The following is a 448936-nucleotide window of genomic DNA, read 5'->3' as shown; positions in this document are numbered from 1 at the left end:
GACGTCGCCCGCGAGCGGGCCGAGCACGGCCGCCCCGGACAACGCGACGGCCCGGCGCAGGATGTCCGGCCACGATTCGGCGCGGCTGAGCCCCAGCGCCAGCGCGGCGACGACGGCGTCACCCGCGCCGGTGGTGTTGCCGCGGAGCACAGTGGACGGTGCCGCGTGCCAGGTGCCGGATCCGGTCACCGCCAGGAGCCCCTCGGGCCCCAGCGAGACGACGACGGCGCCCGCCCCGGCCCTGCGGAGTTCGGCCGCGGCGGCCACCGGGTCCCGCAGGCCGGTGACCTCACGCAGCTCGTCCGCGTTCGGTTTGACCACGGACGGCTTCCCGGCCAGTCCGGCGAGCAGCGCCTCGCCGGAAGTGTCCAAGATGGACGGTGCGTCGCCGAAGAGCCCGGCGTATCCCCCGGCTCCGGGCGGCAGGCTGCCCGAACAGACGAGCACTTCCGGTTTCCGGGTTCTGACGGCCGACGCAAGCGCTTGCCATTCGTCCTCGGTGAGCCGTGGCCCCGGCTCGTTGAGCAACGTGACCGATCCGTCGCCCGCGAGGACCGTGGTGGTGCGCCGCGTTTCGCCGCCGATCGGGACGACACCCGCCGCGATACCCGCCGCCGCGAGATCACCCACGACGGCGGCTCCCGTCGAGCCACCCGCCGTGAAGACCGCCCGGACGTCGGCGCCGAGCGTGTGCAGCACGCGGGCGACGTTGACGCCCTTGCCGCCCGCCCGGTGTCGCACGTCCCGTACCCGGTGCACGTCACCGGGCCGCAGACCGTCCACTGTGTACGTGACGTCCAGCGCGGTGTTCGGCGTGACGGTGACGATCACGACGCGGCCCCATTCGCCTGTCGGTGAACCCGCGACCGCTGGTCCCTTTCCGAATACCTCACAGCTCCGCCAACGGGCTTTCAGGTCAGGACGACGGAACGGGTGAGGCTGCGGGGGTTGTCCGGGTCGAGTCCCTTGCGGGCGGCGATGACCCCGGCGACACGCTGCGCGCGGACCAGGTCCGCCAGCGGGTCCAGGCCGCTTTCGACGAACAGGCCGCCCGCGCGGGCGACGTCGCCGGCCAGCCCTTCCGGCGCCTGACCGAACATCCAGGTCACCCGGCCGGGCTCGCTGATGCTGATCGGCCCGTGCCGGTAGTCCCACGCCGGGTACGACTCGGTCCACAGCAGGCAGGCCTCGCGGAACTTGAGCGCGGCTTCGTTCGCGATGCCCACGGACCAGCCGGTGCCGAGGAAGCTGAACTGCTCCGCGGTGACCAGTTCGTCGGGCAACGGTTCGGCGAGTACGCGTTCGGCCTGGTCGGCCACCGCGGTCAGGTCCTCGCCGAGGTGGGCGCGCAGCATCGCCAGCGCCGTCGTGGCGAACCGGGTCTGCACGACCGAGCGTTCGTCCACCACGGAAAGGTCGACGATCGTGTCCGCGGCGGCCTCGATCTCGCGCGGCACGCCGGTGATCGCGATGGTCGGGACCTTGCCCCGCAGCTTCGCCAGCAAGGCGTGGACCTCGGTCGTCGTACCCGACCTGGTCAACGCCACGACGTGGTCGTAACCCCGGGCGGACGGGAACTCCGACGCGGCGAAGGCGTCGGTCTCACCGAGCCCGGCGGACTCGCGGAGGACGGCGTACGCCTGGCCGATGAACCACGAGGTGCCGCAGCCGACGATCGCGACCCGCGCGCCCGGCGGCGGCAACAGGTCACTGTTCGCCGAGGCCAGCGCGGCCGCTTCCCGCCAGCAGCCGGGCTGGCTCGCGATCTCCGCCGCCATGAAGGTCCCGCTCATGAACTCCCCATCCGTGCCAGTTGTGCGCAATAGCTGTCACGTTAGGTGCAGTTTTGTGCAACGTCAATGCTCTGTTAGCGCACTTTCACGCATTTGCTCCGCGCAGATGTGCAGAATGGGCTGGTCACCTACCGTGGACGGATGCGGATCGTCTCGCTGCTCCCCGCCGCGACCGACTTCGTCGCGGCTCTCGGCCTCCTGCCGTCACTGGCCGGCCGGACCCACGAATGCGACTGGCCACCCGGCGCGCTGGACGACGTCCCTGTGGTCACGAGCAGCACGATCGATCACGACGCGCTGTCGAGCCGGGAGATTTCGGCGGCCGTCGGCGGGGAGCATCGCGGGTCGGCTCTGTACTCACTGGACGCCACGCTGCTCGCGGCGGCCGAGCCCGACGTCGTCCTCACGCAGGATCTCTGCGACGTCTGCGCGGTCTCCTACCGGCAGGTGTCGGAGACCGTGCGCGCGATGGACGGCGACATCCGGGTGGTGAGCCTCGAACCGAGGACGCTCGGCGGCATCTTCACCTGCTTGGCCACGCTCGGCGACGTGCTGGGTGTCCCCGAACGCGCGGCCGCTGAGGCCCGTCTCCTCCAGGAGCGACTGGACGCGGTCCGCGCGCGGGGCGCGGGACGACCGCGGCCGAGGGTGGCGGCCATCGAATGGCTCGACCCGCTCTGGCCCGCCGGGCACTGGGTCCCGGAGCAGATCGAAGCCGCGGGCGGCGTCCCCCTGCTCGCCGCCGCGGGCGAACACACTCGGCCGATCACGTGGGACGCTGTCGTCGCGGCGCGTCCCGACGTGCTGCTGCTCATGCCCTGCGGGTTTCCGCCGGAGCGGACCGAGGCGGAACTGCATCTGCTGACCGGCCTGCCGGGCTGGGGCGACATCCCGGCCGTGCACGTCCTCGACGGACCCGCCTACTTCAACCGGCCCGGCCCGCGCGTGGTCGACGGCGCCGAAATCCTCGCGGATCTCATTCACGCCCCTTCGCCGCCCACAGATTGAAGCCGACGGCCACGGCCAGCACGGCGCACCAGATCGCCAGATAGCCCGGCGACCAATGCCGGAGCAGGGCGATCAGCCCCACGATCAGGCAGAGCCCGGTCCCGACGGCGGTGAACAGCGAGACGGCACTGGCCGGACGGTTGCCCATACCCGGCGGATACCCGTCGCCGGTCGGCGAATCCGCGTGACCGGCGTCACGCCGAAAGCTGTCACACCCTCTCGGTCCCGCTCGTCATGTGTGCAGAACCGACGGAGAGGAAAGATCATGGAACCGCGTATCAACCTGTTCGAGAACGACGTCATCGTCAAGTACGTCAAGCGTCTCGGCGCCGCGAACCGGCCGATCGAGGACTCCTCGCTGCCGCACGCGACCCAGGAACTGGTGAAGCTCCGCGCCAGCCAGATCAACGGCTGCGGCTTCTGCACCGACATGCACAGCAAGGACGCCGCGCATGCCGGCGAGACCTCGGTGCGGCTCAACCTGGTCGCCGCCTGGCGGGAAGCGAACGTGTTCACCGAGGCGGAGCGGGCGGCGTTGGCGCTCACCGAGGAGGGCACCCGCATCGCCGACGCCCACCACGGTGTCGGCGACGAGACCTGGGCGCAGGTCCGCAAGCACTACGACGACGAGCAGATCGGTGCCCTGATCGCGCTGATCGCCGCGATCAACGCGTACAACCGGCTCAACGTCATCGCCAGGACACCGGCGGGCGACTACCAGCCCGGCATGTTCGACTGATCCTCGCGTTCACCGACAACAGGGTCGCTTCGCCGGACAACGATCGAGGTGCGACGGGCTGCTAAACCTGCGGATACCAGCTACCCGGAGGTTTCAGCCCGTGCGACTCGACGTCCGTTTCTTCCCCGTGACCGGGACCCATCCGCTCAGCACCGACCTCGTCGGGCTGCGCGCGAACTTCCATTACGGCTCCGGGAACGTGCTGGAGCAGCACTACGCGGACCGGACGACGATGATCTGGACCGGCGTGTCCGGCGACTTCGCCGGCGTCCGGCAGAGAGAGGCGACACTGCGCGTCTTCGAAACCGGCCCGGCGCAGTATTTCGTCACCTGGTACGAAACCGGGACCGTCGCGACGGCCGCGCACGGCGAGATCTTCGACGGCGGCTATCCCATCGCGGTGATGGCCGACTTCGGCCGCTCGATCGCGACGGCGGCCTACACGAACCCTCGCGAGGACGGCGGGCAGTACTTTTTGGTCGACCAGGCGACCATCGAGATTCTGGAGAAGCCGCACGGGTGGCCTTCCTTTCCCGCGCCGCGCGAGTCTTGAGCGTTCTGTGGAAATACGGCGAACGTGGCGTAGGGGTGTCGCGAAAGCCACTTTCGGGACATCAGGCGTCGCGAAAGTGGCTTTCGCGACATGGGCGCCGGCGGTGAGATGGACGGCGCGGGAGGTCGTGAGTGGCCAGGGCCGAAGGCTCCCTTCACCCACCACCACACGTTCGCCTTAAGCCTCAATAACCGAACGCCGCTCTCCACCTGATCCCGCCGCCGAAGTTAACCGCAGGCGCGCGCCGGGTATCTGACGGTCATGAGCCGATCGACAGTCGAGCACTCGTCCCGGTCGAACACCCGGCATCTGACCGTGCCGCAGGGCGTCGCGCTGTACGTCGGCGCCGTCCTCGGCACCGGTCTGCTGGTACTGCCGGCGCTGGCGGCCAAGGCGGCGGGTCCGGCGTCCCTGATCGCCTTCCTGGTCCTGGTGCTGGTCTCCGCCCCGGTCGCGGCGACCTTCGGCGCGCTGGCGGGACGCCATCCGGACGCCGGGGGGCCGGCGACGTTCGCCCTGCGGGCGTTCGGCCCCAAGACCTCGGCCGTGACCGGATGGTGGTTCTATTTCGGCACCCTGGCGGGAATGCCCGCCGCCAGCGCGTTCGGCGCGGCCTACATCACCGAACTGGTCGGTGGCGGCCGGACGATGACGATGTTCCTGGCCGCCGTGCTGGTGCTCATCGCCATCGGGGTGAACCTTTTCGGCGTGCACCTGTCCGGCCGTGTGCAGTTGGTGCTCACCGGTTTCCTGGCCCTTCTCCTGGTCGGCGCCGTGGTGCTCGCGGCGCCGAAAGCGGACACGGCCAACCTTCAGCCGTTCGCGCCACACGGCTTCGCCGGTATCGCGACCGCGATCAGCCTGCTGGTGTGGGCCTTCATCGGGTGGGAGACCGTGACCCATCTGGCCCCCGATTTCCGGAATCCGCGGCGAGATCTGCCCTTGGCCACGGGAATCTCCATCGTCGTCATCGGCGTGCTCTATCTCGCCGTCGGCGGAATGACGATTCTCGTGCTCGGCCCGCGAGCCGGGGAAACCGAAGCGCCACTGGCCGCGTTGCTCGGCGAAGGGCTCGGTACCTCCGTCCGAGTGGTCGCCGCGGTGATCGCCGTCGTGGTCACCCTCGGGGTGCTCAACGTGTTCGTGGCGAGTATGGCGAAACTCGGCGCGGCGCTGGGCCGTGATGGCGCTCTGCCGCATTGGCTGGCCAAGGGCAGCCGATCGGGTGACGTTCCGAGGCGCAGTCTGCTCGTGGTGACCACCGGGACCGCGATCAGCTTCCTCGTCGCCATCCTCACCGGATTCGAACTGGAACAGGCGTTGCTCGCGGAGAACGCCTGCCTGATCGCGATCTACCTGGTGGCGATGGCCGCCGGGGTCCGGCTTCTGCCGTCCGGTGGCAAACAACGGTGGTTCGCGGTGATCGCGACGGTCCTGGTGTTCGGCGTGCTCCTGCTGGCGGGCTGGTACCTGTTGTTCGCGGCGACGCTCGCCGTGGGGGCACTGCTCTATCTGAAGTTCTCCAGTAGGCCCGCTGACGCCTGAGCGGACCGGGCCGCGGTCATCCCGGCGAGCCAGATGGCGCACCATCGCGCGATCCAATGCTCGCCTATTCCGGCCCACGCGGCCGATGCGCTGGCCGCGTCGGGGCCGGGGCATTCGGTGAGCAGGCCGGTCAGCCACGCCGGGACGTCACCGGCCGGCACGCGAGGTGCCGCGGCCAGCACGGCCGCGGCACCTCTTCTTCGGGACGGTATTTCACGCTCATGGGGCATGGCACTGACCCTTCCGTCGGATGTACCGGAAGCGTCACGCCGCATACCTGGTGCAGCAGGGAAGAACGATGTACCGGTGGGTGACGCTCAATCCACCGTATGAGGGCATGGGGCCGTGGCGATCACTTCCGCGCACGGTCCTGTCCATCATCCGTACCCCGAGCGAAAAGGCCCGACGAGGCGGCGCAAGGTATGCGAAGGGGCTTCACCGAACCGGTCACGATAGGTGGCCGCGAACCGCCCGAAGTGGAAGAACCCGTGCCGTTGGGCGACCTGTGCCACGGTGACCGCGTCGGGTTCGCCAGCGGAAAGGTCGGCGTGGGCGCGCTCCAACCGGACATCGCGAAGATAGGCGTTGGGAGTGGTCGCCAAATGCCGCTTGAACCCCTTCTCCAGCGCGCGCACGCTCACCCCGAGCTCGCGGGCGAGGCTCTTCACCGAATGATGCCGGTGCGGTTGCCCGTCGATCAGCCGGGTGGCCTCGCGAATGGTGCGTGAAGACACGAGTTTCGCTTCGCCGGTCACGACGTCCCAGTAATTGTGCTTCTGTGAGGCCAAAAACGTGGTCATCAAGCCCTGTTCGACGGACTCCGCGACGGCTTCGATTTCCAGCGCGCTGTCCGTGTCGTCCAGCGACCCCACGTAGGCCGTCAGAGCGTCATACCATCCTTTGGCGGGCTGGCGACCGGTGTTCAGCGTCTCCTCGAATCGCAACGGCTGCGGCAGTGCGCACCCGAGCATCGCGCTCAGCCGCATTTCCAGCACTCCGCGGTCGATGATCACCATCAACTGTGCGAACTCCCGCGACCAGCGGGCCTCCAGCACGGAACCGGGATTGCACACTTCCCCGGTAATGGCCGCTCTGCCGGTGACCGGGACCGCGATCAGGAAGTGCTGGCGGGTGCAGCCGATCCGCAGTTCGGCCGCGGCCGGGCAAGCGACGTAGGCGACCGTGAAGTTCTTCGTCCGCCGGGCGTGCACGCGGACCTTCGACGCCGAACGCGCGCGGAACCGGCATTCCCCGAAGAGGCCGGCGAGACAGGTCCGTATCTCCTCCGGGTCTTCCGAAACCAGCAGCATGAACTTTCCCAGCGGTGTGTCCATTCGAGTCCCCCTTGAGGACACCGGAGGCGGATCGTTCCTGACGGCGCTTCTTCCCGTGTACCCGGTCGGGTGGGATGACGTGGACCGGACGGGCAAATCCGACCGAACAGCCTAAGCGGTGAGATCGGTCGTATCGGACTAACCAGTCCCATGGGCTCTAAACGCGTCGATTCCGGTCAACCGGCCCCGGGCGCGGACACCCACTCGGAGCACTCAGCGCTGACGAACAAGCCCCCAGCACACAAAGGCAAAGCCCGCGCCCACCTCCGCTCTCATACTGGCCGTCCAGCCGAGACGAGGAGCGCCGCATGAGCCGAGAAGACACGTCGCTCGCCAAGAACGTCCTGGGCGTGCCGGACATCGTCTTCCTTGTGCTCGCCGCGGTCGCGCCCCTGACCGGGATGATCGTGATCGCGGCCATCGGCATCGCGGTCGGGAACGGCGGCGGCATGGTCGCGGCGTTCGTGCTGGCGACGGTCGTCCTGCTGCTGTTCGCCGTCGGCTACGCGCAGATGTCGCGGGTGCTCACCAGCGCGGGCGGCTTTTACGCCTTCGTGGTCAAGGGATTGGGCAGGACGCCGGGTCTCGTCGCCGGGTTCGTCGCGATGCTCGGCTACAACTGTTTCGTCGCGGGCGCGATCGGCACGAGCGGGTTCTTCACCGCCACGGCGATCGACGACGTCTTCGGCGTGAAACTCGATTGGCTGTTCTGGAGCGCGCTTTCGGTCGTGCTGGTCCTCCTGCTCAGCCGCCGGGGAATCGCGGTCAGCGCGAAGGTACTGGGTGTCTCGCTGATCCTCGAAGTGTCGATTCTGCTGATCATGGACTTCAGCGTGTTGTTCCGGCACGGCTTCTCGTTCGCCGCGTTCAGCCCGTCCGTCATGTTCCAGGGGGCGGGCGGACTCGCGTTGTTGTTCGCCGCCAACGCTTTCATCGGCTTCGAGGCGACGGCGCTGTTCGGTGAGGAGGCCAAGGATCCCCAGCGGACGATCCCCAGGGCGACCTACATCGCGATCGGGTTCATCGGGTTGTTCGCCGCGTTCACGACGTGGGCCGTGGTCAGCGCGATCGGTGCCGAGCAGGCACAGGACGTGGCCGCCGCGCATCTGTCGAGCGGCGATCTCGTGCTGTCGGTGGCTCAGGAGTACCTCGGCGGCCCGTTGACGAAGGTGATGCTGCTGCTTCTGGTGGTCAGCCTGTTCGCGGCGCTGCTGGCGCTGCACAATTCGGCCACCCGCTATCTCTACGCGCTGGGCCGGGTCGGCGTGCTGCCGCGGCTGCTGGGCAAGACCGACCCGCGCAACGGCGCACCTCGCTACGCCTCGATCGTCCAGCTGGCCTTCGGTTCGCTGGTGGCGCTGGCGTTCCGGCTCGCCGGCCTCGATCCGGTCGCCGACCTCACCGCGAGCATGACCGGCTTCGGCACGCTCGGGATCCTCACCCTGCAATTGTTCGCGGCCGTGGCGATTCTGATCTATTTCCGCCGCACGCGGGATCGGCGGGTCGTGAAGACGCTGATCGCCCCCGGGCTGGGCGCGGTGGGACTCGGGCTGATCGTGACGCTGGCGATCCTCAACTTCCCGACGCTCGCCGGGTCGAGCAACGGAGTCGTCCCGCACCTGCCGTGGCTGCTCCTGGTGGTCGCGCTGGCCGGGCTGGCGCTCGCCGGCTTGCTGCGGCGGTTCCGTCCGTCGGTATACGACGCGCTGGAGACCGACCTGGAACGCGAACCGTCAGACGTTGTTGGTCAGTGAGAGATTGAACGAATAGCGCGACGCGCGGTAGACGTGCCATCCGTATTCCACGACCTTGCCGGAGTCGTCGTAGGTGGTGCGGTGCATGGTGAGCAGCGCCGCGCCCGGCTCCTCGTCGAGCAGTTCGGCGTCCTCCTCGGTCGCCTGCCGGGCGCCGACGTTCTGCTGGGCGGCGTGCAGACGGACACCCGCGGAGCGCAATAGCTGGTAGAGGCCCTTGTCCCGCAGTTCGTCGTCGGCCGGGGCGATGAGGCCGTCAGGCAAGTAGTTGTTCATGATCGCCAGCGGCTCGCCACCGGTCGAACGCACCCGCTTCAGCCGCCGGACGTGGGTCAGGCCCGGCGTCTCGAGGTGCTCGATCGCGTCGTCGCCCGCGGGTTCGACCCGGTTGACTAGGACGACGGACTCCGGCTTGTCACCGAGTTCGCTGAGGTCGTCGAAGAGGCTGCTCAACCGCAGTGGCCGCGCGACCTTGGTGCGCACGACCTGCGTGCCGACCCCGCGTTTGCGGACGAGGAGCCCCTGGTTGACCAGCGACTGGATCGCCTGGCGGATGGTCGGCCGCGACAGGTGCAGCCGCGCGGCCAGATCGAGCTCGTTGTCCAGCCGGGCGCCGTTCGGCAGCCTACCGTCTTCGATGGCGGCGCCGATCTGCCGGGCGACCTGGGAATACAGCGGCTCCGGGCCGTTCGGATCCACCACGATCTCGCCGGGCGCCCAGGGTTTCATGCGCGGAGCCTACCGCGACCGGCCACTATGACCTTATGTCCATATGTCTTGACAAAGTCTCTCGCAGGTTGCGATGGTCGCAGAACCACGCGAGCCGGGAGGTACGAAGTTGTCGGACACAGTGCGCCGGATAGTCACCGCGCGGGTGCGCGATCCCGGGGCCGTCGCGGTGGCCGCCGCCACCCGCGTCCGGGCGAAGTCCCCCTTCAACGACAAGGGCCGCACGATGATCATCGCCGCGGACCATCCGGCGCGCGGCGCGAACGGCGTCGGCTCCGACCCGCTCGCGATGGCCGACCGCGGCGAACTGCTCGACCGCCTCGGCCTGGCACTGGAACGCCCCGGCGTCACCGGTGTGCTGGCGACGCCGGACATCGTCGACGACCTGCTGCTCCTCGGCGCCCTCGACGGCAAGACCGTCATCGGCTCGATGAACCGCACCGGGCTCGCGGGATCGACTTTCGAGATCGACGACCGGTTCGCCTGCTACGACGCCGAAACCATCGAGCGGATGCGGTTCGACGGCGGCAAGACGCTCACCAGGATCTGCCTGACCGACCCGGCGACGCCGAGCGTCCTCGAGAACACCGCGAAGGCGGTCGACGACCTCGCCGACCGGAAACTGATCGCGATGGTCGAGCCGTTCCTCGCGGACTGGGTCGATGGGCGCCTCCGCACCGACCTCTCCCCCGACGCCGTGATCCGCTCGATCACGATCGCCTCCGCACTCGGCCGTTCGTCGGCCTACACCTGGCTAAAACTCCCGGTGGTGCAGGACATGGAGCGCGTGCTGGCCGCCTCGACGTTGCCCGCCGTCCTGCTGGGCGGCGAGGTCAAGGATCCCGACGCCGCGTTCGCCGCCTGGCAACGCGCGCTCGCGCTGCCGACCGTACAAGGCCTCGTGGTCGGCCGGTCGCTGCTCTACCCGCACGACGGCGACGTCGCCAAGGCCGTCGACACGGCCGTCGGACTTCTGTGAACACCTGTGGAGGACAACGCGTGAAGACCATCGACCACTGGATCAACGGCGCCGCCACCACGGCGGGCTCCACCCGCACCGCCCCGGTTTACGACCCGGCGGCGGGACGTCCGCGGGCGGCGGTGCTTCTCGCGGAACCGTCCGATGTGGACACCGCGGTGGCGGCAGCGGCCAAGGCGTTCGAGTCGTGGGGTGATTCGTCGCTGTCACAGCGGACGAAGGTGATGTTCGCCTTCCGCGAGCTGCTGGTGAAGCACGAGGACGAACTCGCGCGGATCATCTCCGCTGAGCACGGCAAGGTGATCGACGACGCGCGCGGTGAGATCGTCCGCGGCCGCGAGATCGTCGAATACGCCTGCGGGATCGCCGACGCGCTGAAGGGCGGCTTCTCCGACCAGGTCTCGCGGGACGTGGACGTGCACGACTTCCGGCAGCCGCTCGGGGTCGTCGCCGGGATCACGCCGTTCAACTTCCCGATCATGGTGCCGCTGTGGATGCACCCGATCGCCATCGCGGCGGGCAACACGTTCGTGCTCAAGCCCAGCGAACGGGTCCCGTCCGCGTCCCGGCTGGTCGCCGAGCTGTACGCCGAGGCGGGGCTTCCGGACGGCGTGTTCACCGTGGTCAACGGGGACAAGGTCGCGGTCGACGCGATCCTGGACCATCCCGATATCGCGGCCGTGTCGTTCGTCGGCTCGACCCCGATCGCCAAGTACGTCCACGAACGCGCGACGGCGGCCGGTAAACGTGTGCAGGCGCTGGGCGGGGCCAAGAACCACGCCGTCGTCCTGCCCGACGCCGATCTGGAGTACGCCGCGAACCATCTCACGGCCGCCGCGTTCGGTTCCGCCGGGCAGCGCTGCATGGCGATCTCCATCGGCGTCGCCGTGGGCTCGGCGGGCGACGAACTGGTCGAGATCCTGGAGCGCAAGGCCGCCGAGATCAAAGTCGGCCCCGGGCACGAGGCGGGCAACGACATGGGCCCGGTGGTCACGGAGGCCGCGCGGCAGCGGGTGATCGACTCCGTCGCCCTCGGCGCGGAGCAGGGCGCGACCGTGGTGGTCGACGGCCGGGACCTCCGGGTCGCCGGGCACGAAGAGGGTTTCTTCGTCGGACCGTCCCTTTTGGACCACGTCACCACCGGGATGGCCGCCTACCGTGACGAGATCTTCGGCCCCGTGCTCGGGATCGTGCGGGTGTCCACTCTGGACGAAGCGATCGCGCTGATCAACGCGAACCCGTACGGCAACGGGACCGCGGTCTTCACCGGCAGCGGGGAGGCCGCGCGGCGGTTCCAGCGCGAGGTGAAGGTCGGGATGATCGGGGTGAACGTGCCCATCCCGGTGCCGATGTCGTACTACTCGTTCGGCGGCTGGAAGGACTCCCTCATCGGGGACAGCCCGATCCACGGCCCGGCGGGCGTCCGGTTCTACACGCGGGCGAAGGTCGTCACGACGCGGTGGCCGCACTCCACCGCCGGTTTCCACTTCCCGACGTCCAGCTGACGACCGCGTTTCGTCCTCTGAACGCGGCAACGCGTTCAGAGGACGAAACGCGAGGGTCAGCGCACCTCTTGGCGTTGGCGTTTCCCGACGATCCGCCAGCCGACCGCCAGCACCACGACCAGCACCGGGATCGAGTAGAACGCGATCTTCTCGGCGCCGTCGGAGAAGCCCATCAGGACGACGACCAGCGCGAGGAAGCCCAACGTCGCCCAGCCGCTGTAGGGCGCCCAAGGCATCCGGTAGGACGGCCGTTCCAGCTCCCCGCGCAGCGCGGCCTGACGCAGCCGCAGCTGGCAGAAGATCAGCGTCGCCCAGGTGGTGATCACGCCGAGCGAGGCGATCGCGATCGCGATGTCGAAGGCGTCCTTCGGTACCAGGTAGTTGAGCACCACGCCGAGCACGTAGGCGCCGGAAGTGAACAGGATGCCGCCGTAGGGCACGTGACGGCTGCTCATCCGGCCGACGAACTTGGGCGCCTCGCCCTTGTCCGCGAGTGCCCGCAGGATGCGGCCGGTCGAATAGAGCCCGGAGTTGCAGCTCGACAGCGCGGCGGTGAGCACGACGGCGTTCATCACGTCGCCGATGCCCGGGATCCCGAGACGGCTGAACACGGTGACGAAGGGGCTCTCGCCGCCGTTGTAGAACGGCCACGGCAGGAGCATCGCCAGCAGCAGCACGGAGCCCACGTAGAACACGCCGATCCGCCAGACGACCCCGTTGATGGCCTTCGGCAGCACCTTGCGGGCGTCCTTGGTCTCGCCGGCGGCGATACCGACGACCTCGATCGCCGAATACGCGAAGATGACCGCCTGCAGCGTCATCAGGGCGATGCCGATCCCGGCCGGGAAGAAGCCGTTGTGGGCGGTCAGGTTGTGCACACCCGCCGTGGTGCCGCCGATGTCGGCGCTGGTGAGCACCAGTCCGGCCGCGGTGACCAGGAAGACGACGATGGCCAGCACCTTGACCACCGAGAACCAGAATTCCAGCTCGCCGAACAGTTTCACCGAAAGCAGGTTCACCACGATCAGCACACCGAGCGCGACCAGCGCGGTGATCCACTGCGGCACGTCGGGCAGCCACTTGTGCACGTAGATGGCGACCGCGGTGATCTCCGCGATCCCGGTCATCGCCCAGTTCACCCAGTACATCCAGCCGGAGACGAACCCCGCCCACGGCCCGACGAACTTGCGGGCGTAGGTGACGAAACTGCCGGAAGTCGGCTCGTGCAGCACGAGCTCACCGAGAGCGCGCATCACGAAGTACGCGGCGATACCGCAGAGCGCGTACGACAGGACCAGCGACGGCCCTACCTGGTGGAGCTTGCCACCGGCACCGAGGAACAGCCCGACGCCGATCGCGCCGCCGATGGCGATCATCTGCACTTGGCGGTTGCCCAGTGCTTTTGCGTAGCTTTCACCTTTTTCGGTGAGCAGCGAGGAATCCATGGTTGCCAGACGCTAGAGCGTGTGCGGCAGGTCACCAACAGTGCTAAGGAAGACTTAAGGTGTGCGGGACGTCACTCTGGTGGTTTCACCGGAATTTCCCGTTTCGATTTGACAAGTTCACCGGCGAACCCCGATCTTCGCGCGCGAAGGAGCGCTTCTACGCTACGGCCGTGCACCTCGCAGCGTTGCTGGACCGGATCGCCGACGACGTCGCGCCGGAGATCGGCCGCGGCTCCGTCGCGGACTACATCCCCGCCCTGGCCAGGGTCGAGCCCGGGCGGTTCGGCATGGCGGTGGCCGAAGTGGACGGTGGGGTGCACGGCGTCGGCGACTGGGAGACGCCGTTCTCCATCCAGAGCATGTCGAAGGTCTTCACCCTGGCGCTCGCGCTCTCCCACGGCGACGGCGTATGGGAGCGGGTGGGCCGCGAGCCGTCCGGCAACCCGTTCAACTCGCTGGTGCAGCTGGAGAACGAGGACGGGATCCCCCGCAACCCCTTCATCAACGCGGGTGCGCTCGTGGTGACCGACGAATTGGCGCACCACGGCGACGCGGCGGAGACACTGCTTCGGTTCCTCCGCGAGGAAAGCGGCCGCGCGGACATCGGGATCGACGCCGAGGTCGCCGCGTCGGAGGCCGACCACGCCGACCGCAACCGCGCGCTCGCGTATTTCATGGCGTCGTACCGGAACATGCGTCATCCGGTGCCCGCGGTGCTCGATCAGTACGTGCGCCAGTGCTCGATCGCGATGAACTGCGGCGACGTCGCGCGCGCGGCGGTCTTCCTCGCCCGCCACGGCGTGCGCAACGACGGCACCCGGCTGCTCGGGCAGAGCGCGGCCAAGCGGGTCAACGCGGTGATGCTGACCTGCGGTACCTACGACGCCGCGGGTGAATTCGCCTATCGGGTCGGGCTTCCGGGCAAAAGCGGCGTCGGCGGCGGAATCGTCGCGATCGTCCCCGGCCGGTGCGCGATCTGCGTGTGGAGCCCCGGGCTGGACCCGCGCGGCAACTCCGTCGCGGGCGTCGCGGCGCTGGACCGGTTCACCACCCTGACCGGCTGGTCGATCTTCTGATCGGTTTGAATCCGTGACGACGGGGAAGCCGACGGTGTGCAGACGTTTCTCCCGTGCGCCGACTTCCGGGCCTCCGCTTCCGTGCTCGACCAGCGGAGGCTCGGAAAGCAGCGGGTCGAGACGATCCAGGTGCTGCGCGCGCTGACGGTGCCGGGGTACGGCTGGCGGCACCACCCGGCCGCGGCGATGTGGGCGGGCTACGAGGAAGCGCTCGTCCGGTACGGCCTCGACATCTGCGAGGTCTGGTGCGAGACCGGACGGCAGGACACCTGCCGCGAAACCCTGCGGCTCGATCTTCTCCGCGCCACCGGGCTGGACGAGATCCGCACCCAAGCCCGGCTCGCGGAGGCGAAAGAGCTTCCGCCCTGGCTCGGCGACACGGACTTCCATCGCAGCCACCAGTCCGCGCTCGTCCGCAAGGACCCGGGGCACTACCGCGCGAGTTTCCCGGACGTTCCCGACGACCTGCCGTACGTCTGGCCGTCGTCGGACCGTCCACGACGAGAAGGAGTGCGATGACCAAGCGATTCCGCAAAGGTGACAAAGTCCGCTGGAACAGTCACGGTGGGCAGGCCGAAGGTGAGGTCCTGAAGGAGATCACCTCCGACACCGAGGCGGGCGGACGCACCGTGCGCGCGTCCAAGGAGGAGCCGCAGTACCTGGTCCGCAGCGACAAGAGCGGCGGCGAAGCGGTGCACAAGCCCGAGGCCCTGGAGAAGTTGTGAGCGAGGACAAGGACGTCCGGACCGAATTCGGCGAAGCGGTCAACATGACCGCGGGCGAACTCGAAAAGTGGCTGAAGACCGACGAGTCCCGCCAGGCGGGGCAGCACAAGAACGGCGGCGAGTCCGTCGGCCACGAGTCCGGCCGCCGGATCGTCACGATCCTGCGGACGAAGAAGGCGGATCTCTCCTCGGAGGACGAACAGCACATGCGCAAGGTGGTCGGCTACGTTCACCGGCACCTCGCGCAGCGCCCGTCCGGCGACGTCGAGAACACGACCTGGCGGCACTCGCTGATGAACTGGGGCCACGACCCCTGCAAGTAGCTCAGCCGCTCGACGGCCGTCCCATCTCGTGGCCCGGCCGTCCCTCGGTACGCCGTCGCCGTTTGATCCGTTCTTCGTGCAGGTGACGGCGCCCGCCGGTCAGGTCGTCGACGACGTCCCGCGTCAGGTCGCGGCAGGCCTGGTAGTAGCCGTCGTCGTACTCCTCGATCACCTGGAAGGTCCACCTGTCCGGCAGGACGTTGAGCCCGACCAGCTCGGTCTCGATCCGCTCCGCCCACTCGGCGTGCCCGGCTTTCCGAAGGCCTTCGACGGCATCGCCGAGCGCGAAGTCGGCTGTCCCCGTGAGGTGATGGAAGGCGTACAGGTGACCGCGGGCCTGCTCGACCGTTTCGAGGGCGAAGACCAGCTTTCCGACGGCGTCGACGGTCGCTTCGTCGGGTTCTGGAGATGAGTCCGGCATGCCGGTGAATGCCCCGGAGCCGGTGTTCTTACACCCCGCCGTCGTACCGCGCCCTGGCGTCGTTGATCTCGTTGATATGGGCTTCGGCCCAGTCCCGGATCACCGCCAACGGGGCGGAGAGGGTGCCGCCGAGCGTGGTCAACGTGTACTCGACCTTCGGCGGCACCGTCGGATGCACGGTGCGCGAGACCAGACCGTCGCGTTCGAGGCCGCGCAGGGTCTGGGTGAGCATCTTCTCGCTCACCCCGTCGATCGCGGCGCGCAGTTCGCTGTAGCGCTTGGTCCCCGTGGACAGGCAGCCGACGATCAACGCGGTCCATTTGTCCGCGATGCGATCCAGGACCTGTCGCGAGGGGCATGGCGCGCTGTACACGTCGGCGGGCCGCCCGTCCGGCAACCAGGCCAGCACCTGGCCTGGAGTGCCTGGACGGGGACGGCGGCGGGATGGCTCCGGCATGCCTCGACGTTATCCGGCGGCCTGGCCGGCGGCCCAGACCCGGCGCATCGTGGGCGGCAGGACCCGGCCGAACACCTGTCCGGCAAAATGCCCGCCCGCGAGGATCGTCCGGTCGTCCTCGATCTCCTTCAGCAGGCGCTCACGGGTGGCGACGCCCTCCGCCGGGTCGACGTCGAACGCGAACGTCCAGTGGCTTTCGGTGATCTGCACCTGGCAGTGCATGACGTCGCCGAGCACGACGACGCGGCGGGGGTCCTCCTCGGCCGGATCGGTGACCACGACGCTGCTGTGGCCGGGCGTGTGCCCCGGTGTGGCGAGTATCCGCACCCCCGGCGCGACGAGGTCGCCGTCTCCGAAGAAGCCGATCACCTCGGCCAGCGGCCGCTGGACGGCGAGCGGATCCGGACCGACCGGGTCGTTCGTGCCGGACCAGTGCGCCCATTCGCTCTCGCTGACGAGATGCCGCGCCGCCGGGAAGGTCAGCCCGGTCACCGGCTCGGCCGTGCCGTCCGGGGTGGGCGGGACGTTCGTCGTCCAGCCGACGTGGTCGTGGTGCAGATGCGTGTAGATCACGGTGTCGACGTCTTCGGGCGTCACGCCCTCCGCGGCCAGGGCGTCGAGCAGGCCGCCGCCGCGGAACTCGGCGGCACCGGGCAAGGCGAAGTCGGCGGCGCCCAGCCCCAGGTCCACCAGGACGGTCCGGTCCCCGGTGCGGATCAGGAAGGAACCGATGCTGACCGGGAACCAGCCGCGTTCGTCGAGGAACGCGTCGTGGGCCGCCCAGCCGGACGGGACGCTCGATGGCAGGAAAACGGCGGGGTTGAGCCAGGCGTGGCCGTCGGGTAGGTAGGTGACGGTGGTGCGGCCGACCCGGATCCGGGACCTGGCAGCGGGTCTCGACATGATGTGTTCTCCCTTGTGGACGGTGAGCGATGCCGTAACTCACTTTCGGGGAGTCGCTCTCCGAAGGGAAGTACGCACTTGTAAGTGCGCTCTAGCACTGGCTTTCGATGGCGATCCGCGCGAAGGAGCGGATCAGCGGACTCTCGCGCGCGGTCACCCAGGCGACGACGAGCGGACTCGGGGGCATGTCGGTCAGCGGCACCCAGGTGAGGCCGTCCGGCAGCGTGTGCCCGAGCGGCGCTATCCCGGTCGATCCGTTCCACAGCACAGCCTGGAGGCATTCGCCGACCGTGCGCACCACCGGCCCGGCCGGACGCTCCCCGACGGGCGCGGCGCCGTTCCAGTACTCGCGCCACAGCCGGTCCGTGCCGTCCGGCAACTGGAACCAGGGCCGATCGGCGACGTCGGCCAGCCGGAGCGACGCACGACCGGCGAGCGGATCACCGGTGCGCAGCACCAGCCCGACCGGGTCGGATCGCAGGACGCGGACGCTGAGGCCGGTTTCGTCGAACGGCGACCGCGTCAGCGCGACGTCGGCCAGCCCGGGACGTAACCCGGTGGTGGGATCGGTGAAATCCGCCTCGCGGAAGCGGATCGAGACCTCGGGATGCCGTCGCCGGAACGCCGCGGCCAGCCGGGTGCCCGACTCCCCCGCTCCGTCTGCCAGGGTTCCGACGGTGAGCGTCGCGGGCCCCGCCGCCTCCAGCACCCGGGCGCGGGCGCGTTCTGCCTGGTCCAGCAGGGTGCGGGCCTCGGCGTACAGCGCGGCCCCGGCGGCGGTGGGCTCGGCGCCGGCGGCCGAGCGAAGCAGCAGGACGACACCCAGGTCGTTCTCGAGCTGCCGGATGGCCCGGCTCAGCGGCGGCTGGGTCATGTGCAGCCGCGCGGCGGCCCGGCCGAAGTGCCGCTCCTCGGCGACGGCCACGAAATAACGCAGCAGGCGAAGCTCCATCACCAGGGATGATACCCATCAGGTATCAAGCGGTGGAGATCGGACTTGGACGGCGCACCGAGACCGGCCCGAAGGTGGAATCATGCCCTTCGAACCCCTCACCCACGAGCCCGCCGTCGAACCCGGCCAGGCCCGGGAAATCGCCCGCGACCTCGTGGTGATCCCGAATCTCGGCGTCGACCTCGTCCCCAACATCGGGATCATCGGCGGCTCGCACTCGGTGCTCGTCGTCGACACCGGACTCGGTCCCCGCAACGCCGACAAGGTGCTCGCCTTCGCGGCCGAGCACGCCCGCGGCCGCAGGCTGTACCTGACCACCACGCATTTCCACCCCGAGCACGCTTTCGGCGCGCAGGTGTTCGCGGACGAGGCGACCTACCTCGTCAACAGCGCCCAGGCGGCGGACCTGGTCCACAAAGGACCGGGCTATCTGGAGATGTTCCGCGGTCTCGGCGCCCCGGTCGCACGGGCGCTGGACGGCGTCACCCTGGCCACCCCGGACGTGGTCTACGACGACACGTACGAACTCGACCTCGGCGGGCGGGTGGTGCGGCTGGAGGCCACCGGACGCGCCCACAGCAAGGGCGACCAGGTGGTGACCGTGCCCGACGCGGGCGTGCTGTTCACCGGGGATCTGGCCGAGACCGGCCAGTTCGCGATCTTCCCGTGGTTTCCGCCGCACGACACCGACGTCTCGGGATCGCGGTGGATCGAGGTGCTGGGGCGGCTGGCCGCCGCCGGGCCGGACATCGTCGTCCCCGGCCACGGCGACGTCTCCGGACGCCGGATCCTGACCGACGTCCGCGAGTACCTCGAACTGCTGCGCGACGAGACCCGGTCACGGCGCGACTCGTCTCTTCCCGAAGAGACCATCGCCGCGGAGGTCGAAGCGCTGATGATCGAACGCCACCCCGAGTGGGAAGGCCGGGACTGGATCGCGAAAGGCGTCGGGTGTTTCTGCGCCGAGACCGGGTATTGAGCCGAACGTGGCGCGTCCGGCCTTGGGCACACCAAGGTCATTTGAAGATCGCGATGGGGTGAACGACGAGTTCACCGGTTTCGGGGTCCCAGTCCTCGACCTTGCCGAGACACCGCGCCCGGAACGCACCGGCGGGCGCGGTGTCCCGCAGATCGCTGGTGACGCAGGTGAACCGGACCCGCCTGCTCTGTCCCGGATCGTCCGGATTCCCGTACGGCGCGACGAAAACCGTCTCGGTACCGGTCTGGGAGCGTTTACGGAACAGGCCCTTCACCGAGACGAACGCCTCGACACCCCGCAGCCGGGTCTGGAGCTGCCGGGTGCTCTCGGGACCGTCGGCCCAGCCGAGTTCCCTCACCAGCGCCCGGTTGTGGACCAGTTCCTGGTTCGCCAGGTCCACGTAGATGATGTCGTGGTGTTTCTCGAGTACCTTCGTCACGATGCCGATCACCGTGATCGGCTCGGCCTTGCGGATGTACCGCCGGAACTCCTCATCGGTGTCGGTGCGCTCTGTTTCCCCTTGCAGCGGGCCGAATCCACCCGATCCCCAGAACCGCCAGCCCCGGCTCTTCCGTTTCTCGACCTCCTGTTCCAGCGCCTCGTTGTAGCGATGCAACTGGTAGAGCCCCATCACGGATTTCGTGTGCAGGTAGAAGGCGATGCCCCGGATCATCCCCTGGTCCCCGTCGGTCCGGGCGCGGCGCCAGTGTTTCACGAAGACGACGGCCGCGACGAGGAAGGCGGCCACGGTCAGCACCCAGACCCCGAGCCACAGTCCCCACACGTCCCACCACAGATCATCGGCAGCCACGGATCTCCTTGAAGGCCTTGAGCAGGGATGTCGCGTTCGCGTCGACCATCCGGCCACCGGTGGCCACGGCCGCGCGGTCCAGTTCGGCGGGATCGGCCTCGCCGTACCGGATGGTGTACGTGTGCACGCCCGGATCTCTCGGCGCGCGCAGGAATTCTTCGATGCCCGGCCCGGTGTTGCTCTCCCCGTCGGTCATCAGCACGATCGAGACGCTCCGGCCCGGTTCGGCACGGCGATGGGCGCCGGCCTTCGCGTAAGCCTCGCCGAGCGCCGACCAGACCGCCGTGCTGCCGTCGAATTCGTCGGCGGCGATGAAGGCTCGCAGCGCGTCGAGATCCTGGGGTCCGTCGACGGTGAACTCCTTGTCCCCCAATATCTTCCCGCCGAAACGGAGGACCGTGAGCCGCTCGCCGCGAGAGAAGCGGTCGAAGCCGCCGTCCGGCCCACCGCTCAACCCGGCGAAGGTCGCCCTGAGCGCGGCGATCCTTTGCCCCTTCATCGACCCGGAGAAGTCCAGCACGAAGATCACGCGTCCAGGCGTGCGACCCGCGGTGGCCGCGTAATCGTCGAGGAGTTTGTCCACGACGGCCTGTTCGTCGGGGAAGTACAGCGAGTTCCCGATCGAGGCCGGCAGCCTCGGATCCAGCTCCACGTTGCCGGCGATCGGGCGCCGGAGCGTCCTTTCCATCAGTTTCTTCTGTGTCGCCGGGCTCCTGAGCCAGGAGACGACCAGGTCGTACGCCTCCCGCTTGGCCGGGTCGAGCAGCAGGACCGGGTAGTCGGACTGGACGATGCCGTCGCGCGGGTACACCAGCTCCAGCGGTGTCTTGAGCCTGCCGCTCGCGTTGAGCGAGAGCAGCGTGGACTCGTACCCGATGATCGCGTCGACGTCCTGGCGCTCGGCGAACCGCTCGGCCACCGCGGCCGACGTGTCCGCCGTGAGCGTGTGCCCGGTGCGGAAGCCCTGGAGCTTGTCGCATTCGACGTCCTGGAGGCGCAGCGCGGCACCGGTGCCCGCGGCGGCCGTCGCCACCCCGACGAGCGAGGTGAGCCCGCTGGTCGACTTGGCCGGATCCGCCATCGCGAACCGGAAGCCGCCGCCCGCCGCCGCGTCCGCCAGGTCCGCCCACGAGAGCTTCCCGTCGGGTTTGCCTCGGCGCAGTTCCGCCGCCTTCGCCGGGGTGATCCCGACGATCACCGGCGACACCATGGTCTTGGTCGCGAGCGGTCGTTCCCCCTTGTCGCCCGATTGCCGGTACTTGAGCTGGAAATACCGGTCGGTGGAAAGCCAGGCGAGATCGTGCGTCGCTTTCCCCGGCGTGAGGGAGGTGCTCGCGTCGACGGTTCCCCGGAAATCCATTTCCAGTTCGATTCCCGTTTCCCCGTGGAGGTCGTCGAGAATCGGGCCGAGGTCGGCCAGTTCGGAACTGGCCAGCACGCGCAGTTTCACCTTCTGGCCGCCGCTCGAGCAGGCGGCGACCACCAGGAGCAGGCAGCACAGGACCGCGAGCAGCCGCTTCACGGGCAGTCCCCGACCGTCTTGATCATCTCTTCCAGTACCAGGTTGTCCGGCAACGGCGTGGTGCTGTCGTTGTCCGCGATCTCCGGGGTCGGCAGCCCCTGCCCGCGCAGGAAGTCGTACAGCCGAGCGCTTTTCGTGCTGCCCGCGGGGGTCGCGACGCCGAAGCCGAGCTCCATCGCACGGCGCTGCAGATCGGGGTCGAAGGTGATCAGTTCGCCCAGCCGCTCCGCTTCGGGCTTCAGGGCGAGGAACTGCGGTTTCGTCAGGATGTTGTCCTTCGGGTACAGCAGCACCCGGTCGTGATCCGGTTGCCCGCTCTGCGCCTTGGCCCGCAACTGCATCGCGAGGTACTGGTGCTCGTAGATGACGACGATCGGCTTGTCACCTTCGGCGACGTTCGCGTAGGACTCCGAAAGATCGGACGACGGGAAGCCCTGGGCCGCCACGAGGGGTTTCAACCGGCTGGCCAGCTTCTTCGCGTCCGAGAGGCCCGGCGGTCCGGCCGGCCCCGGGTCGACGACCGGGACCTGACGGCCGTTCTCCAGGAACGCCAGCAAGATCAGGTACGTCGCGCCCGAATTCGAGTCGCAGATGTTCGAGGTCTGCGCCAGCACCCGGTTGCCGTTCGCGGCGCCGTGGTCTCGGACGCCCAGCGAATCCCAGGTCTCCCCCCGCTTCATCACCTGCATGAACTCGTCGGTGTCCAGCGTGTAGTAGAGGCCCTGCCCCGGCGGTTTCGCCGCGATCCCCTTACTCGCCAGCGTTTCCGCGTAACGCCGGTACGTGGCGAGGACGATCGGGCTGGTGAACGGCTGTCGCGCGGAGCCCGTCCACTCGTTGGCCCTCGACCGCCGGACGAGACCGGCGGCGGGCTCGCCCGACAGGAACACGAAGTCGTACTCGCTGAGGTCGTGCGTGGCGATGTCCCGTGACCCCGTCCTGGTCACATGGACCCGGATGTGATGACGCATCAGGATTTCCTGGACCTTCGCGTCCTCGAAGAGATCGGATTTGGAGCCCATCTTGCCGCGCAGGACCAGCGTCTGCTGGAACGGCACCACGACGGTGCCGCTCACGAGCAGGACGATCAGGCCGCTCACGGCCAGCACCAGCGCGGGCCCGAAAGCGCGGAGAAAACGTCGGCGCAGAAAGAACGCCGAGGGCTTTGGTCGGATGGTGAGCTGGGGTTCTTCACGAAGCGAGCTATCGGTGGTCACCGATTTCCTCCCCGAATGTCCGGCAAGGCCTATTTTACCGGGGTGCACCGACGGAAAAGCACGTCTCGATCCGGCTTCGGGACCCACCCTCACCAGGCCGGGAGGCCGGACGGTTAGGCTCTTCGGTGGCGAAAACCGCCATGCACCACGACGCCGGGAGATCTGAACCGCCATGCTGGACCGAGCAGTCATCGACGCCCTCTTCCCCGCCGACCTGCCCGAGCCCGAGCACTGGGAACAGCGTTACCCCGCCCGCGAGCTCCCCGAGGGCGCCCTGGTCACCCGGTTCGGTCCCTCGCCGACCGGGTTCGTCCACATCGGCGGCGTCTACGTCGCCACCATCGACCAGGACGTCGCCCGCCGCAGCGGCGGCCGCTACCTCGTCCGGGTCGAGGACACCGACCGGTCCCGCGAGGTCGAAGGCGCCATCGAGCAGTTCGAGCGAGGCTTCGCCTACTTCGATCTCGCCGCCGACGAGGACATCCACCGCGGCGGCGACTACGGCCCGTACCAGCAGTCCGAGCGCGAGCAGATCTACCTGACCTACGTCCGGCACCTGCTCCGCTCCGGCCGCGCGTACCTCGACTTCGCCACCAAGGACGAACTGGCGGCGATCACCGCCCGGCAGCAGGCGACGAAGCTGCCGACCGGCTACTACGGCTCGTGGGCCATCTGGCGCGACGCCGACCCCGCCGACGTCCAGGCCAAGCTCGACGCCGGAGACCCGTACGTCGTGCGCTTCCGCGCGCCCGAGGACACCGGCGCCCGCGCCCGGTTCACCGACGCCATCCGCGGCCCGCTGGAGGCCGAGGCCAACCGCAACGACGTCGTCATCCTCAAGAGCTCCGACCAGAGCCCCCGGCTGCCGACCTACCACTTCGCGCACGCGGTCGACGATCACCTCATGCGGGTCAATCTGGTCATCCGCGGCGACGAGTGGATCTCGTCGGTGCCGGTGCACCAGCAGTTGTTCGACGCGCTCGGCTTCGAGCCGATCACGTACGCGCACATCGCGCCGCTGATGAAGCAGGAGGGCGGCAGCAAGCGCAAGCTGTCGAAGCGCAAGGACCCCGAAGCGAGCGTCGACTTCTACATCGAGTCCGGTTACCCCACCAAGGCCGTCCTCTACTACCTGCGCGGTCTCGCCAACGGCCGTCTCGCCGAGATGCCGCTCGACCAGGCGCTGGCCGAGCCGATCAAGCTCGAGGAATGCGGCGTCGCCGGCCCGCTGGTCGACCTGGTCAAACTCGACGACATCTCGGCCGACCACATCGCCACGCTGACCGGTGCCGAGATCCTCGAAGAGGTCCGCGGCTGGGCGGAGCGGTTCGACCCCGAGCTGCGGACCGTCCTCGACGCCGAGCCGGAGCTCGCCCTCCGCGCGCTCGCCGTCGAGCGTGACGGCGCCGAGAACCCGCGCAAGGACCTGAAGAAGTGGAGCGAGTTCCGCGCCGTCTACGGGTTCTTCTTCCCGCAGCTGCACGCCGCCGTCGAGAGCGCCGACGACGAGAGGATCGCCGCCCTCGGTGTCGACTCCGAGGTCGTCCGGGCCGTGGCGCGGGACTTCGTCGAGAACTACCAGCAGCTCGACGACGGCCAGGAATGGTTCCAGCAGATCCGCGAGGTCGCGGCGAAGCACGGCTTCGCGAAGAACGCCAAGGAGTTCAAGAAGAACCCCGAAGGCTTCCCTGGCTCCATCCGCGAGGCTTCGCAGATCATCCGGATCGCCATCACGGGCTCGACCCGGAGCCCGGACCTGCACGCGATCACCCAGGCGCTGGGACGCGAGGAGACCCTGGGCCGGTTCTCCGGTCTCGTGTGACCTGCTGAGCCATCACTGTCGTGAGTGATAAAGAGGCGTTAGAACGACACTTATCACTCACGAGGCGGGCAGGAACTGGTCGTAGAACGCCGTCTTGGTCGCGACGACCGCCTGCTCCGTCTCCCGGAACCGCTCCCGCGCCTCGCTCGAGTCGATCAGCTGCACGAGCCGCAGCCCGAGCTGATCGGAATGGGTGAGCGAAAGCGGGGACGCGGCGGCGAGCGGGCGGGACTTCGCGTCGTGCACATGATGCGGGTAGTAGAAGACGGACTTGTCGCCGAGCACCGGGCCGATCCGGCGCCACAGTTCGCCGTACTCGACGGAGACCAGCACCTCGCCCCAGAAGCGCAGGATGGTCAGCAGTTCGACGTCGGCGTGCTTCGAGTCGCCCGCCGAGGCGATCAGCTCCATCGTGGTGTCGATGCACGCCGTCGTGGCCAGCGACCTCCGCGACCGCACCAGCGCTTCACGCGGGATCTCCAGCGCGAGGATGTCCGCCATCATGTCCTCGCGATGGGAAGGCGTGCTGCCGGGCGAAGCGTTGTCCGGGTACTCCTCACGGATGATGACGCGGGCGATCCGCTTGGACTGCTCGTCGGTGAGCAGATCGATCGCCAGGTCGTAGGCCATGGTGAAGGCCAGCGACAGGAAACGCCGTTGCAGCAGGACGGTCTGCAGGTCCTCCCGCGAGAGCTCGGTGACGCCTCGCAGTGCCGGGTGGTTCCGGAACCGCTCGATCAAACCGTCTTCGAATTCGTCGAGTTCGCGCATCACTACACCTCTTGCTCAGAAACGGATCATGTCGATGCTTCGGTTCCAGTCGCCGAGGTCCACGTCGCGGCCGATATCCCACAACGTGTCGAGCTCGCGCTGGATCTGTTCGCCGAGCACGGTGTCGTGCGTGCCCTCGATCTCGAACTGCGGTGAATCGATCGCCAGCTGGCCGTGCAGGAACATGCTGACCAGGTAGCGCCCATCGGCTCGGTACACCGAAACCGAGGCCTGCGAGTTGAACACTCGCACTTTCAGGTTGGCCTGCCGTTTCGCCAGCCGCCGGTGCAGGCGGGCCAGGGTCTCCAGGCAGTCCACGATCCCCGTGCTCACGAAGGTCTTGCCCGCGCCGTCGCTCCGGTCCAGTGCCGCTTCGCGCAGCCCTACCAGCATCGAGTTCGGGTGCAGCAGCATGATGCGCACCTGGGCGCGCCGGTCGACGATCGCGGCTTCCAGTTCCTTTTCCAGGCGCTGCAGGTTGGGGATCCAGGTGTTCAGGATCGTCACCTGCTTGGCCTTCGCGATATGCGCCGCGAACTCGTCGTCCGGAAAGCGTTTGTGCACTTCGACGACGCCGCCGTAGTGCGACCGGCGGCGGCTCGCGGCGATGGTGTCGATGTCGAGGCCCGCGAGGCGATCGCGGATGTCCTCCAGCGCGCGCAACGGGGTCAGCTCGATGAGCAGCACCACGACCACGCCGCTGACCATGATCAGCGTCAGCGTGGAGATGCCTTTCGGCGCCACTTTGTCCAGCAGGCCGAGCTGTTCCGTGATCCCGACCGCGAAACCGACCACCGCCAACCCGCCGAGACTGAGCAATTCGAGCCAGCGACGCATTCTGCGGAGCATTCACCCTCCGGGATCCGGTGACCTTGGCGCTCATGTTCCCATGATGAGAGAGGTCCTTGTGATCGGGGTCACCACCTTTCGTGTGACGCCTTTCCCTCCGCGGAATTCCCGCGAAGAATCGAATCCGGCACGGGAATCCGCAGCGCGAAGGGCGCACGTCACAGGGCCGTGTGAAACGCGCGGCCACCGAGAGACGACTTACCCGGTACGCAAGTACGGAAAGTTGTGGTCCATGAGCGCTGATCGCGTTGTCCAGCTGCGCTGGGAGTCCCGCCACGTGGCCGACGGCGGCGCGGCGTTGTCCTACCCGGGGATCTCCGTCGTCCGGACCAAGCACGGCGAAATCGTCGACCGCACTTGGATACCGGTCGGGGAAGAACCCACCTTTGCCGACGACGAGGCCTTGATCGCCGCCCTGCGCGCCGCCTGGTGCTGGACGAGGCCTGCCGCGTGACTCCCTATTCGTCTCCGGCCCGGTATTTGCGCTGGAGTTCCTCCTCCTGCTCACGCGGCGGCTTTTCCGTCCAGCGCCCGTGGACGAGGTCGTTCTCCGTGTAATCGGCCCGCCGCGAGGCCCAGCCGGGCAACATGATCTTGCGTGTTCCGCCCCGCCCTCGATCGCGCAGGTCGGTGACCACGGCGATGCCGATCACCAGCAGGAGTACTCCGAGCGCTATCCAGATTCCGACCATGGTCCGCTCCCCCGCAGATCAGTCAGTTTCGCCAAGACTAGCGTCGGACGACGCTCGGGCGGGCCTCATTTTTCCCGGCAGCCGATCGCAGGAACGGAGCGGCGAGGGTCGGCAGGACGTGACGGCGATTGCGGATCAAGGCGACAAGCGCGATGAGCGCGTAGACACCGCACAGGAAGTAGCGCGCGGTCTGGCCGGGCAGCGCGAACTGCGCCGCGAACAGGCCGAGCAGGGTCCACGCCGCCCAGCGCGGGAACCGCAACGCGAGCAGCGCGGCGACCCCCAGCAGCGTTTGGGTCGCGGTGAGAAGGAATTCCTCGATCTGACGGGCGTCCAGACGCAGTGCGCCGCCTCCACCACCGAGGAGGTGAGCGATCGGCAGGCTGCCGACGAGCAGGGTCCATTGGTTGACCTTGCTGGCAAGCAACGTGCCGATCGCCGCGCCGCCCTTTCCGCGCAGCGCGAACAGGATCGCCACGATGAACTCCGGTGCTTCCGAAGCGAGCGGCGCGAGCCATTGCACGAGCAGGAAACGATCGATGCCCAGTTCGGTCCCGACGGAGATCAGGTTGTGCGCGAACGGTTCCGCACTGGCGAGGATCACCACGGCCGCGAACACGAACAGCGCGGTCACGAGGATCCGGCGAGGCCGCCGCGGCAACGAGCCCAGAGTGGCGGCGGGACCCGTCAGCTCGGGTTCGCCCGGTTCGGCGCGGGAGACCTTCCAGAGGTAGAACACGAAGAAACCCAGCAGCGCGAAGCCGAGGACCAAGGAGATCTGACCGGTCGCCGGGATCACGAACGCGACGATCGAGGCGATCGCGAGGAAACCGAGTTCGACGCGGTACGGCGAAGCGAGGATCAGTTCCCGGACGGCGACCCCGCCGCGTTTCTTCGCCACGGCGAGCCCGATCAGCACGACGGCCGACCAGCCGAGGCCGAGCAGCAACCGGTTGGAGCCGGTCATGTTCGCCGCGGCATAGGCGACGTACTCCGGATTCGAGCCTGCCGCGTAGGCGAAGTACAGGTCCACCGCATACTCGGGGAGCACGGCGATGACGGACAGCACCGCGATCGCGAGCCCGCCGGCGATGTCCACCTGCGCGGCTTCCGCGGCCCAGGCGAGCAGGAACGAAGCCGCCACGACGGCCAGGCCGAACAGCAGCAGCCCGGCCACCGCACCCGGCTCGGTGCCGGAGAACCGCAGGACGAGCGCGGGCAGGGTGAGCCCGGCGCACAGGCCGATGGGTTTCAGTCGGTTGACGATCACGGACCGAGATTCCCGTCCGCGGACGGGTTACCACAACCGTTTCCCTCTTCGCCTACTTGGCGAGATTTCTCTTGCGGGGCAAGGGAAACAAAAGATCGTCAGCCCGAAGACCGGTCGTCGCCCCGCCGGAGTTCGCGCTCTGGCCTGCTCCGGTGTCGCTCGCGTACGACCGCGGCGAGGGGGATGGTGCCGCGTCCGGTGCGCTCGCGAGCCGGAGCGGCGAGTGCGCCCGATCACAGCACGCGGACATGACGGTTTCCCCGGTATCCGCGGGATACCGGGGAAACCGGGGGCGGTTCAGCCCCGGGCGTTCGGGTCGATCACGTCACCCGCCAGGCCGGTGGCGGCGTCGCCGAGGGCACCGGTGGAGTCGACGACACCCTGGCCGGCCGCGGTGGCCGAGTCGACGGCGTCCTGACCGGCGGCGGTGGCGTTCTCGGCGAGACCCTGGCCGGTCTCGGCCAGCCCGCCGGCGGACTGGGTGACCTGGTCGGCGGCACCGGAAAGGTCGACGCCGGTCAGTTCGCTGACCTTGTCGCCCGCGCCGCCCAGCAACTCGGCGGCTTTTTCCTTCAGCGAGTCGAACAGGCTCATCAGGGGTACTCCTCGGATCGGTCGTGCGCAGGCGGCTGAAAGTTCACCGTACAGGACAAAACGGGCACTGTGCGCGACAACGACGGTCCGGACAGGTGAATACCGGGGAGTGTTCAGAGACAGGGCGGCCGGTAGCCGTCGATCGAAAGACCGCGGAAGTCGAGCCGATTCGGGGTTTTGCCGACGAAGACCAGGCCTCGCGCCTCCGTCAGCGCCGAGGCGAAGGAGTAGCCGGGCGTCCCCAGTTCGGGCAGTGTCGTCCAGGCCTTCGGCTTGAAGCTGAAGAACTTCTTCGCGATCTTCCCGCCGGTCGACGGCACCTTCGTGAGCCACTTGTCGCCACCGCTCCACTTCGACGCGGGGCGCAACTGGACGTAGAGGTCGTCGGTCGCGCTGTAGGTCATCCAGAAACCGGCGGATTTCGAGAGATCGGCCTGTGCTTCGAACCGGTTCCCGAGCCAGACGACGACCACATGCCATTCGGCGCCGAGGAAGGCCACCTTGGCCGCGTAACCGCCGCGTTCGCGGACGAGCAGGCTGCCGGTCGGCGGCACGGTGGTGCCTTCACCGGAGGCGAGCCACTGCTGCAAGCGGTCGATCGACGGGGTGGCGCATTCACAACCGTGCCCGCCGGACGCGTTCGCGACGGCAGCGGGACCGATCAGCGAGACCAGAAGCATCGACGCGATCACCGCGAGCGTACGACCGAAAGGAACCCTGGATCCTTTGCGCATCCCCGGAAGTTAGCACAGCGGGCGAGGATGCCCCGCTCAGCGGGAACTGTCCTCTGTGGACAGACTGTCGAGCTCGGCGGCGAACAACACGGCGGGATCGAACCCCATCCCGGCGAAATGCCCGGCCAGTTCCAGGGACAGGACGCCGTGGAGCCGGGTCCAGAACGTCACGGCCCGGCGGAGGACCGCGGAGGACACCGGCAGCCCGCCCGCCCCTTCGCGATGGTCGCCGACATGGCCGTCGAACGCCGTCACCCGCCCGTCGCCCGGAGCCGCGGCGTGCACCCTGAGCAGCTCGGCCATGATCTCGTTCGAGATCTCCGTGGTGTCACCGGGTGCGCGATAACCGGGGATCGGCGTCCCGTAGACGAACAGATATCGCTGCGGATCCGCCAGCGCCCATTCCCGGATCGCGTAGGCGACTTCGGCCACGCCGCCAGACCCGGCCGCCGCCCGTACGACGTCGGCGAGGCTTCGGTAGGCGTCGCGGACGAGGTCCGTGATCAGGTCGTCGCGGCTGGGGAAGTACCGGTACAGCGCGGGTCCGCTCATGCCCACGTGTTTGGCGATCGCGTTGAGGGACAGCGCGGAGACGCCCGTCGTGCCCAGTTGCTCCCACGCGTACCGCTTGATCTCGGCGCACAGCTGGGCCCGGTAACGCTCACGCGAGGTCTTCACGGCCATCGGCAGCTCCTTCCGCGTTCAGTTAGAGGCTATCACTTTCCTTATTGGCACTCACGGCGCTCCACGCCGACGTCGAACGCTGGCCGTCCTGGCAGGAGCCGGTGCTGATCGACCGTCCACCAGATCCAGCGCGGCAAGTGCCTTCGCTGGAGCGGGCCGGCGGTCGGCGAGGGCCTCGGCATCGGCAACGGGATCCACGTCTGGACCTTCACCGAGGTCAAGGGCGGCGTGCTCGTCCGCACCGAGGAGAACTGGTCGGGTGCCCAGGAGGAGGCCGACGTGCCGACCGCGACCGAATTCCTCGGCTGGGGCCTCGAAGCCTGGCTGAAGGATCTCGAAACCCGGAAGTCCCGCAAGTAGGTGACTAATTGCGGTCGGTGAAGGAAGGGATCACCCCGAAGGAAGCCTTCCGCGAAGCCCGGCGCAACGTCGCGAGCACGGCGGGCCCCAGCACCAGGATCGCCGCCGCGTTCGTGATCGCGCGGCCCGTGTCCCAGCCGGCCGTCGAGGTCAGCACGGTGAACACGGCGAACCGGTGCAGGTTCTCCAGCAGCGGGGCGCCGGGCACGTAGGAGATGTGCCCGTCGTGGTACGGAACTTCGGCATCGGTGATGAACGGCCAGAACCACAGGTTCATCAGTAATCCGAAGACGTACGCGACGAGGATCCCGTACCCCACCAGCATCGCGATCTCGGCCTTGCCGGTGACTCGGCGCGGCAGCAGTCCCGCGCCCATCCCGATCCACGCCGAGCACATCATCTGGAACGGCAGCCACGGCCCCACCCCCGCGGTCAGCAACGCCGAAGCGAACATCGACGTGCAGCCCAGCACGAACCCGAAGCCGGGACCGAACACCCGCCCCGCCAGCACCAGCAGGAAGAACACGGTCTCGATCCCCGCGGTCCCCGCGCCGAGGGGCCGCAGTGCGGCGTTCACCGCGGAAAGCACGCCGAGCATCGCGAGGGCCTTGGAATCCATGCCCCCTTCGGACATCTCGGCCAGCACGATGACGATCAGGATCGGCAGGATCCCGATGAACACGAACGGCGCGTCCGGGCCGTGCTGCATCGACTGCGGCTCGACGCGGACCAGCAGCGGCCAGACGAACATCATCAGCCCCGCGAGCGACGCGAGGCCGAGCACCGTCGCCGAGCGCGGGCCGAGCCGGACCGCCGGTGCCGTCGTGGTCACGGGACCTCCTGCGGAAGCGCCGCTCGGACCTCTTCGACGGTGAGCCAAGGCTCGCCGAGGATCTTCGCGATCTGCGTGGCGAACGCCGGGGAACCGCCGAGCACCTCACCGGTCGGGCCGTCCGAGACGACCTCCCCCTCCGCCATCACGATCACCCGGTGCGCGATCGTCGCGACGAATTCGACGTCGTGGGTGGCCACCACGATCGCCTTGCCCTCGGCCGTCAGCGAAGCGATCATCTGCGCCAGCGCCGCTTTCGCGGTGTAGTCGAGGCCGCGCGTCGGTTCGTCCAGCAACATGATCCGCGGGGCGGCCGACAGCTGCACGGCGAGCACCAGCGCGAGACGCTGGCCCTCCGACAGGTCACGTGGATGCGACTCGGGATCGATACCCGGAGCGAGCCTGTCGAGCAGGCCCCGGCAATGCCCCGGCTCCGCACCGGATTCCGCGTCGGCGGCTTCGCATTCGGCGGCGACCGTCTGCAGGTACAGCAGGTCGCTCGCGGTCTGCGGCACCATGCCGACGAGCGCGCGGGCCTCGGCGCTGCTCAGCGTCTTCGGGTCCTTGCCTTCGACGGTGACCTTGCCGCCTTGCCGGGGTCCGGAGCCCTGCACCGCCCACAGCAGCGACGACTTGCCGGAGCCGTTGCGCCCCATCATCGCCAGCACCTCGCCGGCGCGCAGCGACAGGTCGACCTCCCGCACCGCGACCTTCGGCCCGTACCGCACGACCACGCCGGACGCGGTCAGCAGCTCCTCGCCGACGGTGGCGCTCCGCGTGGTGGGAGCCCCGAGCGTCAACGACGAAGCGCGCCGCCGGGCGTCGCGCACCGACATCGGCAGCGGATCCCAGCCCGCCAATCGTCCCAAGTGGACGATCGGCGGCGCGATGGGCATGTCCTTCAACACTTCCGGCGGTGTCCCGTCGACCACTCCCCCGGTGCCCGGGACGTGGATCATCCGGTCCGCGAACGGGATCACGCGTTCCATCCGGTGCTCGGCCATCAGCACCGTCGTGCCGAGGTCCTCCACCAGCCTGGCCAGGGTCGCGAGCACCTCCTCGGCCGCGGTCGGGTCCAGCGCCGACGTCGGTTCGTCCAGCACCAGCACCTTGGGATGCGTGGTCAGCACCGAGCCGATCGCCACCCGCTGCTGCTGCCCGCCGGACAGCGTCCGCAGCGCGCGCCTGCGCAGTTCCGCGATACCGAGGAGGTCGAGCGTCTCTTCCACCCGGCGCCGCATCACCTGCGGGCTCAGGCCGAGCTGCTCCATGCCGTACGCGAGCTCGTCCTCGACCGTGTCGGTGACGAAGCCCGCGAGCGGGTCCTGCCCGACGACGCCGACCAGGTGCGCGAACTCGCGCGGCGGCCGGGACCGCGTCGTCACGCCGTCGACGGAGACCGTGCCTTCGAGGTGGCCGCCGGTGAAATGCGGGACCAGACCGTTGATCGTGCCGAGCAGGGTCGACTTGCCCGCCCCCGTCTGGCCCGCGAACAGCACGAGTTCGCCTTCACCGATCGACAGCGTCACGTCGGACAGCACCGGTTCGGCGCGGCCGTGGTAGGTGAAGGAAACGTGGTCGAGTTCGATCATGTGTGCGCTTCTTCTAGTGCGGCGTAAGGAGGTTCGGGGGCCGGGGTCAGGAACGCGGGTAGCACGCCGAGCAGCACGCCGAGCAACGGCCCCCAGGACAGCGCCGGCCAGGACAGGTCGAGCAGGGACGGGTTCATGTTCATCGGGTTCACGCTGGAGGTCACGAACAACGTCACCGCGACCCCGATCCCGCTGACGGCGACGACGATTTCCGGCAGGTGCCAGCGATCGGGCCGGTACCGCGTGCGCCGGACCCGTTTGCCCGCCGACCAGAAGCCGATCAGCCCGATCACGACTCCCGCGGAAAGCACCGGCGCGGCGAGATATCGGGGCGTGGAACCGTCCAAAGTGGCGTAAACGCCGACGCAGACACCGAGCAGGCCGGCGATCATCAGCGTTCCCGTGATCAGCCTGGTCCGTGCCTCGACCAGCCCCGCACGGCCGTAACCGCGCGAGTCCATCGACGCGGCCAGCTGCAGCGAGCGCGAAAGCGCGTCCTCCAGCACGGGGATGAGGACGGTGTGCAGGGCCTTCATCTTCTTCTTTCCCGAACCGCCGCGCAGTTTGCGGGCCCGCCGGATCCGCAGGACGCTCTCGGCCAGCTGAGGGAACACCGACAGCGCGACGATCACCGCCGTGCCCACCTCGTACAACGCCGGCGGCATCGCCTTGAGCAGCCGTTTCGGGTTCGCGAGCGCGTTGGCGGCGCCGAGGCAGATCACCATCGCCGCCAGCCGCATCCCGTCGTACAGCCCGCCCAGCAACGATTCCGCGGACACATCGCCGAAGAGGCGGATACCGGCCGCCCATTCCGGCAGCGGGATCTCGGGCAGCCGCAGGATGATCGTGGATCCCTCGGCGCCGCCGAACACGACGCGGAAGAACACGCGGATCGCGACGATGAACGCGCCGAGGTACAGGTAGAGCCGGAACGCCAGCGCCCACGGCGCCTCACCGCGCCGGGCCACGACGACGTACCCCGCGACCGCCACGATGGTCAGCAGCAGCCACGGGTTCGTCGTGCGGGTCGCCGCGACGGCGAGCCCCAGCGCCCACACCCACCACGCGGCCGGATGCAGGTCGCGCGGCAGGAAGTAGGACGTCATCGCACTCCTTGTGCGCGCTTGCGTCCGCGTGCCACCAGGAATCCCGCCACGCACAGCGCCAGTATCGCGGCGCCCGCCGCCCAGGGCGCCCAGTCGCTGGCTCCGGACTCGCGTTCGATCACCGCGTTGACGTCCTCGGCGTTCTCCCCGCCGGTGAACGCGACGTTCGACGACGGGTCCTGCGCCTTCGGCCGTGCCGAGGCACTCGGACGCGGTTTGGGCGGCGGCAGCGCGCCCGGACCCGGCCCCGCGGTGGGGGCGCCCCCCTCCCCCGGTTCCGCGCCGTCCGTCGGCCGCGGTCCGTCGGCCTGACCGCTCCCCGGCTGCGGCCGCTGTTGCTCACCGGGATCGCCGGTGACCGGCTTGGCCTCTTCGCGCGCCACGCACGGCTGCCCCTCGGTCCCCGGCCGCACGGCGGAGACCCGTGGGACCGGGTTGTTCCGGGCGGTGGCGTTCAAGGAGAACGACCAGCCCTCGAACCCGCCGGGGGTGAAGTCCCGGTTCTTGAGCCCCCACTGGCTGTAGTCCCACGCGCAGTTGTTCGAGGCGTGCCAGTAGGACCAGTAGGCCTGTGCGGGCGGCGTGTCGACGCACTGCTCCCGATACTTGTCGCGGCCGCTGACCGGGATGTCCTCGGCCGCGGAAGGACGATTCTCGACCCGGCAGACGAACGACTCGCCCCAGCGCTGCACCCCGGCGATCTGGAAACCGGCGCCCTTGAGCGCGTCCAGTCCGGTGCCTCGCGTGGTCTGGGGATTGCAGCGGACGATGGCCGTGCCGCCGAGCTGCTGGAAGTCCACCACCACGGTGACCCCGGTGGCGTCCTTGCAGAACCCGGGATATCCCTTGCTCTGGTCGACGGCGTACGCGGAGGGTGCCGTGGCGGCGATCAGGAGGACCGCCGCCACCGCGGGAAGAACCCTCCTCACGGGATGGCCGGGTTCCTCGGCGTGACACCGGGCGGCGGATTGGTCGATGCCGACTTGTTCAGCGAGAACGACCAGCCCTCGAACCCGCCGGGGGTCACGTTCCGGTTGACGGCGCCGGAGGTGCTGTAGGTCCAGGTCGAGCCGGATCCGTCCGCGTGCCAGTAACCCCAGTACGCGCCGGTGGGCGGAGTGGTGACGCACGCTTCCTTGTAGTTCGGGTTGGTCGAGAGCGGGAGGGTCTCCGTCGCGGACGGGCGGCCTTCCACGCGGCAGACGAAGGCGAGCCCCCAGCGCGCGGTGCCGGCGACCGCGATCCCCGCGTCCTGCAAGGCCTTGATGCCCGTGCGGGCGGTACCCGGAGAGGCGTTGGGCGAGCAGCGGGTGATCGTCGGCGCGGCGGTTCCGCCGTTGCCGTCCAGTTCCTGGAAGTCGACGACGACGGTGACCCCGGTGAGCGCGTCGGCGCCGGTGCAGATCCCGTTGTAGCCCTTGGCGGTGTCGACCGCGTTCGCGGGTGCGGCGGACAGCCCGATCAGTCCGATGAGGACGGACGTAACGGCCAGCGTTCTCTTCATGGTGTTGCCCCCTTTTTCTTGGTGAAACGGCGAAGTACGAAAACCAGGGTGAGCACGGTGAGCAGCAGCAGGACGGCCAGCCCGGCGAGTCCCCAGATCAGCCATGACGGCGGGGAGCCGGACTGCTCCGCGGCCAGTGCCGGTGCGGCGGACGGATTCGCCTCGGTCAGCGGCAGCCGGATCGCGGGCGAGAGCGGCGAATCCGCCGCGGTCAGCCAGGAGCGGCCCGCGACTCCTTGCGCGGCGGCCAGACTGGTCGGGAAATCGGCCTCCCCGGCGGATCCCTTGGCCACACCGCCATCGGCCCGGACCAGCTTGCCCAGTGACCGCGCGGTTCCGCTCGCGTCGAGGCCGGCGGTCTGCCGCGCGGCGGCGACGGCGGCGCTGAGCGCGACGTCCGGCTCTCCGCCCTCTCCGGTGACCATGCCCTCGCCGGTCGGGCGGACGCCGAGCGCGCCCACCGCGGAGACGAACGCCGACACGCGCCGCTCGCTCCAGCCGTCCGGGCGCCTGGACGGGGGCGCGACGTCGGTGTGCGGACGGGCGGCCAGCGCGGTGACCGCGGCGGCGGTCGCGGAGAGGTCGCCGGAACCGCAATCCACGGTGTCGAGATGCTTCGGGAAGGTTCCGTCGGCGCACTGGCGCGAAAGGAGCAGTTCGACCGCGGGACCGGGATCGGCCGCGGTGGCGAGCACCGCCCAGACGTGCCGCTCCACGGTCTCGTCGGCGTCGGCGAACGATCCGGTGTCGGTGAACTCGCCGCCGGGGCCGCGCAGTTTCACCAGATCGGCGCGCAACTCCCCGGCGATGTCCGCCTTGGCGAATTCGGCGACGAGCACGAGTTTCGCGAGCGGCCCGGCATACGACGCCTCGGCCTGCTCGTACGGCGCGCCGTGGGCGTAGGCCCGTACGGCTTCCGGCTTCAACAGGAACTGCGACGCGCGGGCGACCGAGTCCGGCTGCTGGTCCAGTGCTCGCAGGGCCAGCACCACGTCGGCGGTGGCGTCGTAGTCGACGTAGGTCTTGCCGTCCTCGGTCACCTCGACGTGGTCGCCGCCGGTGAGCCGGTTCGCCAGGTAGGCGCCGAGACGGGCGGCCGGTGTCGCCGTGTCCGGCGTGGCGATCGTGGCCGGTGGCCGGACGACGGTGGACGCCCTGACCATGCCCGCCTTCTTGGGTCTGGGCGGCGGCGTCAGCGACTTCGTGATGGTGGTCGTCGTGGGAGCGGGGGCGCCGGTGGCCGGCGGCTGGGTTCTGCCCTTCGCGAGCGCGTAGAAGCCGACCTGCGCCAACCCGAGCGACGCCTGGGCACCCGCGCGGATCCAGGTGTCGACCCCGCTGATGCCGGACGCGCGCGCGGACTCGTAGGAGGCGGGGTCGTAGGCGATCGCGCCGAGGTCGCCCGCGAGCTTGGTGCCGGAGTCGGCGGCCGCGTTCACCTGCGCGGATTTTAGGTACCGCACGCCCTTGTCCACCGCGGCCTCGGCGCCGCCCGCGTCGGCGAGTGCCTGGACGATCACGCCGGTGCTGTTGGTGTTCGGTGCCTCGGTGCTGACGCCGCCGCCCCAGCCGCCGCCGGGTGTCTGGTTCGCCTTGAGCCAGGAGACGGTTTTGGCGATCGGGGTGTCGAGGCCGGTCGCGCCCGCCTTCCGTGCGGCCAGCAGCGCCGAGAGCGCGAGACCGGTGGCGTCGCCGTCGGTCGGGGAAAGGCCGAGCGGCTTGCCTTCGTCGCAGGTCGAGACCTTGTGGCCGCCGGGGGTGACGTGGTCGCCGGTCTCCTTCGTCGGCATGTATCCGAACACGAGGCGGAAGTAGCCCTCGGAACACTGCTGGGTCAGCAACCTGTCGATGGCGATCCGGTCGTTCTCGCCCGCCGCGGCGAGCCCGATGACGCCGAGCGCCTGGCCGAACAGGTTCGCGTCGTTGTTCACCTGGCCGGTCTGCTCCGGGTCTTTGGAGTAGTCCCTGATCCGGCCCTTGTCGGGGCCGTTGCGCGCGATCGCGGCATGGGTCTCGGCGACCAGGTCGTATCCGTCGACGTTTCGCGGGTCCCTGCCGGAAACCTGGGCGGCGACCAGCGTCTTCGCCAGCGAGCCGCCGACGACGACCTTGTCGAATCCCGGCGCGGGAATGAGCTTTTCCCAGGTGAAGTAGTCGCTCGCGTGGCCTTCGTCGTCGAGGAACTTCATGATCGGCTCGGCCTTGGCGCCGTCGCCCGACGCGTACAGCGCGAAAAGCACGTCGAGCATCAGGCCGTGATCGGGCAGTTCGCCACCGAAGGGGTTCTCGAGCGTGCCGTCCGGCTTCAGCTTCGTCGCGAGCCAGCGGGTGTTCGCCTTCGCGGCGCCGGGGTCGTTCGCGGCGGTGGCCGTCCCGGTGAGCAGTGCGGCGACCACGCCGATGCTTACGGCGAACGCCACTACGGCGAGGGACCGGCGGCGCATTACTCCTCCTAGCGGCATGGCGGAGGACAGGCGCGGACGCCGCGGTCACCCCTGTTTATCGCGACAGTGGTTCGTTCATCCGCCCGTTCGGTATCCCGGCTCGCCCTGGTGAAGGGCCCACGGTTGCGCGACAGCGCCGGATTTCGACCGGCTTCCCCGTCACGGGCGGCGGTGTTCGATTGTCGAGCCGATCGAGGTTAACACCCGATCACCTCCGGCAGGCACCGCTGACCAGGTCGGTTGCCAGGATCACATCGGCTTTTCGCGCCCGGCGGTACCCGGACGCTTGACCGGGGTGAGACTCTTCGGTTCGTCCGATTCAGCGCGGTCGTGGGGGAAGTCCGGTGAGAATCCGGCGCTGTCCCGCAACGGTGTGCCCTCCAGGCGAGCCCGGTCACCCACGTCGCGCGGTGTCACCGACTCCTGTCGTGGAAGTGCGGGAAGGGTTCTCATGAGACGTTTGATCTTCGCTGTCGCCATGCTGTGCGGCATCGGCCTGGTCGCCGCTCCGGCGGCGGCCGCGGCCACCCACAACAAGGCGGACGCCGCCGCGGGCTGGCTCGCGAGGCAGCTGACCGACGGGGAAAGGTTCGAGGCCGACTTCGGCGGGCAGAAGTTCCCCGACCAGGGTTTGACGATCGACGCGATCTTCGCGTTCGCCGCGGCCGGGGTGTCGGACACGAACGCGGGCAAGGCGATCGCCTGGCTGGCGAAACCGGAGATCACCACGGGCTATGTCGGCAGCGGCACCGAGGCGTACGCGGGCGCGCACGCCAAACTGCTGCTCGCCGCCCAGGTGCGCGGCAAGGACCCGGCGTCGTTCGGCGGCGTCGACCTGAAGGCGGGCTTGCTCTCGCTGCTGACGCCGTCCGGCCGGTTCTCCGACCGTTCCGAATACGGCGACTACTCCAACGCTCTCACTCAGTCGCTCGCCCTGCTGGCGCTGGACCGCACCGGCGGCGCTCCCGCTCCGGCCGTGGCGTTCCTCGCGGGCACCCAGTGCCCCGACGGCGGTTTCCCGCTGAACTTCGGGGAAGCGACGTGCACGAGCGACGTCGACGCGACCGCGACGGTCGTGCAGGTCTTGCGCGCCACCGGTGACCCGGTGAACGCCGGCGAGGGCACGGCCTGGCTGGTCACCAAGCAGCACCCGAACGGCGGCTTCGGTTTCGGCACCGCCGCGCCGAACGCCAACAGCACCGGACTCGCCGCGCAGGCGCTGGCCGGACACCGTCCCGCCGCCGCCGTCAAGGCGCGGGAATTCCTGCGGTCACTGCAGATCGGCTGCGCCGGCGCCGAGACGGACCGCGGCGCGATCGCCTACGACGCCACGGGCCTGAACCCGTCGACCGCTCCGCGCGCGACCGCGCAGGCGATCCTCGGCCTGGCCAGGGTTCCGCTGAGCGACCTGCACGGCGGCGGGCGCCCGCAGGCCCCGGTCCTCGCCTGCCCGTAACTCGCGTGATCAGAGACGTGACTCGCGTGTTTGGAGGCGTAACACACGAGTCACGCCTTCAATCACGCGAGTTACGGCTTCGATCACGCGAGTTCCTCACTCCCCGGCGGCGACGCGGCGCGCGAGTTCCACGCGTGACCGCACACCCAGTGCCGTGAAGATGTTCCGCAGGTGGTGATCCACCGTGCGGTGGCTGATCACCAGCCGCCGCGCGATCTCCTTGTTCGTCTCCCCGGCCGCCACCAGCCGGGTGATGGCGTCCTGTTGCGGCGTGAGACCGGCGAGCGATCGGTGCGGCACGTCGACGGTCTCGCCGGTGGCGCGGAGGCCGGCGCGGGCCCGTTCGGCGAACCGCTTCGCACCGACGTTTTCGAAGCCGCGCAAGGCGTCGCGGAACTGGTCGCGGGCGTCGCGGGTCCGCCGATGCCGTCGCAGCAGGGTGGCGTAGGCGAACCGGGTCCTGGCGAGTTCCATCGCGCCGCCCGCCCGCCGATGAGCCTCGATGGCCAGCACGAAACGCCGTTCCGCCACACCGGGATCCGACGCGGTCAGCGCGTGACAGCGGTGGCTCAACGCGAGCCAGCAGGGTTCGGCGCCCGCGAGGGTCCAGCGGTCGAACACCTCCAGCGCGGCCAGTGCGCGTTCGGGCCGCCCCGAACAGACAGCCGCCTCGACGAGTTGCGGAGTGGCCAGCACCCGGATCACCGGCTGGTCGCCGGAGACACCCGAAGCGAGGTCTTCGAGCCTGCTCAACGCGTCGTCGGGCCGGTCTTCGGCCAGGTCCAGACAGGCGTTCGCCCACGCGGCGACCGCGGCGGGCCTGCCGAGCCCGCGTTCGGCGATGCCTTCGGCCGCCTCGTCCAGCTCCGGTACGCGGTCACCGAGCAGTGCGGCGGCCAGTCCCAGCAACGTCAGATGTTCCATCCGCAGGTTGTGCGGGGCACGCAGGCCGTCGCGGGACGCCGCCCGCGCGCACGGGATCCGGTCGAGCGCGATGGCCGAGAGCGACAGATAGATCAGCGCCCACGGCAGTTCCGCGTGGCGTTTGCCGAGCCGCGCGCGGCTCACGGCCGCGGCCGCGTACTCGTGCGCCCGTTCGGCATGCCCGCGGGCGAAGGCCGCTTCGGCGGCCCAGACGGCTCCGGCGACGTCCGAGCCGGCCATCCCCTTGGCGACCGCGTCCTTCAGCGGAGCCACGGCGTCCTCGTGACGTCCGGCGTAAACCGAGGTCAGGCCGTGGAAATGCGCGGAGACCAGCTCGTCACCCGCCGGGACCGTCCGGGCGAGGGCCCGGTAGCCGCTCAGGTCACCGCCGAGCCTGCGCGCCTCGCCCGCCAGCAGGAGCGCGCCCGCCGGATCGGGCAGCAGCTCCGCCGCCGCGCCCAGTTCATGGGTGGCGACGGCGGGATCGCCGTCGCGTAGCTCGATCTCCCCGTGCAACAACGCCACGGCACCCGGTTGAGTGTCCACTCTGGACAGCAGCAGCCGGGCCCATCCCGGTCTGCCCGCCTGCCAGGCCGCGTCCGCCGCGGCCAGCAGCCGGGTCGCCCGCGTGGCCGGATCGGCGGTCAGGGCGGCGGAACGTTCCAGCTGCCTGGCCGCGGCCGCATGGTCCGCCACCGGTGCCGCGGCGAGCGCGTCCGCGAGTGGCCCCGACGGCGTCGCCGTCGCCATCGCGCGATGCCAGAGCGTGTCGGGCCCTTCTTCGGCGGAAGCCAGCCGCGCGTGCGCCGCCCTGCGGTCGGCCGGGGACGCGGCCGCGTACCAGGTCGCCTTCCTCGCGGAAAAGTCCATGCAAGTGGCGAGGAACCGGAGGCGCTCGTCAATCCCCATCGCGTCGAGCTCGGCCGTGTAGCGAGGCAGACGCTCCCGCAGGATCGGCGAAACCGGCTCCCGCCCGGCCGCCTGTGCGGGCGTCAAGGAAGCCGCCAGCGCGACGAGGTCGGCGGGGTTCCCGTCGCCGAGTTCGACCAGCTGAGGGCGTACCCCGGCGGGCACCCCGCGGTCACGAAGCACCTGATCGGCGGCGGCATCGGTCAGCGGTGGCAGCTCGACGGAGTCGAACTCGTCGGATCCGGATCGCGAGGCGAGCACCATCCCGACCGGCGCGCCCGCCAGCCGTCTGGCGGCGAAACCCAGCGCCGCCAGGGATTCCGGGTCGACCCAGTGCGCGTCGTCGACCCAGCAGATCGTCGGCGACGAAACAGCGCCGAGCCGGTCTCGCGTCTCCGCGCCACTGGAGACCGGCGTGCCGAACATCCGGTGCAGGGCGCCGTAGGGCAACCCGGCTTCCGCTCGCAGGCCCCGCACACCGACGAGGCGGACGCCGAGGGTGGCACGTAGCGCGGTGAGCAGGGCCGACTTCCCCAGGCCTTCCGCGCCGCGGACCAGCACGGCGCGCCCGGCGACCGACCTCAGCCCGCCGAAGAGGTCGTCCCTCCCCCGCAGCGGGTACACAGGCATCGGCGCCTCCTCGAGATCCCTCTCGATGAAACACCAGGCGCAAGTGTTTCACAAGGTCCGGCTCGGCACCCGTCCTTCCACGAGTGCTCCGAGCAGCGTCGACGCCGCTTCGAGATCGGGGGTCCGGGAGGCGAGGACGTCCGAGTACAGGAACGCCTCCCCCAGCCGCACGATGGCGTAACACAGGCTGTCCAGGCTGACCGCGGGCACGAAGCCGCCGTCCTCGACGTCACGGCGGAGGAGCTCGACGTGCGCCGCGATCACCCTCGGCTGGACGCGTCCGTCCGGGTCGGTCAGCAGCCGGATCGCCAGCACCGGCTCGTCGTCGAGGAAGCGCCGGAACCCGGCACTCGCCGCCAGCACGGACCGGTATTCGCGCATGATCGAAAGACAGCGAAGTTCACCGGCCGCGTTGCGCACCACGTCGCCCTCTTCGCGCTCCCAGGTGCGCACGGCGGCCGTCAGGGTGCGCTCGGACAGGTAGTAGAGGGCATCACCGAGCAGGTCTTCCCGGTTGCCGACGCGGCGGAACAGGGTGCTGCGCGAGATGCCCAGATCCTGGGCGAAGGCGGAGGTGTCGACGCGGACGCCGCGATCGATCCACCGCGCCGCGGTGCGGACTATGTCCTCGGCTGAGGGGTTCACGATCGCCGATCGTACGGGCGACCGGCCCGGCGGGAACGGTCGCGGATCAAGACTGGCGATTTCACCGATGCAGCGCGCTCCGGCCGTTTGCCACAGTCCATCACCACGGACCGTGTTCAACGGCGAACGGAGACGGCACCATGCGCAGTACGACTCGGATCCTTTGTGGACTGGCCACCGTCGCGGCACTCACTGTCGCTCCCGCGGCCTACGCCGCCGAGAACCCTTACGAACGAGGACCCGACCCGACGGAAAGCAGCATCGAAGCGTCCCGCGGCTCGTTCGCGGTTTCGCAGACCTCCGTGTCGAGCCTGGCCGTCACCGGCTTCGGCGGCGGAACCATCTACTACCCCACGAGCACCGCGCAGGGCACGTTCGGCGCGGTCGCCATCTCACCGGGGTACACCGCGACCCAGTCGAGCATCGCGTGGATGGGCCCGCGGCTGGCGTCGCAGGGCTTCGTGGTGTTCACGATCGACACCAACACGATCTACGACCAGCCCGAAAGCCGCGGTGACCAGCTGCTGGCCGCGCTCGACTACCTGACCCAGCGCAGCACGGTCCGCTCCCGCGTCGACACCACCCGGCTCGCGGTGGCGGGCCACTCGATGGGCGGCGGCGGTTCGCTCGAAGCCGCGCAGGACCGGCCGTCGCTGCAGGCCGCGGTGCCGCTCGCGCCGTGGAACACGCAGAAGTCGTGGTCCTCGCTGAGGGTGCCGACGTTCATCATCGGCGGCGAGTCCGACTCCGTCGCGCCGGTGGCGTCGCACTCGATCCCGTTCTACACCAGCATTCCCGCTTCGGCGGAGAAGGCGTACATGGAACTGGACAACGCGAGCCACTTCTTCCCGAACACGGCGAACACGACCATGGCCAAGTACACGCTCTCGTGGCTGAAGCGGTTCGTGGACAACGACACCCGCTACGAGCAGTTCCTCTGCCCCGCCCCGGACGACCGCACGATCAGCGACTACCGGGACACGTGTCCGCACGCCTGAGCGTCACCGGCCCCGGCGCACCCGCGCCGGGGCCTCCTCTCTCCGTTGGGAGTTCTTGCGTGACCCTGTCGACTTTCGAGATGTCCGGTGTGTCGGTGACCTTCGGTGGTCTCGTCGCCCTGTCGGACGTCTCCCTGACCGTCGCGCCGGGCCGGGTGCTCGGGGTGATCGGCCCGAACGGGGCGGGCAAGACCACGCTCTTCAACGTCGCGTGCGGTTTCGTCCGCCCCGACACCGGCACCCTGACCTGGCGCGGAGCGGAACTGCGGCGGCTGCGCCCGCATCACCTCGCCGGCCTCGGGATCGCCCGTAGCCTGCAGGAGCTCGGCCTGTTCGACCGGATGACCGTGCTGGAAAACGTCCTCGCGGGGGCGGGCAGGCACGCGAAATCCGGCTTCTGGTCCTCGTTGCTGGGCCTGACAAAGGACGAGAAGGCGCTGACCGGGCGAGCGATGGCTCAGCTGGAGGCATTCGGCATCGCCGACGTCGCCCATCGCTATCCCGCGAGCCTTCCTTACCCGGTGCGGAAGCGTGTCGCGCTGGCGCGAGCGCTGGTGAGCGAACCCGACCTGCTGCTGCTCGACGAACCGGCGGGCGGCCTGTCGTCGGCCGAGATCGACGAGGTCGGCGCGCTGGTCCGTGGGCTGACCGAACACATGTCGGTGATGCTCGTCGAGCATCACATGGATCTGGTGATGGGCGTCTGCGACGAAATCGTGGTGCTGGACTTCGGCAGGGTCATCGCCCGCGGCACCCCGGACGAGATCCGCGCCGATCCGGCGGTCCAGGCGGCCTACCTCGGCGAGGAGGTGGCCGGTGCTGACCATTGAGCACCTTTCGGCGAGCTACGGCCCGGTGCGCGCTCTCGATTCCGTGAGCCTTTCGGCCGTGGAAGGCGAGATCACCGCGGTGCTCGGCGCGAACGGCGCGGGCAAGACCACCCTGCTGCGCACCATTTCCGGACTCGTCCCGCCGTCGGGCGGCCGTATCTCGCTCGCGGGCCGGAACCTGCGCCGAGTGTCCACAGAGGACCTTCCAGCGCTCGGGCTCGCGCACGTCCCCGAAGGTCGCGGCGTGCTGGCCGAACTGACCGTCGAGGAGAACCTGCGGCTCGGCGCCCTCGGGGCACGCGGCCGCGCGACGGCGGCCGACCTCCGCCGGATCTACGCCCTCTTCCCGGCGCTGGCCGACCGCAAGAACGGTCTCGCGCACGTCCTTTCCGGCGGGGAACGGCAGATGCTGGTCATCGGCCGCGCGCTGCTCTCCCGGCCGAAGGTGCTGCTGCTGGACGAACCGTCCTTGGGACTCGCGCCCCGGATCGTGGCGCGGATCTTCGGCCTGCTGCGCGGTCTCGTGCACGACGAAGGACTCGCCGTCGTGCTGGTCGAGCAGAACGCGCGCAGCGCGCTGTCCATCGCCGACCACGGCGTCGTGCTCAACCTCGGGCAGGTCGTCGTCCGGCGGGACGCGGCCGCGCTCGTCGCGGACGACGACCTCCGGCACGCCTACCTCGGATTCTGAAAGGGAGCCCTGTGCAGCAACTGCTGACCACCGCGCTCACCGGCCTGACGCTGGGCGTGGTCTACGCCGCGTTCGCGCTGGCGCTCGTGCTCATCTGGCGGGCGACGCGGATCGTGAACTTCGCGCAGGCGCCGATGGCGATGATCACCACCTACCTGGCGCTGGTCCTGATCGACGCGGGCTGGTCGTACTGGGCGGGTTTCGCCGTGGCCCTGGTTTCCGGGCTCGTGCTCGGCGCGCTGGTGGAACGGTTCGTCGTCCGGTTCGTCGACGGCAAGGCCGAGATCAACGCCGTCATCCTCACACTGGGGCTGTTCATCGTGCTGCACGCGCTGGCGGCGCTGGTGTTCGGCTCGCGGTACCGGTCGTTCCCGGCGCCGTTCGGCCTCACCGGGTTCCGGGTCGGCGACACGACGATCGCGCTGACCGGGTTCGGCGTGTTCACCATCGCCGCCGTCGGTGTGGTGCTGATCGGGCTCGTGCTGTTGTTCCGCGGTACCGATCTGGGCCTGCGGATGCGGGCCGCGGCCTTCGACCGGGAGGTGGCCCGCCTGCTCGGCGTGCGGGTCGGGCGGATGCTCACCCTCGGCTGGGCGCTGGCCGCGCTCGCCGGTTCGCTGTCCGGCCTGCTGATCGCCGGCGGCGGCCTCGTCCATCCGTCCTATATGGACGGTGTGGTGGTCTACGGTTTCGTCGCCGCGGTGCTCGGCGGGCTGGACAGCCCGGTCGGCGCGGTCGTCGGCGGCGTCGTCCTCGGCTTGTCGCTGAGTTTGGTGAGCGGCTACGTCGGGTCGGAGCTCGTCCCGCTCGCCGCGCTGGCGCTGCTCATGGTGGTGCTGCTCCTGAAGCCCGGTGGCCTGTTCGCGAGCGTCCGCGAACGGAGGGTCTGACGTGCGACACCGTTCTCTGCTGAGCGCGCTCGCCGCGCTGCTCGTCGTCGTGCTGGTCCTGGAGAACTCCGGGCCGTTCCTCACGTCGCAGCTCACCACGATGGCGTACTTCGCGATCGCGGCGGGCGGCCTGACCGTCCTGACCGGACTCAACGGGCAGCTGTCGCTCGGGCACGGCGCCTTGATGGCCGTCGGCGCGTACTCGACCGCGCTTCTGCTGAAGTCGGAATTCCTTCCGCTGCCGGTGATCCTGGTGCTGGCGATGGCGATCACGCTGGCCGTCGGAGCGCTCGTGGGCGTCGCCGCGGCCAGGCTGCACGGGCCGTATCTCGCCGGCGCGACACTCGCGCTCGCCGTCGCCGTCCCCGGGATCCCGTTGTTCTTCGGCGAAATGCTCGGCGGCGAACAGGGCTTGCCCGTGCGCATGCCGGAGATCCCGGTCTGGCTGGCGGACGCCGCGTACTTCGTCACCGGCCACGAACTCACCTCGATCCGTTATCTCGCCTACCTTTCCTGGTCCGCGGTGATCATCGTGTTCGTGCTGCTGGCGAACCTCTCCCGTGGCCGGGTCGGACGTGATTGGCGAGCGGTGCGCGACGAGGACGTGGCCGCCGAACTCGCCGGGATCGACCTCGGCCGTACCCGGGTGCGCGCGTTCGTCGTCAGCTCGGGATGCGCGGGACTGGCCGGAGCGCTGATGGCGTTGTCGGCGCGGCTGGCGGCGCCGAGCGGGTTCGCGCTGACGTTGTCGCTGCTGCTGGTGTCCGCGGTGGTGCTCGGCGGGCTGGGGAGCCTGACCGGAGCGCTCGCCGGCGCCGCGCTGCTGACCTTCCTGCCGCCGCTGGTGACCGGCGCGGGAACGGACCTCGGCCTGTCCGACGTGCAGGCCGCGCATCTGGCGCCGTTGATCTACGGCCTGGTCACCGTCCTGATCGTGCTGCTCGCACCCGCTGGTCTCGCCGGCGGGCTGCGGAAACTCGTCCACCTGAGGAGAACTTCATGAAACGCTGGACCAAGGCCGTGGCCGTCTTCCTGGCCGTCACGGTCACCGCCGCCTGCGGCGCGGGCGGCAGACCCGAGGGCGAGCAGAAGGGCTCGACCGTCGGCGTCACCGACACGACCATCAAGATCGGCGCGCATTTTCCGCTGACCGGCGTCGCAGCGCCGGGCTACAGCGAGATCCCGAGCGGTCATCAGGCCTACTACGACTACGTGAACGCGAACGGCGGCGTCAACGGCCGCAAGATCGAGTTCGTGGTGAAGGACGACGGCTACAACCCGACCACCACGAGCGCGGTCACCGACGAACTGGTGCTGAAGGAGGAGATCTTCGCGATGGTCGGCGGCCTCGGCACGCCGACGCACAGCGCCGTCGTCGACTTCCTGAACAACTCCAAGGTGCCGGACCTGTTCGTGTCGTCGGGTTCGCTGCGCTGGGGCGACGATCCGAAGAAGGCGCCGTTCACCTTCGGCTGGCAGCCGGACTACGAGATCGAGGGCAAGATCATCGGCGACTGGGTGCGGCAGAACCTGCCGAACGCCAAGGTCGGCCTGTTCCTCCAGGACGACGACTTCGGCCGCGACGGCGAGAAGGGTGCCCGGCGGTACCTCGGTCAGCAGATCGTGGAGGTCGCGAAGTACTCGCCGGGCAACACGGACATCGCGCCGCAGATCGCGAAACTCAAGGCCGCGGGCGTGGATCTGGTACTGGGCTTCACCGTTCCGTCGTACACCGCGCTTTCCCAGCTGGCGTCGCTGAAGATCGGTTTCAAGCCGAAGTGGGTCTACAGCAACGTCGGCTCCGATCCCGCGCTCGTCGGCTCACTGCTCGCGCGGTTCTCCGAAGGCAAGGTCACCAACGGTGCGTCGCTCATCGACGGCGTGGTCACCACCGAGTACCTGCCGGGCGTCGACGCGCCGGACAACGCGTGGACGAAGCTGTGGCAGAACGTCTGGAAGGCGCACGGCAAGGGCGGCGACCTGACGAACTACCGCATTTACGGGATGGCGCAGGCGTACACGTTCGTCCAGGCGTTGCAGGCGGCCGGAAAGGACCTGACGCGCGAGCGCCTCGTCGAGGTGATCCAGCAGTCCGGGAAGACGTTCGAGGGACCGGGACTGGCGCCGTTCCGCTTCTCGGGCGACAGCCACTTGGGCATCTCCGGGATGTCGGTGGTCGAGCTCAAGGGAGGCGTCGGCAAGGATCTGACGCCGGTCCTGGTGACCGACCTCGGCGAAGCACCCATCAAGCCGGACGACTCCGCCGCGAACGACGGGCCGCCGCCCAACGGGATTCCGGGTAACTGACCGGTGGGGCGTCGATACCCGGCGGTGCTCACCGGTCCGTGAAGGCCCCCTTCACTACCCCGCCGGCGACCGGCCACCTGTCGCGAAAGCCACTTTCGGGACGTCGTGTGTCCCGAAAGTGGCTTTCGCGACACACCCCGCTTGCCCCTAGCCCTCGGCAAACCCGAGACGCCACTCACGAGACTCTCCACCGACGCCACACCGGTCACAGCCGCCGCGTCGGCTCAGTTCGACGGCAGGACGCGTCCCCGCACCTCGCCGAACCCGATCCGCGAGCCGTTCGCGCCGGGCGCGGAGCCGGTGATCACGACCTCGTCGCCGTCCTGCAGGAAGGTGCGCTCCTCACCCTTGACCGTGAGCGGTTCCTTGCCGCCCCAGGACAGTTCCAGGAACGCGCCGCGCTGGTGTTTCTCCGGTCCGGAGATCGTGCCGGAACCGTACAGGTCGCCCGTCCGCGCGGAGGCGCCGTTGACCGTCAGGTGCGCGAGCATCTGAGCGGGCGACCAGTACATCTCGCGAAACGGCGGGCGGCTGACCTCCTCGCCGTTCCATTCGATGACGAGGTCGATGTCGAGGCCCCAAGGGTCGCTTTCCCGCAGGTACGGCAGCGGCTCCGGATCGGTCTGGCCGGGCAGCGGGATCCGCGCGGCTTCCAGCGCCAGGATCGGTACCACCCAAGGAGAGATGGACGTCGCGAAGCTCTTGCCGAGGTGCGGGCCCAGCGGGACGTATTCCCACGCCTGAATGTCGCGGGCCGACCAGTCGTTGAGCAGGACGGCGCCGAATACGTGACGGGGAAAGGAATCCGGGGTGATCGGGGTGTTCAGCGGCGTTCCGGTGCCGACGATGAATCCCATCTCGGCCTCGATGTCCAGCCGCGTGCTCGGCCCGAACACCGGCGCCGCTTCGGCAGGGGCTTTGCGCTGACCGCTCGGGCGCACGATGTCCGTACCGGAGACCAGCACCGTGCCGGACCGTCCGTGGTAACCCACGGGGAGGTGTTTCCAGTTGGGCAGCAACGGTTCCGCGTCGGGGCGGAACAGCCTGCCGACGTTCGAGGCGTGATGTTCGGAAGCGTAGAAGTCGACGTAGTCCGCGACCTCGATCGGCAGGTGCAGGGTCACCCGTTCGACCGCGTGGACCGCGCCGTCGGGGACCTCACCGGCGACCAGATCGCGGATCCGCTCCCGGACCGCCACCCAGCGGTCGTATCCCTGCGCCATGAACGGGTTCAGCGTCGGCGCGGCGAACACGTCGTCGCCGAGCGCCGCGGCCAGGTCGACGACGGAGCCGCCGACACGAACACCGACGCGCGGGGAATCGCCGTCGACGGAGAACACGCCGTACGGCAGGTTGTCGATCCCGAACAGCGATTCTGCGGGGATGTCGATCGTGGTCATGCCTCTCCTCGGGGCGCCTCGAGCAGGCCGAGTCCGGCCAGTTCGGTCAGGGGGTCGGTGATGCTGCAGGTACCGAACGACGTGAAAGCCGCGCGGAGGGCGGCGACGCGATCCGAGTCCAGCTCCCGGAGCCTCTCGGCGATGACCGTGCCGTTTCGTTCGGCGAGAACGGCTTCGGCGTCGCCGTCGGTGAGGACGGCGTCGGTGGCGAGCATCAGGTTGAGGAAGCCGTGCTGTTCGAAACCGGTTTCCGGATCGGTGTTGCGGAGGGCGTGGTGCAGTCCGGCGGTGGCCTTGAACGGAACGCCCGCCCCGACGGCCGCCCGCACCGAGGCGGCGAGTTCCGCTTCACCGGGGTACAGGCCCGCACGGACGCCCCCGGTGCGGAACTTCGCGTGATGACCGGTCCCGGAAAGCGCGGTCAGCAACGGGACACGGCGCTCGTCGCGCGGGATTTCGACGAAAACCGTTGCGGTGGCAAGGGAAATCGCGGTGAGTACCTCGTCCGGGCCCATCCCTTCCGGGACGGCGATCTCGAGCGCGTCGAGTTTCACCGGCAGTGAGGTGACGGCCTCGAGCACGCCGTCGAGTTGCGCCGGCCCGCCGGGCAGGGTCACCGAGACCCGCAGCGGGGCCGCCCGGTCCCCCAGCACTTCGGCGAGGTCACCGAGCCCGGTGGCGGCGACCACCAGCGGCCCGACGAGGTCGGCGTACCAGGCGGAGACGTGCTCGTCGTGCGCCGCGACCGCGTCCGGCAGCGGGGCCAGCCCGGGCGGGAACACCGCGGCGTCGTCGCACAGCCCGGCGAAGAGCGCGGGAATCCGTCCGCCGTCCACCATGGTCTCCTCCTCGCCGATTTAGTTCACGCTTTTACTATCCACCGGGCAGCGTAGTCCGGTTCTCCGCGTGCCGGGAAGGCCTACTTGCGGCTCCGGGTGCCGAACTCGGCGCGGCTGGTGATCAGCTTGCCCAGCAGCATGACGAGAATGCGCTGTTCGGTCTCGGTCAGCGCGTTCGTCCAGCCGAATTCGCGCTCGTTGTGCTCGCGGAAGACCGAGACCATCTCCTCGTGCCCCGCGTCGGTCAGCGACAATCGCACCGAGCGGCCGTCGCGCTCGTCCGGGACCCGGTCGAGCATCCCCTCCGCGACCAGCGTCTTGACCAGATTCGACACCGCCGCCCGGCTCATCCCGGTCAGCCGGGCGGCACCGGTCGGTTCGAGCGGCCCGGCGAGCCAGACAACGAACAGCAGCCGGAACGCCGACCACGACCGGCCGCGTGGCCGGTGCACCGCGGCTTCGAGATCATAAGTCACCAGGTCGGAGGCGCGATTGAGGGTCAGCAGCACCTCGGTCGCCAACTGGTGCCGGAAGCCGTACTCGTGCGCGAGCCGCCGGTTCGCCAGCGCCACGAACGACCAGAAGTCCAGACCGGCCGCGTCCACGTCTTCCATTGCCGAACACTAACCCCGTATCGCGAAAATGGTCAAAGTCGAAAGTATCTCACAGCGTAAGACACTGGTCTCAAAACTCGGCGTGTCGCTAGGTGAACCAATGGCCCGCCCCTGGCTCCGCACCGCCCGCCTGTGGGCCCGGCCCGACGGACCGGAGGTCTGTCAGGGAGACTGGGGGCCAAGTGCCCGCCCTCTCGACCTGGAGTTTTTGATGCCGCAAGGGACTGTCCGTTGGTTCGACGCCGAACGGGGTTTCGGCTTCCTCGCGCCCGAGGACGGCTCGCCGGACGTGTTCGTGCACGCCTCCGAGATCGTCGGGGACGGCGGCGCGAAAGTGCTCCGCGAGGGTCAGGCCGTCGTGTTCGAGGTCGGCGAGAACGACCGCGGGCCCCAGGCGCTGAGTGTTCGCGTCACCGCCGATGCGGCCACCGGCAGCGCCGTGGGCCTGCTCGGCACCGTCAACTGGTACGAGCCGGGCAAGGGGTACGGCTTCGCGTCGCCGGACGGCGGCGGCGCCGACATCTTCGTGCACAGCTCCGCCATCGTGACCGGCGGCGTGGTCACCGAGGGGCAGCGGGTGGCCTTCCTGATCGTCGAAGGAGAGCGCGGTCCGCAGGCCGGGCACGTGATACCGCTGGGAGCAGGGGCCGGCTCACCCGCCGCGGCTGGTAGCGCGGACGGTGCCGACGGCACGGTGGCCTGGTACGACGAGGACAAGGGCTTCGGCTTCATCAACCCCGACTCCGGCGCCGGGGACGTCTTCGTTCACGCCCGGGCCCTGGCCGAGGGGCTGACGTGGCTCGCGGAGGGCGACCGCGTCGCCTACGAGGTGACCAGTGGCGACAAGGGCCCGCAGGCCCGCGACGTGCACCTGGTCCGGGGCACGGAGCCCCAGACGGCGCCGCAGCGGCCGGCACCTGCCGCGGCCGCGGGACCGGCGGCGCGGGACGTGCCCGTACGAGGCGGAGAGGGCGTCGTCGCGCGCTACGACGACGACCGCGGCTTCGGCTTCATCACCCCGGACGCGGGCGGCGACGATCTCTTCGCCCACGCGTCCGTGATCATGGGATCGGAGCCGCTGCGGAAGGGTGACCGGGTCCGGTACGCGGTGCGTCAGAGCGACCGGGGCCCGCAGGCCGACCGCATCGAACGCCTCTGAAGAGGCTGCCCCACCGACGGCTGATCACTTCCCGACGAGTGTGCTCTTTCATCCCCGTCGTTGGTGCCGTCGGCAACGCGGCCGCAGTCTCCTCCAGGAGGAGGACCTGCTCCGCGCGCAGAAGCTCATGCGTTCAACCTGGTCGCAGAGCTCGCTCTTCATGAGTCTGCGGACGTTGATCAGGTGCAGGCCAGCGTGGCGCGTTCGACGACCCAGCGGACCCGGCCGAGGCGGGTCAGGTAGCGGCGGTAGTCGTAGCGCGGGTTACGCCCTCCCGAATGGAGGTTTCTCTATGTAGCGAGCTGGAGAGTGGAGATTTCTCCATGGCGAGCCGCCGGCCCGCACCTGTTTGCTGAAGGCATGAGCAGAACGGAAGTGCCACCACGGACCGCCAAAGCCGTCCGGGTGGCCGCAGGGGATCTGGTGCGGGTGATCGACGTCGACGGGGGCCAGGTCGGCGACGTCTTCGCGTTCGCCGGCACCGGGACCGAACTGACCGAGCACCACAGCGCGGCGCACACCCGCGCCGGGATCGACAGGCTGTTCCCCGCGGTCGGCGAGTCCTTCGTGACCGACCGGCGCCGCCCGATCCTGACGCTGGTCGAAGACACCTCACCCGGCAGGCACGACATGCTCATCCCGGCGTGCGACCCGGCCCGGTACGCCGCGCTGGGCGCTCCGGGGCACCGGTCCTGCGCCGCGAACCTGCGTGAGGCGCTGGCAGCCGAAGGCCTCGGCTTCACCGGGCCGACGCCGCAGCCGATCAACGTCTTCATGCGCGTCCTGGTCGGCGAGGACGGACGCCTGCACTGGCTGACCGCGAACTCGCGGCCCGGCGACGCGGTGACGCTGCGCGCCGAGATGGACTGCGTCGTCGTGGTCTCCGCCTGCCCGCAGGACCTCGTCCGGATCAGCGACGCCGGACTCTCCCCGCTCGCCATCGAAACCGTCCACACTGGAGGGACCCGCTCATGACCACCACTGTCGAACACCCCGCACTGGCCCCGGTCACGCTCGGCGGCCTCGCCCTGCGCAACCGCTACGCCGTGGCCCCGATGTCCCGCGTCTCGGCGGGCTCCGACGGCACCCCGACCGGCGAGATGGCCGACTACTACGCCGAATTCGCCCGCGGCGGCTTCGGGCTCGTGTTCAGCGAGGGCACCTATCCCGACACCGCGGCCAGCCAGGGTTACCTCAACCAGCCGGGCCTCGCGCGGGACGAGCACGTCGCGGGCTGGCGCGTCGTCACCGCCGGAGTCCGTGCGGCGGGTGGCCGGATGATCGCCCAGCTCATGCATGCCGGGGCGATCTCCCAGGGCAATCCGCACCTGGAGCACACCGTCGCTCCTTCGGCCGTCCGGCCACGCGGGGAGATGATGCGCGCGTACGGCGGCTCCGGGCCGTGGCCGGTCCCCCGCGAACTGACCACCGCCGAGATCGACGACGTCGTCGAGGGCTTTGCCGCCGCGGCCGTGCGGGCCCGGCTGGCCGGATTCGACGGCGTCGAGGTGCACGCGGCGAACGGGTACCTCCTCGACCAGTTCCTCACCGACTACACCAACCACCGCACCGACTCCTACGGCGGACCGGTCGCGAACCGGATCCGGCTGACCGCCCGGGTCGTGACCGCCGTCGCCGAGGCCGTTCCGGAGCTGGTGACCGGCGTGCGGCTGTCGCAGACGAAGGTCAACGACTTCACCTATCGCTGGCCAGGCGGCCGCGACGACGCCGAAGTGATCTTCGCCGCGGTCGCCGAGGCGGGCGCGCAGTACCTCCACATCGCCAGCGAGGGCCGGAACTGGATCGAGACGGCGAAACTGGCCGACGGTGGCACCATCACCGCCCTCGCCCGGCAGGTCACCGGGCTGCCGGTGATCGCCAACGGCGGGATGCACGACCTCACGCAGGCGCACGAGGTGCTCACCGGCGGGCACGCGGACGTGCTCTCACTCGGGCACGGCGCGCTGGCCAATCCCGATCTGCCCGCCCGCGTCGCGGCGGCGGAACCCCTGGCCGAATTCGACCGGGCGATGGTCTCCCCGACGGTCACGGTGGCGAACGCGCGCCGCTGGCGGGAGAGTCGGCGAGCGTGACCGAATCAAGCTGGCACGGCGGCGCGGCCGCGGTGGCGACCCTGACCTTCGACGTCGACGCGGAATCCCCGATCCTCGCGCGAGGACGGGGTTACGCCGACCACCTCTCGACCATGTCCCATCAGGCGTACGGGCCCCGGGTCGGGGTGCCGCGCATCCTCGACCTGCTCGACGAGCTGGCCGTGCCCGCGACGTTCTTCGTGCCGGGCTGGGTCGCCGAACAGCGGCCCGGTCTCGCCGCCACGATCGTGGAGCGCGGGCACGAGGTGGCCCACCACTCCTACGGTCACCGGCCGCCGACCGCGATGACCGCCGCCGAGCAGCGTGCCGATTTCGAACGGGGCATGGCGGTCTTCGCCGCACAGGGCATCGAGATCAGCGGGCATCGCGCGGCGGGCTGGGAGTCCACTTGGGACACTCCGGCGCTGGTGGCCGGACACGGGTTGAGCTACGACTCGTCGCTGATGGCCGACGACCGGCCGTACCTGATCGAAACCGCGGCGGGCCGGATCGCCGAGCTGCCGGTGCACTGGTCGCTCGACGACTGGGAGCAGTACGCGTTCCTACCCGCGCCACAGGTCGGCTCGGTGATCACATCCCCGGTGCGGGTGCTGGAGATGTGGCGCGCGGAGCTGGACGCGATGCGCCGCTACCGCTGCCTGTTCAATCTGTGCCTGCACCCGTTCCTTTCGGGCAGGCCGGGACGGCTGGAGGCCGTCCGCGCGCTCATCGAGTTCGGGCTCGGCCTCGGCGACGTCCGGTTCGCCCGGTGCCGCGACGTGGCGGCCGCGGCGCTGGCCGACCCCGGTTTGCCCGCGGAACCCTTGCGGCGCCTCGAAATCGACCCGTCGGTCTACCCGGACTGAGCCGCCTCCAGCGCCAGGAACAGATCGACCCGGTCCGCGGTCCGCCCGACGTCGCGGCCGGTCAGCTCGGTGACCTTGGCCAGCCGGTTGCGCAAGGTGTTGACGTGCACGTACAGCGCCACGGCGGTGGCCGCCCACTGACCGTCGTGATCGAGGAACGCCCGCAGGGTCGTCTCCAGGTCGCCGTCGCGGACGCGGTCGTGCTCGCGCAGCGGGCCGAGCAGGGCGTCGGCGAAGGTGTGCCGCCATTGCTCGTCGTGCGACTCCAGCAGCAGCCGGTAGCTGCCCAGTTCGGCGAAACTCGCCGCGACCGGGCCGCCGCGCCTGCCCCGGAGCACTCGGCAGGCTTCGCGGCTGCGCGACAACGGCACGCGCAGTTCCGCCGCGCCGGAAACAGGATCGGCGAGCCCGACGACCACGCGCCCGCCGGCGAGGCGGTGCGATACCGCCGCCGCCAGCCGCGGGGCGAAAGCGGCGGGCGACTGCCGTCCCGAACGGAACGGCAGCACCGCGACGACGTCCTGGCTGCCCGCCGCCACGACCGCGGGCAGCCCGTCCGCCAGCAGGAAGTCCGTCACGGCCTCCGCCATCCCCGGCGGGGTCGCGGCGTCGTCGCCCGCGAACGCCAGCGCGATCACCGCCAGCGGCCCGTCCGGGTCGACGCCGAAAGCTCGCAACCTGCCGGGCACCTCCGCGGCGCGCTGCGCGCCGGACAGCACCATGTCCAGCAGCTCCACGGCGAACCGCATCTCGATCGCCTGTACCGCCTGGTGCCGGGCCACCTCCAGGCTGAGGTAGCGGGCCGTCTGCTCCAGCGCGTCGCGCTCCTCGCGCGTCAGTCCGGCCACGGGTCGCAGGCACAGCAGTGCGGCGTCCGCGTCGCCGATCGCGCCCACCGGGAACAACGCGGCCCGTGTCCCCGCGCCGAGATCCGCCTCCAGTGGCGGTGGATGCCCGGCCAGTGCCTCCGCCGCGGCCCGCGACTGACCGGCGTCCAGTCCGGCACCGGCGGACGCGAGTTCCCGGCCCATCCGGTCCACGACCGCCAGCGGAAGCTCGTGCTCACGACGGAGGACCGCGAGCACGCCGGACGCGCCCGCACCTCGCGACAGCGCCGAGGTCAGCTCGTCCCCTCGGCGCACCAGCGACAGCAACGCGTTCTGCCGGTCCGTGGCCTGGATCGCCGCCGCGGCACGGGTGACCGCCGTGAACGGCACCGCCACCGAGATCTCCAGCAGGGGCAGCCCCGCTTCCCGGCAGGCGTCGGCCAGTTCCGGAGGAGTGTCCCGTTGCTCCACGCGCAGGCCGAAGATGATCCCCGCCGCTCCGGCACCGGCCACCCGCCCGACGAACTCCGCCGGCTCGACGCGGTCCAGCCACAGGCCGTTGGTCAGCACGACCTCGTGTTCGCGCACGTACGGCCCGGGGTCGGGAAGCTCCGTGTTGTGCACCCACAGCACCTGCTCGGCCAGCGCCCCGTCGCGGCCGGGGACGACCACCCGCAGTTCGAGCGCCGGGTCGTCGACCAGGGCCGCCAAGGTCAGCATGACTGTGAATATATCCAGCCGGGCACGTCCTTCATGGATGAACGGCCATTTCATCGTTTTGTCATGAGCGCTGGTTAGCGTCCCTCGAAGACCCCTTCAGGATTCGAGGAGAACCACTGTGACGGCAGTTTCCCGCACGATCGCCGAGCGCTACACCCTGCTCGAGGAGCTGGGTCGCGACGGGACGGCCGTGCTGTGGCGTGCCGAGGACGGGCCGGACGGTGCCCGGGTCGCGATCAAGGAACTGCCGCTTCCCACCCGTGAGCCCGCCCTCGTGGAGCGGCTCCAGCGGGAAGCCTGTGTCTCCGTGGATCACCCGTCGGTGGTGCCCGTCCGCGATGTCGTGGTGGCGGACGGGGCGGCGTTCATCGTGATGGACCCGGTGGAAGCACGGACGGTGGAGGAGCTGGCGTCCTCGGGTCCGCTGCCGCCGCGGTTCGTGGCCGAAATCGGCGGGAAGGTGCTCGGCGCGCTCACCGCCGCGCATACGGCGGGCATCGTGCACGGGGACGTGCGGCCCGCCAACGTCCTGGTGGGTACCGACGGCGCGGTGTACCTGACCGGCTTCGGGATCGCCAAGGCCCTCGACCCGGCAGGCACCCCCGCGTTCCTCTCCCCCGAAACGATCGCGGGGCACGAAGGCACTCCCCACTCCGATCTCTGGTCGCTCGGCGTGACGCTGCTCAGCGCGAGCGAAGGCGGGAATTTCTTCCAGCGGGCGAACGTCGCGGCCACGCTGTACGCCGTCGTCAACGAGCAGCCGCCCTTCACCCGGACGCCCGCGCCGCTGGCGGACGTCCTCCGCGGGCTGCTCGCGAAAGCACCGCAGGCGCGCATGCTGCCGGATCAGGCGCTTCCGCTGCTGGCCCAGGCCGCGAGCGGGATCGAGACCCCCGTGCCGCGGCCGGCTTCTCCCGGGCTCGGCATGCCTTCGGTGCCCGCGATCCTGGCAGGCGTGGCGAGCATGCTGTTCGGTTTCTACGTCCTCACCGTCGCGATGATGGCCCACCGGGCGTATCTCCTGTTCGATCTGCTCTGGCCGCCGGTACTGCTCGCCCGGGTCGGCATCGTCCTGGCGGGTGTGCTCGGGGTGGCCGGTGGCGGTCTCCTGCTTGCCAGGGTTCGCCACGGACAGGTCATGATCAGCGCCGCCGGAGGGCTGACGCTGTTCAGCGTGCTCCTGCTGACCACCTCCGACCACGAACGGGAGCACTTCGCCCTCGCTATGGAACCGGGTCTCACCCTCGATGTCGTTGCTCTCGTCCTCGCCATCCCCCTGACCATCGCCGTGTGGTTCGTCCCGGCCAAGCGCCCTGCTGTGGGCTGATCCGCTCACAGCAGAGAAACCGGCGGACGGCCGGGCCCCGGCGGCATGGTCGGGGCATGACCGACTACGAGAAGCAGCCACTCTTCGACCAACGGCTCCGGGAACGGTTCTTCAGCCAGCGCGTCCTGGTCCTCGACGGCGCGCTCGACGACGACAACGGGACGGTCCTCACCACCCAGCTGCTGTCACTGGCGAGCGAAGATCCGCGCAAGGACATCGCGTTGTGGATCCACTCGCCGGGCGGTTCGGTTCCCTCGATGCTGGCCATCCGCGACGTGATGCGGCTCGTGCCGTGCGACGTCGCCACCCTCGCGCTGGGGCTGGCGTGCAGCGCCGGGCAGTTCCTGCTTTCCGCGGGCACCCCGGGCAAACGCTTCGCCCTGCCGCACGCGCGGATCCTGATGCACCAGGGTTCGGCGGGCATCGGCGGTTCGGCCGTCGAGGTGGAGGTGCAGGCGGACGACCTGCGCTACACGCGGGACACGGTGCTGGGCCTCATCGCCGACGACACCGGACAGCCCATCGACCGGATCTTCGCCGATTCGCTCCACGATCGCTGGTTCACCACCGAGCAGGCGCGCGAATACGGCTTCATCGACCACATCGTCGAAAGCCTCGGCCAGGTCGTCCCCGTCCGCACGCACAAACTCGGCCTCGGCACGGAAAGGGGTGCGGGCGCATGAGCACCTACACCATCCCCAACGTCATCTCCCGCAGTCCCGCGGGCGAGCGGATCATGGACGTCTACTCGCATCTGCTGTCGGAGCGGATCATCTACCTCGGGACCGCGATCGATTCCGGCGTGGCGAACGCGCTGATCACGCAGCTGCTGTATCTGGAAGCGGACAACCCCGAGCAGGAGATCAACCTCTACATCAACACCGAGGGCGGCGATCCGTCGGCGATGCTCGCGCTGTACGACACGATGCGCTTCATCAAGGCGCCGGTGGCCACGACCTGTGTCGGCCAGGCCGTCGCGGCGGGCGCGATCCTGCTGGCCGCAGGAGAGGCGGGGCACCGGTTCGTGCTCCCCCACACCCGGGTGGTGCTGCACCAGCCCGCCGCGCAGGGCCGCGGCACCATCCCGGACCTCATCCTCCAGGCCGACGAAGTGGTGCGGGTGCGGACGCAGCTGGAGGAGATCCTTTCCGCGCACACCGGCCGCGCCGTGTCCGATCTCCGGCACGACACCGACCGCGACCGGGTGTTCGACGCGGCGGGCGCGGTCGCGTACGGGCTCGCGGACCGGGTTCTCGACGAGCGTGCTTAGGCGGCCATGAGCACGGGGCCTCGCGGACGTCGGCCGACCGCGAGCCCCGTGCTGCCGCCCCGGCTGATCGTGCCCGCGATACCGAAGAGCAGGTCCGCCAGGTCGATCCCGAGCGCGCCGGTGACCGCGGCGATCATCTCGCTGGACGGTTCCTTGCGGCCGCGTTCGATCTCGGAGAGGTACTGCGGCGAGATCCCGGCGCGTTCCGCGACGTCGACGAGACGGCCGCCCTGGTCCTCCCTCGCGGCGCGCAGGCTCTTGCCCAGCACGTCACGCCACAGCGGCTCCGGTTCGGGACGCTTCTGGTGGAAAGGGAGGATGTCCGCCATACGATCATCGTGACATTCCGCCGGGGCGCGCGTGCACCGTTCCGCTCAAGGCGAAACCGAGCCCCGGAAGGCACGCCGGTACGCGCCCGGCGTCGTGCCGACCTGATCGCGGAAGCGACGGCGGAGGTTCACGGCCGACGTCAGCCCGACGCGGGCGGCGATCACCTCCACCGGCAGACCGGTCTCCTCCAGCAGGGTGCGCGCCTCGGTCACGCGCCTCGTCAGCAGCCACGCTCCCGGCGTGGTGCCCAGCCGATCGGCGAAGCGCCGGGCGAGCGTGCGGGGCGAGACGTTGAGGTGCGCGGCCAGATCGCCCACCGACAACGGCGTCCCGAGGCGTTCGCCCGCCCAGTCGAGGAGACCGTCCAGCTCGTCGCCGGGCGGCGGGGCCGGGACGAACTGCGCCTGCCCGCCGTCGCGGTGCGGCGGCATCACCATGTGCCGGGCGACGAGGGCGGCGTGCGCGGCCCCATGGTCACGCCGGACCAGGTGCAGGCAGAGATCGATCCCCGCGCCCGCCCCGGCACTCGTGGCGACGTCGCCGTGATCGACGTAGAGCACGTCCGGTTCCACGCGTATCCGCGGGAACTCCTTCCGCAGCTGGGAAGCACGCGCCCAGTGCGTGGTCGCCGCCCTGCCGTCCAGCAGCCCGGTCCTGGCCAGCGCGAAAACGCCGGAACAGATCGTGACGAGCCGCGCTCCCCTGGCGTGCGCGCGCAGGAGCGCCCTGCGCACCGGAGCCGTCAAGGGTGCCTCCACCGGGGACCAGCCGGGGATGAGCACGGTGTCGGCGCCCGCCAGCGCGGACAGTCCCCGCGTCACGGACATCGCGTACCCGGCCGTGGTCGGCACCGGCCCGGGCTTCTCCGTGCAGACGCCGAATTCGTAGTACCGCGGCACCCCGGCGCGCTCCGTGCCGAAGACCTCGGCGGCGATCCCGAGTTCGAAGGTCGACTGCACCGGCCGCACCAGTGCCATCACGCGATGCATGGCAGAAAAGTACCCCATGGTGTCTTCCCTGACACTGTCCGGCGGCAAGATGATCACGGCAGGATGAACCCATGCACTCCGAGATCCTCGCCCAAGAGGGCTACATTTCCGTCCCCGTCAAGGAATCCCCCGTCCGGGAACTCTTTCCCGGGATCCGGCTACGTCCACTGTGGACAGGAGCGGACGGCGCGCACGCCAACGTGCTGGAAATGGATCCCGGCACCTCGTGGCCGCACCGCGACGTCCACGAACCGGGACCCGAAGAGGTGTTCGTCGTCTCCGGCACCTTCAACGACGGAGCGCGCGACTACCCGGCGGGGACCTTCCTGCACGCTCCGGCCGGTTCCTGGCACGTGCCCGCGTCGGCGACCGGGTGCACGCTCTTCGTCTTCTATCCGGAGGGCTGAACCGACAAACCGCTTTCGGTGGCGAGGATCCCCGCGACCGAGACGGCCTGCTCCCCGGTGATCTTCGCGCCGCGCAAGGTCACCAGACCGCGAACGCCGGACAGGCGCGAACCACGGAGATCGCAGTCCACCGCGGCGGTCGCCGCGAATTCCGTTCCGGTGAACTCACAGTCCACGAAGGTCAGCCGGGACAGGTCGCCGGAGAACACCGTCTCCCGGAACGAACATCCGGAGAACACGGCCGAGCCCTTCACCCGCTCGACCGTCACCGACGCGTAGTCGAAGCGTCCGTCCTCGACGTACAGATCGGTCGCGGAGGTGATCGCCACTCCCAGCCCGATCGCGCGGCAGCGAAGGATTTCGACCCGGCGGGCCGACAGTTCGCGGATCGCCGCGTTGGACAGATCGACGCCTTCGAGGATCACGTCGGAAAGGGTCAACCTGTCGAGCCGGGAATTCGCCAGGCTCACGTCCGAGACGAGGGAACGGACGATCTCGCCCCCGCCACGGACTCCGTCCTGGTCGCCACCGTCGAGGTGGACCGAGTCGAAGTCGAAGTCACCCCGGAACACGGCGGGCTCGTTCTCGAGGTCGTCGCGCCCCACCGAAGGGCGCCGCACCCTGATGCCGTCGAAATCCCGGAAGTCCATGAGCCGGACCGTACCGCAGGGGCTCGCGCGTGAAGGCGACCTTCACGCGCGAGCCCGCCACAAGTCAGTCGCCGACGCCCTTCACGGCGTCCTTGATCTTCTCGCCTGCCTGCTTGACGTTGGCCTTGCCCTGCTCGGCCTTGCCTTCGGCCTGCCACTGCTCGTTGTCCGTGGCGTTCCCGGCCGTTTCCTTCGCCTTGCCCTTGAGTTCGTCGATCTTGTTCTCGGCCTTGTCGTTCATCGTGGCCTCCCTTTCGTTGTCCGCTGCCTCCGGATACCCGGTGACGGGCCGGGGAAACGGCGACCTCGCTGTGGCCCTCATCTCCCACCACCCGGGTGGCCGCACGGGTACACCGTCTTCGCGACGACGGCCACGCAGGCCGGGCAGTTGTTCACCGGCCGCTCGCGACGGCCCCAGTACGGATGGGTGGCCCCGCACAGCGCCGTGACCCGCTCACCGAGGCCGGGGTCCGGATTGCAGGCAGGACAGTAGGCGTGGGCCGCCCGTTCGATTTCGTCCGTCATCCGCCACCTCCGGGTGCAGGTCGTCGCTGCCCACGGTACGGCGCTCCTCGTGCCGTCCCCCGATCGTGGATCGCCGTGGCCCTGAATGGCCGATGTGCCGTTACGCCACCGGTCCTATCGTTCGGACGCATGGCAAGCGACTTGCAGCGGCGCAAGATCTCGGGTGTCTTCGCCGCGATGGACGTCGACGGCGACGGTTTCCTTCAGGAGCGGGACTTCCAGGCGCTGGCCGACCGGTGGTCGCGCCGCCGCGGCCCGGGTGACGAGCGGCGCCTGACCGGCATCATGCTGAGCTGGTGGACGACGTTGCTGGCGGCGTCGGATCTCGATCGCGACGACAAGGTCACCCTCGACGAGGTCCTCCTGGTGGTCGACAGGCTTCCGGACACGCCCGAGGCCGTGACCGCGACGGCCGACGCGATGTTCGAAGCGATCGACGAGAACGGGGACGGCCTGATCTCCGCGGCGGAGTACCGCCAGTTGATCGAGGTCTGGAACGGCCGCCCCACCGACACCGACGCCACCTTCCCGCTGCTGGACTCCGACGGCGACGGAATGCTGTCCAGGGACGAGTTCGCCGCGCTGTGGCTGGAGTTCTGGGCGGGTGACGACGCGAAGGCCCCGGGCACGCTGGTCTTCGGTCCTCTCGCCGCCTGACGGCTTTCGGGCGGACCCGGCGGCCATACGGGCCAGGCCCGGCCGCCCACCACGTCGCGGACGTCCGCGCCGCTCAGGATGGCAGGCGTGGACGAGGTGGCCGAGCGGATCTTGGAGTGCGTCACCGGCAAGGGCGCGCCCTGTGTGTGGGTGACCGGGCCGGCGGGCGTCGGCCGGACCACCCTGCTCGCCCGGCTGTCCGAACGGCTTTCCGCGTCTGGACAAGAGGTTTCGACCGTGCGCTTCACGCCGGACGGCGACCTCGCGCCCGGCGGCGATCCTTGGCCTCCCGTCGTAGGCGACGGGCATGTGCTGTTCCTCGACGACACCCAGTGGATGGGGGAAGACTCCCTCGCGGAGCTGGCGGCGTCGATCCGCCGCTCGCCGGGCAAGCTGGTCTGCGCCACGCGGACCCCGGTCCGGGACGCGGCCGAGAGGCTCGCCATCGTGCGGCGGTTGCGCGCCGAAGGCCTGGTGGAACCGGTGCGGTTGCCGCCGTTGACGACGGCGGAGATCACGCGGCCCGCCGTCGAGGCGCTGGGCGCCGTTCCGAGCGCCCTCCTGCGGGACCGGTTGCACGCACTCAGCCGCGGGGTGCCCGCCGCGTTGCGCCAGGCACTGGACCTGCTGCGCGCGCAGGGCGCGATCCGGATCGTCGACCGGCGCGCGTATCTCGTCCCCGGTTCCCCGGTGCCGCTGCGCTCCATGCAGCTGGCCCCCGGACGGCTCGCGGTCGCGAAGGCGGCCGCCGTACTGCACCCGCTCGGTGCGGCGATGCCGTCGCTGATCAGCGAGGTCCTCGCGCAGGATCCCGCGGAAACGCTCGCGACACTGGAAACCCTGCGAGCGGACGGGATCCTGCATCGCGGCCGGGGCTGGCGGTTCACCGTGCCGGTGGTGGCGTACGCGCTGATCGCCGAACTCGGGCCCTTCGAACGCCGCCGGCTCTCCGCGGCCGCCGTCACCGCGTTGTGGAACGGGACCGCGCACACGTCCGCCCCGTACTACCTCCCCGACCGGATCGCCGAGGCGGGCAAGTTGATCGACCCGCGCCGTGCCCTCGCCGAACTGCTCGACAACGCGGCCTTCCTGCCCGACGACCAGACCACCCGCGGCGCGCGATGGCTGCGCGCCGCGGTCGAACTGACCGAAGACCGGCCGCAGCGGGCGAGGGTCACCCTTCTCCACACCATGTGGTGTCACCTGAACGGCGACCACGAACAAAGTCTGGCGGGGACGCGGCGGCTGCTGGAGGAATTCCCCGACCGGCTGTCCGCCGACGCCGCGCAGGAAGCCCAGTCCATCGCCGTCTGCGCGCTGCACAACTCCGGCAACACAGCCGAACTGGCGAGGATCGCCACGAACCCGCCGGGCTGGTCGGTGGCCTCGAGCGCGATCGCGCTGAGCCTGCTGGACCGCTGGGCGGAAGCGGCCGAACTGCTGGCGGAGAACGATTCCTGGCGGACCGGATCGACGGTCTCCGCGATGCTGGGCGAACTCTTCGGCAGTCTGGCCGAGCTCTGGGCAGGCCGCTCGGCCCGGTTCGGCGCGAACCTGACCGAACGCGAGCGGTGGCCGCTGAGGACGGCGCGGCGGCACCGGAACGACCAGATCACCTCGTACGTCACCGCGTTGCTGGTGCTGGGCGAACGGGCACGCGCGGAGAAACTGCTCGCCGACGAAGACTTCCCCGAAACGGGGCTGCGTGACAGTGAACGTTCGATGCTCGCGGTCATGCGTGGTCAGCCCGCCCGCGCGATCGACTTCGCCCACCGCAGCGTGGCCGACCGTTCGCGGCGCGGTTACGACACCGGCTCGGCCGCGATGCATCTGTCGACCGTGTCGGTCCTGCTGTCGCAGGGACGGTTCACCGCGGCACGGGAGCTGCTGACCGCCGCCCGCGCCACGGCACCGATGCTGGCGCATCTGCTCGACATCGCGGAGGCCCGGGTCGACATGGCGCTCGGCGAGACCGACCGTGCCGCCAAACGCCTGCACGCGGCCACCTGCGGGCTCGCCGTCGGCACGGACATCGCCTGGGCCGATCTCGCCGAACTCGCGTTGCGGAAGAACGACCGGGCCGCCGCCAGGAAGGCACTCGACGCGCTGGAGGAACTCGCTTCCGCGATGCCGACCGGGCGGGTGCTGCTGCATCGCCATCTGGTCCGCGCCTGCCTCGGACAGGAGCCGGACGCCGAATGCCTGTGGCTGGCAAGGGAACGCGAACAGCCGCTCGAACTCGCCATCGCGGCCGAACGCCTGGTGCGGCATCACGCGACCGATCCCAAGATACTCACCGACGTCTACGAGACCCTCGGTTCGCTCGACGCGCTGCTGTACCGCGCGCGGCTGCGGAATCTGATGCGGGACAACGGGATCACTCCCCCCGGTGACCACGAGGAGACGGCCACCGAGAACGAGCACCTGCTGGCGCTGCTGGCCGGCGAAGGGCTGACGAACGAGCAACTGGCGAAGACCCTGCAGACCAGTCGCGAGAGTGTGGACGGACGGCTGAGCCTGCTCTTCAGCCGGACCGGGTACCGCTCCCGGATCGAACTGGCCACGGCGCTGTTGAACGGCCGATACGCCTCGTGAACGCGCCGGACCTCCGGGTCGCCGTCTACGCGGCGGACCCCGTGACCAGCGCGGGCCTCGTCGGCATCCTTTCGCAGGCCACGGCGCTCGCGGTGGCACCCGGGCCGGGCGCGGACGTACTGGTGGCCGCCGAAGACCCCGCCGGGCAGGACGTCCCGGTGCTCCGGCGGGCGGTGGCCGAACAAGGCATCCTGCCCGGAATCCTGATCGCCGGACCGCTCCCACCGTCCGGTCACCGCACGGCCGCGGACGCCGGTGTGCGCCGCATCCTGCCGTATCGAGCGGCCCGGCCGGAACTGCTGATCGCCGAGGTCATGGCCGCGCGATCGGCGCCGTCGGCCGCCGCGGGACGGCTCGCCGCCGGATACGCCGCCCTGACGGAAGGCCCGGCGCCGTTCCACGAACGCGAGGTCAGCGTGCTGCGGCTGATCGCGGAGGGCAAGGACACCGCGGAGATCGGCGCGGCGATGGGCTACTCCCAGCGCACCGTCAAGAACATCCTGCAGCACGCGCAGCGGCGGCTGGCCCTGCGGAACCGGGCCGAAGCGGTGGCCGAGGCCATCCGGGCCGGGCTGATCTGAGCCGGAACCGCTAGATCACCCCGGCACGGACGGCGTACGCGACGGCGTGCGGCCGGTTGCGCAGCTTCAGCCGTCCGGTGATGCCCTGGATGATGTGCTTCACGCTGCGTTCCGAGTAGCTGAGCTCGCCGGCGATCTCGACGGTGTCCTTGCCCTCGGCCATCAGCCGCAGCACGTCGATCTCCCGCGTGGTGAGCCCGGCGGTGTTGACGCCCATCGGATCGAGCACCTCGCGTTGCAGCCGCTCGACGTGCTTGAGCAGTTCGCCGAGCAGGCTCGGCGGGAGCACCCCGCCGCCGGTGGCCGCCGCGCGGACGGCGTGCGCCAGCCGTTCGCCGGTCGTGGCCGAGCGCGGCAGGACCGCCACCACCCGGCATTCGATGGCGGGCACGAGTTCCGCCTCGCTGATCTGGCTCACCACGAGCACCACCGGTTTGCCGTCCTCGGCGGCGAGCCGCCGCAGCCAGAGCACGATCTCCGGTGTCAGGCATTCGGCGGCGAACACCAGCACGTCGGTCTCGGCGCGCTGGTCCCAGTCCCGGATGTCGATCCCCTGCTGCGTGCCCAGCTGGCTGGCCAAGCCCGCAGTGGTGATCGGGTCGGGTGCGTGCACCGCCACGGTGATCTGTCGGGTTTCCGTGTCCACTTCGTCCCCTCCGCTTGTCCGCGGCCCCAGTCGGATGGGACACAGTCTGCGAAGGAGCTCTTCACGAAGTCTCCACGAGTTCTCAACGAGGCGTGAAGGACTTCGTGGCCTGCTGAAACGCCTCGACGTACTTGGGCAGCTCGTCCAGGATCTCGCGGAGCCTGCCCTCGGGTCCGGCGTAGTCCGGGTCGGCGAGGAGGGCGTAGCCGAAGGCCAGCGTCCGCCGAAGCTCGGTGATGCGGGCTTCGGCCTCATCGGCGTCGAGTACCAGCCTGCCGTTCCGGGCGAGGCTGAGCAGGACGTCACCGGCGAAGTGTTCCTGATCCTGGCTCACTGTCACAGCATGCACAGCCGCGCATGCCTTCGACCAGGGCCGGACGGCATTCTGCCCCCGCGAACGCCCGGCTTTGCCCGGTCGCCCCTCGCCTGAACGCGGCCTGAAACCCACATGAACGGACATCCGGCAGGCCACGAAACGGCATGATCGAGGATCGACCGCCGAAACCCACACGGTGAGTGCCCGATTGATTGCGAAACCCACATCGCCGCCACTAGGCTTTCCGCTGAGCAGGACACTCTTTTCGGCAGTCGGACGCACAGGCGGCAGGTCATGGACGAGGTTTCCTCGCTGACGGTGCGGCTGCTGGGCGGTTCTCCCGCCCGCCACGGCGAAGGTGAGATCGCGCTGGGTCCCGCCCAGCGTCAGGCGGTGTTCGCCACGCTCGCCCTGCACGCCGGCCAGTTCGTCTCCCGCAGGGAGATCATCGACGCCGTCTGGGGCGAGCGGCCCCCGGCCAGCGCCACCGGCATCGTGTACACCTACGTCTCCGCGCTGCGCCGCGCGCTGGAGCCCGCGGGCGAACCCCTCGTCGCCAGCCGCGCCGGCTACCGCCTCGACCTGCCGAAGCAGCAGGTCGACGTCCACGTCTTCGAAGCCGAGCTGGAGCGGGCCCGCACGCACCGGATCGCCGGTTCGCCCGAGCGGGAGCTGGAGTCGCTTCGCTCCGCGCTCGGCCAATGGCGCGGTTCCGCGCTCGACGGGATCCCCGGGCCTTTCGCCGAGACCCAGCGCGCCCGGCTGAACGAGCTGCGGATGAACGCGCTCGAACGCCAGGCCGAGGTCGCGCTGCACCTCGGCGCCTACCGCGAACTCGTGGGCGAGCTCGCCGTGCTGGTCGAGCGCCATCCGTTGCGCGAGGGCCTGCACCGGATGCTGATCACCGCGTTGTTCCGGTCCGGCAGGCAGGCCGAGGCGCTGGCCGCGTTCGACCGCGCCCGCGAGACGATCATCGAGCAGTCCGGTCTCGAACCCGGGCCGGAACTGCTCGCCCTGCGACAGCGGGTCCTGGACGGCGATCCGGCACTGCTCCACCAGGACCGGCCGGAACGGCATCGGCAGGCACATACCCCGCCCGGACGACCGTCCACTTTCGTCGGCCGGGAGTTCGAACTCCGCCGGGTGCACCGGCACCTGGCCGCGCTGCTGGACGAAGGCCGCGGCGGCACGATCTGGCTGGAGGGCGAGGCGGGCAGCGGCAAGAGCACGTTCCTGGCCGAAGCCCTCGCCGCGGCGAGGAGCCGCACGCGCTGGGTCGAAGCCGACGAGCTGACGAGCGCGGTCCCGCTGAGCCTCATCGCCGACTGCCTCGGCGGCGAAGCACTCGCCGATCTCGGTGGAACGGTCACCGAACTGTGTGAGGACGGGCCGTGGGTGCTCGTCTTCGAAGACCTGCACTGGGCCGACGAGGAGAGCCTCCTCGCCTGGCAGCGGCTGCACGGGTTCACCGCGCACCTGCCGCTGCTGCTGATCGGTTCGGCTCGGCCCCTCCCCCGGCGGCGCACCCTCGAAGTCCTCCGCTCGCGGCTCGACGGCGACGTCGTCTCGCTGCCGCCGTTCGACGGCCCGGCCGCCGCCGCGCTCGCCGAGGAGACCCTGGCCAGGGATCCGGGCGAGGACTTCCTCGGGTTCGCCGCCGGGTACACCGCCGGAAACGTCGGCTACCTGTGCGAGCTGTTCGCCGAGTTCGCCGACGGGCGCGAGCCCGCCATCACTCCGCACAGCCGGATCGCCGCGGTGGTCGAAGATCATCTCGCCGCGCTTTCCTTGCCGTGCAAGCGAACGCTGAACTCGGCCGCGCTGCTCGGCTCGTCGTTCACGGTCGCCGACCTGACGGGGGTCACCGGCCGTGAACTGCGGGCGCTCATCGGAGCGGTCGAAGAGGCGCTCGCCGCGCGCGTGCTGGAAACCGAGGGAGAACGGCTGCGGTTCCGGGTCCCGCTGGTGCGGGACGTGTTCGCCGCCAACACCCCGCCCGCCATCCGCGCCGTGCTGCACCAGGAGATCGCCGCCACCATGGCGGGTTCCGGCGCGCCCGCGGACCGCGTCGCCGAGCAGTTGCTCCAGGTCGGCGACGAGCTGACGGCCCGCTGGATCCCGCAGTGGCTGCTCGACAACGTCCGCGCGTTGTCCACCGGACCGGCGGTCGAACTGCTCCACTTGCTTTCCCACCAACGAAATCTGACCGAGGAGCAGCACCGGAGCCTGGCGGGCGAGCTCGCCGCGCTCCTTTTGCCCGAAACGGGGGCCACGCACTCCTGGTCCGCGCGGCCCTGGTGCGCGCCGCTGCACACACTCGCCCGGGTACGCGACCGAGCCACACCGAGGACGTCCTAAACTGCGGGGACACAGTAGTGATCCGGCCACTTTCGGTGCATGACGAGAAATGGAGCCGGCTTGACGAACGGGCTGCGCGTCGAGTTGCTCGGGCCGCCTCGTGCCTGGCTCGACGACGTCGAGCTGAAGCTCGGGCCCGCCCGGCAGCGCGCGGTCTTCGCCACCCTGGCGGCTCGCGGCGGCCAGGCGATCTCCCTCGGTGAACTGATCTCGGACGTCTGGGGCGAGTCTGCGCCCGCCAGCGCCACCGGCAGCGTCCACACCTACGTCTCCGGTCTGCGCGGCGCGATCCGCAAGGCGGGCGGTGACGCGCACGAGGTCCTGGGTTCGTCCGGGTCGAGCTACGTACTGCGACTGGACCGGGAAGCGCTCGACGTCAGCCGGTTCGAGCAGGACGCCGCGGCCGCTAGAGCAGCACTGCTCGGCCACTCCGATCAGCAGGGCGCGGCCGCCCGGCTGACCACCGCGCTCGGTCTCTGGCGCGGCGAGGCCTACTCCGGCGTGCCGGGCCCGTTCGCCGAGGCGGAACGCGTCCGGCTCACCGAACTCCAGCTCACCGCCACCGAACTGCGCGCCACGGCCCTGCTCGGCATCGGTGACCACCGCGAAGTGGTCGCCGAGCTGACCGCGTTGGTGCAACGGCATCCGTTGCGCGAGTCGTTGCACGAGACACTCATGCGCGCCCTGCACGCCAGCGGGCGGCAGATCGAAGCGCTCAGCGCGTATCGCGAGGCCAGGCGGATACTGCGGGACGAACTCGGTGTCGAACCCGGTGCCCCGCTGCGTGATCTGCACCAGCGCATCCTGGACGGCCGCGAAAAACCTGTCACCCGACCGAAACCGGTTCCGGTCCGCGTCGTGCCGCCACCGGTCGCCAAGGCGATCGAACGCGGCGGCCAGGGCCGGCTGCCCGGCCGTGCCCGGCAGGTCGAGCGGCTGGACGGCTTCGTCACCGACGTGCTCGCCGGCCGCGGCCGCCCGGTCTGGCTCGAAGGCGAACCGGGCATCGGCAAATCGGAACTGCTGATCGCCGGGCTGTCGGGTGCCGCGGCGCGGGGCTGCCAGCTGGCCTGGACCGCGGCCGACGAACTGCGGCAACGGTTCCCGCTGCAGGTGATCATGGAATGCCTCGGGGTGCACCACGGCGCGGCCGATCCGGCCAAGGCCAAGCTGGCGGGCGAGCTGCACGCCGAACCCGCGCACGGGAACTGGGGCCCCGCCGACCCGATCTTGTCCACTGTGGACAAATTGCTGGCGCTCGTCGACGAGACCTGCGCGGCGGGCCCGCTGGTGCTGGTGATCGACGACCTCCACTGGGCCGACGAGGCGAGTGTGCTGCTGTGGCAGCGGCTGGCCGCCGCCACCCGCCAGCTGCCGCTCCTGCTGGTCGCCGCCACCCGTACCGGGCACGGCCGCCGCGACCTCGCCCAGCTCCGCCGCGGGGTCGAGGCGAGGGACGGCGAGATCATGCCGGTCGAGGTGCTGACCGACGACGACATCGCCGCCGTGTTCGAAGTGGTCCTCGAAGCCGAGCTCGGCCCGAGCCTGCGCCCGCTGGTCCGGCGCGCGGCCGGGAACCCGCTCTACGCCAGGGAAATCGCGTACGACCTGGTCCGCACCGGCGCTCTGCGGATCAACGACGGCGTGGCCGAGGTGACGCTGGACGGCACCGAGAACGCGCCGCGGTCGCTGCTGGCGGCGGTGGCCAGGACGCTGGAATGCCTCGACCCCGGCACCACCGAGATCCTGCGGACCGCCTCGCTCCTCGGCGCGGAATTCGCCGTCGAGGACCTCGCCGCGCTGGCGGACAAGGGCCCGCTGGAGGTCCTGCGGGAGCTGGAGCCCGCCACCACCGCGGGCGTCATCGAGTACGCCGGCGACAAACTCGCGTTCCACCATCCGTTCCAGCGGCAGGCGCTCTACGGCGCCATCGCCGAACCGGTCCGTGCCGCGTTGCACCGGCGCGCCGCCGAATCGCTCGCCAGGGCGGGCGCGCCGATCAAGCGGGTCGCCGAGCAGCTGGCGGCCGGGCCGGTGCCGTTCGACCCGTGGCTGGCCGGCTGGCTCACCGCCAACCACGTCGCGGTGTCCAACCGCGCCCCGCATATCGCGGCCGACCTGCTCCGCGGCGCGCTCGACAGCACGGTACCCACCCGCGAACAGCGGGAGACGCTGATCGCGGCGCTGGTACGCGTGCTGTTCCGGCTCGAACTGGCTCCCGAGACGGAAGCCGAGCAGGCCGTGAAGATCGTCACCGACAAGGCGGATCTGGCGCAGATGCGGCATTTCCTCGCCGCGCTCCGGTACCGCCGTGGCGACACGCCCGGTGCGATCGAGGCGCTCGCCGACACCGCGGACGACCCGACGATGCCGGAGCTGTGGCGCACCAGCACCCGGACGCTGCTCGCCAATTTCCGGCGCGGCACGCTCGCCGATCTCGACGAGACCGAACGGATCGCGCGAGGCCTGCACGCCGAGGCGGCGGAGGCGGGCGAACGGTATCCCGCCGCGCACGCGCAGCAGACGTTGTGGCTCGTGCACTCGATCCGCCGCGAGCACGACCGGGCGCTGACCGCGATCGACGCGGCGCTCGACACCACCGGCGACGAGGCCGACCTGGCGACCCTGCGGTTCGACCTGCTCGACAACCGCCTGTTCACCCTGCAGAACCTCGACCGGCTCACCGAGGCCGACGCCACGCTGCACGCCGGGTACGAGACGGCCGCGCGGCACGGCCTGCCGACCGGTCCGCAGGTCTCCGCCGCCGTGCACTACTACTGGACCGGCCGATGGGACGAGGCGCTGGCCGAACTGGACTCGGTCACCGAGGACGGCCCGGCGATCACCTTCTACGGTGTGCGCGAGCCGGGCGCCGCCGCCCTGCTGCTGCACGGGGTGGCCGCCCTCATCGCGGGCCATCGCGACGAACGCGTCGCCGTCCGCGCCCATCTCGAAGCGGCGGAGGCGCACTCGCCGTCGAACTCGTCCGAGCGTGAGAGCTGCGACTTCTACCTGGCGGCACAGGCGATGGCCGCCGAGCAACGCGGCGAACCCGACGACGCGCTGCGGCTGTTCGCGCCGGTGCTGCGCCCCGACTACGCCCGGATGATGCTGCGCCACCAATGGCTTCCCGACGTCGTCCGCGTCGCGCTCGTCGCCGGGAACGACGCCGTCGCGCAGGAAGCGCTCGCCGTCTGCGCCGAGGAGGCGAGCCAGGAGACCGTTCCCGCCAGGGCCGCCGCGGCCGCTCTCCGGTGCCGGTCGCTGATCGACGGCGACCCCGAAGGCATGCTGGCCGCGGCCGATCACTACCGCGAGGTCCACCGCCCGATCGAACTCGCGGCCGCGCTGGAGGACGCCGCCGAACTGCTCGGCCGCGCCGGCTACCTCGAAGCGGCGACCCGTTCGCTCACCGAAGCGTGCGAGGTGCTCGGCGACGTCGGGGCCACCTGGAGCATCCGCCGCGCGGAAAGCAGGCTGCGCCGCTACGGCGTGCTGAGCCGTGCCGAGCGAAGTCCCCGGCACAGCGGGGCGCTTTCGCCGCTCGAACTGCGGGTCGCGCGGCTGGTGGCGGCGAAGCTGTCGAACCCGGAGATCGCCGCCGAGCTGAGCCTGCCGAGGCGGACGGTGCAGTCGCTGGTGTCCAGGGTCCTGACCAAACTGCACGCCGATTCCCGGCTGACCGTCGGCGACCAGCTGCCGAGACGACTCGCGTGACCGCACGACCGAGGAGAACCATGACCCGCGTACTGGCCGGTTTGACGGCACTCGTGCTGCTGCTCAGCGGCTGTTCGAGCGCGCCGGAAGCCGGCGGCCCGATCAAGCTCACCGTCGCCACCTTCGGCGAGTTCGGGTACGAAAAACTCTTCGACGACTACGAGAAGGCCCACCCGGGGATCACCGTCGAGGGCCGGGTCGCCGACTTCGAGACGCATCACCGCCAGCTCGCCACCGGCCTCGGCGCGGGACGCGGCAGCGCGGACGTGGTGGCGATCGAGGAGCAGTACCTGCCGAAGTTCCGTCAGTCCACGGACAAGTTCACCGACCTCTCCGAGTTCGGCGCGCAGGGTCTCCGCGAGCAGTGGCCTGCCTGGAAATGGGACCAGGGCACGGCCGAGAACGGGAAGTTCGTGATGGGCCTCGGCACCGACATGGGCAGTCTCGCGCTCTGCTACCGGCGCGACCTGTTCGCGAACGCCGGTCTGCCGAGCGACCGCGACCAGGTGGCCGCGTTGTGGCCGACCTGGGAGAAGTTCGCCGAAACCGGCGAGCGGTTCAGCGCCAAGGCGCCGGACGACGTCAAATTCGCCGACTCGGCGGGCACCGTCTACACGGCGATGCTCAACCAGGCGCAGGAGAACTACTTCGCCAAGGACGAACGGTTCATCGCCGACACGAATCCCAACGTGCGCAAGGCCTTCGAGCTGGCGGGCGGGATGGCGCTGAAGAAGGAGACGGCCGCGGTCACCACCTTCACCCAGCCGTGGACGGTCGCGATCAAGCAGAGCCGGTTCGCCGCCATCACCTGTCCCGCGTGGATGCTCACCCAGATCGAAGAGGCGGGCGGGCCGGAGCTCGCGGGTAAATGGGACGTCACCTCGGTTCCGGGCAAGGCGGGCAACTGGGGCGGCTCGTTCCTGACCGTCCCGAAACAGGGCGCGCACCGCAAGGAAGCCTACGATCTCGCCGTCTGGCTCACCGCGCCCGAACAGCAGAAGCGGATCTTCCTGGAAAGCGGGCTGCTGCCGAGCGCGCTGGGCGCCTACCAGGACACCGCCGTGCTTTCCCACACCAGTCAGTACTTCAGTGGCGCGCCGATCGGCAAGATCTTCGCGGCCTCCGCCGAGGCCCTGCGGCCGAACTACCGCGGGCTGCGCGACGGCGAGGTGCGGCCGGTGTACGGGCACGCGCTCGGCCGCGTCGAAGAGGGGAAGCAATCGCTCGACCAGGCGTGGAGCCAGGCGGCGACCGAAGGCCGCGCCGCGGCCGCCAACTGAACGGGGACGGCGTGACACGCAGGTTTCCGGCCGGGTTCCGCTGGGGCACGGCCACGGCGGCATACCAGATCGAGGGATCGACGACGGCGGACGGCCGCGGACCGTCCATTTGGGACACTTTCACCGCACGACCCGGCCTGGTGGTCGACGGCTCCACCGGAGACCCGGCCTGCGACCACTACCGGCGCTACCGCGAGGACATCGGCCTGCTGAGCGGGCTCGGCGTGCCGTATTACCGGTTCTCCGTGGCGTGGTCGCGGGTCATGCCGGACGGCCGCACGGTCGAACCACGCGGCCTCGCCTTCTACGATCGCCTTGTCGACACGGTGCTGGAGCACGGGATCACCCCGATGGTGACGCTCTACCACTGGGATCTGCCGGAAGCGCTGCAAGCGGAAGGCGGCTGGCCCGCCCGTGACCTCGCGAGCCTTTTCGCCGACTACGCGCTGACCGTCCACAAGGCACTCGGAGACCGGGTTCGGCAGTGGACCACGATCAACGAACCGTTCTGCGCCGCCTTCATCGGCTACGGCAACGGCGATCACGCGCCGGGGATCAAGGACGAGGGCGCGGCACTGGTCGCCGGGCACCACCTCCTGCTCGCGCACGGCAAGGCCGCGCAGGCGTTACGGGCGAACGGCGGCGAGCAGGAAGTGTCCATCGTGCTCAACTTCGCCCCGGTGCTGACCGATGTGGACGATGCCGCGCACCGCGAAGCCGCGCGCAAGTTCGACTTCCTGCACAACAGGTTCTTCCTCGACCCGTTGCTGGGCCGCGGCTACCCGCCCGAACTCCTGGCGGATCTCGCGCATCTCGGCACGCTGGAACCGGCGATCGCCGACGGTGACCTGGAGATCATCGCGCAGCCGCTGGACGTCCTCGGCGTCAACTACTACGCGCCCGCCCGCGCGGTCCCGCTCCAAGATCCCGAGGCCGACAGCAACTGCCCGCTGCCCGGTCTGCGCGGAATGGACGTCCAGCCACCCCGCGGCGACCTGACCTCGCTCGGCTGGGAGCAGCGGCCCTCGTCGTTCACCGATCTGCTGCTGTGGCTGCACGAACACTGCCCCGGCCTGCCGCTCGTGATCGCCGAAAACGGTGCCGCGTTCGAAGACGAGGTCGTCGACGGACAGGTTCACGACGAGAAACGCGTGCGCTACTTCGCCGAACACCTCGCCGCCGTACACGACGCGATCGAACGCGGCGCCGACGTCCGCGGCTACATGGCCTGGTCGCTGCTGGACAACTTCGAGTGGGCGATGGGGTACACACAGCGGTTCGGCCTTGTGCACGTCGACTTCGAAACGCAGGAACGAGTGCTCAAGGACAGCGCGCGGTTCTACGCGGACGTGGTGGCGCGCAACGGGCTTCAGGCGTTCTGACAGCTTGGGCTTGTCGTTGCCGGAATTCGGCGACGCGCTGGTGCGGAACCCGTCGATGGCCGGTCGCGTGCGCGACTTCGACACGCTCGTACACGGACGTGTAGGCAGGCAAGGACTTCTAGGGGTCACAGCAGCTTGACCTGAGCCGTTGGCGCGCGTCGCCGAAAAACGGCGACGCGCTGGCCCGGAACCTCGAAACACAGGAACAAACACCCCACAGACACGTAGGCCTACAACAACCAGACCCGCGACCGCACCACAAGCAGATTCACACGTCACCGAAAAACGGCGACGTGCTGGCCCGGAAACTGTCGGTGGTCAGTTGTAGCTTCTGTGTGTGGACACACGCAACGCCACTGTGGCGCTACTCAAGGAAATCACTGCTTCTGATGTGTTGCGGGAGGTCAATGCTTCGCTGGATTCGTTGGAGGACAACGATGCTGTCGATGCTGCCGTCGCGGCATCGGAAGGAATCGCACGCCTGGAAGCGGTCCGGTTCCGCGCGCTCGCACAGCTGAACCGGCACCGGGGCGGGGCGTCGAGCATGGTGCAGGAGGTCGCGTTCGCTCTGTCTGTTGTGGACGGTCACGCGGCCGGTCTGGTGTCCACGGCGGCGGCATTGACCACGCGGCTGCCTCGCACACTGGGGTTGCTGGACCGTGGCCAGGTCGGCGGCTATGGGGCGATGAAGGTCGCCACCGCCACCGCCTGGCTGTCGGACGAGGACGCCCGCGCGGTCGACGACGTCCTGGAAGATCGCCTACCGGGACGGAACTCCGAGCAGATCCGGAAAGCAGCCAACCACGCCGCGATGATGGCCGACCGCGACGGCGCCGCCCGCCGCGCGGAACGGCACCGTGCCGGGCGCCGGTTGTCGATCCGCCACGGCGAGACCGGCGTCGCCTCGATCGAAGTCGAAGACGGCCCCGTCGAGAAAGTCGCCGCCGCTTACACGCGTATTGATCGTGAGGCACGCGCCCTTAAAACCGGCGGGGAGACCCGCACGTTGGATCAGTTGCGCGCCGATGTCGCCCTCGATCTGATGTTGGGCGGCCAAGGCGGGAAGAGTGAGCGGTCCGAAGTGTTCCTCTACATGGACCTCAACACCTACCTCGGCCTGAACGACCACCCCGCCGAACTGGCCGGACACGGCCACATCCCCGCCACACTGGCCCGGCACATCGCCTCCGGCCCGCACACCATCCTGCGCCGCATCATCACCGACCCCTTGTCCGGACAAGTCCTCGACCTCGGCCGCGACCGCTACCGACCCACCGCCGGACTGGACGAATTCGTCCGAGTCCGCGACCGAGAATGCCGAAGACCCGGCTGCCACCGCCCCGCCCAAACCTGCGACCTCGACCACTCCCTGCCATGGCAGCACGGTGGTCACACCGCCGATACCGAACTGGTCGACCTGTGCCGCCGCGACCACCGGCTCAAGGACGAATCCGGCTGGATCTACCGGCTGGCCGAGGATGGCACTCTCACCATCACCACTCCTACAGGGCACTGCTACGACAGCACGCCACCACCACTGCACGAACCCCGCACCCAAGAGCCACCATTCTGAAACCGTCGCCGAAAAACGGCCACGGGTCCACAACGAGCGGCGCCAACTTGGTTGCCGAAATACGGCTACGGCACCATCGGGCTGGAGTCCACTCGTGATCACGCCGCGGACCGGCCTGACAGCAATCAGCAACTCCTCAACGACAACGCCGAAAAACGGCGACAGCCGCGTCCACGACGATCGGCACCGGCCTGGTCGCCGAAATACGGTCACGCCTCGATCGGGCTGAACTCCACTCGCGATCACGCCGTCCGCTGCCAGGCAGCCCTTAAGAATCGCTTGCCCCGCCAACACCGAAAACGGCAAAAACCTACGAACCCAGCCCCAGCAACCGAACGACACAGCGGTAGTCAGGCCCGCGGCGCGCCCCGCATCACGCCGTCGACCACCTTCCTGGCCAGCAGGATGAACAGCACGATCACCGGAAGCACACCGATGGTGGCCGCGGTGAGCATCAGCGAGTAGTCGGTGAAGTAGCCGCTCGCCAGCCGCGACAACGCCACCTGGACGGTCGGATGCGCGTTGGGGTCGAGCACGATCAGCGGCCAGAAGAAGTCGTTCCACGCGGTCATGAACGTCAGCATCCCGAGCACGGCGGCCTGAGGGCGGATGGCGGGCATGGCCACGTTCCAGAACAGCCGCGCCGTCGAGCAGCCGTCGACGCGGCCGGCGTCGAGCAGTTCACCGGGAATCGCCTCCTCGCACGCCTGCCGCATCCAGAACACGCTGAAGGCGCCGACCAGCCCGGGCACGATCACCGCCTCAAGCCGTCCGTACCAGCCGAGTTCCCCGACCACGAGGTACAGCGGGATCACACCGAGCTGGGCCGGCACCATGGCGGTGCCGATGACCACCAGGAAGAGCGAGTCCCGGCCCGGGAAGCGCAGCCGCGCGAAGGCGAATCCGGCCATGCTGGAGAGCAGCACGTTCGACACGGTCACCGTGCCCGCGACGATCAGCGAGTTCTGCATCGCCAGCCAGAAGTCGACGGTCTCGAAGACCCTGCCCACGTTCTCGATCAGGTTGCCGCCGGGCAGCAGCGGCGGAGTGGTCTCGCCGAGTGCGGAGTTGTCCTTCGAGGACACCACGAACGACCAGTACAGCGGGAAGATCGACGCGACGGCGACCGCGAGCAGCAGTCCGTAGACGACGAATCCGGTCCGTTCCCTGGCCGCCACGGTCACTCACCGCCCCGCATCCGGCGCACGAGCGAGAAGTTGACCAGCGCGAACACGGCCGAGAACAGGAACAGCAACCAGGCGATGGCCGCCGCGTAACCGGCATCGAACTCGCCGAACCCTTTTTCGTACAGGTACATGGCGAGGGTCTGGAACTGCCGGTCGGCACCGCCCGTCCCGTTGACGCCGGTGTCGTCGAACAGCTGCGGCTCGGCGAACAGCTGCAACCCGCCGATGGTCGAGACGACGACGGTGAAGGCGATGGTCGGCCGGATCGCGGGCACGGTGATGGACCAGAAGGTCCGCCAGCGCGAGGCACCGTCGAGCATCGCGGCGTCGTAGCGCTCTTGCGGCACGGACTGCATGGCCGCGAGGTAGAGCAGCGCGTTGTAGCCGGTCCAGCGCCACATCACCATCGTGCTCACCGCGACGTGCGAGGCGAACCGGTCCGAACGCCAGTCCACCGGATCGAACCCGGCCAGACCCAGCGCCCAGTTGACGACGCCGTAGTCCTCGGCGAACAGCTGGCTGAACACGAGCGCCACCGCGACCACCGAGACGACGTTGGGCACCAGCACACTGGCCCGCCACAGGGTCCGCGCCCGCAAGGGACGGTCGAGGAGCGCGGCGAGCCCGAGCGCGGCCAGCAGTTGCGGGACGGTCGAAAGGACGAAGATGCTGACCGTGTTGAAGAGCGCGTTGTAGAAGTACGGATCCTGGAGCAGGACGGCGAAGTTGCCGAGCCCGGCGAACCCGGTGTCACCGTTGACCAGATGCCAATGGTGCAGCGCCACCCAGGCGGTGTAGAGCAGCGGGAAAAGACCGAACACGCCGAAGAGGACGTAGAACGGCGCTGTCATCAGGTATCCGGCGAGCCGCTCGCCCGTACGCTTCAAACGATGATCACCTTGACGCCTGCCCGGCTGATGCCGTCGATCTCCTCCGGTTCGACGCCGCTGTCGGTGATCAGGGTGTCGACGTCGCAAAGGCCCCCGAACCGGGCGAAATGGTCGTCGCCGATCTTCGTGTGGTCGGCCAGCAGCACCGTCCGCCGGGCGGACGCGATGGCCGCGCGTTTCACCATCGCCTCGGCGGTGTCCGGGGTGGTGAGCCCCCGCTCGACGGAAAGACCGTTGGTGCCGAGAAAAGCGACGTCGACGTACGTGTCCTTGAGAGCGTCGAGCGCCCAGCCGTCGACCGACGCCATGGTGTGGCCGCGCAGCCGTCCCCCGACCAGCATCAGCGTGACACCGGGCCGGTTGGCGAGGGTGAACGCGTTCGGCAGCGAAGGGGTGACCACGGTCAGCCCGCGGTCGGCCGGAACGAGGTTCGCGAGCCGCGCCACCGTGGTGCCCGCGTCCAGCAGGATCGCGCCCCCGTCGGGGATCTGCTCCAGCGCCGCCACGGCGATACGGTCCTTTTCCGCGCTCATCACGGCGCCGCGGGCGTCGAGACCCGGCTCGATGCCCAGCCGCTCGACGGGGATCGCGCCGCCGTGCACCCGTCGCACCGCTCCGCTGCGTTCCAGCGCCGTCAGGTCACGGCGCACGGTCTCGCTGGTGATCTCGAAGGCCGCCGCGAGCGTCGCCACATCGACTCGGCCGTTCTGCCTGGCCTGCTTGAGGATGGCGCGCTGCCGCTCTTCGGCGTACAACGGTCACCTCCTGCCCTGGCGGATGAGCGGTCATGCCGACAATAGTTGGTTTCTCGACGGTCCGACAACGGAACCCCTCATCCGGAACACGCCGCTCTGTCCATTGAGGACACAGTGTGTGCGGCGCTTTCGCCGACGGTTGCCCGAAACTACGACAGGACTGCCCGTTTGGCCCGCAGAAAAGCCCGTTCCGTGTCGTTGGTGGCCAAGGTGATGGCTTCGTCGTAGGCGGCGACGGCCTCCGGCTTCCGGCCGAGGCGGGACAGCAGGCTCGCCCGCGTGGCGGGCAGATGGTGATATCCGGGCAGGTCCAACTGCTCGATGCCGGCCAGTGCCGCCGCCGGGCCGTGCACCTCGGCGACGGCGACCGCGCGGTTGAGCGCGACGACCGGCGTCGGGGTGAGCCGCCACAGCTGGTCGTAGAGCGCCAGCACCTGGGTCCAGTCGGTCGATTCGCCGTCCGTGTGCACGGCGTTGATCGCGGCCTGCACCTGGTACGGGCCGGGACGGCCGAGACGCAGGCATCGCCGCACCAGTTCGTGGCCCTCGGCGATCAGTTCCCGGTTCCAGAGCGACCGGTCCTGCTCCGCGAGCACCACCAGCTCACCTGAAGTCCCCACCCGCGCGGGGCGCCGGGCTTCGGTGAGCAGGAGCAGCGCCAGCAGCCCGATCACCTCCGGTTCGCCGGGCATCAGGTCGGCGAGTGCCCTCGCCAGGCGCACCGCCTCCGCGCAGAGGTCCGTCCGCAGGAGGTCGCCCGAGGTGGACGTGTACCCCTCGTTGAAGATCAGGTAGAGCACGGAGAGCACGGAATCCAGCCGGTCCGGCAGTTCATCGCTCCCCGGCACCCGGTACGGGATCCCCGCGTCGCGGATCTTCTTCTTCGCGCGGACGATCCGCTGGGCGACGGTCGGTTCCGGGACGAGGTACGCCCGCGCGATCTCCCCCGTCTCCAGCCCGCCGACCAGGCGCAGGGTGAGCGCGGTCCGCGCGAGCGGCGAAAGCGCCGGATGGCAGCAGGTGAAGATCATGCGGAGCTGGTCGTCGCGCACCGGCCCCACCTCCCGCGGCTCGTCCTCAGCGTGCAGGAGCAGCGCCTGGGCGTGCCGGGCCTCGCGGGTGGATTCCCGGCGAAGGCGGTCGATCGCGCGGTTGCGGGCGGTGGTCACGATCCACGCGCCCGGATTGGGCGGCGTTTCCGCCCACTTCTCCACCGCCGTCGCGAAGGCGTCCTGAACCGCCTCCTCGGCGAGCGTGATGTCGCCGAGGAGGCGGGTCAGGGTGGCCACGCACCGGCCGTACTCCGCCCGGTAGATCCCGTCGAGATCCATCGACGTCACCGCGGCGGGTCGCCGAACGGCCGCACTTCGATCGGCTGCCCGCAGGCGAGCGCGCATTTCCCGGCCCAGGCCAGCGCCTGGTCGAGGTCGTCGACCTGGATCACCCAGAACCCGCCGAGCTGTTCCTTCGTCTCGGCGAACGGCCCGTCGGTGATCGTGACCTTGCCGCCTTCGGGACGGACGACCGTGGAGGCGTCCGAGTGCTCCAGTCCGCCCACGAAGACCCAGGACCCCGCCGCCTTCATCTCGTCGGTGACCTGGCCCGTCCTGGCCAGCATCGCCCGGACCTCTTCCTCGGGCGCGTCCCGTTCGCTCTCGTCGAACTGGACGGCGAGCAGGTACTGCCTCATGACGGACCCCTTCGACGGCTCAGGAGATCATTCCACGGTGACGGACTTCGCGAGATTACGCGGTTTGTCGATGTCGTGGCCGAGGATCAGCGCCGCGTGGTAGGCCAGCAGCTGCAACGGAATGGTGAGCAGGATCGGGTCGAGTTCCGGCTCCGACCGCGGGACCACGAACCGCGGCACGTCGAGATCGCCGAAGTCCACGTCGTCGTGGGTGATCGCCAGCACCTGCCCCTTGCGCGCCTTGATCTGCTGCATCGCGGCCAGGTTACGGTCGGCGAGGTCGTCGGACGGCACGATCGCGACCGTCGGCAGCTCCTCGTCGATCAGCGCGAGCGGGCCGTGCTTGAGCTCCGAGGTCTGGTAGGCCTCCGCGTGCCGGTACGAGATCTCCTTGAACTTCTGCGCGCCCTCCCGTGCCACCGGGAAGCCGCGGACCCGGCCGATGAAGAACAGGCTCCGCGCGTCCGCGCAGATCTTGGCGTGCTCGGCGATCCGGTCCTCCGCCTCGACGATGGCCGCGACCTGCTTCGGCAGCGCGCGGAGTGCCGCGACGATCCGCTGTCCGTCCGCATTGGACAGATCGCGGACGCGGCCCAGTGCCAGCGCGATCATCGCGAACCCGACGGCCATGTTGGTGAGCGCCTTGGTCGAGGCGACGGCGATCTCCGGGCCGGCGTGCAGGTACAGGCCACCGTCGCAGGCGCGCGCGATCGTCGAACCGACGACGTTCACGAGGCCGACCACCCGGCCGCCCTTGCGTTTGACCTCTTCCACGGCGAACGCGGTGTCCGCCGTCTCGCCGGACTGGCTGACCGCGATGTAGAGGGTGTCCGCTTCGATGATGGGGTTGCGGTAGCGGAACTCGGACGCCGCCTCCGCGTCGGCCGGGACCCGCGCCAGGTCCTCGATCATGGTGGCGCCGATCTGGCCCGCGTAGTACGCCGAACCGCAGCCGAGGATCTTCACCCTCGCGAAGCCGCGCAGATCACGGGGAGTCAGGTTCAGACCGTCCAAACGGGACACTCCGAACCGGTCGTCCAGCCGTCCCCGGATCATCCGCTCCAGGCATTCCGGCTGCTCCTGGATCTCCTTGTACATGTAGTGCCGGTGACCGCCGAGGTCGAGGTCGTCGGCCTGGATGTCGATCGCCGTCGCGGCCTTTCCGGTGTCGCTCTCGTCGACGGTGAAGGTGCGGTAGCCGGTGGCCGAGACGCTGGCGAACTCGCCGTCGTCGAGATGCACCACCTGCGAGGTGTGCCGGACCAGCGCGGACAGGTCGCTGGCGACGAACATCTCCCGGTCGCCGACGCCGATGATCAACGGCGAACCGTTCCGCGCGACCACGACACGGTCGGGGTGCTCGGTGTCGGTCACGGCGATGGCGTAGGTGCCGGTGACGCGGGAGACGGCCTCGACGACCGCGTCTTCCAGCGTCTTCGCGCCCGAACGCGCGATCAGGTGGGCGAGCACCTCGGTGTCGGTTTCGGAGGACAGCGTCACCCCGGCCTGGGTGAGCTGTTCGCGCAGCGCGTCGGCGTTGTCGATGATCCCGTTGTGCACCACGGAGATCCGACCGTCTTCGGAGACGTGCGGATGGGCGTTCGCCTCGGTCGCCGGGCCGTGCGTCGCCCACCTCGTGTGCCCGATGCCGACCTTGCCCGCGAGCCGCTTGGGCAGGGCGGCCGTCAGGTTCCGCACCCGCCCCACGATCCGGTGTACCTGGGCGCCTTTACCGCCGAGGACGGAGATCCCGGCCGAGTCGTAGCCGCGGTACTCGAGCCGCGTCAGCCCCTCGATCAGGATCGGGGCGGCGTTCTGGCCGCCGATGTAGCCGACGATTCCGCACATGACGAGTCAACCTCACAAAAGAAAACGGACGGGCGTGGTCCGTCAGCCGTAGACGATGCGGCGCAGTTGCCGCTCGGACAGGTCGGGAGGCGCGACGAGACGACGGCTCAGCTCGCCGGCGATACGGGGGAAGATCTCGGGGTTCTTCCCGCCCTCGGCCTGCAGCCGGGCATGCCGCTCCCGGACGTACTGCTCGACCGGCTGCCGGTAGTACGCCAGGACGTCCTCGACGACACGGGCGGCGATGGCCGTCGACAGACCCGTCGACAAGGCCACCTGCTCGACGATGTCCGCGTCCTCCACGGAGCCCATCATGCACATCGGGATACCGAAGCGCCAGTTCTTGCCCGAAATCGGGCAAGAACTGGCGATCAGCGGCCTCGAATGGCCTCTACCAGCCCGGCCGCCAGCTCCGCCCGTTCCGCCATCGACTCGACCAGCAGGTACTCGTGATCGGCGTGCGCGCCGCCGCCGACGGCGCCGAGCCCGTCGAGGGTCGGGACGCCGATCGCGGCCGTGAGGTTGCCGTCACTCCCGCCGCCGACGGCCACCCCGGCGACTCCGGGCAGTAGCCGTCGCGCGACGGCGAACAGGTCCGCGGCGGCCGACTCGGGCATCGGTGGCCGGTGGATCCCGCCCCGCACCTCGACTTCGGCCCCTTCGAGGCGCGGGGTGAGTGCGGCGAACCCGGCTTCGACCCGTTCCTTCTCCTCGGCCGTCTCGACTCGCACGTCGACCACGACGGTCGCGGACGCGGGCACGACGTTGCTCGCCGTTCCCGCCGAGGCGACCGTCGGGGTGACGCTGGTCCCGGCCTCGGGCCGGTCGAACGCGGCGATCGCCAGCACCTGATACGCGGCTTCGGTCAGCGCGTTGATCCCGGCCGCGGGTTCGAGGCCCGCGTGCGATGCCCGGCCGGTGACGACGACCTCGAACGTGCCGCAGCCCTTGCGGCCGGTCTTGAGGCCGCCACCGTCGGCCGCTCCTTCGAACACGAGCACCGCACCGCACGCGCGGGCGCGCTCCTCGATGAGCGCACGGGATTCGTGCGAGCCCGTTTCCTCGTCGGCCGTCACCAGGATCTCGACGCCGGTCGTGTCGCCGAGGGCCGCGAGGCCGTGGATCGCCTGGACCAGCCCGCCGAGCATGTCGAACACCCCGGGCCCGGTCACCCGGCCGCCGGTCACGGTGAACGGCCGGCGCGCCAGGGTGCCGATCGGGAACACGGTGTCGTGGTGCCCCAGGACCAGCACGCGGGGTTCACCACCGCCGGACCACCGGACGTGCGGTCCCGCCGCACTCTCGACCAGGGTCGCCGTCCCGCCGAGCCGGGCCTCGACGAGGGCTTTGACCGCCTCGGCCGACGCGGTCAAAGCCTCGATGTCCCCCGAAGGCGACTCGATCTCGACGAGGGTCCTGAGGTCTTCGATCATCGCGTCGACATTCATGCGAGTACTTTCTCAGGCGACTCCGGCGGGCGCGGTCTCGTCCTCGCTCAACCGTTCCGTCTTGGTCCAGCTGGTGCGGCGGGCCGCCACGCGGAACAGCGCCCGCCAGGTCGCGACGACACCGAGCACCAGAAAACCGGGATAGAGCAGGCCCGCGAGCAGACAGCGGTGCAGTGGTTCCTCGCCGAGCCGGAGCCGGTGCACGATCGCCCACACGAGACCGGGAACCAGCAGCACGGCCACGCCGATCAGGGCCGCTCCGGGCAAGGCCGACGGCGGCGCGATCAGCCCGCCGAGAGTGACCCCCGACCAGGAAGCCACCAGTGTCCCCACGAACAACAGGGAAACGACCAACGACAACGGCACGGTCAGCCACGGGGTCACGAGATAGGCGAGGAAATCCAGGAGCCCGACACTGCCGACATGCCGGGAAGCCAGCAATTCCCGCAAATGCCTCGCACACTGCAGATTGCCCTGTGCCCATCGCGTGCGCTGCCGGAGCAATCGGCGCAGATCGACCAGCCCTTGTTGCGTCACCCACGCCGATTTCACATAGCGCATCCGGATTCCGGCGACATGCAGGCGCAGTCCGAGTTCCAGATCCTCGACGAGACAGTCCGACCACGGGGCCGGGTCGAAACGCCGCAGCACGCCGAGTCTCGTGAATTGCCCGTTTCCGCCCATTCCGACACTGCCCGCGAGATCGCGCAGACTTTGCGACGCGTCGGCGACCGCACCGAACTCGAGATCCTGGAGCAGCGCGAGCACACTACGCCGATTGTGAATCCGCACCCGGCATTGCACGGCACCGACTCCCCGGTCGCCGAACACGTCGGCCATCTCGCGCAGCATGCCGGGGCTCCCCCGGCCGTCGCCGTCGATGATGCCGACGATCGTCCTCGCCACACTCCCCTCGGCTTCGCACAGCCGGAGGATGTAGCGGTAGCCGGCGTTCAACGCCTCGCCCTTGCCCTGGCGCGCATGCGGGAGATCGCGGCGCAGGACGTGCAGGCGCGGGTCGGTCACCTCGCGGAGGACGCCGGGCGTGCCGTCGTCCGAGCCGTCGTCGATCACCAGTACACGGACCGGATTCCGTTCCGTGCCAAGCGAAAGCGCGTTCCGGACGGTGTTGCCGACGACCCGTTCCTCGTTGAGCGCCGGAATGACGATCCAGAATGCGAGCCCCTCCCCGCGCGCCGCCACGGACCGGCGCGGGCGCCCGGTGCGCCATGCGAAGGCCGCGAGCAGGAGGTTGTGCGCCGGCCACCACAAAAGCAACAACATCATGGTCGCGGCGAAGGCGGGGTTCGCCATCAGTCCTTCAAGCGAAGGTGCAGCGAGCGCGCCATGAGCAGCAGCGCGATCGCCCCGATCACCACCGCGAGCACCGTGCTCACCGTCGCCCCCGCCATCGTCGCGCCGATTCCGAGCGCGGAAACCTTGACCGGGCCCACCGGCACCATCGACATGTCTTTCCTCCCGGCGGAGGTCGCCACAAAACATCTACTCACAGTTTTCACACGGCGAGTCGCGGGTCCCCCTGGTAAGCGATATTCAGCCTTTCGAGTGGGTACGCTACCCCGTTCGTGTTAGCGTTCGAAGGCGTCGATCCCCCGTAAAGGTGACCATCGGTCAGTGATCCTCGCCTCACCCACGCCACTCACTCGTGAGTTCGCAGCCGAATTCACACGGACCGATGCACGAACCCGGAAGAAGGACCAGGTGCGTAACGCACAGAACGAGACCGACGTCATGCCCGAAATCTGGCTCGTCATGGGAACCCGGCCCGAGGCCGTGAAACTGGCTCCGGTGGCCAGGGCGCTGGCTGCCGGCGGGCGGATGCGGCCGGTGCTCATCGCGACCGGGCAGCATCCGGAAATGGTGGACCAGGCGTTGGCGACGTTCGGATTGACGGCGGACGAAAATCTGACCTTGAACCGGCGAACGGGTTCCCAGCCGGAACTGCTTTCCGGCGTCCTCGCCGGGCTGGAGGAAGTGGCGGACCGGCGGTCGCCGTCCGCCGTGGTCGTCCAGGGAGACACGACGACCACTCTGGCCGGCGCGCTCGCCGCGTTCTGGCGCCGCGTCCCCGTCGTGCATCTCGAGGCGGGCCTTCGCTCGTTCGATCTCGGCGCGCCGTTCCCCGAGGAGCTCAACCGGAAACTGGTGACCCAGGCGGCCGCGCTCCACCTCGCCCCCACCCCCGACGCCGCCGCGAACCTGCGGGCCGAAGGAGTACCCGAAGAGAACGTGCTCGTCGCCGGGAACACCGTCGTCGACGCGATCCTCACGGTGACGGACGGCTCCACCACGGTGCACGATCGGGAATTGGCGGCACTGCTGGAAAACGCCACCCGCGGCACGGTGAAGCTGCTGCTGGTCACCCTCCACCGCCGGGAGTCCTGGGGCGAGCCGATGCGGCGGGTCCTGCGCGCGGTGGCCGAACTCATGGCCGCGGATCCGGCATTGCGCGTGGTGCTTCCCGCGCACCCGAACCCGGAAGTGCGAAGCCTGGTCCGCGAGGAACTGGCGGACACGCCGGGTGCGCTGATCACCGGCCCGCTGCCCTATCCCGAACTGGCGGCGACCTTGGCCGCCAGCACGCTCGTGCTCTCCGATTCCGGCGGTATCCAGGAAGAGGCCCCGACCTTCGGCGTCCCGGTGCTGGTGCTCCGCGACGTCACCGAGCGGATGGAGGCGGTGAACGCCGGGTGCGCCCTGCTCCTCGGGACGGACCACGACAAGATCGTCTCGACCGCGCGGCGCCTGCTGGACGACCCGGCGGCCCGCACGCGGATGATGAGCAACGGCAACCCCTTCGGCGACGGCGCCGCCGCCGAACGGACCGAGCGGGCCATCGCACATCTCCTCGGCCTCGCCGCGGATCCGCCCGCTCCCTTCCGGCCTGCCCGCTCGAACGAACCGGCCGAGGTCTGACCCGATGACGATGGACGACGGCGGGCAGCGCTTTCGCCTGCCCGCTTGGTTCCGGCTGACCGCCGTCGCGATCGTCGCCGTCACCGTCGCCGTGGTCGTCCTGGTCCAGGTCACCAAGACGGAACCGGTCACGGCGTCACCGGCCGCCACGCCGGTGTCGCTCGCCGATCGCCTTCCCGGCGCGGGAAAGGCCGGGATGCCGGGTCCCGGCGGGGATCCGGGCAGGAAGACCCTCGTGCTCTACGACGACGGGCGCAAGAAGGACGGAACCGGTGCCCCGCCCGAAGAGGTCCGGACGGCCGAGGCGTACGCGATGTTCACGGCGAATCTCGTTTCCCGTGGCACCGCTTGGGAAATGCGGCCCGCCGCCGACTACCGGCCGCGGCAGCTGGAGGCGTTCCAGTCGGTCGTGTACCTCGGCTCGGTCTCCGACGCGGCGCTGCCGAAGGCGTTCCTCGACGACGTCGCGGCCACCCGCGTCCCCGTGGTCTGGATCGGTGCCAACATCTGGCAGCTGCGAACCGGCCCGGGGTGGCGCGCGGAGGGGTATCGCGACGACAACCCCACCACCGTCACCTACAAAGGCACTCCCCTGCGCCGCGATCCCCGGTCGGGTACCGGGGTCGTCGCGATCGACGTCCGCGACCGGACGCGGGTCCAGATCCTGGCCGAGGCGAGCGCTCCCGGTGGCACACCCTCGCCTTGGGCCGTCCGATCAGGGCCTTTGACCTACGTGGCCGAGGTCCCGTACGCCTACGCCGACGCACGGGACCGCTACCTCGCCGCGGCCGACATCCTGCTGGGTGTCCTGTCGCCGCAGGCACCGGACCGGCACCGCGCTTTGATCCGGCTCGAAGACGTCGGCCCGCGGACGAAACCGGAAGAGCTCCGCCGGGTCACGGACTTCCTGATCCAGGAGAGGATCCCGTTCTCCCTCGCGGTCTATCCGTACTACTCGGATCCCCAGGGCCGGGCCAACGACGGCAATCCGACCTCCGCGCGGTTGGTGGACTCGCCGGAACTGGTCGCCGTGCTCAAGGACTCCGTCCAAGCGGGCGCGACGCTGGTCATGCACGGCTACAGCCATCAGAGCGACAGCGGCCCGAATCCCTACGACGGCGTGAGTGCGAGCGACTTCGAGTTCTACAAGTCCAGTGTGGACGGTGACGGCGTCGTGCGCTTGGACGGCCCGATGCCCGAGGATTCGGCGCGGTGGTTCGACGAACGCGTCGCGACCGGCCTGGGTGAGTTCCGGCGAGTGGGTCTCCCGGAGCCGACGATGTTCGAGTTCCCGCACTACGGCGGCTCCGCCGTGGACTATCAGCAGGTCAGCGGGATCTTCCAGGCCCGCTACGACCGCGGCAGCTACTACGCGGGCTTCTGTCCCGGTGGCCGTTGCGGTTCGACGGCCACCGCGACGACGGAGCAGGTGTACGGCCAGTTCTTCCCGTATCCGGTGCGCGACGTCTACGGCGCGAACGTCGTCCCCGAGAACATCGGCAACGTGGCGCCCGTCGCGTTCAACCAGCACGCCTCCCGCACCGCCGTCGACATGCTCGCCGACGCCCAGAGCGCGCTCGTCGTCCGCGACAACGTCGCCAGCCTCTTCTACCACCCGTTCCTCGGCGAGAGCGGACTGCGAGATCTGGTGAACTCGCTACGGGCGCTGGGATACCGGTTCGCGAAACCGACCGAGATCCTCGACGGCTGAGCAGAGGATTTCCTCGGTGTAGCGGCTCGCCCGCCGAGCACTCACGGGTCAGGACTTGGGGGTCGCGAGGGTGGTGGGCCGGGCGCGGCCCCGCAAGACGACGTCCTCCGTCGCCGTCCACTGTACGGCCTCGTCCTCGGCGGCGGACTCGATCGCCGTCCACGAGGCGAGCAACCGGGCTTCGACGTTCTTCGCCAGTTCGGTCAGCCGGGCGGCTTCGTTGACCGGGTCGCCGATCACCGTGTACTCGAACCGCCGAGGGTCGCCGACGTTGCCGGCGACCACCTCACCTGTCGCCACCCCGATCCCGGCCGGGCATTCGGGTACCTCCGCCGCCAGCCTGCGCGAGATCGCCCGGCCCGCGGCCAGCGCGAGGGTCGCGTGGTCCTCCAGCCGAACCGGTGCCCCGAAGATCGCCAGCGCGGCGTCCCCGACGAACTTGTTGACCAGTCCGTGGTTGCGGTCGACCTCGTCGACCACCACCGCGAAGAACCGGTTGAGCAGGCCGACGACCTCTTCGGGCGGACGGCTCGCGGCCAGCGCGGTCGACCCGATGAGGTCGACGAACAACACCGACACCGTCCGCACCGTGCCGCCGAGTTCGGCCGACGTGCGCATCGCCTCGCTCGCGACGTCCTCGCCGACGTGCCTGCCGAACAGGTCCCGCAAACGTTCGCGTTCGGCGAGGCCGACGGCCATCCCGTTGAAACCCGCCTGCAGCAGACCGAGTTCGGTGCCGTCGTAGACCGGGATCTCCACGGCGAAGTCACCGGCCCGGACCCGGCCCAGCGCGTGCTGCACCGACCGGATCGGGTTCACCACGGCGCGGGCGGTGAACACGGTCACCAGCAGGCCGAAGACCAGGACGACGAGGCCGAGCGCGATGACCGAGATGGCGAGCTTCGTGGTCGACACGTCGCCGCGCACCCACGCCAGCACCGCCGTGACCACCAGGCCGGCCACCGGCACCCCGGTGCCGAGACACCAGAACAGCAGCATCCGCAGATTGACCCCGCCGCTGAGCGGCCGGTCCGGCGAGGTGCCCGCGAGGGCGAGGGCCGCGTACGGCCGCAGGATGAATTCCCCGGCCAGGTAGGCGATCGCGCAGACGACCACCCCCGCGAACGCGACCACGAGCAGCTCGGTGAGCACGACCCGCGGCTGTACCAAGGCGGCCAGCACCCCGAACACCGCCGTCGCGATACCCCACAACACCGCCTGGACCAGCGTCAGGCGCAGCGGGACGCGGAGGCTGGCCGCGCGCTCCTCGTCGCTCGGTGTCCGGCCGTCGGCGGCCCAGCGCAGTGTCCGCAGCGCGCCGCGGGTACCCCACAGCGCGCCGACGACGACGGCGGAGACCACGTAGACAGGGACCGCGATCGCGGTCACGCGGACGAGGTCGCCGGACATGCCCGGGGCGGGCATGAGCAACGCCGCCAGCCCGACCACGACCAGCGCGCCGATGACGTTGGTCGCGATCAGCGTCCCGGTGAGCAGTCCCTGGACGCGGCGGCGCAACACGGCCGGATCCTGGTCGAGCGGGCCGAGCAGCCAGGAGCCGAACGGCCCCTGCCCGCGGCCCCGAACAGAGGAGTCGTTGTCTGGTCGCACCCGTGTCCCGCCGTTCGCCCCGGTTTGAGTGAACGACTGTACACCGAAGCGGGCGCGGTCGTCAGCGGACGGTGCCGGAGCCGATCAGCGTGGTGGCGTCGAGCTCGGTCACGCCTTCCTCCCGCAGGGAGTCGAGGTAGCGCTCACGCACCTGCTCGACGACGGCGGGTTCGAGGTCGTCGAGCAGTCCCCGGAACCCGGAGCCGATGACGACCAGCCAGGCGACCTCCGGTGTCATGGCCAGCCGCAGGTCGTTCACCACGACGTCCACATCGGACAAACCCCGCCCGGAAAGCCATTCCGCGTAAGGGCCCGCTTGGTCGATGCGGTCGATCAGCCCCGGCTCGCGTTGCGGCGGCGGCGCGGAATCGGTCACCGCCGCCACCGCGCGGCCGAGGTGGCGGCCCGCCGTCACCATGGACCCGCCGCGCCAGATCGTGAACACGGCCCGGCCGCCGGACCGGGCCCGGCCGACCAACCGCTCGGTTCCGCCCGTCATGTCGGGAAAGAAGAAGATGCCGAGCGCGGACTGCACGACGTCGTAATCGCTCGTACCCCATGCCGTCGCGTCGGCCTCGTGCGCGCGTAACTGCGGCAGGCCGGCCGAAAGGCGGCGCAGCTCGCCGATCATCGGCCCCGAGAGGTCGATCGCGTCCACCACGCCCGTGGCCCCGACAGCGCGCGCCGCGGGAATCGCCGACGCCCCGGTGCCGCAGCAGGCGTCCAGGACCCGGTCTCCTTCGGCGAGCCCGGCCACCGCCACCGTGGCGGCGCCGATCGGTTCCCAGAGATGCCGCCCGAGCGCGGCGAAATCGGCGGCGGCCGCGTCGAAGGCCCGCTGGGTTCCCACTTTGCGAGAAGACATGCCGCGACGATAGCCGTTTCGCGGCCCGTGCGAACCCGGCTGCGACGGACGGTGGCCGCGGGAACGTCCATCCAGTGGGCGAATCGCGCACCGGTGCGGCCCTAGCGTGGTCGGCATGAGGAAGACACTGCTCGCGCTGCTCGGCGCGGCCGCCATGACGGGCACGATCGCCACCCCGGCTTCGGCGAGCCTCCAGGAGACCAGGGAATTCGTCGGGCACGGGTCGAGCGACTTCGGCCTCGCGCTCTTCCACGCCCGCCACGACGCCAGGTCCCAGGCGGAACGGGCCGGGTTCACCGACTGCGAGGAGTACCACGAACTGATCCTCTCGCCCTATACGGCGACCGTCTTCTGGCGCTGTACCCGCTGAGACCGATCCGGCGCGCCTTCGGCTCCGAACACCGGGCATGGACCAAGGAGACCTCGCCCCGGACTTCACCCTGCCCGACGACACCGGCCGGGACCGCACACTGTCGGACTTCCTGGCCACCGGCCCGGTCGTGCTGTTCTTCTATCCCGCCGCGATGACCGGGGGCTGCACCGCCGAAAGCTGCCGTTTTCGCGACCTGGCCGCGGAATTCGGGGAGGTCGGGGCCCATCGCGTCGGGATCAGCCCGGACGGGATCACCAAGCAACGGCAATTCTCGGCGCTGCACGGCTTCGACTACCCGCTGCTGTCGGACGCGGACGGAAGTGTCGCCAAGCAGTTCGGTGTGTGGCGCCGGTTCAGCCCGCTGCACGCCAAACGCCACACCTTCGTGATCGACACCGATCGCCGGATCCGCGCGGTGATCAAAAGCGAGCTGAAGTTCGACGTCCACGCGGACAAGGCGCTGGCGGCGCTGCGGGGATGAGCCTCCGCCGGGTCCGCGGTAGGGGTCGTGAGTGGTAAGTGTCGTTCTGACGACACTTACCACTCACGAGTCCTCTGTGGACGCTCGGCCGCTCACCACCCGGGAAAGCTCGGCGGTGCCGTCGAAAAGTGCCCGTGAGCGCGCCGCGATCCCGGCGTCCCTGGCGGCGAGCGCTGACGCGACGTCCTCCAGCCGCCGGGAGCGCCGCAGTTCCGGCATCAAGGCCCGAAGCGGGGCGACGCGGTAACCGGCCAGCCGCAGCTGCTGCACGATCCGCGCGTCCCGCACCTGGGACGGCGTGTACCGCCGCGTCCCCCGCTGGTCGCGGCCGGGGACGACGAGCCGTTCCGTGTCCCAGTGCCGCAGCGTCGACGGGCGCACGCCCAGCGCCGCCGCGAGTTCGGAGACGCTCATCGAGTCCGACCCGCGTACGTCTTCGATCGGTTCGCGGGAGATCACCCGGACGGCTTCCCTGGCCTCCCGGAGATCCGCGCGTTCGGCGTCGAGCCCGGCGTGGGCGGCGTCGAGGAGCGTGAGCGCGGCGGGGAGCGGATCCCGGTGCACGGCGCGGAGGATCTTCTTGGCCTCGACCGGCCCGACCCCGGCGGCGAGCGCGCGGTAGGCCAGCGCGGACCGGAGGTGGATCTCGCCGTACGTCCGGTAGCCCGAGTCCGTCCGCGACGCCGCCGGGAGCACGCCGTCGCGTTCGAGGTTGCGCACCTGCTGGACGGAGTACCCCGCCAGCCGCGCGACCTCCGCCGTACGCATCGATTTGAGACTTGACACCTTCACCCCGTCGAAAACCGGCTCGAACCCTCCATAAGCACTTTAATGCCACGCTTGAGCACATGACCCTCGAAGAGATCATCGGCCTCGTCTCGGGCCTCGACGGCGTGCTGACCCTCACCCCCGGCCCCGGTGACGAATGGCCGGAACTCAGCTGGGGCGACGCGTTCTTCTACTACTCCCCCGACGGTGTCGTCCCGACGAACGTCCAGCCGTTCGCGACGATCGTGACCAAGAACTACCCCGGCGACGAGAGCTCGCGTCTGGACCGGCCGGAGACGTTCCGCGTGAACATCCACGCCGGTAAGAAGGAGTTCACCCGGCCTCTCGGCCAGGACCCCTCCGCCATGGACACCCTGATCGCCCACCCCGTGTACGGCACCGCGGGCTGGCTGGCGGTGGTGAACCCGGCGGCGAACACCGAAACGGCCGTCCGCGAACTGCTGGAAACGGCGTATCGGCTGGCTCGGGCCCGTTACGAACGACGGGCGGACACCTCGCGCGGTTAGCGGAGCGAATATCGTGGGGCGGTGGGCCGGAACCTTGGATCCCGTGAACGGCTCAGGCCGGTCGACCTCGCGCGCGAACACGGCCTGTCCACGCAGGCGGTCCGCAACTACGAGGGTGACGGCATCCTCCCCGCCGCCGAACGCGGACCGCAGGGATATCGGAGCTACACGCCCGTGCACGCGCAAGCCCTGCGCGCGTTCCTCGCCCTCGTGCCCGGGCACGGCCACGCGACGGCGGCGTCGATCATGCGGGCGGTCAACCAGGACGCGGTCGAGGAGGCTCTCCGGCTCATCGACGAAAGCCACGCCCAACTGCTCGATGATCGCCGCACCCTTCAGGCCGTCGCGGCCGCGCTCCGCGATCTCGAACCCGTGGCGCAGGAGCGGGGCGATATGTTCGTCGGCCCGCTGGCCAGGAAGCTCGGCGTCCGGCCCGCCACCTTGCGCGAATGGGAGCGAGCGGGGCTGCTGCGGCCCGAGCGCGACCCGAAGACCGGCTATCGCGTCTACAGCGCGGCCGACGTGCGCGACGCGAAACTGACGCATCAGCTCAGGCGGGGTGGCTACCTCTTGGAGCGGATCGCGCCGCTGCTCGAGCAGATCCGCTCGGCCGGTGGCGTCGTGCCGCTCGAGTCGACACTGAGTGACTGGCACTCGCGTCTCTCGGCCAGGGGCCGCGCCCTGCTCTCCGGTGCCGCCGCGCTGGAGAGCTACCTCGACGTGGCACTTTTGCGCCGATGACACTTCCGCGCAATTGATTACGCGGGCAATTCACGTTTTCCGCATACGAAAGTAGGTCCGTGATCACGGATCCTACTTTCGGCGCTACGGCATGCCGTACGGGCGCTCGTACTGTGCGTGACGTCGAGATGAACCGCCCGGTCCCCTGCGCTTTCCGAACATATTCCGGCGGTTCGTCGTTCCCTCCTTATCGAAGGAAATTCGCATGCGAATTCGCGGACCCGTCATGCTCACCCTGCTGAGTGTCTGTGCCGGAATCGGCGCGCTCGCCGTCCCGGCGACCGCCGCGCCGGTCACCGCCTACGACCAGACGATGCTCGAAACCCTCGCCGCCCAGCTCAAGGTCAGCCCGCTTCAGGCCGCCCAGAAGCTGGACCACGAGAAGAACCTGATCGCGTCGCTGGACAGCATCAGAACACGCGGCCTCCACACCGACGGCGCGTACTTCGACGACGCCGGCGCCCTCGTGGTGAACGCCGACGCCGTCGCCGCCAAGGAGCTCCGCTCGGCCGGGCTGACCCCGCGTACCGGTGCCCGCGGCGAGAACGCGCTGAACGCCCTGTCCGCCAAGGTCGGCACGGTGATCGGCAAGGACATCGGCCAGGTGCAGTCCTGGGGTCCGGAACTCGCGGCCGACCAGGTCGTCGTCACCGTGCAGCCGGGTGCCGACAGCGCTCTCGTCCGCCGTCTCACGGCGCTGCCGGGCGTGTCGGTCCAGACCGGTGTCGCCAACGGGAACACCACGCAGGCCGACGTCATCCCCGGCCAGATCATGGACCTCGTCCCCGGCACCAACTGCTCGCTCGGTTTCCCCGGCACCACCAGCAGCGGCAACAACGTGATGCTCACCGCCGGACACTGCGTCGAAGGCAACCCGGACATCCTGAACCGCAGCGGCGTCCACATCGGCCGCGGGGTGGCCACCCAGTTCCCGTCGGCCGACATGGGCCTGATGGACATCGACACCGAGGACACCGGCCGCGGCTACGTGGACACCCGCATGGGCACCACGGTGCGGATCACCGGCAGCTCGAAGGCGCCGGTCGGCACCACGCTGTGCAAGGCGGGCAACACCACCGGCTGGACCTGCGGCAAGATCACCGCGTACAACCAGACCGTCCGCTACAGCGGCGAAAGCGTCGCCACCACCGGGCTGGCCAAGTCGACCGTCTGCACCGAGGGCGGTGACAGCGGCGGCGCCTACATCGCGGGCAACACCGCGCAGGGCATGACCTCCGGCGGCCCCGCCGACGGGCACGACTGCGGCTGGAACCAGGGTGCCAACGCCACCGGTTCGTACTCCTACTACCAGCCCGTCGTGGACGCGGCGAACAAGTACGGGGTCACGCTGACCCGTTCCTGACGCACTGATCGCGATGACCGGGGAGCGCCCGCTCCCCGGTCATCGTCGTCTACCGGGAACTGAGGATCTGCTCGCGCAGGATGTCCGCGTGGCCGCCGTGCTGAGCGAGTTCACGCAGCACGTGCAGGTACACCCAGCGCAACGGGAGCGGGCCGCGCCGGTTCCCGTGCAGCAGGTCGTCCAGGTCGAGGGCGGCCGCCGCCTCGCGCGACGCCTCGCAGGCTTCGCGGTACGCCTGCCGTACGGAGTCGATCGTGTCCTCCTCGGCGAGGATGAACGATTCGTCGGGCGTCGCGGGAAGGCCGATCTCGGTCCGCGGGCGGCAGGTGACGGCTTCCACGAACCACACCTTTTCCACGAAGGTCGCGTGTTTCACCAGGCCGAGCAGGGTCGTCCGGGACGGGACGAGCGACCGGCGGGCCTCTTCCTCGGTCAGGCCTTCCAGTGACTCGTCGAGGACACGGCGGTGTTCGTCGAGGAAGGCCTCGAACTGTTCGCGAAACGGGTGGTTGAGGACTTCCAGCGTGGACATGGTGGAAGCATCGCAAAGGTTCTCGATCTTGGGCAACTACTTCAAGAACGCGACCAGTTCGGCGCTCACGAACTCCGGATTCTCCTCGGCGAGCCAATGGCCCGCCCTCGGCACCTCCACGGCGCGGGCCAGGTTCGCGACGCGGGGTGCCAGGGTCGCCTTCTGCGGTTCGAGCAATCCTTCCGCGGTCATCAGGAGCGTGGGGGTCGTGATCGGTTTCGCGCCGGCGTTCGCGGCCGCGTCCTGCCCGAGCGCGCGGTAGAGCTCGAAACCGCCGTGCAGGACCTCCGGCCTCGTGTAGGTGCGGGCGTACTCGTCGATCTCGGCGTCGTCGAACGGCGGCGGCGCCCCCGGTCCGCCGAAAGCCGTCCCCTTGTAGGCGACCTGCGGATAGAACAGGGACAGATACTCGCGGACGTCGTCGCCGATGACGGTTTCGGGAACCGTTTTCTGCGAGTGGAAGGCGATGTGCCAGCTCAGGTTCCGATAGGCCGTCGCGTCGAGCGCGGGGCCCGGCAGCGGCAGATCGAGGTACGCGAGTTTGGTGAGATCGCCGGGGAATTGCGCCGCGTACTGGAAGGCGACCGCGGCACCGAGATCGTGCCCGGCGATCCGGACGTCGCGCAGGCCGAGCCGTCCGGCGACGAGGCCGTGCACGTAGCGCGCGAGGGTCGCCTTGTCATAGCCGGGCGGAGAGCCCGCGCTGTCGCCGAGGCCCGGCAGATCGAGGGCGTACACCGTGAAGTGCTCGGCCAGCGCGGGCATCACCCGGTGCCAGCCGTACCAGGTCTGCGGCCAGCCGTGCAGCAGGACGAGTGGTGCGCCCTTGCCGCCGGTGACGTAGTGCATCTTCACTCCGTCGACGTCGGCGAACTCGTGCCGGAACTGACTCGCGAACGCCGTGTCGCCGCGGGTGACGTTCTCGTAGGGCGGGGCGGTGGCCGTGGATGAACCGCAGGCCGTCAGCAGGACGAGGGCCACGACGAACGCGGCGGCTCGGTGGAACATGGGGATCTCCGTTTCAGCGCCCGGTGGCGCCATCGATCAGTTCGCGCAGGATGTCGGCGTGTCCCGCGTGCCTTGCGGTTTCTTCGATCAGGTGGGTCAGCGTCCAGCGTCGTGATACCCGGCGGGGCCCGGTCGCGGCGAGGTCGTCCCAGGACGCGATTTCGGCGTTCGCCTCGGCGACGGTTTCCCGATAGGCGGCGAGAATCGACGCCGTCGTGTCGTCCGGTCCCGGCCGGAACGTCGCCTTCCAGTCGGTGACGCGGTGGCCGAGCAGCCAGTGGCGTTCGACGTGGGTCAAGTGCTTGACCAGGCCCAGCAGATTCGTGCCGGACGGCACGCCGGGAGTGCGCGCCCGGTCTTCCGGCACCCCTTCGGCCTTGGCCATGACGGCGGCGCGGAGGTAGCCGAGGAACCCGGCGAGGACGTCCTTCTCCCCTGCGCCCGTCGCAGGTGGCCCGGCGTCACGTTTGCGGCTCATCGCCCGGCCCGCCGGAGAACCAGGACGTGGTCGATCACCGTCGCGGTCCGGCCGTCCGGGCCGGTGGCCAGGCGTTCCGCCGCCTCCGCGCGGTCGATCGACCAGTCCGCCGGGTCGAGTTCCAGTCCGGCCGCGACCTCACCGGGAGTCGGATGGTCCGCGTCCTGGCTCCACGACCAGGGCGCGGCGGAGCCGTGGTCGATGACGACCAGCCGCCCGCCGGGATTCACCGAGCCCGCGGCGTTGCGCAGCACCCGGGCCCTGTCCAGTGCGAACGGTGTGTGGAAGTACTGCGCCGACACCAGATCGAAGGTGCCGTCGGGGAAGTCCTCGGCGAGATCGACGCGGAGCGCCGTGATCGGTCCGCCGCGCGCCCGGAGCGTGCGCACGGCCGCTCCCGAGAGATCGACCGCGGTCACCCGCCAGCCTCGGGCGGCCAGCCACACCGCGTCTCCCCCGCCACCACAGCCGAGGTCGAGCGCGGTGCCCGGCGCCAGCGGGCCCGCGATCTCGGCCAGTCTCGCGTTCACCTTCGGCGTTCCGGCGACGCGCCATTCGTAGAGTTCGTCCCAGAATTCCGTCGCGTTCATGACCACACCTTCGTCCCGGAGCAGCCGAATTGGCACGAAAACTTGCCGACCTGGCAAGATCGGCGACATGGACGAGACGGACGAGGTACTGGACGCGGTCGGTCCCCGGCTGCGGGCGCTGCGCAAACACCGGGGACTGACCCTGGCCGAGCTGTCGACGACGACCGGGATCTCGGAAAGCACCTTGTCCCGGCTGGAAAGCGGCGGGCGGCGGCCCACGCTGGAGCTACTGCTGCCGCTGGCCCGCGTGCACGGCGTGCCGCTCGACGACCTCGTCGGCGCTCCCCGGACCGGCGATCCGCGGATCCACCTCCAGCCGATCCACCGGCACGGCATGACGTTCCTGCCGCTCACCCGGCGGGCCGGCGGGGTGCAGGCGTTCAAGATGCTCATCCCCAGCCGTGCCGAACCGGCGGAACCCACGCCGCAGACCCACGGCGGCTACGAATGGGTGTACGTCCTCAATGGACGGTTGCGGCTGGTGGTCGGCGACCGTGACATGGTCCTGCCGCCCGGCGAGGCCGCCGAGTTCGATACCGCGTTGCCGCATTGGCTCGGCTCCGCCGACGGACAGGCGGTCGAAACCCTCGTCCTTTTCGGACCGCAGGGCGAGCGCGCGCACGTCCGGGCGCGTTAAAGCCAATCGTGCTCGCGGGCGTACCTGGCGGCTTCGTGCCGGGTCTGCGTCTGGGTCTTCTGCATCGCGTTCGAGAGATAGTTCCGCACCGTGCCCTGCGCGAGGTGGAGCTGCGCGGCGATCTCGGCGACGGAGTAGCCCTCACCGGTCACCCGCAGCACTTCCAGCTCCCGCTCGGTGAGGGGGCAGTCGTCGACGACGGCGAGCGCGGAGACGTCCGGGTCGATCCAGCGTTTGCCCTGGTGCAGGGCGCCGATGACGAACGTGATGTGTGACGGCTCGGCGGCCTTGCTCACGAAGCCCTGGACGCCGAGTTTGAGGGCCTTGCGGAGCACCCCGGGCTTCGCGTGCCGGGTCAGCATGAGGATGACCTGGTTCGGCCGGGTGCGGCGGATCTCCGCGACCGCGCCCAGCCCGTCCACCCCGGGCATTTCGAGGTCGATGACCAGAACGTCGGGCTCGTGCCGCAAGGTGGCCTCGACGGCCTCTTCGCCGTTCTCCGCCTCGGCGAGGACGGTGATCTCGCCTTCGAGCGGGAGCAACGCCGCCATCGCCTTGCGCAACAGGGCTTCGTCGTCGGCGAGCACGACCGTGGTCATCGTCCCTCCCGGACGGGGAAGGACGCGGCCGTCACGAACTGCCCATCTTCTTGTTGCACCGTCAGTTCACCACCGTCCGCGACGACACGTTGTTCGAGCGCGGCCAGCCCGCGGAGTTCGGGCAGCGGCGCTCGCTGGGCACCGTCGTTGACGATACTGATGCTCCATTCCGACAGCGTGATCCGCACGCGGGTCGCCTGCGCGTGACGCAGGATATTGGTCGTGGTCTCGCGCAGCACCTGGCCGAGCAGCCGTCCCGCCTCCGGATCGACGTCCGCCTCCCGGTTGACGCGCACACGGATCCCCGCTGCCTCGAAAAGGTTCCTCGCGTTCTCCAGTTCGGCGGAAAGGTTGAGGCGACGCTGGGCGTAGGCGAGTTCCTTCGTCTGGGTGATCGTGTCGGCCACGAGCGCGTGGATCTCCCCCAGTTCCTGTTTCGCCCGCTCCGCGTCGATGTCCACCAGCTTCCTGGCGAGCGCGGTCTTGAGCTTCACCACGTGCAGCGTGTGGCCCTGGATGTCGTGCAGATCGCTCGCGAACCGGACGCGTTCCCGGATCACGGCCAATTCCGCCTCCCGCTCACGCGACTCTTCGAGCTCCTTGACGACGTCGTAGAACCGCTTGTTGGGAAACATGAGGCCGAGCACGACGGCCGTGATCGCCGCCGGGACGAACACGAAGTCGACCAGCTCACCGGAGACGTCCTCGTGCGAGACCAGCGGCCTCAGCGCCCCCACCGCCGCGATGTACGCGACCAGCGCGACGGCCGCCGCGATCCGGTGCCGGGGCAACTGGGGGACGACCAGGGAACCCACGAGGAAGACGCCGAAGAACGACGAACTCCCGCCTGCCACCAGCACCGAGAACGGCCACACTGCCGCCGTGACGACCAGGCACGGGATCGCCACCCGCAGGACCTCGCCCGCGGCCCACCGTACGAAGGCGACCATGGCCGCCAGCACGCCCGCGCTCAGGACGACCGCGTGCCACCAGGTCCGCGCGTCGGACGCGACCACGATCACCCCGCCGACGACGAGCAGCGGGAAGAACATGGTGAGGTTGAGCCGGCGCAGCTTTCCCTTCGCCGGCTCGGTGTCCACAGCAGACATGAGCCCAGTATCGGCCCTGCGCGAAGACGGGCACCAGTGACACTGCGTCATACCCGTTCGTGACGTGATCTCACTGGCCGGGTCGCGGCGGAGCGGCTGGAATAAGGCCATGACTTCGACAGCAATCGACGTTGACCGCCTGAACCTGAAGTACGGCGACTTCCACGCCGTGAAGGATCTGTCCTTCCAGGTCCGGCAGGGCGAGTTCTACGCCCTGCTCGGCACGAACGGCGCCGGGAAGACCTCGACCCTGGAAACCCTGGAAGGACACCGGAAACCGACGTCGGGCACGGTGCGAGTGCTGGGGAAGAGCCCGCGGGACCGCGCCGCCGTCCGCCCCGAGATGGGCATCATGCTGCAGGAGAGCGGTTTCTCACCGGATCTGACGGTGAAGGAATCGATCCGCCTCATCGGGAGCCTGACGCGGCGCACGGACCGGCTCGAACGGGTGCTCGGCATCGTGGACCTGACCCGCAAGGCCGACACGAAGGTGTCGCAGCTTTCCGGTGGTGAGAAGCGGCGGCTCGACTTCGCGACGGCGGTGTACGGCTCGCCGCGGCTGGTGTTCCTCGACGAGCCGACGACCGGTCTGGACATCCAGTCCAGGGACGCGCTGTGGGACGCGGTCGACAAACTCCGCGAGGACGGTTCGACCATCGTGCTCACCACGCATTACCTGGAGGAGGCCCAGCAGCGCGCCGACCGCATCGGCCTGATGCACCGCGGCACCTTCCACCGGGAGGGCACGGTCTCCGAACTCACGCGGACGCTGCCCGCCGTGATCCGGTTCGCCCTGCCGCCTTCGGCCCCGGCGCTGCCGCTGCAGGGCAGGACCGAACACGACGGGAAGTTCGTCATCGAGACCTTCGGCCTGCAGAAGGACCTGCATGTCCTCCTGGGGTGGGCACAGGACAACGCCATCGAACTACGGGATCTCGAAGCGGGCCCGACCCGGCTCGACGACGTGTTCCGCGCCATCGACAACGACTGACCACAAAGGACTCTCTCATGCTTTCGATAGCCCGCAGCGAACTGATCCAGATCTTCCGGAACCGCTCGGTCCTGATCACCAGCTTCGTGATGCCGCTGGCCATTTCCGCGTTCTTCGTCTACCAGCACGAGGTCTTCGCCAAGATCGGCAGCCTCGGCTACATCGCGGCGATCGTGATGTTCACCGTCTGCGCGTTCGGCCTCTACACCAGCGCGGTGACCACACTGGCCTCGCGACGGCAGAACCTCTTCCTCAAACGGCTGCGCTCCACGGCGGCGGGTGACGCGTCGATCCTGGTCGGCCTGGTGCTGCCGGTCACCGTCATCTCGCTCGTCCAGGTGGCGGTGATCATGATCGTGCTGGGCTCGATCACCGGGACGCCCGCCGACGTCGCCCTGCTGGTGGTGGCGGTGCTCGCCAGCGTCGCCATGATGATCGGCCTCGGCCTGGCCACCGCGGGCCTGACCAACTCCCCCGAACACGCCCAGGTCACCACCCTGCCGGTCAGTCTCGGCGTGATCGCCGTCGCCAGCTGGGTCGGCATCTCCGGAACCGACGAGCTGACCTTGGTCAAACGGCTTCTGCCCGGAGGCTCGGCGACCGAACTCGCCGTCAACGCCTGGAACGGCGGCGTGGCCATCGCCGATTCACTGCTCCTGCTCGCCCCGACGCTGGCGTGGGTCGTCGTCGCCGTCGTCCTGGCGACGCGGCTCTTCCGCTGGGAGCCGCGCCGATGACCGTCCTAAGTATGCGCAAGGCCCTTCTTCCCGTTCTCGCCATAGTGCTGGTGACGGCGGCGACCCCGGCGACAGCGTCGGCGGCGCCGCCACCGGAATGGGGACCGTGCCCGGAAGAGGCCGCGAACCTCGGACTGGAGTGCGGCACCATCCGGGTACCACTGGACTACCGCGACCCCGATGGGAAGACCATCGAGATCGCGATCTCCCGGCTGGCGAGCAGTGAACCGGAGAAGCGCCGCGGAGTGCTGCTGACGAACACCGGCGGTCCCGGCGGCGAAGGGCTGGCCTTTCCGGCCATCCTCAAGAGGCTGAACATCCCGCAGGAAGTGCTGGACAGCTACGACGTCATCGGGATGGACCCGCGCGGCGTCCACAACAGCACGCCGGTGACGTGCGGGCTGTCCCCCGCGGAGCATCCGACCAATATCCCGAGGTACGCCCGGAATTCGGCCGACGTCACGAGCGAGGCGCAGCGGGTCGCCGCCGTCGCCGCGAAATGCGGCTCTTCGGCCACCGCCCCGCTCCTGCCGTACATGACGACCGCCAACACCGCCCGCGACATGGACCGGGTGCGCGAGGCGCTCGGCGAGCGGAAGGTGAACTACTTCGGCATCTCGTACGGCACGTACCTCGGCTCGGTGTACACGTCGTTGTTCCCCGAGCGCAGCGACCGGTTCCTGATCGACAGCGCGACCGGCCCAGGCGGCTGGGACGCCTCTTTCTCGCGCCTGTTCGGCCAGGGCGTCGAAGACCGCTTTCCGGACTTCGCGAAGTTCGCCGCTTCCAAGCCCGAATACGGCCTGGGCCGGACGCCGGCGCAGGTGACGGCGAAGTACTTCGAACTCGCCGCGCGCCTGGACCGGACCCCGAGTCCGGACGGCTACAACGGCCAAGTGTTCCGCCACGTCACGTTCGCCGATCTCTACTACGACAGCAAGCTGCCGCACCTGGCCGAGACCTGGCGCGCGCTCGACACCGGGAAGCCCGTCCCTACGCCTTTGTCCGGTGCGGGCTACCCGTCGGACAATTACATCGCGAGTCAGCTGCACGTAATCTGCAACGACTCCGACTGGCCGGAGGACGTCGGCACGTATCGACGCAACGTCGCCATCGACCGGTTCCGGCACCCACTGTTCGGCGCGGCGGCCGCGGACATCACCCCGTGCGCGTTCTGGCCGTCCGAACCGATCGAACCGCCCGTGAAGATCACCGGCCGCGGCCCGTCGAACGTCCTGATCGTGCAGAACCTCCGCGACCCCGCCACACCACTGGCGGGAGCACGGAAGCTGCGTCAAGCCTTCGGCGACCGCGCCAGGATGGTCACCGCCGACCAGGGTGGGCATCTGGCGTATCTGTTCAAGGACAACAGATGCGCGAACGACCTCGCGACGGAGTTCCTGGTCACCGGGGCACGGCCGCGGCACGATCTCGCCTGCTGATCCGTCACGAGCGGCACACCCGGTCCGCGGGGAGTTCGCCGCCGAGCAGGTAGTCCCGCACCGCCGCGTCGACGCACGCGTCACCCTTCAGGAACACCGAGTGGCGGTACGCGCCTTCCAGCGTCACCATGCGCGATCCGGCGAGCGCCCTGCGCATCGACAGTTGCCCGGGGTAGGGCGTCGCCGGGTCGCCGGTCGAGCCGAGGAGCAAGGCCGGTGAGCCGTTGTGGATCCGGGTGGCGGGTTCGGCGGGCGTCACGGGCCAGAACGCGCACGGCGTGATGTTGCGGGCCAGCGGGCCGAACAGCGGCTCGGCCTGCCGATGCGACTGGATGTCCCGGTAGTACTCCGCCGGCGCGCGGGAAGCCGCGCGATCCGCGCAGACGACCGGCGTCCCGGCCCGATCGGTCGCGGCGCCGGATCCGGTCGTCAAACCGTCGAGGAGTTCGTTCAACGACGGCGAAGGCTTCACGGGACGACCCGCCGCGGCGTCGCGGAGTGTCCGCACGGTCGCGGCGAACTCGGCCTGCGACGCGGGCCTGTCGTCGTAGAGGTGCGCGAAGAACAGATAAGGCGCCAGGTGACCGTCCACTGTGTACTTTCCGACCCGGAACGGCCGCCGCTCAGCCGCTCGCGCGATGTCCCGCACGGTCTGCTCGCCCAGCTCCCGGCCCGCGTCGGACTTCGCCCAGTTCTTCAGCGCGGCGTCGAGCGCCGGGGCGGTCGACCGGAGCAGGCCCGGCCCGAACACGCCGGGATCGACCGCGGAGTCGAGCACGAACCGGTCGGCCCGCGAACCGAACATCTGGAGATAGACCGCGCCCAGATAGGTCCCATAGGAAGCGCCGATGTACGAGATCTTCCGCTCGCCGAGCGCGGCACGCACGACGTCCATGTCCCGCGCGGTGTTACGGGTGGACGCGGCCAGCAGAAGCTCGTGGTCGTTGCCCGAGCAGCCGCGCGCCAGTTCTTTCGCGAAGGCCACGCTCTCACGGAACGACCTGGCGTCCGGCCCGGCCGACCGCGCGAACGTGTCGGTGTGCCAAGCGCACCGCAGCGGTGAACTACGCCCGACGAACCGGGGATCCATGCCGACGAGGTCGTACCTCGCGGCGATCTCCGGCATCGATGGCCCGGCCAGGACCAGCTCCATCGCGGGCCCACCGGGTCCGCCCGGATTGAGCAGCACCACGCCGCGGCGGCGCGCCGGGTCGGTGGCCTTGATCCGCGACAGCGCGATGGTGATCTCGCGGCCCTCCGGGCGCCGGTAGTCGACCGGCACGACGACCTCGCCGCATTGCGCGCCGGCCTTGTCCAGTTCCGCGCCGAGCCGGTCACCGGGGCCGGTCGTGCAACCGTGCCAGGTGATCGGCGCGGCGGACGTCGCCGGCGCCTGCGCCGCGGCGGGCGCCGCCGGGGTCAGCGCGGCGGCGATGACGAGGGCCGCCACGATGGCTGTTTTGGGGGGCAACCCGAACTCCTTGATGTCGAACGGAATGTGTGCGTTCAGGCTAGGAGCCGGCCCCGTGCGCGGACGTCCGTCCGAAGTCGGACGCGGCTAGCCCGCTGGTGGGCTTTTCGGCGCCGGAGACGAGGGCGCGGAACGCGTCGAGGTCGCCGATGACCTCTTCGGCGCGGTCTCGCCGCCGGTACAGGTCGTGGTAGCGGGCGCCGATCACGTCGGGGTCGGCCACCGGGTCGCCGGGGACGACACCGGACGCGATCGTCACCGTCGCCACGTGGATCCCCTCCGGGCGAAGTTCGGTGTGCAGGGCGTGTGCCCAGTTGCGCAGGCCGGCCATGGCGAGGCCCACGTTGGCCAGGAAGGGCGCGGGGATCGCCGAGGAGACGCCGGTGGTCAGCAGCAGCGTTCCGTCGCCCCGCGCACGCATGTCCGGCAATACCTGCCCGACGGCCGTCACCGCGCCCAGCACGTGCAGTTCGAATTGCTCGGTGGCGGACGCGACCGTGGTCTGTGCGGCGTGGGTGATCACGCCGGTCGGGCTCGGGCTGTACTCCAGCACATCGACCGGTCCCAGCGCCTGCCTGGCCGCGGCGAGGGCGTCGACCAGCGCTGCACGATCACGGATGTCGGCGGGAAACGCCTCGGCGGTCACCCCGAGTCCGGCCAGCTCGCCGGCCAGACCGTCGAGCGTGTCCTTGTTCCGGGCGATCAGCCCGACCTGGAACCCCTGGCGGCCGAAGCTCCGGGCCACGCCCATCCCCAGCCCCGGACCGGCCCCGACGACGATGAGGGTTTTCGCCATTCCTGATCCCTTCCCACCACCGCGGCCACGAAGAACCATTTCGACGGGCCGACGGTTACTCTTTGTTCGTAGCATCATGGTTTGGCACCGAGCCTTCGCCGGCAAGACGGCACATTCATGTCGGTGACGCACACGGAGGTAACCCATGGCCACTCGCAAGCCCACCGCACCGAGGGCGGGCTCCGGCAGTCCGGAACCGGACGACGACGCGTGCCGGCAGGTACTGCGCATCCTCGCCCTGATCGGCGACAAATGGACCATCCTGGTCATCGGCAGGCTCCGCGACCGGTCCTTGCGCTTCAGCGAACTGCACCGCGCGATCACCGGCATCTCCCAGCGCATGCTCACCTTGACACTGCGGCAGCTCGAACGCGACGGCCTGCTGACCCGCACCGTGCATCCCAGCGTTCCCCCGCGCGTCGACTACGCCCTCACGCCGCTCGGCACCACCTTGCTGGACTCCGCCGTGGCACTCGGCGAGTGGGCCGACGAACACCGGCACGAGATCGACGGCAACCGCCGCCGCTACGACACCGCCCACTCCTCTTGATCACGAGCCTGGCCTTGAAAGACCGGCGCCCCGGACCGGAACAGAACGTTCCCGCCCGGGGCGACCCCCAGTCCGACGTCTCAGCGGTCGCGTTCCTTGGCGAACAAGGACTTCGACCACACGTACCCGACCACCGAGAGCAGGACGCACCAGCCGATCGCGAGCCAGCCGCTGCTGCCGATCGGCGTGCCGAGCAGCAGTCCGCGAAGGGTTTCGATGACCGGTGTGAACGGCTGATAGTCGGCGAACCAGCGCAGCCACGCGGGCATCGAATCGGTGGGCACGAACCCGCTGCCGAGGAACGGCAGCAGCATGAAGATCATCGGCGTGTTGCTGGCCGTCTCCACGCTCTTGGCCGCCAGGCCCAGCGCCACCGAAAGCCAGGTGAGCGCGAGGGTCAGCAGCAACAGCAGGCCGGCGACCGCGAACCATTCGCCGACTCCCGCCGTCGGCGAGAAGCCGACGAGCAGGGTGACCCCGAAGACCACGGCGAGGGCGATCGTCGTCTGGATGAGCGCGCCGACGACGTGCCCGGTCAGTACCGACGCCTTGCTGATCGCCATCGTGCGGAACCGCGCGATGATGCCTTCGGTCATGTCCGTCGCCACGGAGATCGCGGTGCCGAGAGCGGCGCTGCACACGGTCACGAGCAGGATGGCCGGCGTGACATAGCCGACGTATTCGGCTCTGCCGCCTCCGCCACCGAGCCCGTTCCCGAGCGTGCCGCCGAAAACGTAGACGAACAGCAGCAGGAACACGATCGGCTGGCCGATCAGCATGATGGTGAGCGACGGATACCGTTGCATATGCCGGATGTTGCGGCGCAGCATGGTCGCCGAGTCGCGCATCGAAAGGGACAGGGTACTCATCGGGCCAGCTCCTTGGTGGCATCGGTCCGGTGACCGGTGAGGCTGAGGAACACGTCGTCGAGGTCCGGTGTGTGCACTGTGAGGCTGTCGACGGCGACGGCTTCGGCGTCGAGGCGGTCCAGCACGGCGCGCAGGGCGGTGACCGTGCCGTCGGTCGGCACGCGGAGCGCCAGGGCTTCTTCGTCCGAAGTGGACACTCGGAGCACGCGGGTGGCGTCACGAAGGGAGACCGCGTCGGGGAACTTCAGCTGCATATGCCCGCCGGGGACACGCCGCTTCAGCTCGTCGGGTGTGCCCAGCGCGACGATCCGGCCGCCGTCGAGGACGGCCACCCGGTCCGCGAGCTGATCGGCCTCCTCCAGATACTGCGTGGTGAGGAAGATCGTCACGCCACTGTCGACGAGGTCCCGGATGATCTGCCACATCGTGCGGCGGCTCCGCGGGTCGAGGCCGGTGGTCGGTTCGTCGAGGAAGATGACCTTCGGATCGCCGATCAACGTCATCGCCAGGTCGAGTTTCCGCCGCATGCCACCCGAGAAGGTGGACGGCGTCTTCTTCGCCGCGTCGGAGAGTTCGAACCGTTCCAGCAACTCGGCGGCGCGCTCGCGCCCCGCACGACGCGGCAGATGGTGCAGATCCGCCATGAGGAACAGGTTCTCCTCACCGGTGAGGAGGTTGTCGACGGCGGAGAACTGGCCGGTGAGGCCGATGGCGGCGCGGACACCGTCCGGATCGGTGCCCAGGTCGGCTCCGGCGATGGTCGCGGTACCGGCGTCCGGAGTGACCAAGGTGGACAGGATGTTGACCGTGGTGGTCTTGCCCGCGCCGTTGGGGCCGAGCAGCGAGAAAACGGTACCGGTCGGGACGTGCAGATCGATTCCGTCCAGGACGACCTTGTCGCCGTAGGACTTGCGCAGTCCGGTCGCGGAAATGGCCGGGTGTCTCATGGGTTTTCCCTTCAGGAGCGGTGGACGACGATGTCGCCGACGGAAGTGGCGGCGTGGACTTCGACCTTGTCGGCCGCGGCGCCGGGCGCGATGGCGGCGGTCATGTCGTTGAGGACGCGGCCGAATCGGGTGTTCACGTCGAGCCAGGCCGCGCTGCCCTCGCGGATGCCGACCTCGATGTCCCCCAACGAAGTCTCGAGGGTGAGCGTGCCCCTGGCGGCGTCGAGTACCCGGACCGAACCGTTGGCCGTCTTGGCTTCGACGCCGCTTTCGGCCTTGTCGACGGTGATGTCGCCGTTGGCCGAACGGACGCGGATCGCATCGGCGGCGGCCCCGATCGTGGTCACCCCGTTGGAGTTCTTGACCACCGCGGTGCCGTCGATCCGGCCGACGTGCACGCGGCCGGAGCTCGTGCTGATGTCCGCGTTGCCCTCGGCGTGCTCGACGACGATGTTCCCGGACGCGGAATGCAGTTTCAGCTCCCCGGTTCGGTCGAGATGGATGTGCCCGGTCCCGGATCGGTAGCGGCAGCCGCCGATCCGCCCGGTCACGGTCAGGTCGCCGAGCCCGGTGCTCCCCTGTACCCGGGAACCGGCGGGCAGTTCGATGGTCACGTCGATCGCCCTCGTCCGGTTGGAGAAGTCGAGCAGGCGCATCTTCGGCGCGCGGACGGTCAAGGTGCCGCCGGAGAACTCGACGACGGTCCGCTTCGCCGCGTCGACGTCGGAGTCGTTGTTCTCGTCGAGCGGGACCACTTCGACGATCGTGTCGGTGCGGTCGCCGGCGACGATCCGGACGTTGCCGACGACCGGCTCGAGGTCCGCGAGAATGGGTTCCGGAGTGGCGAAAGAAGGCATGGTTGTCCCCTCGAAGGTGGTGTGATCGATGTTCGTGCTGGTCTAAAGGATCTAGCTGACCCAGCCGGTGTAGCGCTGCACGCCGCGACGAGCGCCGCTCGGCGGGGCGGGCGGCGCGGCCCGCTCCGCCGGGTTCAACGCCGCGGACGCGGCACGCACGAGCCACGCGTTGACCGAACGGCCTTGCGCGGCCGCGGCTTCCTCGACGCGTGTCTTGAGCTGTTCCGGAAGCCGGAAGTTGATCCGGGCGGTCGCTCCTTCGTCTTCCGGCAGCGGTGCCGCCGGAGGCTCGGGCGCGACGGCCGCGACCGGCTCTGCCTGGTCGACTTCCGGCAGTGTGACGGCGAAGCTGGCTTCCCCGGCACGCAACCGGACCTCGACCGAACCCGGCGCGAGGTCGCGGGTGATCTCGTCCGACGCAGCGGACAGCGCGTCCAGCAGCGCGAGACGAATGGCCGACGCGAGCGGCGCGGTCAGGCGTTCGGCGAGCGCGCTCGCCTCGGCTCCCCCCGCTTCGGCGGCGACGGCGAGTTCCCGGCGAACGGTGTCCACAAAGGGCGTCAAATCCATGATGCCATCATGGCACCACCGTGGCGCCAGTGCAAGGCCAAGTTGGCACCACCTTGTGCCAAAGTGGCGTCAACGCAGGTCAGGGCCGGTTTTGCCTCTTCGGACAGTCTCGACTGGCGGGGAAAGCAGGACGCGGGCGCACGCGTTGCCGGGATCGTCGCCGGCGGGCCAGAATCGCCACGAGCCGCGGACAAGGAAGCGACCCGCCATCGGTGTGGGGGTCACCGAGGCGGGCCGCTACCCGGTTCCCACCGTACAAGAGCCCCACTCGCTCATGCGGGCAACGCTTTTTGTCCCTGCGGCTCTTGACAAATCGAATATCCACAGTGGACAGAAGAGGGCATATGCGACCGGTTCGGGTGAGCGTCTGCGCACTGGACCCCATCACGAAGGCCGGGATGGCCGACCTCCTGGCGGCACGCCCGTCCGTGCAGGTGGTCGAGGACCGGGCGCGGAACGAAACCGAGGTCGTCGTCGCCGCGTTCGACCGGCTCTCCGCCGACGCGAGCACCGCGCTGCGTGCGGTCACCGCCGAATTCGGCAGGCCGATCGTGCTGGTGACCGACCGGATCGAGGAGGGCGGCCTCGCGGTCGCGGTGGCGTGCCGGGTGGTCGCCATCCTGCCGAGGTCGGCGATGACCGACTCCCGCGTCGCCGACAGCGTCCGTGCCGCCGCGTCGGGCGCCGTGGGCCCGCCGCGGGATCTGCTCGGCAGGCTGGCCGAACACGCCGAGCGGCTGCGCCGGGAGATGCTCGCGCCGAACGGGCCCGCCGGGGCCGCGCTCTCCTCGCGGGAGATCGATGTCCTCCGCTTGATGGCCGACGGATTCGACACGCAGGAGATCGCCACCGAACTCGCCTATTCGGAGCGAACGGTGAAGAACGTCATCTACGCCGTCACCGACCGGCTGCGGCTGCGGAACCGATCGCACGCGGTGGCCTACGCGATCCGGGAGGGGGTCATCTGAAACTTCTCAGATGAGCCCTTCGCGGAGCGCGTACGCCACGACATGGGTGCGGTTGCGCAGATTGAACCGGCTGAGCAGGCCGTGCAGGATGTTCTTCACGGTCCGGTCGGAATAGGCCACCCGCCGGGCGATCTCACAGGTGTCGAATCCCTCCGCGAGCAGCCGGAGCACTTCGGTTTCACGCGGCGACAGCCCGCTGAGCGTAAGCTCGCGGGGCTCGAGAACTTCCTTGTGCAGCCGCGAAATCCCGCGGAGCAGGCTGCCGAGCTGCTCGGCGGGCAGATCACCCCGGCCGGCGTGGGCGTCGGCGACCGCGCGCAGCAGCCGTCCCGGCGTCGCCTCGGGGCGCGCGACGACGACGGCGAGCCCGCGTTCCACCGCGGCCCAGATCTCGGCCTGGTTGGGCTGATCGGCCACCAGGACCAGCCGGGCGGACCCGGCCGGGATGCGCCGCGGGTCGTCCTCAGCGACGGCGACGAGGACGTCGGCCTGCGCCGGGTCGTCGCGCAAGCTGATGCCGGGCCCGTCGCCGAGCGCGCTGTGCAGCCCGGCCCGCACGAGCGGATCGGAGGCGTGCACGGCCACCCGGATCTCTTCGGCCCGGACGATCGGGCGGACGGGCGTCGTCATGATCGTCGACATGCCTTCCAGGTAACCGGCCCCCGAGAACACGGGACAAGCGGAAGCGGGGGGCAGCTTTTCGGCAGCGGAAGCCTGCCGGTTGAATGGGCCGCGGTGGACACGAACGAGAAGCGGTCGGTGTTCGGCGAGCTCCTGCTCGAACACCGGCGGGCCGCGGGGTGGACACAGGGGCGCCTCGCCGAGGCTTCCGGGATCAGTGTCCGTGCCCTGCGCGAGCTGGAGCGTGGCCGCGCGCGAGCCGCCCAGCAACGCTCCGCCGAGGTGCTGGCCGACGCGCTCGGCCTGACCGGCGGCGACCGTGAGTTCTTCCTGACCGTCGCCAAACAGGGACGCCGCCGGAATCCGGCGCTGGCCGCCCAGGTCGCGGCGACCTGCGCGCTGCCCGCGCCCACCGCGGATCTGTCCGGCCGCGAAAGCGAGCTGGAGCAGCTGTCCGCGAAAGTCGCCGAAGGTGATGGCGTGGTCGCGATCGTCGGGCAGGCCGGGGTCGGGAAGACCGCGCTCGCGGCGACCGCCGCGAATCTGTGGCGCGCGGAGTTCCCGGACGGGGGTTACGCGGTGGACCTGCGCGGGATGGACGAACGACCGCTCAGCGCCGGGACCGCGCTCGACCGGCTGTTGCGCGCGCTGGACGTCGCGCCGGGGCAGGTGCCCGCCTCCGAAGCCGAACGATCGTCGTTGCTGCGGATGCTGCTCGAAGGCCGGAAGGTGTTGCTGCTGCTCGACAACGCGGCCGACGAAGCACAGATCCGGCCGTTGCTGGTCACCGGACCCGGTTCCCTCACGCTGGTCACCTGCCGCCGGACGCTCGCCGGGCTCGAAGGCGCCCGGTGGCTCGCCCTCGAAGCGCTTTCGGACGACGGCGCGATGGGCCTGCTCGCCAGGATCATCGGCGCCGACCGGGTCGACGCGGAGCCCGCCGCGGCCCGCGAACTGGCCGAGTTGTGCGGGTATCTGCCGCTCGCGCTCCGCATCGCGGGCAACCGGCTCGCCACGCGGCCGCAGTGGTCCCTGGCCCGGCTCGCCGACCGGTTGCGCGACGAAAGCACCCGGCTGCGCGCGCTCGCGGCGGGCGATCTGCGGCTGCGGTCGGCGTTCGACCTGTCCTACCACGCGGTCTCACCCGAGGCTCGGCGGCTGTTCCGGCTGCTGGCGACCGTGCCCGGCCCCGACTTCGGTCTCGAACTCGCGGCCGTCGTCTCCGGCGCCTCGCCCGCCGACGTCCGCGACCAGCTCGACGAACTCGTCGACGCCAGCCTCCTGCAGGCCACGGCGGAACCGGAACGGCACCAGTTCCACGACCTGATCCGCCTGTTCGCCGAGGAACGGTTCGAGGCGGAGGAAGACCCGGGCGCGCGGGACGCCGTGCTCATCCATCTGCTCGGCAAGGCGGCGGAGGCGGCCAGGCTGTTCTATCCCAAGGCCACGGAGACCGGCCGGTTCGGTTCCCGGGAAGAGAGCGCCCGCTGGCTGGACGTCGAAGGCGGGAACTGGGTCGCCGCGCACCGGGTGGCCGCGAGGAACGGCATGCACCGGGAGGCCAGGGACCTCGCCGTCGCGTTGCACTGGTACTCCGACGGGCGGAGCGCCCAGCGGCCGTGGTGGGAGATCTTCTCGCTGGGCGCGGCCGCGGCGAACGCGCTCGGCGATGCCGGGGCCGAGGCGAAGCTGCTCAACTTCGTCGGCTGGGCGGCCAGTGTCTGCCTCGGCGACGACGAGGGCGCTGTGGCGTCTCACCGCCGCGCGCTGGACATCGCCGCCGGGATCGGCGACCGCGTCGAGCAGACCTGGGCGTCCATCTACCTCGGCCAGGTGCTGCGGTTGACCGGAAAGGACGACGAAGCGTTCGAGTTCGCGAAGCGCGGGTACGAGCTGGCGGGCGAACTTCCCTTCTGGGACGGGCAAACCACGGCGCGGAACGTCTACGGGCGCGCGCTGCTCAACGCCGGACGGCATTCCGAAGCGCTCGCCGTGCACCGGGCCGTGCTCTCCGACGCCGAGCGGCTGGCCGGCGACACGTATCCGGGTTTCCATCGGCTGCTGAAGGCGCTGACCCTGCGCGCCATCGGCGACGTGCTCGGCGATCTCGCCGAATGGCGGGAGGCCGCGGGCCATTACCGCACCAGCCGGTGGCTCGCGTGGGAAGGCGGTTTCGACGCCCTGGAGGCGATCTGCGCTTTCCGGGAAGGGCGGGCCTGGCGGGAGGCCGGCGCCTTCGAGGAAGCCGGCGAGTGCCTCACCCTGGCCGTGGAACTCTGCGCCGGGCCGTCGTTCGGCGCGCTGCGCGAACAGGCTTCGGCCGAACTGGCACTCCTGCCCGCGGAGCGCCGACTAAGCTTCGGGCCGACAGAGCGGGAGGGCCGATGACGGACGCGGACGGGCAGAGCCCGCGGGAGCGCTATCGCGACCAGGTGCGCGCGGAGATCAAACAGCACGCGTGGGAGCAGATCGCCGCCGCCGGGGTGCCCGCCTTGTCGCTCAACGCGATCGCCAAACAGGTCGGGATGAGCGGTCCCGCCCTGTACCGGTACTTCGCCAGCCGCGACGATCTCATCACCGCGCTCATCCGCGACGCGTACCGGAGCCTCGCCGACACCGTCCGCGCGGCGTTCGACGACGGCGCCGATCTGGCCGGGCTCGCCGTCACCATCCGGGACTGGGCCCGGAGCGACCCGCAGCGCTACTTCCTCATCTACGGCACGCCAGTCCCCGGCTACCACGCGCCAGAGGACACCACCGCCATCTCGAGCGAGGTCATGGCCGTGCTGCTCGAAGCGTGCCGCCCGATCACCGTGGACAAGCCGGAAACCCCGTTCGACAAGCATCTGGACGGCCATCGCGACTGGGCGGGCGACGATCCGGCCCCGTCTTCGACGCTGCACCGCGCGCTCTCGTTCTGGACCCGCCTGCACGGCGTGCTCTCGCTCGAACTCGCCGGCCACTTCACCGGTATGAAGTTCGACCCCGACCTGTTGATCGCGGACGAACTGGACGACCTCACCGGCCGGTGACCCGATCACCTGCGCAGTGAACCTTTCCCGCCTGCCGGGCGTCTTGCCCTGTGACGTTGCCATCGACCGAGGTTGACATACAACGTTGCAAGGTTATAGCTTCTAAGTATCGCAATAGCTATTAACGCTGGCGCTTTCGGATGGGGACTTCGCCATGGTTCACGGGGAGAAGATCAGCAGGAGGACCGATCGCGTCAGAGTCGCCGTGTACGCCCCGGACCTGCTGGCCGGGCTCGGCACGACGAGCATCCTCGGCGCCGACGACCGGCTGGACGTGCTGCCCGACACCGGCCTCGGACCCGCCGAAGTCGTCGTGACGGTCGGGGATTCGATCGGCGACGGGGTTTTCACGTTCCTGCGCCAGGTCCGCGCCGCGTCGACCCTGGCCACGCCACCAAGATGCGTGATCGTCGCCGACCATTTCCCGGCCCAGGTGCTGATGACGGCGATCGAATGCGGGATGGCCGCGTTGCTGCCCCGGCGCGACCTCGACGGCGAGCACCTGGTGCGGACGATCCTCGCGGTCAGCCAGGGTGCGGGCGCGCTGCCGCCACGTTTGCAGGGCAGCCTGCTCTCCCAGCTCGAACGGATCCAGGAAGACCTGCTGGTACCCAACGGCCTCGCGTTGTCCGGCCTGTCCGACCGGGAACGGGAAGTCCTCCGCCTGCTGGCGGACGGCCATGGCACGGAAGAGATCGCGGTCAAACTCGCCTATTCGGAGAGCACGGTGAAGAACGTCCTCCACCGGGTGATGTCGCGGTACGGCCTGCACAACCGCACGCACGCCGTCGCCTTCGCGTTGCGCACCGGCTCGATCTGACGGGAGGGCTCCCTTTCCCGCTCACCGGAGCTGAACGCGGCCGAGCAACCGGTCGACCAACTCTGGAAGCGGCTGCTCTTCCGGACCTTCCAGCCACAGGATGTTCCCCGTCCGCAACGTGGCCAGGAAGGTCGCCGCGGTAAGCCTGGCCAGCTCCTGATCGAGCCCGTGCCCCCTGGCGAGCAGCACCGCGATCAGGTCGCGTTCGAGGGCGAACTGATCGCCCGCCTGCCGCGCGAGCAGCGACGGATGCCGCCGCAGCAGCCGTAACTGCGCCACCCACTCGCGGTCGGGGACGGGGTGCGCGCGGTACAGCTCCCGGCTCGCCGCCCGCAGCGCCTGCCAGGGCTTCTCGCCCGGCGGCCTGCTTTCGACCAGCGTCACCAGCAGCCCGGTGCGCTCACGGTCGGCGTGCAGGATCGCGTCCTCTTTGTTCGCGAAGTAGTTCGAGAACGTCCGGCGGGACACGCCCACCGCGTCGGCGATGTCCTCGACGGTCACGCCGTCCAGGCCGTGCTCCATCGCCAGCCGGAGCGCGGCCTCGTGCAGCGATTGCCGCGTCGCCGCCTTCTTGCGGGAGCGCAGCGTGTCGAGGGTGTCCACCAGGACAGCGTAGCGAGGGGAATAAAGTTCTCACTGTGCAAGTTTGCACAATGAGCAACATTGCCGCTCGAAAGGACGCCATGAAGACCGAGGGAACGACGGCGGAGGCACCGTCAGGGGCGATGGGGCACCGACAGGTGCTCGAATCGCTGTCCGGTCTGCTGCTCGCGCTGCTCGTGGCGATGATCAGCTCGACGGTCGTGTCGACCGCCCTGCCGTTGATCATCGGCTCGCTGAACGGCTCGCAGACGCAGTACACGTGGGTGGTCACGGCCACCCTGCTGGCGGCGACGGCCACCACGCCGATCTGGGGCAAGCTCGCCGATCTGTTCAACAAGAAGACGCTGGTCCAGATCGCCATCGTGATCTTCGTGATCGGGTCGGTGATCAGCGGATTCAGCCAGAGCACCGGGCAGCTGATCGCCGCCCGCGCGTTCCAGGGCATCGGTGTCGGCGGTCTCCAGGCGCTGGTCCAGGTCGTGATCGCGGCGATCATCCCGCCACGGGAACGCGGCCGCTACAACGGTTACCTCGGCGCGGTCATGGCGGTCGCCACCGTCGGCGGCCCGCTGCTCGGCGGACTGATCGTGGACGTGCCGTGGCTCGGCTGGCGCTGGTGCTTCTTCGTCGGCGTGCCGATCGCGGTGGCGGCGTTCATCGTGCTTCAGCGGACACTGAAGCTGGAGACCGTGCGCAGGGAAGGCGTCCAGGTGGACTACCTCGGCGCGGGCCTGATCGCGGCGGGCGTGAGTGTCCTGCTGATCTGGGTGTCGTTCGTCGGCAACAGCTTCGACTGGCTGTCCTGGCAGACGGCCGTGATGGTGGCGGGCGGCGTCGTGCTCCTCGCCTTCGCCGTGCTGGTGGAGCGGAAGGTCCGTGAACCGGTCGTCCCGTTGCACATCATCACCCGGCGCACCCCGGCGCTGGCGATCATCGCGAGCCTCGCGGTCGGGATGGCGATGTTCGGCGGCGCGGTGTTCCTCGGCCAGTACTTCCAGGTCGGCCGCGGCTACTCCCCCACCGAAGCCGGTCTGCTGACCATTCCGCTGATGGGCGGCGTGCTCGTCTCCTCGACCGTGTCCGGACGCCTGATCAGCCGCACCGGACGGATGAAGCCGTACATCGTGGCGGGCACGATCACCCTGGTGATCGGGTTCCTCGGGCTGGGCACCGTCGACCACGCCTCGCCGCTGTGGCTGGTCGGCGTCGCGATGGCGATCGTCGGCATCGGTGTCGGCATGACGATGCAGAACCTCGTCCTCGCCGTGCAGAACACCGTGCCGTTGCGGGATCTGGGCGCGGCCAGCGCCTCGGTCACGTTCTTCCGGTCACTCGGCGGCACCATCGGGGTCTCGGTGCTGGGCGCCGTGCTCGCGAACCGGGTCACCGCCGACCTGTCCACCGCGCTGCACGTGCCGGCGGGCCAGGCGTCGACGGGCAGCGTCAGCGCGCTCAACCTCAAGGCGCTGCCGCCGGAGGTCCAGACGATCGTGCACACCGTGTACGGCGACGCGACCGCGCACATCTTCCTGATCTCCGCGGCGGTGGGTGTCGTGGGCGTGATCGCGGCGCTGCTGCTCAAGCCGCTCACCCTGCGCACCACGCTCGACGTGGAAACGCCGTCGGAAGCCCCGGTCGCGCGATGAACGAGAACGCCACCGGAGCCTTCGAGTCCACTGTGGAGCGTTTCGGCCCGCCCCGGCACCACCCGGGGCGGGCCATCCTGGCCGGGGTCGACGGCTCCGACACGGCGATGCGGGCGGCCGCCTTCGCCTTCGGCATGGCACGACGCGAGGGCGGCAGGCTGATCGTCGCCTTCGTCTGCCGTCCGGCGCTCGGTCCCGCGGTCGCGGCGACGATGGAACACGACACGGCAGTGCAGCTCTACGCGGAGATCCGCGAGCAGATCCGCGAAGCCGCCGAAGAACTGGAAGTGCCGGTCAGCTTCCTGAAGACCTACGGCGATCCGTACACCGTGCTCCGCGAGACCGCCGACCGCGGCAAGGTCGACACCGTCGTGGTCGGCGCCTCACAGCAGGCCGGTCACCGGTTCGCGGGGTCGGTCGCGACCAAGCTCATCAGGACCGGGCACTGGCCGGTGCTGGTGGTTCCCTGACGACCGGCCGAGGAACGAGACCGCGCCCACCGCGGCGACGACGAGCGCGCACCCCGCCAGTTGCAGCGGGGTCGGCCACTGGCCGAGCAGGGCGGCACCGAACAGGATCGCGGCGGCGGGTTGCAGCATCAGCACGGCGGACCCGCCGCTCGCGGGCAGGGCGGACAGGGCCTTGCCGATCAGGAGCCAGCCGAGCACCTGCCCGGTCACGGCCAGCACGAACAGCCACAGCAACGCCGAAGCCGGCGGTGTGGCGTCGAGGTTTCCGGCGAACAGGCCCGAAAGGCCACCCACACTCGCCGACGCCGCGGTCGCCGTGGCGAGCATCGTCGTACGTCCACCGCCGTCGGTTCCGGCGCGGCGCAACAGGATCAGGTAACCGGCGTACGCGACTCCCGCCAGCACCGCCATCACGGTGCCGTACCAGGGATCGCTGCCCGCGGCACCGCCGTCCGCCAGCCCGCCGGCCAGCGCGGTCCCCGCCAGCATCACCGGGATGGACAGCCAGAACGATCGCGGCGGCCGCTCGCCGAACCACAGCAGGCCTGCCAGGGGCACGAGGACGACCTGGACGTTGACCAGCGCCGTGGCGACGCCCGCGCCGACCGAGAGGATCGCCTCGCTCCACAGCACCATGTCGACGCCGAGGAGGACGCCCGCCAGGACGTGCCGTCGCCGCGCGGCCGGGGTGGGACGGTGCCCCCGCTCCCGGGTACGCGCCAAGATCACGAGGATCGGCAAAGCGAACAGGCAGCGGAAGAACGTCGCCGTCGTCGAGCTGACCCCGGACAAGGCGACCAGCGGGGCGGACAGGGCGATCGCGAGGGCGCCGAGGACTCCTTGCGCCCTCGGATCGATGAAGAACCTGATGTGCCGCATGCCTTCGATTCGATCGCACGGCGGCGGACAGGACCAGCGAGATCCTCTTACCGCGAGGGTTAAGCTCGGCTAATGAGTGGCGATCTGTCCAATGTGGAACGGCTGCGGATGCTGCACGCCGTGTGGCGGCGGGGATCGCTCGCCGCGGCCGCCGAACTGCTGCACGTGACGCCGTCGGCGATCTCCCAGCAGCTGACCAAACTGGAGCGGGAAGCGGGCACCGGGCTCCTCGTCCGCCATGGGCGCGGCGTGCGGCTCACCCCGGCGGGGCTGCTGCTGGCGCAGCGCTCGGACCGGGTGCTCGCCGAACTCCGTGCCGCCCGCGCGGACCTGGACTCCCTCACCGGGGAGACGACCGGTGTGGTCGAGATCGGCGCCATCCCTTCCGGGGTGCACACGTTCATCGCGCCGGCGCTGACCGGCCTCGCCGTCCGCCACCCCGGCATCGAGGCCCGGCTGCACGAGGTCGAACCCGAAGTCGCCCTTCCCGCGCTGGCCGACGGGGTCTTCGACGTCGTGGTCGTCGAGAGCTGGGAGAACCTGCCGCTCACCCGGCCACCCGCGACCCGCTGGACCGAACTGCGCGACGACTCGGCGATGATCGTGCTCCCGGCCGGGCATCCGCTGGCCGGCGCGGATTCGGTGCGCGCCGGGGACCTCGCGGACGAGATCTGGGTCGCCTGGGCCCGGCCGACGCTGGCGAACGCCTGGATCCGCCAGACCCTGCGCGAACGCGGGATCGAACCGATCGTGCGGCATACGGTCAGCGGATTCGGCACCCAGTTCGCCGTCGTCGCCGGGCTCGGCGCCGTCACGCTGGTGCCCGGCATGGCCACCACGATCGCACCGCCGACCGTGGTGTGCGCCCCGCTCGAACCGGTACTGCATCGGCAGCTCTACGCCGTGCAGCCGCAGGGGGAAACGCGGCCCGCTGTCGCGGAATGCGTCACGGCACTGGTGGAGGCCGCGCGTACTTGGGGCTCGTGAGTGGTAAGGACGGTTAGAACCGTCCTTACCACTCACGAGGCGGGTCAGCGGCCGCAGAGGGCGTGGTCGATCACCGGGTCCAGCGGGTTGCCCGCGGGCGGTTCGGCACCGGGGTGGAACGGCGTGAGCGTGTTCAGCGAAACCATCACGCTGCGTTTGCCGTCTTCGGTCACGCCGTTGCCCGTCAGGTAGCCGGGCAGCGCGCCGCCGTGGCCCCAGTAGTCACCACAGGAAACGGTCGACTTCACCAGGCCGAGGCCGTACGCGCCGAGCCCCGGAGCGGGCACGGTCTTCTTCATCTCGGCCAGCATCGACGGCGGGAGCACCTTGCCGCCCAGCAGCGCCCGAAGGAACTTGTTGCCGTCCTCGGTGGTGCTGTTGATCGATCCGTCCGCTCCCCCGCCCATCGACGGGTTCATCAGTGTCACGTCCACCCGTCGCCCGAGCCGCGGCGGATTCGAGCCCTCGACGACGAACCGGTCGTACCCTCGCGCGTGCGGGGCCGGGATGAACGGCGACGTATGCGGCAGGGTGGTCTCGCGCAGGTTCAGCGGACGGACGATCCGGTCGATGATCTCCTGCCGCCAGTCCCGGCCGGTCACCTTCTCGGTGATCATCCCGGCGAGCACGTAGTTGGTGTTGGAGTAGCCCCAGCTCTTCCCTGGCTCGAACGCCGGCGGTTTGCCGACCGCCAGCTTCACCGCCTCGGACGCGCTGAGCCGGTCGAACCGGTGACGCAGAAAGCCCTTCTCGGTGAAGAGATCGAGTTCCGCCATGTAGTCGTGCAGCCCGCTGGTGTGCTGCAGCAGCTGCCGGACGGTGATGGCCCCGCCGTCGTTGCCGTTCCCGCTCACCACCCCCGGCAGCCACCGGTCCACCGTGTCCTCCAAGGAAAGGCGTCCCTCCCCGACGAGCTGGAGCATCGTCGCGGACAGGAACGTCTTGCTGAAACTCGCGATCCGGAAATGCCCGTCCCACGGCACCGGAGTCCGGGTCCGCAGATCGCCGTGGCCGCTGCGCACCTTGACGCTGCCCCTGGCCGTGGTGACCTCGACGAGCACGCCGGGCGAACCGTTCGCCACGAGCGTGTCGGCGTCGCGCTGCAGTGTCCGTTGCAGTTGTGGCGTCGCGGAGGCGACGGCCGGGGAGGCGAGCGTTGCCGCGCACACCGCGGCGATGACCACTGAAGTTCGTTTCATACCGCCAAAACTACGAAGCAACGGCGCATCGGGCATCGGCTTGAAGGACGATGCCGCCTCCCTCTCCGGTACTACTGGGAAAGAGGTCGAAGGTGTCGCGTCCGCGCGGACCTGCCACCGTTGCAGGGTCGGCTCAGGGTTTCACGTCCATCCGGAGGAATTCGGTGATACGGAGGAGTTTCGGCGGACGGGTCACGCCATCGGGGAATTCGTCCGCCCCCACGAGCCGCGGGCCTGAGAGGTCCACTTCCCGTCCGTAGATCCGAAGCCGCGCTTTCCCCGCGGTCATGATGTTGCGCACCCCGTCCGCCTCCGGGCCGTAAACCGGGACGAACAGGTAGCCGCCGTCGACGGGATGCGCGTCGAGCGGCGTGTGGCGGGTCTTTCCCGAGGTGCGGCCGACGTGGATCAGCACCGGGTACTTCCCGCCGGCGATCGCACGGGGGTTGAACACCCGCTTGTTGACGTGGCCCCACCATCTCGGCATCGGCATCGGACTCTCCTCTCGATGGCCTTACATGCGTAAGGCTGACTTACGCATGTAAGGTTGTCAATGTGCCGCCTCGCCGATCACTCACCAGGGACCGCGTACTGAAGGCCGCGATCGAAGTCGCCGATCGCGGTGGCGTGGAAGCGATGACGATGCGCCGGGTCGCGCAGCACCTGGGCGTGGAGGCCATGTCGCTGTACCACCACGTGCCGAACAAGGACGCGATCCTCGACGGCGTCGTCGACGCGGTGTTCGCGGCGATCGAGCTGCCCGGCACCGAAACCGGCGATTGGCGTGACGCCGTCCGCGCGCGTGCTTCGTCCGCACGCGAGGTCCTGTCGCGGCACAACTGGGCGCTGGGCCTCATGGACTCCCGCCGGAATCCAGGGCCGGCGACGCTACGCCACCATGATGCCGTCCTCGGCGTCCTTCGACGGGCGGGATTCACGCTCCCGATGGCGGTGCACGCCGTCTCGCTCATCGACAGCTACATCGGCGGATTCGTGTTGCAGGAGTCGAACCTCCCGCCGAGTGAAGACGTCCCGGGGGTCGCGGACGACATCCTCGACGGCCTGCCGCGGGACGAATTCCCTTATCTGGCCGAGGTGATCACCGAACACGCCCAGCGGCCGGGCTACGACCACACGAAGGAATTCGACTACGGCCTCGACCTCATCCTGGAAGGGCTCGAAGCCCGCAGGAAGTGACTCAGAGGGTCACCCCCGGCATCACGAGGGCCAGGCGTGCCACCGGCGGCAGTGGCGCCCGCGCCGGCCCGGCCCGGAAGACCTGGATCACGAGCGCGGCGAACCGCCGGGACGCCGCCACCTGCGCGGCCGCCGAAGCGGCCTGGATCCCGTTGTTGGCCATAAGCATGAGGATCAGGTCGTCGAGGACGAAATCGGGGCACAGTTTCCCGGTGTCCTTGGCCCGGCCCGCCAGCTCGGCGATCGCCTTGAGCGCGTAGTCACGATCCGCGGTGAAGTCCACCGCCCTGGGAAAGGCCGAGACGAAGGCCGCCGTGAATCCGCGATCGCGCGAATGCAGCTCACAGATCTTTTCGATCACGGAACAGAAGCCGCGCCACGGATCCGGATCGGCGAGCCCCTCGTCGACGACGGCGTGACAGGTATGCATCTGCTCGGCGAACGCCTCCGTCGCCAGGATCTCCTTGGTCGGGAAGTGGCGGTACAGCGTGGCTGGGCCGACTTCGGCACGGCGCGCGACTTCCCGCAGCGGCACGTTCAGCCCCTCGGTGGCGAACAGCACGCGTGCCGCTTCGAGGATGCGTTCGCGATTGTCCACGGCGTCGGAGCGCGGGATCCGAGACAAATGATCGGTCACCGCTCTCACTTTAGCCAAAACGGACGGGGGCGTCCGTTAACGTCCGCCGGACCAGTGATCGACGACCAGGAGACGAAAATGCGCGCAGTCGAGATCCGGACGTTCGGCGCCCCCGAGGGCCTCGCCGTGATCGACGTCCCCTCCCCCGTTCCCGCCGGGGGAGAAATGCTGATCGACGTGGAAGCGATCGGTGTCGGCGGCGTCGACACCGTGATCCGCAGCGGCGCACTCGCCGGATTCGGCTTCCGCGAAGGATTCATCCCCGGCAACGAGGTGGCCGGTACCGTCACTGCGGTCGGCGGCGGCGTCGATCCGGCTTGGGCGGGGCGGCGCGTCTGGGCGGTCACCGGCGAGGGCGGCGGCTACGTGGAACAGGCGGCCGTCGCGGCGGAGAAAATCGTTCCCCTTCCCGAAAACCTGCCCGCCACCGACGCGGTGGCCGTCGGGACTTCCGGCATGGTGGCGCACTTCGCTCTCGCCCACGCCCCTTTCCGGGCGGGCGAATCCGTCCTGGTGCGCGGCGCGGCGGGCAGCATCGGGATCATGGCGGTGCAGCTCGCGGCGCGCGGTGGCGCGGGCGCCGTGGCGGTCACGACGTCCTCGGCCGAACGCGGCGACCGCCTGCGCGAGCTGGGGGCGACCCACGTCCTCGACCGCTCCGGGGAGGGGGACGGGCCGGCGGGCCACGACGTCATCATCGACATCGTGTCCGGTGTGGACATGCCGTCCTTCTTCGACCGGTTGAAGCCGAACGGCCGCATGGTCGCCGTCGGCGTGGTCGCGGGCATGCCCCCGGCGGACTTCGGCGCGAAGCTGATGGCGGCCTTCCGGAAGTCCCTGTCGTTCGCGGCCTTCAGCGCGGACTCGATCCCCGAGCCGGATCGGCGCGCGGTGAGCGCGGACCACTTCGGCGCGGCGGCGCGCGGTGAACTGCGCCCGGTGGTACACGAACTGCTGCCGCTGGAGAAAGCCGTTCTGGCGCACCGGAAGATGGACGACGGCGAAGTGTTCGGCAGGATCGTGCTCACCCCGTAGACCGGTCCATTGTGGAGTGCGGCGTCACCCGGTCAGTGTAAGTTTCCCCATCGCGTGCGCCGTCGCACTAGGCTGCCCACTCGTGCCCGATCCGATACCCGAGGGACCCGGCTTCACGGCGGTCGGCCTGCGGCCGCTCTCCGGAGACGAGGGCACCGGTGCCTACTGCGTGAACGACGCCGGGGTGATCGTGGGGGAGTCGGGGTCGCGGCCGGTGCGCTGGGACCGCGATGGGCATCCCACGCCGTTGCCGATCCTCGACGGCTTTTCCGGCGGACGCGCGGTCAGCGTCAACGCCGAGGGGGTCATCGCGGGTTCGCTCCTCGCCGGAGAGCATCTCCGGCCCGTGTGCTGGCGGTCCGACGGCCGGGTACGCGCGCTCGAACTCCCCGACGGGGCGATCTCCGGCACGGCGTGCCGGGTGAACGCCCGCGGGTCGGTGCTGGGGAACGCGATGTGGCCGGGCTACCGCTGGCGGGCGCTGCGCTGGGAACCCGGCGGCGAGACCGTCGAACTCGCCACCCTGCCGGGGGACGGCGAGACCCAGGGGCAGGACCTGAACGGGCTGGACGAGGTCGTCGGATCGGCCAGGACGGGCACGGGGGTCCGCACTGCCGTGCGCTGGACGTCCTCGGGGAGGATCAGCACACTGCCCCCGCCCCGTCGCGCGACGGCGTGCGGGATCACCGACTCCGGCGCCATTCTCGGGGACGGGGTCGTGTGGAACCGCGACGGAGGCACCGCCCTGCTGACCGGGGAACCGGAGTTCTCCGCGGGGCAGGTCGTCCGGATCACCGGAGGAGGTTTCGCGATCGGCTGGGGCATGACCGCGGACCGGCACGGTATCGGCGCGCGCTGGGATCGCGACGGACGGCCCACCGTGCTCCGGCCCCTGCCTTCGGATGTCGCCAGCACGTGTTACGACATCGACGAAGCCGGGACCGTCGTCGGCGAGTCCGTGAGTCCGGGCACGGTGCGGCCGGTGCGCTGGGACGCGGACGCGACACCCGTCCCGCTCCCGTCGCCTCCCGGTATCACGGCGACCGTGGCCCAGCACATCAACGCGATCGGCACCGTCATCATCGGCTCCGGCTTCGCGGCGGACAGCTCCGCTTACCACGGGATCGCCTGGCACCGTTCGTGAAGCCGCCCGGTCAAGCCGTCGCGAGGTCGATCGCCCGTCGCATCGCCTCGTCGAGCGGAGTCCCGAGACGGAGGGCCGTTCGCCCGGCGGCGAAAACCGCCCCGGTGACGGCTCCGACCAGCACCGCGGCGTCGACCTCGTCGATCTCGCAGGCTCGGCACAGCGCGGCCGAAAGCCGCTCCTGAGCGTCGAAGGCACGCTGCAGCATCGTCGCGCGCACCGACGGCACCGACGTGATCAGGTGCAGCCGGATCCGCTCGGGCTCGGCACCCGGATCGCGGAGCCCCGCTCCGGCTTCGGCGAGCATCCCGAGCAGCGCGCGCCGGAGAAGCCCGGCCGGTGTCTCGCCCTCCTCGCGCGCGGCGAGCACGTCCAGCCCCGCGCGCAGGATCTGCTCACCGTCGCCAGTGAGGAGAAGGTCTTCCTTCGTGGCGAAGTGGTTGAAAAAGGTCGCGGTGGACACCTCGGCGGCCGCGGCGATCTCCGCGGTGGTCGTCCGGTCGTAGCCCTGCCGTTCGAAGAGCCGGTAGGCCGTCTCGATCAACACCTTCCGGGTGCGCCATTTCTTCCGTTCCCGCAAACCCGCCGGTTCGGTCATGCCCTCAGCATACTGGATCGACGTCAAAATTAGAGTTACTCTAATTTTAGAGTCCATCCACCCAAGGAGATCCGCATGACCCTCGACGCGTTCCTCGACCGGCTGGAGTACCGCGAGCCCATCCGGCCGGATCTGGCCACGCTCCGGAACCTGCACCGGACGTGGCGGCTACGAGTCCCCTACGAGAATCTCGACCTCCAGCTCGGCAGGACGCTCCTGCTCGACCCGGAAGCGTTGACCGACAAGTTCACGCGCCGTCGCCGGGGCGGGCTCTGCTACGAGATGAACGGCGCGCTCGCCCTGCTGCTGAGGGCGGCCGGATTCGACGTGACAGTCGTGGAAGCCGCCGTCCTGCGCTCGACCCGCGGCGAGGGCCAATGGGGCAACCACATCGCCCTCCTGGTCCATGTCGACGGAGAGACCTGGCTCGCCGACACCGGCATCGGTGACGCGTTCCTCGAGCCGCTTCCGGTGCGGGACGGCACGTATCGGCAAGGAGAACTGCCGTTCCGGATCGAACGCCTCGACGGTGAGACCTGGCGGATGCATCACCATCCCGGCGGCACGGTCGAATCCTGCGACTTCCGCACCGCGCCCCGCGAGGCCACCGAATTCGCCGAACGGGACGAGATCAGGTCGCCGGACTCCCCGTTCGCCAGGGTGCTCGTGGCGCAACATCACCGTGACGGCCGTGAGCTGGCTCTTCGCGCACGCACGCTCAAACGCGGCGACGGCGAGCGCCACACCTTGTCCTCTCTCGACGAGTTCGCGGAGACGCTGCGAGAGTTCCGTATCCCGGTGGAGGACTTCGGCGCCGACGAACTGGCGGCCCTCTGGGCCAAGACCGAAGATCAGCACGAAGCCTGGCTGTCCGTCCAGGCGAGGTCGATCGACAGGGGTTGAACCCGCCTCTCCGGGGTATGCCCTGACCATGGAAGTCGACGCCGTGGTGATCGGATCGGGACCGAACGGCCTGGTCGCGGCCAATCTCCTGGCCGACGCCGGCTGGGAGACACTGGTCGTCGAGGCCACTGCCCATCCCGGCGGTGCGGTACGGACCGAGGAACTCACCGCTCCGGGCTTCCGCAACGACGTCTACAGCGCTTTCTACCCGCTCGGTGCGGCGTCGCCGGTGCTGGCCGGGCTGGGTCTCGAGGACCACGGCCTGCGGTGGCGGCACGCCCCGGCGGTGCTGGCGCATGTGCTGCCCGACGACCGGTACGTCCTGCAGTCCCGCGACCTCGACCGCACGGCCCGTTCCGTGGCGGAGTTCGATGAACGGGACGCGGACAAGCTGCGGGAGGAATACGCGAACTGGCGACGTCTGCGCGAACCGCTGCTCGACGCGATCGTGCGTCCGTTCCCGCCGGTGCGCCCGGGGGCGCGGCTGGTCAAGACACTCGGCACGGCGGAGTCGCTCCGGCTGGCGAGGATGCTGACCTTGACCGCCCGCGGCCTCGGCAAGGAGAAGTTCGGCGGCGAGGGCGCCCGGCTGCTGCTCGCGGGCAACGCCATGCACACCGACCTCGGCCCGGACCAGGCCGGGAGCGGCGTCTTCGGCTGGCTGCTGACCATGCTCGGCCAGGACGTCGGATTCCCGGTGCCGGAAGGCGGGGCGGGCCGTCTGACCGACGCGCTGGTGAACCGCCTGTCCGCCAAGGGCGGGGAGGTCGTCTGCGGCACGCCGGTCACCGAAGTGACGCTCTCGGGCGGCCGGGCGATAGGCGTCCGGGACGCGGATGGACGACGGGTGCGTGCCCGCCGGGCAGTGCTCGCCGACGTCCCCGCCCCGGTGCTCTACCGGGATCTGGTCGGCGCCGGGCACCTTCCCGCGCGGCTGGTGTCCGATCTGGACCGGTTCGTCTGGGACGACGCCACGATCAAGGTGGACTGGGCGCTGTCCGCGCCCATCCCGTGGACCGCCGCCGAAGTCGGCGAGGCTGGGACCGTCCACATCGGAGCGGACCTCGACGGCCTCGCCGGGATCGCCAACGACCTCGCCTGCGGACGGGTGCCCGACGAGCCGTTCCTGCTGCTCGGGCAGATGACCACCGCCGACCCGAGCCGCTCCCCCGCCGGGACCGAGTCGGCCTGGGCCTACACGCATGTGCCGAGGGGCGAGCCGTGGAGCGCCTCCCGGTTGCGCCGCCACGCGGACCGGATGGAAGAGGTCATCGAGAAGCACGCACCCGGTTTCCGCGGCCTGATCGCGGGTCGTGCGGTCGCCGGGCCCGCCGAACTGGAGGAAGGGAACCACAGTCTCGTGGAAGGTTCGATCAACGCCGGGACCGCGGCCATCCAGCAACAACTCTTCTTCCGGCCCGTTCCCGGTCTCGGCCGGGCCGACACCCCGATCGACCGGCTCTTCCTGGCATCGGCGTCGGCGCATCCCGGTGGCGCGGTGCACGGCGCGCCCGGGTCGAACGCCGCCAGGGCGGCCCTCGCCCGCGACGGCTGGGCCGGTTCCTTCTACCGCGCGACGATGCGTGCCGCGCACCGCGCCGTCTACCGATGAAGATCGTCGTCACCGGCGCGAGCGGCAACGTCGGCACCGCCTTGCTCCGGGCACTGGCCGGAGCCGGGCACGACGTGGTCGGAGTGGCGCGCCGCCGCCCCGACACGACGGCCGCGCCCTACTCGACGGCTCGCTGGGTCCAGCAGGACATCGGCGCGAACGACGCCTGGCCGCGGCTGACCGAGATCTTCGACGGCGCGGGCGCCGTGGTGCATCTGGCCTGGGCGATCCATCCGCGCGCGGACGATCCGGCGATGCTCCGGACCAACATGGCGGGCAGCGCGAACGTCCTGCGCGCGGCCGTCGACGCCGGGGTGCACCACATCGTGTGCGCGTCGTCGGTCGCCGCGTACACCCCGGCCGGCCGCTGGGACGAGGTGGATGAGGAGTGGCCGTGCGGCGGGCTCGCCGAAAGCGCCTACAGCGCGGGAAAAGCGGCCTTCGAGTCCCGATTGGACGAATTCTGCCGTGACCACCCGGAGATCGGAGTGGCGCGGATCCGTCCGTGCGGGGTCGTGCAACCGGACGCCGCGGCCGAGTTCTCCGGGTGGCTCCTCAGCCCCCTGGCGCCGCCTTTACCGCTCGGCGACAAATGGCTCCCGGTGCCGTTGTGGCCGGGGCTGCGGATGCAGGTGGTGCACTCCGATGATGTGGCGCAGGCGATCCGAGCGATCCTCGACCGCCGTGCGACCGGCGCGTTCAACCTCGCGGGCGAGCCCGTGCTCGGCAGCCGCGACCTCGCCGCGCTGGCGGGCGGGTTCCGGATTCCCGTGCCGCTGAGGCTGCTGACCGGGCTGGCCTGGCCGAGCTGGCGGCTCGGCCTCCAGCCACTGCATCCGTCCTGGCTGCGGCTCGCCGACCGGGCGTCCCTTGTGGACACCCGGCGCGCACGGGAGGAACTCGGCTGGGTGCCCCGGCACGACGCGGCGACCACGATCAGGGAGCTCCTCGCCGCCATCCGTGCCGGGCGACGGGGTGACAGCGGCCCCCTCGACCCGCCTCGCGACCGGATCCGGCTCGGACGGCCGAGCCACCAGGATCAGTCCGCCGGTTGAGCGGCTTCGCGGCCCTTGGCGAGATCCGCGAGACGTCGCAGGGATTCCCGGTTCCGCGGCACCAGGAAGAGCGCCTGGGCGGCTTCCGGGAGCAGACGGCCCGGCCCGCGGGTCGCGTGCTCGGACATCAGGATCTCCGTGGTCGCCGTCGCGGTTTCCCGCAGTTCCAAGCGGATCCGCGCGGTGCCGAACGGCCAGGCCCGCGCCTCGAGTTCGAGGAGCCTCGGCGGGTCGGCGACGTGCACCTTGGTGACGTCGTCGAGCAGAAGAGGCCAGGAGCCGACGCAGTGGTGGATCCGCGTCCCCCGTGCGGGCCAGCCCTGGTCGACGTCACGGATGTGGGAGGCTCCCACGACCCAGGCCGCGTAGGTCCAGCCATCGGCGAGCACCTCGAACACGCGCTCGGGAGAAGTGTCTACCGTCATCTTCACGTCGACCATGAACCCACGCCCTCCGGCTCGCCTGACCCGAGCCGGATACCCCGCGGCGGCAAGGGCAAACCCTGCCGCCCGGCTGACGGCGGGTTCAGTCGCGCCAGCGGTTGTTGAGGAACGCGTCGTCCTCGTCGTCCGCCGGTGCCGGGCGTGCGCGGGGAGCGCGCCGGGGAGTGTCCCGCCCCATCCGGGCAGGCGGCTCCGAAGCGAACGGAGCCGCCATGTCCACGGGGACGTCTTCGAACGGCGACGCCGCCCCAGGCTGCGCGTGCGACCGGTCGGTGCTCCAACCGGACTTCGTCTTGCGCTGCCCCAGTTCCCGCCGGTGCTCGACGTAACGCTGAGCGGTCTGGACCTGCTTGGTCATGAACTCCTGCGAGCTCGCCTTGATCTCGTCGGCGCGCTCGTCCCGCAGCGCCCGGCGCTCCGACTGCTCGCGGACCAGACCGTCCAGGGTCGCCTTCATGGCGGCGGTGTCATCGGCGCTCATCTGTTCTCCCCTGCCCCGGCTCACCGCTTGCGGGTGACCGACTGATCCTCATCGTCCAGCAGCGAACCGGTGATCCGGCCGGTGGGTTCGTTGATCTGGTCGAACACCTCGCCCTCGATCCGGTACGCGCGGTTGGTCCGTTCCTGGTCGCCACCCTGGCCGCCGCCTCCGCCGGCACCCATGCCCATCGGCGGCATCGCACCACCGCCGAACGACTGCCCCGACGGGCTGCCCATCGGGACGGACGGGGCGCCCGAAGCCACGGGCTGCGGCGGAGGTGTCCCGCCGCCGCCGGTGTGCACGCCTTCGCTGAGCGACTGGCCTGTCGCGGGGCTCGCGGTTTCGAAGGGCATCGACGGCGCCGAGGCACCACCACCGCCACCGAATCCGCCACCGCCGCCGCCGATCCCGTCCGGGACGGTTCCGCCGCCACCGTGGTGCGGGGTGAACACCGGCTCGGCATCGGGCTGCGCCGTCCCGGTGACGGGCGTCGCGGGGTGCGACGCCTTGTCCGAGGAGGGCTTGTCCTCGCCGAGGGTGTACGTGGTCGGCTTGCCGGTGCCGTCGTCGACGGTGACGACCGTGGGCCCGGACGGACCGTCGGGACGTTCGGCGGTGATCTTGACATCACCGTCCTGGATGTGGATCTTGCCGTCCGGCCCGGGACGATGGACACCGTCCTTGTCCGGCTTGCCGTCGTCCGAACCGGGCGTGGAGCCCAGCTTGGAGTCGTCGCCCTCACCGGTCCAGTCGAGCTTGAAGTCCTTGGCGGGCCCGGAACCGTCCCCGACCTTGATCTCCATCTCACCGTCTTTGTCCGGCTCGGTCATCTCGAAGGTCGTGTCGCCCTGCTTGACCTTGAGGGTCTCGCGTTCGCCGTCCTCGGCCTTGTCGCCGTCCTCACCGGGTTTGTCACCGGCCGGTTTGTCACCGGCCAGCTTGTCGTCGCCGGACAGCTCGTCGCCGAGCTTGTCCAAAGCGTCCGACGCCTTCTTCTTCGCCTCGTCCGCGGCCTTCTCGCCGTCCTTCGAGTCGCCGTCCTCGGCATTGGCGTCGCCCATACCGCCGGGGGCGTCGCCGAGCTTGTTCAGCGCGTCGGAAGCCTGCTTCTTCGCTTCTTCGCCCGCCTTCTCCGCCGCCGCCTTGGCTTCGGCCGCGGCGTCCGTGTTGCCGCCGCCACCGGGACCGCCTCCGGGGCCCGAACCGCCCGGCCCGGAGCCACCGGAACCGCCGAGGTCGGTCCCGGTCGGACCGTCGCCCAGCTTGCCCAGCGCCTCGGAAGCCTGCTTCTTCGCGTTCTCCGCCGCCGCGGCGGCCTGTTTCTTCGCCTCTTCGGCCGCGGCCTTCTGCTCGTCGCCGTTCGACGGCGGTGGGGTCGAACTCGAGGGCGACGTCTGATCCTTGTTCGCGTCCGGCCCACCGCCGAGACCGCCACCGGGGCCACCCGGCGTTCCGGAGCCGCTCTCGGGAATCTTCACGTCCGGGACCGGCGGGGGTTTGACGTCGCCCGTGGGACCGGTACCGCTTCCGCCCGGACCGGAACCACCCGCGCCGGGACCGCCACCGGAGCCGCCCTCGGGACCGCCGCCGCCCGGTCCACCACCGGTGCCGCCGGTGAAGTCGGGGCCCTTGCCCGAACCACCCGGTCCGCCGCCGGTGCCGCCCTCGGGACCACCGCCACCCGGTCCACCGCCGGTTCCCGAACCACCCGGTCCACCGCCGGGGCCACCACCCTGGCCGCCCGTGAAGTCCGGGCCCTTGCCGCCGGGTCCGCCGCCGGTGCCGCCGGCTCCTCCCGCCCCGCCCTTGTCACCAGCGCCTTCGAACTCGTTCTTGACCTTGCCCATGACCTTGTCGAGCTCGTCGTAGGCCTGGTTGACGAAATCCTTGGTTTCCTTGCAGGACTTGGCGAATCCCTCGTAGATGATGGTCCACATCTCGGGGATGAACTGGTTCTGGATCCACTGCTTGGCGAGGTTCTGCCCCGCCTTCTTGAACTCGTCGTCGTCGCAGCAGCCGTCGTTGTTCAGCTGCTGGACCAGGTTGGAGCCGAAGTTGACGTCCATCCAGCCCGCGATCGCGCCGAGGTCCTCCTTTCCGCTCTTCTCCCCCGCGGCGATGGCGATGACTTTCTGCGCCATCGCGAAGTCCGCCTTGCCGACGATCTCCTTGTAGAGGTCGATGACCGTGTCGGCCTTGCCCTTGCACAGTTTGAACACCGTCGCGGTGGTGTGCAGTGTCGCTTCGCTCGCGTTGTTCAGCGTCTCGGAGAGCTTCTTGGCCTTGGGGAGGATCTTCTCGTTGTAGTTCTCCGACGAGGCGTCCGCGGCCTTCCCGGTCCAGGTCCCGTAAAGCGTGTTCAGCTGGGAACCGGTGTCGTCGATGGCCTTCTGCACGGTCTTCGAACCGGTCTTGAAGTGGGCGGCGTCGTCGACGAAGTTCTTGAAACTGATCCCGCGCTGCTCGTCGAACGGCTTCTTGATGTCCTTCTCGAAATCGAGCGCGCGAGAGGTTCCACGGCAGTCCTCCGGGACCTTCGCCAGCAGCGAGCCGAAGGTTTCGAAGACCTTGAGAGCGGGCGCGGCGGCGTCGAAGATCTCGTCCGACGTCTTGGTCCCGGCACCCTCGGCGGTGGGTTCCTTGGTACCGTCGAGTTTCTTGTTGCCCTCGTCGACGGCCTTCTTCTCCGCCTTCCGGTTGAAGCTGGCCTGATCGCCGGCGCCCTTCGCGTCCTTGAAGACCTTGTCGACGTCCTCGTCGTAGGGCAGGAACGGATAGGCGTTGTAGGAAGCCACGTACTTTTCGGCTTCCTTGCGCTTCTGCTTGATGTCCTCCGGTTCCTGGTCCGCCGTCCACGGCGGGGGCGCCGGATGTGCCCGCATCCACGAGCCGATGAGCTGGGTCTTCTTCTCGGCGGGAACGGCCGGGTCGTCGAGGACGGCTTTGACGTCGGTCCAGGTGGTTTCGGTGGCCACTAGCGCATCCCCGTCTCGGTGATCTTGTTCTTCTGCTCGTCCTCGTTGGTGCCGTAGGACGTGGCGGCGGTACCGAGGTTCGTGCCGAACGAGCCGAGCGTGGTGCTGTACCCCTGGACCGACGCCCACAACGCCGCTACGCCGTCGGTGTACTTCTTCGCGTGGTCGCCGTGGGCCTGGCCGAAGCCCGCCGCGTTCACCGGTGTGCTCGACAGATCCGGGTTGTCTTCGAGCAACTGTTCCGTCAGCTTTCCGATGTTCTTCGATGCCGAAGAAAGCGCATCGGTCGCCGCGGTGAAGCCCCCGCTCATTCTTTTCAGCGCCTTTCGTCGGATCCGTCGGCTTTACCGCCGAGTGCCTCGGTGAGCACTTCGGCCACCGACCCGATGTCGGTGAACCGGTCCAGCTGGTCCAGATCAATCCTCACGTCGTGGTAGATCTCCAGCGCCGACAGAAGTTTTATCCGTCCCTTGGAGTCGATACCCAGCTCTTCGAGCGGCGCGTCGGACTCGATTTCGGCGGGATCAAGCCGAAAAGTCTCACTGACGACCTTCACGACCTCCGCGCGGTGATTACCCACGGCGCCGACTATAACGCGCCCTCGCCGCGGCCCGCGCGACCTTGCCGCTGGAAGTGCGCGGAAGGTCACCGGAAGGAACCAGACGTACCGATCGCAACGTCAGATCATGTTCGCGGGAAACCGCGCGCAATACCACTCTCGTCACTTCTTTGACATCCGTTTCGGCGTTCTTTGCCCATTCGGCTACCACCATCGCCCCTTCTCCCCTTTCGTCCGTGACACCGAACGCGGCGACCCGGTCGCGGCGGATCGCCGGATGCGCCTCGCCGGCCACGGCTTCGATGTCCTGCGGATGGAAGTTGCGGCCGTCGATCACGATGAGATCCTTGAGCCTGCCGGTGATGTAGAGGTCTCCGCGATGGACCACGCCGAGGTCACCGGTGCGCAGCCAGCCGCCCTCGCCATCGAGTTCCCCGCCGAACGCGGTGGCGTCGCCACGGCCCCAGTACCCCGCCGCGACGTTCGGCCCGTGGATCCAGATCTCCCCGGCCAGACCGTCCGGAAGTGCCACCCCGTCCCGGACGATCCGGACCCGTTGGCCCAGCGGACGACCGACCGAGACGAGCTCCTGACCGTCCGGCACTTCGATCGCCCTGCCCTGCGCGAGGGCTTCCCGATCGAACACCGCACCCCGCGGCCCTTCCACGCCCGCGCTCGCGACGTACACGGTGGCCTCGGCCAGTCCATACGACGGACGGTGGGCTTCCGCGCGAAACCCATGCGGCCCGAAGGCTTCCAGGAAGCGCGCGACCGTGCGGGGCCGCACCGGCTCGGCGCCGTTCAGGGCGACCCGGACATCGGAGAGGTCGAGGTCGTCTCCTGCTTCTCCGGCGGCTTCGACGGCCAGGTCGAACGCGAAGTTCGGCGCGGCGGTGAACACGGCCGGGTGATCGGCGAGCTGACGCAGCCATCGCACCGGTCGATGCACGAACTCGGCGGGCGACATGAACACCGATCGCGCCCCCGCGTGGACCGGCAGGCACAGCAACTGGATCAGGCCCATGTCGTGGAAGAACGGGATCCAGCCGACGCAGGTCGTACCCTCGTCGACGGCGTAGGCCCGGCTCGCCTGCCAGCAGGCGGCGGCGACCGCCCGGTGCGGGATCACGGCACCGGCGGGCTCCCGGGTCGACCCGGACGTGTACTGCAGGTACGCGGGGCTCTCCGGTGCGACCGGCAGTGGATCGGCCTGCGGCCCGGAAAGTTCGTCGACCACGATCAGATGGTCCGTTGCGCCCGCTTCGGGTACCTTCGCGGCAGCGGCCGAAGAGGTCAGCCACACCCGTGCGCCGCTGTCTTCCAACACCCCGGTGAGCCTGGCTCGTTGGGCAGGACTGCCCGGTGCCATCAACGGCACGGCGATCAGGCCGGCGGCGAGCGCCCCGAAGAACGCCAAGGGGTAATTCAGGTCCTGGCCGGTGAGCACGGCGACACGATCACCCGGCCGGGCGACCAGGCGCAGTGCGCCCGCGACCACTCGCACGCGCGAAACGAACTCCGTCCAGGTGACGGTGCTGTCCACACCGGCACTGTGGTCCTGGTGGGTGAACAGCGGGCGCGGGTCGGCTTCACGAGCGAACAACCGCTCCACGATCGAGGTGCGCAGCACCTGCTCCGGCACATCCTCCGGCGACGCGGTCATACCCGGCAACGTACTGGAACCACCGCTAGGGCGCGCGGAGGGCTCACGCAGCGAACGTCCTATGTAGACGATCACGGGCGCGATCCGCCGGGATTCGCTCTTGGGAATTACGGACAGAAGACTGGACATTTCTCGCCCTTTCCCGGACCACGGCCGCACACTCGGCGGGCAGTGTGTTTCTTTCCCCCGGCCTTGGAGGACTAGACCATGCGTCGAAGAATCGCCCTGGCAGTCGGTGGCGCCGCCGTCCTGACCGCGAGTCTCATCTCCGCCGCCCTCGCCCCGGTCGCGCAGGCATCCCCCGGATTGATCGCCGCCATGCAGCGGGACCTCGGGCTCACCGCCGCGCAGGCCTCGGCCCGGCTCACCCAGGAGATGACCGCATCGCGGGTGATGCCCGCCGCCCAGCGGGCCGCCGGTGCGGCGTTCGGCGGAGCCTGGTTCGATCCGGCTCTCGGCGAACTCGTCGTCGGGGTGACCGACCCCGCGGTCGCCGCCGCCGTCCGGCAGGCGGGCGCCGAACCCACCCCGGTCGCGATCAGCGCGGCCCGGCTCGACGCGGCCAAGGCCGAAATCGACATGTCGGCCAAGACCAAGCCCGCTCCCGCCGCCGTCAGCGGCTGGCGCGCCGACCCGCGCAGCGGCAGCGTCGTGGTCGCGGTGCGGCCGGGCGCACACGGCCCCGAGGTCGAAGAATTCCTGGTCAGGGCAAGGAAAGCCGGCCAGGTCACGGTGGTCACCGCACCCAAGGCCGAACCGTTCGCGGCGGGCACCGTCGGCGGCGACCCGTACTACATCAACGGGAACACCCGCTGCTCCATCGGATTCTCCGTCCACGGCGGATTCGTCAGTGCCGGCCACTGCGGCGGCACGGGCAGCCCCGTAGTCGGCTGGGACGGCTCGGCGATGGGCAATTTCGCCGGTTCTTCCTTCCCCGGCAACGACTATGCGTTCATCCGGATCGGCAACGGCTGGTGGACCGCGCCGGTCGTCCTCGGCTGGGGCACCGTCAGCGACGCGCTCGTCCGCGGCTCGTGGGTCGCGCCGGTCGGCACCTCGGTGTGCCGGTCCGGTTCGACGACGCACTGGCACTGCGGCACCGTGCTGGGACACAACGAGACGGTCAACTACTCGCAAGGCGCCGTGCACCAGATGACCCGCACCAACGTCTGCGCGGAACCCGGCGACTCCGGCGGTTCCTTCATCACCGGTGACCAGGCGCAGGGAGTCACCTCCGGCGGCTGGGGCAACTGCGGTTCCGGCGGCGAAACCTGGTTCCAGCCGGTGAACGAGATCCTGCAGAACTACAGTTTGTCCCTCGTCACGGCCTGACCCGGTCGTGCGCGGCGATCCGGGTCGCACCCGGATCGCCGCTCACCACCATCCGGAGCCGGCCGGGAGCCCCAGCTCGAGTCCCATGATCCTCGTGGTCGGCTTGCGACGAAGCCACCGGCCCGTGGTCGTCACGTCGATCAAGTCGGCGGTGAAAGCCTTGCGCTGCGCGGGTGTCACCGCGTGCCAGCGCATCTTGAACGCGGGGCGGACGGGCGCGATGAACGGCCTGACCGGCTCATGGGCTCGCGCGAACACGGCCTCGAAATCCCGGTCCGGCACGTAGTCCAGCTCCAGGTCGATCAATGGTTCCGGTCCGCCTGCCCGATGGCGGCACCGGGCGAGGATCCGCGCGATCTCGTCCATCGCGAGCCGCACGGCACCGGGGACCTGGTGTTGCCAGCACCCGAGAAACGGTGCGTTGAGCGACCCTGCGGTGAGCTCGTCCGGCAGGACGATCACCGCCCGCACGGCGAGTCCGGTGAGCTCCACGTGCAACCGCGTCCACCTGCTGCCGGTGTCGAGAAAGAACCTCGGTGGCGGTATGCCGGTGCCCGCACCGAGCCGGAGCCGTTCCTTCACCGCGACGAACGGATGGTCCGACGGTTCGGCATCCGTGGCGTGGCGGCCGGTGCCGTCATCCGGCAGGGCGAACACCATTTCGAGCCGATCGCCGATGAGCTTCAACCCCGCCGGGAACACCGGGCCGAGACCGCCCATGAGCGCCGAGCCGGCGACGAGCGCGTGGTGGCTGGACGCGACTCCGGTCATCGCCGGCTTCCTCCGTTCGTCTTCAGACCTGCAACTCCGCCTCGATACGCTTGAGGTAGTGCCGGGCCAGCGCGAGATTCGCCTGATCCCGGTCCAGCACCAGGTACAGGAACAGGGAGCTCCTGACGTTCATGGAATCCAGCAGCCGGATCAGATGGTATTGGCGATGCAACGTGATGAGGATGTCCTCGATGCTGTCGTTGAGCGACAGCGCGGACATGACCCGCATCTTCGACCTGACGACATCGGTGTTGCCCGCGGCCGCGACCTCCAGGTTGAGCCAATCACCGCCCCCGCTCGTGCCGAGCGACATCCCGCTCTCGTAATCGACCAGCGCGACACCGACCGCTCCGGCGATCGACATGGATTCCTTCAGCGCGTTTTCGATGTTCATCGAACTCACTTTCTTCGTCTGGCTGCTATGCGGCCAATATCGAGCTGATCCGGTCGATGACAGGGCGGCATTCGAAAAGAAGGCGGCCGACATTCAGCTGCCGGTCTCCCATGATCACCATGAGCGCCATCCGGTCGATGGCGTAGACGGCCATGTAACCGTCGCTGCTGAACACCACGGTCTGCCGGAGTGTCCCCTTCCCGGTCACCTCGGCCGCCTGGCGCGCGATCCCGAGATTCGCGGCGGCCAGCGCGGAGACCTCCGCGGGGTCGATGTTCTTCGCCGCGTCGGCGACTATCGGTATTCCGTCGACCGCGGCTATCACCGTGTCGGTCACCCCGGTGACGTTGTCCCGCAGGTTTCTCAATTCGGCGATCAGTGCGTCGAAATCCACTACTCATACTCTCTTTTTCCGAAGGCCCATCACTGAATGGCACGAGGCAATGATCACTCGATGAGGTTCTCGACCGCGATGGACCGTACCACCGAAATCCGCCGTCACCTACGCGTCCGAGGAACCGGACACCGGCATCACGCGATCGGCTCAAGCACTTTCCGTGTACGCAGCAGGTTGCCGGAATATTCGTACCGGAGACACCTTAAATCGGCGCGGTCGGCGATTTCCCGACGTCTTCGGAATGGGCGATCGGATAACGCGCGTACGTCAGTCGACGGAACTGCGACGGTCGAAGAAAACGGTGTCGCACCAGCCGTCGTCACGCTCGCCGATACGTTCGCGGATGCCGACCGTGCGATGGCCCGCGCCGCGGTGCAGGGCGATCGCGGCACGGTCTGTTCGCGGATCAGGGCCTTACCGACTTCGCGACCGCGGTGACGTTCGACGACGTGGACAGCGGTCTCGGCGACACCCCGACGACGTCATCGGGCACACGGCGCGTTGGAGGTCGAGTTCACCGGCTCGCAACTGGCCTCGACGAGCCGGCGCGATCGATCTCGGCTTCCCGCATGAGATGCTCGCCCGCGACACGACCCTCGCGCCGACCGCGGCGACATGCCGATCGAACCGCGCCGCTGACTCTCGCCGTGGAGCGACGTCCTGACGACACTTTCGACTGACGAACCCCGAACCGCTTCCCGAGCTGACGGGACGAGTCCCTCTGCCCGCCGTTCGAACGCGGAGCGACGCCTCAGTTGCGGATGATCCTCCGTTCCGTGGCGACGGCCACCGCACCGGCACGGCTGTCGACGCCGAGTTTGTCGTAGATGTGGACCAGGTGTGTCTTCACCGTGGCTTCGGAGATGAACAAACGCGCGGCGATCTGCCGGTTGGTCAACCCCTCCGCCACCAACTGCACGATCTCGGTCTCACGGGGGCTCAATGCGGGAGCGGGGGCCCGCATGTGCCCGAACAGCCGGGCCGCGACCTGCGGTGCCAGGACGGTCTCACCGCGCGCGGCCGCGTGGATGCCCTTGAAGAGGTCCTCGGGCGGCCCGGCCTTGAGCAGGTAGCCGGTGGCGCCGGCGGCCACTGCCCTGGTGATGTCCAGCTCGGCGTCGTAGGTGGTGAGCACCAGCACCTTCGGCGGCTCCGGCAGCGCGGTCAGGCGTTCGGTGGCGTTCACCCCGTCCGGGCCGTCGCCGAGCTGCAGGTCCATCAGCACGACGTCCGGTTTCTCCGCGATGGCGAAGAGCACGGCCTCATCGGCACCCGCGCATTCGCCGATCACCTCGAAGCCGGGCTCGCCGGCCAGCAGCGCGGCGATTCCCGCCCGCACCACCGGATGATCGTCGACGATCAGCACCCGGACGGTCATCGAACCTCCCTGGTGGGCACGGCGACGGCGAGCGCGGTGCCCTCTCCCGGCGCGCTCTCGACGACCATCTCACCACCGAGTTCGGCGAGCCGCTCGCTGATCATCCGCAACCCGTTGCCCCGGTCGCCGCTCGCGCGAGTCGACGCCGGATCGAAGCCGACACCGTCGTCGCGGATGTCGAGGACGACCTTGTCCGCCAGGTAGGTCAGCGTGACGGCGGCCTTCGTCGCTCTGGCGTGCTCGCTGACGTTCGCCAGTGCTCCCTGCGCGACCCGCAGCAGACCTGCCTCCACCTCGGGCGACAGCGGATAGGGGTCGCCGCTGGTCTCGAAACGCACGGCGTGCATGGCGGCGAACATGACCTGTTCGGCGAGATCCTTCAGCGTCTCGACGAGATCCCCGGCGTCGAGCCGCGGGGACCCGAGGCCTGTGACGAACCGGCGCGCCTCGGCGAGGTTGTCCCCCGCCGCCTCGATCGCGCGGGACACATGGCTTTTGGCCAGCTCCGGGTCCGTGTCCCACGATCGCTGCGCCGCCTGCAGCAGCATTCGCGTACTCGAGAGCCCCTGGGCGAGGGCGTCATGGATCTCTCGCGCCAGCCGCTCCCGTTCCTGCATCATCCCGGCGAGTCGCTGACTCTGCGCCAGATCGACCCTGGCGCCCAGGAGTTCCTTGACGGCTTCCCCCAGTTGCCTCCGGTCCCGGACGAGTTGCAGGAAGGTCATCGTGGCCATCAGCGCGACCGCGACGGGCGCGAGCACGAGGCTCGGATCGAACCCGCTCGCGATCCTCAGCTGGGCCAGAATGGTCGCGGCGGTCAGCAGGACCACCACCGCGATCATGACCCGCGGGCGCAACATCTGCAAGCAGACGAAGAACAGCGGCACCGCGCACCAGGCGAAACTCGGCGCGGCCACCACCAGCGCGAGCCAGACCGCGATCACCGCCGTCAACCACACCGGACGCCACCGGTCGAGCATCTCCCAGCTCAGCACCCCCGCCGCGTAGACCAGCGCGAGCGCGCCGGTGAGCACGAGGATCAACGGTGTGGCGCCGCTCAACCCGTGCCCCGCGACGAACCGGGCCACCGACGCGGCGAGCAGCAGGAAGAACCCGGTGTGCATCGCGGCATTCAGCCGGGTGCCCGGTCCGAGGTGCCATCTCATCAGGTCCTCCCTTCGTCGCCGATGATCGTAAGCGGGGAGGCGGGGTGTCCCGCATCAATCGTTCGGTTGATGCGCCTACCGATCACTCGACGTCCGATCGATGTCCACTCTCCCGATTCGCCGGGCCCCACCAGCCGGGAAAGTCGTAGGGGAAAGCAACACCCCCTCACCGCAAAGGAAATCCGATGAACGCCAAGCTCCCTCGCACTCGTCTCGTCCTCGGTATGACGGCCGGTCTCGCGACCGTCGCGCTGGCCACCGGGGTGGGCGCGGCGCAGGCACAGGATCGCCGGCCGCAGCCGCCCGCCCAGCAGTCCGTCGTGCAGACGAGCGTGCTCGGCGTCGACGCCGCCACCCGCGCCGCGCAGGCCACACTGGACGCCGCCGAGAAGGAGGGCCAGCGGGTCACCGTGGCCGTGGTGGACCGCTCGGGTGACGTGCGCGTGCTGCTCAAGGGAGATGGCGCCGGGCCGCAGACGGAAGAGTCCGCCAAACGCAAGGCCTTCACCGCGGTCTCGTTCGGACAGCCCACGTCCGCGCTGGCCAAGAACGCACAGGGCGACGGCCCGACCATCCGCGACATCCCCGGCACGCTCTTCCTCGGCGGCGGTGTGCCGGTAGCCGCGAACGGCGGCCCGATCGCGGGGATCGGCGTCGGCGGCGCGCCCAGTGGCGACCTCGACGAACGCTTCGCGACGGCCGGGCTGCGCGCCATCGGGGAACTTCGCTGATGATCGGTGAGCGGGCGATCGTGGCGTTGCTCGCCGCCCTCGTGCTCGGTGCCTGCTCCCCGCAGGCACCGAGCGCACCACCCCGAACGGCACCGAGCCCTGCCGCGCCACCCGCCTCGTCCCAGCCGCCCCGCCAAGGAGTCCCCGTGAGCCAACTCTTCGAAGCCGACGTGCACCGCGTCCGGCAGGCCGTCGACGCGGGAGCCGACCTGGAGACCCGTGACGCTCACGGCCGGACCCCGTTGCTCGTCGCCGTCACCGAGAACCGCGTCGACGTCGCCGAAATCCTGGTCAGGGCAGGCGCCGACCCGAACGCGCTCGACGGACGGCACGACACACCCTGGCTCGTCACCGGAGTCACCGGCAGCGTCCCGATGGCGAAGCTGCTGCTGGAGGCCAAGCCGGACCTGACCATCACCAACCGGTACGGCGGTGTCTCGCTGATCCCCGCCTCCGAACGCGGGCACGCCGAGTACGTGCGGCTGGTGGCCGGCAGCGGGATCGACGTCGACCACGTGAACGGCCTCGGCTGGACCGCGTTGCTGGAAGCGGTCATCCTCGGCGACGGCGGGCCACGTCACCAGGAAGTGGTCCGAGCGCTCGCCGCCGCCGGGGCCGACGTGAATCTCGCCGACAAGCAGGGGGTCACTCCCCTCGCGCACGCCCGGGCGAAAGGCCAGACGGCCGTCGCCCGGATCCTCACCGAAGCGGGCGGACACTGACCGGTCCAGGCAGGTGCGTGATGGTGGAGTTACGGCGTGGCGACAGCAGGTCCGTGGAGGCCTCATTGAGGCACACTGGGTTTTTCAGGGAGGCCTTCACGGACTTACCCGGGCAGACAAGGGCGATCGGCCGAAGTGGTCGTGCCGGTACCGGGTGGACCTCACATTCGGCGGCCGTGTTTCGTCGTACCCGGGACAGCGCACGAGACCAGGGGGCGAATTCCCATGAACGAACGCACGCACGACCCGCTCGACCCGGCGTTGAAGGCGATCGTGAACGAGCGGCGTCAGCTGATCGGGCTCGCGTACCGCCTGGTCGGCTCGCTCTCCGAGGCCGAGGACGTGGTGCAGGAGACCTACACGCGCTGGTACGCCTTGTCCCCGGCACAGCGGGAAGCGATCGACTCTCCTGGCGCCTGGCTGACGACCGTCGCCGGCCGCATCTGCCTGGACCTCCTCGGTTCGGCCCGCGCGCGGCGGGAGCGCTACGTCGGCGAGTGGCTCCCTGAGCCTTTGCCGGGACATGTCGAGTGGACGACCTTGCGTCCGCCCACCGGTGACCCGGCCGACCGGATCACTCTCGACGAGTCGATCAACATGGCCTTTCTCGTCGTGCTCGAGTCGCTGACACCGGCCGAGCGGGTCGCGTTCGTCCTGCACGACGTCTTCCGCTACCCCTTCGCCGAGGTCGCGGAGATCGTCGGTCGCAGCCCGGCCGCCTGCCGTCAGCTGGCCACCTCCGCCCGCCGCCGCATCCGCGCGACGCGGCTCGTGCCCGCCCCGATCGCCCGGCAGGCGGACCTCGTCAAGGAATTCAAGAAGGCGTGGGAAGCCAAGGACATCGAAGCCCTCATCGGTCTCCTCGATCCGGACGTCAAGGCGGCAAGCGACGGAGGCGGAGTCGTCAGGGCCGCGCTGCACCCGTTCGAAGGGCGCGAGGAGGTCGCGTCCTATCTCATTTCGGTGGCGCATCTGACGTCCGGACTCGACCTGGTGGAGCGGGAGGTCAACGGCCGGCCCGGCCTCGTGCTCCAGCAGGCCGGGCAGACCGTCGCCGTCTTCGCGTTCCACGTCGCCGAAGACCGCATCCAGCGCATCTGGGGAATGCGGAACCCGGAGAAACTCCGGCCGTGGGCCGACGCCTGACCGCTACGCCGCGAGGGCGCCGAGTTGCCGCAGCTGGGTGAGGACGTCGACGACACCCCAGATCTCGGCGACCCGCCCTCCGGCGAAGCGGAGGATGAAGATCTCGCTGTAGGAAACCCGCTTCCCGGTGGCGGGCATCCCCCTGAATTCGCCCCGATGGGTGCCGGTGACGGTGTTCCGGCAGACGATCTTGTCGCCGTCGGCGAGCACGTCCTCGGCCGTGACCCGCAGATCGGGGAACGCCCGCAGCAGCACCGTCCACACCTGTTTCAGCGCCTGCGCCCCGGTGGTCTCCATCGGCACCGGCGCGTGGAACACCACGTCCGGTGCGACGACCTCGTCGATCGTCTTCGCGATGCGGTCGTAGTCGCCGCTGTCGGTCGCGTCGTGAAAGCGGCCGAACGCCGCCCGATTGCGCGCTGCCTCGGTGGCGGTCATGCGAACTGCCCGACCCGGTAGTCGCCACCGGGGTTTTGGACGATGGCGTTCACCCGGTTGAAGGCGTTGATCAGCGAGATCACTCCGACCAGCGCGGCGAGCTGGTCCTCGTCGAAGTGCTTGACGGCGTTCGCCCACGCCTCATCGGTGACGCCACCACCGTCGGCCATCCGGCAGGCCTGTTCGGTCACCTCCAGCGCGGCACGCTCGGCCTCGGTGAAGACGTTCGCCTCCCGCCACACGGCGACCAGGTTGATCCGCACGTCAGTCTCGCCCGCGGCGGCGGCTTCCTTGGTGTGGATGTCCAGGCACACCGCGCATCCGTTGATCTGGCTCGCGCGCATCCGTACCAGTTCCTGGATCGTGAGCGACAGTGGTGAATCGGCGAGTCCCCTGCCCGCCGAGACGATGGTCCTCATGAACTTTCCGCCGACCTTGTTGCCGAAGTAGTCGAGCCGGGCGTTCATCGCGATCTCCTTTGCCTTGGTGGGTGTTCTGCCCAACCGACGACGTGGCACCGCGAAATGTGAGGCCGGACCCGAAAACGCCGTGTGGAGGGCGGACCTGGAACGGTCTCGCCCTCCACACGGGGATACAGCCGGTCATCGCAGCACCGCCGGTTCACCTCCGCCGACCTCACTGGGCTCGGGCTTCGGGGTGCGCAGGGTGGCCATGGCCAGGAAGCCACCGGCGACCGCGATTCCCGCGGCCCCGAGGAACGCCGCCGAGTAGCCGCCGGTCAGCGCGACCGGGTCACCGATCCGCCCCGCGCCGAACGACACGCCGACCGCGGTCATCGCGGCGAGACCGAGCGCCGAGCCGATCTGGTACGAGGTGTTCACGATCCCCGACGCCAGCCCGCCTTCCTCCGGTTTCGCGCTGGAGATCGCGGTGCCCAGCGACGGGATGAAAGCCAGCGCCTGACCGAGAGCCGCGACCAGTGAGGCGGGCAGGACGTCGACGACGAAGTTGCCCGTCGGGCTGACGAACGACAGCCACACCAGCCCCGCGGCGAGCGCCCACAAGCCGCCGATGATCATCTTCTTCGGTCCGAAGCGGCCGATCAGTTTCGGTGCGACGGCGACCATCAGCACGACGATCAGCACGGTCATCGGCAGCAGCGCGGCCCCGCTGGCGAAGGCCCCGTACCCCAGTACCTGCTGCAGGTACAGATTGAGGAAGTACCACATCGGGATCCACGCCGCGCCGAGCAGGAACTGGGCGAGGTTGGCGCCGCCGAGGTTCGGGGTGCGGAAGATACCCAGGCGCACCAACGGAACCTCACGCCTGCGCTGGATCAGCACGAACACCGCCAGCAGCGCGACTCCACCCACCAGCGCGCCCCAGGTGCCCGCCGAGTCCCAGCCCGCTTCCGGCGCCCGGACGACGCCGAACACGGTCAGCCCGAGGCCCGCGGTCGCCGCGACGGCGCCGGCGATGTCGACCGAGCCGCGCCGGGCGGGCGCGGACGGCATCAACTTGCCCGTCGCCACGATCGCGACCAGTGAAATCGGGACGTAGAGCCAGAAGATCCACGGCCACGACAGCCATTCGGTGATCACGCCACCGAGGAACACCCCGGCGGTACCACCGGCGGGCGCGGCCGCGCCATAGAGCGCGAGCGCCTTGGTCAGCTCACGCGGACGCGCGCCGAACAGCATCATCAACAGGGTCAACGCCGACGGCGCGATCAGCGCCGCTCCTGCGCCCTGCAGCACCCGGCCGAGCAGTTCGACCCACGCGGTGCCCGCGACCGCGGCGACCACGGAACCGCCGAGCGTGACGACCCAGCCGACGGTGAACATCTTCCGCGCGCCGAACAGGTCCGAGAGACGCCCGCCGAGCAGCAGCAGCCCGGCCAGCGCGATGACGTAGGCGTTGAACACCCATGACAGGTCCCCTGGGGAGAACCCGAGGTCCTGCTGCATAGCGGGTAGTGCGACGCCGATGATCGAGGTGTCCATGATGACCATGAACTGGGCCAACGCGATGAGTCCCAGCGCCCACCACCGTCGTGGGTCCGGGGTTGTCTCCGCCATGACGACCGTCCTTTCGAGAACTTGATACCCCTAGGGGGTATCTGACGGAGATGAAGTTAGGCGCGTTCGACCGCTCGCGCAAGTACCCCTAGGGGGTATCTATGTAACCCTGGTCACCACGTAGGCGGCCCACGGCGGACAGGAAGCGTCGAAGAACCGGAACTCCACCTGCGGCCCAGCCGGTACACGCCGATCGGCCAAAGACCCAGGTCCACCTTCTGCAGCGCATCACGCAGGTCGATCCGGGCTCCGCACGACGAAGATTCCGTTGCCGACGACGAAGGTCTGGTCTCGGCGTCGGAACGCCACCGCACCCGAGGACACGATGCCCGCCGCGAGGCAGGTCGCCCGGCTTCTCGACCTCCCATGAATCACGTCAGCGGGCTAGGCGCAACCCCGGATCTCGCAGTCCACACCGAACCCGAGGCCCCTTCCACCTAGACCCGCTCGCTGACGCGTTCGACCTTGCCGACCAGGAACACGTAGGACAGGATCCCCGCGATCGTTATCACGGTCATGTAGGCGAAACCGGGCGCGAAGCTGTCGTCGGTGACGATCAGGCCGATGACGATCGGGGTGGCGATCGACGACAGGTTCCCGATGAAGTTGAACATCCCGCCGGTCAGCCCGAGCAGCCGCCGCGGGGCCAGCGCGGAGACCAGCGACCAGGTGATCGATGCGAGCCCGTTGCCGAAGAAGGCGATCGACAGGATGACGATGACCAGCGTGGTCGAGTCGGTGAAGCCCGCCGTGACCATCACGGTGCTCAGCAGCAGCCCGGCGATGATCGGGCCTTTCCTCGCCACGCCGAGCGAAGCACCACGGCGCACCAGGAAGTCCGACAGGACACCGGAAGCCAGCACGCCGACCAGCGCCGCGATGAACGGCAGCGACGCCAGGAAGCCGGACTTGATGTAGTCCATTTTCCGGTATTCGACCAGATACGTGGGGAACCAGGTGAGGAAGAACCAGAGCGTCGAGGTCAGGCAGAACTGTCCGAAGTAGATTCCCCACAGCTTCCTGCTGCCGAGTACGGTCGCCAGATCCGCTCGGGTGACACGTGCCCGCTCCGGTCGTTCCTGCGGCAGATCCACCAGGCCGCCACCGGAGCGGATCAGCTCGACCTCGGCCTCGTTGGCCCGTGAGTCGCGTGGCTCCCGGTACTTCGCGTACCAGAGCACCGCCCAGAGGATGCCGACCAGACCCGTGGCGATGAACACCCAGTGCCACGAAAGCACGGTTTGCAGCCAGGACAGCACGGGCGTCAGCAGCGCGAGACCGATGAACTGGCCCGAGGTGTAGAAACCGATCGCCGTGGCGCGCTCGCGTTCCGGGAACCAGACGGTCGCGATCTTGCTGTTGATCGGATACGCGGGCGCCTCGAAGACCCCGACCATCAGCCGCAGCGCGATCAGCGCCACGAAGCCGCCGATCACCCCCATGAAGAACGTCGCGAGCGACCACAGGATCAAACAGGCCGGATAGAGCAGCCGCGGCGGGATCTTGTCGACCAGCCAGCCGCCGGGCAGCTGCAACGCGGCGTAGGTCCAGCCGAAGGCCGACAGGAGCAGGCCTTGTTCCGCTTTGGACAGCTCGAGTTCGCCGGCGATCGCGGGCATCGCGATCGACAGGTTCGAGCGGTCCAGGTAGTTGATGACGACGGTGACGAACAACATCACCGCGATGAGCACCCGGAACCGGGTCGGGCGCGCGGTGGCTTGGACGGAAGTCGACATCGCGCTCACCATTCCGCGAACGAGCCGTCGGTGTGCCGCCACACCGGATTCCGCCAGCGATGTCCCTCGGCCGCGCGTTCGGCGACGTACTCCTCGTTGATCTCGATGCCCAGCCCCGGCCCGCGGGGGATGGCGACCCGTCCGTCGTCGTAGGCGAACACCGACGGATCCGCCAGATAGTCGAGAAGATCGTTGCTGGTGTTGTAGTGGATGCCGAGGCTCTGTTCCTGGATCGTGGCGTTGTAGCAGCCCGCGTCGATCTGCAGGCAGGCCGCCAGCGCGATCGGGCCGAGCGGGCAGTGCAGTGCCAGGCCGACGTCGTAGGCCTCCGCCATGTGCGCGATCTTGCGCGCTTCGGTGATACCGCCGCAGTGAGACGGGTCCGGCTGGATGATGTCGACGGCGCCGGAGGCCAGGACCGCCTTGAAATCCCACCTCGAATACAGCCGTTCGCCGAGCGCGATGGGGATCGGCGAGTTGCGGAGGACGTCGGCGAAACCGTCGACATGCTCGGACAGCACCGGCTCCTCGACGAACATCAGCCGGTACGGTTCCAGTTCACGCAGCAGGACCTTGGCCATCGGCTTGTGCACGCGGCCGTGGAAGTCCACCCCGATGCCGATGTTCGGGCCGACCGCCTGCCGCACGGCGGCCACGTTGGCCACACAGCGGTCGACCTTGTCCCAGCTGTCCAGATAGGACAGTTCCTCGGTGCCGTTCATCTTCACCGCGCTGAATCCTCGATCCACCACGTCGCGCGCGGCGCGGGCGGTCTCGGCGGGCCGGTCGCCGCCGATCCACGAGTACACCTTGATCTCCTCGCGCACCCGGCCGCCGAGCAGTTCGTGGACCGGCACGCCGAGCGTCTTGCCCTTGATGTCCCACAAGGCCTGGTCGATCCCGGCCAGTGCGCTCATGTGGATTCCGCCGCCGCGGTAGAACCCGCCGCGATAGAGGACCGTCCACAGATCCTCGATCCGCGAGGGGTCCTTGCCGATCAGGTAGTCGGAAAGCTCCTCCACGGTGGCGGCCACCGACGCGGCCCGGCCCTCCAGAACCGGTTCACCCCAGCCGGTGACACCTTCGTCGGTTTCGATCTTCAGGAACGACCAGCGCGGCGGCACCTGATATGTCGTCATTGACACGATCTTCATGGGTTTCTTCCTTAGTCCTGGTGCCAGATCCTGGAAAACTCGCGAGCACGGACGCCGACCGCGTCCGCGTCGTCACCCGGCCGGTAGAGGCAGGAGCCCAGCCCCGCCCCGGCCGCCCCGGCGGCGGCCCAGTCCGCCAGGTTCGTTTCGTCGACGCCGCCGACCGGCAGCAGCCCGACTTCGCGCGGCAGCACGGCGCGCCACGCCTTCATGCCCCCGATCCCGACCGCGCCGGCGGGGAACAGCTTGAGATTCCGGGCGCCCGCGGCCACCGCGGCGAAGGCCTCGGTGGGCGTGGCCACGCCGGGATAGGGCGTCATCCCCTCGGCCACGGCGGCGGAGATCACCGCGGGATCGGTGTTGGGCGCCACGATCATCCGTGCCCCGGCCGCCCGTGCCCGGCCGACGTCTTCGGTGGTGAGCACGGTGCCCGCGCCGATCTCGCACCATTCGCCGAACGCGTCGGCGAGCAGGCGGATGCTCTCGAACGGCTCCGGGGAGTTCAGGGGTACCTCGATGGCGGGGAATCCCGCGTCGACGAGCGCCCGGCCGATGCCGACGACCTCGGCCGGGGTCACTCCGCGCAGGATCGCGATCAAACCGGTCACGGCTTCAGTGTCCTTTCGAGACGGTCTTCGAGCAGTCCGGCGGCCGTCGCGATACGCCACAGCCCCCGGGCGGTGATCTCCTCGGAAAGCAGCGTGGCCTCCACTCCCCGTTCCGCGAGGGCGGCGGCATAACGGCGGCAGAGTTCGCTCGTTCCACAAAGGACGACGTGAGTGTCCGACGCACGCAGCAGGTGCGAGACCTCGTCGGCGATCAGGACGCCGGAAAGGTAGTCGGGCAGCGATTCCGGTTCCAGCACGCCGTCGAGCACGAGCGGGCGGGCGCCGAACGCCTCGGTGGCGAGCCCTCGCGAGCGCCGTCCGGCGGCCAGGCCCCGCGAGAACGCCCCTTCGTCGCCGACGGCGTCGGCGGCCGTGCGGGCGAGGATGCCGTGCGCGATCAGCAATCCGTACAGTTCGCCGGTCATCGCGGTGGTGAAGCCGGTGACGATCCCGTCCTCGACGCGGACCCATTTGCTGTGTGTCCCCGGGAGCACCACGGTGAGCGGCCCGCCGGGGTGCCCGAGCGTCTCGAACGCGCCGACGAGTTGCGTTTCCTCGCCGCGGATCACGTCGCCCGGGTCGTCGCCGGACGGGATCCGCAGTCCCGGTACGAGATGGAGCACACCGTCGCGATGGGATACCGGGACGAGCGAAGGGAAGTCGAGTGCCGCCGGGACGGTGCGATAGCCGGAGTCGGTCCAGCCCTGCGCGCTGCCCACCATCCCGGACGCGAGCGCAGGAAGCCCGGGGTACGCCGTCAGCCAGTCGCCGCACGCCTGCCGGAAGGCCGACTCGTAAGCGGCCGCCCTGGCTCGCGGGTCGCGGAGGTCCACGTCCTCGGTCGTGGTGAGCAGTCCGCGCCCGGCCTCGCGGGCGGCCAGGATCTCGCCGTCCCTGCCGAGCAGCCAGGCGCGCTGACCGGAGGTCCCCCAGTCGAGCGCGATCAAGGCGGGTTCAGTGTCCGTCACGAGCGACATCGTGCGGTCGCGTTCCCGATAATGCGATCGTCGTCCCTATATGTAGGATTCGGCCATGTCCGACACGGCGCCACCCGGCACCCAGACCCTCGCCCGCGGCCTCGCGGTGATCCGCGCGGTCGCGAACGGCGCGAGCGACCTCCGCACACTCGTCGACCACACCGGTCTGGGCCGCAGCACCGCGCATCGGCTGGTCCAGCTGCTGGTCAGCGAGGGTTATCTGCGCAGCGGGCGGGATGGCTACACACTCGGTCCCACCCTGATCGAACTGGGTTTCCAGGCCCTGCACGGAAGTCCGCTGCCGGTGGTCGCCCGGCCGGTGCTGGAGGAGCTGGCTGATCAATTGCGGGACACCGTGCACCTGGCCGTCCGTGACGGGGATTCCGTGCTGTACCTGGACAAGCTGCCGGGTTCACGGGGTGCGGAGATGCGTTCCCGCATCGGGCACCGGATGCCGTTGACCCGCACCGGCGTCGGCATGGCGCTGCTGCTGGACTCCGCGCCCGAGTGGCGGGAGCTGTACTTTGCCGAGACCCCGGCGGAACCCGGCCGGGTGCGCCCGGAGGACGTCGACGCGTTCCTGGCGCGGATGCGCGAGTACGCGGAGTCCGGGGTGGCGATGGACCTGGAGGACAACGAGCCGGGAATCCGTTGCGTCGCGGCGCCGATCCGGGACGCCACCGGCGCGATCGCCGGCGCCATCAGTGTTTCGGCGACCCGGCCGTACATGCCCGCCGCCCGGATGCGCGGCCTGAACCGCGTCGTCGGCCGTGCGGCGCGCCAGGTCTCCGCCGGGCTCGGCCACCGCGAATCCTGAGGAACGGTCCTTCACACGCCCAAGGCGCCCACGAGCAACGCGCTCGCCGCGTCACGGTTGGCGGGGACGTCCTCCCACCGCAACTTCCGGCCCGCTTCGACCACCACCCCGAAACCCGCGTGTACGAGCACCCTCGCCTGACGCTGGTCGAGTTCCGGCCGTGCCGCCCGTAGTTCCCGTTCCCAGACGGCGATGTGCTCGCGCTGCGCGCTGACCAAGGGCCGCTGCAGAGCGGCCGGGAGACCCACCAGTTCCGCGTTGGCGACGCTCGTGAGCGCGGTGTGCTCGAAGCTGTACGCCACATACGTTCGCGCCAGTGCGAGCAGGGCTTGGCCCGGGTCGTCGACACCACGAAGGTTCTGTTCCACCGCCTGGGCGAGAATCCCCGCGGCCTGCAGGCACGCGGCGGCGAGGATGTCGGCCTTTCCGGGGAAATACCGGTAGAGCGCGGACGGCACCAGCCCCACGGCTTCGGCGATCCGGCCGTTCGTGACGTTGGCGAACCCGTCCTGTTCGAACAACGGGATCGCGGCCGCGATGATCTCCGAACGCCTGGTGCGCGACGCCGGGCCGGACGGCAGCTCGACGGCGTGCGTGCCCGCGCCACCCGTCGCCGGGTCGGTCGCGGCCACCCGCAACGCCGACTCCACCAGTACCTCTTCGACCCGGCGCTGGGCGATCGACGTGCGGTGCATCGTGATGGACCCGATCACGCCGAGCGCGGCGACGGCCCGCAGGCCCGCGTCGGGGAGCGGATACTCCCGTCGCACCGCTTCGGTCATCCGGTCCACGACCTGTCCGAACTTCAGGGCGAGCGAATGCCGGTCTTCGCGATCGAGGTACCGGGATTCCCAGCGGTACAGGCCGCTCGACGCGCGATGGGTGACCGTGCCCCGCGTGACGGCGGCGAGCACATCCGCCAGCGGCGCGCCGGGCGCGACCTCGTCGAGGGAGGCGACGAGCCGGTCGGCCATGACGTTCGCGCACGCGGCGAACAGCGCGTACTTGTTCGGGAAGTGCCGGTACAGGGCCGCCGCGGTGATGCCCACGTCGGCGGCGATCTCCTCCATCGACGCCGCGTGGTAGCCGTGTTCGCTGAAGATCCGCCCGGCCGCGTCGACGATCGTCTGCTTGCGGTTGCGGGGCCGGACGGCCGCGGTCGAGTCGGCGCTCATCGCGGGTTCCGAGCGGCTGCGGACGGGAACGGGACCATGCCGGGAAGTCAACCACGAACCGGATCACCACCACGGGATCCGTCGGGGCGAGAGCGGCGGCCCGATGTGATTTTCGATTAACTTATGGCTTCTCAACCGGCGGTTTGGCATGCATACTGGCCTCGCGACCAGTCCCGTTCCGACACCTGAGGATGGCCATGTCGACCGCTTCGGCTCCCGCCTCGTCCTTCCGGCACCACTGGATGGCGCATGCGGCGACGCACGCGATGATGCGACCGGACAAACCCGCCCTGCGGTACCTCGGGGAGACGACCACCTGGGCGGAGCTCTCCCGGCGGTCCTTGAGGTTGGCCGCCGGTCTCGCCGCACGAGGGGTCGCCGAAGGCCATCGGGTGGCCACGCTGACCCTGAATCACCCGTGGTTCGTCGAAACCGTGTTCGCGGCGAACAGCCTGGGCGCCATGGCCGTCCCGCTCAGCTTCCGGCTCGCGCCCGCGGAGCTCGACTACATCCTCGCCGACTGCGCGCCGTCCGCCATCGTCGTCGACGAGCGGCTTCTTCCCCTGCTCGAAGCCGCGCCGAACGCCGCGTCGATCGGAACGGTGCTCGTCCTCGGCGAGTCGTACGAGGAATTCCTGACCGCGCACGAACCGCTGGAGCTGCCCGATGTCAGCGAGGAGTCGACGGCGCTGATCATGTACACGTCGGGCACCACCGGCAGACCGAAAGGCGTGATGCTCTCCCATCGCAACCTGCAGATGCAGGCGATCACCTGCATCCAGGCGATGAAGATCTTCGACGACACCGACGTCGCCTTCCTGACCGCGCCCTTCTTCCACATCGCGGGGCTGGGGTCGATCGTGGCGAACTTCCTGGTCGGCGGCGTGGTCGTGATCCACCCACTGGGCGCCTTCGACCCGCGCGCGGTGCTCGACGCCTACGAGCGCGAAGGCGCCACCGTGGTGTTCAACGTTCCCCAGCAATGGGACCTGATCTGCGCCCAGCCGGATATCGCCGAACGTGACCTGAAACTGCGGATCATCAGCTGGGGCGCGGCTCCCGCGACCAGGTCGACGCTCCTCGCCATGGCCGAAAGATTCCCCGGGGCCCTCAACGTGGCCGTGTTCGGCCAGACCGAGACCTCCCCGATCACGTGCGTCCTCAGCGGCGAGGACTCGATGCGCAAGCTCGGCTCCGTCGGCAAACCGATCCCGACCCTCCAGTATCGCGTGGTGGACGACGACATGAACGACGTCGCACCGGGCGAGGTGGGAGAGATCGTCTATCGCGGTCCCACGGTGACCAAGGGGTACTGGAAGAAACCTCAGGAGACCGCGGAAGCCTTCGCCGGTGACTGGTTCCACTCCGGCGATCTGGTCTCCCAGGACGAAGACGGCTTCATCTGGGTGGTCGACCGCAAGAAGGACATGATCATCAGCGGCGGCGAGAACATCTACTGCGCCGAAGTGGAGAACGCGATCTCCGCGCATCCGTCGGTACTGGAGGTCGCCGTGATCGGCCGGGCCGACGAGCGCTGGGGCCAGGTGCCGGTCGCGTTCGTCACCACCCCTCCGGACGCCGCACCCTCCTTGGCGGAACTGGGCGAATTCCTCGACGGCAGGCTCGCGTCCTTCAAGATGCCGAAGGATCTCGTCGTGGTCCCCGAACTCCCGCGCAACGCGGGCGGGAAAGTGGTCAAGGGTTCGCTTCGCGACCTGGACGGGAAACGCGCACATCACTAGCGAATCACTCATCGGATGCCTACCAAGGAAGTTAGGTCAGTAAATGAGCGATCTCAGCAGGAGGAATGTTCTGTCCCTCGGTGTCGCCTTGGGACTGGTGGGCGCGGCGAGCGTCGCACCGGCCTGGGGTGCGGCACAGGCCGGCGCGGCCGCCGACCCATGGTGGGTCTGGGACGACGAAATCGACCGCATCATGGCGGGGCTTCTCGAGGCGGGCCAGGTTCCGGCGGTCAACACCGCGATGAAATCCTGGGTGGACAACAACGATCCGCTGCCCGGCGGCCTGCCCGCGGATCTGGCGGGCTACCTCCAGCGCGTCCACAAGCTGCCGTCCTGGGCCGACCCCGCGAAGCTGCGCCGCGCGGCCGATTTCAACCGGCGCAAGGACACCTACCTGTTCATGCTGTACGGGCTCGGCAGCGGCATCATGAGCACCGTCATCCCGCGTGAGGCCAAATCGGTCTACTGGTCCGCGGGCGGGGCCGACATGCAGGACCGCGCGGCCAAGACGTTCACCTTCGGCTACGACCTGAGCGACCTCAACGCTTTCGAGTCCGACGGCCAGTTCGTGGTCACCGCCAACAAGACCCGGCTCGTGCACGCCGCGGTGCGGCATCTGCTGCCGCAGTCGGCGCACTGGAAGGCCGTCGCGGACGAGCGGATCCCGATCAGCAACGGCGACATCCTGGTCACCTTCCACAGTCTCGGCACCTACGTGCACCGGAAGCTGCGCGAGTGGAAGGTGCCGATGTCGGCCGCCGACGAGGACGCCTTCCTCCACATGTGGCAGGTCGCCATCCACCTGCTCGGCGTCCGGGAGGAGTTCATCCCCAAGACGTGGGCCGCCGCGCACGCGCAGTCGGCGCAGGTGCTCACCCCCATCCTTTCCCCGTCACACGAAGGGAAAGAGCTCGCCGAAGACCTGCTCGGGCTGACCGCGCAGGTCGATTTGGGCGTCACTCGCGGATTCCTCAACGAATTCGTGCGCTACGTGCTGAGCGATGCCATCGGGGACTGGCTCGGGCTGCGCCGCGACTACGCGTCCGCTGCCCTCATCCGCACCGCGTGGCCCGCCTACATCGCCTTCCGCGAGGGGCTGATCCCCGTCATGCCCGCCGGCTTCTACATGTTCGACCAGCTGGTGCGCGCGCTGGCGATGTTGTTCCTCAACAAGGGCACCTCGCCGACGACCACCCCCATCACGATCCCCACCGGGAACCGGCCAGGCGCCTGACCGGTGGCCGGAGAGGCTTTGCAAAGGTGACGTGATGCGAAAAGCCACTTTCGCAACGTTGAAGGTTGCGAAAGTGGCTTTCGCAACGCCAACGCGCCAGACCGCTCGGCTGATGCACGCGGCCCCACGAACGCGTGTCGCGAAAGCCACTTTCGGGACATCGGACGTCGCGAAAGTGGCTTTCGCGACACGCTCCCCATCGCCGCCCGCAACCAGAACAGATCTCACCACTCACGAGACCGAAACCCTTCTCGACATGACAATTTTCCGCGGCTCAGTGTTTTCCACGACGCGCGTCCCGCCGAAGTCCCGCTATACCTGGGAATCCGTTCCGGCCTCGGAACGGTTTTCCCGAGAGGACATTCGCGATGAAGCGTGGATCACAGTGGGGCGCCGCGGTTCTCAGTGCGGTGACCGCACTTGTCGTGGCGGCGGTACCGGCCGCCGCCGAAGAGAGTCCTTATGCCCGTGGCCCGGCACCGACGAAAGCCAGTATCGAAGCGGATCGTGGCTCGTTCCAGACCGCCACCGAGAAGGTCCCCGCCGGGCAGGGGTTCGGGGGCGGGACGATCCACTACCCGACCGCCACCGGCCAGGGCACGTTCGGCGCGATCGCGATCGCGCCCGGTTTCCTGGAGTCGGAGGCAGCGGTCTCCTGGTACGGCCCGCGGCTGGCCTCCCAGGGTTTCGTCGTCATCACGTTCTCGACCACGAGCACCTGGGACACCCCGGACAGGCGCTCCGACCAGCTGCTCGCGGCGCTGCGTTACGTCACCGACTCGAGCCAGGCCAAGAGCCGTGTCGACCGGAACAGGCTGGCCGTCATGGGGCATTCGATGGGCGGCGGCGGGGCGTTGATCGCGTCCCAAAAGGCGCCCACGCTCAAGGCGGCCATCCCGCTGACGGGCTGGAATCCGAACACGACGTTCTCCGACCTGAAGGTCCCCACCTTCGTCGTCAGTGCCCAGAACGACTTCATCGCCCCGGACGGCACCCATTCCCGGCCGTTCTACCAAAGCCTTCCCGCGTCGCTGGACAAGGCGTACATGCTGCTGGCCGGGGCCGGCCACATGGCGCCGACGAGTCCGAACGTGACGATCGCGAAGTACAGCCTTTCGTGGCTCAAACGCTTCGTGGACGAGGACACCAGGTACGACCAGTTCCTGTGCCCGCTTCCGGCTGACGACCCGAAGATCGCCGTGTACCAAGGAACCTGCCCGATCGGCTGACGCCGGGCGTCCGCGGTCGCTGTGCTCCCCGAAGGTCACAGCGGCCGCTGCTCGACCCAGACGGCCAGCTGGGTCCGGTTGACGAAGTCGAGCTTGTGCGAGATGTGCTGCAGATGCGTCTCCACCGTGCGCCGCGCGATGACCAGCCTCGCCGCGATCTCCCGGTTGGTCAGCCCCGCCGCGACGAGCCGCGCGATCTCCGATTCACGGGGCGTCAGCGGCGCGAGCACGGCCGGTTCGCCGACGGGCTCGGACGGCGGACCGCTCAGCGCGTCGTGCGGGTTCCGCCGCCGTCCTTCGGCGAACGCGGCGTCGAACCGCGCCGCCCCCAAGGCGTCCCGGGTGGCCTGGTGGAACATCCGGTGGGTCATGGTGACGGCCACGTCGGGCTCGGCGCTGCAGCGGTCCCAGAGCGTGGCGGCGGTCCCGAAGAGTTCCGCCGCACGGACCCAATCCTCGCGCCGCGCGGCCACCCACGCCAGGCCGTCCACCCGGTAGGCCGCGGACAGCACGTCCGAGACGCGGAGGTCGATCTCCAGCGCGGCACGGACGCACCGTTCCCCGTCGTCGAGATCTCCTCCGTAACAGACTTCGGCGACCCCCAGCCCGAACAGGGCCATGGAGCGATATCGGTACTCCCCCGCTTCCTCGCACAGACGGAGCATCGAGCCCAGCAGCGCCCGCGCTCCCGGAAGATCGCCTCGGTAGGCCAGCGCGACCCCTTGGATGAACATCGGATGCATCTGACGTCGTACGTCGCCTCGCTCACCGAAGATCCGCACGGCCTCCGCCGCACGGACCATGGTGCCCGGCTCGGTCGCCAGCATTCTCACGAAGGCACTGGCGTGCGCGATGTAGGGCGCCGCGTCTTCGTCCTCGATCGTCTCGGCGGCGGCCAGCCGCCGCCGGGCACGCGGCAGATCCGCGTGCAGCGCGGCGCACAGGGCCGCGATCGCCAGCCCCCTGGCCCGGCCCGGGGTCTCCAGCGGTGCCGTCTCGAGCGCACGATCGATCCAGTCCCGCAGTTCCCATGCCGCACCGCGGGCCACCCAGTATTCGATCGTGCCGGTGGCCATCTCCAGCGCCACCGGGCTTTCGCCTGGGGTGCGGAGCGACCACGACAACGCTTCCCGGATGTCGGCGTGGGCGGCCGACAGGTGCTCGTAGGCCTCGTCCTGCTCCGGTCCGAACCAGGTGTCGGCGGCCTGGGCGATGAGCCGGGCATAGTGGTCACGGTGCTTCCTCGCCACGGCGAGCTCGTCGCCGGAACCGGCGAGCTGCCGGGCACCGTATTCGCGGAGGAGCCGGAGCATCCGGTAGTGGACCCTGTCCGTGCCCTCGATCCTGGCCAGCACCGACTTGTCGACCAAACCGTCCACCGCGTCCAGTACGGCCAAGGAGCCCAGCCCGCCGTCCTCGGCACAGACGGCCTCGACGCCGGACAGGTCGAACTGCCCGGCGAACACCGAACAGCGTGCCCAGACGATCCGCTCGTCCCCGGTGCAGAGGGAGTGGCTCCACTCGATGGTGGCGCGCAGCGTCCGATGCCGCTCGACGGGCATCCGGAGGCCACTGGCCAGCACCCCCGAGTTCTTCTCGACCCGCTCGGCGATCTGCGAAGGCGACAAGACGCGGATCCGGGCCGCCGCCAGTTCGATCGCCAGCGGCAGGCCGTCGAGGCCACGACAGAGGCGTACGACATCCGCGACATTGCCTTCGGTGACCTCGAACGCGGGCAGGACGTTGGCGGCACGCTCCGCGAACAGCCGTACCGCGCCGAACGCGAGCGCCGCTTCGGCTGACCTGATCTCGCCGTCGGGCACGGGCAAGGGCGGGATCATCAGGACCTGCTCACCGGCGAGCCCCAGTGAGCAGCGGCTGGTGGCCAGGACCACGAGATCCGGGCATGCGCGCAGCAACGCCGTCACCAGCTCGGCGCTGCCGTCGCGGAGATGCTCGCAGTTGTCCAGCAGCAGCAACGACCGACGGGGACGCAGATACGCGACGACGACGTCGAGGTCGGTGTGCCCCGCGGTGTCGTGCAGGCCGAGGCTGTCGGCGACCGCACGCGGGACGAGCCGGTCGTCCCGCAGTTCCCCCAGCCCGGCGACCGCCACGCCGCCGGGGAAGTCCCGGGTGAGCGAACTGGCCACCTGGGCGGCCAACCGGGTCTTGCCCACCCCGCCGGCGCCCGTCAAGGTCACCAGGCGCCCCATCCCGAGCAGCCGCCGGACCTCGTCCTCGTCTTCCGCACGGCTGACGTAAGTCGTCAGGGGCCGCCGCCGGACGTCACTGTCGCTCGTCATGTCTCATCACCCGCCGAAGAGTCGATCGCCTATCGAAGCATGCCCGGCCGGGAGGTGTGGGCTGTTCACACCACAGCTCGGACCCCGCCGCATAATCCCCCGGACCGGTGACCACGCGCGGAGCGATGACCGAGAGACAGGTGGGGGCAGTCCATGACCGACCGGCCGGCCATCGCCAGGGAGCAGGTCGAACGCACACTCGGCCCGAAGATCGCGAAACGGCTCAGCGCGTTCGACGACGGCACCCTCTACGTCTCGGCGGGCGGTTGGGCCGAGTTCCTGGCCTGGCTCGTGGACTTCGCCGTCTACCTCCTGGGCACGGCGACCGGCTTCGTCGTGTTCGCGGTCGTCACCCGGAACAGCGTGCTGCCCGACAGCGCGGCGCTGCTGGCCCTGCTCGGCCTGCTGATCGGTGTCCCGGTGCTCTATGGCCTGTTCTTCGGCAACGGCCGCGTGCTCGGCGCCGCGTTCACCGGGACCAGGCTCGTCCGGATCAAGGACGGCGGGCGGATCGGCGCGGCGGCCTGCTGGGCCATGGTCGTGCGCACCCTGCTGTTCCCTCTCCTGTTCGTCGCGATGGTGCTGGCCGGATCGGGCGGCGTCGGTTCGGTCAGGAGGGTCAGCATCGACGACGAGGCAACCCGGCGGCTCCGTAGCGGCTAGGCGGCGTCCCACTCCGGCACGTCGACGAAGTGGACGTCGTACCGCTCGTGCAGGCGCTCGACCTCCTCCGGCGCGACGTTCCCGCGCAGGATCTCGGGCAGGACGCGGAAATAGCCGAACCGGTCGACGCCCGGCGCCAGCGTGATGAGGACGTCCGCGGCCCGGTCCGGCGGCGCGGCGAAGGCGTGCCGGACCCCCGGCGGGATCACCACGTAGCCACCGCGCTCGACCGTGACCGTTTCCTCACCCACCAGCATGCGCAGCGCTCCGTCCAGCACGTAGAAGGCTTCCGCGGATTTCTCGTGGTAGTGCGGTTTCGTGCCGGGCTCCCCGGCCTGAAGTGACAACCGGTTGGCGCCGAGAAACCCGCCCGTGTGCTCGCCGTCGGCCAGCAACCACAGCGCGGGCTTCTCGACGATCTCCGCGTCCTTCTCCTGCATCACCCAGGCTTCGTTCGTCATCAGGTTCCCATCTAGTTGAAGTCTTCAACCAAAGCTAGACCGAAGTGGTTGAAGACGTCAACTGTTACGGTGTGTGCCGTGACCGACTGGCTCGACCCGGAACAGCAGCGCGACTGGCGGGCGTTCATCGAAGGCTCCGTGCGCTTCATCGACCTGCTCGACCGGCGGCTGCGCGAGGAGCACGGCCTTTCCCTGGCCGAGTTCGAACTCCTGGTGCGGCTGTCCGAAGCCCCCGGCCGGTCGATGCGCATGGCGGACCTCGCGAAATCGGCGTACTACTCGCGCAGCCGGCTGTCGCACCGCGTCGGCGGGCTGGAGAGCCGCGGGCTGGTCCGGCGGGAATCGACCGCCGACGACGGCCGTGGCGTGCGGGCGCGGCTCACCGACGAGGGGTACGAGACCCTGTTGCGCGCGGCTCCGGACAACCTCCGCACCGTCCGCGAACACTTCGTGGACGTGATCGCGCCCGAAGACCTCCAGGCCGTCGGCCGCGCCATGCGCGCCGTCGCCACGCGACTCGATCAATGACGCGTCGCCGACGGAAGCTCACCGAACCGGCCGAGGGGCATCGGCTCCGGCAGGTTCGCTTCGATGTACGCCACGGCAGCGAATCCGGAAGGCGGTGAAGGCCTTTGTGGACCAACGCCGGGAACGTCGCGCGTTCAGCGGTACGTCAACGGATGGCGAGACCGGCATCCGGTAATGTCCGGATCATGAGCGACGCGCCGCCGACCCCTTCCGAGGCCTTCGACCTTCTGCTCTCCGGTAACCGACGCTTCGTCGCCGGCACCCCGGAACACCCGAACCAGGACGCGGTACGCCGCGCCGAAACCGCCCCTGAACAGAGCCCTTTCGCCGTCCTGTTCGGCTGTTCCGACTCGCGACTGGCCGCCGAGATCATCTTCGACCGCGGGCTTGGCGACCTGTTCGTCGTCCGCACCGCCGGGCACGTCGCCGGTTCGGAGGTGCTGGGCAGCATCGAGTACGCCGTCAGCATCCTCAAAGCTCCCCTGGTCGTCGTCCTCGGCCACGACTCCTGCGGCGCCGTCGCCGCGACCCGCGCGGCGCTGACCGACGGACTCGACACCAACAGCTTCGTCCGCGACGTCGTCGAGCGGGTCACCCCGAGTGTCCTCGCCGCCCAAGCCGCCGGGCTCACCGACAACGACGACATCATCGACGAGCACATCCGCAACACCGTCGACCTCCTCGTCGACCGCTCCAGGCTGCTCGCCGACAAGATCGAGGCCGGGAAGACCGCCGTCGCCGGTCTCTCGTACCACCTGGCCGACGGCAACGCGCGGGTCGTCACCACCCGTGGGTTGAGCTAGACGCAGTCCGCGAAAGGTCGTAGAAGGCACAGCCACTACGCCGGCAGGAGCGCTCCCGCCAGCGCGAGGACCGTTCCGGCACCGGCCGCGATCAGGATCGTGGTCACCACCCCACGCCGTAACACGAACAGCAGGACCCCGGCACCGGCGAGTACGGCGTACTGCCATGCCTGGGTCAGGCTGAGCGCGAGCGGGATCGCCGAGCCGAGGATGGCGCCGACGGCGGCCGGGCCGGCGCCGTCGAGGAACGCCCGCACGTTCGGGTTGCCGCGCAGGCGGTCGAAATGCTTGGCACCGAAGAGAATGAAGAGGAACGACGGGGCGAAGGCGACCAGCGAGGCAAGGAGGCCACCGGCGAGCCCTGCCGCCGCGTAGCCGACGACGGCGACGGTCTGCACCACCGGCCCCGGGGTGACCTGGCCGAGCGCGACCGCGTTGAGGAACTCCCCCGCGGTCATCCAGCCGTAGGTGTTCACCGCGTCGTCCTGCATGAGCGGGATGATGACGAAACCGCCGCCGTAGGACAGCATCCCGACCTTGAGCGCCACCCACGCCACCGACGCGAACACGCCGGCGCCCGCGGCCGCGGCGGCCAGCGATTTGACCGGGACGGCGAACAGGGCGGCGGTGGATTCGCCGCGCCGTGCGCGGTTCACGGTCAGCTCGATCAGGCCACAGCCCAGCAGGACGAGCACCAGCCACGGGCCGACCAAGGCGGCCGACGCCACACCCGCGACGACGTACAGGGCCCAGCGCACGCGCCCCGTGGTAGCCGCGCGCCGCCACCCCGCCGGGATCAGGCCGACGCCCGCGTGCACCGCGACGGCGGCCACGGCCGCACCGGCTCCCGCACCGGCGCCCCGGACCCAAGCGGGCGGTGACCCGGTGAGGAACAGCGCGGCCAGCGCCAAGATCACGATGAGGCCGGGCACGATGAACGCCGCGCCGCCGACCAGTGCCCCCGCGCGGCCGCGTACCCGCCACGCGGTGAAGATCGCCAGCTGGGTCGACGCCGGGCCGGGCAGCAGGTTGCAGGCGGCGATCGCGTCCTCGAACTCCTGATCCGACAGCCAGCCCCGGCGCCGCACGCACAACTTGCGGAGCAGGGCGATATGGGTGGGCGGGCCCCCGAAACCGATGCAGCCGATCCGGCCCCATTCCCGCAGGACGGTTCCGAGGCCGGGCGTGGCGACGCCGTCCTGAGTGGACTCGTCCGGCATCGCGGGCTCCTGGTCGCCGTGCGGTGTCACCGGGCCGCCGGCTGGAACAGTTCGACGGGATTGCCCGCCGGGTCGTCGAACACGATCTGACGGCCGCCCGGCCCGGTCACGACGTCACTGCGGAACCGGACACCCGCCGCACGCAACCTGGCGACTTCGGCGTCGAGGTCGTCGACGACGAAGTGGATGCGGTTCCAGCCGCCCGGCGCCGGTTCGGTCCCGTCCGGCATCGGACGGCCCGCCGAGCTCTTCGGTCCGCTGAGCAGCAGCCGGAGATTCCCGCGCACCACGTCCGCGAACGCGGGCACCGCACTCGAGCGCACGGTGAAACCCAGGTGCCGGGTGTAGAACTCGACGGCGGCCGCGACGTCGTCGACCAGGTAACGCACGCTCACCAGGTCCGAAGTCATGTCCTTTTCACCTCATCGTTCAGCTTCTTCACACCGAGCCGGGCGGTCAGGAAACCGATCCGGCGGTCCAGTTCGGCGGCGAGGCGGCGGAACGCCGGATAGGTCTCGCCCGCGTCGTCGATTTCCCTCGCCGGGTCCGGCAGGCTCCAATGGACGACGCGCGGATGCCCGGGGAACTCCGGGCAGATCTCGCGCACCCGGTCGCAAAGGCTGATCACCCAATGGAATCGCCGGTTCCGGAGACCGTCCACATGGGACGGTTCGTGGGTCAGGACGATGCCGCGCTCGGCCATGACGCGCACGGCGTCCGGATGCAGCGGTTTCGGCAGGCTGCCCGCGCTGGCCACCTCGACCATCGATCCGGCCCGGTGCCGCAGCAGCGCTTCGGCCATCGGCGACCGTCCGCTGTTTCCGGTGCACACGAACAGGACCTTGTGCCGGGAACCGGATCTCTTCGCGTCCGCCGGATGCGGCGCGAGAGCGGGGTGCAGCGCACTCCCCGCCTCGGCGAGCGCGTCCGCGCATCGCCCGAGGTCCAGGTGATAGTAGGTGTCACGGCCGTCGAAACTGCTTCTCCTCGCCGTGACCAGCTCCGCCGTCCGGAGCTTGCGCAGGTGGTACGACACCAGGTTCTGCGGCTGCCCGACCAGTTCCACCAGCTCGCGCACCCGGCGGTCGCCGTGGGACAGCTCGCGCAGCAGCCGCCAGCGCAGCGGATCACTCGCCAGCCGCACGAACGGCGGCGGCTCGGACATCTCGACGGTCGCCATGGACCGAAGGTACATCAATACAGGTTGATATATCTAGACCTCGGCGCGCGGGGACCGTTATCGTCTTGCGGTGCCGTCTCCCGAGATCGTGGAGTTGTCATGACCGCAGACCCGCCGCACCTGCCACCCAGCGACGAAAACCTCGAGAAACTGATCGACGCGCTGACCGAGCGCTTCCCCGCCCGGCGCAAGGAGGTCGAAGCGATCGTCCACCGGCACTTCACCGAACTCAGCTCCCACGCCCCGGTGGACGCCTATCTCCTCCAACTCACCGAAGGCAAGACCGCGGACGAACTCCGGGCCCGCTACCCGGCGCATCACTGAGCGGGATCTCGTGAGTGGTAAGGACGGTTCTAACCGTCCTTACCACTCACGAGACTTGACCGGCCCCGTCAGGCGGCGCGGCGGGCACGCGACAGGGCGAGCCATCCGAGGGTCGCGGCGAGCAAGCCGATCACCAGTGCGACGAAACCGCCGACGATTCCGTAGCCGGTGCCGGGGCCGCCCTCGGCGGCGGCCACGACGTAACCACCGCCCGCCATGCCGATCAGCCCTGCCGTGAGCGCCACGAAGGCTCCGCGCCGGGTGGTGCCGGAGCGGATGCGGGCGAGGGCCAGCCCTCCGGCGATCACCCCGATCACCCCCGCCAGCGCGGCCGCCAGGGACCAGAGCCGCCCTGAGGTCAGGGAGGCGGCGGCGATCGGCTCGGACAGCAGATGGACCGGCATGGGGTGCTCCTTCGTTCAACGGCTGGATGTCCCTGAATGGTGTCCGCCGGGACCGCCGGGGGCGTCCCGTGAACGCAGGCAATCCGGGCTACCGCCGATGCCGCAGGAACGCCCGGACTACCGCGGGTGCGGTAGTCCGGGGATCGTCCGCGGGGAGGAGTCGCTCAGGCGGGCGGCTGGCTAGGGTTCACGCATGAGCAAGGTCTGGGACTGGGCGATCGCCGTCGGGGTGACGGCGATCCTGCTGGTCACGGAACTGTCCGGAGTGGACTCCCCCACGAGCTTCGGCTGGCTGGGCCATCTGTCGCTGGTCGCCGGAGGTCTGGCACTCGCCGCGCACCGCCGGGCGCCGATCGCGGTGCTGGCCGTGACCGGGGTGTGCGCCTTGGGCTACCAGGCCGTCGGCTTCGACGTTCCGGTCGTCGCCTATCTGGTCGCGGTCTACGCCGCGGTCCGGGCCGGTCACCGGATCGTCGCCGTCGCCGGATCGCTGCTCATGATCGCCGCCCTCCCGCTCGTGCTCCTGGCCTCCGCCAACGCCGCCACCGTGGGCGAGGCACTCGCACAGAGCCGGGACGCGCTTCAGCTGGCCTGGCTGATCGCCGCCGGCGCGGCGGGCGAAGCGCTGCGACAGGCCGAACGCCGGGCCGACGAGGCCGAGCGCACCCGCGAGGAGACCGCGCGGCGCCGGGCCGACGAGGAGCGGTTGCACATCGCGCGGGAACTGCACGATTCGCTCACCCACCAGATCTCCGTCATCAAGGTGCAGGCCGAAGTCGCCGTCCACCTGGCGACCAAGCGGGGTGAACCGGTGCCGGAATCCTTGTTCGCGATCCGGGAAGCCGGTCGTGAGGCGACCCGTGAGCTGCGGGCGACCCTGGAGGTCTTGCGTGACGACGGGACGAGCCCGCCGCCCGGGCTCGACCGGGTCCCTGACCTGGTGGAACGGGCGAAGTCGACCGGTCTGGAAGCGACGCTCGTCGTCGAAGGGCAGCGGCCCGACCTGCCCACCGCGGTGGACCGCACCGCGTACCGGATCGTCCAGGAATCGCTGACCAACGTCGCCCGGCACGCCGCGGCCACGACCGCGTCGGTCCGGATCGACCACCGCCCCGGCGCTCTCGCCATCCAGGTCGACGACGACGGCGAGGCCACCCCGGACACCGCATCGGTGCCCGGTGTCGGGCTGCTGGGGATGCGGGAACGGGTCACCGCCCTCGGCGGCCGTCTCCACGCCGGGCCGCGAAGCACCGGCGGGTTCTCCGTCCACGCCGAACTGCCCGTGGAGCGAACGTCGTGATCCGTGTCCTGCTGGTCGACGATCAGCCGCTTCTCCGCAGCGGCTTCCGCGCGCTGCTCGACGTCGAGGACGACATCGAGGTCGTGGCCGAAGCCTCCGACGGGAGCGACGGCGTGACGCTCGCCAGGAAGCACCTGCCCGACATCGCGCTCATCGACATCCAGATGCCCGTCGTCGACGGCATCGAGGCGACCCGGCGTATCGCCGCCGATCCGGCCCTGTCCGGCGTGCACGTCGTCATCCTGACCAACTACGGCTTGGACGAGTACGTCTTCGACGCGCTGCGCGCGGGCGCGGCGGGATTCCTCGTCAAGGACATCGAACCCGAAGACTTCCTGCACGCCGTTCGCGTCGCCGCTCGGGGCGACGCCCTGCTCGCTCCGTCGATCACCCGCAAGCTGATCGACCGGTACGTCACCCTGCCGCCCGGCGCCGGCACGGGCAGCGGGCTGAAGGAGCTGACCAACCGCGAACGCGAAGCCGTCACCCTGGTCGCACGAGGGCTGTCCAACGACGAGATCGCCGATCGCATGGTGATCAGCCCGCTGACCGCGAAAACCCACGTCAATCGGGCCATGACCAAACTCCACGCCCGCGACCGGGCGCAACTCGTCGTGCTCGCCTATGAATCGGGCCTGGTCGTACCGGGCGACCCGGCTCCGGGATAGCCGATCAGGGCCAGCTGCCCGAGCCTCCCCGGGCGGACCGGACCGCTTTGCCGGTACCGCGCGGGAAACCGTGTTCGCCGCGCGGCCACGCGCCTCGAAACGGATCCGGGCGGCGGAGCGCAGCAGCCACATGCGCGCCGGCGGACCAAGTCGCTCCATGCGGATCACCTCTCGTCGAATACCCCTTTTCGCGTCGATTCATGCGGCCGTGGTTGTCGGACAACCGAGCCGGGTAGCCCACCGATATGGCTGACCCGCGCGCCCTGGCCCGCAAGCTTCCCCGTCAGCCACCGGCTCCCCGGCCGGCTCGAAGCGGTCCTCGCCGGTGGCCGGATCCCTTTGCCGGCCGGGAACTGAACACCGAACCGAAGGAGGATGTCCGATGACCGCCTGCGAAGTCTGCGGAAACGACTACGAGAAGACGTTCGAGATCCACACCGTCGAAGGAGCGAGGCATACCTTCGACTCCTTCGAATGCGCGATCCACCAGCTGGCGCCGATCTGCGAACACTGCGGATGCCGGGTGGTCGGACACGGAATCCAGGTGGAGGACCGGTTCTTCTGCTGCGCCCACTGCGCGCGGGAAAGCGCCGTCGCCGGCGGCGAGAAGGCACGGGACGCCGTCACGACGTCCTGAGCGTTACGTCATTCGGGTGACAAGGGCTCCTCGGGGGCGTGGCGAAACCGCGTGAGGGTATTCGGCGGCAGGCCACCGTCCTCCGAGGAGTCCCCATGATCACCCGCATGGTCATCAACCGCGACAGCACCGCCCTCGAATGTGAGAAGTGCGGCCGGCCCGCGGTGCACGCCGCCCGGCTCGTCGCCGACAACGGTGGTGAGGTCGGGCAGACCCTCGTGTGCACCTTCTGCCGTCCTCACCGCGCGGAGCAGGCCACCGGCGAGGAACGTGACAGCACCGTCGCGCACTGAGCTCAGATCGCGAACCTCAGTACCGCGCCGACACCCTCGGCCAAGCCCTCACCGCTGACGGGGACGAGTTCCGCGCCTTCGGCCAATACGGCCGCCGGAATCGCCTCGTCCGCACGACACTGCGTGAGAGCTTCCGCGGCGGCCCCCGAAACGTCGAGATCCTCCTTCGTGGTCGCGACCTGTGTCGGGTCGCCCGCGACCCAGACGAGCCGGTCGGCCAGCGACTCACCGTCGATCAGCAGCGTCTCGACGGCGCCCGATCGCAGGGCCGCCGTCGTTCGCGCGAGCCCGTCCACCGCCGTCCCGCCGTCGCGACCTTGTCCGGCGCGGAAGCGGTCGATCACGTCCCGGCGACGGCGTTCCGCGTGCTCCGCCAGCACTCGCCGCACTTCGGCTTCGAGCGCCTCCGGCCTGCTCCCTTCCGCCCGGCCGCCTTCTTCGAGCTCGACGACCTTGTCCGTCCCCCGCGGAGGGAGTTCGTCACGCACCAGCGCCCGCGCCTGCACCTCGCCCGCGAGCACCAGCACCTCGGCTCCGACGGAGTCGGCGAGCTTGACCGCCTCCCGCGCGACCTCCGCGGCGTTGCGCTCGGCGACGGCCTCCACGCGATGCTGGATGTTCCAGTAGGCCGAGCCACCGCCGCGCACCTTGTGCACCGGGTGGTCCGCGCCTTCGACGGTCCGCTTTTCGGCACCGTCCTCGCCGACCGCAAACAGATCGGCCCCCGTCTTGTCCACGACCACCACCACATGTGGCACGACCGCCGGGGTGAGCCGCAGAAGCGGGAGCAAGTACGGCTGCGGCGCGACCCTGGCCACCTCACGGAGTGGCGGCTCCACGAGTTCCTCGTCGAGCACGACGTCTCCGCCCTCCGCGACCAGGGCACGACCGGCCCTGCCCTCCGAAGGCGGCGCGGCGGCCACCGCCGCGTCGAGCGCGCCGAGTGTCCGCTCCTCGGCGCCTTCGTCGGCCAGCCGCTTGCGGAGCGACCGCCAGCGCAGGTCCAGTCGCGCGGCGGCGTCCTCGGTGTCGTGCGAGCTGTCGAAGTACACCGACGCGAACGGCCCTTCGCGCACGGTGACCTGCCGGAGCGTTGAAGTGTGCACGGTATCTCCTGTCTCGTCGGTTCCGCTTTCGATCTTCGTGTACCCGGGAGAGGGCCGGTGAATCATGGCTCCGGCGTCTGCTCCTCAAGTACCTGAAGGGGCTGAATTCTTCTTTCCGCCGTAAGGGGATGTGCCCGTAGAATGGGGCGATGCCGGGGGACGAGTCGAAGAAGACCGATGACGAGCCGGACTACAAGAAGTGGGGCGTCATCGTCGGCACGATCAGCGGGGTTTTCGCCATTCTGGCGGCCGTCAACACACTGACCGGCTTCAATCCGTTGAAGGGCCTCGCGCCCTCCCCCACCAGCCAGACGTCGGCTTCACGGCCGCTCGCCGTGGCCACGAGTGCGCCGCGGACGACCCGGACCACCCCGGCACGGACGACCCGCGAACCGGCGCGAACCACGGATGAGGCGGAGGCGCCCACCACCCGGGCCGCCCGGACGACGCCACCGGCACGGCCCGATTTCCAGGTGCGCTCCTCGCAGTGGAACGGGCCGTGCGACGACAAGGCCTGCTCGATGAGCGCCGTCTTCCGCAACAACGGCGGCACGGGTTCCGGAACCGCGACGTTCTTCGTGCTGTGGCCGGACAAGTTCAGCTATCTCGCGCAGTGTTCCGTCGTACTGCCCAGAACCGGCGAGAACGACTTCACCAGCGCCGGATGCGTCGCGAGCAGCGCGCAGCTCCAGAACTATTTCCGCACGCACCGTGGCGGAACCGTGCGCCTGTACGTCAAGGCCGAAAGCTGACCGGTCCGTGAAGGCCTCCTTGAGGGACTCTGGGTCCCTCAAGGAGGCCTTCACGGACATCACGACCGGTTAGGACGTCTTGGGCGTCGCCCGCACGCCGTAGTGCATGTACTGCTCACCGGTCGGCAGCGTGTAGAAGGTGACCGGCATCCACGTCCGCGTGCCGGGCTCACGGCACAGGAAGAGCGAGTCGGTCACCGGGACCAGTTCGAACTCCTGTGTCTTCTCCGCCAGGAGTTCGGCGAGCGGTCCGGTGGCGGTCTGCCGCAGCCGCAACCCTTCCCCGTCGGCCAGCACGTCCATCCGCGCGCCCGCCCGTTCGTAGCCGCCCACGTGCCTCGATCCGTCGACGGTGACCGGAGTCGCGGGCGGTTCGAGCGGCCGGGGCATCGCGACGTCGGCGAGTTCGGCGACGATCTCCCGGTACAACTCGATGTACAGGTCCCGGGTGTTGCCCCCGTTGGTGAGCAGGGTGATCGCCAGCCCCTGATCGGGCAGGAGCCGGAGGAACGCCGACTGGCCGATCGTGTTGCCGTCGTGGCCGATCACGCGCTGCCCGCCCCAGGTGTCCCGGATCCAGCCGAGACCCCAGGAATCGCCGAGCGAGTGCTTGTCGGGGATGTCGGTCTGCTTCTCGGCCATCGCGGTGACCGAGGCCGTCGTCAGGATCCGTTCCCCCGCCGGGGTCAGCCCGCCGGTGAGGTGCAGCCGCGCGAAGCCGAGCACGTCCTTCGCGGTGGCGGTGATCAGCCCGGCGGGGCCCATGCTCCGGGGCAGGCCCCAGACCGGTGCGGGCGCCGGATCCTCGTCTCCGTTGGCCACGTGACCGACGGCCGCCCGGAAGAGCAACGCCTCCTCGGGCAGGGTCACGGTGTGGGTGAGACCGAGCGGGGCGAACAGTTTCTCCCGCATCGCCGCGTCCCAGGTCAGCCCGGTGAGCTTCTCGATCACCCGGCCCATGACCACGAATCCCGAGTTGCAGTAGGAGAAAGTCTCACCGAGCGGATGGTTTTGCGCGGCCTGGTCGAGGATTTCGACGTAGCGTTCGAGACAGTCGTCGCCGCGGCCGGTGTCGGTGAAGACGTCGCCGTCGATTCCGCTGGTATGCGTCAGCAGATGCCGCATGGTGACTTTCCCGGCCACCCCGGGATCGGCCAGCCGCAGTTCCGGCAGCACGTCCGCGATCGGCGCGTCCAGTTCGAGGAGACCTTCGTCGACCAGGCGCATCACCACGGTCGCGGTCCACACCTTGGAGATCGAGCCGATCTGGAACACCGAGTCGTCGGTGACCTCGACCCCGGTCTTCGTGTTCAGCACGCCGTACGAAGCCAGCACTTCGGTGTCGTCACCGACCCGGGTGATGCCGAGCGCCGCACCCGGAACGCGGTGCTTGCGGGCCAGCTCGGCCAGCCGTCGCCGCCAGTGCGCCGCCTCGATCGGCACCCGTGACGGTCCGTCGGCGGGCGCCGTGTACTGCTCGACCCACTCGAGAACGCGGCGGTTGAAGTCGAACCGGTGTGACGGCGGCCCGTCGAGGATGAACAGGTGCGAGGCGTCCGGGTACAGCACCAGCCGGGACGGGACGCCCCGAGCGCGCAGGGCGCCGAACCACTGTTCGGCCTGGCCGACCGGGCACCGGTCGTCGTTCGCGCCCTGGATGACGAGTGTGGGCGTCTGCACCCGTTCGACCTGGGCGAACGGCGAGAACCGCTCGATGGCCTTGTCCCACGCCGGGCCGCCGAGTTCACCGACGGCCAGGTAGTGCCCGGCGTCGGACGTGCCGCCCATACTGGTCAGGTCGCTGACCACACCACCGGCGACGGCGGCCGCGAACCGGCTGTCGCGGCTGGTCAGGTAGCAGGTCATGAAGCCGCCGTAGCTGTAACCCGCGACGGCCAGCCGATCCGCGTCGGCGATCCCTTCGGCGACCAGCTGGTCCAGGGGTTCCAGGAAATCGGCCGCGTCGGCGACGCCCCATCCGCCGACGGCGGCGGTGTAGAAGTCCTCGCCGTAGCCGTCGCTGCCCCGCGGGTTGATCAGCAGCACCGCCCAGCCGCGCGCGACGAGTGCCTGGTGATAGAGATGGATCGAGTCGGCCGCGCCGTTCCAGGCGTTGTGCGGGCCGCCGTGGATGTCGAGCAGCAACGGCGCGGCGCCGGATCGCGCCCGGTCCCGCAGCAGCCAGCCGTGGACGACGGTGCCGTCGCCGATGGTGAATTCCCGTTCCTCGTGGCGGAAAAGCTCGACCTCGGCCACGGAGGCGCCGTGCTTCGTGCGCACGTCGACGGCCCCGGTGGCCCGGTCGACGACGGCGACCTCGCCGAACGAATCACCCGTGGCCAGGACGACCGCGACCCGCCCGCCCGCGATGTCCATTCCGGACACCACGTGATCCATGCCGGCCAGTACCGCACGCGGGCGCTCACCGTCCACTTCGTACAGATGGGTGCAGCCGCGGTCCCGGACGCCGAACAGCACGGCGCCGTCCTCCGTCACCTGCGGCAGGGCTCCCGGATAACCGGGGCCGCCGGGCATCACGTTGCGGTCCAGGGAGGCGGTCAGCTCGACCGGGTCCCCGCCGTCGAGCGGGACACGCCACAACCCGAGATGACCGACCTCGGTGTCGGCCCGGCCGACCACGAGCAGCGCGTCGCCGTCGGCGGTCCAGCCGACCGTGCCCGCCATGCCCGCACCGGAGCCGACCAGCCGCGGCTCGGCGGTCTTCGCGGTCACGTCGAGCACGTAGGCACCGGAACGGAAGGTCAGATCGGCGTCGCCGTCCTGTCCGGACGAGAAGGCGAGGTGCGTGCCGTCGGGCGACCAGGCCGGATCGCCGGCGTGCCAATCGCCGAAGGTGACCTGCCGGACTTCCCGCGTCGCGACGTCGAGGACGTGCAGATGCTTGCGGATGGTCTTGATCAGCCCGGCGCCGTCGGCCTTGAAGTCCAGCCGGTCGGCCACCACCGGGGCGTTCGGCGCGGACTCGCCGCCCGCCAGGTCGACCGCGGCCGAGAAGGCGATCTTGCCGCCGTCCGGGCTCCAGACCGGCGCGCCCGCCCCGAGCGGGAGTTCGGTGATCTGTTCGGCCTCCCCGCCCGACGACGGCAGGAGCCACACCTGCGGCGGCCCGTCCTGTGCCCGGAGGAATGCGATCCGCGTGCCGTCCGGCGCCCATTCCGGTGCCATGTCGGCGGTTCCACGGGTGAGCGGCCGGGCCTCGCCGGTGATCGCGCCGACCTCCCAGAGCGTGTGCACGTTCCGGTCCTCGGCACGGTCCGCGGTACGCAGGACGTAGACGATCCGGTCACCGTCCGGGGACAGCGAAGGCCGGCTGGGAACGGCGATGTCGTACAGGTCGTCGAGACCGAGACGTCGGGTCATGATGCGTTCGCTCCTCTGGGGATCATGAGCTCGTTTTCGCTGAAGTGGCAGGCCGCCGAGTGACGCCGGTGTGCCGCGTCTTCCGCGGGATCCACCTGAAGGCAGAGTTCGCGGTCGGTGCGCACGAGCGGGCCGACCGGGCAGCGCGGGTGGTAGCGGCATCCGCCGGGCGGATGGTGCGGGTCGGCCGGTTCGGCGTCGGCGGTCGCCTCGTCCGAGCCGGTGCCGAGCAGCGAGCTCGTCGCCGACGGCGCCGCGGCGAGCAGGTCACGCGTGTACGGATGCCGCGGGTCGGTGAGCACCTGTTCGGCCGGGCCGACCTCGACGATGCGGCCCAGGTACATCACGGCGACGATGTCGCTGAGATAGCGGATCACCGCGAGGTTGTGCGAGATGAACAGCATCGACAGGCCGAGCCGCCGTTGCACGGACCGGACGAGGTTGAGCACCGCGCCCTGCACCGAGACGTCGAGCGCGGAGGTGATCTCGTCCGCGATCAGCACCTCGGGCCGCCCGGCCAGCGCGCGAGCGAGCGCCACCCGTTGCCGCTGGCCGCCGGACAGCCGCCCCGGCAGATGGCCCGCGCGTTCGGGATCGAGGTTGACCAGCTCCAGCAGCCGGGCGACCTCGTCCCGGCGTGCCGCGCGCCCGGGGAGGACGCCGCGCGGGATCGCTTCGGTGATCGATTCCCCGATGCTCATCCGGGGGTCCAAAGAGGAATACGGATCCTGGAACACCATCTGCAACGGCGGGCGGCGGGGCAGCTCGCGGACGTCGACGCCGCCCAGCAGGACCCGTCCGGCACTGATCGGCGAGAGCCCGACGGCGGCGCGGGCCAGCGTCGACTTGCCCGATCCCGATTCACCGACCAGCCCCACGACCTGTCCGGAAGGGACGGTGAGCCCGACCCGGTCGACGGCGGTCAGTCCGCGCCGTCCGCCGTAACGCACGCTCACCGCGTCGAAGACGAGATCGCTCACTCCGCACCTCCGGCGGTCACGGTTTCCTTGACAGGTGGGGAAAGCGGCACCGGATGCCAGCAAGCGACGCGATGCCCGGGTTCCACGCGTTCCAGCGCCGGGTCTTCGAGACGGCATCGATCGGTCACCGCCGGGCAGCGGTCCGCGAAAGCGCAGCCGGTGGGCACCCGATCCGGTTCCGGCGGGCGGCCGGGGATCACCGCGAGCGGCGCTTCGCGATCGGTCTCGAGGTCGAGTGTCGCGGCCAGCAAGGCCCGCGTGTACGGATGCCGCGGTGTCCCGGCGGTCGGCAGGTCCTCCACCACCCGGCCCGCGTACATGACCAGCATCCGTTCGCACGTCTGCGAAACGACCGCGATGTCGTGGCTGATCAGGATGATCGCGGTGTCCCGTTCGGCCCTGGTCCGCGCCAGCAGGCGCAGCAGCTGCCGTTGCACGGTGACGTCCAGCGCCGTGGTCGGCTCGTCGGCGATGATGAGCTTCGGGTCGCCCATCAGGCCCATGCCGATCATCGCGCGCTGCCGCATCCCGCCGGAGAACTCGTGCGGATACTGCCGTGCGCGTCGTTCGGCGGCGGGAATCCGCACCGCGCGCAACCGGTCCACGGCCCGTTCGAGCGCCTTGGGCCGGGAGAGGCCCTGATGCTGCTCGGCGACTTCGGCCAATTGGCGCCCGATCCGCCTGGTGGGGTTGAACGACGTCATCGGGTCCTGGAACACCATCGCCAGTGAAGTGCCGAGCAGACCGCGCAACTCCCGCTCCGGGGTCGTCAGCACCGGTTTCCCGGCGAATTCGAGTTTGTCCGCGGTGACCACGGCCGGCGCTTCGACCAGCCGCGACACCGCCAGCCCGGTCAGGCTCTTGCCCGAGCCGGACTCGCCGACGACACCGATCGCCTCACCGGCGCGGACGGTGAAACCCACCCCGCGCACCGGGACGGTCCAGCCCGCCGGGTTCGGGAACGCGACCTGGAGGTTCTCCACGACCAGCACGGCGTCTTCGGGGGTCTCCACGGCGTCTTCCCTGGCCGGAGCGGCCGGCCGCGGTTCGAGTCCGCGTGACCCGGTGCGCACGCCGATCACCCCGGCGACGGTCTCCCCCACCAGGTTGAAGGCGAGCCCGGCGAGGACGACCGCGACACCGGGCGCCAGCGCCGCCGCCGGGTTGACGTAAATGCCGTTGAGTCCTTCGCCGAGGATCCGCCCCCAGTCGTATTCGGGGGCCTGCACGCCGATGCCGAGGAAGGACAAACCGGCGAAGGCGAGCAGTGCGCCACCCGCGCCGATGGTCGCGTTGACCACCAGCGGTTCGCCGATATTGGGCAGGATGTGCCGGAACAGCAACCGGATCCGGCCGACGCCGGAGATCCTGGCCGCCGCGACGAAATCCCGTCCCGCCACCGAAGCGGCCATCGTCTGCGCCAGCCGCGCGAACGACGGCGCCAGCGCGAAACCGACCGCCAGCACCGCGCCGTGCGTCCCGACGCCGAAGATGACCGAGAAGAACAACACCAGCAACAGGCCGGGGAAGGCGACCGCGATGTTGACCGCCGCGATCACCAGCCTGGCGAGCGGACGCGGCAGCACCGAGGGCAGCGTGCCGAGCACGAGCCCGGTCGCCACCCCGAGCGCGGTGGCGAGCAGCGCCAGCACGATCGACAGCCTGGTCGCCACCAGCACGCGGTACAGGATGTCGCGGCCGAGGTCGTCGGTGCCCAGCCAGTGCGCGGCCGACGGGCCCTGGGCGATCGCGTCGGTGTCGATCTCGAAAGCCTTGTCCTGCCACAGGATCGGCGCCAGCACCGCGAGCACGATCACCAGTGCCAGCAGGGCGGCCGAGCACGCGCCCAGCGGGGTGCGCAGTGCCCCGAGCCATTTCGCCCCGCGCGGATTCGCCATCTCAGTTCTCCCGGATCGTCGAACGCGGATCGAGGACGGCCAGCAGCACGTCCACCGTCAGGTTCACCAGCAGGACCCCGATGCCGTAGACGAGCACGATTCCCTGGACCTGCGGATAGTCCTTCTGCAGGATCGACTGCGTGATGGTGGAACCGAGACCGGGCCAGGCGAACACGTTCTCCACCAGCACCGTCCCGGCGACCATCCCGGTCAGCATCAGCCCGCCCATGGTCAGGGTCGCGGTCAGCGCGTTCGGCAGCGCGTGCCGCAGGTAGACCAGCCGCGCGGGCAGGCGTTTCGCCCGTGCCGTGCGGATGAAGTCGTTGCCCAGCACGGAAAGCGTCTCCACGCGGACGATGCGGGAGAGGACCGACGCCGGACCGAGCGCCAGCGCGATCACCGGGAGCACGAGAGCGCCCGGTGCTTCGCTGCCCGCCACCGGGAACCAACCCAGCCGGACCGCGAAGAACGCCACCAGGGCCACCGCGACCAGGAACTCCGGGATCGCGGCCAGGAGGACCGTCGTCGAGGTGAACGCCAGTTCCCCGCCTCGACGGCGGCCGCCGCGGGTCAGCACGGCGAACAGCAGGCCCAGCGGGATCGCGACCGCGATCACCGCCACGAAGGCGGGCAACGCCAGCTGCAGGGTCGCGGGGAGCCGGTCGCCGATGACGTCCGCGACCGGCACCCCGGTGGTCATCGACGTTCCCCAGTCGCCCGAGAAGAGCCCGGCGAGATAGTCGACGTACTGTTTCCACAGCGGGTCGTCCAGGCCGAGCGCGGCCCGCCGGGCGTTCACCAGCTCGGCGGGCGCGGTCAGCCCGAGCGCCGCGCGGACCGGGTCGCCGGGGATCAGCTGGATCATCAGGAACGCCGTGGTGACCAGCACCCACAGCGAGACCGCGAACCGGCCGAGGCGGCGGATCCCGAACGAGAGCCACGGGCTGCTCCCCGGGCCCGCCGTCGCGACGGCGCTCGTCATCAGGAGTACATCCGGATCGACGACGGCAGGATCTGCCCCTGGTTCATCTCGAACCGCGCACCGTTCGCGAAGGTCGGGATGGTCGAGTTCACGAACGGCACCACGTCGAGCCGTTCGAACAGCGCGGATTCGGCGGCCAGCCAGTCACCGCAACCGGATTCGCCCGCCTGCGCCGACGCCTTGCCCGCGAGCTCGGTGTACCGGGCATTCCCGATATGCGCGAAATTCGTGCCCTCCGGCGGTTTCGCGCCGGAGACGAACGGAACGGCCTGGCTGGGCAGGACGAAGCCCAGCGGTGCCAGCGACACTTCCCACTCACCGGTGCCGAACAGCACCTGGCTCGTGCCGGGGCCGTCGACGGCCTTGATCGTGGCGTCGACCCCGACGTTCTTCCACGCCTGCAGGATCAGCTCCGCGGCCGAGACCATCGTCGGCCCGACCTGGGTGCCGTAGACGACGGTGAGCGCCAGCCGTTTGCCGTTCTTGGCCCGCACTCCGTCCGGGCCGGGCGCCCATCCCGCGGCGTCGAGCCCGGACTTCGCGGCGGCGACGTCGAAGGGTGGCAGCTTGCCGTTGATCGAATCACCGGGGCACGCCAAGGGTTCTCCGGTGACGAGGCCCTTGGCGGGCTGCCCGTTGCCGGTGGTGAGCACCTTGCCGATCTGGCCGAAATCGAGCGCCTGGGTCAGTGCCCGGCGCACCGCCTCGTCCTGACCGGGCCTGCCGGGTGCCTGGTTGAAGAAGATCTCGCCCATCGGCACGACGATGTCGGCGTGGAACAACTTCTGCGACCGCAGCCGCTGCTGGTCCTGCCCGGTCACCTGCGCCGCGCTGAGTTCCCCGGACAGCAGCAGATTCGCCGTCGTCGTCATGTTCGGCACGACCCGGAAGACCACTTTTTCGGGCAGTCCCTGCTGTTCGCTCTTCCAGTCGCCGGGGCCCCAGGTGTAGTCCTTGCGCCGGGTGAGGGTGTAGTGGTCGTTCGGCACGATCTCGGTCATGGTGAACATGCCGGTGCCGTGCTGCCCCTTCGCGACGGACGCCCGGTCCGCCATTCCCTTGGCGCAGACGATCGGCACGGCCGCCACGTTGCGCAGCAGGAACGAATCCGGTGACCCGCTGGTCACCGTGACGGTCCGTGCGGCGTCGTCGGCGACCGCCTTCGTCCCCGCTTTGACACTGACCCCGGTCAGCGGGGACTTGGTCGCCGGATCACCGACGTGGTCGATGTTCGCGGCCACGTCGCGTGCGGTCAGCGGTGAACCGTCCGCGCACTTCACCCCGTCGCGCAGGGTGAAGCTCGCCGTGGTCGTCGTGGCCTCCCACTTCTCCGCCAGCCCCGCCACCGGCTTGCCCGCGGCGTCGAGGTGGATCAGGCCGTCGTAGAGGAAGCGGCCGATCTGCCTGGCGATCGACAGTACGGTGACGGCCGGGTCGAGCGTCCCCGGATCGGTCGAAAGACCCATTGTGAAGGTCTTGCCATCGGTCAGTTTCTGGTTCGCGGTCCGGTCCTCCCCGGATTGCGACGTCCCCCCGCACGCGCTCACGGTCAAGGCCACCACGCCCGCCATGGCGGCGGTGAGCCGAGCTGTCTTCATGCGGTTCTCCTACGGTTTGACGGGAAGTGCGCGAAGGTGGTCGACGGCAAGGCGCGCCGCCGTGCCGATCGAGGCGTCGACCGCGGGCAGGCGGTCGGCGAGGGATTCGGCGCGGGTGAACACCGCGACGGCGTACCGGCGACCATCCACATCGGACACGACGCCCGCTTCGTTGCGGACGGCGGGCAGCGTCCCGGTCTTGGCCGCGATCGCCACCCCGGCGGGGAAACCGGACGACATCCGGTGCGGCCAGATCTGCTGCGCCATGATCTTCCGCACGCGGTCACAGGCGGCCGGGTCGCCCGCGCGGTCGGTCCAGATCGCGTCCAGCAGCGCGGTGATCTCCCGCGGGGTCGACGACGTCGTGCGGTCCGGGTCGAGTACCGACAGCTTCCACAGCTGTTCGGGTGTGGCGGCGGCGAAGACGGCTTCCAGATCGTCGTCCGGTTTCGCGCCGAGATCGGCGATCACCGAGGCGAAGAGGTCCTCGCAGCAGCCGATCAACCGCGTCCTGGCGAGCCCGAGGTCCGCGAGCACCCGGTCGACCGCCTCCTGCCCGACCCGGTGGTAGACGAGGTCGGTCGCGGCGTTGTCGCTCATCGTCAGCATGAAATGGGCGAGGTCGCGCCAGCTCATCTCGACGTCGTCCGCACAGCCCGCGGTGCCGATCCCGCCGATCCGGTACCGGGCGGTGACCAGGGTCCGCTCGGTCTCGTCCAGCCGCCCGGCCACCACTTCCCTGGCGTAGGCGACGGCGACCGGGATCTTGAACACCGACGCGAGCACGACCGGATCGTCCGCGCCCACGGCGACCTCGGCACCGTCGGAGACGCCGACCTCCCGCGCGTGGACGAATCCGCGTGCCCCGGCGGCCGCGAAGACCGCCTCGATCTCGTCGGCGATCCGGCTCACCGGCTCACCCGCCGGTCGGCGCGGCCGGTGTGGAGGTACAGCGCCCGGCCGTTGCCGTCGTCGCCGACGAACGCGTGCGGCATGTGCAGGCCGGGCATCGTCTTGTAGGCCGCGACGAGCGTGTCGTTCTTGTAGGCCAGCAACTCCGACTTTTCGGCTTCCCCGCCCGTAGCGGCCATGACGCCCTTCGGAACACGTTCGATCCACAGCTTGCCGTCGTCGTCCAGGCTGACCACGGTGTCGGCCACCCGCGACGAGTACTCGCCGACGTACCTGGACGGGTCGGCAGGCGCCCCCGCCGCGTTCGGTTCCGGCAGGGCGGGGACCTCGACGCCGGCGAGGTCGCCCAGCACCTTCCGGAAGATGTCCGCGTACAGCTGGAGGGTCCGGCCTCCGTTGGTCAGCAGGGCGACCGCGACGTTGCGGCCCGGGACCACCCGCAGGAAGGCCGACTGGCCGATGGTGCCGCCGTCGTGGCCGATCACCGGGCCGCCCGGCCAGTCGAAGAGCATCCAGCCCAAACCCCAAGCCCCGCCCAGGAGGCCGAGGTCGGGCAGTTCGACCTGGCGCTCCCACATCGATCGCACCGTTTCCGGCCGGAGCACCTGGGTGCCGTCGTCCGCCCGGCCCTCGGACAGATGCATCCGCGCGAAGGTGAGCAGGTCGCGCGGGCGCATCGAGAGCATCGATCCGGCCGGGGCGTTCGACCGGGCCAGCGCCCAGACCCCGGCGGGCCGCGGTTCGTCGTCCGGTGACGGCGCGAGGTGCCCGGTCGCGGCGCGGTACCGGATCGCGTCGTACGGCCCGGCGGCCGCGTGCGTCAGCCCCAACGGGGCGAAGAGATGGTCACGCAGGCAGTCGTCGTAGGGCTTGCCCCGCAGCACCTCGACGACGCGGCCGAGCACGCAGTAGGCGGCGTTGTTGTAGGAGAACATCTCCCCCGGCTGGAACAGCTGGGGCACGTCCGACAGCGTCGCGACGAGCTTCTCCACGCAGTCGTCGCCCACCCCGGTGTCGGTGAAGATGTCGCCTTCGAAGCCGGACGTGTGGCAGGTCAGCTGCCGGACCGTGATCCGCGACGCCGCGTCGTCGTCCGCGAGGACGAACTCCGGCAGGTAGCTCCGCACCGGCTTGTCGAGGTCGAGGAGACCTTCGTCGACGAGCTGCATCGCCAGCGTCGTCGTCCACACCTTGGTGATCGAGCCGATCTGGAACACCGAATCCACTGTGGACTCGACACCGGTGTCCCTGTTCAGCACGCCGGCCGCGTGATCGATCACCTCGCCGCCGGCGAGGACCGCGACGGCCGCGCCGGGAACCCCGTGTTCGGCCAGCAGGGCGGAAAGGTTCTCTTCCAACCAGGCGTCGATTTCGGAAAGTTTCGCCATGTTCCACCTCGTGTCCGGGAAAGCGTCGGCCGCAGTTCCCGGGATGCTATGCCGGTGACCGGCGTCACCGATTCGTGCGGAACGACGAGAGCGACGGAAAAGTTCATCCGCGCCTACGAATCAATCGGTTCCGCCCTCCTGGATTCTGAGCCGTCCCGCGTACCCGGCGGGCGCACGGTCCACTGGTCCGATCCGACCGGGTCCGGCCCCGCGGTTCGTGTCACGCGACGAACCGGACGCCCCGCCCCCACCGGGTTATCCACCAACCGGATACCGGCTCTTTCCGTTCCTTTCCCTTGCGGTAAAAGGATTTCTGCGCGACCTGCCACCGGAAAACGTCGTGCTTGTGTTGTGGCGACCGAAATACCGGCCCTACCATTCTTCCGGGCAGGGATGGCGAGGGGATGACGTGGATTTCCGGGTCCTGGGACCGGTTCGGTTGCACGCGCGCGGGCAGGCCATCGCCGTCGGCGAGCCGCGACGGCAGGCCGTGCTCGCCGTATTGCTGCTGGAAGCGGGCCACACCGTCGGCGTCGACCTGCTGATCGACCGGGTCTGGGGCGAGTCGGCGCCCACCCAGGTGCGCCGTTCCCTGCAGGCCCACATCACCCGGATCCGCCGCGCCCTCGAACAGGCCGATCCCGGCGGCACGCGGGTGGTCCGCGATCCCGGCGGATACCGGCTCGTCGTCCGGCCGGAGCAGGTCGACGTCTTCCGGTTCCGGCGCGCCCTCCGCGAGCACCCCACCGACGCCACCAGGTTGAACGCGGCGCTCGAGCTCTGGGAAGGCGAGCCGCTGGCCGGGTTGCGCGGCGAGTGGGCGGAACGCACCCGCCGGACCCTGCACCAGGAACACGCGGCGGCGGTCCTCGCGTGGGCCGAGGCCAAGATCCGCGACGGCGACGCGGCTTCGACGCTCACCCGGCTGACCGAGCTCACCGACGAGCATCCGCTGCAGGAGACCGCCGCGGCGGCGCTGATGCGGGCGTTGTACGCCGTGGGCCGCGGCACCGACGCGCTCCTCCACTACGAACGGGTTCTCCGCGCGCTGCGTGAAGAACTCGGCGTGGACCCCGGCCCGGAACTCACCGCCGTGCACGAGGCCGTCCTGCGCCACGACCTGCCGACGGCCGGTGCGGCGTCCGCGCCGGTACCCGCCCAGCTGCCCGCGGACGTCGCGGCGTTCACCGGCCGGGCGGACGTGCTGGCCGAACTGGACCGGCTCGCCGCCGGCACGGGTGAGGAACCGCTTCTGGTCTGCCTCACCGGTACCGCCGGGGCGGGGAAGACCGCGACCGCCGTGCACTGGGGGCACCGGATGCGGGACCGGTTCCCGGACGGGCAGCTGTACCTGGACCTGTGCGGCTACGCCCCGGGCGAGCCGATGCGATCGTCCGACGCGCTGGCCGCGCTCTTGTCCGCGCTGCTGCCCGAAGGCGCCGGTATCCCGCTCGGCGAGGCGGAACGCGCCGCGCGGTTCCGCACCGAGGTGGCGGGCCGCCGGATGCTGGTCATGCTCGACAACGCGGCGACACTCGAGCAGCTCCGGCCGCTCCTTCCCGGCACGAACACCTGTGTCGTGGTGGTCACCAGCCGTGACTCGCTGGCCGGTCTGGTCGCGCTCCACGGCGCGCACCGGATCGCCGTCGACCGGTTGTCGGCGGCCGACGCCGTCGCACTGCTCCGGCGGCTGATCGGCGACCGGGTCGGCGCCGAGCCCGAGACCACCGCGGAACTGGCCGAACGGTGCGCACGGCTGCCACTGACCCTGCGCCTGGCCGCCGAACTCGCCGTATCCCGGCCCGCCACCCCCTTGTCACGGCTGGTCTGCGAACTACGGGCGGCACAGCAGACCCTGGAACTGCTCAGTTCCGGTGACGACCAGCGGGCGGCGGTGCGCGCGGTGTTCTCGTGGTCGCTGCGGCAGCTCCGCGAAGGCACCGTTGACGCCTTCGCCCTCCTCGGCAGGCATCCGGCACCCGTGTTCGACTCGTACGCCTTGGCGGCGCTGACCGGCTGTTCCCTCGACCAGGCCCAGGCCCGGCTGGACGCTCTCGTCCGCGCGCATCTGGTCCATCCCGCGGGCGCCGACCGCTACGGCATGCACGACCTGCTGAAGGCGTACGCCGCGGAGCTCGAAAGCGTTTGCGACGAGCCCGCGGCACTGGACCGGCTCTACGGCTACTACCTCGCCGGCGTCGCGGCGGCGATGGATCGCCTCTACCCCGCCGAGGCGGTTCGCCGTCCCGTGGTCGCCCCATCGGAGAGCGCGATACCCCCGCTCCCCGACGCCGACAGCGCGCGGGACTGGCTGGACGCCGAACTGCCTGCCCTCCAGGCGCTGGCCGCGCACGGGCTGCCCCGGCACACCGTGACGCTGTCCGCGCTGCTGTTCCGCTACCTCGACGGCCGGCACGAGACGACGGCGCTGGCCGTCCACGGGCAGGCCAGGAAGGGCGCCCGCGCCATCGGTGACCGCGACGCCGAAGCGGCCGCGCTGGTCGCCCTCGGCGGCCTTCACATGCAGGCGGGCCGGGCCGGGCCCGCCGCCTCGGACATGTGGGCGGCGTACGCCCTGTTCGACGCCGCCGGGAACCGGCTCGGCCAGGCGCGAGCCCTGGGGAACATCGGGATGATCGAAGAGAGCGCCGGACGCTACCTGCCCGCGGCCGGCTACTACACCCGTGCGCTGGCGATGTTCCGCCGGCTCGGCGACGTGACCGGGCAGGCCCACCAGCTCACCAGGCTCGGCACCGTCGAAGCCCGGATCGATCGCGACGAAGCGAGCCAGGAGCACCTCCGGAAGGCGATGGCACTGCATCGGGAGGCGGGCCACCGATTCGGCGAGGCCTGGGTGAAGATCGGGCTCGGAGAACTCGCCGCGAACAAGGGCGAACCGGCCGCCTCCTGCCGGCTGCACGCCGAGGCCGCGGCCTTGTTCGCCAGGCTCGGCCACCGGGGCAGCGAGGCCTGGGCTCTCGACGGGCTCGGCCGGGCCGAGGCGCTGGACGGACGGCCGATCGACGCGGCCGCCCACCATCGGCAGGCGCTCGACCTGTTCCGGCGGCACGGTGGCCGCGACGGCGAATCGTGGGCGCTCAACGGACTCGGTGAAGCCTGTCTCGCCTGTGGCTACCCGGACACCGCGAGCGCGAACCACGCCGAAGCGCTCGCCGTCGCGACGCGGTACGGCTGCCACGAGCAGGTCGCGCGCGCACACCGAGGGCTCGCCCGGGTCGCCTCCGATCCGGAAACCGTGCGCGCCCACTACGAACGCGCGATCGCGCTCTACGCCGAACTGGGCCTCCCCGCCGCCGAGGACACCGAAGCGGAACTCGCGAAGTCTTCTCTGTCCTAAAAGGACGGTGCAGGCCCACCTGGGCTGACCTAGGCTGCCTATTGATAGATGCTCTTTATCAATCGACCCGAATCAAGTCTTTGTCTTCGATGATTCCGCTTCGTACCGTGAACGGATCGACGGCAGAGCAACGGAGGGAGGCGTCTCATGGAACTTCGTCACCTGCGCTACTTCGTCACCGTCGCCGAGACCTGTCACTTCGGCCGGGCGGCCGAGCGGCTGCACGTCGCGCAGCCCGCCCTCTCGCACACCATCCGCCAGCTGGAGGAGGAACTCGGCGTCGTCCTGCTGGCTCGTACGACCCGGCAGGTCCGCGTGACACCGGCGGGTGAGTTCTTCCTGGCCGAAGCCCGGCGCGTCCTCGCGGGGCTGGACGGCGGAGTACGCGGCGTCCGCCGGATCGGCGAGGGCAAGCGGGGCCTGCTCCGGGTCGGCTTCACCGGCACCGCGGCGTTCTCCCATCTGCCGCGGCTGGCCAGGGCACTCGCCCAGCGGGTGCCGGACGTGGAACTGGAGATCCGCGCCGACCTCCTGACCGCCGAGCAGTGCGAGCGCCTGCGCACCGGAACGCTGGGGATCGGGGTGCTCCGCCCACCGGTCACCGGGGACGACATCGGCTTCCGGGTGATCGAAAGCGAACCGCTGGTCCTCGCCGTCCCCGCCGACCACCGGCTGGCCGCCGAAGCCGTCGTCGCGATGACGGAGCTGCGGTCCGAACCGCTCGTGACCTACGACCGGCGCGACTCCGTCGTGTACGACGCCGTCGCCCGCAGCTGCCGGGAGGCCGGGCTCACGCCCCATCAGCCGCACGAGGCCTCCGGGACCACGGTCCTGCTGGCGCTGGTCGCCGGCGGCCTCGGGGTCGGCGTGGTGCCCGCGTCGGCGCGGGCCTTGCCGCTGGCCGGTGTCGTGTTCCGCGACCTCTCCGGAGCGGCGACCGTGGAGCTGGCGCTGGCGTGGCATCACGAGAACCGGTCCCCGCTCGTCACGACCGTCCTCGACGCGCTCGAAGACGTCTTCCCTACCACCGAAAGCACCTGATGAAGATCACGCGAGTCGAGGCGATCCCGTTCGCCATCCCGTACCGGAAGCCACTGAAATTCGCTTCGGGCGAGGTGCGCGTCGCCGAGCACGTCCTCGTGCGGGTGCACGCCGACAACGGTGTCGTCGGCGTGGCCGAGGCGCCCCCGAGGCCGTTCACCTACGGCGAGACCCAGGCGGGGATCGTCGCGGTGATCGACTCCCTGTTCGCTCCGCAGGTGGCCGGCCTCAGCCTGCTCGACCGTGAAACGGTGCACACCCGGCTCGCCCGCACGGTCGGCAACCCGACCGCGAAATCCGCCATCGACATGGCCGTCTGGGACGCACTCGGCCGCAGCCTCGACGTGTCGGTGACCGAACTGCTCGGCGGCTACACCGACCGCATGCGCGTGGCCCACATGCTCGGCTTCGACGAGCCGTCCGCGATGGTCGCCGAGGCCGAACGGATGCGGGAGACCCACGGCATCACCACCTTCAAGGTCAAGGTCGGCCGTCGTCCGGCGTCGCTCGACACCGCCGTCGTGCGCGCGCTGCGGGAGCACTTCGGCGACACCGTCGACCTCTACGTCGACGGGAACCGTGGCTGGACCGCCGCCGAATCCGCCCGCGCGATGCGGGAGATGGCCGACCTCGGCCTGCTGTTCGCCGAGGAACTCTGCCCCGCCGACGACGTCCTCGGCAGGCGCTGGCTCGTGCGGCAGCTCGACGTGCCGTTCATCGCCGACGAATCCGCGGTGACGCCCGCCGACGTGACCCGCGAGATCCTCGGCGGCTCCGCGACCGCGATTAGCATCAAGACCGCACGCACCGGCTTCACCCGCTCGCAGCGTACCCATCACCTCGCCGAGGGGCTCGGCCTGGAAGTCGTGATGGGCAACCAGATCGACGGCCAGCTCGGCTCGCTGTGCACGGTCGCCTTCGGCTCGGCCTACGAACTGACGTCACGCCGCCCCGGCGAACTCTCGAACTTCCTCGACATGAGCGACGACCTGCTCACCGAACCCCTGCGCGTCATCGACGGCGAGCTCACCGTCCGGCCCGGCGCCGGCCTCGGTGCCGAAATCGATCCGGAGAAGCTCCGGCGCTACCGCCAGGACCACTGACGCCCACCACGAATCAAGGAGGATTCATGACCGCCATCCACGAGTCGGCCGGCGCGGCCGCCGCCGGCGCCAACGCGACCGAACGGTTCAAGAACGACAAGTTCGCCGGCGTCGCGGGAACGCCGAAGGAGCGGGTCAGCCTGCTGGCCCGTGAGGTGCTGGAGGCCGTGCACGGCACGATCCGGAAGCACAAGGTCACCTACGACGAGTACAACGCGCTCAAGTCGTGGCTGATCGGCGTCGGCGAGGACGGCGAATGGCCGCTGTTCCTCGACGTCTGGGTGGAGCACGTCGTCGAGGAGGTCGCCACGGAGCACCGCGAGGGCAACAAGGGCACCATCGAAGGGCCGTACTACGTGCCCGGCGCGCCCGAGCGGGGCGCCCGGGGTTCGGTCCCGATGCGGGAGGACGAGCCCGGTACACCGCTCGTCTGGACCGGTCGGGTCACTTCCACCGACGGCACCGCGCTGGACGGAGCGAAGGTCGAGCTGTGGCACGCCGACGCGGACGGCTTCTACTCCCAGTTCGCACCGGGTATCCCGGAATGGAATCTGCGCGCGAGCTTCACCGCCGACTCCGGCGGCAGGTTCGAGATCCACACCGTGCGCCCCGCGCCGTACCAGATCCCGACCGACGGCTCCTGCGGCAAGCTCATCGCCGCGGCGGGCTGGCACGCGTGGCGCCCGGCGCATCTGCACGTCAAGGTCTCCGCGCCGGGGCACGAGTTGCTCACGGCTCAGCTGTACTTCCCCGGCGACGAGCACAACGACGACGACATCGCTTCCGCGGTCAAACCGGAACTGGTGCTGGACCCGCGTCCGTCGGGCGATGGCGAGGCCGTCGAGTACGGCTTCGTCCTCGACCCCGAACGTCCCTGACCACTGTCCTTTGTGGAGTGACCGATGCTTTATCACGTGCGCATGGACGTCCGCCTGCCGCCGGACCTCGGCCCGGCGGAGCGTGCCGACCTCATCACGCGCGAAAAGGCGTACAGCCAAAAGCTTCAGCGTGCGGGGAAGTGGCCGCAGCTGTGGCGGATCGCGGGCGAGTACGCGAACTTTTCGATCCTCGACGTCGCCGACCACGACGAGCTGCACACGCTTCTGTCCGGCCTGCCGTTGTTCCCGTACATGGACATCGCGGTCACGCCGCTGGCCGCGCACCCGTCCAAGGTCGGGGCAGGTAGCTGAGGATCAGTCTTTTCTCTTCGCGAAGAGGGGCCCCTTCGAAACGATCATCCCGATCCCGAAGCCCAGCACGGTGAACCCGAACATGAGGAGCAGGAAGCCGCCGAACTGCGCCTCGGCATCGTTGTCCGGGCTGCGCGCCGACTTCGAGGAACGGGAGACCACGCCGCTCGGATCGGCGAGCGCGTCGACCGCCGTGTAGAACAGGGCGATCGAGGCGAGGATCAGGAAGATGCCGCCGGCGATGCGTTTGCCGGTCCGGCCCGGTGGAGCGGCGCCTTGGCTGTCCTCAGTGGAGTTGGACTCTGGCATGGGCCGCAAGATATCAGCCGTCCAGACGAAGGTGAGGTGAGCGCGACGCGACCGCGCACGGAACCTCGGGCCGGGTACCGATGCTCATTTCCGCCTGGTCGCACCGGAAGGATACCGGGCCTGCGTGTCTGAAGGCGTAACTCCCGTGCTTGAAGGCGTAACTCACGTGCTTGGAGCCGTATCTCGCGAGTTACGGCTTCAAGCACGTGAGTTACGGCTTCAAGCACGCGAGTTACGGTCGGCGGAGCGCGGGTTCCGTTCGGCGAGGAGCACTCGGCGAAACCGCCACGGGTAGGAAAGGGACATCGTGGGTACCCAAGGCCATAACGCCGGCGGCCATGGGGGGCGCGGGCGACGAGGAAGGAGTCGATCATGTATCGACATACTCCAGACCCGAGCATGGAGAGGAGCGACGCCGACGCGGCCGATCCGGAGTCCGTAGCCGGCTTGGGCGCACCGATGGACACCGCCGTGAGGTCGGCATTGGAGGAGCTCGTTCCGGCACTGGCGGGCGAGGTCGCCCTGCTCCGCCGGAAACTGAGGGGCTGGCTCGACGCTTTGCCCCTCGACGCGAACAGCAAGGACGACATCACCATCGCCGCGTACGAAGCGATGGCCAACACGGCGGTCCACGCCTACCCCGGCAGGCAAGGCTGGGTCCGTCTTTACGCCGACTGGGCGGGTGACGCGATCTCCGTCACGGTGACCGATACGGGGGACGGCATCCCCGCGGCGCGGTCGCGTGCGGACAAACCCCCTTCCGGTGGCCGCGGCCTGAGCCTGATCGACGAGGTCACCGACCAGATGACCGTCGACACCGGTGCGCACGGCACACGCGTGGCCATGGTGTGGCGGCCCGCCGCGCTCCGGCAGAACACGGCGTCCTGACCGGGACAGCGTCTAGCGCGACGACACCGAGACGGTGGTACTGGGCCCCGTACCCGAAAGCGGAGTCGGCCCGAACCAGTCGAGGCACACCACCATCGCGTCGTCTTCGGCCTGCTCGCCGTGACGGCGGGTGGTCAGTTCCCTCAGCACGGCGCCCGGCACGTGGGCGGCGGGCAGGTCGGCGGTCGCGACGACCGCCTCGGCGAGTTCGCGGTCCCCGTAGCGTTCGCCGTGCGGCCCGGCCGCGTCGTAGACGCCGTCGCTGACGAAGACGAACCGGTCGCCGTCGAGGGCCTGGAATCGCTGGGTGGTGTAGAGCGTGTCCTCGAACGTGCCGAGCGGGAGCTGGTCGTCGAAATGGACCTGCTCGGCCTTTCCGTCCCGCAGCCGCCACAGGCGCGGCGACCCCGCGTCGACGACGTCGGCCGTACCGGTGGCGAGGTCGAACTCCAGCAGCAACGCCGAGACGTGCTGGGCGCCGCGATAGTGCGCGTAAAGCGCCTGGTCGGCCAGTTCGGCCTGGGCTTCGAGGGCGACTCCGGCGCGCCGGGCGTTGCGCAGCGCGTTGACGGCGAGATTGGTCAGCAGCGCGGCTTCGCTGCCCTCCCCCATGCCGTTGATGAGCGTGACGGCGAGTTTGTGCGCGGAGGCGGACCAGTCGAAGCAGTCGCCGTAGATGGCGTACGCGGGTTCGAGCTGGCCGCCCAGCGCGAATTCGGCGCGGGTGCAGGCCCGGCCGGGCAGGAGCTGCCATTGCATCTCCGCGGCCAGCGTCAGCCGGGAGGACCGCCGGGCCTGGATGTAGAGATCGGTGTCCCGGTCGGCGACGAACAGTTCGTGCGCCAGCGCTTCGGCGAACCGCTCGAGTTCGGCCCACACCGGTGGTTCCGGCTCCTCGGGCAGGGTCACCGCGAGGATTCCGAGCCGGTCGCCGCGGACGCTGACCGGCAGGTAGCCGGTCACGCTCGCGCCGTCGTGGTCGAACGTGGCGGCCTGCGCGACGAAGGCCGCTCCCGGCGCCGTTCCCTCGACCGGGATCGGATCCGACGTGTAGGGCAGCGTGCTCACCTGGCACAACTCGGTGAGGGCGTAATCGGCCATCAGGAGTTCGACGGCGCGCGCTCCGAAGTGCTCGGACAGCGCCGAACGCAGGGCGGCGGGCAGGTCGTGAGGAGGGACGTCCCGCAGAAGCCGCTCCACCGCCAGGGATCTGTCCAACGCCCCGCCTCCCGCTCACCCGGATCGCGCACCGGGCGGCACACGTCGTGTCTGTCGAGTCTGCGCCGCTCCGGCGTGCCGGTCTACGGCGATTCGCGTGAGCTGTGCTGCAGGAACGAGCATAAGGATGCCAGAGTGGACACCGTGGATCGGTCCCGCGAGCAGCCAACCCCGGACGGGACGGCTGCGGTGTTCGACCTGCCCGGCCTCGTCGAGCTCGTGGTCGAGCGGATGCAGGACGTCTCCCCGCGGCCGCTGTCCACCGCCCAGCTGCGCGCCGTGATCGCCCTGGACCACCACGACGGGCTGAACCTGCGCACCCTGGCCGAGTTGCTCGGCTCGACCCCGCCGCTGGTGAGCAGGCTCTGCGACCGGCTCGAGGCCGTGGGCTTCCTCGAACGCCTCCCGAGCACCCGCAGCCGCCGCGAACTCGTGCTGCGGTTGAGCGAGCGCGGGCGCGGGTACCTGCGGGAGGTCCGTGCCCGGCGACGGGAGAACATCGAGGCCGTACTCGAAAAGATGACTCCCGCCGGAAGGGCCGCGTTGGCCGCCGGGCTGCGGGAATACCACGCCGCGGGCACTGGGGACGAGGTCGGCCACGGGGCGCCGTGAGGCCCCGCTGTTGCGGGAGTACGCTCGAACTGTTGTTATATGACAATAGTTCACCGGCGTACAGCAGAGCGCGCCCCGAACCGCAGGAGGACACGGTGCTGGGGACTGACGACGCCCCCGTTCGGGAGTTGCTGACGCAGGCCCTCGACGACGACCACGCCACGCTGGTGAGCGACTGGGCCCATCGGCAGCTCGAGCCGCCCGCCGCGGCGCACACCGAGCAGGAGCTCCGCCGCGAGGCCGCCGACCTGCTGGAAGCCCTGCGTGCCGCGTTGGGCACGGCGATGCCCGCGGACCGGATCGTGGCGCGGGACGGCGCGGTCCGTGACGCGCTGACTTCGCTGTCGGAGCGCCGGGCCCGCGCGGGCGCCGAGCCGACGGCCACCGCCATGGCGATCCTGTCGCTCAAACGCATGATGCTGGCCGCCGTCGAGCGGCACACCGACGACGCCGAGCTGCGCTACCGGGCGGCACTGCTGGTCAGCGAACTGCTCGACAGCGCCGGCGTGCTGACCTTCGCGGTCTACGTCACCGGGCGGGAACAGATCATCCGCCAGCAGCACAACCAGATGCTCGAACTGTCCACCCCGGTCGTGCGGCTGTGGCGGCACGTGCTGGCGGTACCGCTGATCGGCACCCTCGACAGCGCGCGCACGCAGGTCGTGATGAACAACCTCCTCGAGGCGATCCAGACCCACCAAGCCCGGGTCGCGATCATCGACATCACCGGCGTGCCGACCGTCGACACCGCGGTGGCCCAGCACCTGTTGCAGACCGTCAGCGCGGTCCGGCTCATGGGCGCGGAATGCGTCGTCAGCGGTATCCGCCCGTCGATCGCGCAGACCATCACCCAGCTGGGCATCGACCTGTCGCATATCGTCACCCGCGGTTCCCTCGCCGACGCGCTGGCCACCGCGATGCGGCTCATCGGCGACGGCACCCACACGGGCACGGTGACCGAGTGACCGCCGAGGCGGGACTGCCGATCCTGCGGCTCGGCGACATCCTGCTCACCGGCCTGCTCAGCGATCTGGACGACAAGACCGCCCTGCGGTTCACCGAAGAGCTCACCGCCCGGATCTCCGACGAAGGCATCCGCGGCGTCATCATCGACATCTCCCGGCTGGAGATCATCGACTCCTTCGTCGCGCGGGTCCTGATGCAGCTCGCCGACACCGGACGCCTGCTCGGCGCCACGATGATCGTCGCCGGGATGCGCCCCGCGGTCGCGATCACGCTGTCCGAACTCGGGCTCCAGCTCACCGGTGTCCGGACCGCGCTCAACGCGGAACAGGCGATGGAACTGCTGGGCTGGCGCCGTCCCGCCGAGGCGCCTCATGCTCCCTGACGAACTCACCGACCCCGGACGCGACTTCCCGCCTCTCGAACACGCCGTGCGCGCCGAAGCGGATCTGCTCACCGCCCGGCACGCGGTGCGGTCCAGCGCCGTCGCCGCGGGGTTCTCCATCGTCGACCAGACCAAGATCGTCACCGCGGCCAGCGAACTGGTGCGCAACGCCTACATCCACGGTGGCGGCGGAACCATGACGATCACCGTGCTCCGCGACGACCGAGGCCGGATCGGGCTGCGGCTGCGCGTCCGGGACGACGGGCCCGGCATCGCCGACGTCGACCAGGCGATGACCGACGGCTTCAGCACGGGCGCCGGGCTCGGCCACGGCCTCGGTGGCACGCGCCGCCTCGTCGACGAATTCGCCATCGACACCGCCCCCGGCCGGGGTACGACCATCACGATCACGCGCTGGAAGCCATGACCGGCATCGTGGTCCCCCCCGCCGTCGCGCCATCTGCGCGTCGACCACGCCAGCGCCGTCTACGCCGCCGCACGGACCGCCCGCGAAACCGGACGGGCCGGTGGGCTGCCCTCGGTGCTCACCGAACGCGCGGCCGTCGTGACCTCCGAACTGGCGGGGAACCTCGACCGGCACGCGATCAACGGTTCGATCGTCGTGCAGCGGCCCGTGATCGGGCTCGGCGTCGACGTACTGGCCGCCGACGACGGCCCGGGGATGGCCGACGTCGGACATTGGCTCCTCGACGGCAACACCACCACCGGCACGCTCGGCACCGGCCTCGGCGCGGTCGGCCGGATGGCCACCGTCTTCCGGATCCGCTCGGCGCCCCGGTCCGGCACCCTCGCCGCGGCCCGGGTCCTCCTCCCCGGGACACCGGCCGGACCCGCCGCCGCGGCCGGGCATTTCTGCCTCCCCCGCGACGGGGAAGACCACTGCGGTGACGCCATCGCCCTCGCCGAACTGACCGACGGCTGGGCCGCGGTCGTCGTCGACGGCCTCGGCCACGGGCCCGAAGCCGCCGGCGCCGCCGACGCCGCGATCCGCGTGTTCCGCCAGAACCCCGACCGGCCGTTCCCCCATCAGCTGGCGACCATGCACCGCGCCCTGCGCGCCACCCGCGGCGCCGCCGTCGCGCTCGCCCGGATCACCTCCGGCAGGCTCGAATTCTGCGGAGTCGGCAACGTCACCGGCACGACGATCAGCGGGGACGGCCGGTCGCGAGTACTGCTCAGCATCCCCGGTGTCGTGGGGTTCGCCCTGCCCGCCGCTCAGGTCCGCCACGCCACGCTCGCCGCCGGTGACCTCGTGGTGCTGCACACCGACGGCGTCGACCACACCTGGCGCACCCCGGCGGGCGCCACCCAGCCGTCGAACGCGCTGCTCCTCGCCGCCCATCTCGCCCACCGTCACCGCAACCCCCGCGACGACGCCGCCATGCTCGCCCTCCACCCGGACCAGCTCTGCTGATGCACCCCCACCTCGCCCGGCTCCGCCGCCGCCTTCGCACCGCCTGCGCCGAAGCCGGCGTCCCCGTCGAAGACCGCGCCCGTCTCGTCATGGCCGCGACCCTGCTCGCCGAACCGGCCTTCGCCACCGGCGCGGAAGTCACGCTCGAAACCAGCACCACCGACGGCCTCCTCGCGGTGACCGTCCGGCTCCCCCGCCCGGTCGAACGCCCGCGGCGCAACACCCTCCCGCTCCTGCCCGACGCCGAAGACGGCACGAGCCTCACCTGGCATCTCCCCACGGGAACCGCCGGACCGCCCGCCCCGGCCGGCGACGACCAAGCCACGGATGAGGAAACCCTCGCGCTGATCGCCCGCGCCGACGCGCTCGCTCAGGAGCAGCGGGAGCTCAAACACGAACTCGCCGAAACCAACAGCGGCGTGCTGGCCATGTACATCGAACTCGAACAACGCGACGAACAACTCCGCCGCGCGCACTCCGTCATCTTCCGCGAACTCGAAGACGCGCTACGGCCGGGCCCGCCGCCCGTGCCGGGACTCGAACTGGCCGTGCACTACTCGCCGACGGACCAGGACTCCCCCACCGGCGGCGATCTCTACGACTGGTTCGTCCTCCCCGGCGGCCAGCTGCACATCACCCTCGTCGACGCCGTCGGCCACGGGGTCACTTCCACCCGCCACGCGCTCACCGTCACCCACGCGATCCGCACCCTCGCGCTGGAAGGCCATCCCTTCCGCGACCTCATCGCCCGGACCGCGCACACCCTCGCCACGATCGAGCCCGACCTCATGGCGACCGTGATCCTCGCCAGGATCGACCCCGCGACCGGCGAACTGACCCTCGCCAACGGCAGCCACCCGGCCCCCGTACTGGCCACTGTGGACGGTGGAGCGCGGCTGCTGCCCTCCCCGGTCGTCGGCCGCGGGATCGGCTTCCCCGACCCCGGCAGCCCCGAACTCCGCCACCACACCCTCGCCCCCGGGGACACCCTGCTCCTCTATACGGACGGCCTCGTCGAAAGCCGTAAGGACTATCTCGAAGGCCAGGACCGCCTCTTGGACCTCGCTCCCGCGTACGCCGCGCTTCCCATCACCGAGCTTCCCCGGGAACTGGCCACCCGGATGCACGACGTCGTCCTGCACGCCGACGACACCGTCGTCCTCGCCGTCCGGCGGCCGCGCGCTACTCCTGTGACTCGGCGAGCAGTTCCAAGGCGAGCGCCTTGAGTTCCGGGCTCGCCTTCGCGGCGTCGCCCGAGTCGAACGGCGGCCGCGGGTCGTATTCGACGGCGAGCTGGATGCCGCGGGCGATCCGTTCACCCGCCAGCAAAGACGCGAGATGGAGCGCGAGGTCGATCCCGGCGGACACCCCCGCCGCGGTGACGACCTTGCCGACCTGGACGTACCGGTCGGCCACGTAGCGGACGCCGAAGGTCTTCTCCAGGTAATCCGCCGAGGCCCAGTACGTGGTGGCCCGATCGCGGAGCAGCCCTGCCGCCCCGAGGATCAAGGATCCCGTGCACACCGACGTGGTCCAGGTCGTGTGCCGGTGGATGCGCCGGATCCACTCGAGCAGGACCGGGTTCTCCATGGCCGCGACCGTGCCGCGGTTGCCCGCGCCCGGGACCAGCAGCACGTCCAGGCGGTTCACCTCGGCCACCGAACGTTCCGCCACCAGCGCGACGTCCCGGGTGTCCGTGCGCACGGGGCCGCGGTGTTCGGCGATCATCGTGACCGTGGCGCCGGGAAGCCGGGACAACACCTCGGCCGGGCCGGTCGGATCCAGCAGGCTGAAACCGTCGTAGAGCAGGATGCCGATCTTCGGTCCTCGGGTCTCCGCCTGGGCCGTGCCGGTGCCGAGGCCGAACGCCGCGGCGGCCGCGGCACCGGCCAGTACGGTCCTGCGCGTCGTCTTCGCACTGTTCATGCCGCGAATTCTGGGGCGGTCAACCGGCGATCGGGCGTGGGATGTCCGGCATCCTGCGAAGTTGGTCCCCGGACAGCCCGTAGTGCCGTCGGAACGCCGTGCGCAGGGTCTCCGCCGAGGCGAACCCGCATTGCCTGGCGACCGCCGAGAGCGGTAACGCGGTGGACCGCACCAGGTGGGCCGCCGCTTCGGTCCGCGCCGTCCGCACGGTCCTGGCGGGGGTGCTGCCCACATGGGCGGTGAACAAGCGGGTGAGATGCCGGGTGGTGACTCCCGCGCGTGCCGCCAGCGCCGGTGGGCTCAGGTCTTCGGTGAGATGCGCGGCGATGTAGCCCAGCAGATCCAGCACCACCCGGTTGCTCGGCGGCGGAGCGGCCAGGAACGTGCTGATCTGAGCCTGATCGGCCGGGCGGTGCAGATAGGTCACCAGTTCGCGGGCTACCTCGCGGGCCAGCGTCGGACCATGGTCGTCCTCGATCAGCGCGAGCGTGAGATCCAGCGCGCTGATGACCCCGGCCGAGGTGAAGACGTTCCCGTCACGAATGTAGAGCGGGGCGGGATCCACCGTCACGGCCGGAAAGGTCGCGGCGAGCAGCTCGCTGTATCCCCAATGCGTGGTGACCCGCCGGTCGTCGAGCAATCCGGCGGCCGCCAGCACGAAGGTGCCCGTGCACACCGAGGCGACCCGGCGGCTTCGTCCGGCCAGCCGCCGCACCTGCGTCAGCAGCCGCTCGTCCTTGGCGGCCGCCTCCGTGCCCGCGCCTCCGACCACGAGCATCGTGTCCATCCGCCCGGACACCTCGGCCAGCCTCCGGACACCGGCGAGCAGGATCCCCGACGAACTCCGCGTCGTCCGCCCGTGCACCGTGGCCAGTTCGACGGCGTAGGGCGGCGCGGCGCCGCGCGAGTTCGCGATCTCCAGCGCCCCGCTGGGACACGCGACATCGAGTATCTGTGCGTCGTCGAAGGCCACGATCACCACGCGGCGTACCGAGTCCATTCCTGTCCCCACACGGAGAATCTACCCACCCGACGGCGCATTCTCCTGAACTGCCTTCTCCGCCGGGATTTCCCCGGTCCCGGGCGGACTTTCCCTATGCTGGACGCCAGGTCGCCGCGCAATGACCACAATGGACACCTCGCGCGGTCGCCGAGGGGAAGACCGAACCCGCCGTGAATGCTTCGTTCGCCGTATCCGACGCGGTGAAGGACGCCTTCGTCAAGGCCGGGCACGAGTTGCAACGAGGGGTGAGCCGGATGCCGAGCGTCGCGAAAGCCACTCGCCACGGCCAGAACAGGAGAACTTCATGAGCGCCACCCGTGTTCCTCTCCCCGGCCGGGCAGGATCCGTGCACTGGCCGGTGGTCGTACTGTGTTTCCTGGCGATTCTCCTGGACGGCTTCGACACCGCGGCGCTCTCGCTGGCGATCCCCACGATGGCCGCCGAATGGGGGGTCACGCCCGCCGCGTTCACCCTCGCCGTCGTGCTGACCAACATCGGCGTGGTGTTCGGCTATCTGTCGGCGGGTTATCTCGGCGCACGCATACCGGGACGGCGGCTGCTGATCGGAGCCGTCCTGCTCTTCGGCGTGGCCACCGTGGCCACGGCGGCCACCCTCCACCTCGAGTCGGCCGCGCTGCTTTCGGTGACCCGCCTGGTGACCGGCGTGGGACTCGGCGTGGTGGTGCCCGCCGGTGTCGGCCTTGCCACGAAACACAGCGCCGAGAATCGCCGGGAGCAGGTCTCCATCGCGGTGGCCCTCGGCCTGGGGGCGGGCGCCGGGCTGGGCGGGCTCCTCGGCGGGCGCCTGCTGGACTTCGTGGGCACCGACGGCGTCTTCTACGTGGCGGGGATCGTCCCGCTGATCTTCGCGGCCCTGCTGGCCTGGCTCCTGCCCGCCGAGGGGACCGCGGTCCCGGCGACGGCCGGCACCAGGAACGACGCGAAGATCGGCAAGCTCTTCGAACCGGGTCTGCGCCTGCCCACCACCCTGATCTGGGCCTTCTCCTTCCTCGTCTTCATCACCTCCTACGTCCTGATCTCGTGGATTCCCACCTTGCTCACCGGCTACGGCTTCTCGCCGTCCAAGGCGCCGATCGGGCTCGCGTTCCTCACCCTCGGCGGGATCGTCGGCGGCCTGGTGCTGCTGCCGCTCGCCGGACGGCTGGGGATCGCCCGCGCGCTGATCCTGATGCCCACCATCGGCGGGGTGTTCATGATCATCGTGGCGAAGGCGTCCCTCGGCGACACCGTGCTGCTCCTGTGCCTCGCGGGCGTGGGCGTCGGCGTGGTGTCGGCTCAGATCGGCCAGCTGGCCCTCGCGGTGGCGACCTATCCGCCCGGTCCCCGGACCACCGGCGTCGGCTGGGCGGCCGCGCTGGGGCGGCTCGGTTCGATCGTCGGACCGGGAATCGCCGGGGTCCTCATCGGGCAGGCCTTGGCGACGCGCGACATCCTCGTGGCGGCCACGGTGCCGCTCCTCTTCGCCGTCGTATGCGCGTTCATGCTGTCGCGGGTGAAGTCGAAAGCCCGCGTCCTGCCCGCCCCGGAGACCCCGATGGTGCTGGAAAAAACGCCGTAGGACTCAGTCGGCCGCGAGGATTTCGGCCAGCCGAAGGGTGTCCTGGAGGTAGCGCTCGTAAGGAAAACCTGCCGCGATGAGCCCTTCGCGCAACTCGTCGTAAAGCGGCTTTCCCGCGGCATGGAAGGCTTTCCGGCCGGCATCGGTGAGCCGGACCAGCCTGCGGCGCGCGTGCTCGGGGTCGACGGTGATCCGCACCAGACCGTCGGCTTCGAGCGGCCGCAAGGCCCGGCTGATCGCCGGGTCGGAGACCGACAGCGCCTGAGCGAGCCGGTGCTGCGTCGCCGGCTCGATGTCCTCGAGCGTGCCCAGAAGCCGTATCTGGCTGTAGGTCAAACCATCGGGGTCGTCGGCGCGCCGACGGGCCGCTTCGCCCATCAGCATGACCACCCGGTGCAGCAGGTCCGCGAGTCCGTCGTCCACGGCCTCACCCTACCATTAGTGTTGACGGGTTAATATTAACCAGGTAAGACTGAAGTCATGAACTACTTCGCCCAATCCGCCTTCCCCCTGGTCTGGGTGGTCGTGCCCGCTGCCGGAGCCTTCCTCCGCGCCCGCCACGCGACGTCGTCTCAGGAGCGGCTCGAAATCTGGCAGCGCTGGTGGGCCATCGGCGCCTTCGGCTTCGGCAGCCTGTGGATGACGGTCGCTTTCCTCGCCTTTCCGGACGTCATGGCCACCGCGATCGGTTTCGAGCGGACGCCGTTCCTGTTCGAGATCGCCTTCGCCAACCTCGCACTGGCCGTCCTGGGCTTCCGGGCCGCCTCGGCCTCCGCGCGCGAACGCCTCACCATCGGCATCGCCGGCGGGATGTTCCTCTGGGGCGCCGCGATCGGCCACGTCTACCAATGGTTCGCCAACGGTGATCACGCCCCCGGCAACACCGGCGGAGTCCTCGTCACCGACGTCCTGCTCCCGGCGGTCATGATCGTCCTGGCCCTGCGATCGCGGCGCCTCGCCGCGAAGATCGCCGCCTGAGGCCCTCACCATGACGACACAGACCGGCCACGCGATCGGAAAGGCCGCCGAGCGGCTCAGCATCTTCGCCGACGCGGTGATCGCGATCGCGCTCACCTTGCTGGCGCTGGATCTCCCGGTTCCCCACGGCGACACCACCGACGCCATGCTGGGCTCGATTTCGGCCCACGGCAAGGAATACATCGCCTTCGCGCTCAGCTTCGCGGTGATCTCCGCGCACTGGCGCGCGCACCACGAGATCTTCCCCTACGTCCGCTCACTGAACGGCCGCCTGATCAGCCTCACCCTGGCCTGGCTGTTCATGCAGGTCCTGATGCCGTTCGCGACGCGGGTCATCACCGCCGAGGGAGCCTTCCCGCTCCGGTTCAGCGTGTACGCCATGGTGCAGGTCCTGGCCTCCGCGTCGTTCGCGCTGATCATCCGGGAGATCCGGCGCGGACACCTGTACGGGACCGGCGGGCCGCCGAAGGTGTTCGCCCAAAGCCTGACGCGCAGCGTCTGCCTGGCCGCGGTGTTCGGGATCTCCGTGCCCGTCTCGTTCCTGACGAACGGCACCGCCGCCTACCTGTGCTGGCTCGCGGCGCCTGTCGCGCTCGCCGTCGCCCGCCGCGTCCAGGACCACCGGCCGCCCGCCACCTGAGCGGCCGGATCGGGTCAGCGCAGGGCCGCCAGGACGTAGTCGTCTCCGGACTGCCATACGGGCGCCACTTCCGCGAAGCCCGCTTCCCGGAGCAGCCTGGTGTGTTCCTGCGGGCTCAGCCGGTTGCCGTAGCCGGTCGAGATGCCGCGCAGCTCGTCGACCGTGAACCGCTCCCGCAGCGCGGGATCGGCGGCGACCGCGGCCCACCAGGCCTTCCATTCCTCGTTGGCGCCGACCCCGGCACGGGCCGCCCGCCGGTTCTTGACCACCTCGGTGAGTTCGCGGATGGCCGGTCGTTCGTCATAGAGGTGGTCGCCGTTGACGAGCGCTCCGCCCTCCCTCAACGCTTCGGCGAGGTCACGGTAGACCTCGGCGAGCCGCTCGGGACGCAGCCAGTGCAACGCGGTCGTCGAGACCGCGGCGTCGACCGGCCCCCACTTCAGCCAGCCGCGCTCGGCGAGGTCGGCTTGGAGGTATTCGATGTCCGCCTGTCGCGGCCGGGTGGCCTTGGCGAGAGCGAGCAGGAACGGGTCGTTGTCGACGCCGATGACCCGTGCGCGCGGCAGCCGCCCGGCGAGCCTCGTGGCCAGTGATCCCGGGCCGCAGCCGAGGTCCAGCACCAGCGGAGCGGCGACGTCACGGCATACGTGCTCGACGACGTCGATCAGTACGGCGAAGCGTTCTTCGCGGTCGGCGACGTAGCGTTCCTGCTGGATGTCCCACCGGCGTACCCAGTCCGCCGCGAGCTTCTCGTCCACCGGCTCTCCTTCGTGATCTTGATCCTGTGTAGCACAGCCCGGTCATGGGTTACCGTGGGCGCCACAACGCAAGAAGTGCCCGTCGGGGGAAGCCGGTGTGAATCCGGCGCTGACCCGCAACCGTGATCGGCCCGGGAAGACGTCCCCGTGCCGAGAGCCGGACTGCCCGCCGGGTACCGCCAGCCCCAACTGTCGTGGAGTACGGAGCGGGGTCCCGTTCACGTGCGGCCGCGCGCCCGGGACAGTGCTCGATGTCCCGGAGGTTCCTATGACGCGTCATCCGCTCACCCGCCGGCGGCTCCTCGCCCTGGCCGCTCTCACGCCGTTGGCCGCGTGCGGGACCGCGCAGCCGGACACGGGCCGGCTGAGGGTCGCGTTCGCCGCGGGCGGCTCGAAGGAGACCCTGGACCCGGCTCAGGTCTCCCTTTTCGTCGACCAAGCACGAGCCAAAGCGCTCTTCGACACGCTGGTCGCCTACAACGCCGACACCTCGTTGCGGCCGCGGCTGGCCGAATCCTGGGAGAGCGACGATTCCGGCACGCGCTGGCGGATCCGGCTGCGGCGGGCGGCCTTCCACGACGGCCGTCCGGTCACGGCGGACGACGTGCTCTACACCTTCCGGCGGATCGCCGATCCCGCACTGGCTTCCTCGTCACGGCAGTACTTCGCGAAGGTGGACTTCGGCCGCAGCAAAGCGTTGTCCCCCAACGAAATCGAGCTGACGCTGACCGCTCCCGACTTCGAGTTCCCCTCAGGCTGGGGTGCTCCCGGTGCGGAGATCGTGCCCGCCGGGACGACGGACTTCACGGCGCCGGTCGGCTCCGGTCCGTTCCGGTTCGTCTCGTTCACCCCCGGCGGCCCGGCGGTGTTCCGCAAGAACGAGTCCCATTGGGACGGCGCACCGGGCATCGACGAGCTGGAATTCGTACCGGTCAACGAAGAAGCCGCCCGCGTCAACGCCTTGCTGTCCGGGCAGGTCGGCTACGCCCACGATCTCGCGGCCGGTACCGCGGCCCGCTTGACCGGTGACGGGCGCGTCTCGGTGCTCGAAGCCAAGGGAACCACGATGCAGGGCATGATCCTGCGCGTGACGCGGCCGCCGTTCGCCGACCCGAGGCTGGTGCGCGCCGTACTGTCCGGAGTGGACAGAGAGGCACTGAACCGGGTCGCACTGGCCGGCCGCGGCGAGATCGGCAACGACCTGTTCGGCAAAGGACTCCGCGGGTACGCCACCGGCATCCCCCAGCGCGGCCGCGATGTGGAGGCGGCCCGCTCACTGGTCCGGGAGGCGGGTGCGGAGGGGCTGGCCTTCGCCGTCGAAACCAGCGACGTCGACCCGGGTTTCGCCACCGCTGCCACGCTGATTTCCCAGCAGCTCGGGGAAATCGGGCTGAAGGTCACCCCGAACACGCGCGGGTCGAGCACCTATTTCAGCGAGATCAAGACCAAGGGGGTCGCCGCGCTCACCCGCACGGCGACCCTGCCGGTACCGGCGTTCCTCAACCAGCGCTTCCGGACCGGCGGTTCGAACAACGTCAACGGCTTCGCCTCGCCGGAGTTCGACGCCCTCATGGATCGGGCCGCGGCCACCGCGGACGAAGGTGCCCGGCTGGCGCTGTTCGGGGACGCCCAGCGGATCGTGCACGAATCCGGGGGCCTGCTCGCCTGGGGGTTCAGCACTTGGACGATCGGCGTGGCGAAGCGGGTGTCCGGATTGGTGACCGCGCCGCCGAACACCTTCGACTGGGCGAGGTTCGACCGCGCCCGGCTCGCCTGACGTGCCGGGTTACGCCACCCGGCGGCTGGGCTTCGCCGTCCTGCAGGCGATGTTCGTGCTGGTCGCGACGTTCGCCGTGACCGCGTTGCTTCCCGGCGACGCGGCGTCGGTCGTGCTCGGCGAGCAGGCCACCGACGACCAGGTGGCGACCGTGCGCCACCGGCTCGGCCTCGACCAGCCACTCCTCGACCGGTTCGGGCACTGGTTTTCGGGGCTGCTCACCGGGGATCTCGGCCGGTCGCTCGTGACCGGCGCCCCGGTGACCGACGAGATCGCCCGCCGCTTCGCCACCACCGCCATGCTCGCCGGGGTGACCCTGCTCGTGCTCGTACCGCTCGCGCTGGGCGTCGGCGTGACCTGCGGACTGCGCGAAGGGTCACGGATCGACCGGGTGCTCACCGCGGTCACGCTGTTCCTGCACGCGATCCCCGAGTTCGTCCTCGGTCTGCTCCTGGTCGCCGGATTCGCCGTCTACACCGGATTGCTCCCGGCGACCGCGGCCGGGACGGAGCCTGCCGCGCACCCCGAGGTGCTGGTGCTGCCGGTGATCGTGCTGGTGGCCCGGCAGCTGTGCGACGTCGCCCGGCAGCTCCGGATCGGGATCGCCGAGCAGACCCGGGGCCAGGTGGCCGGGCATCTGCGCCTGCTCGGCCTGCCCGAACGCACCGTGGTGCTGCGTCATCTCCTTCCCGCCGCCGCGGCGCCCGCCGTGCAGCAGCTCGCCCGCGCCGTCGAGGGACTGCTGACCGGCACGGTGATCGTCGAGTCCCTGTTCGCGATCACCGGACTCGGCACGGGTTTCGTCGAAGCCGTGCAGAACCGGGACATCCCGCAGGTGCAGGGATACGTGCTGATGTTCGCCGGCGTGGTCGTGCTCGGGAACCTGGTCGCCGACCTCGTCGCGCATCGGCTCACGCCACAGCGGGAGCCTGCCTCGTGGTGAAGCGGACGTTCGGGTGGTCCCTGCTCGCGGTGCCGCTGGTGCTCGCGATGGCCGGGCCGATGATCGCGGGCCCCGTCGAGTCCGTCGGAGCGCCGTGGCAGGTGCCGGACGCCGCTCATCCACTCGGCACCGACGTCCTCGGCCGCGACGCGCTCACGGTGGTCCTCGCGGGCGGGTTCCCCGTGATCGGCATGACGGCCGCCGCGCTCGTGCTCGCCTACCTGATCGGGGTGCCGCTCGGTCTCGTCGCGGCCGGGCGCGGACGCCTGGCCGACGAAACCGTGATGCGGTCCCTCGATCTCGTGCTGGCCTTCCCGTCGCTGCTGGTGCTCATGGTGCTCGCCGCGACCGGGCATCGTGGGCCCGGCGTGCTCATTCCCGTCGTCGCCGTCCTCCAGTTGCCCGCGATCACCCGGGTGGTGCGGGCCGCGGCCTTGGCGCCTGGCTGCCGGACCGCCGTGGAAGCCCTTACCCTGCAAGGACAACCGTGGTGGCGGATCCAGTTCGGGTATGTCGCCCGGCACCTCGCCGGCCCCGTCGCGACCGACGCGGGCACGCGGCTCGGCGTGGTGCTCTATCTGCTGGCGTCGGCGAACTTCCTCGGGCTCGGCCTGCCCGCCGATTCGCCGGACTGGGCCGTGGTCATCGAACGCAACAGCGAAGCCCTCTACACCTCGCCCGCGGTGGTCCTCGTTCCCGCCGCGCTGCTGATGGCGTTGTGCGTCGGCACGAACCTCGTCACCGACCGGCTGCTCGCCGCCCGGCGGGTGATCGCGTGACCGTCCTGGAGATCACCGGACTGTCCGCCCACGCCGGGGAAACCGTTCTGCTCGACGACGTTTCCCTGTCCCTCGAACCGGGCCGGGTACTCGTCGTGCTCGGCGCGTCCGGCACGGGAAAGACCACTCTGGGGCTCGCCGCGACCGGACAGGCCCGCCCGGGGATCACGCTGTCCGGGTCGGTCGTGCTGGCGGGCTCCCCGCTGCTGGGCCGGACCGCTTCCGAACTGCGACAGGCCAGGGCCGGTGTCGCCGGCCACCTGCCGCAGCAACCGTCGGCGGTGCTGGACCCGGTCCGCCGCTGCGGGCCGGTGCTGGCCGAACTCGCCGCCCTCCGCCACCGCGGCCGTGCCGCGCGGCTGGCGGCGGCCCGGACCGCGCTGGCGGAATCGGGACTCGACCAGGCTTTGTGGCGTCGCTTTCCGCACCAGTTGTCCGGCGGGCAGCAGCAGCGCATGGCCCTCGCCACCACCCTCGTGAACCGGCCCCGGGTACTGGTTCTCGACGAACCGACCAGTGGTCTCGACGCGGAGAACAGGGCCGTGCTCACCACCCGGCTCGCGGAGCTTTCCCGCGCCGGGACGGCGTTGCTGATCCTGACCCACGACCTCACGCTGGCCCGGGCACTGGACGGCGACGTCGCCGAACTCCGCGATCACCGCCTGGTGCCGTCGGCGACGGTTCCCGAACCCGTTCTCGTCGACGGCCCGCCGCCCCCGTCGCCGTCCTCACCGGTGCTCGTCGTTCGCGGGCTCACCGTGCGCGCGGGGCGGACGACGCTCGTCGAGGACTTCGACCTGGAGCTGGCGGCGGGCAGCCGGACCACGCTCGCCGGCGCCTCGGGCGCGGGAAAGACGACGCTCGCCCGCGCGCTCGCCGGCTTGACCCCACCGAGCGCGGGCACGATCGAAATCGACGGCGTCCGGCTCCCCCGCCTCGCCCGTCGTCGCACTCGCGCGCACCTGCGCGCGGTCCAGTACGTCCATCAGGACAGCCGCGCGTCCTTCGACGAATTCCGCGACGTGCTCGACCAGGTGGCCGACACCGCCCGTCTCCTTCGCGGGCTCAGCCGCGCGGACGCCCGGCTCGAAGCGACGGAGACCCTGCGCTCCCTCGGCATCGAAGCGGCCGACCGGCGTCCCGGCCTGCTCTCCGGCGGCCAGCTCCAGCGCTGTGCCGTGGCCCGCGCGCTCCTCGCCCGGCCCAAGGTGCTGATCTGCGACGAAGTGACCTCGGCGCTCGACGCGGCCAACCGCACGCGGCTGCTGGAGGTCCTCGCCACCGCGGCGGAGCGATATGACACCGCGCTGCTCATGATCAGCCACGAGGACACCTCGGCACCGCTCACGATCACGATGCGGGCGGTGCCCGGGTCACCGGAGTGACCGTCGATCGGTCCGACTGTCCACAAGAGACTTTTGAGGGTCCCGTTCCGCCACGGTTTCGCACCTGTCGGGCGGTGTCGCGAAAGCCACTTTCGGGACATCAGACGTCGCGAAAGTGGCTTTCGCGACACACCACCCGGCAGCACACCCCAAGACAAGTGTCCTCTGTGGACACTATGGCGAAGACCCGCCGGATCAGCGATATCCCGGCACTTTCTCCCGGCGTGACCGGAAAGCCCAGCCCACGAGGCCCGGATTCCCCGGAAGCGACCACTGACCGCCAGGCCATTCGACGGCCGACGGGCGCCAGCCGAACAAGGTCTTCCTGAAGAGCAGCTCGACCTCCCCCTCGACCAGTGCTCGCAGCAACGTCGTGAACTCCTCGATGTCTTCCGACGAGTCGACTTCGAACGCGTCCAGATCGTCGAGGAACAGTTCCCCGACGCCCCCGGTCGTGCGCAGCAACAGGCGCGGCGCGCCCGGGACGGCAGGTTCGACCCGGACGACCGTCTCGGCGTCACCATGGTCGACGCTGACCGAGACCAGCCGGCTCTCCATCAGCCGCTGGTACGCGGTGCCGAGCGAATCCACGAGCCGGTCGGCTGAGGGCAGGCTCATCGTCGTCCTTCGGTCGCGCGGTAGCAGGACGACCCTTTGCGCCAGAGCGGAAAAGCGCAGGCAGGCGCCTCGTCAGCCGACGTGAATGCCCGGGCGGAGCGCCGGATCGCGTTCGCTGGTGCGGATGATCTCGCGGACGACCGGGGCGGTGTCGCCACGGCCGAGGATCAGGTAGCGGAAAAGATGCCCGAGCGGATTGCCCTCACTCCACTCGAAATGGCATTGGGGCCGCACGCCGGTGGTGTCGCGCAGGGCGAGCAGGATGGCGGCGATCGCGTTCGGGGCGGCGGGGCTTTCCGCGCGGAGCACCCGGAATCCCTCGATCTCGACACCGCGGACCTTCAGCACGTCGCTGAAGCCGGACGGGTCGATCACGTCGATTTCCAGGAACAGGACGTCGGCGGCGCCCGGTACCGGGTTCAGGCCGCGCTGTTCGGCTTCCTTCGCCCGGTATTCGTCGGCGTCCCCGGCCTGGCGCCGGTTCGCGATGACGGTGAGCGCGCCGTCGTGCGCGATCGACTCGGTGACGAACCGGCGGGCGGGCTCGTCGAACTCGATGTGGTCCACCCGCAGTTCCGTGGTGCGGGTGACCCGCGAGATCAGCGACACCACGATGATCCCGAGAATGAAGAACGCGGAGATGGTGAGCCCGTCGGGCTTCTCGATGACGTTCTCCACCAAGGCGTAGATCAGGATGAGGGTCAGCACGGCGAACGCGATCGCCGCCTTGCGCTGCCGTTTCTTCGCCGCAGAGATGGCCACCGCGACCGACGCCGACACCATCATCGCGAGGATCCCGGTGGCGTACGCCCCGGCCTGGGCGTTGACGTCGGCGTTGAAGATGATCGTGACCAGGACGCAGATCGCGGTGTAGACCAGCACCACCGGCCGGACCGCCCGCGCCCAGTCCGGCGCCATCCCGTACGCGGGCAGGTAGCGCGGCACGATGTTGATCAGGCCGGCCATCGCCGACGCACCGGCGAACCACAGGATCAGGATGCTGCTGATGTCGTAGGCCGTGCCGACCCACTCGCCCAGCAACTCGTGCGCGAGGTACGCCAGCGCACGGCCGTTCGCCTCTCCGCCAGGCTGGAACTTCTCGGCCGGGATCAGGACCGTGGTGACGAAGCTGGTCGCGATCAGGTACACCGACATGATCAGCGCGGCGGCGGTGAGCAGCTTGCGCGTGTTGCGGATCCGGTTCGCCATCCGCTGCTCCGCGTTCTCACCCTTGGCCGCCACCAGCGGCATCATGCTCACGCCGGTCTCGAAACCCGACAAACCGAGCACCAGCAGGGGGAACGCCAGGATCGCCGGGCCGATGACACCGCCGAAACCGCCTCCTCCGGAGGTGAGCGCGTCCAGCCAGCGGTCGAACGCGGCGGGGTCGGCGATCACCTCGCCGATCCCGGCGACCACGACCACCGCGTTGAGCACCAGGAAGATCGCGACCAGCGGGATCGCGACGCCGACCGCCTCGCTGAACCCGAGCAGGAAGACCCCGCCGAGGATCAGCAGCAGGACGACCGTGATCAGCACCTCGTGCCCGTGCAGGAACGACGGGGTGATCGGATTCTCCAGCGCGTGCACGGTGGCGTCCGCCGACGACAGCGTGATCGTGATGATCCACGACGTCGCGACGAAACCCAGTAGTACCAAGACGAAGATCTTGCCGCGCCAGAACGGCAACAGGGTCTCCAGCATCGCGACCGAACCCTGACCGTGCGGGCTCTCCTTCGCCACCCGCCGGTACATCGGCAGCATGCCCAGCAACGTCAACGCCACGATCAGCAGCGTCGCCAGCGGCGAAAGCGCGCCCGCCGCCAACGCGGCGATCCCGGGCAGATACGACAACGTGGAGAAGTAGTCCACGCCGGTGAGGCACATGACCTTCCACCACGACTGCGGGGTGGCATGCTCCTCGTGGCTTTCCGGACCCACCGGCTGGACCCGGTGCTCCATCAGCCACCGGCCGACCTTGCCCGAGGGCGCCGCCTGCCGGACCGGGCTCTCCACCCGCTCCGGAACAGCATGCTCCGGTACCTCGGTCATTCCGTGTCCTCCCCGAATCGCACGTACACCTCCCACGAGGCGAACCCGTCAGGCCATTCGTGATGGCCGCACACCGACGCGGACACTAACGATCCGGCGCTAAGAAACACCGCCCCGGCCGTAAAGAAAACGTAAGTGTCGCAAAGGACGTGCAGGCGCTGTCCGGTAAGCCTGGGCGCGAAGACCGCGAACAGGCTTACCGGACGCCGTCTAGTCCTCGCCCGCCATCCGGTAGACGCCGTCCTCCAGACGCCGGATCAGCCGGTCGGTCCATTCGACGCGATGTCCGGCGGTGTGCAGCCACAGCCCGACGACCTCGCCGACCGGGCCCCAGCTGTCGAGGTCGGCGTCCGGCGGCAGATGCGCGGTGATGCTCGCCTGCCACTGCCGCATCGCCTCGGCGCGCTGCCGGAGCAGGTCGATCGCCTCAGCGCGGGTCAGATCCTCGATGAGGCCCACCGCGGCGGCGAGCATGTCCAGCCGGGGATCGCGGCTGGCGAGTGCCTTGCGGAGCAAGGTGAAGTAGCTCTGTTCGCCCTTCGCGGTGATCTCGTATTCCATCCGCGGCGGGCCGCCCGCCTCGCTGGGAACGGTCTCGTGGAGAACGAGCAGGTCCTGTCCCGTCATGGCCTTGAGCGCGTGGTAGACCGAACCCGAGGTCGCCGTCGCCCATTCGTGCGCTCCCCACGATTCCAGGTCGGAACGAACCTGGTAACCATGAGCGCGGCCCCGCCGCCGGACCGCGCCCAGAACCAACATGCGAACCGTCGACACGGGATCAGCCCGGCGTGTCCGTGCTGAGCCACCACAACGTCCCGAACGGGTCGACGAAGCCGCCCATCCGGCTGCCGTCGTCCTGCGCCGCGATCGGCGTGGCCGGCTTCGCGCCCGCCTCGACCGCCCGCGCGAAGACGTCTTCGGGATCCGGCACGGTGGCCCACAACTGGACGTGCACCGGGTCCGACGGAGACTTCAGGCAGCGCATCCCTCCGGCCCCGGAGTCGGCGAAGAACACCACACCGGTCCCGATCCGCGCTTCGGCGTGCACCATCCGCTCCGGATCCTCCGGCAGCGGAATCACGTTCGACACCTCGGCCTTGAACGCCGCTTCCAAGAACCGCCTATAAGCCTTCGCGTTGTCCACCATCACATAGGGCGTGACCGACATCAGCATCTCCCCACTAGCCAAGTTTAGCTACTTGAACGCTAGCCCAGGTAGCCGAATTTGGCTAGTGAGGCCGGAGGCGAACGGCCGGATTCGCCGGACGTTTAGGCTGTGGGCGAGGAGCAAGAGTCGAGGAGTGCATGAATCCGCTGCATGAGGGCATCCGGTCACGATGAATCCGACCACGGCGGCCGCGGGCACCGACCCCTTCGTTCATCCCGCGCTGTTCTACCGCGGGCAGGACGACTACCTGGCGGGCACGGTTCCCTTCATCCGGCAAGGCCTGGACGGCGGTGAACCCGTCGCGGTCTCGGTACCGGGCCCCAACCTGGAGTTGCTACGGGCCGCACTGGGCAAGGACGCCGAGCGGGTCCGGCTGCTGGACATGACCGTGGAAGGCCGCAATCCCGGCCGGATCATCCCCGGCGTCCTCCGCGCGTTCGCCGACGATCACCCCGCTCAGCGCGTCCGCATCATCGGCGAACCCATCTGGGCCGGACGGTCCGAGCTGGAATATCCGGCCTGCGCACAGCACGAGGCACTGATCAATCCGGCGTTCACCGGCCGCGAAGTCACCATCCTCTGCCCCTACGACGTCACCCGCCTCGACGCCCGCGCACTGACCGACGCCGAAGCCACCCACCCACTCCTGATCGACTCCACCGGCGAGCGCATCAGCACCGGCTACGACCCCGACCGCATCATCAACGGCTACAACACCCCACTGCCGGATCCCGCCCCGGCCGGGCCCGCCGCGTACGCCACTCTCGACGCCGTCACCGGCGACGCCGTCTCCCTGGCCGAAGCTCGTGCGATGGCCCGCGGTCAGGCAATGCGGGCCGGGCTCACCGACGATCGGGTGGGGGACGTCGAACTCGTGGTCACCGAGCTCCTCGCCAACAGCGTGGACCACGGCGGCGGGCAAGGACGGCTCAGCGTCTGGACGGAGACCGGCACTCTGGTCTGCGAAGTCCGCGACACCGGCCACTTGACCGATCCGCTGGCCGGACGGCGGCCCGCCTCCGCGGGGCAGCTCCGTGGCCGCGGACTCCTGCTGATCAACCACCTGGCCGACCTCGTACGCCTCCACACCGGGCCTCAGGGCACCACCGTTCGCGCCTGTTTCGCCACCGCATAGCGCCGGCGGGCCCGGTCAGGCCACCGTCACCGTCGCGGCCACCGGCGGCTCCTGCCCCGTAGGGATCAGGCACCCGTAGTAGATCGGCTGGCCGAACATGCGAAGGCCGAGCGTGATCGTGCCCGGCGTCGTGAAGGCGACCTGCTCGGTACCCTCGACGTACCAGTGTTCACCGACCGCAATCGCCGTCGGGTTGCCCAGCCGGTTTACCTTGAACTCACCGCTGCCCGCACCGCCCATCTTGATGACCCCGATGCCCATGATCGCTCCCGCGCCCAGGGGCCGGCCCGTCCAGGCCTTGACGTCCCTGACCCTGAGGAAGACCGGCACGGGCACCCCGCGCGTGACGGTGGCGGGCACGGTGATCGTCACGTTCACCGTCCGGCCGATATCGGAACCGTTGACATAGCAGGTCTGGGTGACCGTGTCGGCCGAGGCGGTACCCGCCGCCACGGTCAAGCCGAACCCGGTGGCCACCGCGACGGCGACGGCAGCGATCTTGCGACGAAACACAGGGACCCCATTTCCGGTGACTATCCCTTGAGGGGTAAGGCACCCGTGGCGTGTTGCGAGCGGACTGCCCACCAGACCCGTTTGCCTTACCCCTCGACAAGATCCCGCACCCGACGCGAGCGAGGCGTCTTCCCGAGTGCGAGCGTCGACGACCATCGGAATGACCGCTATGGCCGAGAACGCGCGGCCGGTCGGCGCACCTCCCGCCGGAAAGCGGCAGGGATCAGGTGCGCAGGTCCCTGCGGTGATAGCCGAGGACTCCGAGCGCCACCAGTGCTCCGGTGACGAGCAGCAGGAGAACGGTCGCGGTCCAGTCGGGTGCCTCTTCGGGCACGGCGGCCAGGTGGGAGTACGGGGAGAAGTAGGTGAGCCACTCGGGCGCGTGAGTGCTCTGCAGGATCACGGTGAGCAGAAAGCCGCCCGCGACCGGGAGCGCCCCCACCGCCGCGACCGCGCGCGGGGCCCAGCCGAGCGCGAGAGCGGCGGCACCGAGCGAGAGCATCGCGACCGGCGCGACGTTCCCCGCTCCGGCCAGTGCCGCCGTGAACGACAGCGGAGCATCCGCGACGGTCGCTCCGCACCAGATCATCGATCCCGCGACGGCCAGCAGGCCCAGCACACCCAGCCCCGTGACCAGGAGTTCGGTGAGCACGAAGCGATGCCGTGAAAGGGGCAGAGCCAGCAGCGGGGTCAGCCGCCGATCGGTCTCGGCCGCGGCGAAGGCGGCGATCCGCGTCGCGGCGTAGAGGCCGGCCGGAATCGTGAGGAGACTGAACATCGACGCCGCGAATCCCTCGGCGGTGCCGAGGCCACCGAAGCCCGCGGCCGATGCCAGTTCCGCGAACCTCGGGTTCTCCCGCAGGAAACGCAGAACCGACGCGATGAGGACTCCGACGAGCAGGAAGTAGGCCCCGATCGCCAGCGACCAGGCCGCGGTGGGGCGAATGGCGCGCCGGACGGCGAAGCCGGTGACCGATCCCAGCAGCCGCACCCTCGGCCGCCGCCGGCCGCTTGAAGCGTTCAGCACTCCCCTGCCGACGTCCCGGCGCGAGCAGGCGAGCACCGCCGCGGTGGTGAGCAGCACCGGGAACACGGCGAGGACGAGCAATGGGGTGATCCTGTCGTCCGCGTAGGGCGCGGCCAAGGCGGTCAACCCGAACGGGGTGCCCCACGACGCCCAGGACAGCGCGCCGACACCGTCGGCGAGCATGCGCAGGAACAAGCCGCCGCCGAGCGCCGCGACAGCGAGCCCGGTGGCGGCGGAGCGGGCGGACACGAGCTGCGCGGCGAGGACGCCCGCCGCGGCGAAGGTCATGGTCACGCCGAAAAGACCCGCGGCGTGGACGAGCGCCCCCGCGGGACGGGTACCGGTGACCAGAAGTGCCAGTGCCACCGCCGCGGCGATCGCGGCCGCCGCCGCGCCGAGGACGACCACGACCCGCCTGAGCTGATCGACCGCGCGCAGCCTGCCCGCGAGCAGCAGATCAGCGCGGCCGGTGTCCTCCTCGCCGCGGGTGAGCCGGGTGGCGGTCAGCAACGCCCACACCCCGGTCAGGATCTGGACGGGTGTACCTGTGCGCCAGACGGTGAAACCGCCCGGATCGTCCAGCGCGACCGGCGGCCCGAACAGAATCCGGATGGCCGGGTTCTCCGCCAGCGCCCGCAGCGCCGCACCGTTGAGCTCACCGGCGAAGGTCGCTTGATACTGGCCTGCCACGACAGCCGACATCCCCGCGGCCGCGAGGCCGACGAACAACGCCCCTCGCCGGGTCTGCCGGGCGAAGTGCCGCATGACCGCTCCGCCCGTGCTCGCGATCTCCCGTTCCGATCGCGACCTCGTCGTTTTCACCGGTGTCGTGGTCATCGCGCGGTCTCGCCGTAGTAGTCGAGGAAGATCTCCTCGAGCGTCGGTTCCCGCATCGTGAGCATGGTGACCTCGGCGGCGGCGAGCGCCCGCAAGGCCGGACCCGGCGGCCCGGACAGGGTGAACCGCAGGCGGCCCTCGCCCGGCCGCTCGATCTCCATCACCCCTGGAACGTCCACAAGGGACGGTTCCGGCCCGCGATGGCCGATCTCCACCGAAGTGCGGTGCAGACGCCGCAACTCGGTGATCCCCGAGATCTCCACCAGCCGTCCGGCCCGGAGTATCCCGACCCGGTCGCAGACGGCTTCGACCTCGGCAAGCTGATGAGAAGAAAGGAACACCGTCTGCCCGCGCTCTCGCGCCTCGGCCACGCATCGCCGGAAAACCTGTTCCATCAACGGATCGAGCCCGCTGGTCGGCTCGTCCAGCACGAGCAACGACGCCCGACCGGCGAAGGCGGCGACCAGCGCGACCTTCTGGCGGTTGCCGGTCGAGTACGTCTTGGCGGGCTTTCCGAGATCCAACTCGAAGCGGCGCACGAGTTCGGTGCGATAGACCGGATCGACGCCCGGCCCGACCCTGGCCAGCAATTCGAGGATCTCGCCGCCGGTCAGCTCCGGCCACAACGCGACATCGCCCGGCACGTAGCCCAGCAGGCGATGCGCCCGCCGGACATCGGCGGCGGGAACACCGAACACCGACGCGGTACCCGCGGACGGGCGGATCAGGCCGAGCAACAGCCGGATGGTGGTGGACTTTCCCGCGCCGTTCGGGCCGAGGAAGCCGAAAACCTCGCCGGGAGGCACGGTCAGCGAAAGATCGTCGACGGCGAGCGTGCGGCCGAACCGTTTGGTCAAGCCGTCGACGCGGACCGCTGGGGGACGTGACGGGGCGGCGGAAGACATGGGAAGCCTTTCGTGGTCGGCGAATTCCGTTGCCGACCAGACTTCCCGGCGCTCCTGCGGGAAATGTACTCCCGCCGGGACGCCCGCACCAGGGAATTCGTCAGGCGGTCTTCAGCCGCGCCACGCCGGCACCGCCCGCTCTCCGGCACGAGATCAACCGAGGCCTCGCAGAGCCGTTGCGATTTCCGCGTCGGTGAGGCGCCGAGGGCCGACGTAGTAGAGCACTGATCCGGCCGGGAGATCGCCGTCCCACGAAGGATTGACCACCAGATCGTCGTCGGTCCGGGCGGCCAGCACCGTGGCACCGAAAGCGCGGCCCAGTGCGATCCGGCATTTCTCGGTGCTCAGCCGCCCCAGCGACTCGGGCAGGCTCACCGAGTACGTCCCCGCCCCGCCCGCCGTCATCAGCTCGGAGTAGACCTCGGTGATTCCCGGGGAGGTCAGTTCTTCCGTGACCATCCGCGGCGTGTGCCACTGCACGCACTTGATCCGCGGATCCACGTAGCGGACGAGCTCGGCCTTCTCCATGTCCCGCAACGTCACCACGACATGCGCCGACCGGTTCGCGTGGTCGACGGTCACCGCGACGGCCAGTGCCTCGTTGTCGTCGCCCATGTCGACCAGGATGGTGCTCGCCGCCCCGACCGCGGCCCTGGCGAGCACGTCGGCCGCGGTCGGCTCACCACGGACGAAGTCCACCGGCTGCGACGGCATGGGGTGGATCTGCACTTCGTCGCTCGCGCACAGGACGAGCCCCGTCACGCCGTCGGCGACGAGTTGCCCGACGATGCGCTCGGTGCGGCCTGCCGTGTAGCCGATCAGGAGCGTGTGCCCGCTCGCCCGCACGGCTTCCATCCCCTGCATCCGCCGTCCCTTCGCCTGTTCGAGCCTCGAAGCGAGCTTGGTGAACACCGTGGTGAGCGTCGCGATCCCGCCGATGATGACATAGGCCCCGACGAAATGCCCCGCGTTGGTCTCCGGCGAGAAGTCGCCGTATCCGACCGTCGCGGCCGTGACCACGAAATACCACCAGTAATTCCCCGGCTGGACGAGCTCACTTCCCGCGGGTTCGGCCAGCACCATCAGCGGCCAGCTGGTCCCGAAGACGAAGACGACCACGACGATGGGAAGCAGCCAGCCCTGCTGCATCACCCAGCGAGCCAGCAGCCGCGCCAAGACGAACGACACCCCCGCCTCCTCACCGGCAGCGACCGCGAGCTCACTCGAACCCACTCCGCCCGACCGCGGATTCCGTTACCAGACCACACCGGCCCCAGCGGCGCAACGGACGTTACCGGACCGCTACGGCGGATATCGCCAGGAAGAAGCCTGTGTCTGAAAAGGACTGTCCATTGGCGACCGGCTGCCCCGGGGCTTCGATCCTTCAGGCCATGGTCGTGATCGCCGGGTCAAGGCAGAGCGGCCCGGGTGTCGTCGAGTTCGGCGAGCAGGTCACCGTATTCGCCGACGCGGTCGAGCACGTCGTCGGCGGTGAACACCAGCTGTGTCGCGCGGCGGCAGGCGTGGACCTCGTCCCAGGTGACGGGGGCCGAGACGGTGGGACGGTCGCGGCCGCGCAGCGAGTACGGCGCCACCGTGGTCTTGGCGGGGTTGTTCTGTGACCAGTCGATGAACACCCGCCCGGTCCGCTGTGCTTTGGCCATCACGGCGGTCACCCGGTCCGGTGTCTCGCGGGCCAGGCGCTGGGCGAGTTTCCTGGCATAGGCCGACGGAGCCGCGGGATCGCCGGTGGTGACGGCGCAGTAGAGCTGCATGCCCTTCGAGCCGGATGTCTTCGCCAGCGGGGAAAGCCCGTCTTCCGTCAGCACGTCGTACAGCCGTTCGGCGACGCGGCAGCAGTGCACGATCGAGGTTCCCGGGCCGGGGTCGAGATCGAACACCAGGCGGTCCGGCGGACGGCGGGTGCCGTCGTCGGCGACAGTCCATTGTGGAACGTGGAGTTCGAGCGCGGCCATGTTCGCCGACCACACCACGGCGGCCAGTTCGTCCAGCAACGCGTACGTGATCGGCTCCCCCGGCCCACGGGTGCCGCCGCGCGCGATCCGGACGGTCGGCAACCACCCTGGGGCGCCGTGCGGGACGTTCTTTTCGAAGAACTGGTCACCGCCGACCCCGTCGGGGAACCGGATGAACGTCACCGGGCGGCAGGCCAGATGAGGCAGCAGGACCGGCGCGATCCGGGAGTAGTAGTCGATGACCTCGCCCTTGGTGAACCCGTCCGGGTACAGGACCTTGTCCAGGTTGGAGAGGGTCAGCCGCCGCTCACCGGCCTGTACGGTGATCTTCGTTCCGCTCGTCGGCGACGCCACGGCGGTCTTCACTCGGTCGTCCCGGGAAGGCGCCTCGGTTCGAGGCGCGGCGGCGGAAGCCACTTCCCGGCGCGGTGCCAGGATCTCGGCGGGATGTCTGTCCTCTCGCAGCCCACGCCACGAGGTGTGCCGCAGGCGGCCCGCGCCGCGGGTGAACTGCCGGAACACCACCTCGCCCACCAGGACCGGTTTCACCCAGCGCGCCCGCGCGGTGTCGGCCCGGGGCGGCGCCACGGCGAACGGTGGCCGTTTCCGCTCCAGTGCGTCGAGCCGGGCCTGCAGGCGGCCGCGTTCGGCCTCGGTGAACCCGGTGCCGACGTCACCGAGGTAGACCAGGTCGCCGGTGTCCGGGTCGTGGGCGCCCAGCAACAGCCCGCCCATTCTTCCGTGCAACCGTCCCTGCCCCGGCCGGTAACCGCAGACGATCACCTCGGTCGTCTGGATCAGCGGGTGTTTCGCCCAGGCGTCGCTGCGGCGGCCAGGGGTGTAGGCGGCGGTGCGAAGCTTCGCGATCAGACCTTCGTGACCACTGGCCTTCACATGCTCGAGCAGATGCCGCGGAGTCCGGCGGTCGGCGGCGAGGTCGGTGAAGGTGAACCCGCGCACCACTTCCACCCGGTAGGGGTCCGGCATCGGAAGTCGCGTCAGCCGACGGCGCCGTTCGTCGTACGGCTCGGCCAGCAAGGAGGTGCCGCCGAGCCGCAGCAGGTCGAAGGCCAGGAACCGGACCGGCACGTCCTCGAACGGCTCCTCGCGGCGAACAGAACTGCGATGGGTCTGATAGCGGCCGCGGCGCTCCTGCAACATCCCGAAGTCGATCTGGCCCGCGTCGTTGTAGACGACGACCTCACCGTCCAGCACGGCGCTCCGCCCGTCCAAGGCCTCGGTGAGGACCCCGGCGAGGTCCGGGAACTCGTCGGTGAAGTCGATCCCGTTACGACTGGTCAAGACCGTCGCGCCGTCGTCTGCCACCCTCATGCACGCCCGGTAGCCGTCGAGCTTGTACTCGTACGCCCACTCCGGCCCCGCACGCAGCCGGCCGCCATCCGGCTTGGCCAGCATCGGCTCCACCCAGCCGGGGGTATTCGCTTCGTCCCGGCCGTCTGCCGACTTCCGCGCCATCACGAGCTCCTGTCACCGAGCCGACCGGGACGAACACACTCGTCCGGCCGCCTGTCACGACGGTAACCCGAACGGCCTAACCACGCTCGCTATCGGCAGGGGACCACTGCACCACCCGCGAAGGATGATCTTCCCCTCGGATCGTTTCGCCGCCGGTCCACCGGGTACGGCCTGTGGGAGTCGCCAACCCCGGAGGAGGAAGCCGTGAACGGCCATGAAGCCGCCCCCGCCCCACTGCCCGCCGAGGCCGAACCGCCGAGGTGCGCGAACAGGGCGTGGCGGCGCACGTACGCCGGCTCGACCTGACAGAGCTGCCCGGCGCGGCGAGTGTCATCGACGCCTTCGCCGAGGACCTCGGCGGAATCGACGTCCTGGTCAACTGCGCCCAGCGCGCGGCGCGGCAGATGGTCGACGCCGCGCACGGCGGCCGGATCATCACCATCACCAGCGTCCACGAGCACGTTCCCCGCGTGGGCGCGGCACCGTACTGCGCGGCGAAGGCGGGCGCGGGCGCGCTCACCCAGGTGCTGGCTTTGGAACTGGCGGAACACGGGATCACGGTGAACTCCGTCGCGCCCGGCGAGATCTCCACCCCGATGACCGGGCAGACCGACGCGGACCCTCGCGAGCAGGAACGGCCCGGTATCCCCCTCGGCCGGACCGGGCACGCCGCGGAGGTCGCGGCGGCGGTGGCGTTCCTCGCACGGCCCGCCGCCGGTTACATCACCGGCGCGTCACTCGTCGTGGACGGCGGCCTGATGTTGATGGGCGCCCAGGCGGGGACCGCGTACCCCGCTCACGACTGGCGCTCGCCATGACCCGTTCCTCGCGCCGGCGGCCAAGGCGAGCAAGAGCGCCCCGGCCGCGGTCAGCGCGAAACCGGCCACCGTCCACCACGACCACCAGGTGAAGCAGGCCACGACGGGCCCAACGGCGAGCAGGACTCCCCCGCCGGTCTCCGCGGCTTCGGACGGTTCGGTCTCCTGGCAGGAAGAGGATCTCGGGGGCATCTGGACGTTCTCCGATTCGTGCGGCAGGGCGGCGGAACGCGTACTGATACCCCGCCCCGCGCGCCCTTCACACCCGGTCAGGCACTGGCGTCCAGGCCGGCGTTCTCCAGGGCGCGCTTCACGCCTCCCGGCCGGGTGATCAGTTTCAGGACGCGCCCGGTGACGGTCGCCTGATGCCAGGCGTGGACCAGGACGCCGAGACCGGCGGTGTCGAGGAAGGTGACGGCGGAAAGGTCGATCACCACGGTGCGCAGAGCGGACGTCAACCGTGGGCCCAGCAGATGGGCGAGCCGCGGAGCGGTGGCGGCGACGAGTTCGCCGCCGACCTCGACGACGGCCGTCGCGGGATCGGGCCGGATGACCGTGAGCCGGAGCGATCCGCCGGGATCCGGCGATCGAACCGAGGTCGTGCGGGTGCTCGGTGCGCGCCCGGGTGAGGTGCGGGCACGGTGCGTCGCTGGGGGTGCTTCGAGGAAGGTCGACACGGGAACTCCCGGACAGCTGTGACGGGCCCCGAGCAAGGGAATCCCCGGCGAGCCGCGTGGGCGCCGGCCAGGCCCGGGTGAGCACGGAGTGGCTGTGGTCTCAACCGCTGTGCCTGCCGTTTTATCAGGGGCAGCGGTCTACGTCCATGGTCTTGACGAGGGAAATCGGGGCGGTCCGCCGGCCGATGGCCGATCACGCACCTGCTCTTCGACCGCGGCTGACCCATGACAGTACCGGCGAGGGGCGCGGCAAAAGTGTCATGAGCGGGGCCACGCGCGCGAGGAGGCCTTCGTGGCGACATGCGGGATCGACGCGATCCGCTGTCATGAATGTCCACAGAGGACGATCCCGGTGGCCGATTGTCCGCTCCGGCGGGCAGGTCCGCGCGGGGGTCCCTCGGTTCGTTCACCATCCACAGCTCCCTTGCCTCCGCCCGAGTACATGCCCGCCTGAACGTGCGCAAGACCGTCATCGAGCCACCAGCAGGGAGCGCGTCGATGTGCGGATAGCGCATCCCGGAAGAAGTACGTGAAGGCCCCCTTCACTGCGTCTAGCGCAATGAAGGGGCCTTCACGTACGGGGAAATCAGCCGCCACCGAACAAGCGGCAGTTTGCCCTTTACGACTTCCCCGGGCGCCCGTCACGTCCGTAGCGTCGCGCACTGGCTGATTCGGCGCAGTCAAGGAGAAAGGGAACATCGTTGAGAAGATTGATGGTCGGACTGCTCGGTGTGGCACTGGCGTTGGGCAGCACTCTCCTGGCCACCCCGTCGGCACAGGCCGCGACGGCACGGAACGGCGTCTGCGAAGACGGCGAGTTCTGCTTGTACTACAACAGCAATCAGCAGGGATCGGTCAGCGATTTCGACGGGTCGGTCGGTAACTACGGCACGGGCGCCGACTGCTATCACTTCCTCGGTGCGGGCGCGGGGAAGGGCCTGTGCGTGCGGAACAACGCGGCCTCGGTGTGGAACCGGAGGGACGCGGTGGTCACCGTGTTCTTCAAGAGCGGCTGGACCGGCCCGATCGACTCGTTCACGCACGGCGCCAAGGGCAACTTGACCTCGACGTACAACGAAAACGTCGGGCACATGCTCGGCCTGGCGGGGAACGACTGGCTGGAGACCGGGCTGTACCACAGCGATTCCGGCCGCATCACCTCCTATTTCGACAGCTACGTGAACACGTCGGGCAGGCACGAGGGGATCGACTTCGCGCGCGGCTTCGGTGTTCCCGTGTACTCCCTGACCCAGGGCACCGTGATCAGGAAGACCGAGGGCAGCAACGGCAGCGGCGGCCTGTCCACACTGGCGATCTACAACCGGGATCAGGATTTCACGATCATCTACCTGCATCTCAATCCGTCGAACGGGCTCGCGGTCGGCGAGTTCGTCAGCCGTGGCAGGCAGATCGGCACCGAGGAGTATCGCGGTGCCGGCTCCGCGCACACGCACGTCGAGTACCGGCCGGGCAGGCACGAGAGCGCGTCGGACAGCACCGGCGACCCGGTTCTCGACAACCCGAGCCCGTCGTTGTTCTGGCGGAACCACGGTTACAACATCTGCTGCGGATGAACGGCGTCGAGCCCGCTCTGCCCACCCGAGCCGAGCGGGCGCCCGGACGTCGAACCGGCACTTCTTCGTGAAAATTTCCGGTTGTCCGTGTCCTGCCACTTTCCGACCATGATGCGGCATCGGTGACGCGAGTCGCTGAGCGAACGCGGAGGACGCCAGTGACCCAAGGTGTTCACATCACCCTGCCCGGCAGGCAAGCGACCGTGCTGCTGCTCAACGCGAACCGGATGGCCGGCCTCGACCCGGCGCTGGAGGCGAAGACCCCGGCGGAGGAGAGTCCGGCCCGCTTCGGCAAGTTGCTGCGGAGCCATCGGCACAGTCTCGGCGCGACCCAGCGGCTTCTCGCCGCCCGCTCCACCGTCAGCGTCCGAGCGATCAGAGACCTCGAGCACGGCCGGGTCAGCAGGCCCCGCCGCGACACGGTCCGGCTCATCGCGGCCGGTCTCGGCCTGACCGGCCAGGCTCGCGCCGACTTCGAACGAGCGGCGGCTTCGTACCGCCCGACCACCGGCACGTCAGCGCCGGGAACCGCATGAAGTATCCGTGGTGAACCTCGGCCGCAGCTCCCGGGTCGGCACGACGCCATCGGCTGGGCGCCTGGACTCTTCGACCGGCGTTTTCGACCAAATTCGATCAGAATCTTCGGCGAACCACCGCTTTTCGGCGTCAGGCCCGCTCTAACATCCGTAAAATGGACGAGCGGCCGAGTTCGTTGCTGGGTGAGGCACGGCGGGACGCCGGGCTCACCCAAGAGGAGCTGGCGGAACGCACCGGGCTGACGGTGCGAAGCATCAGCAACATCGAACGCGGCCGGGTCGCCCGCCCGCGGCGTCATTCGGTGGAGGCGCTGGCGCTGGGGCTGGGTCTCCAGGGCGAGCAGGCGAGCCGGTTCGTGCGGCACTACTGCCCGGACGCGGTGTCGCCCACGAGAACGCCGGTCGTTTCGGTGCCCGCGCAACTGCCCTCGGGCATCACGTCGTTCATCGGGCGGCAGCGGGAGATCGACGCGCTCGACGCCCTCCGCGACGAGAGGGTGGGCGGGGGTGTCGTCGTGGCGGTGCTGGAGGGCATGGCCGGGGTCGGCAAGACCTCCCTCGCCGTGCAGTGGGCGCAAAGGGTCAAACACGACTTCCCCGACGGGCAGTTGTTCGCGAACCTGCGTGGGTACGGGCCGGGGGCGCCCGCCGATCCAGGTGAGGTGCTGCGGTCGTTCCTGCGGGCGCTCGGCGTGCCCGTGGCGGACGTGCCCGCCGACCTCGACGACCGGGCCGCGTCGCTGCGCAGTGTGCTGGCCGACCGTTCGGTGCTCCTCGTGCTGGACAACGCCCGCTCGGCGGATCAGGTCCGGCCGCTGCTGCCCGGCCACGCGGGCTGCGCGGTGGTGGTGACGAGCCGCGCGGCACTGCACGGGCTGACGATCAGCGCCGACGCGCACCGGGTGCCGGTGCCGCTGCTGACCGAGCAGGAGTCGCTCTCCCTGCTGGACCGGCTGGCGGGCCCCGGACGGAGGTTCGCCGACCGCACCGCGCTCGCCGACATGGTATCGGGGTGCGGCGGTCTGCCACTCGCCCTGCGCATCGTCGGCGAGCGGCTCGCGCACAACCGGAACCTGGCGAACGTGGCGTCCTCGATGCGTCCGGCCGGAGACCGGCTCGCCGCGCTGACCACCGAAGAGAAGACCACCTCGCTGCCCTCCGTGCTGTCCTGGTCCTACGACGCGCTGCCCGGCGACGTGGCCTCGGCCCTGCGTCTGCTCGGGCTCCATCCCGGCCCGCACTGGGACACCGTCGCCGCGGCGGCGCTACTGGGCACGGATCCGCCGGAGACCCGCAGGCTCCTCGACGCGCTCGTCGACAGCCATCTGCTGCTCGGGCACCGCGCGGACGGCCGGTTCGAATTCCACGACCTGGTCCGCGACTACGCGCGTAGCCGCGCCGAAGAGGAACCGGCGCAGCGGCGTTCGGCCGCCCTGCGCCGTCTCGCCGAGCACTGTGTCGCCGGGGCGGCCGACGCGGCCGGGTCGATGACCGCGGGCGACCCCAACCGCAGAGCGCTGCTCACCCCGATCACCGAGAACGTCATGTTCACCGGCGCCGACGAGGCGGCGACCTGGCTGGCGGCGGAGCTGCCCACCTTGATCGCCGTCGCGGAACAGTCGTCGGCCACCGGCGAAACCTACGCCCGCGACCTCTCGACCGTGCTGTGGCAGGCGTTGCGGATGCACGGTCACTACGGCGCCCTGCGCACACTGCACCGTCTCGCGCTCACCGAGGCACAGCGGGCGGGCGACGCCATCGGCACCCAGCAGGCGCTCGTCGACCTGGCCGCGATCTGCGCCAGGCTCGGCCATTTCGACGAGGCGGTGACGCATCTGACCCGCTGCCTCGACGTCGACGGGAGCCCGGTCGTCACCGGCCGCGCGCTGAACACCCTCGGCACCGTGTACGCGCAGCTGGGCCGGTACGCCGACGCGGCGGGCCACCTGAGCGAGGCGGTCACGGTCTCCCGGGAGACCGGCGACCGCCTCAACGAGGGACGCTCGCTGTCCAACCTCGGCTTCATCCACGAACGCCGGGGTGAACTGGACGCCGCTCTCGGCTGCTATCGGCGGTGCCTGACCATCTCCGAGAGCATCGGCGACCGGCTGAGCGAGGCGATCTCGCTGCACAATCTCGGGGACGTGTACCGCGCGCTGGGCCGGTGGACGGAAGCCCACGACCACCTCCACCGGTCGCTGACGGTGAGCAGGGCCGAGGGGCACCGGGAGGCCGAAGGGTACGCGCTGGCCTATCTCGGGCTGGTGCACCTCCGGCAGGGCGACGCGGCCGCGGCCCGCCTGCATCAGGAGGCGGCGCTCGACATCGCGGTGGCGACCGGCATCCGGCCGCTGGAGACCCTCGTGCACAACGGGCTCGCGGACAGCGCGCTCGCGTGCGGTGACCGGCCGGCCGCGCTGGCGCACTACACGCGGGCCGCCGACCTCGCCCGGCTCACCAGCGAACCGCACGAGGAGGCCCGCGCGCTGACCGGGATCGCCGCGACCCACGACGACGCCGGTGATCCGGACAAGGCCAGGCCGTTCCGCGAACGCGCGCGGACGCTGCACGACGCGATGGGCACCGCGATGGTGGCTTCGTGACCGGAACTTGCGGTCCGCATTGTTCCGGTCGGAATTCCTGGTCCGGGCGCCGAACCGGAAGTTCAATCTGCCGAGGCCTGTGAAGTCCGGCAGGCCGGGTCACGAGGGGGTTCAGCGGGTTGCGGGTAGATCTGGGTGTGTTCGAACGGGTACACGAGGCGTTCGAGGAGCAGGCGAGAAGGACACCCCACCGCTGTGCGCTCGTCGCGGGCGACGAGCGGCTGAGCTACGCCCGGCTGGACGAGGTCGCGAACACGGTCGCGCACGCCCTGCTCCGCCGTGGGGTGGCACGCGGAGACCTGGTCGGCGTGTGCCTGCGCCGCGGCCGGTGGCTGGTGCCCACGCTGCTGGGGGTGCTGAAGGCGGGGTGCGCGTACGTCCCGCTGGACCCGTCCGCTCCCCCGGCGCACGGCGCGTCGGTCGTCGCGGACGCCGGGCTGTCGCTGGTGGTGGCGGACGAACCGGATCCGGCCGCGCTCGCGGACGCCGGGGTGCCGGTGCTGGCCGTCGGGGAGGTCGCCGCATCGCCCACGACCTCCCCCGGTGTCCCGGGTTCCGGCACGGACCTCGCGTACGTGATCTACACGTCCGGCTCCACCGGCAGGCCGAAAGGTGTCCAGGTCGAGCATCGCAACGTGCTCGCGTTGCTGGCGTGGGCGGCCGCGACCTACGGCGACGACGAACTGCGTGGCGTGCTCGGCGCCGCGTCGGTCTGCTTCGACGCGTCCGTCGCCGAGGTGTTCCCGCCGCTGGTGACCGGCGGGAGCCTGGTGCTCGCCGAGAACCTGCTCGCGCTGCCCGGGCTGGCCGCACGGGACGAGGTGACGTTCGTACAAGGCGTGCCGTCCGTGCTGGCGGTGCTGGCGCGCACGCCGCTGCCACGTTCGGTGCGGACCGTCGCGATCGCGGGTGAGGCCCTGCATCGGTCGCTCGTCGACCGCCTTTACGCCAACGAGGGCGTGCGGCGGATCGTGAACTGCTACGGCCCGACCGAGGCGACGGTGAACTGCTCGTGCCACGAGGTCGCCCGGGACGGGGTGGACGACCCGCCGATCGGCACACCGCTGCCCGGTGCCGCGTTCTCGGTGCGGGACGCCGACGGGCGCGAGCTCGGCGACGGCGAGGTCGGTGAGCTGTGGGTCAGCGGGACGCTCGTGACCCGCGGGTATCTGGGGCAGCCGGAGCTGACCGCCGAGAAGTTCGTGGCCGACTCCCGCGGCGTCCGGCACTACCGCACCGGTGACCTGGTCCGGCGCCGCGACGGTGTGCACCACTTCGTCGGCCGCGCCGACGACCAGGTGAAGGTACGTGGCTTCCGGATCGAACCGGGACAGGTACAGGCGGCGCTCCTCAGCCATCCGGCCGTCGGCAACGCCGTGGTGCTCGCGCCCGCCGTCGAACACGGGGAGCGCAGGCTCGTCGGGTTCGTCGAACCGGCCGGTGCCAGGGTGTCCGAGCCGGAGTTGCTGCGGTGGCTGCGGTCGCGGCTGCCCGCGCACCTGGTGCCGTCACGGATCGCCGTGCTCGACGCGATCCCGCTCGGCACGACCGGGAAGGCGGACCGGACCGCGCTGGCGGCGTGGGAGTTCGACCGCGGGGACACCGAGTACACCGCCCCGCGCACCGAGGCCGAGCGGCTGGTCGCCGAGGTGGTCGCGGCCGCGTTCGGGCTGCCGGAAATCGGCGTGCACGACCGGTTCTCCGAGTCGGGCGGGCACTCCCTCGCCGCGGCGCGTGCGGTCACGCGGCTGCGGGAGCACACCGGCCGGGTGCTGACGCTGGTGGAATTCCTCTCCGACGGCACGGTGGCGGCGGTCGCGCGACGGCTCGCGGACGCCCCGGCCGCGGCGCCCTCGGTGGCGCTGGAGACACACCCGGGCCGGGAGACCTACCCTCTGACCGGCACGCAACGGGAGCTGTGGACCCTCGCCCAGCTCGGCTCGACCGGCACGGCGACGACCGTCGCGTGGCGGTTGCGGCTGCGCGGCCGGATTTCGGTGCCCGCGCTGCGGGCCGCCGCGGACGGGGTCGTGGCGCGGCACGAGGTGCTGCGCGGCACGATCGGCGACCGCGACGGCGAACCGGTCATGGTGGTGGGCCCGCCGGTGCCGGTTCCGGTGGACGTGCACGATCTGCGCGGGCTCGCCGACGCGGACCGTCTGGCCGGGGAACTGACCGCGGCCGCCGCCCGGCACGCGTTCGACCTCACCGAGGACACGCCGCTCCTGCGGATCACGCTGCTCCGCCTCGCCGACGACGTGGCCGACCTGATCGTCGTGTCCGACCACATCGCCACCGACGGCGCGTCCATCGGCGTGCTCATGGCGGAACTGGCCGGCGCGCCCGCGGCCTCCTTCGCGCAGGTCGGCGCGGTGGCGTTGCGCGAGCGCGCGCTCGCGGAAGTGCCCGGTGAACGAGACCGGCTGGCGGCGTACTGGTCGGGCGAGCTGGCGGGAGCGATCCCACCGGACGCCCTGTTCGACCGCGTCGTGCACGGCAGGCGGCGTTTCGCCGGGGAGCGGATCAGCACGCCACTGCCCGAGTCGCTGGGGTCGGCGGTGCGCGTGCTCGCCGAATCGACCGGGGTGACGCCGTTCGCGGTGTACCTGTCGGCGCTGGGGGTACTGATCGGCGAGCTGGTACGCGGCCAGGACGTGCTGCTGGGGATGGCGGCCGCGCACCGGGACCGGCCCGAGCTCGAACACACCGTCGGCCCGCTGGTCGACGTCCTGCCGGTCCGGTTACGGATCGAGGCGGACACGTCGTTTCGCGACCTGCTGCGCGCGGCCATGACCACGGCTGCGCACGCCATCGACCATCGGGGCCTGCCCAGCGGTGAACTCGCCGGACTGTGGGGCGGCGACCGGCCGGCCGGGGTACCGCTCACGCCGGTGTCGATCGCGGTGCAGCCGGACGGCGTCCCGCTGTCGGCGCACGGGCCGGACACCCGGCTGGACCTGCTCGGCGAGCTGCCGACCGGCGGCAGCCACACTCCGCTGACAGTGTTCGTGAACGCCACCGCGGACGGCGCCGAGCTGATCGTCGAGCACGACCCGTCGTGGCTCGCCCCCGGCCGCGCCCGCTGGTTCACCCGTTCCCTGCTGCACCTTCTGCACGCCGCGGTGTCCACACCGGACATCGCCCTGTCCGCGCTGTCACTGGCGCCGGACGGGGAACTCGCCGAGCTGACGACGTGGGGAACCGGCCCCGCGCTGTCCGCCGTCGACGCGGGTGGTGTGCCGGACGCGGTGTGGCGCAACGCTTCGAAGACACCGGACGCGGTCGCGGTGTCCGCTGAGGGCGGGCAGCTGACGTACGCGGAACTGGTAGGCCACGCCGACCGGATCGCGCGCGTCCTCGCCGCGGCCGGGGTGACGGCCGGCGACACGGTCGGGGTGTGCCTGCCGCGCGACGAGTTCCTGCCCGCCGCGTTGCTCGCCGTGTGGCGGGCGGGCGCGGGATATCTGCCGCTCGACACCGGGCAACCCGTGGCGCGGCTGGCCCGGCTCGCGAGTGAGGCCCGCCTGCGGGTCGTGCTCACTCGTGGCGGCGCCCAACCGGTGGCGTCGGAGATCGCCGACGCCGTGCCGGGCCTGTGCGTGGTCGGTGCCGACCGGACCGACGGAGTGCCCTTCGAGCCGGTGCTGCCGGACGGTGACGCGCTCGCGTACGTGCTGTACACGTCGGGGTCGACCGGGCGGCCCAAGGGGGTCGAGATCAGCCACGCGAACCTGCACGCCTTCGTCCGGTCCCGGATGCTCCGTCCCGGCCTGACGCGGGACGACGCGATGCTCGCGCTCGCGCCGCTCGCCTTCGACGTGTCCGCCGAGGAACTGTGGTGGCCGCTCGCCACCGGCGCGCGCTGCGTCGTCGCCGACCGCGACAGCGCCGTCGACGGCCACCTGCTCGCGCGGCGGATCGCCGAGGGCGGCGTCACGATCGTCGACCTCACCCCCACGAGCCTGCGGATGCTGCTCGCCGCGGGCTGGACGGGTGACCCCGCGCTGCGGCTGCTGCTCGGCGGCGAGGTACTCGACCCGGATCTCGCCGCGAGAGTTCTGCCGCTGGTCGGTGAGCTGTGGAACGGCTACGGCCCGACGGAGACCACGGTCGCGGCGACCGCGCACCGGGTCACCGGCCACGGCCGGGTCCCGATCGGGTCGCCGACGCCGGGCACCCGGCTGTACGTCATGGACGAGGCGGGCAGGCTCGCGCCGCCCGGCGCGATCGGTGAGCTGTGGATCGGTGGCGCCGGTGTCGCGACCGGCTACCGGGCACGGCCCGAGCTGACCGCGTCCGCGTTCGTCGCCGGCCCGGTGCGGCCAGGCGAGCGCTGCTACCGCACCGGGGACCTGGTCCGGTGGCGGCCGGACGCGACGCTGGAGTTCGTCGGCCGCGCCGACGACCAGGTGAAGGTGCGGGGAAACCGGTTCGAGCTCGGCGAGATCGAGTCGGCCCTGCGGGCTCTGTCCTATGTGGACGATGCGGCGGTGATGGTGGCCGCGGACGGCGTGGACGCGCACGTGATCGGTTATCTCACCCCCTCGACCGTCGACGCGGCGGCCGTCGAGCGACAGGCGCGGCGGCTTTTGCCCGCGTACATGGTGCCGAGTTCGTGGCGAACCCTGGACACACTCCCCTTGCTGCCCAACGGAAAACTCGACCGGCGCGCGCTACCGCCGGTGCCCGTCGCCCCACCGGCCGCGGCCGCGCCGCTGTCGGATGCCGAGGCGGTGGTCGCGCGGGTGTGGCGGGAATGCCTCGAACTCGACGCGGAAATCGGCCCGGACAGCGACTTCTTCGCGCTCGGCGGCCGGTCGCTGGCGGCGACCAGGGTGGTCGGTCTCCTGCACACGCGGCTGAGACGCCGGATCACCGTCCGCACCCTGTTCGACCACCCGGTACTCGCCGACTTCACCGCACGGATCGAGCGGGAAGCCGCCTTCGACGACCGCCCGCTCGTCGCCCGCGCGGACCCGGCCGCACCCGCGCCGCTTTCTTCGGCTCAGCGCATGCTGTGGTTCGCGGCGAAGCTCGACCCGGGCAGCGCCGCGTACAACTCCCCCACCGTGCTTCGGATCCGGGGCGCGCTGGACGAGCAGCGGCTGTACCGCGCGATCCGTGCGCTCACGGCGCGCCATCACGTGCTGCGCAGCCGGTTCACCGAGATCGACCGGGAGCCGGTCGCGCTCCTCGGGCCGGTCGACGCCGTCCCGGTGTCCACTGTGGACATCTCAGAGCCGGAAACGGACGCGGCGGTGGCCGCCGAGATCCAGCGGCCGTTCGCGCTGGACGCCGCGCCACCGCTGCGCGTGGTCCTGTTCCGGCTCACACCGGACCACCACGTACTGACCCTTACCTGCCACCACATCGCCACCGACGCGGTCTCCCAACGGCTCCTTCTGTCCGAAGTGGACCAGTTCTACCGCACCGAACCCGACGACTGGCCGGCACCACCGGCACTCCAGTACGCCGACCACGCCACATGGGATCGCGAACAGGACCGGTCCGACGGGCTCGACCGGTGGGAACGGCGGCTCGCGGGCCTGCCCGCGTTGCGACTGCCCGCCGACCGGCCCCGCCCCGCCATCGCCGACTGGACGGCGGACGAGGTTCCGATCCGGCTGCCCTCAAACGTCACCGGCCGCGTCCACGCCCTGGCGGACGACGCCGGGACCACCCCGTTCACGATCCTGCTCGCGGCCTGGCAACTGCTGCTCGCGCGGCTGGCCGGGGTACGGGACCTCGCGGTCGCCGTGCCGCACGGCGGCCGCCGCTCCCCCGAACTGGCCAGGATGGTCGGTTTCTTCGTCGACACCGTGGCCGTCCGCGCCGACCTGGGGACCGGCGTCCGGTCGGGTCTCGACCTCGTGGCCAGGACACGCGACGCGGTGCTCGACGCGTTCGCGCACGCCGACGTGCCGTTCGACGAGGTCGTGCGGCGGCTCGCGCCCGAACGGGACGCGGCGAGCACCCCGCTGTGCCAGGTGATGATGAACGTCCTCGACGAACAGCCGACCGCGACGATCGGCGACCTGGCCGTGACGGTGCTGGCGCAACCGGTCGCCACCGCGCTGTACGACCTGAACCTGGACCTCGCCCGCGACGGCGACGGCTACACGGGCAGGCTCGTGTTCCGCATCGACCTGTTCGACCGGACCACGATCGAACGCTGGGCCCACTGGTACGTCACCCTGCTGGACCGGCTCACCACCGATCCGGGTGCCGCACTGTCCACACTGGACATACTGGACGACGCGGATCGCGCCGCACTGCTCGTCTGGGGCACCGGGAAACCGTTGCCTGTCATGCGAACCGTGGCCGCCGACGTGCTCGCGCAGCCACCCGGCGCGATGGCGACGTCGTCGCCCGCCGGACGACTGTCCTATGCGGACCTGGCCACCTGGTCGGCACAGGGCGCCCGCGGGCTGCTCGCCGCGGGTGTCACCACCGGAGAGGTGGTCGGCGTATGCCTGCCCCGCGACGAATACCTGCCTGCCGGGCTGCTCGCGGTGTGGCGGGCGGGTGGCGCGTACCTGCCGCTGGATCCCGGCCATCCCGCGGACCGGATCGCGGCCCTCGCCGCCGACGCCGGGATCCGGGTCGTCGCCGCCCGCGGTCAGGCGCTGGACGTGGCCCGCGCCGCGCTGCCGCACTTGACCGTCATGGACCTCGACGCCACCGTCACGGACACTCGCCCGCTGCGGGAACCGGACCACGACGACCTCGCCTACGTCCTCTACACGTCCGGCTCGACTGGCAAGCCGAAGGGCGTCGCGGTCACGCACGGGAATCTCGCCGCGCTGGTCCACGCCTTCCGCGAAATCACCGATGTGCGGCCCGCCGACACGTGGCTCGCGGTGGCGCCGCTCGTGTTCGACACGGCCACCGGCGAGATCTGGACGACGCTGACCGCGGGCGCGCACTGCGCGATCGCCGACCGGGACTGTGCCGTCGACGGGCACGCGCTGGTACGGCGGCTCGTCGCGACCGGCGCGACCCGGTTCAACCCGACCCCGACCACCTTGCGGATGCTCGTCGCCGCCGGACTTCCCGATCTGCCGGGACTGCACGTGCTCTCCGGCGGTGAAGCCCTCGACGTCGCACTGGCGCGGCAGCTCACCGCCCGGGTCGCGAGCGTGCGCAACTGCTACGGCCCCACGGAGACCACCATCACCGCGACCACCCATCTCGTGACCACCGCCGATCTGGCCGCCGACCGGCCGATACCGATCGGCGAACCGATCGGCGGCACCCTGCTCACGGTGGCCGACCCGTTCGGCCAGGCCGCGCTTCCCGGTGCGGTCGGCGAGTTGCGCATCGGCGGCGCCGGCGTGACACCGGGCTACCGGGACCGCCCGGAGGCGACCGCGGCCGCCTTCGGCATCGACCCGGTGCACGGAGTCCGCTCCTACCGCACCGGCGACCTGGTCCGCTGGCGCCCCGACGGCGTGCTGGAGTTCCTCGGCCGCAGCGACCACCAGGTGAAGATCCGCGGCAACCGGGTGGAACTCGGCGAGGTGGAACACGTGCTGCGCACGATCGCCGGGGTGACCGACGCGGTGGTCGTGGTGCGCGCCGAGGAAGGCGAACCCCATCTCGTCGGCTACCTCACTCCATCCACTGTGGACATCGACGCGGTGGCGGCCGTGCTACGCGGACGACTTCCCGACTACGCGGTGCCGCACCGATGGGTACCGCTCGACGCGTTCCCGGCCACGGCGACCGGCAAGGTGGACCGCGCCGCGCTGCCCGCACCCTCGGCACCGGCACGACCGGACAGCCCACCGGCGTCGGCGGTCGAGGAACTCGTCGCGGCGACCTGGGCCGAGGTGCTCGGCCGAGCGCGGGTCGGTGCGCTGGACGACTTCTTCGGCCTCGGCGGGCATTCGCTCGCCGCGACCAAGATCGTCGGCCGCCTCGGCGAGGCGCTCGGTTTCGCCGTCCCGGTGCGGTGCCTGTTCGACCGGCCGGTGCTGCGGGAGTTCGCCGCGGAACTGGAACGGATCGCGATGACCGCGCTGGCGGAGGACGAAGCCATCGGTGTCCCGACGGGGAGCACGGTATGACCGACTCGCTGGTCACTCCCGCACAGCGACGCATGCGTGAGCTGCTCGCCGACCGCGCCACCGCCGCGCTGCGTGGCGGGACCCCCGTCGTGAAGGAGCCCGCCATCCCCCGGCTCCCCCGCGACGGAGCGCCGGTACCGCTGTCGCCCGCGCAGGCCAGATTGTGGTTCCTGGCCCGCTTCGAACCCGGCGGCCACGCCTACAACCTGCCGCTCGTGCTCGAACTGACGGGCCCGGCCGACGAGACCGCGCTGCTCGCCGCGGTCCGTGACGTCGCCGACCGCCACGACGTGCTGCGCGGCGTGTACCGGGAGATCGACGGCGAGCCGATGCGGTGTGCCGGACCCGCCGTCCCGGTGTCCACTGTGGACGTGACGGCGGCGGAGCTGGACGCCGCGGTGGCCGCCGAGGCCACCCGTCCGTTCGCGCTCGAAGACCTGCCACCGATGCGGGCCGTGGTGTTCCGGGTCACCGCCGACCGGCGGGTGCTGGCGTTGACGTTCCACCACATCGCGATGGACGCCCCGTCGGTCGCCGTCGTGCTCGACGACCTCGCCGCCTGCTACGCGGCCCGCCTCGGCGTCCGCGACGTGCCGCCGCCACCGGCTCTCCAGTACGCGGACCTGGTGGCGTGGAACGGTTCCAGGCCGGACACCGCCGAGGCAGGCCTGGACTGGTGGTCCGAGCGGCTCGCCGGGCTCCCGCCGGTGCTGGAGCTGCCGACCGACCGGCCCCGTCCGGCCGTGGCCGGGGACGAGGGCGCCGAGGTCGAAGTCGCGGTGCCCGCCGCGCTCACCGCGCGACTGCGGGAGATCGGTCGCACCACCGGCGCCACCCCGTTCATGGTGTTCCTGGCGTGCTGGCAGACCCTGCTCGCCAGGCTGGCCGGGACGACCGACGTGCCGGTGGGGGTACCGGAGTCCGGCCGGCGCCATCCGGACGCCGAACGGGTCGTGGGCTGCTTCGTCGACACGCTGGTGCTGCGCACCGACCTGGCCGGGGCGAGCACCGGCCGCGAACTGCTCGCCGCCGCCCGGGACACGGTGCTCGACGCGTTCGCGCATACGGACGTGCCGTTCGAGCGGATCGTGGAGCGGGTCGCGCCCCGGCGCGGGCTCGACGCGTCGCCGGTCTTCCAGGTCCTGCTCAACGTGCTCGACGAACCGTCGCGGGCACCCGAGCTGCCCGGTCTGGCCACGCGGGTCACCGAGCCGCCGGTGCGCAGCGTCAAGTACGACCTGAATCTCGCGCTGTCCCGGTCCGGTAACGGCTATTCGGGCGGGCTGGCCTACCGCACCGACCTGTTCGACCGGGGTACCGCGGAACGGATCGCCCGCTGGTTCGTCACGCTCGTCGACGGGATCACCGCGGACCTCGACCGGCCCGTGGCCGAGGTGCCCCTCGAAACCGTCACCACTCCGGCGCTGGCGGGCCCGGAACCGGAGCGGACCGGACTCCGCCCGGTGCACACGCTGATCGAGGACACCGTCGACCGCTACCCCGATCGCGTCGCCGTGGTCGGCGCGACCGGCACGCTCACGTACCGGCGGCTCGACGAACGCGCCAACCGGATCGCGCACCGGCTGCGGGCACTCGGCGTCCGCGCCGACGAGCCGGTCGGGCTGCTGCTCGAACAGGGCACGGACGTGGCCTGCGCGGTGCTGGGCATCATGAAATCCGGCGGCGCGTACCTGCCGATGGACACGACCTATCCGCGGTCGCGGGTGGCCGCCATCCTCGCCACCGCGGGCGCGCGGATCCTGCTCGCCGAACCCGGCCTCGACATCACCGTCCCCGGGGTCACCGTCCTGACCGTCGACGACGCGGTCGCCGCCCGGCCCGGCACCCGGCCGGACGTCCCGGTCGCGGCGCACGACCTGATCCACGTGATCTTCACGTCCGGTTCGACCGGTGCTCCGAAAGGTGTCGCGGTCGAGCACCGCAACGTCGCGCACTACCTGTCGGGCATGCTGCCCCGGCTCGGCGACGTGGCGGGCGCGTCGTTCGCGGTGGTCTCCACCCCGGCGGCCGACTTCGGCCTCACCTGCGTGTACGGCGCGCTGACCACCGGCGGCACCGTCCACCTGGTCGAGCGGGACACCGCGATGGATCCGGAGGCCTTCGCCGGCTATCTGGCCGCGCATCCGGTCGACGTGCTCAAATGCGTGCCCAGTCATCTGGAACTCCTCGCCCGGCACGGGGAACTGGCCACCGTGCTGCCGAGGCGGCTGCTGATCCTCGCCGGTGAGGCGTGCCCGTGGTCGCTCGTCGAGCGGGTCGAGGCGGCCCGTCCCGGCCTGCGGGTGCAGAGCCACTATGGGCACACCGAGAGCACGATGATCTCGATGACGTGCGACGTGGCGGCCGTCCCGCCGCACGAGCGCACCGGATACGTGCCACTCGGCGCGCCGCTGCCCGGGGTCGTCGGCCATCTCGTCGACGCGCGCGGCGCGGTCGTACCCGACGGCATGACCGGCGAACTGGTGATCGGCGGGCCGCAGATCACCCGCGGCTACCTGGGCGACTACACCCAGACCGCGGCCCGGTTCGTCCCCGATCCGCTGGGCTCCGGCGTGCGGTGCTTCCGCAGCGGCGACCTGCTGCGGGTGCGGGCCGACGGCGCCGTGCAGTTCCTCGGCCGCGCCGACGACCAGGTGAAGGTGCGCGGCCACCGGGTGGAACTGGGCGAGGTCACCGCCGCCCTCCGCGAGGTCGACGGGGTGGCCGAGGCCGTGGTGCTTCCCGTCGGCGCCGGCCTGGACCGCAGGCTCGCGGCGTGGCTGGTACCCGCACCGGGTGCCGAACTCGCGGTCCCGGCCGTGCGGCGGGCGCTGCGTGACCGGCTGCCGGACTATATGGTGCCCGGCGCGCTCTCGGTCCTGGACCGCTTGCCGCTCAACGCGAACGGCAAGATCGACCGGGCGGCGCTGCCCGACGTCGCCGAGCGGGAGCCTGCCACCCGGCGGCCGGTGGCGACCCCGGCCGAGCGGCTCGTGGCGCGGGTCTGGGGCGACGTGCTCGGGATCGACGGCATCTCCGCCGACGACGACTTCTTCGCCGTGGGCGGTCATTCCTTCGCCGCGGTGCGCGTGGCGGGACGGCTGGGTGAGGCGCTGCGCCGCGACGTCGCCGTGCGCACGGTGTTCGAGCACCCGGTGCTGGCCGACCTCGCCGCCGTGCTGGCCGCCGACCCGGGCGGCGTGTTCGGCGGGGCGCCCATCCCCGTGCGGCCGGACCCCGAAGCACCAGCGCCGCTGTCGTCCGCGCAGGCACGGCTGTGGTTTCTCGAACTGCTCGGCCCGGGGTCGGCCTATCACGCCGATCTCGTGCTGCGGCTGCGCGGACCGCTGGACGCGACGGCGATGGCGCTCGCGGTCCGGGACGTCACCGCACGGCACACCGTCCTGCGCAGCGTCATCGAGGAGCGGGACGGCACCCCGGTCGCCGTGCCGGTGCCCGCCGACCGCGTGCCCGTGTCCCTTGTGGACATCACGGCCGACCGGGTGGACGCGGCGTGCCGGGCGGAGCTGGCGCGGCCGTTCGCGCTCGACCGGGAGCCGCCGCTGCGGGCTTCGCTGTTCCGGATCGCCGCCGATGAGCACGTCCTCGCGCTCACCGTGCACCACATCGCGACCGACAACTGGTCGCGCGGCGTCATCGGCAAGGACCTCGCCGACGCGTACGCCGCCCGGCTCGCGGGATCGGCACCGGACGCGGCCCTGCCCGTCCAGTACGCGGACTACGCCGCCTGGCTGGCCTCCCGCAGGCGCGACGAGGACCTGGGCTGGTGGTGCGATCGCCTGTCCGGACTTCCGCCGCTGCTCGCGTTGCCGACCGACCGGCCCCGCCCGGCGGTGGCCGACTGGTCCGGCGGGCACGTCCGGTTCGCCCTCCCCGCCGCGCTCACCACCCGCGTCCGGCAGGTCGCGGCCGAGACGGGCGTGACGCCGTTCATGGTGCTGCTGGCCTGCTGGCAGGAACTGCTCGGCCGCCGCGCCGGGACCGACGACGTCGCCGTCGGCGTACCGGAGTCCGGGCGGCATCACCCGGACGTCGAGTCGACGGTGGGCTGTTTCGTGAACACACTCGTTTTGCGCACGGACCTCGGGGGCGACCCGACCGTGCGCGAGTTGCTCGGCCGGTCCCGCGAGACCGTACTCGGCGCGTTCGCGCACGCCGAGACTCCTCTCGAAGGGATCATCGAGCGGCTGCGGCCGGAGCGATCAGTTGCCGCGACGCCGCTCTTCCAGGTAGTGCTGAACGTCCTCGACCAGCCGGCGACCCCGCCCGCCATCCCGGGTGTCGAGGTGACGGCCGTCCGCGACGCGGGTGAGCAGGTGAAGTTCGACCTCAGCATGGTGCTGGTCAACGACGGCGACACCTACCTCGGTGGCCTCGCCTACCGGGCCGACCTCTTCGACGCCGGTACCGCGGAAGGGATCGTCGCCGACTTCCAGGCACTCCTGACCGGTCTACTGTCCGATGTGGACAAACCGGTCGCCTCGGTCGGCCCGGCCCGCACCGAGTCCCGCCCGGTCACCGAGCCCATTGCCGCACCGGTAACCGGCTCAAGCGCGCCGGAAACGCCGACCGAGCAGCGCGTCGCACGGGTGTGGGCACAGGTGCTCGATGTACCCGTGGTCGGCGCGGACGACGACTTCTTCGCCCTCGGCGGCCATTCGTTCACCGCGGTCCGCGCGGTCCGGCTGATCGACGAGCGGCTTCGGGTCATCGACCTGTTCCTGCACCCGACCGTCCGCGAACTGGCCGCTCATCTCGACGCCGGGCAGGAGACCGGTGACGGGCGCCTGTTGCACCGCCTCTCCCCCGCCCGCGCGGGCACACCGGACGTGACGCTCGTCTGCGTGCCCTACGGCGGCGGCTCGGCCGCGGTGTTCCAGCCGCTGGCCACCGAACTCTCCGCCGCCGCACCGGATATCGACCTGCTCGCCGTCGAACTGCCCGGCCACGACGTGGCCCGGCCCGACGAGGTGTTCCGCACCGTCGAGGAGGTCGTGGACCTGCTTGCCGACGAAATCGGCCGCACCGTCACCGGCCCGATCGCGGTGTACGGGCACTGCGTCGGCTCCGCGGTGGCCACCGCGCTCGCCGCCCGGCTCGAAGCCGACGGCCGCACCGTCGCCGGAGTGGTCGTGGCGGGCAGCTTCCCCTCCGCACGCCTGCCGGGCAGGCTTTCCGCCTGGCTGCAGCGCCGGTTCCCACGCGAACGCTGGGTGGCGGACCGGCTCTACCGGGACACGCTGCGGACCACCGGCGGCCTGCTGGACGACATGGACGAAGCCGCGAGCTCGGCGATGCTGCGTGCGCTGCGGCACGACGCCGGACAGGCGCAGGCGTGGTTCGGCGGCGCGCTCGACCCGGACGCCGGGCGGACGCCCCGGCTCACGGCACCGATCCTGTGCGTGGTCGGGTCGAGCGACCCGGCGACCGAGCTGTACCAGGAGCGGTACCGCGAGTGGGGCGTGTTCGCCGACCGGGTCGAGCTTGCCGTGCTGCCCAAGGCCGGGCACTACTTCCTGCGCCACCAGGCCGCCGGCGTCGCCGCACTGCTGCGGGACCGGCTACCCCGCTGGGCCGCCGGTGACCTGCCGCCGGAAGTCGGCGAAGTCCCGGTCGCCGCGGCCGCGACCCGGCGCGGGCTCCGCGCGTTCTACACCGTGGCGGGCGGCCAAGCCGTGTCGATGATCGGCAACGAACTGAGCGCGTTCGCGCTCGGCGTGTGGGCCTACCAGCTCAGCGGACGCGTCATCGACCTCGCGCTGGTCGTGTTGCTCGCCCGCGTGCCGAGCATGCTGCTGACACCGATCGGCGGCGCGCTCGCCGACCGGGTGGACCGCAGGCGGATCATGCTGTGCTGCGACCTGACGAGCGGCGCGGCGATGGCCGTGCTCGCCGTGCTGTTCGCCTTGGGGCGGCTGGATCTCGTGGCGGTGTGCGCGATCGTCGGGGTCATGTCGGTGGCGTCGGCGTTCCACCGGCCCGCCTACCTGGCGGCGATCGCCCAGCTGGTGCCGAAGCCGTACCTGCCGCAGGCCAACGCCCTCGCCGACATGGGCGCCGGACTCGGCACGATACTCGGGCCGGTCCTCGGCGGTGTCCTCATGGGACTGTCCGGGCTGACCGCGGTCGTCGTGGCCGACGTCGCCACGTTCGCGATCGGGGTGGCCACCCTGGTACTGGTGCGATTCCCGGACCGGATGTTCTTCACCCGGGCCGAACCGTTCGCCAGGGCGGTCACCGGCGGATGGAAGTTCGTGCTGCGCCGCAAACCGCTGCTGGTGATGATCGGCTACTTCGCGGTGGTCAACTACTTCACCGCCGTGATGTGGGTGGGGCTCACCCCGCTGGTCCTGTCGATCGGCTCGACGGGCGAACTGGGTGTGGTCAGTGCCGTCGGCGGGATCGGTGCCGCGGCCGGCGCGCTCGTCGTGGTCACCTGGGGCGGTACCACACGCCGCGCCACCGGCATGATCGCCTTCGTCATCGGCTCCGGGCTCGGGGTGGCGCTGATGGGGGCGTGGCCGTCGGTGTTCGTGGTCGCGGCCGGCCTGTTCGTGCGGCTGGCGTGCATGAGCATCGGCAACGCGCACTGGCTGTCGATCGTCCAGACGAAGGTCGGCCAGCAGCTGCAGGGCCGGGTGCTGGCGATCAACGTCATGCTGGCGACCGCGATGCAGCCGCTCGGGTTCCTGACCGCGGGACCGCTCGCCGACCGGCTCGGCGGCTTCGCCACGCTGATGGTGGTATCCGGCGCCGTGCTGGTGGTGTGGGGGGTGCTCGGGCTGCGGTACCGGCCGCTGCGCGACATCGAGGACCTGCTGCCGGACGCGGCGCCACCGGCGGAGATCGACGCCGACCTCGACCGCGTGCAGGCGCTCGCCGACCGGAACCTGGCGCGGTGACGCCGATGTCCTCTCTCGTCACCCCGGCCGACCTGCGCTCGGCCGCCGAGCGGATCCGGCACGTCGTGCACCGCACGCCCTTGCTCGGCCCGGCCGGCGACCTGTGGCTCAAACCGGAGCACCGGCAGCGCACCGGTTCGTTCAAGGCACGAGGCGCGCTCAACGCGGTCGCCCGGCTCACCGCGAGCCACGTCCTCGCCCAGTCGTCCGGCAACCACGGGCGTGCGGTGGCCTACGCGGCGGCACAGCACGGCCTGCGCGCCACGGTCGTCCTTCCCGCCACCGCGCCCGCGTTGAAGGTGGACGCGGTGCGCGCGCTCGGCGCGCACGTCGTGGTCGTGCCACCGGCGCTGCGCGAACGGGCCACGGCCGACCTGGCGGCGCGGACCGGCGCCACCGTCGTCGGTTCCGCCGATTTCGACGTGATCGCCGGGCACGGCACGGTCGGCACCGAGATCGTGGCGGAGCTGCCGGAGGTGCGCACCGTCCTGGTGCCGGTGTGCAACGGCGGCCTGCTCGCCGGAGTCGCCGCCGCCGTGAAAGCGGTCTCCCCCGGCACTCGTGTCGTCGGCGTCGAGCCGTCGCTGGCCGGGGACGCGGCCGAGTCGCTGCGACTGGGCAGGCTGGTGCGATGGCCGGTGGAGCGGACCTACCGCACGATCGCCGACGGCCTGCGCGCCCCGGTGCTCGGCGAGCTCGCCTGGCGGCACATCAAGGTGCTCGTGGACGACATCGTCACCGTCGACGAGGACGCCATCGTCGCCGCGCGGGAGTTCCTGTCCGACCGGTTCGGTGTGCTCGCGGAGCCGAGCGGCGCGGTGGCGACCGCCGCCCACCTGTCCGGACGGTGGCGGGGCGCGACCGTGGCGGTCGTGTCCGGCGGCAATGCCGTGGCCACGGTCCCGGTGGCCACGGGAGAGCGGGTGTTCGTTGAGCACGGATGACTTGAGCGGAGTGCTCGCGACGATCGGCGGCACCCCACTGGTCGCGCTGGAGCGGGTCGTGCCGATCACGGGCGTCCAGGTGTTCGCGAAGATGGAGAAGTTCAACCCGGGCGGCAGTGTCAAGGACCGCACCGCGCTGCACATGCTGCGCGGCAAGATCCAGGCCGGTGAACTGGTACCGGGCCGGTCGGTGGTGGTGGAGTCGACCTCCGGCAACCTCGGCGTCGGCCTCGCCCAGCTGTGCGCCTACTTCGGGCTCGAGCTGATCTGCGTGGTCGACACCCGGACGACCGCGCAGTCCGTCGCGCTGTTGCGGGCCTACGGCGCGGAGGTGGAAGTCGTCTCCGCGCCGGGCGGCGACCTGCTCGGCGCGCGGATCGCGCGGGTGCGGGAACTGGTGGCGCTGCTGCCGGACGCGTTCTGGCCCAACCAATACGAGAACCCGCTCAACGCGGCCGCGCACGAGCGGACGATGGCCGAGATCGTCACCGCGCTGGACGGATGGGTCGACTACCTGTTCTGCTCGGTCAGCACCGGCGGGACGCTGCGCGGCTGCGCCGACCACATCCGCGACCACGGCCTGGCCACGAAACTGGTTGCGGTCGACGCGGCGGGCAGCGCGATCTTCCACACCCCGACCGAGCACCGGCTGATCCCCGGGCACGGTGCCGGGTGGCGGCCGCCGCTGGTCGGCTCGGTCGATTCCGCCGGCGCGGTCAGCGAAATCGTCCACGTGACCGACCTGGAATGCGTGCGTGCCTGCCGGTTGCTGGTGGCGCGCGAAGCGATCCTGGCGGGCGGGTCGTCCGGCGCGACCGTGGCCGCGCTCGGCAAGCTGCGCCACCGCATCCCCGCCGGTTCCCGCTGTGTGCTCGTCTTCCCCGACGACGGCAACCGCTACCTCGACACCATCTACTCGGATTCCTGGGTACTCGAGCACTTCGGCGAGGTACCCGAGGTCAAGACCCGGCCGTTGACCGCCGCCCGGTAAGGAGAAACCTTGCGCCACCTCATTTCGCTCGACGATCTCACCGACGACGACCTGCGGTCCGTCGTCGCCCGGGCGACGCGACTGGCAGACGACCCGCGGCAGGCGGCCACGTCGCTGTCCGGTGAGGTCGTCGGCATCTACTTCAGCAGAACCTCCACGCGCACCCGCACGGCGTTCTCGGCGGGCGCGCTGCGGCTCGGCGCGCGCATCGTCTCCTATGGGCCGGGAGATCTGCAGATCAACACCGGGGAGACCATCGCGGACACGGGCCGGGTGCTGTCCACCATGCTCGACGCGCTCGTGGTGCGCACCGCGGGCGATCCGGCGGAACTGCGGGCCATGGCCGACCAGAAGCGGATGTCGGTGGTCAACGCCATGACCGCGGACGAGCACCCCACCCAGGCGCTCGCGGATCTCACCACGCTGGTCCGCCGGTTCGGGCGCGTCGACGGGCTGCGGGTGCTGTATCTCGGCGAGGGCAACAACTCCGCGGCCGCGCTCGCGTTGGCGCTCACCCGTTTCCCCGGAACCGAACTGCAGTTGCGCACCCCGCCCGGCTACGGCCTCGATCCCGAAGTGCTGGCACGTGCTCGGTCACACGCCGCGCGCCACCGTGCGTCCATTGTGGAGCGTCACGACATGGACGACCTGCCCGTGTCCGACGTCGTGTACACGACGCGATGGGAGACGACGGGTACGACCAAACCGGCCCCTGACTGGCGCGAGGTCTTCGCGCCGTTCCAGGTGACGCGCGCGTTGTGGCGGACCAGCCCGGACGCGGTGTTCATGCACGACCTGCCCGCGCACCGCGGCGAGGAGGTCACCGCGGAAGTACTGGACGGCGGGAACAGCATCGCGTTCGCCCAGGCGGAGAACAAGATGTACAGCGCGATGGCGGCACTGGAATGGTGCCGCGGCAAGGATTCGGCATGAGCGAGCAGTGGTACGACCAGGCGGACACGGGACTGGCGGGCGCGGGCCGGGTGACCGTGTTGTCGCGCGCGGACGTCCGGCGCTGCCTGGCGAGCATCGACCCGGTCGAGGTCGTCCGGCGGACGCTGGCCGACCACGACCGCGGTGAGAGCCTGCTCCCCGCCGAGGCGTACCTGCGGTGGGAGAACTCGCGGGGCGCGTACACCCGGTCGATCGGCATGCCCGGCGCGGTGGGGCCGCACCACGGCATGAAGATCATCAACGCCAGCGTGTCCAATCCGGCGGCGGGCTTGGAACGCGCGGGCGGACTGGGCCTGTGCTTCGACGCCGAGACCGCCCGGGTCACGTCGATCATGGAGGCGGGCCTGCTGAGCGCGGTGCGCACGGCGGCGGTGAGCGCGGTCGGCGTCGACGCCACGGGGTATGCCGGCGCCGGTTCGCTCGCGATCGTGGGCTGCGGAGCACAGGGACGGATGCACGCGGCGCTGCTGGCCCGCAGGTTGACGGCCCTGCGCACGGTGTCGCTGCACGACCGCGACCCGGCCGTCGCCCACCGCCTCGCGGACCTGCTCTCCCGCGACGGCCTCGACGTGACCGTGCACGACAGTGCCCGCGACGCGGTCGCGGCCGGCGAGATCGCGGTCTTCACCACCACCGCCGACGAGGGCTACGTGACCCCTGACTGGGCGCGGCCCGGCGCACTGCTGGTCAACGTGTCCTTGGGCGACCTCGCGGACGAGACGTTCCTCGACGCCGCGGCACTCTACGTGGACGACCTCGACCTGGTGGCGGACAACCCCCGCCGCCCACTCGGCCGCCTGATGGGCGCCGGGCTGGTCACCCGCCCGTCGGACGGCACGGCGAAACCGATCGACGCCACCTTGGGCGGGCTGCTCACCGGCCGGTACACCAGCCGCGGCACCGCCACGCCGCACGTCGTGCTCAACCCGTTCGGCATGGGCGTACTGGACGTGGCGCTCTACGGCGCCATCGCCGCGAAAGCCCGGCACTGGGGCGTCGGGTCGCTCGTCGATCTCGGCTGATGGCCGGTTCGGCGTTTTCGAACAACTTCGATCAAGGTCAGCGCCCGAGATCACTAGGCGGCTCCGCGCGGTGCCGATAATGTTTGCCGTGGCCGATCAATAGGCTGATGGAAAATCACTTACGCGGCCAGTCATGCCTTTTCTGGCACGGGAATGAACCAGAAGGCCGACTGACCTGCCGAACGACGAGAAAGAGAACACCAGTGAAGAAATGGACGACACGGGTCACGACCGGCCTGGTGGTCGCGGGAATGGCACTCGCCGCGCAGAGCGCGCCGGCGATGGCCGAGGAAGAGGCGGACACCGCCACGACCGAGGTCGAGCTCACCGAAGCGGCCCCGGCGAGCGGCGACATCACCGCCTCCGACTGCGGCGACTGGCGTCGCGCCCTGGCAGGCTACGGCAAGTGGGCGGTGAGCAAGGCGAGCTGTGGCTACATCAGCGGGGATTCGAAGAAGAACCCGCAGCATCGCCGCTACACGTGGAAGATCCCGCCCGGCAGCAACGGCCGGGTGTGTGTCCAGGCGGAGGGCCACTACTGGAGCACCAAGAAGAAAAAGAGCGTCGCGACCTGGACGACGGCGGGCTGCGGAACCGGCGGCACCGTTGTCGTGCGCTGGTCGGGCCCGCCGAAGAAGGGCGGCGGCTACCTCGGCCTCGCCGGGACCCCCAGGGTGCGGGCGAAGGTCCAGCCCGGCTTCGGTGGCGCCGCGTACAACTGGAAGTGAGCCGGCCCGCGCCGATGTGACCGACGGCCACCACGGATCCGGGACACCGCCACTCCCCCTCGATGGCGCCCCGGATCCGTGGTGCACCGGCCGCGTCGCGTTTGAAGCGAATTGGCGCGGGCCTCTTTGCCGACCCCGTCGGCGTCTTGTCGCGAAAGCCACTTTCAGGACATCGCATGTCTCGAAAGTGGCTTTCGCGACACGCCACATTTGCATTACTCCCGCCGGAACGACGGCGGCGCTTTGTTCTATCCCCTTGTGCGCCCGTGCCTACTCATAGCGGTCGCCCGGTTTCTCGGCGACCGCAAGCGCTTCCCGGTGCCCGTAGGTCAGGCATTCCCCGACCTCCAGCATGATCGCCAGTGCCTCGTCCAGGTACGTCGCGGCCTTGTCCCAGTCGCCGCCGCGCATCGCGCTGTTCCCGGAATTGCCCAGCACGCGGCTCTTACTGGTGCGGTTGCCGGTCGCCCATGATCGAAAAAGGTCCGAACAGAAGAAGTCACCGGTTACTTCCCCTGGTCAAGTCCGTGAAGGCCTCCTTGAGGGACCCAGAGTCCCTCAAGGAGGCCTTCACGGACTTCAGGCCCATCCGGCACCGGCGGCCGCCGAATCTCGTCTAAGGTCGGTCAGCATTCGGTCCGGGAGTCACCGCCGGACGGATCGGTTCACGTGTCCAGGGGGTTCCCGTGACGGAGGAACAGCCGCCGAGCCCGGTCGGCGCCCGGTCGTACGACGAGCTCTCCCAGCGGCTGAGGCAGGCGCTGGCCTGGGCGGGGTTGACCCACCGGGAGCTGCACCGGCGGGTGCGGCGCCTGCGCACGGCCCGGGGATCGGCCGACCTGCCCGCCTACAACACCGTGTACCGCTGCCTGCTGCCGGGACGCAAACGCTTGGACGTCGAACTGGTCGTCGACATCGCGGCCGTGCTGCTCGGCATGGACGTCGCCGCGGAATGGCGGCAAGCGCACCGGGTGATCACCGGACACTCCACCGAGGCGGCCGTGATCAGCGTGGCCGATCACCTGCCCGCCGGGGCAGGCCGGTTCGTCGGCAGGAAGGCGCAGCTGCGCCGGCTGCTGGAGGCCGGGCCGGACGACGCCGGGGTATGGGCGATCTCCGGGATGGCCGGGGTCGGCAAGACCCGGTTCGCCGGCGAGGTCGCCCGCCTGCTGGCCGAGCGCGGCCGGTTCGCGGACGTGCGGCTGGTGGTGAATCTCCGCGGCTTCGACGCGGACCGGCCCGCCGCCGACCCGGCCGCGGTGCTCGAAGGCTTCCTGCGCAGGCTCGGGGCCTCCGGGAGCGAGATCGGCTGCCTCACCCTCGCCGGCCGGAGCGCGCTTTTCCGCCGCCTGCTGGACGGACGGCGTGCGCTGATCCTGCTGGACAACGCGGCGTCGGCCGACCAGGTGCTGCCCTTGCTGCCCGCCCTTCCGACCTGCATGGTGCTGGTCACCAGCAGGCGCCGCCTCGCCGGGCTGGGCGCGGCGCGGCACGTGGAACTCGACGTGTTCACGCCGGAAGAGTCGGTCGAGTTGCTCCGCGACGGGATCGGCGACGAACGCGTCGACGCGGAGCAGGGCGAGGCCACCGACATCGTCGAGCTGGTGGGACGGCTACCGCTGGCCCTCGCGCTGGTGACCCGACGGCTGGCCGCCTCGGACGAGTGGACGATGGCCGACCACCGGGATCGCCTCGCCGATCTGCGGACCATGCTGCGGCTGGACGACGGGGTCGAAGTCGCGTTGCGCACGTCGTACGACGAACTGGCCGAACCGGACCGGGTCCTGCTCGGTCTGCTCGCCGCCTATCCCGGTCGGGACATCGACGACCACGCGGCGGCGGCGCTGACCGGCGTCGACGTCGACGTCGTCCGACGGCAACTCGACGATCTGGTGGCGGCCAACATGGTGACCGCCCGCGCGTCCCGGTTCGAATTGCACGACCTGGTCCGGGTGTTCGCCGAGAAACGCGTCCGGGAGAACGTCCAAGCCCGGGTGCGGCGGGCCGCCGCGGTCCGGCTGCTCGACTTCCAGCTGGCCACCACCCGTGCCGCGCTCGTCACCTGTTTCCCCCACGAGGCGGAGCGCTGGGAGGACCTGCCCACCCCCGCGGTGCGGGCTCTCGAGTTCGACGGGCCGGACGAGGCGATGGCCTGGCTGGACACCGAGCGCGTCAACCTCGTCGTCGCGTCCGGCTGGGCGCTGAGCGAGGGGCGGGACGAGCACGTAACGCGGCTCGCATGCGTGATGACGAGCTATTTCGAGGCCCGCGTCCACGTGAGTGACGCACTCGCCCTGTTCGGCAACGCCGTCCGGGTCGCGTCCGGTGCCACCCGAGGGCACGTGCTGAACGGGCTGGCCATGACCCACTGGCAGCGGGGCAACACCGCCGAGGCACTCGTCGTCCTGGAGGACGCGATCAAGGAGTTCTCCGCCGCGGGTGAATCCGATTACGTCGTCAACCTGTCGGGGAACGTAGGCCTGTTGCTGACCAGCCTCGGTGACTATCGCGCCGCTTTGCCCTGTTTCCGGCGGGCCATGGAGTTCGCCGTCGCGAGGAACAACGAATCGTTCCGGGCGCGACAGTTGTGCAATATCGGGCTCGCCGAGATGCGCCTGGGGAATTATCCGGTCGCCGTCGACTATTTGTCCCAGGCCCTCGACGTGACCAGGGCGAGCGGTGACCACCTCTGCGAATGCCGGACGCTCGACGGTCTCGGCACCACGTTCTGGCGCATGGGAAAGGACACCGACGCCTGGGCCTGTTACGAACAGGCGCTCGCCGTGGCGAGGCAGGCGCACAACCGGGCCGACGAAGGCAAGGTCCTCAACCATCTCGGTGTCCTGCTCGTCGAGGCGGGACGGATCGACGAGGCGCTGGCACATCACCGGCAAGCCATCGAGCTGGCCAGGGAGATCGGCAGCAGGGAAGGAGTGCTGGCGGCGAACAACGACCTGGCGGCGACCCTGCTCGCCGCCGGACGGGCGGCCGACGCCGTGCACTGCCTGCGACAGTCGATCGAGTCGGCGACCGCGGCGGACAGCCGCTACGAACTGGCCAGAGCCCAAAACGGGCTCGGTGACGCGCTGTTCGCCGCCGGGGATCCGGTCACCGCGCGGAAACACTGGCAGACCGCGCACGCCGCGTACACCGAGATGGGTGTGCCGGAGGCCGTCGAGGTCCGCGACCGTCTCATGTCGGGCGCGTGTTCGACAGGGTCGTCTCCCGGCTGAACGTGAGGACTGAGAACACCCATGCGGAAGATCGTCACGACCCACCCGGCACGCGGAGCGGGCCGCGTGCCGGGTGGTCACTGATGTGCAGCCGCCGGGTCAGTCGTCGAGGGCGTCGAGTACGCGTTCGAGGTCGACGAACTTGAAGTTCGTGGCGTCCCGGCCCGGCTCCCCCGGCTTGTCGTCACCGTCCTGGACGACGAGCAGGCCGTTGGGGTACTTGCTGCCGAGCGGCTCGTTGAGAACGGCGGCGCCGTCGCTTTCCTCGGTGCCGTCGAGCGTCGCGGACGCGGCGATCACCCGGAAGCCGCCTTCGTACTCGTTGCCGTCGCCCAGTTCGCGGTCGTAGGCGGCGAAACTGTTGTCCCCCTGGCTGGAAGCGAGGAGGTAGCCGTCACCGTCCTTCTCCTTGAGCAGGGTGAGACCTTCGACGTCGGCCGACAGGCGCGTGCCACCGTAGCCCGGGTCGGATCCGGGTACGCACTCTTCGGTCGCCTCGTCGTAGGTCCCGGGGACGCCGTACTCGCGGACCTTGTCGATGAGCTTCGGAGTGCCTTCGAGGTCGGCGTCCACCCGCCAGATACCCACGTCCTCCTGCCCGGCATAGAGGGTGCCGTCAGCGGGATCGACGACCATACCTTCGATCTGGGGCAGTTCGCCCGGTTCGCCGCACGGGGTCCACGACTTGCCGTTCGGCAACCGGAACCGGGACGGCAACGCGAGAGTGCGCACCTTGCGGTAGGAGACCGTGCCTCCGGCTCCCGCGGTCAGCTCCAGCAGGCTGAGCGCCGTGCGTTCCCGCTGGCTGACCACCGCGAACGACCGGCCGCTGGCGGGATCGGTCCACGTGGCCAGGCCGTAAGCGGTGCGCTGCTCGTTGATCTCCTCCTGCGAAGACGAGAAGATCGCCGGCGCCGACGGATCGGTGATGTCGGTGAGCGGGGCACCGGCGTTTCCGCCGTCGATACGGTAGATCCGCAGCCGGTCGCGGCCGCGATCACTGGCGACGGCCAGGTCGCTCACCCTGGAGCCGACCTTCATCCGGTGAACGAGGTCGACGTTGTTGAACCGGCCGGGGGCATCATCCGGGCCGGGTGCTTTCGGCGCCGGTATCGACTGCACTTCGCGGCCGTCGAGGTCGTAGACGCGCAGACCGCCTTCCTTGACCGTGGCGACGACGAGGCTGCGATCCGGAGCCGCCGGGTTGCGCCAGATCGCCGGGTCGTCGGCGTCCGCGTTGCCGCCTGCCTCGTCGTCGTACACGGCAGGGGTCTCGGTCGTCGGCTTCACGCTCGGCAGTTCACCGGCCGCAACGGCCGAAGGGGGCGAAACCGCGGCGAGCGCCGCGACGAGCACGAGACCGCCGACGGTGACGCGGGCTCTGGAGGCCTGAGCCATCAAGGTGTTCCTTCCCTGGAGCGAATCGGACAGCCCACTATGAAGTCACCACGTGACAAGTTACCCGAGAGTAACGGCACGGCCAGGTGACCAGGACATGAACACCGTCACTCGTCACCACCACCTCGAAACTCCACTGTGGACAGTGCCGTCGTTCGCCAGCCCGCTCTACAGTCGGCGGCATGGACGAAACCGACAACGCTTGCGTGTTCTGTGAGATCGCGGCCGGCCGCGAGGGCGCCGGACGCGTACTGTTCGAGGACGAGCAGACGATCGCGTTCCTCGATCACACCGCCGTGCTGCCGGGGCACACCCTGGTGATACCCCGGGCCCACGCCGCGGACATCTGGGAGATCTCCGCCGAGAGCGCGGCCGCCGTCATGCGGACCGTCCACTCGATGGCCGCCCGGATCCGCGAAGTGCTGCGGCCGGACGGACTGACCTTGTTCCAGGCCAACCGATCCGCCGGCTGGCAGGACGTCTTCCACCTTCATGTCCACCTGGTGCCCAGGATGGCGGGTGATCATTTGACGAGGCCTTGGGTCGCCTCGGCGAAAGGTGACGACGAGCTGGCGGCCGTGCGTGCACTGCTCGCGCCGCCGCCCGAACCGTGAGTTTGTCCCTTGACAGCGGGACCATCGGGCCTGCATCCTCATTAGGAAAGTTTCTTTACTATAGCCGGATCGCACCGTCGCGGATCCGGTCGAACTGGGGGACGGTTCGCAGCTTTGTCCTATGTGGACAAGGCGGACTTCTCCTTTGTCATGCCCGCCAGCAGAAAAGGAAGTCCGCCGCCGTGACGCGTCCCGAGCCCGCCGTTCGTCGCGCCAGAATGGCCGTGATGGGCGTTTTCGGGCTCTGCGGACTGATCTGCGCCGTCTGGAGCGCGTCATTGCCGTCGATCAACGCCCGGCTCCACCTCGGCGAGGGCCGCATCGGGCTGGTCCTGCTGATCACCGCGCTCGGCTCGATGGCCTGCATGCCGGTGGCCGGCCGGCTGGCCGATGCCTGGTCGAGCCGCGCGGTGTTACGGGTGATCGCGCCCGTCGCGGCGCTCACGCTGCTCGGCCCCGCACTGGCCCCGAATTTTCCGGTACTGCTGGCCGCCGCGTTCGTGCTCGGCGGTGCGCTCGGCTCCTTGGACGTCGCGATGAACGGCCACGCCGTCGAGGTGGAGACCCGCTACGGACGCTCGATCATGTCGGCGTTCCATGGGGTGTGGAGCCTGGGAGGAGTGGCCGGCGGCCTCACGATCACCATCGGCCTGCATCTCGACACGGGTGGCGCGCCGTTGATGGCCGGCGCCGGTGTGGCCGCGGCAGCGCTGTTTCTCTTGCCCGGCAAGCATTTACTGACCGGCAAGACGCGACACGAGGTGGCGGATGACCCGGTCGTCTCGTCCGCCGGGCTGCCGACGAGCACCATCATGCTGCTCGGCCTGGTCGCCCTGGCCGGTTTCGTCAGCGAGGGCGCCGGTTACAGCTGGGCTTCCCTGCACGCGCAAGGAATGCTCGGCGCGGATCCGGCGACGGCGTCGTTCGCGTACACGGCGTTCGCCGCCGCGCTGACCGTCTCCCGGCTCACCGCCGATCGGCTCCGGTCGAAGGTGAACCCGGCGAGCTGGATGCGGTACGCGGGATCGGTCGCCGCACTGGGCTACGCGCTCGTTTTCGTCGCGCCACTGCTTCCCGGGGGACGGCTGGCTTTCGGCCTGGTCGGCTGGGTGGTCGTGGCGGCCGGTCTGGCGACCGTCGTACCGGCGATCTTCAGCGCCGTCGGCGCGGGTGGCGCGAACGTCGGGCGCGCGCTTTCCTGGGTGACCACCATGGCCTACGCCGGGCAGCTCGGCGGGCCCGCGGTCATCGGCCCGCTCGCCGATGCCACCTCGCTGGGCACCGCCATGGTGGTGCCCGGCCTGCTCGCGGCGGTGATCGCCGTCGCCGGGCCGATCGTCGTCCGGCGGGCGACCGCCAGGCACCTCACCACAGCCGGACTGGATTGAGTGACACGCACCATGGGGGTAAATCGATGCTGTACGCCGGAATCGGCTGGACCGCCTCGGGTTTCGAGATCGCGGTCCTCGACGGGAACGGGCACGGTGACCGGCCGGCCGTGCGGTTCGCCGCGGACCGGAGCAAGGAGATCGCGTCCTATCTGAACGGCCTCGGCGGCTCGGTGACCGCGGTCGTCGACAGCACCAACGGCATGCTCGACGGCGGTTTCATGGCCGCCGGCCTGGACATGTACCGCGCCGACCCGGCAATCCTGCCACCGAGGCCCGGCTTCGGCTCGGTGCCCGCCGTCGAACTGGCGCGCGCGGCCTGGCGGGATCCCGGTTCGTTGGTGCGCCTGGAGATCGAGTCGGGTTCGCTCGCCGGACGGCTGGACGAACACCACGCGGCGATGGCCTCCAGTGACGAAGCGCTGGCCGCGATGACGGCGGCCGGACGCTCACTGGAGCACGGCGACCGGACGCGCGGGCAGATCGCGCTCACGTTCGACGACGGCCCGCATCCTCCGTACACCGGGCGGATCCTCGACATTCTCGAGTCTTACGGGGTCCGCGCCACCTTCTTCTGTGTCGGGCTGAACGCGGGCGCGCGCGGCGAAGAGCTGCGGCGGATGGCGGAACAGGGCCATGGCGTCGGCAACCACACGTGGTCCCATCCCTATCTTCCGGATCTCTCGGCGACGGAGCTGGCCGACCAGCTCGACCGCACCGGCGACGTGATCGCGGAGGCCTTCGGAACCGTGCCCGCGTTCTTCCGCCCGCCCTACGGATCACGGACCCCCGCGGTGCTCCGCTCGCTGACGGACCTCGGCGCGCGGCTCGCGCTGTGGGACGTCGACACCGAGGACTGGGCGATGCCCGGTCCGGAGGTGATCGCGCGAACCGTGCTGCGGCAGACGATTCCCGGCTCGATCGTGCTGATGCACGACGGTGGCGGCGACCGTTCCCAGACCGTCACCGCCTTGCCGTCGGTGATCGAAGGACTGCTGGCCCGCGGACTCGAGTTCGTCCGCGTCGAAGACCTGGTGACCCCGAACTTCGCGACAGGAGAGAGATGACGATGCATCCCATCGAGCTTGCGGAGACCCACGTCGGACCGAGCATGCTGCGCAGGCTGGCGGCGGCCTGGCCCAAACGCGCGACCATCCGCACCGACATGGCCGGAGTGGTCGACCCCGGCGAATACGATCCCAGCCTGCTGGACTACCCGCTGCACCTCATGCCGTTCTCGGAGCACCCGCGGTTCCTCGAAGCGTCGGACGAGCAGCGGCTGCTCGTCAACACGCTGGCGTGGATCGCCTACAACGAGCGCGTCATCGCCGCCGAGGAACACGTTGCGAACCCGACCTTCGAGAAGCTCGCGCACGGCGTCTTCCCCGGTGTCGACCGTTACGAGGTCAAGGAAGTCGTCCAGCAGTCCCATATCGACGAGGTGTGGCACACCTACATGCACATGATGGCGATGCAGCGCACCCGCGAGGCACGCGGGATCGGTCTCGAAGAATCCTTTGTGGAGCCGGTGACGAACCGCAGGCTCTACGCGCTCGCGGAGAGCATGGACGAGCAATGGCAGCGCGACCTGCTCTATCTCATGTGGACGGTCGTCGGCGAGGTCAGCATCAACGCCTTCCTCGATCTGCTGGCGGGCGACAAGTCCATCCAGCCGATGCACGCGCTCATCGCCCGGCTGCACGCCCGCGACGAGGCGGCGCACGGCCCCGTGCTGGCCGAGCTGATGAAGGAGATCTACCCGAAGCTGGAGCCGGAACGGCAGGAGTTCTTCATCCGGTACCTCCCCGACGCGATCACCGCGTTCGGCGCCGAGGACTACGAGCTGTGGCCGCAGGTGCTCCGGTTCGCCGGTATCGAGCACGTCGACGAGATCATCGCCGACTGCCGCGCCAAGGAGGACGGCGAAGTCATGATGAACGACTTCGCGACCGTGCACCGGCTGCTGCGGGATCTCGGGATCGAAGACAAGGTGAAGTACCACTTCGTGACGGCCAAGGGCGGCGTCAGATGATCCTGACCGGGCCCGAGATCACCGAGTCGGTGACCGACGGCCGGATCGCGATCTCCCCGTTCAGCCCGGACCAGGTCAACCCGAACAGCTACAACGTCACGCTCGGCGGCACGCTGATGTCCTATCGGGACAAGATCGTCGACGCCTACCACCCGAACCCGACCGAGACGATCCAGCTGCCCGAAGACGGGTACGTGCTCCAGCCAGACCAGCTCTATCTCGGGCACACCGAGGAGCGCATCGGCTCGGACATCTACGTGCCGCTGCTGTTCGGCCGGTCCTCGGTCGGCAGGCTCGGGCTGTTCGTCGAGATCACCGCACCGATCGGGGACATCGGGTTCCACGGCCAGTGGACGCTCATGCTCTCCCCCGTGCAGCCGTTGCGGGTCTACAACGGCATGAAGATCGGCCAGATCATGTTCTTCGTGTCCTCCGGCGAGATCGATCTCTACGCGGGGAAGTACCAGTCGGCGGTCGGCCCGCAGGAATCCCGCTATTGGCGCGACCGGGTGGCGGTCACGTCGTGATCCTCACCCGCAAGGCGATCGAGAAGGCGCTGGAGAGCGGGGACATCGTGATCGACCCGTTCGAGCCGGACCGGTTGTCGCCCAACGCGTACGACTGGCGCCTCGGCGAGAAGATGCGCGTCTTCGACACGGAGCTGGACGCGGCGAGGTCGACGCCGTTCACCGAGCTCGTCATCCCGCCCGAGGGGCTGGTGCTCGAACCGGGGCGGCTGTACCTCGGTGTCACCCACGAGCGGACACGTTCCGAGCGCTACGCGCAGATGATCAACGGTGACCACACGATCGGCGGGCTCGGTATCTGGGTCCATGTCTCGGCGCCGCTCGGGCACGTCGGCCACGCGATCAACTGGACGCTGGAGATCAGGGTCGCCAGGCCGGTCCGGGTCTATCCGCTGATGACCTTCGGCAAGATCATCTTCCTGGTCGCGCACGGATCGCTGGCGAGTTATCAGCACGTCGGCGTGAAGTACACGAGCACGGCCGGGATCGACATTTCGCGGCTGTACGAGGAATTGTCGTGAAGAAACCGAAGACACTGACCGGGATCGACCTCCCGCCGGGTAGTCCCGGCGGGAGCGTCGAGCTCCTCAAGGACCTCTACCTCGCGCCGGACGCACCGATCGAGGCCGCTGTCTTCATGCTCGGCTCCGATGCGGTGTCCGGCGGGCCGGAACTGCTCGACGTGGCGGGAAAGCAGCTCGACGGGCCAGGATTCTGGTCCTATGTGGACGCACTCGCGACGGCGATCCGGCGCCGGTTCGATCCGGCCGATTTCGACGCGGTGCATTGGCAGCACTTGAGTTTCGGTGCCACGCCCGCGTTGCTTCGCGCGTTCCCCGGCCATCCGCGGATCGCGCTGGTGCACGGCACCGATCTGCTCTTCGCGGCGGAGCATCCCACCCAGCGTGAGGTGCTGCACGAGGCCGCGGCGGCGGCGGACGCGGTCGTCGTGCCGACCTCGGCGATGGCCGACCTCCTGCGCGAGGTCACACCGGTCGAACCGAAGCGGATCGTGCACGTGCCCTGGGGAATCCCCGATCGGCTGCTGCACTCGCCGCCGCCACGGCCCGGGCCCCGGGACGGGTTCCGGGTGCTGTACGCCGGGCGGCTGACCGCGGAGAAGGGGGCGGCCGAGCTGATCGCGGATCTGACGGCGCTGCCCGGCGTGACGTTGTGCGTCGCGGCGCCCGAGCACGAGTTCGCCGCGCTGCCGTCGGACACGACTCAAGTCGAGTACCTCGGCTGGTTCGACCGGCCCGCGTTGTGGCAGGCCTTCGCGCGGCACGACCTGCTCGTGATGCCGTCGACGACGCTGGAGGCGTTCGGGCTCGTCGCGGTCGAGGCGCAGGCCTGCGGGTTGCCGGTGGCGTATCAGCCGGTGCCGGGGTTGACCGAGGTACTTGGCGACTCGGCGATGCGGTTCACCCGGTCCACGCTCGCGGACACCATCCGGCTGCTGGCCGAGGACGACAGCGCGCTGACGGACCTGCGTGCGGCCGGACTGCGCAACGCGGCCCGGTTCCCGCTGTCGAAGACCGCGGCCGGACTGGACGCGGTGACCGCCGAGGTGCGCCGGTGATCGCGCAACGCGGGCTGTTCGCCGGGCCCGATCCGGTGATCAGCAAGGATCTCTACGCTCAGATCGTCTCGGGCGGCGCCCGCCGCGAGCGGAGCACCCTCACGCTGGAGCCGTCCTCGAAGGTCTCCGGCAACACGTACTTCGGGCGGTTCCCGGCAAGCTACTGGCAGCGCTGGACGGCGGTCGGCGCCGTCGGGGTCGAACTGGAGGCCGCCGGTTCCGGCACGGTTTCCCTGCTGGCGTCGGATTTCGAGGGCGAGTCCCGCGTGGTGGCGGCACGGATGGTGGACGGCGAGCCGATCTCGCTGGTCGCTCCCCTCGACCGGTTCGTCGACGGCGGCGCGTTGTGGCTGGACTGGGAAACCGAACCGGGTCAACGACTTGTCGTCCGCGACGTGCGCTGGACGGTTCCGGCGGCGGAACGGTCACGGCCGACGGTGGTGACCATCTGCACGATGGACCGCCCGGCCGACTGCCTCGCCACGCTCACCGCGATCGCCGGCGACGACTTGGCGCGGGCCGCGGTGCACGCCGTGTACGTCGTCGATCAGGGCACCGACCCGGTGCCGGCCGAGGGCGTTCTGCCGCCGGGCAAGCTGCGGTACCTGCGGCAGCCGAACCTGGGTGGCGCGGGCGGTTTCACGCGCGGCCTGTACGAGGTCGACGGCGAGAACGTGAACGTGCTGTTCATGGACGACGACATCGTGCTGGAACCCGACCTGCTCGTCCGGATGACGGCGTTTTCGGCGTCCACGGCGGAGCCGCTGATCCTCGGCGGTCAGATGCTGAACCTGCTCCACCCCACGCGGTTGCACGCGGCGGCCGAGTACACCGACCTGGACGGCATCAGGCCGGGCATGCCGATCCGGCACAGCCTGCACGCGGTCGACCTGCTGGCCACGGATCCGGACACCGGCAGGCCGTACCGGCAGGAGTTCCGCGTCGACGCGGGGTACAACGGCTGGTGGGCGTGCCTGATCCCGTACGAAGTGGTCAAGGAGGCCGGCTATCCGCTCCCCCTGTTCTTCCAGGGTGACGACGCCGAGTACTCCTACCGGGCACGGGGGCACGGGTTCCCGACGGTGACGCTGCCGGGCGCGGGCCTGTGGCACACCGACTTCCCGTGGAAGGACTCCGACGAGCTCAATCGGTACTTCATCCTGCGCAACTACACGATCATCTCGGCGCTGCACGGCGATTTCCCGGTGCTGAAGATTGCCGGAACCCTGCTCGCCGAGCTGATCCCCTCGCTGCTGGGCATGCGGTACGGCGCCGCGGTGACCCTGATCCAAGCGGTGTCGGATTTTCTCGACGGGCCGGACATCCTGCGCGACGGCGGGGTCGCGGCGCTGGCTCGGATCCGCGAGGTGCGCGCTCGCCATCCGGAAACCGTCGCGTATCCACCGACGGCCGTGCCGGAGCTCGCGTCGAACGACATCGTGATCAGCGAACCGAGTGTCTTCGACCGGCTGGCACTAGGTCCGTTGCTCGGTGTGCACCGGCTCGCCCTGGGCTCGGTGCCGGTTTCGGAGGCCGACTGGTGGCGTGTCGGCGCGTTGCGCACGGCGGTGGTGACCGACGCGTCGCAACGAGGTGTCCGCGTCCGCACGTACGACCGGGCGCACCTGGTCCGCCTGGCGTGTCAAGGCGCGCGAGTGCTCGCCAGGTTCATCCGCGACGGCGCCGCCATCCGCGAGCAGTACCGCGCGGCGCTGCCGCGGTTGACCAGCCGGGACGCCTGGACCGGATTGTTCTCGGACGAAGGATTGATGCCATGACGCCCTTGCTGGTGGCGACGGATCTCGACGGCACGGTGGTCCGCCCGGACGGCACGATCTCCGACCGCACGGTGTCGGCGTTCGCGCTCGTCGAAGAATCGGGCGCCGAATTCGTGGTCGCCACCGGCCGCCCGCCGCGGCTGGTGGCCGAGATCGCCGGGAGATTCGGTGACCGTGGCCTCGCGATCTGCTCCAACGGCGCCTACCTGTACGACATGCACACCAGGACGGTCGTCGAGGAATACGCCATCACCACCCCGGATCTGGCCGAAGCGGTCGCCAGGCTGCGGGCGGCGATCCCCGGCATCGGTATCGCCGTGGAGCACGCCGACCGGCTGGTCGCGGACTCGGTTTACGAGCCGTGGGAATGGGACCGCGGCGCCACGATCGAGCGCGCGGACGACGCGACGTTGGTGGGCCTGCCCGCGCCGAAGCTGCTCGGCAGACACCCGTCTCTTTCCGCCGACGAACTCCTCGCGCTGGCCAAGCCGGCCTTGGACGGGCTCGTCGCCGCGTACCACTCCAACGGCTCACGCCTGGTCGAAGCGATCGCGATCGGCGTGAACAAGGCGGCCGCGCTGGCCCGGCTGGCCGAGCGGAGCGGGGTGGCGGCCTCGGACGTGATCGCGTTCGGTGACATGCCCAACGACCTGCCGATGCTGTCCTGGGCGGGTACGGCGTACGGCGTGGCCAACGCGCACCCCGACGTGCTCGCGCTGGTGGACCACGTGATCGGCAGCAACAGCGAAGACGGCGTCGCCGTCGTACTCGAAGAGCTCTACGCGAAGGAGAACTCCGTTGTCGGTGAATGAGTTGGACCGGCTCGTCAACGCCTGCCTGCTCGCCGGGTACACCGGGTCCGCACCGCCGGCCTGGGTGCATTCGGCGCTGGACGACGGGCTCGCCGGGGTCACCCTGTTCCCGGCCAATCTGGACGGCGGCAGGCAAGCGGTCGTCCGGCACACCCGCGCGCTGCGGCGGACGGCGCCCGGCGCGCTGATCGCGCTGGACGAGGAGGGCGGCGACGTCACCCGCCTCGACTACGAAACCGGCAGCGCGTATCCGGGCAACCTGGCGCTCGGTGAGATCGACGACCTGACGTTGACCGCCGAAGTCGCCGCGGCCATCGCGGCGGATCTGAAGGCCTGCGGAGTCAACCTCAACCTGGCCCCGTCGATCGACGTCAACAGTGATCCCGACAACCCGATCATCGGGGTCCGGTCTTTCGGCGCCCGGCCGGAGCTGGTCGCCGCACACGGCGCGGCGTTCATCGAGTCCATGCAGGACGGTGGCGTGTCCGTGTGCGCCAAGCACTTTCCCGGCCACGGCGCCACGGTGACCGACCCGCACCACGCACTGCCCATTGTGGACATTCCGGATGCGACGTTCCGCGAGCGCGAACTGGCGCCCTTCGTGTCGGCGATCAAGGCGGGCGTCCACGCGATGATGACCGCCCACGTGCTCTATCCCGCACTGGACCCGGACAATCCGGCGACGCTGAGCCGCCGCCTGCTCCACGACCTCGCCCGCGACGAGCTGGGCTACGAAGGTGTGCTGCTGTCCAGCGCGATCGCCATCGAAGCGGGCCAGGGCAACCAGGACATCGGCGCGGTGGCCGTCCGGGCTCTGCGGGCGGGATCGGATCTGCTGCTGCTCGGCCCGACCGACGGCGCGGAACTCGTCGCGGCCATCCGCACGTCGGTCTCCGACGCCGTACGCGCCGGCACGCTTTCGGTGGAGGCACTGGAAACCGCGGCCGCGCGAGTCTCCGCTTTGCGCGCCAAGGCCGCTCCGCGTGATCTCGGGCTCGAAGCCGCGCGGCGCGCGCTGCGCGTCGACGGACCGGTCGCGTTGACCGCTCCCGCCTTCGTGGTCGAACTGCGCGCCGGCGGCAACGCGCTGGGTGAAGCCCACTGGAGCCTCGCCGACCGGCTGACCGAACTCGGCGCTGCCCACTCGACGGTGCTCGCCGCCGAAGACGACCCGGTGGTCTTGCCGTCGACCGGCCCGGTGGTGCTGGTGGTGAGGGACGCTTACCGGACCCCTTGGCAAACGGCCCGGCTGGCCGAGGCCCTGACCGCCCGGCCCGACGCGATCGTGGTGGCCGTCGGCATGCCGGACGACGTGACTCCGCGGGTCAAAGCCAGTATCCGGACCTACGGAGCCGGTGCGGTCAACATCGAGGCGGCGGTGGAGCAGCTCACCGCGCGGTGGCCGTGAGACGGATTCGCCGCCGCAGGGCGACACTGAGAGGACCGGACGCGACAGATCAGACCGGTGAAGCTCACGAAGCCGGCCACGCGACGTCGTCGATGGCGAGCCACGGCGCGACGGCCACGATCGAGGGGGTGAGTCCGGTGAACGCCTTGACTTCGCGGTGGAGGTGGGACTGGTCGACGTAGCCGCACATGGCGGCGACGCCGGCGGCGGCGTGACCGGCCGCGAGGAGGTGGGCGGCGTGGTCGAACCGCACCAGCCGGATGGCACGTTTGGGGCTGATTCCCAGCTGAGACCGGAAGCGGGACCACAGGCGCTTGCGATCCCAGCCGACCTCGCCCGCCAGGCTGTCGACCTTTACCAGCCCTCGGCTGGTGGACGTCCGCCGCCAGGTGTGGGCGACCTCCGGTGCGACCGGCGTGCGGGCGCGCAGCCGCCGGCCGAGGACCTCGGCCGCGATCGTGAACCGTTCGTCCCACGACGCGGCGGCGCGCAACCGGTCCTCGACCCGCCCGGCGTCGCGGCCCCAGACGTCCGCCAGGGGCGCCATCGTCCCGCTGAGATCGGGCGACGCGTCGAACACCGCGGCCGCCACGTCCGGCGCCAGCCGGATTTGGAGGCACTCCCCCACACGGCCGCCTGCCCGCAGATCGCCGGGCAGGAGCCCGATGACGACGCTGCCGCGCTCGTGCCTGCCGCGGGTGCCGCAGACGACGCCTCCCTCCTCGCTCAGATCGATGAGCAGCGTGACGGAGGGGTGCGCGACCATGGCGATGTCCACGGGGACGGGGACACGCTGGCGGAACCCGGCCATGCTGATCCCCGGCAGCCGTTCCGACCGGCGCGGAACCGCGATGTCCATCCTCGTCCAGTCCGGCCGTGCGCCGGTCGACACCATACGACCAGCCTAGGCCATGGGCGGGATGCCGACGGCCCGTTGCCTCGAAGCCCAACTCAGCAGGAGTTCGCTGGTCGTCTCGGGCGCTTCGAACATGGGAAGGTGTCCCACGCCGGACAGCAGCTCGATCCGCGCGCCGGGCACCATCTCGTACCGGTGCACCGACGAGTGGTCCCAGCGGGGGTCGGCGGCGCCGAAGATCGCCAGCACCGGGACGGTGAGCGCGGCGAGCCGATCGGGCACGCCGCGCTCGGCGATGTACTCGGTGTTGCGGCGCGACAGCGTCCTGAACGCGTGGTACGAGGTGCGCTTGAACTCGGCGACCGTGTCGTCGGGGATGTCCACCGGGCGCGCGGTCGTCGCCAGGAGTCCCTTGCGGATCATCGCGTCCGAACGCCTCGGCCAGATCAGCGGGCCGAATGGCGGCCCCAGCAGGATCCGCAGGATCAACGGTTGAGGAAGCAGCGCGTCGGGATGCGGCCCGCAGCTGATCAGCGCGACCGACCGCACCAGGTCGGGGCGCTGTTCGGCGAGGGCGGTGGTGACGTAGCCGCCACTGGAGTGCCCGACGACGGCGACGTGCCGCAGGCCGAGGTCGTCGAGAACCGCGGCCACCCGGCTCGCCTGCACGGGCACCTCGTAAGACGGTGGCGGCGGGGACTGGCCGCAGCCCGGGAGATCGACCCGGACGACGTGGTGGTGTGCGGCCAGGGCCGGGACCACCGGGTTCCACGAAGCACCCGAAGCACCCGATCCGTGAATGAGCACCAGCGGCGGCGCTTGCCGCGGACCGTCGCGCACCACGTGCACTCCCTGCGAACGCTCGACACCGTTCTCTCTCATACGAGGATGGTGCACGGCCCCCGGCCGCCATGTCTTGGACGAATGTCGCCGCACGATCGACGTCGCGGGAGCAACCGTGGCGCCTCTGCCGGACCGGCCGCAGTTGATTGCGCGATCCCGCCGGGGCGGTCTATCTTCCTACGTGTCCGATTAGCGCTCCGCGTTGTTCGAATATCGGACACTGTGCCTGATCCGGCCGACTCGACGAGGAGCGAAAGTGACGAACGTGCCCGCCTCGCACGAAACGGCCGATCCGAGGTCCGGCGTCAGCCGGTCGGCGTTCAGGCGGGTGCTGGCGGGCAGTACCGCCGGGGCGGTGCTGGAGTGGTACGACTTCGCGCTCTACGGGATCCTGGCCGCCACCGTGCTCGGGCCGCTGTTCTTCCCCGGTGGCGACGGGTTCGCCCAGTTGCTGCTCGCGCTGGCGACACAGGGGCTCGGCTTCGTCGCGCGCCCGATCGGCGGCATCGTCTTCGGGCATCTCGGCGATCGCCTCGGCCGCAAACCCATGCTGGTGACCACTTTCCTGCTCCTCGGGCTGTCGACCTCCGCGATCGGGCTGCTCCCCACCTACTCGCAGGCCGGCATCGGGGCGACGATCTCGCTGGTCGTGCTGAGGCTGATCCAGGGGTTCGCCCTCGGCGGCGAGTTCGGCGCGGCGGTGCTGATGGTCAGCGAGTACGGAAGCCCGAAGCGGCGTGGATTCTGGTCGGCGTGGCCGCAGGCGGGAGCGCCGCTGGGCGCGGTGCTGGCCACCGCCGTGGTCGGCGGGATCGCCTTGGTCCTCCCCGAAAACGCCTTCGACCAATGGGGGTGGCGCATCGGTTTCCTGTTCGCGATCCCGCTTCTGGTCATCGGCTTCTGGATCCGGCGGCGCATCGACGAGTCGCCGGTGTTCCGGGAGGCGCAGGCGCGGGCCGCGGTCTCCGCGGACGGCGTCCGGGAGCGATCGAGCATCCTCGAGACACTCGCTCACCCTGGTCCCCTCCTCCGCGGGCTCGGCGTGCGGCTCGGCGAGAACGTGGCCTTCTACGTCTACACCGTCTTCGTGGTCGCCTATGCCACGAAGACCTTCGGCTACGACAAGTCCGACGTCCTCCTCGCCGTGGCCGTCGGGTCTCTGCTGCAGTTCGCGGGAATGCTGGCCGGCGGCTACTGGTCGGACCTCGTCGGACGGCGTATCGCCATGCTGGTCCCGGCGGCGGGCCTCGCGGTGTGGGCGCCGGTCTTCTTCGCCGTCGTCCAAGCCGACAACCTGCCGCTGCTCTATCTCGGCATCGGCATCGGCGCGGCACTGCACGGGCTCCTGGCCGGCCCGGAAGCCGCGTGGATCGCCGAGCTCTTCCCGACCCGCCGCCGTTTCGCCGGCGCCTCCCTGGTGTTCCAAGGTTCCTCGATCATCGCCGGCGCGCCCGCGCCCCTCATCGCCGTGTGGCTGGCCGAAAAACAAGGCCCCACGGCGGTCGTGCTGTACCTCGTCGGCACCATCGCCGTCACCCTCGTCGCCCTGCTCTTCAGCGCCGAAACCCGGGGCACCGACCTGAATTCGACCCGGTCCTGACCTTGAGTCCGAGGACTTCACGCGCACGCGGTCACTCACACTGAGGTAGCCCGGCCGGGTGAGCGGCCCCCTGAGCGGATCGCCGCTTGCAGCCAGTTTGATCTCGCCATCAAACTGTTACCCCGAACGGTCTAAGGGCGTCGTATCTTTCGGGTCACCACCTCTGACGGTTATCACCCAACGGAAGAGAAACAAGTAGGAGCCCGCATCTTTCCCGCGGTCGGCGCGGTCGCGGAAGCACCCCAAAGGTGCGGGCGAGGCGAAACCCGATTTCGCCAGGCGCGTCATCCGCGCGGAGCCCGGACCTGCACCGGGATAGCGCGACATCGTGAAAATTCGCTCGCAGCGCGCGACACCGGACCACTTCGTCCGATGTGGACGCCGAGGCGACGCGTCATGCCTTCAGCTTCGTCCTCAACGGGCGGCGACCCCCCGTTGACGAACAGGTTCGGGAGAGAACGTGGCAACGAACACTGCCCTCAATCGACTGTCCATAGTGGACATAAACCCCGGTCGTGGTCCCGGGTACCTGTGCTTTCCCCCTGCCGGGGGAACGGTACTCGGCCTGCGCGGGCTCGCTCGCACGGCGGGATCGGCGGTGCGGGGCGTGGAATATCCCGGGCACGGCACACGTATCACCGAGCCACCCGCCGAATCGCTCGCCGTCCTCGCTGAGGAAATCGCCCTGCACTGCCTCGATCGCATCGGTGCCGAAGATTTTTCACGAACTGTGGTGATCGGCTTCAGTATGGGCGCTTTCGTCGCACTCGAAGTGGCCCAGCGCGTCCTCGGCCGAGGAGGACCGGGCCCCGCGGGGCTGGTCGTCGTGGGGGCGTGCGCGCCCCAGCGGCGAGTGCCGGGAAAATACGCGAAGGCGGACGCAGCCGAGGCGGGACGGCTGCTCGACCTGCATTGCCCGCCCTCGTCGGCGGGCTACCTCGACTGCCCCGAACTCCGGGAGTACGCGGTCGATCTGTTCCTCGGCGACCTGCGGTTGACCAGCGCCTACCCCGGCCCCGCGAACACGCCGTTGTCCTGCCCGATAGTCGCGATCCGGGGCGAGGACGACCTGGACTTCGCGGCCGGTGACGAGGAGATCCGGGCTTGGCGGGCCTGGACGACCGGGCGATTCACCGGCTGTGTCGTGCCGGGGGGCCACCTGGCGGTTCTCACCCCAGGCAAGGAAGCCGCCTTCTGGGACCGGGTCCGGCTCGGAACGGAGCCGTGCGATGCCTGACCCCGCGTTGTCCTCGGTGAGCGGTGTGGCGCGACGGCTCCCCCGCATGACTTGGTGCGACTTGTTCGAGTATCAGGCGAGGAAGGCCCCTGGCCGGGTCTGCCTGGTGGCCGACGAGGTCTCCTGGACGTTCCACGAACTCGGCCTCTGGGGCGAGCGGCTCGCCCAAGTGTTGCGGAACGCGGGCGCGTCGCCGGGGACGGTGGTGGCCTGCGCGATGACGCGGTCCGTCCGGGCCGTGCTGGGCGTGCTCGCGACGGCGAAGGCGGGAGCGGTGCACCTCGCGATCGACCCCGCCCTGCCCGCCGCACGCCTCGACGCGATCCTCGCCGACGCCCGCCCCTCCGTCGTGCTGACGGACGTCGCCCGTCTCGCGGAGCGGGCGGACGTGGTCCTGTCCACAGAGGACTGGCAGGCGGAGCTCGCCGGGTACACCGGACACCGGTCGCCCGGAGCCGTCGCCGGTCCGGCGTACCTCGTCTACACCTCCGGGTCGACGGGCTTGCCCAAAGGGGTCCTGGTGGGACACCGGAGCCTGGTCAACCTGTACGGCGAACTCGCCGACCGGTTCTTTCCCCCGGGCCGCGGCCCCCAGCGGGTGGCGCACGGTCTGCCGCTGATCTTCGACGCGTCGTGGAACCCGCTGTCGTGGCTGGCGGGCGGGCACGAACTGCATCTGGTCCCCGATTCCGTCCGCACCGATCCAGGCTCCTATGTGGACTTCGTGCGCGAACACCGGTTGTCCGTCGTGGAAGCGGTGCCCGCGCACATGTCGGCACTGCTGGAAGCCGGGTTGCTCGACGGACCGGCTCGTCCGCGGATGCTGCTGATGGGCGGAGAGGCCATCGGGCAAGACCTCTGGTCACAGCTGCGTGGCGCGGCGGGGGTCACCGCGGTGAACCTCTACGGCCCGACCGAGTGCACGGTGTTCACCACGTCCTGCGGTCTCGATGAACGCGCGACGCCGTCGATCGGGCGGCCCATCGGCAACACCACCGCCCAGGTCGTCGACGAGGACCTGCGGCCGGTGCCGATCGGGGAACCCGGCGAACTCCTGATCAGCGGCTCCTGCCTCGCACTGGGCTACCTCGGGCGGCCGGAGGTGACCGCGGACCGGTTCGTCACCGCGGGAGAACGCCGGTACCGGACCGGCGACCGGTGCCGTCTCGCGGCCGACGGTCACCTCGAATGGCTGGGCAGGCTGGACGATCAGGTCAAGATCCGGGGCCATCGGGTCGAGCCGGGTGAAGTGGAGCAGGCATTGCTCGCCTCTCCCGGGGTCCGGCAGGCCGCGGTCCGGGTCGAAGGCGCCGAGCCGCGGCTGGTCGCCTACGTCGTGCTCGACACGGGAACCGTCGCGCGGCTGCGGGAACGGCTGCGGGCGGTGCTGCCGGCGTATCTGCTGCCCTCCGCCGTGATCCCGCTCGACGCCATGCCCCTCGGGCCGACCGGGAAGATCGACCGGGCCGCCCTCGCCCCGCCCGTCCCGGTACGGCGGACAGTCCTGCTGACCTCCCCACAGAGGCTCATCGCCGCCGCGTTCCGGGTCCAGCTGGAGATTCCGGCGGTCGACGCGGACAGCGACTTCTTCGACCTCGGTGGGCACAGTCTCTCCGCCGCGGCGCTCGCCGCGCGGCTTCGGGCACTGGGCGTGCCGTGTTCGCTGCGGGACGTGCTGGTGCGCCGCACGGTGGCCCGGCTCGCCGAACTCGTTCCCACCACAGAGAAAGGAGTGACGCCGTGATGGACGACTACGACGTGATCGTCGTGGGTGGCGGACCGGGTGGTTCCACCGCCGCCGGCCTCACCGCCGCCGAAGGTCACCGGGTGCTGCTGCTGGACAAGGACCACTTCCCGCGCTACCGGATCGGGGAATCCCTGCTGCCCGCCACGATCCACGGGATCTGCGCGATGCTCGGGGTCCGCGACGAGATCGACCGGGCCGGATTCGTCCGCAAACGGGGCGGCACCTTCAAATGGGGCACCGGTGCCGAACCGTGGACGTTCTCCTTCGCCGCGTCCGACCGCATGGCCGGGCCCACGTCGTACGCCTACCAGGTCGAGCGCACCCGGTTCGACGCGCTGCTGCTCGACGGCGCCCGCCGGCTCGGCGCCGAGATCCGGCAAGGACATCGAGCACTCGGCACCATCCAGGTGGGCGAGCGGATCGGCGGCGTCCGCTACCTCGACGACGCCGGGCACGAACGGCAGGCGACGGCCAGGTTCGTGGTCGACGCCTCGGGGCACGGCAGCAGGCTCCACCACGACGTCGGCGGCACCCGCGAGTACTCGCCGCATTTCCGGAACCTGGCGCTGTTCGGGTACTTCGAGGGCGGCCGCCGGATGCCCGCGCCCGACACCGGGAACATCCTGTGCGTCTCTTTCCCCGACGGCTGGTTCTGGTACATCCCGCTGTCGGACACCTTGACCAGCGTCGGAGCCGTCGTCAGGCACGAATCGGCGGACCGGGTCCAGGGCGATCCGGACGTGGCCTACTCGGCGCTGATCGAGGATTGCCCGCTCATCGAGGAGTACCTCCGCGACGCGCACCGCGCGACCGAGCCACCCTACGACCGCCTCCGTGTGCGGAAGGACTACTCCTACGACCGGACCGTCCTGTGGTGCCCGGGCATGGCGCTCGTCGGAGACGCCGCCTGCTTCATCGACCCGGTGTTCTCCTCGGGTGTGCACCTGGCCACCTACAGCGCGTTGCTGGCCGCCCGGTCGATCAACAGCACCCTCGCGGGTTTCTCGGACGAGAAGCGATGCTTCGCCGAGTTCGAAGCCCGCTACCGCCGGGAATTCGGCCTGTTCCGGGATTTCCTCATCACCTTCTACCAACTGGACTCCGACGAGGACGACTACTTCCGGCAGGCGCGGCGGCTGACCGGCCAGCACGGGGCCGCCGAAGCGGCTTTCGCCGGCCTCGTCGGCGGAGTGTCCTCACAGGACTTCTCCCGCGCGATGTTCGGCGACGTGCTCGCCGAAGGTGTGCAACTGCAGTTACGCGGCCTGCTCGGCGAAGCCGCGGGCGATGAGCCGCCGATGTTCCCCGGCGGGCTCGTCCCCACCGCGGACGGCAGGCGGTGGCGGGTGCCCGATGCCTGATCTGGCCGTTCTGCTCGCCGCCCTCGCCGCCCTGCTGGCACTGGCCCGCTGCTTCGGCTGGGCGTTCACCCGGGCCGGGCAGCCCGCCGTCCTCGGGGAGATCACCTGCGGGCTCGCCGTCGGCCTCGCCCTGCAGGCCGGACCGGGCCTCCCCGGCGGCGTCGGCACGACGCTGGACGCGCTCGCCCAACTCGGCCTGGTCCTGTTCCTGTTCGGGGTCGGCGCCCGCCTCGCGCCGTCGATGACCGCGGCACGGATCGCGGCGGCGTTCGTGCCCGCGCTGGGCGCGACCGTCGTCCCGATCGTCCTCGGCGCACTGCTGGCGTTTTGGCTGGCCACCCGCCACGCTCCGGCCGGGGCCGCCCCGTTCGTCCTGTTCGCCGCCGCGGCCATGGCGGTGACCGCCTTTCCCGTGCTGGCGCGGATTCTGGCCGAACGGCGGATGCTGGACGACGACCGCGGCCGCTGCGCGCTCACCGCCGCGGCGCTCACCGACGCCACCGCATGGGCGGCGCTCGCCGTCGTCGCGTCCGTCCACAGTGGAGTACAGGCCTGGACGCTCCTCGCGGCGTTCCCGTTCCTGCTGGGCCTGCTCGTCCTAGCCCGGCCGTGGTTCGGCCGGACGATGGACCGCCTGTCCGGGCCGACCGCGGTCGCGACCATGGTCGTCCTCGCCTGCTCCGGAGCCGCGATGACCGACGCCATCGGCCTGCACGCCGCGATCGGCGCCTTCCTCGTCGGCGTCGCCGCCGGGCGGCCGGCGTCCCGGCACGATCCCGTCGCGCTGATCACACCCCTCGCGTCCCTGCTGGTCCCGCTGTACTTCGTCCTCATCGGACGGAAGGTCGACCTCGGCGAGCTCGACGGCGCCCTGGTGACCGAAACCCTCGCGATCATCGCGGTGGCCGTCGTCGCGAAAGGCGGCGGCGCCTACCTCGGCGCCCGCCTCGCCGGACAGCCTCCCCCACCGGCGGCGGTGTTCGCGACCCTGATGAACACCCGTGGTGTCACCGAACTCGTCTTCCTCGGCATCGGGCTCGGCCTCGGCGTCATCGACAGCGCCTTCTACACCGCGATGGTCGCCATGGCCCTCGTGACGACGGCCATGACCGGCCCGCTCCTCAACCACTTCGAACGGAACAAGGTGACCCGAGATGCCTGACCACCCAGCGGAACCCTGGCGGATCAAGATGGTCGAACCGATCCGCACCACCACCCGCGAACACCGAGAGGAAGCCTTACGGGCGGCCGGATGGAATCCCTGCCTGCTCCGCTCCGACGACGTCTACATCGACCTGTTCACCGACTCCGGCACCAGCGCGATGTCCGACCGGCAATGGTCGGCGCTCATGCGCGGCGACGAAGCCTACGCCGGTGCACGCAGCTTCTACCTCTTCGAAGAGGCCGTCCGCGGCCATTACGGCTACGAACACGTCATCCCCGTCCACCAAGGCCGCGGCGGCGAGAACATCCTTTCCCGTTGTCTCATCCGCCCGGGCAGCCATGTCCCCGGCAACATGTACTTCCCCAGCACCCGCGCTCACCAGGAACTCAACGGCGCCACCTTCCACGACGTCATCATCGACGAAGCACACGACGCCGTCGACGAACACCCGTTCAAAGGCAACGTCGACCTCGCGAAGCTGCAGGCCGTCATCGCCGAACACGGCGATGCCATCCCCTACGTCTCGCTCGCCGCCACCGTGAACATGGCGGGCGGCCAGCCGATCAGCGTCGCCAACCTCACCGCCGCCTGCGACCTCGCCCACGCCCACGGAATCCCCGTCTTCCTCGACACCGCACGCGCCGTCGAGAACGCCTGGTTCGTCAAACAACGCGAACCGGGCTGGGCGCACCACTCGATCGCGGACATCCTCCTCGCGCTGTGCGCTCCCACCGACGGCGCCGTCATGTCGGCCAAAAAGGACTGTCTCGCCAACATCGGCGGCTGGATCGCCCTTCGCGATCCCGATCTCGCCGAACAGGCGCGTGGGCTCGCCCTGCTTTTCGAAGGCCTCCACACCTACGGCGGCATGGCGGGCCGCGACATGGAAGCCATCGCCCAAGGCATCACAGAATCCGTCGACGAACACCACATCCGCGCCCGCGTCGCCCAGATCGAATACCTCGGCCACCGGCTCGACACGGCGGGCGTCCCGATCGTCCATCCCGTCGGCGGGCATTGCGTCTGCGTCGACGCCACCGCCGTCCTCGCCCACCTCCCCCGCACCGAACTCCCCGGCCAGACCCTCGCCGCCGCCGTCTACCTCGAAGGCGGGGTCCGCGGCGTCGAACGGGGAACCGTCTCAGCCGGACGCGATCCGGCCACCGGCGAAAACCGCTATCCGCCCCTGGAATTCCTCCGGCTCGCCATCCCCCGCCGCGTCTACACGCAAAGCCACATCGACCACGTCGCCGACACGCTCGTCCGCGTCCACAAGAACCGCCACGACATCACCCACGGCCTCACCTTCACCCATGAACCGCCCCACCTCCGCTTCTTCCAAGCCCGCTTCGCCCCCACCATCGGTACCGGCATCTACGTCAGGTGAACCGGCGCCGTACGCGAACTGTGGAAGGCCGGCGTGGTGCTGACCCGCGGTCAGCTCAGTGTCCGCGGGCGATCCATTCGGCCAGGTGCGGCGCTTCGGTGCCGATGGTGGTGGGGTCGCCGTGTCCGGTGTGGACGGTCGTGTCCTCGGGCAACGCGAAAAGCCGTTCCCTGATCGAGGAAATGATCGTCGGGAAGTCGGAGAACGAGCGCCCTGTCGCGCCGGGGCCGCCCGCGAAGAGCGTGTCCCCGGAGAAGAGCGCCTTCGCCTCGGGCAGGTACAGGCATACCGAGCCCGGTGAATGCCCTGGCGTATGGATGATCTCGAGTTCCGTGCCGGCGACGGCGATCCGCTCACCGTCCTCCGTATGCCGGAAGCGGCGGCCGGGATGGGTCATCTCCCACAGCTCCCGGTCCCCCGGATGCAGGACGACCGGGGCGTCCAGGTGTTCGCTCAGTTGCGGGGCGACGGTGACGTGGTCGTTGTGCCCGTGGGTGCAGACGACGGCGACCACGGTACGGCCGCCCACGGCCTCGGTGATGGTCTTCTCGTCGTGCGCGGCGTCCACGATCACGACCTCGTCGTCGTCCCCGACGAGCCAGACGTTGTTGTCGACGTCCCAGGACCCGCCGTCGAGTTCGAAGACCCCGGCGGTGACGACCCGTTCGATCCTCAATTTCCCGCTCACAGGATCACCACCGAACGCAGCACCTCGCCGGCGTGCATGGCGTCGAAGGCCTTCTCGACACCGTCGAGCGGGATACGCTCGGTCACGAACCGCTCCAGTGGCAGCCTGCCCTGCAGGTAGAGGTCGATCAGCATCGGGAAGTCCCGCTCCGGCAGGCAATCGCCGTACCAGGACGATTTCAGCGCGCCACCGCGCGAGAAGAAATCGATCAACGGCAGCTCCAGGCGCATGTCCGGCGTCGGAACGCCGACCAGGACCACCGTGCCCGCCAGGTCACGGGCGTAGAAGGCCGCTTTCCACGTCTCCGGACGGCCGACCGCGTCGATGACGACGTCGGCGCCGAAACCGCCGGTCAGTTCCTGGATCGCGGCGACCGTGTCGGTTTCCGAGGCGTTCACGGCGTGGGTCGCGCCGAGTTCGCGGGCCCACACGAGCTTCCGCTCGTCGCGGTCGACCGCGATGATCGTGCCCGCGCCCGCCAGCCGGGCCCCTGCGATGGCGGCGTCGCCGACTCCCCCGCAGCCGATGACCGCGACCGTATCCCCGCGGCCGACGGCGCCGGTGTTGACCGCCGCGCCGAGACCGGCCATCACGCCGCAGCCGAGCAGGCCCGCGACGGCCGGGTCCGCGGCGGGATCGACCTTGGTGCACTGTCCGGCGTGGACGAGCGTCTTGTCCGCGAACGCGCCGATGCCCAGCGCCGGGGTCAGCTCGGTGCCGTCGGTCAGCGTCATCTTCCGTGTCGCGTTGAAGGTGTCGAAGCAGTACTGCGGACGCCCGCGCTTGCAAGCCCGGCACCGCCCGCACACCGCACGCCAGTTGAGGACGACGAAATCCCCCGGCCGCACCGAATCCACGCCGTCGCCGACACTTTCCACGGTGCCCGCGGCCTCGTGACCGAGCAAGAACGGAAACTCGTCGTTGATGCCGCCGTCGCGGTAGGTCAGGTCTGTGTGGCAGACCCCGCAGGCCGCGATCGACACGACGACCTCGCCGGGGCCCGGGTCCGGGATCACGATGTCCGTCAGCTCCACCGGGGCGTTCCGGGACCGGGCGATCACTCCGCGCACCTGCTGTGGCATTCCCTGTTTCCTCCACCGTCGACGACACAGGCATGCGCACCGGCGCATGCTTCACGTGAGGCTAGGCCGGGAGGCCGCGGTGGCGACCTGGTCATCGGTCCAGTGGATCCTGTCCTTTCGACCAGGCAAGCCGGCGGCTAGGCTCGCCGGATGCCCGAACCCGCAGGCCTGACCGCGTTGCGCGAAGTCATCGAGGGCCCACTGCGCGAAATCGCCGACCGGTTCTCCCGCTTCCTCGCCGACGGCTGGCCGCATCAGGCTCTCGTCATCTTCACCCGGGAGTGCACCGGACGGCCACGCAAGGTCACCGGCACCCGGGACATCACCGACAAGGTCACCATCGCCGAACTCGAAGCGCTCAAGGCGGACGTGCCACCCGGACGGCAGGTGACCACGACGGCCACGCTCGGCGGCGCCGTCCGGACGGTCTGGGCCGTGCAGGACCCGATCGGCACCCTGCTCGTGCTCGTCCCCCGGTCGAGCCGGGCCCGGTTCCCGCAACCCGCTCCCCTGGCCGAAGTCTTCGGCATCGTCGCGACCTCGATCCGCCAGCAGGTCACCCAGGCCAGCCCCGACTACCTCGCCGAATCCCGCGCCGCCTCCAGCGAACGCGCCAGGACGATCGCCGAAATGGCCGCGGCGCACGAAACCGCGCTCGTCACGGTCCTCACCACCCTGCGGTCTTCCCGGCTGGACGACCACCGTGCCCGGCTCGCCGCGACCGACACCGCCTCGGCCGCACTGGTGGCGCTCCGGTCGGCCCAGAAAACCGATCTCGCTCAGTCCGAAGAACCCATGCACACCGCGTTCGCCAGGCTGCGGCGGGAAATCCGGCAGATGCTGCGCCACCACGACGCACAACTGGACTTCGCCGCCCCGCCGAAGAACGGGCGGCCGATACCCGGCGAGATCGCCCACGCCGCCCGCGCGATGACCCGCACGGCGGTACTGACCTTCACCAGCCAACCCGAGCTGACCCGGCTCCGGGTCGCCTGGTCGAACGACAGCACCGCACTGCACCTCGACGTCCGCGATCAGGGATCGGGCAGCCTCGACAGCGCCGGCCTGCGCCTGCAACTCGACGGACGCGCGAAAACCCTCGGCGCCACCGTCGAAATCGACGCCCTCCCCGGCTGGGGGAGCCACGTCGCCATCAGCGTTCCCTTCGACCCCGCGGGCGGCAGGCCCGACGAGACGCTGCCGTCGACTCTCAACCGCCGCGAACTCGAAGTGCTGCGGCTGGTCGCGCAAGGGCAGCGCAACAAGACCATCGCCGTCGCACTCGGGATCACCGAACGCACGGTCAAGTTCCACGTCACCGGCCTGCTGAAAAAGCTCGGCGTCACCTCACGCGGTGAAGCGGCGGCCCTGGCTTCGAGCGCCGGAATCACCGGCCTCTGAGGCATGAGCGGCCGGGTCGAGGTCGTCGGCCACCCACGGCATCGTCTCGAGTCGTCCGCAGCGACGAGGCGAACCCACTCGGCGGTGCGGACGTCCTGGTGCCGCACCCCGTGCGACGAGTCGATTCCGCTGAACTCGGCCGGCTCGGCGGCACGCGCCTTCCCGAAAGCTGGCCGGCTTCGGGATCACCCCATCGCCGGTACCCGCTGCGACACGCTGCCGGCGTGCACCGGCGCGATGAACACACTGCGAGGCGGCGCCGGCCTCTCGTCATCGGACAGGTCGAGGGCTTCCAAGCCGTCCTGCCACCGCACCCAGTCCTGGACGCACAAACCCAGCCAGAACTCCACCTCGTCGCAGTTCCGGCGGCGACAAAGGTTTCTCCCGCTATCGATCGTCATAGACTCTAGGAACCCTCCTCCCCCCATTCGTCTCCCTACAGTACTGCGACGCCCTGGCCATACGTTTCACGACATACCCGGGAAAGATGCCGCCGGTACCGGTTCACGAAGAACCTGATCCTCGCGGCAGTCTTTCCCGTTCATGCCGTCTGGGTACGGATCACGCGGCGAGCGCAAGGCGGTCATCCGCGATGCCACACATTGGTACCGTCGTCACTCGCTCAACCCGGACAGCAACCGGCAGCGATGAAAGGAGCCCGTGGCGGTGAACGGCGACGTCGACTCGGTGTGGGAGCGGATCACGGCCTGGCTGCGCGTCCATACACCGGTCACCGCGGCCACGCTCCGGCCCCCGGCATCCGCCGACGACGTCCGCGCCGTGCAGGACGCGGTGGGGCGGCCGTTCCCGGACGATCTGCTGGCGTGGTGGCGACTGATGGACGGTGTCGACGACGCCGACTACCGCACCGCCTTCACCGTCCCCGGCGTGTACATGCCGCTGACGGTTGCGCGCGTACGGGAGGAATGGGCCGGCCTCAGCGCCTACCCGGACCAAGACTGCTGCTCCCCCGACGGACACCACCAGCGCGCCGCCGGTGACCCCGTCCTCGGGTTCTGCACCGCCCTGCTCCCCGTCTGCCGCGCCGTCGACGGCGCCGTCCTCGCCGTCGACCTGCGCCCCGGGACCGACCACGGCTGCGTGATGGACTGGATGGCCCAAGCCGGCGCCCACCGTCCCACCTGGGCAGGCATCAGCGCCATGCTCACCGACACCGCCGTCCGTCTCGAGCGGTACACCACCGCACCGGGAACCCGAACGCAGTCAGGGCAGGTGACGATCCGCGACGACGGAGTACTGACCTGGGACTAGGCGGAATCCGGTTCTCGTGGCGGCTTGGACGTGCTCAAGGCTGCTCGGTTTCCGTCCGGAACGAATCGATCTCCACCCGTTCGCGTACCCTCGGGCCCTGCTCCGGGTGATTGTGCTCAGGCCCTGCGATGCGATTCGGTACCGTGCTCGTTCGCCACCCGGCGGTTTCGGCACCGCTGTGGATCGGAGGATCGATCGCCTGTGCCTTCAGCCGTGCGAGGCCGCGGCAGGCGCGTTCACTCACCCGGCCAAGTGCTACCGGGCCGGGGGCCGTGCAGTGCGGCGCATCGCTGGATCAAGGCGCGGGCTTCCGGATGCCGCCCGAATGTCTGAAGGCGCTTCCTCAACTCCCCCAACGCGATTGTGACGCGGCCCGAACGCAGGCCTGGATACACATCGAGAAAACGATGCACCACGGTGCAGGCCCGGCTGAGCAGCCCGAGGTCCAGTTGCCGTTCGGCGAGCTCGGCCAGGGTCAGTGCCAATGAGCGGCATTCACCGGAAGGATAGTGGCGCAGCGCTCGATGGAGCGCTGTGACCGCTCCGGCGTTGTCGCCGTTGAACACGTGGATCGACGCGGCGTGGTAGTTCAGCTCGCCCCGGTTGTACGAGCCGAAGACCGGTCTCGGCCCGGTCGCCCGGCTGAGGATCTCGCGAGCACGCTGGTGAGCGGCGAGCGCGGCTTGACTGCGTCCGAGAACGGCGTAGCTCAGCGACACCTGCGCGTGCAGAAAGGCGCTGGTGTACGGCTCGACATGACGGTCCCCCACCGTGAGCGCCGCCAGAGCCAAGCCCAGTGCGGCGGTTCCGTGCCCGAGGTGGCTCGCCTGCAGACTGAGCGCCCGGAGCACGATCGCGTACCGGACCGGGTCCGAGGTCAGGACCGCCAGATCGAGCGCGATCCGGTAGTACCGCTGCCCCAGCCCGTGCTCGTTGCTGTCGAAACAGGCGAACCCCATCAGCAACGTCAGGTCGAGAACAGAACCCAGAAGCGCGCGATGATCGGCGTCGCTGTTCTCGCCTGCCAGCTGAGGGAGGATGTCGTCGGCGAGGTAGGCGGTCAGGGCGGTCCTCGCGTGACCACTGCCGAACTTGTGGTTGGCCGCGGCGAACACCCGCACCATGTGCTGCGCCATCCCGGCCGTGCCGGATGTCCGCCACGTCGGCCCTTGACGACAGTAGATCTCCAAGGCTCGTTCCGGCCACGCCGGTATCGTCGGCACATCGAGCCGGTATACGGAGCGCGCGAGCCTGCCACGACCCACGACGCTCAGATCGGTACGGACGAGATCGGTCAGCACGGTCAGCGCGCTGGCCGAGCTGACGACCTTTTCCTCGGCCATGATCACATCGAAACCGAGTTCGGCGATGGTGACCGCCCGGCCCAGCCTGCGCGTCAGCACCTCGGCGATCAGCATCGGCACCTGGGCCCGCGGACGGCTTCCCGAGAGCCAGTGCGCCACGGCGGTGCGGTCGTAGCGCAGCCGCAAGCCGCACTCGGCGCCCGCGACGTTCACAGTGCGAGCCAGGTTGTCGTAGCTCCACTCGGCGGTGGTCAGAAGTGCGCGAAGCCGGTCATTGCGGGCGCGGCGCGGCATGTTTCACCTCACGGGTCCGGGTGGAGCACTGCCGGCGTTCGACGTCTTCATCGACCAGAGTGCTCAGACCGGCTGCGTCTCCACAAGACCCCGACGGTGTACTGGGAGTCCCGGACGCTCAGGCAGCGCGCGTCCGGCGCTGGAAGACTTCAATAACGCGCCGCCCTTTCATGCCAGGCGAGTATGCCGGACAAGTAGTCTTGGGCACCCTCGCCCCAGGCAGCGAGACTGGCGCGTTCCGCGTCGTTCAGGTTCAGCCGCGCGGAAGCTTCTGGAAGCTCCACCTTCAGCGTGTATTCGAATTGGCGCAAGCGCGCACCGACGAGGTCGTTGGCGATACGCACAGCCTGCCGTAAGGGGACGCCCAGAAAATTCTTGACGACCAGCACCAGGTTGGTCACACATCCTTCGTGGTCGATTTCCCGCTCGTACGAAAAGACATCGTTGATCAAGGACATGTAGTCCATGAAGGCATCGAGCAGGACCTGGATTTCCCGGATTTCCCTGATCTTCTCGGGGATCATCACGCCGGTGGAAATGTCCACGTAGAGCGCCGCCGTGTACGCGCCGAACGTTTCCCTTCTCAGCTGCACATACTCGACGAGATCGAGTACCCGTCCCGTCGAAAGGTGGACTGTTTCCTGGATCGCACTGTCACAGAACCGGGTTATCCCGTCCTTCCACGCTCGGCGCCAGCGGGTCGGCCGCGAGCGGATGAGCCTGGGCCACAGGTCCGCCAGCCCTTCCTCGACGGCGTTTTCCGGCGACGGCATGGGTTCATCCGATGTCATGGGCATGAAGGCCGGCAGGCGTACGAGGTGTTCTCGTACGCCGTCGATGTCCATCGAGAGCTTGTACCGATGCTGGAAATGATCGTCGAAGGCGAAATACCAGATCATGGCGTCGTGGATCAACGCCGCTTCGGCAGGCGGCGCGGCAGGCCAGCAATAGGCCGTGAGCTCCGGAGCGGCGATCGCGTGAAACGTCGGCAAGCTGTCCCAGATCGCCCAGCTGTCCGGATACCCTCCGCCGCTGAGCATGCCGGTGGCCCGGGCCCAGGATTCGGACCGCCGATGCAGCATGTCCAAATGCGGATTCACCCGCGCCTGGAACGGCATGGGGAACTCGGGCAGCTCGAAGACATCTTGATCTTCCTGGTCCAGGCTCACAAGTCTCCACGCTCCTCGGCCGTCGCAGAGTCCGGCGGCCCTGGTCTCCCGGATCGAAGAACGACTCGCGGTGACCATGGAGCAACTCGTCGTCCTCCTCCGCGATGAGGACGACGACCTTTGACGTTAGGCCACTCGCGCCGGATTAGCGTCGAAGGTTTCTCGGCTTCACCCGATAGAACCGCGCATGACCGTTCAACACGTTCAACATCCAGCGTGCTCACGACGGCTGCGCCAGCACCAGGCCCGACGATCTACTGGAAGTCACACCACCGGGCTGGAGGCGGATTGTGGTCGACCGCGCGCAAGGGCAGGCCGAGATCGCCGAGCTGGTCGGATCCCGCTGGGGGTCTTTACTCGATCAGGTCAGCGATACCGTCGTCGAACGAGACGAGACGCGGTGTCCGCCCCCGGCGGAACTGATGGACGCCCTCGCGCTGGCCGGTCTTCACCGGCTTTCCCTGCCGCCCGCTGTCGGCGGTGACGGGGTGGACGTGCTGACGTGGGGCATGGTGCTGGAGCAGATCGGCTACCGCTGCACGGATTCCGCTCTGCCCATGATCATCAACCACACCATCGACATCGCACGGTTCATCGCCGAGTCGGGCCGGGCCGATCTGATCGAGAAGTACGCCCGCCCGATCGGGCGGGGAACCATCGGCGCGGGTATCGCCTACACGGAGGACGCCGACGCATGGTCGTTCGACACCGTGCTCCGGCGCAAGGGTGACGACTTCGTTCTGACCGGGCACAAGACCTATGTGACCGCGGGCGTCATGAGTGACGTTTTCCTCGTCTATCCCCTCGACGAAACCGGTGACATGGTGGCGTGCCTGGTGGAACGGGACGATCCCGGCGTGACGGTGACCCCGGCGACGCCCTTGGGGATGAGGACCGCCGGAGCCGCCTCCCTCACCTTCGAGGACGTGCCTCTGCCCGCGGAACGGATCCTCGAGCCCAGCGACGGACTCACCCACGCCCAACGATTCCTGAGCAACCAGCGCCTGTGGATCACCTGCGCCCCGCTCGGTCGCGCCCAGCGGATCCTGGAGGACTGCGCGACATGGTTGTCCGGCAGTATCCGGTACGGCGAACCGGTCTCCGGGCTGAAGAACGTCGAAGCGACGCTCGGGCGGATGTACGTGGCGATCGAATCCGCCCGATCCATGCTGTACCGCGCGCTCACCCACGTCGGGGCGGGCCACGCGGAACCCGTGTTCGACCCGCTCCTGTCGGCCGCCAAATGCTTCGCGGCCGACCAGATCGGGTTCGTGCTCGAATCGGCGTTCCGCGTCATGGGCGGCCAAGGCTTCTACGGCTCACCGCACCTCGGCCGCTATCTGCGCGACTTCACCGGCCTCCCCGTCGTCGCGGGCACCAACGACATCCTGGAGGTCAATCTTGGGGCCGGGGTCGTGGCGCGATCACCTCGGCACGGCACGAAGGGACAGCGAGCATGAACATCGAGTTCACCGGCATCCTTCTGCGGGCCGCGAACAACACTCGCACGGTCACGCTCGAAGCCACCACCCTCGCGAGCGCGCTGGCCGAGCTGACCACCAGATTCCCCGCGATGGACCGAGTGCTGCTGGACAACACCGGCAACCTTCGCAAGGCGCATCGGGTCTTCCTCAACGGCGAACTGGTACCGCACCCCGAGCGCGGGATGCCCCTGAGCACCGGCGACCGGATCGAGTTCTTCACCGCTGTCGCCGGTGGTTGAGGACCGGCCGGAGGCGGCGACACCGCACGGAACACTCTGGAGTGCCAGCGCGCACGACTGGGCGGAGATCCAGGAGCGCACCATTCACCCCGCCTGGCTCGCCGTCCTGACCGAGCTGGCGCCGTCACGAGCAGAGCCGCTGCTGGATCTGGGCTGTGGTGCCGGCGGATTCGCCCGGCTGGCCGCCGGGCGAGGCGTCAGGGTCAGCGGTCTGGACACGGCCGCGAGACTGGTCGACATCGCCCGTACCCGAATCCCCGCAGGGGACTTCCGGATCGGCGATATGGAGCACATTCCTTTCCCCACCGCGGAATTCTCGGCGGTCACGGCGTTCAACAGCCTGCACTTCGCCCGCGACCCCGCTCGAGTCGTCGAGGAGGCGATACGGGTCACGCGCCCTGGCGGGCATATCGCCATCACGGCCTGGGGGCCACTCGCCGACTGCGACGCACTCGCCTACTTCCTCGATCTCGGCGGGCTCCTGCCGGCCATGCCCCACCGAGTGACGCCGTTACCAGACCAGACCGAGCCCGCGGCCGTCCGCGGGCTGCTGTCACAGGCGGGCCTGACCGTCGCCCCTGAGCGGGCCATCGAATGCCGTTGGGAATACCCGGATCTGGAGACCGCCCTGCGCGGGCTGCTCTCCACCGGCCCCGCGGCGGCCGCGATCGCCCATGCGGGGCTCGCGCGAGTGACGGAGACCATCACCGGGTCCATCGCACCCTACCGACGGTCCGACGGCTCATATCTGCTGCACAACGCCTGCTTCACCATCATCGCAAGCGTCACCTGAGCCCCTCACACTGGTGGCCACTGCCTCGAAGGGGCCGGTGATCGATGCGGTCGTTGACCGCTGGGAGGTGACTCGGCATGGTGATCACGACGTGGGTTCAGGCGACCGGAACCGTGTTGCTGGGGCTGGTCGGGCTCTGGTTCGCACACAACTATCGGCGGCAGATCCGGCTCAAACTCGCCGAACGCCAGGTCGAGTCGTACGTGCGACTCTGGGCGCTGACCGCGCCGGCAGCCCCCTTCCGCACTACTCCGTTGGAGCCCGCAGAGCTGAAGAAACTCCACGACGACATGAGCAAGTGGTACTTCGACGACGGCGACGGCATCCTCACCTCGTCCGCGGCTCGCGATCTGTTCGTAGGCGTCCACAGCAATCTCATCTGCCCGTTCAGCGAGATGAAACCGGCCGTACTGGCCGCGCAACTCACCGCGTTGTCCCCGGCCGACGCCGAACGCCGTCGCGGTTGCGGGATCATCCGCCAGATATCCCTCTTGCGGACGCAGCTGAAGAACGACTTGGCCATGCACTTCGGCGTCGGCTACTACCCCGACCTTCAGCCCGATGATCGAGCCTTCCTGGTCAGCTGTGGTCTGTCTCCCCGGCGGCGGCCGTGGCGACCACGTCGGCCGCGTTCCGCAGACCGGCCACGCGTCAGCTCATGCGTATGCGGCACCTGTCCGGTGAAGGCCCTCGCGTCGTGAACATCCGCTCGTGCCGATGAGCGGGCGAGTGCTCCATCCGCGTGAACGTGCCTTCCGGTCGCTGCGTTTCCCCGTCAGCAGGAGAAAACTCGCAGCCCGTCATGGCACTGACTTTCGAGAGCGACGATCTGGATGAGATCCAGGAATTCGTCAGCGGGGCTTACACGACGCTGCGGTTCAAGGCCCGCGCCGACGAGCGGCACCTGCTGCGGATCGACCAGCATCCGTTGGGGCCGATCAGCCTGGATCTGGTCGACTGGGGATTCGGGCTGGACGCCGTCGGTGCCCCGTTGGGCACCATCGACCTGGTCGGAGTGCACTCCGGCACCGTTCCCCGGATGGAAACCAGGGGCGGACAGGATGGCTATGGCCCTGGTGAGATCTTCCACCCAGGCCGCTTCACCCACCACTACCGCACCGCCTACGGCCACCCGCCCTACCGGACCCTGCTCCGCGACACCTAGCGAGACCTCCAGGCATGGCCGGCCTCGCCACCGCGGAACTCACCTTTCCTCTGCGCCGGAAGCGCGTCGCCATAGGGCGGAAGTGATCCTTTCAGCGCAGCAGGATCTCGCCTCGGGCGGTGGCGATCCCCGCGGCCGCAAGACGCGGCTCGCCGCCGACCATCCGTAGCGGCACATCAACCTCTCCCACCCACTGCCGCAGCTCGGACTCGTCGCCGCCGACCTCCAGATATGTCACCCGTCCCGGCGCACAGTCATGCGCCGCCTCGTCATAGGCACGTCGCCATCCCTCGATACGACCGGCGCGAGCGATGTCGTATTCGATGAAGAATGGCCGACCCTGTTCGACCTCCCCGAGCAACCGCCACCGCCCGGTGTCACCGCCCCCGCTCACCGGCACCATCCCCGATCCCGCCGCGCGAGCGTCGAGACCGTCCGGCTCCATCGCCCACGTGAACAACCGATCTCCCGCCGCGGTGAAGGCCGCCAAACGCTCCGCAGCCTCACTTGCGCCGGGATCCGTGGCGGCAACGAGCTCCAGATACACCGGCGGCGCGAGAGGAACGATCACGTTCGCGACCCCTGGCACCGGCGTTCCGCCAGGCACGGTCCCCAGGCCCCATTCGCGATGAAGCCGGTCTGCCGCTGCCTTGAGATCGCGCACTCCCAGAAGAACATGATCAAGAAAGTTCATTTGGTGAACGTTAACGAGTCGCCCCGGAGGACCACCACGCGCGCAGTGGGCGTTGTCACACGAGTTCACCACAATCGAATTCACTCGCGGGGGTGAACAGCCACTGTCGGCCATCCACGTTGCTCGGCGGGCGGCACACACCCGGGTTGAGTAGTTCTACTCGTGGTAGGCAGCAGGAACGCTGGCAATATCGGTAAGGACCCGCTCCGCTGGGAGCGGCCGACCTTGGGGGTTCCATGAAGTTTCCGCGTACCATCACCACGCTCGCCCTTGCCGCGGGCTTGGCCACCGTGCTGGCGCCTGCCGCGGCCGCCGACACCGTCGCGAGCCTGGACTTCGCTGCTGAGCAGGGCGCACACCCCGTCAGCGGCAGAAGCGGTCATTGGACCGCCTCGCCGGAGAACGAGGTGCGGTTTCGGGAGAACGGCGGAACCCTGCGCGTGGACGCCGAGACCGACCACGGTTTCGACTACATCGCGCTCGACTTCAGCGCGCCTTCCGGCCCCTTGCAGGCCGGAACCTACGGCCACGCGGAAGGAGCGCATATCCTCGCCGTCTCCAACGGTCTAGGCTGCGCCGACGACTATTCGACGTTCACGATCGACCACATCGAACGCGGCACCGAGGGGCTCGTCGCGCTCGACGCGACGTTCGAGCAGCGCTGCGGCAGCCCCACGTCACCTGCTCTGCGTGGTGAGGTCCACTACCGGCGCTGAGGCTGCGGTCAGGTGCATCGACCCGGTCACCGCGCAACCGGGTCGATGCACTCGCCGCGGTCTGTCCACTTCGGACGTTCGCCCGCTTCCCATGCCGGTAACCGCGGCCAGCGTGGGATCGTGGAACTCGACAACCGCGGGAGACACCGGTCGCAGCAGCACGGCGCCGTCGCGACCGCAGTCAGGCGAAGTGAAGAGGAGCGGGTATGACCGACGACGTGGCAAGCCAAGTGATCAAGGCCGAGCAGGAACGGATCCAAGGTCTCCTCGACGTGGATCGCGACACCTACGACCGCTTGCACGCCGCGGAGTACCGGTTGTGCAACCCCACCGGCACCGTGTGGACGAAGGCCGAATACCTGGATCTCCTCATCACCGGGCGGGTCGTCTACCGGGAACTGGAACTGACCGGCGACGTGGACGCCATCGTCGGCACCGACGTCGTCGTCCTCCGCTACCGGTGCGTCATCGAACTCACCGTCGACGGCGCGGACATCCCGCGGCACGAGGCCTGGCACACCGACGTCTACACCAAGGCCGACGGCACGTGGCGATGTGTCTGGTCGCAAGCCACCGGCATCATGGACGTTCCGTCGGCCACATCCTGACCGCGGGGCCCGAGGGCGATGGCGTTGCGGAGTCGGAACCGAAGGCCGGTGGATGTCCCGGATCTCATCCAGCGGCTGCGAGTTGCCCCCGGGGTGAGGAGCACCTCCAACGGCAAACCTGCTGCGTCGACCGCTAGGTGGAGCTTGGTCGGCAGCCCGCCGCCCTGACTCCGCAGACGGCAATTGCGCGATCACCGCCCACGCCCCACCACACAGCCCTAGTCGCCGCGGGGGCCGAAAGCGTGATCGAGGACGTCACGGGCAACGGTGACGCCGAGCTGATGCCCATCTTGGCTCGCGAAGCGGTAGTGCACCCCGGCCCAGATCCTGGCCGGGATCAGTTCCGCCATGGCCTGGGAGAGGCTGCGGTAGTGGCGGGTGGTGCCGGAGTCGGCGCTGTGGGCGCTGAAGGACAGGTCGTCGCGGCCGAAGAACTCGCGCAAGGCTGTCGTGGTGGCTGCGGTGAAGCAGGCGTGCCCTGACGGGTATTCCGGTGACGGCGCGGTGATCCGCAGTGGCTTCCAAGCCGGATCGGCGCCGGTGGCAGGGTTGCCGTCGGTGTCGGCGAGCGGGATCGCCGACACCGGACGCCAGAAGCTCCAGTGCTTCTTCTCCTTGTAGCAGGCGATAAGCGCGTCGGCGGTGGTTGCGAGGACCGCCACCTTCGCGACATGCGGCGGTACCACATCACTCTCCACCACGACTCGAAGACGAACTCGCCGACCGGAGCCGCGAACACGGACACCAGCACGGCAAGAAGCAGAGGACCAACTGCAGACGGTGCCCCAAAAGAATCGCTGTCGATCAGGCGAGCGTCAGTGGCCACGGCCCCCAGAGTGCTGCCGACGAGAGGGTTCTGGTCGAGAACAGCCGTTGTCCCGGCGTCCGGAGACCGGCCTGCCGTGCCCGACCACAGCCCGCGACATCGCCTGCCCAGGGGCCGGCCGTAGGTCACTCCACCGGGCGGTCGTCGCGCGCCTTCTTGGTAAGCGACCTGCTGACGTAGACCAGCCCGCTGGCCAGGACCACGATGTCGTCGAAGTACACCGGGTCAGGCAACAGGTCGAACGGGAAGACCGTGTAGGCCAGGGAAACCCAGTAGGCGGCTTTGGTCGGCACCGGCGTGCCCGGCTGATGGACCTGACGATGCTTCCGCACCAGTTTGGCCACCAAGAACAGCGCGACCAAAACGAGGACGATGACCACCACCACGGCCACGACGCCGAGTGTCGTCCACAGAGACTCCATGTGATCCTCTCTCATCAGGTCACGCCGGGGCGGATCCCGACAGGTGGCCGGCGCACAGCGACGGGTGCCGCCACTGGTCGTCGAGCAGGTCTGCCAGGCTGGTCCGTTGGGCGGCGATGATCCGCCAGATCGCGTCGCGGTCCGGCGCCGGTCGCTTGCTCGTCATGGGCGCTTGGCGACGCTGGGCGCGTCGGCACACGATGGCAGGCCCCAAGCCCCCACACCGTCTATGACCTGATCACCACCGTTCTCGACCGGTACGCCGTGGTCGACGCCACCGAGCAGCCACTGCGGGTACATCCCGCACGACTTCCGGCGACTGTTCACCACCGAAGCCGTCACCGACGGCCTGCCCGTCCACATCGTCGCCCGTCTGCTCGGCCACACCAGCATCACCACCACCGAGGTCTACCTCGCCGTCTTCCAGGACGACACCTACCGGGGCTGCCTCGAATAGCACCAAGCGACACGCCCACCGAGGAACGGCGACACTTCCACCAACGCAAAGTCGCCCTCGACGATTGCGCCCGACCGCATGGGACACCCTGCCAGCACGAACACGCCTGCGTACGCTGCCCGATGCTACGCGTCTCACCCACCCAGTGCCCCGGCTCACCACGATCAGGACGAGTCCGCGGGCGGACCAGGGTCTCGGCGGGGCGGCCCAGAAGTTCACCACCGCACGGCCCCTGCCGGGGAGCAGGCCGGCCCGGTTCCACGAGGTCTTCGCCCCTGACACCGATGATTCCCGTTATCGGGCAACGCTTCATGGCCATGCGGATGAACACGGACGTCGTCGAGTTCCCGGCAGGCCACCTGGCCATGCTCGGCGCGCCCGAAACCATCGCCCGTCTCATCATCACCGCGACCGAACGCTGACACCAGCCACACCGTGAAGCCCGCCGCCCCATCGGGACGGCGGGCTTCACGGGCGCCGAACGGAACTCGTGGCGGCTTACGGGTAGAGCGTCATCCCAGGATCGAGCGCGATCTCGGCCAGCTGCTCCAGGGTCAGGGGCGGCACCGGGCTGTCCGGTTTCCGGTCGTGCTTCGCGTCGACGGCGTTCGAGGCCTCCAGGATCACGCCGATCTTGTCGGCGCGGGAGACCTCGACCCGATGGATCGACGGTCCCCCGCCTTTGCCGGTCAGGATGGTCGCCACGATGACCTCCCCCTTCGGGCCGAACGACCGGTGACACACCTGTTCCATCCCTTCCGGAGTCTGGTCCACGCAGTCGGCGGGCATGTTCAGGCGGCCGCCCAGCCGCCCCAGCGTCGCTTGAACGCTCCCCTTCTTACCCGACCGGACCGTGGCCGCCCCCGCCACGAATTCATCCTCGCCGCCACTGCACGTGCCACCGTTGTTGGTCACCGGCCTTGCCGAATGGACGATCTGGAGCGGCCCCCGCCCGGGATCTCCGGTGGGGTAGTTCGCCGCGCTGGGGGTCAAGGTCGTGCCCGTCGCGAGCCGGGTGGTCACCGCGGTGGTCAGCACACCGGTGAGCCGCGTGGTCGCATCGGCCGGTTTCTCCGTCGGCACCGGTCCCATCAGCGTGGGGATCTCGCAGGGTTCCGGCAGTTCCGGCGCCGACGACGTGGCCGCCGCCGGACTCACCGCCCCGGGCGTTCCCGGTGCGAGCACGAAGGCCGCGCCGACGGCGACCGCCGCCACTCCCGCGGCCGTCACCACCCAGGGATTCGGCCGGAGCCAGGCCGTCTTCCGTTCCCGCGCCACGATCGCCTCGACGTCCACAGTGGACAGCGGGGCCGCGCCGATGATCTCGTCGATCCGTTCCTTGGTCATCCCGGTCTCCTTCAGCTCAAGGTGGTTTCGGCCAGCCGCGCACGCAACGTGTCGAGGCCCCGCGCGGTCTGGCTCTTCACCGTTCCCGCCGAACAGCCGAGAATCGCGGCCGTCTCCTCGACCGAGAGGTCGCAATAGATACGCAGTACGACGGCGGCCCGGCGCCGCGGCGGCAGGGCTTCGAGCAAGCCGAACAGCTGCGCCCTGTCGAGCACCCGGGAGTTCAGCTCCACCCCCGGTTCGGGCAGGTCGCCCGACAGTTCCTCACGCCGCCATGACCTGCCGCGCTCGTCGAGCCAGGTGCGCACCAGGATCCGGCGCACATACGCGTCCAGATGCTCGACGCCACTCGCCCGCTTCCAATGCCGATAGAGTTTGGCGATCGTGATCGACACCAAGTCGTCCGCGAGATGCCAGTCGTGGCAGAGCAGATAGCCCGTCCGCCGCAGCACCTCCATCCGGGACGTGACGTAGTCCCGGTACGCCGTTTCGTCGGACCGCTTCACCCAGGCCTCCCGTGTTTTTCGCTCACACCTCCTACAACCGGGAGAACGAGCGTTTGGGTTGCCCGCCCGCGGGTACTTAATGACTCAGATCCCCGTACGGTGCATCTCCGGGACGCCGAACGCGGGCGCAGCCCCGGATTGCCCGCAATCACCTCATAGTATCTCGATCTTCAGCCCGGTAAATGACCTGCTCCCGAGATAACGGCCACCAAGCGTCCTATCGAGATTCTGGGCAAGCAGGGATGCTTGTGTTTCGGGTTTCCTCGCCGCGGCGGCGCGCGATGTAGGCGCGAACGGAGCCGACCTGGATCTCGCGGCAGGGTCGCCAGCTGTGCGCGGGACTCGCTGCCCGTAGCGTTTCCCCGCCCCCACCCATGCCAGCTCCCGCAGGAACGACACCTCGTCGTGCCCTGCGGGGTACCGCGCGAAGAACTCGGCTTGCTCGGCACTGAAACGCACGAACGCCATGTGCGCCGCGGGTAGCCAGCCCTCCATGTCATCCAGCGACCGGCGAGCGGACCGCGGCGACCGCGTCACCGAGCGGCCACGGCCGGGACCGGCGTACTGGACGTTGTTCGTCGCCACCGTCACCACCCCTGCCGCCTCCGCCATCGACACCAACATGTCGTTGCAGGTGGAGTCCAGTGGCTGGCTGTGATCGTTCAGCTCCTGCCAACCCGGTTTCGCGGTCGTGACCTCGATCGCGGCGAGCGCCACCCGACCTTCTCGCTCACAATCACCACGCGGATGCGCAGAGAACACTGCCAGTCCGTCAATTCACGGCTTCTCAGCAGGACTCCGCTCGACGACCTCGGTGGCGCCTCGTTTGCTGAACGCCGCCCACAGGTTGAAACCCACCACCCCGACGCAGAGAGCAGCCCACAGCCAGACGAAGCCGTTGCCGCGGCCGATTCCGTTGACCAGAACGAACACCAGCATCGCCGTACCGCCCACGGCGCTGAACACGGCGACAGGTTTGGAGGGTTTCACCTTGTACGACGCCACCGGTCGGCTCCCCAGGTAGAACGAACTGCGACGAAACCGAGATGCCCCTATCCGCTACTGATCAAACGCAGCCCCACCGTGGACACCGATGTTGACCCATCTGACCCAAGGCACTGCGCCGAACGGTCGGCGCGGGCGTTCGCAGCGACTTGTTCCTGGCGGACCACAACCGTGGTTCGCAGTTCTGGCCGGGGAATGCTCGCGATGGCGTGACGGAGGTCGTTGTCGATGGGAACGTGGACCCTTTGTCCTTGTTGGACTTCCCGTCATCGATAAAGGCCGCACCCGGATCGGGTGCGGCCTTTATCGCCTACCGGGAATTCGTGCTCGCGGGCTGGTTCGCAGGATCCTGCTCCGCCTGGCCGAGCACCACGGTCATCCAATCGAAGAACGCGCAGCGGACGTCCTGTCGTGCCGACGAGCGACCGTTTCTGCACCAGCGGTCAGTCGGTCTCTCCGGGTGGCGTGGACGATTTCACCGGGGCGGCGACCGCCGGCAGAGTGCGCATCGCCTTGGCAGCAAGCATCGTGAGCGGCGTCGCTATCACCAGTACCGCCGCGGCCTGCACGGCGGCGATCGTGATCATGACGTCCAGGTCCGCGGTGCGCGCGGCGAACTGGAGGTAGTCCAGCAACGTCACCACCCGCTGCCCCAGTGCGGTGAGCGCGAACAGTGCCAGTGTCGTCGACCAGGACACCGTGGCGCTTCGCCAGCTCATCCCGGGCACGCTCAGGTACATGACGGCGGCGACGAAGACAGCGGTGCAGACCACGCCTGGCCAGTCCACCAAGGCCGGAGCAGTGAAGGAGGTGAGCAGCAGCGCGATCGTCAGGAGGGAGACACCGACCGGCAGCGCGATGAGCCACGGCCGTGCTTTCACCGGTGAAGCCTGCCGGTGGAACGCGGCCAGCGCCAGCACAGGCACCGCGTCCACGAGGAGCCCGGTGACCCGGGAGAGGCCGTACGCCCCCTCGACGGTCGCGAAATCCACGGCGAAGAAGACCACGGATGGGGCCAGGGCCAGTACCGCGAGCAGGCGCGCCGAGCGCCATCGCCCGGTCACCAGGGACAAATAGGCCGCCACCCACACCAACCCGAACAGGGCCTGCACGTCGGCGGCCCGATCGACGGCCACCACGTTCGTCACCCAGGGAGACCACAGGCCCGCCCCCAGACCGGCGAGAGCCGCCACCGCTTGCACGAGCAGCCCCACCAGCGCGAGCCGCCGCACCGTCTCACCCCAGGCGAGGTAACGGGGCGGCGAGCCGTCACCCCCGAGGCGCAGTCGCACCGCCAACGCCACGACACTGGCGACTTCCGGCAGGCTCGGCCGACCGTAGTCGGCGGCGAACTCCGCGTCTTCGGTGTCCTCGGGTTGCTCGCTCTGCAGGAAAGTGGCGACCATGTCCTCTTCCCACGCCTGCCGATAGGAAGCGGGAAGCAGTCGCAGAACCCGCCGGTACCGGTCCTCCAGGCGGTTCATGCCAGGCCCCCGGTGTCCGCGGGCCGCCACGCGCGCAGCCGTTCCGAGGCGGCGCGGGCGTTGGCGGCCTGCCGCCGGACCTCGGCCGCGAGGGCTGTGCGCCCGTCCTCGGTCAGCCGGTAGTACCGGCGGAGCCGCCCGTTGGCGACCTCTTCCCGGTCCGGCTCGACCAGGCCGTCCGCGACCAGCCGGTCCAGCACGCCGTACAGCGTTCCGACCTTCAGCCGCACACGGCCGTCCGAAAGATCGCTCACCTCGCCCACGATCCCGTACCCGTGACGCGTGGTGTCCACCAGCGCGGTGAGGACGAAGAACGCCTGCTCCGTCATCGTTCGACCTGCCATGGAACCAATATATCGTGAACCGATATATTGCGCCATGCGGAAGTCGGCCTCACCGGGCGTTGCCCAGGAACGGCGTGTCGACCCGCGATCGAGCGGTACAGACTCGGACCGGCGGGACAGAGCGCTGCGACCTGCTCAAGACCCCTGAGGCGTCCTTCGAGCGGATTGGCTTTTGCTCATGCGCAGGATCAAGGACGATCCCGGGGGGCAGGACCGCTTGGAGGGAGCAGGCCACGAATCGCGGCGATGGTGACGAAGGCCGTGGCCAGCGATTTTCCCGTGCAGGCCAGCGGCGGCCGTGGTGGCCGGCAGGGCGAGCAGCCCGACGTGGCGACCACGCAGCCCAGGCGGTGCCGCCTCACCGACCAGGGCGGTCAGCGCGGGAGACGTGCGTACCGCCGCAATCGTCAGACAGTCGTCAGGTTCAGCAGGCCGCGTTACCGGAAGAATATTCGCAAACCGAAGCATTCCAGGAGAGCGATGAGCGTAGAGACGCACAGACCGGAGGACGCCGTAGAGGACGTGATCGTCTGGCTGTCGAACGAGTTCTCGGCGAAGCTGTCGCCCGTGGCCGTCGGCGCCATCGTCCGCGCCACCCACCGGGACCTCAAGGATCAGATCGTCCCGGAAGCACTCGATGAGATGCTGCATCGCCTCGCCCGTGATCGCATCGCGCGTCTGGTGCGGGTCCTTTGATGCGCTACGCACAGCATTGCCCGATCGCGCTGGCGGCCGAGGTCGTCGGGGAGCCGTGGACCCTGCTGGTCATCCGTGAGCTGCTGCACGGAAGCACCTCGATCGCCGACATCGCCGCCGGGATACCGGGCATGTCGACCGGCCTCCTGACCAAACGGCTCCGCAAACTGGAGACGGCCGGACTGGTCTTGCTTCGGCAGCGCGAGGCCGCGTTGACCGAAGCCGGTCGCGAGCTGGCATCGGTCGTCGAACCGCTCGGCAGGTGGGGAGCGCGGTGGCTACCGCCGCCGCGATACGGCGATCTCGATCCCGCCCTGCTGCTGCGCGACATCGCCAGGGGGATCGACCGCACGACACTGCCTGAACAATCCGTCGCGATCCATTTCCGATTCACCGAATCACGGGGGCCACGGTGGTGGTGGCTGGTGCTCTCCCAAGAGGTGGCCGCGCCGACCTTCCATGATCCCAGACTGCCTCAAGCGATGCGGATCGACTGTACGCTCAGTGCCCTCGCCGGGGTCTGGCTCGGGCACATCGACTGGCTGGACGCCCTGAGAGACAAGACCATCGTGATCAGCGGCCCCCGCACCGCGGTTCGTCAGGCCGTCGTCTGGATCGGCGCCAGCCCCTACGCCACTACCGGCACCGGCGAGCCGACACTGTCCTCCTAGGACGATTGACCCACGAGTCGAAAAGCAGGACGAGGACTGCCGATGCCAGGGAGGCGCTGCCGAGCAGCCACAGGCCCAGAGCGGCCATGAGCACCGCCACCAGCGCGGCGTGGAGCACCGCGAAAAAACAGAAAGGATCGGGCCTGCCGAAGACCGGCCGGCGCCTCATGCCACTCACTGAAGCTCCCAGGCTATGCCGGCACGGTGCTCCAGGATCTCGACCGCACGCAATTCGGCGACCCTGGCCTTCTCCTCGGCCTCCTCCGCGAGTTGCCGGTGACGCCGCACTGCGAACGCGTCTTCCCCATGCCGGAGTGCTTCGCCTCGCTCGCGGTGGCCTTCAGCTCTCCGGATGGCCGCATCGGCCCGGTGAAGCTCGATCTCCCGTGCGGGCGTGCCACGAACGAATCTGCCTGCCAGCCCTCGATGTCCGGCCGCCGTGGCGAGTTCGTCATAAGCCATGTAGTGACAGGACGCCATCTCGGCTAGTGTTCGCAGCCGAGATGCGGAGCCGGGATCTCCCGCAGCGAGTGCCTCGGCCGCTTGTTCGAGATGTTCACCTGCCGAATGCCGGACCCGCGATGCCTCCCCACGAAGCCACCTCACCCGCTGTACGTAACCATCGTCCGGGCCTGTCTCAGCCGATGCCCCATCGACGTCCTTCGGCCGCGTCCCGTCCACGTACCTCAATTCGGTCAGCGCCCTGCTACGGAGACCGACTCTGGAGGTCATCACTTCTCCTTGCCCCTGCGAGCGCCGATCACACGATGAGCCTGTCACGGAAACGGGAAGAGCGACCTGACGAAATTCTTACGATCGACATGGGCCCCACCCAGAAGGAATATCAGGCCGGAGTGGGTTCCATGACAAGGCTCATGGCACGGCTGTCGGCTTCGCGTGCCGCGATCTCGTGCCTGCGCGCGGCGGCCTCGTCGCCCACGGTCCTGGCTGTGTACGCGGCGGCGCGTTCATGATGCGCTTCGGCCCGCCGGATCGCCGCGAACGACCTGTCGATCAGCAGCCTCCATTGTGGAGACTCACGAACGTGTTCCCGCGCGGCGGCCCTGGTCTCGGCGGCGTTGGCGAGTTCGTGATACGCGAAGCCTTGGTGTGCGGCCACTTCACCGAGAAGGCGCTGCGACTTCGCGCGCTGGAAGGACTCCGGCTCGTCACTCGCCTCGATTTCCTCCGCCAGGGTTCGATGCCCTGCGGCCACGGACCACACGCGATCGGCGTTGTCACGGAGCCGCCGTGTCCTGGACACGGCGCTCGTCCCGGCAGCCGCTATCGGAGCTACTTCTGTTGTCACGTTGTGATCCTCCTTCGGTTCGATGACCGCATATCCGACCCTGACACGGAGAACCGCTCGTGCAACTGACGACTGCCTTACGATCGAATCGTCGTCCCGCCGCACTGTCCGCCGGCAACTGTTAAGGTCGGGCGCAGCCGGGCCGGAGGATTCTTCGGCTGGAGGGAGAGGCCGGTAGTGACCACCCGAGTCCTTCTCGTCGAAGACGACGCGATGATCAGCGAAGCGCTGTCCCTGGCACTCGCCGATGAAGGTTTCGACATCGACTGCGTGGAGACCGGTGAAGACGGCCTCGAACTGCTCGAACGTGTTCAGGTCGACGTCGTCCTGCTCGACCTCATGCTGCCGGGTATCGACGGACTCACCGTCTGCCGGTCCATCCGTGACCGAGGCGCGCTGCCCATCATCGTGATCACCGCTCGCGCGGACACCCAGGACGTCATCGCGGGTCTCGAGGCAGGCGCGGACGACTACGTCACCAAACCCTTGGTGGCCGGTGAACTCGCTGCGAGGATCCGGGCTTTGCTCCGCCGCACCGCGCCGCCTCCTCCGACTCGGCTCGCTGTCGGCGGGCTTGAGATCCGGCCGGGTGAGGAAAGCGTCCATCGCGATGGCGAACCGGTGCACCTGACCCGCACCGAGTTCCGGCTTCTCACCGAACTTGCCGCGGCGGAGGGACAGCTCGTCACCCGCGAGCAACTGCTGCGGCGAGTGTGGGAGCACGACTACTTCGGCGACACGAGACTGCTCGACGTCCACATCAGACGGTTGCGCCGCAAGGTGGAACCCAATCCCGACAATCCGACCCTCGTGCTGACCGTCCGAGGACGCGGCTACCGGATCTCCCCGGGCCGATGATGCTCGCGACGGTCCGACGGCTCTCGCTGCGCTGGCGGGTGGCCGCCGCGTTCGGTCTGGGCCTCGCCCTGGTGATGACCGTGCTGGGCATCGCGACCTGGAATCTGGCCACCGGTTACATGCTCGACCAGCGTGAGCAGAGCACGACACGTCAGTCCGAGGTCAACGTCGGGCTCGTCGACAAAGCTCTGGTCGAGCACTCGGACAACCTCAACGACCTGCTGACCGGACTAGCCAGTGGCCCTGACTCCTCGATCCTCCTGTCGCGGCCGGACGGCTGGCTCACCAGCGGACGGCAGATCGAGCCCGCAGCGATCCCCATCGCCCTCTTGGACAGTGCGCGGAACGGCGTCGCCGCCCGGCAACGATTCATCGCCGATGGTATCCCTGTGATGGCCATCGCCACCCCGGTCGGAAACGGCGACAGCATCTATGTCGAGCTGTATCCGCTGCTCGAACTGGATCGGACCTTTCGGTACCTCAGCCTTCTGCTGATCACCGGCACGGTGGTCGCAGCGTTGTTCGGAGTGGCTCTCGGTGTCTGGACCAGTAAACGCGCACTCCGTCCCCTCGCCGCACTACGCGGCGCTGCCTCCCGTGTCGCGCAAGGAGACCTGACGACCCGGCTTCCCCACCAGAAAGACCCCGACCTGGCTCCGCTCGCCACGAGTTTCAACGCCACGACCGAGCAACTCGAACAACGGGTCCGCCGGGACAAACGCTTCGCCGCCGACGTCAGCCACGAACTCCGCTCACCGCTCACCACGATGGTCAACGCCGCTGAAGTCATGATCCGCCGCCAGGAGACCATGCACCCGACCGCCCGTAAGGCGTTGAGCCTGCTGGGCGCCGAACTGCACCGTTTTCAGCGCATGGTCGTAGACCTGCTCGAGATCTCCCGCGCCGACCAGGAAGACGAAGGACCGGTCGAGCTGGTCGATCTCGGCTCGCTCGTGCACAACGTGCTCGAGAGCCGGGGAAAGCCCGACGTAAGAGTGGAAGTCGATCAAGAAACCCCACTCGTATCCGCCGACCGCCGCCGGATGGACCGGATTGTCACCAACCTGCTCGACAACGCCGACCGCTACGGCGGGGGCGCCATCGTCGTGACCGTCCGGCGACATGGAGACCGGGCCAGGGTCGAGGTGGACGACGCCGGCAGCGGGGTCCCGCCCGCCCTCCGGGAACGCATCTTCGAACGATTCGCCCGCGGCCTGCACGCCGGACGCCGCGACCGCGAAACGGGAAGCGGGCTCGGGCTCGCCATCGTCGCCGACCACGTCCACCGGCACGGCGGCACCGTCTGGGTCGAAGACCGGCCCGGCGGCGGTGCCCGCTTCGTCGTCGAACTCCCGGAGGCGATCACATGAAACTCGGCCAGGCCGTCCTCCTCACGGCGATCGTCCTGTGCCTGACCGGCTGCGGCGTGACCGCTCAGGACAAGCCTGAACCGATCACCACGCTCGTGCCGACCGCCACCCCGACGGTGTCCAGCCGCTCGGTTCCACCGACACCGTGCCCGACCGGACCGGAATCGTCAGGCAGTCGTCAGGTACAGCCCTCGCCTCTGCCGACACAATGAAAGTCGTCGTACGGAGGAGGGATATGACCATCCACGACCACCAAACCGACGACATCACCGACGAAGTCCGGCAGTGGCTTTCCCGTGAGTTCGCGTCCGTGCTCCCCGAATCCGCTGTCGACGACATCGTGGACTCGGCCTATGCAGATCTCCACGGCCAGATCAGGCCCGACGCCATGGGCGAGATGCTGCACAGGCTCGCGCGGTTTCGTGTACTCCGGACATTGGGAGGCCGCTAGGACAGCGGATCGAAAGCTTCGCGCATCCGTCGTCGAACGACCTCACCATCGCGCATGCTGATGAAAGACCAGCTTCCACCCTTCGTCACGACGGACGTAGACACTGCTCACTCGCGCCGAGTAGGGAACACCGTCCTTGGTGGCCGTAAAGTCGTAGCCGACGAACCCGACGGCGGAGCTCAGCCTTCCCGCGTTCATCTCGCCGAATCGGCAAGCATCCCACTTGGCCTCGCACAATGCCGTCAGCGCGAGGTCGCGCTCCTGGATGGGCAGCCGGTCAGCCAGCAACACGACGATCTTTCCGTCGAGAACGGTCTCATAGAACGCACGTGCCGCGGCCGGTCCGGACGAAAGGATGCACCAGGCACGACGTTCCAGCTCGGTCAGCGCGTTCACGGCGACGGCAGGCCGAAGGTCGACGCGCCGACTTCCGCCCCATGCCGGATACCAGGGTTCCGCCATTCCATGGTTCGTCGCGCTCCCCTGTGCCGTCACCCACCGCCCTCTGGCAGACATCGGTAGGCGACAAGCGTCCCGCAAGATGCTTCGACCGAACCTGACAATTACCTTACGATCTGAGCGGCGGCGTAGTTCGCCAGTCCCGTCACCATGTTCCGCATCGTCCGCTGGACTTGCCGCTCGGAGGACAATCTCGCGACCCCACGCGGGGAATACGTTCCCTGCCAACGGATTCGCGTTCCTCCACCAGGAATCTCGTGCAGATCCACTGTGGCTCGATGATCGGCCATATGCGGGCCTTCAACACCCTCGTACGCGAAGCGCCGCCTGAGCTTGAGGGCGCTGATCCGCTCTGTGACGACAGTTCTGCCGACTCGGAACGCGCGAACGGCGCCGACTTCGTCCTTCCCGTCGGCGGACAGGCCGCTCGACCGGCCGACGTCCAGTTCATCGAGGTGAGACCACACCGGCCAACTCCTCGAGTCCAGCAGCAGCCCCCACACGACCGCAGGTGACGCCACCGTTTCGGCCAGTACATCGTATGACCGCACAGCGAAAACTCCTTACCATGTCAGCGGCTTCGACGGCCCAGATACTGCCATGCCCAAGCACTCTGTGGGGTCTTCGCGCCAAAGCGCCACAGGCGATAACTGTCCACTGTGAACAGAAGGGGCGGCCAGGCTCAGCAGCTGAACGCATGATCAGCGTATTGAATCCTCGTACAGTCATTGACAAGCGCGCGACGAGAACCTCACCCCGAGGAAGGAAGACCAGCGGGAACAATTCGAGCCGCCAGCCATTTCGGCCCTGAGCCAACGAAATGTCGTAGTCGAGCCTTGCCTCTCTCCCAGCACGCTCGCTATGGTCACCCTGCGCGGAGCATCCGGGATGGGCAGCAACGTAACGGTTATCGCCGTTGCCACGACATCATCCAGCTTTTTCAGATACTCGCGGCGGACACTATGACATCCGGGCGCAGGGCGATGACGGTCGTCACCACAAGGATCCAGGCGGCCAGAACCGGCCCGGCCACTGCCCTTGGTCACCGGCGGGGTCGGTGACGAGCGTGCTGCGCTCGCAGAATGGCCAGATCCGCGGCCAGTTTCTTGGGTGTACCGGATCTCCAGAAGGTGGGCCGCAGCCATGCTGCCACGGCTGCCAGCGGCACCGACCGTCCGGACGTGAGCAGTACCCGCGCCATTGCCGCGGTGAAGTCGTACCGAGCCGAAGGCGCTCCGGGCTCCGGCGCGTCGATCGACACAACCTCAACCCAGCGCACGCGAACAGTGCGCCATCCACGGATCTCCAGCCCGGACTCGTCGGCCACGACACGGGCCCTGGCAAGCCCGGCACCATACCAGGCCAGACAACCGAACACCGGTACCAGAACGAGGAAGAACAGCGACTCCGGCAGGTGAGCGAACGTGAGAGGTACCGAGACAACGGCGATCGGTACGCCAATGACCACGTGCAGCCAGCCAAGGCATCTGTAGCCCCAATTCCGCACCGTCACCCGACCAGACTCCACGCCGACGATGCTACGGATCAGACGTCATAGCGAGCCAGTCGCGCAGCGCAGTCTGGGCCTTCCGTTGCTGTCGCCGTGTCAGTCCTCGTCCACGATTCGCACCGTGCCTGCGGTTCCGTCGATGGTGATCAGCTGACCGGTGGTGATCTCGTGGGTGGCGTTGCGGACACAGATGACGGCCGGGATGCCGTACTCCCTGGCGACTGTCGGGCCGTGCGCGACCGGTGAGCCGGTTTCGGTGACCAGACCCGCCGTGGTCAGGAACAACGGGGTCCATCCGGGATCGGTGGTCGGTGCCACGAGGATCTCCCCCGGCTCGATGTACGCGCCGGCAGGATCCCGGATCACCCGGGCCTTCCCGGTCGCCTGGCCCGCCGCACCGGCCATTCCGGTCAGCGTGCCGTCTTCGGCGGGCGCGGGCGGGACCAGCGCTTCCACGTCGGTCCCGTCAGAGAGCAGGGCACCTGGGACAGTGGACCGTCGGAGCTCTCGCCGGTGGTCCGCGCGGCGCGCGGCGACCGTTCGGCGATGGTCGGTGGCGTCATGGACGGCCGTGCGTGCTTCGTCGAGCGTGAGGAACATGATGTCGTCGCGGGTTTCCAGCAGGCCACGCGACACGAGGTCGTCGCCGATGCGGAGGAGTTCGCGTCGGGAGGCTTGGATCGCGGGTAACCAAGCGAATTTTCCGATCTCTCGCAGACCGGTGAGCTTGCGCGATCGGCGCATGAGGAAGGTCGCGATCCGGCCGCGGATCGGCCGCCGGCGGCGTGTTCGACGGGACAGTGTCTCGATCATCGCTTCGGCGTTTTGCGCGGCTTGGTGGAATCGCCGGTCCGGGGACTGTGCAGGGTCTTCGACCCGGAGGTAGTTGGCGATCGTGGCGAACAATGGCGCCGGATCCTCGTCCCAGCGGGGCATGCCGACGTCGATCTCGGCGGCCGCCCGCATACCGTACCGGTCCAGGAACCCGGCCATCCCGATGTCAGGCAGCTCCCCGGCCCGGTAGCGCGCCACCAGCTCGCCGGGTGGAGTGCTGAGAAAGACCTCGCGGTGCTGTCGTGCGTTCACCGCGACGCTCCACAGCAGCAGGTCCATCTCGGTGGTCACGTTGTGCGGCATGCCACCCAGGACGATGTCCAGATCCTCGTCCGAGGCCACGCCCCTGAGCAGACCGGAAGGCGCCGTGCCGAGGAGGATCCCGGCCATCAAGGGACCCATGAGCCCCAGCATTCCGTGGCCCATGATCGCCCGATGGGAGTCTTCGACGACCCATCTCAGTCGTTCCGCCGCGGTGGCCGAGTCCGAGGGCGGTACGGTCAGGCGCCGCATCTCCTCGACCGCACGGTACGCGCGGACGCGGGCCGCGTCCGGGCGGGCGAGGCTCGACACGATTCCGGAGACCATGCTCGGTGCCACCGACGCCGTGGCCCTGACGATGTTGCTCAGCCGGAATGGAAAACCACGCCGCGGGGCGAAACGTGGATCGGTCAGCATGTGCTCGACGGCACCTTGCACTCGCGGCCCGTACACCTGCAGGGACGTCGACAAGCGTTTGCGCATGGCCTTGTTACGGACGAAGTCGGTCAGGTCGAAGTAGAGCCGTCCACCGATGGGCACCAACCGGGGCAGTGGATCCCGCGCATCGCCCCGGACGCCGTGCGCACGGAACCACAGCGCCGATCCTGCCTTGAGCAAGGACACTCCCATCGGCGTGCAGGGGCGGAGCATTCCCTGGATGTGGCCGAACTCGAGGTACAGCCGTGTCTCTCCAGTGTCCGGTGGCAACGGGAACAGGGTGGTGATCGGCCGTGACTGCAGCAGCCACAGCACGCCGTCGGAGTCGATCGCCCACTCGATGTCCTGGGGAGAGCCGAAATGCCGTTGCAGGCGCAGGCCGGCGTCCCGGAGTCGTTCGAGCTCCAGCGTACCGAGACATCCTTCGGGGAGATGCGGCCCGGTCCGCGCATGGTGGTCGAGAACGTAGTGATCGGGCACGACGGTGCCGTCGACGATCGCCGTCCCCAAGCCGCGAGCGGCGTCGATGATCATCTCGGTGCGGCAGCCGGTGATCGGGTTGGCGGTGAACAGAACACCTGCTGTCGCGGGATCGATCATCCGCTGGATCACCACCGCCATGGCGGCGTCGTCGATGCCGGCAGCCGCGCGGTAGGCCACGGCGCGATCGGAATGCAAGGAGCGCCAGCACTTGTGGATGGCCTCGACGAGCGAGGCAGGCCCATCGATGTCGAGAAAGGTGTCCTGCTGACCGGCGAAGCTGGCGTCCGGCAGATCTTCGGCGGTGGCGCTGGAACGCACCGAGACCCGTCCGCCGCCGAGTCGCTGGTAAGCGTCGATCACTTCCTTCTCGGGGAGATCTCGCGAGAGATATGCCTCCACGGTCAGACAGAAGCCGTCCGGGACCCGCTCGCCCGCCTTGATCATCTCCCCGAGGCCTGCGGCCTTCCCGCCTACCAGGTCGATCATCGAAGAATCGATCTCGGACAGACGGATCGGTTTCATCTCGCGTCCTCTGGGTTCTGCGGCGTCGTTGCCGCGTTGGAGTCCAGGTCGGGTGATCAGGTCGTCCGGTGGCGAGCGTGATACGCCGCCGTAGCGACGAGCGCGATCAACGCGGTACCGAACAGGATCGCGCGTCCGGTGTGGTCGAGGGCCGCGTTTCCGAGACAGGCGAAGAGAAGCACGATGGAGATCGGTGCCCACATAGCCGCTTTCCTCTTCCTTCTCATCGCTGAAGCCGGCCCAGTACCGAGGTAGTGCTCGTAGAGCGCGGTCCAGACCTCCGGCCGATCCAGCTGCCGGACAATGTCGCGCCCTGCCGGGGTGAGCTCGTAGCGGGTGAATGGAGGAGGGCGACCGTCCCAGCTGCCGCAATGGTCACATCGACGGATCACCCCGGCCACGGCGAGAACACGCAACGCCGAGATGGTCGCCCGACGAGTTGCCCCCAGTCGACGATGCATGTCCACGATCGGGCATGGCGCTTCACCGAGGGCATCCAAGATCTCGACCACGCAAGGTTGGCTGACCTACCAAGCCAGCTCTGCCGTGGTGTGATCGGGCACCGGCCGTAGCTCCCCTTCGCCGCCGTCGCGATAACTGGCATTCCACACTAGGGCGTCAGGTCGACAAGTACGCCTTCACAGCGGATTTTTGATGCTTTCTCTACGCGAATGGGCCGGGCGGGTGAATCCCTCGAGCGCTGCTGGGGCACGTCGGCGTACTCGGGGGCCGCAGATCGTTGCCGTCCGACCGGTGCGTCGAAGCCATCTGCTCCGGCCGAACCGTGACCGTCCACGAGTGGGTGCAGCCCCACCAGCGTGACTTCGACGGCGTCGTCCAGGCCCTGACAGGAGCTGATGCGGCCTATCTGCTCTCCGGCGTCGACGATCCCGGAGCGTCGCCTCCGGCCAGTACACCGTCTTCGGCCAGCATCAGGAGAGTCGCTTCGAACTCCTGACACACCGGTAACACAGCGGTGACACGCGCCAGCGGCAAGATTCCCTGAGCGTCCACGGTCATCCCTGGTCGCCAAGCATGCGAAGGAGAAATAACAGAGAGAATCCTGTTGGCCTCGAAGTGGAGCGCCACCTACCACTGCTTCGACGGCGTATAAGGGGGCTGGTGTGGGTGCCAGGGGAACCTGCCTGCAGCAGCGAACAATGTCGCGAACGGATCACAGCCCCGAACGGGTTGCGAGACAAAGGCGAATATTGGTCCACTGACGGCGCGCGCACCCGATTCGCGAGTTCTTCGTCCTCGCCGTACATCAGGCCGAATCAGTCAGCCGAAAGGATTCGCAGTTCCACCGCTATGGAAGATCGGATCGACATACGGCGACTGGAAAAGATTCTGACTCTACCTCGCAGCCACGCGCGAGATCGAGGCCAACCCATGCGTAACCACCACATTAACCAAGGAAGGTTCTGTGAAAAATACACCGGAAAATCGGGATAGCGTTCGCCGCGTGCTTGCCCGCGGCGTGATCGGCCTATTGTTGTCAGGACCAATCGTCGTCGGAATCGCGACGCCCGCCTCGGCAGGGGAACGTACGGATGCCGCCCCGGCACGGGAAATCGGAGTCTCGGCGTATCCGAGCGACTGCTGGTACAGCGTGACCAACTCCTACGGAGCCAGGGCATCCTGTGAGCACCACAACGGCGGATCGTACCGTGCGATCGCCCTGTGCCGTCACACCAACGGCACCCTACGCGACTACTACGGATTCTGGACACAGGGGGGCTGGTCTCAGGCCTACTGTCAAGGCGACAGCAAGGTGTCGTCCGCCGGTATCGAGTACTCCTCAATCAATCGCTCCTAGCACAGAAAGGAATCATTCCAGATGAAGAAGCGGCGGACGACTCTGTTTGCTGGCGGCGTTCTGGCACTCCTGCTCACAGCCGGGATGTACGGATCGGCTCATGCGGCGACCCAAGGCACCTTGGCCGCGGAAACCGAGATCGGCATCCAAGGCTGGCCCACAGATTGCCGCACCGGTCCGGCCAGCAACGGCAGTTACGCGACCTGTGGTCAAAGTAACGGCGGACACTATCGGGCGACCGTCATCTGTGAGGACTGGTTCGGACAAGTCGTCTGGAGGTCCGCTCCCAACTGGGTTTCCAGCGGTTACTCGATCGTCTACTGCCCCCCGGAGACCAGTCGCATCCACTACGGCATCGAGTCGCGGGGGTATTAGGTCCGGCCCGGCGAATCGAGTGATTCCCTGCTCGAGCCCTATTGCCCAACCCGCAAACAGGAGAATCACCATGGCTTCCGCACAAGACCGCTGCGCCATCATCAATGCCGCCACCATGATGATGTGGTACATCGACACTCGCGACTGGGACCGATTTCCCGAGGTTTTCGCCGAGAGCGTCACCCTCGATTACAGCGGCATCTGGGGCGGCGAGCCTGCCCAGGTCACGCCGGCCCAAATCCAGGCAGAATGGTCGCGGCTACTAAACGCTTTCGACGCTACGCAGCACCTGCTTGGCAACCATCTGGTCACTGTCGACGACGATAGCGCTGTCCTTACCGCCGTCTTCCAAGCCGTCCACCTGCTGACCAATCCCTTCGGCTCACCACGATGGACACTGGGTGGAACCTATCGCATCGGGCTTACCCGCACAGGCGGCGGTTGGAGGATTCACGAGTTGGTAATGACCGCGACCTGGGCTGACGGCAACAAAGACATCCTCACCATCGCCTCCGGTGGCATCCGCCCTGCAGCCGCCTAAGTCTTGATCACTCGTGGCGTGACGTGTTCGTCAGCGCCGTTCAAAGCTGTCCCAGTTGCGGTCGCGCCGCGAGTCTATGGGTAACCGAAGGGAACGCCTATGACTCGTGAGCGGTAATGGCGGCCAGAAGTCGCCATTACCACTCACGAAGCATATCCAGATGTCCACATGGCCAAAAACAAGGCCGGTCAGTTCCCCTTCCGACCGGGATCAACCGCGGGCCATCATCAGCGCTGACGTCGCCATAACCAAAGCGCGCCAGTGTCCGATGGCATTCAGCCCGAAGGGGCAAACTCCCCCATCGGTATGGAAAATACCATAGCGATTATCGAGAAATAAAAGGAGATCGAAATGACCGCTGTCTACACCTGGGACGTGTTCTCGACCCTTGACGGCTACGGTTCCTATAGTGAGGGCGCCGACTGGGGTGGCTACTGGGGCAAGCAGGGCCCTGAACTCCTTGAGCACCGCGCTGCCCTGGTCACCCCTGAGCACCGGATGATCTTCGGCGCCACGACATTCCGAGAGACCGCCGAGATCATGTCCTCGGGCATCGACCCGAACACGCTCGACGAATGGAACCTCCGGACCATGCGGATGCCCGCGACCGTGGTGTCCTCCGCATTGCAGGACACCCTCGGCTGGCCGGACGCAACCATCGTCAGCGGTGATGCTGTGGAGATCGTGGCCCGGCTCAAGGAGGAGTCGCACGTGCCGCTGCGTTCGCAAGGAAGCCTTTCGCTGAACCGGACGCTGATGGCAGCTGGCCTTGTCGACCGCTTGCAGGTGACGATCTTCCCGGCTATCTCCGGACGAACCGGGACCAGCCCCATCCTCGCGGGCGCGGGCGACTTCGACCTTGAATTGCTCGAAAGCCGGACGCTCGACGGCCACACGCAGGAACTCATCTACCGTCCCTCCCTCCGGTGACAGCCGCGACGAAGACAACCGCTCATCGCCGTCAACCCTGCCGGCCCGATCGGCTCACTCGGACAGGAGGGCGCCTGAACACTGCGAACACGAGCTGACCCGGCTGGGGAGGCGGACGGTGCAGTCGTGGTCGGCCGCAAGATCGGACTGACCTCCCCGGCCGTGCAACGACAGCTCGGCGTCGACCAACCCGACTTCGGCGTGTTCTTCGCCGACATGGACGTCTCGGGGCACGCGGCGGTACCCGCCAGGCGGCTTCTGCAACCGAAGATCGAGGCCGAGATTCGCTTACTGCTCGGGGCCGACCGGCCAAGGGCCACGCCGTAGCCGCGCTCGAGATCGTGGACAGTGGAATCACCGGCTGGGACATCTCGATCACCGACACGATCACTGACAACGCCTCATCCGGCCTGGTTTCCGAAGGCACCGGCGCCGCCTCCCTCGGCGATCCGATCGACGCTCTCGCCTGGCTTGCCCGCGCCGCACGCGAACTCGGTGACTCACTGCGGCGGAGCAGATCGTCCTCTCCGGTGCGCGCGGCCCCCTATTCACCCCGGCGCCGGGCAGCAGCGTCCGCGCCGACATCGGCCCGCGCACCGGGCAACGCGGTCGGACGACAACTCCTGGTGGCGGGCACAGCGCAGGGCTATCTCGGCGTGGTCCGGTTCCGCGGCAATCCGTTCGGTCTCCAACCGTCCACGCAGTTCGGAGATACAGGTGGGATTCAGGCCCGCGAACGCCTCGTCATCGGCGAAGGTGGGCTGCTCCTCGCCCCACGCCCGCGACGGCCATCCATGAAAAGCTTGATCCAGGCTGACAAGCAGGAGGCAGATTGCAGGAACCAAGAAGCGCGGGCGCGATGGGCCCCAGAGTTCCCCTGCACACTCCGAACGAAGTGCTACATCGAGGTCACCGCGGGACGGAAGCGTCCGCTGGGACACCGACGCCGGCACTTACAAGCGAGCGCTGACAGGCGAATGCCGCCTCTACGCCGCCTGGCCGGGGAAGTGGTCAAGCCACCTCTTCGTCCTCGACGACCTTATTGATGTCTGGCTTGACTGTGGCTGCGAGATCCGCGACCGCTGCCCATCACTCCGCCCCAGCAGTACTGGCGGTCCACGTCGACACGCCCTGGCAGCGACTGGCCACGAGAGAGTCGCGCGTTCTCATGTGGGAAGGCGTAATGACACGGATTGTGCGTGTTCACGGCATCGAACAGCAGGTCGCCGACGAGCAATCGTTGTCGAGCGCCTGGGCTCCTGCACTTCAGAGCGCCTGTTCGGCACACAACGACACGCACTATTGCTCGCTGACCAAGACGACAGCCGCACCGACAAGCAATGGGCACCGAACGTCGGCGGCAAGCGCTGCAAAAGAAATCGCCGACGCCGCCCGTACACAAGACAGCCTGCTCCTCGACGATCGAGCGCCCCTCAGAGCCTCCCTGCCGGGCGATCCAGCCGCGATCGTTTCCGTCGGCGACACCGCTCCACAGCAAAGCTGCGCAGGTGCATCCTGCGAGTGCCCCCGGTGAGATTCGAACTCACACTGGACGGGTTTTGAATCCGTTGCCTCTGCCAGTTGGGCTACGGGGGCGGTGCCCGGTGAACTTTACGGGATCACGGGAGCGCGCCTGTCGCGGGGCCCGGAGTGTGACGACCGTCTGACGTGGTGAACGCCATCTAGCCGTCTGGATCGTTCCCGGTAGGCTTCAGGTTCGCGGACAGACCGCGAGCCGAACTGCCCGACGACCTTCAGGAGGACCCCGGTGACCGAGCAGGCTGCCGAGGCCAATGGTGCCGTCGCCGCACCCCAGCGGCGGGTGCTCGTGGCCGAAGACGAGGCCCTCATCCGGCTGGATCTCGTCGAGATGCTCCGTGAAGAGGGTTATGAGGTGGTCGGTGAGGCCGGTGATGGCGAGCAGGCCATCAATCTGGCCACCGAGTTGAAGCCCGACCTGGTGATTCTCGACGTCAAGATGCCCAAGCTCGACGGTATCGAGGCCGCCTCCAAGATCACCGGCGACCGGATCGCGCCGGTCGTCATCCTGACCGCGTTCAGCCAGCGCGACCTCGTCGAGCGGGCTAGGGACGCGGGCACGATGGCGTACCTGGTCAAGCCGTTCGCGAAGCGTGACCTGGTGCCTGCCATCGAGCTGGCCGTGAGCCGGTTCGCCGAGCTCCAGGCGCTCGAGTCCGAGGTCGCCGGCCTCACGGACCGGCTCGAGACGCGGAAGGTGATCGACCGCGCCAAGGGGCTGCTGATGAGCCGTCAGGGGCTCACCGAACCGGACGCGTTCCGCTGGATACAGCGCACCGCGATGGACCGCCGGACCACGATGAAGGCGGTCGCCGAGGCTGTCGTCGAAAGCATCGGCTGACCCCAACGCCCGTGAAGGCCACCTCCGTCGCCGGAGGTGGCCTTTTCCGGTTCAGAGGCCGCTTGCCGCCCGCATCACCCCGTGGACGTCGGTGTTCTCGACCGTGCCACCCAAACGGGTGGAGCCGGGGCCTTCGGCGGTGACCGGGGTGTCGGAGCCGGTGTGGTCGTGGGTCGTCCAGTCCACGGTGAAGCGGAGCTTCGAACCCGGGACATCGAACGGCCCGTCCTGGTCAGGGTCGGTGTCGGAGGCGTCGTAGTTCTCGATGGCCAGCCCTCCGGTCTCGTGGTCGCCGCCGATGATCACCAGCGTGCCGGGATGCGCGCGGGCGAACCGCATGACCTCGGCGACGGTGTCGTCGAGCGCGCGGCCCGCGTCGATCACGCCGTGCGCGTTGTTCTCGTGCGACATCCCGTCGGTTCCTTCTTCCTCCAGGAAGAGAAAGAAGCCGCGCGGGTTCTTCGAGAGGGTGTCCAGCGCCTTGCGCGCCATCTGCTGGAGCGGCACCCGCGGCGCGTACTTCCCGACGCCGTCCGGGCCGTAGTCGACCATGTCCTCGTTCGCGAACAGGCCGAGGATCCGGTTGGCCCGCGTGTTCCGCAGCTCGTCGCCGTCACGCACGTAGGTGTAGCCCGTTCGCTGGGCGCGTTCGACCAGATTGCCGTACGGGCTGCGGCTCTCCTCCCCCGGTTTGTCCGGCCACTGCCCGGGGTTCCCCTTCGGATACCACCAGTCCTCGCCGCCGCCGAGCAGGACGTCCGGGCGGCTGTTCTCGATGTACTGCTTCGCGATGTCGCTCTGCGCGTCGCGGCTGGGGACGTGAGCCGCGAAGGCCGCGGGCGACGCGCCGGTCACCTGCGCCGTCGTCACCAGGCCGGTCGACTTCCCGGCCCGCTTCGCCCGTTCGAGGATCGTCTCCAGCGGGCGCCCGAGGGAATCGACGCCGACGGCGCCGTTGCGCGTCTTGTGCCCGGTCGCGAGGGCGGTTGCCGCGGCGGCCGAGTCGGTGACGATCTCGTCGGGGTCGGCCGAGGACGTCCGCACGAGGCCGGTGACCGCGAGGCCGTCCATCGCCAGTTCGCCGTTCTTGCCCTTGAGCGCCAGCCGAAGCAGGTCACGCTGGCCGAGGCCGAGGCCGTCACCCTGGATGTAGATGATGTTGCGTGCCGGGCGCGCCGTCGTGGTGTCCGCGACGGCGGCCGAACCACCGCACAGGACCACCAGAACCGTCGCCGCCGCCAGACCACGTCCGCGCATATCGCCTCCCTTTAGTTAGGAACCTTTCCTAACAGAGAAGTCACGCGAAGGCCAGCGTCCACGGGAGGCAGCAAACGATCTCGACGTCGCCTCGTCCACTTTGGTCACCGGAGCGAGGACTTCCCCGCGCACGACCTTCGACAGGCTGAAAGAACGACACCGTAGTCGGCCGTGCGGAGCAGGCCAAAAGACATACCCACGATCGGTGAGATCCAGACCACACGATCGGGTCGTGACGATCTTGGTTCGGCTGGGTCTATGGAGTGTGGAAGCGAACAACTTCCACCACAGGCAACGGAATCCGAACCGAGGAGATCGCGATGACGAACACCGCCACCACCGCCAAGCCGAACTCGAACTCCGCCGCCCCGGCCGAGAACAGCGCGCTCGTCACCACGCAGGGCGTGACCACGATCGCCGACACCGTCGTGCAGAAGGTCGCGGGCCTCGCGACCCGCGAGATCACCGGCGTCCACGCGCTGGGCGGCGGCGCCGTGCGGGCCTTCAACGCGCTGCGTGAGCGCATCCCCGGCGCCACCGCGTCCGCCGGGCAGGGCGTCTCCGTCGAGGTCGGCGAACGCCAGGCCGCGGTCGACCTGCAGATCGTCGTCGAATACGGGGTCGCGATCGCGGATCTCGCCAAGTCGGTGCGCCGCAACGTGATCGGCGCGGTCGAGCAGATGACCGGCCTCGAGGTCGTCGAGGTCAACATCAACGTGTCCGACGTGCACATCCCTGGCGACGACGACACCGACGAAGACTCCGAATCCACCCGCGTCCAGTGACCATCGGCGCCGGTTCGCGCCCGACAGCAAGGAGAACGTTCATGAACGCCACCCACCTCGGCCTGCTGACCGGTCTCGTGCTCGGCGTGGCCGGCGCGTTCGGCGGCTTCGGCGCCTTCCTCGTCGTGCTCGTGCTCGCCGTCCTCGGCCTGCTGGTCGGCCGGTTCCTCGACGGCAAGCTCGACCTTTCGGCCCTGGCGGGCCGCGACAGGGGCTGATCGCCATGACGACCATGACCGCCGCCGCGCCCGGAACGGACGGGCGCGGCGCCCTGACCGTGGCCGACGGCGCCGTCGAGCGGATCGCCGCTCGGGCGATCACCGAACTCGACGGCGTCGGCGGCTCGGCCTCCCGGGTGCTCGGAATCGCGGTCGGCGGTGAAGACCTCGACCAGGGCGCCAAGGTGAGCGCGCACGTCACCGGCTCGACGGCCACTTTGGACGTCCGGCTTTCGGTGAAGTACCCGCTCTCCGTGCGCGGCACCACCGAAAGCGCGCGAGAGCATCTGATCCGCCGCGTGGGCGAACTCTCGGGCCTGGCCATCACGCGGGTCGACATCACCGTCACGGCCCTGCATTCCACGGAGACCGAAACGAGGAGGGTCCGATGAAACGGCGCCCGCGCCGCAGTGTCCCGGCCGTGCTGGTCGCCCTCGTGGTGCTCGCCGGATGCGTACTGGCCGCCATCGTCGCGGTCCAGACGATCATCGGCGAAAAGCCGTGGATCAGCTACGACGCCGTCGCGTCCGCTCTGCACGACACCCGATGGAGTGATCCGCTGCCGGCGATCGCGGGCGGGGTGGTCGCGCTGATCGGTCTGCTGCTCCTCGTGGCCGCGATCGTCCCGGGGCGGCCCACCGTGCTGCCGCTCGAAGGCGGCACGGACTCCGGGGCCTCCCGGCGCAGCTACCGGTCGACGCTGCGTACCGCGGCGTCCACTGTGGATGGTGTCTCGGCGGCGAAACTGAAGGTCAAGCGGAGCAAGATCGTCTCGGTGGTCACCACCGGGCGGACGAACACCGCCGGACTCGCCGACGCCGTCCGCGCGGCCATCGAGCACCGCCTCTCACAGATCGGCCCCGCCACCGTCCCGGCCGTGCGGGTCCGAGTCAAGGCCACCAGGAGCGCGTCATGACCGACCTCAACCGCCCCGCCCGGCTGAACCGCACCCTGCTGGTGCTGACCGGGATCGTGTTGCTCGCCGCCGGCGGATTCGCCGTCGGCACCCATTTCGGCCGGATCCCGCTGCTCGATCCGGGCACCCCGCTCGTCCCCGGGACCGCCATGCCACCCGGATGGGTCTGGTACGTCGTCGCCGGGGCCGCGGTGGTGGCCGGTCTGCTGGCGCTGCGCTGGCTGATCGCGCAGCCCGTCCGCAAACCGAAGTCCCACACCTGGCGCTTCGACCAGGAGACCGGTGAGACCACGCTGGCCGCGAGCACCGCGGTGGAACCGTTCGCCGCGGAGGTCGCGACCTATCCCGGCGTCCACGCCGCGCACGCCACGCTCGGCGGGTCCCAGGACGCGCCGGTGCTGGCCGTGGTGCTGAGCGCCGAACAGGACGGCGATCTGGCCACCATCCGCGAGCGGATCACCGCGGAGGGCCTGCCGAGGCTGCGTCAGGCGTTGGATCTCGGCGAGCTTCCGATGACCATCGAGTTCCGCTTCTCCGCGAAGGCCGGATCCCGCGTTCAGTGAGTGGTTTCCGAGCAGGGCGAACCGGGAACATGGAGTACACCGCGCAACCACCATTCGACCGCTGAGGAGTACCCGCATGTCCGTCGTCACCCGGGTCGCCGACACCGTGCTCGACCGGACCTTGCTCGGGTACGGCAACATCGGGTACTCCGTGCGACGGCACTGGTGGCCCGGGGATCCCGCGCCGGACGCGCTCGCGGGCAAGGTCGCCGTGGTGACCGGCGCCAAAGCGGGTTTGGGGAAGGCGACGGCCATCGGGCTGGCGAAGCTGGGCGCGACCGTCCGGATCGCGATTCGCGGCGACGGTAACGCCGCCCGCGCCGAGATCGAGCACGCCGCGCCCGGCTCGCGGATCATCGTCGACCAATGCGATGTCAGCCTGATCTCGTCCGTGCGCGACTACGCCAAAGACCTCGACGGTGAGGTGGACGTTCTCGTGCACAACGCCGGAGTGATGCCGGCGGAACGCACGGAGACGGCCGAGGGCAACGAACTCATGCTGGCCACGCACGTGCTCGGGCCGCATCTGCTCACCGCGTCGCTCCGGCCGAAGCTCGCCGACGGCGCGAGGGTGATCTGGGTCAGCTCCGGTGGCATGTACGGCCAGCCGCTGCGCGCCGACGACCTCCAGTACCGCCGCGACGAGTACAAGCCGGCGGCCGGATACGCGCGGACGAAACGGATGCAGGTGGTGCTCGCCGAGCTCTGGGCGGACCGGCTGGACGGCTCCGGGGTCACCGTGCACAGCGCTCATCCCGGCTGGGCCGACACGCCGGGCGTCGCGACCTCCCTGCCGACGTTCCAGAAGCTGACACGACGGATCCTGCGGAATCCCGAGCAGGGCGCCGACACCTTCGTCTGGCTCGCCGCCGCCGAGGAACCGGCCCGGTACAACGGGATGTTCTGGCACGACCGTGTCCAGCGGCCGACGCACTACCTCGGCAAGACCCGGGAGACCGCCGCACAGCGCCAGGAACTCTGGCAGGCCTGCGAGCGGCTCACCGGCTCCTAGACCAGGTCCACCATGACCACCGCCGGAACGGTCGGGGCAGGCGAGCCGCCGGCGGGTTCCGCGGTGATGCCGACCCGGTCGATCCCGCCCGGCAGGTCCGCGAGCACCGGCCGGGTCCGATGTGGACCGTCCGGAGCCAACAGGCCCGCCGAATGCACCCCGCTCTTTCCGATGAGCCAGACCTGATACGCCTTGCCTGGCGCCAACGGCGGAAGGTCACCGGCCAGCACGACGATCTTGCCCTTGCCGTGCGAGGTCACGACCGTGGTGTTCCCGCGTTCCGCGTCCTTGACCGTCGAGGCGTCGGGCGCGGTGAGCACGGCGTTCACCGAGGCCAGCTGTTGCTGAGCGGGGTCGGTCCCCGGATCGGTGGTCGTGGTGACCAAGCTGAACACCAGCGCTCCGACGGCGGCCGCGGCGGCACCCCAGAGGGCGATCCGCGTCTTCACCGGCCCGCCTCGACGCACGACCGCGACCAGCGGAGGCCATTGACGGGTGTGGGCGACCTCCGTGAGCGTCGCTTCCCGCAGTCTCGGCGGTGGCGGGGTGGCGAGCGCCGCTCCCAGACGGGCGGCGGCTTCCCGGAGTTCCCGGACCTCCTGGCCGCACGCGGGGCAACCCCGCAGATGCCGCTTGAAGGCGGCGGCCTCTTCCTCCGGGACGGCGTCCACGGCGTAGGCCCCGGTCAGTGTGTGCAGTTCCGCCGTCATTGCCCGACCCCCAAGCAGTCACGCAGCCGGATCAGGCCATCGCGGATGCGGGTCTTCACCGTGCCGGGCGCGGTCTTGAGCACTTCCGCGACTTCCGGGTACGTGTAGCCGTTGTAATAGGCCAGCACGACCGATTCCCGTTGCAGGTCGGTCAACGCGGACAGGCACTGGCGCACCCGCTGCTGCTCCAGGTTGCTGATCGTCGACTCGGCGACCTCGTCGAACGGGCGGCGGAAGTCGAGCCGTCCCGCGCGATCGTCCCGGTCGAGCGCGGCCTGATGCGAACGCACCCGGTCCACCGCCCGCCGGTGCGCGATCGTGAGCACCCAGGCCAGCGTGCTCCCCTTGCCCGGTTTGAACCGGGCGGCCGTCCGCCACACCTCCACCAGGACCTCTTGGGTGACCTCCTCGGCGAACGTGCCGTTGCGGACGACCCTGTTCACCACGCCCCACACCGGTCCCGCCACGACGTCGTACAGGTCGGCGAACGCCTGTTCGTCACCTGCCGCGACCCGTTGCATCAAACTCGCCTCGGCGGGCTCCGCTCCGGTGCCGCCGCTTCCGCGCGGACTCGTCCGCACTCCCTCGACCATCAAGCCGCCTCCACCTCACCCGACGCCCGGCTACGCGGTTCCGTGGCGTCCGGGAGGGATTCGGTGCCGAGAGCGGATCGGACTGGTCCGGGTCTAATCCTGTTCTTCGAGCACGCTGTCCATAGTGGACTTCAGATGCCGTAGGAAGGCCTCGAACCGTTCGATCTCCTCCGCGGGGTACTCAGCCACGAGCGCCGCGAGCCCGGCGCTGAACGGACCGAAGAACTCACGCGCGGGCCCCTGGATGTCCGGGCCGCTGCGCAGGGTGACCCTTCGCCGGTCGCTGTCCTCCCTGGTCCGCACCACGTAACCGAGGCTTTCCAGCCGGTTCAGCAAATTCGTGGTCGCGCCGGAGGTCAGCGCGATGCGGTCGCCGAGCCGGGCCGGGGACAACGGCGAGCCGGTGTCTTCGGCGTAGAGGATCTCCACGAGCGCGGCGGCGTCGGTGGCGTGCAGGCCGAGCCAGTCCGCGAAACGCCGGGTGAACTCGGTGTAGTTCGCCCCGAAGCTCCGGAGGCCGTCCAGCAGCGACGCACTCCGCGCCGCGACGTCGTCCTCCATCAGCCCTCCTCGGATCCGTGCGCTTTGACAACCTACCGGCCCCGAATATACCTTCACAGTGAAGCTACTTTCTCATGAAGGAGTTTGTGTGCTCCCCGATCCGTTCGCCGCGACGACCCGCGGCATCACCGAACCCGACCCTGTCCGCCCCGCGCTGCGGGCCGCGGGGCCGCTCGTCGAAGTGGCCGCCCCCGAGGGCGGAAGCGCGTGGATAGTCACCGAGGAGAAACTGGCCCGCGAGGTCTTGGCGGACCCGCGCTTCGCGAAGGATCCCGCGTTCGCCCCCGAGGGCTGGACCAGGTTCGAACGAACCGCAGCCGAACAACCGTCCCTCACCACACTGGACGGGCCCGACCACGCGCTCTTGCGGCGTGCGCACGCCCCTTTGCTGAGCGCCAAACGGATCCAGGCGCAATCCGACCGGATCCACCGGATCGCCCGGACCCTGCTGACGGACCTCGGCGCCGGTACGGTCGACCTCATGGACGGGTTCTCCACCCGTTTCCCGCTCACCGTGCTGCTCGACCTGCTCGGTATCCCGCTTCACCTGCTCGACGTCGCCGTCGACGCGTGCCGTCGCATGTCCGACCCCGAACCGGGTGCCCAGGGCAAGGCCATCGCCGCGATCGCGGACCTCGCCGCCGCGGGGCTGACCCCGAACCGGAAGGGGCTCGCGACGGAACTACGCGACAACCTTCCGCCCGAGACGTCCGAAGAGGACCTGCGGTATCACCTGTTCGCGTTGATCTTCGCCGGGCAGCTCACCACCGACGCCTCGATCGGCTTCCTCGTCTCGCGGCTCCTGAACGGGGACACCACCCCCGAAGGCCACCTGGTCCGCGAAACGCTCCGGGTCCACCCGCCCGCACCGTTCACGCTCTGGCGGTTCACGACCGCGGAGGTCGGCCTCGCCGGGAGCCGGCTCCCCGCCGGGGCACCGGTGCTCGTCGACATCCAGGGCATCAACACCGATCCGGCCAGGGAACCGGGCCCGGACCTGACCTTCGGCGCGGGCCCGCATTTCTGCGTCGGCGCCCAGCTCGCGCAGCTCGAACTACGGGCGGTGGCGACGGTTCTGCGCACGGACTTCCCCGAAGCCCGGCTCGCCGTGCCCTACGGCGAACTCCGGCAGACGTTCCTCGGCGGCATCCAGGGAACGCGGCTCACGAGCCTGCCGGTGGTCCTGCGCGAATGAAAACGGGCCGGGGCGCGGAAACCCGCCGCCCCGGCCCGGAGAACACTACTTCTTGAAGGTGTCGCGGAGCTTGTCCGCCGCGTCACCGACAGCGTCCTTCACGTTCTCGACCGCGCCCTTGAGACCGGCCTTCGCCTGGTCCGCCTGGCCTTCCGCGCGCAATTCGTCGTTGCCGGTGGCGTCGCCGGCGGCCTCCTTGGCCTTACCGCCGAACTCCTCGGCCTTGTTGCTGATCTTGTCGCCCAACGACATCGGGTCCTCCTCCGTCCGTGGCGCCCGGATCGTGCGCCTTACGTCCGAAGGACAAACGAAGATCAGGATTCGTCACGCGCACGGACGGGTGATCGTCCTCACCCGACGCGCCAGGGCATGTACTGGAGCGTCCAGGTGTTGCCGTCCGGGTCGCTGAACGCCGCGTAGAAGACGCCGCCGATGTCCTCGACCGGACCGACGTCGGCCCCCTTGGCGACGAGGGCGGCGCGGGCCTCCTCGATGTCGGCGACCACGAGATGGAGCCCGCGCAGCGACCCGGCAGGCATGTCCAGCGACGGGATCCCGGTGGCCAAGGTGATCGAGCAGGCCGAACCCGGCGGAGTGAGCTGGACGATCCGGACCCCGTCTGCGGGCCGCACGTCGACGTCGACGTGGAAACCGAGCTTCTCCGTGTAGAAATCCTTCGCCCGGTCGATGTCGCTGACCGGCACCGGGACGAGTTCGAGCAGGAACTTCCCCGGCGGAACCGAGGGCGCTGGCTGGGGGTCGGTCACGGGCGGACCTTTCGTCGGAGGGACTCACTCAAGCAGAGACGCCACAGCGGCCGCGAACGCTTCAGGAGCCTCCTGGGGAACGTTGTGGCCGACCCCGGGCAGAACCCGATGTTCGTACGGCCCGGTGAAGTACTCGCGGTCGCCCTCCGCGCTCGGGCCGCCGATGCCGTCGTCCCCGCTCTCCAGCACCACCGTCGGCACCGTGATGGCCGGCTCCTCCGCGATCAGGTCTTCGAGCGCCTGATACCGCGGATCGCCTTCCGCCAAGCCGAAGCGGTGCCGGTAGGAGTGGATGACGACGTCGACGAAGTCCGGGTTGTGGAGGCTGGGAGCGCTGGTCGGGAACGCCGCGTCGGCGCCGGTCCAGGTCGGCGACCAGGTGCGCCACAACAAGGCGCACAGCTCGTCGCGGTTCTCCGCCAGCCCGCGCCTGCCCCGCTCGGAGTGGAAATAGAACTGATACCAGTAAGTGCGTTCCCACTCCGGTGGCGCGGGTTCGCCGGCGTAGGCGAGGTTCTGGACGTTGTAGCCGTCCACCGAGACCAGCCCGCGCACGCGCTCGGGCCGGAGCGCGGCCGCGATACAGGCCGCGCGGCCGCCCCAGTCGTAGCCCGCGACGACGGCCTTCTCCAGCCCCAGCGCGTCCATGAACTCGAGCAGGTCCTGCGCGAGGGCGGCCTGCTGTCCGGAGCGAAGTGTCGCCTTGTCGAGGAAACGCGTGCCACCGAATCCCCGGAGATAGGGGACGTACACGGAGGCTCCGCCCGCCGCGAGGAGCGTGGCGACCTCGTCGTAGGCCCGCACGTCGTACGGAAAGCCGTGGAGCAGGACCACCGGGGGCCCGCCCTCTTCGCCGGCGTGCTCGTACTCGATCTCGAGCACCGGCGTGGTGACCTGTCTCGTCGCCATCAGCCGGACCAGCCGCTCAGCCGGGTCAAGAGCCGTTCCAGGACTTCGGGATCGGCGCCGACGGGCTCGCCGGAGACGGGTTCGTCCACCAGCGTGCGACGGTCGCCCCGCCTCGGCAGCTGGACCTGTCCGGCAGACAGGCCACCGGGCAGCGGCAGCTCGCACCAGAAGGTCACGCCGCCGGTCTCGCTCGGCGCCACCCCGGTCCGCTCACCCGGTGCGGGTGTCGGCACGGGGAGCCCGTCCAGTTCGTGGTCGACCTCGATGACCAGCACGTCCGACCGCAGGCGCAAGCGCAGTGTCAGGAAGGGCGGCTCCTTCGGATCGGCCGCGTCGACCAGCGTGCCCACCAATCCGGCGGCGGCGGTTTTCGCCTGATCGAGCAACGGCCGCAAGGACCAATCCGACAAGATGAGACGGACGAAGAGCTCGGAGCACAACACGGCATTCGGTTGTGCCACCAGCCGGAGGTCGTCCACCTGGGAAGTGCGCGCGCTCAAACCAAGGCCTTCCTCGTCGACGTGCGAGCGTGCATCATGCCACTCCATCCGGTGAACCCTTCACGCCGCCTCACGCAAGCCTTTGGTCCTGCGGAGTCCGCGTGCTTTGGCTCTGTCCATCGGACCAAAAAGCGCGCACAGTGAGCTTGTGAGCATCGCCTTCCTGATCACCACGCTGGTCGTGGTCGCCACGCCCGGTACCGGCGTGGTCTACACCCTTTCCGCCGGACTGGCCCGGGGGAGACGCGCGAGCGTCGTCGCCGCGACGGCGTGCACCCTCGGCATCGTCCCGCACATGGTCGCCGCGATCACCGGCCTCGCGGCGCTCCTGCACGCGAGCGCGGTGGCGTTCGAGATCATCAAGTATCTCGGCGTCGCCTACCTGCTCTACATGGCGTGGGCGACGCTGAAGGACCGGGAAGCGATCGTCGTGGACGGCGATCCCGAACCCGCGTCGACCCTGCGGACGATCACCTCAGGCGTGCTGATCAACGTCCTGAACCCGAAGCTGACCTTGTTCTTCTTCGCGTTCCTGCCGCAGTTCGTCCCGGCGGGCGAGCCCGGTTCGATCCCTCGGATGCTGCTGCTGAGCGGGGTGTTCATGCTGGCGACCTTCGTGGTGTTCAGCGTGTACGGCGTCCTCGCGGCCGGCGTGCGGCACCACGTCCTTTCCCGGCCGCGCGTGCTCGCCTGGCTCCGGCGGATCTTCGCCGGTTCCTTCGCCGCGCTCGGCGTCAAACTCGCGTTCACCACCCAGTAGACAGGTTCAGCATGCGACTCCAGCACCACCCCGAAATCCGCGCCGCCCACCCCGGCCTCGCCGTCGGCACGCTGCGGGCCAGCGGTATCACCCCGGAAATGCCGGTCGACCTCGAAGAGTTCCTCGCGCGGGCGACGCGGCGGCTCGCGGACGGGCCCGAATCGGACTTCCCCGAGATCCAGGCCTGGCGGCGGGCGTTCGCCAAAATGGGCCTGAAGCCGACGCAGTACCGCTGCGCGTCGGAGTCGTTGCTGCGCAGGCTGCGGAAAGAAGGCACGCTCCCCCGGATCCACCCGGTGATCGACCTCTGCAACGCGGTTTCGGTCGCCTACGCCATCCCGGTCGCGGTGCTCGACGTCGCGAAGATCAGCGGCTCGCTGGAAGTCCGCCGGGCGCGGGGCGACGAGAAGTACGTGACCTTCGCCGGCACGGTCGAGCAGCCGAACCCCGGCGAGGTGATCTTCGCCGACGAGGACGGTCAAGCCCACGCGCGCCGATGGACGAACCGGCAGAGCGGGCACTCGGCCGTCTCCGCCACGACGTCCGACGTGCTGGTCGTTTCCGAGGGGCTGCACGCGACGGCGGCCGAGGACGTCCGGCTGCTGATCGAGGCCATCGCGAGCGAACTGGCGACGGCGGGTGTCGTCACGATGCCTTGAGCGCCTTTTCCAGGCCGGCGCGGGTCATCTTCGACCGCCCCTTGATGTTCCGCTCCCGTGCCAGCTTGTCCAGATCCGCCTTCGACAGCGAGGACAGGTCCTTCTTCGCCGCGGCCTTCTTCGCGGGAGGCTTCTTCGCCCCGGACTTCTTCTTGGCCTTACCGCTCTCCACGCTCTTCGAAAGCGCCTCGAACAGGTCGACGACCTTCGTCGGCTCACCGGGTTCGGTCGCGGGCGTGATGGTGTCGCCCTTCTTCTTGGCCTTGATCAGGTCCCGCACGCGGTCGGTGTAGGTGTCGCGGTAGTCCTCTGGCCGCCAGTCGTCGCTCATCGCGTCGATCAGGTTGACGGCCATGTCGAGTTCCTTGCCGCGCGCCTTCGCCTTGCCCGGCAGGTCCGGCAGCTGCTCGGCGGGATCCCGCAGGTCGGCGGCGAAATGCAGGGTGTTGAGCACCATCACGCCGTCCCCCGAGCGGACGAGCGCCAGGTACTCGCGTCCGCGCATGACGAACTTGGCGATCCCGGCCTTGCCCGACGAGTCCATCGCCTCGAGCAGCAACGCGTACGGACGCTCGAACTCGTCCTTGGCGGGCGCGAGCCAATACGTCTTGTCGAAGAACATCGGGTCGATGGCGTCCAGCTCGACGAAGCTCTCGATGTCGAGCAACTTCGACCGGCCGGGCGCGATCTCGTCGAGTTCGTCGGGTTCGACGACCACGTATTCACCGTTGCCGAGCTCGTAGCCCTTGACGATGTCCTCGTAGCCGACTTCCTTGCCGGTGCGCTCGTTCACCCGCCGGTACCGGATGCGGTCCTCGGTTCCCCGCTGGAACTGGCGGAAGTGCACCGTATGGTCCTCGACCGCGCTGTACAGCCGGACCGGCACCGTCACCAGACCGAGCGAAAGCGAACCGCTCCAGACCGGACGCATGGGCACACTCCTCTCCTCCAGCGGGCTGATACCCGGAATCGCGCCGGATCACACCTGGTCAGAGGCTGAACGCGAGGGACTGCAGGAGGACGACCCCGAGGAAGACAAGGGTGAAGGCGAGGTCGAACGCGACCCCGCCCGCTCGCACCGGGCGCACCACGCGGCGGACCGGCGCCAGCACCGGCTCGGTCAGCCGATGGGCGATCCCGCGGGCCCGGAAGGCCCAGCCGGGCGGCCGGGTGGCGAGAGTGACGACCCAGTCGAGCACCATCCGGACGATGAGCACGATCAGGAACAGGGTGAGCAGGTAGCCCAGCAGATCACCTAGAGCACTCATGACGGCACACTCCTCTTTGGTCCAGTGTGCCGCGCTTTGCTGGGAGCAACCTGTGACGGGAAGAAAGGGCTACCAGGGCGGTTGGCCACCCCCAGTACGAAGGCCAACCGCCGCGGAGCCCCTACACACGGTTCGGCGCGCTGCCCCGTCGCGCCGACCCGCCAGCTGATGTCTTCAGCTTTCCAAGGCCCTGCATCGGAATTACATCGGCTCTCCACCGCAGGGCATCCGCGCAGTTCAGGAGTGGCCCGGCGTAGAATCGAAGCTGTTTCAGGGCAGCCTCGCGCCCGTCTGTTAGGCCGAATGCAGTAAGGCGCGCCCGCGCCGATCTGGCTGGAGGCCGATGCGGTCGGCTAGGGTGCCGGTCAGCCGCCGAACGGACTGGAGGTAGTGCGTGAGCACGCTCACGGTCTCGGACGACATAGTCGCATATGACCGCTGATCGTTTACCCGATTCGGCGGGATCACCCACCGGCAGCACATCCCAGCTCAGCTTCTCCGTTCTCGGCCCGCTCGAGGCCGAGGTCGACGGCGTCCCCGTCCGCTTGGGCGGACGCCGTGAACAGCGCCTCCTCGCCGCCCTGCTGATCAACGCGGGCAGGCTGGTCCCGGTGTCGTATCTGATCGGCACGATGTGGCCGGAGAATCCGCCGAAGACCGCGGTCCGCCAGGTCAGCAACGCGATCGCACGGCTGCGGCACGATCTCGGCGTGGCCCGGTCCGCCGTGGTCACCACCGGTTCGGCGTACCGCGTCGTCATCAGCAGCGCCTCGCTCGACTCGGTCCGCTTCGAAGCGGACTACAACCAGGGCGCCGAACTCCTGTCGGCCGGGCTGATCTCCCAGGCGGCCGCCAAGCTGGCGGACGCGCTCTCGCTCTGGCGCGGCCCGGCGTTCGACGGTCTCGAAGGCGACGCCATCGAGCAGACGGCGCGACGGCTCGACGAAGAACGCCTGGCCGCCTGCGAGCTTCTGATCGGCGCCAGGCTCCGGCTCGGTGAAACCGAAGCGGCGGCTCGCGAGGCCTTCGACCTCGCCGCCTGGCATCCCATGCGCGAGACCCTGCAGTGCCTCACCATGCTGGCGCTCTACCGGGCGGGCCGCGGCGCCGACGCGCTCCGGACGTTCGACCGGACCAGGGTCGCGCTCGCCGAGGAGCTCGGCGTCGACCCGAGCACCGAACTGAGCGCGCTCCACCAGCAGATCCTGCGCGCCGACGCCGAGCTGATGACGGACAGCGCCCTCGTCCGGTACGGCGTCGGCGGGCTCCGTGCCGGAATGGACACCAGTGGACGGCGTGAGGACGCGGACGCGCAGAAGGCGCTTTTCCCCCGCCCCGCACAGCTTCCCGCGGACCTCCCCGCGTTCGGCGGCCGTGCCGCCGAACTGCGGACCGTCCTCGAGATCGGCCAGGCAGGCTCCCCGGCGGGGCCGAGGCTGATCGCGATCGACGGGATGCCTGGTGTCGGCAAGACCGCGCTGGCCGTCCACGCCGCGCACCGGCTCGCGCCACTGTTCCCCGATGGGCAGCTCTTCGTGAACCTCGAAGGGTTCTCGCCCGCGGGCGACCCGGTCGATCCGGGGGTCGCGCTCGAGGCACTATTGCGGTCGCTCGGCATCCAGGGTTCGGACATCCCGGCCGGGACCGACCAGCGCGCGGCGCTCTTCCGGAGCTGTCTCGCCGGCAAACGCGTGCTTCTGGTGCTGGACAACGCCATCGGGGCGGCGCAGGTGAACCCGCTGCTGCCCGGTTCGGCGAGTTGCTGCGTGCTGATCACCAGCCGCACCCGGCTCGTGGACCTCGACGGCGCCGAACTGCTCTCGCTGGAACCGTTCAGCCGGGCCGACGCGGTGGAACTGCTCGGCCGGATCGTCGGGCCCTCTCGGTTGCGGCGGGAATCCCCGGACGCGGCCGACCAGGTGGCGAGCCTGTGCGGTGACCTCCCGCTCGCGCTGGCCGTCACGGCGAGCAGGCTGCGCGCGCGGGCGTCGTGGACGCTCGACTTCGTCGCCAGGCAGCTGCGCGACGAACGGAACCGGTTCGGCGAACTCACCGCCGGCGAACGCGACGTCGCGGGCGCGTTCCGGGTGTCCTATCTGAACTTGACCGAGACCGAACGCCGGGTGTTCCGCAGGCTGAGCCACCATCCCGGCGCCGCTTTCGATCTCCATTCGACGGCGGCCTTGGCGGAAGTGAACCTCGGCGAGGCCCGCCGCCTCGCCGAACGCCTCGTCGACGTGAACCTCCTGCGCCAGCCGTCGATGGACCGCTACGAGATGCACGACCTGCTCCGCAGCTACGGTCGTGAGCTCCTCCTCGCCGAGGAGCCCGAGCATCAGCGCGAGGCGATGATGCGGCGGCTGTTCGACTACTACCGCAGCACCGTCGCGGCCGCGATGGAGTTCATCGACCCGGACTCCGAAGACGAGCCGGGCGGCCTGGAGGTCCCGAAGAGCGAGTTCGGACAGTCCTTCGCCGACTACGACCAGGCCGCGCAGTGGATGGACGCGCAATGGCAGAACGTGCTGCCGGTGGCCGTCGCGATGAACAACCACCAGCAGTACTCCGACCTCGTGCCCTTCTGTTCGGCGGTGTGGCGTTACTTCGACAACCGCGGCTACTACCGGCAGGCCAGGGAGCTGGAGACCCTCGCCCTGTCCGCGGCGCGGGTCACCGGGAACGTGGTCCTCGAGTACCAGGCCCTGCACATGTACGCGCTGACCCTGTGGCGGCTCAACGAGTTCACCGAGGCGAACCGGCTGTTCAACGAGGTGTTCGAACTGGCCGCGACCACCGGCGACATCCGGATGCAGTGCCGGGCAAGAGGCAACTCCGGGGTCACCCACTGGCTCAAGGGCGAGTCGGACCAGGCGATCGAACACCTCGGCTGGGTCCGTGAGACCGCCCATGCCCATGGCAGCGTGCTCATCGAAGCTCGCGCCAGGCACCGGATCGGGCTGATCCACACCGAGAGCAGGCGTTATCCCGAAGCCGCCGAGGAACTCGACCAGGCACTGAGGCTGGCCCAGGAGAACGAATCACCCGATCTCGAGGCGGAATGTTTTCTCGCCCTCGGTATCAATTCGCGCGGACTCGGTGACGGCGCGCTCGCGGTCAGTCAGTTGACGACCGCGGTGGAAGTACTCGAATCGACCGGGAATCGCAGCATGCTGCCCATCGCCCACAAGGAGATGGCGTTCGCGTTCGACATTCTCGGTGAGCGACTGAATGCGGACCGTCATCGCCGGTTCGCATTGCGCCTCTACACCGATCTCGGCATTTCCGAGTCGCCCGAGGTTCGCGAACTCAAACAGCGCCTGAACGATTACTCGGCGTAATTGTCGGTTCTGCTCCGGTACTCTGTTGGCGTAGGTATATTCGCTTGACCGGAGTAACCGCTCACGGAGAGGATCGGCGGCATGCACGACGAAGACGACGACGAGTTCTTGTACGAGCTCGAAGCCGAGTACAAGGCGCAGAGCACCTGGGGCGGCTTCGAACCGCCTCCGCACGGCGGGCCTCCTTTCCGCTCGCAACGCTGAATGACCAGACGTATTCGGAAAGTATTACTGGGGACTGGGGCACAAGACATTCGATGCTGGTCAGGGTTTCCTCGTGCGGAACGCTTTATTGGTCCGATGGTGACGTCGTCTGGGACGATCACCTCGGCCATCGCCAGCTGAAACTCGCCGAAGGAACCGAACGCGTCCTGCGCTGGTTCAGTTCTTGGCGAGAACCGGAATCGGTCCGCGCCGCGGACGAGAATCCCGAGATCGGGGAAAGGCTCGTCCGTATCGCGCGAGCGATGATCCGGTACGACGTGCTGGTGGTCAAAGGTTCTTCCCGGCAACAACGGGAAGAAGAGATCCTTCGGGATTGGGGCCCTTGGGGAGCGTCCGCGCGGGCGTTTCACTTCGGCACCCGCTCCTTGCGGGAAACCGAGTTCACGACCAGCGAAATAACGGCGAAAACCTTGCTGGAGAAGGCGAAGGCCAGCCCTCCGCCTTCTCCGGTGAGGCCTTCCGGTGAACACGACGCGCTGGCGCTGCCCGAACCGTCGCCGGAACCTCTGAACGCGATCGCCTTGGGCGACGCGCTGAACCAACGCAGAAGCGTCCGCGAGTTCGGTGAAGAACCCTTGCGGCTGCGCGATTTGAGCGCACTCCTCACGTCGGCCCGGCCGACGAGACCCGAAACGCATTCCGACATCCCCACCACCGGGAATGTCTTCAAGACGAGCCCATCGGGCGGAGCCCGGCATCCGACTGAGGTGTACGTCTACGCGAGGAACGTCGAGGGCTTGGATCAGGGTGCCTATCACTACGACGGTTTCCGGCACCGCCTCACGCCGCTGGACGGCAAGATCGACGACGACGAGCTGGTCGCCCTCGCCGGCGACCAGCAGTGGACCCGGAACGCCGGCGCGCTGCTGATCTACACCAGCGTCATCGAGCGGAACCAATGGAAGTACCCGATGAGCCGCACCTATCGGGTACTGCTGATGGACGTCGGCCACCTGAGCCAGACCGTGTACCTGATGGCGACCGCGCTGGGACTGAACGTCACGTTCACCGCGGCGCTTCGCGACGAACTGGTCGAAGATCTCCTCGGCTGCGACCCGGCCAACGAACTTGTGCTGGGTATGTCGGTGGTCGGCACTCGTTTGTGAGTACCTGAAGGGCTTTGCCGTTTTTCGGCGATGGCGCTGTACTCAACCTCGACACTGGGCATCGCTGGCGCAACTGCCACCCGAAACACCACTTCGCGGTCAACTCCAAGATCCGCCGCCCCGATTACCTACTCGACGTTGCTCGATGGGCACCAGTACCGTCCGCGCCGATCGGCCCGGGAGCCCGAGCCGATCGGCGGGTGAGGCGGGTTAGGGGAAGTACGGGTTGTCGTAGCCGTACTCCCTGCAGGAGTCCACCCCCGGCCGGATGTCCGTGCACACCCGCAGCGTGGGACCGTAGATGCCGTTGCTGTCAGACCCCGCGATACCCTTCCAGGTAATGGTCTTGCCGCAGCCCTCGTTGTTGTCGCGCCGCTTGCCCTGCCACTCGCTCGTCCACCCCTTGTTGATGATGAAGTAGAAGTAGACGGGGTTCCCGTCGCACTTTGCGTCCTTCAACGTGACGTCGGCCTTGAAACCGCCCCGGCCGGTCCACGTCAACGTCCCGCTGAAGCTCGCGCCGCCGTCCGGCGACGCCCCGGAGATGGATTTCGACTGGTCCGCCGCCGCGGATCCCGCGCCGACGAACGCCAGTGCGAGCATCATGAACACCGACACAAGACATGCGACGACCCTCGAACGAACTCTCATGACAATCCCCTCGTGATCTTCCGACAGCGCCCGGACCAGGTACCTGCCGGGGCGGATACGGACTCGTCTCATCTGCTTCCCCGCCCACCTCGGGCGGCGCACCTACGATCCCGGGAGCACTTTCATTCTGCTTTCAAGCCATGAAAGCCAAGGCAACGCGGCCTTGAGCCCAATGCCCGCGCTGCATTCGCACAGTCAGCAGGCCCCCGGTCCGCGACTGCGCGCCTGCCTGCGTCACAGACCGCGATTATGGTGGCGCCGCTGCGGCCGGCTCCCGCGTTGTCGTGGTCCGATCCCGCAGCCGCGCAGCGTTGACCTCGAGGGGCCAGGCAAGCGCATCACTGGTACGCGCTGCTCGATGAGGCGATAGCAATGACCGTATTTCGGCGACCACACCTCGCAGCGCGGCCGGTGGTGAGCCGAAACCTCGGAACCCGTTCACCCGGTCCAGCCATAGCCGTATCCCGGCGACGAAGCCGAGACCGAATGCGCCGATCACCCCATCGCGCCGAGGCACCGTGGCCGGGAGCCGAAACCTACTGATCAACAACGTCGGAAACACCGATCACGGGATAGCCCCCGTGGCCGTTTTCCGGCGACGGTTTCAGAATGGTGGCTCTTGGGTGCGGGGTTCGTGTAGTGGTGGTGGCGTGCTGTCGTAGCTGTGCCCCGTAGGCGTGGTGATGGTGAGAGTGCCGTCCTCGGCCAGCCGGTAGATCCAGCCGGGTTCGTCCTTGAGCCGGTGGTCGCGGCGGCACAGGTCGACCAGCTCGGTATCGGCGGTGTGACCACCGTGCTGCCACGGCACCGAATGGTCGAGGTCGCAGGCTTGGGCGGGGCGGTGGCAGCCGGGTCTTCGGCATTCCCGGTCCCGCACCCGCACGAACTCACCCAACCCCGCCGTCGGCCGATACCGATCCCGACCCAAATCCAGAACCTGCCCCGACAAAGGGTCGGTGATGATCCGCCGCAACACCGTGTCCGGCCCGGACGCGATCCGCCGGGCCAGTGTGGCGGGGATGTGGCCGTGTCCGGCCAGTTCGGCGGGGTCGTCGTTCACCCCGAGATAGGTATCCAAATCCATGTAGAGGAACACTTCGGACCGTTCGGCCTTGCCGCCCTGGCCGCCCAGCATGAGATCGAGGGCGATATCGGCGCGGAGTTGATCCAGGGTGCGGGTCTCCCCGCCGGTCTTGAGCGCGCGTGCCTCGCGGTCGATGCGGGTGTAGGCGGCGGCGACTTTCTCGACGGGGCCGTCTTCGACTTCGATCGACGCGACGCCGGTCTCACCCTGCCGGATCGACAATCGGCGCCCCTCACGGTGCCGTTCCGCGCGGCGGGCGGCGCCGTCGCGGTCGGCCATCATCGCGGCGTGGTTGGCTGCTTTCCGGATCTGCTCGGAGTTCCGTCCCGGTAGGCGGTCTTCCAGGACGTCGTCGACCGCGCGGGCGTCCTCGTCCGACAGCCACGCGGTGGCGGTGGCGACTTTCATCGCCCCATAGCCGCCGACCTGGCCACGGTCCAGCAACCCCAGTGTGCGCGGGAGACGGGTGGTCAATGCCGCCGCCGTGGACACCAGACCGGCCGCGTGACCATCCACAATGGACAGTGCGAACGCGACTTCCTGTACCACGCTTGACGCGTCGTCACGGTGCCGGGTGAGCTGTGCGAGTGCGCGGAAGTGGACCGCTTCCAGGCGTGCGATTCCTTCCGATGCCGCGACGGCGGCGTCGATGGCATCGTTGTCCTCCAACGAATCCAGGGCGGCGTTGACCTCCCGCAAGGCATCAGGTGAGGTGATTTCCTTGAGTAGCGCCACAGTGGCGTTGCGTGTGTCCACAGACAGAAGCTACAACCGACCACCGACAGTTTCCGCACTCAAGAACATTTCCGTTACACGGCAACAGAAATCTCCAGCCACCGCCCGATTTCCGCAGACCGTGAAACCATCAGTGATCCAGTCGCCGATTTTCGGCGACGATCACCTCACACCACCCGGAAGCCAAGAACCGCGGCACCGCCACCTCACCGATCCGATCCGCCAGCCAGATCTTCCTTCCGCCACGGAAACCGCGCCGACCCGGACAGCTATGTCCGCCAGCCCGCGCAGGAACGACTCCCCAGCGAAGTACCCGATCACGCCGTCGACCGACACCTGCCGCGCCTCTTCCGCCATCTCGGCCGAAAGGTCGACACCGACAGCGCGGAGACCCAGCCGCGACAACTCGGATACGGCAAGCCCGGCACCACAGCCGACGTCGAGCACGGCGGAGCCGGACGTCGACTGCGCGCACTCCCGAGAGGCGGTGGCGCGGGCCGGACGACGTCGGCCCGCGCCACCGTCCCGGCTCAGCCGAGCAGGGCGCGCATCTCGGTGATCTCGGCCTGCTGACCGTCGATCACCTTCTGCGCCAACGCCTTCACCTCGGCGTTGCTACCCTGCTGCAAGGCGGTCTTCGCCATCTCGAGCGCACCCTCGTGATGTTTGACCATCATCTCGAGCCACTGCTTGTCGAACGCGGCGTCCTTGGCTTTGCCGAGTTTCTCCAGATCGTCCTCGGTCATCATGCCGGACGCGGAGCCGTGTCCGGAGTGCTCACCCGACGGCGCCACTCCCCAGCCTTTCAGCAATCCGTTCAGCTGCTGGATCTCCGGATCCTGCGCCTTCTGGATCCTCGTGGCCAGGTCGACGACCTTCGCGTTGCGAGTGCGGCCGTCGACGAGTTTCGCCATCTTGAGCGCCTGTTCGTGGTGCGGGATCATCCCTTGCGCGAACGTGACGTCGGCCTGGTTGTGGCCGGCCTGCTGGGGATCCGGCGCCTTCACCGTGGACGCGGCGTGTCCGGTGGAAGCGGTGTCGGAGCTGGCACAGCCGGTGAGCACGGCGAAGGAGGCCAGGGCGGCGAGCGCGGCCCCGGCCAGTTTCCTGCTGGTCATGGTTCTTCCTCGAATCGGTTTCGGGCAGGGCGGGACGAACCCGCCTGTCACACCCGCAACACGCAAAGGAGCGACAATCTTTCGGGTACCGGTCTCCAGCGCGGCGGATCGCGGCCCGACGCCGAACCGCCGACGCGCCTCGACTTCCAGGTCGCCACCGTCCGTCCGGTCCGGACGAGCAGCCAGGAGACGATCAGCAGCACGGCCGCGGCGAGCACCGCGAGACACAGATGCAGTCCATTGTGTCCACCGTCGTCGTGCGAAGGCGCGTCCGCGCAACACGGATCCGCCATCGCGACGGCGGAGTGCCCCGCGTCGTGGCCGGAGTCGGCGACGACGTGGTGCATACCCACCAGACCCAGCGCCACCACGCACAACAACAGCCACCGCAGGGCGGCCGGGTACGAGGACTGGGTCACGGCTCCACCGTAGCCGGATTCAGCGCGGCGCCGGACGGTGGGGTTTCCCCACGGCGGCCAGGGTCTCGCACACCGAACCGGCGCACGCCCATGAGATCGTCAGCGGGTGACACTGTCCGACGACGACCTCCGCGCCGTCCGCGCCCACGCTCAGCTGCTGACCGTGCCTGCCACGGACGTGCTGACCGTGGTCGGCTCCGTCGCCGCGGTCCAGGCGCAGTCGACGCCCGCCGCCCGGCTCGCGATCCGGGCCCGTGGCCGGGGGCTGACCGCTCCGGACGTCGACACGTCCCACGCGGTCACCCGCACCTGGCTGATGCGCAAAACACTCCATCTCGTGCCGACGGCCGATCTCCGGTGGCTGAACCGGCTGTTCGGCCCGCGTAACGCCCAGGCGGGGCAGGGACGACGCAGGCAGCTGGGCCTCACCGACGAACTCTGCGAACTCGCGCTCGGGAAAATCCAGGATCTCTTGCCGGGAAAGGCACTCACTCGGCAGGGAATCCTGGACGGTCTGGCCGCCGAAGGCATCACGCTCGACGCGAAGTCTCAGGCACCCGCCCATCTCCTGGCGTACGCGGCCAACCGCGGACTGGTGTGCCGAGGCCACGACGCCGGAACGGAGCCGACGTACGTGCTCCTCGACGAATGGGTCGCCGAGAGCCGCACGCCGGACGAGCCGGATACGGAACTCGCCCGCCGGTATCTGACCGCCTACGGCGTCGCGACCGCCGAGGACTTCGGCGCCTGGTCCGGACTCCCGCTCAGTCTCTGCCGCAAGGCTTTCACAGCACTGGACCCCGTTCCCGTCGGCAAACGCTTCGCCCTCTCGGAGACCGAGCTGTCCGCTCCCCCGTGCCCCCCGCGCCTGCTCGGCGCCTTCGACACGTACCTGCTGGGCTACCGTGACCGCGGGCTGCTCGTCGACCCGGCCGAGGCGAAACGCGTCAACTCCGGCGGCGGGATGATCGCGCCGACCGTGCTGATCGACGGCCGGATCGCCGGAACGTGGCACACCAAGCGGACCGCGAAGCTGACGAAGGTCGTCGTGGAGCCCTTCGCCACGCTTCCGCGGTCCGTCATCGCCGAACTGGAGCCTGAAGTGGACGAATACGGCCGCTTCCTCGGGGAAACGGCCGTCCTCGTCATTTGAGGGAGCGGAAGAACTCCCGCACGTCCGAGACCAGGATCTCGGGTTCTTCCAGCGCCGCGAAATGCCCGCCGCGATCGACGTCGGTCCACCGCACGATCGTGTGGGCGTCTTCCGAGTACCGCCGGATCCCGACGTCGTGCGCGAAGACCAGCGCCGCCGTCGGCACGCCGGAGTTCTTCTCGACGGCTCCCCAGGTTTCCGCCTGCGCGTAGCCGACGTACGCGGACGAAGCCGCCGTGCCGGTGAGCCAGGTGAACATCACGTTGGTCAGCAGCCGGTCCTTGTCGATGATCTCTTCCGGCAAGGTCGGGCGGGGATGCGTCCACTCACGGAACTTGTCCATGATCCAGGCCAGCTGCGCGACCGGGGAGTCCACGAGTCCGTAACCGACGGTCTGCGGCCGCGTCGACTGGATCGCGATGTAGCCGAACTCCTCCTGCATGAACGCCCCGATCCGCTTCACGCGATCGCGTTCGACGTCGGTGAGCGAAGCGAGTTCCTCCTCCGACAACGACATCGGCGGCATCGGGGTCAGCCCGCCGTTGACGTGCACGCCGATCACCTTGTCCGGCGCGGACCTCGCCACCTCCGGTGACACGGAAGCGCCGAGGTCGCCGCCCTGCACGCCGTAGCGTTCGTACCCGAGCCTTCGCATCAGTTCCGCCCACGCCCGGCCGATCCGCGGCATGGTCCAGCCGGAATCCGAGACAGGGCCCGAAAAGCCGAAGCCGGGCAGCGACGGGATCACGAGGTGGAACGCGTCCGCCGGGTCGCCGCCGTACGCCTTCGGATCCGTGAGCGGGCCGATGACGTCGAGGAACTCCACCACCGAACCCGGCCAGCCGTGCGTCAGGATCAGCGGCGTCGCGCCGGCTTCGGGCGAGCGGACGTGCAGGAAGTGGATCCGCTGGCCGTCGATGACAGTGGTGAACTGCGGGTGGCGGTTGATCTCGCGTTCGGCGGCGCGCCAGTCGTAGCCGTCGCGCCAGTATTCGGCGAGTCCGCGCAGCCAGGCCACCGGCACTCCGGTGTCCCAGCCGTCGCCGGGAAGCGGAGCGGGCCAGCGCGCGCTGTCGAGCTTCGCGTGCAGTTCGTCCAACTGCTCCTGCGGGATGTCGAGGCGGAAGGGGCGGATCTCGGTGTTTTCCATGAAGCCCACGTTACGAGGCATTGCGGACAGTTTCGGTCCTCGATCGAGCGGGCCTTTCGGATACGGGAAGATGCGCTCGTGACGGACAAGTACTTGGCCTACGGCAGGCTCATCCGCGACGGGAAGATCCTGTTCATCCGGCGGCGGCCGGGATCCTTCCTCGGCGGCCGCTGGGAGTTGCCGGGCGGGACCGTCGAGCCTGGCGAGCGGCCCACCGAGACCGTGGTCCGCGAGTTCGCCGAGGAGACCGGGCTGACCGTCCGCGTGACCGGTGAACGCGGCACCCACAGCTGGGACGACGTCGCGGGCAGGCCGATGCGGATTCACGCCGCGGTGTACGCGCTCTCCGAAGAGACCGCGGGCGAAGTCGTGCTCGATCCCGAGGAGCACGACGCTTTCGCCTGGCATACCAGGGAAGAAGCCGCGGAACTCAACCTCGCCGTGCACTTCCGGCGAGCACTCGAGGACTGACTTCGGCACCGGGCCGCGACTTCCGCTCCGCCCAGCGGACGGCCGGCCCGGTGAGCAGGCCCGCCACCAGGAACAACCCACCCAGTACCATCCAGCCCGCCGTGCCGCCGACGAGGATCAGCCCGGTCAGCAGCACCGGGCCGAGCATGCGGGCGATGGCCGTCCCGGCACCGAAGAAACCTTGGTACTGGCCCTGTTTGCCTTCCGGAGCGAGGCCGAAGGCGATTTCCCACGAGCCCGCCGCCTGCGCCATCTCCCCCACCACCTGCAGCGTGGCCCCCAGAAGCAGGATCAGCGCCGCCGCCCACGCGGATTCGCCCATGGCCGAGAACGAGAAGACCAGGCAGGAGAAGAAGAGCAGCAGTCCCGCGTAACGGGCATAGCCGGCGGCGCTGCGCAGACCGGTCACGCCGCGCGTCACGCGGACCTGGAAGACCACCACGCTCGCCGTGTTGAGCACGAGCATCGCCGAGACCAGCCAGCTCGGGGCCGCGGTCCTGGTCGAGATCCACAGCGGCAGGACCAGGCTGAACAGCGGCATGTAGAGCACCATGACCATGTTGAGCAGCGCCAGCAACGCGTAGGGGCGATCACGGAGAACGGCCACGGACGGTTCTCCTTCCCGCGGCGGTAGCGGAGCCACCGTAGGCACCTTGCGGAGCACGAGAGCCGCGGCGACGAAAGCCAGCGCATCGAGGACGAAGACGGTCAGGAAGGCCTCTCGGGTCCCCAGCGCCAGCGCGATGCCTCCGAGCGCGGCGCCGATCGCGATCCCCGCGTTGGAAAGCGCCTGCAACCGGGCGCGGAACGTCGTGCGCTCGGCGGGGTCGATCAAGCCGGCGAGCAACGCCTGCCTCGCCGCGCCGAGACCGCATTGGAAGCAGGCGTAGACGCAGGCCGCGATCACGAACGTGAATACAGAGCCGACGAAGAGGAACGCCGTCACCGACGCGGCCGTGCCCAGCGCCAGGAGGACGGCCGTGCCCTTGGGCCCGCGACGGTCCGCCACCTGCCCCAGCGCGATCCCCGCCACCGAGCCGACCGCCCAGCCCACGGTGAGGCCGAGGCCCACCTGCGCGGGTGAAAGCCCGACGACGAGCGTGAAGTAGAGGGCCGAGCTCACGTAGTAGGCGCCGTCGCCGACGGAGCTGATCAGCTGGGCCGAGATCAGTCGCTTCATGGACTCAAGCTAAGGGCCGGATTGGCCACTTCCCAGTTCCAATATCCGTCATCCTCGTTGGGCCAATATAGGCTCGGACCGTGCCGTTCCACATCAGCCTCGACGGACATACCGACCTGGCCGCGCGGATCTACCGTCAGCTCCGCGACGGCATCATCGACGGACGCCTGCGCGCCGGGGAGCGCCTGCCGCCGACCAGGGAACTGGCCCGTGAACTCGACGTCTCACGCAACACCGTCGCGGTCGCCTACGAACGGCTCACCGCGGAAGGGTTCCTCAGCGGCCACGTCGGACGCGGGACGTTCGTGAGCGCGGATCCCGTGGCGCGAACGCAGCGTGCCGCGCCCGCCGGTGGAGTACGGCCTGCCGCGCGCTGGCGTTCCCTTCCGGTGCCGCTGGGCGAGGACCGGTCGGCCCCCGCGTTCGACTTCCGCGTCGGTGTCCCGGATCCGGCCCTGTTCCCGCTGCGGACCTGGCGACGGCTGGTCAGCCAGGCCTTGCGGCCGTCTCTGCTGACACCGTCGGGGTATGCCGACCCGGCCGGGCTCGAAGCACTGCGGGTGGCGATCGCCCGGCACGTCGGCGCCGCCCGATCGGTGCGGGCCGGCGGTGAGGACCTGGTGGTCACTCAGGGAGCGCAGCAGGCACTCGACCTCATCGGCCGGGTCCTGATCGAACCCGGCACGCGGGTCGCCGTCGAAGACCCCGGCTATCCCCCGGCCGAACGGCTCTTCACCGCCCACGGTGCCCGGGTCACGAAGGTGCCGGTGGACGCCGAAGGGCTCGACGTCGCCGCGCTCGCCAAGGGCACCAGGCTGATCTATACGACGCCGTCGCACCAATTCCCGCTCGGCACGCCGATGTCACTCTCCAGGAGGACGGCGCTGCTGGCGTGGGCGGAGCGGAACGACGCGGTGATCGTCGAGGACGACTACGACAGTGAATTCCGGTTCTCGGACCGGCCGCTCGAACCGCTCCAAAGCCTGGACCGTGACGGCAGGGTGCTGTACGTCGGATCGTTCTCGAAGACTCTGCTGCCCTTGCTGCGTCTCGGTTTCCTGGTGGCGCCCGCTTCGCTGCGCCCGGCGTTGCGGCAGGCGAAGCAGCTCATGGACTGGCACGGCGATCTCGTCACGCAATCGGCGTTGGCGAGCTTCATCGACGAGGGTCTTCTCGCCCGTCACGTGCGCAAAGCGACGCGGGAGTATTCGGTGCGACGGGAGCGGATCCTGGCGTTCGCCCGCGACGAACTGCGCGATCTGCTGGAAGTCGTCCCGTCGAGCGCCGGGCTGCACCTGTGCGCCTTGGCCGGTCCACACGCGACGGACACTGTGGACGGTGTCGTCGCGGAAGCGGCCAGAGCGGGCGTGGCCGTCGAAAACCTGGCCACCTATGGGGGCACACGCGGCGGGCTGGTGATCGGCTACGGACTGGTCGGTTCCGACCGCGTCGACGAAGGGCTCGCGCGGCTCGGGGAATGCGTCTCGGCCGCTCGGCTGTCACGAAAGGACCGTTCAGGCCACTTTTCGGCTTGAACGACCCTTTCGTGACATCCGGCGGCCGCGGGACGCCGGAAACTGTCGTACCCCGGTGGTCTCCTCTTCACCGGCGACAGCGGGCCCGGCCGGGTCCCGCGCGCGGACCACGAGGAGGAAAATCCCATGGCCGGAGAAACGGTGCTCACGGTGATCGGCAACCTGACGACCGACCCGGAGCTGAAGTTCACCCCGTCCGGAGCGGCGGTCGCGAACTTCACGGTCGCGTCGACACCACGCGTCCTGGACCGCGCGAGCGGGGAATGGCGCGACGGAGACCCGCTGTTCCTGCGCTGCGCGCTGTGGAAGCAGGCCGCGGAAAACCTGGCCGAATCCCTCACCAGAGGGACGAGGGTCATCGTGCAGGGCAGGCTGAAACAGCGATCGTTCGAAACCAAGGAAGGCGAGAAACGCACGGTGGTGGAGCTCGACGTCGACGAGATCGGCCCGTCGCTGCGGTATGCCACGGCGAAGGTGAACAAAGCGGGCCGGAGTTCGGGCGGCACGCCGTCGGACGGGGCCTGGGAGCGAACGCCGGTGCCCGCCGGAAACCCGGAGCCGCCCTTCTGACCGGGCGGTTTCCCTCTCGGGAGGGAGCGATCTCCCTCCCGGGCGCCATGCGGTCGCGAACCTCCGGCTCGGATGCTGGAGGTCGTGAACACGACCACGATCGTTACGGAACTCGGCCTGGACCCGGCCGTCGATCGGCACGCGGAGTTCGCCGCCGAACTCCGCACCGGGCTCGCCCGGGTCGAAGAGAGACTTCAGGAGGTGTTGCGCAGCCCCGGTCATCCGGAACTCACCGAAGCCGCCACCCATCTCGTCCGCGCGGGCGGGAAGAGGCTTCGTCCGGTGATGGCGTTGGCGGGAGCGGCTTTCGGCGACGGACGAGGCGATCCGATCTCGGCGGCCGCACTCGTCGAGTTGATCCACGTCGCGACGCTCTATCACGACGACGTCATGGACGAGGCACCGATGCGGCACGGGGTCACCAGTGCGAACTCCTTGTGGGGCAACAAGAAAGCGGTGCTGATCGGAGACTACGTGCTCGCCTGCGCGGCACGCGTCGGTGCCGGGCTCGGCGACTACGCGTTGCGGTCACAGGCTCAGACGTTCGGCAGGCTCGTGCGCGGTCAGTTCCTCGAGACGACCGGGCCCTTCGAGGTTTGTGGCCGTCACGCGCCGTACGAGCATCACATCCAGGTGATGGCCGACAAATCCGCGTCGCTGATCGCGCTGGCGGGCAGGCTCGGCGCGCAGGTGTCGGGTGCGGATGAGCGGACCATCGAAACGTTGGGCCGGTACGGCGAGCTGATCGGAGTGGCGTTCCAGATCTCCGACGACGTCCTCGACATCTCCGCGTCCACCAGCGACCTGGGCAAGTCCGCGGGCACGGATCTCCGTGAAGGCATCGTCACCCTGCCGATGCTCCACGCGCTCGACGACGAGGGACCCGGCGCCGTCCGCCTGCGCGAGATCATCGGCCACGGACCGGTTCCCGATCCGGTGATCCGCCAAGAGGCGCTCGGGCTCCTGCGCGAATCCGCCGGTGTCATGCGCGCACTCGCCGAGGCCCACGGATACGCCGCCAAGGCGAGAGACCTCGCGCTGAGCCTTCCCGACCGGCCCGCCAGGGCGTTGCTCGTCGGCCTTTCGGCGTTCGTGGTCGACCGCGGCGAGTAGCCCCACGGCGTCCGTGACCAGGGCTAGAGTGGCGGAATGACCACCGAAACCCTGGGAAACGTCGAGGGGCGCGACATCGGCTCCGGAGTCTCGATCATCCGCGAGCGGACCGACGTCGACGGTTCCGGGCCGAGGCTGCACCAGCATCCGTATCGGGAGACGTTCGTCATCGTCCGCGGCCGGGCCAGGTTCATCATCGGGGACACCGAACGCGAAGGAGGCGCGGGCGACGTCCTCGTCGTGCCCGCGGAGACCCCGCACAAGTTCGCCGTGATCGGGCCGGAAGTCTACGAGGCCGTCCACATCCACGAAAGCGACCATTTCATCACCGAATGGCTCGAATAATTCTGTCGGGCGCAAGAAAACCCTTTCCCGGCTAGAATCCCACGACGTGCTCGTGGACGGCGGGCACCCGAGGCGACGGGAACCGGGAACTGTGACCGACGTGGCGGACCGCAGCGGTGACGAAACGCGCCAGGTGGACAGATTCGGCCAACGGCGCGCGCAGCTGGCGAGGTCGGCGCTGGTCACGTTGTCCGAGCTGGGCTACGCGCGCACGAGCCTGCGGGAGATAGCGCAGAACTCCGAGTTCTCCCACGGGGTCCTGCACTACTACTTCCGGGACAAGGCCGAGCTGATCACCTACTGCGTCAAGCAGTACAAGGCCGAATGCGTCACCCGGTACGACCGGATAGTCGAAACGGCGGAAACGGCCGAAGAGCTGAGAACGGCCTTCGGAGCCGCGACGGCGGCCACGCTGCGGGAAAACGCGCGGCTGCACCGGCTCTGGTACGACCTGCGCAACCAGAGCCTGTTCGAGAAGCTGTTCCAGGCCGACGTTCTCGCCATCGACGAGACACTCGAACTGATGATCTGGCGGGTCGTCTCCCGGTACGCGGAACTCGTGGGCAAACCGGCGATTTTCTCCCCGTCGACGACGTATGCGCTCTTCGACGGCCTGTTCCAGCAGGGCCTGCTGAAGCATCTCGCCGGCCGGGAGGACGCGGCGAGATGCCTTCAGGATTCGGTGGAGCAGGTACTGGCCCGGCTTCTCACCACTTGATCGTCGGGTACCAGATGACGCCCGTCCGGCCCAGCACGCGCAGATCCCAGTACAGCAGCGTGAACGTGCCGGCGACCAGCAACGCGGCACCGGTCACCACGGCGATCCTGGTGGGTTTCGCGAGCATCCATCGCTGCAGCCGCCCGCCCGTGCCGTGCGTGAGCAGAAGGAACAACAGCGCCATCACCAGGATGTTGCCGACCGACTGCAGGGCGAACGCGGCGGCGCCGTAGAACACGTTGTGGCTCTCGGCCGCGCTGCGGAACATCATCCGGAACAGCGGGAACGGCCTGCCGATCAGGAAACCGCCGATGAGCGCGCCCATCAGCACGAGCGGCGCGGGCGGGAACCGGCGCGTGAGGCCGGCGATCGGGTTGCGGACGATGCCGACGGAAGCCAGGCCCAGCACGATGAACACGATCCCGATCACGCCGTAGACGATCATCGACTGGATGTTCCGCGGGCTGAGCCCACCTGACGACGAGGCCGTCGAGAACTGCGGCATCCTGGTGCCGACGAGAGCGACGATGACACCGTACACCACCGAAACCGTCAGCATTCCCGCCGCGATCCAGCCCAGTGGCTTCAGCGTGTCCGTGAACTTCGGCCGCCCGGTGGCTCGTCCGCCGACAAGCGGGGCCACGGCACCGAAAGCGGCGATGTTGCAGGCGGTGAACGTTCCGGCCAGCCCCGAGACGAACGCGAAGAACGTTCCGGCCAGCACTCCGCCGATCGGGGTCGCCTTGGCGTCGTGTCCCAGAAGGGTGTTGGCGACACTGTCACCGATCACACTGTCCACAAAGGGCGCCGACCAGAGCACGGTCAGCGCGAAGCCCGCCAGGACGGACCAGAGCACCACGCGCCATCGGTGTTCCGGATACGGTCCGGAACCGAGGAAACTCGCCTGCGGTGAAACGGGAACGCGTTCGGTGACGGACATTCGGTGCCTCCAGCGGCCGTTGGCTTCCCCCTGATCACCATCGTTGTTCCGCCATCGGGAGGAAACCACCTCCAAAGTGCCGATCTGCCCTTGGTCCGACCGGCTCCGGGTAACCCGGATTCACCGGTCCGGCGGGTGTCACCGGAGGACGTGATCCGCTAGGTGGCCGGATGAGTCCGTAAAGGTGAAAGCTCCGGGGTCTCGTGGGATCATCGTCGGACGCGTACGGCAGCACGGCCACCCGATCAGGCCTTGACCGGCCACGACCCTGCGGAGGGCGATGGACTTCGACGAAGTCGCGGACGAGCTCTACGCCGGCGATCCGGCCGAGTTCGTCTCGGTGCGCAACCAACGGGCGAAAGAGGCCAAGGCCGCGGGGGACCCCGCTTTGGGCGAGCGTATCCGCGCCCTGCGGAAGCCCACGCTCGCGGCCTCGATCCTCAACCGCCGGGCGGGCTCACCCGAGCTGGCGGAGCTGGCCAAGCTCGGCGACGAACTGCGCAAGGCGCATTCGGCGCTGGCCGGCGCCGACTTGCGCAAACTCGCCCGGCGGCGGCAGGAGCTGGTGAACCGGATCCTGCGGGACGAACGTTCGATGAGCGAGCCGGTCTCCCGCGAAGTCGAGGCCACCCTCGAAGCCGTCGTCGCCGATCCCGAGGTCGCGGCGCTCGCACTGGCCGGGCGGCTGAGCAGCGGGGCGGACAGCACGGGCGACCAATGGCTGACCAGTGGGTTCAACCCACAGCCGAAGCGGAAACCCGCGCCGGAGCGCGAGAAGCCCGCCACCGTGTCGCATTTGGACGATCGGCGGAAGGCGAAGCGGGAAGCCGCCGAGAAGGCCGAGCAGGAGCGGATCGCGAAGTCCCGCGAAGAGGCCGAACGCGAACAGAAGCGGGTGGCGGAGTTCAACCGGCTCCGGCGCGAGGCCGCCGAGCTCGCGAAGGCCTGCAAACAGGCCGAGACCGACGTCGCCCGCGCCGAACGCCGGGCGGAGAAGGCCACGGAGAAGGCGAACGACCTCCGGCGGCGGCTCGCCGACGCCGAACTCGAGGAAGAGACGGCGAACGGTGAGACCGCGGCCGCGCAGACCGTCTTGGACGATCTGCGCGCCGAAGCCCAGCGGATCGACGAAGCTCTGGAACAGTTCTAAACCGGCTGCCGGGCACGGACCCGGGTGGCGGTCACCCGGCGTCCGTACGGGGTCTTTCCGCCCGGCTTGTACACCGACAGCACGGTCATGGTCACGTACATCGTGGTGGACACGATGATCGGGTAGAACCCGTCCACGCGCCGCCCGGCCTCCACGAATACACCGTCCATAGTGGACTCGGTCGCGGCCGCCAGTTCCCGGATGCCCGGAAGCAGCGAGAACAGCGTCAGCCCGGCGGCGATCAGGGTCAGGACCAGTTTGATCGCCACCCACTTGTACCGGATCAGGCCCCATTTCGTGCCGAGGCTGAGCACGATCCCGCTGACCAGTGCGGTCATGCTGACCGGCAGCAGGAGATAGCCGCCGATCTGGTCCATCATCAGGATGGCCGCTTGCTGGCGGCGGGCGTCGCCGGTGAACACGGAGGTGAAGGTCAGGACCGCGTTCACCATGGTGATCCCGAGCCAGCCGAGTGACGAAACGACATGGACGACGAGGACGAGTTTCCGCCACCGCGGGGTGAGCGTCATCGGCGGTCGCCGCACTGTGGAAGTACTCATGCGACCAGTGTTTCCGCGGGCGGTGTTCCCGTCGTCCGTCGTGGAGCGGCACCTCGCCTACGTAGCGCGGAGTACGAGCCCCCGGACGTACGCCGCCTGCCCGGCGTGCTGGAGGTCGTCGGAGAGCACGCTGACCAGGCGAACCCCGAGGGTGACGGGCGGATCCCACGCCTCGTCGACGATACGGTCGAGGTCGGCTTCGGCCAGTCCGGCGACCCAACCCGTCGTCGCTTCGTGCACCGCGTCGTAGTAGCCCGTCAGCAGGTCGGCGGAGCCGACACGGACCGCCTCGACGTCTTCGGGACGATGTCCGTAGCCGATGTCCGACGCCGGAAAGGGCAGCGAGAAGCGGCCCATCCAGTCCCGCGCGGTCCAAATCTGCTCGGTGCCCATCAGGCCGGCGACGTGATCGTCCTGCACCCGGGTCAGATGCCAGACCAGCCAGGCGATCGTGTTCGCGCCCGGCGCCGGGCTCGCGGTCAGCTGATCGGCGCTCAGCCCCTCGACGGCTTCGTGCACGACCTCTCGGACGCGACCGAACCCGTCGGCCACCACTTCGGCCAGTTTCATCGATTCCCCTTCCGGCGTCTCCCGCCCCACGATGCCACCGCGAGGTGACCCCGGCCTTACACGCTTGACTTATATAAGCCCAGGCCGTGATAGTTGCCGGATGCACGCGTTCGACGTCCTCGGGGATCCGGTGCGCCGCCGGATCCTGGAACTGCTGGCGGGCGGGGAACAGAGTTCCGGCGACGTGACCGCGGTGGTCCGCGCCGAGTTCGGCATCTCGCAGCCCGCGGTCTCCCAGCACCTGCGCGTCCTGCGCGAGAACGGGTTCACCACCGTCCGTGCCGAGGGCTCGCGACGGTTGTACTCGGTCGATCCGGGTCCGCTGAAGGAGATCGACGGCTGGCTGGACCAGTACCGGCGGTTCTGGACCGGCCCGCTCGACGCGCTGGCCACCGAGATCGCGCGCGGCCGCCGCGAACGCCGTAAGGCCGCCGAAGACTAGTCTCTCCCCATGCGCAAAGGCTGGGGACGCGCAGTGGTGATCGCCGTCGCGAGTGTCGTCATCGTGCTGGGGCTCGTTTACGCGGTGACGGTGCGTGGCGGGCAGGACAAGGGAGCGCAGTGGTACGCGGCCCCGCCGACGACACCGCGCATGCCGTCCTACTCGACCGCCGCACCCGCGCCCACGACCCGGCCGACGCTCACCGTCGACAGCGGCTGCCGGCTGGGACAGGGCCCGGCCGCACTCGATCCCGTCCCCGCGGCGACCACCCGCCGGGTGAACACCGCCTGGGACCGCGTCGAGCGATGGCTCAAGGCCCACGCGCCGACGACGGCGGCGAGCCTCCGCCCACCCGCGACGCTCGCGCGGATCGCCCAGGCGCAACGGGAGACCGGCGTCCCCCTTCCCGCCGAACTCGTCGCCTTCCTTCTGAGGCACGACGGTGTTTCGGGTATCGGCGACAGCTTCGCCCTGCCCCCGTTCCACCACCTGGCCTCCACTGAAACCATCGCGAGCCAGGCGAAGGTCATGTGCGAGGTGCTGACGTCGAGCGGGCTGGACGACAACGTCGGCCACTGGTGGCACGGGCGGTTCCTGCCCGTCGCCGTCGACGGCGGTGGCGACGGGCTGTTCCTCGACCAGCGCACCGGCACCGGTCGGCTCGGCGACTGGAACCACGAGGGTTCGGTGAGCTTCGACCACCGGCCCCCGACCCTGACCGAGCTGCTGGAGCGGACCGCGTCCGCGCTCGAGACCGGCGGGCCCGCCGACGGCGGTTACCGGCCGGTCGTCACCGGAAACCGGGCGCTGGACTGGGAATTCCCGCGCTGAGGTGCTCGGGCGCGTCGACTGTCGGACCCCGCCCCTAGAATCGTCCGGGTGGCAGCCCCCGACATCGGTACCTCGGAAGCCCTCGCGACGCTGAACCGCGTCTTCGGCTACGACGACTTCCGCGGCGACCAGCACGCCATCGTCGAACACGTCATCGCAGGCGGTGACGCGCTCGTCCTCATGCCCACCGGCGGTGGCAAGTCGCTGTGTTACCAGATCCCGGCGCTGGTGCGGCCGGGCGTCGGCGTGGTGATCTCCCCCTTGATCGCGCTGATGCAGGACCAGGTCGACGCGCTGCGGAACCTCGGCGTGCGCGCGGGTTTCCTCAACTCGACACAGGACTACGCCGAGCGGAACAGGGTCGAGACCGCGTTCGTCGCCGGCGAGCTGGACCTGCTGTACCTGGCTCCCGAACGGCTCTCGGTCGAATCCACCGTGCGGCTGCTGGACCGAGGCAAGATCTCGCTGTTCGCGATCGACGAGGCGCACTGCGTCTCCCAGTGGGGTCACGACTTCCGGCCCGACTACCTGATGCTGTCCGCGGTGCACGAGCGCTGGCCGGACGTGCCGAGGATCGCGCTCACCGCCACCGCCACCAAGGCGACACACGCCGAGATCGCGTCCCGGCTCAACCTGGAGGACGCCCGGCATTTCGTCGCCAGCTTCGACCGGCCGAACATCCAGTACCGGATCGTCGGCAAGAACTCGCCGCAGCGGCAGTTGCTGGAGCTGCTGCGCACCGAGCACAAGGGCGACGCGGGCATCGTCTACTGCCTGTCGCGAAACTCGGTCGAGAAGACCGCGGATTTCCTGGTCGAGAACGGGATCCCGGCGGTGCCGTATCACGCCGGGCTGGACGCACGGACCCGCGCGAAGCACCAGTCGCGGTTCCTGCGCGAGGACGGGCTGATCGTCGTCGCGACGATCGCGTTCGGCATGGGCATCGACAAACCCGACGTACGGTTCGTCGCGCATCTGGACCTGCCGAAATCCGTCGAGGGCTACTACCAGGAGACCGGCCGCGCGGGCCGTGACGGGCTGCCGTCGACGGCGTGGCTGGCGTACGGCCTCCAAGACGTCGTCCAGCAGCGCAAGATGATCGACATGTCGGAGGGGTCCGAGGCGCACAAGCGGCAGCTGAGCGCCCACCTCAACGCGATGCTGGCACTGTGCGAGACGGTCGAATGCCGTCGTGTGCAGGTGCTGAACTACTTCGGGCAGCGGAGCGAGCCCTGCGGCAACTGCGACACCTGCCTGGCGCCGCCGGAGACCTGGGACGGCACGATCCCGGCGCAGAAGATCCTTTCGACCATCGTCCGGCTGCAGAACGAGCGCCGCCAGAAGTTCGGCGCTGGGCAGATCATCGACATTCTGCTCGGCAAGTCGACGCCGAAGGTGACACAGCACCGGCACGATTCCCTGAAGGTCTTCGGGATCGGCACGGAGCTGAAGGAGCCCGAATGGCGGGCCGTGGTGCGGCAGCTGCTGGCGCAGGGGCTCGCCGCGGTCGAGGGCGACTACGGCTCGCTCGTGCTGACCGAGGGCAGCGCCGAGGTGCTCAACGGGGAGCGGAAGGTCCAGCTGCGGCGCGAGCCGGAGCGGGCGGCGAAGGCCGCGGCCCGGTCCAGCGCGAAGAAGGCCGCGGCCGCCGACATGCCCGCCGAGGCGGCGCCGGTGTTCGAGCTGCTGCGCTCGTGGCGGGCCGCGGCGGCGAAGGAACAGGGTGTGCCCGCGTACGTGATCTTCCACGACGCGACCCTGCGCCAGATCGCCACCAAACGGCCCACCACGCTGCAGGAGCTGGGTACCGTCAGCGGCGTCGGCGAGAACAAGCTCGCGAAGTACGGCGAGCAGATCCTCGAGACGCTAGCGGACGCCTAGGGCGCCCTAGTGCTCGTAAGGCCGGCGCGGCGGCCGCCCGGTCATCCCGTCGACCTTGCGTACCGCGCCGTCGATCTGGCTGTGGTACTTGCCCTTGGTCTTGTGATCGACGAAGGTCGCGGCCTTGTTCACGACCTTGGAGACCTTCTCGGGGTTCTTCCGCACGTAGGCGCGCACGGCCCCGGCGGTGCCGGCCAGGGCGGTCAACTTCCGCAGTAGAGGCACTGTGGTCCCTTTCCTCGGGGTCGTCTGGTGTCCTGCTCAACGACCGGTGGTGCCCCCTGGGTTCCCCGCCGCGAGCCGAATCACTCATTTCGGATATCCGGCCGCCGGAAAACCGGGCGCGGGACGAGGGCCGGGGCCACTAACTTGGTGCTCATGCGGGATCTTTCGCTGCTGCCCAAGGCGCATCTGCACGTCCACCTCGAAAGCACCATCAGGCCGGACACGCTCCGTGACCTCGGCGAGGCGAACGGCGTCGCCGTACCCGCGGAACAACCCGTGTTCGACGGCTTCCGCGCGTTCGGTGACTACAACGGCCTGCTCCGCTCCTGCCTGCGGAGGCCGGAGGACTTCGAACGGGTGGCGCGGGAGTTCTGTGAGGACCAGGTCGCGGACGGCGTCCGCTACGCCGAGGTCACCTTCACGGCGGCTTCGCACGGCGAACGACTGGGCGAACCGGACATGCCACTGGCGTCGGTCCTCAAAGGACTCTCGGCGGGGGCGGCCGAATCCGGGCTCCACTGGCGGGTTCTGCTGGATCACTCGCGCCGCCGTCCGGTCGAACGTGCCCGCCTCACCCTCGACCTGGCACGCCGGTACGCGCCGGACGGGGTGTTCGCGATCGGGCTGGCCGGGGAGGAGAAGTACCCGCTCGCGCCGTTCGCCGAGATCTGCGACGAGGCCGAGGAGGCGGGGCTGCACCTGATCCACCACGCCGGGGAGGACGCCGGACCTGCCAGCATCCGCGAGGCACTGGAGGCCGGGCACAGCGAACGGATCGGCCACGGCATCCGGATCCTGGAGGACGTCGCGCTGGTCGCCGAGGTGCGGGAACGCGGTATCGCGCTGGAGGTCTGCCCGTCGTCGAACGTGACGCTCGGGCTCGTTCCCTCGTTCGAGGAGCACCCGCTCCCCCGGCTGATCGACGCCGGGCTCGTGGTCACGCTCAGCACCGACGTCCCTTCGGTGACCGGGACGACGCTGACCGACGAGTTCCTGCGCACTCGTGAGGCGTTCGCCTACGACGATCTCGCGCTCGCGGGTCTCGCCCGGGCGTCCGTCGACGCGTCCTTCGCGCCCGCCGAACTCAAGCGTTCGATCCACCAAGAGATCGACGCCTGGCTCTCCCGCGATTAGTCCTCTGGATGCGGTCCTTGCGCGTGCAAGTACCGCATCCAGAGGACGAAATGCGGGGAATCAGCCGGTCGGGAAGTCGTCCGGCGTGCGGATGCGGTCCCGCACCCAGACACCGGCGGGTTTCAGCATCGAAGTGCCGGTGAAGGAGCTCCCGGCGCAGGTTCCGGTCTTGAACACGGCACCGGAGCGGAAGTCGTCGGAGAAGTTCCAGTTCGTCCAGCCGATCTTCTTGGCGGCCAGCAGATCCAGGTACTTCTGCGAGTAGGTGAAGTCGTTCCCGCCGTCACCCGTGTAGGTCTGGGTGCCGAATTCCGTGACGAACACCGGGAGCTTGTCGGCCGTCCGCGCCAAGGCGTCGTAGTGCTCGTCCTGGTGCGACGCCGCGTAGAAGTGGAACGTGTACATGATGTTGGTGGCGTTGACCGGGTTGTTCAGGATGTCGGTCTCGTCGCGCTGGTCGGAGATTCCGAAGGTCGACCAGCCGTGCGTCCCGAGGAAGACGACGCTGTCCGGGTCCTGGGCGCGGATCACCGGGATGACCTCTTCGGCGTACCGCTTCACGTCCGCCCAGCTGACGCCGTTCGGTTCGTTGGCGACGTCGTAGATGATGTTGACCTTGTCCTTGTGCCGCTGGGCGATCTCGGTGAAGAAGGTCTTCGCGAGGTGGGTGTTCGCGTTCGGGTCGCCAGGGTCGAGCTGATGCCAGTCGACGAGGACGTACATCCCGCGTTTCGTCGCCTCTTCGATGTAGTTGTGCATCATGTCGGTGAACTTGCGCGGGTTGCTCTCGTAGCCGTCGTCCTGGATGTACATGGCGACGCGCAGGATGTCGGCCTTCCAGTCGTTGGCCAGCGCGTCCAGCGAGGCGGTCTTCACGCATTGGCTGTACCACTGGATCCCGTGGGTGCTCATCCCCCGCAGCTGGATGGGCTTGCCGTACTGGTTGCACAGTTTGACACCGCAGACGTGGAGCTTTCCGTTGATGGACACCGGTGTCCCGGTACCGCACGCCGGGGTGGTGGCGGAGACGACGGCACTCGGCGCGGACGTGTTCCCCGCCGCGTCGTAGGCGACCACCGTGAACGAGTAGGCCGTCGACGCGGCGAGACCGGTCACCGTCGCGGGCGGATTCACCGTCGTGGCAACGGTTTGCCCGTTCCGCAGGACGCGGTACCCGGTGACGCCGACGTTGTCGGACGACGCCTGCCAGGTCAGGGTCACGCTGCCGCAGGACACCGTGGACGTGGTGGGCGAGCCCGGCGCCGACGGCGCTTCGGTGTCGTTGGAGCCACCACTGGCCTCGACCGACAGCGAGTCCGCGTTGGGGCCGCCGTTCGAGGTGACGGCGGTGGTGCGGATCTTGTTGCTGCCCGCGGCGAGGTTCACCGTGGTGGTGACGGTGCGCCAGGTCGTCCACGCGCCGGTGCCGGCGAACCCGAGGTCATCGACGGCGAGGGAGCCGTTGACGGTGATGTCGAGCGGGCGGTTGGCGGTGGTGCCGTTGGCGTAGCGGAAGATCAGCGTGTGCTGCCCGGCCTGCGCCGCGTCGACGGTGTACTCGACGTAGCTACCGGTGACGTTGTCGTAGTTGACGAAGCCGGATCCGGTGAAGCCCGCGTGATTGGATTCGACGACACCGCGCGAGATCGTCGCGTTCTCGGACTCGTAGCGGACGGGAGCCGCGGAAGCGGCCTGGGCGGAGATCGGGACCGAGGCGGCCGCGAGCACCGTGACCAGCGCCGCCCGCCATCTTGGGCGTACCACTTTGTGCCTCCTTCAGAAGCGTCGTTGCGTTCGTGAAGCAGGGGCGCGGCGAGCCCTCGTTAAGAAACCTTCCTAACGCGGACTAGTCTCACCATCCGGCGGAAGCGCTGTCAACCGGGCAAAGGGTGCGATCGCACCCCGCAATTCGTCACCTACTCGCGGTAGTTACGCGAGCTAAGGATCGCAAGTAGGTGACGAATTGCGGGTCGTGGCCAGGGTCACCCGGACGGCGGGGCACACAACTTCTCCACATCCGTCACGTACCGTGGAACCGGTGACCGCTTCGTCCCCTTCGGCACTGGATCTCATGGACCAGTGGCAACCACCGCCCAAGAGACGCGGCCCGCGCGGCTGCGTGATGCTCGCGCTCCTGGTCGTGGGCGCCTTGGTGGCCGGCGCCGTGTGGGTCGTGGTGAGCCTCAACGACCGCGAGCCGGTGCCGGTGAAACCGGAATTCGTCGTCCCCGCCCTCAAACCAGCCCCCCGCTCGGGGATCCCCGGCGACGCCGGCCCGCTGCCCGCGGAGCCCGCGAAGGCCGCCTGGATCGCGAAGGTGTCGGAGAACACGGACATCCCCGCTCGCGCGCTGCGGGCCTACGTGAACGCCGCCGAGAAGACCGCGAAGACGGCTCCGCGCTGTGAAATCACCTGGGCGACCATCGCCGGGATCGGCCGGACCGAGTCCCAGCACGCCCGGCATGACGGCTCCCGCGCCGGGGAGGACGGCGTCGTGACGCCGCCGATCATCGGCATCCCGCTCGACGGCTCCCCCGGCGTGCTGGCGGTCGTCGACACGGACAAGGGCGCCCTCGACGGCGACCCGAAGTGGGATCGCGCGGTCGGGCCGATGCAGTTTCTGCCCGCCACCTGGAAGCGGTACGGCGTCCGCGCGAGCGGCGACGGCGCCGCGCCGGACCCGCAGAACATCGACGACGCGGCGATGACGACAGCGCGGTACCTGTGCGCCCGGGGCGGCGACCTCGGTGACCCCGCCGGCTGGTGGACCGCGGTGCTGACCTACAACAACTCCACCGCGTACGGGCAGGAAGTGTTCAGCAACGCCGACGCGTACGGGAAAGCGGCCCTGAAGCCCTAAGCGGGCAAGAGCCGCGTCACCAATCGGGTCAGCTGGTGCACGTTCCGGCATTCGTGCATCTCGACGACCTGGGCGTAGGCGTGCGCCTCGGAGTCCCCTGTGGACCACAGCGCGGTCCGCTCGGGATTGAGCCAATACGTATGCCGCGCGGCGGCGGCGATCCCGCGCACCGCCGCCAGATTCGGGTCGCCGCCGTTGGTCCTGGCATCCCCGAGGATGAGCAGGGATGTCTTGGGCCCCACGGCGTCCGAGTACCGCTCGGCGAACTCGCCGAGCGCGTGCCCGTAGTCGCTGTGCCCGTCCCAGCGGGTCAGTTCCGCGTCGGCGAGGATGCGCGCGCCGAGGTCCTCCGGATCCGCGGCGCCGGTGTCGACGAGGTGGGTGATCTCGTCGCACGCGTCGATGAACGCGAACACCCGCACCTTGCTGAACTGGTCGCGCAAGGCCTGCACCAGCAGCATGGTGAAGTTCGCGAATCCGGCCACCGAACCCGACATGTCGCACAGCAGCACGATTTCCGGTCTTCCGGGCCGGTGACGGCGGTACGACGGCCGCATCGGGACGCCACCGGTGGACAGCGAGCGCCGCAGCGTCCGGCGCAGGTCGATCTGCCCGCGCGCGTGCCGCCGTCGCCGGGCGGCCAGCCGGGTGGCGAGTTTGCGCGACAACGGCTGCACGACGCGGCGGAGTTCGGCGAGTTGCGCGCGGCTGGCGAGCAGGAAGTCGACGCGGTCGGCCGAGGGCGGGACGGCGTGCCGCGAAACCCTTTCCCGGCCACGGACTTCCGCCACCCGGCGGCGTGCTTCCGTCCGCACCAGCCCGCGGAAACCTTCGACCCGCCGCCGGACGTCGTCGCGGTCCAGTCTGTCGGTGAAATCCTCCTGGCCGCCCGCGCGGATCGCTTCGAGCACGCGGACCACGAGTGTCTGCGGCTGGAGCCGTTCCAGCGTCTGGTGTGCCGACCAGCCGCCGGTGCCCGACGTGCCGCCGTACTCCCCCAGCATGTCGACGGCGAGCCCGGCGAGTTGCGTCAGTTCCGTTTGGTCGCCGGCAGCGAGCGCGGCCGCGAGCCGATCCCGCAAGGCGGCCAGGTCTTCGACGGGGTCTTGGGACGGTGCACCGACGCCGAGCGGGAAGTAGATGTCGAACGTCGCGTCGAACACCGCGCGCTGGCCGCCGCGCCGGACCAGCGCCGCCGCGAGCCCTTCGCGCATCTGCTCACGGGAGGCGAGGCCCAGTACTTCGAGTGCCGCGGCGGCGTCGACCGTCTCACTGGGACCCGCTGGGATCCCGTGCTCCCGCAACGCTTCCACGAACTCGACGAGTCTGCCCGGCACACCGCTCACGAGTCGAGGACCTTGCCGAGCTCCAGCCGCGCGTCCGCCTTCACGACGTCGTCCTGGTGTTTGAGGATGACGCCGAGGCTCGCGCGGACGACATCCTCGCCGAGGCTGTCCGCGCCGAGCGCCAGCAGGGTCCTGGCCCAGTCGATGGTTTCGGCGACCGACGGCGCCTTCCGCAGTTCCATCGCCCGCAGCGCGGTGATCACCTTGACCACGGACGCGGCGAGCGCGTCGTCGACGCCCGGCACCTTGAGCCGCACGATGCGCTGCTCCAGTGCCGCGTCGGGGAAGTCGATGTGCAGGAACAGGCAGCGCCGTCGCAGCGCCTCGGAAAGTTCACGCGTCGCGTTGGAGGTCAGCACCACGAACGGCTTGCGCCCGGCGGTGATCGTGCCGAGTTCCGGGACAGTGATCTGGAAGTCGCCCAGCACCTCCAGCAGCAGACCCTCGATCTCGACGTCGGCCTTGTCGGTCTCGTCGATGAGCAGAACGGTCGGCTCGTCGCCCTTGATCGCCGCCAGCAGCGGCCTGGCCAGCAGGAACTCTTCACCGAAGATGTCGTTGCGGGCCTCGTCCCAGGTCTCGTCCTTGCCCGCCGTGATCCGGAGAAGCTGCTTCGCGTGGTTCCACTCGTACAGCGCACGCGACTCGTCGACGCCTTCGTAGCACTGCAAGCGCACTAGCCGGGAGCCGCTCGCCTGCGCGACCGCCTTCGCCAACTCGGTCTTGCCGACCCCGGCGGGGCCCTCGATCAGCAACGGCTTACCGAGGGCGTCCGCGAGGAACACCGTGGTGGCGACGGCCGCGGAGGCCAGGTAGCCGGTGTCGGCGAGCTTCGCCGTCACGTCTTCGACGGATGTGAAGTACCCGGTCCCAGCCACGCGGCCTCCCAGCTCGATCGCCTACCCGGCCGACTCTACGTCGCGGATCCGCTTCGGCAGGAGGAACCCGACCGCGAAGGTGAGCATCACCATCACCGCGACCACCCAGAACGTCCGCTGGGCCGCGCCGGTCGGATCCGCGGGCCCTGCGTCGAAGAACACCGTGCCCAGCAGCGCCAGCCCCAGAGCACCGCCGACCTGCTGGAGCGACGTCAGCGCCCCGGACGCCGATCCGGCCTCCGACGGTTCCACTCCGGACAGCGCGATCTCGAAGTACGGCCCCATGATCAGGCCCGAGCCGATCCCGACCACCAGCAACGCGGGCGCGATCTGCCACGGACCGGTCTCCGGGCCGAGGAGCAGCAGCAACGCGACCACGCCGGCGGTCATGATCAGCGCGCCGGTGTGCAGCACCTTGCGGCCGTGCTTGCGCACCACCTGCACCAGGCCCATCCCGACGATCATCCCCAGCGACATCGGCACGCCCGTCAGCCCGGCCTTCAGCGGCGAGAATCCGAGCCCGAACTGCAGGTACAGGGTGAAGACGAGACCGAAACCGGAAAACGCCGCGAAGTAGATCGTCCCGGTCGCCATCCCGGCGAGGAAGCTGCGCTTGCGGAACAGGCTCGGCTCGACCAGCGGGTCACCGCCGCGGCGGCTCTTGCGCTTCTCGAACCACGCGAACACGCCGAACACCGCGACCGCGGCGGCCATCATCGCGAACGTCCACAGCGGCCAGCCGTACTCGCGGCCCTGCACCAGCGGGAAGACGATCAGCAGCGCGCCGGTCGTCGCGAGCAGGGCGCCGGGGATGTCGAGGGTGAGCGAACCACCGGGCCGGGACTCGGGAAGGAACTTGAGCGCGGCGAGTACGGCCAGCGCGCCGATCGGGAGGTTGATCAGGAAGATCATCCGCCAGCCGGTGCCGAAGAGATCGGCGTCCACCAGCCAGCCCGCGAGGATCGGCCCACCGACCGCGGCGAGCCCCATCACCGGGCCGAACATGCCGAACGCGGACTGGAGTTCCTTGCCGGAGAACATCTCCTTCATCATGCCGAGGCCCTGCGGGACCATCGCGGCTCCGAAGAGGCCCTGCACCACTCGCGCGGTGATGATCATTTCCGGGTTCACCGCGATCGCGCAGAACAGCGAGCCGACGACGAAACCGATCGCGCCGATCAGGAACATGCGCTTGCGGCCGAAGATGTCGCCGAGCCGCCCGCCGGTGAGCAGGCCGGACACCATCGCGAGGGTGTAGGCGACGCCGAGCCACTGGATCATCGCGGTGCCGCCGCCGAGCGAGGACCGCATGACCGGTCCGGCGATGCTCGTCACCGTCATGTCGAGCAGTTCCATCACCGAGCCGGTCAGGATCACGAACAGCGCGGGCCAGCGCCAGCGGTAGGACTTCTCCACGTTTTCCGTGGTCACACCGCTCGGGGTGTCCAGTGTCATCGTCATGGGAGCAACGCTAAAGTCAATTCCGGCCAGTTTCTGACCGGAATCGGAGCGAATCTGGATTCATGGCGAACACGAGTGCGCGGATGCTGCGGCTGCTGTCCCTGCTGCAGACACACCGCTTCTGGTCCGGGATCGAACTGAGCGACAAGCTGGAGGTGAGCGAGCGGACGCTGCGGCGCGACGTCGAGCGGCTGCGCGAGCTGGGCTATCCGGTCAACGCGAGCCGCGGCGTGGCGGGCGGGTACCAGCTGCGATCGGGCACGGTCATGCCTCCCCTGCTGCTGGACGACGAAGAGGCCGTGGCGATCGCGGTGGGCCTGCGGACGGCGGCGAGCGGTTCGGTGGAGGGCATCGAGGAGACGTCCGTCCGGGCGCTGACGAAGGTCGTCCAGGTGATGCCGCCCCGGCTGCGCAGACGTGTCGACGCGCTTCAGGCGTACACGACGCCGGCCGCCGTCACGGGTCCGCGGGTCAACGCGGCCAGCCTGACGGTGATCGCGCAGGCGTGCCGGGACGACGAGCGGCTGAAGTTCGACTACGCGGCACGCGGCGGCGAGGAGTCCGCACGGCTGGTCGAGCCGCATCGGCTCGTCTCGCTCGGACGGCGCTGGTACCTGGTGGCGTATGACCTCGACAGGGTGGACTGGCGCACCTTCCGCGTCGACAGGCTCAGCGAGCCTCGCACCACCGGCGCCCGCTACCGGCCGCGGGAGATCCCCGGCGGGGACGCGGTCAAGTTCGTCGAGGCCCAGATCAAGGCCAGGCCGACCACGCATACGCTGGTCGTCCGGGTCGAGGCGCCGAAAGACCGGGTCGAGTCGGCGGTGCGGTACCTCGGTGGCGCGCTCGAAGCGATCGACGAGAAGTCCTGCCGTCTGACGATGAACGTCGACTCCTTCGACTGGCCCGTCCTGATCCTCGCCGCCATCGGCGCGCCCTTCGAGGTCGAGAGCCCTTCGGCGTTCAAAGATCACCTCGGCGCCGTCGCCACCCTCTTCTCCCGCGCTTCCGGCGACACCGACGAAAGCGGCGGTGAAGGGTGAGCACCCTTCACCGCCGCCGGTGATCCGCGAACCCCTGGCGGGGTGTCAGATCAGCAAAGGCCCGTGTACCACGCGTTGTCGGCGTTGTAGCCGAGCTTGGTGATACCCGGCGTGACGCAGAGGTCCTCGTCACCGCCCACGTTGTAGGTCACGTGGATGGTGACGTTGGTCGAGCCGCAGTGGTTGTAGTAGCTGATCAGGCCCTGCTCGTAGTAGCCGCACACGGCCATGGTCCCCAGGTCACCCTGGGGAGTGGCCTCCGCGGCGGACGCGGTCGTGGCGGCGCCGAACATCAGCGCACCCGCCGAGGCGGCGACCGACGCGGCGACGGCGGCCCGGGTGGCGATCTGCTTCAACATGGCTGTTCCCTCCAGATTGGTTTTCCCAAGTCCGGGCAATTCCGGAAAGACCCTTTCCCATTGGGTGCGCGGGGACCATTCCGCCCAGCGGGAAGAGGTGGGGATTTCACTCCGGTTCGGCCGGACATCTCAAAACTTATGAATTCGGCTCGCGGGTGACAAGCCCTTTCACGGCTGCCTGAAACCGCGATCATGGCCGGAGCAATGCGGACCCTCTTTGCGAGATCCGGTGTACCGCCGCGCCGTTCGTCCGTGCAGTCTGCACCAGCCCGGCGTTGCGCAGCACCGTCGTGTGCTGGCTGGCCCCGGCCAGTGAGATACCGAGGGCGTTCGCGAGATCCGTGGTGTTGACCTGCGGCAGTTCGGCGATCGTCCGCAGCACGGTGGCCCTGGTCCGCCCGAGCAGCGCGGTCAGCGAGCGGGTCCGCAGCGCCTCTTCGTCCGAGTTCGCCGTCCAGCCCGGCGACCGGTCGACGGGATAGACCAGCATGGGTGTGGCGGAGTCCCCGGAGAGCGTGGTGATGGGCCCACCCCAGCAGAAGAACGACGGCACCAGGACGAGACCCCGGCCGTCGAGGTAGAGATCCTGTTCGACCGGGTAATCGACCTCGAGCACCGGTGGCCGCCATCGGACGGCGGGGTGCAGCCCGGCGAGCACGGCCTCGAAGCCGGCCGAAGCGACGACATCCGCCCTGGTCCGCCGGTCCAGCTCGACGTGGTGACGGATACTCGGCCAGAACGGCTCGATGGCCGCGCGGTGGTACGCACGCACGGCGGCGGCCAGCCGCTCCAGCGACTCCACTTCGCCGTCGGCGATCTCGGACACCCATCTCGGCAGCACCCGGTGCCGGGCGAGCTCGGCGATATCGCTCTTCAAGCGCGTCCTCGTGGTACCGAGGAGCAGGTCGAGACCGGTCTCCAGGTCGGGGATGTCGCCGGACGGGGTCAGGAAGTCCGGCGAGTAGCCCGTGGGTCTGGCCAGTGCGGTGAGCAGTCCCGTGGTCGACGGCAGCCGAGGTCTCAACGCCCGCCGCCAACCGCCGAAAACCGGCTGATCCTGCCTGGTCTGAACCAGATGAAGGCTCAGGAGGACCTCCCACATCCGATGTGGTTCGGCCAGCAGCCGGATCCTGAGCAGATCATCCGTGGAAAAGTATATGCGCAGCATTAATGGAACCCCCAGTTCGTTCCCTTACCCACGCAGGATAGCGCCTTTCCCTCACCCGACCTGCCACCCATTCCGGTATTGGTCCATCATTTCGAACTGATTCGAACTGACGTGGAATACCCGGCCGAGACGGCGGGAACCGAGATGTCACATTCGACCGCGTGCTTCCGGCGGCTAGCATCGGGGCCGTGAGCACCTATGTCGCGGCCGAGGGCCGATACGAGAGCATCCCCTACCGCCGCACCGGGCGCAGTGGCCTGAAACTGCCCGCGATCTCGCTGGGCCTGTGGCACAACTTCGGGAACGACAAACCGCTGGGCACCCAGCGTGACATCGCGCGGCGCGCGTTCGACCTGGGCATCACCCACTTCGACCTCGCCAACAACTACGGCCCGCCCTACGGTTCGGCCGAGGAGAACTTCGGCAGGCTGCTGGCTTCGGATTTCAAGCCCTACCGTGACGAACTGGTCATCTCGACCAAGGCAGGCTACGACATGTGGCCCGGCCCGTACGGCGAATGGGGCTCGCGCAAGTACCTGCTGTCCTCTTTGGACCAGTCGCTCGGCAGGATGGGCCTGGACTACGTCGACATCTTCTACTCGCACCGCTTCGACCCCGAGACTCCGCTCGAAGAGACGGTCGGCGCGCTCGACACCGCCGTCCGCTCCGGACGCGCGCTGTACGTCGGCATCTCGTCGTACTCGTCGGAGAAGACCGCCGAGGCCGCGCGGCTCCTGCGCGAACTGGGCACCCCGCTGCTCATCCACCAGCCGTCGTACTCGATGTTCAACCGCTGGCTCGAAGGCGACAAGCTCCTCGACACGCTCGAAGCCGAAGGCGCGGGCTGCATCGCCTTCTCGCCGCTGGCGCAGGGGCTGCTGACCAGCCGCTACCTCGACGGCGTTCCCGAGAATTCCCGTGCGGCGCAAGGGAAGTCGCTCAACCCGGACACGATCACCGAGAGCACCCTCGGCAAGATCCGGGCGCTGAACGAGATCGCCCGGCGGCGCGGGCAGACGCTCGCGCAGCTCGCGCTCGCCTGGGGCCTGCGTGATCCGCGGATGACGTCGGTGCTGATCGGCGCGAGCAGCGTCGCCCAACTGGAGGACAACGTCGGCGCGCTGAAGAACCTGCACTTCACCCATGAGGAGCTGGCCGAGATCGACCGCTACGCCACCGAGGCCGACATCAACCTCTGGAAGCGCTCGACCGACGCCGGATAGCACCCGAAATCGCGTTGCCCCGCCCGGCCGGGGCGCCGAGACTGCGAGCATGACTTTCGAAGATCTACTCGCCGAAGGAGCGGCCGTCCCGGTCGAAGGCTGGGACTTCTCGTGGTTCGAGGGCCGGGCCACCGAGGAGCGGCCGCCGTGGGGCTACTCGCGGCTGCTCGGCGAGCGGATGGCGGCGGCCGCCGCCGGGCTGGACCTGCAGACCGGCGGCGGCGAGGTGCTCGCGGGCATCCCGGAACCGCCGCCGGTCCTCGCCGCCACCGAAGGCTGGCCGCCGAACGTCGAGGTCGCCCGGAGGAACCTCGCACCACTGGGCGGTGAGGTGGTCGAGGCCGAGCACGACGCGCCTCTGCCGTTCCCCGACGAGTCCTTCGATCTGGTGACCAGCCGCCATCCGATCGCGAATCCGTGGCGGGAGATCGCCCGAGTGCTGCGGCCGGGTGGAACCTTTCTGTCGCAACAGATCGGCGCCGGCACCGTGCGGGAGCTGAAGGAGTTCTTCCTCGGCCCGCAGGACTACGGCGGCTGGACGCCCGACGTCCTCCGCGTCGAGGCGGAGGCCGTCGGGCTGCGCGTCGAGCGCCTCGAACCGGCGAAACTGCGGATGGAGTTCTTCGACCTCGCCGCCGTCGTCCACTTCCTCCGGAAGGTGATCTGGATCGTGCCGGGGTTCGAGGTCGAGAAGTACCGCGACAGGCTCGCGGAACTCCATCGGATCATCGAGACCGACGGGAAGTTCGTCGCGCACTCGCGGCGGGTGCTCGTGGAGGCCGTCAAGCCTTCGTGAGCCGCTCCAGGTGCTCGGCGGTCAGCTTCACGTCCCCCGCGGCGAAGTTCTCCTCAAGGTGCGCGATGCTCGCCGTCCCGGGGATCGGCAGCATCACCGGCGACCGCGCGAGCAGCCACGCGAGCCCGACCTGCGCCGTGGTCACCCCGAGCTCCGCGGCGACGGCGGTGAGCTCGGATCCGGCCTCCGACGCGGCGCCGAGCACCGGACGCCAAGGCAGGAAAGCGATCCCGGCCGCCTCGCACGCGTCCAGCACCGCTTCGTACGAGCGGTCCAGGAGGCTGTAGCGATTCTGCACGCTCGCGATGTCCACGATCTCCCGTGCCCGCGCGAGTTCGTCCACGGTGACCTCGGACAGCCCGATCCGGCCGATCTTGCCTTCGTCGCGCAGGTCCCGCAGTGCGCCGAGCTGGTCGGCCAGCGGGGTTTCGGGGTCGAGGCGGTGCAACTGCAGCAGCTCGATCCGCTCGACGCGCAACCGCCGCAGGCCTTCGTCGACCTGCGCCCGCAGCGATTCCGGCCGTGCGTCGTACTTCCAGTCGTCGCCGGTCCGCACGACGCCGACCTTGGTGGTGATCACCAGGTCGTCCGGGTACGGATACAGCGCTTCGGCGAGGAGTTCCTCGTTGGCGCCGCCGCCGTACAGGTGCGCGGTGTCGATCAGGGTGATGCCGAGCTCCACGGCCCTTCGCGCCAAGGCGATGGACGCCTCACGCGCGGGACCGGCTTCGGTCGGCAGGCGCATGGCGCCGAAACCGAGACGGTGTACGGGCAGGTCTCCGCCGATGGCGAACTGTTCCATACGGCGAATCTAGCGCAGCGGATCCCTCGGCGAGGGCAAATGCGAGGTGTCCGGGAACAGGTGGAGCGCGCGCAGGGCCGCGCCGAGTTCGGCGATGTCCGCCGGGTCGGTCAGCGAACGCCCCAGCTCCTCGGAAATCCGCTTCAGCCGATGCCGGATCGTGTTGGGGTGACAGAACATCCGCTCGGACGTCAGTTTCGTGGAGCCCTGGCATTCGAACCACGCCCGCAACGTCAGCAGGAGCACGTTCCGGTCGTCGCCGGGCAGGTCGAGGATCGGCCGCAGCACGTGGTGCGCGAGCTGGACGGACGCTTCGGGAGCGCTGGCGACGAGACCGGCCAGCGGGGATTCGTTGAACTGCACCATTCCCGTCGACCCCGGCATCATGCTGGACAGCGCGACCCGGGCGAGGTGCAGCGCGCGGGAGGTGTTCCCGAGGCCGGTGAACACCGGGCTGACCCCGATCCGGCCGATCTGGTTCTCCCGCAACAGCTCGATGATCACCGGGGACGCCACCGGATCCCGCATCGAGATCACCCCGACCTGCAGGTCCGGGGTGAGCCGCCAGGCGGACGCGTGATGCCGTTCGCGGAGCCGGTTTTCGATCTGGGGCAACGGTTCGTGCCCGACGCGCGGGGTCTCGGCGGCGACGACCACATACGTCCCGTCGAGCGAGAGCTCCAGCACGCGCGCGATGTCCCAGAGCGTGCCCTCGGTGGCCGCGCCACCGGCGAACAACGCCTCGACCAGCGCGGAGCGTCTGCTTTGGTGCGCCAGCATGACTTCGGCGGTGGTGTCCCGGTACGTCGTCGTCAGCGCCTCGGCGTAGTCGTCGATCAGCGCCCAGATCGCCGACGTCGCGGCGACGAGGCCGCGGAGGTCCTGGTGCTCGCTCGAAGCGGTCAGGTCGACGAACCGGTTCCACACCTCGGTGAGCCCGATCCGGTAGGCCCGCAGGAGTTCCGGCAGTGGCGCGCCCTGCAGCGCGCGGGCGCGCCCGGTCGCCCTCGCCTGGGAGAGGTCGGGTTCTTCCGTGCCGCGCAGGGTCCGCATGACGAATTCGAGGTTGTTCCGCACCGACGTCCGCAGTTCGGCGAGGCTGACGAACTGCGCGTCGCGGTACACCGGCATCTCGGCGCGGATCCGCCCGACGGTACCGTCGATGAGCGCCGGCAGCTGCTTCTCGACCTCCACGGCCAGTTCGGCGACCACCGCGGCCGAACCTTCGCGGAGCACAGTTCGGTAGTGCATGGACGTCCTCCGGGGCAGGGACTCCTCGTCGAGTCCCTGGGGACGTCATCTAACACGACTTGCCCGGAGGTGGCCCGTCGAAACCGAGCGATGCCGCCGGTGCGGCGGAAAGTCGGGATTTCCGCCGCACCAGCGGGATTTCACAGCTTCGCGGCCGCGCTCTTGATGGCTTCGCGGATCCGGAAGTAGGTGCCGCACCGGCACACGTTCTGGATCGCGTCGATCTCGGCGTCGGTCGGGTTCTTCGTCTTCTTCAGCAGCGCCACCGCCGCCATGATCTGTCCCGGCTGACAGTAGCCGCACTGCGCGACGTCCTGCTCCAGCCAGGCCTCCTGCACCGGGTGCAGGTCATCGCCGTCGGCGAGGCCTTCGATCGTGGTGACCTCCTTGCCGGAGCAGTCGGACACCGGCGTCACGCACGGGTTGAACGCCTCGCCGTCGAGGTGGCTGGTGCAGGCCTTGCAGACGTTGATCCCGCAGCCGTACTTCGGGCCGCGGACGCCGAGCTTGTCCCGCAATGCCCACAGCATGGGCAGATCCGCGGGCGCGTCGACGGTGACGGTTTTCCCGTTCACCGTGAAGGTGTAGTTGGGCATCGAAAACTCCTGGGGGTCAGCGGGGGAAGGGTTCGAAGTCGACCGGGAAGTTGATCGGGAAGCTGCGCGGTTTGATCCCGGTGGCCCGCGCGTAGGCGTTCCCGATCGCGCCGACCGGCGCGGGCACGCCGAGCTCCCCCGCACCGCCGATCTCGCCCGTCTCCGGCATCACGTGGATCTTGACGTCCGTCGGCGAGTTCTTCTGCCGCGCGTAATGGAACTGCGAGTAGCTGCCCTCCAGCGGCAGGCCCTTGTCGATGTGCAGCCCCGCGGTCAGCGTCGTGGCGATGCCGTCGGTCAGGCCGCCGAGCATCTGCGCCTCGATGCCGCGCGGGTTGATCGGCTTGCCGACGTCGACCGCGATGGTCGCCTTGGTGACGCGCGGTTTCTTCGGATCGCGGGCGTCCATCTCGACGAGACAAGCCGTGTACGACTTGTACTCGCCGTGCACGGCGACACCCTGCGCGAAGCCCTTGGGCATCTTCTTGCCCCACTCGCCGAGTTCGGCGACCTTGTCCAGCACCGCGCGCTGCCGGTCGTCCTTGATGAACTCGCGCCGGAACTCGACCGGGTCCTTGCCGAGCTTCGCGGCGATCTCGTCGACCATGATCTCTTCCGCGCCGCGCGTGCTCGACGAGTACACCGACCGCCAGGCACCGGTGTGGAAGTCCACCGGGACCTCGTTGAGCAGCTGCGTCGTGACACCGAAGTTGTACGGCGACTTCACCGTCAGCAGGAACACCGTCTGCGCGAAGCTCAGGTTGCCGCCGACCGGCAGTTCCGCGGCGAAAGCGGTCAAGACCTCGCCGAGCCCGTGGCTCCAGTCGGTTTCCACGCTGGCGACCCGGTGCTCGAAGGTGAGTACCTGGCCGAGGGCGAAGGTGGCGCGGATCTTGTGGTGACTCGCGGCCCGCGCGCGGCCGTGGCGCATGTCGTCGATACGGCTCCACATCAGCCGCACCGGCCGTTTGAACGCCTTGGACGCCCGCGCGGCCTCGATGGCGCCGTCGGAGAACAGCCGCCGGCCGAAGGAACCGCCCGCCTGCTGGACGTGCACGGTGACCTTATTCTCCGGAAGGCCGAGTTCCTGCGCGATGTTCTGCTTCGCGAGGATCGGGACCTTCATTCCGGACCAGATGGTCGCGCCGTCCTCCCGGACGTCGGCGACGGCCGAGTTGGTCTCCAGCGGGGCGTGGCTGGCGAAGGCGAAGTCGAACTCGCCGTCGACGTACTGGGTCAGCAGCGGCGGCACGACGAACGGCAGCGCCGCGGCCCGCAGCTTCTTCTTGATCGTCGCGTTGTTCTCGCCGTCGACGGTGCCGCCGTTCCAGGTGACGTCGAGGGCGTTCTTGCCGTCGAGCGCCTGGCCGAAGGTCTCGGCCATCACCGCGACCCCGGTCTTGATCACGGCGATGTCGATGATGCCGGGCATCGCACGGACGGCGGCCTCGTTGTTGACCTGCTTGACCGTGCCGTTGATCGTCGGCGGGCGGCGGACCATGACCGGCATCGCGCCGGGGATGTCCAGGTCCAGCGTGTACTGCAGCTGTCCGGTGACCATCGCACGGGCGTCCTTGCGCGATTGCGGCGTGCCGACCAGCTTGTGCGCGGACTCCGCCTTCGGGGTGGCGGTGAGCTTGCCGAGATCGGCGCGGGCGGCGGGCTTGGCCAGCGCGCCGTAGCCCGCCCGGCGGCCGTCGGGCGCGATCACCGCGCCGTCCCTTGTGGACAGCCGGGCGGCATCGGCGCCCCACTGCCGCGCCGCGGCCGCGACCAGGCGGGCGCGCGCGGCGGCGGCCGCGGTCCGCACCGGGGTGTAGAGCGAGCGCATCGTGTTGGAACCGCCGGTCAGCTGGTTGAACAGCAGTTCGGAGCGGGCGTCGGAAAGAACGACGTCGACACGGTCGAGCGGCAGGTCCATCTCCTCGGCGACCAGCATCGCGTTCGCCGTGGTGATGCCCTGGCCGACCTCGGTCCGCGGCAGCTCCAGCCGCACGCGGCCGTCTTCGCGGACTTCGAGCACGAGAAGACCGGCGGTGGGGGCGTTCGACAGGATCAGCACGTCGCCGAGGTCGAGGATCTCGGCCGGGCCGGGCGGAGTCGGGATGACGGCTTCGGCCGCTTCGGGCGCGACGGTGTCGATACCGATCTTCGTGGCGATCGTGAGCGTGGGCGCGGCGACGAGGAAGCTCAGGAACCGGCGACGGCCGAGGCCGCCGGAGTCCGGAGCCTCGCCTGGGGTTCCAGTGGTGGTGGGACTGGCCATCGGGAAGATCCCTTCGAGAGCGCGCGGAGAAGGCGGGGACCCTCGCGCGGCCTGGGGTCGGATGGCGACACGCTAGGCATCGGCATTCGGCCTAGTCAACGCGGAGTAGTCGGGTCGGCCCATCTGTGTGACGAGGTGACAGCGAACGGCCCCGAATGTGTGGCGCGCCACAGTGGGCTCGGACAGCCCGTCAGATGGAGTCGCGCTCCCGGCCCGCTTCGAGCAGATCCTCGCGGGCACGCGCGACACGCGAGCGCACGGTGCCGACCGGGCAGCCGCAGATCTCGGCGGCCTCGGCGTACGAAAGCCCGAGCACCTGGGTGAGGACGAGGACCTCGCGCCGCTCCGGGTCGAGCCCGTCGAGCAGCATCCGCAGCTCCACCAGGTCCTCGAAGCCGGCGACACCCTCCGCCTGACGGGCGCCGCGCCGCTCCGCGGTGGCCTCCCAGTCGACGTCGGCGAGTTTCGGGCGCGCCGAAGCCGCGCGGATGCGGTCGACGACGACGCGGCGCGCGATCGACAGGAGCCAGGTCCGCGAAGAGGACCGGCCGGCGAACCGCCGCAGACTGCCGAACGCGCGTAGGTACGTCTCCTGGGTGAGATCGTCCGCGGCGCCGACGTCGGCGAGGTGCGCGACGAAACGCCAGACGTCGGCCTGGGTGGCACGCACCCAGTCTTCGAGCGCCCGCCGGTCGCCGCGGGCGGCAGCGAGCGCGAGCTCGGTCACCCGCTCGTCGTCGTGGTTGCGCGGCCCGGCCATACGAGAAACGTAGCAGCGTCCCGGGAACCGGGGCAGGCCCGCGCCCGACAAGTGAGACGTGAAGTGCGAGACCTGCCGCGAGGCCCTGTCGGCCCGGCTCGACGGCGAAACCGAACCCGCCCCGCCCGAGGTGGTCGACCGGCACGTGGCGGGCTGCCCCGCGTGCCGATCGTGGCTCTCGCGCGCCGAGCGGATGCACCGGGCGATACTGCTGCGGCCCGCTCCCCGGGTCCCGGACCTCACCGCCGTCATCCTCGACCGCACCCCCGCCCCGCCGAGCGAAGGCTGGCCCGCCAGGATCGCGCTCGCGCTGGTCGCGATCGCGCAGCTCGGTCTCGCCTTCGCCCAGCTGCTGGGCGTCGAAGACCACGCCGCCGGACACGGTACGGAATCCCTGATCGGGCACCTTGCCCACGAAAGCAGCGCGTGGAACCTCGCGGTCGGTGTCGGACTCGGCTGGGCGGCCGTCCGCACGAAGGCGGCGTCCGGGCAGCTGCCCGCGCTGACCGGTTTCGTCGCGCTCCTCCTGGCGCTGTCGGCTGGCGACCTCGCCACCGGACAGGTCACCGCGGGACGCGTGCTCACCCACGGGTTGGTCGTCGCCGGACTGCTCTTGCTGTACGTGGTGAACCGGCAGCATCGGCTGCGCAACCGCCCCAGCCCGGCGACGACGGCCGGTTACCCGGATTCCCGCAGCGCCGAAACGGACCACGAGACCGGCGAAGCCCCCGAACGCCCCCGTCAGCACAGGGGTTTCCGGCGTCCGGCGAGCCGCCACGTGGCTTGACCCGCCTGGTCTAGACCATTACCGGTCACTGGGAGCACGCGCCCGGATACCGGGTGAATCACAGGTTTTCGCGCGCGGCGTGCGCGATTCGCGGCGCGAGCACGTTTATCGTTCGCCTGGGACCACCTAATGTAAACCTTCTTGCCCATTTCGGGCCGGACCCGGATAACTTTGGTGGAACACCTTGGTTCGACAGGAGGCGAAGCTCGTGGTTGGCGCAGAAAACCCACCCGTCGGCACCCCCGCCGGGATGCGGAAGATCAATCAGCGCGCCGTGCTGGACCTCCTGCGCCGCAGCGGCCCGGCGACGCGGCCCCAGGTCGCGAAGGACACCGGACTTTCGAAACCCACGGTGAGCCAAGCGTTGCTGGCGCTCGAAGCGGCCGGTCTCGCCAGGGCGACCGGGCACACCTCGACCGGCACCGGCCGGTCCGCCGTCCTCTACGAAGCGGATCCCACGGCGGGCTACGTCCTCGGTGTCGACATCGGACGCGAGCACCTCCGCGTCGCCGTCTCCGACCTCGGCCACACCGTGGTCGCCCGCCGTGACGAGCGGAACACCTCACGTTCGGGCACCGCGCTCGTCAGCGCGGTGGGCGCCCTCGCCGCGGCGACCGTGCGCGAAGCGGGACTGTCCCAGGCGGACATCGTCGTGCGTGTCCTCGGCTCCCCCGGCGTCGCGGATCCGGACAAACGCTGCTTCCGGCACGCGCCGAACCTGCCCGGCTGGGGCAAGGCCGGCCTGCTCGACGAACTCGAAGCCGTCCTCGGCCCGGATCTCATGGTCGAGAACGACGCCAACCTCACCGCCGTCGGCGAATGGGAACGCGGCGCCGCGCGCGGCGCGTCGGTGTTCGGCTGCATCACCATCGGCACCGGCGTCGGCATGGGCGTGATGGTCGACGGCCAGGTCTTCCGCGGTGCCACGGGCGCGGCGGGCGAGATCGGCTACCTGCCGTACGGGCAGTCGGACGCGGCGGGTGAGGGCGAGGACTCGCCCCCCGTCCGCGGCCACCTCGAAGAGGCGACGGCGGCGCAGTCCGTCGTCCGCGGCGCGCGCGAACTCGGCCTCGGCACGGCGAAATCGGCCCGTGAGGTCTTCCGGCTCGCCCGGGACGGCGACGAACTCGCCCTGCGCGCCGTCGAGGCGGAGGCGGACAGGCTCGCGTACACCGTGGCGTCGGTGGCGGCGGTGATCGACCCCGAACTGATCGTGCTCGGCGGCGGGATCGGTACCGCGGCCGATCTGCTGCTCGACCCGATCGACCGCGCCCTGCGCTCGTTCACTCCCCTGGTGCCCTCGGTCGTCCAGGGCGAACTGGGCGACGACGGGGTGCTGACCGGCGCGATCAGCGTCGGGTTGCGCGCCGCCGAGGGCCTGGTCTTCGAACGCAAGGTGGGCGCGGCCTAGGCCCGGGCCGGAAGTTCACGTCGGCATGCGCTGGGCGAGCGGGTCGTGAGTGGCGTTTCGGGTGGTCGAGTGGCAAGTCGAAGGTGGCGTGCAGGAGCCCTTCGAGAGGCAAGCCTTTACCTCCGCGGTAATCGACAGCGGGAGGACGATATTCGCATGACCACAGCCAAGAAGATCGTCCTCGACTGCTTCGAGAACCTGTTCGTGCACAAGGACTTCGCCGCCGCGGGCACGAACGTGCACCCGGATTTCGTCACGCACAGCCCGGGATTCCCCTCGGGCCGTGACGCCTTCGTGGAAGCGATGCGGAATTCACCGATGGCGGGCGCCGACGTCTCCGTGAAACGCGTGATCGCCGACGACGAGCACGTCGTCGTGCACCTGCACGTGGTCCCGCCGGGCGAAGCGTCCGGCGCGGCCGTCGTCGACATCGTGCGCGTGCAGGACGGGCTCATCGTGGAGCACTGGGACGTCAAGCAGCCCGTACCTCCGGGCGCCGATATGTTCTAGGGCTTGATGATCAGGCAGGTGCTCGACGCCGTCGCGAGCACCTTGCCCTGCCCGTCGCGGAGGTCGCCCTCGGCGAAAGCGACGCGCGAACCGGCCTTCACGACCCAGCCGTGCGCGCGGATCTCCCCCACCGAACCCGAAATGGCGCGGAGGTAGTTCACCTTCAGCTCCACGGAGGTGTAGCCGACCCCGGCAGGCAGGGTCGAGTGCACCGCGCACGCCACCGCCGAATCCAGCAGGGTCGCCGCGACGCCGCCGTGCACGGTCCCGATGGGGTTGTACAGCGACTCGTCCGGCGTCGCGGCGATCACGACGTCGCCTTCGGCCACGCTCACCCAGCGCATGCCGAAATGCGCCGAGATCGGCGCCGGCGGGATCCGGCCCTCGGCGATACCGGTCAGGTACTCGAAGCCGGACATTTCCCGGCCGAGCCGGGCGGTGGGCAGCGGATCCTGCCAGGTCACGGTCTTCTGCCTGGTCTGCCCGGTGACATCGGTGGTCATGGCCGCCTCCTAAGACGATCGTCCTAGGCTTTCCTAAGACGGTCGTCCTAGTCAAGGGCTATGCTGCGTGAGTGTCCGATGCCACCACTCGCGAGCGGATGATCTCGACCGCGATGACGCTTTTCCGCCGCGAGGGCTACCAGGCGACCTCGTGGCGGCGGCTGGTCGAGCAGGCCGGGACGCCGTGGGGGTCGGCGTACCACCATTTCCCCGGCGGCAAGGAGCAGCTCGCGGTCGCCGCGATCGAGCTCGGCACCGCCGTCGTGGCGAAGACGGTCCGCCGCGCTTTCGAGCGCAACGAGACCGTCGAGGACGCCGTGGCCTGGTGGTATCGCAAGGCGGGTGAGGCGCTGGCGGCCGACGACTACCGCGGCGGCTGCCCGCTCGCCACGATCACCCTGGAGATGGCGCACGCCTCGCCCGCGATCACCAAGGCGTGCCAGGACGCGTTCGCCGCCTGGCACACGCTGCTCGTCGATCTGCTCGGCGACGTCAAGGATCCCGAAGACGTCGCGACGGCCATCATGAACAACCTCGAAGGAGCCCTGCTGGTCAGCCGGGTCCGCCGGTCGCCGGAGCCGCTGGACCGGGCCGCACGGCATGTCGCGCTCGTGATCCGCGCCTCCTGACGAAGCCGAGCGGGCACCGGCGAGCCCGGGTAGCGTGGCCAGACATGATCGGTCTGCCCGACACCATCACGGCCTGCCTCTTCGACCTCGACGGCGTGCTGACCGGAACCGCGGCCCAGCATCGCGCGGCGTGGAAGCGCACCTTCGACGAGTTCCTGCGCGCCCGCGACGGTGACGCGTTCTCGCCGTTCACCGACAACGATTACGCGGCTTACGTCGACGGAAGGCCGAGGGCCGACGGCGTCCGCACATTCCTCACCTCGCGCGGGATCGAACTGCCCGAAGGCGGCCCGGACGACGACATCGAGGCCGCCACCGTCAACGGGATCGGGAACCGGAAGAACCAGCTGGTACTGAAGATCATCGAGGACGAGGGCGTGACCCCGTACCCGGGTTCCGTCCGGTACCTGGAAGCCGCGAAGGCGGCTGGGTTGCGCATCGGCGTCGTCACCTCGTCGGCCAACGGCGCGAAGGTGCTCGACGCCGCCGACCTGACCAAGTTCGTCGAAACGCGGATCGACGGGATCGTGATCACCGAGAAGAACCTGCGCGGCAAACCCGCCCCCGATTCGTTCCTCGCCGGTGCCGAGGCGTTCGGTGTCGCACCGGCGAACGCGGCCGTCTTCGAGGACGCCCTCGCGGGCGTGCAGGCGGGCAAGGACGGCGGTTTCGGTTACGTGGTCGGGGTGAACCGCGCGCATCAGGCGGGCGAACTGCTCGCGCACGGCGCCGACGTCGTGGTGGAGGACCTCGCCGAACTCCTGGAGGATCGCAAGTGACCGAATCGCTTCCCCACGGCTACGAGGTCGCGCCCTGGGAGCTGCGCTGGCACGGAATGGACGTCGACGCGTTGCAGCGCACCGAATCGGCGTTCGCGGTCTCCAACGGGCACATCGGCCTGCGCGGCACGCTGGAGGAGGCCGAGCCGCGCGGTCTTCCTGGCACCTACCTCAACGGTTTCTACGAACAGCACGATCTCCCTTACGCGGAAACGGGTTACGGCTACCCCGAAGAGGGTCAGACGGTCGTCAACGTGACCGACGGCAAGGTCATCCGGCTGCTCGTCGAGGACGAGCCGCTCGACATGCGGTACGGCCAGGCGACCGAACACGACCGGGTGCTCGACTTCCGGAAGGGCACCCTCGCGCGCGACACCGTCTGGTCGTCGCCGACCGGCCGCCGGGTCCGGGTGAAGACCGAACGCCTGGTCTCGTTCACCCAGCGGGCCGTCGCGGCGATCAGGTACGAGGTCGAACCGCTCGACGACGAACTCCAGCTGGTGGCGCAGTCGGATCTCCTGGCGAACGAGCCGATCGAGTCCGACACGCGTGACCCGCGGGTCGCGGCGGCGCTGGAGTCGCCGTTGATCGGGGAATACCACCACGCGGAGGCGTACCACGCGGTGCTGGTGCACCAGACCCGCCGATCCGGGTTGCGGATGGCCGCCGCGATGGACCACAAGATCGACGTCTCCGACGGCGTGCGCACGCATATCGAGGCCGAGGACGATCTCGCGCGGCTCACCATCGCCGTCGACGTGCCCAAGGGCGGACGGCTGCGGATCACCAAGTTCCTCGCCTACGGCTGGTCCGCGCAGCGTTCGGTGCCCGCCGTGCGCGCACAGGTCGAGGCCGCGCTGGCCGGCGCACGCCAGACCGGCTGGAAGGGGCTGCTCGCCGAACAGAAGGAGTTCCTCGACGACTTCTGGGAGACCTCGGACATCGAGATCGAAGGCGACCCGGAATTACAGCAGGCCGTGCGGTTCGCGCTCTTCCACCTCCTGCAGGCCGGGGCCCGCGGCGAGACGAGGGCACTGGCGGGCAAGGGAATGACCGGCCCGGGCTACGACGGGCACGCGTTCTGGGACACCGAGACCTTCGTCCTGCCCGTGCTCACCTACAGCATCCCGGACGCCGCCCGCGACGCACTGCGCTGGCGTCACTCCACATTGGACAAAGCGCGCGAAAGGGCGGCGCAGCTGGGTTTGCGCGGCGCCGCGTTCCCCTGGCGGTCCATCAACGGCGCGGAGTGTTCGGCGTACTGGCCGGCGGGGACGGCGGCGTTCCACGTCAGCGCGGACATCTCCGACGCCGTCGTGCGCTATCTCAACGCCACCGGCGACGACGAGTTCATGCGGACCTGCGGCGCGGAACTGCTCCTCGAAACCGCGCGCTTGTGGTTGTCACTCGGGCATTTCGACCGGCGGGGCCGGTTCCGGATCGACGGCGTCACCGGACCGGACGAGTACTCCGCGGTGGCGGACAACAACGTCTACACGAACCTCATGGCCCGCCGGAACCTGTTCTACGCCGCCGAAATCGTCGGCCAGCACGACGACATCGCCCAGCGGTTCGAGGTCGGCGCGGACGAGGTCGCGTTGTGGCGCAAGGCCGCCGACGCGATGCTGGTGCCCTACGACGAGGATCTCGGCGTACACCCGCAGTCCGAGGGGTTCCTGGAACACGACGAGTGGGATTTCGAGGCCACAGACCCCGATTTCTACCCGCTGCTGCTCAACTATCCGTACTTCGACCTCTACCGCAAACAGGTGGTCAAACAGGCGGACCTCGTGCTCGCGCTGCATCTGTGCGGGGATTCCTTCACCCCCGAGGAAAAGGCGCGCGACTTCGCCTACTACGAGGCGCGGACCGTGCGGGATTCCTCGCTGTCGGCGGGAACACAGGCGGTGGTGGCGGCCGAAGTCGGGCATCTCGAACTGGCCTACGACTACCTCGCCGAGGCCGCGCTCACCGACCTGCACGACGTGCACAACAACGTCCGCAACGGCCTGCACCTCGCCTCGCTGGCGGGCGCGTGGCAGGGCACCGTCGCCGGTTTCGGCGGGCTGCGCGACTACGGCGGCCGGCTGACCTTCGCGCCGAGGCTGCCGCCGCAACTCCGGCGGATCGCGTTCCGGCTGACCTTCCGCGGCACCCGGTTCCAGGTCGAGATCGACGGTGAGGGCGCGACCTACCACGTGATCACCGGGGAACCGCTGGAACTGGCGCACCACGGCGAGACGTTCACGGTGACCGCCGAGCCGGTGCGGCTGCCGATCCCCGCGCTCGACCCTGGCCCCGCGCCGGTACAGCCCGCGGGCCGGGCTCCGGCGCGGAGGCGGCCGAAGGACGGGTGAGTGCTCAGTCCGGCGGCTCGACCGGTACCTCGCCGCTGCCCGGCACGCCGTCGACCTCCTTGGTGCCATGCGGCCCGATGTCACGGTTGGGCGCGCTGGGCACGTCGGTCTTCGGCTGGATCCCGCGAAGGTCGTCGAGGTCTTCTTCTTCGTCCTGCCCGAAGTTCTTCTTGCTTTCCCTCATGTGTCCGGGGTACCCGCTCGCGGCCGGATGCGCCAGTCTTCAGGCGGCTTTCGCCGGTTCGCCCTCCGGCGTGACGAGCCCGTCGAGCATGCCGAGCAGCAGGCCGTCCCTGGTGGACCACGGGCAGATGGCGACCTGGCCGCCGGCCAGCGTCAGCAGCGCCTCGGCGACGATCGCGCCCGCGAGCGCCTGGTGGGAGCGTTGCCGCGAGATACCCGGCAGCTCGGCGCGGCGTTTCGCGGGCAGCTTCGCCAGCCGCGGGATCCACGCGCGGAGGTCGTCGAGGTGCAGTTCCCTGGCGCGGGACGGCCGGTCCCCGGCGAGCCGGGCGAGCTGCCGCAGCACCTTGGAGCAGCCGACGGCGCGATGGTCGCGGATATGCGGCAGAACGTCCTGCATCGCGTCGCGGACCTCGTCGAGCACGTGTTCCCGCATCGCCCGTACCACCTTGGGCGACGGACATTCGGTGGCGAACCAGTCCCGGGTCAGGGATCGCGCGCCGAGCGGCAGGGAATGCGCGAACCCGGCCTCCTCGGCATCCCCGGCGGCGAGCTCGACGGTCCCGCCGCCGATGTCGAGCACCAGCAGCGCGCCGGCGGAAGCGCCGTACCACCGGCGCGCGCCGACGTAGGCCAGTTCGGCCTCGCGGCGGCCGGTGAGGAACCGCAGTTTGACCCCGGTGGCCTTCTGGACGTCGCGGACGACGTGCTTGACATTGCTCGCGTCGCGGATCGACGACGTGGCGAGCGGGTACACACCTTCGACGCCGTGTTTGGCCGCCATCGTCATCCCCGCCTCGACGGCGGACGCGACCGCGTCGATACCGCGCCGGGTCAGGTTCCCGTCATCGTCGAGTTCCCTGTCCAGCCGCAGCCGCGTCTGGTGGCTCAGCGCGGGATCGAGCGGCGTACCGCCCTTGGCCAGAACCACCAGCCGCGCGCTGAACGACCCGACGTCAAGGACCGCGGCGGACGGCTCGCCGATCTGCTTGCGCACGCGAGGCACCTCACCTTCGTCGCGAACGTATTCCCCCGAGGTCTCGCTTTCACTCCTGATAATGGCGGATTTTCCGGCCGTTCAGGCGTGGTTTACGTTCTCTTTCCACCGGGAGGCCGTTTTTTGACCACGAAGGGGGTACACCGGCGCAGGTCAAGTATACCGGATCGATACAGGTGAGAGGTTCGCCTCCCCGCCGCGTCGCTAGCCGACGAGTTCGCGAAGCTTCGAAACCTGCGCGACACGGGCCTCACGACCGGGCAGCAGCGGGTTGACCACCAGCGTGGTCGCACCGGCCTCACGGAAGGCGGCGAGGCGCTCCTTGACGTAGCCCTCGGGCCCGATCAGCGAGATCGCCCTGATCAGCTCCTTCGGCACCGCCGCGGCGGCCTCTTCCTTCTTGCCGTCCAGGTAGAGGTCCTGGATGAGCTTCGCTTCGGCCTCGTAGCCGTACCGCTGAGCGAGACTGTTGTAGAAGTTCTTGCCGCGCGCGCCCATGCCGCCGATGTACAGCGCCAGCATGCCGCGCAGGTGGTCCAGCAGCCCTTCGACGTCGTCACCGATCGCCAGCGCGGTGCCGACGAAGGTGTCCAGCTCGCCCAGCGACGGGTCTCGCTTCGCCTTGCCCTCGGCCAGCGACGCGCCCCAGACCTCGGCGGCCTTCTCGGGGTGGAAGAAGATCGGCTCCCAGCCCTCGGCGAGTTCGGCGGTGAGCGCGACGTTCTTCGGACCGATCGAGGCCAGCAGGATCGGGATCCGTTCGCGCACCGGGTGGTTGATCAGCTTCAGCGGCTTGCCGAGGCCCGTGCCCTGCTCGGGGGGCAGCGGGATCGAGTAGTGCGTGCCGGAGTGCACCACCTTCTCCCGCCGCCAAACCTGACGGCAGATGTCGATGATCTCGCGGGTCCTGCCGAGCGGCGCGTCGTACTTCACGCCGTGGAAACCCTCGATGACCTGCGGACCCGACGCGCCGATGCCGAGCGTGAACCGGCCGTCGGAGACGAAGTCCAGCCCGGCGGCGGTCATCGCGGTCAGCGTCGGGGTCCGCGTGTAGATCTGGAAGATGCCCGAGGCGATCTGGACCCGTTCGGTCTTCGCCGCGACGTAGCCGAGCTGGCTGACCGCGTCGAACGAGTAGGCCTCGGGGACGAAGACGATGTCCAGTCCGGCCTTCTCCAGCTCGACGATGTCCGCCACACTGTCGGCGAAACCACCGGCGTAGCTGATCGCGGTCCCGATCCTCATCGGCATCTCCCTCGTACGTTACTGAGCGCTCGCTTAGCGACAGTATGCGCCGGGACGCCGCCTTTCGCCTGTGGCCCGGCTCACTGCGCCGCCACCCAGGCCTTCACCACGTCGTCCAGCACCCGCAGCGGCAGGATCCCGTTGCTCAGCACGACCTCGTGGAAGCCCTTGATGTCGAACCGGTCGCCGAGCGCGGCCTCGGCCTCGGCGCGGATCCGCTCGATCTCCAGCCGCCCCACCATGTACGACAGCGCCTGCCCCGGAACGGCGGCGTAGCGGTCGATCTCGGCCTCGATCTCCACCCTGGCCATCGGCGTGTTCTCGGCCAGGTAGTCCACGGCCTGCTGACGGCTCCAGCCGAGCGCGTGCATCCCGGTGTCGACGACGAGCCGCCCGGCGCGCATCGAATCCTGGGTGAGCATGCCGAACCTGGTCAGATCGCTGGAGTACAGGCCCATCTCGTCGGCGAGGCGCTCCGAGTAGAGACCCCAGCCTTCGACGTAGGCGTTGACGTCCGCGTGCCCGCGCAACATCGGCAGGCCCTTGAGCTTGTGCGCGATGCAGATCTGGAAGTGGTGCCCCGGAACGGCTTCGTGGAAGGCGATCGCCTCACTCGTGTGCTTCGGGCGCTGCTCGGCCTCGTGGGTGTTCGCGTAGTAGGTGCCCGGCCGCGAGCCGTCGAGCGACGCCTCGATGTAGTACGCCAGCGTGCCGCCGGGCGCTTCCGCGGGCGGGACCGGCTCGACCTGGCACCGCTCCTCGGGCACGGTCGAGAACCACTGCGGGGCGACGGCTTCGGCGCGGGTGATGGCGTCACGCGCGGCGTCGAGCAGTTCGTCGCCGTCCCGCCAGCGCAGGGCGGGGTCGGTGCGCAGCCGCTCGAAGATCTTCTCGAGATCCTGGGTGCCGAAGATCTTCTCGCCCAGCTCGCGGTACTGGTCGGCCAGTTTCGCGATCATGCCGAGGCCGGTGTCGTGCAGCTCCTGGGCGGTGCGCTCGGTGGACGTGTGCGCCCGGATCAGCGCGGCGTACTTCTCCTGCCCGCCGGGGAGCGCGCAGAGACCCGGCTCGGTTTCGGGCTTCGCCACGGGACGCAGCTCGTCGGCGAGGAAGTCGCGGTAGCGCCGGTAGGCAGGCCGGACGACTTCGGCCAGCAGCCGGTCGCGTTCGGTTTCGTAGCCTTCCACGGAAACGGACGCGGTGAGCGCCAGCGGATCCCCCGCCTCGTCCCCGAGATAACGCTCCACGTAAGCGATCCCGCCTTCGACGAGGAAGCCGGGCGGGACCAGCCCGTCGGCCGCCGCCGCGCGCTGGCGCACGATCAGGGCGTCCAGATAGGCGCCCATGCCTTCCAGCCGTTTCAGATAACCGCGGACCTTTTCCTCGTCGTTCAGCGACAGCACCGAGAGTTCGTTGAGCATGAACAGCGCGGGCGAGGCCAGCCCGTCGCTGACCGAGAACTCGGCCGCACGGGCGTCGACGACGTCGACCATCGCCTTGGCCTGCTGGATCACGACCTCACGGGTGACCGCCTCGGCTGGGGAAAGCCCCTCGGTGTCGAGGGCTTCGGCGCGCTCGGCGATGGCGATCGCCGTCGCGCGCTGCGCGGCCGCGGCCTCCGCGCTCGGATCGGGCAGCGCGCCTTCGTCGCCGGGGAGCCCGAGCAGCGAGCGCCACAGCGGGAACTCTTCGAACTTGAGCTTCATCAACTCGTCGGCGAGACCGTTCGGGGTGTCGCCATGGCCGCCGACCCAGTCACGGACCACGCCGTCCAGCACCGAGAGCGGCAGCGACCCGCCACCGAGCACGACGTCGTGGAAGGCCTTGATGTCGAACCGGCTGCCCAGCTTCAGTTCGGCCTCGGCACGGATGCGCTGGATCTCCAGCCGTCCCACCATGTACGACAGCGCCTGCCCGGGGAAGGCGATGTACCGGTCCACTTCGGACTCGATCTCCACCGGCGCCATCGGCGTGTTCTCGGCGAGGAAGTCGATCGCCTGGCGGCGGCTCCAGCCCAGCGCGTGCAGCCCGGTGTCGACCACCAGCCGTCCGGCGCGCATCGAATCCATGGTCAGCATGCCGAGCTTCGCGACGTCGTCGGAGTACAGGCCCATTTCGTCGGCGAGGCGCTCTGTGTACAGGCCCCAGCCCTCGGCGTACGCGGTGAAGTCGCCGATGCGGCGCAGCAGCGGGAGTTCGGTGAGGCCCTGCGCGAGGCTCAGCTGGAAGTGGTGGCCGGGGATGGCCTCGTGGAACGCCGTCGCCTCCGCCGCGTGCCGGAACCGTTCCTCCGCCTTGTGGGTGTTCGCGAAGTAGATCCCGGGCCGGGAGCCGTCGACCGCGGGCCACATGTAGTACGCGGCGGGCGCGCCGGGCGCGGATTCGGCGGGCACCGGCTCGACCGTCCACGGCTGCGGCGGGATCCGGCCGAACCACTTCGGCGCCTCGGCCTCGGCCCTGGTGATGGCCGCGCGGGCGGAGTCGAGCATCTCGTCGGCACCGGACCAGCGCAGGGCCGGGTCGGAGCGGAGCTTGGTGAAGATCTCCTGGAGGTCGCTGGTGCCGAAGACCCGCGAGCCGTACTCGCGGTACTCGGCGGCGAGGCCCGCGATCACGTCGAGCCCGGTCTGGTGCAGCTCACGCGGGGTGCGGTCGGTCGTCGTGTGCATCTCGGCGAGCAGGGCGTAGATGCGCTCGCCGTCGGGCAGCCAGCAGACGCCGGGCTTGTCCTCGGGGCGGCCGTGCGGCGCGATCTCCTTCGCGAGCACCTCGCGGTACTCGGCGATCGCGGGCCGGACGACGTCGCGCAGCAGGCCGGCGCGGCGGGTCTCGAAGTCCTCGTCGGGCGCGGGCTGGCGCAGCAGCGGATCGGCCGAAGGATCGGCGAGGTGCCGGTCGAGGTAGGCGACGGCGGCGTCGACGAGGTACGCGACCGGGACCAGGCCGCGGGCGACGCCGTCACGGTGCCGCTGCGCGGCCTGCCGCAGGTACTCCGGGATCGCCGCGATCCGCCCGAGATGCGCCTCGGCCTGCGCGCCCGTCCCGACCGACATCATCGGCAGCACGGTGAGCACCTCGGCGGCGGGCGAGATGAACAGGTCACTGACGGTGAACTCGACGAACCGCGAGTCCAGCAGCGCGATCCTCGCCCGCGCCATCGCGATCAGGACGTCACGGGTGGTCTTCTCCTCCGCGCTCAAACCGTCGGCGGCGAGCGCCTCGGCCCGCTCGGCGAGCCCGGACAGCCGCGCGCGGAAGGCGTCCCCGGCGGCCTCGCTGAGATCGCTGAGCCCGGTCGATTCCGGACGGAAGCCCTGCAAAGCGGGCATGACCGGCTCGGCGTCGAAGAGGGCTTCGACGAACTCGTCGGCGAGGGCGGAGACTTCGCTCATGTTTTCTTTCCCCAGAGGTCGATGGAGGCGGTAACCCGACCCTAATGGAGACCGAGTACTACCGAAGCCGGGTTTTGCCGCGCTCGGGCGGCCTCTCCCCGCGGCGCCGGGAGCGAGACGGTAGCGTTCCCGGACGTGGCCGTGACCGATCCCGTGGACATCCGCCTGCTCGCCGCCCTCGCGGACCTGGGCAAGGCGGCCGTACACGAACTCGCGGCCAAGGTCGGGATGGACCCGCGCGAGGTCGCGTACCGCCTGGTCGCCCTCTCCGGCAGCGGATTGCCGCTGCTCGTGGGCGTGGAGAGCGACCCGAACGGGCTCCGGGCCGCCATCTCGAGCGCGCCGCCCTCGTGGGCCCAGCAGCCCCAGCAACCTCAGCAGCTTCAGCGTCCGCCTGGGCATTCCGGGCCGCACAACGTCCAGGGCACTCCCTCCGGACCGTACAACGTCCAAGGCACGCCGTCGGGCGCGTACAACGTGCACGGCACTCCGTCGGGCCGCTACCCCGGCCCGCCGTCGGCCCCGGTGCGCCAGCCGATGGCGCCGCCTCCGCGGCCGCCCGCCCCACCGCAGCAGCAGTTCGCGCCGCCCCCGATGGCGCCCGCCGACCCGGTGATGAGCACCTGGGGCGTCCCGCAGACCGCGTCCTGGGCGCGCGGCGACGAACAGCAGGTCACGCCGCAGGCCGCCCCGGAAGGCAAGAAGGGCCGGACCGGTGACGTGATGGAGACCCAGGGTCTGGAGGGCGAGCAGCTCACCGTCCAGTTGCTGGAGGTCCAGGACCCGGCGGACTACCTGTTCAGCGCCGCGGGCTACTCGCTGGAAGCCGGGGAACGATCGGTCGTGGTGCACACCGAGATCACCAACCGCGGGAACATCCCGTTCGTGTCGCTCCCGGACAACTACCTCGAACTGCTCACCGCGGACGGCAAGCCGATCACCAAGGCGCCGGTCTCGCTGACCTCGCGGCCGCCGCACAAGATCGGTGTCCGGCCCGGGGAGACCCTGGGCGGGCACACCGTCTACGTGCTGCCGGACGCGACCCGCGTGGTCGCCGTGCGCTGGTCGCCGAGGCCGGAGCCGGACGAGCGCACGCTGACCTGGTCGATCGACGACTGACGCGCACGCCTAGTTCTCGTCCTGCAGGATCCGCAACGCGTTGGCCAGGTCGTCCGGGTACTCCGACTCGAACTCGACCCAGCGCCCGTCGGACGGATGGGCGAAGCCGAGCGTCTTGGCGTGCAGCCACTGCCGGGAGAGCCCCAGCTTGCGCGCCAGCGCCGGGTCGGCGCCGTAGGTCAGGTCGCCGACGCAGGGGTGCTTGAGCGCCGAGAAGTGCACGCGGATCTGGTGCGTGCGCCCGGTCTCCAGTTTGATCTGGGCCAGCGACGCGGCGCGGAAGGCCTCGACGACCTCGTAGTGCGTGACACTGGGCCGCCCGCCCTGGACGACGGCGAACTTGTAGTCGTGCCGGGGATGCCGGTCGATCGGCGCGTCGATGGTGCCGCGCGTCGGGTCCGGGTGGCCCTGCACGATGGCGTGGTAGCCCTTGTCGACGGTCCGTTCCTTGAACGCCCGCTTCAGCACGGTGTACGCGTGCTCGCTCTTCGCCACGACCATCACGCCGGTGGTGCCGGCGTCCAGCCGGTGCACGACGCCTTGACGTTCGGCGGCGCCCGAGGTCGCGATCCGCAGCCCGGCGGCGGCGAGCCCGCCGACGACGGTCGGCCCGGTCCAGCCGGGGCTCGGGTGCACGGCGACGCCGACCGGCTTCGAAATCACCACGATGTCGTCATCGTCGTGCAGGATCTTCATGCCTTCGACGGGTTCCGCGACGACCTCGACGGCCGAGGCCGGATCGGGCAGCGTCACCTCGAGCAGTCCGCCGGCGGTCAGCCGGTCGGACTTCCCGGCGGGCCTGCCGTCGAGGAGGATCTCGCCGGATTCGGCCAGTTCCGCCACGACCGTGCGGGAAAGTCCCAGTAGTTTCGCCAGCCCCGCGTCGACGCGCATGCCGTCGAGCCCGTCGGGAACGGGCAACATCCGCGCGCTCATTCGCTCGCCGCCTTCTTCTTGTCCTTTGTAGACGTTCCATCGTAGTCCTTGCCCAGCAAGGAAAGGATCACGATGAGCACGCCGCCGACGCAGATCGCGGAGTCGGCGACGTTGAAGATCGCCCAGCCCTGCCCGTTCGGCGCGAACGCGGAGATCATGTCGACCACGTGTCCCTGCAGCGGGCCGGGCGCGCGGAAGATCCGGTCGGTCAGGTTGCCGAGGGCGCCCGCCAGCACCAGGCCGAGGCCGATCGCCCAGCCGACCGAGCGCAGCCGCCGGGACAGCCAGACGATGGCGATCACGACGGCGATCGCGACCAGCGCGAGCACCCAGGTCAGCCCGGTCGCCATCGAGAAGGCGGCACCGGGGTTGCGCACGAGCTGGAAGTACACGAGCCCGCCGAGGAACTCGACCGGCTGCTTGCCCTCCAGCGTGGACACGGCGATCTGCTTGGTGAGGAGGTCGATCCCCCACAGCACCGCGGCGACGGCGAACACCACGGCGACGCGCTTCTTGGGCAGCGGTGGCGACGGTGGCGCCGTTTCGGGCTCTGTACTCACCGCCCCATTGTCCACTGAGCGTGTTCAGGACTCCTCGGCGGCCGCCTTCGGCCTGCTCAGCAGGGCGGCGAACGCCCCGGCGAGCACGACCAGTGACGACAGCACCAGCGCGAGCTGCCCTTGCGCGAACACGACCGCGCAGAGCACGAACGCCGCGGCCACGACGAGGACCAGGACGCTGCGCTCCAGCCACGCGAGCCCGGCCAGGCCGAGCGTCAGCAGGATCGCGCTCCGGGTGTCGCCGTCGAGATCGAGCTCCCAGTAGCCGACCAGATCCGCCAGCACGATGCCGACCAGCCCGCCGAGCGCGATCGCGGCGACCTTCCACCAGCGCAGGGCCTTCGTCCGGATGGCGTAGAACAGCACCGTGCCGAGGTAGACCGCGAGGACGGCGAACAGCCAGCCGTCGGTCCGGCCGACGATGTCGAACGACGCATCCAGCGCGGCAGCGTTCTCACGGCTCATCTCGACGCCGTACAAGCCCGCGTACCTGCCCTCACCGACCCCGTACAGCTCCTGGGTCAGGAACCGCCGTCCAGCGGCGGGCGCGTAGGCGAACCATCCTCCGGACCACATCCCGCCGAAAGCCACCACCAGCAACTGGGCGAATCCCAGCAACGCCAGCGGAAACCAGTAACGCGGTCGCTCGTTCCCCATACGGGGTGAGGGTAGTGGGTCAGGCGCAGAACGGGGGAAGCTCCCGCGGATCGTTCTCCGGCACCCAGCGGCCTTCCGGCTTCTCGTACTGCCAGCGCGCGCCGCGGGCCACGATCTGGCGCAGCGCCAGGACGATCCGGTCCACGTGCTCGGTGGTGCTCCCGAGGCCGAGGCTGACCCGCACGGCCTGCTGACCCGTCGAACCGGCCACGGCGATCAGCCGCTTGGTCGCCACGTGCGCGCAGAACGCGCCGTCTCGCACGCCGATGCCGTATTCCGCGGACAGCACCGCGGCGAGCCAGCCCGGGTCGAAGCCGTCGACGACGAAGCTGAGCGTGCCGACCCGGTCGACCGGCGCGTCGAACAGCCGCAGTTCGGCGAATCCGGGGATGGCGGCGAGACCGCGGCGCAGGCGCGCCAGCAATTCCTCCTCGTGGGCGACGATCCCGTCCCAGTTCGAGGCCAGGGTTTCGCAGGCGACACCGAGCGCGTAGACGCCGACGGTGTTGGGCGAACCGGCTTCGTGCCGCTCGGGACCGGAATTCCAGACCACGCCGAGGTTTTCGGAGTCACGGTTGACGAGCTTCGTCGCGCCGCCACCGGCGAGGTACGGCTGAGCCGCGCGCAGCCAGTCGGCGCGGCCGATCAGCGCGCCCGCCCCGAAAGGCGCGTACAGCTTGTGCCCCGAGAGCGCGACATAATCGACGTCCAGTTCGCGCACCGAGATCTTCCGGTGCGGCGCGAGCTGCGCCGCGTCGAGCGCGATCCGGGCGCCGTGCCGCCGCGCGACGGCCGCGATCTCCTTGACGGGCAACAGTTCCCCGGTCACATTGGACGCGCCGGTGAGCACGACCAGCCGCGGACCCTGCGGGCAGTCCGCGAGCGCTTCGTCCACAGCGGACACCGCGGCGAGGCGGGTCCGAGGGGTTTCGATCCGGCGGACGTTCGGTCCCTTCCACGGCAGCAGCGCGGCGTGGTGCTCGGTGTCGAACACGACGACCGAGGTGTGTTTCGGCAGGCTGCGCGCGAGAAGGTTGAAGGAATCGGTGGTGTTGCGGGTGAACACGACGGTGTCGGTCGACCGCGCGTCGACGAAGTCGCGCAGGATTCCGCGCGTGCGCTCGTAAAGTTTGGTCGAGACCTGCGAAGCGAAGCCGGCGCCGCGGTGCACGCTGGCGTACCAGGGCAGGAATTCGTCGACCGCGGCACGCACCTTGTCCAGACAGGGGGCGCTCGCCGCGTGATCGAGGTTGGCGTAACCGATGTCGCCGCCGGTGACCAGCGGAACCCGGAGATCAGCGCACGCGACCGCCGGGATCTGGTGCGTGGCAACGTCTTCAGCGACTTCAGCGGGGGTGCTGGTGCGTTCGAGAGCGAGAGTCATCGTCATCCTCCGGGCCAGGGGACCCGCCGAGGATCCCGCGCTTGCCCGTCGCACCACGCGACGAGCCAGGTCCTCACCCGGGGCACCCCACCGCGGAAGGAGGGTTGCCGGTCAGCTAGCCGGGGCTTGACGCTGACACTCGTGACCTACGGACGAAGTTAGCGGATGGGCGGGCGATCGAGCCAGCCCTCGTCCGCATCTTGAGACGCCGCTCACGTGTTCCGCAAGCGGGAAGAACCGTTGCCCGGCGCCGCGCCGCGCCGGGCAACGGCAGGTCAGGCCCGGAATCGGCCGGGCAGCGGGACGGTCGAGCGGGAGGAGACCTCGGTCGCGGTGCCGGAGTACTGATCGGTGCCCGCGGTGAACCGCCAGCCGCCGAAGGTCTTGCCGTCGACGGCTTCGCCGTAGGCCTCGGCGACCTTGGTCGAGACCTCGTCGTAGGACAGGCCGTTCCAGTTGCCCGCGCCGACCCCGAAGTCGCGCGAGTCTCCGCCCTGCGCGGCGGCCGCGGGCAGGGTCCACAGGGTGAAGTGCACATGGGCGCCGGTACTGCTGCCACCACAGGGCAGCGCGTTGCCGGTCCGGCCGAGCGCGTCGCCAGGGGCGACCTTCTGGCCGTCCGTGACCGCGATGCCCTCCAGGTGGTAGTACCCGGTCCGCCGGCCACCGTCGTGGTCGACGGTCACCCAGTCGCCGCCGGAACAGTGCTGGATCCGGACCGTTCCCGCCAGCGGGGCGCGAACGGTCTTGTCCCCGGGGCTGAAGTCGATGGCGTTCTTCACGCCGGAGGTGCCGTTGTCCGAGTGGATCCCCGCCGAGTAGACCGACTGGCCCGAGTCGAAGGGCAGCCCGAACGCGGGAAAGGCGCCGGCCGCGGAGGCGGCGGGAGCAGAGAGAACCACCCCGACGAGTGCGGCGGTGACCCCTAGACCAGCGAACCGCACAGGAAGTTTCGTCACCTTGCGTACTCCTTACCCCGTGACACTCACCCATTCGATGGAGTCGATTGCGGGAAAAGTAATCCAAAAGGAGTACAAATGGGAAGAAGTTTCTGAGATCAACCGACGAACAGCTGGTGGCGGTTCGTGACCTACTGGCCGGATTCGCCCTTCCACCTGGCGAGTCGGCCTGCGCGGTCGACGGCCCGAAGCCGTCGTTCGGCCGCGTCACGCACTTCGGCGGTGGTCACGACGAGTAACTGGTCGCGCTCCTGGAGCCTGGTGTTCTTGTTCGGCGTGAAGCCGGCGCCGTCGCGGACGAGGAGGCTGATCGTCGCCCCCACCGGCAGCCGCAGTTCGGCCAGGTACACGCCGTGCATCTTCGATCCCGCGTGGATCCGGACCTGCAGCAGTTCCGCACCCATCTCGTCGAGCGGCGCGGAGTCGACGTCGATCTCGTGCGCCTCGGCGTGCCGGGCCAGCCCGAGGATTCTCGCGAGCGGGGTCAGCGTGGCCCCTTGGAGCAAAGTCAGCACGATGACCAGCACGAACACCGCGTCGACCAGCTCCTGCGCGCCGGGCACCCCGGACGACAGCGGAATCAGCGCGAGCACGATCGGGACCGCCCCGCGCAGCCCGGCCCAGGACAGGAACACCTGTTCTCGCCAGGGGATCTTGAACGGCAGCGCCGACAGCAGGACCGAGAGCGGGCGGGCGAGCAGCAGCACGACCGCGCCCGCGACCAGGCCCTGGACCAGGCTTTCGAAGATCCTGCTCGGCGACGCGAACAGGCCGAGCAGCACGAACAGGCCGATCTGCGCGAGCCAGCCGAGCCCTTCGGCGAAGGACAGCGTGTCCGAGCGGTGCGGCAGCTTCGAGTTCCCCAGCACCAGGGCCGCGACGTAGGTGGCGAGCAGGCCCGACGCGTGGGCGAGCTGCCCGCTCGAATACGCCACGACGCATACCGCGACCGTGGCCAGCGGGTACAGACCGGTGGCGGGAAGCGCCGCCCGGCGCAGCGCGAACGCCCCGCCCCAGCCGAAGGCCAGGCCGATCACCAGCCCGGCGGCGAGTTCGTAGACCACCAGCAGCGGCAGCGACCAGTCGATGGTCGTCCCCTCGGCGAGGACGACGACGGCGATGTAGGCCGGGGCGTCGTTGATCCCCGACTCGATCTCCAGCGCGCCGACGAGCCGCTTGCCGATCCCCGCGGATCTCAGCACCGAGAAGACCGCGGCGGCGTCGGTCGAGGCCAGCACCGCACCCCACAGCAACGCCATCCGCCAGTCCAGGCCCAGCAACCAGTGCAGGGCGGCGCCGGTGACCGCGATACTCACCACAACGGCCACTGTGGACAGTGCGATTCCGATGCCCAGCGACGGTTTCACGGCCGACCACCGGGTGGTGAGGCCACCTTCGGACAGAATCATCACCAGCGCGGCGAGGCCGAGCGATTGGGTGAGCTCGGGGTTGTCGTACTGGATGCCGAACCCGGCTTCGCCGAGCAGGACGCCCATCCCCAGGTACAGCAGCAGCGAAGGAAGACCGACCCGGATCGACACCCGGACGGCGATCACGGCGACGAGGAGCACGGCGCCACCGGTGCCGAGGATGAGCGGGAGTTGCTCCATGTCGCCTCCCGTTCCGGTCGCCGTGAGGGCTCCAGAATAGTGAGGCGGTGCTCGTCACACGTTCGTGTACCGGTCGGAAAGCGCCCGGATAACCTGTGTTACAGACTGTCCACTAGGGACTGCGCAGGGCCACCAGGTCGACACCGAGTTCCGCGAACGGCTTTTCCGCCGCGGGCAGAACCTTCACCGCGCGGTTGCCCTCACGGGACAACCAGCCGGTGCTCACTCCGTGAGACAGTAACGCCGCGGGTACCCGGCCCGCCAAATGATCACGCCGAACCGTCCAATCCAGACAGTCGCGCAGCATCGGGCGGCGGCCGTCGTCGATCTCCACCCCGAGCGCACCGAGCACCTCACGACCGCGACCGGTCAGCGTCAGGCCACCGGCGTCGTCGATCAGCCCGGTGGCGAGCATCCCGTCCCGCAGCGCGACGCCGACCGTTCCGGCGAGGTGGTCGTAGCAGGTCCTGGCGAACTCGAGCCGTTTCACCCGCACGGAGGACCGCAGCCCCTTCACCGGCCGATGCTCCGCGTGCTGCGCCAGATGCTCGATCAGTTCCGCCACCCGGGGGTCGGCTATCCGGACGTAACTGTGCCGTCCCTGCTTGACCCGTACGACGAAGCCAGCCTCGGTCAGTTTCGTCACGTGCTCGCTCGCCGTCGACGCGGCCACTTCGGCCGCGCCCGCCAGCTCGGTCACCGTCCAGGCGCGCCCGTCGAGCAGCGCGAGGCACATCGACGCGCGGCTCGGATCGGCGAGCACGGCCGCGACTTCGGCCAGGGCGATCGTCTCCATGCGTCCACCGTAGAAGACCCACGGTTCGGTGACCGCCGAAGCGTCAGCCTGCCAGGAACTTCGCCGCCAGCTGCACCGCGGGCTTGGAGTCGTTGGAACCTTCGAGCATGACGGCGAAAGCGACGTCCCCGCGATAGCCGACGAACCAGCCGTTGGCGTCCGCACCCGATCCGAACTGCGCCGTCCCGGTCTTGCCGAAGACCGCTCCGCTGCCCTTCAGTGCCTTCGCGGTCCCTATCGTGCAGACTTCGCGCATCATCGCGCGGACCTGGTTCAGCACCCCGGCCGGCGGTGCCTGATACCCGGCGTTGACCTTGGTCTCCAGTCCCTGCCACAACTTCGGGACCACCGGTTTCCCGGCGGCGACGGTCGCGGCCATGAGCGCCGCGCCCAGCGGGCTGACCTGCACCCTGCCCTGTCCGATCCCGGCTTCGACCTGCTCGTCACCGCTGCCGGACGGCTCCACTTTCCCGGTCTCCGTCGCGAGCCCCGGGATCTCGAAGTCGGCGTTGAGGCCGAACTGGCTCGCGGCCTTCGCGAGACCGTCCGCGGGCAGCTGCTTGGCGAGCCGCCCGAAGGTCGTGTTGCACGACGCGGCGAACGCCGTCTTCAGCGAGACGGTCCCCAGGTCGAACCCGTTGTCGTTCTTGAGCGTGCGAGTCCCGATCTGCTCGCTGCCCGGGCAGGCCAGCTGGGAGTCGGCGGAGACCCCGCCCTGCTGCAGCGCCGCGGTCGCCGTGGCGATCTTGAAGGCCGAGCCCGGCGAGTACAGGCCGTTGAGCGCGTCCGGCCTGTTCCCAGCGGCGCCGTTCTGCGCGACCGCCAGTAGTTCGCCCGAGGTCTTCATCGCGACGATGATCGCCGGTCCCCCGAAGCCGTCGACGGCCTTCTGAGCGGCGTTCTGGGAAGCCACGCTCAAGGTCGAAACCAGCGGTTTGTCGGTCTCGGCGGCCTGCCCGAAGAGCGTCTCGACCGGTTTGCCGGAGACGTCGACGCGCGACACGGTGATGGTTGTTCCGGTGCCGCCGTTCTGCTCGGAGGCGACCTTGGACAACGCGCCCTGAAGGATCGGCGCGACACCCGCCGCGTCACCGCCGACGAGGGCCTTGCCGTCGCGATCGACCACGACCGGTTTGGCCGAAACCGGGGCGACGGCGAGCCGCTGCCCGGCTTCGAGCTTCGGATGGATCACCGACATCGCCCAGCGGACGACCCATTTCCCGGCATTGCGCACCAGGTCCAGCTTGCCTTCGTACTTCCAGACGCTGTTGCCGGCGAACGTCCACGCGGCGTGGAAGGTGGCCGACGTCGAGGTCGCGTCACCCGGCGTCGTCGGGACCTCGCCGAGTGACGTCTTGACCGAGGCCCCGCTGAGGGCGTTTCGCGTCCCGGTCAACGCGGCCGTGGCCGCCGCCGGATCGTCGACCGGGGCGGTGGTCAGGTCACCCGTGTCGAACAGCCGCAGAAACCGGGTGGCGACCTGCGCCGGGCTGTCCTGCGCGTTCGCGGTGGACTCCCCCGGCCCGTCGGCGGCCGCGGGCGCCCGGTCCTCCTTGGCCAGCAGCACCACCGCGGCCACCACGATGGCGACGACCGCCAGCGTGGCGCCGATCAGGATGCCTCTTTTCCGGGCAGGACTCATGGATTCGCTCTCCCCCATACGGCGCGCCCCTCGCGCGCCCCGGCGCCAGCCTGCCGATTTCCCCCGCGCAAGGCTGCCAGGCGGCGAGAAAGCCGCTGTTCCGAATCCGTTTCGTGATCCCGGTGATCGACACCTCGCGACTGCAATGAAAGGCCCCTTCAGAGCAAAATTTGCTATGAAGGGGCCTTTCATGTCACTTGTGAGGGTCAGGCCTTGGCGACCGCCACGGTCACCTTGGTGCCCTCACCGACCGTCCCGGCCGAGCCGTCGGCGACATCGCCGTAGGCCACCGAAGTCGCCAGCGTCTCCGAAGCGATGAACTCCTCGTGCGTCTTCGCGGCCGTGACCACCTCTTCCGGCGCGTCGACCGTCAGCGCGATCCGGTCGGCGACGTCGAGCCCGGCGTCACGGCGGGCCTGCTGCACGACCCGGACCAGGTCACGGGCCAAGCCCTCGGCCGCCAGCTCGTCGGTCACTTCGGTGTCGAGCAGCACCAATCCGGCGCCGCCCGGCAGTTCCGCGGCCGCGCCGCCGCCCTTGGCGACCAGACGCCGGTCGTACTCGCCTTCGACGAGCTCGATCCCGGCGGCCACGACCGCGCCGCTCTCCGACGTCGTCCACTCACCGGCCTTGACGGCCTTGATCACCGTCTGGACGTCCTTGCCCAGCCGCGGTCCGGCGGCGCGGGCGTTCACCGCGACCTCGAAACCGCCGTGTGCGGCGACGTCCGTGGTCAGCTCGACGGACTTGACGTTGACCTCGTCGCGCAGGATGTCGGTGAAGTCGCGCAGCGAGTCCGCCTCGTGCGCGGCGACGACCAGCTTGGCCAGCGGCAGCCGCACCCGCAGCTTGTTCGACTTGCGCAGCGAGAGCGCCGAAGACGCCACCTGGCGCACCCGGTCCATCGCCGTCACCAGCGCCGCGTCCGCGGGCAGGTCGAGCGCGTTCGGCCAGTCGGTCAGATGCACCGAACGGCCGCCGGTCAGCCCGCGCCAGACGACCTCGGTGGTCAGCGGCAGCAGCGGCGCCACCACCCGGGACGTCACCTCCAGCACGGTGTGCAGGGTGTCGATCGCGTCCTGCTCGCCCGCCCAGAACCGGTCACGCGACCGGCGCACGTACCAGTTCGTCAGCACCTCGAGGAAGTCACGGACCGTCGAGCACGCACCGGCGACGTCGTAGGTGTCGAGCGCGTGCTCGACGTCCGTCACCAGTTCGTGCGTCTTCGCCAGCACGTACCGGTCGAGGATGTGCTTCGAATCCGTGCGCCATTGGCCTTCCACGCCCTCGGCGTTCGCGTAGAGCGCGAGGAAGTAGTACGAGTTCCACAGCGGCAGCACGGCCTGGCGGACGGCGTCGCGGATGCCCTTGTCGGTGACGACCAGGTTCCCGCCGCGCAGGATCGGGCTCGCCATCAGGTACCAGCGCATCGCGTCGGAGCCGTCGCGGTCGAAGACCTCGTTGACGTCCGGGTAGTTGCGCAGCGACTTGGACATCTTCTGGCCGTCCGAGCCGAGCACGATCCCGTGCGAGATGCAGGTGCGGAACGCCGACCGGTCGAACAGCGCGGTCGCCAGCACGTGCAGAACGTAGAACCAGCCGCGGGTCTGACCGATGTACTCGACGATGAAGTCGCCCGGATAGTGGTGCTCGAACCACTCGGTGTTCTCGAACGGGTAGTGCACCTGCGCGTAGGGCATCGAACCCGAGTCGAACCAGACGTCCAGCACGTCCTCGATCCGGCGCATGGTGGACTTCCCGGTCGGGTCGTCCGGGTTGGGCCGGGTCAGCTCGTCGATGAACGGCCGGTGCAGGTTCTCCAGCCGCACGCCGAAGTCACGCTCGATTTCGTCGAGCGAGCCGTAGACGTCCGTGCGCGGGTACGCCGGGTCGTCCGACTGCCACACCGGGATCGGCGTGCCGAAGTACCGGTTGCGGGAGACCGACCAGTCGCGGGCGTTCTCCAGCCACTTGCCGAACTGGCCGTCCTTGACGTTCTCCGGGTACCAGGTGATCTGCTGGTTCAGCTCGACCATCCGGTCCTTGAACTCGGTCACCGCGACGAACCACGACGAGACGGCGCGGTAGATCAGCGGGTTGCGGCAGCGCCAGCAGTGCGGGTACGGGTGCTCGTAGGTCTCGTGGCGCAGCAGGACCGCGCCCTGACGGCCGGCGGAACCGGTGCCGTTCTTGAGATCCTTGATGATGTTCGGGTTGGCGTCGAACACCTGCTGGCCCGCGTAGTCCGAGACGGTCGCGTCGAACTTGCCCTGCGCGTCCACCGGGGTGACCGGGACGATGCCCACCGCGTCGGTGACGACCTTGTCCTCTTCACCGTAGGCGGGCGCGATGTGGACGACGCCGGTACCGTCCTCGGTGGTGACGTAGTCCGCGGACAGCACGCGGTGCGCGTTCTCGTGTCCGGTGAAGTACGGGAACGGTGGGGCGTAACGGGTTCCGAGCAGCTCGGTGCCGGTGTAGTGCCCGACGACCGTCGGCTCCTCACCGAGCTCGCGGGCGTACGCGGCGACGCGCGCTTCGGCGAGCAGGAACCGCTTGCCGTCGCTTTCCACCACGACGTACCGCACGTCCGGGTGCACCGCGGTCGCGAGGTTGGACGGCAGCGTCCACGGCGTCGTGGTCCAGATCAGCAGATAGGTACCGTCGAGCTCGTTGTCGTTGCCCTCCAAGCGGAAACCGACCGTGACGGCCGGGTCCTGACGGCTGGCGTAGACGTCGTCGTCCATCCGCAGCTCGTGGTTGGACAGCGGGGTCTCGTCGCGCCAGCAGTAGGGCAGCACGCGGTAGCCCTCGTAGACCAGGCCCTTGTCCCACAGCTGCTTGAACGCCCAGATGACCGACTCCATGTAGGACAGGTCGAGCGTCTTATAGTCGTTGTCGAAGTCGACCCAGCGGGCCTGGCGGGTGACGTAGTCCTGCCATTCGCCGGTGTAGCGCAGCACGGACTCGCGGCACGCCTCGTTGAAGACGTCGATGCCCATCGCGTCGATCTCGGACTTCTCGGTGATCCCGAGCTGGCGCATGGCCTCGAGTTCGGCGGGCAGGCCGTGGGTGTCCCAGCCGAAACGGCGCTCGACGCGCTTGCCCTTCATGGTCTGGTAACGGGGCACCAGGTCCTTCACGTACCCGGTGAGCAGGTGACCGTAGTGCGGGAGGCCGTTGGCGAACGGCGGTCCGTCGTAGAAGACGTACTCGTTCGAACCGTTGACGCCGGGGTCGCGGGCGTCGATCGAAGCCTGGAAGGTCCGATCGGATTCCCAGTACGCGAGGACGCGCTTTTCCGACTCGGGGAACGAAGGCTGGGACGGGACGCCGGTCTCGCCGTCCATCTGTGCCTTGGGATACATCTTCGGTGCTCCTCAGATCCGACACTGCTCGTCTCGTGTACGGGCTCGCGCCCACACGGGGACGAGACGGCCGTTTCCGGCGCGTTCCGCGGTACCACCCCGCTTGCCCGGCCGGTGGTGTTCCGGCTGGGCCGCTCATTCGACGGCTGTGACGGGCCGTACCCGTCCGGTTCTACTGAGGGCCTGTTCTGCTGAGACGCGGGCCCTGTTCTTCCGGAGGCTCCCCGGTGATGGCCGGATCGGTGCCAGTTCATTCAAGGGTAGCGCGCGGGGGCAACCCGGTTCTCACCCGGTCATCCGGACCAGGCCGACGCCCCGGGCGTGGACGGCCCGGACCGCGAAACTCCCCCTTTCGATGTCGACGTACTCCTCCTGCGGCTTCCCGCCGGAGGGATATGCGATGCCCAGCTCCGTGCCTGCCGTCACCGAGTCCATGAGGATCGCGGGACCGTCGGTCTCCCAGTGACCGCAGTCCTCCCACGGCGTCGCGGGATCGGCGAGGAGCCGCTCGGCCTCGGCGAACAACTCGTCCTCGGAGTAGGCGGCAAGCCACCGGAGGAACGCGCGGTGCTCCGGGAGGTAGCAAGTGGCGGCGGGTTTGTCGCCGAGGACCAGGCCCGTCCTCCCGCCGATGGGGAGCGTGCCCGCGAGCGCGTTCACCGCGCAGGCGCGTCCGTAGTCGTCCTCGCCTCCTTCCAGGCTTCCTTTCCAGTGCGCCAAGGCGGAAACGGGCACGACTATGAGTGGGCCACCGAGGGATTCGACCCAGGATTGAGTCCGAGTGATCGTCACGGCGGCAGTGTGCCGCGAGGGACCGACATTTTCCGGCCATACTGCGAACATGGGGCGGTCTCGACCAGCGTCTCCTGGCCGAAGTGCCTTTCCGGATCGAAACGCGACCGCTGGCCCTGGTCGCGGGCGAACTAGAGGAAACACACGACCGCGGGCCGACCTTCCAGCGGCTCGACGAATCCGTCCTCGCCTTCACTGATCTTGTTGCCATCGAACGTGTTCCGTGGAGCGCGGCGCGACAGATCCGCCGCTTCTGAAAGCCCGGGCGTGTAGGTCGTTATACAGTTTTCGGCCTATGCCCTGGGGTGGACGGTGTTGCGGTGTGCCGGTGACTTTTCGGCGCGGTCCGACAGCAGCTTCATGGGTCGGTCTATGTCCTCAGGTGCATGGTGTTCCGTCTCGGTGCCCCGGTGGGGTCGAGGTAGGCAGGCGGAGTGAACTCGGGCAGTCCGTCCTGGGCGATCCGGACTTTCCATTCGCTGTGGTGGATCAACCGGTGGTGTTTCGTGCAGAGCAGCACGAGGTTGTCGATTTTCGTTTCGCCGTGATGTCGCCAGAAAACAATGTGGTGGGCGGTGCAGCGCGGCACCGGCATGTCACAGCCGGGGAACGCGCAGCCACCGTCGCGGAGAGTGAGTGCGTATTTCTGGGCCAAGGACACAGTCCGTTTCGACCGGCCGATGTCCAGTGGTTCACCCGCAGTGCCGAGAACACCGGGGCGGACGCGGGCGTCGCAGGCGAGGATCCTCGCGTCAGTGGCGCTGATCGGGCCGACGAGGTCCAGGTGGGCTTCGCCGAGATCATTCATCAAGTCCTCGTAGGACATGGTGACCAAAATGTGGGTCGCTTCCCCAGCCTGGCCGGGGAGGTTCCGGCTGGTGGTCTTCAACCGCACATAGTCGGTGAAAGCATCCCCGTAGCGTTCGCCCTGGCTACGGGAGTCCCGCACCCCGTCGATGGCTTTGTGGGGTTTGGCCAGGGGATCCAGGTCGGACTTCAGACGGGCGTAGGTTTCCAGGTCGAGTCTGGCTTTGAGGCCGAGGGTGCCGTCGCGGTGGGCAACGAACCGTAGTTCGGGCCGGGTGTCCTTCGGATCCTCGTTGCGGGGTTCTTTGCCGTCGGGGTCGAGTTTGTCCAGCAGGCGGCGTCCGGCACGAGCGATCTGCCGAGGCCCCGCACGACGGGCCAGCTCGACCAAGATCTTCTCCCCGGCCCGCACCTCCTCCTCGGGGACCGTGGACGGGATCCGGACGAGAGTCTTGATGATGGCGTCGATCTGCGACCCGCCGATCGCGCCCTCCGCCGCAGCCTCGGCGGTCAACGGCGCCAGCGGCGGTTCGGGATCACCACCGATCGACGGACCGGCGTGCAGCGCCAAAACCCGATCGGCGCGAGCACTGGCTTCCTTGTCCGACACCAGGAAATCCTCGTAAATCAGCCCCGCCAACGTCGAATGACCACTACAGCCCCGAACACCACGGGAATTGATCTCCGCAAGGATCGCGTTCTGCTCCGCATCCGCCCGCCGCTTGATGACTTCCAATTCCTGTTTACGGGCATGCAGCGTCGCCGTATCGACGCGCCACCACTCGGTGGACGTCTTCGGAGATGCATCGTCGCTGGACACAAGATCAACGCTACGCCGAGTCGAACACCTGTACTATAGCATATTCAGACTATAGAGACCGACGACAGGACGTTTAAAGGCAATTCAGAGCGGCAGCCGCAATTAGTCGACTGATTGCGAACACCCGCGGCACCGGATCAGCAGTCCTCGGCAACACCCGAGGCAAACCCGAACCGCGACCGAGGGCAAGCGATCCCACCAGGGTCCGAGTTGCCGTCCCCGCCACCGCCTCTAGGTTGACGGTATGCCGATCTGCGAGGCCCGATGAAAGGGCCCGGACTCCTCATCGTCCTACTGGTCGTCCTCGGCGGCGTCAGCGGCCTCGGATTCCTCCTGGGACTGGGCAACGCGGCCGTCCTGGCGGCCCTCACCGCGCTCTTCTGTCTCATGGCGGCGGTGGGCGGACCGCTTTGGGCGGATCTGCGACTGCTGGCGTGGTTCGCGCCCGCGCTGATCCTCGCGGTCGGGGTGCCGCGGTTGCTGGGCGCGGTGTCGCAGTGGGCGGCGATCGGGCTGCTGATGGTGATCGTGGTCGTCGCCGGGCTGTTACCCGTGCTCGGAGCACGATTCGTCACAGTCGGGCTGGGACTCGGGATGGCGTCGCTGTTCGGGTACGGCTTCCAGCTGACCGGGACGGCGTCGGCGGGACAGATCCTGGGAGCGCCCGCGCTCGCGGTCGGCGTCGTGATCCTGTTGCGGATACTGATGGGCGCGAAGGATCCCGCCAAGCCGACCCGCGACGCGCTGGCCAACGCGCTCGCGTCGGGTTCGTCCGAAACACAGGAGCGCGCGGCGAGGCTTTGGCTCGCGGATCGGCCTCGTCGCTGGACCGGCCGGGTCCTCGGCGGCATGTTCCGGTATCGGGCGGCGACCGGGTTGCTGGAGATCCGGCGGAAACGACTGGACAGCGAAGAAATCGGTGAAACACTCGACGCCGCCAGGAAAGAAGCCGCCAGGCTCGCCGACGCCGTGCGGAGCCCGAGGGCACCGGGCGAAGTCGAACCGGTGCGGCGCAAGGAACCCACCGGGCTTCCGGGCGACACGGCGAAACTCGTCACCACGCTCTGGGAGGCTCTCGAGACCATCCGGGCCGCGGCGGCCGAACGTGACGAGTCGCGTGTGGACGTTCCGAAAGGACTTCGCGAGGAACTGCGCAGGATCGAGTTGAGCGGCGCGTTCTCCTGGCGATCGGCGCAGTTCCGGCACGCGCTCCGCTGCGGGCTCGGGGTCGGGCTGGCGTTGGTGGTCGCGAGTTTCCGGCCAGGCGATCCGCTCACCGTGTCGTTCCTGCTCGGCACTTTCGCCATCATGCAACCGGAATGGCGGGACAGTCTCGGCAAGGCCTGGCAGCGCATCGGCGGCTCACTCGGCGGCGCCGTCGTGCTCACTCTCGTTCTCTGGCTTCTGCCGCAAGGGTTTCTGCTGCCGATCGGACTCGTCGCGCTACTCGGCGGGTTCTCGGTCATGCAGACGCGCCCGGCGGTCTTCAACGGCTGCATGGTCCTGATGTCGGTCGGCATGAACGCGACCACCCGGCATCTGGACCCGCGTTACGTACTCGTCGAGTACCTGCTCCTGATGGTCCTTGCCGGCGCCATCGCCCTGCTGTTCGGTTTCGCCGCGATCCCCGGCGTGCCGAAACCCGGCCCGGCGGAACGGTTCGAGACCGCCGTCGGCGCCACCCGCGCACTGCTCGGCTCGGTGGCGCGGAAACTACGCGGCGAGGACGTCGACCCACGGACGCTCGGCCGTGAGTTCCGTGCCGCCGCGGTCGCGCACCACGGCCTGCGAACCGCGGAGCCGGGTACCAAGGAACCCGCGCCCGGCCAGCGGGACGCGCTGGAGACCGCGGCCGAAGCGTTGCGCGGCCTGTCCGTCACAGCGTCGTCGCTCTTGCTGCGGCCCGGTTCGGCCGGAGCGGCGGACGCCGTCGACGAGGCGGCGCGCACGCTCGGGACCGTCGAGGCAGCGGAGATCCCGGTGCCTCACGACGCGGACGAGGAACAGCGCCTGGTGCTCGACACGATCGCCGCCGACGTCGTGGCGGTCGGCGAAGCGGCGCAGAAGCTCTAAGCCTTCTGGCGGTGCTGTCCGGCGATCTCGGCGTCAGGCGTGCACAGCGCACACGGCGTGAAGCCGAGCTGCCGTGCCTCGCCGATGCCGAGCGGGATCGTGTCCCGGGTTTCGAGCCATTCGCACGAAGTCACGTGATAGCGCGGGTACTCGTCGACGACCACGACCTCGGTCTCGAGTTCGGAGACGACCGCCACGTCCTCGGGGTCGCTCTCCTCCTCGCCGGGGTCGCCGGTGCGCTGAGGCTCCGGAACCTCTTCCTCGTCGCCCAGCTCACCGGCCGCCGGCATCAAGACGGTCTGCTCGACGTCCTCGGGTTTCTTTTCCTCACCCTCGGCGGGCTCGACGGTCTCGGCGGTCTCGGAGGCGTCTTCGGCCGGGTCCTCCGCCTCTTCCTCGACGGGAGCGCGCTTCTTCCGGCGGCGCAGCAGGTCGAAGAGGAGCAGCAACCCCGCGACGACGGAGACACCGATGGAGATCCAAGCCCACAGGGAGTTCGCGGTGATGAGCGCCGCGACGAGCAGCCCCAGAGCCGCCAGTACCAGTACCAGGACGATGTAGAGCACGGTGAATTACAACACGAGGGCACAGCGAAACGGCCCCGACCCTCCGGAGAGTGCCGAGGCCGTTCCACTGGGTAGAAATCAGGCGGGGCCTGGATCAGCCCGCTTCGGCCCGGGGGCCGAACGAGTAGCCCTGTCCACCACCGGAGGACGAGGACTGCCCCGAGTTCGACGCAGACGCCGACGCGGGAGCGGCCGAGCCACGGTCGTCGAGCTCACGCAGCTGGGACTCGAGGAACCCGCGCAGCCTCGTGCGGTACTCCCGCTCGATCGTGCGCAGCTCTTCGATCTTCTTGCCCAGCGAGCCCTTCTCCGCGTTCATGTTGTTCATGGTCTCGGTGTACTTGCGCTGAGCCTCGCGCTCCATGGTCGTCGCCTTGTCGCGCGCCTGGCGCTCCAAGGTCTCGGCACGGGTTCGCGCGTCGTTCAGCATCGTCTCGGCGCGCGTGCGCGCCTCGTTCACCATCGAGTCCGACTTGGACCGCGCGTCCGACAACAGCTGCTCGGACTTGGTCCGGGCCTCCGCCAGCATGCCGTCCGACTCGGTCTTGGCCTCGGCGGTGAGCCGGTCGGCCATTTCCTGCGCCAGCCCGAGCACCTTCGCGGCCTGGACGTTGGGCTCCCCGTTGTCCGGCACCATCGAGTGGGCCTGGGTCTGCTCCATCGCCGACTGCGGCGGCGGCACCGGCGCCAGGCGGCGCGACGGCTCGTCGCGTACCTGTGGCGGCGGGCCGACGGCGCCGGCCTTGGCGTTCTCGAGCTCACCACGGGTGGTCTCGAGCTCGTTGTCGAGCTGTTCGACCTGCTGCCGCAGCTCGTTGTTGTCCTCGATCAACCGGGCAAGCTCGGTCTCCACCAGGTCGAGGAACGCGTCCACCTCGTCCTCGTTGTAGCCCCTTTTGCCAATGGGCGGCTTGCTGAACGCGACGTTATGCACGTCAGCGGGGGTCAACGACATCAGATCACCTCACGCACTCCATGGCCTGCAGGTCCACCGGGGCTTCCCCGAAAATCACCCTGGCGTTGCCAGCTGCATCGCGAAGAACACAACCAACAGCAGCACCATAATCGATAAGTCCAGTCCGACGCCGCCGATTCGTACGGTCGGGATGATTCGTCTGAACAGACGAACCGGTGGGTCGGTCACTGTGTAGATGGTCTCGAGCGTTACCGCAACCCCTCCGGCAGGACGCCACTCGCGAGCGAAAGCACGCACGAGCTCGACGACGATCCGTGCCGTCAGCAGGAGCCAGAAAGCGAACAGCACGTACCAGACGACCAGCAACACAGCATTCACGTAACCACTCTGCCATGCCTCACGTCAAAAGACGCAGTTGACGGGCCGCGGATGGCGATGAGTCGACAAAATCACATCCGGGTGCGCTCAGCGGTCACCGGGTGATCAGCCGCGCAGGAACAATCCGCCTTCGGCAATCCGTCGGCGGTCTTCCGCGGTGACATCCACATCGGGCGGTGAGAGAAGGAACACCTTGTTGGTGACCTTGTCCATCGATCCGCGCAAGGCGAAAGCGAGCCCCGCGGCGAAGTCGACGAGACGCTTCGCGTCCGCGTTCTCCATCTCCGTGAGGTTCATGATCACCGGGATGCCTTCCCGGTAGTGCTCCCCGATCGCGCGCGCTTCCGCGTAGCTCGTCGGGTGCAGCGTCGTGATCCGGCTCAACGGGTCACGCACCGGCGGCCGAGCGGGCTCGGTGACCGGCCGCAGCCGCGCGACCGGCTCCGGCTGACGGTCGATCGCCAGCGCTCCGTGGACCGCAGGCTCAGCGCTGGCCACGGAGCGTGACCGAGGCCGCGGCGCGGGCTCGTCATACGTGTCATCGACGTCCCGGTAACGTCCACCCCGTGACCGGGCAGGCGGCTCGTCGTCGTAGTCGTATTCGTCTTCGACGTAACCTCGCCGGTAGTCATCCTCGACGTCATAGCCGTCTTCGTCCGCGGGCACCATCCCGAAGTAGGCCTTCAGCTTCTGCAGCGCGCTCATGCCTCTCCCTAGCCTTAGCCGCGTCCCGCACCGTACTCCCCCGCCCTCGCCGCCACTCCCCGTAACGACGAGACGGTATTCCCTAGGGCGAGGCTAAACCGCGCCCACCGAGCAACGCGGTTCCGACACGCACACAGGTCGAGCCGTGCGTGATCGCCTGCTCGAGATCATTGCTCATTCCGGCGGAGATCTCACGGGCATTTGGGTGTTCTTCCCGTAGACGCTCCGACGCACGAGCGAGTTTCCCGAACGCCTCCGCGGGATCAATACCCAGCGGCGCCACCGCCATAAGCCCTCGGAGGCGAATATCACCCACATGGGCTATCCGCTCCGCCAAATGGCTCACTTCACTCAACCGAATGCCCCCGCGCTTCGGATCGTCATCGAGACTTACTTGAATGAGGACGTCCAGCGGGTGATCGCGTTGCCCGGAATCCAGCGCCGACTTGGTCGCCTTCGCGAGTGCGTCGGCGAGGCGCTCGGAGTCGACGGACTGGACCTCGTCCGCCCAGCGCACGACCGATTTGGCCTTGTTCCGCTGCAGGCTGCCGACCATATGCCAGCGGATCCGGGCGTCCGGACGGAGACCGGCGACCTCTTCGGCTTTCGCGCCGGCCTCCTGATCGCGGTTCTCGGCGAGGTCGAGCGCGCCGAGGTCGGCGAGCAGCGCGGCGTCGAGGGCCGGGAAGGTCTTGGTGACCGCGAGCAACTTGACCTCGTCGCGGGCGCGGCCGGCGGCCTCGCACGCGGCGGCGATCCGCTCTTCCACTTCGGCGAGGGAGGCGGCGAGTTCGTCCCGCCGGCTGTCGCTCACGACGCGTCCAACCACGTGATACCCGCGATCCGGCCGGTGGTGCCGTCTCGGCGGAAGCTGAAGAGCGTCTTGTCTTCGTTGGTACAGCGCGGATCGACGCCGATCTTGCCCACGCCGAGGTCGGCCAGCTGCCGCCAGAGCCCGGCGCGCAGATCGAGCCCCGGCGTGCCCTTGCGGGTTTTGCAGGCGCTGCCCGGCACGTGTTTCTCGACGTCGGCGGCCATTTCGGCGGGGACTTCGTAGCAGTCGCCGCAGATCGCGGGGCCGAGCAGCGCTTCGGTGCGGGCCGGCTCGGCGCCGACCGAACGCATCGCATCGATCGCGGCGGGGACGACGCCGACCCTGGCGCCGACGCGGCCCGCGTGGACGGCGGCGACGACACCGGCTTCGGCGTCGGCCAGCAGAAGCGGTACGCAGTCGGCGACGAGCACCACGAGCGCGAGGCCGGGCTCGGCGGTCACGAGCGCGTCGGTCGCTTCGGCGGCGGAGGTCTCCGAACCGTCGACGACGGTGGCGGTCCGGCCGTGGACCTGCTCCATCCACGCCAGCCTGTCCTCGGCGAGGCCGAGTTCGGCGGCGAGACGCTTGCGGTTGGCGTAGACGTCGCCCGCGTCGTCACCGACGTGATCACCGAGGTTGAAGGTGTCGTAAGGCGGCCGCGAAGCCCCGCCCGCCCTTGTCGTGACAACCCGCCGTACCCGCACGCGTTTCCTCCTAGACCTGAGTGAAGGCCCCCTCGACAGTAGTCAAGGAGGCCTTCACGGAACGTACTGGCGAGAACTACCGCCGCATGAACGGGGGAACGTCGACCTCGTCGTCCGACGGGTCGTCGTGCACCGGGGTGGCGCGACCGGGCAGGCTGCCGTGGTTCGAGTTCGACCCGATCGGCGAGTAGCCGCGCGAACCGCCGCCGGGCTGCGGGAGCCCGCCGGTCATCGAACCGTTGCCCTCGTTACGGGCGGACGGCATCGGCGTGTGCGTGCGCGGCGGCGCGACCGGGTAGCCGTTCGAACCGGTCGACGGCACCGGCGTGGCCCCCGAAGGCGGGCTCTGCACCGGGGTCGCCCCGCCGCCGTTGACCTGACCGGCCTGTGCGGACGCGGTCGAGTTCGAGCGGGAGCCGAACGCCGGCGGGTCGAGCTTCTTGTGGGTCGGGGTGCCGGCGTCGAAACCGGCCGCGATCACGGTGACCCGGACCTCGTCGCCGAGCGAGTCGTCGATGATCGTCCCGAAGATGATGTTAGCGTCGGGGTGCGCGGATTCCTGCACCAGCGACGCGGCCTCGTTGATCTCGAACAGGCCGAGGTCCGACCCGCCCGCGATCGACAGCAGCGCGCCGTGCGCCCCGTCCATCGACGCTTCCAGCAGCGGCGAGTTGATCGCCTTCTCCGCGGCCTGGATCGCCCGGCCCTCGCCGCGCGCCGAGCCGATGCCCATGAGCGCGGAGCCCGCGCCGGACATGACGCTCTTGACGTCGGCGAAGTCCAGGTTGATCAGACCCGGCGTGGTGATCAGGTCGGTGATGCCCTGGACACCCGAAAGCAGGACCTCGTCCGCCGAGCGGAAGGCGTCCATCAGCGAGACACCGATGTCGCCCAGCTGCAGCAGCCGGTCGTTCGGGATGACGATGAGGGTGTCGCATTCGTTGCGCAGCTGCTGGATGCCCTCTTCGGCCTGCTTGCTGCGGCGCTTGCCCTCGAAGGTGAAGGGGCGGGTGACGACGCCGATGGTCAGCGCGCCGAGCTTGCGAGCGATCTGGGCGACGACCGGCGCGCCACCGGTGCCGGTGCCACCGCCCTCGCCCGCGGTCACGAACACCATGTCGGCGCCCTTGATGACCTCTTCGATCTCTTCGCGGTGGTCCTCGGCGGCCTTCTGCCCCACCTCGGGGGCGGCGCCGGCACCGAGGCCGCGGGTCAGTTCCCGGCCGATGTCGAGTTTGACGTCGGCGTCGGACATGAGCAGTGCCTGCGCGTCGGTGTTCACCGCGATGAACTCGACACCCTTGAGGCCGACCTCGATCATGCGGTTCACGGCGTTCACTCCGCCGCCGCCGATACCGACGACCTTGATCACCGCAAGGTAGTTGTGCGGGGGCGTCATCGGAGCCGCCTTCCTGATCGTGTGTGCTCGTGCTGCCCGCCGGTCGCTGAGCCTGGGCCGAACCCTCGAGCTGAAGTTCAGATTGAGAGTTATGTCAACTGCCGACGTTGAAGCAGGACGGTATGCACCAGGCTGGCTCGAATCCAGTAGCCACGCCGTGTGTCGCAAAGGTGTTTTGCCACAACATGTTCGCGGGCGCAAGAGCGAGACCCGCCCGCGGCGGCGAACGGCGGCCTGGTAAAGAGCAAGATCAGGTGGGCATGGACATGACCATGACGACGTCCTTCGACGGCGATCCCGTCGCTGATCCGCCCGCCTGTTCGACGCTGAGCGCGAACTTCTCGGCCCCGCCGAGACCGTCGGCGACCAGCAGCGCACCGTCCTGACCACCGGAAATGAGCCCGGCGGGTTTGGGTGCGGTGCCCGGGTACATCAGCCAGGCCTGGTAGATCCGGCCAGGGTCGTTCTTCGGCAGTTGCGCCGCCATGAACACCAGCCGGTCCTTCGAGCGCGACATCATCACGGTCCCGCCACCGCCCGCCGAGGTTTCGGCGTGCCCGGTCCGGAGGTCGGCGGCCGAAAGGACGTCGGCGACCGGGGCGTACCGGTCCGCGTACTCCGCCGCCCGCTCCCGCGCGGCGGTCAGCTGCGAGTGGTTGTCGTAGGCGATCCCGCCGAGCACGGCGGTGCCCGCCAGCCCGACGACCGCCGCCGCGACCGCGGCGATCGCCCACCGCGGGGCGCGACGCCGGTCCTTGACGCGCTCCCCGGCGCCGAACCGCGTCTTCGGCGGCTGCTGCCTGGTCGCCATCGCCTCGGCGAGCACGCGGCGTTTGAGCTCGGGCGGCGGGTCTTCGGCCAGCGCGGCACCGAGCCGGGTCGCGGTCATCTGCAGTTCGAGGACCTCTTGCGCGCACGACGCGCATTCGGCGAGGTGCCGCTGGAACTGGGCACGCTCCACTTCGGACAGCGCGTCGACGGCGTAGGCGCCGGTGAGCGTGTGCATCTCGGGCATGGTCATGCCGTCACCCCCAAACAGTCCCGGAGCCTGATCAGGCCGTCCCGGAGCCGGGTCTTGATGGTTCCGTGCGGGGTCTCCAGCACCTCTGAGACCTCGCGATAGGTATATCCCTGGTAATAGGCGAGCAGCACGGATTCCCGTTGCAACTCGGTCAAGCTCGTGAGACAGCGGCGTACCTGCGACCGTTCCCAGCGGGCCGCGACGGCCTCGGCCACCTCGTCGAAGGGCCGGGCGCGGGCGGCCTCGAAGGTCGCCTTGACCTCACGATCCGAACTGGCGCGCGCCGAGCGGACGCGGTCGACGGCACGGCGGTGCGCGAGCGTCATGGCCCAGTTCAGCGCGCTCCCCCGCTCCGGGGTGTAGCGCGCGGCCGTGCGCCACAGCTCCACCATGACCTCCTGGGTGACCTCTTCGGACTGCGCGGCGTCACGGAGGATCCGGCGCACGAGGCCGAGTACCGGGCCGGCGAGTTGGTCGTACAACCCGTCGAAGGCGCGCTCGTCGCCCTTCGCGACCCGGACGAGCAGCTCTTCGGCCGTCGGACCGGCCGGTTCGCCTTCTCCGGGTACGGGCGCCATCCGGCGCGGGCGTGCCGTTTCATCCATCTAGCGTGCCTCCGGCCGTCTGCGGCGTCCGCCGGGTGATCGGCGCCTTCTTCACCCACAGTCTGACCCCATGCCGCCGGATCAGCGCGGAGACCCGGTGCGGCATGAGCGGACGGGTGACCAGCATGTGCGTCAGCCACTTGGCGGTGGCGGGCCGGCGCACGCCGCGCAGCGACGCGGTCAGCGGCGTCCGCCCGTCACGACGGAGGGCTATCTTGACCGAGAGCAGCGACTCCGGTCTTGGCACCTCCATCCGGTACTCGCCGTCCATCGGCTGGAACGGCGAGACGTAGAACTCCTTGTCCGCGAAGGCGTTCCCGTCCGCGTCGGGCCGCAGGAGGTACGCGTGCCTGCCGCCGTAGGTGTTGTGGACCTCGGCGACGACGCATTCGAGTTCCCCGTCCGGCCGGTGGCACCAGTACAGGGTGATCGGGTTGAAGTTGTGGCCGAGCATCCGCGCGCCGGCCAGCATCAGCACCCGGCCGCCGCGGAGGTCGACGCCGCGCGCCGCGAGCCAGCGGTCCAATTTGGACCTGATGCTGGAGGTGTCCTCGGGCGCGAAGTGGTCTCGCGAGTCGAAGCGGGCGAAGGGACGCAGCCACCATGGCAGCTTCGGCGGCACATCGAGGTCGACGAACCACAGGTAGATCCGGTGGGCGAACGAGATCGGCGGATCGGCGCGCCGGACATGCGCCACCGTGGAGTCGTAGAGCACGGCCATGACGGTCACCAGCGCACCCCGAAGCTCTCCGCCGCGCGGACACCGGACGCGCAGCCGTCCTCGTGGAATCCCCAGCCGTGATACGCGCCCGCGAAGGCGACCGTGTCGTCGTTCAGCTCGGGCAGGCGCCGCTGGGCGGCCACGGATTCCGGGGTGTAGACGGGGTGCTCGTAGGTCATCTTGGCCAGCACCGAACCGGCTTCGGGCGCCGTGCCGGGATTGAGCGTGACCACGTAGCCGGTCGGTTCGTCCAGCCGCATCAGGCGGTTCATGTCGTAGGACACCTGGACCGCGCCGTGGCCCGCACCGCAGAACGGGGTGGCGTAGTTCCAGCCCGCCCGCGCCGAGTCCGCCGCCGGGAGCACCCCGGTGTCGGTGTGCAGCCACGCCTCGTTGCTGGAGTACCGGAACTCGCCGAGGACCTCGCGCTCGGCCTCGGTCGGCGAAGCGAGCAGCTTCAGCGCCTGGTCCGCGTGCGTGGCCAGGACGACCTTGTCGAGCCGGTGCCGCGTGTCGGCGTCGTCGCGGACCTCGATCCCCCGTGCGGTGCGCTTGACCGAGCGGACCGGCGTCGACAGATGCACGGCGGTCAGCTGCTTGGCGGCCAGCTCGACGTATTCGCGCGAGCCGCCCACGACGGTGCGCCACTTCGGAGATCCGCCGACCGACAGCATCCCGTGGTTGCGCAGGAACTCGAACAGGTACCGCGCGGGGTACTTCAGGGTGTCGGTGCGGTCGGCGGACCAGACGGTCGAGACGACCGGGAGCATGAAGTGGTCGACGAAGTACTTCGTGTACCCGCCGATGGCGAGGAAAGCGCCGAGGGTGACGTCTCCGGCCTCGGGCGCCTCGAGGACGCGCTTCGCGTGCCGGTGGAAGCGTTTGACTTCGGCGAGCATCCGCAGGTAGCTGCCGCGTGCGACGTTGCGCGGCTGGGCGAACAGGCCCTTCAGTCCTTTGGCGCCGGCGTACTCGAGACCGCAGCCGTCGCAGCGGATGCTCATCGACATCTCGGTGTCCCGCGTGGCGACGCCCAGTTCGGCGAACAGGCGCAGCAGATTCGGATAGGTGCGCTCGTTGTGCACGATGAACCCGGAGTCGACGCCGACGGTGCCACCGTGCGCGCTCGGGACGTCGTGGGTGTGCGCGTGCCCGCCCAGCCTGTCGTCGGCTTCGAACAGCAGGACCTCGTGACGGCGCTGCAGGAGGTACGCGGCCGTGAGGCCGGCCACGCCGCTGCCGATGACTCCGATGCGTTGACTCTTGGTGTGCACGTGAAGCATTCGGAGCAGGCCGGAGCGAGGATTGGATCTCGTGAACCGGCTCGGCATCCGACCCATCCCTTCCCGGTCCAGGAGCGAATCACGACTATGCCGAACAGTCCCGTCTCCCGCCTAGTCCCGTTCGTCGAGCGGCTCCTCGGCGGCTCTCTTCCGGTCGGCCTGCGTACCTGGGACGGCGTACGCGCCGGTCCGCCGGATGCCCCGACCGTGGTACTCCGCAACCGGCGGGCCCTGCGCCGACTCCTCTACGCGCCCGGCGAATTGGGCCTGGCCAGGGCCTACGTCTCAGGTGATCTCGATGTCGATGGCGACCTCGCCGACGGATTCCGCCGGATCTGGGCGCTGACCCGTTCGGGTGCCGTGCGCGGTGCGAAGCTGGGCCCGCGCGAGTGGGCCGAGGCGCTCCGGCTCGCGGTGGGACTCGGCGTCGTCGGGCCGCCGCCCGCACCGCCCGCCGAGGAGGCCCGGCTGTCCGGGAAGCTGCACACGCTGCTTCGCGACAAGTCGGCCATCGCGCACCACTACGACCTCGGCAACGCCTTCTACCAGCTGTTGATGGACGAATCGATGGCCTACTCCTCGGCGTACTGGACGTCGGAGGAGGAGGGATACGACCTCGAACAGGCCCAGTGGGACAAGCTCGAACTGATCTGCCGCAAGCTCGGCCTGCGCCCGGGGATGCGGCTCCTCGACGTCGGCTGCGGCTGGGGCTCGCTTCTGGTCCACGCGGCGAAACACCACGGGGTCCAGGCCGTCGGGATCACCCTGTCGGCGGAACAGCTGCAGCACGTCCGCGGCCGCCTCGTCCAGCACGATCTGGAGGATCGGGTGGAGGTCCGGCGGCAGGACTATCGCGAGCTGGCCGACGAGCCGTTCGACGCGGTCGCGTCCATCGAGATGGGTGAACACGTCGGCGAGGGGAACTACCCCGAGTACACGCGGACGCTGTACCGGATGCTCAAGCCCACCGGACGGCTGGTCCTGCAGCAGATGTCCCGCGGCGCGGTGGCCCCCGGCGGCGGCGCGTTCATCGAGCGCTACATCGCCCCCGACATGACGATGCGGCCGCTGAGCCGCACGCTCGGGCATCTGGAGACCGCCGGGTTCGAGATCCGCGACGTCCACGCGCTGCGCGAGCACTACGTGCGTACGGTCCGAGCCTGGGAGAAGACGCTCGAGAGCAACTGGGACGACGTCGTCGCGCTGATCGGTGAATCCGGCGCGCGGGTCTGGCGGCTGTACCTGGTCGGCGGTGCGCTCGCGTTCGAGGAGAACCGGATGGGCGTGGACCAGATCCTGGCGGTCCGCACCTCCGACGAGGGCTTGAGCGCGCTGCCCGCCACCCGGGAGTGGGTCTGATGCCGCTCGGCGGGACCCTCGCGGTGACGGCGGGCGCGACGCTGCTGGCCTTCGTCGTCACCTTCGGCATCGCACGGTGGCGCAAGCGGTACGACACCGTCGACACGTTCTGGGGCCCGGGCTTCGCGCTCGTCGCGCTGGTCGCGGCGCCGCTCGGGGACGGGTCGGTGGCGCTGCGCGTCGTCACCGCGCTGCTGACCACGATCTGGGGTGTGCGCCTCGGCGTCCACCTGCACCTGCGCAACCACAAGCTGCCCGAAGACCCGCGTTACGTGCGGATGGCGGAGAGCGCCGGGGAGAATCCGGCGCTCAAGCTCTTCGTCCGCGTGTACCTGGTCCAGGCGGTGGTGCTCTGGTTCGTCTCGCTGCCGGTCCAGTTCGCGATGTACGGCGACACCTTCGGGGTGACCGCGTGGCTCGGTGTCGTGCTGTGGCTGACCGGCTTCGGATTCGAGACGATCGGCGACGAGCAGCTGCGGCGCTTCAAGGCCGACCCGGACAACAAGGGGAAGGTCCTCGACACCGGCCTGTGGCGTTACACCCGGCATCCGAACTACTTCGGCGACGCGTGCGTGTGGTGGGGCCTGTATCTGCTGGCGTGTACGAGCTGGGTGGGGGCGGCGACGATCCTGTCGCCGATCGCGATGACGTACACGCTGGCCAGGGGGACCGGAAAACCTCTGCTGGAGAAGGGTTTACGGCGTTCCCGGCCGGGATACGCGACGTATGTCGAGCGGACCAGCGGGTTCTTCCCGCTGCCCCCTCGCCGCGTCACTCCCCGGTGAGACCGTCCGTCAGTTCGCGCAACAGGTCGAGGTGGCCGGCGTGCCTGCCGGTCTCCTCGATCATGTGCGCGACCACGAACCGGACGTTGACCCGGCGATCACCGCGGAAGGGGACCTCGTCGTCGAGACCCATCGCGGCGACGATCCCGCGGCTCCGCTCGCACTCGGCCTCGTAGGCGGCGATCAGCTGCTCGATCGGGGTCTGCATGGCGACCCGGAACTCGGCGTCCGGATCGGCTTCCAGTGCCTCCTTCCAGACGTCCTCCTGCCCGTTGAGCACCACGTTGAACCAGTACTGCTCGACGAGGGTCAGATGCCCGAGCAGACCGGCGACGGTGGTCAGTTCGCTGGGGACGAGCGGACGGCGGGCCTGCTCGTCGGTGAGGCCGGAGCATTTCCACACGACGGTGGCGCGGAGGAAGTCGAGGAAGCCGTTCAGCTGCGTGCGCTCGTCACCGGTGAGCGGCGGTTCGGGGCGCTTCGGTTCGTCGGTCATGGTGGTGCAGTCTGCCGGTTTCCTCGGATGATCCGCCAACGAGTTACCCGGGGACGCACTTGTCCACCATCTGCCGCAGAGCCGTGGTCCATGTCCGAACGTGATCCCATCGTTCGAGTGAAACCAGCGGTAGTTAGCGCCCCTGAAACATGACGACCACCCGCTCGTCATGTCAGGCTGGTGCAGTTGTGCCCATCGCCCCCGGTTCCGAGAAAGGTCACTGATGTCAGGCCCCCAGCTGAGCGCACTCGATGTCGCTTTCCTTTGCCTGGAAAGCGAAACGACGCCCATGCACATGGGCGCGGTGGTCACCTTCCGCCCGCACGGGCAGGTGCACGCGCGTAAGCTGACCGCGCTGCTGGCCGAGCGGGCCGCACGGCTCCCGAAGCTGCGACAGCGCCCCCGTACCGCGCTGTTCCCGCCCGGTGCCGCCGTCTGGGCCGAAGACCCGGATTTCGTTGCCAGTGAACATATTTCACATCATCATCTGAGCTCCCTGTACGAACCGGACCCGCTTTCCGCCTACGCCTCGCGCTGGATGGGGCGGCCGCTCGACACCGGAAAACCCTTGTGGGACTTGCATCTCGTCACCGGCCTGCCGGACGGCGAGTTCGCGTTGCTGCTGAAACTGCACCACGCCCTCACCGACGGGGCGGGCGCGTACGCCGTCGCCGTGGGCCTGCTCGACGAACTCCCGCGCGCGCCGAGGCGTCCGCACAGCGGCTCCGTGCCGCCCGCGCCCCGCTCCCCTGTGGACGCTGTCAAGGAAGCCGTCGGCTCGACGCTGGCACAGGCCGGGATCGCCTCTTCGGTCGTCCGCGCGACCCGTTCGCCGCTGTCGCCGATCAGCGCGCCGCCGTCGACCGAACGACGGCTCGGCCTCGTCCGGCTGGACACCGCCGAGATCCGGCGGATCCGCCGGGCCCACGGCGGGACCGCCAACGACGTCGTGCTGGCGATCCTCAGCGGCGCGCTGCGCGAGTGGATGATCAACCGCGGCCAGCGCGCCGACGACCGGACGCTTCGGGCGCTCATCCCGGTCAGCGTGCGCGGGCGCTCCGCCGAGCAACTCGGCGGGAACAAGCTGTCCGGCTATCTCTGCGAGCTGCCGGTCGGCCTCGACGATCCGCTGGAGCGGCTGCTGGCCGTCCAGCACGAAATGAGCCGGAACAAGGCGGCGGGCCCCGCGCGGGGTCCTGGCGCGTTCCCGCTGCTCGCCGACCGGATGCCGCCGATGCTGCACCGGCTCGGCTCGAAGGCCGCCGGGCTGGCCGCGCCGCTGCTGTTCGACCTCGTGATCACCACGGTGCCGGTGCCGCCCAACCGGCTCACCCTCGACGGGACGAAGGTCGCGGGCGTGTACCCGTTCGTGCCGCTGGCGCCGCGGCAGGCGGTCGGCATCGCGGTGGCGACCTATCGCGACTCGGTCCACATCGGACTTCAGGCGAACGGGGCGGCGGTTTCGGACGTGGGTTCGCTGCGGGACGGCGTGCTCAAGTCGGCTTCACGCCTGCTGGACACTGTTCACTGAAGCGCGTGAAGGCCCCCTTCCCTCGGCTGAGACGAGGGAAGGGGGCCTTCACGCGCTAGGTCGAGCCGGTCAGCCGCGCAGCATCTCCGCGACGAGGAACGCGAGCTCCAGCGACTGCTGTGTGTTCAGGCGCGGGTCGCACGCGGTCTCGTACCGGCCGGAAAGGTCCAGATCCGAGATCTCCTGCGCGCCGCCGAGGCATTCGGTGACGTCCTCGCCGGTCAGCTCGACGTGGATGCCGCCAGGGTACGTGCCGAGCTTGCGGTGCACCTCGAAGAAGCCCTGCACCTCGTCCACGATCCGGTCGAAGTGCCGGGTCTTGTAGCCCGTCGAGGACTCGTGCGTGTTGCCGTGCATCGGGTCGCACTGCCAGATGACCTTGTGCCCGGACGCCTCGACCTTCTCGACGATCGCGGGCAGCACCTCGCGGACCTTGCCGTTGCCCATCCGGGCGATCAGCGTCAGCCTGCCGGGCTCGTTGCGCGGGTCGAGGCGGCGGACGTACTCGACGGCCTGCTCCGGCGTGGTCGTCGGGCCGATCTTGAGGCCGATCGGGTTGGCCAGCAGTTCGGCGAAGGCGATGTGCGCGCCGTCGAGCTGCCTTGTCCGCTCGCCCACCCACAGGAAGTGCGAGGACAGGTTGTACAGCTTCGGGTTCGCCGCGTCCGCGCGGTCCATCCGCAGCATGGAGCGCTCGTAGTCCAGCAGCAGCGCCTCGTGGCTGGCGAAGATCTCGGTGGACTGGAGCGAGGTGTCGGTGACGCCGCAGGCCGACATGAACCGCAGGCCGCGGTCGATCTCCGAGGCCAGCGCCTCGTAGCGCTCGCTGGCGGGCGAGGACTTCACGAAGTCCTTGTTCCAGTCGTGCACCTGGTGCAGGTCCGCCATGCCGGCGCCGGTGAGGGCGCGGACGAGGTTCATCGCGGCGCCCGCGTTCGCGTAGGCGCGGATCATCCGGCCGGGGTCGGGCACGCGGAGTTCGGGCTTGGCGACGAGCGAGTTGATGATGTCGCCGCGGTACACCGGCAGGCCGAGCGCGTCGGTGGACGCCGAACGCGGCTTCGCGTACTGGCCGGCGATCCGGCCGACCTTCACCACCGGCAGGCTCGCGCCGTAGGTGAGGACGACGGCCATCTGCAGCAGGGTGCGCAGGTTGGCGCGGATATGCGGTTCGGTGTTCGACTCGAACGTCTCCGCGCAGTCGCCGCCCTGAAGCAGGAACGCCTCGCCGCGGGCGACCATCGCGAGCCGGTCGGAAAGACGGTCGATCTCGGCGGGGACGGTGATCGGGGGCACACTCTCCAGCACACCGCGGACGCGCTTCGTCAGCTCGGCGTCCGGCCACTCGGGCTGCTGCGCGGCGGGCCGGGAAAGCGCGTCGTCGAGCCGATCACGCAGCTCGGGAGGCAGAGGAGGCAGTTCGGGGAGCGTGTCGACGGGAACGTCCACTGTCCAGTTCACCGGACCAGGATATGCCGCGCCGAAAGCCGCCCGCCCACCGGGACGAAAGTCCCAAAACGTGGACGGGCGGCGGGCTGATCAGGCGGCCTGCGCCTTGTTGTAGAGGTTCTGCGCGTCCGTGCCGAAGTACGGGCCGAACATGTAGCCCGGCAGGAAGGTGTAGCCGAAGCTGTTCACCGAAGCCTGGATGCCCGCGCCGGTCGCCTCGCTGAAGTTGAGGAACCACGGGCCGCCGCTCGAACCGCCGGTCATGTTGCAGTTCATCCCGTGGTCCTTGGTGAGCAGGAAGTCGGTGAACGTGCTCCCGCTGCAGTAGATCAGCTTCGAACCGTCGTACGGGGCCGCCGCCGGGTACCCGAACGTGTACATCGACTGGTTGCGCGCCTGGTTGAACGCGATCCCCTGCGCGCCGACGACGTCGGTCAGCTTCTGCCCGTTGAGCGGGTTGACCACGGCCGCGCCGATGTCGTAGTTCATGTCCTCGCTCGCTTCCCACTGCGGAGTGGTCAGCGTGCTCTTCGCGGCCCAGGTGCCGTAGGGCGTGTTGCCGTTGTCGTAGCCGGGCGCGAAGGTCCAGTTCGTGTGCCAGGCGCCCTGGTACTTCACGCAGTGCCCGGCGGTGATCACGACACTGCCGTTGGTGCTGGTGACCGCGTCACCGGAGCACGAAGCGTTCCGCCCGCCCATGGTGAAGAACACCCGGCCCGCGGTCTGGACGACCTTGCCGGCCCCGGTCCACGCGCCGCCACCGTTCGGGATGCTCTGGATGATCGTGCTCTTGCCCTTCGCGACATCCTTCGGCGTGAAGGCGGGCGCCTGGACCAGCCGTTCGATCGGCACCGCCGACCGCATCCGCTCGGGCGTCCAGTAGGCCGCCACCGCCTCCGCGCCGGTCGCTGCCTGATGCTGGACCGGTCCGGCGTGAGCGGGACTCGCGACGGCTGTCAGCGCCGTCACCGCCAGCCCGACGAGCGCCGCCAGGATCCCCGTCCGGGAAGCCGTCCTCTTCATGGCGTACCACCTTTCGCCACCGTGAATCGCCGTATGACTTGCACGACATTTCGAAAGTATTTGTCCTGCTACCGGGCGTACAAGCGGCCGTTCGGCCCAACTACGGCCAAGCCGCGGGCGGGTTAGCCTTGCTCGTGGGGATTTCGGTGAACGGCTTCGCCCGGCTGGGCACGCATCTCGTGGCTCCGATCGCCTGGATGCTCCTGGCACCGATCGCGATCGTGGTCGGTGACGGCCAGGGCCTCGTCTGGCCCTCGCTTCTGGCGCTGGCCGGTTCGGCGCTCGTCACTCTCGCCGTGGGGTGGCTGATCAAGCGCGGATCCGGTTTCGGGATCTCGCCGTACACGTCGCCCGAATCCGCCGCGATCACCGTGCTGGTGTTCACCCTCGGGCCGGTGATGCTGTTCGGTGGCCTCCTGGTGGCCTGGCTGGGCTGGGCCCGCGTCAAGCTCGGCGAAGACACCTTCGCCGAAGCCGCCGCCGGGATCCTGCTGGGGATCCTGGTCGGCGGCCTCGGCTGGATCGGTTTGATCGTCCTTCTGTCCTCTTGATCAGGCCGGGCACTGCGTGTCGGTGGCCGGGAGTTCGCCTTCCCGCAGATAACGCACGACGACGTCGTTCCCGCAGGCGTTCTCCCGGGTGAAGACGCCGTGCCCGCCGGCGTCCACGGTGACGAACTTCGCCCGTGCCCCCAGCGCCGCCCGCAGTTCGCGGGCGCCGACGAGCGGTGTCGCCGGGTCGCGGAGGTTCTGCACCAGCAGGATGTTCGACGGCCCGCGGTCGTGGATCCGCACGGGCGGTTCGCGGCGTTCGACCGGCCAGAACGCGCACGGGGTGATGTTCGCGGCGGCGGGGCCGAACATCGGATGCGTCACGCGGGCGCGTTCGACCGCCTTTTGGTAGTAGCGAACGTTTTCCGGCCAGTCGGAATCGTTGCAGAGCACCTGGAGCTGGAGCGCGGCGTGGTTGTCGGAGTCGAGCGGCCCGCCCTGCGCCTTCGCTGTCGGAGCGGACCATTTCTCGGCGAGGCCCGGGAAGTTCGCGTCGTCGTACAGCGCTCCCCAGGTGTCGCTTCGGATTCCCGGGCGCTTTTCGGCCAGTTCGACGAACCTCGCCGTCACCTCGGCCGGCGTCCGCCCGAGGTGGTAGACGTCGTCCCGTGCCGCCGCCCAAGCCGTGAAGTCGCCGAAGCGGTCATCGAAGCCCTCGGCGAAACGCTGATGCGCCCGGACGTCCAGCCCGTCGGGACCGAGCAGGCTGTCCAGCACGATCCGGTCCGTGCGAGCGGGGAACATCGACGCGTAGGCGGCGCCGAGATAGCTCCCGTACGAGACGCCGTAGTACGAGATCTTCCGCTCCCCCAGCGCCGCGCGGATCCGGTCCATGTCGCGCGCCGTGTTGGCGGTGGTCATCTGCGGCAGGAGATCCGCCGTCTTCGACTCGGCGCATTGCTTCGCCACCACACGGGACTTCGCCGCCTTCTCGGCGACGTCACGCGGGCCCTCCGCGTACGGGCCGACGACGATGAACCGCTGTTCCTCGGTGAGATCGCAGGTCACCGGCGTGCTGTAGGTGGTCCCGCGCGGGTCGAAGCCGACGACGTCGTACCTGTCGAGCAGGCCGGACTGTCCCTGACGCTGCGCGAGTTGCGCGGGCATCGCCAGGCCGGGGCTCCCGGGGCCGCCGGGGTTCATCAGCAGCACACCTCGGCGCTGGGGCGAGGTGCTCGCCTTGCGGGAGATGGTGATTTCGATGGTCCGCCCGCCGGGGTCGGCGTAGTCCAGCGGCACCTTGAGTCTCGCGCATTCGAGTCCCTCGGCCGGCGAGGGTGTCACGCCGTAGTCCGGGCACGGTGACGTCCACTTCAGCGCCGGGGCCGCCTCGGCGGTCGCTGGGACGGCCATGGTGAGTGGCAGGAAAGCCAGTATCGCCAACGTTTTTCTCATGCGGAGAGCGTTGCGCGGCAGGCCGCCCTACCGCGTCGGCCCGGAGCCTGATCCGGGACCTCCACCTTCGGGAGGAGCCGGGGCTGACGTTGGTCTTGGGCCTCGCGAACGGCCCGTTCGCGTGATCAGCCGGACGACACACGTGCTTGGACGGACGACACACGTGTTCAGATGGACGACTCGCGCAGGCCCCGGCCGTCAGTCGTGTCGTCCATCCAGTCACGCGTGTCGTCCATCGGATCACACGTGTCGTCCATCCAGTCACGCGAACCGCGTTACCGGAGGGCCGGGCCGCACATGTCGCGAAAGTGGCTTTCGCGACGCGCCAGACGTGACGCTGTCCGGGCCTAGACCACCGCGAGCGGCAGCGCCGTCGGGTGCACCGGAGCGGGCAGGTCCGAAGCACCGGTCAGGTAGGCGTCCACCGCGCTCGCCACCGAGCGTCCCTCGGCGATCGCCCACACGACCAGCGACGCGCCGCGGTGCGCGTCACCGCAGACGAACACGCCGGGCGACCCGGTCTGCCAGTCCGCACCGCACGAGAGCGTGCCGCGTTTGGTCAGCGACAGGCCGAGCCCGTCGAGCAGCGGCATGTGCTCGACGCCCTCGAAGCCGATCGCGAGCAGGACGAGGTCGGCGGGCAGTTCCTCGACCTCGTCGTTGACCGGGGTCACCATGCGCTTGCCGGTCTCCGGGTCCTTGACCACGCGGACCTGACGGAGCTCGACCGCTCGCACGTTGCCCTCGTCGTCGCCGATGAACCGGGTGACCGCGACGGCGAACTTGCGCTCGCCCGCCTCTTCGTGCGCCGGGTAAGTGCGCAGGATGTACGGCCAGGTCGGCCAAGGCGACCGCTCATCGTCCCTTGTGGACGGTGGCGTCGGGTACTGGTCCAGCTGGGTCACCGAAAGCGCGCCCTGACGGGTCGCAGTGCCGTACGAGTCGGCCCCGGTGTCACCGCCGCCGATGATGACGACGTGCTTGCCTGCCGCGTCCACCGCCGACGGGCCGTCGCCCTCGACGTACTTGTTGGCCGGGACCAGATGCTCCATCGCCAGGTGGATCCCGGACAGCTCGCGACCGGGCGTCGTCGTGTCGTCGCGGCCGCGCAGCGCGCCCACGGCGAGGACCACCGCGTCGTAGCCCGCCCGCAGTTCCTCGACGGTAAGATCGACGCCGACCTCGCAGCCGGTGACGAACTTCGTGCCCTCCTTGCGGAGTTGCGCGAGCCGCCGGTCGAGGACCTTCTTCTCCATCTTGAACTCGGGGATGCCGTACCGCAGCAGGCCGCCGAGCCGGTCGTCCCGCTCGTAGACGGTCACTTCGTGGCCGGCCCGGGTCAGCTGCTGCGCGGCGGCGAGCCCGGCAGGGCCCGAGCCGACGACCGCGACCCGCTGCCCCGACGACACCGCCGAGATCTGCGGCTGCACGTAGCCCGCTTCCCACGACTGGTCTGCGATGGTCTGCTCGACCCGCTTGATCGCAACCGGACCGCCGGACAGCGGCGAGACCGAAAGGACACAACCCGCCTCGCACGGCGCGGGGCACAGCTTCCCGGTGAACTCGGGGAAGTTGTTGGTGGCGTGGAGCCGGTCGCTCGCCGCGGCCCAGTCGCCGCGGCGCACGAGGTCGTTCCACTCCGGGATCAGGTTGCCCAGCGGGCAGCCGGAACCACTGGAATGACAGAACGGGATGCCGCAGTCCATGCACCGCGAAGCCTGCTTGCGCACCTGTTCGTTGCGCTCGGCCGGCTCCACGTCGGCGTACACCTCGCCCCAGGTGGCGAGACGCTCCTCTTTGGACTTCTTCTTCGGCTCTTCTCGTTCGTACTTCAGGAAACCCGTCGGATCAGCCACGAGCGGCCTCCATGATCGCTTCGTCGACATCGCGGCCGGCGGCGCGCGCCGCCTTCGCCGCGTCAAGGACACGCTGGTAGTCGCGGGGCATCACCTTGGTGAACGCCGCCGAGCGACGCGGCCAGTCGCCGAGCAGCGACGCGGCCACGGCCGAACGTGTGAGGTCGTAGTGCTTCTGCACGGTCTTCTTGAGCCAGGCGAGGTCGTCCGACGACGGGGTCTGGAGATTCACCATCTCCTCGTTGACCTTGCCGCGGTCGAGGTCGAGCACGAAGGCCTCGCCACCGGACATGCCCGCCGCGAGGTTGCGCCCGGTCGGGCCGAGCACCACGGCCTGCCCGCCGGTCATGTACTCGAAGGCGTGGTCTCCGACGCCCTCGGCGACGACCACCGCGCCGGAATTGCGCACGCAGAACCGCTCGCCGACCTGGCCACGCAGGAACATCTCGCCGCCGGTGGCACCGTAAGCGAGCGTGTTCCCGGCGATGGTCTGGCCTTCCGCCGCGAACTTCGCGTCCGGATGGGGGCGCACGATGATCCGCCCGCCCGAAAGGCCCTTGCCGACGTAGTCGTTCGCGTCGCCGACCATGTCGAGCGTGATGCCACGCGGCAGGAACGCGCCGAGCGACTGCCCGGCGGAACCGGTCAGCAACACGTGGATCGTGTCCTCGGGCAGGCCTTCGCCGCCGTAGCGACGGGTGATCTCGGAACCGAGCAGCGTGCCGACGGTCCGGTTCACGTTCCGCACCGGCAGTTCGAGCCGCACCGGGTGCGCGTCCTCCAGCGCCGCCTCGGCGAGCTGGATCAGCGTCCGGTCGAGCGCGTGCTCCAGGCCGTGGTCCTGGGTCCGCGTGCGCCGCTTCGCCCCGCCGTACGGGGTTTCGGCCGGCATCTCGAAGATCGGCGCGAGGTCGAGACCGGAGGCCTTCCAGTGCTCCACCGCTTCGTCGGTGTTCAGCATCTCGGCGTGCCCGATGGCCTCGTCGAGGGTGCGGAAACCGAGCGCCGCCAACGTTTCCCGGACCTCTTCGGCGACGAACCGGAAGTAGTTCACGACGTGGTCGGCCTGGCCGGTGTACCGCTTGCGCAGATCCGGGCTCTGGGTCGCGACGCCGACGGGGCAGGTGTCGAGGTGGCAGACGCGCATCATGACGCAGCCTTCGACGATCAGCGGCGCCGTCGCGAAGCCGTACTCCTCGGCGCCGAGGAGCGCGGCGATGACGACGTCCTTGCCGGTCTTCATCGCGCCGTCGACCTGCACGGTGATCCGGTCGCGCAAACCGTTGAGCAGCAACGTCTGCTGTGTTTCGGCGAGCCCGATCTCCCACGGGGTGCCCGCGTGTTTGAGCGAGTTCATCGGGGAGGCGCCGGTGCCGCCGTCGTGACCGGAGATCAGCACGACGTCCGCGTGCGCCTTGGATACGCCCGCCGCGACCGTGCCGACGCCGAGCGAGGACACCAGTTTGACGTGGATGCGGGCGTTCTCGTTGGCGTTCTTGAGGTCGTGGATCAGCTGCGCGAGATCCTCGATCGAGTAGATGTCGTGGTGCGGCGGCGGCGAGATCAGCCCGACGCCCGGCGTCGAGTGCCGCGTGCGGGCGATCCACGGGTACACCTTGTTCGGCGGCAGCTGCCCGCCCTCACCCGGCTTCGCACCCTGCGCCATCTTGATCTGGATGTCGTCGGCGTTGACCAGGTACTCGCTCGTGACGCCGAACCGGCCGCTCGCGACCTGCTTGATCGCGCTGCGCCGCGCCGGGTCGTAGAGCCGCTCGGGGTCTTCCCCGCCCTCACCGGTGTTGGACCGGCCGCCGATGCGGTTCATCGCGATGGCGAGCGTTTCGTGTGCCTCGGCCGAAATCGAGCCGTAGGACATCGCGCCGGTGTTGAAGCGCTTGAAGATCGCCTCGACGGGCTCGACCTCGTCCAGCGGCACGGGCTCGCGCGTGCCCTCGCGGAAGGAGAACAGCCCCCGCAGCGCGCCACCCTGCCGGTACAGGCGGTGCACCTCGTCGGAGTACTTCTTGTACACCTCTTCGCGGCCGGTCTTCGTCGCGTGCTGCAACAGGAAGACGGTCTCCGGGGTGAACAGGTGCAGTTCGCCCTCGCGGCGGTACGCGTACTCGCCGCCGGTCTCGAGTCCACGGTGGACCCGGTCGGTCGGGTTGTCCGGGTACGCCCGGCGGTGGCGCGTGGCGACCTCTTCGGCGAGCACGCTCAGTCCGACTCCGCCGAGTTTCGACGACGTCCCGGTGAAGTACTCGTCGAGCAGATCCTGTGCCAGGCCGAAGGATTCGAAGACCTGCGCGGCGGTGTACGCGCCGACGGTCGAGATGCCCATCTTGGACATGATCTTCAGGACGCCCTTCACGAGCGCCTTGACGTAGTTGCGGATCGCCTTGGCCGGCTCGATGCCGGTGACGGCACCGGTCGAGATCATGTCCTCGATGGTCTCGAAGGCCAGGTACGGGTTCACCGCCGCGGCGCCGTAGCCGAGCAGCAGCGCGATGTGGTGGACCTCGCGGGCGTCACCGGTCTCGACGACCAGCGCGACACGGAGCCTTTCCTTGGTCCGCACCAGATGGTGGTGGACCGCCGACACGAGGAGCAGCGACGGGATCGGCGCCATGCGGTGGTCGGAGTCGCGATCGGACAGCACGAGCGTGCGCGCGCCCGCCGCGATCGCTTCGGAAGCCTCACGCCGGACCCGCTCGATCGCGGACGCCAGCGCGTCGGCGCCACCGTCCACTTCGTACAGTCCGGAAAGGACACTGCAGGCGAAGCCGGGGAGATCGCCGTCGTCATTGATGTGGATCAGCTTGGCGAGCTCGTCGTTGTCGATCACCGGATACGGCAGCTGCACGTGGCGGCAGGAAGCCGGGCCGGGGGCGAGCAGGTTCCGCTCCGGCCCCATGATCCGGCTCATCGACGTGACGAGCTCTTCGCGGATCGCGTCCAGCGGCGGGTTGGTGACCTGCGCGAAGTTCTGCTTGAAGTAGTCGTAGAGCAGGCGGGAACGCTGCGACAGCACCGCGGGCGGGGTGTCGGAACCCATCGAGCCGATCGGCTCGGCCGCCTTCACCGCCATCGGCGCGAGGAGGATCTTCAGCTCTTCTTCGGTGTAGCCGAAGGAAAGCTGGCGCCGCAGCACGGAATCGTGGCTCTGCACGATGTGGTCGCGGTCGGGCAGGTCGGCGATCTGCAGGAGACCGGCGTGCAGCCAGCCCTCGTACGGGAGTTGCTTCGCCAGCTCCGACTTGACCTCTTCGTCGTCGACGATCCGGCCTGCTTCGGTGTCCACCAGGAACATGCGGCCGGGCTTGAGGCGGCCCTTGGCCACGACGTCCGCGGGGGCGACGTCGAGGACGCCCGCCTCGCTGGCCAGCACGACGCGATCGTCCGCGGTATGCCACCATCGGGCGGGGCGCAGGCCGTTGCGGTCCAGTACGGCGCCGACGAGGGTGCCGTCGGTGAAGGTGACGCAGGCCGGGCCGTCCCACGGCTCCATGAGGCTGGCGTGGAACTGGTAGAACGCACGACGCTGTGCGTCCATCCCGGTGTGGTTCTCCCACGCTTCGGGGATCATCATCAGCACCGCGTGCGGCAGCGACCGGCCGCCGAGGTGCAGCAGTTCCAGCACCTCGTCGAAGGAGGCGGAGTCCGACGCGTCGGCCGAGCAGATCGGGTACAGGCGGGTCAGGTCGCCGGGGATGAGATCCGATTCGAGCAGCGCCTCACGGGCGCGCATGCGGTTGCGGTTGCCCCGGATGGTGTTGATCTCGCCGTTGTGCGCGACGAACCGGAACGGGTGCGCCAGGGGCCACGACGGGAAGGTGTTGGTGGAGAACCGGGAGTGCACGAGCGCGATGGCGCTGGTGAGCCGGGTGTCGGTCAGGTCGGCGAAGAAGAGCGGGAGCTGCTCGGGGGTCAGCATTCCCTTGTAGACGATGGTCCGCGAGGACAACGACGGGAAGTAGGTGCCGCAGCCCGCGGTCACGCTCTCGTTCTCGACGCGTTTGCGGAGACAGAAGGCCAGGCGGTCCAGCTCGAGGCCGGAGGGACGTCGCCCGTCGGCCTCGGCGCCCGCGACGAACAGCATCGCGAAATGCGGCATCACCGAACGCGCCGTCGGGCCGATGTCGGCGCGGTCCGCGTCGACCGGGACCTCACGCCAGCCGAGGACGTCGAGGCCCTCTTCATCGGCGATCCGCTCGATCAGGGCGATGGCCTTGGTCCGCTCCTCGATGTCCGAGGGGAGGAAACCGATCCCGGTCGCGTAGGTCTGGTGACCGTCGGCGTCCGCCTCGGGCAGGATGAAGTCCACTTCGGCCCGCAGCAGCTCGTCCGGGAGCTGCAGCAGGATGCCCGCGCCGTCACCACTGGTCGGCTCCGCGCCCGCGGCGCCGCGGTGATCGAGGTTGGTCAGCGCGGACAGGCCGTCGGTGACGATGCCGTGCGAACGCCGCCCGCGGACGTCGGCCACCATGGCCACACCGCAGGAGTCCTGTTCGGATTCGGGATCATAGAGACCCTGTTTGCCTGGAATGGCGGAGAAGATCATGAAGGGACCTCCTTCGTCGTCTGTGCTCAGCGGCCGGGCGGGGCCGGCCGGGGGAATGCGCACGGGACGACGATGGCCCGTTCGTTAGCGCGACTTTAACACCTGTGAAACACGTCGGCATCAGTTCGGCGGGCGGGAAAGCCCGTCGATGGGTAACGATATGGACGCCCGGAACGACAGAGTTCCTGATGAGGTCGCAGTAGTTCGTTCCGCTAAGTATATGTCCCGTTCCGAGATGTCACGAGACGCGGTGAGGCGACCCTAGTCACTCCCGGGGGCTTTTGCACGCCAGACCCAGGTCAACTAGAACGTGTTACAGTTCCGCGCATGATCCTGGATCGTTTCCGGCTCACCGACCAGGTCGCCGTCGTCACCGGCGCCGGACGCGGGATCGGCGCGGCGACGGCCGTGGCGCTCGCCGAGGCCGGTGCCGACGTGGTGATCTCGTCCCGCACCGAAACCCAGCTCGACGAAGTGGCGGCCCTGGTCGCCGCCACCGGCCGGCGAGCGCACGTGATGCCCGCCGATCTGAGCGACCCGGCCGCCGCGGGCGAGCTGGCGCGGATCGCGACGGCGGAGTTCGGGCGGCTGGACCTGGTGGTCAACAACGTCGGCGGAACCTATCCCCGGCCGCTGCTGGAAACCACCGCCGAGTTCCTCGAAGAAGCCTTTCGTTTCAACGTCTCCACCGCCCACGCGCTGACCGTCGCGGCGGCCCCGTCCTTACTGGAGACGGGCGGTTCGGTCGTCAACATCTCGTCGGTCATGGGCCGCGTGACCGGCCGTGGCTTCGCCGCGTACGGGACGGCGAAGGCCGCGCTGGCGCACTACACCCGGCTCGCGGCGGCCGATCTCGCGCCGAAGGTGCGGGTGAACGCGATCTCGGTCGGCTCGGTGGCGACCTCCGCGCTCGAAGTGGTGGTGGGCAACGACGAACTGCGCGGCCGGATGGAGGCCGCCACTCCCCTGCGCCGGATCGGCGAGGCCGAGGACATCGCGGCCACCGTCGTGTTCCTGGCGTCGGGCGCGGGCCGGTACGTCACCGGCAAGATCATCGAAGTCGACGGTGGATTGCAGGCCCCGAACCTGGAGCTGGGCCTGCCCGACCTGTAGGAGGCGAACGCCGTGCGCGTGGTCCAGTGGAGTACCGGGAACGTCGGCCGCCACACGCTGGCCGGGATCGACGCCCGCCCCGATCTCGAACTCGCCGGGGTCTGGGTCTCGAGCGAGGCCAAGGCGGGCGTGGACGCCGGGGAACTGGCCGGGCTCGGGCGGCCGTCAGGCGTCACCGCGACGACCGACGCGGACGGCCTCATCGCGCTGAAGCCGGATTGCGTGGTCTACACGGCGATGGCCGACGATCGGCTGCCCGAGGCCGTCGAAGACCTGAAACGCTTCCTGCGCGCGGGGATCAACGTGGTGTCCAGCAGCCCCGTGTTCCTCCAATACCCCGAAGGTGTCGTCCCGCCGGAGATGATCGAGCCGATCCGGGAGGCCGCCCGCGAAGGCGGCGCTTCGCTGTGGGTCAACGGTGTCGACCCCGGTTTCGCCAACGACTGGCTGCCGCTGGTGCTCACCGGCGTCTGCGAACGGATCGACGAGGTGCGCTGCCTGGAGATCCTCGACTATTCGACGTACAACCAGGCCAAAGTGCTGTTCGACATCATGGGCTTCGGCCGGGAGATGGACGATCTGCCGCTGTTGCTGCAGCCCGGCGTGCTGTCGCTGGCCTGGGGCAGCGTCGTGCGGCAGCTCGCGGCCGGGCTGGACGTCGAGCTCGATGCCGTCGAGGAGGTCTACGAACGGCTTCCGGCTCCTGAGACGTTCGACATCGCTTCGGGGACGATCGACGAGGGCACGGCGGCGGCGCTGCGGTTCGAGGTGCGCGGCATGCGCGGCGGGCGGGCGGTGTGCGTGCTGGAGCACATCACGCGCCTGCGCGGCGACCTCGGGCCGGACTGGCCGCAGCCTGCCGGGCAGGGCTGCTACCGCGTCCAGGTGACCGGGGAGCCGAACTACGTGCTGGACCTGCGCCTGGTCGGCAGCGACGGCGACCACAACACGGCCGGGCTGAAGGCGACCGCGATGCGGCTGGTGAACGCGATCCCGGCGGTGGTGGCGGCTCCGCCCGGACTGCTGACCGCGCTGGACCTGCCCTTGGTGACGGGGCGGGGCCTGGTCACCCGCTGACGCGGTTTTGCCGACGTGACTGGTGGGACTTCACGTACTCAAAGAGCGGGCTACTTCTCGGGATCCGGCTTCGGATCCTCCGTCGCCTTGTCCGCGGCCGAGTCCCGGACGGTGTCCGGGGCCGCCGCGACCTCCGCGTGCGTCTCCTCGGCGGAAGCCGCGGCGGGCGAAGCGTCGTCCTCCCGCGGCACGTCCTTGCTCCACAGCGTTTCCGGCGCTTCCCGCGGCCCTCGTTTGGCGGCCAGGACGAAGTACACGATCGCGGCGGCGAACAGCAGGATCGAGGTCCACACGTTGACCCGCAGGCCCAGGATGTGGTTCGCGGTGTCGGTCCGCATCATCTCGATCCAGAACCGGCCCGCGGTGTACCCGGCGACGTACAGCGCGAACACACGGCCGTGGCCGAGGCGGAACTTCTTGTCCGCCCAGATGACCAGCAGCGCGACACCGAGGTTCCAGATCAGCTCGTAGAGGAACGTCGGGTGCACCGGGCTGTCCGGCAGCGGGACGTGCCCGAGCGCGACGCCGTTCAGGAAGTCGTCCGGGTTGGCCGGGTTGTAGCGCTGGTAGATCTCCAGGCCCCACGGCAGGTCGGTGTGCGCGCCGTAGAGCTCCTGGTTGAAGTAGTTGCCGATCCGCCCGATGGCCTGCGCGATCACGATCCCCGGCGCGAGCGCGTCGGCCATCGCGGGCAGCGGGATCCCCCTGCGGCGGCAGGCGATCAGCGCGCCGACCGCGCCGAGCGCGATGGCGCCCCAGATCCCGAGGCCGCCGTCCCAGATCTTCAGCGCGTCGAGCGGGTTCTTGCCCTCGCCGAAGTACAGCTGGTTGTCGGTGATGACGTGGTACAACCGCCCGCCGACCAGGCCGAACGGCACCGCGAAGACGGCGACGTCGATGACGGTGCCCTTCGTGCCGCCGCGGTTCACCCAGCGCCGCTCGCCCAGCCAGATCGCCACGATGATGCCGGCGATGATGCACAGCGCGTAGGCCCGGATCGGGACCGGCCCGATATGCCAGACGCCCTGGTCGGGACTGGGGATGGTCGCGAGGAACGCTGCCGAGGCGGTATTCACGTCGGCCACCGTAGCGCTTCATCCACTTCTTGGGGGCGTCAGCCCTCGACGGCGGCCAAATAGCCCGCGATCAGCGCGGACGCGACATGCCCGATGGCGGCGTCGGGCGGCAGGAACACCTCGTCGTGGAGGCTGGGCGCGCCCGCGGTGTCGCCGAGGCCGACGAACATCATCAGCCCGCGGGTCGTCCCGCAGTAGTGCGCGAAGTCGTCGGCGCCGAACGACCGGAAATCGGTGTCCACGCCTGCCCCGGTCCGGACGAGCCGCCGGTGCGCGCGCTGGGTGAGCCCGGCGTCGTTGTGCAGCACCGGTTCGCACGGGCTGATCTCCAGTTCCGCCCGGCAGCCGTGTGCCTGCGCGGTGCCGTGGACGACCTCGGCGAGCCCCTCCAAGGCGAGATCGCGGTCTTCGGCGCGCATCAGCCGCAGCGAGCCCGACAGGCGGGCCTCGTTCGGTACGACGTTCGCCGTCGTCCCGGCTTCGATCCGCCCGACCGAGCAGACCGCGCCGAACACTGGATCGACCCGGCGGCTCGCGAGTTGCTGCAGGCTCACCACCATCTGGCTGAGCGCGAGGATCGGATCACGCAGCAGATGCGGGTAGCCGGCGTGCCCACCCTGGCCGCGGACGACGACGTCGAACTCGTCGGTGGAGGCGTTGACCGGCCCCGGCACCGCCGAAACCACTCCCGCGGCGAGCCTCGGCTGCACGTGCGCGCCGATGACCGACTCGACGCCGTACTCGGCGAGCACGCCGGACTCGACGATGTCCAGCGCGCCGGACGGCGACGTCTCCTCACGCGGTTGCAGGAGCGCGATGAGCGGCCGGGGCACGCCGACGACGGCGGCGGCGCGGCAGGTGGCGACGAGCGCGGCCATGTGGACGTCGTGCCCGCACGCGTGCATCAGCGGCGTCTCCGAGGCCCACGGGATCCCGGTGCGTTCGGTGACCGGCAGCGCGTCCAGCTCGGTGCGCAGCGCCACGGCCGGGCCCGGCGCGGTACCAGGGAGCAGCACGGCGCGCCCGGTCTTGGCGACCCGGACCCCTTCGTCGATGCCCAGCGCCTCGACGACGGCCCGTGCGGTGTCCTCTTCGTCCCCCGACGCGCGCGGATCGGCGTGCACCCGGTGCCGCAGCTCGATCGCGGACGGCAGTTCCGCCTCGACGGCGGCCTCCCATCGGTCCTGCAGTTCGTCCAGTTCCGTCATGTCCCCTCCAGCCCGTACACCCGTTCGGCGTTGCGGTGCCCCACCAGCGCCGCTATCCGATGCGCGTCCACTTCGGACAGTACGTCCGAACTGAGCCCCGCGTACAGGAAGTCGGACAGTCCTTGCCGGAACAGCGCCGTACCGAGGTGGTACAGCTCGGCCAGCCCGAACGCGTCCGTGGAGAACAGCAGCTTCCCGAACGGCACGATCTCCATTGTCTCCGCGATGATCGCCGGCGCACGATGACCGGCGTTGTGCGTCGCGAGTCCCACGTCGATGAACACGTGCTCGAAGACCTGCGCCAGATACGCGGCGTTCCGGTGGAAGGGATAGTTGTGCAGCAGCATGATCGGCACCCCGTGTGACCGGGTGGCCCGCAGCAGCCCGGTGAGCAGCAGCGGATCGCAGCGGTGCAGGTCCACGTCGGAATCGCCGAAACCGACGTGGAACTGGATCGGCAGGGCCAGGTCGATCCCGGTCCAGATCAGGAACCGGTGCAGCACCTCGTCCGCGAGCCGGACCGGTTCGCCCGCCTCGATCCGCGCGAGCCAGCGGCCTGCCGCTTCGGCGACTTCGGCGTCCGTCGGGCGCTCCCCCGCCAGGTCGAGACCGACCCGGTAGGCGGCGATGGACTTGAACCCGACCGCGGTCGTCGCGCGTCTCGCCAGTTCTTCGGCGAAGGCGGACGCGAATCCGGCCGCGGTGGCGGAGCCGATCACCGTTTCGGCGACCTGTTCGAGCCGGACGATGTCCCGCGCGCGGGCACCGGACAGGGCCGCGAACTGCTCGGTCGTGGTCAGCGTGTCCGGCAGGAAGCCGCCGTCGAGCAGGAACTCGGTCGTGCCGGTGGCGCGCAGGAACCGCGCGTTGACCTCGGTGGCGCCCAGTTCGGCGCGGCGGGCCAGGTAGACCTCGGCCGGGGCGTGCGGCGGCAGGTCGAGCACCGGGGCGCAACGGGCCCGCACGGCGAGCCCGATCAGCGAGTCGAACAGGGTCGTGCCCAGTGACGAGACGGTGTCGGCCTCGGTGAGCAGCTGTTCGAACTCGATCCGGCCCAGATCACCGGTGACGACGCCGTGGCAGTGGTGATCCACCAGCCTCGTCCGGGCGACGAACGGCAGGATCGGGGTTCCCGGCATGAGCGCGTCCCTTCTCGTGATCGACGAGTGCGGCCTCACCCTATGGCCGCGTCCGGGCGTGGCAAGGGACTCCGATCGAGGCCAGGATGAGGAACCATGGTGAACCGGGAAGCACTGACCGCCCGCGCGACCGCCCTCACCGGGGAGCTCCGGGCACGGGGTGTCGAGCTCGTGGCGCTGACCTTCGTGGACAACGCCGGGATCGCGCGCGTCAAGGCGGTGCCGCTGCGAACGTTGCCGTCCGCGGCGGCGTGGGGTGTCGGTGCTTCGAAGTCCTTCGACTTCTTCGGCTCGGACGACGTGATCACCGGCGGTGAGCATTCCCTGGGCCCGGTCGGGGATCTGCGGCTGCATCCGGACCTCGACGCGCTGACCGTGCTCGCCGGGCAGCCCGGCTGGGCCTGGGCGCCGGTCACGAAAGTCGACCAGGAGGGCAAGCCGCATCCGCAGGATCCGCGAGCCCTGCTGGCGACGGCGGTGGACCGGCTCGCCGCCCGCGGGCACCGGGCTCGGATGAGTTTCGAAATCGAATGGGTGATCACCGATGCCGGCGCCCCGGACGATCCGACGTCGGCCACCGCGGGCCCGGCGTACGGCTACGCGAGGCTTTCCGAGCACGCGGACTATCTCCGCGCCCTGGTGTCCACTTTGGACCAACAGGGCGCCGGGGTGGAGCAGATCCACCCCGAGTACGCGGACGGCCAGTTCGAGCTGTCCGTCGCCGCGGCCGACCCGGTGCGCGCGGCCGACGTCGCGGTCCTGACGAAGGAGACGATCCGCGCGCTCAGTCACCGGCACGGGCTGAAGGCGTCCTTCACCCCGAAGTTCGCGCCCGCCGGCGTCGGCAACGGCGGGCATGTGCATCTGAGCGTCTTGGACGGCGCGCGGAACCTTTTCTCCGGCGGGGAAAGGGTTTTCGGGCTGACACCGGTCGCGGAGTCGTTCAGCGCGGGCATCCTGCGGCGGCTGCCCGCGCTGCTCGCGATCGGGGCGCCGTCAGTGGTCAGTTATCTGCGGCTGGAACCGCACCATTGGGCGGGCGTGTACACCGCGTGGGGGCTGGAGAACCGGGAGACGCCGCTGCGGCTGGTGCGCGGCGTCGCCGGGAACCGGGACTCGGCGGCGAACCTCGAGGTCAAATGCTTCGACCTGACCGCGAATCCGTATCTGCTGGCGGCCGCCCTGCTGTTCGCCGGGATGGCGGGAGCCGATGAGGAAGCGTCCCTGCCGGAGCCACTCGACGTCGACCCAGGGACCTTGACCGAGGAGGAGCGCGCCGCCCGTGGGATCGCGCGGCTGCCTCTGCGGCTGGAGGACGCCGTCGCGGCGTTCGAGGCGGACATGGACCTGGCGGCCGCGTTCGGCGCTCCGCTGGCGAGGACGATCGTGGACGTGCGGCGCGCGGAGATCGAGCGGTTCGCGCGCGCGAGCCCGGAGGAGATCACCGAAGCGCAGCGGTGGCGGCACTGAGCGGTAGCGCGTGAAGGCCCCCTTCCCTCGGCTCAGCCGAGGGAAGGGGGCCTTCACGCGCGATCAGGTCAAGCGGGGGCGACGGTCTTCCGCACACCAGCGGCGAGTTCGGCCGAAAGCTCCCGGACCGCGTCCAGGCCGCTCGCGGCGGCGGTCACCAGCGCGGAGCCGACGATGACGCCGTCCGCGAAACCGGCGACCTGCGCCGCCTGCTCGCCGGAACGGACGCCGAGCCCGACCCCGATCGGCAGGTCCGTATGCGCACGAGTGCGCGCGACCAGGTCCTCGGCATGCACGCCGACCTGGTCACGGGCGCCCGTCACGCCCATCACGGCGGTGGCGTACACGAAACCGGAAGCGGCCTCGACGGTCTTGGCGATCCGCTCCTCCGAGGAGGACGGCGCGACCAGGAAGATCCGGTCCAGACCATGCTGCTCGGAGGCGGCCATCCACTCGTCGGCCTCGTCCGGGATCAGGTCCGGGGTGATCATGCCGAGCCCGCCCGCGGCGGCGAGGTCCCGCGCGAAGCGGTCCACGCCGTAGCGGTGCACCGGGTTCCAGTACGTCATCACGACGGCCTTGCCGCCGCGCGACGACACCGACTCGACGACCTCGAACAGGTGCTTGAGCTTGAAGCCGCCGGAGAGCGCGCTCACCGACGCGGCCTGGATGGTCGGGCCGTCCATCACCGGGTCCGAGTAGGGCACGCCCACCTCGACCAGGTCGGCACCGCCGTCGACCACCGCGGCCAGCAGGTCCTTGGACCCGTCGACCGTCGGGAAGCCCGCCGGCAGGTAGCCGATCAGCGCGCCGCGGCCCTCGGCCCGGGTCTTCGCGAAGATGTCGTCCAGCGCGCTCATGCGTTCTCCACCAGGCCGAAGTACTTCGCCGCCGTGTCCATGTCCTTGTCACCACGACCGGACAGGTTCACGATGATCAGCCCCTCGGGGCCGAGTTCGCGGCCGAGCACCAGCGCGCCGGCCAGCGCGTGCGCCGACTCGATCGCCGGGATGATGCCCTCGGTGCGCGAGAGCAGCTTGAACGCGTCCATCGCCTCGGCGTCGGTCACCGGCCGGTACTCGGCGCGGCCGCTGTCCTTGAGCCACGAGTGCTCCGGGCCGACGCCCGGGTAATCGAGGCCCGCGGAGATCGAGTGCGACTCGACGGTCTGGCCGTCCTCGTCCTGCAGCAGGTACGTCATCGCGCCGTGCAGGTTGCCCGGGGTGCCCTTGGTCAGCGTGGCGCCGTGGCGATTGCCCTCGATGCCCTCGCCGCCCGGTTCGAGACCGACGAGCCGGACGTCCGGGTCGTCGATGAAGCCGTGGAAGATGCCGATCGCGTTCGATCCGCCACCGACGCAGGCCGCGACGGCGTCCGGCAGGCGCCCGGCCTGCTCCAGGATCTGGACGCGGGCCTCCTCGCCGATGATCTTGTGGAAGTTCCGCACCATCATCGGGAACGGATACGGGCCCGCCGCCGTGCCGAACAGGTAATGCGTGGTGTCGGCGTTGGTGACCCAGTCGCGCAGGGCCTCGTTGATCGCGTCCTTGAGCGTGCGCGAACCGGTCTTCACCGGGACGACCTCGGCGCCGAGCAGCTTCATGCGCGCCACGTTCAGCGCCTGCCGCTCGGTGTCGACCTCGCCCATGTAGACGATGCATTCCAGGTCCAGCAGCGCGCAGGCGGTGGCGGTGGCCACGCCGTGCTGCCCGGCCCCGGTCTCGGCGATGACCCGCTTCTTGCCCATCCGCTTGGTGAGCAGCGCCTGGCCCAGCACGTTGTTGATCTTGTGCGAACCGGTGTGGTTCAGATCCTCGCGCTTGAGGAAGATCCGGGCGCCGCCGGCGTGCTCACCGAAGCGCTTGGCCTCGGTGAGCAGCGACGGACGGCCGGCGTAGTCACGCAGGAGACGCCGGAACTCGTTGACGAAGTCCGGGTCGTTCCGCGCCTTGTCGTATTCGGCCGCGACCTCGTCGACGACGCCGATCAGGGCCTCGGGCATGAACCGGCCGCCGTACGGGCCGTAGTAGCCCCGGTCGTCCGGATCGTGCTTGCCGTGCGGTTCTTCGTGGTACTCAGTGGTCATCGAGAAGGCCTCGGGCAGGCCGGGTGCGATCCGGCGGTGACGAGCTTGACCAGCGCGCCCTTGGGGTCGCCCGAAGCGACGAGCCCTTCGCCCACGAGGACGGCGTCGGCACCGTGGCCCGCGTAGGACATCAGGTCGCCAGGGCCGCGCACGCCGGACTCGGCGATCTTGAAGACGTCCATCGGCAGGCCGGGGGCCAGCCGCGAGAAGACGTCCCGGTCGACCTCGAGGGTGTGCAGGTTCCGGGCGTTGACGCCGATCACCTTCGCGCCGGCTTCGAGGGCCTTGTCGGCCTCTTCGGCGTTGTGGATCTCGACCAGCGCGGTCATCCCGAGGGATTCGACCCGGTCCAGCAACGCGATCAGGGCGTTCTGCTCCAGGGCCGCCACGATCAGCAGGACCATGTCCGCGCCGTGCAGCCGCGCCTCGTGGACCTGGTACGGGCTGACGATGAAGTCCTTGCGCAGCACCGGGATGTCGACCGCCGCGCGGACCGCGTCGAGGTCGGCGAGCGAACCGCCGAACCGGCGCTGCTCGGTCAGCACGCTGATCACCCTGGCGCCGCCGTCGGCGTAGTCCTTCGCCAGCGCGGCCGGATCGGGGATCTCGGCCAGGTCGCCCTTGGACGGGCTGCGCCGCTTCACCTCGGCGATGACGCCGATACCGGACTCGCGCAGGGCCGCGAGCACGTCACGTGGGGGCGCGACCTGGGTCGCGCGCTTCTTCAGTTCGTCGAACGGCAGAACCGCCTCGCGCTCGGCGAGATCGGCACGGACGCCGGCGACGATGTCTTCGAGCACGCTCACCGGAGTTCCTCACCGGCCGTCGTGCTCACTGATTCCTTCGCAAGGTCGCTCACAAAAACCTTCCCCTTCCCGCCGAAACGATGCTAACCCCCGCACGGATACGGCCTGGTTCCGGGTATGTCCGTTACTCCGAATGCCAACCGTGTCATCTTTCGCGGCGTAGATCTCGAAAACGCGCGTTTTCCGCGGCCATCACCGGGTCGCGGTGGGATCTTCGCCTTCGGACAGCGCCTCCCACAGCTCGGTCTCCGGATCCTTGGCGGCCTTCTTCTTCGCCCCGGGCGCCGAGTACTTCGCGCCGAGGCGAGGCATCCGGCCCGCGCCCTTGATGGCTGCCAACCCGCCCGCCGTCACGAGAATTCCCCCGAGGATCGCGAGCCCGCGGGCTCCCAGCAGCTGAGCCACGGGCAAACCGTCGGCCAAACCGCTGAACGAGCCGCCCGCCACGCCGATCCACACCGCGGCGACACCGGACACGGCGAGTACCACGCCGAGCACCCGGCGTGGCCAGCCGCCGGTGGCGATCAGCCCCGCCGTGCCGGCGAGCGCCAGCAACGCCAGCGGAACCAGCGCGACCGCACGCTGTGAACCGGTTTCCGTGTACAGCACCGTGCCGCGCACGCCTCCGTCACGGAACTCCGCGAACCACACGAGCTGCGAAGAACCCCACAGCGCGACCGCGCCCAGCAGCAGGCCCACCACGGCGATCCACAGTGGACGCTTGGTCTTCTTCGCCGGGGTCGGGGCCTCAGACACGAGTGCTGTCACCCGCCGGGTCGAGTTCGTCCGCCGCGATCATCGTCTGCGCCGCCGCGACGGCGGACAGCACGGTGCGGGCCTTGTTGAGCGACTCGTTGTCCTCGTAGTCGGCCACCGAGTCCGCGACGACTCCCCCACCGGCCTGGACGTACGCGGTGCCGTCCTTCATCAGCGCGGTGCGGATCGCGATCGCGGTGTCGGCGTCCCCGGCGAAGTCGAGATACCCGACGACACCGCCGTAGAGCGCCCTGCGGGTCGGCTCCAGTTCCTCGATCAGCTGCATCGCGCGGACCTTCGGCGCACCGGAGAGCGTCCCCGCCGGGAAGCAGGCGGCGACGGCGTCGAAGGCCGTCTTGTCGTCGAGGAGTTCGCCGGTGACCGTGGAGACGATGTGCATGACGTGGCTGTAGCGCTCGACGTCGAAGAAGTCGACGACGCGCACCGTGCCGGGCTTGCAGACCTTGCCGAGGTCGTTGCGGCCGAGGTCGACGAGCATCAGGTGCTCGGCGCGTTCCTTCTCGTCCGCCAGCAGGTCCTTGGCCAGCTGCGCATCCTCCTCCGGGTCGGCGCCGCGCCAGCGGGTGCCCGCGATCGGGTGCGTGGTCGCGCGGCCGTCCCGGACGGTGACCAGCGCCTCCGGGCTCGACCCGACGATGTCGAAGCCGTCCAGGCGCAGCAGGTACATGTACGGGCTCGGATTGGACGTGCGCAGCACGCGGTAGACGTCCAGCGCGTCGGCCTGGGTCTCGATCTCGAATCGTTGCGACGGCACGATTTGGAACGCTTCGCCCGCCTTGATCGCCTCGACCGCCTTCTCGACGGCCGCGTGGAAATCCGGCTTGGTGCGGCGGCGGGTGAATTCGGGCGCGGGGCGGTCGAACACGGCCGCCGTGGCCGGGGCGGCGACGTGCAGCTGCTTGGTCATCGCGTTCAACCGCGCGACCGCGTCGTCGTAGGCGGCGTCGACGCGCTCGGGCGAGTCGTCCCAGTTGACCGCGTTGGCGATCAGCGTGACGGTGCCCTCATGGTGGTCGAAGGCGGCCAGGTCGGTCGCCAAGAGCATCGTGAGCTCGGGGATGTCGAGGTCGCGCTCGGCGAGTTCGGGAAGCCGTTCGAGCCAGCGGACGGCGTCGTAGCCGATGTAGCCGACCATCCCGCCGGTGAGCGGCGGCATCCCGGGCAGCTGCTCGGTGTGGAGCGCGGCGACGGTCTCACGCAGCACGGTGAGCGGGTCACCCTCGGTCGGCAGGCCGACCGGCGGGGTGCCCGTCCAGACCGCCTTGCCGTCACGCACGGTCAGCGCGGCGGGGCTGTCGACGCCGATGAACGACCATCGGCTCCAGGACGCGCCGTTCTCCGCCGATTCGAACAGGAACGTCCCCGGCCGGTCGGCGGCGAGCTTGCGGTAGACCCCGATGGGGGTCTCACCGTCGGCGAGCACGCGGCGGACAACGGGGATGACGCGACGGCCCTCGGCGAGCGCGCGGAACTCGTCGCGCGAAGGGCTGACCGAGCCGAGCCCCGACGGGCTGGCGTTTGCGGCGCTGACCATGTCGCTCATTGTGCTGCAACACCCGTGCGGACGGGGACGCGGGGATGAATTCAAAGAATGTTGAATTTCGGGCCGGGTCCGGTCATGATGGCGCCATGGCCGGTGAAGACACTACCGCGCGGCGCCGGGGACGGCGGCCCGGCGGACAGGACACCCGCGCGGCGCTGCTCGAAGCGGCCCGCGCGGTGTTCGGCGAGAGCGGCTTCGACGGCGCGACGGTTCGTGCGATCGCGACGCGTGCCGGGGTCGACGCGGCGATGGTCAACCACTGGTTCGGCAGCAAGGAAGGGCTGTTCGCCCAAGCGATCCTGAAGCTCCCCTTCGACCCGCACGAATTGCTCGCGGAACTTCGGGACGGGCCCGACGAGGAGTTCGGCCAGCGGATCGTGCAGACCTTCCTCACCCGGTGGGACGGCGCCGGCGGCGAAGTTTTCCAGGCGCTCGTCCGCAGCGTCGCCGGCCACGAACAGGCCGCGGCCGTACTGCGCGGGTTCTTCCAGAACTTCTTCACCAAGGTGATCGGCGACATCGGCTCGGACGACATCGAACTGCGGACGACCCTGTGCGCGTCCCAGCTGGTCGGCATGGGCATGGTCCGTTACGTCGCGAGGTTCGAGCCGATGGCGTCGAGCGAGATCGAGCCGCTGGTGACCGCGATCGCGCCGACCGTGCAGCGCTACCTGACCGGGAAGATCGACTGAGCGGGGGCCTGGCGGCGTGCCGTGAAGGTTTCGTTGCCCGCCCTGAAGGTCAGGGATTCGACAAGGCAGTACAGCCAAAAGTGTCCGATTCGGGCGATTAGCGGGCCCTGGCGAGGGGGTCGTGAGTGGTTTGGGTCGTTCTAACGACATTTACCACTCACGACCCCCGCGCAGAACCGTACATACGTGCATCAAGGGGCATTCGGTCCTCGGGGAGCATCCTTTGTGGACACTCAGGGCAGCAGTGGCTTTCGCCTTACCCACGGGCTCGGCCGGCTCAGTCCGTGTCCGGCTCGATCTCCTTGACGGGAACCGCGTAGAGCGTGTCCTTCGAGAACCGTCCGCGCGGGAAGATCACGATCATGTCCGTTCCTTGGCCGCCGACGAAGACGGGAACCTTCTCGAGTCCCTCGAAACGAGGAGCGATCCTCAGCGACCGTCGCGTCTGAAGCAGCTTGTAGTCGCGCTCGAGATAAACGTCGATCCTGGGGTACAACCAGCCGGGCCGCACCGTCGCCGTGGCCTCGCGCAGACCGGTCTTCGAAGCGGAGCGACGGCGGCTCTTCCAGAGCCAGGCGGCGTAGAGACACGCCGGAATACCGTAGAAAGCCGCCAAGGACAGCGGGGACAGCACTTCGAACCGGGGATCTTCCGAAACCATTCGGCACACGACGAAGTAGACCGTCCAGAACACCGCCAAAGCCGCCGCCCGTTGTTCGAGGATCGACAGTCTCTCGATCAAGGGCGTGGCCACCTCTTCGTGGACCGTCGGCGCCACAAAGCTTTCGGTCACGTCATCGTCCGGAGTGGAACGAGGCCTCCCGGCGACCCGCGGACGTCGTCTCGGGCTGTCCCGCTCGGCCGATCTTCGCTTCCCTCGCCCCGGTTTCATGCGCTGAGGTTAATCGAGAGAAATGGCTTTTCCGGACAACGAGTCACATCTCGCTCCAGGGCAACCGCGCGTGCCCGGCGCGCGTGCAAGTGAGCAGGCGCCTCAGCCCTCCGAGCGCCCTTCCCGCGAGGTGGTCTCACTCGGGAACGCGGGGCGCGCCGGGAACGCGTAGGGAACGGGCGCGACCCAGCCGTCGGTGAACAGGACGACGAAATCCTCGCCCTCACCCGCGACCCACACCTTGGCGTCGGGGTTCTCCCGGTAACGGCGGCACGAGCGCAACGTCCAGGTCGTCGGACGCAACACGGTCTCGGAACCGTCGTCGAACACGAGGTGGAGCGCGATCGGCAGCCGGTTCAGCACCCTGCCGTGGTCGGGCTTCACGGTGACCCGGGCGAACCGCCAGCCCTCCGTCTTCGCCGACAGGTACCTTCGTCGCCAGCCGGCGGCGGACTCGCCGAGAGGATGACCGCGGCGACTCCGAGGCTCAGCAGCAGGGCTCCGAGCGCGCCGGTCTTGCCGCCCTCCACCGCCTGGTTGACGATCGCGGAGATCCCCAGTGCGCAGAGCAGCCCCCACAGGGGCAGCAGCCACGAGGATTTGACGCTCAGCCGCCGGAGCCGTTCCGTTTCCTCATCCAGATCGATGAGGTCGAACACGGCGTCGTCGTCCAGCTCGAACGACTCATCGTCGAGCGGCTCTTCACCCCCCGGTCTCATCAGCCCGCGAGCAGCACCGCGATCAACGCCAGCGTGCCGGGGACCACCTGCACGAAGAAGATCTTCTTGCTCGCCGTCGCCGTCCCGTAGAGCCCGGCCACGATCACGCACGCGAGGCCGAAGATCTTGAACTGCCAAGCGGTGCTGCCGGTCGCGATCAGGCCCCAGATCAGCGCGGCGGCGAGGAAACCGTTGTACAGCCCTTGATTCGCCGCGAGCGCGGAGCTTTCCTTCGCGAATTCCTCGGTGGTGCCGAAGGAGGCGCGGGCACGCGGGGTGGTCCACAGGAACATCTCGAGCACGACGATGTACAGGTGGATCAGGGCGACGATGCCGACCAGGACGTTGGCGACGACATTCACGGGTTCTCGCTCTCGTCGGCCAGCAACAGCCGTTCGTCGGTGTCGAAGCAGGTGTGCGTGCCGGTGTGACAGGCCGGGCCGGTCTGGTCGACGCGCAGGAGGACGGTATCGCCGTCGCAGTCGATCCGCACCTCGCGTACGTGCTGGACGTGGCCGGAGGTCTCGCCCTTGACCCACAGTTCCTTGCGGCTGCGCGAGTAGTAGGTGCCGCGCCGCGTGGTGAGGGTGCGCTCGAGCGCCTCGTCGTTCATCCACGCCATCATCAGGACGTCCGATGTGGAGTGTTCGACGACGACGGCGGCGATCAGCCCGTCGGCGTTGCGCTTCAAGCGATCCGAGAGGGCGGGGTCAAGCGTCATTCGTGGCTCCGAGAAGGTGCCGTTTCACCGGCATCGAGTTGAGCAGGACCGCCGTGTAGATGTACCCGGCGAACAGCAGCCCGGAGACGATCTTCACCCAGAAGAGTTCGGCCGCCAGCATGGACAGCGCGTGCAGCAACCCGAACAGGAAGCTGACGCCGAAACCGGCGAACCGCGCCGAAGACATCTTCAGCACCAGTCCCGCCACGACGAGTCCGCCGAGGACGAGCGACGTCCCCGGCAACAGGAACGTCCTCGCGGTGGAGTACGGCGCGAACATGAGGATCACGGCCATCGCGATATAGGCGAGGGGAAGCCCGAGCAGCAGCGCGCAGACGACCTTGACCTCGGTGGAGGCCTTCCATTTGGCCAGGATCACCGGACCACGACTCCCCCGGCGCGCAGCGCGCTCTTGACTTCACCGATCTTCAACTGTCCGAAGTGGAACACACTGGCCGCGAGCACCGCGTCCGCGCCTGCCTCGACGGCGGGCAGGAAGTGCTCGAGCGCGCCGGCGCCACCGCTGGCGATCACCGGGACCCGGACCGCCGCCCGCACCTGGGTCAGGAGTTCGAGGTCGAAACCGTTCTTGGTGCCGTCGGCGTCCATCGAGTTGAGCAAGATCTCGCCGACGCCGAGTTCCTCGCCGCGCGCGGCCCACTCGACGGCGTCGATCCCGGTGCCGCGGCGACCGCCGTGCGTGGTCACCTCGAAACCGGACGGAGTCGGTTCCGTCCCCTCGGGGACCCGGCGCGCGTCCACCGACAGCACGACGCACTGCGCGCCGAACCGGCGGGACGCCTCGCGCAGGAACTCCGGCCGCGCGATGGCGGCGGTGTTGATGCTCACCTTGTCCGCACCGGTGCGCAGCAAGCGGTTGACGTCGTCGTTCGTGCGCACGCCGCCGCCGACGGTGAGCGGGATGAACACCTGCTCGGCGGTCCGGCGGACGACGTCGAAGGTGGTCTCACGGTCCCCGGAGGAAGCCGTGACATCGAGGAAGGTGAGCTCGTCCGCGCCCTCCGCGTCGTACAGGCGGGCGAGTTCGACGGGGTCGCCGGCGTCGCGCAGGTCGGCGAAGTTGACGCCCTTCACCACACGGCCCGCGTCGACGTCGAGACACGGGATGACCCTGACTGCGACTGACATGGGGACAAGCGTAGTCAAGAGCCGTTCTAAGCTCGCGGGATGGCACAGGCGGGGCGGCGGCCGGGGCAGACCGAGACGCGGGAGGAGATCCTCGACGCGGCGAGGCGCAAGTTCGCCGAACAGGGCTACGACGGGGCGACCGTCCGCGGCATCGCGGCCGAAGCCGGGGTCAACGCGGCGCTGCTGCACCATTTCTTCGGTACCAAGCAGCGGCTCTTCGCCGCGTCGATGAACCTGCCGGTGGACCCGGGCGAGCTGGTCCCCCGGATCCTCGAAGGCCCCGAAGAAGAGATCGGCGAACGCCTCGTCCGCGCGTTCCTCGGCCTCTGGCAGGCGCCGGACGGCCGCGCGCCGTTCCTGGCGATGATCCGCTCCGCGACCACCAACGAGCAGGTCGCGACCATGATGCGGCAGTTCCTGGAGCGGGCGGTGCTGGCGCGGGTCGCCGAAGCGCGTGGCGTGCCGAAGGTGCGGGTGGCCGGGATCGCCGCGCAGATGATCGGGTTCGCGCTGCTGCGTTACGTCATCGGGCTCCCTCCGCTGGTCAACGCCTCGGAGGAGGAGATCGTCGCGATGCTGGCCCCGGTCGCGCAGTACCACCTGACCCCCGGCGCCGAGAAAGTCCGGCTCCCGATGCATCAGGAAGGTGGTCTCGCGCGTCACTAGAGCGAGACCACCGGCTGAGGGAGACACGTGCCTGCGACCTTCGACGAGTTCGTCGCGGATCGCCTGGACGGGCTCCTGCGCTACGCGACCGTCCTGACCGACGACCCGTACCTGGCGCAGGACATCGTCCAGGAGGTGCTGCTGCGTGCTCAGGAACGCTGGCCGAAGATCGACTCGCCGCCGACGTACGTCCGCCGGATGGTGACCAACGAGTACCTCTCGTGGCGGAGGCGGCTGGCGGTCCGCCGGGTGACGCCGTCGTCACCGGAAGCACTCGACCTGATGAGCCCGCCGGTCTCCGATCACGCCATCGAGTACGACGAACGCGACGCGATGCTGGACCGGCTCGCGAAGCTCCCGCGCAAACAACGCGCCGCGATCGTGCTCCGCTACTACGAGAACTACTCCGACGAGGAGATCGGCGCGGTACTCCGCTGCACGACGTCGACCGTGCGCAGCCAGATCTCGCGCGCGCTCGCGACGCTGCGGGAAACCGAACCGTCCCCGTCCGCAGAGCCCACGGGAGCCCGCAAATGACCCGACTGAGTGACGAGCACACCGAGGATCTGATCCGCGAGAGCCTCGAACACCTGGCGACGCGGGCACCCGACGGGGCCGAGATCCGCGACGCGCTGACCCAACGGTCGCGAAGCCGCCCGAAGATGGCTTTGGCACTGGTCGCGGCGGCGGTCGCGATCATCGCGCTCGGCGTGCCGCTGGGCCTGCGGGCCTACACCACCGTCACGCCGGCTTCCCCGCGCGATGCGGACTGGTCGGTGCTGCCGTACAAACCGGGCTGGCTGCCCGCCGGTTTCAAGGAGATGAACCGCGCCGCGAAGCCTTATCCCGGGCCGCAGACCAGGACGTGGAGTGGCGGCGAAGCGGGCCAAGTCCAGCTGACCACCACTCCGCTGGACGAACGGCGCGGGCCGTGGACCATCGCGCCCGCCCCGAACCAGATCATCGTGCACGGCCGGGTCGGCATGGTCTCGGAGGTCTACGGCGACGCGACGATGCTGACGTGGTCACCCGACGACGCGTACGTGCTGAACCTGACCCTGCACGGTGTACGGGACCCGCGCGGCGTCGGTCAGCGGATCGCGGACGAGATGGTCCGGGACGGCCGCGCCCGGGTTTCGGGCGAACTGCGGTTCGGCCGGTTGCCCGCCGAGCTGGGGCTGTCCGGCGTGAACCTGGCCATGATGGTCGACGGGGGCACGACCGAGCTCGAAGCCACCCGAGCCGGGCAGCCCACCGCGGCCGCGGTGGTCACGGCGAGGCTCGGCGGCGAACGGCCGGACGCGGGCGACGCCGCGCCCGTGCCCCTCAAGATCCGGGGCCTCGACGGTTTCGCCCTCCCCGCGCGGAACGGGCGACTCGGCCGGCTGGACGAAACGGTCGCCGTGCAGGTCGAAGGCGGACGCTGGCTCACCGTGTCGGGCAAACGGGACCGGGCGGCGCTGGCCGACATCGCCGAGGGCCTGCAGATCGTCCCCGGCGACTACAGCTGGTTCGGGAAGCCCCCGGAATAGTGCCGGGCGGGCGGCGGTTGTCGACGGCATGACGGACACCTACCGCTCCATCGCGTTCACCGAGTACGGCGACTCCGGGGTCCTGCGCGTCCTCGAACGTGAGCTTCCCGCGCCCGGGCCCGGCCAGGTCAGGGTCGCCGTCCGGGCCGCGGGTGTGAACCCGATCGACTGGAAGATCCGGTCCGGGCTGATGGCCGAGGTGTATCCCGCGAAGTTCCCAGCCGTCCCGGGCGGGGACATCTCCGGCGTGATCGACGCGGTCGGCGAGGGAGTGACCGAGTTCGCGGCCGGTGACGAAGTCCTCGGCAGGGGGATCGGCGGTTACGCGGAGTACGTCCTCGCCGATCCGGCGGGCCTCACGCGCAAGCCGGAAGCGCTGTCGTGGGAGCTCGCCGCGGCGTTGCCCGTGGTGGTCAACACCGCCTATCGCGCTCTCAATCTTCTGGATCTGCATAAGGGCGAGACGCTGCTCGTCGACGGTGCCGCGGGAGGCGTCGGCACCATCGCCGTCCAGCTCGCCGTCGCACGCGGTCTCACCGTCGTGGGCACCGCGAGCGAAGCGAACCACGACTACCTGCGCTCGCTGGGCGCCGTCCCGGTGCAGTACGGCGAAGGGCTCGCCGAGCGCGTACGCGCCGTCGCGCCGCAGGGTATCGACGCGTCCTTCGACACCTCCGGGCGCGGCTCGCTCGCCACCCTCGTCGAGCTGACCGGCGGCCCGGAGCGGGTCATCACCATCGCCGCGCCGGACGCGGCCGACCACGGCGTCCGCTTCACCTCGGGTTCTCCGGCGGAGCAGGTCCCCGGATCGCTGGCCGAAGGCGCCGCGCTCGCCGCCGAAGGCAAGCTCGACCTGCCGATCGCCCGGGTGTATCCGCTCGCCGAAGCGGCCGCGGCCCAGGACGAAAGCGAAGGCGGCCACGTCCGGGGCAAGCTCGTCCTGGTCCCGTGAGCTTCCCCTCCGGTTGATCCCCACCGGTCCGTGAAGGCCTCCTTGAGGGACCCAGAGTCCCTCAAGGAGGCCTTCACGGACTTGCGACCGATGCGCCCCTTGACTCACGCTTCTCAACGGGCACAGAATTAAACGCATGGCTAATTCAGCGATCTCCGTGACCGGCCTGAGGGTCGTCCGCGGCGGTCGCGAGGTCGTCAAGGACATCGCGTTCCGGACGCCACGCGGCCGCATCACCGGCCTGCTCGGGCCGAGCGGCTGCGGCAAGACGACACTGATGCGCTCGATCGTCGGCGTGCAGATCGTCGCCGCGGGCGAGGTCACCGTCCTTGGCCATCCCGCGGGCAGCCCGCCGCTGCGGCGGCTGATCGGCTACGCCACGCAGAATCCGGCCATCTACGCCGACCTCACCGTCACGGAAGCCTTGCGCTACTTCGCTTCCGTCCTTCGCGCGCCGATGTCCGATGTGGACAGGGTGATCGCCGAAGTCGGGCTGGCCGACCATGCGGGCAAGCTCGTCGGCTCGCTGTCGGGCGGCCAGCACACCCGCGCCAACCTCGCCGTCGCGCTGCTCGGGAAACCCGAACTGCTCGTCCTCGACGAACCGACCGTCGGTCTCGATCCCGTGCTCCGCGACGAGCTTTGGGCGCTGTTCCGCCGTCTCGCCGAGGGCGGGGCCACGCTGCTCGTGTCCAGCCACGTCATGGACGAGGCCGCGCGATGCGACCGCCTGCTGCTCATGCGCGAAGGCCGCGTCCTCGCCGACGACACCCCGGCCGGGCTGCGCGAACGCACCGGGACGACCGATCTGGAACAGGCCTTCCTGCGGCTCGTCCGGGAGACGGAGGTGACCTCGTGAACCCCACGCTGACGCTCGCCACGGCCCGTCGCATCCTCCTTCAGTTACGGCACGATCCACGCACCGTCGCGATGCTGATCGTCGTCCCGTCACTGCTGATGGTGCTGCTGCGCTTCGTCTTCAACTCCGAAGCGGTGTTCAGCCGGGTCGCCCCGGCGCTGCTCGGCGTCTTCCCCTTCCTGATCATGTTCCTGATCACCTCGATCACCACGCTGCGCGAGCGCACCACGGCGACCCTGGAACGACTGATGACCCTGCCGATCGGCAGGATGGACCTGCTCTTCGGCTACGCGATCGCGTTCGGTTCGATCGCGGTCGTGCAGGTCGGCGTCGCCGCCGGGGTCTCGCTCGCCTGGCTTGGCCTCGACATCGCGGGCTCGATCGGGATGCTGCTGCTCATCGCCGTCCTCGACGCCCTCCTCGGGATGGCGCTCGGCCTGTTCGTGAGCGCGTTCGCGCGGACGGAATTCCAGGCGGTGCAGTTCATGCCGCTGTTCGTGCTGCCGCAGATCTTGCTGTGCGGGCTGTTCGTGTCGCGCGGGGAAATGGGCTGGCTCCTGAACTGGCTTTCGAACGTGATGCCGCTTTCGTACGCCGTCGAAGCGCTCACGCGGGTCACCACGTCGGGTACCGTGGACGCGACGCTGATCCGGAACCTGATCATCGTCGGGGCGTGCGCCCTGGCCGCGCTGGTGCTCGGCGCGGCGACGTTGCGCCGTCGAACGCCCTAGCACTTGTACGACCTAGACTCTCCACATGGGATCGGAGTTCGAGCGGATCGCCGCCGAGAAGTACGTCGTCCTGACCACCTTCCGCAAGAACGGCACCCCGGTGCCGACCCCGGTCTGGGCGGCGGGCGACGGCGGTGAACTGGTGATCTGGTCCGAGCGGAAGGCGGGCAAGGTCAAGCGCATCCGCAACAGCGGCCGGGTCGAGGTCCAGGCCTGCGATTTCCGCGGCGCCAAGACCCACGGCGACGTCGTCGCGGGTGAGGCGCGGCTGCTGGACCTCGACGAGACCGAACGCGTGCGCAAGGTGATCGCGCGGAAGTACGGGATCACCGGGCGGGTCACGATGTTCTTCAGCAGGCTGCGGGGGCCGAAGGACCGGACCGTGGGCATCGCGATCAAGCTGGCGGAATGACCTGGGTCTCGTGAGTGGTGAGGACGGTTCTAACCGTCCTCACCACTCACGAGGCCTGCAGCGCCCGCAGCGAAGCCGCCAGCGCCGCCGAGTCGTGGTCCGGCCCGCATCCCTCCACCAGGATCAGGTCGCCGGGGATGTGGTCGGCCCGCAGCGGCAGGATCTCCCGGTACGCGGGCGAGTCGTACCACTCTCGCGCGGCGTCGAGGCTCGGGAATTCGATGAGCACGAGCGCCCCCGGCCACTCCCCTTCGACGACGTGGACCCCGGCTCCGTGCACGAGGAACCTGCCGCCGAAGGGGTCGAGCGTGGCCTGGATCCGTTCCATGTACTCGAAGACCTCTTCGGCCAGCACGGCGGCGGGGCGAAGGTGGGCGAGTCCGTAGGCGGTCATGATGTCCTCCAGGTTTCGTTGTCCTGGAAGGAATCCTGACCGAGCCGGTGCGTGGCGTCGATTACCCGGGAGGTAAAGCTCAGAACTCCGCGACGGCCGCGAGCGCCTCGGGGAGGGTGAACGCACCGGCGTAGAGCGCCTTGCCGACGATGGACCCCTCGACACCGTCGCGGGCCAGCGCGGCCAGCGCGCGAAGATCGTCCACACTGGACACACCGCCGGAGGCGATGACCGGCGCGTCGGTGCGGGCGGCGACCTCGCGGAGCAGGTCGATGTTCGGCCCCTGGAGGGTGCCGTCCTTGCTCACGTCGGTGACGACGTAGCGCTGCGCGCCGTCGCGGTCGAGCCGGTCGAGGACCTCCCAGAGGTCACCGCCGTCCTGCGTCCAGCCGCGCGCGGACAGCCGGTGCCCGGCCTCGGTGATCCGCACGTCCAGCCCGATGGCGACGCGGTCGCCGTAGGAGGAGACCACCTTCGCGGTCCACTCCGGGTCCTCCAGCGCCGCGGTGCCGAGGTTGACCCGGCGGGCGCCGGTGGCCAGCGCGGCCTCAAGCGAGGCGTCGTCGCGGATGCCGCCGGACAGCTCCACCTGGACGTCGAGCTTGGCCACGACGTCGGCGAGCAGTTCGCGGTTGGAACCCTTGCCGAACGCGGCGTCGAGATCCACCAGATGGATCCACTCCGCCCCGTCGCGCTGCCAGGCGAGCGCCGCCTCCAGCGGGCTGCCATAGGAGGTTTCGGTGCCGGCCTCGCCCTGGACGAGTCGCACGGCCTGGCCATCGGCCACATCAACGGCGGGAAGGAGCGTGAATGTCACGCGCCCACTCTAAGACAGGCTCTGCAGCCAGTTGCGCAGCAGGTGCGCCCCGGCGTCCCCGGACTTCTCGGGGTGGAACTGGGTCGCCCAGAGCGGCCCGTTCTCGACGGCGGCGACGAAGTCCTGGCCGTGGTTCGCCCACGTCACCTTGGGCTGCTGCCCGGCGAGGCCGGAGTCCAGTTCCCAGGTGCGGGCGGCGTAGGAGTGCACGAAGTAGAACCGCGTTTCCGCGTCCAGACCGGCGAACAACTGCGAGTCCGCCGGGGCGCGAACGGTGTTCCAGCCCATGTGCGGGAGGACGTCGGCCTCCAGCTTGTCGACCGTGCCCGGCCACTCACCGGCGCCTTCGGCCTCCACACCGTGCTCGACACCGCGTTCGAACAGGATCTGCATGCCGACGCAGATGCCCAGCACGGGGCGGCCGCCGGCGAGGCGTTTGCCGATGATCTTCTCCCCCGACACCGACCGCAGCCCCTCCATGCAGGCGGAGAAGGCGCCGACTCCGGGGACGACCAGGCCGTCGGCCTCGAGCGCGGCATGCGGGTCGGCGGTGACCTCGACGTCGGCACCGGCGCGCTGAACAGCACGTTCGGCGGACCGGAGGTTGCCGGACCCGTAGTCCAGGATCACCACGCGAGGAGTAGCCACGCACCCCAGGCTAGCGGACCGGATTTTTCCCGGATTCCCCGTTTCGACCTTCACTCTTCTGGGTAATAGCGACTCCGAGTGAAAGGCCGGCGCAGGACCGCCCTGCACTTATGGAGGAACGATGCAGGACGCCGACGAACTGACCCGCCTGCTCAGCGCCTGGCGGGACGACATCGAGAGCGTGCCTTTCCCTACCTTCGCGGAGCTGCTGATCCCGGCGCAGAAGCGGCGCTCCGCCCCCGCACGGACGGCCACGGCATCGGTTCAGGTGACGAAGACCACCGGCTGGCGGAATCACTGACACCCGACTCCGGTCGCGTGTGTGGTTTTCTTCTTGGGAAGACGACCCACCGAGCCGACCAGGAGTGACCGCATGAGCAGCAGCCCGGATCCGCGCGACTTCCTCGATCTCGACGCCGAGCTCACCGCCGAGGACCGGGCCATGCGTGACGCCGTGCGCGCCTACGCCCAGGACCAGCTCCTTCCCAACGTCGCCGAGTGGTACGAGACGGGCGCCCTGCCTGCCGCCGAGCTCGCCAAGGGGTTCGGGCAGCTCGGACTGCTCGGCATGCACCTGGAGGGTTACGGCTGCGCCGGGACCAGCGCCGTCGCCTACGGCATCGCCTGCCGGGAGCTGGAGGCCGTCGACTCCGGGCTGCGCAGTTTCGTCTCGGTGCAGGGCTCGCTGGCGATGTACGCGATCCACAAATGGGGCACCGAGGAGCAGAAGCAGGAGTGGCTGCCCCGGATGGCCGCCGGTGAGGCGCTCGGCTGCTTCGGCCTGACCGAACCGGACGCCGGCAGCGACCCCGGCAGCATGCGGACCCGCGCGGTGCGCGACGGCTCGGACTGGGTGCTGAGCGGCACGAAGATGTGGATCACCAACGGAACCGTCGCCGACGTCGCGGTCGTCTGGGCCCAGACCGACGAAGGCGTGCGCGGCTTCGTCGTCCCCACGAACACGCCGGGCTTCACCGCGAACGAGGTCAAGCACAAGCTGTCGCTGCGGGCCTCGCTGACCGCGGAACTCGTGCTCGACGGCGTCCGCCTGCCGGATTCCGCGGCGTTCCCCGAGGTCAGGGGCCTGCGCGGACCGCTCTCCTGCCTGAACGAGGCGCGCTACGGGATCCTGTTCGGCGTCGTCGGCGCCGCCCGCTCCTGCTACGAATCCGCGCTGGAGTACACGCTGAGCCGGGAACAGTTCGGCAAACCGCTGGCCGGGTTCCAGCTCACCCAGCGCAAGCTCGCCGACCTCGTCGTCGAGGTCAACCGCGCCGGGCTGGTCGCGCTGCGGATCGGACGGCTCAAGGACGCCGGGACGCTGCACCACAACCACGTCAGCTTCGGCAAGCTCGCCAACGTCCGCTCCGCGCTGGAGGTCGCCAGGACCGCGCGCGCCATGCTCGGCGCCAACGGGATCTCGCTGGAGTACCCGGTGATGCGGCATATGTCGAACCTGGAAACCGTGCTGACCTACGAAGGCACCGAAGAGATGCACGCGCTCTCGCTCGGCCAGTCGGTCACCGGTCTGGCCGCCTTCCGCTGATCCTCCCGCACGTCGGCGGGGGGCCGGCGTCTGTCCCGTATATCTATTTGCGTGTATATATAGTGTGGTGTATGCTCGCCGCATGACCGCTACCGTGCAGCAGCGACTGGCGGCGATCTCGGAGCCGAACCGGTTCCGGATCGTCGAGCTGCTCAAAGAGGGGCCGCGGCCGGTCGGCGCCATCGTCGACGCGCTCGGCCTCGGCCAGCCGCAGGTGTCCCGGCACCTGCGGCTGCTCGCGGAGGCCGATGTGGTCGAAATGACCAAGCAGGCCCAGCAGCGGATCTACCGGCTGCACCCCGAAGCGATGCTTTTGATCAGCGACTGGGTGCAAGGTTTCGCGGCGCTGTGGGTGGGACGGATGGACCGTCTCGGCTCACTCCTCGACGGCGACCGCGCCCCCGAACCGAACGCGTGAGGAGCTCGGCCGTGTCCGACGGCATCGTGATCGACAGGACGAACAACACCGTCCACATCAGCCGCACCTACGCCGCGGGCGTCGACCGCGCCTGGTGGGCGTGGACCGACGCCGAGGCGATCGGTCGCTGGTGGGGCCCGCGGGGCTGGGCGGCCACCGTCTACGAGATGGACGTGCGGCCCGGCGGTCGCTGGCGGTTCCAGATCGCGCCGGAGGACGGCTCGGCCGCCGCGGTACGCAGTGTCGCCACGTACACCGTGGTCGAGCCGTGTGCCGAACTGGCCTACGAGGACGCGTTCGCCGACGAGGCATGGCGGCTCGACGGCACCGACACCTTCCCCACGACGGTCACCTTCGCCGCCGCCGGGACCGGCTGCACCGTCGACGTCTGCGCCGTTTTCGCCGACGGCGCCGCACTGCAACGCGCTGTCGAACAGCAAATGGCCGACGGCTACGTCGAGGCGCTCGAACGGCTCGACAACGTACTGAACACCCCTACCGACACCACAGACGGAGAACCGACCATGGACACCATCACCTCGGCCGACGGCACCACCATCGCCTACGAAAAGACCGGCTCGGGTCCCGCGATCATCGTGGTCAGCAACGTCGCGGAGGACCACACCTCCGTCGCCGGCCTGTACACGGCGCTGGCCAAGGACTTCACCGTGCTCACCTTCGATCGCCGCGGCCGCGGCGCCAGCGGCGACCCGCAGCCCTACGACCCCGCGCGCGAGATCGAGGACATCTCGGCGCTGATCGACGTCCTCGGCGGCTCCGCGGCCTTGACCTCCGGATCCGGCGGATGCGGGATCGTGCTGGACGCGGCCAGTGCACTGGGCGACAAGGTCACCGGCCTCTACCTCTACGAGCCCCCGTTCATCGTCGACGGCTCCCGGCCGCCGGTTCCCGCCGATTCCGTCGAGCACATGGAAGCGCTCGTCGCGGCGGGCAAGCGCAGCGAGGCAGGCGAATACTTCATGAGCGAGGTGGTCGGCGTCCCCGCCGAATACCTCCCGATGATCACGCAGGACCCGTCCTGGGAGAAGACGACGTCCTATGCCCACACCTACGCCTACGACGGCCGGATCTGGCGCGGGCTCCAGGACGGCACGCCGTTGCCCACCGACCGCTGGAGCATCGACGCGCCGATCGCCGTCGCCGTCGGCGGCAACGGCGAGGCGTTCATGCGCACCGGCGCCGAGGCGCTGGCCGCGATCCTGCCGAACGTCACCGTGCTGACGCTGGAAGACCACGACCACAGTGCCTTCTGGATGGCGCCCGAGCCCGTCGCCGACCAGATCCGCTCGTTCCTGCTCGGCTGAGCGCGCGGAAACTGTCGGTGCGGGCCTCTAGGGTCCGCGCATGACCGATTCCCCGGAGTTCCAGTCCGTCGTCGAGCTGCGCCGGTACACGCTGCACCCCGGCCGCCGGGACGAGCTGATCGAACTCTTCGAGCGCGAGTTCGTGGAGAGCCAGGAAGCCTGCGGCATGCGCTTGTTCGGCCTCTTCCGCGAGCCTGCGGAGCCGGACAAGTTCGTGTGGCTGCGCGGTTTCCGGGACATGGAGGCCAGGCGGGCCGCGCTCGAAGCGTTCTACCACGGGCCCGTGTGGCGAGAGCACGGCCCGGCGGCGAACGAGACGATGATCGACGCCTCGGACGTCCTGCTGCTGCGCCCGTCCGGGCCGGGGTTCCCCGCTCCGGGCGGCGCCGGGGATTCCCGGGTGCTGGTGACGGTGTGCCATCCGGCCGTCCCGGTCAAGGAGTTCTCCGCGTACTTCGCGGACCACGTGGCACCCGCCCTGCGGGAAGCCGGCGTGGACACGTTCGGCCATTTCGAAACGGAACCCGCGGAGAACACCTTCCCCCGTCTTCCCGTGCGGGAGGGCGAGTCGGTGTTCGTCTGGTTCACGAAGTTCACGGAAGAACACCGCGAGCTCCTGGGCCGGACCGGCGCCGAACTGGCGGGCAAACTCGAACGCCCTTGGCAACAAAGGGAACTGGCCCCGACCGCGCGGTCAGTCCTGCGCTGAAAGGAGGTCCGCGAGTCCGGCCGGGTACAGGATCGCCTTGCCGCTCGCCACGTCGGCCATCGGCAGCCAGTGCACGCGCGCGCCGTCGTCGAGCACCACGCCGACCTCGTCGCGCTCGTAGAACGCCTTGTCGGTCAGGTCGGCGGTGAACAGGAACACGATCTCGTGCCCTGGCCTGCCTTCGTAGGTGAACACGTTCTCCAGCACGGCGATCTGCTCGACCGAGGTCAGCTCCGCCGCGAGTTCCTCCCGGAATTCGCGGTGCAGCGCCTCGGCGGCGGTCTCCCCGAACTCGATCCCGCCGCCGAGCGGGCGATGGTAGGTCTCGCCTTTGGCGTGGTCGCGGCCTTCGAACACGAGAAGGTCTTCGCCGCGGCGGACGACCCCGAGCGCGAGCGGGCGGATCTTCGTCATCCCGGTGACGCTAGCGGAGGAATTCCTTGACGGACAAGGTGATCGAGCCGGCGTCGAGGCCGTGCGCGAGGTCGTGATCGGCCATTTCGCCGTAGATGCGCACCTCCGCGTCGCGCCGGACGCCGAGGGAGAGCAGCCGGTGCGGCGTTTCGGACAAGGCGTCGGTCACCGCGTGCGCCGACGTTCCCGCCAGGTAGGGCTCGATCAGCACGACGTCGGTGGCCCCCGCGGTCTCGACGGCGGCGCGCAGCCCGGCGGCGTCGAAGGGCCGGATGGTCGAGGTGTAGAGCACGGTCACGTCGAGATCGGCGGTCGCCTCCAGCGTCCGGTCGAGCGTCGGCCCGACGGCCACCACCACCCCTCGCCCGCCTTCGCGCAGCGTTTGCAGGCCCGCGCCCAGATACGCTTTCGCGTTTTCCTGCGCGGATAGCCGGAGATAGACGCGTCCGTCGCCCGGGATGGACTCGAGCAGCAGCCGCCGGGCCTCCTCGGGATGCCCCGGCACGTGCACGGTCCAGCCCGGCAGCGTGTCGATGAGGGCGACGTCCCCTGGCGCCTGGTGTGTCCGCCCGGCGGTCGGCATGTCGTAGGACGCGCCCGAGGACACCAGCACCGCCCCGACGTCCTGATGTCCGAGGTCGAGTTTGACCTGCTCGAAAGCCCGCTCCACGAGGAACGACGAGAAGGTGTGGACGATCGGCCGCATCCCGGCCAGCGCGAGGCCGCCCGCGGTGCTCATCATCAGTTGTTCGCGGATGCCGACGTTGAGCACCCGGTCGGGATGTTTCCTCGCGGCGAAGGCGAGTTGTGCCGCTGAGATGTCGGCGAGCACGACGGCGACGTGCGGGTCGGTGTCGAGCGCCTCGGCGGCGGCTTCGAGGAACGTTTCACGCATGTTCACGGGTTCAGGCCTTTCGCTCGACGGTCGCGACCACGGCGAGCGGCCGGTCCGGATGGGGTGCGGTGAAGGCTTCGTGGAGCGCGTCGTGATCGCGGCCGTCGACGGTGCGGGTCGTCCAGCCTTCGACCTCGAACCGGCGGGCTATCCCGCCGGGCCAGCCGTGCGTGGCCGAGGAGTTGTCCACGACGACGGCGGTCAGCTGCGGCATGCCGATCCGGCCCGCGACCGCGATGGCCTCCTGGTTGGAGCCCTCGTCGAGCTCCGCGTCGCCGATGAGGGTGACGACCTTGGCGTCACGGAATCCCTTGGCGCGCAGGCCGAACACGGTACCGATGGCCAGCGGGAGCCCGTGGCCCAGCGAACCGCTGGAGATCTCGGCGACGGGAAGCCGCGCCCGGTCGGGATGGTGACCGAGCCGGGACTCGGCCGAAGTCCAGCCGGCGAGTTCTTCCTCCTGGATGAAGCCCTTCTTCGCCAGCACCGCGTAGTAGGCCATCGGGCCGTGGCCCTTCGACAGCAGGAAGCGGTCGCGGCCCGGATCACGGACGTTCTCCGGGGTGATGTCGAGCACACGGTCGTAGAGCACCCACAGGACGTCCACAGTGGACTCCGCGGCCGCCTGATGCTTCTCGTCCCCGGTCATCAACGAGATCAGCCTCGGCAGATCCTCGTAGCCGGTCTTGGTGTCAGTGGTCATGAACCGAGGTTGCAACCTCGACTTAAGTCGAAGTCAAGGCTAATCTGGCGACGTGACGAGACTGGCTGAACACCTGAGCATCGGGCAGGTCGCCGACCGCAGCGGCGTGCCCCATACGGCTTTGCGTTTCTACGAGGACAAGGGACTGATCAGCTCCGAGCGCTCGGCGGGCAATCAGCGCCGGTACTCGCGTTCGGTGCTGCGCCGGATCGCCTTCATCCGTGCCGCGCAACGGGTCGGGCTCAGCCTGGACGACATCAGCTCGGCACTGGAGACCCTGCCCAAGGACCACGCACCCACCAAGGCCGACTGGGCCCGCCTTTCGCGGGGCTGGCAGGACGAACTCGACGCGCGGATCGACGCGTTGCAGCGCCTGCGCGACAGGCTGACCGGATGCGTCGGCTGTGGTTGCCTCTCCCTGCGCAGCTGCGGGCTCTACAACGCCGACGACCAGATGTCCCGATTCGGCCCCGGTGCGGGGAAACTGCGCCCGGCCGCCGAGGGCGGTATCTGAATTCCGTTGCCACGCGGGTGCCGGATATGCGTCACTATGACTCGAAATGGACAAGAAGAACCTCATCCGAGTCTCGAAACGGCTCTCCCGGCATCTGCGGCACGCACCCGGCGACATCGGGATCACCCTCACCCCTGACGGCTGGGTCGACGTCGACACACTCTTGGCGGCCTTGCGGCGCAACGGTTTGCCGCTCACCCGCGCCGAACTCGACGAAGTGGTCGACGGCAACGACAAACGACGCTTCGCCTTCGACGAGGCCGGGCTGCGGATCCGCGCCAGCCAGGGCCACAGTGTCGACGTCGACCTCGCACTGCCCGCCGCGATCCCACCGGACGTGCTCTACCACGGCACGGTCTCCCGATTCCTCGACGCGATCCTGCACGAGGGCCTCAAGCCGATGAAACGGCATGCCGTGCATCTCTCGGCGACCGTGGACACCGCGCGGGCCGTCGGGGCGCGGCGCGGCGTCCCGGTGCTGCTCACCGTGGACGCCCGGGCGATGTCCGCCGCCGGGCACGAGTTCCAGGTGAGCGCGAACGGCGTCTGGCTCACCGCCGCCGTCCCGCCGCGATTCCTGCGCAGGCTCCCCTAGGCGCGTTCTTCCGGAGAAGCGACACCGTGTTCACGGTGAACATGCCGTTCCACTCCAGCGCGGCGGCGGGCGAATAGCTCGTGTAGTCGACGCGCCAGCCGCCGTCGTCGTGCTGGCCGCCCGTCACCCGGCGCAGATCCGCTTCGACGACCTCCGGACGGAAGAGCTTCCGTGCCGGGCCACCGGGTTCCGGTGCGAAATCGAGCGGGCGCATGGCCTCGCCCTCGATCCCGCCGCCGACGGCGACCACGCCGTCGTCCGGAACGAACCGGCCGAGTTTCTCGACCAGGCGCGTGTCGCCGAGTGCGTCCACCAGCTTCATCGCGAAAGCGAGCACGAGCGCGTGCGGCGCCTCGTCGAGCTTTTCTATCTCATCGAGGCAGTAGCTCGTGGCCTTCGCGAGCCAGGGATGCGCGGCGACCGCGGGATCGTGCGCCGCGACGCGCTGCGCGGTCACCGCGACGATCGCGGTGATCTGCAACGAGGAGACCGCCGGATCCGCGCTAGCCCAGAACGGCGCGCTGCCCTCCGGATCCGGCAGCGGCAGCGCGAACGGGATCCCGCCGTCGGGCAGGGAGATCGAGGCGAGCCAATCGCAGAGTTCCGCCGCACGCGGACTTGTCGACTTGCCGACGTCGGCGAAGACCTCGAACGCGTGCAGCGCGCCGGCGGGCTGGCTGGTCACCGAGCGGCAGTCGGGTTCGAGGCCGTGGCCGTAGCCACCGTCGGGATTGCGGTACGCCTCGAGCGCGGCGAGCGCCGCGGCCGGGTCACCGTCGCGGAAGAGGACGTCGAAACGCCGCCTGTCGAGCAGCCGGGCCTGGGTGGCCATGAACCTGGCCGCCGCGTTCAGATCGATGTTCATGCCGACAGGGTCGCGCGGATCGCGGCGCCTGTCTTGAACACATCGGTCACGAACGGCGGCGCGGGCGGTTGTAGAGCTTGCGGCCGACGCTGAGGAGCGTTTCGCGCAGCGTCTCGTCGTCGAGCGAAACGACCTCGGGCGAACCACCGGCGAGGGCGATACCGGCCAGGAGCACCTGCGCGGTGACCATCCCCAGCGCGTCCGGCTCCGGGCCGGCGAGGATCTCCAGCAGCCGGTTCTTGAAGCTTTCCGAGCGGTGGACGGATTTTTCGATCGCCCGGGCGATGCCGGGGTCGCTGGAGAACAGGGCGACCAGCGCGCGGTGCCGCACCACGAGATCGACGAAACCGTCGAGCAGGTGGTCGATCTGCGCGCCCCGGGTGCGCTGGGCGCGGGCGTCGTCGACGATGCCTTCGAGCTCCCGCAGCACGGGTTCGGCGACGGATTCGGTGATCTCCGCCTTCGTCTTGAAGTGGTAGTAGACGGCGGCCTTGGTGACGCCGAGGGCGTCCGCGATCATCTGCAGCGAGGTGCCTTCCACGCCGTGTTCGGTGAACAGCCGCAACGCCGTGCCCAGTAGTCGCGTGCGGGTGTCCTCCACGTGGACGACGTCCATGTTCCCTCCTCGTTCAGCCGTCGGAGATTACGTCAAGCGTGGCCGCCTGGCCAAACGAGTACTAGCCGTGCGGCTAGTCACACACTTGCCGATCGGCTTGTAGACCACTAGCCGATCGGCTAGCTTGAAATGAACCTGAACGAGTGAACGGGAGACTTTCGTGGCCAGCTTCCTGTACCGCCTGGGCCGGTTCTCGTTCCGGCGCCGGGCACTGGTGACGGCGGTGTGGGCCGCCGTCCTGGTGGCCCTCGGCGCGGGCGCGCTGACCCTGTCCGGCCAGCTTTCGAACTCGGTGACCATCCCCGGCACCGAATCGCAGAAGGCGATCGACCAGCTCGCCGACCGGTTCCCGGAAGCCGCCGCCGGCGGCGCGACGGCGCGCGTCGTCATCTCGACGCCCGGTGACATCACCGACGCCGGTGGGCAGGCGGCGATCGCGGGCCTCGTCAAGGGACTCACGGACGCGCCGAAGGTCGCCGGCGTGACCGACCCGCTGCGGATGCAGGCGATCTCGCCCGACAAGCACGTGGCGCTGGCGCAGGTCAGCTACCGCGTCCCGGGCTTCGAGCTCACCGACGCCGACCGCGACGGCCTGATGGCCGCCGCGGATTCCGCCAAGGCCGCCGGGTACACCGTGGAATTCGGCGGTGATGCCGTCCAGGCGATGCCCGCCACGAACGCCACCGAAGGCCTCGGTGTCGCGGTGGCCGCCGTCGTCCTGATCATCACCTTCGGTTCGCTGCTCGCGGCCGGGATCCCGCTGCTGACCGCGCTCATCGGCGTCGGCATCGGCATGGCGGGGATCACGACGGCGTCCGGCTTCCTCGAACTGAACACGAACACGCCGGTGCTCGCGCTGATGATCGGCCTCGCCGTCGGCATCGACTACGCGCTCTTCATCGTTTCCCGCTACCGGCACGAACTCACGATCGGCCGGGATCCGGAGGAAGCCGCCGGACGCGCCACCGGCACCGCGGGCTCCGCTGTCGTGTTCGCCGGGCTGACCGTGATCATCGCGCTGGCGGGCCTGACCGTCGTCGGCATCCCGTTCCTCGGGGAGATGGGCATCGCCGCGGCGATCACCGTCGCCATCGCGGTCGTCATCGCGCTCACCCTGCTGCCTGCGGTGCTCGGGTTCGCGGGCGCCAAACTGGCGGGCGGCAAGATCCGCTTGCGCCGCAAGGAAAGCGCTACGACGCACGGCGAGCGCTGGGCGCGTTTCGTGGCCCGCCGCCGGATCCCGGTGCTGATCGCCGCGATCGCCGGTCTCGCGATCGTCGCCATCCCGGCCGCGAGCATGCAGCTCGGCCTGCCGAACGACAGCACCGCCGCGCCGGACACCACCCAGCGCAAGGCCTACGACACCGTCGCCCGCAGCTTCGGCGAGGGCGCGAACGGCCCGCTGGTGATCGTCGTCGACCTGAGCGGCAGCACCGACCGGCAGGCCGCGCTCCAGCAGGCGGCCGCGAGTATCGGCGGTCTCCCCGAGCGCCCGATCGTCACGCCGCCGAAGACCAACCGGGACGGTGACCTGGCGCTGCTGACCGTCATCCCGAAGAGCGGTCCGAGCAGCACCGCGACCGAAGACCTGGTCAGCGACATCCGCGGCCTGAACGCGGGGCTGGGCACGGCCACCGGCGCGTCGCTGGCGGTGACCGGCCAGACCGCGGCCAACATCGACGTCTCGGAGAAACTCGCCGACGCGATGCTGCCCTACCTCGCGCTGATCGTCGGGCTCGCGTTCCTGCTGCTGATGCTGGTGTTCCGGTCGATCGTGGTCCCGCTGAAGGCGACGCTGGGCTTCCTCGGCTCCGTGGTCGCGACGTTCGGCGCCGTGGTGGCGGTGTTCCAGTGGGGCTGGCTCACCGACCTGCTCGGAGTGAAGACGACCGGACCGATCATGAGCATGCTGCCGATCCTGTTGATCGGGGTGCTGTTCGGGCTCGCGATGGACTACCAGGTGTTCCTGGTGACGCGGATGCGGGAGGAATACGTCCACGGCGCCGACCCGCAGCAGGCGATGGTCACCGGTTTCCGGCATGGCTCCCGCGTCGTGGTCGCCGCCGCCCTGATCATGATCAGCGTGTTCGCCGGATTCGTCCTCGCGGAATCGTCGCTGATCCAGTCGATCGGGTTCGCGCTGGCCTTCGGGGTGCTGGTGGACGCCTTCGTGATCCGGATGACCATCGTGCCGGCGCTGATGTCCCTGCTCGGACGCGGTGCCTGGTGGCTGCCGAAGTGGCTGGACCGGGTGCTGCCCGATGTGGACGTCGAAGGCGAGAAGCTCGCGAAGCAGCTGGACGCGCCTGACGAGCGGGAGCTGGTCGACGCCTCGAAGTAGGTTCTGGAGGCGAAGGCGGCCTGGGCCCGGTGCGCCCATGTCGCGAAAGCCACTTTCGAGACATCAGACGTCGCGAAAGTGGCTTTCGCGACGCGACGCTTGGACCCCCTCGATAAGTACGTGAAGGCCCCCTTCATTGCGTCTAGCGCAGTGAAGGGGGCCTTCACGTACTCCGGTCAGAGAAGCGTGCGGCGGTCAGGCCAGCCAGGCGATGGCGCCGCCGATCGCCAGCACCGCGCCGATCCCCAGCACGACGGCCATGAACTTGACGCTCTTCCAGGTCGCGTAGACGCCGCCGATCAGGAAGCCGCCGAGCGCGAACAGCAGCACAGCGATGGTCGTGTTACTCACGACCGCCACCCTGCCACACCTCCGCCACCACGACCGCGCCGGGCCCGCACCTTGCCCCCGGGACCGGACGCGGCTAACGTACAACCACATGGTTGTACTTCGAGCGGAGAGCGAGGAGTCGCTCAACCGGCTCTTCCGCGCCTTGGCCGACGGCACGCGCCGCGACATCCTGGCGCGGGCGATCCCGGAAGCGCCGTCGGTCTCCGATCTCGCCGCGCGTTACGAGATGAGCTTCGCCGCCGTGCAGAAACACGTCGCCGTGCTCCAGCGCGCGGGCCTGGTCCGGAAGCGTGCCAACGGCCGCGAACAACTGGTCTCGACCGACCGTGAGCGGCTCCAGCGCGCCACCGAGCTTCTCGACTCCTACGAAGTCCTTTGGCGCCAACGTGTGGCGCAGCTCGACGATGTCCTGCGGGAAGGGGAATGACGATGCCGATCACCTCGGTCACCAAGGAGCCCGAAAAGCTCAGCCTCACCGTCGTGGCGGACTTTCCCGTTCCGCAGAAGCGTCTCTGGGAGGCCTGGGAAGATCCAAGGCAACTGGAGCGCTTCTGGGGACCACCGTTCGCGCCCTCCACCTTCACCCATCACGATTTCCGGGCCGGGGGCCGCGCCGAGTACTACCTGTCCGGGCCGAACGGCGAGAAATGGGCCAATTCCTGGAAGTTCACCTCGGTGAACCCCATCGACTCGTTCGAGGCGGAAGACGGCGAGGACAACGCCGACGACGAGAACATGCCCACCTCGATGACCTTCACCTTCGAGACGACACCCACGGGCTCACGGATGATCCATGTGACGCGGTTTTCCAGCGTCCAAGCCATGGAGAAGACGATCCCGGGGATGGAAGAGGGCTTCCGCGCCGCGATGCCCCAGCTCGACGCACTGCTGGAGACGAAATGAGAAGGCTCAAGATCATCGAGCACATCTCCCTCGACGGCGTGATCCAGCATTCCGCCGACGAGAACGGCTTCCCGTACAGCGGCTGGAACGTGCCCTACCGGACGCCCGAAGGCCGGGAGGCCGTCATGGCCGCGCATCCCGAAAGCTTCGACCTGCTGCTCGGCCGTCGCACGTACGATCTCTGGTCGGAATACTGGCCGGGCGCGCCGAGCGACCCGCTCGCGGACCGGCTCAAGGCGGCGACGAAGTTCGTCGTCACCCATCGGCCGGAAAGCCTGAAGTGGGGCCCGTTCGAGAGTGTCGGCCCGGACCTCGTCGAAGGCGTTCGCCACCTCAAGGCGCAGGAGGGCCCGGATCTCATCCTCTCGGGCAGCTCCACGCTGACCTCGGCACTGCTCGAAAACGGGCTCGTGGACGATGTCGTGCTGGCCGTCTACCCGCTCCTTTTGGGCACGGGCAAGCGTTTCTTCGCGGACGGAACCCCGGCATGCTTCTTGGAGTTCACCGGCACCACCGCGACCCCGTCCGGCGTTCTCCTCAACACCTACAACGCGATTCGTCACCTGGATGCGATATCCACGCATCCAGGTGACTGATCGCGGGAGTCAGAGGACGCCCTTCGTGGACGGGATGCCGCCCGCCCGCGGGTCCGGCTCGGTGGCGGCGCGCAGTGCCCGCGCGACGGCCTTGTACTCGGCCTCCGCGATGTGGTGCGGGTCGCGGCCGTGCAGCACCCGCACGTGCAGCGCGATCTGCGCGTGGAACGACAGCGAGTCGAACACGTGCCGCGTCAGCACGAACGGGTAGTTCCCGCCGATGGTGAAGCTGTTGAACTGCTCCGGCTCGCCCAGGTGCACGCAGTACGGCCGCCCGGAGACGTCGATCGCGGCGTGCGCGAGGGTTTCGTCCATCGGGATCCACGCGTCGCCGAAGCGGCGGATGCCGCTCTTGTCGCCGAGCGCCTGCCGCAGCGCCTGGCCGAGCACGATCGCGGTGTCCTCGACGGTGTGGTGCGCGTCGATGTGCACGTCACCGGTCGCCTGCACCTTGAGATCGAGCGAGCCGTGCACGCCGAACGCGGTGAGCATGTGGTCGTAGAACGGGACACCGGTGTCGATCTCCACCTGTCCCGTGCCGTCAAGGTCGAGCTGGACCGAAATGGACGATTCCCTGGTGGTGCGATCCACCTTGCCGACGCGACTCATCGCGGCACCTCCTTGCTGGCCTCGAGAAAGGCGTCGTTCTCTTCCGGCGTCCCGATGGTCACCCGCAGGTGCCCTTCGATGCCGACGTCCCTGATCAGCACGCCATTGTCCAAATAGGATTTCCAGGTCGCGGGCGCGTCCGCGAACCGTCCGAAGAGGACGAAGTTCGCGTCGCTCGGGACCGGTGTGAATCCCAGGCCCAGCAACGC

At 69.6% G+C, this 448936-nt stretch carries 451 protein-coding genes, 1 tRNA gene, 1 pseudogene and 4 riboswitches (2 of these 457 only partly in view); of the genes and pseudogenes, 213 read left to right on the top strand and 240 right to left on the bottom strand.

What is annotated here, in order from left to right:
* On the bottom strand, nt 1-831 hold the 5' portion of the coding sequence (locus CVV72_RS02520; protein WP_219150854.1) for a 1-phosphofructokinase family hexose kinase. The gene continues 60 nt to the left of window position 1, outside the view; 831 of the gene's 891 nt are visible here — the first part of the coding sequence; its start codon is at nt 829-831; its stop codon lies off the left edge, out of view.
* Nucleotides 832-911: 80 nt separating this feature from the next.
* A complete protein-coding gene (locus tag CVV72_RS02515) occupies nt 912-1793 on the bottom strand; it encodes an SIS domain-containing protein (protein WP_219150853.1) in 882 nt (293 codons plus the stop codon).
* A 141-nt stretch (nt 1794-1934) separates the two neighbouring features.
* On the opposite strand from CVV72_RS02515, the gene CVV72_RS02510 reads away from it, so the two are divergent.
* Complete coding sequence (locus tag CVV72_RS02510; protein ID WP_219150852.1) at nt 1935-2801, top strand: cobalamin-binding protein; 867 nt, start codon at nt 1935-1937, stop codon at nt 2799-2801.
* Here the strand turns inward: CVV72_RS02510 and CVV72_RS02505 are convergent.
* Nucleotides 2770-2949, bottom strand: coding sequence for a hypothetical protein (locus CVV72_RS02505; RefSeq protein WP_219150851.1), 180 nt, complete (start codon nt 2947-2949; stop codon nt 2770-2772). The two genes, CVV72_RS02510 and CVV72_RS02505, sit on opposite strands and share 32 nt — an antisense overlap.
* A gap of 117 nt (nt 2950-3066) precedes the next feature.
* On the opposite strand from CVV72_RS02505, the gene CVV72_RS02500 reads away from it, so the two are divergent.
* The 3 genes from CVV72_RS02500 (at nt 3067) to CVV72_RS02490 (ending at nt 5638) form a co-directional block, all read left to right on the top strand.
* Complete coding sequence (locus CVV72_RS02500; protein WP_219150850.1) at nt 3067-3540, top strand: carboxymuconolactone decarboxylase family protein; 474 nt, start codon at nt 3067-3069, stop codon at nt 3538-3540.
* A 100-nt stretch (nt 3541-3640) separates the two neighbouring features.
* Nucleotides 3641-4093 (top strand): MoaF C-terminal domain-containing protein, encoded by a 453-nt coding sequence (locus CVV72_RS02495; RefSeq protein WP_219150849.1) that lies wholly within the window; start codon nt 3641-3643, stop codon nt 4091-4093.
* Between the two features lie 261 nt (nt 4094-4354).
* Nucleotides 4355-5638, top strand: a complete 1284-nt coding sequence (locus CVV72_RS02490; RefSeq protein WP_255632472.1) for an APC family permease — start codon at nt 4355-4357, stop codon at nt 5636-5638.
* On the opposite strand, the gene CVV72_RS02485 is transcribed toward CVV72_RS02490, so the two are convergent.
* Both CVV72_RS02485 and CVV72_RS02480 read right to left on the bottom strand, forming a co-directional pair.
* Nucleotides 5602-5820 carry a hypothetical protein gene (locus tag CVV72_RS02485; RefSeq protein ID WP_219150848.1) on the bottom strand — a complete coding sequence of 73 codons (219 nt, stop codon included), beginning with the start codon at nt 5818-5820 and terminating at the stop codon, nt 5602-5604. The genes CVV72_RS02490 and CVV72_RS02485 overlap by 37 nt on opposite strands.
* A 195-nt stretch (nt 5821-6015) precedes the next feature.
* The gene (locus tag CVV72_RS02480) at nt 6016-6972 is read right to left on the bottom strand and encodes an AraC family transcriptional regulator (protein ID WP_219150847.1); all 957 of its coding nucleotides are present in this window, start codon (nt 6970-6972) and stop codon (nt 6016-6018) included.
* 308 nt (nt 6973-7280) lie between these two features.
* On the opposite strand from CVV72_RS02480, the gene CVV72_RS02475 reads away from it, so the two are divergent.
* Nucleotides 7281-8726 carry an APC family permease gene (locus CVV72_RS02475; RefSeq protein WP_219150846.1) on the top strand — a complete coding sequence of 482 codons (1446 nt, stop codon included), beginning with the start codon at nt 7281-7283 and terminating at the stop codon, nt 8724-8726.
* Here CVV72_RS02475 and CVV72_RS02470 read toward each other — a convergent pair.
* Nucleotides 8706-9455 (bottom strand): GntR family transcriptional regulator, encoded by a 750-nt coding sequence (locus CVV72_RS02470; RefSeq protein ID WP_219150845.1) that lies wholly within the window; start codon nt 9453-9455, stop codon nt 8706-8708. The genes CVV72_RS02475 and CVV72_RS02470 overlap by 21 nt on opposite strands.
* Before the next feature lie 109 nt (nt 9456-9564).
* Between CVV72_RS02470 and CVV72_RS02465 the strand changes: the two genes are divergently transcribed.
* Both CVV72_RS02465 and CVV72_RS02460 read left to right on the top strand, forming a co-directional pair.
* Nucleotides 9565-10434 carry an aldolase gene (locus CVV72_RS02465; protein ID WP_219150844.1) on the top strand — a complete coding sequence of 290 codons (870 nt, stop codon included), beginning with the start codon at nt 9565-9567 and terminating at the stop codon, nt 10432-10434.
* Between the two features lie 20 nt (nt 10435-10454).
* Entirely contained in the window at nt 10455-11939 is a 1485-nt protein-coding gene (locus CVV72_RS02460) for a CoA-acylating methylmalonate-semialdehyde dehydrogenase (protein WP_219150843.1), read from the top strand.
* 56 nt (nt 11940-11995) lie between these two features.
* Here the strand turns inward: CVV72_RS02460 and CVV72_RS02455 are convergent, their stop codons facing one another.
* Nucleotides 11996-13384, bottom strand: coding sequence for an amino acid permease (locus CVV72_RS02455; protein ID WP_219150842.1), 1389 nt, complete (start codon nt 13382-13384; stop codon nt 11996-11998).
* A 170-nt stretch (nt 13385-13554) separates the two neighbouring features.
* Here CVV72_RS02455 and CVV72_RS02450 point away from each other — a divergent pair, with 170 nt between their 5' ends.
* The 4 genes from CVV72_RS02450 to CVV72_RS02435 are packed head-to-tail and all read left to right on the top strand — an operon-like array spanning nt 13555 to nt 15508.
* A complete protein-coding gene (locus tag CVV72_RS02450) occupies nt 13555-14460 on the top strand; it encodes a glutaminase (RefSeq protein WP_219150841.1) in 906 nt (301 codons plus the stop codon).
* 36 nt (nt 14461-14496) lie between these two features.
* Nucleotides 14497-14979, top strand: a complete 483-nt coding sequence (locus CVV72_RS02445; RefSeq protein ID WP_219150840.1) for an MSMEG_6728 family protein — start codon at nt 14497-14499, stop codon at nt 14977-14979.
* Nucleotides 14976-15185, top strand: coding sequence for a DUF2945 domain-containing protein (locus tag CVV72_RS02440; RefSeq protein ID WP_007028173.1), 210 nt, complete (start codon nt 14976-14978; stop codon nt 15183-15185). The genes CVV72_RS02445 and CVV72_RS02440 overlap by 4 nt, the downstream gene beginning before the upstream one ends.
* Nucleotides 15182-15508, top strand: coding sequence for a DUF3140 domain-containing protein (locus tag CVV72_RS02435; RefSeq protein WP_219150839.1), 327 nt, complete (start codon nt 15182-15184; stop codon nt 15506-15508). The genes CVV72_RS02440 and CVV72_RS02435 overlap by 4 nt, the downstream gene beginning before the upstream one ends.
* A gap of 1 nt (nt 15509) precedes the next feature.
* Here the strand turns inward: CVV72_RS02435 and CVV72_RS02430 are convergent, their stop codons facing one another.
* The 4 genes from CVV72_RS02430 to CVV72_RS02415 form a co-directional block, all read right to left on the bottom strand.
* Nucleotides 15510-15929 carry a hypothetical protein gene (locus tag CVV72_RS02430; RefSeq protein ID WP_219150838.1) on the bottom strand — a complete coding sequence of 140 codons (420 nt, stop codon included), beginning with the start codon at nt 15927-15929 and terminating at the stop codon, nt 15510-15512.
* 28 nt (nt 15930-15957) lie between these two features.
* Nucleotides 15958-16386, bottom strand: a complete 429-nt coding sequence (locus CVV72_RS02425) for a helix-turn-helix domain-containing protein (protein WP_255632471.1) — start codon at nt 16384-16386, stop codon at nt 15958-15960.
* A 9-nt stretch (nt 16387-16395) separates the two neighbouring features.
* Nucleotides 16396-17289 carry an MBL fold metallo-hydrolase gene (locus CVV72_RS02420; RefSeq protein WP_219150837.1) on the bottom strand — a complete coding sequence of 298 codons (894 nt, stop codon included), beginning with the start codon at nt 17287-17289 and terminating at the stop codon, nt 16396-16398.
* A 91-nt stretch (nt 17290-17380) separates the two neighbouring features.
* Entirely contained in the window at nt 17381-18241 is an 861-nt protein-coding gene (locus CVV72_RS02415) for a LysR substrate-binding domain-containing protein (RefSeq protein WP_219150836.1), read from the bottom strand.
* Nucleotides 18242-18323: 82 nt separating this feature from the next.
* On the opposite strand from CVV72_RS02415, the gene CVV72_RS02410 reads away from it, so the two are divergent.
* Nucleotides 18324-19220, top strand: coding sequence for an MBL fold metallo-hydrolase (locus tag CVV72_RS02410; RefSeq protein WP_219150835.1), 897 nt, complete (start codon nt 18324-18326; stop codon nt 19218-19220).
* 37 nt (nt 19221-19257) lie between these two features.
* Here the strand turns inward: CVV72_RS02410 and CVV72_RS02405 are convergent, their stop codons facing one another.
* Genes CVV72_RS02405 through CVV72_RS02395 form a run of 3 tightly spaced genes read right to left on the bottom strand, consistent with a single transcriptional unit; the run spans nt 19258 to nt 22770 of the window.
* Entirely contained in the window at nt 19258-20031 is a 774-nt protein-coding gene (locus CVV72_RS02405; protein ID WP_219150834.1) for a hypothetical protein, read from the bottom strand.
* Nucleotides 20018-21553, bottom strand: coding sequence for a substrate-binding domain-containing protein (locus CVV72_RS02400; protein ID WP_219150833.1), 1536 nt, complete (start codon nt 21551-21553; stop codon nt 20018-20020). Before CVV72_RS02400 ends, CVV72_RS02405 begins: the two co-directional genes overlap by 14 nt.
* Nucleotides 21550-22770 carry a hypothetical protein gene (locus CVV72_RS02395; RefSeq protein ID WP_219150832.1) on the bottom strand — a complete coding sequence of 407 codons (1221 nt, stop codon included), beginning with the start codon at nt 22768-22770 and terminating at the stop codon, nt 21550-21552. Before CVV72_RS02395 ends, CVV72_RS02400 begins: the two co-directional genes overlap by 4 nt.
* A gap of 172 nt (nt 22771-22942) precedes the next feature.
* On the opposite strand from CVV72_RS02395, the gene CVV72_RS02390 reads away from it, so the two are divergent.
* Entirely contained in the window at nt 22943-24592 is a 1650-nt protein-coding gene (locus CVV72_RS02390; protein ID WP_219150831.1) for a glutamate--tRNA ligase, read from the top strand.
* A gap of 57 nt (nt 24593-24649) precedes the next feature.
* Here CVV72_RS02390 and CVV72_RS02385 read toward each other — a convergent pair whose 3' ends face one another.
* Entirely contained in the window at nt 24650-25363 is a 714-nt protein-coding gene (locus CVV72_RS02385; protein WP_219150830.1) for a hypothetical protein, read from the bottom strand.
* Nucleotides 25364-25378: 15 nt separating this feature from the next.
* Entirely contained in the window at nt 25379-26212 is an 834-nt protein-coding gene (locus CVV72_RS02380) for a hypothetical protein (protein ID WP_255632468.1), read from the bottom strand.
* A 232-nt stretch (nt 26213-26444) separates the two neighbouring features.
* Here CVV72_RS02380 and CVV72_RS02375 point away from each other — a divergent pair, with 232 nt between their 5' ends.
* Nucleotides 26445-26666 carry a hypothetical protein gene (locus CVV72_RS02375; protein ID WP_219150829.1) on the top strand — a complete coding sequence of 74 codons (222 nt, stop codon included), beginning with the start codon at nt 26445-26447 and terminating at the stop codon, nt 26664-26666.
* Between the two features lie 4 nt (nt 26667-26670).
* Here the strand turns inward: CVV72_RS02375 and CVV72_RS02370 are convergent, their stop codons facing one another.
* The 5 genes from CVV72_RS02370 to CVV72_RS02350 all read right to left on the bottom strand — a co-directional run bounded on the left by CVV72_RS02370 (nt 26671) and on the right by CVV72_RS02350 (nt 30186).
* Complete coding sequence (locus CVV72_RS02370; RefSeq protein ID WP_219150828.1) at nt 26671-26904, bottom strand: hypothetical protein; 234 nt, start codon at nt 26902-26904, stop codon at nt 26671-26673.
* Nucleotides 26905-26941: 37 nt separating this feature from the next.
* Entirely contained in the window at nt 26942-28174 is a 1233-nt protein-coding gene (locus CVV72_RS02365; RefSeq protein WP_219150827.1) for a sodium:proton exchanger, read from the bottom strand.
* A gap of 297 nt (nt 28175-28471) precedes the next feature.
* Nucleotides 28472-28768, bottom strand: coding sequence for a hypothetical protein (locus CVV72_RS02360; protein WP_219150826.1), 297 nt, complete (start codon nt 28766-28768; stop codon nt 28472-28474).
* Nucleotides 28769-28881: 113 nt separating this feature from the next.
* On the bottom strand, nt 28882-29502 hold the full coding sequence (locus CVV72_RS02355) for a hypothetical protein (RefSeq protein ID WP_255632467.1): 621 nt from the start codon (nt 29500-29502) through the stop codon (nt 28882-28884).
* A gap of 36 nt (nt 29503-29538) precedes the next feature.
* A complete protein-coding gene (locus CVV72_RS02350; RefSeq protein WP_219150825.1) occupies nt 29539-30186 on the bottom strand; it encodes a TetR/AcrR family transcriptional regulator in 648 nt (215 codons plus the stop codon).
* A gap of 228 nt (nt 30187-30414) precedes the next feature.
* Here CVV72_RS02350 and CVV72_RS41905 point away from each other — a divergent pair, with 228 nt between their 5' ends.
* Complete coding sequence (locus CVV72_RS41905) at nt 30415-30546, top strand: hypothetical protein (protein WP_370641857.1); 132 nt, start codon at nt 30415-30417, stop codon at nt 30544-30546.
* Nucleotides 30547-30550: 4 nt separating this feature from the next.
* Here CVV72_RS41905 and CVV72_RS02340 read toward each other — a convergent pair whose 3' ends face one another.
* The 6 genes from CVV72_RS02340 to CVV72_RS02315 are packed head-to-tail and all read right to left on the bottom strand — an operon-like array spanning nt 30551 to nt 38024.
* Nucleotides 30551-31378, bottom strand: a complete 828-nt coding sequence (locus CVV72_RS02340; protein ID WP_219150824.1) for an ECF transporter S component — start codon at nt 31376-31378, stop codon at nt 30551-30553.
* A complete protein-coding gene (locus CVV72_RS02335) occupies nt 31375-32970 on the bottom strand; it encodes an ABC transporter ATP-binding protein (protein ID WP_219150823.1) in 1596 nt (531 codons plus the stop codon). Before CVV72_RS02335 ends, CVV72_RS02340 begins: the two co-directional genes overlap by 4 nt.
* Complete coding sequence (locus CVV72_RS02330) at nt 32967-34076, bottom strand: energy-coupling factor transporter transmembrane component T (protein WP_219150822.1); 1110 nt, start codon at nt 34074-34076, stop codon at nt 32967-32969. The genes CVV72_RS02335 and CVV72_RS02330 overlap by 4 nt, the downstream gene beginning before the upstream one ends.
* Complete coding sequence (locus tag CVV72_RS02325; RefSeq protein ID WP_255632466.1) at nt 34073-34984, bottom strand: ABC transporter substrate-binding protein; 912 nt, start codon at nt 34982-34984, stop codon at nt 34073-34075. Before CVV72_RS02325 ends, CVV72_RS02330 begins: the two co-directional genes overlap by 4 nt.
* Nucleotides 34985-35001: 17 nt before the next feature.
* Nucleotides 35002-35580 carry a flagellar hook-length control protein FliK gene (locus tag CVV72_RS02320; RefSeq protein ID WP_219150820.1) on the bottom strand — a complete coding sequence of 193 codons (579 nt, stop codon included), beginning with the start codon at nt 35578-35580 and terminating at the stop codon, nt 35002-35004.
* Complete coding sequence (locus CVV72_RS02315) at nt 35577-38024, bottom strand: hypothetical protein (protein ID WP_219150819.1); 2448 nt, start codon at nt 38022-38024, stop codon at nt 35577-35579. The genes CVV72_RS02320 and CVV72_RS02315 overlap by 4 nt, the downstream gene beginning before the upstream one ends.
* A gap of 67 nt (nt 38025-38091) precedes the next feature.
* Nucleotides 38092-38235: riboswitch (cobalamin riboswitch) on the bottom strand.
* A 77-nt stretch (nt 38236-38312) separates the two neighbouring features.
* Nucleotides 38313-38445: riboswitch (cobalamin riboswitch) on the top strand.
* Nucleotides 38446-38475: 30 nt separating this feature from the next.
* Between CVV72_RS02315 and CVV72_RS02310 the strand changes: the two genes are divergently transcribed.
* Complete coding sequence (locus CVV72_RS02310) at nt 38476-39480, top strand: prenyltransferase/squalene oxidase repeat-containing protein (RefSeq protein ID WP_255632465.1); 1005 nt, start codon at nt 38476-38478, stop codon at nt 39478-39480.
* Nucleotides 39481-39576: 96 nt separating this feature from the next.
* Here the strand turns inward: CVV72_RS02310 and CVV72_RS02305 are convergent, their stop codons facing one another.
* Nucleotides 39577-41943, bottom strand: coding sequence for a LuxR family transcriptional regulator (locus tag CVV72_RS02305; RefSeq protein WP_219150818.1), 2367 nt, complete (start codon nt 41941-41943; stop codon nt 39577-39579).
* A gap of 48 nt (nt 41944-41991) precedes the next feature.
* Nucleotides 41992-42588 carry a QsdR family transcriptional regulator gene (locus CVV72_RS02300; RefSeq protein WP_219150817.1) on the bottom strand — a complete coding sequence of 199 codons (597 nt, stop codon included), beginning with the start codon at nt 42586-42588 and terminating at the stop codon, nt 41992-41994.
* 140 nt (nt 42589-42728) lie between these two features.
* On the opposite strand from CVV72_RS02300, the gene CVV72_RS02295 reads away from it, so the two are divergent.
* The 6 genes from CVV72_RS02295 (at nt 42729) to CVV72_RS02270 (ending at nt 48304) form a co-directional block, all read left to right on the top strand.
* Nucleotides 42729-43586, top strand: coding sequence for a serine aminopeptidase domain-containing protein (locus CVV72_RS02295; RefSeq protein ID WP_219150816.1), 858 nt, complete (start codon nt 42729-42731; stop codon nt 43584-43586).
* 80 nt (nt 43587-43666) lie between these two features.
* Nucleotides 43667-44416 (top strand): ABC transporter ATP-binding protein, encoded by a 750-nt coding sequence (locus CVV72_RS02290; RefSeq protein WP_219153774.1) that lies wholly within the window; start codon nt 43667-43669, stop codon nt 44414-44416.
* Complete coding sequence (locus tag CVV72_RS02285) at nt 44403-45107, top strand: ABC transporter ATP-binding protein (RefSeq protein WP_219150815.1); 705 nt, start codon at nt 44403-44405, stop codon at nt 45105-45107. The genes CVV72_RS02290 and CVV72_RS02285 overlap by 14 nt, the downstream gene beginning before the upstream one ends.
* Nucleotides 45108-45118: 11 nt before the next feature.
* Nucleotides 45119-45997 (top strand): branched-chain amino acid ABC transporter permease, encoded by an 879-nt coding sequence (locus CVV72_RS02280; protein ID WP_219150814.1) that lies wholly within the window; start codon nt 45119-45121, stop codon nt 45995-45997.
* 1 nt (nt 45998) lies between these two features.
* Nucleotides 45999-47000 carry a branched-chain amino acid ABC transporter permease gene (locus CVV72_RS02275; protein WP_219150813.1) on the top strand — a complete coding sequence of 334 codons (1002 nt, stop codon included), beginning with the start codon at nt 45999-46001 and terminating at the stop codon, nt 46998-47000.
* Nucleotides 46997-48304 carry an ABC transporter substrate-binding protein gene (locus CVV72_RS02270; protein WP_219150812.1) on the top strand — a complete coding sequence of 436 codons (1308 nt, stop codon included), beginning with the start codon at nt 46997-46999 and terminating at the stop codon, nt 48302-48304. The genes CVV72_RS02275 and CVV72_RS02270 overlap by 4 nt, the downstream gene beginning before the upstream one ends.
* A gap of 224 nt (nt 48305-48528) precedes the next feature.
* Here CVV72_RS02270 and fahA read toward each other — a convergent pair whose 3' ends face one another.
* From fahA to CVV72_RS02255, 3 genes are all read right to left on the bottom strand, one after another.
* Nucleotides 48529-49704: a fumarylacetoacetase gene (gene fahA / locus CVV72_RS02265; RefSeq protein WP_219150811.1), complete on the bottom strand. Its 1176-nt coding sequence runs from the start codon at nt 49702-49704 to the stop codon at nt 48529-48531.
* Entirely contained in the window at nt 49701-50543 is an 843-nt protein-coding gene (locus CVV72_RS02260; RefSeq protein ID WP_219150810.1) for a hypothetical protein, read from the bottom strand. Before CVV72_RS02260 ends, fahA begins: the two co-directional genes overlap by 4 nt.
* A gap of 80 nt (nt 50544-50623) precedes the next feature.
* Nucleotides 50624-51157, bottom strand: coding sequence for a MarR family winged helix-turn-helix transcriptional regulator (locus tag CVV72_RS02255; RefSeq protein WP_219150809.1), 534 nt, complete (start codon nt 51155-51157; stop codon nt 50624-50626).
* A gap of 211 nt (nt 51158-51368) precedes the next feature.
* Here CVV72_RS02255 and CVV72_RS41465 point away from each other — a divergent pair.
* The 5 genes and pseudogenes from CVV72_RS41465 to CVV72_RS02235 form a co-directional block, all read left to right on the top strand.
* Nucleotides 51369-51566, top strand: a pseudogene (locus CVV72_RS41465) (cold-shock protein); the annotation flags it as partial.
* A 30-nt stretch (nt 51567-51596) separates the two neighbouring features.
* Nucleotides 51597-52316, top strand: a complete 720-nt coding sequence (locus CVV72_RS41900) for a cold-shock protein (RefSeq protein ID WP_370641945.1) — start codon at nt 51597-51599, stop codon at nt 52314-52316.
* A gap of 360 nt (nt 52317-52676) precedes the next feature.
* A complete protein-coding gene (locus tag CVV72_RS02245) occupies nt 52677-53291 on the top strand; it encodes a DUF1989 domain-containing protein (RefSeq protein ID WP_219150807.1) in 615 nt (204 codons plus the stop codon).
* On the top strand, nt 53288-54409 hold the full coding sequence (locus tag CVV72_RS02240) for a tRNA-dihydrouridine synthase (RefSeq protein ID WP_219150806.1): 1122 nt from the start codon (nt 53288-53290) through the stop codon (nt 54407-54409). The genes CVV72_RS02245 and CVV72_RS02240 overlap by 4 nt, the downstream gene beginning before the upstream one ends.
* Nucleotides 54406-55275, top strand: coding sequence for a polysaccharide deacetylase (locus tag CVV72_RS02235; RefSeq protein WP_219150805.1), 870 nt, complete (start codon nt 54406-54408; stop codon nt 55273-55275). The genes CVV72_RS02240 and CVV72_RS02235 overlap by 4 nt, the downstream gene beginning before the upstream one ends.
* Here CVV72_RS02235 and CVV72_RS02230 read toward each other — a convergent pair.
* The gene (locus CVV72_RS02230; protein ID WP_219150804.1) at nt 55263-56822 is read right to left on the bottom strand and encodes a PucR family transcriptional regulator ligand-binding domain-containing protein; all 1560 of its coding nucleotides are present in this window, start codon (nt 56820-56822) and stop codon (nt 55263-55265) included. The two genes, CVV72_RS02235 and CVV72_RS02230, sit on opposite strands and share 13 nt — an antisense overlap.
* Before the next feature lie 118 nt (nt 56823-56940).
* On the opposite strand from CVV72_RS02230, the gene CVV72_RS02225 reads away from it, so the two are divergent.
* The 3 genes from CVV72_RS02225 to CVV72_RS02215 are packed head-to-tail and all read left to right on the top strand — an operon-like array spanning nt 56941 to nt 59419.
* The gene (locus CVV72_RS02225) at nt 56941-58149 is read left to right on the top strand and encodes a serine/threonine-protein kinase (RefSeq protein WP_219150803.1); all 1209 of its coding nucleotides are present in this window, start codon (nt 56941-56943) and stop codon (nt 58147-58149) included.
* A 56-nt stretch (nt 58150-58205) separates the two neighbouring features.
* The gene (locus CVV72_RS02220) at nt 58206-58832 is read left to right on the top strand and encodes a ClpP family protease (protein ID WP_219150802.1); all 627 of its coding nucleotides are present in this window, start codon (nt 58206-58208) and stop codon (nt 58830-58832) included.
* On the top strand, nt 58829-59419 hold the full coding sequence (locus CVV72_RS02215; RefSeq protein WP_016335566.1) for a ClpP family protease: 591 nt from the start codon (nt 58829-58831) through the stop codon (nt 59417-59419). The genes CVV72_RS02220 and CVV72_RS02215 overlap by 4 nt, the downstream gene beginning before the upstream one ends.
* Here the strand turns inward: CVV72_RS02215 and CVV72_RS02210 are convergent.
* Together CVV72_RS02210 and CVV72_RS02205 are read right to left on the bottom strand one after the other, a co-directional pair.
* Nucleotides 59416-59748, bottom strand: a complete 333-nt coding sequence (locus CVV72_RS02210; RefSeq protein WP_125682088.1) for a helix-turn-helix domain-containing protein — start codon at nt 59746-59748, stop codon at nt 59416-59418. The two genes, CVV72_RS02215 and CVV72_RS02210, sit on opposite strands and share 4 nt — an antisense overlap.
* Before the next feature lie 45 nt (nt 59749-59793).
* Entirely contained in the window at nt 59794-60738 is a 945-nt protein-coding gene (locus CVV72_RS02205) for a GlxA family transcriptional regulator (protein WP_219153773.1), read from the bottom strand.
* A 71-nt stretch (nt 60739-60809) separates the two neighbouring features.
* On the opposite strand from CVV72_RS02205, the gene CVV72_RS02200 reads away from it, so the two are divergent.
* Complete coding sequence (locus tag CVV72_RS02200; RefSeq protein WP_219150801.1) at nt 60810-61145, top strand: cupin domain-containing protein; 336 nt, start codon at nt 60810-60812, stop codon at nt 61143-61145.
* Here the strand turns inward: CVV72_RS02200 and CVV72_RS02195 are convergent.
* From CVV72_RS02195 to CVV72_RS02185, 3 genes are all read right to left on the bottom strand, one after another.
* Complete coding sequence (locus CVV72_RS02195; protein WP_219150800.1) at nt 61130-61795, bottom strand: pentapeptide repeat-containing protein; 666 nt, start codon at nt 61793-61795, stop codon at nt 61130-61132. The two genes, CVV72_RS02200 and CVV72_RS02195, sit on opposite strands and share 16 nt — an antisense overlap.
* Before the next feature lie 64 nt (nt 61796-61859).
* Nucleotides 61860-62036: a CsbD family protein gene (locus CVV72_RS02190; protein WP_219150799.1), complete on the bottom strand. Its 177-nt coding sequence runs from the start codon at nt 62034-62036 to the stop codon at nt 61860-61862.
* A 77-nt stretch (nt 62037-62113) separates the two neighbouring features.
* Nucleotides 62114-62320 carry a hypothetical protein gene (locus tag CVV72_RS02185; protein WP_219150798.1) on the bottom strand — a complete coding sequence of 69 codons (207 nt, stop codon included), beginning with the start codon at nt 62318-62320 and terminating at the stop codon, nt 62114-62116.
* Between the two features lie 129 nt (nt 62321-62449).
* Between CVV72_RS02185 and CVV72_RS02180 the strand changes: the two genes are divergently transcribed.
* The 3 genes from CVV72_RS02180 (at nt 62450) to CVV72_RS02170 (ending at nt 66153) form a co-directional block, all read left to right on the top strand.
* Nucleotides 62450-62977: an EF-hand domain-containing protein gene (locus CVV72_RS02180; protein WP_219150797.1), complete on the top strand. Its 528-nt coding sequence runs from the start codon at nt 62450-62452 to the stop codon at nt 62975-62977.
* A gap of 78 nt (nt 62978-63055) precedes the next feature.
* A complete protein-coding gene (locus CVV72_RS02175) occupies nt 63056-65572 on the top strand; it encodes a hypothetical protein (RefSeq protein WP_255632464.1) in 2517 nt (838 codons plus the stop codon).
* Nucleotides 65569-66153 (top strand): helix-turn-helix transcriptional regulator, encoded by a 585-nt coding sequence (locus tag CVV72_RS02170; protein WP_219150795.1) that lies wholly within the window; start codon nt 65569-65571, stop codon nt 66151-66153. Before CVV72_RS02175 ends, CVV72_RS02170 begins: the two co-directional genes overlap by 4 nt.
* A 10-nt stretch (nt 66154-66163) precedes the next feature.
* Here CVV72_RS02170 and CVV72_RS02165 read toward each other — a convergent pair whose 3' ends face one another.
* Complete coding sequence (locus CVV72_RS02165) at nt 66164-66799, bottom strand: response regulator transcription factor (RefSeq protein ID WP_219150794.1); 636 nt, start codon at nt 66797-66799, stop codon at nt 66164-66166.
* A gap of 82 nt (nt 66800-66881) precedes the next feature.
* Nucleotides 66882-67133 carry a hypothetical protein gene (locus CVV72_RS02160; protein ID WP_219150793.1) on the bottom strand — a complete coding sequence of 84 codons (252 nt, stop codon included), beginning with the start codon at nt 67131-67133 and terminating at the stop codon, nt 66882-66884.
* A gap of 276 nt (nt 67134-67409) precedes the next feature.
* Between CVV72_RS02160 and CVV72_RS02155 the strand changes: the two genes are divergently transcribed.
* From CVV72_RS02155 to CVV72_RS02135, 5 genes are all read left to right on the top strand, one after another.
* Nucleotides 67410-69473, top strand: a complete 2064-nt coding sequence (locus tag CVV72_RS02155; protein WP_219150792.1) for a BTAD domain-containing putative transcriptional regulator — start codon at nt 67410-67412, stop codon at nt 69471-69473.
* Between the two features lie 60 nt (nt 69474-69533).
* Nucleotides 69534-73190, top strand: a complete 3657-nt coding sequence (locus tag CVV72_RS02150) for a BTAD domain-containing putative transcriptional regulator (RefSeq protein WP_219153772.1) — start codon at nt 69534-69536, stop codon at nt 73188-73190.
* A gap of 20 nt (nt 73191-73210) precedes the next feature.
* Nucleotides 73211-74470 (top strand): ABC transporter substrate-binding protein, encoded by a 1260-nt coding sequence (locus CVV72_RS02145; protein WP_219150791.1) that lies wholly within the window; start codon nt 73211-73213, stop codon nt 74468-74470.
* Between the two features lie 11 nt (nt 74471-74481).
* Entirely contained in the window at nt 74482-75852 is a 1371-nt protein-coding gene (locus tag CVV72_RS02140; protein WP_219150790.1) for a GH1 family beta-glucosidase, read from the top strand.
* A gap of 415 nt (nt 75853-76267) precedes the next feature.
* The gene (locus CVV72_RS02135; protein WP_304511470.1) at nt 76268-77425 is read left to right on the top strand and encodes an HNH endonuclease signature motif containing protein; all 1158 of its coding nucleotides are present in this window, start codon (nt 76268-76270) and stop codon (nt 77423-77425) included.
* Nucleotides 77426-77775: 350 nt separating this feature from the next.
* Here the strand turns inward: CVV72_RS02135 and CVV72_RS02130 are convergent, their stop codons facing one another.
* The 10 genes from CVV72_RS02130 to CVV72_RS02085 form a co-directional block, all read right to left on the bottom strand.
* Nucleotides 77776-78603: a carbohydrate ABC transporter permease gene (locus tag CVV72_RS02130; RefSeq protein WP_219150789.1), complete on the bottom strand. Its 828-nt coding sequence runs from the start codon at nt 78601-78603 to the stop codon at nt 77776-77778.
* Between the two features lie 2 nt (nt 78604-78605).
* Nucleotides 78606-79499, bottom strand: a complete 894-nt coding sequence (locus tag CVV72_RS02125; protein ID WP_370641856.1) for a carbohydrate ABC transporter permease — start codon at nt 79497-79499, stop codon at nt 78606-78608.
* Complete coding sequence (locus CVV72_RS02120; RefSeq protein WP_219150788.1) at nt 79496-80257, bottom strand: DeoR/GlpR family DNA-binding transcription regulator; 762 nt, start codon at nt 80255-80257, stop codon at nt 79496-79498. The genes CVV72_RS02125 and CVV72_RS02120 overlap by 4 nt, the downstream gene beginning before the upstream one ends.
* A gap of 149 nt (nt 80258-80406) precedes the next feature.
* Entirely contained in the window at nt 80407-81588 is a 1182-nt protein-coding gene (locus tag CVV72_RS02115) for an RNA polymerase sigma factor (RefSeq protein ID WP_219150787.1), read from the bottom strand.
* Between the two features lie 5 nt (nt 81589-81593).
* Nucleotides 81594-81947 carry a YciI family protein gene (locus CVV72_RS02110; RefSeq protein WP_219150786.1) on the bottom strand — a complete coding sequence of 118 codons (354 nt, stop codon included), beginning with the start codon at nt 81945-81947 and terminating at the stop codon, nt 81594-81596.
* Nucleotides 81948-81974: 27 nt separating this feature from the next.
* Nucleotides 81975-83795 carry a glutamine--fructose-6-phosphate transaminase (isomerizing) gene (gene glmS, locus CVV72_RS02105; protein ID WP_219150785.1) on the bottom strand — a complete coding sequence of 607 codons (1821 nt, stop codon included), beginning with the start codon at nt 83793-83795 and terminating at the stop codon, nt 81975-81977.
* 42 nt (nt 83796-83837) lie between these two features.
* Nucleotides 83838-84110 (bottom strand): hypothetical protein, encoded by a 273-nt coding sequence (locus CVV72_RS02100; protein WP_219150784.1) that lies wholly within the window; start codon nt 84108-84110, stop codon nt 83838-83840.
* A gap of 56 nt (nt 84111-84166) precedes the next feature.
* Nucleotides 84167-85243, bottom strand: coding sequence for a M20 family metallopeptidase (locus tag CVV72_RS02095; protein WP_219150783.1), 1077 nt, complete (start codon nt 85241-85243; stop codon nt 84167-84169).
* Between the two features lie 12 nt (nt 85244-85255).
* Nucleotides 85256-86557 carry a glycosyltransferase family 2 protein gene (locus CVV72_RS02090; protein WP_219150782.1) on the bottom strand — a complete coding sequence of 434 codons (1302 nt, stop codon included), beginning with the start codon at nt 86555-86557 and terminating at the stop codon, nt 85256-85258.
* Entirely contained in the window at nt 86557-86712 is a 156-nt protein-coding gene (locus tag CVV72_RS02085; RefSeq protein WP_167373570.1) for a hypothetical protein, read from the bottom strand. The genes CVV72_RS02090 and CVV72_RS02085 overlap by 1 nt, the downstream gene beginning before the upstream one ends.
* Nucleotides 86713-86965: 253 nt before the next feature.
* On the opposite strand from CVV72_RS02085, the gene wecB reads away from it, so the two are divergent.
* Both wecB and CVV72_RS02075 read left to right on the top strand, forming a co-directional pair.
* On the top strand, nt 86966-88180 hold the full coding sequence (gene wecB, locus CVV72_RS02080; protein WP_219150781.1) for a non-hydrolyzing UDP-N-acetylglucosamine 2-epimerase: 1215 nt from the start codon (nt 86966-86968) through the stop codon (nt 88178-88180).
* Between the two features lie 4 nt (nt 88181-88184).
* A complete protein-coding gene (locus CVV72_RS02075) occupies nt 88185-89891 on the top strand; it encodes a DUF2334 domain-containing protein (RefSeq protein ID WP_219150780.1) in 1707 nt (568 codons plus the stop codon).
* A 48-nt stretch (nt 89892-89939) separates the two neighbouring features.
* On the opposite strand, the gene CVV72_RS02070 is transcribed toward CVV72_RS02075, so the two are convergent.
* Nucleotides 89940-91502: an adenylate/guanylate cyclase domain-containing protein gene (locus tag CVV72_RS02070; protein ID WP_219150779.1), complete on the bottom strand. Its 1563-nt coding sequence runs from the start codon at nt 91500-91502 to the stop codon at nt 89940-89942.
* Between the two features lie 61 nt (nt 91503-91563).
* On the bottom strand, nt 91564-92367 hold the full coding sequence (locus CVV72_RS02065) for a class I SAM-dependent methyltransferase (protein WP_219150778.1): 804 nt from the start codon (nt 92365-92367) through the stop codon (nt 91564-91566).
* Nucleotides 92368-92482: 115 nt separating this feature from the next.
* Here CVV72_RS02065 and CVV72_RS02060 point away from each other — a divergent pair, with 115 nt between their 5' ends.
* Together CVV72_RS02060 and CVV72_RS02055 are read left to right on the top strand one after the other, a co-directional pair.
* Nucleotides 92483-92737 (top strand): hypothetical protein, encoded by a 255-nt coding sequence (locus CVV72_RS02060; protein WP_219150777.1) that lies wholly within the window; start codon nt 92483-92485, stop codon nt 92735-92737.
* 37 nt (nt 92738-92774) lie between these two features.
* A complete protein-coding gene (locus tag CVV72_RS02055) occupies nt 92775-93221 on the top strand; it encodes a peroxiredoxin (protein WP_219150776.1) in 447 nt (148 codons plus the stop codon).
* A gap of 63 nt (nt 93222-93284) precedes the next feature.
* On the opposite strand, the gene CVV72_RS02050 is transcribed toward CVV72_RS02055, so the two are convergent.
* Nucleotides 93285-93989: a MerR family transcriptional regulator gene (locus tag CVV72_RS02050; RefSeq protein WP_219150775.1), complete on the bottom strand. Its 705-nt coding sequence runs from the start codon at nt 93987-93989 to the stop codon at nt 93285-93287.
* An 80-nt stretch (nt 93990-94069) separates the two neighbouring features.
* Here CVV72_RS02050 and CVV72_RS02045 point away from each other — a divergent pair, with 80 nt between their 5' ends.
* The 3 genes from CVV72_RS02045 (at nt 94070) to CVV72_RS02035 (ending at nt 96620) form a co-directional block, all read left to right on the top strand.
* Complete coding sequence (locus CVV72_RS02045) at nt 94070-94516, top strand: DUF6194 family protein (RefSeq protein ID WP_219150774.1); 447 nt, start codon at nt 94070-94072, stop codon at nt 94514-94516.
* A gap of 21 nt (nt 94517-94537) precedes the next feature.
* Nucleotides 94538-95257, top strand: coding sequence for a TioE family transcriptional regulator (locus tag CVV72_RS02040; RefSeq protein ID WP_219150773.1), 720 nt, complete (start codon nt 94538-94540; stop codon nt 95255-95257).
* 205 nt (nt 95258-95462) lie between these two features.
* The gene (locus tag CVV72_RS02035) at nt 95463-96620 is read left to right on the top strand and encodes a S1 family peptidase (protein WP_219150772.1); all 1158 of its coding nucleotides are present in this window, start codon (nt 95463-95465) and stop codon (nt 96618-96620) included.
* Nucleotides 96621-96669: 49 nt separating this feature from the next.
* Here CVV72_RS02035 and CVV72_RS02030 read toward each other — a convergent pair whose 3' ends face one another.
* Genes CVV72_RS02030 through CVV72_RS02015 form a run of 4 tightly spaced genes read right to left on the bottom strand, consistent with a single transcriptional unit; the run spans nt 96670 to nt 99228 of the window.
* Nucleotides 96670-97152: a DinB family protein gene (locus tag CVV72_RS02030; RefSeq protein WP_219150771.1), complete on the bottom strand. Its 483-nt coding sequence runs from the start codon at nt 97150-97152 to the stop codon at nt 96670-96672.
* 36 nt (nt 97153-97188) lie between these two features.
* Nucleotides 97189-98160: an alpha/beta fold hydrolase gene (locus tag CVV72_RS02025; protein WP_219150770.1), complete on the bottom strand. Its 972-nt coding sequence runs from the start codon at nt 98158-98160 to the stop codon at nt 97189-97191.
* Nucleotides 98161-98173: 13 nt separating this feature from the next.
* Entirely contained in the window at nt 98174-98638 is a 465-nt protein-coding gene (locus CVV72_RS02020) for a DinB family protein (RefSeq protein ID WP_219150769.1), read from the bottom strand.
* On the bottom strand, nt 98635-99228 hold the full coding sequence (locus CVV72_RS02015) for a bifunctional 2-polyprenyl-6-hydroxyphenol methylase/3-demethylubiquinol 3-O-methyltransferase UbiG (protein ID WP_219150768.1): 594 nt from the start codon (nt 99226-99228) through the stop codon (nt 98635-98637). The genes CVV72_RS02020 and CVV72_RS02015 overlap by 4 nt, the downstream gene beginning before the upstream one ends.
* 67 nt (nt 99229-99295) lie before the next feature.
* On the opposite strand from CVV72_RS02015, the gene CVV72_RS02010 reads away from it, so the two are divergent.
* Complete coding sequence (locus CVV72_RS02010) at nt 99296-99865, top strand: helix-turn-helix domain-containing protein (RefSeq protein WP_219150767.1); 570 nt, start codon at nt 99296-99298, stop codon at nt 99863-99865.
* On the opposite strand, the gene CVV72_RS02005 is transcribed toward CVV72_RS02010, so the two are convergent.
* On the bottom strand, nt 99862-100464 hold the full coding sequence (locus tag CVV72_RS02005; RefSeq protein WP_034323874.1) for a response regulator transcription factor: 603 nt from the start codon (nt 100462-100464) through the stop codon (nt 99862-99864). The two genes, CVV72_RS02010 and CVV72_RS02005, sit on opposite strands and share 4 nt — an antisense overlap.
* The gene (locus tag CVV72_RS02000; protein ID WP_219153769.1) at nt 100461-101564 is read right to left on the bottom strand and encodes a sensor histidine kinase; all 1104 of its coding nucleotides are present in this window, start codon (nt 101562-101564) and stop codon (nt 100461-100463) included. The genes CVV72_RS02005 and CVV72_RS02000 overlap by 4 nt, the downstream gene beginning before the upstream one ends.
* 118 nt (nt 101565-101682) lie before the next feature.
* Between CVV72_RS02000 and CVV72_RS01995 the strand changes: the two genes are divergently transcribed.
* Genes CVV72_RS01995 through CVV72_RS01985 form a run of 3 tightly spaced genes read left to right on the top strand, consistent with a single transcriptional unit; the run spans nt 101683 to nt 104743 of the window.
* Complete coding sequence (locus CVV72_RS01995; RefSeq protein ID WP_219150766.1) at nt 101683-102564, top strand: ABC transporter ATP-binding protein; 882 nt, start codon at nt 101683-101685, stop codon at nt 102562-102564.
* A 17-nt stretch (nt 102565-102581) separates the two neighbouring features.
* Complete coding sequence (locus CVV72_RS01990) at nt 102582-103301, top strand: ABC transporter permease (protein WP_219150765.1); 720 nt, start codon at nt 102582-102584, stop codon at nt 103299-103301.
* A gap of 11 nt (nt 103302-103312) precedes the next feature.
* Entirely contained in the window at nt 103313-104743 is a 1431-nt protein-coding gene (locus CVV72_RS01985) for an alpha/beta hydrolase (protein WP_219150764.1), read from the top strand.
* A gap of 4 nt (nt 104744-104747) precedes the next feature.
* Here the strand turns inward: CVV72_RS01985 and CVV72_RS01980 are convergent, their stop codons facing one another.
* Both CVV72_RS01980 and CVV72_RS01975 read right to left on the bottom strand, forming a co-directional pair.
* On the bottom strand, nt 104748-106214 hold the full coding sequence (locus tag CVV72_RS01980; protein WP_255632463.1) for an alpha/beta hydrolase: 1467 nt from the start codon (nt 106212-106214) through the stop codon (nt 104748-104750).
* A 40-nt stretch (nt 106215-106254) separates the two neighbouring features.
* Nucleotides 106255-107010: an SDR family oxidoreductase gene (locus CVV72_RS01975; protein WP_255632462.1), complete on the bottom strand. Its 756-nt coding sequence runs from the start codon at nt 107008-107010 to the stop codon at nt 106255-106257.
* Between the two features lie 145 nt (nt 107011-107155).
* Here CVV72_RS01975 and CVV72_RS01970 point away from each other — a divergent pair, with 145 nt between their 5' ends.
* Nucleotides 107156-107560 carry a helix-turn-helix domain-containing protein gene (locus CVV72_RS01970; RefSeq protein ID WP_219150763.1) on the top strand — a complete coding sequence of 135 codons (405 nt, stop codon included), beginning with the start codon at nt 107156-107158 and terminating at the stop codon, nt 107558-107560.
* Between the two features lie 80 nt (nt 107561-107640).
* Here CVV72_RS01970 and CVV72_RS01965 read toward each other — a convergent pair whose 3' ends face one another.
* Genes CVV72_RS01965 through CVV72_RS01950 form a run of 4 tightly spaced genes read right to left on the bottom strand, consistent with a single transcriptional unit; the run spans nt 107641 to nt 110803 of the window.
* Nucleotides 107641-108429: an ABC transporter permease gene (locus tag CVV72_RS01965; protein WP_219150762.1), complete on the bottom strand. Its 789-nt coding sequence runs from the start codon at nt 108427-108429 to the stop codon at nt 107641-107643.
* Nucleotides 108426-109376: an ATP-binding cassette domain-containing protein gene (locus CVV72_RS01960; RefSeq protein WP_219150761.1), complete on the bottom strand. Its 951-nt coding sequence runs from the start codon at nt 109374-109376 to the stop codon at nt 108426-108428. The genes CVV72_RS01965 and CVV72_RS01960 overlap by 4 nt, the downstream gene beginning before the upstream one ends.
* 11 nt (nt 109377-109387) lie before the next feature.
* Nucleotides 109388-110233, bottom strand: a complete 846-nt coding sequence (locus CVV72_RS01955; RefSeq protein ID WP_219150760.1) for a DUF4097 family beta strand repeat-containing protein — start codon at nt 110231-110233, stop codon at nt 109388-109390.
* Nucleotides 110234-110284: 51 nt separating this feature from the next.
* Complete coding sequence (locus CVV72_RS01950; RefSeq protein WP_219150759.1) at nt 110285-110803, bottom strand: toxin-antitoxin system HicB family antitoxin; 519 nt, start codon at nt 110801-110803, stop codon at nt 110285-110287.
* 398 nt (nt 110804-111201) lie between these two features.
* Between CVV72_RS01950 and CVV72_RS01945 the strand changes: the two genes are divergently transcribed.
* Complete coding sequence (locus CVV72_RS01945) at nt 111202-111771, top strand: LuxR C-terminal-related transcriptional regulator (RefSeq protein WP_219153767.1); 570 nt, start codon at nt 111202-111204, stop codon at nt 111769-111771.
* A gap of 6 nt (nt 111772-111777) precedes the next feature.
* Here the strand turns inward: CVV72_RS01945 and CVV72_RS01940 are convergent, their stop codons facing one another.
* Complete coding sequence (locus CVV72_RS01940) at nt 111778-112443, bottom strand: LuxR C-terminal-related transcriptional regulator (protein WP_255632461.1); 666 nt, start codon at nt 112441-112443, stop codon at nt 111778-111780.
* A gap of 63 nt (nt 112444-112506) precedes the next feature.
* On the opposite strand from CVV72_RS01940, the gene CVV72_RS01935 reads away from it, so the two are divergent.
* From CVV72_RS01935 to CVV72_RS01925, 3 genes are all read left to right on the top strand, one after another.
* Nucleotides 112507-114780, top strand: a complete 2274-nt coding sequence (locus CVV72_RS01935; protein ID WP_219150758.1) for an NB-ARC domain-containing protein — start codon at nt 112507-112509, stop codon at nt 114778-114780.
* Nucleotides 114777-115424 carry a TetR/AcrR family transcriptional regulator gene (locus tag CVV72_RS01930; RefSeq protein ID WP_219150757.1) on the top strand — a complete coding sequence of 216 codons (648 nt, stop codon included), beginning with the start codon at nt 114777-114779 and terminating at the stop codon, nt 115422-115424. The genes CVV72_RS01935 and CVV72_RS01930 overlap by 4 nt, the downstream gene beginning before the upstream one ends.
* 154 nt (nt 115425-115578) lie before the next feature.
* On the top strand, nt 115579-116244 hold the full coding sequence (locus CVV72_RS01925) for a response regulator transcription factor (RefSeq protein ID WP_219150756.1): 666 nt from the start codon (nt 115579-115581) through the stop codon (nt 116242-116244).
* A 21-nt stretch (nt 116245-116265) separates the two neighbouring features.
* Here CVV72_RS01925 and CVV72_RS01920 read toward each other — a convergent pair whose 3' ends face one another.
* Nucleotides 116266-116847, bottom strand: coding sequence for a TetR/AcrR family transcriptional regulator (locus CVV72_RS01920; protein WP_219150755.1), 582 nt, complete (start codon nt 116845-116847; stop codon nt 116266-116268).
* 80 nt (nt 116848-116927) lie between these two features.
* Here CVV72_RS01920 and CVV72_RS01915 point away from each other — a divergent pair, with 80 nt between their 5' ends.
* Together CVV72_RS01915 and CVV72_RS01910 are read left to right on the top strand one after the other, a co-directional pair.
* Nucleotides 116928-118493 carry an MDR family MFS transporter gene (locus tag CVV72_RS01915; RefSeq protein WP_219150754.1) on the top strand — a complete coding sequence of 522 codons (1566 nt, stop codon included), beginning with the start codon at nt 116928-116930 and terminating at the stop codon, nt 118491-118493.
* Complete coding sequence (locus CVV72_RS01910) at nt 118490-118963, top strand: universal stress protein (RefSeq protein WP_219150753.1); 474 nt, start codon at nt 118490-118492, stop codon at nt 118961-118963. The genes CVV72_RS01915 and CVV72_RS01910 overlap by 4 nt, the downstream gene beginning before the upstream one ends.
* On the opposite strand, the gene CVV72_RS01905 is transcribed toward CVV72_RS01910, so the two are convergent.
* Entirely contained in the window at nt 118877-119842 is a 966-nt protein-coding gene (locus tag CVV72_RS01905; protein WP_219150752.1) for a DMT family transporter, read from the bottom strand. The genes CVV72_RS01910 and CVV72_RS01905 overlap by 87 nt on opposite strands.
* A 72-nt stretch (nt 119843-119914) precedes the next feature.
* Here CVV72_RS01905 and CVV72_RS01900 point away from each other — a divergent pair, with 72 nt between their 5' ends.
* A complete protein-coding gene (locus tag CVV72_RS01900; protein ID WP_219150751.1) occupies nt 119915-120829 on the top strand; it encodes a LysR family transcriptional regulator in 915 nt (304 codons plus the stop codon).
* Between the two features lie 44 nt (nt 120830-120873).
* On the opposite strand, the gene CVV72_RS01895 is transcribed toward CVV72_RS01900, so the two are convergent.
* Nucleotides 120874-122028: a serine hydrolase gene (locus CVV72_RS01895; protein ID WP_255632460.1), complete on the bottom strand. Its 1155-nt coding sequence runs from the start codon at nt 122026-122028 to the stop codon at nt 120874-120876.
* A 133-nt stretch (nt 122029-122161) separates the two neighbouring features.
* Nucleotides 122162-122521 carry a nitroreductase family deazaflavin-dependent oxidoreductase gene (locus CVV72_RS01890; protein ID WP_219150750.1) on the bottom strand — a complete coding sequence of 120 codons (360 nt, stop codon included), beginning with the start codon at nt 122519-122521 and terminating at the stop codon, nt 122162-122164.
* Nucleotides 122522-122583: 62 nt separating this feature from the next.
* Between CVV72_RS01890 and CVV72_RS01885 the strand changes: the two genes are divergently transcribed.
* On the top strand, nt 122584-123225 hold the full coding sequence (locus CVV72_RS01885; protein WP_219150749.1) for a TetR/AcrR family transcriptional regulator: 642 nt from the start codon (nt 122584-122586) through the stop codon (nt 123223-123225).
* Nucleotide 123226: 1 nt separating this feature from the next.
* On the opposite strand, the gene CVV72_RS01880 is transcribed toward CVV72_RS01885, so the two are convergent.
* The gene (locus tag CVV72_RS01880; RefSeq protein WP_219150748.1) at nt 123227-123862 is read right to left on the bottom strand and encodes a TetR/AcrR family transcriptional regulator; all 636 of its coding nucleotides are present in this window, start codon (nt 123860-123862) and stop codon (nt 123227-123229) included.
* A 78-nt stretch (nt 123863-123940) separates the two neighbouring features.
* On the opposite strand from CVV72_RS01880, the gene CVV72_RS01875 reads away from it, so the two are divergent.
* Nucleotides 123941-124897: a zinc-binding dehydrogenase gene (locus tag CVV72_RS01875; RefSeq protein ID WP_219150747.1), complete on the top strand. Its 957-nt coding sequence runs from the start codon at nt 123941-123943 to the stop codon at nt 124895-124897.
* Nucleotides 124898-124979: 82 nt separating this feature from the next.
* Nucleotides 124980-126041 (top strand): hypothetical protein, encoded by a 1062-nt coding sequence (locus CVV72_RS01870; RefSeq protein ID WP_219150746.1) that lies wholly within the window; start codon nt 124980-124982, stop codon nt 126039-126041.
* Between the two features lie 10 nt (nt 126042-126051).
* Here the strand turns inward: CVV72_RS01870 and CVV72_RS01865 are convergent, their stop codons facing one another.
* The gene (locus tag CVV72_RS01865; RefSeq protein ID WP_219150745.1) at nt 126052-126639 is read right to left on the bottom strand and encodes a TetR/AcrR family transcriptional regulator; all 588 of its coding nucleotides are present in this window, start codon (nt 126637-126639) and stop codon (nt 126052-126054) included.
* A gap of 75 nt (nt 126640-126714) precedes the next feature.
* On the opposite strand from CVV72_RS01865, the gene CVV72_RS01860 reads away from it, so the two are divergent.
* The 3 genes from CVV72_RS01860 to CVV72_RS01850 are packed head-to-tail and all read left to right on the top strand — an operon-like array spanning nt 126715 to nt 130209.
* Entirely contained in the window at nt 126715-127542 is an 828-nt protein-coding gene (locus tag CVV72_RS01860; protein ID WP_219150744.1) for an arylamine N-acetyltransferase, read from the top strand.
* A gap of 28 nt (nt 127543-127570) precedes the next feature.
* Nucleotides 127571-129154 (top strand): NAD(P)/FAD-dependent oxidoreductase, encoded by a 1584-nt coding sequence (locus tag CVV72_RS01855; RefSeq protein ID WP_219150743.1) that lies wholly within the window; start codon nt 127571-127573, stop codon nt 129152-129154.
* Nucleotides 129151-130209, top strand: a complete 1059-nt coding sequence (locus CVV72_RS01850) for an NAD-dependent epimerase/dehydratase family protein (protein ID WP_219150742.1) — start codon at nt 129151-129153, stop codon at nt 130207-130209. The genes CVV72_RS01855 and CVV72_RS01850 overlap by 4 nt, the downstream gene beginning before the upstream one ends.
* On the opposite strand, the gene CVV72_RS01845 is transcribed toward CVV72_RS01850, so the two are convergent.
* From CVV72_RS01845 to CVV72_RS01820, 6 genes are all read right to left on the bottom strand, one after another.
* Entirely contained in the window at nt 130194-130649 is a 456-nt protein-coding gene (locus CVV72_RS01845) for an SRPBCC family protein (RefSeq protein ID WP_219150741.1), read from the bottom strand. The genes CVV72_RS01850 and CVV72_RS01845 overlap by 16 nt on opposite strands.
* A gap of 85 nt (nt 130650-130734) precedes the next feature.
* Nucleotides 130735-131133, bottom strand: coding sequence for a hypothetical protein (locus CVV72_RS01840; RefSeq protein WP_219150740.1), 399 nt, complete (start codon nt 131131-131133; stop codon nt 130735-130737).
* A gap of 20 nt (nt 131134-131153) precedes the next feature.
* Complete coding sequence (locus tag CVV72_RS01835) at nt 131154-134108, bottom strand: WXG100 family type VII secretion target (protein ID WP_219150739.1); 2955 nt, start codon at nt 134106-134108, stop codon at nt 131154-131156.
* Complete coding sequence (locus CVV72_RS01830; RefSeq protein ID WP_192741439.1) at nt 134108-134419, bottom strand: hypothetical protein; 312 nt, start codon at nt 134417-134419, stop codon at nt 134108-134110. Before CVV72_RS01830 ends, CVV72_RS01835 begins: the two co-directional genes overlap by 1 nt.
* Nucleotides 134420-134424: 5 nt before the next feature.
* Entirely contained in the window at nt 134425-134688 is a 264-nt protein-coding gene (locus CVV72_RS01825) for an acyl carrier protein (protein WP_219150738.1), read from the bottom strand.
* Nucleotides 134681-136330, bottom strand: a complete 1650-nt coding sequence (locus CVV72_RS01820) for a fatty acyl-AMP ligase (RefSeq protein WP_219150737.1) — start codon at nt 136328-136330, stop codon at nt 134681-134683. Before CVV72_RS01820 ends, CVV72_RS01825 begins: the two co-directional genes overlap by 8 nt.
* 207 nt (nt 136331-136537) lie before the next feature.
* On the opposite strand from CVV72_RS01820, the gene CVV72_RS01815 reads away from it, so the two are divergent.
* Nucleotides 136538-137662 (top strand): S1 family peptidase, encoded by a 1125-nt coding sequence (locus CVV72_RS01815; protein ID WP_219150736.1) that lies wholly within the window; start codon nt 136538-136540, stop codon nt 137660-137662.
* Nucleotides 137663-137704: 42 nt separating this feature from the next.
* Here the strand turns inward: CVV72_RS01815 and CVV72_RS01810 are convergent, their stop codons facing one another.
* From CVV72_RS01810 to CVV72_RS01790, 5 genes are all read right to left on the bottom strand, one after another.
* Nucleotides 137705-138433 carry a hypothetical protein gene (locus CVV72_RS01810; protein WP_219150735.1) on the bottom strand — a complete coding sequence of 243 codons (729 nt, stop codon included), beginning with the start codon at nt 138431-138433 and terminating at the stop codon, nt 137705-137707.
* A 22-nt stretch (nt 138434-138455) separates the two neighbouring features.
* Nucleotides 138456-138827 (bottom strand): hypothetical protein, encoded by a 372-nt coding sequence (locus CVV72_RS01805; protein WP_219150734.1) that lies wholly within the window; start codon nt 138825-138827, stop codon nt 138456-138458.
* A 25-nt stretch (nt 138828-138852) separates the two neighbouring features.
* Nucleotides 138853-139221 carry a roadblock/LC7 domain-containing protein gene (locus CVV72_RS01800; protein ID WP_219150733.1) on the bottom strand — a complete coding sequence of 123 codons (369 nt, stop codon included), beginning with the start codon at nt 139219-139221 and terminating at the stop codon, nt 138853-138855.
* 754 nt (nt 139222-139975) lie between these two features.
* On the bottom strand, nt 139976-140602 hold the full coding sequence (locus CVV72_RS01795; RefSeq protein ID WP_219150732.1) for a response regulator transcription factor: 627 nt from the start codon (nt 140600-140602) through the stop codon (nt 139976-139978).
* On the bottom strand, nt 140599-141768 hold the full coding sequence (locus CVV72_RS01790; RefSeq protein WP_219150731.1) for a sensor histidine kinase: 1170 nt from the start codon (nt 141766-141768) through the stop codon (nt 140599-140601). The genes CVV72_RS01795 and CVV72_RS01790 overlap by 4 nt, the downstream gene beginning before the upstream one ends.
* A gap of 185 nt (nt 141769-141953) precedes the next feature.
* Between CVV72_RS01790 and CVV72_RS01785 the strand changes: the two genes are divergently transcribed.
* The 3 genes from CVV72_RS01785 (at nt 141954) to sigJ (ending at nt 144367) form a co-directional block, all read left to right on the top strand.
* Entirely contained in the window at nt 141954-142499 is a 546-nt protein-coding gene (locus tag CVV72_RS01785) for a heme-binding protein (RefSeq protein WP_219150730.1), read from the top strand.
* A gap of 146 nt (nt 142500-142645) precedes the next feature.
* A complete protein-coding gene (locus CVV72_RS01780; protein ID WP_219150729.1) occupies nt 142646-143221 on the top strand; it encodes an ankyrin repeat domain-containing protein in 576 nt (191 codons plus the stop codon).
* Between the two features lie 225 nt (nt 143222-143446).
* A complete protein-coding gene (gene sigJ / locus CVV72_RS01775; RefSeq protein WP_219150728.1) occupies nt 143447-144367 on the top strand; it encodes an RNA polymerase sigma factor SigJ in 921 nt (306 codons plus the stop codon).
* Between the two features lie 3 nt (nt 144368-144370).
* Here sigJ and CVV72_RS01770 read toward each other — a convergent pair whose 3' ends face one another.
* The 7 genes from CVV72_RS01770 to CVV72_RS01740 all read right to left on the bottom strand — a co-directional run bounded on the left by CVV72_RS01770 (nt 144371) and on the right by CVV72_RS01740 (nt 151319).
* Nucleotides 144371-144805, bottom strand: coding sequence for an ester cyclase (locus CVV72_RS01770; RefSeq protein WP_219150727.1), 435 nt, complete (start codon nt 144803-144805; stop codon nt 144371-144373).
* Nucleotides 144802-145272, bottom strand: a complete 471-nt coding sequence (locus CVV72_RS01765; RefSeq protein ID WP_219150726.1) for a carboxymuconolactone decarboxylase family protein — start codon at nt 145270-145272, stop codon at nt 144802-144804. Before CVV72_RS01765 ends, CVV72_RS01770 begins: the two co-directional genes overlap by 4 nt.
* 135 nt (nt 145273-145407) lie before the next feature.
* Nucleotides 145408-146844, bottom strand: coding sequence for an MFS transporter (locus CVV72_RS01760; protein ID WP_219150725.1), 1437 nt, complete (start codon nt 146842-146844; stop codon nt 145408-145410).
* Between the two features lie 437 nt (nt 146845-147281).
* The gene (locus CVV72_RS01755; protein WP_219150724.1) at nt 147282-148580 is read right to left on the bottom strand and encodes an MFS transporter; all 1299 of its coding nucleotides are present in this window, start codon (nt 148578-148580) and stop codon (nt 147282-147284) included.
* Between the two features lie 5 nt (nt 148581-148585).
* The gene (gene dgoD / locus CVV72_RS01750; protein ID WP_219150723.1) at nt 148586-149734 is read right to left on the bottom strand and encodes a galactonate dehydratase; all 1149 of its coding nucleotides are present in this window, start codon (nt 149732-149734) and stop codon (nt 148586-148588) included.
* A gap of 11 nt (nt 149735-149745) precedes the next feature.
* On the bottom strand, nt 149746-150342 hold the full coding sequence (locus CVV72_RS01745; RefSeq protein WP_219150722.1) for a 2-dehydro-3-deoxy-6-phosphogalactonate aldolase: 597 nt from the start codon (nt 150340-150342) through the stop codon (nt 149746-149748).
* On the bottom strand, nt 150339-151319 hold the full coding sequence (locus CVV72_RS01740; RefSeq protein ID WP_219150721.1) for a 2-dehydro-3-deoxygalactonokinase: 981 nt from the start codon (nt 151317-151319) through the stop codon (nt 150339-150341). The genes CVV72_RS01745 and CVV72_RS01740 overlap by 4 nt, the downstream gene beginning before the upstream one ends.
* A gap of 55 nt (nt 151320-151374) precedes the next feature.
* Here CVV72_RS01740 and CVV72_RS01735 point away from each other — a divergent pair, with 55 nt between their 5' ends.
* Nucleotides 151375-152136, top strand: coding sequence for an IclR family transcriptional regulator (locus CVV72_RS01735; RefSeq protein ID WP_219150720.1), 762 nt, complete (start codon nt 151375-151377; stop codon nt 152134-152136).
* A gap of 11 nt (nt 152137-152147) precedes the next feature.
* Here the strand turns inward: CVV72_RS01735 and CVV72_RS01730 are convergent, their stop codons facing one another.
* Entirely contained in the window at nt 152148-153311 is a 1164-nt protein-coding gene (locus CVV72_RS01730; RefSeq protein ID WP_219150719.1) for a TetR/AcrR family transcriptional regulator, read from the bottom strand.
* Nucleotides 153312-153508: 197 nt separating this feature from the next.
* Between CVV72_RS01730 and CVV72_RS01725 the strand changes: the two genes are divergently transcribed.
* The 3 genes from CVV72_RS01725 to CVV72_RS01715 all read left to right on the top strand — a co-directional run bounded on the left by CVV72_RS01725 (nt 153509) and on the right by CVV72_RS01715 (nt 157516).
* On the top strand, nt 153509-155053 hold the full coding sequence (locus CVV72_RS01725; protein ID WP_219150718.1) for an AMP-binding protein: 1545 nt from the start codon (nt 153509-153511) through the stop codon (nt 155051-155053).
* 43 nt (nt 155054-155096) lie between these two features.
* On the top strand, nt 155097-156287 hold the full coding sequence (locus tag CVV72_RS01720; protein ID WP_219150717.1) for an oxygenase MpaB family protein: 1191 nt from the start codon (nt 155097-155099) through the stop codon (nt 156285-156287).
* A 368-nt stretch (nt 156288-156655) separates the two neighbouring features.
* Entirely contained in the window at nt 156656-157516 is an 861-nt protein-coding gene (locus CVV72_RS01715) for a dienelactone hydrolase family protein (protein ID WP_219150716.1), read from the top strand.
* 35 nt (nt 157517-157551) lie between these two features.
* Here CVV72_RS01715 and CVV72_RS01710 read toward each other — a convergent pair whose 3' ends face one another.
* Nucleotides 157552-159822 carry a LuxR C-terminal-related transcriptional regulator gene (locus CVV72_RS01710; RefSeq protein ID WP_219150715.1) on the bottom strand — a complete coding sequence of 757 codons (2271 nt, stop codon included), beginning with the start codon at nt 159820-159822 and terminating at the stop codon, nt 157552-157554.
* Between the two features lie 153 nt (nt 159823-159975).
* Between CVV72_RS01710 and CVV72_RS01705 the strand changes: the two genes are divergently transcribed.
* Complete coding sequence (locus CVV72_RS01705) at nt 159976-160485, top strand: hypothetical protein (protein ID WP_219150714.1); 510 nt, start codon at nt 159976-159978, stop codon at nt 160483-160485.
* On the opposite strand, the gene CVV72_RS01700 is transcribed toward CVV72_RS01705, so the two are convergent.
* Complete coding sequence (locus tag CVV72_RS01700; protein ID WP_219150713.1) at nt 160482-160946, bottom strand: cupin domain-containing protein; 465 nt, start codon at nt 160944-160946, stop codon at nt 160482-160484. The genes CVV72_RS01705 and CVV72_RS01700 overlap by 4 nt on opposite strands.
* Before the next feature lie 78 nt (nt 160947-161024).
* Here CVV72_RS01700 and CVV72_RS01695 point away from each other — a divergent pair, with 78 nt between their 5' ends.
* On the top strand, nt 161025-161474 hold the full coding sequence (locus CVV72_RS01695; protein WP_255632457.1) for a MarR family winged helix-turn-helix transcriptional regulator: 450 nt from the start codon (nt 161025-161027) through the stop codon (nt 161472-161474).
* 185 nt (nt 161475-161659) lie between these two features.
* Entirely contained in the window at nt 161660-162277 is a 618-nt protein-coding gene (locus CVV72_RS01690; RefSeq protein WP_219150711.1) for a carbonic anhydrase, read from the top strand.
* A 35-nt stretch (nt 162278-162312) separates the two neighbouring features.
* Here the strand turns inward: CVV72_RS01690 and chrA are convergent, their stop codons facing one another.
* From chrA to CVV72_RS01675, 3 genes are read right to left on the bottom strand one after another with little or no spacing between them, the layout of a single operon-like run.
* Nucleotides 162313-163497 carry a chromate efflux transporter gene (chrA, locus tag CVV72_RS01685; protein ID WP_219150710.1) on the bottom strand — a complete coding sequence of 395 codons (1185 nt, stop codon included), beginning with the start codon at nt 163495-163497 and terminating at the stop codon, nt 162313-162315.
* A gap of 26 nt (nt 163498-163523) precedes the next feature.
* Nucleotides 163524-163907: a VOC family protein gene (locus CVV72_RS01680; RefSeq protein WP_219150709.1), complete on the bottom strand. Its 384-nt coding sequence runs from the start codon at nt 163905-163907 to the stop codon at nt 163524-163526.
* Nucleotides 163904-164677, bottom strand: coding sequence for an ArsR family transcriptional regulator (locus CVV72_RS01675; protein ID WP_219150708.1), 774 nt, complete (start codon nt 164675-164677; stop codon nt 163904-163906). The genes CVV72_RS01680 and CVV72_RS01675 overlap by 4 nt, the downstream gene beginning before the upstream one ends.
* 99 nt (nt 164678-164776) lie before the next feature.
* On the opposite strand from CVV72_RS01675, the gene CVV72_RS01670 reads away from it, so the two are divergent.
* Nucleotides 164777-165001, top strand: a complete 225-nt coding sequence (locus tag CVV72_RS01670; RefSeq protein ID WP_219150707.1) for a three-helix bundle dimerization domain-containing protein — start codon at nt 164777-164779, stop codon at nt 164999-165001.
* Nucleotides 165002-165069: 68 nt separating this feature from the next.
* Here CVV72_RS01670 and CVV72_RS01665 read toward each other — a convergent pair whose 3' ends face one another.
* Nucleotides 165070-165405 carry a DUF6223 family protein gene (locus CVV72_RS01665; protein WP_219150706.1) on the bottom strand — a complete coding sequence of 112 codons (336 nt, stop codon included), beginning with the start codon at nt 165403-165405 and terminating at the stop codon, nt 165070-165072.
* Between the two features lie 193 nt (nt 165406-165598).
* Between CVV72_RS01665 and CVV72_RS01660 the strand changes: the two genes are divergently transcribed.
* The 4 genes from CVV72_RS01660 to CVV72_RS01645 all read left to right on the top strand — a co-directional run bounded on the left by CVV72_RS01660 (nt 165599) and on the right by CVV72_RS01645 (nt 168303).
* Nucleotides 165599-166705: a histidine kinase gene (locus tag CVV72_RS01660; protein ID WP_219150705.1), complete on the top strand. Its 1107-nt coding sequence runs from the start codon at nt 165599-165601 to the stop codon at nt 166703-166705.
* Nucleotides 166702-167373: a response regulator transcription factor gene (locus CVV72_RS01655; RefSeq protein WP_219150704.1), complete on the top strand. Its 672-nt coding sequence runs from the start codon at nt 166702-166704 to the stop codon at nt 167371-167373. Before CVV72_RS01660 ends, CVV72_RS01655 begins: the two co-directional genes overlap by 4 nt.
* Nucleotides 167374-167755: 382 nt before the next feature.
* Nucleotides 167756-168010, top strand: a complete 255-nt coding sequence (locus CVV72_RS01650; protein WP_219150703.1) for a Prokaryotic metallothionein — start codon at nt 167756-167758, stop codon at nt 168008-168010.
* A gap of 95 nt (nt 168011-168105) precedes the next feature.
* Nucleotides 168106-168303, top strand: coding sequence for a hypothetical protein (locus CVV72_RS01645; RefSeq protein ID WP_219150702.1), 198 nt, complete (start codon nt 168106-168108; stop codon nt 168301-168303).
* Between the two features lie 2 nt (nt 168304-168305).
* On the opposite strand, the gene CVV72_RS01640 is transcribed toward CVV72_RS01645, so the two are convergent.
* Complete coding sequence (locus CVV72_RS01640) at nt 168306-169409, bottom strand: Vms1/Ankzf1 family peptidyl-tRNA hydrolase (RefSeq protein ID WP_219150701.1); 1104 nt, start codon at nt 169407-169409, stop codon at nt 168306-168308.
* A 149-nt stretch (nt 169410-169558) separates the two neighbouring features.
* On the opposite strand from CVV72_RS01640, the gene CVV72_RS01635 reads away from it, so the two are divergent.
* Nucleotides 169559-170161, top strand: a complete 603-nt coding sequence (locus tag CVV72_RS01635; protein WP_219150700.1) for a hypothetical protein — start codon at nt 169559-169561, stop codon at nt 170159-170161.
* Nucleotides 170162-170230: 69 nt separating this feature from the next.
* Here the strand turns inward: CVV72_RS01635 and CVV72_RS01630 are convergent, their stop codons facing one another.
* The 7 genes from CVV72_RS01630 to CVV72_RS01600 are packed head-to-tail and all read right to left on the bottom strand — an operon-like array spanning nt 170231 to nt 181300.
* Nucleotides 170231-173542 carry a serine hydrolase gene (locus tag CVV72_RS01630; protein WP_219150699.1) on the bottom strand — a complete coding sequence of 1104 codons (3312 nt, stop codon included), beginning with the start codon at nt 173540-173542 and terminating at the stop codon, nt 170231-170233.
* Complete coding sequence (locus CVV72_RS01625) at nt 173539-174522, bottom strand: ABC transporter ATP-binding protein (protein ID WP_219150698.1); 984 nt, start codon at nt 174520-174522, stop codon at nt 173539-173541. Before CVV72_RS01625 ends, CVV72_RS01630 begins: the two co-directional genes overlap by 4 nt.
* Nucleotides 174519-176420 (bottom strand): dipeptide/oligopeptide/nickel ABC transporter permease/ATP-binding protein, encoded by a 1902-nt coding sequence (locus CVV72_RS01620; RefSeq protein ID WP_219150697.1) that lies wholly within the window; start codon nt 176418-176420, stop codon nt 174519-174521. The genes CVV72_RS01625 and CVV72_RS01620 overlap by 4 nt, the downstream gene beginning before the upstream one ends.
* A 1-nt stretch (nt 176421) precedes the next feature.
* Nucleotides 176422-177402 carry an ABC transporter permease gene (locus CVV72_RS01615; protein WP_219150696.1) on the bottom strand — a complete coding sequence of 327 codons (981 nt, stop codon included), beginning with the start codon at nt 177400-177402 and terminating at the stop codon, nt 176422-176424.
* The gene (locus CVV72_RS01610) at nt 177402-179000 is read right to left on the bottom strand and encodes an ABC transporter substrate-binding protein (protein WP_219150695.1); all 1599 of its coding nucleotides are present in this window, start codon (nt 178998-179000) and stop codon (nt 177402-177404) included. Before CVV72_RS01610 ends, CVV72_RS01615 begins: the two co-directional genes overlap by 1 nt.
* A 9-nt stretch (nt 179001-179009) precedes the next feature.
* Nucleotides 179010-179912 carry a serine hydrolase gene (locus tag CVV72_RS01605; RefSeq protein WP_219150694.1) on the bottom strand — a complete coding sequence of 301 codons (903 nt, stop codon included), beginning with the start codon at nt 179910-179912 and terminating at the stop codon, nt 179010-179012.
* Nucleotides 179909-181300 (bottom strand): serine hydrolase, encoded by a 1392-nt coding sequence (locus tag CVV72_RS01600; protein ID WP_219150693.1) that lies wholly within the window; start codon nt 181298-181300, stop codon nt 179909-179911. Before CVV72_RS01600 ends, CVV72_RS01605 begins: the two co-directional genes overlap by 4 nt.
* Before the next feature lie 409 nt (nt 181301-181709).
* On the opposite strand from CVV72_RS01600, the gene CVV72_RS01595 reads away from it, so the two are divergent.
* The 5 genes from CVV72_RS01595 to catC all read left to right on the top strand — a co-directional run bounded on the left by CVV72_RS01595 (nt 181710) and on the right by catC (nt 187992).
* Nucleotides 181710-184658: a BTAD domain-containing putative transcriptional regulator gene (locus tag CVV72_RS01595; RefSeq protein ID WP_219150692.1), complete on the top strand. Its 2949-nt coding sequence runs from the start codon at nt 181710-181712 to the stop codon at nt 184656-184658.
* Between the two features lie 147 nt (nt 184659-184805).
* Complete coding sequence (locus CVV72_RS01590; RefSeq protein WP_219150691.1) at nt 184806-185699, top strand: LysR substrate-binding domain-containing protein; 894 nt, start codon at nt 184806-184808, stop codon at nt 185697-185699.
* A complete protein-coding gene (locus CVV72_RS01585; protein ID WP_219150690.1) occupies nt 185699-186802 on the top strand; it encodes a mandelate racemase/muconate lactonizing enzyme family protein in 1104 nt (367 codons plus the stop codon). Before CVV72_RS01590 ends, CVV72_RS01585 begins: the two co-directional genes overlap by 1 nt.
* A gap of 26 nt (nt 186803-186828) precedes the next feature.
* The gene (catA, locus tag CVV72_RS01580; protein WP_219150689.1) at nt 186829-187680 is read left to right on the top strand and encodes a catechol 1,2-dioxygenase; all 852 of its coding nucleotides are present in this window, start codon (nt 186829-186831) and stop codon (nt 187678-187680) included.
* A gap of 24 nt (nt 187681-187704) precedes the next feature.
* The gene (gene catC / locus CVV72_RS01575; RefSeq protein WP_219150688.1) at nt 187705-187992 is read left to right on the top strand and encodes a muconolactone Delta-isomerase; all 288 of its coding nucleotides are present in this window, start codon (nt 187705-187707) and stop codon (nt 187990-187992) included.
* Nucleotides 187993-187995: 3 nt separating this feature from the next.
* On the opposite strand, the gene CVV72_RS01570 is transcribed toward catC, so the two are convergent.
* On the bottom strand, nt 187996-188301 hold the full coding sequence (locus CVV72_RS01570) for a hypothetical protein (RefSeq protein WP_219150687.1): 306 nt from the start codon (nt 188299-188301) through the stop codon (nt 187996-187998).
* Between the two features lie 459 nt (nt 188302-188760).
* On the opposite strand from CVV72_RS01570, the gene CVV72_RS01565 reads away from it, so the two are divergent.
* Entirely contained in the window at nt 188761-189189 is a 429-nt protein-coding gene (locus CVV72_RS01565) for an ATP-binding protein (protein ID WP_255632456.1), read from the top strand.
* Nucleotides 189190-189201: 12 nt separating this feature from the next.
* Here CVV72_RS01565 and CVV72_RS01560 read toward each other — a convergent pair whose 3' ends face one another.
* Nucleotides 189202-190407: a PP2C family protein-serine/threonine phosphatase gene (locus CVV72_RS01560; RefSeq protein WP_219150683.1), complete on the bottom strand. Its 1206-nt coding sequence runs from the start codon at nt 190405-190407 to the stop codon at nt 189202-189204.
* Between the two features lie 135 nt (nt 190408-190542).
* Here CVV72_RS01560 and CVV72_RS01555 point away from each other — a divergent pair, with 135 nt between their 5' ends.
* The 6 genes from CVV72_RS01555 (at nt 190543) to CVV72_RS01530 (ending at nt 195028) form a co-directional block, all read left to right on the top strand.
* Nucleotides 190543-191019: a MarR family transcriptional regulator gene (locus tag CVV72_RS01555; protein WP_255632455.1), complete on the top strand. Its 477-nt coding sequence runs from the start codon at nt 190543-190545 to the stop codon at nt 191017-191019.
* 95 nt (nt 191020-191114) lie between these two features.
* Nucleotides 191115-191984, top strand: a complete 870-nt coding sequence (locus CVV72_RS01550; protein ID WP_219150681.1) for an STAS domain-containing protein — start codon at nt 191115-191117, stop codon at nt 191982-191984.
* Nucleotides 191981-192367 carry an STAS domain-containing protein gene (locus CVV72_RS01545; RefSeq protein WP_219150679.1) on the top strand — a complete coding sequence of 129 codons (387 nt, stop codon included), beginning with the start codon at nt 191981-191983 and terminating at the stop codon, nt 192365-192367. Before CVV72_RS01550 ends, CVV72_RS01545 begins: the two co-directional genes overlap by 4 nt.
* On the top strand, nt 192357-192794 hold the full coding sequence (locus CVV72_RS01540; RefSeq protein WP_219150677.1) for an anti-sigma regulatory factor: 438 nt from the start codon (nt 192357-192359) through the stop codon (nt 192792-192794). Before CVV72_RS01545 ends, CVV72_RS01540 begins: the two co-directional genes overlap by 11 nt.
* A gap of 114 nt (nt 192795-192908) precedes the next feature.
* The gene (locus CVV72_RS01535; protein WP_255632454.1) at nt 192909-193802 is read left to right on the top strand and encodes a SpoIIE family protein phosphatase; all 894 of its coding nucleotides are present in this window, start codon (nt 192909-192911) and stop codon (nt 193800-193802) included.
* Nucleotides 193802-195028, top strand: coding sequence for a PP2C family protein-serine/threonine phosphatase (locus CVV72_RS01530; RefSeq protein WP_219150675.1), 1227 nt, complete (start codon nt 193802-193804; stop codon nt 195026-195028). Before CVV72_RS01535 ends, CVV72_RS01530 begins: the two co-directional genes overlap by 1 nt.
* Here CVV72_RS01530 and CVV72_RS01525 read toward each other — a convergent pair.
* Both CVV72_RS01525 and CVV72_RS01520 read right to left on the bottom strand, forming a co-directional pair.
* Nucleotides 194985-195728 carry a DJ-1/PfpI family protein gene (locus CVV72_RS01525; RefSeq protein ID WP_255632453.1) on the bottom strand — a complete coding sequence of 248 codons (744 nt, stop codon included), beginning with the start codon at nt 195726-195728 and terminating at the stop codon, nt 194985-194987. The genes CVV72_RS01530 and CVV72_RS01525 overlap by 44 nt on opposite strands.
* A gap of 19 nt (nt 195729-195747) precedes the next feature.
* On the bottom strand, nt 195748-196728 hold the full coding sequence (locus CVV72_RS01520; protein WP_219153761.1) for a GlxA family transcriptional regulator: 981 nt from the start codon (nt 196726-196728) through the stop codon (nt 195748-195750).
* A gap of 307 nt (nt 196729-197035) precedes the next feature.
* Here CVV72_RS01520 and CVV72_RS01515 point away from each other — a divergent pair, with 307 nt between their 5' ends.
* Nucleotides 197036-198310 carry an MFS transporter gene (locus CVV72_RS01515; RefSeq protein ID WP_219150673.1) on the top strand — a complete coding sequence of 425 codons (1275 nt, stop codon included), beginning with the start codon at nt 197036-197038 and terminating at the stop codon, nt 198308-198310.
* Between the two features lie 3 nt (nt 198311-198313).
* Here CVV72_RS01515 and CVV72_RS01510 read toward each other — a convergent pair whose 3' ends face one another.
* The gene (locus tag CVV72_RS01510) at nt 198314-198733 is read right to left on the bottom strand and encodes a MarR family winged helix-turn-helix transcriptional regulator (protein ID WP_255632452.1); all 420 of its coding nucleotides are present in this window, start codon (nt 198731-198733) and stop codon (nt 198314-198316) included.
* A gap of 57 nt (nt 198734-198790) precedes the next feature.
* On the opposite strand from CVV72_RS01510, the gene CVV72_RS01505 reads away from it, so the two are divergent.
* Complete coding sequence (locus CVV72_RS01505; protein WP_219150671.1) at nt 198791-199288, top strand: DUF6790 family protein; 498 nt, start codon at nt 198791-198793, stop codon at nt 199286-199288.
* 10 nt (nt 199289-199298) lie between these two features.
* Nucleotides 199299-199928, top strand: a complete 630-nt coding sequence (locus CVV72_RS01500; protein WP_219150669.1) for a TMEM175 family protein — start codon at nt 199299-199301, stop codon at nt 199926-199928.
* Between the two features lie 14 nt (nt 199929-199942).
* Here the strand turns inward: CVV72_RS01500 and CVV72_RS01495 are convergent, their stop codons facing one another.
* Complete coding sequence (locus CVV72_RS01495; RefSeq protein ID WP_219150666.1) at nt 199943-200686, bottom strand: trans-aconitate 2-methyltransferase; 744 nt, start codon at nt 200684-200686, stop codon at nt 199943-199945.
* Nucleotides 200687-200771: 85 nt separating this feature from the next.
* Nucleotides 200772-200854: riboswitch (cobalamin riboswitch) on the top strand.
* Between the two features lie 100 nt (nt 200855-200954).
* Between CVV72_RS01495 and CVV72_RS01490 the strand changes: the two genes are divergently transcribed.
* The 4 genes from CVV72_RS01490 to CVV72_RS01475 are packed head-to-tail and all read left to right on the top strand — an operon-like array spanning nt 200955 to nt 205570.
* On the top strand, nt 200955-202463 hold the full coding sequence (locus CVV72_RS01490; protein ID WP_219150664.1) for an ABC transporter substrate-binding protein: 1509 nt from the start codon (nt 200955-200957) through the stop codon (nt 202461-202463).
* A gap of 1 nt (nt 202464) precedes the next feature.
* Nucleotides 202465-203406: an ABC transporter permease gene (locus CVV72_RS01485; RefSeq protein WP_219150662.1), complete on the top strand. Its 942-nt coding sequence runs from the start codon at nt 202465-202467 to the stop codon at nt 203404-203406.
* Complete coding sequence (locus tag CVV72_RS01480; RefSeq protein ID WP_219150660.1) at nt 203400-204185, top strand: ABC transporter permease; 786 nt, start codon at nt 203400-203402, stop codon at nt 204183-204185. The genes CVV72_RS01485 and CVV72_RS01480 overlap by 7 nt, the downstream gene beginning before the upstream one ends.
* Nucleotides 204182-205570 (top strand): ABC transporter ATP-binding protein, encoded by a 1389-nt coding sequence (locus CVV72_RS01475; RefSeq protein ID WP_219150658.1) that lies wholly within the window; start codon nt 204182-204184, stop codon nt 205568-205570. Before CVV72_RS01480 ends, CVV72_RS01475 begins: the two co-directional genes overlap by 4 nt.
* Nucleotides 205571-205765: 195 nt before the next feature.
* Here CVV72_RS01475 and CVV72_RS01470 read toward each other — a convergent pair whose 3' ends face one another.
* From CVV72_RS01470 to CVV72_RS01455, 4 genes are all read right to left on the bottom strand, one after another.
* Nucleotides 205766-206188, bottom strand: a complete 423-nt coding sequence (locus tag CVV72_RS01470; RefSeq protein ID WP_219150656.1) for a hypothetical protein — start codon at nt 206186-206188, stop codon at nt 205766-205768.
* Nucleotides 206189-206260: 72 nt separating this feature from the next.
* Nucleotides 206261-208240, bottom strand: coding sequence for an amino acid transporter (locus CVV72_RS01465; protein WP_219150654.1), 1980 nt, complete (start codon nt 208238-208240; stop codon nt 206261-206263).
* Nucleotides 208241-208450: 210 nt separating this feature from the next.
* Entirely contained in the window at nt 208451-208999 is a 549-nt protein-coding gene (locus tag CVV72_RS01460; RefSeq protein ID WP_219150652.1) for a PadR family transcriptional regulator, read from the bottom strand.
* A 19-nt stretch (nt 209000-209018) separates the two neighbouring features.
* Entirely contained in the window at nt 209019-209408 is a 390-nt protein-coding gene (locus CVV72_RS01455) for a glyoxalase/bleomycin resistance/extradiol dioxygenase family protein (RefSeq protein ID WP_255632451.1), read from the bottom strand.
* A gap of 169 nt (nt 209409-209577) precedes the next feature.
* On the opposite strand from CVV72_RS01455, the gene CVV72_RS01450 reads away from it, so the two are divergent.
* Nucleotides 209578-210543: a sensor histidine kinase gene (locus CVV72_RS01450; RefSeq protein WP_219150650.1), complete on the top strand. Its 966-nt coding sequence runs from the start codon at nt 209578-209580 to the stop codon at nt 210541-210543.
* A 15-nt stretch (nt 210544-210558) separates the two neighbouring features.
* Here the strand turns inward: CVV72_RS01450 and CVV72_RS01445 are convergent, their stop codons facing one another.
* The 5 genes from CVV72_RS01445 to ligD form a co-directional block, all read right to left on the bottom strand.
* Nucleotides 210559-211056 (bottom strand): hypothetical protein, encoded by a 498-nt coding sequence (locus CVV72_RS01445; RefSeq protein WP_219150647.1) that lies wholly within the window; start codon nt 211054-211056, stop codon nt 210559-210561.
* Between the two features lie 223 nt (nt 211057-211279).
* Complete coding sequence (locus CVV72_RS01440; protein WP_219150645.1) at nt 211280-212920, bottom strand: ABC transporter permease; 1641 nt, start codon at nt 212918-212920, stop codon at nt 211280-211282.
* The gene (locus tag CVV72_RS01435) at nt 212917-213825 is read right to left on the bottom strand and encodes an ABC transporter ATP-binding protein (protein WP_219150643.1); all 909 of its coding nucleotides are present in this window, start codon (nt 213823-213825) and stop codon (nt 212917-212919) included. Before CVV72_RS01435 ends, CVV72_RS01440 begins: the two co-directional genes overlap by 4 nt.
* A 153-nt stretch (nt 213826-213978) precedes the next feature.
* Nucleotides 213979-215013 carry an ion channel gene (locus CVV72_RS01430; RefSeq protein ID WP_219150641.1) on the bottom strand — a complete coding sequence of 345 codons (1035 nt, stop codon included), beginning with the start codon at nt 215011-215013 and terminating at the stop codon, nt 213979-213981.
* A 221-nt stretch (nt 215014-215234) separates the two neighbouring features.
* Nucleotides 215235-217277 (bottom strand): DNA ligase D, encoded by a 2043-nt coding sequence (gene ligD / locus CVV72_RS01425; protein WP_219150639.1) that lies wholly within the window; start codon nt 217275-217277, stop codon nt 215235-215237.
* Nucleotides 217278-217552: 275 nt separating this feature from the next.
* On the opposite strand from ligD, the gene CVV72_RS01420 reads away from it, so the two are divergent.
* Nucleotides 217553-218095, top strand: coding sequence for an SDR family oxidoreductase (locus CVV72_RS01420; RefSeq protein ID WP_255632450.1), 543 nt, complete (start codon nt 217553-217555; stop codon nt 218093-218095).
* A gap of 269 nt (nt 218096-218364) precedes the next feature.
* On the opposite strand, the gene CVV72_RS01415 is transcribed toward CVV72_RS01420, so the two are convergent.
* A complete protein-coding gene (locus CVV72_RS01415) occupies nt 218365-218772 on the bottom strand; it encodes an STAS domain-containing protein (protein ID WP_219150637.1) in 408 nt (135 codons plus the stop codon).
* 701 nt (nt 218773-219473) lie between these two features.
* On the opposite strand from CVV72_RS01415, the gene CVV72_RS01410 reads away from it, so the two are divergent.
* From CVV72_RS01410 to CVV72_RS01365, 10 genes are all read left to right on the top strand, one after another.
* The gene (locus CVV72_RS01410; RefSeq protein ID WP_255632449.1) at nt 219474-220346 is read left to right on the top strand and encodes a peptidoglycan DD-metalloendopeptidase family protein; all 873 of its coding nucleotides are present in this window, start codon (nt 219474-219476) and stop codon (nt 220344-220346) included.
* A gap of 158 nt (nt 220347-220504) precedes the next feature.
* Nucleotides 220505-220882: a helix-turn-helix transcriptional regulator gene (locus CVV72_RS01405; RefSeq protein ID WP_255632448.1), complete on the top strand. Its 378-nt coding sequence runs from the start codon at nt 220505-220507 to the stop codon at nt 220880-220882.
* A gap of 155 nt (nt 220883-221037) precedes the next feature.
* Nucleotides 221038-223485, top strand: coding sequence for a tetratricopeptide repeat protein (locus tag CVV72_RS01400; RefSeq protein WP_219150635.1), 2448 nt, complete (start codon nt 221038-221040; stop codon nt 223483-223485).
* A 137-nt stretch (nt 223486-223622) separates the two neighbouring features.
* Nucleotides 223623-231554, top strand: coding sequence for a non-ribosomal peptide synthetase (locus CVV72_RS01395; RefSeq protein WP_219150633.1), 7932 nt, complete (start codon nt 223623-223625; stop codon nt 231552-231554).
* Complete coding sequence (locus CVV72_RS01390) at nt 231551-238477, top strand: non-ribosomal peptide synthetase/MFS transporter (RefSeq protein ID WP_219150631.1); 6927 nt, start codon at nt 231551-231553, stop codon at nt 238475-238477. Before CVV72_RS01395 ends, CVV72_RS01390 begins: the two co-directional genes overlap by 4 nt.
* Before the next feature lie 5 nt (nt 238478-238482).
* Nucleotides 238483-239421 carry a threonine/serine dehydratase gene (locus CVV72_RS01385; RefSeq protein ID WP_219150629.1) on the top strand — a complete coding sequence of 313 codons (939 nt, stop codon included), beginning with the start codon at nt 238483-238485 and terminating at the stop codon, nt 239419-239421.
* The gene (sbnA, locus tag CVV72_RS01380; RefSeq protein WP_255632447.1) at nt 239408-240412 is read left to right on the top strand and encodes a 2,3-diaminopropionate biosynthesis protein SbnA; all 1005 of its coding nucleotides are present in this window, start codon (nt 239408-239410) and stop codon (nt 240410-240412) included. The genes CVV72_RS01385 and sbnA overlap by 14 nt, the downstream gene beginning before the upstream one ends.
* A gap of 9 nt (nt 240413-240421) precedes the next feature.
* Complete coding sequence (locus CVV72_RS01375) at nt 240422-241345, top strand: ornithine carbamoyltransferase (RefSeq protein ID WP_219150625.1); 924 nt, start codon at nt 240422-240424, stop codon at nt 241343-241345.
* A complete protein-coding gene (locus CVV72_RS01370) occupies nt 241342-242388 on the top strand; it encodes an ornithine cyclodeaminase (protein WP_219150623.1) in 1047 nt (348 codons plus the stop codon). The genes CVV72_RS01375 and CVV72_RS01370 overlap by 4 nt, the downstream gene beginning before the upstream one ends.
* A 203-nt stretch (nt 242389-242591) precedes the next feature.
* Complete coding sequence (locus tag CVV72_RS01365) at nt 242592-243116, top strand: hypothetical protein (protein WP_219150621.1); 525 nt, start codon at nt 242592-242594, stop codon at nt 243114-243116.
* 270 nt (nt 243117-243386) lie between these two features.
* On the opposite strand, the gene CVV72_RS01360 is transcribed toward CVV72_RS01365, so the two are convergent.
* Nucleotides 243387-243554: a hypothetical protein gene (locus tag CVV72_RS01360; RefSeq protein WP_219150619.1), complete on the bottom strand. Its 168-nt coding sequence runs from the start codon at nt 243552-243554 to the stop codon at nt 243387-243389.
* A gap of 248 nt (nt 243555-243802) precedes the next feature.
* Here CVV72_RS01360 and CVV72_RS01355 point away from each other — a divergent pair, with 248 nt between their 5' ends.
* Complete coding sequence (locus CVV72_RS01355) at nt 243803-246349, top strand: tetratricopeptide repeat protein (protein WP_219150617.1); 2547 nt, start codon at nt 243803-243805, stop codon at nt 246347-246349.
* Between the two features lie 99 nt (nt 246350-246448).
* Here the strand turns inward: CVV72_RS01355 and CVV72_RS01350 are convergent, their stop codons facing one another.
* Nucleotides 246449-247747, bottom strand: coding sequence for a phytase (locus tag CVV72_RS01350; RefSeq protein ID WP_219150615.1), 1299 nt, complete (start codon nt 247745-247747; stop codon nt 246449-246451).
* A gap of 182 nt (nt 247748-247929) precedes the next feature.
* Between CVV72_RS01350 and CVV72_RS01345 the strand changes: the two genes are divergently transcribed.
* From CVV72_RS01345 to CVV72_RS01300, 10 genes are all read left to right on the top strand, one after another.
* Nucleotides 247930-248361 carry an HIT family protein gene (locus CVV72_RS01345; RefSeq protein WP_219150613.1) on the top strand — a complete coding sequence of 144 codons (432 nt, stop codon included), beginning with the start codon at nt 247930-247932 and terminating at the stop codon, nt 248359-248361.
* 227 nt (nt 248362-248588) lie between these two features.
* A complete protein-coding gene (locus CVV72_RS01340) occupies nt 248589-249749 on the top strand; it encodes an MFS transporter (protein ID WP_219150611.1) in 1161 nt (386 codons plus the stop codon).
* 26 nt (nt 249750-249775) lie between these two features.
* Nucleotides 249776-250816: a polysaccharide deacetylase family protein gene (locus CVV72_RS01335; RefSeq protein ID WP_219150609.1), complete on the top strand. Its 1041-nt coding sequence runs from the start codon at nt 249776-249778 to the stop codon at nt 250814-250816.
* Nucleotides 250813-251781, top strand: a complete 969-nt coding sequence (locus CVV72_RS01330; protein ID WP_255632446.1) for a diiron oxygenase — start codon at nt 250813-250815, stop codon at nt 251779-251781. The genes CVV72_RS01335 and CVV72_RS01330 overlap by 4 nt, the downstream gene beginning before the upstream one ends.
* The gene (dcd, locus tag CVV72_RS01325; protein WP_219150607.1) at nt 251778-252308 is read left to right on the top strand and encodes a dCTP deaminase; all 531 of its coding nucleotides are present in this window, start codon (nt 251778-251780) and stop codon (nt 252306-252308) included. Before CVV72_RS01330 ends, dcd begins: the two co-directional genes overlap by 4 nt.
* Nucleotides 252305-252829 (top strand): deoxycytidine triphosphate deaminase, encoded by a 525-nt coding sequence (locus CVV72_RS01320; protein ID WP_219150605.1) that lies wholly within the window; start codon nt 252305-252307, stop codon nt 252827-252829. Before dcd ends, CVV72_RS01320 begins: the two co-directional genes overlap by 4 nt.
* Nucleotides 252826-253887 (top strand): glycosyltransferase family 4 protein, encoded by a 1062-nt coding sequence (locus CVV72_RS01315; protein ID WP_219150603.1) that lies wholly within the window; start codon nt 252826-252828, stop codon nt 253885-253887. The genes CVV72_RS01320 and CVV72_RS01315 overlap by 4 nt, the downstream gene beginning before the upstream one ends.
* Complete coding sequence (locus CVV72_RS01310) at nt 253884-255665, top strand: glycosyltransferase (protein WP_219150601.1); 1782 nt, start codon at nt 253884-253886, stop codon at nt 255663-255665. The genes CVV72_RS01315 and CVV72_RS01310 overlap by 4 nt, the downstream gene beginning before the upstream one ends.
* Entirely contained in the window at nt 255662-256477 is an 816-nt protein-coding gene (locus CVV72_RS01305; RefSeq protein ID WP_219150599.1) for an HAD family hydrolase, read from the top strand. The genes CVV72_RS01310 and CVV72_RS01305 overlap by 4 nt, the downstream gene beginning before the upstream one ends.
* Nucleotides 256470-257885 (top strand): glycoside hydrolase family 3 protein, encoded by a 1416-nt coding sequence (locus CVV72_RS01300; protein WP_219153755.1) that lies wholly within the window; start codon nt 256470-256472, stop codon nt 257883-257885. Before CVV72_RS01305 ends, CVV72_RS01300 begins: the two co-directional genes overlap by 8 nt.
* A 64-nt stretch (nt 257886-257949) precedes the next feature.
* Here the strand turns inward: CVV72_RS01300 and CVV72_RS01295 are convergent, their stop codons facing one another.
* Entirely contained in the window at nt 257950-258780 is an 831-nt protein-coding gene (locus CVV72_RS01295; protein WP_255632445.1) for an AraC family transcriptional regulator, read from the bottom strand.
* A gap of 9 nt (nt 258781-258789) precedes the next feature.
* Nucleotides 258790-259623, bottom strand: coding sequence for an alpha/beta fold hydrolase (locus CVV72_RS01290; protein WP_255632444.1), 834 nt, complete (start codon nt 259621-259623; stop codon nt 258790-258792).
* A 217-nt stretch (nt 259624-259840) separates the two neighbouring features.
* Here CVV72_RS01290 and CVV72_RS01285 point away from each other — a divergent pair, with 217 nt between their 5' ends.
* The 6 genes from CVV72_RS01285 to CVV72_RS01260 all read left to right on the top strand — a co-directional run bounded on the left by CVV72_RS01285 (nt 259841) and on the right by CVV72_RS01260 (nt 268081).
* On the top strand, nt 259841-261184 hold the full coding sequence (locus CVV72_RS01285; protein ID WP_219150597.1) for an MFS transporter: 1344 nt from the start codon (nt 259841-259843) through the stop codon (nt 261182-261184).
* A 460-nt stretch (nt 261185-261644) separates the two neighbouring features.
* On the top strand, nt 261645-262421 hold the full coding sequence (locus tag CVV72_RS01280) for a thioesterase II family protein (protein ID WP_255632443.1): 777 nt from the start codon (nt 261645-261647) through the stop codon (nt 262419-262421).
* Nucleotides 262414-264165, top strand: coding sequence for an amino acid adenylation domain-containing protein (locus tag CVV72_RS01275; protein WP_219150595.1), 1752 nt, complete (start codon nt 262414-262416; stop codon nt 264163-264165). Before CVV72_RS01280 ends, CVV72_RS01275 begins: the two co-directional genes overlap by 8 nt.
* Complete coding sequence (locus tag CVV72_RS01270) at nt 264165-265529, top strand: tryptophan 7-halogenase (protein WP_219150593.1); 1365 nt, start codon at nt 264165-264167, stop codon at nt 265527-265529. Before CVV72_RS01275 ends, CVV72_RS01270 begins: the two co-directional genes overlap by 1 nt.
* Nucleotides 265522-266691, top strand: a complete 1170-nt coding sequence (locus CVV72_RS01265; RefSeq protein ID WP_219150591.1) for a cation:proton antiporter — start codon at nt 265522-265524, stop codon at nt 266689-266691. Before CVV72_RS01270 ends, CVV72_RS01265 begins: the two co-directional genes overlap by 8 nt.
* The gene (locus CVV72_RS01260) at nt 266684-268081 is read left to right on the top strand and encodes a tryptophanase (protein ID WP_219150589.1); all 1398 of its coding nucleotides are present in this window, start codon (nt 266684-266686) and stop codon (nt 268079-268081) included. The genes CVV72_RS01265 and CVV72_RS01260 overlap by 8 nt, the downstream gene beginning before the upstream one ends.
* Nucleotides 268082-268136: 55 nt before the next feature.
* Here CVV72_RS01260 and CVV72_RS01255 read toward each other — a convergent pair whose 3' ends face one another.
* The gene (locus CVV72_RS01255; RefSeq protein ID WP_219150587.1) at nt 268137-268769 is read right to left on the bottom strand and encodes an MBL fold metallo-hydrolase; all 633 of its coding nucleotides are present in this window, start codon (nt 268767-268769) and stop codon (nt 268137-268139) included.
* Nucleotides 268766-269851, bottom strand: a complete 1086-nt coding sequence (locus CVV72_RS01250) for an S-(hydroxymethyl)mycothiol dehydrogenase (RefSeq protein ID WP_219150585.1) — start codon at nt 269849-269851, stop codon at nt 268766-268768. Before CVV72_RS01250 ends, CVV72_RS01255 begins: the two co-directional genes overlap by 4 nt.
* Nucleotides 269852-270001: 150 nt before the next feature.
* Between CVV72_RS01250 and CVV72_RS01245 the strand changes: the two genes are divergently transcribed.
* On the top strand, nt 270002-271252 hold the full coding sequence (locus tag CVV72_RS01245) for a LuxR C-terminal-related transcriptional regulator (protein WP_219150583.1): 1251 nt from the start codon (nt 270002-270004) through the stop codon (nt 271250-271252).
* A 185-nt stretch (nt 271253-271437) separates the two neighbouring features.
* Here the strand turns inward: CVV72_RS01245 and CVV72_RS01240 are convergent, their stop codons facing one another.
* Entirely contained in the window at nt 271438-271653 is a 216-nt protein-coding gene (locus CVV72_RS01240; RefSeq protein ID WP_219150581.1) for a hypothetical protein, read from the bottom strand.
* 265 nt (nt 271654-271918) lie between these two features.
* Between CVV72_RS01240 and CVV72_RS01235 the strand changes: the two genes are divergently transcribed.
* Entirely contained in the window at nt 271919-272524 is a 606-nt protein-coding gene (locus CVV72_RS01235) for an SMI1/KNR4 family protein (protein WP_219150579.1), read from the top strand.
* A 236-nt stretch (nt 272525-272760) separates the two neighbouring features.
* Here the strand turns inward: CVV72_RS01235 and CVV72_RS01230 are convergent, their stop codons facing one another.
* Entirely contained in the window at nt 272761-274122 is a 1362-nt protein-coding gene (locus CVV72_RS01230) for a hypothetical protein (RefSeq protein WP_219150577.1), read from the bottom strand.
* Between the two features lie 149 nt (nt 274123-274271).
* Nucleotides 274272-275291 carry a hypothetical protein gene (locus CVV72_RS01225; RefSeq protein WP_219150575.1) on the bottom strand — a complete coding sequence of 340 codons (1020 nt, stop codon included), beginning with the start codon at nt 275289-275291 and terminating at the stop codon, nt 274272-274274.
* 290 nt (nt 275292-275581) lie between these two features.
* Between CVV72_RS01225 and CVV72_RS01220 the strand changes: the two genes are divergently transcribed.
* The 5 genes from CVV72_RS01220 (at nt 275582) to CVV72_RS01200 (ending at nt 278972) form a co-directional block, all read left to right on the top strand.
* A complete protein-coding gene (locus CVV72_RS01220) occupies nt 275582-276751 on the top strand; it encodes an acyl-CoA dehydrogenase family protein (RefSeq protein ID WP_219150573.1) in 1170 nt (389 codons plus the stop codon).
* A complete protein-coding gene (locus CVV72_RS01215) occupies nt 276748-277014 on the top strand; it encodes a MoaD/ThiS family protein (RefSeq protein WP_219150571.1) in 267 nt (88 codons plus the stop codon). Before CVV72_RS01220 ends, CVV72_RS01215 begins: the two co-directional genes overlap by 4 nt.
* On the top strand, nt 277007-277807 hold the full coding sequence (locus tag CVV72_RS01210) for a class I SAM-dependent methyltransferase (RefSeq protein WP_219150569.1): 801 nt from the start codon (nt 277007-277009) through the stop codon (nt 277805-277807). The genes CVV72_RS01215 and CVV72_RS01210 overlap by 8 nt, the downstream gene beginning before the upstream one ends.
* Before the next feature lie 77 nt (nt 277808-277884).
* The gene (locus CVV72_RS01205; protein ID WP_219150567.1) at nt 277885-278508 is read left to right on the top strand and encodes a hypothetical protein; all 624 of its coding nucleotides are present in this window, start codon (nt 277885-277887) and stop codon (nt 278506-278508) included.
* A 101-nt stretch (nt 278509-278609) separates the two neighbouring features.
* Nucleotides 278610-278972 carry a hypothetical protein gene (locus CVV72_RS01200; protein ID WP_219150565.1) on the top strand — a complete coding sequence of 121 codons (363 nt, stop codon included), beginning with the start codon at nt 278610-278612 and terminating at the stop codon, nt 278970-278972.
* 91 nt (nt 278973-279063) lie between these two features.
* Here the strand turns inward: CVV72_RS01200 and CVV72_RS01195 are convergent, their stop codons facing one another.
* The gene (locus CVV72_RS01195) at nt 279064-279666 is read right to left on the bottom strand and encodes a VOC family protein (RefSeq protein ID WP_219150563.1); all 603 of its coding nucleotides are present in this window, start codon (nt 279664-279666) and stop codon (nt 279064-279066) included.
* Nucleotides 279667-279902: 236 nt separating this feature from the next.
* On the opposite strand from CVV72_RS01195, the gene CVV72_RS01190 reads away from it, so the two are divergent.
* Together CVV72_RS01190 and CVV72_RS01185 are read left to right on the top strand one after the other, a co-directional pair.
* Entirely contained in the window at nt 279903-280382 is a 480-nt protein-coding gene (locus CVV72_RS01190) for a hypothetical protein (protein WP_219150561.1), read from the top strand.
* Nucleotides 280383-280588: 206 nt separating this feature from the next.
* Nucleotides 280589-280990, top strand: coding sequence for a nuclear transport factor 2 family protein (locus CVV72_RS01185; protein WP_219150559.1), 402 nt, complete (start codon nt 280589-280591; stop codon nt 280988-280990).
* A gap of 218 nt (nt 280991-281208) precedes the next feature.
* Here the strand turns inward: CVV72_RS01185 and CVV72_RS01180 are convergent, their stop codons facing one another.
* The 4 genes from CVV72_RS01180 to CVV72_RS41445 all read right to left on the bottom strand — a co-directional run bounded on the left by CVV72_RS01180 (nt 281209) and on the right by CVV72_RS41445 (nt 282637).
* Nucleotides 281209-281691, bottom strand: coding sequence for a vanadium-dependent haloperoxidase (locus tag CVV72_RS01180; protein ID WP_219150557.1), 483 nt, complete (start codon nt 281689-281691; stop codon nt 281209-281211).
* A gap of 250 nt (nt 281692-281941) precedes the next feature.
* The gene (locus CVV72_RS01175) at nt 281942-282238 is read right to left on the bottom strand and encodes a YkvA family protein (protein ID WP_219150555.1); all 297 of its coding nucleotides are present in this window, start codon (nt 282236-282238) and stop codon (nt 281942-281944) included.
* Nucleotides 282239-282257: 19 nt separating this feature from the next.
* A complete protein-coding gene (locus CVV72_RS01170) occupies nt 282258-282404 on the bottom strand; it encodes a hypothetical protein (RefSeq protein WP_219150553.1) in 147 nt (48 codons plus the stop codon).
* Nucleotides 282401-282637: a hypothetical protein gene (locus tag CVV72_RS41445; RefSeq protein WP_255632442.1), complete on the bottom strand. Its 237-nt coding sequence runs from the start codon at nt 282635-282637 to the stop codon at nt 282401-282403. Before CVV72_RS41445 ends, CVV72_RS01170 begins: the two co-directional genes overlap by 4 nt.
* Between CVV72_RS41445 and CVV72_RS41895 the strand changes: the two genes are divergently transcribed.
* Nucleotides 282588-282695: a hypothetical protein gene (locus CVV72_RS41895; protein ID WP_370641944.1), complete on the top strand. Its 108-nt coding sequence runs from the start codon at nt 282588-282590 to the stop codon at nt 282693-282695. The two genes, CVV72_RS41445 and CVV72_RS41895, sit on opposite strands and share 50 nt — an antisense overlap.
* A gap of 498 nt (nt 282696-283193) precedes the next feature.
* Here the strand turns inward: CVV72_RS41895 and CVV72_RS01160 are convergent, their stop codons facing one another.
* From CVV72_RS01160 to CVV72_RS01135, 6 genes are all read right to left on the bottom strand, one after another.
* Entirely contained in the window at nt 283194-284042 is an 849-nt protein-coding gene (locus CVV72_RS01160; protein WP_219150551.1) for a hypothetical protein, read from the bottom strand.
* An 11-nt stretch (nt 284043-284053) separates the two neighbouring features.
* Entirely contained in the window at nt 284054-284548 is a 495-nt protein-coding gene (locus CVV72_RS01155; RefSeq protein WP_219150549.1) for a SigE family RNA polymerase sigma factor, read from the bottom strand.
* A gap of 153 nt (nt 284549-284701) precedes the next feature.
* Nucleotides 284702-285265, bottom strand: a complete 564-nt coding sequence (locus CVV72_RS01150; protein ID WP_219150547.1) for a hypothetical protein — start codon at nt 285263-285265, stop codon at nt 284702-284704.
* Nucleotides 285266-285325: 60 nt separating this feature from the next.
* On the bottom strand, nt 285326-285553 hold the full coding sequence (locus CVV72_RS01145) for a hypothetical protein (RefSeq protein ID WP_219154433.1): 228 nt from the start codon (nt 285551-285553) through the stop codon (nt 285326-285328).
* 443 nt (nt 285554-285996) lie between these two features.
* Nucleotides 285997-287037, bottom strand: a complete 1041-nt coding sequence (locus CVV72_RS01140; RefSeq protein WP_219150545.1) for a hypothetical protein — start codon at nt 287035-287037, stop codon at nt 285997-285999.
* Nucleotides 287034-287381 (bottom strand): PadR family transcriptional regulator, encoded by a 348-nt coding sequence (locus CVV72_RS01135; protein ID WP_370641855.1) that lies wholly within the window; start codon nt 287379-287381, stop codon nt 287034-287036. Before CVV72_RS01135 ends, CVV72_RS01140 begins: the two co-directional genes overlap by 4 nt.
* Nucleotides 287382-287627: 246 nt before the next feature.
* On the opposite strand from CVV72_RS01135, the gene CVV72_RS41440 reads away from it, so the two are divergent.
* Nucleotides 287628-288077, top strand: coding sequence for a hypothetical protein (locus CVV72_RS41440; protein ID WP_255632441.1), 450 nt, complete (start codon nt 287628-287630; stop codon nt 288075-288077).
* Nucleotides 288077-288748: a helix-turn-helix domain-containing protein gene (locus CVV72_RS01125; protein WP_219150543.1), complete on the top strand. Its 672-nt coding sequence runs from the start codon at nt 288077-288079 to the stop codon at nt 288746-288748. Before CVV72_RS41440 ends, CVV72_RS01125 begins: the two co-directional genes overlap by 1 nt.
* Before the next feature lie 174 nt (nt 288749-288922).
* Here CVV72_RS01125 and CVV72_RS01120 read toward each other — a convergent pair whose 3' ends face one another.
* Nucleotides 288923-289480 (bottom strand): hypothetical protein, encoded by a 558-nt coding sequence (locus CVV72_RS01120; protein ID WP_219150542.1) that lies wholly within the window; start codon nt 289478-289480, stop codon nt 288923-288925.
* A 112-nt stretch (nt 289481-289592) separates the two neighbouring features.
* A complete protein-coding gene (locus CVV72_RS01115; RefSeq protein ID WP_219150541.1) occupies nt 289593-290057 on the bottom strand; it encodes a hypothetical protein in 465 nt (154 codons plus the stop codon).
* 177 nt (nt 290058-290234) lie between these two features.
* On the opposite strand from CVV72_RS01115, the gene CVV72_RS01110 reads away from it, so the two are divergent.
* The 4 genes from CVV72_RS01110 to CVV72_RS01095 are packed head-to-tail and all read left to right on the top strand — an operon-like array spanning nt 290235 to nt 292736.
* Nucleotides 290235-290915: a response regulator transcription factor gene (locus tag CVV72_RS01110; protein ID WP_219150540.1), complete on the top strand. Its 681-nt coding sequence runs from the start codon at nt 290235-290237 to the stop codon at nt 290913-290915.
* Nucleotides 290912-292285: a cell wall metabolism sensor histidine kinase WalK gene (locus CVV72_RS01105; protein ID WP_255632440.1), complete on the top strand. Its 1374-nt coding sequence runs from the start codon at nt 290912-290914 to the stop codon at nt 292283-292285. The genes CVV72_RS01110 and CVV72_RS01105 overlap by 4 nt, the downstream gene beginning before the upstream one ends.
* On the top strand, nt 292282-292497 hold the full coding sequence (locus CVV72_RS01100) for a hypothetical protein (protein ID WP_219150539.1): 216 nt from the start codon (nt 292282-292284) through the stop codon (nt 292495-292497). Before CVV72_RS01105 ends, CVV72_RS01100 begins: the two co-directional genes overlap by 4 nt.
* 23 nt (nt 292498-292520) lie before the next feature.
* Nucleotides 292521-292736, top strand: a complete 216-nt coding sequence (locus CVV72_RS01095) for a hypothetical protein (RefSeq protein ID WP_219150538.1) — start codon at nt 292521-292523, stop codon at nt 292734-292736.
* 42 nt (nt 292737-292778) lie between these two features.
* Here CVV72_RS01095 and CVV72_RS01090 read toward each other — a convergent pair whose 3' ends face one another.
* From CVV72_RS01090 to CVV72_RS01070, 5 genes are all read right to left on the bottom strand, one after another.
* The gene (locus CVV72_RS01090) at nt 292779-293198 is read right to left on the bottom strand and encodes a hypothetical protein (RefSeq protein WP_219150537.1); all 420 of its coding nucleotides are present in this window, start codon (nt 293196-293198) and stop codon (nt 292779-292781) included.
* Nucleotides 293199-293299: 101 nt separating this feature from the next.
* Nucleotides 293300-293662 carry an SRPBCC family protein gene (locus CVV72_RS01085; RefSeq protein WP_370641942.1) on the bottom strand — a complete coding sequence of 121 codons (363 nt, stop codon included), beginning with the start codon at nt 293660-293662 and terminating at the stop codon, nt 293300-293302.
* Between the two features lie 575 nt (nt 293663-294237).
* Nucleotides 294238-294723, bottom strand: coding sequence for a PH domain-containing protein (locus tag CVV72_RS01080; RefSeq protein WP_219150535.1), 486 nt, complete (start codon nt 294721-294723; stop codon nt 294238-294240).
* 78 nt (nt 294724-294801) lie between these two features.
* A complete protein-coding gene (locus CVV72_RS01075; protein ID WP_219150534.1) occupies nt 294802-297243 on the bottom strand; it encodes a PEP/pyruvate-binding domain-containing protein in 2442 nt (813 codons plus the stop codon).
* A 56-nt stretch (nt 297244-297299) separates the two neighbouring features.
* Nucleotides 297300-297755 (bottom strand): hypothetical protein, encoded by a 456-nt coding sequence (locus CVV72_RS01070; protein WP_219150533.1) that lies wholly within the window; start codon nt 297753-297755, stop codon nt 297300-297302.
* A 1328-nt stretch (nt 297756-299083) separates the two neighbouring features.
* Here CVV72_RS01070 and CVV72_RS01065 point away from each other — a divergent pair.
* The 4 genes from CVV72_RS01065 to CVV72_RS41855 all read left to right on the top strand — a co-directional run bounded on the left by CVV72_RS01065 (nt 299084) and on the right by CVV72_RS41855 (nt 301235).
* Entirely contained in the window at nt 299084-299437 is a 354-nt protein-coding gene (locus CVV72_RS01065) for a hypothetical protein (RefSeq protein ID WP_219150531.1), read from the top strand.
* A 70-nt stretch (nt 299438-299507) separates the two neighbouring features.
* Nucleotides 299508-299978, top strand: a complete 471-nt coding sequence (locus CVV72_RS01060; protein WP_219150529.1) for a nuclear transport factor 2 family protein — start codon at nt 299508-299510, stop codon at nt 299976-299978.
* A gap of 351 nt (nt 299979-300329) precedes the next feature.
* Nucleotides 300330-300908 (top strand): dihydrofolate reductase family protein, encoded by a 579-nt coding sequence (locus CVV72_RS01055; protein WP_219150527.1) that lies wholly within the window; start codon nt 300330-300332, stop codon nt 300906-300908.
* A gap of 126 nt (nt 300909-301034) precedes the next feature.
* Nucleotides 301035-301235 (top strand): hypothetical protein, encoded by a 201-nt coding sequence (locus tag CVV72_RS41855; RefSeq protein ID WP_219150525.1) that lies wholly within the window; start codon nt 301035-301037, stop codon nt 301233-301235.
* Between the two features lie 1195 nt (nt 301236-302430).
* Here the strand turns inward: CVV72_RS41855 and CVV72_RS01045 are convergent.
* Nucleotides 302431-302504, bottom strand: a tRNA-Leu gene (locus tag CVV72_RS01045).
* Nucleotides 302505-302676: 172 nt separating this feature from the next.
* Between CVV72_RS01045 and CVV72_RS01040 the strand changes: the two genes are divergently transcribed.
* Nucleotides 302677-303288 (top strand): ANTAR domain-containing response regulator, encoded by a 612-nt coding sequence (locus tag CVV72_RS01040; protein WP_005157321.1) that lies wholly within the window; start codon nt 302677-302679, stop codon nt 303286-303288.
* A 51-nt stretch (nt 303289-303339) separates the two neighbouring features.
* Here CVV72_RS01040 and CVV72_RS01035 read toward each other — a convergent pair whose 3' ends face one another.
* Nucleotides 303340-304545, bottom strand: coding sequence for an alkaline phosphatase (locus CVV72_RS01035; RefSeq protein ID WP_219150523.1), 1206 nt, complete (start codon nt 304543-304545; stop codon nt 303340-303342).
* A gap of 320 nt (nt 304546-304865) precedes the next feature.
* Here CVV72_RS01035 and CVV72_RS01030 point away from each other — a divergent pair, with 320 nt between their 5' ends.
* From CVV72_RS01030 to CVV72_RS01005, 6 genes are all read left to right on the top strand, one after another.
* Nucleotides 304866-305330, top strand: coding sequence for an Asp23/Gls24 family envelope stress response protein (locus CVV72_RS01030; protein WP_219150521.1), 465 nt, complete (start codon nt 304866-304868; stop codon nt 305328-305330).
* 41 nt (nt 305331-305371) lie between these two features.
* Nucleotides 305372-305548 (top strand): hypothetical protein, encoded by a 177-nt coding sequence (locus tag CVV72_RS01025; protein WP_005154991.1) that lies wholly within the window; start codon nt 305372-305374, stop codon nt 305546-305548.
* Between the two features lie 5 nt (nt 305549-305553).
* Nucleotides 305554-305940 carry an Asp23/Gls24 family envelope stress response protein gene (locus tag CVV72_RS01020; protein WP_219150519.1) on the top strand — a complete coding sequence of 129 codons (387 nt, stop codon included), beginning with the start codon at nt 305554-305556 and terminating at the stop codon, nt 305938-305940.
* Nucleotides 305937-306464, top strand: a complete 528-nt coding sequence (locus CVV72_RS01015; RefSeq protein WP_219150517.1) for a DUF6286 domain-containing protein — start codon at nt 305937-305939, stop codon at nt 306462-306464. The genes CVV72_RS01020 and CVV72_RS01015 overlap by 4 nt, the downstream gene beginning before the upstream one ends.
* A complete protein-coding gene (locus tag CVV72_RS01010; RefSeq protein WP_219150515.1) occupies nt 306461-307027 on the top strand; it encodes an alkaline shock response membrane anchor protein AmaP in 567 nt (188 codons plus the stop codon). The genes CVV72_RS01015 and CVV72_RS01010 overlap by 4 nt, the downstream gene beginning before the upstream one ends.
* 76 nt (nt 307028-307103) lie before the next feature.
* On the top strand, nt 307104-308039 hold the full coding sequence (locus CVV72_RS01005) for an SDR family NAD(P)-dependent oxidoreductase (protein ID WP_219150513.1): 936 nt from the start codon (nt 307104-307106) through the stop codon (nt 308037-308039).
* Here the strand turns inward: CVV72_RS01005 and CVV72_RS01000 are convergent.
* From CVV72_RS01000 to CVV72_RS00990, 3 genes are all read right to left on the bottom strand, one after another.
* A complete protein-coding gene (locus tag CVV72_RS01000; RefSeq protein ID WP_219150511.1) occupies nt 308036-308749 on the bottom strand; it encodes an anti-sigma factor domain-containing protein in 714 nt (237 codons plus the stop codon). The genes CVV72_RS01005 and CVV72_RS01000 overlap by 4 nt on opposite strands.
* Complete coding sequence (gene sigK / locus CVV72_RS00995) at nt 308746-309342, bottom strand: ECF RNA polymerase sigma factor SigK (protein ID WP_219150509.1); 597 nt, start codon at nt 309340-309342, stop codon at nt 308746-308748. The genes CVV72_RS01000 and sigK (CVV72_RS00995) overlap by 4 nt, the downstream gene beginning before the upstream one ends.
* Before the next feature lie 93 nt (nt 309343-309435).
* Nucleotides 309436-309903, bottom strand: coding sequence for a MarR family winged helix-turn-helix transcriptional regulator (locus CVV72_RS00990; protein WP_219150507.1), 468 nt, complete (start codon nt 309901-309903; stop codon nt 309436-309438).
* Nucleotides 309904-309991: 88 nt separating this feature from the next.
* On the opposite strand from CVV72_RS00990, the gene CVV72_RS00985 reads away from it, so the two are divergent.
* Nucleotides 309992-311098, top strand: a complete 1107-nt coding sequence (locus CVV72_RS00985; RefSeq protein ID WP_219150505.1) for a cytochrome P450 — start codon at nt 309992-309994, stop codon at nt 311096-311098.
* Between the two features lie 45 nt (nt 311099-311143).
* Here the strand turns inward: CVV72_RS00985 and CVV72_RS00980 are convergent, their stop codons facing one another.
* From CVV72_RS00980 to CVV72_RS00965, 4 genes are all read right to left on the bottom strand, one after another.
* Complete coding sequence (locus tag CVV72_RS00980) at nt 311144-311350, bottom strand: CsbD family protein (RefSeq protein WP_034320799.1); 207 nt, start codon at nt 311348-311350, stop codon at nt 311144-311146.
* Between the two features lie 98 nt (nt 311351-311448).
* Nucleotides 311449-311865, bottom strand: a complete 417-nt coding sequence (locus tag CVV72_RS00975) for a VOC family protein (RefSeq protein WP_219150502.1) — start codon at nt 311863-311865, stop codon at nt 311449-311451.
* A gap of 24 nt (nt 311866-311889) precedes the next feature.
* Complete coding sequence (locus CVV72_RS00970; RefSeq protein ID WP_219150500.1) at nt 311890-312774, bottom strand: alpha/beta fold hydrolase; 885 nt, start codon at nt 312772-312774, stop codon at nt 311890-311892.
* Nucleotides 312774-313274, bottom strand: a complete 501-nt coding sequence (locus CVV72_RS00965; protein WP_219153747.1) for an ATP-binding protein — start codon at nt 313272-313274, stop codon at nt 312774-312776. The genes CVV72_RS00970 and CVV72_RS00965 overlap by 1 nt, the downstream gene beginning before the upstream one ends.
* 148 nt (nt 313275-313422) lie before the next feature.
* Between CVV72_RS00965 and CVV72_RS00960 the strand changes: the two genes are divergently transcribed.
* The gene (locus CVV72_RS00960; protein WP_219150499.1) at nt 313423-314034 is read left to right on the top strand and encodes a LysE family translocator; all 612 of its coding nucleotides are present in this window, start codon (nt 313423-313425) and stop codon (nt 314032-314034) included.
* An 11-nt stretch (nt 314035-314045) separates the two neighbouring features.
* Entirely contained in the window at nt 314046-314693 is a 648-nt protein-coding gene (locus CVV72_RS00955; RefSeq protein ID WP_219150497.1) for a B3/4 domain-containing protein, read from the top strand.
* Here the strand turns inward: CVV72_RS00955 and CVV72_RS00950 are convergent.
* Both CVV72_RS00950 and CVV72_RS00945 read right to left on the bottom strand, forming a co-directional pair.
* The gene (locus CVV72_RS00950; protein WP_219150495.1) at nt 314680-315624 is read right to left on the bottom strand and encodes a Ku protein; all 945 of its coding nucleotides are present in this window, start codon (nt 315622-315624) and stop codon (nt 314680-314682) included. The two genes, CVV72_RS00955 and CVV72_RS00950, sit on opposite strands and share 14 nt — an antisense overlap.
* A gap of 58 nt (nt 315625-315682) precedes the next feature.
* Complete coding sequence (locus CVV72_RS00945; RefSeq protein ID WP_125681461.1) at nt 315683-315961, bottom strand: YggT family protein; 279 nt, start codon at nt 315959-315961, stop codon at nt 315683-315685.
* A gap of 431 nt (nt 315962-316392) precedes the next feature.
* Here CVV72_RS00945 and CVV72_RS00940 point away from each other — a divergent pair, with 431 nt between their 5' ends.
* The 3 genes from CVV72_RS00940 to CVV72_RS00935 all read left to right on the top strand — a co-directional run bounded on the left by CVV72_RS00940 (nt 316393) and on the right by CVV72_RS00935 (nt 320630).
* Nucleotides 316393-319299: a BTAD domain-containing putative transcriptional regulator gene (locus CVV72_RS00940; RefSeq protein ID WP_219150493.1), complete on the top strand. Its 2907-nt coding sequence runs from the start codon at nt 316393-316395 to the stop codon at nt 319297-319299.
* Nucleotides 319300-319380: 81 nt separating this feature from the next.
* Entirely contained in the window at nt 319381-319503 is a 123-nt protein-coding gene (locus CVV72_RS41430) for a hypothetical protein (RefSeq protein WP_255632439.1), read from the top strand.
* A 53-nt stretch (nt 319504-319556) separates the two neighbouring features.
* The gene (locus CVV72_RS00935) at nt 319557-320630 is read left to right on the top strand and encodes a SagB/ThcOx family dehydrogenase (protein ID WP_219150491.1); all 1074 of its coding nucleotides are present in this window, start codon (nt 319557-319559) and stop codon (nt 320628-320630) included.
* A gap of 210 nt (nt 320631-320840) precedes the next feature.
* Here CVV72_RS00935 and CVV72_RS00930 read toward each other — a convergent pair whose 3' ends face one another.
* From CVV72_RS00930 to CVV72_RS00910, 5 genes are all read right to left on the bottom strand, one after another.
* On the bottom strand, nt 320841-321236 hold the full coding sequence (locus CVV72_RS00930) for a hypothetical protein (protein ID WP_219150489.1): 396 nt from the start codon (nt 321234-321236) through the stop codon (nt 320841-320843).
* 649 nt (nt 321237-321885) lie between these two features.
* The gene (locus CVV72_RS00925; protein WP_255632438.1) at nt 321886-323121 is read right to left on the bottom strand and encodes an HNH endonuclease signature motif containing protein; all 1236 of its coding nucleotides are present in this window, start codon (nt 323119-323121) and stop codon (nt 321886-321888) included.
* A 141-nt stretch (nt 323122-323262) separates the two neighbouring features.
* On the bottom strand, nt 323263-323547 hold the full coding sequence (locus CVV72_RS00920; protein ID WP_255632437.1) for a bifunctional 2-polyprenyl-6-hydroxyphenol methylase/3-demethylubiquinol 3-O-methyltransferase UbiG: 285 nt from the start codon (nt 323545-323547) through the stop codon (nt 323263-323265).
* An 83-nt stretch (nt 323548-323630) separates the two neighbouring features.
* The gene (locus CVV72_RS00915) at nt 323631-324218 is read right to left on the bottom strand and encodes a DUF305 domain-containing protein (protein WP_219150487.1); all 588 of its coding nucleotides are present in this window, start codon (nt 324216-324218) and stop codon (nt 323631-323633) included.
* Nucleotides 324219-324265: 47 nt separating this feature from the next.
* A complete protein-coding gene (locus CVV72_RS00910) occupies nt 324266-324637 on the bottom strand; it encodes a DUF6153 family protein (protein ID WP_219150485.1) in 372 nt (123 codons plus the stop codon).
* A 106-nt stretch (nt 324638-324743) separates the two neighbouring features.
* On the opposite strand from CVV72_RS00910, the gene CVV72_RS00905 reads away from it, so the two are divergent.
* Nucleotides 324744-325790, top strand: a complete 1047-nt coding sequence (locus CVV72_RS00905; RefSeq protein ID WP_219150483.1) for a winged helix DNA-binding domain-containing protein — start codon at nt 324744-324746, stop codon at nt 325788-325790.
* Here CVV72_RS00905 and CVV72_RS00900 read toward each other — a convergent pair.
* A complete protein-coding gene (locus tag CVV72_RS00900; RefSeq protein ID WP_219150481.1) occupies nt 325783-326940 on the bottom strand; it encodes an epoxide hydrolase family protein in 1158 nt (385 codons plus the stop codon). The genes CVV72_RS00905 and CVV72_RS00900 overlap by 8 nt on opposite strands.
* A 78-nt stretch (nt 326941-327018) precedes the next feature.
* Here CVV72_RS00900 and CVV72_RS00895 point away from each other — a divergent pair, with 78 nt between their 5' ends.
* A complete protein-coding gene (locus CVV72_RS00895) occupies nt 327019-327411 on the top strand; it encodes an NUDIX hydrolase (protein ID WP_219150479.1) in 393 nt (130 codons plus the stop codon).
* Here CVV72_RS00895 and CVV72_RS00890 read toward each other — a convergent pair.
* The gene (locus CVV72_RS00890; RefSeq protein ID WP_219150477.1) at nt 327371-328591 is read right to left on the bottom strand and encodes an MFS transporter; all 1221 of its coding nucleotides are present in this window, start codon (nt 328589-328591) and stop codon (nt 327371-327373) included. The genes CVV72_RS00895 and CVV72_RS00890 overlap by 41 nt on opposite strands.
* Nucleotides 328592-328671: 80 nt before the next feature.
* Here CVV72_RS00890 and CVV72_RS00885 point away from each other — a divergent pair, with 80 nt between their 5' ends.
* The 5 genes from CVV72_RS00885 to CVV72_RS00865 all read left to right on the top strand — a co-directional run bounded on the left by CVV72_RS00885 (nt 328672) and on the right by CVV72_RS00865 (nt 332872).
* A complete protein-coding gene (locus CVV72_RS00885; RefSeq protein WP_219150475.1) occupies nt 328672-330126 on the top strand; it encodes a PLP-dependent aminotransferase family protein in 1455 nt (484 codons plus the stop codon).
* Nucleotides 330127-330252: 126 nt separating this feature from the next.
* The gene (locus tag CVV72_RS00880) at nt 330253-330696 is read left to right on the top strand and encodes a single-stranded DNA-binding protein (protein ID WP_219150473.1); all 444 of its coding nucleotides are present in this window, start codon (nt 330253-330255) and stop codon (nt 330694-330696) included.
* Nucleotides 330697-330780: 84 nt separating this feature from the next.
* Complete coding sequence (locus tag CVV72_RS00875; RefSeq protein ID WP_255632436.1) at nt 330781-331809, top strand: polyprenyl synthetase family protein; 1029 nt, start codon at nt 330781-330783, stop codon at nt 331807-331809.
* Nucleotides 331810-331845: 36 nt separating this feature from the next.
* Nucleotides 331846-332154 (top strand): cupin domain-containing protein, encoded by a 309-nt coding sequence (locus tag CVV72_RS00870; protein ID WP_219150469.1) that lies wholly within the window; start codon nt 331846-331848, stop codon nt 332152-332154.
* Between the two features lie 91 nt (nt 332155-332245).
* On the top strand, nt 332246-332872 hold the full coding sequence (locus tag CVV72_RS00865; protein ID WP_219153745.1) for a TetR/AcrR family transcriptional regulator: 627 nt from the start codon (nt 332246-332248) through the stop codon (nt 332870-332872).
* Here the strand turns inward: CVV72_RS00865 and CVV72_RS00860 are convergent.
* A complete protein-coding gene (locus CVV72_RS00860; RefSeq protein ID WP_034324431.1) occupies nt 332862-333812 on the bottom strand; it encodes a hypothetical protein in 951 nt (316 codons plus the stop codon). The two genes, CVV72_RS00865 and CVV72_RS00860, sit on opposite strands and share 11 nt — an antisense overlap.
* A gap of 280 nt (nt 333813-334092) precedes the next feature.
* Here CVV72_RS00860 and CVV72_RS00855 point away from each other — a divergent pair, with 280 nt between their 5' ends.
* The gene (locus CVV72_RS00855) at nt 334093-334962 is read left to right on the top strand and encodes a hypothetical protein (protein WP_219150467.1); all 870 of its coding nucleotides are present in this window, start codon (nt 334093-334095) and stop codon (nt 334960-334962) included.
* Here the strand turns inward: CVV72_RS00855 and CVV72_RS00850 are convergent.
* Complete coding sequence (locus CVV72_RS00850) at nt 334959-335522, bottom strand: hypothetical protein (protein WP_255632435.1); 564 nt, start codon at nt 335520-335522, stop codon at nt 334959-334961. The genes CVV72_RS00855 and CVV72_RS00850 overlap by 4 nt on opposite strands.
* A 57-nt stretch (nt 335523-335579) precedes the next feature.
* Nucleotides 335580-336092 (bottom strand): DinB family protein, encoded by a 513-nt coding sequence (locus CVV72_RS00845; protein ID WP_219150465.1) that lies wholly within the window; start codon nt 336090-336092, stop codon nt 335580-335582.
* Between the two features lie 100 nt (nt 336093-336192).
* Between CVV72_RS00845 and CVV72_RS00840 the strand changes: the two genes are divergently transcribed.
* Genes CVV72_RS00840 through recQ form a run of 3 tightly spaced genes read left to right on the top strand, consistent with a single transcriptional unit; the run spans nt 336193 to nt 339246 of the window.
* Nucleotides 336193-336534: a helix-turn-helix transcriptional regulator gene (locus tag CVV72_RS00840; protein WP_219150463.1), complete on the top strand. Its 342-nt coding sequence runs from the start codon at nt 336193-336195 to the stop codon at nt 336532-336534.
* A 9-nt stretch (nt 336535-336543) separates the two neighbouring features.
* Nucleotides 336544-337365 (top strand): SMI1/KNR4 family protein, encoded by an 822-nt coding sequence (locus tag CVV72_RS00835; RefSeq protein WP_219150461.1) that lies wholly within the window; start codon nt 336544-336546, stop codon nt 337363-337365.
* 48 nt (nt 337366-337413) lie between these two features.
* Nucleotides 337414-339246 (top strand): DNA helicase RecQ, encoded by a 1833-nt coding sequence (gene recQ, locus CVV72_RS00830; protein ID WP_219150459.1) that lies wholly within the window; start codon nt 337414-337416, stop codon nt 339244-339246.
* A 6-nt stretch (nt 339247-339252) separates the two neighbouring features.
* Here recQ and CVV72_RS00825 read toward each other — a convergent pair whose 3' ends face one another.
* A complete protein-coding gene (locus CVV72_RS00825; RefSeq protein ID WP_016335889.1) occupies nt 339253-339471 on the bottom strand; it encodes an antitoxin in 219 nt (72 codons plus the stop codon).
* A 153-nt stretch (nt 339472-339624) separates the two neighbouring features.
* On the opposite strand from CVV72_RS00825, the gene add reads away from it, so the two are divergent.
* Entirely contained in the window at nt 339625-340605 is a 981-nt protein-coding gene (gene add, locus CVV72_RS00820) for an adenosine deaminase (RefSeq protein WP_219150457.1), read from the top strand.
* A 60-nt stretch (nt 340606-340665) separates the two neighbouring features.
* On the opposite strand, the gene CVV72_RS00815 is transcribed toward add, so the two are convergent.
* Complete coding sequence (locus CVV72_RS00815) at nt 340666-342369, bottom strand: cellulase family glycosylhydrolase (RefSeq protein ID WP_255632434.1); 1704 nt, start codon at nt 342367-342369, stop codon at nt 340666-340668.
* Nucleotides 342370-342643: 274 nt separating this feature from the next.
* On the opposite strand from CVV72_RS00815, the gene CVV72_RS00805 reads away from it, so the two are divergent.
* Nucleotides 342644-343465, top strand: a complete 822-nt coding sequence (locus CVV72_RS00805; RefSeq protein WP_255632433.1) for a lytic transglycosylase domain-containing protein — start codon at nt 342644-342646, stop codon at nt 343463-343465.
* Here the strand turns inward: CVV72_RS00805 and CVV72_RS00800 are convergent.
* The 3 genes from CVV72_RS00800 to CVV72_RS00790 are packed head-to-tail and all read right to left on the bottom strand — an operon-like array spanning nt 343462 to nt 347150.
* The gene (locus CVV72_RS00800) at nt 343462-344811 is read right to left on the bottom strand and encodes a VWA domain-containing protein (protein ID WP_219150453.1); all 1350 of its coding nucleotides are present in this window, start codon (nt 344809-344811) and stop codon (nt 343462-343464) included. The two genes, CVV72_RS00805 and CVV72_RS00800, sit on opposite strands and share 4 nt — an antisense overlap.
* On the bottom strand, nt 344808-345689 hold the full coding sequence (locus CVV72_RS00795) for a MoxR family ATPase (RefSeq protein ID WP_219150451.1): 882 nt from the start codon (nt 345687-345689) through the stop codon (nt 344808-344810). Before CVV72_RS00795 ends, CVV72_RS00800 begins: the two co-directional genes overlap by 4 nt.
* 21 nt (nt 345690-345710) lie before the next feature.
* A complete protein-coding gene (locus tag CVV72_RS00790; protein ID WP_219150449.1) occupies nt 345711-347150 on the bottom strand; it encodes an MFS transporter in 1440 nt (479 codons plus the stop codon).
* A 62-nt stretch (nt 347151-347212) separates the two neighbouring features.
* On the opposite strand from CVV72_RS00790, the gene CVV72_RS00785 reads away from it, so the two are divergent.
* A complete protein-coding gene (locus CVV72_RS00785) occupies nt 347213-348193 on the top strand; it encodes a YafY family protein (protein WP_255632432.1) in 981 nt (326 codons plus the stop codon).
* Between the two features lie 50 nt (nt 348194-348243).
* On the opposite strand, the gene CVV72_RS00780 is transcribed toward CVV72_RS00785, so the two are convergent.
* A complete protein-coding gene (locus CVV72_RS00780) occupies nt 348244-348552 on the bottom strand; it encodes a DUF6355 family natural product biosynthesis protein (RefSeq protein WP_219150448.1) in 309 nt (102 codons plus the stop codon).
* A gap of 190 nt (nt 348553-348742) precedes the next feature.
* Entirely contained in the window at nt 348743-349720 is a 978-nt protein-coding gene (locus CVV72_RS00775) for a helix-turn-helix transcriptional regulator (protein ID WP_219150446.1), read from the bottom strand.
* Nucleotides 349721-349908: 188 nt separating this feature from the next.
* On the opposite strand from CVV72_RS00775, the gene mgrA reads away from it, so the two are divergent.
* On the top strand, nt 349909-350943 hold the full coding sequence (mgrA, locus tag CVV72_RS00770; RefSeq protein WP_219150444.1) for an L-glyceraldehyde 3-phosphate reductase: 1035 nt from the start codon (nt 349909-349911) through the stop codon (nt 350941-350943).
* 49 nt (nt 350944-350992) lie between these two features.
* On the top strand, nt 350993-351739 hold the full coding sequence (locus tag CVV72_RS00765) for a class I SAM-dependent methyltransferase (RefSeq protein ID WP_219150442.1): 747 nt from the start codon (nt 350993-350995) through the stop codon (nt 351737-351739).
* On the opposite strand, the gene CVV72_RS00760 is transcribed toward CVV72_RS00765, so the two are convergent.
* From CVV72_RS00760 to sigC, 5 genes are all read right to left on the bottom strand, one after another.
* Nucleotides 351726-352541: an aldo/keto reductase gene (locus CVV72_RS00760; protein WP_219150440.1), complete on the bottom strand. Its 816-nt coding sequence runs from the start codon at nt 352539-352541 to the stop codon at nt 351726-351728. The genes CVV72_RS00765 and CVV72_RS00760 overlap by 14 nt on opposite strands.
* Nucleotides 352542-352550: 9 nt before the next feature.
* Nucleotides 352551-353792, bottom strand: coding sequence for a CdaR family transcriptional regulator (locus tag CVV72_RS00755; protein WP_219150438.1), 1242 nt, complete (start codon nt 353790-353792; stop codon nt 352551-352553).
* 140 nt (nt 353793-353932) lie between these two features.
* Nucleotides 353933-354388: a (2Fe-2S)-binding protein gene (locus CVV72_RS00750; protein ID WP_125684206.1), complete on the bottom strand. Its 456-nt coding sequence runs from the start codon at nt 354386-354388 to the stop codon at nt 353933-353935.
* 16 nt (nt 354389-354404) lie between these two features.
* A complete protein-coding gene (locus tag CVV72_RS00745; protein ID WP_219150436.1) occupies nt 354405-356654 on the bottom strand; it encodes a xanthine dehydrogenase family protein molybdopterin-binding subunit in 2250 nt (749 codons plus the stop codon).
* A 190-nt stretch (nt 356655-356844) separates the two neighbouring features.
* A complete protein-coding gene (gene sigC / locus CVV72_RS00740) occupies nt 356845-357414 on the bottom strand; it encodes an RNA polymerase sigma factor SigC (protein WP_034324554.1) in 570 nt (189 codons plus the stop codon).
* 58 nt (nt 357415-357472) lie between these two features.
* Between sigC and CVV72_RS00735 the strand changes: the two genes are divergently transcribed.
* The 3 genes from CVV72_RS00735 to CVV72_RS00725 all read left to right on the top strand — a co-directional run bounded on the left by CVV72_RS00735 (nt 357473) and on the right by CVV72_RS00725 (nt 360122).
* Nucleotides 357473-358201: a zf-HC2 domain-containing protein gene (locus tag CVV72_RS00735; RefSeq protein WP_219150434.1), complete on the top strand. Its 729-nt coding sequence runs from the start codon at nt 357473-357475 to the stop codon at nt 358199-358201.
* 208 nt (nt 358202-358409) lie between these two features.
* Complete coding sequence (locus tag CVV72_RS00730) at nt 358410-359612, top strand: ROK family protein (protein ID WP_219150432.1); 1203 nt, start codon at nt 358410-358412, stop codon at nt 359610-359612.
* A gap of 156 nt (nt 359613-359768) precedes the next feature.
* Nucleotides 359769-360122, top strand: a complete 354-nt coding sequence (locus CVV72_RS00725; RefSeq protein WP_219150430.1) for a nuclear transport factor 2 family protein — start codon at nt 359769-359771, stop codon at nt 360120-360122.
* Here the strand turns inward: CVV72_RS00725 and CVV72_RS00720 are convergent.
* Complete coding sequence (locus CVV72_RS00720) at nt 360119-360625, bottom strand: PaaI family thioesterase (protein ID WP_219150428.1); 507 nt, start codon at nt 360623-360625, stop codon at nt 360119-360121. The genes CVV72_RS00725 and CVV72_RS00720 overlap by 4 nt on opposite strands.
* Nucleotides 360626-360696: 71 nt before the next feature.
* Between CVV72_RS00720 and CVV72_RS00715 the strand changes: the two genes are divergently transcribed.
* Genes CVV72_RS00715 through CVV72_RS00705 form a run of 3 tightly spaced genes read left to right on the top strand, consistent with a single transcriptional unit; the run spans nt 360697 to nt 364390 of the window.
* Nucleotides 360697-361254 carry a TetR/AcrR family transcriptional regulator gene (locus tag CVV72_RS00715; protein WP_255632430.1) on the top strand — a complete coding sequence of 186 codons (558 nt, stop codon included), beginning with the start codon at nt 360697-360699 and terminating at the stop codon, nt 361252-361254.
* A 44-nt stretch (nt 361255-361298) separates the two neighbouring features.
* On the top strand, nt 361299-362033 hold the full coding sequence (locus CVV72_RS00710) for an HAD family phosphatase (protein WP_219150426.1): 735 nt from the start codon (nt 361299-361301) through the stop codon (nt 362031-362033).
* A complete protein-coding gene (locus CVV72_RS00705) occupies nt 362030-364390 on the top strand; it encodes a glycoside hydrolase family 65 protein (protein ID WP_219150424.1) in 2361 nt (786 codons plus the stop codon). Before CVV72_RS00710 ends, CVV72_RS00705 begins: the two co-directional genes overlap by 4 nt.
* A 4-nt stretch (nt 364391-364394) precedes the next feature.
* Here the strand turns inward: CVV72_RS00705 and CVV72_RS00700 are convergent, their stop codons facing one another.
* The 4 genes from CVV72_RS00700 to CVV72_RS00685 all read right to left on the bottom strand — a co-directional run bounded on the left by CVV72_RS00700 (nt 364395) and on the right by CVV72_RS00685 (nt 370207).
* Nucleotides 364395-364574, bottom strand: a complete 180-nt coding sequence (locus CVV72_RS00700; protein WP_126733665.1) for a hypothetical protein — start codon at nt 364572-364574, stop codon at nt 364395-364397.
* Between the two features lie 39 nt (nt 364575-364613).
* Nucleotides 364614-365570: a Ppx/GppA phosphatase family protein gene (locus tag CVV72_RS00695; RefSeq protein WP_219150422.1), complete on the bottom strand. Its 957-nt coding sequence runs from the start codon at nt 365568-365570 to the stop codon at nt 364614-364616.
* Nucleotides 365571-365774: 204 nt separating this feature from the next.
* A complete protein-coding gene (locus tag CVV72_RS00690; protein ID WP_219150420.1) occupies nt 365775-366815 on the bottom strand; it encodes an LLM class F420-dependent oxidoreductase in 1041 nt (346 codons plus the stop codon).
* A gap of 80 nt (nt 366816-366895) precedes the next feature.
* The gene (locus CVV72_RS00685; RefSeq protein WP_219150419.1) at nt 366896-370207 is read right to left on the bottom strand and encodes a DUF885 family protein; all 3312 of its coding nucleotides are present in this window, start codon (nt 370205-370207) and stop codon (nt 366896-366898) included.
* 135 nt (nt 370208-370342) lie between these two features.
* Here CVV72_RS00685 and CVV72_RS00680 point away from each other — a divergent pair, with 135 nt between their 5' ends.
* A complete protein-coding gene (locus CVV72_RS00680) occupies nt 370343-371326 on the top strand; it encodes an AsnC family protein (RefSeq protein WP_219150417.1) in 984 nt (327 codons plus the stop codon).
* Nucleotides 371327-371335: 9 nt separating this feature from the next.
* Here the strand turns inward: CVV72_RS00680 and CVV72_RS00675 are convergent, their stop codons facing one another.
* From CVV72_RS00675 to CVV72_RS00630, 10 genes are all read right to left on the bottom strand, one after another.
* Entirely contained in the window at nt 371336-372262 is a 927-nt protein-coding gene (locus CVV72_RS00675) for an RluA family pseudouridine synthase (RefSeq protein WP_219150415.1), read from the bottom strand.
* Nucleotides 372259-372822 carry a signal peptidase II gene (gene lspA, locus CVV72_RS00670; RefSeq protein ID WP_034319164.1) on the bottom strand — a complete coding sequence of 188 codons (564 nt, stop codon included), beginning with the start codon at nt 372820-372822 and terminating at the stop codon, nt 372259-372261. Before lspA ends, CVV72_RS00675 begins: the two co-directional genes overlap by 4 nt.
* 24 nt (nt 372823-372846) lie before the next feature.
* Nucleotides 372847-373479, bottom strand: a complete 633-nt coding sequence (locus CVV72_RS00665; protein ID WP_219150413.1) for a hypothetical protein — start codon at nt 373477-373479, stop codon at nt 372847-372849.
* Between the two features lie 19 nt (nt 373480-373498).
* Nucleotides 373499-374863, bottom strand: coding sequence for an aminotransferase class V-fold PLP-dependent enzyme (locus CVV72_RS00660; protein ID WP_219150411.1), 1365 nt, complete (start codon nt 374861-374863; stop codon nt 373499-373501).
* A 32-nt stretch (nt 374864-374895) separates the two neighbouring features.
* A riboswitch (SAM riboswitch) is annotated at nt 374896-375010 on the bottom strand.
* A gap of 128 nt (nt 375011-375138) precedes the next feature.
* A complete protein-coding gene (locus CVV72_RS00655; protein ID WP_219150409.1) occupies nt 375139-375822 on the bottom strand; it encodes a M23 family metallopeptidase in 684 nt (227 codons plus the stop codon).
* Nucleotides 375823-375953: 131 nt separating this feature from the next.
* Complete coding sequence (locus CVV72_RS00650; RefSeq protein WP_219150407.1) at nt 375954-377432, bottom strand: potassium/proton antiporter; 1479 nt, start codon at nt 377430-377432, stop codon at nt 375954-375956.
* A 112-nt stretch (nt 377433-377544) separates the two neighbouring features.
* Nucleotides 377545-378228 (bottom strand): helix-turn-helix transcriptional regulator, encoded by a 684-nt coding sequence (locus CVV72_RS00645; protein ID WP_219150406.1) that lies wholly within the window; start codon nt 378226-378228, stop codon nt 377545-377547.
* Nucleotides 378229-378271: 43 nt separating this feature from the next.
* The gene (locus CVV72_RS00640) at nt 378272-379870 is read right to left on the bottom strand and encodes a penicillin-binding transpeptidase domain-containing protein (RefSeq protein ID WP_219150404.1); all 1599 of its coding nucleotides are present in this window, start codon (nt 379868-379870) and stop codon (nt 378272-378274) included.
* A gap of 206 nt (nt 379871-380076) precedes the next feature.
* A complete protein-coding gene (gene ileS / locus CVV72_RS00635; protein ID WP_219150402.1) occupies nt 380077-383238 on the bottom strand; it encodes an isoleucine--tRNA ligase in 3162 nt (1053 codons plus the stop codon).
* 285 nt (nt 383239-383523) lie between these two features.
* Nucleotides 383524-383973 carry an Imm21 family immunity protein gene (locus CVV72_RS00630; RefSeq protein WP_255632428.1) on the bottom strand — a complete coding sequence of 150 codons (450 nt, stop codon included), beginning with the start codon at nt 383971-383973 and terminating at the stop codon, nt 383524-383526.
* 140 nt (nt 383974-384113) lie between these two features.
* On the opposite strand from CVV72_RS00630, the gene CVV72_RS00625 reads away from it, so the two are divergent.
* Nucleotides 384114-384287 (top strand): hypothetical protein, encoded by a 174-nt coding sequence (locus CVV72_RS00625; protein ID WP_219150398.1) that lies wholly within the window; start codon nt 384114-384116, stop codon nt 384285-384287.
* Nucleotides 384288-384400: 113 nt separating this feature from the next.
* Here the strand turns inward: CVV72_RS00625 and CVV72_RS00620 are convergent, their stop codons facing one another.
* Nucleotides 384401-385657, bottom strand: a complete 1257-nt coding sequence (locus CVV72_RS00620) for an HNH endonuclease signature motif containing protein (protein WP_219150396.1) — start codon at nt 385655-385657, stop codon at nt 384401-384403.
* A 264-nt stretch (nt 385658-385921) separates the two neighbouring features.
* Between CVV72_RS00620 and CVV72_RS00615 the strand changes: the two genes are divergently transcribed.
* A complete protein-coding gene (locus CVV72_RS00615) occupies nt 385922-387730 on the top strand; it encodes an FUSC family protein (RefSeq protein ID WP_219150394.1) in 1809 nt (602 codons plus the stop codon).
* Here CVV72_RS00615 and CVV72_RS00610 read toward each other — a convergent pair.
* The 11 genes from CVV72_RS00610 to CVV72_RS00560 all read right to left on the bottom strand — a co-directional run bounded on the left by CVV72_RS00610 (nt 387727) and on the right by CVV72_RS00560 (nt 396842).
* Nucleotides 387727-388296, bottom strand: a complete 570-nt coding sequence (locus CVV72_RS00610) for a hypothetical protein (RefSeq protein ID WP_219150392.1) — start codon at nt 388294-388296, stop codon at nt 387727-387729. The two genes, CVV72_RS00615 and CVV72_RS00610, sit on opposite strands and share 4 nt — an antisense overlap.
* Nucleotides 388297-388390: 94 nt before the next feature.
* Nucleotides 388391-389251, bottom strand: a complete 861-nt coding sequence (locus CVV72_RS00605; RefSeq protein ID WP_219150390.1) for a DivIVA domain-containing protein — start codon at nt 389249-389251, stop codon at nt 388391-388393.
* A 54-nt stretch (nt 389252-389305) separates the two neighbouring features.
* Nucleotides 389306-389581, bottom strand: a complete 276-nt coding sequence (locus CVV72_RS00600) for a YggT family protein (RefSeq protein ID WP_005155180.1) — start codon at nt 389579-389581, stop codon at nt 389306-389308.
* Nucleotides 389582-389695: 114 nt separating this feature from the next.
* Entirely contained in the window at nt 389696-390295 is a 600-nt protein-coding gene (locus tag CVV72_RS00595) for a cell division protein SepF (protein WP_219150388.1), read from the bottom strand.
* Nucleotides 390296-390377: 82 nt separating this feature from the next.
* Nucleotides 390378-391109, bottom strand: a complete 732-nt coding sequence (locus tag CVV72_RS00590; protein ID WP_219150386.1) for a YggS family pyridoxal phosphate-dependent enzyme — start codon at nt 391107-391109, stop codon at nt 390378-390380.
* On the bottom strand, nt 391106-391813 hold the full coding sequence (gene pgeF, locus CVV72_RS00585) for a peptidoglycan editing factor PgeF (protein ID WP_219150384.1): 708 nt from the start codon (nt 391811-391813) through the stop codon (nt 391106-391108). The genes CVV72_RS00590 and pgeF overlap by 4 nt, the downstream gene beginning before the upstream one ends.
* 76 nt (nt 391814-391889) lie before the next feature.
* Nucleotides 391890-393212 (bottom strand): cell division protein FtsZ, encoded by a 1323-nt coding sequence (gene ftsZ / locus CVV72_RS00580; RefSeq protein WP_126733686.1) that lies wholly within the window; start codon nt 393210-393212, stop codon nt 391890-391892.
* 250 nt (nt 393213-393462) lie between these two features.
* Nucleotides 393463-394233: an anti-sigma factor domain-containing protein gene (locus CVV72_RS00575; protein ID WP_219150382.1), complete on the bottom strand. Its 771-nt coding sequence runs from the start codon at nt 394231-394233 to the stop codon at nt 393463-393465.
* On the bottom strand, nt 394230-394838 hold the full coding sequence (gene sigK, locus CVV72_RS00570) for an ECF RNA polymerase sigma factor SigK (protein ID WP_219150380.1): 609 nt from the start codon (nt 394836-394838) through the stop codon (nt 394230-394232). The genes CVV72_RS00575 and sigK (CVV72_RS00570) overlap by 4 nt, the downstream gene beginning before the upstream one ends.
* On the bottom strand, nt 394831-395559 hold the full coding sequence (locus CVV72_RS00565) for a DUF1365 domain-containing protein (protein WP_219153740.1): 729 nt from the start codon (nt 395557-395559) through the stop codon (nt 394831-394833). The genes sigK (CVV72_RS00570) and CVV72_RS00565 overlap by 8 nt, the downstream gene beginning before the upstream one ends.
* Nucleotides 395560-395564: 5 nt before the next feature.
* Nucleotides 395565-396842, bottom strand: a complete 1278-nt coding sequence (locus tag CVV72_RS00560) for an NAD(P)/FAD-dependent oxidoreductase (RefSeq protein WP_219150378.1) — start codon at nt 396840-396842, stop codon at nt 395565-395567.
* Nucleotides 396843-396929: 87 nt separating this feature from the next.
* Here CVV72_RS00560 and CVV72_RS00555 point away from each other — a divergent pair, with 87 nt between their 5' ends.
* Both CVV72_RS00555 and CVV72_RS00550 read left to right on the top strand, forming a co-directional pair.
* Entirely contained in the window at nt 396930-398201 is a 1272-nt protein-coding gene (locus tag CVV72_RS00555; protein ID WP_219150376.1) for a cyclopropane-fatty-acyl-phospholipid synthase family protein, read from the top strand.
* The gene (locus tag CVV72_RS00550) at nt 398201-398986 is read left to right on the top strand and encodes a DUF1295 domain-containing protein (RefSeq protein WP_219150374.1); all 786 of its coding nucleotides are present in this window, start codon (nt 398201-398203) and stop codon (nt 398984-398986) included. Before CVV72_RS00555 ends, CVV72_RS00550 begins: the two co-directional genes overlap by 1 nt.
* On the opposite strand, the gene CVV72_RS00545 is transcribed toward CVV72_RS00550, so the two are convergent.
* Nucleotides 398973-399482, bottom strand: a complete 510-nt coding sequence (locus tag CVV72_RS00545) for a DinB family protein (protein WP_219150372.1) — start codon at nt 399480-399482, stop codon at nt 398973-398975. The two genes, CVV72_RS00550 and CVV72_RS00545, sit on opposite strands and share 14 nt — an antisense overlap.
* 223 nt (nt 399483-399705) lie before the next feature.
* Between CVV72_RS00545 and CVV72_RS00540 the strand changes: the two genes are divergently transcribed.
* Complete coding sequence (locus tag CVV72_RS00540; RefSeq protein ID WP_219150370.1) at nt 399706-401013, top strand: wax ester/triacylglycerol synthase family O-acyltransferase; 1308 nt, start codon at nt 399706-399708, stop codon at nt 401011-401013.
* Between the two features lie 69 nt (nt 401014-401082).
* On the opposite strand, the gene CVV72_RS00535 is transcribed toward CVV72_RS00540, so the two are convergent.
* Together CVV72_RS00535 and CVV72_RS00530 are read right to left on the bottom strand one after the other, a co-directional pair.
* Nucleotides 401083-402474 carry a class II 3-deoxy-7-phosphoheptulonate synthase gene (locus CVV72_RS00535; RefSeq protein ID WP_034319228.1) on the bottom strand — a complete coding sequence of 464 codons (1392 nt, stop codon included), beginning with the start codon at nt 402472-402474 and terminating at the stop codon, nt 401083-401085.
* 78 nt (nt 402475-402552) lie between these two features.
* Nucleotides 402553-403485 carry a serine protease gene (locus CVV72_RS00530; protein WP_219150368.1) on the bottom strand — a complete coding sequence of 311 codons (933 nt, stop codon included), beginning with the start codon at nt 403483-403485 and terminating at the stop codon, nt 402553-402555.
* A gap of 134 nt (nt 403486-403619) precedes the next feature.
* Here CVV72_RS00530 and CVV72_RS00525 point away from each other — a divergent pair, with 134 nt between their 5' ends.
* The gene (locus CVV72_RS00525) at nt 403620-404036 is read left to right on the top strand and encodes a hypothetical protein (protein ID WP_255632427.1); all 417 of its coding nucleotides are present in this window, start codon (nt 403620-403622) and stop codon (nt 404034-404036) included.
* On the opposite strand, the gene CVV72_RS00520 is transcribed toward CVV72_RS00525, so the two are convergent.
* The 3 genes from CVV72_RS00520 to gltB all read right to left on the bottom strand — a co-directional run bounded on the left by CVV72_RS00520 (nt 404037) and on the right by gltB (nt 411848).
* Complete coding sequence (locus CVV72_RS00520) at nt 404037-405431, bottom strand: alpha/beta hydrolase (RefSeq protein ID WP_219150366.1); 1395 nt, start codon at nt 405429-405431, stop codon at nt 404037-404039.
* Nucleotides 405432-405778: 347 nt separating this feature from the next.
* Entirely contained in the window at nt 405779-407287 is a 1509-nt protein-coding gene (locus CVV72_RS00515) for a glutamate synthase subunit beta (protein WP_219150364.1), read from the bottom strand.
* Complete coding sequence (gltB, locus tag CVV72_RS00510; protein WP_219150362.1) at nt 407280-411848, bottom strand: glutamate synthase large subunit; 4569 nt, start codon at nt 411846-411848, stop codon at nt 407280-407282. The genes CVV72_RS00515 and gltB overlap by 8 nt, the downstream gene beginning before the upstream one ends.
* Nucleotides 411849-412175: 327 nt before the next feature.
* Between gltB and CVV72_RS00505 the strand changes: the two genes are divergently transcribed.
* Both CVV72_RS00505 and CVV72_RS00500 read left to right on the top strand, forming a co-directional pair.
* On the top strand, nt 412176-412961 hold the full coding sequence (locus CVV72_RS00505) for an SDR family oxidoreductase (protein WP_219150360.1): 786 nt from the start codon (nt 412176-412178) through the stop codon (nt 412959-412961).
* Between the two features lie 12 nt (nt 412962-412973).
* Complete coding sequence (locus CVV72_RS00500; RefSeq protein WP_219150358.1) at nt 412974-414038, top strand: diacylglycerol kinase; 1065 nt, start codon at nt 412974-412976, stop codon at nt 414036-414038.
* A 50-nt stretch (nt 414039-414088) separates the two neighbouring features.
* On the opposite strand, the gene lgt is transcribed toward CVV72_RS00500, so the two are convergent.
* From lgt to CVV72_RS00485, 3 genes are read right to left on the bottom strand one after another with little or no spacing between them, the layout of a single operon-like run.
* Complete coding sequence (gene lgt / locus CVV72_RS00495; RefSeq protein ID WP_219150356.1) at nt 414089-415123, bottom strand: prolipoprotein diacylglyceryl transferase; 1035 nt, start codon at nt 415121-415123, stop codon at nt 414089-414091.
* Between the two features lie 29 nt (nt 415124-415152).
* Nucleotides 415153-416322, bottom strand: a complete 1170-nt coding sequence (locus tag CVV72_RS00490; RefSeq protein ID WP_219150354.1) for a M20 family metallopeptidase — start codon at nt 416320-416322, stop codon at nt 415153-415155.
* The gene (locus CVV72_RS00485) at nt 416319-417461 is read right to left on the bottom strand and encodes an amidohydrolase family protein (RefSeq protein ID WP_219150352.1); all 1143 of its coding nucleotides are present in this window, start codon (nt 417459-417461) and stop codon (nt 416319-416321) included. The genes CVV72_RS00490 and CVV72_RS00485 overlap by 4 nt, the downstream gene beginning before the upstream one ends.
* 96 nt (nt 417462-417557) lie before the next feature.
* On the opposite strand from CVV72_RS00485, the gene CVV72_RS00480 reads away from it, so the two are divergent.
* Nucleotides 417558-418931, top strand: coding sequence for a glutamine synthetase family protein (locus CVV72_RS00480; protein ID WP_219150350.1), 1374 nt, complete (start codon nt 417558-417560; stop codon nt 418929-418931).
* A gap of 68 nt (nt 418932-418999) precedes the next feature.
* Here the strand turns inward: CVV72_RS00480 and trpA are convergent, their stop codons facing one another.
* The 5 genes from trpA to CVV72_RS00455 form a co-directional block, all read right to left on the bottom strand.
* Nucleotides 419000-419791 (bottom strand): tryptophan synthase subunit alpha, encoded by a 792-nt coding sequence (trpA, locus tag CVV72_RS00475; RefSeq protein WP_219150348.1) that lies wholly within the window; start codon nt 419789-419791, stop codon nt 419000-419002.
* Nucleotides 419788-421017: a tryptophan synthase subunit beta gene (trpB, locus tag CVV72_RS00470; protein WP_192741165.1), complete on the bottom strand. Its 1230-nt coding sequence runs from the start codon at nt 421015-421017 to the stop codon at nt 419788-419790. Before trpB ends, trpA begins: the two co-directional genes overlap by 4 nt.
* Complete coding sequence (trpC, locus tag CVV72_RS00465; RefSeq protein ID WP_020630310.1) at nt 421014-421823, bottom strand: indole-3-glycerol phosphate synthase TrpC; 810 nt, start codon at nt 421821-421823, stop codon at nt 421014-421016. Before trpC ends, trpB begins: the two co-directional genes overlap by 4 nt.
* Before the next feature lie 192 nt (nt 421824-422015).
* Complete coding sequence (locus CVV72_RS00460) at nt 422016-422531, bottom strand: Trp biosynthesis-associated membrane protein (RefSeq protein WP_219153738.1); 516 nt, start codon at nt 422529-422531, stop codon at nt 422016-422018.
* A 40-nt stretch (nt 422532-422571) separates the two neighbouring features.
* Nucleotides 422572-424134, bottom strand: a complete 1563-nt coding sequence (locus CVV72_RS00455; RefSeq protein WP_219150346.1) for an anthranilate synthase component I — start codon at nt 424132-424134, stop codon at nt 422572-422574.
* Between the two features lie 95 nt (nt 424135-424229).
* Between CVV72_RS00455 and CVV72_RS00450 the strand changes: the two genes are divergently transcribed.
* The gene (locus CVV72_RS00450) at nt 424230-424835 is read left to right on the top strand and encodes a TetR family transcriptional regulator (protein ID WP_219150344.1); all 606 of its coding nucleotides are present in this window, start codon (nt 424230-424232) and stop codon (nt 424833-424835) included.
* Between the two features lie 277 nt (nt 424836-425112).
* Here the strand turns inward: CVV72_RS00450 and CVV72_RS00445 are convergent, their stop codons facing one another.
* The 7 genes from CVV72_RS00445 to hisF all read right to left on the bottom strand — a co-directional run bounded on the left by CVV72_RS00445 (nt 425113) and on the right by hisF (nt 428316).
* Nucleotides 425113-425628 (bottom strand): hypothetical protein, encoded by a 516-nt coding sequence (locus CVV72_RS00445; RefSeq protein ID WP_219150342.1) that lies wholly within the window; start codon nt 425626-425628, stop codon nt 425113-425115.
* Nucleotides 425629-425829: 201 nt separating this feature from the next.
* Complete coding sequence (locus tag CVV72_RS00440) at nt 425830-426111, bottom strand: hypothetical protein (RefSeq protein ID WP_219150340.1); 282 nt, start codon at nt 426109-426111, stop codon at nt 425830-425832.
* On the bottom strand, nt 426108-426446 hold the full coding sequence (locus CVV72_RS00435; protein ID WP_219150338.1) for a hypothetical protein: 339 nt from the start codon (nt 426444-426446) through the stop codon (nt 426108-426110). The genes CVV72_RS00440 and CVV72_RS00435 overlap by 4 nt, the downstream gene beginning before the upstream one ends.
* The gene (locus CVV72_RS00430) at nt 426446-426808 is read right to left on the bottom strand and encodes a DUF1304 domain-containing protein (RefSeq protein WP_126733710.1); all 363 of its coding nucleotides are present in this window, start codon (nt 426806-426808) and stop codon (nt 426446-426448) included. The genes CVV72_RS00435 and CVV72_RS00430 overlap by 1 nt, the downstream gene beginning before the upstream one ends.
* Nucleotides 426805-427167: a phosphoribosyl-AMP cyclohydrolase gene (hisI, locus tag CVV72_RS00425; protein WP_126733711.1), complete on the bottom strand. Its 363-nt coding sequence runs from the start codon at nt 427165-427167 to the stop codon at nt 426805-426807. The genes CVV72_RS00430 and hisI overlap by 4 nt, the downstream gene beginning before the upstream one ends.
* Complete coding sequence (locus CVV72_RS00420; RefSeq protein ID WP_219150336.1) at nt 427157-427546, bottom strand: hypothetical protein; 390 nt, start codon at nt 427544-427546, stop codon at nt 427157-427159. Before CVV72_RS00420 ends, hisI begins: the two co-directional genes overlap by 11 nt.
* Nucleotides 427543-428316 carry an imidazole glycerol phosphate synthase subunit HisF gene (gene hisF, locus CVV72_RS00415; RefSeq protein WP_016335963.1) on the bottom strand — a complete coding sequence of 258 codons (774 nt, stop codon included), beginning with the start codon at nt 428314-428316 and terminating at the stop codon, nt 427543-427545. Before hisF ends, CVV72_RS00420 begins: the two co-directional genes overlap by 4 nt.
* Nucleotides 428317-428355: 39 nt before the next feature.
* On the opposite strand from hisF, the gene CVV72_RS00410 reads away from it, so the two are divergent.
* From CVV72_RS00410 to CVV72_RS00380, 7 genes are all read left to right on the top strand, one after another.
* Nucleotides 428356-428982: a TetR family transcriptional regulator gene (locus CVV72_RS00410; protein WP_219150334.1), complete on the top strand. Its 627-nt coding sequence runs from the start codon at nt 428356-428358 to the stop codon at nt 428980-428982.
* Between the two features lie 27 nt (nt 428983-429009).
* On the top strand, nt 429010-429519 hold the full coding sequence (locus CVV72_RS00405; RefSeq protein ID WP_219150332.1) for an RNA polymerase sigma factor: 510 nt from the start codon (nt 429010-429012) through the stop codon (nt 429517-429519).
* Entirely contained in the window at nt 429516-430514 is a 999-nt protein-coding gene (locus CVV72_RS00400) for a hypothetical protein (RefSeq protein WP_219150330.1), read from the top strand. Before CVV72_RS00405 ends, CVV72_RS00400 begins: the two co-directional genes overlap by 4 nt.
* 28 nt (nt 430515-430542) lie before the next feature.
* Complete coding sequence (locus CVV72_RS00395) at nt 430543-431466, top strand: NADP-dependent oxidoreductase (RefSeq protein ID WP_219150328.1); 924 nt, start codon at nt 430543-430545, stop codon at nt 431464-431466.
* A 136-nt stretch (nt 431467-431602) separates the two neighbouring features.
* Nucleotides 431603-432325, top strand: a complete 723-nt coding sequence (locus CVV72_RS00390) for an ABC transporter ATP-binding protein (RefSeq protein WP_219150326.1) — start codon at nt 431603-431605, stop codon at nt 432323-432325.
* The gene (locus CVV72_RS00385; protein WP_219150324.1) at nt 432322-433056 is read left to right on the top strand and encodes an ABC transporter permease; all 735 of its coding nucleotides are present in this window, start codon (nt 432322-432324) and stop codon (nt 433054-433056) included. The genes CVV72_RS00390 and CVV72_RS00385 overlap by 4 nt, the downstream gene beginning before the upstream one ends.
* Nucleotides 433057-433081: 25 nt before the next feature.
* Nucleotides 433082-433468, top strand: coding sequence for a PPOX class F420-dependent oxidoreductase (locus CVV72_RS00380; protein WP_219150321.1), 387 nt, complete (start codon nt 433082-433084; stop codon nt 433466-433468).
* A gap of 46 nt (nt 433469-433514) precedes the next feature.
* Here the strand turns inward: CVV72_RS00380 and CVV72_RS00375 are convergent, their stop codons facing one another.
* The 3 genes from CVV72_RS00375 to hisH all read right to left on the bottom strand — a co-directional run bounded on the left by CVV72_RS00375 (nt 433515) and on the right by hisH (nt 435312).
* Entirely contained in the window at nt 433515-433862 is a 348-nt protein-coding gene (locus tag CVV72_RS00375; protein ID WP_219150319.1) for a DUF1330 domain-containing protein, read from the bottom strand.
* Between the two features lie 79 nt (nt 433863-433941).
* On the bottom strand, nt 433942-434679 hold the full coding sequence (priA, locus tag CVV72_RS00370) for a bifunctional 1-(5-phosphoribosyl)-5-((5-phosphoribosylamino)methylideneamino)imidazole-4-carboxamide isomerase/phosphoribosylanthranilate isomerase PriA (protein WP_007029948.1): 738 nt from the start codon (nt 434677-434679) through the stop codon (nt 433942-433944).
* Between the two features lie 9 nt (nt 434680-434688).
* Nucleotides 434689-435312: an imidazole glycerol phosphate synthase subunit HisH gene (gene hisH / locus CVV72_RS00365; protein ID WP_219153737.1), complete on the bottom strand. Its 624-nt coding sequence runs from the start codon at nt 435310-435312 to the stop codon at nt 434689-434691.
* 136 nt (nt 435313-435448) lie between these two features.
* Here hisH and CVV72_RS00360 point away from each other — a divergent pair, with 136 nt between their 5' ends.
* The 5 genes from CVV72_RS00360 (at nt 435449) to CVV72_RS00340 (ending at nt 439325) form a co-directional block, all read left to right on the top strand.
* Entirely contained in the window at nt 435449-435628 is a 180-nt protein-coding gene (locus tag CVV72_RS00360; RefSeq protein ID WP_192741149.1) for a hypothetical protein, read from the top strand.
* A gap of 72 nt (nt 435629-435700) precedes the next feature.
* Nucleotides 435701-436873, top strand: a complete 1173-nt coding sequence (locus CVV72_RS00355) for an acyl-CoA dehydrogenase family protein (RefSeq protein WP_219150317.1) — start codon at nt 435701-435703, stop codon at nt 436871-436873.
* A gap of 82 nt (nt 436874-436955) precedes the next feature.
* Nucleotides 436956-437291, top strand: a complete 336-nt coding sequence (locus CVV72_RS00350) for a helix-turn-helix transcriptional regulator (RefSeq protein ID WP_034319328.1) — start codon at nt 436956-436958, stop codon at nt 437289-437291.
* Nucleotides 437292-437302: 11 nt separating this feature from the next.
* On the top strand, nt 437303-438616 hold the full coding sequence (locus CVV72_RS00345; protein ID WP_219150315.1) for an alpha/beta fold hydrolase: 1314 nt from the start codon (nt 437303-437305) through the stop codon (nt 438614-438616).
* A gap of 40 nt (nt 438617-438656) precedes the next feature.
* Entirely contained in the window at nt 438657-439325 is a 669-nt protein-coding gene (locus tag CVV72_RS00340) for an NIPSNAP family protein (protein ID WP_219150313.1), read from the top strand.
* On the opposite strand, the gene CVV72_RS00335 is transcribed toward CVV72_RS00340, so the two are convergent.
* From CVV72_RS00335 to CVV72_RS00325, 3 genes are read right to left on the bottom strand one after another with little or no spacing between them, the layout of a single operon-like run.
* Entirely contained in the window at nt 439311-439739 is a 429-nt protein-coding gene (locus CVV72_RS00335; protein WP_219150311.1) for an NUDIX hydrolase, read from the bottom strand. The two genes, CVV72_RS00340 and CVV72_RS00335, sit on opposite strands and share 15 nt — an antisense overlap.
* A gap of 10 nt (nt 439740-439749) precedes the next feature.
* Nucleotides 439750-440640 (bottom strand): transketolase family protein, encoded by an 891-nt coding sequence (locus CVV72_RS00330; RefSeq protein WP_219150308.1) that lies wholly within the window; start codon nt 440638-440640, stop codon nt 439750-439752.
* A gap of 4 nt (nt 440641-440644) precedes the next feature.
* Nucleotides 440645-441337 carry a transketolase gene (locus CVV72_RS00325; protein ID WP_219150306.1) on the bottom strand — a complete coding sequence of 231 codons (693 nt, stop codon included), beginning with the start codon at nt 441335-441337 and terminating at the stop codon, nt 440645-440647.
* A 52-nt stretch (nt 441338-441389) separates the two neighbouring features.
* Between CVV72_RS00325 and soxR the strand changes: the two genes are divergently transcribed.
* Both soxR and CVV72_RS00315 read left to right on the top strand, forming a co-directional pair.
* Nucleotides 441390-441851, top strand: a complete 462-nt coding sequence (gene soxR / locus CVV72_RS00320; RefSeq protein WP_219150304.1) for a redox-sensitive transcriptional activator SoxR — start codon at nt 441390-441392, stop codon at nt 441849-441851.
* Between the two features lie 46 nt (nt 441852-441897).
* Nucleotides 441898-442446 (top strand): RNA 2'-phosphotransferase, encoded by a 549-nt coding sequence (locus tag CVV72_RS00315; protein ID WP_219150302.1) that lies wholly within the window; start codon nt 441898-441900, stop codon nt 442444-442446.
* On the opposite strand, the gene CVV72_RS00310 is transcribed toward CVV72_RS00315, so the two are convergent.
* Together CVV72_RS00310 and CVV72_RS00305 are read right to left on the bottom strand one after the other, a co-directional pair.
* Complete coding sequence (locus CVV72_RS00310; protein WP_219150300.1) at nt 442403-443311, bottom strand: hypothetical protein; 909 nt, start codon at nt 443309-443311, stop codon at nt 442403-442405. The two genes, CVV72_RS00315 and CVV72_RS00310, sit on opposite strands and share 44 nt — an antisense overlap.
* Before the next feature lie 46 nt (nt 443312-443357).
* Entirely contained in the window at nt 443358-443927 is a 570-nt protein-coding gene (locus CVV72_RS00305; protein ID WP_219150296.1) for a TetR/AcrR family transcriptional regulator, read from the bottom strand.
* Nucleotides 443928-444087: 160 nt separating this feature from the next.
* Between CVV72_RS00305 and CVV72_RS00300 the strand changes: the two genes are divergently transcribed.
* Nucleotides 444088-446268, top strand: coding sequence for an MMPL family transporter (locus CVV72_RS00300; RefSeq protein ID WP_219150293.1), 2181 nt, complete (start codon nt 444088-444090; stop codon nt 446266-446268).
* A 195-nt stretch (nt 446269-446463) separates the two neighbouring features.
* Here CVV72_RS00300 and CVV72_RS00295 read toward each other — a convergent pair whose 3' ends face one another.
* Nucleotides 446464-446619, bottom strand: coding sequence for a hypothetical protein (locus tag CVV72_RS00295; RefSeq protein WP_167373564.1), 156 nt, complete (start codon nt 446617-446619; stop codon nt 446464-446466).
* Between the two features lie 88 nt (nt 446620-446707).
* Between CVV72_RS00295 and CVV72_RS00290 the strand changes: the two genes are divergently transcribed.
* The 3 genes from CVV72_RS00290 to CVV72_RS00280 are packed head-to-tail and all read left to right on the top strand — an operon-like array spanning nt 446708 to nt 448118.
* Entirely contained in the window at nt 446708-447046 is a 339-nt protein-coding gene (locus CVV72_RS00290; RefSeq protein ID WP_219150288.1) for a helix-turn-helix transcriptional regulator, read from the top strand.
* A 2-nt stretch (nt 447047-447048) separates the two neighbouring features.
* Nucleotides 447049-447522 (top strand): SRPBCC domain-containing protein, encoded by a 474-nt coding sequence (locus CVV72_RS00285; RefSeq protein WP_255632425.1) that lies wholly within the window; start codon nt 447049-447051, stop codon nt 447520-447522.
* Nucleotides 447519-448118 (top strand): dihydrofolate reductase family protein, encoded by a 600-nt coding sequence (locus CVV72_RS00280; RefSeq protein WP_219150280.1) that lies wholly within the window; start codon nt 447519-447521, stop codon nt 448116-448118. Before CVV72_RS00285 ends, CVV72_RS00280 begins: the two co-directional genes overlap by 4 nt.
* Nucleotides 448119-448127: 9 nt before the next feature.
* Here the strand turns inward: CVV72_RS00280 and hisB are convergent, their stop codons facing one another.
* A complete protein-coding gene (gene hisB / locus CVV72_RS00275) occupies nt 448128-448727 on the bottom strand; it encodes an imidazoleglycerol-phosphate dehydratase HisB (protein ID WP_005155296.1) in 600 nt (199 codons plus the stop codon).
* Nucleotides 448724-448936, bottom strand: the end of a protein-coding gene (locus CVV72_RS00270) for a histidinol-phosphate transaminase (RefSeq protein WP_219150278.1). The gene runs 888 nt beyond the window's last position; only the last 213 of its 1101 coding nucleotides appear in the window; its start codon lies off the right edge, out of view — the gene reads right to left on this strand; it ends in the stop codon at nt 448724-448726. Before CVV72_RS00270 ends, hisB begins: the two co-directional genes overlap by 4 nt.

Origin of the sequence: Amycolatopsis sp. TNS106 (genome assembly GCF_019330265.1) — a bacterium.
Taxonomy (GTDB): Bacteria; Actinomycetota; Actinomycetes; order Mycobacteriales; family Pseudonocardiaceae; genus Amycolatopsis; species Amycolatopsis lurida.
Note: the sequence above shows the minus strand (reverse complement) of the source record. Positions and strands in the feature narration are given on the sequence as shown.

What these genes read in the sequence shown, in the direction of transcription:
- CVV72_RS02515 (WP_219150853.1), bottom strand. Translation starts at nt 1,793, where the DNA reads ATGAGCGGGACCTTCATGGCGGCGGAGATCGCGAGCCAGCCCGGCTGC.
- CVV72_RS02510 (WP_219150852.1), top strand. Translation starts at nt 1,935, where the DNA reads ATGCGGATCGTCTCGCTGCTCCCCGCCGCGACCGACTTCGTCGCGGCT.
- CVV72_RS02505 (WP_219150851.1), bottom strand. Translation starts at nt 2,949, where the DNA reads ATGGGCAACCGTCCGGCCAGTGCCGTCTCGCTGTTCACCGCCGTCGGG.
- CVV72_RS02500 (WP_219150850.1), top strand. Translation starts at nt 3,067, where the DNA reads ATGGAACCGCGTATCAACCTGTTCGAGAACGACGTCATCGTCAAGTAC.
- CVV72_RS02490 (WP_255632472.1), top strand. Translation starts at nt 4,355, where the DNA reads ATGAGCCGATCGACAGTCGAGCACTCGTCCCGGTCGAACACCCGGCAT.
- CVV72_RS02480 (WP_219150847.1), bottom strand. Translation starts at nt 6,972, where the DNA reads ATGGACACACCGCTGGGAAAGTTCATGCTGCTGGTTTCGGAAGACCCG.
- CVV72_RS02475 (WP_219150846.1), top strand. Translation starts at nt 7,281, where the DNA reads ATGAGCCGAGAAGACACGTCGCTCGCCAAGAACGTCCTGGGCGTGCCG.
- CVV72_RS02470 (WP_219150845.1), bottom strand. Translation starts at nt 9,455, where the DNA reads ATGAAACCCTGGGCGCCCGGCGAGATCGTGGTGGATCCGAACGGCCCG.
- CVV72_RS02455 (WP_219150842.1), bottom strand. Translation starts at nt 13,384, where the DNA reads ATGGATTCCTCGCTGCTCACCGAAAAAGGTGAAAGCTACGCAAAAGCA.
- CVV72_RS02440 (WP_007028173.1), top strand. Translation starts at nt 14,976, where the DNA reads ATGACCAAGCGATTCCGCAAAGGTGACAAAGTCCGCTGGAACAGTCAC.
- CVV72_RS02430 (WP_219150838.1), bottom strand. Translation starts at nt 15,929, where the DNA reads ATGCCGGACTCATCTCCAGAACCCGACGAAGCGACCGTCGACGCCGTC.
- CVV72_RS02425 (WP_255632471.1), bottom strand. Translation starts at nt 16,386, where the DNA reads ATGCCGGAGCCATCCCGCCGCCGTCCCCGTCCAGGCACTCCAGGCCAG.
- CVV72_RS02420 (WP_219150837.1), bottom strand. Translation starts at nt 17,289, where the DNA reads ATGTCGAGACCCGCTGCCAGGTCCCGGATCCGGGTCGGCCGCACCACC.
- CVV72_RS02415 (WP_219150836.1), bottom strand. Translation starts at nt 18,241, where the DNA reads ATGGAGCTTCGCCTGCTGCGTTATTTCGTGGCCGTCGCCGAGGAGCGG.
- CVV72_RS02410 (WP_219150835.1), top strand. Translation starts at nt 18,324, where the DNA reads ATGCCCTTCGAACCCCTCACCCACGAGCCCGCCGTCGAACCCGGCCAG.
- CVV72_RS02390 (WP_219150831.1), top strand. Translation starts at nt 22,943, where the DNA reads ATGCTGGACCGAGCAGTCATCGACGCCCTCTTCCCCGCCGACCTGCCC.
- CVV72_RS02385 (WP_219150830.1), bottom strand. Translation starts at nt 25,363, where the DNA reads ATGCGCGAACTCGACGAATTCGAAGACGGTTTGATCGAGCGGTTCCGG.
- CVV72_RS02380 (WP_255632468.1), bottom strand. Translation starts at nt 26,212, where the DNA reads ATGCTCCGCAGAATGCGTCGCTGGCTCGAATTGCTCAGTCTCGGCGGG.
- CVV72_RS02375 (WP_219150829.1), top strand. Translation starts at nt 26,445, where the DNA reads ATGAGCGCTGATCGCGTTGTCCAGCTGCGCTGGGAGTCCCGCCACGTG.
- CVV72_RS02370 (WP_219150828.1), bottom strand. Translation starts at nt 26,904, where the DNA reads ATGGTCGGAATCTGGATAGCGCTCGGAGTACTCCTGCTGGTGATCGGC.
- CVV72_RS02360 (WP_219150826.1), bottom strand. Translation starts at nt 28,768, where the DNA reads ATGAGCCTGTTCGACTCGCTGAAGGAAAAAGCCGCCGAGTTGCTGGGC.
- CVV72_RS02355 (WP_255632467.1), bottom strand. Translation starts at nt 29,502, where the DNA reads ATGCGCAAAGGATCCAGGGTTCCTTTCGGTCGTACGCTCGCGGTGATC.
- CVV72_RS02350 (WP_219150825.1), bottom strand. Translation starts at nt 30,186, where the DNA reads ATGGCCGTGAAGACCTCGCGTGAGCGTTACCGGGCCCAGCTGTGCGCC.
- CVV72_RS02335 (WP_219150823.1), bottom strand. Translation starts at nt 32,970, where the DNA reads ATGATCGAACTCGACCACGTTTCCTTCACCTACCACGGCCGCGCCGAA.
- CVV72_RS02330 (WP_219150822.1), bottom strand. Translation starts at nt 34,076, where the DNA reads ATGACGTCCTACTTCCTGCCGCGCGACCTGCATCCGGCCGCGTGGTGG.
- CVV72_RS02320 (WP_219150820.1), bottom strand. Translation starts at nt 35,580, where the DNA reads ATGAAGAGAACGCTGGCCGTTACGTCCGTCCTCATCGGACTGATCGGG.
- CVV72_RS02315 (WP_219150819.1), bottom strand. Translation starts at nt 38,024, where the DNA reads ATGCGCCGCCGGTCCCTCGCCGTAGTGGCGTTCGCCGTAAGCATCGGC.
- CVV72_RS02310 (WP_255632465.1), top strand. Translation starts at nt 38,476, where the DNA reads ATGAGACGTTTGATCTTCGCTGTCGCCATGCTGTGCGGCATCGGCCTG.
- CVV72_RS02305 (WP_219150818.1), bottom strand. Translation starts at nt 41,943, where the DNA reads ATGCCTGTGTACCCGCTGCGGGGGAGGGACGACCTCTTCGGCGGGCTG.
- CVV72_RS02295 (WP_219150816.1), top strand. Translation starts at nt 42,729, where the DNA reads ATGCGCAGTACGACTCGGATCCTTTGTGGACTGGCCACCGTCGCGGCA.
- CVV72_RS02290 (WP_219153774.1), top strand. Translation starts at nt 43,667, where the DNA reads ATGTCCGGTGTGTCGGTGACCTTCGGTGGTCTCGTCGCCCTGTCGGAC.
- CVV72_RS02270 (WP_219150812.1), top strand. Translation starts at nt 46,997, where the DNA reads ATGAAACGCTGGACCAAGGCCGTGGCCGTCTTCCTGGCCGTCACGGTC.
- fahA (WP_219150811.1), bottom strand. Translation starts at nt 49,704, where the DNA reads ATGACCACGATCGACATCCCCGCAGAATCGCTGTTCGGGATCGACAAC.
- CVV72_RS02260 (WP_219150810.1), bottom strand. Translation starts at nt 50,543, where the DNA reads ATGGTGGACGGCGGACGGATTCCCGCGCTCTTCGCCGGGCTGTGCGAC.
- CVV72_RS02255 (WP_219150809.1), bottom strand. Translation starts at nt 51,157, where the DNA reads ATGGAAGACGTGGACGCGGCCGGTCTGGACTTCTGGTCGTTCGTGGCG.
- CVV72_RS02245 (WP_219150807.1), top strand. Translation starts at nt 52,677, where the DNA reads ATGAGCAGAACGGAAGTGCCACCACGGACCGCCAAAGCCGTCCGGGTG.
- CVV72_RS02240 (WP_219150806.1), top strand. Translation starts at nt 53,288, where the DNA reads ATGACCACCACTGTCGAACACCCCGCACTGGCCCCGGTCACGCTCGGC.
- CVV72_RS02230 (WP_219150804.1), bottom strand. Translation starts at nt 56,822, where the DNA reads ATGCTGACCTTGGCGGCCCTGGTCGACGACCCGGCGCTCGAACTGCGG.
- CVV72_RS02220 (WP_219150802.1), top strand. Translation starts at nt 58,206, where the DNA reads ATGACCGACTACGAGAAGCAGCCACTCTTCGACCAACGGCTCCGGGAA.
- CVV72_RS02215 (WP_016335566.1), top strand. Translation starts at nt 58,829, where the DNA reads ATGAGCACCTACACCATCCCCAACGTCATCTCCCGCAGTCCCGCGGGC.
- CVV72_RS02210 (WP_125682088.1), bottom strand. Translation starts at nt 59,748, where the DNA reads ATGGCGGACATCCTCCCTTTCCACCAGAAGCGTCCCGAACCGGAGCCG.
- CVV72_RS02205 (WP_219153773.1), bottom strand. Translation starts at nt 60,738, where the DNA reads ATGCATCGCGTGATGGCACTGGTGCGGCCGGTGCAGTCGACCTTCGAA.
- CVV72_RS02200 (WP_219150801.1), top strand. Translation starts at nt 60,810, where the DNA reads ATGCACTCCGAGATCCTCGCCCAAGAGGGCTACATTTCCGTCCCCGTC.
- CVV72_RS02195 (WP_219150800.1), bottom strand. Translation starts at nt 61,795, where the DNA reads ATGGACTTCCGGGATTTCGACGGCATCAGGGTGCGGCGCCCTTCGGTG.
- CVV72_RS02190 (WP_219150799.1), bottom strand. Translation starts at nt 62,036, where the DNA reads ATGAACGACAAGGCCGAGAACAAGATCGACGAACTCAAGGGCAAGGCG.
- CVV72_RS02185 (WP_219150798.1), bottom strand. Translation starts at nt 62,320, where the DNA reads ATGACGGACGAAATCGAACGGGCGGCCCACGCCTACTGTCCTGCCTGC.
- CVV72_RS02180 (WP_219150797.1), top strand. Translation starts at nt 62,450, where the DNA reads ATGGCAAGCGACTTGCAGCGGCGCAAGATCTCGGGTGTCTTCGCCGCG.
- CVV72_RS02175 (WP_255632464.1), top strand. Translation starts at nt 63,056, where the DNA reads ATGGCAGGCGTGGACGAGGTGGCCGAGCGGATCTTGGAGTGCGTCACC.
- CVV72_RS02155 (WP_219150792.1), top strand. Translation starts at nt 67,410, where the DNA reads ATGGACGAGGTTTCCTCGCTGACGGTGCGGCTGCTGGGCGGTTCTCCC.
- CVV72_RS02145 (WP_219150791.1), top strand. Translation starts at nt 73,211, where the DNA reads ATGACCCGCGTACTGGCCGGTTTGACGGCACTCGTGCTGCTGCTCAGC.
- CVV72_RS02115 (WP_219150787.1), bottom strand. Translation starts at nt 81,588, where the DNA reads ATGGATCTCGACGGGATCTACCGGGCGGAGTACGGCCGGTGCGTGGCC.
- CVV72_RS02110 (WP_219150786.1), bottom strand. Translation starts at nt 81,947, where the DNA reads ATGAGGCAGTACCTGCTCGCCGTCCAGTTCGACGAGAGCGAACGGGAC.
- glmS (WP_219150785.1), bottom strand. Translation starts at nt 83,795, where the DNA reads ATGTGCGGAATCGTCGGCTACATCGGCGGCCAGAACGCCGCCCCGATC.
- CVV72_RS02100 (WP_219150784.1), bottom strand. Translation starts at nt 84,110, where the DNA reads ATGATGGGCTCCGTGGAGGACGCGGACATCGTCGAGCAGGTGGCCTTG.
- CVV72_RS02095 (WP_219150783.1), bottom strand. Translation starts at nt 85,243, where the DNA reads ATGAATGTCGACGCGATGATCGAAGACCTCAGGACCCTCGTCGAGATC.
- CVV72_RS02090 (WP_219150782.1), bottom strand. Translation starts at nt 86,557, where the DNA reads ATGGCGAACCCCGCCTTCGCCGCGACCATGATGTTGTTGCTTTTGTGG.
- CVV72_RS02085 (WP_167373570.1), bottom strand. Translation starts at nt 86,712, where the DNA reads ATGTCGATGGTGCCGGTGGGCCCGGTCAAGGTTTCCGCGCTCGGAATC.
- CVV72_RS02075 (WP_219150780.1), top strand. Translation starts at nt 88,185, where the DNA reads ATGACGATGGACGACGGCGGGCAGCGCTTTCGCCTGCCCGCTTGGTTC.
- CVV72_RS02065 (WP_219150778.1), bottom strand. Translation starts at nt 92,367, where the DNA reads ATGTCTTCTCGCAAAGTGGGAACCCAGCGGGCCTTCGACGCGGCCGCC.
- CVV72_RS02060 (WP_219150777.1), top strand. Translation starts at nt 92,483, where the DNA reads ATGAGGAAGACACTGCTCGCGCTGCTCGGCGCGGCCGCCATGACGGGC.
- CVV72_RS02055 (WP_219150776.1), top strand. Translation starts at nt 92,775, where the DNA reads ATGGACCAAGGAGACCTCGCCCCGGACTTCACCCTGCCCGACGACACC.
- CVV72_RS02050 (WP_219150775.1), bottom strand. Translation starts at nt 93,989, where the DNA reads ATGCGTACGGCGGAGGTCGCGCGGCTGGCGGGGTACTCCGTCCAGCAG.
- CVV72_RS02045 (WP_219150774.1), top strand. Translation starts at nt 94,070, where the DNA reads ATGACCCTCGAAGAGATCATCGGCCTCGTCTCGGGCCTCGACGGCGTG.
- CVV72_RS02035 (WP_219150772.1), top strand. Translation starts at nt 95,463, where the DNA reads ATGCGAATTCGCGGACCCGTCATGCTCACCCTGCTGAGTGTCTGTGCC.
- CVV72_RS02030 (WP_219150771.1), bottom strand. Translation starts at nt 97,152, where the DNA reads ATGTCCACGCTGGAAGTCCTCAACCACCCGTTTCGCGAACAGTTCGAG.
- CVV72_RS02025 (WP_219150770.1), bottom strand. Translation starts at nt 98,160, where the DNA reads ATGTTCCACCGAGCCGCCGCGTTCGTCGTGGCCCTCGTCCTGCTGACG.
- CVV72_RS02020 (WP_219150769.1), bottom strand. Translation starts at nt 98,638, where the DNA reads ATGAGCCGCAAACGTGACGCCGGGCCACCTGCGACGGGCGCAGGGGAG.
- CVV72_RS02015 (WP_219150768.1), bottom strand. Translation starts at nt 99,228, where the DNA reads ATGAACGCGACGGAATTCTGGGACGAACTCTACGAATGGCGCGTCGCC.
- CVV72_RS02010 (WP_219150767.1), top strand. Translation starts at nt 99,296, where the DNA reads ATGGACGAGACGGACGAGGTACTGGACGCGGTCGGTCCCCGGCTGCGG.
- CVV72_RS02005 (WP_034323874.1), bottom strand. Translation starts at nt 100,464, where the DNA reads ATGACCACGGTCGTGCTCGCCGACGACGAAGCCCTGTTGCGCAAGGCG.
- CVV72_RS01995 (WP_219150766.1), top strand. Translation starts at nt 101,683, where the DNA reads ATGACTTCGACAGCAATCGACGTTGACCGCCTGAACCTGAAGTACGGC.
- CVV72_RS01990 (WP_219150765.1), top strand. Translation starts at nt 102,582, where the DNA reads ATGCTTTCGATAGCCCGCAGCGAACTGATCCAGATCTTCCGGAACCGC.
- CVV72_RS01985 (WP_219150764.1), top strand. Translation starts at nt 103,313, where the DNA reads ATGCGCAAGGCCCTTCTTCCCGTTCTCGCCATAGTGCTGGTGACGGCG.
- CVV72_RS01975 (WP_255632462.1), bottom strand. Translation starts at nt 107,010, where the DNA reads ATGGCGAAAACCCTCATCGTCGTCGGGGCCGGTCCGGGGCTGGGGATG.
- CVV72_RS01970 (WP_219150763.1), top strand. Translation starts at nt 107,156, where the DNA reads ATGGCCACTCGCAAGCCCACCGCACCGAGGGCGGGCTCCGGCAGTCCG.
- CVV72_RS01965 (WP_219150762.1), bottom strand. Translation starts at nt 108,429, where the DNA reads ATGAGTACCCTGTCCCTTTCGATGCGCGACTCGGCGACCATGCTGCGC.
- CVV72_RS01960 (WP_219150761.1), bottom strand. Translation starts at nt 109,376, where the DNA reads ATGAGACACCCGGCCATTTCCGCGACCGGACTGCGCAAGTCCTACGGC.
- CVV72_RS01955 (WP_219150760.1), bottom strand. Translation starts at nt 110,233, where the DNA reads ATGCCTTCTTTCGCCACTCCGGAACCCATTCTCGCGGACCTCGAGCCG.
- CVV72_RS01950 (WP_219150759.1), bottom strand. Translation starts at nt 110,803, where the DNA reads ATGGATTTGACGCCCTTTGTGGACACCGTTCGCCGGGAACTCGCCGTC.
- CVV72_RS01945 (WP_219153767.1), top strand. Translation starts at nt 111,202, where the DNA reads ATGGCCGACCTCCTGGCGGCACGCCCGTCCGTGCAGGTGGTCGAGGAC.
- CVV72_RS01930 (WP_219150757.1), top strand. Translation starts at nt 114,777, where the DNA reads ATGACGGACGCGGACGGGCAGAGCCCGCGGGAGCGCTATCGCGACCAG.
- CVV72_RS01925 (WP_219150756.1), top strand. Translation starts at nt 115,579, where the DNA reads ATGGTTCACGGGGAGAAGATCAGCAGGAGGACCGATCGCGTCAGAGTC.
- CVV72_RS01915 (WP_219150754.1), top strand. Translation starts at nt 116,928, where the DNA reads ATGAAGACCGAGGGAACGACGGCGGAGGCACCGTCAGGGGCGATGGGG.
- CVV72_RS01910 (WP_219150753.1), top strand. Translation starts at nt 118,490, where the DNA reads ATGAACGAGAACGCCACCGGAGCCTTCGAGTCCACTGTGGAGCGTTTC.
- CVV72_RS01905 (WP_219150752.1), bottom strand. Translation starts at nt 119,842, where the DNA reads ATGCGGCACATCAGGTTCTTCATCGATCCGAGGGCGCAAGGAGTCCTC.
- CVV72_RS01900 (WP_219150751.1), top strand. Translation starts at nt 119,915, where the DNA reads ATGAGTGGCGATCTGTCCAATGTGGAACGGCTGCGGATGCTGCACGCC.
- CVV72_RS01895 (WP_255632460.1), bottom strand. Translation starts at nt 122,028, where the DNA reads ATGAAACGAACTTCAGTGGTCATCGCCGCGGTGTGCGCGGCAACGCTC.
- CVV72_RS01890 (WP_219150750.1), bottom strand. Translation starts at nt 122,521, where the DNA reads ATGCCGATGCCGAGATGGTGGGGCCACGTCAACAAGCGGGTGTTCAAC.
- CVV72_RS01875 (WP_219150747.1), top strand. Translation starts at nt 123,941, where the DNA reads ATGCGCGCAGTCGAGATCCGGACGTTCGGCGCCCCCGAGGGCCTCGCC.
- CVV72_RS01865 (WP_219150745.1), bottom strand. Translation starts at nt 126,639, where the DNA reads ATGACCGAACCGGCGGGTTTGCGGGAACGGAAGAAATGGCGCACCCGG.
- CVV72_RS01860 (WP_219150744.1), top strand. Translation starts at nt 126,715, where the DNA reads ATGACCCTCGACGCGTTCCTCGACCGGCTGGAGTACCGCGAGCCCATC.
- CVV72_RS01855 (WP_219150743.1), top strand. Translation starts at nt 127,571, where the DNA reads ATGGAAGTCGACGCCGTGGTGATCGGATCGGGACCGAACGGCCTGGTC.
- CVV72_RS01850 (WP_219150742.1), top strand. Translation starts at nt 129,151, where the DNA reads ATGAAGATCGTCGTCACCGGCGCGAGCGGCAACGTCGGCACCGCCTTG.
- CVV72_RS01845 (WP_219150741.1), bottom strand. Translation starts at nt 130,649, where the DNA reads ATGGTCGACGTGAAGATGACGGTAGACACTTCTCCCGAGCGCGTGTTC.
- CVV72_RS01840 (WP_219150740.1), bottom strand. Translation starts at nt 131,133, where the DNA reads ATGAGCGCCGATGACACCGCCGCCATGAAGGCGACCCTGGACGGTCTG.
- CVV72_RS01830 (WP_192741439.1), bottom strand. Translation starts at nt 134,419, where the DNA reads ATGAGCGGGGGCTTCACCGCGGCGACCGATGCGCTTTCTTCGGCATCG.
- CVV72_RS01820 (WP_219150737.1), bottom strand. Translation starts at nt 136,330, where the DNA reads ATGACCGCGTCGCCGGAGGATGTGCCGGAGCAGGTGCTGCGCACCTCG.
- CVV72_RS01815 (WP_219150736.1), top strand. Translation starts at nt 136,538, where the DNA reads ATGCGTCGAAGAATCGCCCTGGCAGTCGGTGGCGCCGCCGTCCTGACC.
- CVV72_RS01810 (WP_219150735.1), bottom strand. Translation starts at nt 138,433, where the DNA reads ATGACCGGAGTCGCGTCCAGCCACCACGCGCTCGTCGCCGGCTCGGCG.
- CVV72_RS01805 (WP_219150734.1), bottom strand. Translation starts at nt 138,827, where the DNA reads ATGAACATCGAAAACGCGCTGAAGGAATCCATGTCGATCGCCGGAGCG.
- CVV72_RS01795 (WP_219150732.1), bottom strand. Translation starts at nt 140,602, where the DNA reads ATGACCGTCCGGGTGCTGATCGTCGACGATCATCCGGTGGTGCGGGCG.
- CVV72_RS01790 (WP_219150731.1), bottom strand. Translation starts at nt 141,768, where the DNA reads ATGAGATGGCACCTCGGACCGGGCACCCGGCTGAATGCCGCGATGCAC.
- CVV72_RS01785 (WP_219150730.1), top strand. Translation starts at nt 141,954, where the DNA reads ATGAACGCCAAGCTCCCTCGCACTCGTCTCGTCCTCGGTATGACGGCC.
- sigJ (WP_219150728.1), top strand. Translation starts at nt 143,447, where the DNA reads ATGAACGAACGCACGCACGACCCGCTCGACCCGGCGTTGAAGGCGATC.
- CVV72_RS01770 (WP_219150727.1), bottom strand. Translation starts at nt 144,805, where the DNA reads ATGACCGCCACCGAGGCAGCGCGCAATCGGGCGGCGTTCGGCCGCTTT.
- CVV72_RS01765 (WP_219150726.1), bottom strand. Translation starts at nt 145,272, where the DNA reads ATGAACGCCCGGCTCGACTACTTCGGCAACAAGGTCGGCGGAAAGTTC.
- CVV72_RS01760 (WP_219150725.1), bottom strand. Translation starts at nt 146,844, where the DNA reads ATGGCGGAGACAACCCCGGACCCACGACGGTGGTGGGCGCTGGGACTC.
- CVV72_RS01755 (WP_219150724.1), bottom strand. Translation starts at nt 148,580, where the DNA reads ATGTCGACTTCCGTCCAAGCCACCGCGCGCCCGACCCGGTTCCGGGTG.
- dgoD (WP_219150723.1), bottom strand. Translation starts at nt 149,734, where the DNA reads ATGAAGATCGTGTCAATGACGACATATCAGGTGCCGCCGCGCTGGTCG.
- CVV72_RS01740 (WP_219150721.1), bottom strand. Translation starts at nt 151,319, where the DNA reads ATGTCGCTCGTGACGGACACTGAACCCGCCTTGATCGCGCTCGACTGG.
- CVV72_RS01735 (WP_219150720.1), top strand. Translation starts at nt 151,375, where the DNA reads ATGTCCGACACGGCGCCACCCGGCACCCAGACCCTCGCCCGCGGCCTC.
- CVV72_RS01730 (WP_219150719.1), bottom strand. Translation starts at nt 153,311, where the DNA reads ATGAGCGCCGACTCGACCGCGGCCGTCCGGCCCCGCAACCGCAAGCAG.
- CVV72_RS01725 (WP_219150718.1), top strand. Translation starts at nt 153,509, where the DNA reads ATGTCGACCGCTTCGGCTCCCGCCTCGTCCTTCCGGCACCACTGGATG.
- CVV72_RS01720 (WP_219150717.1), top strand. Translation starts at nt 155,097, where the DNA reads ATGAGCGATCTCAGCAGGAGGAATGTTCTGTCCCTCGGTGTCGCCTTG.
- CVV72_RS01715 (WP_219150716.1), top strand. Translation starts at nt 156,656, where the DNA reads ATGAAGCGTGGATCACAGTGGGGCGCCGCGGTTCTCAGTGCGGTGACC.
- CVV72_RS01710 (WP_219150715.1), bottom strand. Translation starts at nt 159,822, where the DNA reads ATGACGAGCGACAGTGACGTCCGGCGGCGGCCCCTGACGACTTACGTC.
- CVV72_RS01705 (WP_219150714.1), top strand. Translation starts at nt 159,976, where the DNA reads ATGACCGACCGGCCGGCCATCGCCAGGGAGCAGGTCGAACGCACACTC.
- CVV72_RS01700 (WP_219150713.1), bottom strand. Translation starts at nt 160,946, where the DNA reads ATGACGAACGAAGCCTGGGTGATGCAGGAGAAGGACGCGGAGATCGTC.
- CVV72_RS01690 (WP_219150711.1), top strand. Translation starts at nt 161,660, where the DNA reads ATGAGCGACGCGCCGCCGACCCCTTCCGAGGCCTTCGACCTTCTGCTC.
- chrA (WP_219150710.1), bottom strand. Translation starts at nt 163,497, where the DNA reads ATGCCGGACGAGTCCACTCAGGACGGCGTCGCCACGCCCGGCCTCGGA.
- CVV72_RS01680 (WP_219150709.1), bottom strand. Translation starts at nt 163,907, where the DNA reads ATGACTTCGGACCTGGTGAGCGTGCGTTACCTGGTCGACGACGTCGCG.
- CVV72_RS01675 (WP_219150708.1), bottom strand. Translation starts at nt 164,677, where the DNA reads ATGGCGACCGTCGAGATGTCCGAGCCGCCGCCGTTCGTGCGGCTGGCG.
- CVV72_RS01670 (WP_219150707.1), top strand. Translation starts at nt 164,777, where the DNA reads ATGACCGCAGACCCGCCGCACCTGCCACCCAGCGACGAAAACCTCGAG.
- CVV72_RS01665 (WP_219150706.1), bottom strand. Translation starts at nt 165,405, where the DNA reads ATGCCGGTCCATCTGCTGTCCGAGCCGATCGCCGCCGCCTCCCTGACC.
- CVV72_RS01660 (WP_219150705.1), top strand. Translation starts at nt 165,599, where the DNA reads ATGAGCAAGGTCTGGGACTGGGCGATCGCCGTCGGGGTGACGGCGATC.
- CVV72_RS01650 (WP_219150703.1), top strand. Translation starts at nt 167,756, where the DNA reads ATGACCGCCTGCGAAGTCTGCGGAAACGACTACGAGAAGACGTTCGAG.
- CVV72_RS01645 (WP_219150702.1), top strand. Translation starts at nt 168,106, where the DNA reads ATGATCACCCGCATGGTCATCAACCGCGACAGCACCGCCCTCGAATGT.
- CVV72_RS01635 (WP_219150700.1), top strand. Translation starts at nt 169,559, where the DNA reads ATGCCGGGGGACGAGTCGAAGAAGACCGATGACGAGCCGGACTACAAG.
- CVV72_RS01630 (WP_219150699.1), bottom strand. Translation starts at nt 173,542, where the DNA reads ATGACCCGACGTCTCGGTCTCGACGACCTGTACGACATCGCCGTTCCC.
- CVV72_RS01620 (WP_219150697.1), bottom strand. Translation starts at nt 176,420, where the DNA reads ATGGCGAATCCGCGCGGGGCGAAATGGCTCGGGGCACTGCGCACCCCG.
- CVV72_RS01615 (WP_219150696.1), bottom strand. Translation starts at nt 177,402, where the DNA reads ATGACGAGCGCCGTCGCGACGGCGGGCCCGGGGAGCAGCCCGTGGCTC.
- CVV72_RS01610 (WP_219150695.1), bottom strand. Translation starts at nt 179,000, where the DNA reads ATGAAGACAGCTCGGCTCACCGCCGCCATGGCGGGCGTGGTGGCCTTG.
- CVV72_RS01600 (WP_219150693.1), bottom strand. Translation starts at nt 181,300, where the DNA reads ATGGCGAAACTTTCCGAAATCGACGCCTGGTTGGAAGAGAACCTTTCC.
- CVV72_RS01590 (WP_219150691.1), top strand. Translation starts at nt 184,806, where the DNA reads ATGGAACTTCGTCACCTGCGCTACTTCGTCACCGTCGCCGAGACCTGT.
- CVV72_RS01585 (WP_219150690.1), top strand. Translation starts at nt 185,699, where the DNA reads ATGAAGATCACGCGAGTCGAGGCGATCCCGTTCGCCATCCCGTACCGG.
- catA (WP_219150689.1), top strand. Translation starts at nt 186,829, where the DNA reads ATGACCGCCATCCACGAGTCGGCCGGCGCGGCCGCCGCCGGCGCCAAC.
- catC (WP_219150688.1), top strand. Translation starts at nt 187,705, where the DNA reads ATGCTTTATCACGTGCGCATGGACGTCCGCCTGCCGCCGGACCTCGGC.
- CVV72_RS01570 (WP_219150687.1), bottom strand. Translation starts at nt 188,301, where the DNA reads ATGCCAGAGTCCAACTCCACTGAGGACAGCCAAGGCGCCGCTCCACCG.
- CVV72_RS01565 (WP_255632456.1), top strand. Translation starts at nt 188,761, where the DNA reads ATGGACACCGCCGTGAGGTCGGCATTGGAGGAGCTCGTTCCGGCACTG.
- CVV72_RS01540 (WP_219150677.1), top strand. Translation starts at nt 192,357, where the DNA reads ATGCTCCCTGACGAACTCACCGACCCCGGACGCGACTTCCCGCCTCTC.
- CVV72_RS01530 (WP_219150675.1), top strand. Translation starts at nt 193,802, where the DNA reads ATGCACCCCCACCTCGCCCGGCTCCGCCGCCGCCTTCGCACCGCCTGC.
- CVV72_RS01525 (WP_255632453.1), bottom strand. Translation starts at nt 195,728, where the DNA reads ATGAACAGTGCGAAGACGACGCGCAGGACCGTACTGGCCGGTGCCGCG.
- CVV72_RS01520 (WP_219153761.1), bottom strand. Translation starts at nt 196,728, where the DNA reads ATGGACTCGGTACGCCGCGTGGTGATCGTGGCCTTCGACGACGCACAG.
- CVV72_RS01515 (WP_219150673.1), top strand. Translation starts at nt 197,036, where the DNA reads ATGAGCGCCACCCGTGTTCCTCTCCCCGGCCGGGCAGGATCCGTGCAC.
- CVV72_RS01505 (WP_219150671.1), top strand. Translation starts at nt 198,791, where the DNA reads ATGAACTACTTCGCCCAATCCGCCTTCCCCCTGGTCTGGGTGGTCGTG.
- CVV72_RS01500 (WP_219150669.1), top strand. Translation starts at nt 199,299, where the DNA reads ATGACGACACAGACCGGCCACGCGATCGGAAAGGCCGCCGAGCGGCTC.
- CVV72_RS01490 (WP_219150664.1), top strand. Translation starts at nt 200,955, where the DNA reads ATGACGCGTCATCCGCTCACCCGCCGGCGGCTCCTCGCCCTGGCCGCT.
- CVV72_RS01470 (WP_219150656.1), bottom strand. Translation starts at nt 206,188, where the DNA reads ATGAGCCTGCCCTCAGCCGACCGGCTCGTGGATTCGCTCGGCACCGCG.
- CVV72_RS01465 (WP_219150654.1), bottom strand. Translation starts at nt 208,240, where the DNA reads ATGACCGAGGTACCGGAGCATGCTGTTCCGGAGCGGGTGGAGAGCCCG.
- CVV72_RS01460 (WP_219150652.1), bottom strand. Translation starts at nt 208,999, where the DNA reads ATGTTGGTTCTGGGCGCGGTCCGGCGGCGGGGCCGCGCTCATGGTTAC.
- CVV72_RS01455 (WP_255632451.1), bottom strand. Translation starts at nt 209,408, where the DNA reads ATGTCGGTCACGCCCTATGTGATGGTGGACAACGCGAAGGCTTATAGG.
- CVV72_RS01450 (WP_219150650.1), top strand. Translation starts at nt 209,578, where the DNA reads ATGAATCCGACCACGGCGGCCGCGGGCACCGACCCCTTCGTTCATCCC.
- CVV72_RS01440 (WP_219150645.1), bottom strand. Translation starts at nt 212,920, where the DNA reads ATGACCACGACACCGGTGAAAACGACGAGGTCGCGATCGGAACGGGAG.
- CVV72_RS01435 (WP_219150643.1), bottom strand. Translation starts at nt 213,825, where the DNA reads ATGTCTTCCGCCGCCCCGTCACGTCCCCCAGCGGTCCGCGTCGACGGC.
- ligD (WP_219150639.1), bottom strand. Translation starts at nt 217,277, where the DNA reads ATGGCGCGGAAGTCGGCAGACGGCCGGGACGAAGCGAATACCCCCGGC.
- CVV72_RS01400 (WP_219150635.1), top strand. Translation starts at nt 221,038, where the DNA reads ATGGACGAGCGGCCGAGTTCGTTGCTGGGTGAGGCACGGCGGGACGCC.
- CVV72_RS01390 (WP_219150631.1), top strand. Translation starts at nt 231,551, where the DNA reads ATGACCGACTCGCTGGTCACTCCCGCACAGCGACGCATGCGTGAGCTG.
- CVV72_RS01385 (WP_219150629.1), top strand. Translation starts at nt 238,483, where the DNA reads ATGTCCTCTCTCGTCACCCCGGCCGACCTGCGCTCGGCCGCCGAGCGG.
- CVV72_RS01370 (WP_219150623.1), top strand. Translation starts at nt 241,342, where the DNA reads ATGAGCGAGCAGTGGTACGACCAGGCGGACACGGGACTGGCGGGCGCG.
- CVV72_RS01350 (WP_219150615.1), bottom strand. Translation starts at nt 247,747, where the DNA reads ATGGCTCAGGCCTCCAGAGCCCGCGTCACCGTCGGCGGTCTCGTGCTC.
- CVV72_RS01345 (WP_219150613.1), top strand. Translation starts at nt 247,930, where the DNA reads ATGGACGAAACCGACAACGCTTGCGTGTTCTGTGAGATCGCGGCCGGC.
- CVV72_RS01340 (WP_219150611.1), top strand. Translation starts at nt 248,589, where the DNA reads ATGGGCGTTTTCGGGCTCTGCGGACTGATCTGCGCCGTCTGGAGCGCG.
- CVV72_RS01335 (WP_219150609.1), top strand. Translation starts at nt 249,776, where the DNA reads ATGCTGTACGCCGGAATCGGCTGGACCGCCTCGGGTTTCGAGATCGCG.
- CVV72_RS01330 (WP_255632446.1), top strand. Translation starts at nt 250,813, where the DNA reads ATGACGATGCATCCCATCGAGCTTGCGGAGACCCACGTCGGACCGAGC.
- dcd (WP_219150607.1), top strand. Translation starts at nt 251,778, where the DNA reads ATGATCCTGACCGGGCCCGAGATCACCGAGTCGGTGACCGACGGCCGG.
- CVV72_RS01305 (WP_219150599.1), top strand. Translation starts at nt 255,662, where the DNA reads ATGACGCCCTTGCTGGTGGCGACGGATCTCGACGGCACGGTGGTCCGC.
- CVV72_RS01295 (WP_255632445.1), bottom strand. Translation starts at nt 258,780, where the DNA reads ATGGTGTCGACCGGCGCACGGCCGGACTGGACGAGGATGGACATCGCG.
- CVV72_RS01290 (WP_255632444.1), bottom strand. Translation starts at nt 259,623, where the DNA reads ATGAGAGAGAACGGTGTCGAGCGTTCGCAGGGAGTGCACGTGGTGCGC.
- CVV72_RS01275 (WP_219150595.1), top strand. Translation starts at nt 262,414, where the DNA reads ATGCCTGACCCCGCGTTGTCCTCGGTGAGCGGTGTGGCGCGACGGCTC.
- CVV72_RS01270 (WP_219150593.1), top strand. Translation starts at nt 264,165, where the DNA reads ATGGACGACTACGACGTGATCGTCGTGGGTGGCGGACCGGGTGGTTCC.
- CVV72_RS01265 (WP_219150591.1), top strand. Translation starts at nt 265,522, where the DNA reads ATGCCTGATCTGGCCGTTCTGCTCGCCGCCCTCGCCGCCCTGCTGGCA.
- CVV72_RS01260 (WP_219150589.1), top strand. Translation starts at nt 266,684, where the DNA reads ATGCCTGACCACCCAGCGGAACCCTGGCGGATCAAGATGGTCGAACCG.
- CVV72_RS01250 (WP_219150585.1), bottom strand. Translation starts at nt 269,851, where the DNA reads ATGCCACAGCAGGTGCGCGGAGTGATCGCCCGGTCCCGGAACGCCCCG.
- CVV72_RS01245 (WP_219150583.1), top strand. Translation starts at nt 270,002, where the DNA reads ATGCCCGAACCCGCAGGCCTGACCGCGTTGCGCGAAGTCATCGAGGGC.
- CVV72_RS01240 (WP_219150581.1), bottom strand. Translation starts at nt 271,653, where the DNA reads ATGACGATCGATAGCGGGAGAAACCTTTGTCGCCGCCGGAACTGCGAC.
- CVV72_RS01230 (WP_219150577.1), bottom strand. Translation starts at nt 274,122, where the DNA reads ATGCCGCGCCGCGCCCGCAATGACCGGCTTCGCGCACTTCTGACCACC.
- CVV72_RS01215 (WP_219150571.1), top strand. Translation starts at nt 276,748, where the DNA reads ATGAACATCGAGTTCACCGGCATCCTTCTGCGGGCCGCGAACAACACT.
- CVV72_RS01205 (WP_219150567.1), top strand. Translation starts at nt 277,885, where the DNA reads ATGGTGATCACGACGTGGGTTCAGGCGACCGGAACCGTGTTGCTGGGG.
- CVV72_RS01200 (WP_219150565.1), top strand. Translation starts at nt 278,610, where the DNA reads ATGGCACTGACTTTCGAGAGCGACGATCTGGATGAGATCCAGGAATTC.
- CVV72_RS01195 (WP_219150563.1), bottom strand. Translation starts at nt 279,666, where the DNA reads ATGAACTTTCTTGATCATGTTCTTCTGGGAGTGCGCGATCTCAAGGCA.
- CVV72_RS01190 (WP_219150561.1), top strand. Translation starts at nt 279,903, where the DNA reads ATGAAGTTTCCGCGTACCATCACCACGCTCGCCCTTGCCGCGGGCTTG.
- CVV72_RS01185 (WP_219150559.1), top strand. Translation starts at nt 280,589, where the DNA reads ATGACCGACGACGTGGCAAGCCAAGTGATCAAGGCCGAGCAGGAACGG.
- CVV72_RS01175 (WP_219150555.1), bottom strand. Translation starts at nt 282,238, where the DNA reads ATGGAGTCTCTGTGGACGACACTCGGCGTCGTGGCCGTGGTGGTGGTC.
- CVV72_RS01170 (WP_219150553.1), bottom strand. Translation starts at nt 282,404, where the DNA reads ATGACGAGCAAGCGACCGGCGCCGGACCGCGACGCGATCTGGCGGATC.
- CVV72_RS01160 (WP_219150551.1), bottom strand. Translation starts at nt 284,042, where the DNA reads ATGACCAAGGAACGGATCGACGAGATCATCGGCGCGGCCCCGCTGTCC.
- CVV72_RS01140 (WP_219150545.1), bottom strand. Translation starts at nt 287,037, where the DNA reads ATGAACCGCCTGGAGGACCGGTACCGGCGGGTTCTGCGACTGCTTCCC.
- CVV72_RS01135 (WP_370641855.1), bottom strand. Translation starts at nt 287,381, where the DNA reads ATGGCAGGTCGAACGATGACGGAGCAGGCGTTCTTCGTCCTCACCGCG.
- CVV72_RS41440 (WP_255632441.1), top strand. Translation starts at nt 287,628, where the DNA reads ATGGTGACGAAGGCCGTGGCCAGCGATTTTCCCGTGCAGGCCAGCGGC.
- CVV72_RS01125 (WP_219150543.1), top strand. Translation starts at nt 288,077, where the DNA reads ATGCGCTACGCACAGCATTGCCCGATCGCGCTGGCGGCCGAGGTCGTC.
- CVV72_RS01120 (WP_219150542.1), bottom strand. Translation starts at nt 289,480, where the DNA reads ATGACCTCCAGAGTCGGTCTCCGTAGCAGGGCGCTGACCGAATTGAGG.
- CVV72_RS01105 (WP_255632440.1), top strand. Translation starts at nt 290,912, where the DNA reads ATGATGCTCGCGACGGTCCGACGGCTCTCGCTGCGCTGGCGGGTGGCC.
- CVV72_RS01100 (WP_219150539.1), top strand. Translation starts at nt 292,282, where the DNA reads ATGAAACTCGGCCAGGCCGTCCTCCTCACGGCGATCGTCCTGTGCCTG.
- CVV72_RS01095 (WP_219150538.1), top strand. Translation starts at nt 292,521, where the DNA reads ATGACCATCCACGACCACCAAACCGACGACATCACCGACGAAGTCCGG.
- CVV72_RS01090 (WP_219150537.1), bottom strand. Translation starts at nt 293,198, where the DNA reads ATGGCGGAACCCTGGTATCCGGCATGGGGCGGAAGTCGGCGCGTCGAC.
- CVV72_RS01075 (WP_219150534.1), bottom strand. Translation starts at nt 297,243, where the DNA reads ATGAAACCGATCCGTCTGTCCGAGATCGATTCTTCGATGATCGACCTG.
- CVV72_RS01065 (WP_219150531.1), top strand. Translation starts at nt 299,084, where the DNA reads ATGAAGAAGCGGCGGACGACTCTGTTTGCTGGCGGCGTTCTGGCACTC.
- CVV72_RS01060 (WP_219150529.1), top strand. Translation starts at nt 299,508, where the DNA reads ATGGCTTCCGCACAAGACCGCTGCGCCATCATCAATGCCGCCACCATG.
- CVV72_RS01055 (WP_219150527.1), top strand. Translation starts at nt 300,330, where the DNA reads ATGACCGCTGTCTACACCTGGGACGTGTTCTCGACCCTTGACGGCTAC.
- CVV72_RS01035 (WP_219150523.1), bottom strand. Translation starts at nt 304,545, where the DNA reads ATGCGCGGACGTGGTCTGGCGGCGGCGACGGTTCTGGTGGTCCTGTGC.
- CVV72_RS01030 (WP_219150521.1), top strand. Translation starts at nt 304,866, where the DNA reads ATGACGAACACCGCCACCACCGCCAAGCCGAACTCGAACTCCGCCGCC.
- CVV72_RS01025 (WP_005154991.1), top strand. Translation starts at nt 305,372, where the DNA reads ATGAACGCCACCCACCTCGGCCTGCTGACCGGTCTCGTGCTCGGCGTG.
- CVV72_RS01020 (WP_219150519.1), top strand. Translation starts at nt 305,554, where the DNA reads ATGACGACCATGACCGCCGCCGCGCCCGGAACGGACGGGCGCGGCGCC.
- CVV72_RS01015 (WP_219150517.1), top strand. Translation starts at nt 305,937, where the DNA reads ATGAAACGGCGCCCGCGCCGCAGTGTCCCGGCCGTGCTGGTCGCCCTC.
- CVV72_RS01010 (WP_219150515.1), top strand. Translation starts at nt 306,461, where the DNA reads ATGACCGACCTCAACCGCCCCGCCCGGCTGAACCGCACCCTGCTGGTG.
- CVV72_RS01005 (WP_219150513.1), top strand. Translation starts at nt 307,104, where the DNA reads ATGTCCGTCGTCACCCGGGTCGCCGACACCGTGCTCGACCGGACCTTG.
- CVV72_RS01000 (WP_219150511.1), bottom strand. Translation starts at nt 308,749, where the DNA reads ATGACGGCGGAACTGCACACACTGACCGGGGCCTACGCCGTGGACGCC.
- sigK (WP_219150509.1), bottom strand. Translation starts at nt 309,342, where the DNA reads ATGGTCGAGGGAGTGCGGACGAGTCCGCGCGGAAGCGGCGGCACCGGA.
- CVV72_RS00990 (WP_219150507.1), bottom strand. Translation starts at nt 309,903, where the DNA reads ATGGAGGACGACGTCGCGGCGCGGAGTGCGTCGCTGCTGGACGGCCTC.
- CVV72_RS00980 (WP_034320799.1), bottom strand. Translation starts at nt 311,350, where the DNA reads ATGTCGTTGGGCGACAAGATCAGCAACAAGGCCGAGGAGTTCGGCGGT.
- CVV72_RS00970 (WP_219150500.1), bottom strand. Translation starts at nt 312,774, where the DNA reads ATGGCGACGAGACAGGTCACCACGCCGGTGCTCGAGATCGAGTACGAG.
- CVV72_RS00955 (WP_219150497.1), top strand. Translation starts at nt 314,046, where the DNA reads ATGCGACTCCAGCACCACCCCGAAATCCGCGCCGCCCACCCCGGCCTC.
- CVV72_RS00950 (WP_219150495.1), bottom strand. Translation starts at nt 315,624, where the DNA reads ATGCGTCCGGTCTGGAGCGGTTCGCTTTCGCTCGGTCTGGTGACGGTG.
- CVV72_RS00945 (WP_125681461.1), bottom strand. Translation starts at nt 315,961, where the DNA reads ATGAGTGCTCTAGGTGATCTGCTGGGCTACCTGCTCACCCTGTTCCTG.
- CVV72_RS00940 (WP_219150493.1), top strand. Translation starts at nt 316,393, where the DNA reads ATGACCGCTGATCGTTTACCCGATTCGGCGGGATCACCCACCGGCAGC.
- CVV72_RS41430 (WP_255632439.1), top strand. Translation starts at nt 319,381, where the DNA reads ATGCACGACGAAGACGACGACGAGTTCTTGTACGAGCTCGAAGCCGAG.
- CVV72_RS00935 (WP_219150491.1), top strand. Translation starts at nt 319,557, where the DNA reads ATGCTGGTCAGGGTTTCCTCGTGCGGAACGCTTTATTGGTCCGATGGT.
- CVV72_RS00930 (WP_219150489.1), bottom strand. Translation starts at nt 321,236, where the DNA reads ATGATGCTCGCACTGGCGTTCGTCGGCGCGGGATCCGCGGCGGCGGAC.
- CVV72_RS00915 (WP_219150487.1), bottom strand. Translation starts at nt 324,218, where the DNA reads ATGACCAGCAGGAAACTGGCCGGGGCCGCGCTCGCCGCCCTGGCCTCC.
- CVV72_RS00900 (WP_219150481.1), bottom strand. Translation starts at nt 326,940, where the DNA reads ATGGAAAACACCGAGATCCGCCCCTTCCGCCTCGACATCCCGCAGGAG.
- CVV72_RS00890 (WP_219150477.1), bottom strand. Translation starts at nt 328,591, where the DNA reads ATGAAGCGACTGATCTCGGCCCAGCTGATCAGCTCCGTCGGCGACGGC.
- CVV72_RS00880 (WP_219150473.1), top strand. Translation starts at nt 330,253, where the DNA reads ATGGCCGGAGAAACGGTGCTCACGGTGATCGGCAACCTGACGACCGAC.
- CVV72_RS00870 (WP_219150469.1), top strand. Translation starts at nt 331,846, where the DNA reads ATGACCACCGAAACCCTGGGAAACGTCGAGGGGCGCGACATCGGCTCC.
- CVV72_RS00860 (WP_034324431.1), bottom strand. Translation starts at nt 333,812, where the DNA reads ATGTCCGTCACCGAACGCGTTCCCGTTTCACCGCAGGCGAGTTTCCTC.
- CVV72_RS00855 (WP_219150467.1), top strand. Translation starts at nt 334,093, where the DNA reads ATGGACTTCGACGAAGTCGCGGACGAGCTCTACGCCGGCGATCCGGCC.
- CVV72_RS00850 (WP_255632435.1), bottom strand. Translation starts at nt 335,522, where the DNA reads ATGAGTACTTCCACAGTGCGGCGACCGCCGATGACGCTCACCCCGCGG.
- CVV72_RS00845 (WP_219150465.1), bottom strand. Translation starts at nt 336,092, where the DNA reads ATGAAACTGGCCGAAGTGGTGGCCGACGGGTTCGGTCGCGTCCGAGAG.
- CVV72_RS00840 (WP_219150463.1), top strand. Translation starts at nt 336,193, where the DNA reads ATGCACGCGTTCGACGTCCTCGGGGATCCGGTGCGCCGCCGGATCCTG.
- CVV72_RS00835 (WP_219150461.1), top strand. Translation starts at nt 336,544, where the DNA reads ATGCGCAAAGGCTGGGGACGCGCAGTGGTGATCGCCGTCGCGAGTGTC.
- add (WP_219150457.1), top strand. Translation starts at nt 339,625, where the DNA reads ATGCGGGATCTTTCGCTGCTGCCCAAGGCGCATCTGCACGTCCACCTC.
- CVV72_RS00790 (WP_219150449.1), bottom strand. Translation starts at nt 347,150, where the DNA reads ATGACGATGACACTGGACACCCCGAGCGGTGTGACCACGGAAAACGTG.
- CVV72_RS00785 (WP_255632432.1), top strand. Translation starts at nt 347,213, where the DNA reads ATGGCGAACACGAGTGCGCGGATGCTGCGGCTGCTGTCCCTGCTGCAG.
- CVV72_RS00780 (WP_219150448.1), bottom strand. Translation starts at nt 348,552, where the DNA reads ATGTTGAAGCAGATCGCCACCCGGGCCGCCGTCGCCGCGTCGGTCGCC.
- CVV72_RS00775 (WP_219150446.1), bottom strand. Translation starts at nt 349,720, where the DNA reads ATGCTGCGCATATACTTTTCCACGGATGATCTGCTCAGGATCCGGCTG.
- CVV72_RS00765 (WP_219150442.1), top strand. Translation starts at nt 350,993, where the DNA reads ATGACTTTCGAAGATCTACTCGCCGAAGGAGCGGCCGTCCCGGTCGAA.
- CVV72_RS00760 (WP_219150440.1), bottom strand. Translation starts at nt 352,541, where the DNA reads ATGGAACAGTTCGCCATCGGCGGAGACCTGCCCGTACACCGTCTCGGT.
- CVV72_RS00755 (WP_219150438.1), bottom strand. Translation starts at nt 353,792, where the DNA reads ATGCACTACCGAACTGTGCTCCGCGAAGGTTCGGCCGCGGTGGTCGCC.
- CVV72_RS00750 (WP_125684206.1), bottom strand. Translation starts at nt 354,388, where the DNA reads ATGCCCAACTACACCTTCACGGTGAACGGGAAAACCGTCACCGTCGAC.
- CVV72_RS00745 (WP_219150436.1), bottom strand. Translation starts at nt 356,654, where the DNA reads ATGGCCAGTCCCACCACCACTGGAACCCCAGGCGAGGCTCCGGACTCC.
- sigC (WP_034324554.1), bottom strand. Translation starts at nt 357,414, where the DNA reads ATGGCCGGGCCGCGCAACCACGACGACGAGCGGGTGACCGAGCTCGCG.
- CVV72_RS00725 (WP_219150430.1), top strand. Translation starts at nt 359,769, where the DNA reads ATGACCACAGCCAAGAAGATCGTCCTCGACTGCTTCGAGAACCTGTTC.
- CVV72_RS00720 (WP_219150428.1), bottom strand. Translation starts at nt 360,625, where the DNA reads ATGACCACCGATGTCACCGGGCAGACCAGGCAGAAGACCGTGACCTGG.
- CVV72_RS00710 (WP_219150426.1), top strand. Translation starts at nt 361,299, where the DNA reads ATGATCGGTCTGCCCGACACCATCACGGCCTGCCTCTTCGACCTCGAC.
- CVV72_RS00700 (WP_126733665.1), bottom strand. Translation starts at nt 364,574, where the DNA reads ATGAGGGAAAGCAAGAAGAACTTCGGGCAGGACGAAGAAGAAGACCTC.
- CVV72_RS00690 (WP_219150420.1), bottom strand. Translation starts at nt 366,815, where the DNA reads ATGAGGATCGGGACCGCGATCAGCTACGCCGGTGGTTTCGCCGACAGT.
- CVV72_RS00685 (WP_219150419.1), bottom strand. Translation starts at nt 370,207, where the DNA reads ATGAGCGAAGTCTCCGCCCTCGCCGACGAGTTCGTCGAAGCCCTCTTC.
- CVV72_RS00675 (WP_219150415.1), bottom strand. Translation starts at nt 372,262, where the DNA reads ATGAGCGCGCGGATGTTGCCCGTTCCCGACGGGCTCGACGGCATGCGC.
- CVV72_RS00665 (WP_219150413.1), bottom strand. Translation starts at nt 373,479, where the DNA reads ATGGGGAACGAGCGACCGCGTTACTGGTTTCCGCTGGCGTTGCTGGGA.
- CVV72_RS00660 (WP_219150411.1), bottom strand. Translation starts at nt 374,863, where the DNA reads ATGACTCTCGCTCTCGAACGCACCAGCACCCCCGCTGAAGTCGCTGAA.
- CVV72_RS00650 (WP_219150407.1), bottom strand. Translation starts at nt 377,432, where the DNA reads ATGGAGCAACTCCCGCTCATCCTCGGCACCGGTGGCGCCGTGCTCCTC.
- CVV72_RS00645 (WP_219150406.1), bottom strand. Translation starts at nt 378,228, where the DNA reads ATGGAGACGATCGCCCTGGCCGAAGTCGCGGCCGTGCTCGCCGATCCG.
- CVV72_RS00640 (WP_219150404.1), bottom strand. Translation starts at nt 379,870, where the DNA reads ATGAGTCCTGCCCGGAAAAGAGGCATCCTGATCGGCGCCACGCTGGCG.
- ileS (WP_219150402.1), bottom strand. Translation starts at nt 383,238, where the DNA reads ATGTATCCCAAGGCACAGATGGACGGCGAGACCGGCGTCCCGTCCCAG.
- CVV72_RS00615 (WP_219150394.1), top strand. Translation starts at nt 385,922, where the DNA reads ATGAAAGGGCCCGGACTCCTCATCGTCCTACTGGTCGTCCTCGGCGGC.
- CVV72_RS00605 (WP_219150390.1), bottom strand. Translation starts at nt 389,251, where the DNA reads ATGTCGTTGACCCCCGCTGACGTGCATAACGTCGCGTTCAGCAAGCCG.
- CVV72_RS00595 (WP_219150388.1), bottom strand. Translation starts at nt 390,295, where the DNA reads ATGAGCGCGCTGCAGAAGCTGAAGGCCTACTTCGGGATGGTGCCCGCG.
- ftsZ (WP_126733686.1), bottom strand. Translation starts at nt 393,212, where the DNA reads ATGACGCCCCCGCACAACTACCTTGCGGTGATCAAGGTCGTCGGTATC.
- CVV72_RS00575 (WP_219150382.1), bottom strand. Translation starts at nt 394,233, where the DNA reads ATGACCATGCCCGAGATGCACACGCTCACCGGCGCCTACGCCGTCGAC.
- sigK (WP_219150380.1), bottom strand. Translation starts at nt 394,838, where the DNA reads ATGGATGAAACGGCACGCCCGCGCCGGATGGCGCCCGTACCCGGAGAA.
- CVV72_RS00565 (WP_219153740.1), bottom strand. Translation starts at nt 395,559, where the DNA reads ATGGCCGTGCTCTACGACTCCACGGTGGCGCATGTCCGGCGCGCCGAT.
- CVV72_RS00560 (WP_219150378.1), bottom strand. Translation starts at nt 396,842, where the DNA reads ATGCTTCACGTGCACACCAAGAGTCAACGCATCGGAGTCATCGGCAGC.
- CVV72_RS00555 (WP_219150376.1), top strand. Translation starts at nt 396,930, where the DNA reads ATGCCGAACAGTCCCGTCTCCCGCCTAGTCCCGTTCGTCGAGCGGCTC.
- CVV72_RS00550 (WP_219150374.1), top strand. Translation starts at nt 398,201, where the DNA reads ATGCCGCTCGGCGGGACCCTCGCGGTGACGGCGGGCGCGACGCTGCTG.
- CVV72_RS00545 (WP_219150372.1), bottom strand. Translation starts at nt 399,482, where the DNA reads ATGACCGACGAACCGAAGCGCCCCGAACCGCCGCTCACCGGTGACGAG.
- CVV72_RS00540 (WP_219150370.1), top strand. Translation starts at nt 399,706, where the DNA reads ATGTCAGGCCCCCAGCTGAGCGCACTCGATGTCGCTTTCCTTTGCCTG.
- CVV72_RS00530 (WP_219150368.1), bottom strand. Translation starts at nt 403,485, where the DNA reads ATGAAGAGGACGGCTTCCCGGACGGGGATCCTGGCGGCGCTCGTCGGG.
- CVV72_RS00520 (WP_219150366.1), bottom strand. Translation starts at nt 405,431, where the DNA reads ATGAGAAAAACGTTGGCGATACTGGCTTTCCTGCCACTCACCATGGCC.
- gltB (WP_219150362.1), bottom strand. Translation starts at nt 411,848, where the DNA reads ATGATCTTCTCCGCCATTCCAGGCAAACAGGGTCTCTATGATCCCGAA.
- CVV72_RS00505 (WP_219150360.1), top strand. Translation starts at nt 412,176, where the DNA reads ATGATCCTGGATCGTTTCCGGCTCACCGACCAGGTCGCCGTCGTCACC.
- CVV72_RS00490 (WP_219150354.1), bottom strand. Translation starts at nt 416,322, where the DNA reads ATGACGGAACTGGACGAACTGCAGGACCGATGGGAGGCCGCCGTCGAG.
- CVV72_RS00485 (WP_219150352.1), bottom strand. Translation starts at nt 417,461, where the DNA reads ATGCCGGGAACCCCGATCCTGCCGTTCGTCGCCCGGACGAGGCTGGTG.
- CVV72_RS00480 (WP_219150350.1), top strand. Translation starts at nt 417,558, where the DNA reads ATGGTGAACCGGGAAGCACTGACCGCCCGCGCGACCGCCCTCACCGGG.
- trpA (WP_219150348.1), bottom strand. Translation starts at nt 419,791, where the DNA reads ATGAGCGCGCTGGACGACATCTTCGCGAAGACCCGGGCCGAGGGCCGC.
- trpB (WP_192741165.1), bottom strand. Translation starts at nt 421,017, where the DNA reads ATGACCACTGAGTACCACGAAGAACCGCACGGCAAGCACGATCCGGAC.
- CVV72_RS00455 (WP_219150346.1), bottom strand. Translation starts at nt 424,134, where the DNA reads ATGGTCAGCGCCGCAAACGCCAGCCCGTCGGGGCTCGGCTCGGTCAGC.
- CVV72_RS00450 (WP_219150344.1), top strand. Translation starts at nt 424,230, where the DNA reads ATGGCCGGTGAAGACACTACCGCGCGGCGCCGGGGACGGCGGCCCGGC.
- CVV72_RS00435 (WP_219150338.1), bottom strand. Translation starts at nt 426,446, where the DNA reads ATGAGACCGGGGGGTGAAGAGCCGCTCGACGATGAGTCGTTCGAGCTG.
- hisI (WP_126733711.1), bottom strand. Translation starts at nt 427,167, where the DNA reads ATGACGCTTGACCCCGCCCTCTCGGATCGCTTGAAGCGCAACGCCGAC.
- hisF (WP_016335963.1), bottom strand. Translation starts at nt 428,316, where the DNA reads ATGTCAGTCGCAGTCAGGGTCATCCCGTGTCTCGACGTCGACGCGGGC.
- CVV72_RS00410 (WP_219150334.1), top strand. Translation starts at nt 428,356, where the DNA reads ATGGCACAGGCGGGGCGGCGGCCGGGGCAGACCGAGACGCGGGAGGAG.
- CVV72_RS00400 (WP_219150330.1), top strand. Translation starts at nt 429,516, where the DNA reads ATGACCCGACTGAGTGACGAGCACACCGAGGATCTGATCCGCGAGAGC.
- CVV72_RS00395 (WP_219150328.1), top strand. Translation starts at nt 430,543, where the DNA reads ATGACGGACACCTACCGCTCCATCGCGTTCACCGAGTACGGCGACTCC.
- CVV72_RS00390 (WP_219150326.1), top strand. Translation starts at nt 431,603, where the DNA reads ATGGCTAATTCAGCGATCTCCGTGACCGGCCTGAGGGTCGTCCGCGGC.
- CVV72_RS00380 (WP_219150321.1), top strand. Translation starts at nt 433,082, where the DNA reads ATGGGATCGGAGTTCGAGCGGATCGCCGCCGAGAAGTACGTCGTCCTG.
- CVV72_RS00375 (WP_219150319.1), bottom strand. Translation starts at nt 433,862, where the DNA reads ATGACCGCCTACGGACTCGCCCACCTTCGCCCCGCCGCCGTGCTGGCC.
- CVV72_RS00360 (WP_192741149.1), top strand. Translation starts at nt 435,449, where the DNA reads ATGCAGGACGCCGACGAACTGACCCGCCTGCTCAGCGCCTGGCGGGAC.
- CVV72_RS00355 (WP_219150317.1), top strand. Translation starts at nt 435,701, where the DNA reads ATGAGCAGCAGCCCGGATCCGCGCGACTTCCTCGATCTCGACGCCGAG.
- CVV72_RS00350 (WP_034319328.1), top strand. Translation starts at nt 436,956, where the DNA reads ATGACCGCTACCGTGCAGCAGCGACTGGCGGCGATCTCGGAGCCGAAC.
- CVV72_RS00340 (WP_219150313.1), top strand. Translation starts at nt 438,657, where the DNA reads ATGACCGATTCCCCGGAGTTCCAGTCCGTCGTCGAGCTGCGCCGGTAC.
- CVV72_RS00335 (WP_219150311.1), bottom strand. Translation starts at nt 439,739, where the DNA reads ATGACGAAGATCCGCCCGCTCGCGCTCGGGGTCGTCCGCCGCGGCGAA.
- CVV72_RS00325 (WP_219150306.1), bottom strand. Translation starts at nt 441,337, where the DNA reads ATGACCACTGACACCAAGACCGGCTACGAGGATCTGCCGAGGCTGATC.
- CVV72_RS00315 (WP_219150302.1), top strand. Translation starts at nt 441,898, where the DNA reads ATGGACAAGAAGAACCTCATCCGAGTCTCGAAACGGCTCTCCCGGCAT.
- CVV72_RS00310 (WP_219150300.1), bottom strand. Translation starts at nt 443,311, where the DNA reads ATGAACATCGATCTGAACGCGGCGGCCAGGTTCATGGCCACCCAGGCC.
- CVV72_RS00305 (WP_219150296.1), bottom strand. Translation starts at nt 443,927, where the DNA reads ATGGACGTCGTCCACGTGGAGGACACCCGCACGCGACTACTGGGCACG.
- CVV72_RS00290 (WP_219150288.1), top strand. Translation starts at nt 446,708, where the DNA reads ATGGTTGTACTTCGAGCGGAGAGCGAGGAGTCGCTCAACCGGCTCTTC.
- CVV72_RS00285 (WP_255632425.1), top strand. Translation starts at nt 447,049, where the DNA reads ATGCCGATCACCTCGGTCACCAAGGAGCCCGAAAAGCTCAGCCTCACC.
- CVV72_RS00280 (WP_219150280.1), top strand. Translation starts at nt 447,519, where the DNA reads ATGAGAAGGCTCAAGATCATCGAGCACATCTCCCTCGACGGCGTGATC.
- hisB (WP_005155296.1), bottom strand. Translation starts at nt 448,727, where the DNA reads ATGAGTCGCGTCGGCAAGGTGGATCGCACCACCAGGGAATCGTCCATT.